This window comes from Pseudomonas sp. RC10 (assembly GCF_038397775.1).
GTDB lineage: Bacteria > Pseudomonadota > Gammaproteobacteria > Pseudomonadales > Pseudomonadaceae > Aquipseudomonas > Aquipseudomonas bambusae.
On record NZ_CP151650.1, the window covers coordinates 1874470 to 2335842 of the forward strand.

The following is a 461373-nucleotide window of genomic DNA, read 5'->3' on the forward strand; positions in this document are numbered from 1 at the left end:
GATCAAAGCGCCTGGATGTCGACCGCGGAGGCGGGGAAAAATTTACTTTTTACCGAGGGAGATCTGTTTCGATGTGCCGAAGGTCTGGCCGCTGACGCCTTTTGCGATCTGCTGGATTTCGCCGCCGGACTTCAGGAAAGCCGCGATTTGTGCGTTGATCGAATCGCTGGTCTCAACGGCAGGAGCTGGCTTGGCTTTCGAGTTGGATGCTTTTACGCGCATGGCTGCAATTGACCTATATAAATTTAATACGGCCGGCCATCCTATCGGAATACGCAGAAAATTGCGCGGTAAATATACAGCCTGCGGGGGAGGACGGTATTGACTGCGACGCAAATCATACCTTGGGAATACCCGCTAACTGCCTGTTTTAATTGCGCGGGCATCACCGAAATGCGACCCGCGATGGGGGAAATTTTTTCGCGAAATCGCTGAGTCGATCTGACGAATGGAGACGATTTCCCTTTTCTCTGGCCGCCTGCCTTCACCAATACCTTGATTTTCAAGGCCCGCAACGCCTGCTGAGAAACGGCCCTCGCACGACCGGCCAGACCGCGCCAATCTCGGGTAGAATGCCGCCCACGCAATGAGGGTATTTGGACATGGCTTTAGTCGGGCGCTACAACAGTTTGCAAGTGGTTAAACACACTAACTTCGGTTTATATCTGGACGGTGCGCAGGACGGCGAGATATTGCTGCCCAACCGCTATATTCCCAAAGATATTCCCAGTGAAGACGAAGACTGGTTAAACGTCTTCATTTATCTGGACAGCGATGACAAGTTAATTGCCACCACGGAAAAACCGAAAGTTCAGGTCGGTGAATTCGCCAGTCTCAAAGTGGTGGAAGTGAACAGCATCGGCATCTTCCTGGATTGGGGGTTGCCCAAGGACCTGCTGCTGCCGTATTCCGAAGAAAAGCGTCCGCTAAAAGCCGGGGATTATTGCGTGGTGCATGTCTATCTCGACAAGCACACCCGCCGCATCACCGCCACGTCGCGCCTGGACCGCTATCTGGACAAAGTGCCTGCCAACTACACCGTGGGGCAGGAAGTGGACCTGCTCGTGGTTGAAGAAACGTCCATGGGCTTCAAGGCCGTGATCAACAACAAGCATTGGGGCCTGATTCACAAGAATGAAGTGTTCAAGTTCCTGCGTTCCGGCAAACAGGAAAAAGGCTTCATCAAGGAAATACGCAGCGACGGCAACATCAGCTTGAGCCTGCAACCGGTGGGCGAACAATTGGCGAGCAGTCTGAACACCAAGATCCTCGACAAGTTGCGCCAGAACAACGGCGTGCTGCCCGTCAGCGACAAGAGCGATCCGGCGGTTATCAGCAACCTGTTCGGGGTCAGCAAAGGCAACTTCAAGAAAGCCATCGGCGCGTTGTACAAACAGGGTCAGATCGTGATTCACGCGGACCGTATCGAACTGGTCTGATTCACTCCTTCCTGCGCAGCTCGCATCGCCGTCGAGAGAAAGCGCAACGCTTTTTGCAGCTATCGTCGATGAACGCGGGTCACAGCCAATGAGCGCGCCAACCGGTGCGACTCATGGCTTGCTCGGGGTGTGCCCATGAAACGATTTTTCAGCGCTTATCTGTCCACGCTCGCAGCGTTTCTGGTGCTCGACGGCCTCTGGCTTGGTGTCTTGATGGGGCCGACCTATCGCGCCTGGCTGGGGCCGTTGATGCTGGAAACACCGGTGATCTTCCCGGCGCTGCTGTTCTACCTGATCTACATCGTGGGCATCGTGCTGATCGGCGTGTTCCCAGGTGCGAGGGCTGGCAGCCTCAAATACGCGGCAGGGTACAGCGCGTTGCTCGGGCTGATGGCCTACGGGACCTATGACTTGACCAACTGGGCGACCTTGCAGGGCTGGCCTTCGCAACTGGCGCTGGTGGACTGGGCGTGGGGAACGTTCGCGTCGGGTGTGGCAGGGGCGGTGGGGTATTGGGCCGTGCGCAGGTTCAAGGTCCAGGCGATATGAATCTGCAGGAGCGAATTCATTTGCGAAGGCATTTCAGCCGACGCATCGCATCGGCTGGACCCTTTTCGCGAATAAATTCGCTCCTACAGAGTGATGCGTACAAGGCCGGTGAGCCTGGGTATGCCGTCGATTACTTCTGCACAAACCCCGCAAAACTCAGATTCGCGCCGTTAGGACGCATGTCCTTGAGGTACGAATCCTTGTCTGCTGACAGCTCCAGGCTGACAGTGGACTTGCGTTTGCCTTCGTTGCGAATCACCACTCCGTCCTTTTGCTCACGCAGGAACCTGGTCGTCACCTTGAGGTGAATCAGCTCGTCGGTGCTCGGCGTGTGCAGCAGCAGATGCAGCCATTCGTATTGACCGACCGCCAGACGCGCGACGGGAAGGTCGAACCACCAGATGTTGCGCTTGGGGTCGAGTACCGCGAAATGGGTGTTGTTGGTGCCCAGCACGGCGCCGCCCAGTTGCTCATTGCGGCGCGCGATGGCCTGCTGCTTGTCGATTTTCATAACGTTCCTGTGTAGCGCTTTCTCGTGATCCTGAGGGTGTATCCGCTGAAAGGGCAGGATAGTCACAATCCGGTTCGGCCGCGCATTCTCCGGGGTTGTCCGGCAAACATAAAGCCCAAACTGGAACAGGCGATGAAAAGCCTCGCAGCCGGCGGATAAACCGCCTCTGAAATAATTGAAACTCTCGCGGACGGGGGCCGGTCAATGCTTATGTCGAGGTTATGACACCTGATTCTTACCGAGGAGAAACACGATGAGCAGCACTGGCGATAAAGTCAAAGGCATGGCCAACGAAGCAGCCGGTAATGTCAAACAAGGCGTCGGTAAAGTCACCGACAACGACAAACTCAAAGCCGAGGGTAAGGCGCAAGAGCTCAAGGGCGAAGCGCAACAAGCGGTTGGCAAAACCAAAGATGCCGTGAAAAAAGGCGTCGACAAGGCCTGATGGCCCGCGCGCTTCGGCTTCGGGCCCTGACGAGGAGCCTCAAGCGAATACCCGCATGACCTGTAGCGGCCATCCTTTGATGGCCGTTATTGTGTCCGGCCCAAAACATTCTGCAACAGACATCCTGCAACGTATTCACCGTGGCAAAAGTGCTTAACTGGATGTAAAAAGCCGCCCCGTTCCAGAGGGCCTATGGAATTTCAAAGCGTTTGCCCGCTCGTATAGGTAAATGTGCTTCAGATACGTCTACGTCGCGAAAGGAGACGCCATGATATTCCCGGATTTGCGCCAGCTACGTGTGAGAACCGTGTTGGTCAGAACGGTCAAAGAGTTTCTCGACGACGAGATGTCGACCTACGCCTCGGCGTTGGCTTATCAGATGTTGTTCTCGCTATTCCCGTTTCTGCTGTTTCTGATCGCCCTGATCGGCTTCCTGCATTTGCCCGATTTCTTCAGCTGGCTGCGCCTGCAGTCGGAACTGGTCTTGCCGCCCGTGGCGCTGGATCAGGTCAACCCCGTGATTGACCAGTTGCAACAATCCAAGGGTGGCTTGCTGTCCATCGGTATCGTGATCGCCCTGTGGTCGGCTTCTGCGGGCGTGCGGTTGATGATGAGCGCGATGAACGCCGCCTATGACGTTGCCGAAGGACGTCCGGTCTGGAAGCGCATTCCGCTGTCGGTGTTGTACACCGTGGGCTTCGCCGGGATGCTGCTGACCACCGCCGCGCTGATGGTCACCGGCCCTCAGGTGATGAGCTGGCTCGCCGCGCAGATCGGCATGGAAGCGTTCATCGTTACGCTGTGGACGCTGCTGCGTTGGCCAGTGATCATCATTTTGCTGATGGTCTCGGTGGCGACCATGTATTACCTGATGCCTGACGTGAAGCAGGAATTCCGCTTCATCTCGCCCGGTTCGGTGCTGGCAGTGGTGGTGTGGATCGTGGCCTCGCTGGGCTTTGCCTATTACGTGAAGACGTTCGCTAACTACGACGCCATGTACGGCAGCATCGGGGCGATCATCGTGCTCCTGCTGTATTTCTACATTTCCGCTTCGGTCTTGCTGCTGGGCGCAGAGATGAATGCCGTGATCGAGCACATGTCCGAAGAGGGCAAGGCCAAGGGTGAAAAAGTGGCGGGCGATGGCGGTGAAAATGCCGATGGCGAGACCGTGATTGCGAAGAAGCACGTCTCGGGTCTGGGACGGGATCACACCCACGATCACGATCATGATTACGAACCGGCGCTGCAACCCCTGCAACCGCTCAAAACCGATAAACCCTGATCGATCCTTGTGGCAGGATGCGCATCTGACCGGCGCATCCGCCCCTTTCGAAAGGTTCTTCCATGATTCGTGAAATTCTGAAAATGGGTGACGAGCGCCTGCTGCGCGTTGCGCCGCCCGTGCCCCAGTCGATGTTCGGCTCGCGTGAGCTGAAAACCCTGATCGACGACATGTTCGAAACCATGCGCAGCGTGGGGGGCGTCGGGTTGGCCGCGCCGCAGATTGGTGTCGATCTGCAGCTGGTGATCTTCGGTTTCGAGCGCAGTGAGCGTTACCCGGATGCCGAGGCTGTGCCGCAGACCATTCTGCTCAATCCGCTGATCACGCCGCTGGAACCGACCGTGGAAGAAGGCTGGGAAGGGTGTCTGTCCGTGCCGGGTTTACGCGGTGTGGTCGAGCGTTACGAGCACATCCGCTATGAAGGGTTCGATCCCGATGGCAAGGCGATTCAGCGCGACGCGCGAGGGTTTCACGCACGGGTGGTGCAGCATGAATGCGATCACCTGATCGGTCGTCTGTACCCCTCGCGGGTCAAGGATTTCACCCGCTTCGGCTTCACCGAGGTGCTGTTTCCTGACATGGACCCGAATGCGGATGATTGATCACGGGATATGAAGTGAAATGCGACCTCATTGTGGGAGCCAGCAAGCCGACCCCACAGGCGCTTTTGCGCTCTACAAACCGTTTTCTTGAAGCCTATTTGCCCGGTTTGACGAACCGCAGCGTCATTCGGTCCGACTCGCCAATCGCCAGGTATTTGTCCTTGTCCTGATCACCCTTCATCAACGCGGGCGGGAGGGTCCAGACGCCGTCGGGGTAATCCTTGGTGTCCTTGGGGTTGGCGTTGACTTCGCTCTGACCCACCAGCTTGAATCCCGCAGTTTCGGCCAGTTTCACCACGTAATCGGTGGGCAGGTAGCCGTTCTTTTCGTTGTCCTTGGCCGTGGTGCCCGGCTTGGCCCGATGGTCGACTACGCCCAATGTCCCGCCCGGTTTCAGCACGGTGTAAAACGCCTTGAACGTCGCGGCTTCATTGCCTTCATCGACCCAGTTGTGCACGTTGCGGAAGGTCAGCACGGTGTCCGCCGAACCAGGCTTGCCGAAAACCGGAGTCTTGGGGGCATACGCTACTACGTCGACCTTGCCGTAATGCGCAGGGTCGGCGGCGTATTTCTGCCGGAGGCTCTCGGCGGATTTTTTCGCATAATCGCTTTCCGAAGGGTCGACGATAGCGGCGACGTAATGGCCTTTGTCTTTGAGCAAGGGGGCCAGCACTTCGCTGTACCAGCCATTGCCCGGCGTGATTTCGATGACGGTCTGATCGGTGCGCACGCCAAAGAAGGTCAGCGTCTGTTCCGGATGCCGGTACTGATCGCGGGCCGCATTTTTGGGCACGCGCCAGTCGCCCTTGAGCACTGTGGCGAACTGTTCATGGCTGATGTTTGACGCGGAAGCAGGTGTGGCGGCAGTGGCCAGTGACGACCCGAAAAGGGCCGCGAGGGAAACGGCTAACAGCGTGGTTTTCATGTGCATCCCGGTTGACGGCAGGAAGTGATGGCCGAGGCTAGCACGCACGATGGAGGGACGCGTGGCACATTTGGTTTGGTCGTCATAACCAAACGATCTACATCTTTCCCGGTCTCGATGTACAACGTTGTATCTGTCATGTGCAGAATTGCGGGGCCGCTTCTTCCTTACGTGAAGGATCAGGGGGTTCGAGTATTCCTTTGGCGACCTTCGCACCCGACCGGTATCCCGACATGGCTCAAGGCTACGCAGAATTAAGAATGTACGTTGCCCCTGACCGCGTGCGCGAGGCGCAGGAGCAATGGGTGAGCCGCGTGCTTGAATTGCTCGGGGCAGCACGCCTGGACGCCCAGCCGCTTGATTTGCCGCAGCTCTGGCTGTCGCCGCATTTGTTGATCACGCAAACCTGCGGCTACCCGCTGATGACCCAACTGCGGGGGCAGGTTCAGGTGGTGGGACGTCCGGTGTATCAACTGCCCCACAGCGCTGATGGCAACCATTGCAGCGTGCTGGTGGCGCGGGCCGATGATGCGCGTGGGCGGCTGGAGGATTTCCGCGGCAGTCGCGGGCTGCTCAACTCGCGGGACTCCAATTCCGGCATGAACCTGTTTCGTCACGCGTTGGCACCGCTGCAAGCAGGCGGCACTTTCTTCGCCGACGTGTCGTTGACGGGCGGCCACCGCAACAGCTTGGCCGCGATCAAGGCAGGGCGGGGAGATCTCGCCGCCATCGACAGCGTGACCTTCGACTATCTCGCGCGTGATCACAGTGAAGAAGTCGCGCAGGTGAAGGTGATCGGGCGCACCGCCGAGGGGCCGTGCCTGCCCTATATCACCCGCGTCGGCGCTGATGCCGAGGTGATTCGGGCCGCGTTGAATCAGGCCCTCAAAGACCTGCCGCACGTTGCGCAGGTGCTGGCGATCAGCGAAGTGCTGCCCTCCCGCGAAGAGGATTACCAGGTGCTGCTCGATTACGAACGACACGCGCAAAGCCTGGGATTGCCAGTGTTGTAAGCCGCTTCGCAGATCACAGGTGGGGCGCTGATGTGAAAAAACTGAAACCTGTGACGTGCGCGCAGGTCTTGAATGAAACGTGTGCTGTGCCGAAGCCGACCGAGCCTGTCTTGACGTGGGCTTGATCGCTGACGATGTGACCGAACTCATTAACCAAGAACTAAAAAGAGACAACCATGACATCGATCAAACACTTGCTGGGCGGCTCGCTGCTCGCGTTGGCGGTTCTGACTCAGCCCGCGCACAGCGCTGAAAAGACCACGCCCATTCATTTCGGCGACATCACTTGGGAAAGCGGCAGCCTGATCACCGAGGTCCTGCGGACTATCGTCGAGAAGGGCTACGGTTACCCGACCGACAAGCTGCCAGGCAGCACGGTCAGCCTCGAAGCGGCGCTGGCCAAGAACGACATTCAGGTGATCGGTGAAGAGTGGGCCGGTCGCAGCCCCGCGTGGGTGAAAGCGGAATCCGAAGGCAAGGTCTATGGCCTCGGCAACATCGTCAAAGGCGCCACGGAAGGCTGGTGGGTGCCGGAATTCGTGATCAAGGGTGACCCAGAAAAAGGCATCAAACCCCTGGCGCCGGACCTCAAATCGGTGGCTGACCTGCCCAAGTACAAAGACGTGTTCAAAGACCCGGAAGACCCGAGCAAGGGCCGGTTCCTCAACAGCCCGACGGGTTGGACCTCTGAGATCGTCAACACCCAAAAGCTCAAGGCGTACAAGCTCAACGACACCTACGTGAACTTCCGTACCGGCTCTGGCGCAGCACTGGACGCGGAAATCGCCTCGTCCATTCGCCGTAATAAACCGGTGCTGTTCTACTACTGGTCACCGACGCCGTTGCTGGGCCGTTTCAAGCTGATCAAGCTGGAAGAACCGCCATTCAACGAGGCCGCGTGGAAGACCCTGTCCGATGCCTCCAACCCGAACCCGATCGGCTCGGCCTCATTGGCCGCGCACCTGGCCATCGGTGTGTCCGAGCCGTTCCACAAGCAATATCCAGAGCTGGTGAGCTTCTTCGAGAAGGTTGATCTGCCGATTGATCAACTGAACAAAACCCTCGGCGAAATGAGCGAGAAACGTCTGGAGCCGGATGCGGTGGCCAAGACGTTCCTGAAAGACCACCCGGAAATCTGGACTGCGTGGGTGCCTGCTGACATCGCGAAGAAGGTCTCGGCGGGGTTGTAAGTCGTTTCGAGCAATTCCCCTCGTGGGCATGAGCTTGCCCACGGAGGCGGATTCCAGAAACGACAGGGATGTGGATGTACTGGCCCTTCGTGATCAAGCCCACTCCCTTCTGTGCCAGGCTTGCAGGCTGCAATCTCCTCAACCTTGCTCCAAATCTGTGGTCTCACCCCAGAACGCACCGCTCGCCTTGCGCCGGGCACGCGTTTGATCAGTTGGTAAAGCGTGGCTCAACTGCTAGCGTTCGGGGGAGTCAGTGAGTTGATCACACAGATAAAAGTCGCCGGGGAGAGGACATGGGATATAGCAGATCGACTGCGTTGACGATTTTGAACTTGGCGGCCGGAGGGCTTTTTGGCGTATTGGTGGGGGCGTCAGGCTGTGCGCTGGCCGGCGACACCGCTCCCGATCCCTCAGCCTCGCGCCCAGCACAACCCTCCGCTCAATCACCGGCCACCGCGTCTACAGCGCCCGACGCGCTGGCTTTCGTCAAGGATCATCATTTGGGCGAGAGCCTCGGCTGGCTGGGGTACCAAGTGGCGTCGCGCACTGTGACGTTCACCACCATCGTCGAAGCCGTCGGGCGCACTAAGGCCCAGGAAATCGTCAAGGACGAACTCCAGTATTTGCAGCCCCAGTATCAACAGGAATGGGATCGAAACCTCGCCGCTGCCTACTCGGCTTCGTTTACCCCTGACGAACTGACGGCCCTCGACGCGGGTGATCCGCCGCCTGAAGTTGCCAATAAATTCCGCGCCAAGCAGCGCGACGTCGGCATGGACATGAAAGGCCGTTCCAGTGAGTTGCTCAAGGTCTATGTGTCGACCGCGCTGGACAACGCGCTGAAAAAAGCCAAGCCTTGAGGCGTCGGGTGCTGCCAGCAGCGTCCGGCCTATTTTTTGATCGACAGGGGAAGGAGAGACCATGGACCCATTCATGCAGGCGGCCATCGACGAAGCGCAGAAAGGGCTGGACGAGGGTGGCATTCCCATTGGCTCGGTGATCGTCCACGACGGCAAGATCATTGGTCGCGGCCATAACCGTCGGGTGCAAGAAGGCAGCGCGATCAAGCACGGCGAAATGGACGCGTTCGAAAACGCCGGACGCCAGCCCGCCAGGGTTTACCGCGAAGCCACGCTCTACACGACCCTCTCACCCTGCGCGATGTGCAGTGGCGCGATCCTGCTGTATGGCATTCGCAAAATCATCGTCGGCGAGAACGAGACGTTCATGGGTGAAGAAGCACTCTTGCGCTCGCGAGGCGTGCAAGTGGACGTGGTGCACAACGCCACCTGCATCGGGCTGATGAAGCAATTCATCGCCGACAAGCCTGAATTGTGGAATGAGGATATCGGCGAATAACGCGTCCCGTCGCCACTCCGCGATCCTTGTGGGAGACGCCGGAGGGACGACGGCAGCGATTCGGCGAGTCAGTCACAGCGTGTGTATCTGATGTACCGTTTCGCTGCCGTCGTCCCTCCGGCGTCTCCCACAGGATCTGTGGCGTACCAGAGGTTCTCGCAGACCTTCACACCTTGCTTAATCCAGCCGCAACGTCGAATTGAACTGGCTGATCGCATCCACCACATGCCGTGATCCCTGCTGGATCTCCAGAATCACTTCCCCGGCCTCATTGGCCAGTTCCACCCCGGTGCCCGTTCTGCTAAGGCTCGACTGCATGCTCGACACCGCGCTCTTGGCCAGTTCGTTGTTCTGTCGCACCACGTCCACAATCTCGATGGTCGCCTTGCTGGTTCGCGCTGCCAGCCCTCGCACTTCATCGGCCACCACCGCAAACCCACGCCCGTGCTCTCCCGCGCGTGCGGCCTCGATGGCCGCGTTGAGGGCCAGGAGGTTGGTCTGATCGGCAATCCCGCGAATGGTCTGGACGATGGTGGCGATGATTTCCGACTGTTTGTTCACCGCATCGATGCTGCGCGCCGCTTCGTTGAGGTCATTGGAAATCTGCTCAATCACCTCCACCGTTTGCTGCACCACGCTGGAACCCTTCTGCGCACAGGCGTCGGTGCGTACCGAGGTGTCGTGGGCGGTGGTGGCGGCGTTGCGCTGCACGGTCACTTGTTCAGTGATGTCGCTGGCGAATTTCACCACTTTGTACAGACGCCCCTTGGCATCGAACAGCGGGTTGTACGTCGCTTCGAGATAAACCGTATGACCGTGCTTATCGACCCGCTCGAAACGATGGGCATGATATTCGCCGCGATTGAGCGATGCCCAGAACGCCTTGTACGCCGGGGACTCCACTTCGGCGCGGGTGCAAAACAGGCTGTGGTGCTGACCCACGATCTCGGCCAGCGTGTAATGCATGGTCTTGAGGAAGTTTTCGTTGGCCGTGATGACCCGACCGTCAGGGGAGAACTCGATCATTGCCATCGAGCGGCCGATCGCGCAGATCATGCTCTGGTTTTCATGGCTCTTGTGCGCCCGAGCAGTGATGTCCGACGCCACTTTGATCACGCTTTGAACCCGGCCGTCGGTGTCATAGACCGGCATGTAGCTCGCTTCCAGCCAGATTTCCCGTCCGGATTTGTCCAGACGCATGAACTCGCCGCACAGCGGTTCACCGCGGGCAAGGTCGCGCCATAATTTGCCGTAGGCCTCGCTGTCGCAGAACGCTTTCTCGCAAAAGATCCGGTGATGCTTGCCCACCAGTTCACCCGGCTGATAGCCCATGGTGAGACAAAAATTCTCATTGGCGTCGAGGATGATGCCTTCCGGCGTGAATTCGATCATGGCCATGGAACGGCTGATCGCCGCGAGTTTGGCCTTCGACTGGCACAACGCGGCGGTGGAAACTTGTAACTCGGCTTCGACAGCCTTGCGGACGGAATTGAACATGGGCCAGACACCTCGATAATTACGAAAACGTGGTCAACGCGACCGTCTTCCTTGATGGGTTGATACGGAAATCGACCTGAGGGCGCCGTGCTTGAGTCATGGCGGTATGACATCGCACAGCAATGAACGCTGCGAAAAAGGGCTGCCCGGCGCGTGATAGGAGGGTTGGGGAATGTTAAAACATGTGAATACCAGTCGTCTGATCACAATCGAAGCGATCAGCGGTAGTCGATTTGCGGAGTGACCGAGCCTGTCCATATGCGGCGCCTGACTTCCAGTGTCGATGACTGATGCGGCCCGTGCACGGCGCGTTGTCAGCGCCGAGCCACGTTGGATCAGAGCATAGTCAACGTCATGGCGGTTGCAATCCGAATAGTGGCAATTCACATTCGATTGCGTTGGAATTCACAAATGGCCACATAAAACTGCGCCGTCTTCAGAAAGGACAGCGCGACGGTGGGGTAGATCAGTGCTGTGGATGGGCCGCCCCGAACAGCTGAACCTGGTGCAATTGGCCGTTCTGCTCGATGAGCTGGATCGGTGCTGTGCCGCCGGGCATCACCACCTCCACCAGACCCGCCTCGACCCAGCCGCAGAGCCAGGCCGCCGACGCGACCGCGCTGGCGCTGGTTCCTGAGGAGGCGGTCGGACCTTCGCCGCGCTCGAACACCCGCGCCATGATCTGGTTGGGGGCGATGTGCGTGGCCCATTGCAGGTTGATGCCAGCAGGGCAGGGGTCGCCATCACCGAATTCGCCCGCAGCGAAGGCGATGCGAGTCAGGGCATCGTTGAGGGGGGCGTCGTGCAGCGCCTCGAAACCGGGCAGGGACTCCACGTCCGGGACCAGCGTTACGCAATGAGGGTTGCCGACTCTGACGAATACGCTGGTGTGCCAGTGAGGGTGCAGCGTGGCGAGCCGTTCGACGCGATTGACCGGCGCGTCATTGTGCGTGGTCTCGCTGACGCCAGGTCCGATGGCCCCGACCGCTTTTGCCCCGAAGCCTGGTGTGCCGATGTCCAGCCAGAACCCCGACACTCTGTCGATCACGGCGGGCATCGCTTGCGTCGGCACCGGGCTGGCGGAGTCGGCGCTGTCGTGATGCACCCGTAGCGTGAACGCCTGATCCCGCGGTGTGCGACCGGTGTCGGCCAAGGATTGCGAGAAGATGGTCAGCCCGTTGCCGCTGCGCTCGGCGAGGGTGGCGTCAGTGTTGACGATCAGCACGTCGAACGGCGCTGTGTCCTGAAACGGACCAACCAAGAGACCGTCGGAGCGATGAGCCTTGCTGCCCGCCGGTCGCTGGCCTTCAGGCCAGTCACAGATCGCCGCCACCGCCTGAGGCGCCCAGCTTAATCGGGCCAGAGCAGCGTCGGCGGCAGACAGCGGCACGTTCACACCCAGCGCACGCAGGGCTTCAGGGGAAATCACGGCGTAGATATTGCCGCGCGCGTCGTAGAAAGGGGCCATGGCGGGAGGTCCGGAATTCGTGTTGAAAGCCGGCATTAAATCATGTGGGCGTCCCTTGCACAGATTCGTCATTGCGGCAGGGCTCAGTCTTCAGGCTTCTGCAAAACCTGTAGGAGTGAGCTTGCTCGCGAAGAGGCCTGTACATCCGCCACATTTCTAGCGGCTAAGCCTCAGTCGTCGCGAGCAAGCTCACTCCTACAGAGGATCGCAGTTCTTCAGCGACCCCTGGGGCATGTTGGCGACAACGCGGAAATTCTCACACCACCAACGTCAACCACGCCGATGCCACCAGCAGCAATGCCATGACTTGATTGAACCGTTTCATGCTCTGCGGCGAACGGAAAAACTTCGCAGCGCTCACGCCCAGGTAGGCCCACGCCGCCATGCACGGGATCGCCACCAGAAAGAACGTCAGCGACAGCCACATCACCCGCAGCATCCGATCCGCGTCAGTCCCGGCAAACACACTCACCACGGCCAGCGCCATCATCCAGGTTTTCGGGTTGACCAGTTGCAGGCTGGCGGCGCTCCAGAGCCCCAGTCGCGGCCCACTGCTCGCTTGGTCAGGATCAATGGCCTCGGCGGGCGCGCTGAAAATCTGCCACGCCAGCCAGGTCAGCCAGGCGATTCCGACCCACGCCATCACCGTTTGCACTTGATGATGACGGGCCAGCACGTCGCCCAGCCCCGTGCCGACGACCAACACTAACAACGCCGCCCCGGCGCAGCCGCCCACGACGATCGGCAGTGTGCGCAGCAGGCCGTATCGGGAGCTGTTGGTCAGCACCAGAATGTTGGTCGGGCCAGGGGTGATCGAAGAGACGAACGCGAACAGCAGGAACGGCAGAAAGGTTTGCATGGGGAACAACTCGGCAGCGAAGGATCATGCCGTGATGATCGCGGCGCGGGCGGGTGTCAGTCTGGAAGATTTGAGCAGCGCTTGCGGTAGTCGGCAGGTGTCATGCGGTAGGCGCGCTGGAACCAGCGGCCCAAATGGCTCTGGTCGGCAAACCCCAGCGCCGCCGCGACATCGACCGGCAGTTCACCCCGGGCCAGCAGGCGGCGAGCGCGGGTCAGGCGCAGTTGAATGAGGTAGGCATGGGGCGCCAATCCGAAGGCTGCCTTGAACGCGCGGCTCAAGCGAAAACGGTCGACGCCGGTCACCGTTGCCAAATCGTCAAGACCGATGTCCTGATGCAGATGACTGTGAAGATAATCCCGCGCCCGTTGCGCCACCAGCGGCAAGCGCGGATCGGGATTGATCAGCGCACGCCAGCGCAAATGGTCCGTGAGACTTGATAAAAGGTTGTCCAGCGCGGTCTGGCGCACGATGCGCAGCTCGCCACTGTGCATGGCTTCGAAGGCGTTCGCGGTGGCAATGGCCAGTCGGTTGTCGTCGGCCAGGGTCGCGGCAAAGCTGACGTGCCCGTTGTCCGGCGCCTCTTCGAATTGGGCGCGCAACTCCCGGTCCATCCAGTGCGGGTCGAGGTACAACGTGCGGTAGGTGAAGCCGTCCGCTTCCGGCGCGTGTCCGTCATGAATTTCGCCCGGTTCGAGCAGAAACACTTTGCCCGGCGTGCTGTTGTGCTGCTGACGACGGCAGTTGAATTGCTGCACGCCTTGCTCGGTGATGCCCACCAGATAACTGTCGTGCCAATGCGGGTCGTACGCATGCCCTTCGAAATGCGCGCGCACCGTCTCGATGCCGGACAAGGCGTCCTGCTTGAGATCGATCCAGTTGCGTTCGGGCATGGAGGCTCCTGAAAAAAGAGGCACGGCTGCTCACGTTAGCGCCCAGCCTACCCTCAGGTCTGGAAGATTTGTGCAGCAGCCGACCGGCTGTCTTCGTCACGCGTTCAGGTCAAAACCGCTGCGACCCAGGCATTCACCATTGATCAAGACGTCCACCTCATGCCGTCCGGCATAATGCACGCGGGTGGTGAAGTTGCGCACCTCCTGTTCGCGGCGCAGGGTCACCGACGCACCCGCGGCCAGTTCCAGTGTCTTGAGCTTGAAGACCTTGGCCGACGTGCCGCCGGATTTCTTCACGTAATGAATCGCGTAATCGATGATCAGGCGCTGGGCGTCGTTCGATGTGGAGGTCAGCGTGAAAGTCAGCTCGATACGCTCGCCCAGGCTGATTGCCTCAGGCGTTAACTTCAAGTCGCTCAGCCGAATCTGGGCTTTTTCGCCTGCGCCCATCAGCGTCAGCGCACGCACATCGCCTTTCTTGATCAATGAGCGCAAGGCGTGGCGAGCGATCCACGCGCTGTTCGGGTTGTCCAGCGACCATCCCTCCAGTTGATCGAGCACCCATTCGGGGTTGTCTTTGGTGATGTCGTTGAAGTGATTGGCCACCGACTTGCGCACGTACAGGCTGTCATCGGCTTTGAGATTGTCGAGGATGTCCAGCACCGGCGAGGGATCGACCATCAGGTTTTCCAGCCGAAACGACCACGGCAGGCGAGGGCGGCACCCTTCACTGGCCAGACGCCGAACGTGCGGGTTGTCGTCCAGTGACCAGCTGTGCATTACCTCTATGGCCCGCGCGAAATCCCGGCGCAAGAAGTGCCGCACGGCGAATTCCGAAGAGCCGAAGGCAGTGAAAAACTTCAGCGCTTCCATCGAGCGTTCAAAGTCCTCCTGACCGTACAAAGCGACGTATTCCGGGAGGATCAGGCTGACGAACGCGCTGTTCAGGCGTGGGGCCAGTTGATAGAGGATGTCCAGTGCCGCGAGATAATCCTGGGGCAGTCCGGCGTGCAGGCTTTGGCTGACCCGGTTCAGGCGTTGCATGAGGGAGAGGCCGTCCAGACCCTCTGTCGCCTGGGCGAGAAAGCGCTTTCGGTCAAATGCTGGATAGACCGCGGAGGTTTCATCGGCAATGTGCTTTAGCCGTTCGTGGTTGAAGATTTCCTTGAGGGCAGGGGCGTCGGACATGGCAGGTTCGGAACTCGGCGGCTTTTTTCGTCGGCAGAGGTTACACCCAATCCCGGGTCCGATCATCGAAGGCAGCGACTACCCGACTCTCCGGGCTCTCTTAGACTTTCCCGGGTTCTCCCAGACACTCATCGTTACAAAGTGAAATGCCCTCCCGGTTGCTCATCCTTTCTCGCACCGCGAATCTCTCTGCGCATCTCGTGGCGAACCTAGGGCCGCCCGCGCCATCAAATACGGGACTCGCCCCTCAATCATGCCCACGAGGTCAATGATGAACAGCTTTCTGCGACGTCTTGCTCTGTGTTCCCTGACTGCCTTGTTGGGCGTCGGCGTGGCTCACGCCGATGTGCCTTCCGCGCAATCCCCTCAACTGTTGGCCTCGGCCAGCTACCCCAACCGCAGCAACAACAACGTCGATGACGGCGCCATTCGCCGCGCCAATCCCAACAGCCGCCAAGGGACTCAGCCCATTGCGCCGGTCCCGCGCAATTCGAACCTGAATACGTCACCCCAACGCATGCCCACGCTGGAAAACGGCGGCATTGGCAACGGCTACCCTACTCGTCAGCAGTCTCCGCGCCCGTCCAGCAACGCGCGCGGCAGCAACTAAAAATCTCAGCAAAAGGAATCGCCCATGTCCCATCGCAGCCTGTTCCGCAAGACCTTGATCGCCACGCTGTGTGCAACGGCTTTTTTCAGTCTCTCGTTGCAAGCCTCCGCCGCCACGTACAAAAGCGAGGAGGGCACACTGACGGTGGACGAGGTCGTGGGGGGCTTGAAACACCCGTGGGCCGTGGCGTTCCTGCCGGACAACAAAGGCATGCTGGTCACTGAACGCACGGGCAGCCTGCGTGTGGTCAGCCCCGACGGCAAGCTTTCGGCGCCGCTGTCCGGCGTGCCGAAAGTCTGGGTGCAGGGGCAGGGCGGCTTGCTCGATGTCGTGCTGTCTCCGGACTTCGCCAAGGACCGCATGGTGTATTTGACCTACGCCGAAGCCTCGGCGGATGGCCAGACCGGTGGCACTGCCGCAGGGCGTGGACGGCTGTCGCCCGATATGACCAAAATCGAAGGCTTCACGCGAATTTTCCAGCAGCAACCGAAGCTGTCCGTGGGCAATCATTTTGGCTCACGAATGGTCTTCGATCAGGACGGCTACCTGTTCATCGCCCTGGGTGAAAACAATAACCGGCCCACCGCCCAGGACCTCGACAAGCTGCAAGGCAAGATCGTGCGCCTGAACGCCGACGGCTCGGTCCCGGACGACAACCCCTTCGTCGGCCAGAAAAATGTCCGCCCTGAAATCTGGAGCTACGGCCACCGCAACCAGCAAGGCGCCGCACTCAACCCCTGGAACGGCACAGTCTGGACCAACGAACACGGCCCCATGGGCGGCGACGAAATCAACATCATCGAACGCGGCGCCAACTACGGCTGGCCGATTTCCACCTTCGGCATCGACTACAACGGCCAGCCGATTCCCGAATCCAAAGGCAAAATCGTCGAAGGCGTAACCAAACCGTTCCATGTCTGGGAAAAATCCCCGGCCATCAGCGGCATGACGTTCTACAGCGCCGACAAATTCAAGCCTTGGGACCACGACATCTTCATCGGCGCGCTCTCCGCGCAGGTGCTGATCCGCCTGGAACTCAAGGACGACAAAGTGGTGCACGAAGAACGCCTGCTGGGCGAGCTTGAATCCCGCATTCGTGACGTGCGCCAAGGGCCGGACGGTTACCTGTATGTGCTGACGGATGAAGAGGACGGGAAATTGCTGAAGGTGGGGTTGGCGCAATAAATAAGTTTCTGAATGTAATCTATATGGCTTTATTTGATGGAGTGAGCCATATAAAGCTCTTTTATGCTTGAATGTAATTTATGTGGCTCGTAAAGTGGTTTTTGCAACCTATATGGCTCTTTCAGCGAATGAGCTTCATAGCGTGCACGTGCTGACCACTCAATTGAGATCGCGCCATGAAAACCACTCTGCTTGATCAAATCCGAAAACAGCGGTTGGCCCTGGGCCTGAAAATCCAGGACATGACCTTGCGCGCGGGCCTCACCCGTCAGCAGTACGGAAAGATCGAAGCCGGTGGCAATCCCAGGCTCGCCACCCTCGATCAGATCGCGGAAGGCCTGGACGCGGTCTTGGTCCTGGTTCCCAAATCGAGGCTAAATCGCGTAGAAAAAGTGCTCGCCAGCGATGTTGCGGAGAACGTCGAGCCGCTGTACCCCAATGTGGATCGCCCATCCGAGGGCCCGCGCTCGCCTGTCGCGCATGACGACGAAAGCCCGTGGGGAGACATCTGAATCCCTGAAATAAAGCTGATCAGGATGGCAGATATTGAGGCCTTTCCGCAGATCAACCTGCCTGACGAGCAGCAGGCTTATGGGATTCGTCGCTACGATCGGTTGCCAGGAAACCAGAGGGTTCATTCGGAGGATTTTGCTCAGATTTTATATGCGTATGCGCATGACAAATACCGAAGGGCCAGTTACGACCAGATCGGCAAACTGCTTTACCAGAATTCGATCCATGGACAGCGGGACGCGATTCAGATGGCACGGCGTCTGTTGGTCAACATTCTGCTGGCGAACGGCGATGCTCACCTCAAGAACTGGAGCATCATTTATCGGGATGGCCGGCATGCAGAGCTGTCACCGGCCTACGACATCGTGATGACCAAAGGTTATATCGCTGACGAAAGCCAATTTGCCTTGAACATGGCCAAGACCAAAAACTGGTACGAGGTCACCATGGAGCATTTCAAGCGATGGGCAGACTATGGCGACATTCCTTGGCGCCCGGTGCTCTACAACCTCAGAGCAGTGATGGAAAGCGCGCGGGCGTTATGGCTGGGGGCATTGAATGACAGTCAAATGATCGACAGCCAAAAGAACGTATTGCGAGCGCACTGGAAACGCCTGCACCCCGATTTTCGAATCGAGTGATGCCTCAACCCGACACCGGTTCGCGCGCCGAAGCCGGCACGTCGAACACCCGGTCGAACCCCCACTGAAACACCAGCGCGTAAAAGAAGAAAAACACGAACAAACCCAGGTTGGTCGCCAGCGCGCTCCACCACGTGATGTCCAGCCACCAGGCCACCAGTGGCACCAGCATCACCACCAGTCCACCTTCGAAGCCCAACGAGTGCAGCAGCCTGCGGCCCAAGGTCCGTGTGCGGCTGGTCTGGCGGGCTTCCCAGTATTCGAACAGGGAGTTGTAAACCATGTTCCAGATCAGCGCGCTGGCCGACAGCATGACGGACAGCGCGCCCGCATGGGCCAGGCCGTCGTCATAGATCAGTGAAAGGGTGGGCGACAGCACGGCAATCGCGATGACTTCGTAGAGGATGGCTTGAACCACCTTGCGTGTAGGGCCTTGCATGGGCTTTATCCTGAGGCGTGAAGAACGATGGCCGTCACCCTACCGAATCGTCGGCGTCGGGTGAAATGAGATAAATTGACGCCGCATCAGTTCATTTCATGCAGGGAGCTTTCCGTGTTTTCCACCCTTCCCCTCAATGCGTTGCGCACCTTCGAAGCGGCGGCGCGGCTGGGCAGTTTCAAGGCGGCTGCCGAGGAACTGTCGGTGACGCCCGCGGCCATTTCCCATCAGGTCAAAACGCTGGAAGCCTGGCTGGGCGCGATGCTCTTCGTTCGGTCCGGGCAGGGCGTGGCGCTCACGCAAGAGGGCGAGCAGCTGTATCGCCAGAGCCATCAGGCGTTGCTGGACATCCGTCGCAGCCTGGAAAGCTTCAGCCCTGAAACGGCTTCTCAAACCCTGACGCTGTCGACCACGCCCGCGCTGGCATCGGCGTGGCTGATTCCTCGGTTGGGCCGTTTTTATCGGGCATTTCCCGAGTTCAACGTTCATGTCGACACCAGTAATGAATTGGTCGATTTGCAGCGCGATTCCAGCATCGATCTGGCCATCCGCACCGTCAGCCGCGACGACCCGAGCCTGTTTCAGCAGGACCTGATGAATGAGTGTTTCGGCGTCTATGGCGCGCCCGGTCTGCTGGACGCGCTGGACGAGCATCGGGTGGAATTGATCGATCTGCGCTGGCCAATGCCGGGTGCCTTTTCGGTCAACTGGAAAAGCTGGTGCGAGGCGGCAGGTAGCCAGCGCTGGCTGGGAACGGCGCGAATTCGCCAGTTCGACGACGAGCATTACGCCTTGAGCGCCGCAGTCGCCGGGCATGGGCTGGTGCTGGCGAGCACTGTGCTGGTGGCGGACAGCGTAGCGCGAGGGGAATTGGTGGCGTTCAGGCCGGAGGTCAGCCTGCCCGGCCCGCGTTATGTGGCAGTGTGCGTGCCGGGTCGTGAGCGTGATCCACAGGTGAAGGCGTTTTTGGCGTGGCTGTCGGAAGAGGCGGCGGCCACACCCTTACGCTGAATGTCAGGGCTTGCGCGGCAACAACCCCGGCACCGCGTGGGTCAACGCGTGAATCGCAAACCCGATAAACATCACCCCGCACAGCCGCGTGATGGTCAGTTCGTGGCGCTGATACAGGGTACGCACGTGGCGAGCGCCGACCACGCCGACGATGATGCCGTAGGCCGCGATGCCGCCCAACGTGCTGATCAGAATCAACAGCGGCAGCATCGACCAGTTCAGCAGATCGACCCGGCTGGAAAGCAGCGCGGTGAACGTCGCCACTGCCACCGGGTAGGCCTTCGGGTTGGTCAGGCCAAACATGATGCCGTGCCAGAACGGGTGGCGGGCTGGGGCTTTGGGCTCGTCTTCGCTGCTGCGTTTGGCGCGAATCGCCCGCCAGCCGAGCCAGAACAGGAACAGTCCACTGATGACCCCCAGCACGTCGAAGGTCGTTGACCCGATGACCTTGGCGCCGATGATCGCGGCCAGCGCGGTGCTGCACCAGATCACATCCCCCAGCAGATGCCCGCAGAGAAACGCCGCACCCGCGCGTCGCCCCTTGGACGCGCCGATGCCGAACACCGCCAGCACGCCGGGGCCGGGCGAAATGGCGTAGATGAAGCCCGAGGCGAGGACGGCAAGCAGCAACGAAGGGGTCATGACGGAAATATCCTGCAAAGTAAGTGGCCGAGTGTAGATGAGAGGATGGCTCCGTTTCGAGAGAATTCATACGTTCAAAGAAGACGTATCGAGGTTGTAAAAAAACCATACAGAACGTAAAAAGTGCGCCGAGAAACGATCCCTCCTGGAGCTTCACTGTCGATGACCACCCCACGCCGACCTGCAGCCGGTTTTCCGCGCCGCCTGCTGCCGCTGAGTATTGCCTTCGTCTCGCCATGGCTGGCCGCACAAGAGGCTGAGCCGCTGACGCTCGACGCCGTGAAGGTCTCAGGCGAGCAGGCGTCGATCTACCAGGCCAGCAGCACGTCGGTGGGCGGTTTCAACGAAGCGCCACTGCGCGACACGCCGGCGTCGATTTCGGTGTTCAGCGAGGAGATGCTCAAGAATCAGCAGGCCAAATTGCTCAGCGATGTGCTGCGCAACGATGCGTCGGTGGGCGACAGCTACGCGCCAGTCGGTTACTACGAAAATTTCGTCGTGCGCGGTTTCTCCCTCGACGCGGCGAACAGCTACCGCATCAACGGTCGCAGCATCACCGGCGAGCAGAACGTGGCGCTGGAAAACAAGGAGCAGGTCGAGTTGCTGAGAGGGCTGTCCGGCTTGCAAAGCGGCGTGTCGGAGCCTGCGGGTGTGGTCAATTACAAGACCAAACGCCCGGAAGACGTGCGTTCGGTGACGGTGTCCACCAACGAGCACGGCGAGCGGTATATCGCCACGGACGTCGGCGGCTGGTTCGGCAGCGAAAAACAGTTCGGCCTGCGCGCCAACGTTGCTCACGAAGACATTCGTTCCTACGTCGAACATGCCAATGGCCAGCGGGATTTCGCCTCGCTGGCGTTCGACTGGAACATCAACGATCAATCGACCTTGCAGCTGGACGTCGAGTACCAGACCAAAGAGCAACGCTCGGTGCCGGGTTATCAACTCATCGGCGGAACCGAGCTGCCCCACAATGCCTCGCCGCGCAAGTTGCTGGGCTACCAAAGCGGGTCGAACCCGGTGGGCATCGACTCGCTGAACATGAGCGGTCGCTACGAGTACCGTTTCAGCGACGACTGGAAGGGAAGTCTCAGCGCCTCGCGCAGCCGCGTGGTGATCGACGATTACAGCGCGTTCGCCTATGGCTGCTACTACCAGAGCGATTGCTCGGCGACACCGGTGACCGGCCATTTCAATACCAACGGCGGCTACGACATCTACGACTTCCGCAGCCCCGACGACACGCGCCGCAACGATGAAGTCGAAGCGGCCTTGACGGGCCTGTTCAACACCGGCTGGCTCAAGCATGAGCTGACTTTCGGCACCAGCGCGTTTCGCCGCACGGTCGATACCCGGCCGTATTTCAGCAATTACATCGGCTCCGGCAACATCAACGAAACGCCGGAAAGCTTCGCCCCGTCCGACCTGCCCGTGGGCCACACCGAACGCCGTCTGGACAGCCGTCAATACGGTCTGTTCGCAACCGACCGCATCAGCTTCAACGACCAATGGCAAACCGTGATCGGCGGTCGTCAGGTGCGCCTTGACGAAAAAGCCTACAACGAAGACGGCAGCGACAATCGCCACACGCAACGTTCGATCTTTCTGCCTCAGGGCGCCCTGATCTACAAGCCCGTGGACAACGTTTCGCTCTATACCAGCTACAGCAAAGGCCTTTCGTTGGGCGCCACGGCGTCGGTGTTCGATACCAACATCGGTGAGATTCTGGCGCCGACGATCTCTCGTCAACTGGAAGCCGGGGTCAAGTACGACTGGCGACGCATGAGTTTCACGGCGGCCGTGTTCCAGACCCGTCAGGCCTATCAGTATTCGAAGCCCAACGACGACGGCACGCTGACGTTTGTGCAGCAGGGCCAGCAGAAAAACACGGGGCTGGAGCTGAGCGCCAACGGCTGGCTGACCTCGCAGCTACAAATCTCGGCGAGTGCCGCCGCCATCAAGGCTCGCGTGGAAGACAGCGGCACAACGGCCTATGAAGACCATCAGGCGATCAACGTGCCGAAATTCCGCGGCAGCCTGTCCGCTGACTACAGCCTGCCGATTCCGGGCCTCGCGCTGCTGGGCGGCATGCAGTACAGCTCTCGCAAATACGCCAACCGCGAAGGCTCGGTAAAGGTCGACGACTACACCGTGTTCAACGCGGGCAGCCGCTACAGCACCAGGCTCGATGGCTACGACACGGTGTTTCGCCTGACGGTCGACAACCTGTTCGACAAACGTTACTGGCGTGACGTGGGCGAATACCTGGGCGACGACTACCTGTTCCTCGGCGCACCGCGCACGGCGAGATTGTCCGCGACGGTGAGTTTTTAATCCGTTTCTCAGCATCCGCCGACGGGATGTCTGGTCTTCGTCCAGCGAAGGGGCAACGCCTTCAGGCGTTTGATTCTGGCCGCAGGCCGTGGGAGCCAGCCTGCGGCCAGAAACGAGGCCCGGACCTTTCACCGTCGTATGTAAAAGCGCATCCTGTCGCTCTGGCTCAATGGCTGTGCGCGAACGCGACCGTTCGTGCGTTTTCTCCTTCCGGAATCGCGACATGATCGAACTCAAACCCGGCAATATGTCGGACATTCCCCTGCTGTGGTCGCTGCGAACTCGCGCGGTTCGGCAGCTGTGCGCCAGCCATTATTCGCCCGAACAGGTCGAGATATGGAGCGAGTCGCCACCCCCCGAGTCGTACCTTCGGCTGTTTGCCACGCGATGCGCGCTGGTCGCCCAAGAGGACGGGCAGTTGCTCGGCTACGGCATTCTGGACCGGCAAAGCGGCGAAGTGATTGCTGTGTTCGTCGAACCCGCGCACGCCGGTCAAGGTGTCGGTAAACGCCTCATGGACAGTCTGGAGACGATTGCCGCCGAAGAACACTTCACCCGGCTCTACCTCTACGCTTCGCTCAACGCCGCTGATTTCTACCGAGCGATGGGTTTCGTTGCGATTCGCGATGAGGCGTACGAGCACCCCAGCGGCATTGCGTTGCGCAGCCTCTACATGGAACGGATGATGCCAATGGAATCGGTGCACTGACCGACATTTGAAACTGGCGCCATGCCTTTTGGCTTGCTACCGTCGGCAAGCCACTCAACAGGGAAATCGGGCCATGCCAGCACAGTACCCGTTGCAACGCCGCATCCAGGATGGACGACCACTGCTGACCAAGGCGCTGTTGCAGGCGGGCAGTGACGAAACGTTGCACCGGTATCGTGAGGGTCAATTGTGGGCCGTCCGGCAAGGGGTCATGACGGCCGAGCTGGACACTGGCAGTTGGGTCGTTCCATCGCGGCACATTGGCTGGATTCCTCCCGGTGTCGCCCACGCCACGCGTGTGCACGAGGCCACGAAAGGCTGGATGATCTACCTGCGACCCGATCTGTGTCCGCTGTTTCCTAACACACCGACGGTGTTCGACATGACGTCGCTGTCCAGCGCCTTGCTCGAACGCATCGGCGGCTGGAATGATCACTCGGGGGAGCTCACCTCGCCGCAGCATCGGCAGCTCGACGTGTTGTTTGACGAGTTGAAGGTGTCCCCCGCCAACACGTTGTTTCTGCCGATGCCCAGCAGTCCACACCTGGTCGGCATGACCCTGACCATCGTCGCCGATCCCGCCAACAAGACCAGCCTCGACGACTGGGCGCGGCGGGTCGGCATGTCCCGTCGCGGATTGACCCGACACTTTCGTGCTGAAACCGGGATGTCGCTGATGCAATGGCGCATTGTCGCGCGGATGAAGCGAGCGCTTGAATTGCTGGCCGAGGGCGACAGCGTCAATCGTGTGGCCCAACGGCTCGGTTACGACAGCGTCAGCACCTTCATCAGCGCGTTCAGTGCGCAGTTCGGCATGACGCCCGGCGTGTATGCCCTGTGATGTGACGTAACGCCGGTGGTCTGTGAGCCGCCCTCAACCCGTCAGCTTTGTTATCCTGCGCGCCTTTGTCGCACCTAACTGCCGTTTTAACTGCCAAATGGGGTCTCTCATGACAGCCATTCTTCGACCACGTCCACAACCGATCAGCCGGGGCGACTATAAGACCCTGGGCTTGGCGGCACTGGGCGGGGCGCTGGAAATCTATGATTTCATCATCTTCGTGTTCTTTGCGCTGACCCTCAGTCAGTTGTTCTTTCCGCCGGAAATGCCCGAGTGGCTGCGGCTGTTGCAGAGTTTTGGAATCTTTGTCACCGGCTACCTGGCCCGTCCGTTGGGCGGCATTCTGATGGCGCACTTCGCTGACAAGCTGGGGCGCAAGCGCGTCTTCAGCCTGAGTATCATGATGATGGCCCTGCCATGCCTCCTGATCGGCGTGATGCCGACCTATGCCGACATCGGCTATTGGGCGCCGTTGATTCTGCTGGGCCTGCGTATCTTGCAAGGGGCGGCAGTGGGCGGTGAGGTGCCGAGCGCCTGGGTATTCGTCGCCGAACATGCACCCAAAGGCCATCGCGGTTACGCCTTGGGCGTGTTGCAGGCCGGTTTGACGTTTGGCTACTTGATCGGTGCTTTGACCGCGACGTGGCTGGCCAAGGTGTTCAGCCATGCAGAAATCCTCGACTTCGCCTGGCGCATCCCGTTTCTGCTGGGCGGCGTGTTCGGGGTAATCGGCGTGTGGCTGCGTCGTTGGCTGAGCGAAACGCCGGTGTTCATGGCCTTGCATGCCCAGCGTCAAGGCATGACCGAACTGCCCCTGCGCGCCGTGGTGCGGGAGCACCGCCAATCGCTGTTGCCTGCTGCACTGCTGACCTGTGTGCTGACCTCCGCAGTCGTGACCCTGGTGGTGATCACCCCGACCGTGATGCAACAACGCTTCGGCATGAGCCCCAGCGACACCTTCGCGCTGAGCAGCGTCGGTATTGTCTTCCTCAACATCGGTTGCGTGCTCGCTGGCATGCTAGTGGACCGCATCGGCGCCTGGCGCGGCGTGGTCCTTTACAGCCTGCTGCTGCCGGTGGGCGTGGGCCTGCTGTATGCCAGTCTGGTGATCCAGTGGCTGCCGATAAGCCTGGCCTATGCAGTCGCGGGCCTGGCGTGCGGAATCGTCGGCGTGGTGCCGTCGGTCATGGTCGGACTGTTCCCCGCGAACATTCGCGTGTCCGGCATCTCGCTGACCTACAACATCAGCTACGCGTTATGGGCCAGCACCACGCCGCTGGCGCTGATCGCCTTGATGCCGTGGAGCCCATGGGTGTGCGTCGGCTACTGCGCGATCATGGGCGCCGTGGGCTTGCTGACCGCCATGTTCTTCGGCATGCGCAAGGGCATGCAAGTGGATGACGCACTGCCTGCACGCTGCGGCCACTGACTGACGGGGCGTCGTTGAGCGACGCCCCGGTCAGGACTACGCTTGCCTGACCGCTATCCGAATGACTCACAGAACAGTCAAGGAGAACCGTCATGAGCGTCAAACCTATCCCCGACGGTCAGCACAGCCTGACCGTGTACCTGGGCGTTTCACCTGCCGCCGAAGCCATCGAGTTCTATAAAAACGCATTTGGCGCTAACGAGATGTTTCGACTCGACAGCCCGGACGGCCGTGTCGGCCACGCTGAATTGCAGATCGGCGACTCACGCCTGATGCTTGCCGACCCTTGTGATCAGGGTGGCTTCACCAGCGCTGATCCTCACGGCAAAACATCCTTCGCCATGCACCTTTACGTGCCCGATGTCGACGAACAGTTCAAACGTGCCGTGGACGCCGGGGCGACAATCGTCACCGATGTTCAAGACATGTTCTATGGCGATCGCAGCGGCAGCGTTCGCGACCCGTTTGGCCATCTCTGGTTCATCGGCACCCACAAGGAAGACCTCACACCCGACGAGATCCGTGAGCGGGCCATGAAGATGTTCAGTCAGGCATCATCCTGATTCCTTGTCATCCATTTCCTTTTTTAGCGTCGGCGATTTGCACTTACTCTAGTGCAAGTCGCCCTTCGTTTTATGAATGTCTCACCCCAAGTCAAGCCTCGCGCCGTCACATGATTTGTAACGGGTGATTGTATTTGAGAATTGTTCCGTTTATTGTCGCTGTCTATACCTCTGACTCGCACTCCTCATATGCAACCTTGTTTGCGTATGAGCCGAACTGTGCCTGTTGCGTGCCTTTGTAAGACCAAATCAAGGATTTGTCTTCAGGGAGTGTAGGATTAATTACCTTTTGCGGTGCAAATTATAACCTTCATGCCGAATATTCAATTCAAGTGTAAAAAAGACAAATTAACGCTCAATAAACGCCCGTCGACGCCGATGGGAAGTTTAGTGCCAGGGAAGGCATCCACGAAAAGCGACATCAAGTCGATGCAAGAGGGAGAGCCTATGCGAAAACGAGCGAACCGGGCGACGCCACGGGAGTACGAGGTCTTGCAGCTGGTGCTGTTGGGCTACACCAACAAGGACATCGCTCAACGATTGGGCATCAGTGATTACACGGCCCGTGATCATGTTTCGGCACTGCTGAAAAAGAATGATGTGAAGAACCGTACCCAACTCATGGCGCTGCATGTGGTGGTTCCACGGAAACGAAAAACACAAGTACCCCCTACATTTGACGGATTGTTTCGGTGAATCAAATGCGCATAATAGGAAGTATCTTGGGTGGCGTTAACAGGCGTTGGTATTACCGGAAGACGCTTATGTGGCATTCATAAAATAATAAATGCGCACGGTGTAGGGCAATGACAGGGAAACTTCATGAGTTATGAATTGGAAGCCTGTCCATCACGTCTTTTTGAATTGCACAGCGTTAGCCAACAGTATGTTCGGGGGAATGCGACGCTATGCGCATTGGATACTATCGATTTCACGCTAGATCACGGCGACACCTGTGCGATAGTCGGTGCGTCCGGGTCTGGCAAAAGCACACTGCTGAATATCCTGGGTTTGCTGGAACGTCCCATTCGGGGAAGTGCACGATTTGTCGGAAACGACATCGTGGCCGCTTCCGCCAATGATCTGGCTGCCTGGCGAAACCGGCATATAGGTTTCATTTTTCAGGCCTTCAACCTGTTGCCGCGCTTGAGTGCGTTGGACAATGTCGCACTGCCACTGGCGTATCGAAATGTGCGTCGAAAGTCGGCACGTGCGTTGGCGTTGGCACAATTGCAGGCTGTGGGGCTTGCCGACCGGGCGGAGCATCGGCCTGCGGACCTTTCCGGAGGGCAACGCCAGCGGGTGGCGATTGCCAGAGCTCTGGTGGGGCAGCCATCGCTGATTCTGGCGGACGAGCCCACCGGCAATCTCGACCCCTGTTGTGCCAACGAAATCCTGGAGCTGTTCCTCGCGCTCAACCGTGAGCAAGGCGCGACGTTGGTCATGGTGACTCACGACGCGAACCTGGCCGCACGCTTCGAGCGCAAGGTCGAAGTGGCTCAAGGTCGCGTGTATGAGCGTGTCGGGCATGTCGCGGTCTGACGCGCTGGCACTCGGTCCTTGGGCCATGCAGGTTGCCGAGTCTGTGCACAACCTGCTGGCGATGGGGCAGCGCTCCTGGCTGGGATTGCTGGGCATCGCGGTGGGGAGCGCATCGATCGTCGCGCTGCTCAACATCGGTCGCAGTGCATCGGACGACGCGATGGCGACCTTCAAGGGGCTGGGCACGGACGTTCTGGTTGTGAGTTTTCCGGGGTTCGATTCGCGCAGAACGCCAATGCCGGGCACCTTGGACACTCGATCCGTTCACTTCGCGATGCCTGAGCTGATGCAGCTGGCGCCTGTCAGCCAATACGCCGTCAAGGTCAGGGCGGGCGGTGCCGAACTTGATGCCACGGTGATCGGAACCTCTGCTGCGCTGATGCCCGTCATGGGGCTTGAGTTGGCTTCGGGGCGGTTCATTTCGCGGCTGGATCGCAACGGGCTGTTCGCGGTGATCGGCGACGAAGCTGCCAGCGCATTGGGCATCGAAACGCGTCCGCTACAGCCCGGAGACTTGCTCGGTCTTGGCGATTATCAATTTCAGATCATCGGCATTCTGAGGCCTCAGCCTCATAACCCGCTGCTTCCGGTGCCCGTCGATTCGGCAGTTTTCATACCCGCACACAGCATGGCCCGACTGTCCTCATCCATCCGCTTGGGACATGTGATCGCCAAGGTGCAGCCGAACGTGGACGCGTCCGTAGCCGCCCAATCGCTCCAGCGACAGTTGCAGGAGCGACTGCGGGGGCATGAGGTGAACGTACAGATCCCTCGCCAACTGCTTGATGGCCTCAAGCGTCAGGCCGACATCTTCGCCTGGCTGCTCGCGGGGCTCGGCGGGATTTCCCTGTTGGTGGCAGGGGTAGGCGTCATGAACGTCATGCTCATGAGCGTGCGTGAACGCCGTCGTGAGATTGGCGTGCGCATGGCGCTTGGCGCCCGGCCTCGGGACATCAGGTCACTGTTCCTGATCGAAGCTGCGCACCTGTCGGTGATAGGCGCTCTGCTCGGGGCAGCGTTCGGCTGTGGCATCGCCTGGTTATTCACGCAACTCAACGGCTGGCCATTGAACCTGTCATTCGACGCGCTACTGCTCGGGGTCGGCAGTTCACTGATGACCGGTCTGTTTTTCGGCTGCTACCCGGCGGCACTGGCCGCACGACTCTCACCCGCTGTAGCGCTCAGGGATGACTGATCCACCTGCCGTACGAACTGAACAGATTCTCGACTCAACAACAAAAAGGAATGCCTCAATGACTGACTGCAATTCAAGCGACCACAGCCCTGCAACCGCGGAGCGTCCAGGCATCACCGACCACGGCGACGATCTGGAAATGGACCGCTTTCATGAAATGGTTCACAAACAGGCTGTGTACAGCAAGGAGGACCTGCACACGATGCACCGACAATGGCTCGGCCCCCGTGGCGTGTTCGCGACCTTTGAAGAGGAAATCGAGCAACTGGGGCGACAGGCGCCTGCCCTGGAAGACCTCAAGAAGCTCACGACGCCGGAACGCTTGCAGCAGGCCGAGCAGGCTGTGGCATTTGCATTGGCCCAGAGCCATCGCCGTACGGCGGCGATCAATCCGTTCGCGGGCCTGAGGCGTGAAGCGCTGTGCGGTGTGGTGTTCGACGACTCCGGGGTTTACACGCTGGTCGAGCGTTACGCCGCTTATCAGGCCGTACGCCAGAGTGACGCAGACATCTTCATCAAATTGATCGCCACCACTCGGGGTGTGGTGGAGAGACGCATCGTTTTCCGGGGTTTGCTGGAGCATTACGACCGGCTGTTGCCCATCGAGAAGAGCATCTATCCCGAGGGTTATCGCAGCGTTCAGCAAGGTCATCTGGACCGTGAGGAAGCCCTGTATGGGCCGCTCAAGATGGAGGACGAGATCCTGACCTTGCTCGGGACGATGTCCGCCGCCGAACTGTTGGAGCGCGTTCAGCCACCGGCGGGTTCATCGCTGTGAAACACCTCGCTTGGGACCGTTGCCCGGTCCCAAGCCGGACAGCCCGGTGTATCCGGCCTGTCCGCCTGATGGGGTATGCGCGGCCATTGATGATGGTGTTCAGCGTCCTGTCGATTGATCAGGCGCGAAGTGAGGTGGGCCCGGAACCCCCGATGTCTGCGCCGAGTATGCCCGTGTCTGCCACGAAGGGCGGCCAATGGGCCTTGTCGCAAGGCACTGTCAGCAGCCTGCAATTGAGCCTGGCTGACGCAGTGGCACTGGGACTGCGCACCAACCGGGACATTCGCCGCTCCTACTTGCAGCGGGTGGCGCAGAAGTTCGACGTGCAGGTGGCGGAGGCTTTTTTCTCTCCGCGCTTTCATTTAAGCGCTCGGCAGCTTGCACGCCGTGATTCGGAGGATCGCAGACAGGAAGTCGGCGTGACGCCGAAAGCCTCGCTCAACACGGAATGGGGAACCCGCTTCAGCCTGTCCTGGGCGCAACGGGTCGATCGGACTGATCGCGCAGGCCGCCAGCAACAGCGGGGCCTGGGCATCGAAGTTGTGCAGCCGCTACTGAAGAACGCGGGGCGGGACGTCGTCACCGCTCCACGCCAGCGCGCGCGGTTGAACGAACGCAGCCGTCGGCTCGGGTTGGAAGCGTCAGTGGCGCAAAGCGTGACTCAAATCGTGTCTGCCTACCGCGAGCTGCTCAAGGCGCAAGAGCAGCTGCGGATTGTGGCTCGTGCGCTGGAGCGGTCGCGCGAGCAGATGCGAGTCAACGAAGCGTTGATTGCGTCCGGGCGCATGGCGCAGGTGGATCGTCTGCAAAATGAGGCGGATCTGGCCTATCAGGAACTCAATGCGGAACAGGCCTCGCATCACCTGCAGGCGAGCCGTCGGGCGCTGCTGAAATTGTTGGCGCTGGACCTCACCACACCGCTGCACGCCAGTGATGATCTGAGCGCCGAGCGTATCGACATCGATCCCGAGCACGCCTTGAGCATTGCCCGACAACGTCAGCCCGCCTACCTGCGACAGCGCATTGCAGAGGAGCTGGCCGATATCGACCTGTTGATCGCCAAAAATCATCAACAGTGGGACCTGTCTCTGGTCGCCGGAGCCGCCGAGGATCGCCAGCGTAATTCGTCGAATGCACAGCAAGGCCAGGATAGGCGATGGAGTGCCTACGCAGGCGTGCAACTGGACATTCCGATTGGCGACCCTGCGCAACGCCAGCGACGGGTTCACGCCCAGGTCGCCGTCGACACCCAGGCGCTGCAACAGGCTGAAGCCCGACAGTCGCTGGAGCAGGAAGTCACGGATGCCATTCGTACGATGCAGACCCATTGGCGGCAATACGAAATTGCCCTTCGCAGTCGCAGCTTGTCCGAGCAAAAACTGGCTGTGGAAAGGCGAAGGTTGCACGTCGGGCGCACCAGCACCTTTCAGGTCTTGAGTTTCGAGGAGGACCTGCGTCGCGCCGAGAATGCCGTGCTCAATGCGCTGATCGCCTACCTCAATGCACAGACCCGACTGGATGAACGCTTGGGCATGACCCTGGACAGCTGGGAGATCGCGCTCAATGACTGACGTATTGAAACTCAAACCCGCTGCTCTGAAGGCGGGTATGGCGGGCGTAATGGCGCTGCTGATCGCAAGTGCGGGCTTTTATGGGAGCAGGCAGGATGAGCCAGCGCCAACGGAGCGCTGGGTACAGGTCACGCCGACTCCGCTGGAGCATCGCATCGGTCTGGTCGGACGTATCGTGCCCGGAGAGGCCATGACGTTGATCGCGCCCTTCGAGGGCCATATCGAAGCGCACATGTTCGCCATCGATCAACGCGTCGCTCAAGACCAGTTGTTGCTCAGGATCAGCCCCGACCTGTTGCACCTGCAGATTCGGGAAGCCTTGGCCGAACGTCTCAAGGCCGAAAGCGCCGTGCAGGTGTTTGAGAGCTGGGCTGACGGCGACGAAATGGCCAGGGCACGCCGGGCGCTAAGCAGTGGTCAGTTGGGGCTGGCGGATACCCGACGCAAACTCGCAGAGACGCAGGCCTTGCTGGAACAGGGCATTGTGCCGCGCATGGAGGTCGACAGCCTGACGCAGCAACTGCGCACGCAATCGCTGGATGTCTCGGCGGCTCAAGCTGAGCTGGCTCAGGTCAGCAAGCGAGGGAAGGGAGAGCATCGACAAATCGCGGACATGCAGCTCGCCAGTGCGCGTGCCCGGCATGACGCATTGCTCGCACTCGAACAGCGCGGCGAGATCAGGGCCCCTTTCTCCGGCATCGTCCTGCGTCTGCCGGACGGCCCGTCTACCTTGAACGACCGACCCATCGCCGTGGGCGCGCGGGTGAGCCAGGGGCAGGCGTTGTTCGGTCTGGCCAGCGTCGAACGTTTGAAGGTGCAGGCGAGGGTGGACGAGGTCGACATCAACCAGTTGCATGAAGGCATGCCCGCCGAGGTCAGCGGTGACGGCTTCAACGACGTGTTGCACGGCACGATCACCGCTGTAGGCGCTCAGGCGATTGAGTCCGACATGCGCGGCAACGGCGCTTCCTACCACGTCACCGTAAGCCTGCCACCGCTTGATCGGGACAGCCGTCAACGGCTGCGTTTGGGCATGAGCGCACGGCTGTCGATCCTCATCGCCCGCCACCCCGACGCCGTCGTCCTGCCCACCGATGCCGTGGGTGAAAAGCAGGGCGAACATTTCGTTATTCATCGGGCGGCGCTCGATGCCCCGGAATCAATGCGCCCCGTCACCTTGGGAAAAATAACTTTGTGAGACATGTCTCGAAGGAAGTCTATGAGCACATGATATTTCCCAAAGGCGATAAGCCTGACAAAACAGCAGATGGTCCAGACGCAACGGCTGCGAACCCTTTGCCCGAATTTGAACAAGCGCTGACGTTGCGCCAAGCCATCCACAAGTACCTCCAGCAAAACGCCATCCCCACACTCTTCCAAACCATCGCCCGGCTTCGCCGCTGACTCACTCAAACGCCAATGACCCACACGCTCTCATCCCGGGCGGCGCCGAATTGACTCGGTTTCGCCCGGTGCTTTTCGCGGCGTATAACGCCATGTCCGCTTCATGCAGCCACATACCCGCGTCGGTGAGGTGTGGGCCGTAGGCCGCGATGCCGATGCTCAGGCTTAGCCGCAGGTCAGGAAGGGCGGTGTGGGCGTGGTCGTGCACCGTTCGGCGCAGGCGTTCGAGGATGTCGTTGGCTTGCGCGAGCGTCGTATCGGGCAGGATCACGCAGAATTCATCGCCGCCGTAGCGACCGGCCAGATCCGTTTCCCGAAGGCTCGCGGTCAAGGCACCACTCAATTGCTTGAGCACGTTGTCGCCGATGATATGACCGTAGGTGTCGTTGATGGTCTTGAAGTGATCGATGTCGATCAGCGCCACGCTGTTCTGACGCTTGATTGTCTGGCAATTGCTGAACTCGACCCGCAGCAGGTCTTTCCAGGCACCGTGGTTCATCAGGCCGGTCAGGCTGTCAGTGGTGCTGAGTTTTTCCAGCGCCTTCTTGCTTTTCGACAGCTTCACCGCGACCCGATAGCACACCAGGCCAATCGCCATTGGGTAGATCACCAACATCGGCAGACAGGCGTAGATCTGGATCTGGCTAATGTCAGGAAACAGTTCCGGAACGAAAATGCCATAAGCCACCAACCCGCCGACCACTTGAGCCACACTGCCCAACAGAAACAGCCGTGGTCCGCCCGCAGCGATGTTATTCATCGCCATCATCGACAACGCGGTCACGCTGGCCAGAGGGCTAAGCCCCATCGCGCCGGCCCAGAACCCGCCGGCCAGCGAGTCGTACATCAGATTTCGGCGTTCGGCCTTGTAGGGCTGTTTCGATAACTTGGCCAGAAGATACGCCAAGTGGGGCCATCCATAGCCATGCAAGACCATCACCACCCAGACCCAAATCGGCGGGTGTGACGGGTATAGCGCGGCGGCAACGGCAAAAAAGCCGATGCCCATCCCCACGCTGCGCGGCACATGCATGCGCCGGGCAAACGAGAGACCTTTACGGACTGAGGTGTTCATAGCTCTTCACCGGGTAGTGACGCAGCATCCCGACTGAAACATCGGCCACGACGAACGACTCTGAGTGTCACCCCCTTCCCTGAGGGTGGGAAGAGCAATTTGCCACTACTGGTCGAATAATCACCACCGGCTGTCGTTAAGCCTGGCATCTGTCCGGGTGCTTTTTCCCCGAATCTGTCTATAGACGCTCTTCGGGGATTGGCGTGGAATGCCCACAACCCCACTCGACTGCCTTCGAGCGGGTCATTTCCTACAATGGCTGGACAGCGCTCATGCCAGAACTCTCGAACCTCATCGCCTTTTCTCTCATCTCTCTGGGCATGGTTCTGACGCCGGGACCGAACATGATCTACGTGATCTCGCGATCGATCTCACAGGGTCGCAAGGCAGGACTGATTTCCCTCGGCGGCGTTGGCATCGGTTTCATCTTCTACATGCTGTGCGCAGCATTTGGCATCACCGGGCTGGTCATGGCGGTGCCCTACGCCTACGACACCTTGCGCATCGCGGGCGCGCTGTACCTGCTGTACCTCGCCTGGCAAGCGGTCAAACCGGGCGGCCGTTCGCCGTTTCAGGTCAAGTCTTTGCCGCAGGACAGCAATAAACAGCTGTTTCTGATGGGGCTGCTCACCAACCTGTTTAACCCCAAAGTCGCCGTGCTCTACCTCTCGCTGCTGCCGCAATTCATCACCGTCGGAGCGGGCAACAGCGTGCTCAGCCAATCCCTGATATTGGGCAGCGCGCAGATCGGCGTCAGCCTCACGGTCAATGCGATGGTCGCCATGGCGGCAGGGTCGATTGCGGTGTTTCTGGCGACCAAACCCACGTGGGCTAACGTGCAGCGCTGGTTGATGGGCACGGTGCTGTTCGGCTTCGCGGTGCGCATGGCGGTCGACAGCAGAAAGTGACGGGTTTACATCTTCGGAAAAAAACGTTCTCCGGTCCCTTGTCAGATGCGCCGCCAACGGCCAGATTAGCCGCCGAATTCGCATCATTTCAAAGGATCGGCTGATGCCCCTGAAACGCTTTCTCCTTCAGATGACGTACCTCGCCGCGTTGATGACACCGCTCGCTCATGCCGCTGATGCCCTGCACGTCTTCACCGGCACCCTCGGTAAATCGCCCATCGTGGTAGAGCTGGATTTGACCAAGCCCGACGACATCAGCGGGCGCTACTTCTATGAGAAGTACCACAAGGATTTGGCGCTTTCCGGCAAACAGACCGGGCAGGATCTGACGCTGACCGAAGGCCTGAGCTACGACGACAACCCCGACTTGCCCACCCTGCATCTGCATAAATCCTCAGACGCCGGTTGGGCAGGGGAGTGGAGCAGTTCCAAGGGCAAATCCTACAAGGTGCAATTGAGCGAAAAGAAGGTCGCCGCGCCTGATGCCACCGCCGAGCCCGGCTGGCAAGGCATCTATCGGGACTCTCCTTACGACTACCTGCGCCTCAGCCAGTTGAAACTCAAGGCCGATAAAAAAGAGACCTTCATGGGCCACGACCTGCAATGGTGGGTCGAGCCCGAATCAGGCATCACCCTGTTCGAAATCACTTCCGGTTACGCCCCCGAACAGGCCGAGAAAATCAACCGACAACTGCGCTCGCGGCTGTGGAATGAAGTCGTCAGCTACCACCAGTGCATGCTCGGTGGCAGCCGCACAGAAGGTGAGTTCGACCAGTCCGTCACCCCGGAACTGATGACGTCGGGCATCGTCAGCCTCAACATCTCCACCTCCTACGATTGCGGTGGCGCACACCCGGACTTCGGCGATTCGCCCCTTAACCTCGACGCGACCACCGGAAAGGAACTGACGCTGGAAGATGTCCTCTGGGTCGGCAAAGGCAAGCCCTTCCACTATGAACGTGATGAAGCAGGCGGCGTGAGCTTCGACACGTACTCGGACTACCGCAGCAAGGCCTTCGCGCCCTGGCTCGTCAGCCAACTGAAAGCCGCCCACCCCGACGACATGAAAGCCCCCGAAACCGACGACGACTGCGACTACACCGACGAATCCGTCTGGGACTTCCCGTCCTGGTACTTCACCGAGGAAGGCATCTACGTCGGCCCCTATTTCGCCCGAGTCATGCGCGCCTGCGAAGGGCCGGAATGGTCAGTGGTGCCGTACGCCGCGCTCAAGGCGCATCCGGGGGGCGTGAAGGTGGTGTTGCCAGAGTAAGCTCGGATGAGAAGGCAGGTCTGCTGCTTTTCAGGCAGCAATCGCTGCCCAAAAAGCAGCACTCATCATTTGCTTCCCGTCACACCCTTCACCAGTGCCCCGTGAGCCTTGGCATCCTTGGCCAGCGAGATCACGTTGACCATCGCTGTGCGGTTACCGGAAGCCGCGGCGACGGTGGTGCTCAGCACCTTGCCGCCGTCGACGCTGCCGGAGATGTCCAGCTGACGCAGCCCGAGGCCTTTTCTGACGACCTTCTTCTCGCCCAGCTTGCTGAAGTCCTTGTAGCTGGACTGCTGCTGAACGAGGGTTTCCGCGATGATGTCGTCCAGGGTTTCCGTATCGTTTGACGGCACTGTCTTGCCGTCGGGCAGCGGCGTCTCCGTGATGATCACCACGCGCTTGGCGGGCTTGTTCATGTACAGCGAGCCGGTAACTCCAGCCGCCTTGGCCTTGTCATCGATCTCTTCCATCGGCCCTTTGACGTAGTCCTTGGGCAGATAAAACACGAACTTGCCGCCGAGCATCGAGACCTTCTGCCCCGTGGGTTTGGCAGGCGCGGTCTTGGAAGTTTTCGACGCCTTCGAGGATTTAGACGAGTGAGTGGTCTTGGACGACTTGGCAGGGTGCTTGATGTCAGTGGCAGCCTGTGCACCCGCCACGCTCAGGCCAAGCAAAAGCGTGGTGCAGATCAAAGCTGATTTCAGGGTGAGCAAGCGCATTCCTACCTCATCAAAGGTTGATTCCTACAGAGGTCCGCATTTTGCCTGACGGCTGCAAGCGATGGATAGAAGTGCGTTCGCTCATACCGATGACCGTAGGACCGCGCTTTGCCCGTGAAAAGATCTAACAGCGCCCCATGGCATCAAGACTGTTTTCATTAAACAAAACACGCGCGTTATTTCAGCGTTATTACGGTCGTCACTTTTAAGGCCGAAAAAAAGCCGCTAGGGCAAGCGGCTGAAGTTTGGAGCTTTGGGGCCCCACGTCGGGAGCAACGACGCGGAGAGTTGCAACAACAGAAACACAACACAGAAAAAGACAGAACAGAAACGGCGTACAGGTCAGGTGTGTTTAGCGTTCTCCACTTGAGGGTCATAGGTTGAGGCTTGCTGAGTCTTGTCCTGCGCTTTGGCCTTCGCGGCCAAGGCTTCTTCATGCTGCTCGACGTTCGCTTGCAGCGCTTCGTTGCGGGCCACGAAGGCAGGGGATTCTTCGGCGAAAACGGCAGGGGAGGCCATCAATGAAGACACAGCGAGTGCGCTGATAATGCCGATGGATTTGAACATTTGAAATAAACCTTCTTGCGTGTGCAAGTTCGATTAGGTGAGGCCACTGTAAGAACCCAGCGCCTCAGGATCAAATGAAACCCGGCTAAATATTGATTAGCGAAAAAGTTATGTGGGTGTCAGGGAATTAAATGTTTTTCATTGGCGCAAAGATAGGTCGAATGCCACGACACTTCGGATAATCCCCACAGCCCCAGAAATTACCACCGGCGTTTGCGCCAGTGCGAGCGACGCGGATCACCATCGGTTTGCGGCAATGCGGACAAGCGGGCGGCTTGGGCAAGACCGGCGTTGCCACTGGCTCTTCAGGCGCTTGTTCAAAAACCACCGCCGCTGGCTGCATCGGCTCAACCACCGCAGGCTCAACACGCTCGGGCGCCATTTCAGTCGTTGGCCGAGGACTTGGCTTGCGCGTCTCGACAATCCATTGCCGCAACACGTTCCCGTCCACCAATTGCAGATTGCGCCCTGAAGCAAAGTCCCACGCCTGCCTGGTAAACGTCCCACTCGTCACCACGAACCCGCCGACAGCCCCCTCGGCCGCCATCGCCCCGTACAACTCCCGCACCACCGGCACACCCACCTGCACCGCGCGCCATTGCTTGCACTGCACCAGATAGGTTTCACCGTCCTTGCGCGCCACCAGATCAATCCCGCCGTCCGGCCCGCGCCCGCCCGTGTCCTGCACCTTGAAACCGCGACGACGCAACGCCTCACCCACCAGCAACTCAAACTCGCGCCAACTGATCCTCAGCAACGTATTGCCGCCTGGGGTGGTGACGGATTTCAACAACGTGCGTGATCGGAAACGGCGGAAGAGCGAGGCGATGGTTCCGCAGCCGAAAATGAACGGCAGCGCGTACTGGCCAATGCTCGCCGCCATCCGCGTCACGTTGCCGATGACGAGCGACTGAAACTGATGCGGATCGCCAGAGAACGCCGCTGGGGCAGACGAGGCTACCGCGTGCAGGCCAATGCCTGACACCAACGCAACCGAAAGACTGAGCCACCAGGGCAATTTGCTGGCGATTACAAAAAGGTCGTCAAACAGAGAAGATTTCTTGGCCATATCCGTGGTCTTTCACACATCTGTCAAAGAGGATTCAGTCAACAAGCGGCACACACCTGTAGCAGTCCGGCTCGCCGGCGGCAGCGATCATAAGCGTTCTGCAAACTTAGGTTCAGAAAACAACGAACCGTCTGTAAGAACCCTCATCCACAGCAGTAAGAATGCAATCACAGTCTACAGCGAAAAAGCATTGTGGTGGCTCAATGATGTCATGGTAAAACGCTGTCCGGAAAATCCATCCGCACCGCTAAGGAATAGCCATGACCAAGGTAGGAACCGGCTTCATCGCAGCACTCGCACTGCTCAGCGCCTTCACCGTTAACGCCAAGGAAACCCGCCTCACCGATGCGGCGATCGCCCAAATCCTCATCGAAGACTCCATCGCCAACTACTCCGGCAACTGCCCCTGCCCCTACAACGCCGCCCGTAATGGAAGCCGGTGTGGGAAGCGCAGCGCGTACAGCCGGCCGGGTGGGTATGCGCCGTTGTGCTTCAAAGAGGATGTGACGAAGGAGATGGTGCAGGAGTATCGAGCGCGGACGAAGGGATGATGTTTCGGGTTGTCGCCGCCGTGAAGTAGACGGGGCGGGGCACAGGATGCTGATACTGCGTAGGACGTCTCCGAACCCTCAGTAAGGTCCGTCTGTTTCAGCCAAGTCCGCATTCCTTAATGCGAATCGCACCTTCAGAATCCAGCCCCTCATTACTGGTGCTAAGGGGAAGGGCGATGACAATCCCTATGATTTTCGGCCTCGGCATGACAATCAACTGGCTGCTTGTCTACACGCTCAAGCCCCGTGCATGGCGAAAATGGTTGGGCTTGGGGCTGCTGATCTTTGGAGGCATTGCGATGTTCAAACTCAGAAGTCAAAGCAATGAAGCATCCCTGTCGTTTCTTATCGCCTTCATGATCGGATGGTCCCTGTTCTCGGCTCGCGACCGGTTCGCTCTGGAAGAGGACTAAATCCGATGCTCTTCATCCTCGGAATCTTCCTAACCTGCACCGCCTACTACCTGCTCGACCGAAAACTCATTCACAAATCCCCTCGAAAGTGGACTGGCCTTGTCCTCATAAGCGTTGGAGCCACAGCGACCTTCACGCTCGATTCCCACATAGACGACTTCTTCATCTGGGGCTTCGTCGTCGCTTGGTGCATTGGCCTGGAACTGTTCTTCAACTGTGAGAAATACAAGGTTTACTACGGGTAGCGTTGGACGCCCGGCGCAGTGCAAAGGGGTTGCGCGATTAACATCTCATCCCCATCGCAGCACCTGAACCGCCATTCTCCACCAAGGCTCACGCGACTTCCGCTCGCTGGCGCCACTCGCACCTCATCCTGCAGGCACGGCACCACTTCATCGGTAATCCAGCGCTGCAACGTCCGATCCTCCCGGTTGGAGTGATACGTCAACAGCGCATACACCGACGACTCACTCACCACCAACGCCTCTTCTTCACCTTGCCAATCGACCAGCGTCACCACCCGACCCTGATCCACATCCAGCTTGCGCGTCGTGCGCTCGTTCAGCGGCCAGCCCCCTGAGAAGGCCGAGATCGCCGGCGCAGAACCAGACTTCGGATTCCAGGAAGAAGATGCGTAGGGGGGGGGAGGTTGTGGCGGTGGAAGGTGGTGGGGGAGAGGGTCTTGGCAATGTCCGTATCTCTTCTTGATAGCCTTCCATGGCTAAGGGTGTCGGGAGCTAAGAAACCCCAAAGTAGTAAACGGGCCGGACGTATTCCCCTCACGGGTCTTTTATTAGCCCAATCCCGACATAGCAGAGATTTTACGACGCGCAGGCGAGGGCCACAGGCGCAAAAAAGCCGCATCTATTGGGAGCGGGCTGGCCGCTACTTTTTGAGTTTCTGCTGCGTTTCTTACGCGCCGAGGCAGGGTAGGTGCCGACGCTCAACGTATCAAAAGCAGATGTTGTAGGACGCTTCCGAAGCCTAGTCCGTTGCGGGAGGAGCGAGGGAAAGGGACGTGCCTTCCCCTTGACGTGGACCAGATCAGATTGGTTGCCAGCTACTAATGCCAGGGCGATGTTCGCTTGTATTTGCTCGAATCAGGATGCAATGGAGCGAGCCTGCGTTATCAAAACCGATGATGACATTGTCATCTTCTCTTGCTTGATCCATCACTTGGTTGCCCTGAAAGTAGAATCTGTATTCAGACCGGGTCTCATGGTTCTCACGGGCGTCATACCACGTAGCCTTGGCCACTTGAGAAATGTCCTCGCCACGGATCGAAAACGTCGTAGAGAACTCTCTACGCTCGGGGCCAAAAATTTTTTTTAGCTCAGACACACCGTTGAATTCATGCTGGTTGGAGCGCTCGGGACGCGCTTCAACCGCAGAAAGCGTTTTAATGCAGGCGGGTTTGAGTACTATCGTTTTTTTTGACATCGCGTTTGTCCTTGATTGCGCTATTGAGATCTGCTCGGCCTGCCACTTGGGTCGTTGGAGTGTAGGCGTCCTAGGAAATGGTGGCATACAGCCTTCAATTCAAGATGGCAGTCTGTTTTTTTTGGATCCATCCTATTTTGGAGACCTCAGGTGCTCAGAAAAGAACGATTTACATTTCACGATATAGGGATAGAATGGTGACCATTCGTCACAGATTTGACCCAGAGGTCGCTGGATTCATGTCCGCTACAAAATCCCCTACACTTGAATTTTTCCCAGCCATTGAGCTATCTTCGGAGTTCGAGATGCATCCCGTCGAAGATATGGCGCTTATTCGAAAATTGCTTGAAATATACGATCAAGGCCAATTAGCAGCTAAATTAAAAGAAATAGGGTCATCGCACTGCCGTGAGACAATAAATCGCTGGATGAAAGGGAAGGCCTCTCCGCGCTTGAATTATCGCGAGCACACATATCTGCATTCGCTACTTCCCGTACGACCAAAATATAAGAGCTTATTTACATTCATTGATTTGTTTGCAGGGATTGGCGGCATTAGGAAAGGATTTGAATCCATTGGGGGTGAATGTGTGTTTACGTCTGAATGGAATCCGTATGCGGTAAGAACCTATAAAGCTAATCATTTCTGCGACCCTAATAATCATACATTCAATAAGGATATTCGTAGTATAACGTTATCGGATGCTCCGGGTGTTAGCGATGAAGAGGCATATCAAAATATTAAACAGAAAATTCCAGATCACGATGTGTTGCTCGCCGGTTTTCCATGCCAGCCATTCTCGCTAGCTGGAGTTTCAAAGAAAAATTCTCTCGGACGTAAGCATGGGTTTGAATGTGAAACCCAAGGAACATTATTTTTTGACGTTGCTCGTATTATCGCAGCAAAACGGCCTGCGGCTTTTCTGCTGGAAAATGTAAAGAATCTTAAGAGTCATGATAAGGGCAATACCTTTCGAGTAATTTGTGAAGCTTTGGATGAGTTAGGATATTCTGTCGCAGATGTTGACGCGCCTAAAGGAAACGATCCAAAAATTATAGATGCTAAACATTTCCTTCCTCAGCACCGTGAGCGTATTGTTTTAGTTGGATTCCGTCGTGATTTGAATGTCCACGGCGGATTTACCTTGCGCGATGTTTTGAAATTAATTCCAAGTCATCGCCCTAGTTTTGGGGATTTGTTAGATGAGAGTTATGATTCGAAATACATTCTCACTCCTGGGCTGTGGGACTATCTATATAAATATGCAGAAAAGCATCGTAAGAAGGGTAATGGCTTTGGGTTTGGATTAACTAGGGCAAATGACATTGCTCGCACGCTTTCCGCTAGATACCATAAAGATGGTTCTGAGATTTTAGTTGACAGAGGGTTTGTGGAAAGCCTTGAATTTAATGGTGAGTTCAACCAGCTACATAGGCCTAGAAGGCTTACTCCTCAAGAGTGCTCGAGACTAATGGGTTTCGATAAGCCGGGGGAAAGTAAGTTTATTATTCCTGTTTCTGATACTCAAGCCTACAGGCAATTTGGGAATTCTGTCGCCGTGCCAGTATTCGAAGCTGTTGCACATTTGATGAAAGACCGAATCTTGGCTGCGAAAGCTAAATTATCTGATGAAAGACATCAGTTAGAGTTTTCACTGCCTAATTGAGTGTATTGATACGATTTATATGCAGTTCGGGCATTTTTATGCCCGACTGCCCTAGCGAGGTGTAGTGTTTTGACTGATATTGTCGATGCTGCAATTCGATCTAAAATGATGTCTGGCATTAAGGCTAAAAATACTTTGCCTGAAGTGTTGGTTCGTAAAGGATTACATTCCCGAGGCATACGGTTCCGTATTCATGCCGATAATCTGCCTGGAAAACCTGATTTAGTGCTGCGGAAGTATAGCGCGGTCATATTTATACATGGTTGCTTTTGGCATGGTCACGCATGTAGGTATTTTAAAGTTCCAAAGACTAGAAGTGAATTCTGGATCTCCAAGATTCAAAGTAACCAACAGCGCGATCAACTCCATATTGATGAGCTAAGTGAGGCTGGGTGGCGTGTGATGGTAGTCTGGGAGTGTGCTACCAGACTAATGAGGAAGGGCCACGAAGCAAATCTTGTTGATTTGATTGTTAAATGGTTGAATGGAAGCGGATGTTTTGCTCAAATTGATGAGCATACCCTTGGAGGCAGTGAATAAGCGTTGATTTAAATTGATTTCTGTAGAGCGATCCAGATAGTCGTCTAGATCGCTCTAATAGATCGCTTATCTCAACTTGAGGATTTTCTTCGATCAAAGAACGTTCGCAAAAGAATAACTTCAATAGGGTCTATCCCTGGAACTGGTACTGTAAGTGTATGAGTTGCTCCTGAAAAAAAGCCTACGGCTATTGAATCTAGGTCAAATCCAGAGTTTTTTAACGCTTGTTCATTAGCATCCCATGCGATCAGTAAATTGATGTCTGAGAAATTTTTCTGCTTTTCTTGAAGATCTTTGATCAAAGAGTCCAAGTTGTGCTTGAATTCTATTATCGAGTCTACCACTTGGCCGTCAGGTGAAGTGTATATGGTATGCATATCATATCGCGCAGAATAGCCGGTCTTCAGTGTTTGGTATCCTTTAATTACCCCTGCGCCCAAAAGTTCGTGAAATATAGCGGCGACAGCTGCCTCCTGATTATTAGGGATTTTCGCATACTGAATATGTGATTCATTAAGGTCTGCTAGGCCTTTCGCCGCAACCCATTCCGCTTGAAGTTCTAACTTCCGCTGGATGCTCGTTTTTTGTGCTTCTGAAGGTGTCGCTCTTGCATCCCCTTGGTAGACAGCAATATCTTCGAATTTGCTGAATACTTCTGATACTGCTGCTTGGAGGCGTCGCACATATTTGTAGTGTAGAGACTTTCTTCCTAGATCAAATTTCAGATCTGATGACTCTACCAAGAAAAAACACCTCTTATAATAGGCTGGGTACCTACCTCCTGGCTTGGGCTCAATTTTCATCCCCGTAGGCATTCCCTTTGTGCCAACAAATATTCCGCTTTGGAAAAGAGTGGCTCCTTCCGATTCATCCTCGTCGCTAGAGCATAATGCTAAAGTGGATTTCGATAATTGTTTAAATGTATCGTTATCTGGGAACATCACGCCATACACGTCAATAGACCAGCCATCTATTGCCCGGCGTTCAGATACATAAACGGTCTTCGAGCCAAGATACTTGCGTTTAGCTGATGCATCGTTCTTACTTACGAACGCGTCTCTAACCGTTTGTAGTGGGATTCTATTGCTAGCTGTGACTAGTTCGTGAGGTTTAGTATAGGTACTATCGATTTTTTCTGTAGATGAGCCAGACGGTAGGTTTGTAGTTAGATAGAAATCGAACTCCAACGCCTCCGCGGGGTTAAAGAGCTGGCTAGTTACACCAGCTGCGGTGCGGCTTAGAATCAGGACCTTTAGCTGTTGAGCTGTGAGGTGGAAAATACTTGTATCATCACTGGGTGTAATGTTTCCCACTGAAATTTTTGTGTAGGAGTCGAGTGGATATGTGGATTGAGTATCGTTGGATATGTTAAGATTTACACTGTATTTTTCTGGTAAACCTTGAATGTTTTGGTCTGCTGAGAAGAATGGTTTGTTACTGCCGGGATAGTCATTGAGCCAATTCTGTGCTGCGACTACGCTTCCGCCGTAAGCTTCCTTACCTGCGATTCGGCTTGTAATTAAAAAATTGTTTCCTGAGAAAACAGCATACGTTAGCCCAACTCCTTTCTCACCCACCTCCTTTCCAATCCCATCTTTGTCCCCTCCTCCAGGGGCGAGCATTTCATGTATCTTTTCGCTAGGTATTCCAATGCCGTTGTCTAATGCTGAAACACTGTTGTTAGAGGAGTCGATCTCAAGGTGGATAAAAAAAGGGCCTAGCGCGCCGGTTTGTTTTTTTCTGCTGATAGCATCGCGAGAGTTCTGCAAGAGTTCAGCCAATAGATCCCAGTAGTGATGATAGCTATCTCTTATTCCTCGGATCTCTTTTCTGATAGCCACGTCGCTGCGATTGCTAAGGAAATCCATTTACTTTGCCTCGAATTAGGGTGTTTGATGGAAGGGCTGGTTGTTCACATATGTATCATGATTTATTAGAAAGGCGGTCAACACTTTCTGTAGTGGTTATTCAATCTACAAAAAAGCCAAGAGGATTATTCCTCCCCTTGGCTCAGTGTTGTAGCGAATAATTTGTGGGTAATCAATCCCAGCTCAAAGCCCCACCCGTCTGATACTCAATCACTCGCGTCTCAAAGAAGTTCTTCTCTTTCTTCAAGTCCATGATCTCGCTCATCCAAGGGAACGGGTTCGTAGTCCCTGGATACTCCTCCTTCAACCCAATCTGCGACAACCGACGGTTAGCGATGAACTTCAGATAGTCCTCCATCATCGCCGCATTCATACCCAGCACCCCACGAGGCATGGTGTCGCGGGCGTATTCGATCTCCAGCTGGGTGCCTTGCAGGATCATTTGCGAGGCTTCTTCCTTCAGTTCGGCGTCCCATAGGTGTGGGTTTTCGATTTTGATCTGGTTGATCACGTCGATGCCGAAGTTCAGGTGCATGGATTCGTCGCGCAGGATGTATTGGAACTGTTCTGCGACGCCGGTCATTTTGTTGCGGCGGCCCATGGAGAGGATTTGGGTGAAGCCGCAGTAGAAGAAGATGCCTTCCAGAACGCAGTAGTAGGCGATCAGGTTGCGCAGCAGTTCTTTGTCGGTCTCGACGGTGCCGGTGTTGAATTCCGGGTCGGAGATGGCGCGGGTGTATTTGAGGCCCCAGGCGGCTTTTTTCGCGACTGACGGGATCTCGTGGTACATGTTGAAGATCTCGCCTTCGTCCATGCCCAGGGATTCGATGCAGTACTGGTAGGCGTGGGTGTGGATCGCTTCCTCGAAGGCCTGGCGCAGGATGTACTGGCGGCATTCAGGGTTGGTGATGAGGCGATACACGGCCAGCGCGAGGTTGTTGGCAACCAGAGAGTCGGCGGTGGAGAAGAAGCCGAGGTTGCGCATGACGATGCGGCGTTCGTCGTCGGTCAGGCCTTCCGGGTTACGCCATACGGCGATATCGGCGGTCATGTTGACTTCTTGCGGCATCCAGTGGTTTGCGCAGCCGTCGAGGTACTTCTGCCAGGCCCAGTCGTACTTGAAAGGCACGAGTTGGTTGAGGTCGGCGCGGCAGTTGATCATGCGCTTTTCGTCGACAGCAACGCGCGCGGCGGAGCCTTCGAGTTCAGCCAGACCTTCGGCGATGTCGAGTTTGTCCAGCGCGGCTTTGGCGCGGGCGATGGCAGCGGAGTCGTTGGCACTGACGGCGCGTGCATCGCGAGCGGCAGCACCACCGGCGCTGTCGAGTTTGTCCATGGCAGCTTCCGAAGCGTGGCCAGCGTTGGCGCCTTTGGCGGGTTCAGCGGCGTCTTCTTTGTCGAATTCGTCCCAGCTCAGCATGACGATGAGTCTCCTGCGTGAGGGTCAGTAGTAGTGACTGACCGGGTGGATCTTGAGTGTTGGTTGCGTATCAGGCGTTGCACGCAAAGAACATGAATAGGTGAGGGGTGGCCCTCGGTGTTTCTTCTTTTGAGTGTCGATTCGGGAATCGCCGGTGCATGGACTGGCGTATTCGCGAGCAAGCTCACTCCTACAGGTGTGCGGTGCAGGGCCGTTTGCAGTGGTCCGGTTTGCGGGTGGTGGCGGTTTTGAAGACGCTGCCACCGGCGAGCCGGACTGCTACATGTGTTGTGTCAGCGACTCCAGGGTGTCTGGCTCGCGGGCAAGCGCGCTCCTACAGAAGGAGCGCGATTTGCCTTACTGGCAAGCCTCGCAATCCGGCTCGTCAATGGCACAGGCCTTTGGCACTGGCGCCGGGCCGGCGGCCGGGGCTGCTTCGGCTGGACGTGGGGCGGTGATCGCCGAGTCGTCCGGGCCGTGGCCGCCGCTGGAAACGGCGTTCAGCTTGCCGGTGTTGATGGTCGATTTCTCGGTGCTGGTCGCGGCCAGGGCACGGAGGTAGTAGGTGGTTTTCAGACCCCGGTACCAAGCCATGCGGTAGGTCACGTCCAGCTTCTTGCCGGATGCGCCAGCGATGTACAGGTTCAGGGACTGAGCCTGGTCGATCCACTTCTGACGACGGCTTGCCGCGTCGACGATCCACTTGGTGTCCACTTCGAAGGCTGTCGCGTAGAGGTCTTTGAGCTCTTGCGGGATGCGCTCGATCTGTTGCACCGAACCGTCGTAGTACTTGAGGTCGTTGATCATGACCGAGTCCCACAGGTCGCGGGCTTTCAGGTCGCGAACCAGGTACGGGTTGATCACGGTGAATTCGCCCGAGAGGTTCGATTTCACGTACAGGTTCTGGTAGGTCGGTTCGATCGACTGCGAAACGCCAGTGATGTTGGCGATGGTCGCGGTCGGTGCGATGGCCATGATGTTCGAGTTACGGATGCCTTTCTGAACGCGGGCACGGACTGGCGCCCAGTCCAGAGTTTCGTTCAGGTCGACGTCGATGTACTTCTGGCCACGGGCTTCGATCAGGATCTGTTGCGAATCCAGCGGCAGCACGCCTTTGGACCACAGGGAACCCTGGAACGTCTCGTAGGCACCGCGCTCGTCCGCCAGATCACAGGAAGCCTGGATCGCGTAGTAGCTGACGGCTTCCATTGAGCGGTCGGCGAATTCGACGGCAGCGTCCGAACCGTAAGCGATGTGTTGCAGGTACAGCGCGTCCTGGAAGCCCATGATGCCCAGTCCGACCGGACGGTGGCGCAGGTTCGAGTTACGGGCTTGCGGCACGGAGTAGTAGTTGATGTCGATCACGTTATCGAGCATGCGAACGGCAACGTCGATGGTGCGCTTGAGCTTCTCGCTGTCCAGCTTGCCGTTGACGATGTGGTTCGGCAGGTTGATCGAGCCCAGGTTGCAGACCGCGATCTCATCCTTGTTGGTGTTCAAGGTGATCTCGGTGCACAGGTTCGAGCTGTGGACCACGCCGACGTGTTGCTGCGGCGAACGCAGGTTGCACGGGTCTTTGAAGGTCAGCCACGGGTGGCCGGTTTCGAACAGCATGGACAGCATTTTGCGCCACAGGTCTTTGGCCTGGATGGTCTTGAACAGCTTGACCTTGCCTGGGTACTCGGTCAGCGCTTCGTAGTACTCGTAGCGCTCTTCGAAAGCTTTACCGGTCAGATCGTGCAGGTCCGGGACTTCGGAAGGCGAGAACAGGGTCCATTTGCCGTCGTCGAAGACGCGCTTCATGAACAGGTCAGGAATCCAGTTGGCGGTGTTCATGTCGTGGGTACGACGACGATCATCACCGGTGTTCTTGCGCAGCTCGATGAACTCTTCGATGTCCATGTGCCAGGTTTCCAGATAGGCACAGACAGCGCCCTTGCGCTTGCCACCCTGGTTCACGGCCACAGCGGTGTCGTTCACGACTTTCAGGAACGGCACGACGCCTTGGGATTTGCCGTTGGTGCCCTTGATGTACGAGCCCAGCGCGCGGACCGGGGTCCAGTCGTTGCCCAGACCGCCTGCGAATTTGGACAGCATGGCGTTGTCGTGGATGGCGTGGTAAATGCCCGACAGGTCATCCGGAACGGTGGTCAGGTAGCAGCTCGACAGCTGTGGACGCAGGGTACCGGCGTTGAACAGCGTCGGGGTCGAAGCCATGTAGTCGAAGGACGACAGCAGGTTGTAGAACTCGATGGCGCGGTCTTCACGGGCTTTCTCTTCGATCGCCAGGCCCATGGCCACGCGCATGAAGAAAATCTGCGGCAGTTCGAAACGCACGCCATCCTTGTGGATGAAGTAACGGTCGTACAGGGTTTGCAGGCCCAGGTAGGTGAATTGCTGGTCACGCTCGTGGTTGATCGCCTTGCCCAGTTTCTCCAGGTCGAATTCGGCCAGCACAGGGTTCAGCAGTTCGAACTCGATACCTTTTGCGACGTAAGCCGGCAGGGCCTTGGCGTACAGGTCGATCATTTCGTGGTGAGTGGCGCTTTCGGCGACGCCCAGGAAGCCCAGGCCTTCGGCACGCAGGGTGTCCATCAGCAGGCGGGCGGTCACGAACGAGTAGTTCGGCTCACGCTCGACGAGGGTACGCGCGGTCATCACCAGCGCGGTGTTGACGTCGGTCAGCGCTACGCCGTCGTAGAGGTTTTTCAGGGTTTCGTTCTGAATCAGGTTGGCATCGACTTCCGCCAGGCCTTCACACGCTTCGGTGACGATGGTGTTCAGACGGCCCATGTCCAGTGGCACCAGGCTGCCGTCTTTGGCAGTGATGCGGATCGAGGGGTGAGCCTGAACCGGGGCATCGCCGCCACGACCAGCGCGCTCTTTGGAGCGGTCGTTACGGTAGATCACGTAGTCGCGAGCCACTTTTTGCTCGCCAGCGCGCATCAGCGCCAGTTCTACCTGATCCTGGATTTCTTCGATGTGGATGGTGCCGCCCGAAGGCATGCGACGTTTGAAGGTCGCGGTGACTTGTTCGGTCAGACGGGCAACGGTGTCGTGGATACGCGAAGACGCGGCGGCGGTGCCACCTTCAACTGCGAGGAACGCTTTGGTGATGGCAACGGTGATCTTGTCATCGGTGTACGCAACGACAGTGCCGTTACGCTTGATCACACGCAGCTGACCCGGTGCGGTCGCGGACAGGTCCTGCTGGGTCGCACCTGTCTGCGGCGCGATGGCCGGCGAGTTCTCGCGAGTTGTGTCTGTTTGCATGGGTGTCTCCACGTTCTCTAATGTTTATTGGGCATGAATCACATGCCCACCGTTCCGTCTTGAAGCAGTTGACCGACAAACGTCGACCCAATGACTTCATAACGAATGGGAAGGCTGAAGGAGCGCCGACCCTGGCTTTGAAGTCCGAAAAGGGTGCGGCTCTACGGCTCGTCACCCGGAAAATCTGAAGCAGAATGCTGGTTTAATGTTGCAACACTTGTACCGTAACGCGCAGATCATGAAGCCTGGTGTCTGCCATTCGCGTGTGAGCGGTCAGGCGGTGAAACGGGGATAATTCAACCCATCGGGCGCGAGAAAAATGCTTGAAATCTCTCGGTCACTTGTGTTTGGTTTTTTCAGTGAAACCCTACATGTAGGGTCTCGATCAGCGACGGGGTACAAGATAATGCGTTTCGGACACTAATTGCAACGCATCCTAGACACATGACCTGTGGATAAAGCTGTGTGTAATTTGTGTGGGATATGGGGAAATCCCGCGTAGGCCGCGTAGCCACTGGGATGGGCTGCCGATCACCGTTTTTTCGCGAGTAAAAAGAATTTTACGGGTTGTGCGCGAGTGCAAATTCTGTCTCAGCCGCTGTGTGGAGCCAGGACGATCCGAGGGTGGTTTTGTACGTCGCCACCGCGGCCCCTCTGTAGGAGCGAATTCATTCGCGAGACGGCGTACAGCCGACCCACATTCATCGGTCGATAAACCGTCTCGCGAATAAATTCGCTCCTACAGATGCCCACCGCGCCCTATGATTTGTCGCCACGCGAGACCAACGGATCTTCTATTAATAAGAACAACCCCAGGAGACACGGAACGTGCAGCAAGAACCCTGGCAGGTGCTGATCGTCGAGGATGACCTTCGGCTGGCCGAATTGACCCGCGATTACCTTGAGAACAATGGCCTGCAAGTGAGCCTGGAGGGCGATGGCGCGCGGGCGGCGAGGCGGATCGTCGAGGAGCAGCCGGATCTGGTGATTCTCGACCTCATGCTTCCCGGCGAAGACGGCTTGAGCATTTGCCGCAAGGTGCGCGCCGACTACGACGGGCCGATCCTCATGCTGACGGCCCGGACCGACGACAGCGATCAGGTGTTGGGGCTGGATATGGGCGCCGATGATTTCGTCTGCAAACCCGTGCACCCCCGTGTGTTGCTGGCGCGCATTCATGCGCTGTTGCGGCGCAGCGACACGCCTGACACCCCTGCGCAAGAATCACGGCGGCTAACCTTCGGTCCTTTGGTCGTGGACAACGCCCTGCGCGAAGCCTCGCTAAACGGCACCGGCATCGAGCTGACCAGCGCAGAGTTCGACCTGTTGTGGCTACTGGTGAGCAACGCCGGGCGCATTTTATCCCGCGAGGAAATCTTCACCGCCCTGCGCGGCGTCGGTTATGACGGGCAGGACCGCTCCATCGACGTGCGCATCTCCAAAATCCGCCCCAGAATCGGTGACGACCCCATTCACCCACGGCTGATCAAAACCGTGCGCAACAAGGGTTACCTGTTCGTGCCGGACGCGGCGAAAGAAATGAGCGTCTTCGCCCGGGCCGAGCGATGAATTCGATCTTCCTGCGAATCTACGGCGGCATGCTCGGCGTCCTGGTGCTGGTCGCGTTGCTGGGTGTGCTGACGTTGCACCTGGCCAATAAGGTGCGCAGCGAGCAATACCGCGAACAACTGGCCCACGGCACTTTTACCCTGATGGGGGACAACCTCAAGGCGATGGACAGCATTGAACGCACCCGCGCCTTGGCGGTGTGGGAGCGTTTGCTGGGCATTCCCCTCGAACTGGAAACCGCCGAGCAGGCACATCTGGACGGCGGGGCGCGCAATCGTCTGAGCCGCGGTCAAGTGGTGGTCGAACAGACCGGCCCCCATGCCGCCCGGGTGTTTCGCGAAGTCGAACCCAGCGCACCCGGTAAACCCGGCAGCGCGTTGTTGCTGACCGGCGAGGTGCAGCAGATCAGCGAGCAACTGGCCCGTGCGACGATTTTTCTGCTGCTCGATGAATTGGTGCGTTTCCCCGTCGATGAGCAGCCGGTGCGCCTGGAAACCCTGCGCGTGAGCAAGGGCTTTGGCTTCGACATGCACCTGATCAAGCTGGAAAAGGCCGACGTGGACGACGACCAGCGGCGGCGCATCGACGAAGGCGACACGGTGATGGCTCTGGGCAAGGGCGGCGATTCGATCCGGGTCCTGTCCGGCGTTGGCGAAACCCCGTCGGTGCTGGAAATTGGCCCGCTGTACCAGATGAATCCCTATCCGCCCGAGCTGCTGGTGCTGATCGCATTCCTTGGGCTGTGTCTGATCGGTTTGGTGGTGTACCTGTTGGTGCGTCGGCTGGAGCGTCGTCTGCGAGGGCTGGAAGCGGCGGCCACGCAGATCGCCCAGGGCAGCCTGGAAACCCGCGTGCCGGAAACCGGCGCCGACTCGGTGGGGCGGCTGGCCTCGGCGTTCAACGGCATGGCCGAGCATTTGCAGCGTTCATTGACCATTCAGCGCGAACTGGTGCGTGCCGTGTCTCACGAGCTGCGCACGCCGGTGGCCCGCCTCCGTTTCGGCCTGGAGATGATCAGCGATGCCAGCACCCCGGAAGCGCGGCACAAGTACATGGTCGGGATGGACAACGACATTCAGGACCTCGACAAACTGGTGGACGAGATGTTGACCTATGCGCGGCTGGAGCAGGGTTCGCCGACCCTGAGTTTTCAGCGTGTCGACCTGGAAGCCTTGATTGATCAGGTCATCACCGAACTAGCGCCGCTGCGCGCCAATGTGCGGGTGTCGCGCGGGATTTGTGTTTCCGTCAACGAAGACGTTTTGGAAGGCGATGAAGCCTGGGTCGAGGCTGAGCCGCGTTACCTGCACCGGGCATTGCAGAATCTGGTGAGCAACGCGATGCGTCACGCTGAATCCGAGGTGCGTATCGGCTTTCAATTGAGCCAGGAGCGTTGCCGCATCGATGTTGAAGACGACGGTCCCGGTGTCCCGGAAACCGCATGGGAGCGGATTTTTACGCCGTTCATGCGCCTGGACGACAGTCGGACGAGGGCCTCGGGCGGTCATGGGTTGGGGCTGTCGATCGTGCGGCGCATCGTGCATTGGCACGGTGGACGGGCGTTGATCGGTCGCAGTCAGGCGTTGGGCGGTGCGTGTTTCAGCCTGACCTGGCCCCGCCAGCAGGGGGATGTGTGACGCAGGACATCTTTGAAGGGCCTTTCGCGGGATTCGGCAAAACCTGGGTGCAGGATAGTGCGCGCCCTATGATTCCGCTGCCGGAGTTGTTGTGCGACGAGACGCTGGATCGGCTGCTGATGCAGGTCTACGGCCCGGAGCTGATGCCCGAGAAGCTGCCGGTGCTGGTGTCGCAGTGGTTCAAGTTCTACGCCATGCAGTTGATTCCTCCCGTGGTAGTGGCGAGTCTGGTGAAGGGGATGAGCTGGTCATTGGCGCTGGATGATCTGGCGTTTGCCCTGCATGAGCGGGGTTTTCTCGACGGGGTTCGATTTGAAGGGGAGGCGTTTCAGGCGTCGGATTCCATAGATCCCTTCGAGCGATTCGCGCCGCTGCTGGACAACCTGCAACAGGTGATCGAGCGGTTAAATGCCTATGGCAGCCTTGCATCGGCGGTGTTGTGGAGCAGTGCCGGGGATTGTCTGGAGACGTGCCTGCGGCAACTGGCGCAAGTCGATGCTGCGGCTGCCGAGGTCGGTCATGGCTTGCTGAATCGGCGGTTTCGGCCAGATGGGACGCGCAATCCACTGTTCAAGACCATTACCTATAAAGAAGGGGCCGATGGACAACCGATTCGGCAGCGACGCAGTTGTTGTTTGAGTTACCGGGTGGAATGGGTGGGCCGGTGTGAGCATTGTCCATTGCAAGGGCGACCAGACGCAGCGGGTTGACCTGTGGGAGCGAATTCATTCGCGAAAGCTCGCTCAGATCACCTCTCAGTGTCGCTAGATCCACCGCTTCGCGAATAAATTCGCTCCCACAGGGGGATTTACATCCGCCGGGATATCACGGGGTCAATTGGCAATCGCCACCAGACTCAACAACTGCCCCCCCTCCACGCTGAACTGCGCGTCGAGTTCCTTGCCACTGCGCCACTCCTCCGACAAATCGATCTTCAATCGCAGCCTGGCCGTGCCCGTTTCCGTCCAGCCCAACAATTCAGCGTCTTCGAAATAGAAGCGCTTGAGCACGAGGGGGTAGAGCGCCTTGAACAGCGCTTCCTTGAGGGAGAAGGTCAAGGTCACGTGCAGCGCGATCTGGTGTTCGGGGCCGGCGGCCATGCGTTGCAGTTCGTCGGCGGTGAGGATTTCCCCGGCGAGTCTTGAGGCCCGCTCGGTGGTCATCAACTGTTCGACGTCCATGCCCAGCCCGCGCCAGTGCTGTTTGTTCGCGACGACGGCGGCGGCCCAGCCGGTGCCGTGGGTGATCGAGCCGCACAGGTCGTTGGGCCAGATCGGGGCGCGATCTTCGCCAATCAAGGGCACATGTTGGCGACCGTCGAGGCGGCGCATCGCTTCCCGTGCGCAGAGGCGTCCCGCGAGAAATTCGGTCTGACGTTTGGCGACCGAGCGTTGAATGTTGGGGGGTGGTTCGATCAAGCAGCGCTGGAAGTCGCCGTCGACGAGCTTTTGCGGGTCGAATGGGGTGCTGACCAAAACCGCGTTGGTCACTGGAAATGGAAGCGGCCAGTGAGCGGTGAGGGTAGGGCAGCAGTCAGGGAGGTTGGGCGTCATGGGCGGCATTGTGCCGTGGGATCGTTTGGTTGTCATGGGAACTGGGCATTGAGCCCAATGGCAAAGATCAGCCTGTGGGAATGAGCTTGGTCACGAACACGATATTCCAGTTGCCCCAAATCACTGACTGCACTGGCGCTTTCGCGAGCAAGCTCACTCCCACAGGGACGAGAATCAATCCGAATCTCAGATCGGCTTACAACGTCGAATTCTTCGCAAACTGCTCTTTCAGGAACGCCTTCATGTCAGCCCACGAGCTCATGTCGGCGGTCTGGTTGTAGCCGATGTCCGGCCCGCCATGGTCGCCGTGGCTCAGCTTGTCGGCGTCGGGGTTGGTGAAGCCGTGCTTGGCACCGTCGATGCCGACGAATTTGTAGTCAGCCTTGGCGGCGTCCATTTCCTTCTTGAAGTCCGCGACGTTCTGCGGGGTGACCATGGTGTCGCCATTGCCGTGCTCAATCAGCATCGGCGTTTTGGTCACGCCTTCCTTGGCTGGGCTTTTGGTGGTCAGCGCGCCATGGAAACTGACGACGGCGGCCAAGGGTTCCCCACGACGTGCCGCGTCCAGCACCACGCCACCACCGAAGCAGTAGCCGATGGCGGCGATTTTCTGCGGGTTGGTTTCAGGCTGCTTCTTCAACTGCTCAAGGCCCGCGTCGAAGCGCTTGGCCGAAGCGCCAGCGTCTGCGGTGGCGGCTTGCATGAAGGCCATGGCGTCTTTCGGGTGTTCGGTGTTCTTGCCTTCGCCGTACATGTCGATGGCCATGGCGCTGTAGCCCAATACGGCCAGATCGCGGGCGCGACGCTTGGCGTAATCGTTCAGGCCCCACCATTCATGCACCACCACGATGCCCGGACGCGGACCCTTGATCGCGTCGTCGTAAGCGTAATAGCCCACCAACTTCGTGCCGTCGGCGGCCTGATAGTCGAGGGTGCGGGTTTTCACTTCGGCCTGGGCCAGTCCAGCCAGGCACATGAGCGTGAGGGCCATCAGTAAACGCATGGAACGCATGTCTCTCTCCTTTTCGGGGGTGTCCCCTTTTAGAGGGCTTGATCTTGAGGGCTTCGCCTGGCGTTGAGCCTAGACGATTGTGCCGTACAGGTTCCGACCCCGTGCGGTACATATGTGTTCAGCCGAGGTTCAGAACGTGTTCAGGAGGGGTTCAGCGCTTGCTGCGTATTCTCGGCCCCGTACCCACCAAGGCGCCTGGCGCCGGAGGACCTGCACATGCCGACGATGAACAAGCTCTTTCTGGCGCTGGCGTTTCTGGGTGGCAGCGCTGCCGCACACGCTACTGAAGGCCGAGCCGACGTTTCCCGTGCCGACGCGGCGAGAAACAGCAAGAAACTGAGCGGGATAATGATGCCAAGCGCGGCTAAACTCTCCGTCGCCGCACCGACGACAAGCGGGGCCTACGCGTCGCAGTCGGCCAGCTTGACTCAAGGGCCGGACAATTATTTGCCCGCTCATCACCGGTTGTAAGCCGTCAGCGTTCAAGGATCATCAAGCGAGAGGTATGAATGTGCCTGGGAGTGCGTCATGAAACTGCTGGTTGTCGAAGATGAAGCCCTGTTGCGCCATCACTTGCAGACCCGCCTGACCGAAAGCGGTCACGTGGTCGAAGCAGTGGGCAATGCTGAAGAGGCGCTGTATCAAGCGGGGCAGTTCAATCACGATCTGGCGGTGATCGACCTTGGCCTGCCGGGCATAGGCGGGCTCGACCTGATTCGTCAGCTGCGCGCGCAGAACAAAGCTTTTCCGATTCTGATTCTGACCGCTCGCGGCAATTGGCAGGACAAGGTCGAAGGGCTGGCCGCAGGCGCTGACGACTACGTGGTCAAGCCGTTTCAATTCGAGGAGTTGGAAGCACGCATGAACGCCTTGCTGCGCCGTTCCAGCGGCTTCACCCAGTCGACGATCATTGCCGGGCCGCTGACGCTGGACCTCAATCGCAAGCAGGCGTCCATGGACGAGCAGCCGTTGGCGCTGACCGCTTACGAATACCGGATTCTCGAATACCTCATGCGCCACCATCAGCAGGTGGTGCCGAAAGAGCGCCTGATGGAGCAGTTGTACCCGGACGACGACGAGCGTGACCCGAACGTGATCGAGGTGCTGGTCGGCCGTCTGCGCCGCAAACTCGAAGGCGCGGACGGCTTCAAGCCTATCGACACCGTACGAGGCTTGGGTTACCTGTTCACTGAGCGCTGTCGATGATTCGATCGCTCCGGGTCCGGCTGATGCTGGCCGCCGCCACCCTGGCGGTCATCTTCATGCTGTTGATGTTGCCTGCGTTACAGAGCGCCTTCAGCCTGGCGCTCGAAAGCTCCATTGAGAAACGCCTGGCGTCGGACGTCACGACGCTGATTTCCGCGGCCCGGGTCGAAGACGATCGGCTGATGATGCCGACGCTGCTTCCCGGCGAACAATTCAGCCTGCCCGACAGCCGTTTGCTCGGGTACATCTATAACCGGGCCGGCAAGCTGGTCTGGCGTTCTCGCGCCACCGAAGACGAAGCCATCGACTACCAGCCGCGCTATGACGGGCTGGGCACCGAGTTCGCCAAGATCCGTCAGGCGGATGGCGAGGAATTCTTCGTGTATGACGTGGAAATCAAGCTGCTCGGCGGGCGCAACGCGGCCTACAGCATCGTGGCCGTGCAGCCCGTTCGCGAATACCAACAAACCATTTCCGGCCTGCGCGAGAAGCTGTACCTGGGCTTTGGCGGCGCCCTGTTGGTGTTGCTGATTTTGTTGTGGGTCGGCCTGACGTGGAGTCTCCGGGCGCTCAAGGGCATGAGTCAGGAACTGGACCAGGTCGAAGAGGGCTCGCGGGAAGGTCTCAGTGAAAAGCACCCCAGCGAACTGCTCCGCCTGACCGGCTCTCTCAACCGCCTGCTGCGCAGCGAGCGCGAGCAGCGCACGCGTTACCGCGACTCCCTCGGTGACTTGGCCCACAGCCTTAAAACGCCGCTGGCGGTGTTGCAGGGCGTCAGCGAGAACATCGCCAAGCGCCCGGAAGACCTTGAGCAAGCGCGCATTTTGCAGTCGCAGATCGAGCGCATGAGCCAGCAGATCGGCTACCAATTGCAACGCGCGAGCCTGCGCAAAAGCGGCTTGGTACGCCATCACGTGGCCTTGAAGCCTGTGGTCGAGAGTTTGTGCAACACGCTGGAGAAGGTCTATCGCGACAAGCGGGTCAATGTCACGTTTGACTTGCCGGACGACAGCCAGGTGCAAATGGAGGAAGGCGCGTTGCTGGAAATGCTCGGCAACCTGCTTGAAAACGCCTATCGCCTGTGCCTGGGCGAAGTGCGGGTGAGCTGGCAGCCGTCTGTGATGGGCGATGTCTTGCTCATCGAAGACGACGGTCCCGGTGTGCCGCAAAGCCAGCGTGCACGGATTCTGGAACGCGGTGAGCGGCTGGACCGGCAGAATCCGGGGCAGGGGATCGGTTTGGCGGTGGTCAAGGACATCATTGAAAGCTACGGCGCGCAGTTGACGTTGGGGGAGTCGGATCTGGGGGGCGCGGCGTTCAGGATTCAGTTTGCGATATGAGCCACGTCAGACTCCCCTGCAGGAGTGTGGCTTGTCCCGCGACCGGCTGCGCAGCAGTCGTAAACCCTGATGACGGGGCATTCCTGACACGCCGCATCTACCGGCTTTACGACGACTTCGTCGCCGGCGCGGGACAAGCCACCCTCCTACAGTGGGGTAGGCGGGGCCTCAATCCCCCTGCGCGCGATACGCCCCCGGTGTCAGCCCGGTCCACTTCTTGAACGCACGATGAAACGCCGACGGCTCGGAAAAGCCCAATTGCTCGGCGATCTCTTGCAGGGAAAGGTCTGCCTGCCCCAGGTGATAAATCGCCATGTCCCGCCGCAACTCGTCCTTTAATCCCTGAAAGCTCGTGCCTTCTTCGCGCAGGTGGCGGCGCAGGGTCTGGGGGCTGATGTGCAGGTGATCGGCGGCGGTTTCCAGGTCTGGCCAGCGATGGCAGTCTCGGCTTAGCAACCTTCGCAACTGACTGCTGAGGCTGTCGCCCTCGTCCGGCCGCGCCAGCAGGTCAGCGGGGGAGCGTTCGAGAAAGCGCTTCAGCGTGCGCTCGTCCTGTAACAGCGGCAGGTCAAGGTAGCGGGCGTGAAAGGTCAGCGCGGTTTGCGGGGCATCGAACTGGATCGGGCAATAGAACAGCAGGTCGTATTCGGCGCTGTGGGCGGGGGCGGGGTAGGCGAACGTGGCCTGTTCCAGCCGGATGCGTTGCCCGATCAGCCAACTCGCCAGCCGGTGCCAGATGACCAACAGCGACTCGCTGAGAAAGTGCGCCGGGTCGCGCAGGCTTGAGTCGTCCAGACACAACCGGACCCCGTTGCCGTCACGTTCCAGGCTCAAGCGTGGGGCGTCCGGAAACAGTCCATAAAACAAGAAGCCCCGCTGCAGCGCCTTGTCCAGCGTGCGGCAGTGAATCACCGCGTGGCACATCATCGCAAAGGTGCCGCGTTTGCTCGGGGCGAGCCCAAACCCCATGAATTCATCGTCCAGCGCCCGCCACACCCGTTGAATCAGACGTGCGAACTGCTCCGGAGCGATCCGCGCCCGAGGCTCGTTCAACAGTTCGGGCTGAATGCCCGCCTGTTCGAGAATCGGCGCGCAATCGAGCTGATAGCGCTGGGCACCTTGCAGCACGGCGCGGGCGAAATGGCTGGCGATGGTTCGATGGCGCATGACAGGCCCGTTGATCTTCACGTGGCGAACGGAGGAATGGCCGATGGTAGGGAGTGGCAAAGGGATGTCACAAGGCGGATACCCGCCAATGACCGGGCTATTTTGTCGGGAATGGGCGGAAATCCGCCACCGCTGGATCGAATTGTTGGCTACCGTTAACCGAGCAGTCCATGCCGTTCGGGGCTTCCGGTGATTTTTTGAAAGATGGCACGGTGATTGCGATAAAGGGCGCAGAGGTCTGCCGCGCGCAGCTCGACAAAAACAAATCCCTCCGAGCAGGTGGGTTCGCACTTTAGGCGTCGGTGTATCAGGAATGACACGCGCGATGCTCTTGAGGAAACTGCAATGACGACTCGTCAGCCAATCTACAAATCCCTGTATGCCCAGGTGATCGTTGCAATCATCATTGGTATCGCACTCGGTCACTGGTATCCCGAAACTGCCGTTCAGCTCAAACCGTTTGGTGATGCGTTCATCAAACTGATCAAAATGGTCATCGCCCCCATCATCTTCTGCACCGTCGTCAGCGGTATCGCTGGCATGCAGAGCATGAAATCCGTGGGCAAGACCGGCGGTTACGCGCTGCTGTACTTCGAGATCGTTTCGACCATCTCGCTGATCATCGGCCTGGTCGTGGTCAACGTCGTTCAGCCGGGCGCTGGCATGCACATCGACCCTGCCACCCTGGACGCGTCGAAAATCGCTTCCTACGTGACCGCGAGTAAGGATCAGACCGTCGTCAACTTCCTGCTCAACGTGATTCCGGGCACCATCGTCGGCGCGTTCGCCAACGGCGATATCCTGCAAGTGCTGATGTTCTCGGTGATCTTCGGTTTCGCCCTGCATCGCCTGGGTGCCTACGGCAAGCCGGTGCTGGACTTCATCGACCGCTTCGCTCACGTCATGTTCAACATCATCAACATGATCATGAAGCTGGCCCCGCTGGGTGCACTGGGCGCCATGGCCTTCACCATCGGCGCTTACGGTGTGAGCTCGCTGGTGCAACTGGGCCAACTGATGCTGTGCTTCTACATCACGTGCCTGCTGTTCGTGCTGGTGGTGCTGGGCGCCATCGCTCGTGCACACGGTTTCAGCGTCCTGAAACTGATCAAGTACATCCGCGAAGAGCTGCTGATCGTGCTGGGTACTTCGTCGTCTGAGTCCGCACTGCCACGCATGCTGATCAAGATGGAGCGTCTGGGCGCGAAGAAGTCCGTCGTGGGTCTGGTCATCCCCACCGGCTACTCGTTCAACCTGGACGGTACTTCGATCTACCTGACCATGGCGGCCGTGTTCATCGCTCAAGCGACTGACACCCACATGGACATCACGCACCAGATCACCCTGCTGGCCGTTCTGCTGCTGTCCTCCAAAGGCGCTGCCGGTGTGACCGGTTCGGGCTTCATCGTGCTGGCCGCGACCCTGTCGGCTGTCGGTCACCTGCCGGTGGCCGGTCTGGCGCTGATCCTGGGTATCGACCGCTTCATGTCCGAAGCCCGCGCACTGACCAACCTGGTGGGTAACGCGGTTGCCACCCTGGTAGTCGCCAAGTGGGTGAAAGAGCTGGACGTGCCGCAAATGCAGGCCGAGCTGGCTTCCGGTGGCCGTGCCATCGAAGAAACCCGCCCTGAAGACGACCTGGGCGTGGCCGAAGGCCCTGCTTCGGTAGGCCGTTCGTAATCGATTAGCCTCGCGCTGGACTGAAAAGCCCGCCCACGGGAAACCGGGGGCGGGCTTTTTGTTGGATGACCGATTCAAAATAATGCGCAATCCCCGTAGGAGCGAATTCATTCGCGAGAGGCCGGTACATTCGATGGGTTTTTGTCGGATGTACAACCGCTTCGCGAATGAATTCGCTCCCACAGGGATTTGCCTCCACAGCGCTGACCTCATTGCCCCATTGAATGGGCCGACCTACGCTGTCCCTCATCACTGATGCCCAGGGAAGCTCGCATGCACGGTCCGCTGTCTTCGCTCAACGTCCTCGATTTCTCCACGCTTCTACCCGGCCCGTTCGCCTCGCTGTTGTTGGCGGACATGGGCGCTGAGGTGTTGCGCATCGAATCCCCGACCCGGCCCGACCTGGTGCGCGCCATGCCGCCTCACGATCAAGGCGTTTCCGCAAGCCACGCCTACCTCAATCGCAACAAGCGCAGCCTGGCGCTGGACCTCAAGCAGCCCGAGGCGGTGGCGGCGGTCAAGCGGCTGGTCGCACAGTACGACATTGTTTTGGAACAGTTTCGTCCCGGCGTCATGGAGCGGCTGGGGCTCGGGTATGAAGCCCTCAAGGCGATCAATCCAAAGCTGATTTACGTTTCGATCACCGGTTACGGGCAGACAGGGCCGTACCGTCAGCGTGCCGGGCACGACATCAACTACCTGGCCATTGCGGGGCTGGCCAGCTACACCGGCCGCAAAGACAGCGGCCCGTTGCCATTAGGCATGCAAGTGGCTGACATTGCGGGCGGGTCGCTGCACGGCGTGATCGGTTTATTGGCGGCGGTGGTGGCGCGGCAGCACACCGGGTTGGGGCAGTTCGTCGACATCAGCATGACCGACTGCGCCTTCAGCCTGAACGCCTTGGCAGGGGCCGGGGCGCTGGCCGTTAACGTCGAACCTCAGCCTGAAGGCAACTGGCTCAACGGCGGCGGCTTTTATGACCATTACCGCAGCCGCGACGGGAGCTGGTTTTCGGTCGGCAGCCTGGAACCCGCGTTTGTGCGGACGCTGTGCGAGACGCTGGGCCGACCCGAACTGGCGAAGCTCGGTTTATCCCCCGAGCCGGTGGATCATCTGGCCCTCAAACGGGAATTGCAGATCGAATTCGAGCGGCGCGGCTTTGACGAACTTGAGGTGCTATTCGCTGGGGTGGACGCGTGCGTCGAGCCGGTGTTGAGCCTGTCCGAGGCCGCGCAGCATCCGCAATTGCAGGCGCGGCAGGTCGTGACGCAAGTGCCTCGGGGCGATGGCACTTCGCAGCCGCAGATGGCCTGCCCGGTGAAGTTTTCCGAAGGCTTGCCCGCGCCCCGGCACATCGGCGTCTCGGTGGGCGCGCACAGCGATCAGGTGTTGCGGGAAGCGGGGTTCAGCGAGCAGGAAATAAGCGCGTTGCGGGAAGCGGGTGCCGTGGCGTGACGGTCATTCCACCCGCGTCTCGCCGCTGAACACCAGAATCTCCCGGCAGCGACGGCACAGATAACGGCGCCCCTTGCGGACCAGCTTGTGCCGCTGCACCGAGAACGGGAAATCGCTTTCCGGGCACGGGCAGCGGTAGATGTAGCGGGTGACGCTGCGCCGCTGGATTTCGTAGGTGTGGCAACGGTTGGGCGGCAGTTCGTAAACACCGCGCATGATCAGCTGCCATTCTTCGCCGTGGGGCTGAATGGTGTCGCCGAACAGTTGATGGGCAACCAGGTGCGCGACTTCGTGGGCCACGGTCTGGCGCAGGAAGTCTTCGCTGTTCTCGCGGTACAGCTGCGGGTTGAATCGCAGCAGGTTTTCATGCAAATGCGCGACACCCGCCTTCTGGCCGCGCAGCTTGAGGCTGACGACAGGGCGTTTGAAGGGGCGTTTGAAAAAATCTTCGGCTTGTTGGTAACAGGATTCGACGCGGGTATTGAGTTGCTCAAGCATGCTTCATCGGTCTCCAGAGGAGGCGAGTATGCCGCAAAGCAGGGGCAGGCCGAAAACTGAAGCTGCCGAATGGTCGTTCAGAGCACCCGATTTGTCGGCATCCCACGACCTGTAGGAGCGAATTCATTCGCGAGACGGTCATACATCCGACAAATATCCATCGAATGTACGGGCCTCTCGCGAATGAATTCGCTCCTACAGGTCCATCGAGAAACTGGCGATCAATTCGTGTACTCAGGCCCCACTCCGACACCCCAGAGCACCACCGTGAACGCCATGATTGCCACCAGCACCACCAGACCCACCGCCAGCACTGAACTGGAAAACATGAAGCCTTCATCCGGATGGATGTTCATGAACACCGGCAGTCCCACGTACAGCAGGTAAACCGTGTAGCAGACCGCCGCCAGGCCGACCATCATCCCCAGCCACATGTGGGGGTAAAGCGCGGCGAGTCCGCCGATGAACAGCGGCGTCGCGGTGTAGGTGGCGAAGGCCACGCAGCGGGCGAGGCTGGGGCTGGCGTCGTAGGTGCGGGCCATCCAGTGAATGAACCCGCCCATCACCGCCACCCCGGCGAGCATGGCGATGTAGGACATGAGCGTCATCCAGACCGCGCTTTCGCTGGTCAGCATCACCGGCGCACGATTACCGATGACCCAGCCCACCTGCGTGGTGCCGATGTAAGCAGACACGGCAGGGATCGCCGCCAGAATCAGGGTGTGGGTGAGGTACATGTGGCCGATGGTTTCTTCTTCCTCGCCACGTATCTGTTGCCATTCTTGATCGGGGTGGGTGAACAGCCCCAAAACGTGATGGATCATGCCCGTAACTCCTCATCATGGATGCCGTCGCGCCTGATTGCCTGATGCCGTCAGGGCAAGGCCACACGCTCGACAAGGGGAAGTGGATGGTTGCGACCTCACTTGGGAGTATAGAAACCTGCAAGCCCCGAAAACCGTGGGCTTTAGAGTAATTGGCGCGTTCAAGAGTGCTGCTAATAGCCAGAGGTGATCAACCGCTTGGCGCGGTCGGACGAACGGCATGTACAGGTGTAGGAGTAAGCTTGCTCGCGATGGCGGTTTCAGGGACGAGGATGTGTTAGGCGAATCGCCATCGCGAGCAAGCTCACTCCTACAAGGGACGTGGTGCGCTTGAATTGCACGATCAGCAGGCATTACCAGCCGTAACGTTTATGCGTAAAATACCGGCCCTTTCTTCCCCTACGTCACAGCGAGCGGACCACAGCGCCATGGGCACCCTTTCAGTCAATCAGAACAAACTGCAGAAACGTCTGCGTCGGCTTGCAGGCGAGGCAGTGGCCGATTTCAACATGATTGAAGAGGGCGACAAAGTGATGGTCTGCCTGTCTGGCGGCAAGGACAGCTACACCATGCTCGACGTGCTGCTGCATTTGCAGAAAGTCGCGCCGATCAAGTTTTCCATCGTCGCCGTGAACATGGACCAGAAACAGCCGGGCTTTCCCGAGCACGTCCTGCCTGCTTATCTAAAAGAGCTGGGCGTCGAGTATCACATCGTCGAGAAAGACACCTACTCGGTCGTGAAGGAGTTGATTCCGGAAGGCAAGACCACCTGCTCGCTGTGTTCGCGCCTGCGTCGCGGCACGCTCTACACCTTCGCGGATGAAATCGGCGCGACCAAGATGGCCCTCGGTCACCACCGCGATGACATCGTCGAGACCTTCTTTCTGAACATGTTCTTCAACGGCACAATCAAGGCCATGCCGCCAAAACTGCGCGCCGACGATGGCCGTAACGTGGTGATTCGCCCGCTGGCCTACTGCGCCGAGAAAGACATCCAGGCCTATTCGGACATGAAGCAATTCCCGATCATCCCGTGCAACCTGTGCGGCTCGCAGGAAAACCTGCAACGCCAGGTGGTCAAGGACATGCTTCAGGAATGGGACCGCAAGACCCCGGGCCGTTCAGAAATGATCTTCCGCAGTCTGCAAAATGTGGTGCCGTCGCAATTGGCGGACCGCAACCTGTTCGACTTCACGAGCCTGAAGATCGACGAGACCGCCGCGTCACGGTTTGTGAATGTGGTGAATATCTAGGCAGCACCGCAAATCCCTTTGTAGGAGTGAGCTTGCTCGCGATTAACATTTGTCAGACTCAAATACTTACCTGACACACCGCTATCGCGAGCAAGCTCACTCCTACAGGGGACGGTTGAGGTCCAATCCGCCGTATTAAAGCCCCACCTCCGGCAACACCGGCTTGTTCGCCAACGCCGTCTTCATCAGCCCCTCCACGTACTCACGATCACTGTCCGGCAGCGCCAGGCGCGGTGGGCGGGTGAGGGCGCTGCCGCGTTGCATGATGGCTTCGCACAGCTTGATGCACTGCACCAGGTCCGGGCGTGCATCCAGGTGCAACAGCGGCATGAACCACTCGTAAAGTGCCATTGCCTCAGCGAAACGCCCGGCCTTGGCCAAACGGAACAGGGTTTCACCCTCTTTCGGGAAGGCGTTGGACATGCCCGATACCCAGCCCACTGCGCCCACGGCGACGCTTTCCACCAGCACGTCATCCAGCCCGGCGAACAGCACAAAGCGGTCGCCCACCTCGTTGCGCACGTCGATGAAGCGGTTGGTGTTACCCGACGAATCCTTGAAGCAGACGATGTTGTCGCAGTCGGCCAGGGAAATCAGGATGTCCGGCGTCACATCGTTCTTATAAATGGGCGGGTTGTTGTAGACCATCATCGGCAGGTCGCAGGCGGCCGCGACGGTGCGGAAATGCGCGGCGGTCTCGAAGGGCTTCGACGAATACACCAGCGCGGGCATCAGCATGATCCCGTCGGCCCCGGCCTTCTGCACGTCTTTTGCCACGATGCTGGCGTTGGCGCTGGTGAACTCGGCAATCCCGGAAATCACCGGCACCCGACCCGCCGACGCGTCTTTCGCGGCTTCGACCAGGCTGATTTTCTCCGACACGCTGAGGGATGTGTTCTCACCCACCGTGCCGCAAATGACCAACCCCGACACGCCATCGCGTACCAGGTTGGCAATCACCTTGTGGGACGCCTCAAGATTGAGGGAAAAATCTTCGTTGAACTGTGTGGTGACGGCAGGGAAGACACCGCTCCAGGATACGGATTGACTCATGACTGACTCCTTTTGGGATTAAAGGTATTTCGTATACGTTTTGGTTTGGGCGTAAAACGCCAGTGTTAAATCTTCGCTTTGACCTGAGCCTATCTGACGACAGCTATCTGCCTCTGGGCGCAGCCCGTGGGAGCCGGCTTGCTGGCGAATGCGGCGTGTCATTCACCACAAACGTTTCCGTTCTGACGCCTTCGCCAGCAAGCCGGCTCCTACGGCCTTCGGCCAGAATCAGCCAGTGGATGCCTTCACAACTTCAACCCCACCGGCCAGGTATCGGTCAGCTTGTAACCCTCCGGCCATGGATCGCTCGGGTCGAGCATGTGCTGATGGGTTCCTGTGATCCACGCACGCCCCGACAGGCTCGGGACGATTGCGGGCCGTCCGGCGACTTCGGTTGCGCTCTGAATCTTGCAATGAAACTCCGAGCCGATGATCGAGCGGCCAATGAAGCGTTCGCCGACCTTCAGTTGACCCTTGGCATGCAGCACCGCCAGTCGCGCTGAACATCCCGTGCCACAGGGCGAGCGGTCGATCTTGCCGGGGCGGATCACCACCGCATTGGCGGCATTGGCCACGCCACCGTCGTAGTTCACGGGCGCGGCGATCTGGCAGAAGGAAATGTGGTTCCAGTCTTTGTTCAGCGGGTGGGTGAAGCCCAGTTGTTCGTTGGCGGCCTTCGTTATTTTGAGGCCGGTTTCCACCAGGTCCTTGGCCTCGTCGGCGGTCAGCGAAAAGCCCAGTTTCGTCGAGTCAACAATGGCGAAGCTGTCGCCGCCATAGGCGGTGTCGACCTGAATCGACCCCAGCCCCGGCACCTCGATCCACACGTCGAGCTGATCGGCGAAGGAGGGGTGGTTATGCACTTCGACACTCTGGACCTTGCCGCCACGGCATTGGGCGATGGCTTCGATCAGCCCGCCGGGCGCTTCCAGAACCAAGCGGGTTTCCGGCTCGGTCATCGGCAGGATGCCGCTGTCCAGCAGCACGGTCGCGACGCACAGCGAGTTGGAGCCGGACATCGGCGGCACGTCGGCGGGTTCCATGATGATCCAGCCCATTTGCGCCTTCGGGTTCTTCGGCGGCACCAGCAAGTTGACGTGACGGAACACCCCGCCGCGCGGCTCGTTGAGCATGAAATTGCGCAGCACGTTGTCCTTCTCGATCCAGCGCGACTGCTCCCAGATCGTATCGCCCGGTGGTGGGGCGACTCCGCCGACGATGACGTCGCCGACTTCACCTTCGGCGTGACAACTGACTACGTGGATCACTTTCGATGAGCGCATGCTTTAAAGCCCTCCTGTCAAAGATGTCACTGACGGAACACATGACCTGTAGGAGTGAGCTTGCTCGCGATTGCAAGTTGTCAGATCCAAATTCATACCTGACATACCGTTATCGCGAGCAAGCTCACTCCTACCGTTAATCTCCACCCATCCGAAATACCGGGTGCTTGCCCTTAATTGATCGACCGCAAGAAATCCGCCGTCTCGGGCCGTTGCGGGTTGCCGATGACCTGATCCGGCGTGCCGATCTCATGCACCAGCCCGTTACGGAAAAACGCCACACGGTCCGACACATCGCGGGCGAACCGAATCTCGTGAGTCACCAGAATCATCGTCATGCCGTCTTCGGCGAGCATGCGCATGGTGTCCAGCACTTCGCCCACCAACTGCGGGTCGAGGGCCGAGGTGGCCTCGTCGAACAGCATGTAATTCGGCGACATCGCCAGCGCCCGGGCAATCGCCATGCGCTGTTGCTGGCCACCGGAAAGCTTGCCGGGGAAGACCTTGAGCTTGTCGCCCAGGCCCACGTGTTTCAGCTGCTTGACTGCCAGCGCCTCGGCTTCTTCCTTGCTTTTGCCCAGCACGGTGCGCGGGGCGAGCATCACGTTTTCCAGCACGGTCAGGTGGGGGAAGGCGTTCCACTGCTGAAAGACGATGCCGATCTTCTGCCGCAGCTTGTTGATGTCGGTGCTCTTGGCGTGCACTTCGGTGCCGTCCACGCGAATGCTGCCGCTTTTGATCGACTCCAGGCCGTTGATGCACATCAGCAGCGTCGATTTACCCGAACCCGAGCCGCCGATGATCGACACCACTTCGCCTTTCTCCACCTGCAGGCTCACGCCCTTGATGACTTCAAGCTCGCCAAAGGATTTGTGTACGTTGTCGATCTCAATCATTTTCCTGCCACCTCGTTTCCAGGCGCGCACCCAGGCGGGCGATCACCAGACTCATGACGTAGTAAATGAGGCCTGCGATGCACAGCACCAGCAGCGGTTCTTGAATGCGCGTGACGATGGTCTGCGAGGCGCGCAGCAGTTCGACGATGCCGATCCACATCACCAGCGCGGTGTCCTTCATCACCGACAGCAACAGGTTGACCCAACCCGGAAACGCCACGCGGGTCGCCATCGGCATGACGATCTGGCGCAGGTCCTGCCAGTAGCTCAGGCCCAGCGAGCGGCTGGCGCGGCGTAGCGTGAGCGGGACCGACAGCACGCCGCTGCGGACGATCTCGGTGCAGTACGCGGTGACGTAAAGACCGAGCACGATGCACGCGACGGTGAAGGCGCTCCAGTTAAGCCCGGCGATGCTTTTCAGTGCGTTGAACAACACGAACTGGATCAGCAACGGCACGCTGCGAAACACGTCGAGCAGCCACGCCAATGGAATTGTGCTGCGTGGCAGCAACGCCCGGGCCATGCCGCTGACGACCCCGGCGAGGGTGCCGATAAGCATCGAGACGATGGTGAGCAGGATCGTGACCCACGCCCCTTGCAGCATGAATTGCAGATCGCCCCAACTGAATGTGCTGTTGAACATGGTCGATCCCTCAATACCGGAACAGGCGCCATGACAGCAGCCGCGCCACGGCCACGATCAGTTTGGCGATCAGGTAATACAGCACCGCCGCGATGGCGAAGAATTCGAAGGTGCGGAAGGTCTTGACGTTGTAGTCCTGGGTCACGCCGGTAAGGTCGTTGTTCAGGCCGACGATCACCCCCATGGACGTCATCAGCACGGCCCAGACCATCTGGTTGGTCAGCGGGTAGTAGACGATGCGCAGCAATTGCGGGATGACGATCAGCCGGTAGGCCTGGGGCGCGCTCATGCCCAGCGAGCGGGCGGCGCGCAATTGGGTGTCCGGCACAGCCTTCAAACCGCCACGGAAGTTTTCCGCCAGATAGCCCGCGTTATTGATGGTGATCCCCGCCAGCAGCGCGACCCACGAACTCACGTGCAAGCCGAACGAGCCCAGACCGAAGTAGAGGATGTACACCTGAAACAGCGACGGGGTGTTGCGGGCAATCGAGATCCAGGTCGCGGCGAAGCCTCGGAATATCGGGTTTTTGCCCTGACGCATGAACACCAGAAACAGCGCGATGGTGACCCCGAGAATCATCGACAGGGCCGCCGTCTGGAAGGTGACGACAGCGCCGTCGAGCATGTCCGGCAAGGCTTTGAACGCGGCGCGCCAGTGGAAGTTGTAATCAAACATGCGCCAGCGCCTCCGCCTTTTCGGCAGCGTGCAGCCAGACCGGCAAGCGCCCACTGGCCAGGCCCGTGCAAGCGCTTTCGACACACTCGGCCAGGCTGGCGAAGTGCACGCGACGCCCCACCAGACCCGGTGCGTAGTGCGCGTACTTGCCGGAGTTGGTCATCAGGTTGCGGGCTTTCGGAGGAATCACCGGCTCGCCGAGCATGCACCAGCAGGTGTCGGTCACGAACTGCACGCCGAAGGTTTCCAGTGTCGCGACATGGCCTGCCTGCTGTGCACGTTCGAGGGTTGCCCGGCCGCAAGTGATGACCACAGCAACGCTGTCGAGCTTGCGCCGCCCTTGGCAAAGGCGGGCGAGGGTGGCGCATTCGCTCAGGGAGAAATGCGGATTGCCCAAGGTCACGGCGTCCACGTCGGGGCTTTGTGCGCTGTTCAGTTCGCGCCAGCTGTGCAGCAGGTCAAGGTCGCTGATGCTGAATGCCTTGTCTGGCGGATGTCCGCCAAGGGCCAGTTCAACGGTGGCCGCTTCCGGGGTCACGCCCGCGATATGAAACATCGGTGCAGCGGACGTGGTGGCGAAGGCCGCGCCGAAGGCTTTCAGGTCATCGAGGGTCGGCGCCTTGTGTTCCAGGCCGCAGATGACCGGGATGTTGGCGCCGCAGAGCAGACCGACGTGATAGCCGAGCAGCGGGTAGAAACTATCGTCCAGCTCGCCGACGTCGGGCACGTCGATGCGCAGCGTGGCCAACCGTTGTTGCGTCAAGTGACAGCCGATTTTCGGCGCACGGCCAGTGAGCGCGATGCAGATGTCGAGGTAATCCGGGTATTTCAGCGTGCGCGCGCCGATCACGCTGTTGGCGTAGACCACCGCGTTGGATTCGGCCCAGACGATCTGCTCGCCCAGCTCCGGCGCGCTGTCCAGCAGGTAGGGTGCGCAGGTGAAACTGACGCGGGCGCCCATGTCCAGATAGGCGTCTCCCAGTTGGCTGGACGGCTCGCCCAGCGCCGGGTCCACGCCCAGCTCGCGCCAGCGGCGCTTGTCCACGGAGATGGAGTTGAGAGTGGTCGGCACGCGGACTTTCGCGTCCCAGTCCACCAGTTGCCGGGCGAAGCGCAGGCTGGCCGGGCCGGTGTAAATGCAGCCGTCGATGTGCGCCTGGGTGATGTCCAGCAACTCGGTCGCGCCTTGCAGCTCGGCCATGCGCAGGATGATGCCCATCGCCACTTGCGCGGCCTTGCCGTAAGCGCCGTCGAGAAAGCCCTGGTCCATTTCGGTCAGGGTGATCTTGCTGTGCAGCGCGGTTTTCTGGACGGGCGAACGGGGTGCCATTGCAGGCGGAGCACTGTCGAAAGCGGTAACACGCGCGTCTTCGACGCGCAGGAATTTCACCTCACGCAAGGCCGCAAAACCCGCTTCGCCGAGGCTGATGACCGGGATCGAATGCCCGAACATCTGCTCGGCGACCAGCACGCCGAGGGTCAGAATGTCCTCGACCCGTTCGAACACTAACGCGGCGGGGGCATGGCCGTTGAGGATCAGTTCCAGCAACACGCTGCTGCCGGTGCACGACCCGCGCCCGCTGGGGATCGCCAGCACTTTGCCGGTGATGATCTGCCCGCTGAGCGGATGATGCCGGTCGATCACCTCACCGGTAAACGGCTCGACCCCGCCCCAAAAACTCAGGCCCATGTCGGCATACAACAACGCGCCCTGGGCACTGCCTGCCACCAGACACCGACCGTTCAACGAAACTTCAGACATCGTGGGCTCCTGAAACGAGGGCCGTGATTTTGTTGATCGTTCCCACGCTCCGCGTGGGAACGATCCTCAACACTGAACCCCTGTAGGAGCCAGCTTGCTGGCGAAGGCGGTGGAGCAGTCGACACATCAGTGCCTGCTCCACCGCTTTCGCCAGCAAGCCGGCTCCTACAGGTCCGGCGTCCGGCGCGAAAATTCCACCGAGCCGCCAACGCCTTGGCCATACCGGACTCAGTAATAAACCCCTGGAACGGTCAAGTTGGCAGGCTTGATTTCATCACCCACCCACTTCTTCCACAACTCGTCGTAACGACCGGTGCGCACTTGTTGGTTGACGAACAGGTTCAGGTAATGGATCAGGCCGTATTCATTACGCTTCGCCGCCAGCGACACGTAATCGATCACGTAAGGCGCATTGCCCGCGACTTTCAGGCCCTTGTATTTGCCGGATTTGAGGGTCGCAGCGGCCACGGTGTTGGTGACCACCGTTGCATCGATGTGGCCTTGGGCGACGGCGAGGATGGTGTCGTTCTGGGTCTGGTAGGCGCGAAAGCTGCCGGTGCCCCAGGCTTTCTGGTCTTTCTCCAGGGCGATGGCTTCATAGGTGCCGCTGGTGTTGCCGACGTTCTTGCCCTTGAGGTCTTCGTATTTGGTAATGCCGGTGTTGTCGCGGGTCAGCACCACCATCTGGAACGCGAAGTAGGGGATGGTCATCGCCACGGTCTTGGCGCGTTCGAGGGTGTCGGAGGTCGAGGCCACGATCACGTCGGCGCGCCCGGACACCAACGCTGGAATACGATCCGGAAACGGCGTCTCGACCACCTCGGCCGTCACCCCCAGCACCTTCGCCAGATCGTTGCAGTAATCGACGTCAAATCCGACCGGGTTGTTCTTGTCATCCCGCGAACCCATCGGCGGGAAGTCCAGCGTCACCGCGCAGCGTAATTTGCCGGAGTCGATGATGTCATCGAGCTTATCGGCGAAGGCCACGTTGATGAAGGAGGAACTCATGACGGCGAGGAGGGCTACTGCAACAGCATGCTTTTTCATAGAAGCCTCGTTGGATGCAAGTAAGGAAACGGCCGGATAAGTAATTTCGTATACGATATTTTCTATGCATGGGGCGTGCCCGTTTTGCCACTACGAGCGTAGGCGCTTTGAATCAGTGGGTTGTGAGTGGTGAGTGATTTTTGTGTGGGACGCGGGTGTTACATAAAGGAGCAAAAATGCGGGGAGTGCTTCATAGGTGCACGTCGTTGCACAGCTCCTACACGTGAATCAGGCGCAGCCCTGCGACTCTCGAAACTCACTCGGCGAAACCCCCGTCAACGCCCGAAACTGCCGACTGAACGCACTGTGATCGGTGTACCCGCAACGCAGTGCCACGTCGGTAATCGACAGGTCTTCACGCAGCAAGCGCGAAGCCTCCCCAAGCCGGGCCTTGTGAATCATCTGCCGGGGCGTGAGCTGAAAGATGCGTTTGCAGTGCCGTTCCAGTTGCGCAATGGAAAGCCCGGCGATGGCGGTGAGTTCCTGCAGCGTGATCGGTCGGGAAAAGTGCTCGCGAATGTAGGCATCGACCTCGGCCAGCTTCTGATACGCCGGGTGCGATTGCAGGATTTGCAAATCCCGCGAGATGCCTGCCAGGCCGATGATCACGCCTTGGTCATCGCGCAAGGCAATCTTGTGGGTCAGGCACCAGATCGGCTGATTGCCGTAATACAAGTGCAGCTCTAACTGATCGTTCAGCTGCCTGCCATCGGCCAGCACGCGCCGATCCTGCGCGGTGTACAACGGACCGAAGCGAGCGGGGAACACGTCCTCGGCGGTGCGGCCCAGTAGATCGCGTTTCTCCTTGACGCCGCAGCGCTGCACCAGCGTCTGATTGACCATCGCGTAACGGGCCTGCGCGTCTTTCACGAAAAACACCACGCCCGGAATGGCATCGAGCAACGGGGCGACCCGATCAAGGCTGGTGAGCAGTTGACCGAGGTCATGCAGGGGCGAAGTAGGAAGCAGGTCAATCATGTTCACGGGAGGGCGCGCCGTATCAGAAGGGCGAGGTCGATGATGCGGTATATCGGCGGCTGATGAGAAGCAACAGATGGCGGGATAAATATATCGAGGCTGACGGTGATCTTCTGTAGGAGCGAATTCATTCGCGAAACGCCCGTGCAGCCAACACATCTGCGCAGCCTGACCCATCGTTCGCGAATGAATTCGCTCCTACAGTGGATCGGTGCACGGCCTGAAACCTCATCCGCCGCCACACTTCAAAGGCTGTCTGCGGTTTCACCCAAACACGCCAACGTCGCTACCCTGGCAGGGCTGAACGGCGGCCGTAACAGCGGCGGCTCCCAGCCAAACAAGGTCTGCGCCGCCGTGGCGCAGACGCGTCCCTGGCAGGCGCCCATGCCGCAGCGGGTGTTGAGTTTGGCAGCGTTCCAGTTCTCATGAACGGCGAGCGCCGAGTAAGGCACGTCCTCGCAGCGGCACACCAACGTGTCCGGTCGCGCCAACTGTTTCAGCGCAGGATCGAGGGCGAACGCGTGATTCAACCGGTCCGCAAACCCCTGCCACCGCCGCCGTTCCGCAAACAGCTGACGCGCCTGATCCTGCTGACCCGTGGCCGCCAGCCCGGCAATCTTGCCCTCGACCAACGCCAGCTCGCTGCCACCAAACCCCGTGCATTCCCCGGCGGCAAAATGATCGGCCAGACTCGTGGCCTGCCACTCATCCACGGCAATCGCGCGATCCTCGATCCGGCAGCCCAGGGCCGTGCCCAGGTCCACGTTCGGCACCAGGCTGAACCCGCACGCCAGCCGATCACAAGGGACGTCTTCAACCCGACCCCCCACCTGAACCCGCACCGCTTCCAGTCGACCGGAACCCAGCGCTTCCAGCACATGGGCGGACGTTCGATACGCGGCACTGGCCAGCGTCGCGGCCTGAATCGCCTTGTTCGGCCAGCGCCACAAGCCCGCAGCAAAACGGCTGACCGCAGCGAACGAAGCCTGCTCGGCGATGCGCACCACCTCAGCGCCGTTTTTCTTCGCGGTGTCGGCCGACGCGAGCAACAACGGCCCGCTGCCGGCAATCACGATGCGCTCGCCCGCCACCGACAAGCCCCCTTTGATCAACGCCTGCAACCCGCCCGCGCCCGTGACGCCGGGCAGGGTCCAGCCGGGGAAGGGCAGCAGCCGTTCACGGGCGCCGGTGCACAGAATCAGCCGGTTGTAGCCCAGCACCCAACCGCGCTCGGCGTCTTCCAGCAGCAGCTGTTTCGGGCCTGCCAGGGCGACGACTTTGGTGCCGCTGTGCAGCTGAATATTGGCCTGTTGTTGCAGTCGCCCCCGCATGTCGCTGGCCCGTGCAGGCAATTGCGCCTGTGGCCCGTCGCGCCAGATTTGCCCGCCCGGCAGCGGGTTGTCATCGAGGATCGCGATGCGCAGGCCCTTGGGCGCAGCGGCAAGGGCAGCGGCCATTCCGGCAGGCCCGGCGCCGATGATCAGCAGGTCGACGTGATCGGTCATCGCTGCGTCTCCACCTGCATCCCGTCGCGGCAGATCGTCTGGCAGGCCAAACGTCGCAGGCCGTCGATGCTCACCCGGCATTCCTGGCAAATACCCATGCCACACAACGGCGCCCGACGCTGCCCCGTGACTGACGTTCGGCTGCAACGATCACCGCAGGCCATCAACGCGGCCGCGACGGTGGTGCCTTGGGCGAAGCGAAACGGCTGGCCGTCGATGCGTAATTCAGGCATGGGCGTGGGCTCCGATGAAACGCTGGGGCAAGTAAGCGTGCAGATGGGTTTGAAGCTCGATGGGCGGCGGGGTGCGCAGCAATTGCGCGGCCAGCAATTTGGCCGTGCCGGTGGCGGTGGTCACGCCCAGCCCCTCGTGTCCGACCGCCAACCACAGGCCGGGTTGATCAGGGTGTTCGCCCACCAGCGGCTGGCCGTCGGGGCTGGCCGAGCGAAACCCGGTCCAGCTGCGGAGGCCGTTCAGTTGGCCCAGATCGGGCAGAAATTCCATCGCTCGTCGCAGCATCCGACCCAGCATCGCGGGGTCGATGGCCGGGTCGTGGCTGTCGAACTGCCGGGACGAGCCAACGAACAATTGACCGGTCGGACGCTGTTGCAGGTTGAACGCCACCGACGGACCGTCGCCCTTGTGGGCGTTGGTGACGTAGCCGAGTTCGACCAGCGTGTGGGTGATCTGCGCCGGGTAGCGATCGGTGATCAACAGATGGCCCTTCTTGGCTTGCAGCGGCAGTTCCGGGCAAAGGTCTTTTGCGTAGATGCCATTGGCGAGCAACACGGCCTCGGCCTGCAACCACTGGCCGTCCGCCAGCCGCACGCGATTGCCTTCGACCGCCACGACTTCGGCCTGCTGTTGACGCACGAGCCGAGGCTGACGCTGTAACAGCCAGCGCGCCGCATTGGGGGCGTAGAGAATGCCGTCGCCGGTGACTTTCAACGCGCCAAACAGGCCGGGACGCAACGACGGTTCGGCCTTCGCCAACGCTTCGCCACTCATCAGTTCGCAGCCCAATCCGAACGCGCTCAACGCTGCCTGTTTGCGCTCGGCCTCGGCCATCTCTCCCTCGTTGCAGGCCAGCCACAACGTGCCGTTGTTGCGCATGGCGCAGTTATCCGGCAGGTGCGGTGCCAGCTCGCGCCACAGGCGCACCGAATATTCGCCCAACGCCAGCTCGGCGGGACTGTGATCGAGCACCACCAAGTGGCCCATGCCCGCTGCGGTGGCGGCCGGGCGCTGGCAATCGAGGACCAGAACGTTGAGCCCGTGGCTCGCCAGTTCGTCCGCGCAGGCCGCACCGACGATGCCGCCACCGATGACGATCACATCGGCGGCGCCCCCGGACGTGGCATTTGGGATCAAGAACGAATGCCCCAAGCGAACGGGTCTTCCTCATCCAGCAACAGCGTGGCTTCGGCGCTGATGTAAGCGCGGCCACGGATGGTCGGGATGATCCGGTCGCCCATCTGACGCTCGCCGTGCTGCCACTGGAAGCTGCCTTCGAACTGGCTGCCGATCACACTGGCCTGTTGCCAGAGAGCACCGGGTTCGAGCTTGCCGTCGGCGGCCAGGCACGCCAGTTTGGCGCTGGTGCCGGTGCCGCATGGGGAGCGGTCATAGGCCTTGCCGGGGCAGAGCACGAAGTTGCGGCTGTCAGCGTGATCGTCGTCCGCGAACAGTTCGATGTGATCGATCACGCCGCCGTCTTCGCCACGAATGCCTTGGTTTTCCAAAGCCTGGCGCACTTTCCAGGTGTAATCGGTCAGGGCGTCGAGGTTGTCGCCGGTGACGCTCAGGCCGTGGTCGGCGATGAGGAAGAACCAGTTGCCGCCCCAGGCGATGTCACCGGTCACGTTGCCAAGGCCCGGGACCTCGACGATGAAATTCTTGCGATAGCGATAGGAGGGCACGTTGTTGACGCTGACCGAGCGGTCTTCGTGGAGGGTGGCCTGCACAGTGCCCACCGGCGTTTCGATGCGATGCACCCCCGGCCCGATCTTGCCCAGATGCGCCAGCGACACCACCAGCCCGATGGTGCCGTGGCCGCACATGCCGAGGTAGCCAGCGTTGTTGAAGAAGATCACCCCGGCACAGGCCTCGGGGTCCACCGGCTCGCACAGCAGCGCGCCGACCAGCACATCGCTGCCCCGAGGCTCCAGCACCGTTGTCGCACGCCAGTCATCGAATTCATCGGCCAGCACTTGGCGACGTTCCGCCATGCTGCCCGTGCCAAGGTCGGGAAAACCGTCGAGCACCAGCCGCGTGGGCTCGCCGCCGGTGTGGGAATCGAGGATCTGGATGCGTTTCATGGAATCACCCTCAAGCAGCATGAGATAGCGCTGATCTCTCGGCATACGCCAATCCCTGTAGGAGTGAGCTTGCTCGCGATCGCGGTGTGTCCGCACCGGATAAGCAGCTGGCAGCACCCAATCGCGAGCAAGCTCACTCCTACAGATCAGTGGCCGCGCCTCAGATCAATGTCGAGTTCGTTGTCAATCAGATTGGCGGGAATACAGGCAAGGGTCTTGACCGATTTCGTCCCGTGAAATGACGAAATCGGCACAGTCGCGGGTGTCAGATTTCGCTGAGCACGGCATTGGGCAAGTGAGCGTAGAGGGTGCGACAAACGCCAATGATGTGGTGCTCGATCAACTCGGCGGCTTTGTCCACGTCTCGTTCGGCACAGGCCTTGAGGATTTCCCGGTGCTCCAGATCGGCCCGCTCCTTGCCTTCGTCAAAGCTCATCTGCACGCGCAGGTAACGTTCGACCTTGTCGTGAATCGAGCGAATCATGTTCAGCAGAAACGGCCGTTGCGCCGCTTCGTACAGGCAGGTGTGAAACGCCCAGTTCAGCTCGGCCCAACGCCCGATGTCATCATCACCCACGAACTCGTCGCAGATGGCGCTGGCGCGGTCGATCTGCGCCTGGGTCAGCCTTGGCACCGCGAGACGAATCGCCTGCACTTCCAGCAATACCCGCACTTCGAAAATCTGCGCCAGTTCCGGCTCGGAAATCCGCGTGACCACCGCGCCCTTGTTGCGCTGGAACTGCACCAGGCCTTCGGCTTCAAGGCGTTTCAGCGCTTCCCGGACCGGGATCTTGCTGACGTTGAACACGCGGGCGATGTCGTCCTGACGGATCGGCTCGTCCTCGGCGAACTGGCCGGAAATGATCGACTCGCGCAGGAACGTGGCGATGACCTCGGACGCGGATGGCGCAACGCCGAGGTTAGGGGCGTCAGAAAGAAGGAAAGGCACGCGAGAGACTCAGGCAATGGCGAATGTCGGATATTGTATACGACGTCCGATTTGTGTCGCGCTGTGTCTGCGTGCCGCCCACGAAAAAAAGATCAGTGGTTGGCGGTATACGACAACATCATCGACAACTGGCACAGCGGGCGGCCACTTTCGGCGTGCCACTGATTGAACGCCGCCTGCACCGCCGCCTGATCGCGCTGGCTACTGGGCACTTTATCGACGATCTTCTGTGCATTGAGCGCTGCCACCACATCCTCGCTGGGGATGAAGGTGTCCTTGCCGACCATCCGCAGAAAACGCGGCGCCGACAGCCCGCCCATCTGGTTGCCGTGTTTGGCCAGGTAACGCCACAGGCCGACGATGTCCGTCACCGGCCACTCGGCGATGAAGTGGCCGAAGCTGCCGTGTTCCTTGGCGATATCGAGGATCAGTTGGGCATTGCGCGGCACGCTCTTGAGCTTGCCGAGGTGGCGAATGATGCGCGCGTCCTGCATCAGCCGCTCCAGGTGATCGGCGCCCATCAGCACGACTTTTTCCGGATCGAAACCAAAGAACACCTGCTCGAACGCGGGCCATTTGGCGTCCACCAGGCTGTGTTTCAGGCCTGCACGAAAAACGCGCAGGGCCATGGTCGACAGGTAGCGGTCGTTGCTGATGGCCTTGAGTTTCTTCGGAGTAGCGGGGGTGGGCAGGTGCGCTTCGAGCGCGGCGGCGGAACCAAAGCGGTTGAGGCAGTATTCATTGAGCCATTTGTAGTCTTGCATGCCCTCTCCAAACCAATTACGTAAATGCGGACGAATTAGATCCGTTGTAGGAGCTGGCTTGTCCTGCGACCGGCGACGCAGTCGTCGTAAAATCAAGCACCTCGGTGTATCAGGCAAACCGTGTGCACACCTTTTACGACGGGTTCCCCGCCGATCGCAGGACAAGCCAGCTCCTACAGGTGGCGCTCTGCGTCATGCGCCTTCGCCGGATAATTTGCGGTTGAGTTGAAACCGCCAGCGCGCATACAGCAGCGCGCTGGTGAACACGGCGAGGCTGGCGAGCATTTCCAACACACCGAACCCGGCACGATTGGGATCGAACGCGGCCAGTGCGCCTTTGATGAAATACAGGTTCACCACGAAACAGGTCCACGAATGCCCCCGAGGGCTGCCGACGAACATGCCGGGCGCCAACAGAATCAGAGGCACCAGTTCAATCGCGAGAATCACCCAAGGCCGCGCGCCATGCAGGTCGGCAATGACCAGGTAATAAACGCCCAGCAACGCGATCAGTCCCAAAAAGCACGACAGCGCCGCCACCCGGCTCCAGCGAACCCGAGGTTCCAGCCAGTCCAGCGGGGGCAGCACCTTGGGCTTTTTAGCCACGGGAAGGTTCCAGCAACAGCGCGGTCTTGGCCAGACGCTGACCCAGCGCGCGACACAGCGTGGTCTCGTGCTGATCCAGCGGACGCTTGCCGTCGGCCCCCGCGTGATGGCTGGCGCCGTACGGCGTGCCGCCGCCGCTGGTTTCGATCAGTGCGGCTTCGCTGTAGGGCAGGCCGGTGACCAGCATGCCGTGGTGCAGCAACGGCAGCAGCATCGACATCAGCGTGGTTTCCTGACCGCCGTGCAGGCTGGCGGTGGAGGTGAACACACTTGCCGGTTTGCCGACCAACGCGCCGGTCAGCCACAGGTTGCTGGTGCCGTCGAGGAAGTACTTGAGCGGCGCCGCCATGTTGCCAAAGCGCGTCGGGCTGCCCAGCGCGAGGCCCGAGCAATTCTTCAAATCGTCAAGGGTCGCGTACAGCGCGCCGGTCTCTGGAATGCTCGGCGCCACGGCTTCGCACTCGGTGGAAATTGCCGGGACGGTGCGCAACCGCGCTTCCATCCCGCCCATCTCGATGCCCCGGGCGATCTGCCGCGCCATTTCACTGGTCGAGCCGTTGCGGCTGTAAAACAGCACCAGAATGTACGGCGCGCTCACGGCAGCAGCTCCAGGATTTTCTCTGGCGGACGGCCGATCACAGCCTTGTCGCCTGCAATCAGGATTGGCCGTTCGATCAGCTTCGGATGGGCGGCCATGGCGTCGATCAGTGCGTCGTCGCTCAAGCTGCTGTCAGCCAGGTTCAGGGTTTTGTATTCGTCTTCGCCGGTACGCAGCAGGGCGCGGGCATTGATGCCGAGCTTGCCCAGCAGATCACGCAATTGCGCGGCGCTGGGCGGGGTTTCGAGGTAGCGCACGACGGTCGGCGTCAGGCCGCGTTCTTCGAGCAATTCCAGCGCGCCACGTGATTTGGAGCAGCGCGGGTTGTGATAAAGCGTCAGATCGGTCATTTGCGGGTCGCATCTTTCGTGGGGTGGCGGGTATTCTACAGGCGTCTCGGTAAAGACCAACATCAGGTCCGCATCGCGTTTTCAACGAAAGGAACAAGCATCATGGCAAGGCGGTTGGCAGCAGCGGTAGCGCTTATCGGGAGTGTGTTGCTCAGCGGGTGCGGCGTGGACCTGGGCACTGACCAGAACGGTCAGAAAGTCGCCAGTGATCGAATCGAAAAGCACTGGCTGGTAGTCAATTACTGGGCTGAATGGTGTGGCCCTTGCCGCACGGAAATTCCGGAACTGAACGCACTGTCCGAGCAGTTGAAAGGGCAGAACGTCAGCGTCTTCGGGGTCAACTTCGACAATCTGCAGGGTGAAGACCTGAAAAACGCGGCCAACGCGTTGGGGATCAAATTCACCGTGCTGGCCCAGGATCCGGCCGAGCAATACGACATCCCCAAAAGCGAAGCGCTGCCGGTGACTTACATCATCGACGACAAGGGCAAGGTGCGTGAGCAGTTGATGGGCGAACAGACGGCGGCGGGCGTGACGCAGAAACTGGCGGAGTTGAAAGGGAAGGGTTGATAGCTGCTGCAGATTACCTGTAGGAGTGAGCTTGCTCGCGATAGCGCTGTGTCAGGCGCTGCGTTCGTCACAGAAAAAACGCAATCGCGAGCAAGCTCACTCCTACAGTCGGAAAGTCAGTTTTCATCCAGCCAGAATCTGAGCGGCAAACCCTCGGCCGGCCACAGCTCCAGCTGCTCGACCTCCGACACGTCCCAATGCTGAACCTTGCCCAACGCTTCGAGGAACCGGTGTTCCTGCTCCATCAACGCCGGGGCGCAGAGTTTGTGGGTGCTGCCAACCGGGCCGAACGTGATCGAGTCGCCCTCCAGCCGATACCCGGCGAACCAGTGATTGCAACCCGCATTGCCATACGCCCGGCCATCCTTGCCCAGGGTCATGGTCAGGTGGCTGCTGTCGATCAACGGGCGTTCCCCGATCCACTCCAGCACGTAACCGTGGTTACGCTTGAGGGCGTCGGTGTCGGTGGCGCAACCCGTCAGCAAGGTCGCGGCCATCAGGGTCAGCCAGAGCGTTTTCATGCAGCGTTCTTGGCGCAGGCCGGGCACAGGTGGTTCTCGCCGACGGTCTTCCAACCCAGCTCGGCAATGCGCGCAGTGGCGGCGGGCTTCAGGGCTTTCTTGCCTTCTTTGGCGTCCACCATGAACTCGATGTCCTGCTCTTTGCCACAGCCGTTGCAGTTGACCTTCCACTGATGAATCGCCAGCTCGGTGAACGCCGGGCCGTTGGCCACCGCAACCCACTGCCCGGGCGGGTTGATCAGGTGGCGGACTTTTTCGACGTTCAGGCGCATGTACAGGTCTTTGCTGCCTTTGACGGTGACGAGCAGCACGTCGTCGTGCTTGATCGAGCCACCGTTGCCAGTCACTTGATAACGACCGACCGCGAGGCTGCGGCATTCGATCAGGGTGTGGTGCGGGGTCAGCATGCTGTAGCGAAAATCGTGTTCGGCCATGGGGGTCTCCAAATAGGCGCGCATGCTAACACTTTAGAACTGAACTGCCCGCGCCGGTCGACGGCCGAGCGCAGCGCAAGGGTGACGCACGACCTGTGGGAGCGAATTCATTCTGGGCGGCATACCGACGAAAGATGGATCAGGCGATAGAGATGTGCCGTCTGTACGTCCGCTTCGCGAATGAATTCGCTCCCACAGGGTGATCGGCGTTCAGACCAGATTCTGCGGACTGCCACTCGCCCAGCCCGCAATGTTCTCCAGCGTCGTCTGCGCAATCGCGCCGAGCGCCTCGCGGGTCAGGAAAGCCTGATGGGCGGTGATCACCACATTGGGGAATGTCAGCAACCGCGCCAAAACGTCGTCCTGCAAGGGCAAGTCCGAACGGTCCTCGAAAAACAGATGCGCCTCTTCTTCATAGACGTCCAGCCCCAGATAGCCCAACTGGCCGGATTTCAGCGCGTCGATCAGCGCCGGGGTGTCGACCAGCGCGCCGCGCCCGGTATTGATCAACATCGCGCCACGCTGCATCTGCGACAGCGACGCCTCGTTGATCACATGCCGGGTGTGTTCGTTGAGCGGGCAATGAAGGCTGATGATCTGCGCGTTGGCGAGCAGTTCATCCAGCGGCAAGTAGCGTGCACCGAGCGCTTCGACCTGCGGATTGGGAAAGGGATCGTAGGCCAGCAGTTGGCAGCCGAATCCCGCCATGATCTTCGCAAACGTGGCGCCGATCTGCCCGGTGCCGACCACGCCCACTGTCTTGCCCACCAGATCGAACCCGGTCAGACCGTGCAGGGTGAAATCGCCATCGCGGGTGCGGTTGTAGGCGCGATGCAAATGACGATTCAACGCCAGAATCAAGGCCACGGCATGCTCCGCCACCGCATGGGGCGAGTAGGCCGGGACGCGCACGACGCTGATGCCCAGACGCTGGGCGGTCGGCAGGTTCACGTGGTTGAAACCCGCTGAGCGCAAGGCAATCAGCTTCGTGCCGCCCGCTGCCAGACGTTCGAGGACCGGTGTGCTCAAGTCGTCATTGATGAAAGCGCACACCACCGGGTAGCCGCTGGCCAGTGCCACGGTGTCAAGCGTCAGGCGTGCAGGCTGGAAGTGCAGGTCGATGCCCGCTGGGGCCTTTGCGGCGAGGAAGCTGTCGCGGTCGTAGGTCTGGCTGCTGTAGAGGAGGGTGCGCATGGGGGTTCCTTCCAACGGAGTTCATGACTGACACTACACCCCTGTAGGAGTGAGCTTGCTCGCGATGAGGGTTTGTCAGTCTACAACTCTGTCACTGAGAGATGGTCATCGCGAGCAAGCTCACTCCTACAGTGACACTGCTTATAGGCAATTGACCCACATCAAGCGCTCACCCGCGCTTCGATCTCCAGCCGTGTGATGGCCTTTTCCAGCTCATCCAGCGCTTTGTCGCTGTCCGGCGAATCCTGTTTGAGCAGGGTTTCGCTGCGTTGGCAGGCGGCCCGCAGTTGCGGCACGCCGCAGTAACGGGTCGCGCCGTGCAGACGATGGACGCGCTCGATCAACGCGACATGATCGCTCGCTTCGCGGGCCGAGCGAATGGCTTCACGGTCGGTGTTCAGCGAGGCCAGCAACATCGCCAGCATGTCCGCAGCCAGATCGGCCTTGCCCGCCGCCAGGCGTAAGCCTTCCTCATGATCCAGCACCTGCATGTTCAGGCTGCTGTGGCTGATTTCATGATGACGTTCCGGCGCTTGATTGCGCAGGGCCAGGCCGGTCCACTTCAACACCACCTGAGCCAGTTGCCGCTCGCTGATCGGTTTGGTCAGGTAATCGTCCATGCCGCTTTGCAAGAGCGCACGTTTTTCGTTGGCCATGGCGTGGGCGGTGAGGGCGACGATGGGCAGCGAGGTGATCTGGCGCTCGGTTTCCCAGCCGCGAATCGCTTCGGTCGCCTGGCGGCCGTCCATGCCCGGCATCTGCACGTCCATTAGCACCAGATCGAACGTTTCGTCTTGTACCGCCTGAACCGCTGCATAGCCGCTGTCCACCGCGAGCACCTTGGCCCCCATGTCTTCGAGCAGGGTTTGCACCAGCAACAGGTTGGCCGGGTTGTCGTCCACGCAAAGGATACGTGGCGGACGGCTGGACACCGGCTCGGGCACTTCGGTGCGCAGCTGTTTCGGGCTGACCAGCTCCGACAGGGCGCGCCGCAGTTTTCGGGTACAGGCCGGCTTGGCCTGCAATTGGCTGTAAGGGTCCGGCACCGACACCTGATACAGCGCCTGCTCGGTGGTCGGGCACAGCACCAATACTTTGCAGTCGAGGTTTTCCAGATCCCAGATTTGCTGACGCAGGCGCTCGGGCGGCAGCTCATGGGCTGTCACGCCGAGCACCGCCATTTCGATGGCGTGGGGTGTTTGATGCACCACGGTGACGCCATTGATGAGGTTTTCCAAGTTGTTGAACACCATGGGTTGCAGGCCGCAGTCTTCCAATTGGTGTTCCAGGGCCTGACGCGCCAGGTCGTGATGTTCGAGCACCGCCGCCCGGCGCCCGATCAGCGGGGGAGCGGGCAGGTCTTCGAGGTCGTCGCGGGTTTTTGGCAGGGTCAGGCTGATCCAGAATTCCGAGCCCTCTCCGGGGGTGCTTTCCACGCCGATTTCGCCGCCCATCTGCTCGATCAGACGCTTGGAGATCACCAGCCCCAAGCCGGTGCCGCCCGAATGCCGGGACAGAGAATTGTCGGCTTGGCTAAAGGCTTGAAACAGCGCCCGCACGTCCTGATTCGAAAGGCCGATGCCGGTGTCTTGGACGCTGATGCGCAGTTGCACCTTATCGTCCTGCTCGTCCTCCAGCATGGCGCGGGCGACGATGGTGCCCTCCCGGGTGAACTTGATGGCGTTGCTCACCAGGTTGGTCAGGATTTGCTTGAGCCGCAGCGGGTCACCCACCAGCGACAGCGGTGTGTCGCGGTACACCAGACTCACCAGCTCCAGCTGTTTGGCGTGGGCGGCGGGGGCGAGGATGGTCAGGGTGTCCTGCAACAGATCCCGCAGGTTGAACGGGATCGCGTCGAGCACCAGCTTGCCCGCCTCGATCTTCGAGAAATCGAGGATTTCGTTGATGATGCTCAACAGGTTGTCGGCGGATTTTTCGATGGTGCCGAGGTAATCGTACTGACGTGGCGTCATCTCGCTTTTTTGCAGCAGGTGCGTGAAGCCGAGGATGCCATTGAGCGGCGTGCGGATTTCGTGGCTCATGTTGGCCAGGAATTCAGATTTGATACGGCTCGCTTCAAGGGCTTCCTTGCGCGCCAGGTCCAGCTCGATGTTCTGGATTTCGATGGTCTCCAGATTCTGGCGCACGTCTTCCGTGGCCTGTTCGATGCTGTGTTGCAATTCTTCCTGGGCGTTTTGCAACGTCGCGGCCATGCGGTTGATGCCCGAGCCGAGTTCGTCCAGTTCGTTGCTGCCCATGGGCGGCAGTCGCGCTTCCAGATTGCCGTCCTTTAATTGCGCGACCACGTGCTTGATCTGCGCGATGGGGGCGTTGATGGTGCGGCTCATCCGCAGCGCGAGCATGGCGGTGAGACCCAGACCGGCGCCGATCAGCAGCAGGCTGGCGAACAGGCTTCGGTAGCCGCGCAGCAGGGTGCCGTTGTGGGACAGCTCCAGTTCGACCCAACCCAGCAGGCGATCGGCCTCGTCGGGAATGACCTCGCCGGTCAAATGGCGGCTGCGACCGAACACCGGCATCAGGTAGCGCGTGGCGTCGTTGTCGGACCGCTGCAACATGTGGGTGCTGTTGCCGATGGGCGGCTGGTTGATCATGGTCGGACCGGCATGGGCGAGCATGGCGCGGTCAGCGTCGAGAAAGGACACGGCGCGAACGTCAGCCTGTTCCAGCACCTGACCGGCGATGCGCTCCAGCATCGGTTTGTCCGCCGCAGCCAGGGCCGCCGCTGACAGCGGGGCCAACTCGTTGGCGATCATTTCACCGCGCTTGAGCAGCTGGGTTTGCAGTTCCGAGAGCTGCATCCAGGTGAAATAGCCCCCCAACAACGCCGCCATGAGGCACGTCGGCAGCAGGGTCAGCAGCAATACGCGGCCTTTGATGCCCAGTTTGTTCAGCACACTTTTTCTCCGGCAATCTCGTTCATATGCCCACGTCTTGCGCGTGATTGCAGCAAGACCTGCGCCAGGGTTGCCTTTCGACCTTGGGTAATCTGCGCAGTGTAGCCACTTGCGCGCGGGCCTTCCCGGCTAAATGGTCAATACAGAACGCTCCTACGCACATCTCCGATCAGTCGCCATTGCCGACCAGCGTGCAATCACCAATAATTGCCGCCTTGAGAATCAATCGCAGACGCCAATGAATCCCGCCAGCATCCACCGACCGAGCATACTCGCCATTGAAGACGATCCCGTGCTCGGCGCGTTCGTCCACGATCAACTGGACCGTTGCGGCTTTCACGTCACTTGGTGCCAGAACGGCTCGGAAGGGCTCGAACGTGCACAAAAGCAGGCCTTTGACGTGGTGCTGATGGACATCTTGCTGCCAGGCATGAACGGGTTGGACATCCTCATTCACCTGCGTCGTCGCCATGCGACGCCCATCATCCTGATGTCGGCGTTGGGCGCTGAAGCGGACCGCATCACCGGCTTTCGCCATGGCGCCGACGATTACCTGCCCAAACCCTTCAGCGTCGATGAGCTGCGGGTGCGCATCGAAGCCATCCTGCGGCGGGTTGAACTGGAGCGCCGTTTCAACACTGTGATCGACGTACCGGTGGCACTGAGCATCAATGAACTGACGTTCGACGAGGGCCTGTGCGATGTCACCTTCGGTCGCAAGGCCGCGCAGTTGACCCGCAGCGAATACCGCCTGCTGGAAACCCTGTGGCGCAACCCCGAGGACGTACTGAGCAAACCTTTCCTTTATCAGCACGTGTTGCAGCGCGGGTATTCCCAGCATGACCGCAGCCTCGACATGCACGTCAGCCAGATTCGTCGCAAGCTCAAGGCGATTGGCTACGAAGCGCATCAGGTGCGCACGGTGTGGGGCAAGGGCTACGTGCTGACAGCGGCGGAAGCGGATGCCTGATCGTCGCTCCCGTTTGCCGGGCAGGCATTCGCTGTTCTGGAAACTGGCTTTTCTACTGGTGGGTTTTTGCCTGCTGATGATCTGGCTCAGTTGGTATTGGGGGCGTTATGTCGAAACCCAGAATGCCTTTCTTTCTCCAGACGCACGACGCGTACTCAACGGTTATGCCGCCGAAGCGGAACAAGCATGGGTGGTGGGCAACGAGAAGGGCATCGATGACTGGCTGCGTGAACTCCGGCGCCATGAGCCCGGCTGGGTGGGCGTCATCGGCCACGACCTGCAATCGCTGAGCAGCATCCCTCTCGACGACAATCAGATGCAGCGCCTGACCTTCATGCGCGGCGTCGACTGGCCCATGAGTCGCCGACAAAAAAATACCCCCTGGCTGAAGATCCCTTTTCCCAATGACCCCGGCGTCGGCAGCCTGATCATCGAACTGCCGGAACGCTTCAAGCCAGGGCGTTATGCGCTGGTCTGGCAGATGCTGACCAATGTCGTGATTCCGGCGCTGTTCACCTTGCTGCTGTGCATCGGGCTGTACCGACTGCTCATCCGCCCGCTCAACCAGCTGCGAGAGCAGGCCAACGCGTGGCGGGCGGACCGTCTGTCCAATCGCCTGTCGCCACAGATGACCTCACGGCAGGACGAATTGGGCGAACTCAACCGTGCCTTCGATCACATGGCCGCCCGCCTGCAATCGACAGTGCAGATTCAGCAGCAGTTGCTCCGCGACCTGTCCCATGAACTGCGCACACCGCTGAGCCGATTGAGGGTGGCCTGTGACAGTGAGCAGAGCCTGCCGGAGCTGCGCGAACGCTTGAGCCGCGAAGTCGATGGCATGCGTCGGTTGGTGGACGACACCCTGCATCTGGCGTGGCTGGATGCCGAGCGAGAAAAGCTGCCCGACGAAGACGTTCAGATGCTGGCGCTGTGGGACATGCTGGTGGACAACGCCGGTTTCGAAAGCGGCTGGCCTTCGCGGCAGTTTGTCTGCGATCTGGACAGCGACTGTTGGGTCCGGGGGCATCTCAATACCTTGGCGCAGGCGCTGGAAAATATCCTGCGCAACGCGATTCGTCATTCACCCTCCGACGGCATCGTGCGCTTGTGTGGGCGTCGCGAGGGCGAAGACTGGCTGTTGTGGCTGGAGGATCAGGGCGGCGGGGTGGACGAAAGCGACCTTGAGCGCATCTTTGCGCCGTTCATCCGCCTCGATGGTGCCCGGCCCGGGGATGGAGGGTTTGGGTTGGGGTTGAGCATCGCCCGCAATTCCTTGCGCTTGCAGGGCGGCGACATGTGGGCCGAGAACACCCAGAGGGGGTTGCGGATGATCATGCGCTTGCCTGCCAAAGAAACAGAACTGTGACCTGGATTGGCCGCGCCCACGTACCTGTAGGAGTGAGCTTGCTCGCGAAGCATAGGCACTGGCGACAAATCTGCATTCGCTGTACCGCCCGCTCGCGAGCAAGCTCACTCCTACAGGAGGACCAATGCATTATGAAATCGCGTTATCAGCCCTTATTCCTTTTCGCCATACCCACCTCACTTTGCGTGATATGGGCTTGGGGCGATTGCCGGTATGATAGGCGACCCCCGCACGTCTGGACCTCGAACACGCCATGACCCTGCAGTATCAAACCATCGCCGATTGCGTCGGCAACACCCCGCTGGTGCGTCTGCAACGCATGGCCGGGAACACCAGCAACACGTTGCTGCTCAAGCTCGAAGGCAATAATCCGGCCGGTTCCGTGAAGGACCGTCCGGCGCTGTCGATGATCACCCGTGCCGAGTTGCGCGGTCAGATCCACCAGGGCGATACCCTGATCGAAGCGACCTCCGGCAATACCGGCATCGCCCTGGCCATGGCTGCGGCGATCAAGGGTTATCGCATGATCCTGATCATGCCGGACAACTCCAGCGCCGAACGCAAGGCCGCCATGACCGCTTATGGCGCCGAGCTGATTCTGGTCAGCAAGGAAGAAGGCATGGAAGGCGCCCGCGACCTCGCCGAGCGCATGCAGGCCGAAGGCCGTGGCAAGGTGCTGGACCAGTTCGCCAATGGCGACAATCCTGAAGCGCACTACGTCGGCACCGGCCCGGAAATCTGGCGGCAGACCGGCGGCACCATCACCCATTTCGTCAGTTCCATGGGAACCACGGGGACCATCATGGGCACCTCGCGTTACCTCAAGGAACAGAATCCGGACATTCAGATCGTCGGCCTGCAACCCATGGACGGCGCATCGATTCCCGGCATCCGTCGCTGGCCCCATGAATACTTGCCGAAAATCTACCAGGCCGATCGTGTCGACCGCATCGTGGACATGGCCCAGAGCGAGGCCGAGGACGTGATGCGTCGTCTGGCCCGCGAAGAAGGCATCTTCTGCGGCGTGTCTTCGGGCGGCGCGGTAGCGGGCATGTTGCGTTTGTCTCAGGAAGTCGAGAATGCGGTCATGGTCGCGATCATTTGTGACCGTGGCGACCGTTACCTGTCGACCGGTGTCTACGATGCGCCCAACTGATGGCCAAGCGTGAGACAGGCCTGCGTTTCCAGCCCAGTGGTGGCACCCGGACAACGCAGGTCCCGACCGGTAAAAAGCAACGTTTGAGCATCGAACGACTGGCCAACGACGGGCGCGGCGTCGGCTTCGTCGAGGGCCGGACCTGGTTTGTTGCGGGCAGTCTGGCTGGCGAAGAGGTGGAAGCGCGCGTATTGGGCGCCCACGGCAAAGTGGTCGAGGCGCGCACCGAACGCGTGTTTCAGGCCAGCCCGTTGCGCCGCCCGGCACCCTGCCAGCACTTCGGTCGTTGCGGTGGGTGCAGCGTGCAGCAGATGCCCCACGACGAACAACTTGCCCTCAAACAGCGCATGCTCGCCGAGCAGTTGAGCCGGGTCGCAGGCGTCGAGCCCGAAGAGTGGGCCGCTCCGTTGACCGGTGATGAATTCGCCTACCGTCGACGCGCGCGCGTCGCCGTTCGCTGGGACGCGAAGGGGAAACAGCTGGAGGTGGGCTTCCGCGCGGCCTCAAGTCAGGACATCATCGCCATCGACGAATGCCCAGTGCTGGTACAGGCCTTGCAACCGATCATGACGGCGTTACCGGCCATGTTGCGCAGCTTGAGCAAACCTCAGGCGCTGGGGCATGTCGAGCTGTTCAGCGGTTCGGCTAACGCTGTGCTGTTGCGCCACACCGCGCCGCTGGCGGAAAAGGACCTGGACACCCTGAAGGCATTTTGCGACACCCACGGCGCGCAACTCTGGTTGCACGGCGAGGGCGAGCCGCAGCCTGCGGACCCGGCCGCTCAATTGGGTTTTCACCTGGGGCCGTGGAATCTGGAGCTGGCATACCGGCCTGGCGACTTCGTGCAGGTGAACGCACAGGTCAACGAAGCGATGATTGCCCAGGCACTTTCGTGGCTTGCGCCTCGTTCGGATGAACGAGTGCTGGACTTGTTCTGCGGGCTTGGTAACTTCGCTCTACCGCTGGCGCAAATCACGCGCGAAGTGGTGGCGGTGGAGGGGGTCGACGTCATGGTTCGACGGGCTGCCGAGAACGCGGCGAGCAACGATTTGCACAACGTGAAGTTTTATCAGGCGGACTTGTCGCAACCACTGGACAAAGCGCCGTGGGCGGCGGAAGGTTTTTCCGCGGTCCTGCTCGACCCTCCGCGTGACGGGGCGTTCGAGGTGGTCGGCAAGCTCAGGAAACTGGGTGCCAAACGGTTGGTGTATGTGTCGTGCAACCCGGCAACTTTGGCGCGCGACACGGTCGAATTGATCAGGCAGGGCTACCGATTAAAACGTGCCGGAATTCTCGATATGTTCCCGCAGACAGCACATGTCGAGGCAATGGCGTTATTTGAAGCGAGTAAGTGAGACAAGCAGGGCTTCAGGAAGCAAGCCGACGTCTCACAGGGAAACTCGTTTAATCCGACTGGCCCGCGCATGCGAGACCTTGCAAGGCCCGCAAGGAGCATGCGCTGAGAAGGCCGGCGACTGATGGCGCATTTCATCGCGCCTTAGGGAAGGTAAGCAACATGGTACAGGTGAGAGCGCACCAGCCGATAAACACAGACGGCAGTATCAACCTCGACGCATGGCTTGATCATGTGGTCAGCGTCGACCTCGCAGTGGACCGACAGGCTTTGAAGGAAGCCTGTGAATTTGCCCGGGAAGCCGAGCAACAGGACAACGCCGCCAAGAACCTCTGGGCGGAAGGCACGTCGAGTTTTCAGACGGGCCTTGAAATCGCTGAAATTCTGGCCGACCTCAAGCTCGACCAGGACTCGCTGATTGCGGCCGTGATTTACCGCGCCGTACGCGAGGGCAAGATTCCTCTGCCCGACGTCAGCCAGCGTTTCGGGCCGACGGTGGCCAAGCTGATTGACGGCGTGCAGCGCATGGCCGCCATCAGCGCCAGTCTCAGCCCCCGGCAATCACTCGTTCTCGGCACGCAGGCCCAGGTGGAAAACCTGCGCAAGATGCTGGTGGCGATGGTCGATGACGTGCGTGTCGCGCTGATCAAGCTGGCTGAACGGACGTGCGCCATTCGCGCCGTGAAAAACACCGACGACGAGAAGCGCAACCGGGTCGCCCGTGAAGTCTTCGACATCTATGCACCGCTGGCCCATCGACTGGGTATCGGTCACATCAAGTGGGAGCTGGAGGACCTGTCCTTCCGCTACCTGGAGCCGGAACAGTACAAGCAGATCGCCAAACTGCTGCATGAGCGCCGCCTGGATCGCGAACGTTTTATCACCGACGTCATGTCGCAGCTGGAAAACGAACTGCTGGCCACCGGGGTCAAGGCCGACATCAGTGGCCGGGCCAAACACATCTATTCGATCTGGCGCAAAATGCAGCGCAAGGGTCTGGAATTCAGCCAGATCTACGACGTTCGCGCCGTACGCGTGCTGGTCCCGGAAATGCGCGACTGCTACACCGCGCTGGGCATTGTCCATACCTTGTGGCGGCACATTCCCAAAGAGTTCGACGATTACATCGCCAACCCCAAGGAAAACGGCTATCGCTCCCTGCACACCGCCGTGATCGGCCCGGAAGGCAAGGTGCTGGAGGTGCAGATCCGCACCCACGCCATGCACGAAGAGGCCGAACTGGGCGTTTGTGCGCACTGGAAGTACAAGGGCACTGACGTCAAGTCCGGCTCCAACCACTACGAAGAGAAAATCTCGTGGCTGCGTCAGGTCCTGGAGTGGCATGAAGAGCTGGGCGACATCGGCGGTCTGGCCGAGCAACTTCGCGTCGATATCGAGCCGGACCGGGTGTACGTGTTCACCCCGGACGGTCACGCCATTGACCTGCCGAAGGGCGCGACACCTCTGGACTTCGCTTATCGCGTGCACACCGAGATTGGCCACAACTGCCGAGGCGCCAAGATCAACGGGCGCATCGTGCCGCTCAACTACAGCCTGCAAACCGGCGAGCAGGTCGAGATCATTACCAGCAAACACGGGGTCCCGAGCCGCGACTGGCTGAACTCGAACCTCGGCTACATCACGACCTCGCGGGCACGGGCGAAGATCGTTCACTGGTTCAAACTGCAGGCGCGCGACCAGAACGTCGCGGCGGGCAAGGTGTTGCTGGAGCGCGAACTGGCGCGTCTGGCGTTGCCGCAGGTGGACTTCGACAAGTTGGCGGAAAAGGCCAACATGAAGATCGCTGAAGACATGTTCGCGGCACTCGGTGCGGGCGACCTGCGTCTGGCGCAATTGATGAATCTGGCGCAGCAACTGGTCGAGCCAGAGCGGGGCAACGAGCAACTGGAGCTGATTCCGCGCAAGGCCACCGGTTACAAGCCGGGCAAGCGCGGCGACATTCAGATTCAGGGCGTCGGCAACCTGATGACGCAAATGGCCGGCTGCTGCCAGCCGTTGCCGGGCGACGCCATCGTCGGTTACATCACTCAAGGCCGTGGCGTGAGCATTCACCGTCAGGACTGCGCCTCGGTGTTGCAACTGGGCGGGCGCGAGCCTGAGCGGATCATTCAGGTCAGTTGGGGGCCGGTGCCGGTCCTCACCTACCCGGTGGACATCATCATCCGCGCCTACGACCGGTCCGGCCTGTTGCGTGACGTCTCTCAGGTGCTGCTCAACGAGCGCATCAACGTTTTGGCGGTGAACACCCGCTCGAACAAGGAAGACAACACCGCGCTGATGTCGCTGACCATCGAGATTCCGGGGCTGGATGCGTTGGGTCGTCTGTTGGGGCGGATTTCGCAGCTGCCGAACATCATCGAGACGCGGCGTAATCGCACGCCCTAGAAGCAGCTTCGAGTTTTAAGCTGCAAGCTGCAAGTTGTTCGCGGACAGCTTGTAGCTTGCAGCTCGAAGCTTGCTGATGTGAGTGAAGAGATTCCGAATGCATACGCTAGAAGACCTGCTCCATCTCATGGCCCGCCTGCGCGATCCGCAATACGGCTGCCCGTGGGATGTGAAGCAGAATTACGCGACCATTGTGCCGCACACTCTCGAAGAGGCCTACGAAGTGGCCGACGCCATCGAGCGCGGCGACTTCGATGACCTGCGCGGTGAGTTGGGCGATCTGCTGTTTCAGGTGGTGTATTACTGCCAGTTGGCGCGGGAGGAAGGGCGGTTCGAATTCGACGGCGTGGTTGATGGCATCACCCGCAAGCTGATTCGCCGTCACCCTCACGTGTTCCCGACAGGCGATCTGTATGCCCCGCTGGAAACGCCGCGCCTGAGTGAAGACCAGGTGAAGCACCGCTGGGAAGCGATCAAGGCCGAGGAACGCGCCGAAAAGGCCCAGGCCCCGGAGCAGTTGTCGTTGCTCGACGACGTGCCGAATGTTTTGCCTGCCTTGTCCCGCGCTGCCAAATTGCAGAAGCGCGCGTCGCAGGTCGGTTTCGACTGGCCCGAAGCGCTGCCGGTGGTCGACAAGGTGCGCGAGGAACTGCAGGAAGTCCTTGAAGCCATGGCCGACAATGATCAGGAAGGCATCCACGAGGAAATCGGCGATCTGCTGTTCGTGGTGGTCAACCTGGCACGCCATCTCAAGGTCGATCCGGAAAATGCACTGCGCGCCGCCAACGGCAAGTTCGAGCGGCGCTTTCGTTTTATCGAACACGCCTTGCGCGAGACCGACCGCCCCATCGAAGATTGCAGCCTTGAAGAAATGGATGCGCTCTGGGGCGAAGCCAAGCGCCAGGAAAAGAACACGCCCAACTGCGGTTGAGTCGATCATTGAGAGAGAGAAGATAAATGGCGGGTATTTCCCTTCGTGACCAGTTGCTCAAGGCAGGTCTGGTCAACGAGAAGCAGGCCAAACAGGTCGCCAAGAACAAGCAGAAAGAGCAACGTCTGGTGCACAAGGGCCAAGCCGTTGCCGACGATGCCGCCCAGCGCGCCGCCCAGGACGCCATGGCCGAAAAGGCCAGGCGCGATCAGGAGCTGAATCGCCAGCAGCAGGAAAAGGCCGAGCAGAAGGCCCGTACCGCGCAGGTCAAGCAGCTGATCGAGGCGACTCGTCTGCCGAAGCTGACCACCGAGGATTACTACAACTTCGTCGATGACAAGAAGGTCAAGCGCCTGTCGGTCAACTCGCTGATGCGCAGCAAGTTGAGCAACGGTTCGCTGGCCATCGTTCACCACGGCGGCACCTATGAAGTCATCCCTCGCGAGGCGGCGCTGAAAGTGCAGGAGCGCGACCCACGCCGTATCGTGTTGCTCAGCGAGCCGACGGAAGAGCCGGATGGCGACGATCCGTACGCCGCGTACAAGATCCCTGACGATCTGATGTGGTAACTCGGACACCTGCAAACGGTGAACCCCGTGTAAGCGAATTCGTTCGCGAGAGGCCAGTACATCCGACGTCGCTTCGTGACTGTCACACCGTATCGCGAATGAATTCGCTCCCACAGGTTCCGCGCCATACATATTTCTGATGTGTTCGCACATCCCCTGTGGGAGCGAATTCATTCGCGAAAGATGGATCGGGCGATAGAGATGTGTCGTCTGTACGCCCGCTTCGCGAATGAATTCGCTCCCACAGGGGTGATCGGAGTTGCTGAATATCGCTGTAAAACGACAAAACCCGCCTCGGCGGGTTTTGTTTTGATGCGATTCAGTAGTGACGTGTTGCTTGAACTACGTGTTGCTTGCCATTTTCTTGGCTTCTTGTTCTGCAAGCTCTGATGCGTAACGCTGGGCGTCCGATTCGTGGTGGAACAGGCCTACCAGTTGATCTTGTTGGCGCACTTCGAAGATCTGGATGCCGTCAGCGATGCTTTCGTGGGAAATGTGGGCGTCGTCGCGTTCACTTACAGTTACAGTCATATCGGAAACTCCTGACTCTTTGAAATCTGCGGCAGGACGTCGCAGTGGCTCCTTTATAGAATTGGGTAGCTTGCTAAGTAAACGACCGATTTCTGCAAGAGTTATTTGCCAATTCCGTAACAGTGATGCAAATGCCTGTTTTTGAAGGGTGTGCGGCGTTATGTCGCACCCGCTTGAATGGCATGAAGAATCTTTCATAAAGGCCTGAGGAACAAAATACGCCACGAAACCGGCGCTATGCCTCGATCCCCAAGCCCCTATTTTCCTAAAGCGCGTTACGGCTGTGGCGGTAGTCGCTGACGGCTTCATACACCGCTTTGCGCAGACGGTTGATGCCGCCGATGGGGCGGTGCGCTTCTACGCCAAACCACGGGTTGAAGGACTGGTTGTCGCACGCCAGGTTTTGCTCGGGTGTATCGAAATCCTGAGGCGCGACCCTGACCTTCGCCACGGTTTCGAACGGGGCATCGCTTTCCTTCCATTCGATGCTGGTGTCTTCGATCGGCATGAATTTCTGCGGGTCCTGCCGCTGAATCTGCAACACGAAACACGCGGGGACGCGGTCGGTGGACAACTGCTGATTCAAGGCCGTGCGCAAGAAGTTCGGCAGGTCCCGGTTCTGTTTGGGCAGGGTGTACGGCGGGCAGCTTTGCGGGTCCGGCGCGACCCGGAACTTGGCGTTGGCAGTGCCGAACTTGTAAGGGGAGACCGAGTAATACGTGGTCTCCGTCGGGCTGGCGGGGGCAGGCGACAGCGTTGCCAACGCGATGAACAGGTGCCGCACTTGCCAGCTTCGTGGGTCAAGGCTGGGGAAGAACGCCAGGACTTTCTGGCCGTCGGCCTGCGCCCCGATGTTCTGCGCGTATTCGGCCACGTCGCTGACGAAGAAGTTTGGGTGGCTGAACATCACGAAATCCTGTTCCGCCCGGCTTTGCTGGTCTGCCAGCAATTGTTTGCCTGGCACGTCCAGCAGTTTGAGCGCCATGCCCCGCGCATCCCGAATGCTGTCGAACTGTGGATAGGCGTTGCCGTTGGACAGGCGCATGACCGCTTGCCAGGTTTTACCCGGTTCGGCGAACACCCCTTGGCGCAACGCCGGGGCGAGGTCTTTCGGCACGCTCACTTCGGCCTTCACACAGCCGTGGGCCTTGGCATGGGCGTCGCGCAGATAGCGAGTGGGTTCGCGGTGCTGGTCGACGATGCGCACCGCCGTCTGAATGATGCCTTGGCTCATGGCCGCTTCACCGGGCGGAATCTGTTCTTCCACGGGCACCGGACCGCGGTGCTGCCAGGCGAACCAGACGCCTGATACCGCCCAGCCCAACAGGCCCAGCCCGATGAGCCACAGCAGGGTCTTGCCCAGAAATGAACCCAGACGCAGCCAGAGCCGCCCGAGCCAAGTGTGTTGCGTGTCGCGATGTCGAGTGATCATGGCAGTTGTTGCTCCAGCGGTCCGCCCAGCACTTTCAGGTATTCCACCAACGCCCAGCGCTCTTGAGGCAACAGGCCGCGTCCTATCACGCCGTTACCCCGCTTGCCCTCGCGGAATTCGTGACCGCTGTTGTGGTTGCCGGAGATTTTCGTGTCGAACAGAAAGGCGTTTTTAAAGGCTGCGGTTTCGAAGCCCAAGTGCAAGGGGTCGTAGTTGAAGGTGCCTTTGTAGAAGGTCGTGCTGCGCTCGTCCTGAGGCGAGAGCAACTGATAGATCGTCGGCACCGAACCGTTGTGCAGGAAGGGCGGGGTGGCCCAGATCCCGTCCAGCGGCCGGGCTTTGTACGCGCGCAATTCCTGAACCGCGATGGGCAGGCCGAATCCGTCCATGGCAGGGCGATCGGCGACGGGGACATTGGCCGCGTTGTAGGCGTTGTTTTCAACGTAGGCGGTGATGTACGCCAACGCCTTGGCCGAGGTGATGTTGTGCGTGTCCAGCGGGGCCGTCTGTTTAGGGACCAGATGAACGTTAGTGAGGTGGTCGAGTTCGTCTTGGGTCCACTTCAGCGCGCTCACGTCGTAGTGGTTGTCGGCGATGTTATTGGCCGTGTTCGGATCGGTGCCGACTTCCGCCACCGGGATCATGTTCAGGTATTGCACGGTGCGGCCATCCACCACGCTGTGGGACGGGACGTGGCAGCCTGCGCAATTTTCGGCAAACAAAGCGCGACCCTGAGCGGCCAGCGGCTTGTTCACCGGGCCGAACAGCGGTTCCGGCCAGACCGGTGGCTTCAGGCGCTGCAAGGCTCGTTCGATGGTGTCGAGGTCGCGCACCCGGACGCTGGAGGGGTAGCGGTCAGCCACTTTGAGCGGCTGGCCTGCGGCGTCGAAGAACGTCAGGGTCGCGCCAACACCGAGGGATTCCCCGACGTTGCGCGCCATTGGCTGTTTGGCCGAGCCGTTCCACTGCACCCAGTCGAAGGTCCAGATGTCCCACAGGTGCGGATAGTCCACGGGGGCATTGGCGATGCGGTAGTTGTCGGGCGAGATAGCGTCGCCGAAGGTGGCGTTGGCGATGCGACCGAAGGCATCGGTGCGTCCCGGCCCTTCTTCGGTGGGGTAGAGGCCACGATGGGTGTCGTTCCACGCAGTGCTGGCGAAGGTGTTCAGAGACTGCTTGAACTCGTCACGCAACTGATCGTGGGAGGCATCGTAGCGATCGCCCAGCACGCGGCGGGCGAAACGTTCGAATTTCCATGGGTTGTAATAAGTCGCCACGAGGCTGGCGACCAGCGCCTGACCGAAACTGCCACCGCGAAGGGTAGGCACGCTGGACGGCAAGACATGCTGCGCGCTGCCCCCATCGATGCGCAGGGCCTGCCCCTTGAAATGCAATTCGCCGGTGTGGCACGCGGAACAGGTGATGTCCAGATACTCGACGGTATGGTCAGGGTTCTGATGGCGGGTGAAACCGACGGGCAGGTTGCCGGGGTTCAGCGCGGTGGCGACCTGCTTGGGATCGACCAGGAACCCGAAACGGGCGAGGTGCTCGGGCGCGGCGAAGCGGTCTTCGGAGAATGGCATCTCCAACGCCGTGAACCAGTTGTAGTGCAGCCCTTTGACTTGTGTCCCCTGTGGGGTGAAGTAATAGGTCTGACGATCGCTGTCGTCCCACTGCTGCTGATACTGCACCTGCTCGACAGGCGTGTATTCAGGCAGTTTCGGGTTGATGACGTAATAAATCACCACTGCCAGAATCAGCACGATCACAGCGAGCAACAGCAGCAATGCACGGCGAAATATGCGCAAGATAACCATCCTTGTCCGTTTTTGGTGTCCTTATGACATCACGCCAATCCCATGGCAAGTGACGTGCACGCTTTAATCCCGACGGTCGAGCATGCAATAAAAAGCCCGCTGATGTCAGCGGGCTTTTCGAGGTCAATGGCAGGAGCGAAAAATCAGCTGCCCTTGACCGACTTACCGTTCACTGTGCCGTCCTGCAGCATGATGTTGTATTCCTTGCCGTCGGTCTCGACCTGCTGCAGACGCACCAGCAAATAGTCGTAATCCTTGGCAAACCACATCACGGTGATGCGCTTGTTCTGCGTCGGGTCGCGCACGCGCTCGACCTTGATCGCATCGACCGAACCGACCTTGGTGGCCACTTTCTCGGTGCCCAGCACGCGGAAATCGTAGGCATCGACTTCGTCACCGTCGACAACCTGATAGGTCATGCTCTTCTTGCCCGCTGCCACGTCGTGCTGCAAGGCGAGTTGATAGGTGGATTTGTCCAGAACACCGGTGTTCAGCGGGATTTTCACCGCGTCGTTACGGTCGGTGCCGGTGATGAACTTGGTGGGCCAGTCGAACACCAGGTCAACCGTTTTGCTCTTGCCCAAACCGCCACGTTCGAAGTGGTAGGTCTGTGGCAGCAGTTGATCCTTGTCGACCTTGAGGGTGCTGACCTCGGTCAGGCTCGCGATCATCATCGAGGCCTTGAAGCTCAGGGTCCAGGTGCCGTTGGCGTTTTTTTCCAGGCTGCGGGTAGCGCTGCCGCCGCCGACCGGGAGCTGTTTGAAATCAGCGGTGTAGCTGGCGGCGAAAGGTTGAAGGTCTGCCGCGTTGACCGCAGGAATGGCGAACAGAGCGAGGGCGAAGAGCAAAGCGCGACGCATAATTTCTCCCGTCTTTACAGTGAGGGGCCACATTGAATGGCCGGAATCAAATGGCCGCTTGAGCCCAATGGCTGACCGTCGAGGGTCGCTCCCTGTTCGCTCAGGGCCAGACGGCCTTCAGCGAACCAGCGGATCGCCAGCGGGTAAATCAGGTGTTCCCGAGCGTGAACCCGTTGTGCCAGCGTGGCAGGCGTGTCGTGCAACTCTACCGAAACAACAGCCTGTACGACCAGAGGCCCTCCATCGAGTTCCTCTGTGACGAAGTGCACGCTGCACCCATGTTCGGCATCGCCCGCTTCGAGCGCCCGTTGATGGGTGTGCAAGCCTTTATACAGGGGAAGCAGTGACGGATGTATGTTCAGCAGCCGGCCGTGGTAGTGACGCACGAAACCCGGGGTGAGAATGCGCATGAAACCGGCCAGTACCACCAGTTTCGGCGAGAACGAATCGATCAGTTCGATCAGCGCCGCGTCGAAGGCCTCGCGACCTTCGTAGGCTGTGTGATCGAGAACGCGGGTGTCGATGCCCGCGTTCTTCGCGCGCTCAAGCCCGTAGGCATCGGCGCGGTTGGAAATCACCGCGCGAATGCGAGCCGGGCTCGAACCGTCCTGAAAGCTGTCGATCATCGCTTGCAGGTTACCGCCAGTGCCGGACAGCAGCACCACCACATCGCAGGGTTGAGGCCTGTCAGGCTTCAACGCTTCCGGCATCGCCACGTCGGACATCAATGTGCCTTGACGTTTTTCAGCTCGACTTGTGCAGCGCCTTCGGCCGCGACGCCGATCTGGCCGATGACCCACGGCTGCTCGCCCGCTTCACGCAGCGCGTTCAGCGAGGCTTCGACGTGTTCCTGTGCCACGCAGATGACCATGCCGACGCCGCAGTTCAGGACGCGGTGCATCTCGTGCTCGTCGACGTTGCCTTTCTCTTGCAGCCAGTCGAACACGGCAGGGCGGGTCCAGCTCGCCACGTCAACCACGGCCTGTGCGCCTTCTGGAAGGACGCGCGGGATGTTGTCCAGCAGACCGCCGCCGGTGATGTGGGCCATGGCCTTGACCGCGCCAGTGTCCTTGATCAGCTTGAGCAGTTGCTTGACGTAGATGCGGGTCGGCGCCATCAGCAGCTCGGTCAGCGGTTTGCCGTCGAGCTGGATGGTTTCGATGTCAGCGCCGGAGACTTCGATGATCTTGCGGATCAGCGAGTAGCCGTTGGAGTGCGGGCCGGAAGACGGCAGGGCGATCAGGGCGTCGCCCGCCACGACTTTCGAGCCATCGATGATTTCGGATTTTTCCACGACGCCGACGCAGAAACCGGCCAGGTCGTAGTCTTCGCCTTCGTACATGCCAGGCATTTCAGCGGTTTCGCCGCCGACCAGCGAGCAACCCGCCAGTTCACAGCCTGCGCCGATGCCGGTCACGACCTGAGCGGCGGTGTCGACGTTCAGTTTGCCGGTGGCGTAGTAGTCGAGGAAGAACAGCGGCTCTGCGCCGCAGACGACGAGGTCGTTGACGCACATGGCGACCAGGTCGATGCCGATGCTGTCGTGTTTGTTCAGGTTCAGGGCCAGGCGCAGCTTGGTGCCGACGCCGTCAGTGCCGCTGACCAGAACCGGTTGTTTGTAGCCGGCCGGGATTTCGCACAGCGCGCCGAAGCCACCCAGGCCGCCCATCACTTCCGGGCGCTTGGTGCGCTTGGCGACGCTCTTGATGCGTTCGACCAATGCTTCACCGGCGTCGATGTCTACACCGGCGTCTTTGTAGCTCAGGGAGGGTTGCTTGCTCATGATCCAGGCCTTTAGGGGGGATTCGGGGTAACGACCGAGGTGGGTGCGGCGCGTGGCCGTGTCATCGCCGGTCTGCGAAGGCGCGCGATTTTATCAGGGTTGGGCTCAAGCGGCCATCCTTGGGCCGACGGGCAGGGCCATCGATGAAGAAAAAATAACCCGTTCGTTCAGGGTTTAGCCGTTCGTCGCCAGAGGGAAAGGGTGTAAGTTCTTTTCCAGAGTGAGCGATTCGGACCGCCGTGCGGTCTCAGTCGAGCCAGTCATGTTCATGCAGCTATTTATCAGGCTGCGATATTTGTTTCGTGGGAATTCTTATGCGCCTTAAAAACTGCCTGTTCGCAGGTTGTCTGTCCCTCATGAGCCTCCCGGCCCTGGCCGAGACGGTGAACAATCTCTATCAGGTGCGCGAGCCGGTCAGCGGGCAGAGCCCCGATGAGAAAACCCGTGCGACCCAGGCTGCGCTGGAAACCCTGGTCATCCGGTTGACCGGTGACCCGAAGGCCGCTCAGGGGCCAGGCCTGGCTGATGTGCGCAAGGACCCGCAGCAGATCATCAGCCAGTACGGCTATGACGCAGGACCGCCGGAGTCGTTGCAGGTGGATTTCGATCCGGCGAGTACTGACCGGGCATTGCGTCAGGCCGGCTTGTCGTTATGGGGTTCGAACCGCCCGGTGATCATGGCCTGGTGGCTGAACGACGCCACCGACGGCGCCAATCTCGTCGGTGACGGCCAGTCAAGTGCAGAACCCTTGCGTCGCGCTGCCCAGCACCGGGGTTTGCCGCTGCGTCTGCCGCTGGCGGACTTGGGCGAACAGGGCATCGGCAACGCGAAAACCCTGGATGGCAATGACGTCGCGCCGCTCAAACAGGCGTCCGAGCGCTATGGCTCTGACGCCATTCTCGCCGTTCACGCACAGGAAAATGGCGGCCAGTGGCAGGGCAAATGGCACCTGTGGCTGGGCGACAAGATGGAGCAGGGCAGCGCCAGCGGGGCCAGTGCCGCCGAATTGGCCGACGCCGTGCTGTTGTCGGTGAGTCAGCGTCTGGCGCCGCGTTTCGTGGTCAAGCCGGGCGCCTCATCGAGCATGGCGCTGGAAGTCCAGGGCATGACCCTGGAGCGTTACGCCCAACTGGGCCGTTTGTTGGAACCGTTCGGTGGGCGTCTCAAATCGGTGGACGCGGACCGGGTGACGTTCGATGTCAGCGGCAGCACTGACCAGCTGCGCTCGCAATTGTCCCTGGCGAAGTTGCAGGAGGTGCCAGCGGGTGAGGTCGCTGCAGCGCCGGTCGATGCCGGACAAGTGCCTGCTGCCGGTGCTGTGCCGGGTGCACCTGCGCCGGTCCCCGCGCCTGTTGCCACACAAACACTGCACTTCCGCTGGTGAGCGGGTTCATAACGGCGTTGCGAGAAGCATTTTATTTTGGGTTGAGGGGCGGTAATGACTGATACGCGTCGTTGGTTCTGGCTGGGCGGGGTTGTCCTGCTGTGCCTGTTTGTCTGGCTGCTGCACGCCATCCTCACGCCGTTCCTGGTGGCGTTGCTGCTGGCGTACATGGGCGATCCCCTGGCGGATCGGCTGGAAAAACTGAAATTTTCACGCACCTGGAGTGTGGTGACGGTCTTCGTGTTCTTCACCCTCATTTTCATGGGGCTGTTGTTGGTGCTGGTGCCGATGCTTGCCAAGCAGTTGTACCGCTTGTACGAACTGGCGCCGCAGATGCTCGACTGGCTGCAGCACACCGCGCTGCCGTGGACTCAGGCGAAATTGGGGCTGGCGGACGGGTTCTGGAAGTTCGACAAGGTCAAGGCGGCGATCTCCGAACACATGGGGCAGACCGGCGACATCGTCGGGATCATTCTGGCCCAGGCCACGACTTCGACCCTGGCGCTGATCGGCTGGTTGACCAATCTGGTGCTGATCCCGGTGGTCTGCTTCTATTTATTGCGTGATTGGGACGTGATGATGGCGAAAGTGCGCAGCCTGCTGCCCCGTCATCGCGAGAAGAAGATCGTGGCGCTGGCCGATGAGTGCCACGAAGTGCTGGGGGCGTTCATTCGCGGTCAGTTGCTGGTGATGGTCGCGCTCGGGGTGATTTACGCGGCGGGCCTGATGCTGGTCGGCCTTGAGCTTGGTCTGTTGATCGGGGTCATCGCGGGTCTGGCAGCCATCGTGCCTTATATGGGCTTCGTGATCGGCATCGGCTCAGCGATTCTGGCGGGCTTCTTCCAGTTCGGCGGTGATCTGTACCCGATGCTGGGGATTGTCGCGGTGTTCATGGTCGGTCAGGCGCTTGAAGGCATGGTGCTGACGCCGTTGCTGGTGGGCGATCGGATCGGCCTTCATCCAGTGGCCGTGATCTTCGCGATCCTGGCCGGTGGCGAACTGTTCGGGTTCACCGGCATCCTGCTGGCCCTGCCGGTGGCGGCGGTGATCATGGTGCTGGTGCGGCATGTGCACGATTTGTATAAAGAGTCGGATATCTACGGCGGGATGGAAGACCCGGATTTGTAGGTCTTCGGGCGCGACTGACTGTAGGAGTGAGCTTGCTCGCGATCGCGGTATATCAGCCTCAGAAATAGAGTCTGGCAGTGCGCAATCGCGAGCAAGCTCACTCCTACAGGGTATCGGTGTGACGCCCATAATCCGCGGCCTGGCCCGGGATAGACGCAAGCCTTTGATTTTGCACGCCCTCTGGCGCATTGTGCGGCCCGTCCTGCGGGTATAAACTTTGCACACTTTACACAGAGGCCCCTTGGCGGTTCTTCATCGAGCCGTTCAGCCAGCATGAAACCAGTTCAGCTGCCCCTGAGTGTGCGTCTGCGTGATGACGCCACCTTCATCAATTACTATCCAGGCGCCAATGCCGCTGCACTCGGCTACGTCGAGCGCCTGTGCGAAGCCGAGGCCGGGTGGACTGAAAGCCTCATCTATTTATGGGGCAAGCACGGGGTAGGGCGCACTCATCTGTTGCAAGCGGCCTGCCTGCGTTTCGAGCAGATGGGCGAACCTGCTGTTTACCTGCCCATGGCTGAAGTCATTGATGAAGGCGTCGAGCTGTTCGATCACCTTGAGCAATATGAGCTGGTGTGTCTCGACGACATTCAGGCCGTCGTCGGCAAGCCTGAATGGGAAGAAGCGCTGTTTCATCTATTCAACCGCTTGCGTGACAGCGGCCGCCGTCTGCTGATCGCCGCTTCCTGTTCCCCTCGCGAGTTGCCGGTCAAGCTGGCCGACCTCAAGTCGCGGCTGACCATGGCGCTGGTGTTCCAGATGCGCCTGCTGTCCGACGAAGAAAAGCTCCGTGCCCTGCAATTGCGCGCTTCCCGTCGTGGCTTGCACCTGACGGACGAAGTCGGGCATTTCATCCTCACTCGGGGCAAACGCAGCATGAGTGCGTTGTTCGATCTGCTCGAAGAACTGGATCAGGCTTCCTTGCAGGCCCAGCGCAAGCTGACCATTCCCTTCCTTAAAGAGACTTTGGGTTGGTGAATCCGCCCGTGGTCGATCCGGCGCTGGTCCTGCAGACCGCAGCGGCCCTGCGTCATGCCAAACGCATTCTGATCATCACCGGTGCCGGGCTGTCGGCGGATTCAGGCCTGCCGACTTATCGCGGCGTGGGCGGCCTTTATAACGGCCACACCGACGACGGGCTGCCCATTGAAATGGCACTGTCCGGCCCGATGCTACGTCGCGACCCCGGCCTGTGCTGGAAATACATTGCCCAATTGGGCAGCGCGTGCCTCGGTGGACAGCCCAATGCGGCGCATTACGCCATCGCTGAGTTGCAGCGGCGCAAACCGGAATGTTGGGTACTGACGCAAAACGTTGACGGCTATCACCGTGCGGCGGGGAGTCCGCCGGAACGCTTGATCGAGATTCACGGCCAGTTGGCGCCGCTCTATTGCCAGTCTTGTGGCGCTGAAGACCCACAGTTGAGCGAGCACCTGCAGCGGCCCTTGCCGCCTTTATGCACGCAGTGCCATGGCGTGCTGAGACCGCCGGTCGTTTTGTTTGAAGAGATGCTGCCAGAGCTGGCATTGAATGTGCTGTACGAAGAGATGGCAAAAGGCTTTGACGCTGTGCTCAGCATCGGAACCACTGCCAGCTTCCCTTATATCCACGAGCCGATGTTTCGCACGCGGGTGGCAGGAGGCTTTACCGCCGAGATCAACCCCTCGTCGACCGATCACTCCATTCACATGGATGCATTTCTAAGGTGTAGAGCCTTAGATGTGATGGAGGACCTGGTAAGTCACATTTGATTCGATTGAATTTGCAAATGATGACGATTGAGGGCATAGTCTCGGCTTCTTTACACATCCGCCACGGTCGTGCCCATGCTGAATCGCTTCGCACCCCTCGTGCCTCTCGCACTCGTAACGCTGCTGTTCGGCTGCGCGGCCCAGATGCCAGCGTCGCAACAACAGTCGCAGAACCCGCAATTCCGGGACTCTGCCACCGCACAAACTGCCAAGCGTGCCGATTACTCCTCTTCCGTACTGGATGACGAAATCGCCACCGAAGACGAATTGGCCCAGTTCTCCGACAACAAGCCGTATCAGTTGCCGGTCTTGGCTGACAGCATTCTGGAACGTGGCAAATCGTTGATCGGGACTCGCTACCGTTTCGGTGGCACCTCGACCACGTCCGGCTTCGATTGCAGCGGTTTCATCGGCTACCTGTTCCGCGAAGAGGCGGGCATGAGCCTGCCGCGTTCTTCCCGCGAAATGATCAATATCGACGCTCCTCTGGTCAAGCGTAACGACCTGAAGCCTGGCGACTTGCTGTTCTTCAGCACCGCAGGCCGCGGCCGCGTCAGCCATGCCGGCATCTACCTGGGCGATGACCAGTTCATCCACTCCAGCAGCCGTCGCAGTGGCGGTGTGCGCGTCGATAGCCTCGACGATGCTTATTGGGCCCGTACGTTCATCGAAGCCAAGCGCGCGCTGGCCATGGCACCTTCCCAGGTTCCAGAAACCACGACCGCCATGACCTCGACTACAATCAAGCGCCAACACCGTTAAATACGGGCCGCGCAGTTAGGGGAAGCCCTGATTGCGCAAGGTTCCGGCCTCCGGCAGAGTAAGCCGCATCCTAGGAAGGTTGTTGTGTTTATGTCGATTACGGTTCGCCTGGCTGTTGCTTCACTGGCTGCATTGCTGGCCGCTTGTTCCAGCACTCCGCCGCCATCTCCCCCCAAGGTCGCCTACCGGCCTGTGATCGCTGCTCCCCCTCAATTCAATTCTCCCGTTGCGGATGACGTGCTGTTACGTGCCATCGGACTTGTTGGCACGCCGTACCGTTGGGGTGGCAATACGCCTGACTCCGGCTTCGACTGCAGCGGCCTGATTGGCTACGTCTATCACGACGCTGCTGGCATCACCCTGCCGCGCTCGACCCGCGAGATGATCACCCTGCGTGGACCGGACATCGACCGCAGCCAGTTGCAGACCGGCGACCTGGTGTTCTTCGCCACGGGCGGCGGCTCGAACGTGAGCCATGCCGGGATCTATGTCGGTGAAGGCCGTTTCGTTCATGCGCCTGCCACCGGCGGCACCGTCAAGCTCGACAGCCTCGACAAGCCGTATTGGCAGAAAGCCTGGCTGAACGCCAAACGTGTGATCCAGCCGTCGAATCTCGCCCGCAGCAACTGATCCTTTTCCCTGTGGTTTGCTGCGTGGCTGTTGCGCAGCAAACACCTGCAATAACCTTGCGTACGCCACTCGCCTTTGTAGGAGCGCGCTTGCCCGCGATGGTGTCGGGTCAGTCGGCTCATGCGTATCAGAGAAGCTGCTTTCGCGGGCAAGCGCGCTCCTACATGAGTCGCTATTGGACCGCCGCTTCGATTGACGCTCGGTAGTCAACCCTCTAACCTTCGCCGATTGTTTCAGGTGCCCGTCAAACAGGGTGAAACAGGGAAGCCGGTGCGAACGCCTTTGCGATCAATTCCGGCGCTGCCTCCGCAACGGTAAATGAGTCAAGGCTGCGCACGATGCCACTGTGTTCGATGAACATGGGAAGGCGCGCAGTCAGTGATCCGCTCATGAGTCCGGAGACCGGCCTGATCCATTCAACAGCATCACGGAGGGCGATGCTCTGCGCAGGCTCGGCGTTGTCCGGTGCCTGCTGTCAGCCTTTGTCCGTGCCCTCCGTTTGCCACACCTGCCCTCAAGCGGAGAGCTGAGATGAGCGAATCCCCCGAACGTGACGAACGCCACTTGGCGCGCATGCTGCGCAAAAAGGCGGTGATGGACGAGCGCATTGCCAGCGCCCCCAATGAATGCGGCCTGTTGCTGGTCCTGACCGGCAACGGCAAGGGCAAGAGCAGTTCGGCGTTCGGCATGCTGGCGCGGGCCATGGGCCACGGCATGCAGTGCGGCGTGGTGCAGTTCATCAAAGGCCGCAACGCCACGGGCGAAGAGCTGTTCTTTCGCCGTTTCCCCGAGCAAGTGCGCTATCACGTCATGGGCGAAGGCTTCACGTGGGAGACCCAGGACCGCCAGCGCGACATCGCGGCGGCCGAGGCGGCGTGGGTCGTGACCCGAGAATTCCTGCGCGATCCCGAGATAGGCCTGGTGATCCTCGACGAACTGAACATCGCCCTCAAACACGGCTACCTCGATCTGGAACAGGTGTTGAGCGACCTCCAGGCGCGTCCGCCGATGCAGCACGTGGTCGTCACTGGCCGTGGCGCGAAGCAGGAATTGATCGACCTGTCTGACACGGTGTCCGAGATTGGCGTGGTCAAGCACGCGTTTCAGGCGGGCATCAAGGCGCAGAAGGGCATTGAGCTGTGAGTGAGGCTCGTCAATGCCCTGCGGTCCTGATCGCGGCACCTGCGTCTGGCCAGGGCAAAACCACCGTGACCGCAGCCTTGGCGCGCTTGCATCGCAATCAGGGTCGTAACGTTCGTGTATTCAAATGCGGTCCGGATTTTCTCGACCCGATGATTCTCGAACGCGCCAGCGGTAATCCCGTTTATCAATTGGACATGTGGATGGTGGGCGAGGATGAGAGCCGACGCCTGCTGTGGGAAGCCGCCGCCGATGCTGATCTGATCCTGATCGAGGGCGTGATGGGGCTGTTCGACGGAACGCCTTCCAGCGCGGATCTGGCGCGGCGTTTCGGCGTGCCGGTGCTGGGCGTGATCGACGGCACGGCCATGGCTCAAACCTTCGGGGCGCTGGCGTTGGGCCTCGCGCGCTATCAACCGGACCTGCCGTTCGCGGGCGTGCTGGCCAATCGGGTTGGCACCGTGCGTCATGCCCAGTTGCTCGAAGGCAGCCTGACTGAAGGCTTGCGCTGGTATGGCGCGTTGTCGCGGGAAACCGGCATCGAACTGCCGAGTCGCCATCTGGGGCTGGTGCAGGCGAGCGAACTGAACGACCTGGACGTGCGCCTTGACGCGGCCGCCGATGCATTGGCCAGCACTTGCGATTCGACGTTGCCGCCTGCCGTGACATTTGAAGCGCCCGATAGCGTGCCCGCCGAACCGCTGTTGGCCGACGTGCGCATCGCCGTTGCCCGTGACGAGGCGTTCGCCTTTACCTACGGCGCCAGCCTCGACCTGTTGCGGGCGATGGGCGCTGAGCTGCTGTTTTTCTCCCCGATCCGCGACAGCCAGTTGCCAGACGCAGACAGCCTGTACCTGCCCGGTGGTTACCCGGAGCTACATCACGTGGCGCTTGGTCAGAACCACTCGATGCTCGACGCCATTCGCGCTCACCACGCCGCCGGCAAACCGCTGCTCGCGGAGTGCGGCGGCATGCTTTACCTGCTGAACGCCCTGACCGACGTAGACGGCCAACGCGCGGAACTGGTGGGCCTGTTGGACGGCGAGGCGGTGATGCAGAAACGTCTGGCGGCCCTCGCCCTGCAATCGGTCGAATTGCCGGAAGGCGTCTTGCGCGGGCACACGTATCATCATTCGCTGACCAGCACCGAACTGACCCCGATTGCCCGTGGCGTGAGCCCCAACGGCGGGCGCGGCGCGGAAGCGGTGTACCGGGAAGGGCGGATGACGGCGTCGTACGTGCACTTCTATTTCCCTTCCAACCCACAGGCGATGGCGGCGCTGTTTTTGCCATGACGTGTCTGTCGGTGTTCTCCATCGTAGGACTGACCCGATTTTCCGGTGGGAACACGGTTTCCTGTAGGGGCGAATTCATTCGCGAGAGGGCGGTACATCCGAAGCCTTTCTATCGGCTGTGCCTGCGCATCGCGAATACATTCGCTCCTACAGCAGGTGCACGTGTGGTCAGCCATGGCGAGGTGCGCTCGTGACGGATCACGCCTTCAGCGACGCCGAACGCGCGGCGGTCTACCGGGCCATTGCCGAACGCCGGGACATGCGGCATTTCACCGGCGGCGCTGTGGCACCCGAGCTGTTGGCCCGCCTGCTGGAAGCCGCACACCACGCGCCAAGCGTCGGTCTGATGCAGCCGTGGCGCTTCATTCGGATCAGCGACCGTCAACTGCGCCGCCAGATTCAGGCCCAAGTTGAAGAAGAGCGCATCCGCACCGCTGAAGCCTTGGGCGAGCGCTCCGACGACTTCATGAAACTCAAGGTCGAAGGCATCAACGACTGCGCCGAAGTGCTGGTCGCGGCCTTGATGGACGATCGGGAGAAGCACATTTTCGGCCGTCGCACGTTGCCGGAGATGGACATGGCGTCGCTGTCCTGTGCGATTCAAAACCTGTGGCTCGCGGCCCGGGCCGAAGGGTTGGGCATGGGCTGGGTCTCATTATTCGAACCTCAAGCGCTGGCCGACCTGCTGGAGATGCCAACCGGTTCAAAACCTTTGGCGATCCTGTGTCTGGGCCCGGTCAAGGAATTTTACCCGGCGCCGATGCTGGTATTGGAGGGGTGGGCGCAGGCGCGTCCGCTGCAAGAGTTGGTCTACGAAAACACATGGGGAGTGAGCGCATGAGCGTGGCGTTGTTGAGCGTCGCCGGGGTCGCGCTGGATGCGCTGCTGGGCGAGCCAAAACGAAACCACCCGCTGGTGGCCTTCGGCCGATATGCCGAGCGCATCGAGCAACGTTTCAACGGCGGCGGTCGCGGCTGGCGCAGCCATGGCGTCACGGCGTGGTTCATCGCGGTCATCCCGCTGACCCTGTTGGTGACCTTCCTCAGTTGGCTGCCTTATATCGGCTGGCTGGTGGAAGTTGCCGCGCTGTACTGTGCCCTTGGCCTGCGCAGCCTGGGCGAACATGTGGCGCCGGTGGCGCAGGCCTTGCGCAGCGATGACCTGGAAGAAGCGCGGCGTCGCGTGGGTTTCCTCGTCAGTCGCCAGACGTCTGAACTGGACGCCACCGACGTTGCCCGCGCCGCCACCGAATCGGTGCTGGAAAACGGCAGCGATGCCGTGTTCGCCGCGATCTTCTGGTTCGTTGTACTGGGCGCGCCCGGCGTGATCCTCTATCGCCTGAGCAATACCCTCGACGCGATGTGGGGCTATCGCAACGAACGCTTCGAACGTTTCGGTTGGGCGGCGGCAAAGATTGACGACCTGCTCAATTACATTCCCGCGCGTCTGGTGGCGTTGACCTACGCAGTGCTCGGCAAAACCCGACTGGCGTTGCGCTGCTGGCGGACGCAGGCCCCCAAATGGGACAGCCCGAACGCGGGTCCCGTCATGGCGGCAGGTGCCGGTGCCTTGGGCGTCGAACTGGGCGGCGCGGCGATTTACCATGGCGAGCTGCACCAGCGTCCGCAATTAGGCGAAGGTGCACCCGCCGATGCGAATTCCATTGATCGAGGCTGGCAACTGGTGCAGCGTGGCGTCTGGCTGTGGTTGCTGATGTTGTGTCTGGGGACTGAATTCTATGCTTGAACACGGCGGTCGGTTGCGGGGTGCGGTACAGAAATACGGCATCGACGAGGCCGACTGGCTCGACCTGTCCAGCGGGATTTCACCTTGGTCCTGGCCGATTCCGCCGATCCCGGATTCAGCGTGGGCGCGTTTGCCTGAAACCGATGACGGCCTCGAAGCGGCGGCCTGTGCGTATTACGGCGTGGCGGATCTGCTGCCCGTGGCCGGTTCCCAAGCCGCGATTCAGGCGCTGCCGCGTTTGCGTCAGGCGGGCAAGGTCGGCGTGCTGTCGCCGTGTTACGCCGAACACGCCGAGGCTTGGCGCAGCAACGGATTTCTGGTGCGCGAAGTGCTGGAGCATGAGGTCGAGCGCTTCATCGACGTCCTCGACGTGCTGGTGGTGGTCAACCCGAACAACCCCACAGGCCTGAGCCTGACCCAGGAACGCTTGCTGGAATGGCATGCCCGGCTGGCGCAACGCGGCGGCTGGCTGGTGGTGGACGAAGCGTTCATGGACAACACGCCACACCTGAGCCTTGCCGCCGAAACCCAACGTCCGGGTCTGATCGTGCTGCGCTCGTTTGGCAAGTTCTTCGGTCTGGCAGGCGTGCGCCTGGGTTTCGTACTGGCCGAGTCACGTTTTCTCAAAGTCCTGGCCAAACAGATCGGACCATGGTCGGTGAGCGGTCCTACACGGATTCTCGGCAAAGCCTGCTTTGACGACGTTGAAGGTCATCGCGTGCAACGAGAGCGCACAGCGCACGCAAGTGAACGCCTGGTCGAGCTTCTGAGCCGGCACGGCTTTGCCCCTCAAGGGGGCTGCGCGTTATTCCAATGGCTGGTGACGCCGATGGCTGTTGAGCTGCACGAGTTCTGCGCTCAGCGCGGGATTCTGCTGCGGATCTTCCTCAACAACAGCCCGGCTCACAGCAGCCTGCGTTTTGGTCTGCCTCGAGATGAAGCGGATTGGCAGCGACTGGAGCGGGCGTTGAGCGAATTTTCCGGGGAGCGTGCATGAAGCATCCGAAGGCTGGCAAAACCCTCATGGTGCAAGGCACCACGTCGGACGCCGGTAAAAGCACCCTCGTGACCGCGCTGTGCCGCTGGCTGACCCGCCAGGGCGTGCGCACGGTGCCATTCAAGCCGCAGAACATGGCGCTCAACAGTGCCGTGACCGCCGACGGCGGCGAGATTGGCCGGGCACAAGCCGTGCAGGCTCAGGCCTGTGGCCTTGAACCGCACACCGACATGAACCCGGTGCTGCTCAAACCCAACAGCGACACTGGCGCGCAAGTGATCATCCACGGGCGCGCGGTGACCACCATGAACGCCGTCGCTTATCACGACTACAAAGCCATCGCCATGCAGGCGGTCCTGGCCTCCCATAAACGGCTGAGCGAAGGCTGGCCGGTGGTCATGGTCGAAGGCGCGGGTTCGCCAGCGGAAATCAATCTGCGGGCGGGCGACATTGCCAACATGGGCTTTGCCGAGGCGGTGGATTGCCCGGTGTTGCTGGTGGCCGACATCAATCGCGGCGGTGTTTTTGCGCACTTGGTGGGCACGCTGGAACTGTTGTCCCCCAGCGAACAGGCGCGGGTCAAGGGCTTCATCATCAACCGTTTCCGGGGCGATATCGCCTTGCTCCAACCGGGCCTGGACTGGCTTGAACAGCGCACCGGCAAACCGGTGGTGGGCGTTCTGCCGTATGTGATGGACCTGCATCTGGAGGCCGAAGACGGCCTCGATCAGCGTCAGACCGACAAGGCCGAACAGGTGCTCAACGTCGTCGTGCCGGTGCTGCCGCGCATCAGTAATCACACCGATTTCGACCCGCTGCGTCTGCACCCGCAGGTCAATCTGCAATTCGTCGGGCCGGGTCAAGCGATTCCCCCCGCCGACCTGATCATCCTGCCGGGTTCGAAGAGCGTACGCAGCGACCTGACCTACCTGCGCAACAACGGTTGGGACACGGCCATCGCCCGGCATCTGCGCTACGGCGGGAAAGTGCTGGGGATTTGCGGCGGTCTGCAAATGCTCGGCGAAGAACTGCATGACCCGCTCGGGCTGGAAGGCGCGGCAGGGTCGAGCCCGGGTCTGGGCCTGTTGGCCATCAGCACGGTGCTGGAAAAGGAAAAGCAGCTGCGTAATGTCACCGGGCGGTTGACCCTGGAAGATGCAGACGTCAGCGGCTATGAAATTCATGCGGGCGTGACCAACGGGCCTGCGCTTGAGCGCCCATTGGTGCAGCTCAGCGACGGCCGATGCGATGGCGCGCAAAGCGCCGATGGCCAAGTGCTCGGCACCTATTTGCACGGGTTGTTCGAAAACCCGGCGTCCAGCAGCGCTTTGCTGCGCTGGGCCGGTTTGCAAAACGTACAGTCGGTCGATTATCACGGTCTGCGCGAGCGCGACATCGAACGGTTGGCCGATCTGGTGGAGAACCATCTGGACGGCAAATTACTGCGCGAACTCTGCGGACTGGAGCCTGTTTGATGTTGCAACTGATCCTCGGCGGTGCGCGTTCCGGCAAGAGTCGGCTGGCGGAAAAGCTGGCCAGCGACAGTGGCCTCGATGTCGTGTACATCGCCACTAGCCAGCCGCTGGACGGCGAGATGAATCAACGGGTGGCGTCGCACCGCGCACGTCGCCCGGACACGTGGGGGCTGGTCGAAGAACCGCTTGAACTGGCCCGCGTACTGAAAGAAAACGCAGGGGAGGGCACTTGCCTGTTGGTGGACTGCCTGACCCTGTGGCTGACCAATCTGCTGATGCTGGACGATCCGCAGCGACTGGCGCAGGAGCGCGACGTCCTACTCGACTGCCTGGCGCAACTGCCGGGCGACATCATTTTTGTCAGCAACGAAACCGGGCTGGGCGTCGTGCCCCTCGGTGAGCTGACCCGTCGTTATGTCGATGAAGTCGGCTGGCTGCATCAGGCGCTGGCCGAACGGTGCCAGCGTGTGGTGTTTACCGTCGCCGGACTGCCCATGACCCTGAAAGGAACCCCGCTATGAGCAATGCCTGGTGGCTCGCGCCGTCCCGAGAAGTCGATCAAGCCAGCCGTGAGCAGGCGTTGGCCCGGCAGCAGCAACTGACTAAACCGACTGGCTCGTTGGGCCAGCTGGAAGCGGTCGCCGTGCAACTGGCCGGTCTGCAAGGCCAGGTTAAACCCACGCTAGATAAGGTTTGGATCGCGATTTTTGCGGGCGATCATGGCGTCGTCGCGGAAGGGGTGTCGGCTTATCCCCAGGAAGTCACCGGGCAGATGCTGCACAACTTCATCATGGGCGGCGCGGCGATCAGCGTCCTGGCGAAACAGCTTTCGGCACAGCTGGATGTGATCGATCTCGGCACCGTCTCGCCGCTGAACCTGCCGGGTGTGCGTCACCTGAACCTTGGCGCGGGCACCGCCAATTTCGCCAAGGACGAGGCGATGACTCAGGAGCAACTGGAAGGCGCGTTGGCAGGCGGGCGTGACAGCGTGCTGCGCGCCAAGGCGGCGGGCACTCAACTGTTCATCGGTGGCGAGATGGGCATCGGCAACACCACGGCGGCCAGCGCGGTCGCCTGCTCGTTGCTCAATTGTCCGGCGGTGCTGCTGGTCGGTCCTGGCACCGGGCTGGACGCACAAGGCATCAGCCACAAGGCGCAGGTCATCGAACAGGCCCTGCAACTGCACGCGGCGCAGTCCGGCGATGCGCTGGGCAGCCTGCGTGCGCTGGGTGGTTTCGAAGTGGCCGCGTTGGTCGGCGCGTACCTGGCCTGCGCTCAAGAGGGTATCGCCGCGCTGGTGGACGGCTTTATCTGCACCGTGGCGGCGTTGGTGGCCGTGCGCTTGAACCCGTCGTGCCGCGAATGGCTGTTCTTCGCCCATCGCGGCGCTGAGCCGGGTCATCGCCATGTGCTGGAGACTTTGCAGGCCGAGCCTTTGCTGGAACTGGGCCTGCGGCTGGGCGAGGGCAGTGGTGCTGCGTTGGCGGTGCCGCTGTTGCGTCTGGCGTGCGAGCTGCACAACGGCATGGCGACGTTCGCTGAAGCCGCCGTGGCGGATCGCCCGGCATGACGTTGCGCCTGGACCTCCTGCGTCATGGCGAAACCGAACAGGGTGGCGGCCTGCGCGGCAGCCTGGACGATGCGTTGACCCCGACCGGCTGGCAGCAGATGCGTGATGCCGTCGCAGCGCTTAGTGGTTGGGACCGGGTCGTCAGCTCCCCATTACAGCGCTGTGCACGCTTTGCAGAAGAACTGTCGGCGCGGTTGTCCTTGCCGCTGCAACTCGAACCCGATCTGCAAGAGCTGCATTTCGGCGACTGGGAAGGCGTGAGCACCGCGGAACTGATGGAGGCCGACGCCGATGGGCTGGGTCGCTTCTGGGAAAACCCCTACACCTTCACGCCGCCCAATGGCGAGCCAGTGTCGACGTTTTCCCAGCGTGTGCATGGCGCGGTCCGACGTCTTCATGGGGCTTACGAGGGCGAGCGGATTTTGCTGATCAGCCATGGCGGGGTGATGCGCCTGTTACTGGCCCAGGCTCGCGGTTTGCCCCGTGAACACTTGCTGCAGGTGGTCGTCGGTCATGGCGACCTGATCGGGGTCAATGTCGACGCGGATGGCGCGCTGACGGAGGTGTAAATGCTGCCGTTCTGGATCGCCCTGCAATTTCTCAGCAGTCTGCCCATTCGCCTGTCGGGCATGCCCGCACCTCAAGCGTTGGGGCGATCGCTGCTGTTTTATCCACTGGTGGGCGTGCTGTTCGGCTCGATCCTGATGGGCCTGAACCTGCTGCTCGACGGCACTCCTCTTCTGCTTCACGCCGCCTTGCTACTGGCCGCGTGGGTGCTGCTCAGCGGCGGTCTGCACTTGGACGGGCTGGCGGACAGTGCCGATGCGTGGCTCGGCGGTTTCGGCGACCGCGAACGCACCCTGACCATCATGAAAGACCCTCGCAGTGGGCCGATTGCCGTGGTCACGCTGGTGATCGTGCTGCTGCTGAAATTCACCGCCGTACTGGCGCTGGTCGAACAGCACCACAGCGTTGGCCTGTTGTTGGCCCCTGTCATCGGACGGGCTTCGATGCTGGGGCTGTTCCTCACTACGCCTTACGTGCGAGCGGGTGGATTGGGCCAGGCGCTGGCGGATCACCTCCCGCGTCGTCTTGGGGCGCAAGTGCTGGCGTTGACGACGCTGGCCTGTGTGCTGGTGGCGGGCTGGGCCGGGTTGTGGTCGGTACTGTTCGCGACGGTCGGGTTTTTCGGGCTTCGTCGATTGATGATCCAGCGGCTGGGGGGCAGCACGGGCGATACCGCCGGGGCATTGCTGGAGTTGCTGGAGACGTTGGTGGTGGTGACGTTGGCGTTGCGCTGAGCCAAATACGACCTTCCAGCGAACCGGTCTTGTCCGTTCCCGTCACCTTGATTGACACCCTTTAGGCTCACGCGTAGCGTGCCTGAATCTGATTGGTGGCATATGCAACTAATGCCCCACGCACCGCTTTTGGAGATAAAAAATGACATCCGTCTGGCGTACCAGTGGCTGGGTCTTGTTGGGCAGTGCCCTGATTCTGGCCCTCTCGCTGGGAACGCGGCATGGCTTCGGGTTGTTTTTGCCGCCCATGAGCGCGCAGTTCGGCTGGGGTCGGGAGGTCTTTGCGTTTGCCATCGCGCTGCAGAACCTGGTCTGGGGCCTGGCCCAACCCTTCACTGGCGCGCTGGCTGATCGCTTCGGTGCTGCCAAAGTCGTACTGGTGGGTGGTGTGCTGTATGCCGTGGGGCTGGGATTGATGAGCATGGCCGACTCACCGGCGACACTGTCCCTGAGTGCAGGATTGCTGATCGGCATCGGGCTCTCAGGCACGACCTTTTCGGTCATCCTCGGGGTGGTCGGGCGCGCTTTGCCACCCGAACAGCGCAGTATGGGCATGGGCCTCGCCAGCGCGGCGGGGTCGTTCGGGCAGTTCGCCATGCTGCCCGGCACCCTGGGGTTGATCGGCTGGCTGGGCTGGTCCATGGCGCTGGTCGCGTTGGGCTTGCTGGTGGCGTTCATCCTGCCGTTGGTGGCGATGCTCAAGGACAAACCCGCGCCCGTCGTTGCAGGTGAGCAGACCTTGAAGGAGGCCTTGCGAGAGGCCTGTACGCATTCCGGCTTCTGGCTGCTGGCGTTCGGGTTCTTCGTCTGCGGGTTTCAAGTGGTGTTCATCGGCGTTCACCTCCCTGCGTATCTCGTGGACCAGCATTTGCCCGCCACCGTGGGCACCACCGTGCTGGCCTTGATCGGGTTGTTTAACGTGTTCGGCACCTACGTCGCGGGTTGGCTGGGCGGGCGGATGTCCAAGCCGCGGCTGCTGACGGCGCTGTACCTGCTGCGAGCGGTGGTGATTGTGCTGTTCCTCTGGGCGCCACTGACCCAGACCACCGCTTACCTGTTCGGCATGGCGATGGGGCTGCTCTGGCTGTCCACCGTTCCGTTGACCAATGGCACCGTCGCCACGCTGTTCGGCGTGCGTAACCTGTCGATGCTCGGCGGTATCGTGTTCCTCTTCCACCAGTTGGGCGCCTTTTTGGGCGGCTGGCTGGGGGGCGTGGTGTATGACCATACCGGGAGTTACGACATGATCTGGCACGTCTCGATTGCGTTGAGCCTGATGGCGGCCGCTCTCAACTGGCCGGTACGCGAGCGGCCCGTGGCGCGCCTGCAGCTTCAGCCGTTGGCACTGTGACCCGATTGACGCCCTGGCTGGCAGGCGTCGCCATTGTCGCGACGCTGCTGGCGCTGGCCTGGTGGGGCTGGCACAGCGTTGGGCTGGGCGCTCTGCAATTGGGTATGACCTGCTGAGCCTGGGCGTTCTTGGTCGTCCCTAGGCATCGATGACGACAGAGAGTAGCGTGTGGTTTCTAACGCCCGACTCTCTGCCTTGAATGGATGCCGACATGAACCTTCGCTGGATTTCCCTTCCTGTTCTTCTGCTCGCCATGGGCGGTGTCGCCACGGCCGCTGATTGCCCTCCTTTATTACAGGGCGAGCTGCCGAAGCTGCGAGCCAAGCAGGATATCGACCTGTGCAAACAGTTCGCGGGCAAGCCGATGCTGGTGGTGAACACCGCGAGTTTTTGTGGCTTCGCGCCGCAGTTCAAAGGGCTGGAGGCGTTGAATCAACGGTTCAAAGGGCAGGGATTGGAAGTGTTGGGCGTGCCGTCGGATGACTTCAAGCAAGAGTCGGATAACGCCGCCGAGACCGCCAAAGTCTGTTACGTGAATTACGGCGTGACCTTCACCATGACCGAACCGCAGCCGGTGCGGGGCTCAGATGCGATCAACCTGTTCAAGGTGCTGGCGGAACAAAGCAATGCGCCGAAGTGGAATTTCTACAAGTACGTGGTGGACCGGAAGGGGAACGTGGTGGCGAGTTTTTCCAGCATGACCAAACCGGATGATCCTGAGCTGATTTCGGCTGTTGAAAAGGCGATTGCTTCGAAGCCGTGAGGTTTGAGGCTGTGTGTGGATGCGTTGGTTGATGCTGATCGCGGTCCTGCTTTGTAGCAGGACCGTGTCGTTCCCCGATTTCCGGCACGCCGCCGAATCCCTGTGGGAGCGAATTTATTCGCGAATGACGTTCAGGCGATGGAGATGCGCCGAATGTATCGGCTCTTCGCGAATGAATTCGCTGCCACAGTGGGGTCCGTGCACGGGTGCAGGCTCGCACATGGCACACACCGCGAAGATGGCCCATCGCGACACGCTACGCTGCTAGCCGATTTTTCCGATTGACCGCTGGCACCCCTGAACGAAAAACCCCGCATCCATCGCTGGCTGCGGGGTTTTCTGTCTGGCGGACAGGTGATCGGCCTGTCCCGCCAACTGCATCAGAAGCGGTAAGTCAGGCCCAGGCCGAAGCCGTTGGCGCTGTTTTCGTATTTGGCGTTGTACGTTTGACCCAGCGGGCTGACGTCACGAACCTTCACAGGCTCTTCTTTCAAGTAAGAGTAGGCGACATCGATCGTGATGTTGTCGGTAGGGCTGTAACCGGCACCCAGGCTGAAGATGGTCCGATCGCCCGTCGGGATACGCGGAGAACGGTTGTCGTTGTTGGTTGGCGACTGATCGAAGGTCAGACCCGTACGCAGCACCCATGCCTTGTTCAGCTGGTACGACGTGCCGATGGCGTAAGCCCAGGTGTCATGCCAGTTCTGCTCTTCAGTAATGGTGCCGAACAGGCGAGGTGCCAGTGCGCCACCGCTCACGCCCGAGTTCTTGACGGTGATGTCTTGCAGACGGCTCCAGCGGGTCCAGGTCGCACCGGCATAGAGCTTCCACGCATCGTTCATTTTCTGCGTGACCGAGAAGTCCACCGACTCAGGGGTGTCCAGGCTCAATTTGGCGTCATAACGACCTGCGCTCAGCAGGGCAGGCGGTACGCCAGCGCCTGGCGTCACCTCAGTGTGGCCTTCCAGTTTGTAGGTCACTTTGGAGTGGTAGGTCAGACCGAGCGTGGTGGTGTCGGTGGCCTGGACCAGGATACCGGCGTTGAAGCCGTAGCCCACGTCGTCACCTTTGACCTGCACGCGACCGTCGCCCGCAGGACGGCCGGTGATTGGCGCGGTCACGCCGCTCAGGTTCGGGTTGGATTCCAACGCACCGGAGATGCGGTTGATGGTCGGGCCGAAACCGATCGACACTTTATCGTTGAAGGCATAGCTGATGGTTGGCTGGAAGGTCACGACCTTCACGATGCTCTTGCTGCCGAAGTTACGGCCCTGGAAGCTGCTTTCGTAGTCGGTCACCAGGCCGAACGGGGCGTAGACGCCCAGGCCGAATGCCCAGTGATCATCCACAGGATTGACGTAGAAACCCATGGGAACGGCGGTGAACGGCACCATGTCGCCTTTATTGGTACCGGAGCTGCGACCGCTGACATCCTTGATGTCGGTCGACGCATCAATGGCGGCGACACCGACGGTGACTTGTTGGCCCTTGAGGCGCGACATGCCGGCCGGGTTGCCATAAACGATGCTGGCGTCGTCGACGGACGAGGAACGGCCCGCAAAGCCGGTTCCCATGCCGCTGATGCTTTGTTCGTTCAGGGCAAAGCCGGATGCGAAAACTTGGGTGGAGGCAAGAGTGATGGCGAGACTGAGGCTGGATTTGATCATTGTTTTTTTCATTGTTAGAACTCCTTGTTGATCACCGCGCGGAAATTACCAATATTTTTCATAGCGCGCTATAGGCTGGATCACCCGAGTTAGAGCAGTTTTTGTAGGACAATCCGAGTAAACGTGCTGCGATCTCCAGCGAAACCGCTGAGTCACAAAATGGCTGGTTCGCCCTGATATAAAGGGCGAACTGTGGTTTGCCAGGCCGTCATGAAATCCTGCAGGCGGCCCTGAGGCTGAAATATCCTGCGCCAAATACGCGCCATTCCCTTCACATCGGTTTCGGCAGGCAGGGTGAGTCGGCTGGCCTCAACCATCATCCAGGCGATGGCCGTGGAGTATCGAAGGTTGACGGTGAGCTCCAGATCCGGTCCGGTGAGAAATGCATGCTGGCTCGCGAGGCCTCTGACCAGGCTGGCGAGATCGGGGTCTTTGGCCAGGTAGCCATCCCAGAGCTGGTAGTGGCGTGCGTCGGAAATGCCGTAAAGCCCGTGTCCACGCTGTGTGTCCAGCTCTGCGCCCAATGCGGACTGACTGGCGGCGACGGCGAGCAGAAAGGCTTCTGCTCCTGGATGCTGGCGACCGAGATAGATCAGCGTGGGGCGGATCACATAGCGGCGCAATTCACTGGCGGCGATTCCCATAACACCCTCGGGAGGTTAATGAGCCGGCGGACCCTGACGCTTGGCAGCGGAAATGGAATCCGGGCCCACCGGAAGCGGCTCAGACCGCTTGAGTTGAAGCGTAGTCTCATATTTGCGGTGTAATAGACTGTTTTTAAAATATTTCCCGATCTGTAACGCTGTGCATATTTCATCTGGCAATGAACACAGCGGCTTTTTCATATGAAAAACAGGCACAAAAAAGCCCCACCGTTTTAGGGGTGAGGCTTGGCGGGCGTGTTTTTACCCGACGAACGGTATCAGGCGATCAGCGCCTGACGTGTACGGTCGATCACGGCTTGCAGCGGTTCGGCGCTGGAGTACTGATCCGGGTAAAGACGTTCGCTGTGACGGGCGATGCCGTGTTCGTTGACGATGGTGAAGCTGAAGCAGCCTTTGCGGGCGGCCATGATCAGGCAGTCCATCGGAGCAAAGGCATTGGTGAGGGTGCGGATGGCATCCTGAGTCTGGATATGAGTAGTCATGTAATGGTGTTTCCTGAATCGACACGCAATAAGAGGCGTGCAAAATAAAAACGTTCCAGTAAACGCGGGCCGGTGCTCGAAAGCGAGTCAAGGCAGGGCGCAGAACCTGTCTGGAACAAAAGCAGCCAGTGGAAGCGCGGTTATCATGTGGCGCTGGGCTGACTGGTAGGTACGTCGGAGGGCAGGCGACACAACAGGAGCAAAGGTTCGATGCTCGGGGTGAAGATCCTGATCAATTTGCAGGCTGGTTTGAGCAGGCCATGATTGCTTCTCCACACCTCCGATCGTTCGGCAGGCTGTGCGAGTTCATGTCTGGAAACCATCGAGGTGATCGATCCCTTTTTTCATTCCATCTGCAGTTTGGCAAATGTGGATTGAGGGATTTGTTCGATCAGAATTGACTTTCAGCTTGGTACTAACGGCGGCAATGCTATCCGATACGGGGAGACAAAGCAAGTCTGATCCGGAGAGCGCAAATTCGATTTAGCGCAGGTTCAGCCTGAGGAAGGGACTGAATGCTGGCCGTCTGCCTCTTTTCAGACCGATCCTACACGCTTGTGCATGTTTTCGGGGCGGCTATATAGCGATTGGAAATTGACTTGTGCACATTAGATCGGTTAGCTGCCATCTCACTGTCACAATCGGCCCTAACAGCTTGATTTCATGTATCGAATTATTAAGTCAATGAAAATCATCGCTTTTTTTCATTGGTGAAAAAATCGTCAGTTTGAACGCAGGCCCCATTCTGCCTACGTTTGCGGGGGTTCACGGGGCGTTGTCCACTGAGTTATCCACAGGTTCTGTGGATTGTCCCAAGCGCTTGCTCTAGCCCGCGGCTTTGCGAATCCACAACGTGGTGACCACCCGCCTCATCGAATCCTTGATCCTGATCTGACGACAGCGCCGCTTGTGCGCATAATGCCGCCAGCATTGATTGTGGAGTCGGGAAATGTTTATGGCTTTGGACCTCACCAGCCTGTTGCTGGGGTTGGGGGCAGCGGCGGTACCGTTGCTGGCATTGGCGTGGCAGTTGCAACGTCGGATCACCTTGCGCGAAGCGGAGGTCGCGCTGCTCGACGAGCGCTTGAGCAATGCGCAGATGGCACAAGACGGTCTTAATGCTCAGCTCGATGCCTGCCGAGACGAAATCAGCGACCTGGGTCAGGCGAATGCGGTGAAGCAGGCCGATCTGGCCGCATTGCGGCGTGAAGTGGAATTGCTGCGGCAGCAGCACGACGCGGCGCGGTTGGCTCAGGAAGGCTGGGGTCATGAGCGCACGCTCAAAGAAGCCGAGCTGCGTCGGCTGGACGCGCAATGTGCGTCGCTGAGCGCCGAGTTGCGCGAGCAGCAGGAAGGTCATCAGCAGCGGCTGAACGACTTGCAAGGTTCTCGCGATGAATTGAGGGCGCAGTTTGCTGAACTGGCGGGCAAAATCTTCGACGAGCGTGAGCAACGTTTCGCCGAGACCAGCCAACAGCAATTGGGCCAGTTGCTCAACCCACTCAAGGAACGCATCCAGTCCTTCGAAAAGCGCGTGGAAGAAAGCTATCAACAGGAAGCCCGCGAGCGTTTCTCGCTGGGCAAGGAGCTGGAGCGCCTCCAGCTGCTGAACCAGCGCTTGAGCGACGAGGCCACCAACCTGACGCGTGCGCTGAAAGGGCAGAAAACCCAGGGCAACTGGGGCGAGCTGATTCTGGAGCGAGTGCTGGAACATGCCGGGCTGGAAAAAGGCCGCGAGTACCAGACTCAAGTCAGTCTGAAAGGGCCGGATGGCGAACGGTTCCAGCCTGATGTGTTGATCATGCTGCCCGGCGACAAACAGGTGGTGGTGGACGCCAAAGTCAGCCTGACGGCGTATCAGCAGTACGTGTCGGCCGACGATGAAGCGATCGGTCAGGTCGCACTCAAGCAGCATGTGCTTTCGTTGCGCAACCATGTGAAGGGTTTGTCGGGGAAGGATTACAAGCGCCTCGAAGGTCTGCACAGCCTGGATTTCGTGTTGCTGTTTGTGCCCATCGAAGCAGCGTTTTCGGCGGCGTTGCAGGCAGAACCGACCATGTTCCAAGAGGCGTTCGATCGCAACATTGTGATCGTCAGCCCGACGACGCTGTTGGCCACGCTTCGTGTGATCGACAGTTTGTGGAAACAGGAACGCCAGAGCCAGAACGCTCGGGAAATCGCCGAGCGGGCAGGGTGGCTGTACGACAAGTTCGTGCTCTTTATTCAGGACCTCGATGAAGTCGGCAGCCGTTTGCAGCAGTTGGACAAAGCCTACGGTGCGGCGCGCAACAAGCTGGTCGAAGGGCGTGGCAACCTGGTCAGCCGCAGTGAGCAACTCAAACTCTTGGGAGCCAGGGCGAGTAAAAACCTGCCGGCCGACCTGTTGGAGCGAGCCCTCACCGATGAAGACGGCGTCGTGCAGTTGCCGGAGTGATTTGAGGCGATGCTGAACATGTGTGGGAGCGAACTCCAAAGCCGTTGCGAAACGCGGGGCTTTACGCGGACTTAATTGTGGGAGCGAATTCATTCGCGAATGGCCGGGATAGGCGACACATGTCTACCGGCTGGACGATATCTGGAGAGTCCGCTCCCTGCATAAGTGACGCTCACAAGTGAAATTTATAGAGGACAATAAATCTGTAGTTTGTATACATATTAATCATTGGCAACGTTCGGTCCTGAAAACGCACCCCGATCAGGCACCGCTGCACTGTCAGCGGGCGCGAGCGGTCCTCTAAACGATACTGTCTTTCTGCTACTGTCCTCGCTTTCATCCCTTATAAAACCGCTATTTAGCATTCTAATGCGCTCGCTAAAATAGCGATGGCACGCATTCTGCCTATTGGTTCGTATACAACCCGCGCTTGCTCCCGTACGCAGTGTGTTCCACCTCTCTGCCTCGGGAGCCAGCCTGTCCTCTCAGGGAGATATGCGATGACCGAGCCAATGCCCAAGGGCTACAGCCCCCGCCTGTATAACCAGGACCTGGGACCCGTGCCGCAGAAGTGGACGTGGTACAACATTTTTGCGTTCTGGATGAGTGACGTGCACAGCGTGGGCGGTTACGTGTTCGCTGCGAGCCTCTTTGCATTGGGGCTGGCGAGTTGGCAGGTACTGATCGCGCTGCTCTTGGGGATTTGCATGATTCAAGTGATTGCCAACCTGCTGGCCAAACCGAGCCAGCAGGCGGCAGTGCCTTATCCGGTGATCTGTCGGTTGGCGTTCGGCGTTTTCGGCGCGAATATCCCGGCGGTGATTCGCGGCCTGATCGCCGTGGCGTGGTACGGCGTGCAGACTTACCTGGCCTCAAGTGCGTTGATCATCGTGGTTCTGCGATTTTTCCCACAAATGTCGGTCTACGCAGAACCGCATTTCGCAGGGTTGTCCTACCTGGGCTGGTTCGGTTTCCTCGCGCTCTGGCTGGTGCAGGCCGCGGTATTCTGGACCGGCATGGATTCGATTCGACGGTTCATCGACTGGGCAGGGCCGGTAGTCTACGCCGTGATGTTCCTGTTGGCGGGCTGGATCGTCTGGAAAGCCGGTTGGGCCAACATCAGCTTTACGCTGTCCGAGAAGTCTCTGACCGGCTGGGACGCGATGGCCCAGGTGATCATGGCCACTGCGCTGGTGGTGTCTTACTTTTCCGGTCCTACGCTCAATTTCGGTGATTTCAGTCGCTATTGCCGGAGCATGTCCGAGGTGCGTCGCGGCAATTTCTGGGGCCTTCCGGTTAATTTCCTGGCGTTCTCTCTAGTCACGGTCGTCATTGTCTCCGGCACCTTGCCGGTGTTCGGTGAGATGCTGCACGACCCGATTGCCACTGTTGCCCGCATCGACAACAGCGTCGTCGTGCTTTTGGGGGCCTTTGCGTTCGTGACGGCGACCATCGGCATCAACATTGTCGCCAACTTCGTCTCCCCGGCTTTTGACTTCGCCAACGTCGCACCGAGCAAGATCAGCTGGCGTGTGGGTGGGATGATCGCCGCCGTCGCGTCGATCTTCATCACGCCGTGGAACCTCTTCAACAATCCGGCCGTGATCCATTACACCCTGGATGTACTGGCGGCCTTTATCGGCCCCTTGTTTGGCATCCTGCTGGTGGACTATTACCTGATCAAAAAACAGCAGATCGACGTGGATTCGCTGTTCAACGACGGCCCCAGCGGTCGCTACTGGTACACCGGAGGCGTGAATTACACGGCAGTCAAGGCGCTTGTCCTGGCGACCTCGGTGGGCATTGCGATCACGTTCGTACCGGCCTTGCAACCGATGGCGAACTTTGCATGGTTTACCGGATGTTTCTTGGGTGGGGCGTTGTTCTTTGTCTTCGCCCGGCGCACTCAGGCCCATGAATCCGCTGCACTGACGCCTGCCGTGGCCAGCTGATCGGGCGCTTGAGGGAGTGCCGTTGGTCGGGTGAAGGCTGGGGATGGCCGCTTTGAAATGTCTCAACGTAAAGAAAGCGAAAATTTCCTGCCGCGACACTCCGTAGCAGGCGTAAAGTGCGACTTAGCACTATGATCTGCGGTAAGCGGACCAGAAGTTGGCTGCCGGCATTTCCCTGAAGGGGGCGTTATATGAACAGCAAATTGCAAGAATGGCTTCACGATGTAGGTGTTGCTCTCGGCTTGATCGAACGGCCGAAGCTGCAGCCCATTCCCGTTCGCACCGACGATGACCAGCGTCGCCGCCCGCGCCGCTAAGCCTTCGGCCTTCGTCACCTTCGACTGACCCACCCGTGAACAGCGGTGCTATCGCACGATAGCCTGCTCGATTTTTTTCGGCTGTACGTCACCCCTCACGCCCGACCATGGGCGCTTCGCTGTATCCCTCCCTCATCTTTTTCCGTGCTGACGCGTTCAATTCAGTGCGGTTTCCTGTTTTTCATTTGCACGAGAATCAGATCGACAAGGCCCTGCAGCGTCAGTTGGCTGTAATCGGGGTTTTCTGGAAGGTGTGAGAGCTCGGATTTGACGCGAGAGGGTAGGGTGATATTGAAGTCGGTTTGAAGGTCTTCAAAGAAATTGCCAAAGTCCTCTTCGTCCAGAAAGAGTTCGCTCACCATCGGATCGGCTTGTTCCTGGATGATCGATTTGTCGACGAGGATTTTCCCGAGTGTATCGAAAATGTGCTGCTGGATTTCGCTGCGGTCCATGGGGAAGCCTCTGCCTGATTGTGTTCGAACTAACCCCGACTTCATTCACAGAGGTTTGCGGCCTGACAGCTGGATCGTGCTTCGCTCCTTGATATGACCTCGTTGAGGCACATTGCCTCCAGTGCTGTCTTGGCTAAGGCTAGCCTAGATTTCGCCGAGTCGAATGACGGGTTCAAGATGAAATTGTGTAACTGCCCATAAAAAAAGGACGCCCGAAGGCGCCCTTGATCTGTTTCAGTAACGTTACGTCTGGAGCTATTCCCGTCAGACCGCCCGTGCCACGGCTACGGAGCGAGGCGACACAAGGCTGACGACCACGAAACTCACCAAGCCAACCGCCAGGCTGTAGTAGATCGGGGTGTTGGCGTCCAGACCATCCTTGAGCATGAACGCCAGCGCGGTGATGAAGCCCAGGCTCATGCTGGTGATGGCGCCCGCCGTGGTGGCGCGCTTCCAATAGATGGCGCCGATCAGCGGGATCAGCATGCCGCCCACCAACAGGTTGTAGGCCAGGGTCAGCGCGCTGATCACGTCGTTCACCACCAGTGCGATGGCCAACACGACGAGGCCGGTCAAGGCCGTAAACAGGCGGTTGATGCCCAGGCTCGATTGCTTGCCGCCCCGCAGTTTCGGCAGCAGGTCTTCGGTCAGCGTGGTTGATGCGGCGAGCAGGCCAGCGCTGGCGGTAGACATCATCGCGGCCAGTGCAGCGGCGATCACCAGGCCGCGAATGCCGTCCGGCAATGAGGCTTTGACGATGGCGGCAAAGGCCGTGTTGACGTTGGCCAGGTCCGGCAGCAACACGTGAGCGGCCATGCCGATCAGTGCGCAGACCAGGCCGTAGACGATGCAGTACACCCCTGCAACGGAGCCTGCGTACTTGGCGACTTTCTCGGTGCGTGCAGTGAACACGCGTTGCCAGATGTCCTGGCCGATCAGGATGCCGAAGAAGTAGATCAGGAAGTAGGTGATGATCGTGTCCCAGCCGATGGTGGTCCAGCTGAAGCTCGACGCGGGCAGCTTGGCGACCAGTTCGTCCCAGCCACCGACTCGGTACAGGCAGATCGGCAGCAGGATGAACATCAGGCCTACGGTCTTGATCACGAATTGCACGATGTCGGTGAGGGTCAGCGACCACATGCCGCCGATGGTGGAGTACACCACGACCACGCCGCCGCCCAAAATCACCGAGACCCAGAACGGCAGGTCGAACAGCACTTGCATGACCGTGCCGATGGCGAGAATCGAGGTCACGCCAATCATCAGCGCGTAGGCGAGCATGATCACGGCGCTGGCTTGGCGGGCCATGGGGTTGTAGCGTTTTTCGAGGATCTGCGTAACGGTGAAAATGCGCAGTTTGAGCAGTGGTTTGGCGAGGAAGAGGTTCAGCGCGATGATGCCGACGCCCAGCGCGGCACAGAGCCAGAACCCGGAAATGCCGTGGACGTAGCCGAGACGTACGGTGCCGACAGTAGAGGCGCCGCCCAGCACGGTGGCGGCCATGGTGCCCATGTACAAGCTAGGGCCGAGGTTGCGTCCGGCAACGAGGTAGTCTTCGTGGGTCTTGGCCTTGCGCATGCCGTACCAGCCCAGTACCAGCATGCCGGCCGCGTAAATCAGCACGACGAAAATATCTAAAGCCATGGAGGTGTCTCCGATCATTGTTTTTATAGTGAGTCGCGAATCATCCGGCTGAAGTGACGCAGGCAGTCAGCGGGTGAGTTTGTTATTCAGTTGAACCAAGAACATGGGGTATGCGCTGGACCTGTAGGAGCGAACTCATTCGCGAGAGGCCGGTACGGACGATGCATCTCTAACGTCTGTACCCTTTTCCCGAATGAATTCGCTCCTACAGAGGGCCCGGGTTTCGCCAGCAAACCCCAGCAAAAGGCAAACTCCGAGCGTTACCGGTGAACAACCCCCGGCAGCACGCACAACATCTCGTACAGCAGGTTGGCCCCCAGCAGTGAGGTGTTGCCGGTGGTGTCGTACGGTGGCGAAACTTCCACCAGGTCGCAGCCGATCAGATCCAGCCCTTGGCACCCGCGGATGATTTCGATGGCCTGAATGGTGGTCAGGCCGCCGATTTCAGGGGTCCCGGTGCCTGGCGCCCAGGCCGGATCGATGCCATCGATGTCGAAGCTCAGGTACACCGGACCGCCGCCCACTTTCTCGCGCACTTCGGCCATCAGCGGCGCCAGCGACTTGTGCCAGCACTCTTCGGCCTGCACCACGCGGAATCCTTGTTTGCGGCTCCAGTTGAAGTCTTCGGCGGTGTAGCCCTGCGCACGCAGGCCGATCTGCACCACGCGGCCGCAGTCCAGCAAGCCTTCTTCCACGGCGCGACGGAAAGTGGTGCCGTGGGCAATCTTCTCGCCGAACATGTGATCGTTGACGTCCGCGTGGGCGTCGATGTGCACCAGACCGACCTTGCCGTGCTTTTTATGAATGGCACGCAGGATCGGCAGGGTGATGGTGTGGTCACCGCCCAGGGTCAGCGGAATGATGCCGTGTTCGAGGAACCCGTCGTAGGCCTCTTCGATGATGCGCACCGCGTCCAGCAGGTTAAAGGTGTTGATGGCGACGTCGCCGATGTCGGCAACCGACAGCGAATCGAAAGGCGCTGCCCCCGTGGCCATGTTGTAAGGGCGAATCATCACCGATTCAGCGCGGATTTCACGAGGTCCGAAACGGGTGCCTGCCCGCAGCGAGGTGCCGATGTCCAGCGGCACGCCAATGAAGGCGGCATCGAGGCCAGCGGCCGTTTGCAGGTGGGGCAGACGCATCATGGTGGCGATGCCGGCGAAGCGCGGCATTTCGTTGCCGCCCAGTGGTTGGTGGAAAATCTTGTCCACGGGATTGCCTCATCGGTGGGTGATTAATAGTGGTTAGCACTGGGCGGATTCTGCGAACCGAGGGCCTGGTGAACAATCGCTGAGGCAAAATACTTAGTTCAGAGATTTCTGAAGTATCGGGTAAGCTGGCCGTTCTTCGATACCCGGATGCATCATGGCCAGCGCATTACCCGATCTGAAACTGCTGCGTATCTTCACCTGCGTGGTCCGCCATCAGGGCTTTGCCAGTGCGCAGCAAGAATTGAACCTGTCGACCTCCGCGATCAGCACTTACATGAGTCAGCTGGAGTCGACGCTGGGTATCGTGCTGTGCCACCGCGGCCGTGGCGGGTTCAGCCTGACGAGCAAGGGCGAGCTGTTTCATCAGGAAACCCTGCGCCTGCTAGGGGAGCTGGAAGGCTTTGAACTTTACGCAGCCGCACTCAAGGGCGAACTGCGCGGGACGCTGAATCTGGGGGTGCTGGACTCCACCGTCAGCGACCGGGCGTTGCCGTTCGCCGAAGTGATCGGGGCGTACAGCGAAGAGCATCCGGCGGTGCATTTGCACCTCTCGGTCATGAGCCCTTACGAGTTGCAATTGGGGGTCCTGGATAACCGGCTGGATTTGGCGATCGGCTCGTTTTCCACCCGCATGAACGGCTTGCTGTATCAGCCGCTGTACCGCGAACAGCACTGGCTGTATTGCAGCAATCGGCATCCGCTGTTCAACGAGCGGCGCATTCCGGAGCCGGTGATCACCCAGCAACGCATGGTCGGTCGTGGTTATTGGAGTCAGGCGGAACTGGCGCGACACGGCTTCAAGCACAGCGCTGCGACGGTGGAGAGTATGGAGGCCCAGCTGATTCTGGTGCTTTCCGGTGCGTACATCGGCTATTTACCCGAGCATTACGCACAATCCTGGGTCGACTCCGATCACCTGCGCGTGCTGTTGCCTGCCACATTTGGCTATCAGGCGCCGTTCTCGATGATCCTGCGTCGGGGCCGCAGTCGCGAGCCGTTGATTCAGACGTTCCGTGACCTGCTCAAAGCCCAGCTCAACCCGCTCTAGGAGGGCCCGAACATGTCCCGTGCCCGTTGCGACCGCTGTCATCGCCCTCAAGAACATTGCCTCTGCGCGCTGATTCCCCGTCTGGACAGCCGCACTCGCGTGCTGATTTTGCAACATCCCAGTGAGGTCAATCACGCGCTGAACACGGCGCGACTGGCGGCGTTGGGGCTGAGCAATGCGCAGTTGGTGGTGGGGGAGGTGTTCGAAGGGTTGGCGGACCTGTTGAACGTGCCGGGTTATCAGGCCCGGCTGTTATTTCCCGGCGAAGAGGCTGTGGCGCTCACGGCCCAGACGTCGGATTCGTTGCCCACGTTGCTGGTGGTGCCCGACGGCACATGGCGCAAGGCCCGCAAGTTACTGCACTTGAACCCGCTGTTGGCGGCGCTGCCGAGGGTCACGCTGGAAAACATGCCGTCATCCCGTTACCGCTTGCGCAAGGCGCCGGGGCCGGATGCGTTGTCGACGCTGGAAGCGATCACCCACGCCCTGCACACGCTGGAACCGGATCGTTCATTTGCGGCGTTGTTGCGGCCGTTCGAGGCTTTGATCGAAGGACAAATCGCGGCGATGGGTGAAGACACCTTTCGCCGCAATCACCGCTGACCGTCAGCCATTCAACGACGTTGGCGGCTCGGACGAAGACAGCTGCCCGGCCTGCATGCGCCGAATATAGGCGTCGGTTTCCCGCTCGGCGTCTTCCTTGGTGAAGAAGGGGCCTTCAAGGGTATTTTCGCGGGTACTGAAGAAATACATGCCGTTGACGCGGGAGACGCGGTCGCTGCGGAAACGCACCGCGGTCTCGGGGTCTTGCTCACGCTTGCTCAACATAGCCTTCTCCGGTCTGGGAGTCTGTTCGGAAACGATTCAGGACGGCTAAACCTGGGGGTACGACAGCCAAATGACGTTTCCACAGCGTGAGACGGAAAGGTTGGCTGAACGTTCGATACTTTACTCCAAAGAATGCGGCGGGTCAGGTGGGAATGCGTTGGCTGACCTAGCGCGAAAGCGGCGGATGGGTCAACAGATGCCCCATTGACCCACCCCAAAAACACCCTCAGCGCTTACCCAACGCCTCGGCCTGATGAATCCACTGCTGGCGCTGTTCTTCCGTGGCCGTCCTGACCGGCGAAAACTCCGTCAAGCGCGTGGTCTTGATCCCGCAGAATTCCAGAATCGCGTGCTTGATCTGACGATGGGCAGGCGCCTTGAACACCCAGCGGAAGTACCGCGAAGGCGTGTCCAGCGTCACCAGCATTTCTGCGGTTCGGCCCTTGAGCAGTTCGTTGGACGGGTGATGACGGCCGTGGGCTTTGAACGCGAAACCGGGCATGAACACGCGCTCGAAGAAGCCGCTCAGCAGGCTCGGCAGCCCGCCCCACCAGACCGGGTAGACGAACACCAGATGCTGCGCCCAGTGAATCTCGCGCTGGGCTTCCAGCAGGTCGTGTTCCAGTGTCTGGCTGGAGGCATAACCGTTGTGCAGCGTCGGGTCGAAGTCCAGTTCTTCCAGCTTGAGCACCCGCACCACGTGGCCTTGGCTGCGTGCGCCTTGGGCGTACGCATCGCCCAGGGCGTGGCAGAGGCTTATGGTCTTCGGCGAACCGATGACCATCAGGATGCGTTTGCCATAGCCTTCCAGTGGCGTGGCGCCGCTGATCGGCTCAGCCATTGCTGCCGGCCTCCAGCATCTTCTCGGGACGTACCCACGCGTCGAACTCGGCGTCGGTGAGGAACCCCAACTGCAAGGCCGCTTCGCGCAAGGTCAAACCTTCGCTGTACGCCTTCTTGGCGATCTGCGCCGACTTGTCGTAGCCGATGTGCGGATTCAGTGCCGTCACCAGCATCAGGCCGCGTTCCAGGTGCTCGGCCATCTTGCCCGCGTCCGGCTCCATGCCCGCGATGCAATGCTCGTTGAAGTTGCGGCAGCCATCGCCCAGCAGGCGGATCGATTGCAGCAGGTTGTGGATGATCACCGGCTTGAACACGTTCAGTTGCAGGTGACCCTGACTCGCCGCGAACGAGATGGTGGTGTCGTTGCCCATCACCTGACAGGCCAGCATCGACAGCGCTTCGCATTGGGTCGGGTTGACCTTGCCCGGCATGATCGAACTCCCCGGTTCATTGGCGGGCAGCTTGACCTCGGCCAGACCGGCGCGCGGGCCGGAACCGAGCAGGCGCAGGTCGTTGGCGATTTTCATCAGCGTCACGGCGAGGGTTTTCAGCGCGCCAGAGAGGGCCGTCAGTGGCTCATGCCCCGCCAGTGCAGCGAACTTGTTCGGTGCCGTCACGAACGGCAGGCCCGACAACGCTGCCAATTCAGCGGCCACGGCTTCAGCGAAGCCATGGGGCGAGTTCAGGCCCGTGCCGACGGCGGTGCCGCCTTGCGCCAGTTCGCAGACAGCGGGGAGGGCGGCGCGAATGCTTTTTTCCGCGTACTCCAACTGCGCGACGTAGGCCGACAGTTCCTGGCCGAAGGTGATCGGCGTGGCATCCATCATGTGGGTGCGACCGGTTTTCACCAGCTTCATGTGGCGCGAGGACTGCTCGGCGATGCCTGCAGACAGCTCGGCAATCGCGGGCAGCAACTGCTCTTTGACGGCTTGGGCGGCGGCGATGTGCATCGCTGTCGGGAAACAGTCGTTGGAGCTTTGCGAGCGGTTGACGTGATCGTTGGGGTGCACCGGCAGCTTCCCGCCGCGACCCTTGCCGGACAGCTCGTTGGCGCGCCCGGCGATCACTTCGTTGACGTTCATGTTGCTTTGCGTGCCGCTGCCGGTTTGCCACACCACCAGCGGGAACTGGTCGTCGAGCTTGCCACCCAGCACTTCGTCGGCGGACTGTTCGATGAGGCGGGCGATGTCGGCGGGCAAGTCGCCGTTGCGGTCATTGACCCGCGCAGCGGCTTTCTTGATCAGCGCCAGCGCGTGCAGGACCGGCAGTGGCATGCGCTCCTGACCAATGGCGAAATTGATCAGCGAACGTTGGGTTTGCGCCCCCCAGTAAGCGTCTTCAGGGACTTCGATCGGACCTATGCTATCGGTTTCGGTACGGCTCACTGGACTCACTCCTTAAGATCGAAATAGCGCAGTTTAGTACCCCGCAGCCCGGTTCGGTTCCCGCTAACGGCTGCGCGGCAAGGACAAGAGTGGCCAGTGTGCGACAAAAGGGCGAGCGGGGTCGTGTGAAACCTTTGCTGCCTTCGATTGTCGTCCTGAGCCGATTCGACCGCTCGTAGCGCCGGGGGTTGAGCGCAGCACGGAAAGGGGCGCAGAATGTGCGGCCTTGGGGTTCAGCCTCGCCTGCTAGATAAGGAAACTCGATGACCCGTCTTCGCGCCATCTGTGCTGCGGTCGCTCTGGTATGTGCCAGCGGCCAGGCTCTTGCTGCCACCGCCAGCCACGAGGCCAGTGCTGTTGCGTTCCTCAAACTGGCTCACGCCGATCAGTTGGGTGCGCCGATCTACATGCAAGCGCAGCAAATGTTCGCCCAGCGTTTCGCCGAAACCAAAGCGCCAGATTCCAAGAAAGCCGTGCTGGAAAAATACCAGGCCCAGGCCAACGCCGCGCTGGACAAGGCCATTGGCTGGGACAAGCTGCAGCCTGACATGGTCAAGCTCTACACCGACAACTTCAGCGAGCAAGAGCTGAAAGATCTGGTGGCCTTCTATCAGTCGCCGCTGGGCAAGAAAGTCCAGGCCAAGATGCCGCAGATCAGCCAGCAATCGTTCCAGATGACCCAGGACAAGCTGCAACCGGCCGTGCCTGTGGTGACCGGTCTGCTGGAGTCCATGACCAAGGAACTGGTGCCAGCCGGTGCAGCCGGCAAGGGTACCGCCCCGGCAGCCCCTGCCAAGAAGCCATAAGCGAAGCCTGACATGAGCATGCAACAGCGAATCGAATCCGCGTTGACGGTCTTTCAGCCCGACTACCTCCAGGTGCTCAATGAAAGCCACATGCACAGTCGCGGCACGGACACTCACTACAAGGCCGTGGTGGTCAGCGAGCAGTTCGCTGGCCTCAACGCCGTCAAGCGCCACCAGAAGGTCTACGGCCTGCTCGGTGGCCTGATGGGTGAGTTCCATGCCTTGGCGCTGCACACCTACACCCCGGAAGAGTGGGCGAAAATCGGCGCTGCGCCTGCGTCGCCGACCTGTGCCGGGGGGCATGATTGATTTCCCGTTTCGAGCGATGATCACCGCACTCATCGCGAGCAAGCTCACTCCTACAGGTATGTGTACGTTCCTGTAGGAGTGAGCTTGCTCGCGATAGCGGTAGTTCGGGCAATCCTGATGCCTTGCATGCCTTCGCCGCTCGTTATTGACCTGCATCAATTCCCCACCGATCACCCGCCCTGTCTGCTGACCTCTGATTTTTGCTAGAATCCGCGCCGCGTTGCCCGGTCGGCACGTGTTCATCTGAATTTTTTATCCGGTAGGCCCTTTGCGAGGGTCACCACCTGGAGACGCAACATGACCCAAACCGCACCCATCGTCGTCGCGGCGCTGTACAAATTCGTCACCCTCTCGGACTACGTCGAACTGCGTGAGCCCCTGCTTAACGCCATGGTCGACAACGGCATCAAAGGCACCCTGCTGATTGCCGAAGAAGGCATCAACGGCACCGTTTCCGGCAGCCGTGAAGGCATCGACGGCCTGCTGGCCTGGCTCAAGAACGACCCGCGCATGATCGACATCGACCACAAAGAGTCGTACTGCGACGAGCAGCCGTTCTACCGCACCAAGGTCAAGCTCAAGAAAGAGATCGTGACCCTGGGCGTCGAAGGCGTCGACCCGAACAAGGCCGTGGGCACCTATGTCGAGCCGCAGGACTGGAATGCACTGATCGCCGACCCGGAAGTGCTGCTGATCGACACCCGCAACGACTACGAAGTGTCCATCGGCACCTTCGAAGGCGCAATCGACCCGAAGACCACGAGCTTTCGTGAGTTCCCGGAGTACATCAAGGCCAACTTCGATCCTTCGAAGCACAAGAAGGTCGCGATGTTCTGCACCGGCGGCATTCGCTGTGAAAAGGCCTCCAGCTACATGCTCGGCGAGGGGTTCGAAGAGGTTTATCACCTCAAGGGCGGTATCCTCAAATACCTCGAAGAAGTCCCGCAGGAAGAAAGTCAGTGGCGCGGCGACTGCTTCGTGTTCGACAATCGCGTGACCGTGCGCCATGACCTGACCGAAGGTGACTACGATCAGTGCCATGCCTGCCGCACCCCGATCAGCGCCGAAGACCGCGCCAGCGAGCACTACTCGCCCGGTGTCAGCTGCCCGCATTGCTGGGACACGCTGAGCGAGAAGACCCGCCGCAGCGCCATCGACCGGCAGAAGCAGATCGAGCTGGCGAAGGCGCGCAATCAGCCGCACCCGATCGGCCGCAACTACCGTTTGCTGGACGCGCAGCCTGACGAAACGCATACGAACGAGGCCTGATCCCATGAACACCCGCCTGCTTTATGTAATGGACCCGATGTGCTCCTGGTGCTGGGGCTTTGCCCCCGTGGCCGAGGCCCTGGTCGAGCAGGCGAGTGCGGCCGGGGTGCCGTTGCATCTGGTGGTGGGCGGTTTGCGCACCGGCAGCGGCGCGGCCCTTGAACCGACCACCAAGCGTTACATTCTCGAACACTGGCACGCGGTGCAGGACACCACGGGCCAAGCCTTCAAATTTGAAGATGCCTTGCCGGACGGGTTCGTCTACGACACCGAACCGGCCTGTCGCGCCATCGTCGCGGCGCGCAGCCTGGCGCCGGACATCGCGTGGAAACTGGTGAAGGAAATTCAGCAGGCGTTCTACCTGCAAGGCCGCGACACGACCAGCGCCTCGGTGCTAGCCGAGCTGGCTGAAAACGCCGGGCTGCCTCGCATTGAATTCGCCGAGGCCTTCGACAGCGCCGAACAGCACGCCGCGACGGCCTCGGATTTTTCGTGGGTACAAGACCTCGGCATCGCCGGGTTCCCGACCCTGCTGGCCGAGCGTGACGGCCAGCTCGCGTTGCTGACCAACGGCTATCAACCTCTGGAGACACTGGCGCCATTGCTCAGCCGTTGGCTGGAGCGCGCCACCCGTGCGTGATGACGTCGAGATAGAACGCCCACTGCCCACTGCCGAGAACCCGCTGGCTCAGGTCGATCGCCTCGACTGGGCGCAGATCCGCGCACTCGCGCTGCATCACAAGAAGGCCCTGTGGATCGCCAATGGCGTGGCCGTCCTGGCGGTGCTGTGTTCGGTGCCGATCCCTCTCTTGCTGCCGTTGCTGGTGGACGAAGTCCTGCTGGGCAAAGGCGATGCCGCGCTGCTGTTCATGCAGCGCTTCCTGCCGGACAGCCTGCACAAACCGGTGGGTTACATCGGGCTGATGCTAATTGCGACTTTGTGCCTACGACTCGGGGCGCTGGTGTTCAACGTGATTCAGGCGCGCTCGTTCGCCGGGCTGGCCAAGGACATCGTCTACCGCATCCGCATACGCCTGATCGAACGTTTGAAGCGGATTTCCCTTGGCGAATACGAAAGCCTGGGCAGCGGCACGGTGACGGCGCACTTGGTAACCGACCTGGACACGCTGGACAAATTCGTCGGCGAAACCCTGAGCAAATTCCTCGTCGCCATGCTCACCCTGACCGGCACCGCCGCGATTCTGGTGTGGATGCACTGGCAACTGGCGCTGCTGATTCTGTTGTTTAACCCGCTGGTGATCTTCGCCACGGTCAAACTGGGCAAGCGGGTCAAACACCTCAAGAAACTGGAAAACGACAGCACCTCGCGGTTCACTCAGGCGCTGACGGAAACCCTCGATGCCATTCAGGAAATCCGAGCGGGCAATCGCCAGGGCTATTTTCTCGGGTTGCTCGGTGGGCGCGCCCGGGAAGTGCGGGACTATGCCGTGGCGTCGCAGTGGAAAAGCGATGCGTCGAGCCGCGCCAGCGGGCTGTTGTTTCAGTTCGGCATCGACATTTTCCGCGCCGCCGCGATGCTCACCGTGCTGTTTTCCGACCTGTCGATCGGCCACATGCTCGCGGTGTTCAGCTACCTGTGGTTCATGATCGGGCCGGTGGAGCAACTGCTGAACCTGCAATACGCGTTTTATGCCGCAGGCGGTGCGCTGACCCGGATCAACGAACTGCTGGCTCGCGCCGACGAGCCGCAGTACGAGGGCGGTGTGAACCCGTTCGCGGGGCGCGACACCGTCAGTATCGATGTTCACGGTGTGTGCTTTGGCTACAACGAAGAGCGCGTGCTGGACCAACTCGACCTGTCCATCCAGCCTGGCGAAAAGGTCGCCATCGTCGGCGCCAGTGGTGGAGGCAAAAGCACGTTGGTGCAGCTGTTGCTGGGGCTTTACAGTCCGCAATCCGGGACGATCCGCTTTGGCGGCGCACGCCTCGAAGACATCGGTCTGGAAACGGTGCGTGAAAACGTCGCCATCGTGCTGCAGCATCCGGCGCTGTTCAACGATACGGTCCGCGCCAACCTCTCAATGGGCCGCGAGCGCACCGACGAGGCCTGTTGGCAAGCGCTGGGAATCGCTCAACTGGACGCCACGATTCGCGCCTTGCCGCTCGGGCTGGACAGCGTCGTCGGGCGTTCCGGCGTGCGGCTGTCCGGTGGGCAACGGCAGCGACTGGCCATTGCTCGCATGGTGCTGGCCGACCCCAAGGTGGTCATTCTCGACGAAGCCACCTCAGCGTTGGACGCGGCGACCGAGTACAACCTTCATCAAGCCCTGAACCGCTTCCTCAGCGGTCGAACGACGCTCATCATTGCCCACCGTCTGTCTGCCGTTAAGCAAGCCGATCGAGTATTAGTCTTCGACGGTGGTCGAATTGCTGAAGACGGCGACCACCAGCAGCTCATTGCCGATGGCGGCCTCTATGCACGGCTGTATGGGCACCTGCAACAGCTCTGATACAGCTGGTCGGTTTTTCACACATGTTGTCTCAAATGGCGTATCGCCACTGGAACACGTCAATTCTTGGGCTACGCTTGAGCGCTGTGTTCAATGAAAATGTGAAAAGCGTCATATTTACGTCTCTCGCTTCTCCGAGTGCCGCTTAACCGGCTATCTTGAAGGGGCGAGAGTTGACCGCTGCATCGTGGAAAATTAGCCGAGTTTCTTGAGCTTCAGGCAGGCGCCTGGGCCGGGGAAGTGAGTATCTGGCAGTGCTGATGAAAGGGACACCATGAAGCAAAAGCGGATTCTCGAGAAGCCCCGTCTTCTGGGCATCGTTTGGCCATTTATCGCTGTGGTGCTGTTACAGGCGCTCTTGGGTTGCGTCAGCCTTTATATGATGTCGGCGGTGCGCAGCTACGTGGGTGGAGAGAGTCTCTGGTCCAAAGGGCAAAAGGACGCCATTTATTACCTGAACCTCTACGCCAACAGCCGCGACGAACTCAATTATCAGAAATACCAGAAAGCCATCGCCATTCCTCAGGGCGGCCACGACCTACGGGTCGCGATGGATCAACCCGAACCGGACATTGCCCGCGCCAACGCGGGGATTCTGCAGGGTGGTAACCATCCCGACGATGCTCAGGGCATCATCTGGCTCTACCTGAATTTCCGCCATTTCAGCTACCTGGAAAAAGCCATCGACCTGTGGAAGATCGGCGACAGCTATCTGGTGCAACTGGATGAAGTCGCCCATGAAATGCATGGGCGCATTGTCGATGGCAGTGCCACCAACGCCGACGTGATGGAGTGGCGACACCGGATCAACGCCATCAACGAGGCCGTCACCCCTGCCGCGATGGCGTTCAGCGATGCCCTCGGAGAAGGTTCGCGGGTCATCTTGCGGATTCTGGTAGTGGTCAACCTGACCACCGCGATTTTCCTGATTCTGCTCGCGCTCCTGCGCACTCACAAATTGCTGGAGCAACGCCATGCATTTGCGCTTGCTCTGCAGACCGAGAAGGAGCGCGCGCAAATTACGCTGGAGTCCATTGGCGACGGGGTTATCACCACCGATGTCGACGGCTCCATTGCCTACATGAACCCCGCTGCCGAACAAATGACGCACTGGAAGACCGGGCAGGCCACCGGTCTGCCGCTGGCCGCGCTGTTCAACCTGATCGATGAGAACGACCAAAAAGAGAGCGCGACACTCATCGACCACATTCTCAGCGGCAAACTGGGCGGTGGCAGCGAAAACGCCAAATTGATCCAGCGTCTGGATGGCAGCACGGTCTCGGTCGCGCTGGTGGGCTCGCCGATTCGCACCGAGGGCAAAGTCAGCGGCGCCGTGCTGGTCTTGCACGACATGACCCAAGAGCGGCAGTACATCGCCAACCTGTCGTGGCAGGCGACCCATGATGCGTTGACCGGGCTGGCTAACCGTCGTGAATTCGAGTACCGGCTGGAGCTGGCGTTAAGCGGTCTCGGGCATCATCCGGGCAATCATGCCGTTATGTTCCTCGATCTGGATCAGTTCAAGCTGGTCAACGACACCAGCGGCCACGCAGCGGGCGATGAATTGCTCAGGCACATCTGCGCCTTGCTGCAACAGGGGATTCGCGAAGGCGACACCTTGGCGCGGCTGGGCGGTGACGAGTTCGGCATTCTGCTGGAGCATTGCGCGCCCGACGCGGCGGAGCGAATCGCTGAAGGCCTGCGTCAGACCGTGGAAAGCCTGCACTTCGTGTGGAAGGGGCGTCCGTTCGTGACCACCGTCAGCGTGGGGATGGTGCACATTTCCGACACGCCGACGACCCTGGAAGCCTCGCTGCGCTCCGCCGACATGGCGTGCTACATGGCCAAGGAAAAAGGCCGGAACCGGGTGCAGGTGTATCACGACGACGATTCGGAGCTTTCCACGCGCTTTGGTGAAATGGCCTGGATTCAACGCCTGCACATGGCACTGGACGACAACCGTTTCTGCCTGTACTCGCAGGAAATTGCGCCGTTAAGCCGTGAGGCGGCCCATGGCAATGGCCACGTGGAGATCCTGCTGCGGTTGCGTGACGAATCCGGTCGCCTGATCCTGCCCGACAATTTCATCCCTGCTGCCGAGCGCTACGGCATGATGACCACCCTGGATCGCTGGGTGGTGCAGAACGTTTTCAAGATCATCTCCGAGTGCTTGAGTGACAATCACCGCAAGGGCCCGATGGCGGTCTGTGCAATCAATTTGTCCGGCACCAGTATTGGCGATGATGCCTTCCTCGAATATTTGCGACAGCAGTTCCAAATCTACGCAATTCCTCCTGAACTTATCTGTTTCGAGATCACCGAAACCAGTGCGATCGCCAATTTGGGCAGTGCTATTCGGTTTATTAACGAACTCAAAAGTCTGGGATGCCGCTTTTCTCTGGATGACTTCTGTGCAGGCATGTCGTCATTCGCTTACTTGAAGCATTTGCCTGTGGATTTCTTGAAGATTGATGGCAGTTTCGTAAAAGACATGCTCGACGATCCGGTCAACCGGGCGATGGTGGAAGTGATCAACCATATCGGGCACGTGATGGGCAAACAGACGATCGCTGAGTTCGTCGAAAGCCCCCAGATAGAGCAGGCGTTATTGGAAATCGGTGTGGACTACGCTCAGGGGTATGTGATTGAGCGACCGCAATTATTCACCTGTGAATGTCTGCACGCACGGCCCGCGAGGCAGACCCCAATGTTATTCAGCGCACCCGGGACTTTTCGCTGAATAACCCGATGCAACACAAACATAAGGAGCTACACAGTGATCGATATGTTCATTAGAACCGGTCCGCTGATGGATGCCAGCAGTTACCCCGCTTGGGCACAGCAATTGATCAAGGATTGCAGTGACGCCAAGGCACGCGTGGTAGGGCATGAACTTTATCAACGTATGCGAGATGGTCAGCTGAGTTCGAAGACCATGCGCCAGTATTTGATTGGCGGATGGCCTGTCGTTGAACAGTTTGCGGTTTACATGGCGCATAACCTGACCAAAACCCGTTTCGCCCGTCATCCCGGCGAAGACATGGCGCGTCGCTGGTTGATGCGCAATATTCGGGTTGAACTCAATCATGCCGATTACTGGGTAAATTGGAGCGCGGCCCATGGGGTCACGCTGGAGGACCTGCAAGCGCAGCGCGTTCCGTCGGAGTTGCACGCACTGAATCACTGGTGCTGGCACAGCTGTTCGTCGGAGCCGCTGGTCGTCGCTATCGCAGCGACCAACTATGCCATCGAAGGCGCGACCGGTGAGTGGTCTGCTGTCGTATGTTCACAAGAGACATACGCAGATTTGTTCCCGCCGGAGTTGCGAAAGCGCGCGATGAAGTGGCTGAAAATGCACGCTCAATATGACGATTCCCACCCTTGGGAAGCCCTGGAAATCATTTGTACGCTGGCCGGCAATCACCCCAGCGAGCAATTGCAGGCGGACCTCAGGATGGCGATCTGCAAGAGTTATGAGTACATGTACCTGTTCCTGGAACGGTGCATGGTGTTGGAACGGCCGCAGGAAGCGAAAGCCCCTGTGTACGATCGCCGGTTCGCGGTTCGCGCCTGAGCCTGATCAGCCGGCCATTTCGAGGCGATTGCGGCCCTGGCGTTTTGCAGCGTACAGGGCCGTGTCAGCGCGACGCACCAGGCTGTCGGTGGATTCCCCCGGCAGCAGCGTCGAGCAGCCCAGGCTGACGGTCAGTTCCACCGGGCTTCCATTGACCGGATACGTGAGTTGCAGTGCCGCATGACGCAGGCGTTCGCCTACCAGTGCGGCTGACTCACGACCGGTATTGGTCAGCACGATCAGAAATTCTTCCCCGCCAAATCTGAACACTTGATCGATGTTGCGCAGGCGATCCTTGATCGCATCCGCGACCGCTCTCAGGACTTCATCACCTGTGGCATGGCCATGGGTATCATTGATGCCTTTGAAATGATCGATGTCCAGCATCAGCACCGACAGCGGTTGTTGCTGACGCCGGGCAATTTCGATTTCACGGGTCAGAGACTGCTCCATCGCAATCCGGTTACCTGCGCCCGTCAGCGGGTCGCGCAGCGCACTCAGGCTGGCGCTGCGATACAGCAGAGCATTACGCAATGGGTACAGCAGGCTGGTCAGCAGCGATTCGAGCTGAGCCAGTTCGTTTTCGCTGAAACGTTGATCCCGCTGAAACGCCAACTCGCCCATCTGCTCGCCTTCATACGTCATGCGGTAGCTGGCGTTGTGCCGTGCCCGCTCACCGAACTCCAGACGCAGGTCCGTGCCCAGGTGCTTGTAGATGAGCGCGTCGAGGGAGATGACTTGGCTCACGTTGTGAAAAAACATCGAGAGAATCTTGTCTGCTTCGAGGCTGGTCTGCAGTTGCAGGGCCAGGCGGCGTTGCAGTTGGTCATAGTCCAGGAGCGGCTGCGCAGGCGTCTGCGCGTGCGAGAATCCAAAGCGTTGCAGCCTTGCACTGTCAAAATCGATGGCATTGGTTCTTGTTGGAAAACTCATGTTTTCGCTCCTGCGCCTCTCATCGGGCCTGACGTTGACAGAGCGAAAGTCATGCCAATTCGAACGTTCGGTCGGATCATCATAGAAATCAGATGGTTAGCGTTAAGGGAGGCTGATGAATAGCTTACCTGCGCCTTGGAATTGACTAACGTACCGGTTTAGAGGCTGAGGGACTACAAAGAGGCGACGGAAAACCGCCGAGAGGAGGGTTGGCAACGAGCCGACCGCGCGGACTCAGGTTGGCATCGGGACTTTCTGTGGGAGCGAATTCATTCGCGAAGGGTAGGCCAGCCGAAGCATCTCTATCGCCTGATCTATTTTTCGCGAATGAATTCGCTCCCACAGGGGGCCGCAGCCCGTAGCTGATGGTTATTTCGTCTGCGCATCAAACGCCTGGCCATTGATCCCCGAACTGTCCGGCCCCATCAGGTACAGGTACACCGGCATGATTTCTTCAGGCGTCGGGTTGTTCAGCGGGTTTTCCGCAGGGTAGGCCTGGGCGCGCATGTCGGTGCGGGTGCCGCCGGGGTTGATGCTGTTGGCGCGCACCGAGGCCACGTCTTCCAGCTCGTCAGCGAGGGTCTGCATCAGCCCTTCGGTGGCGAATTTCGACACGCCATACGCACCCCAATACGCACGGCCCTTGCGCCCGACGCTGCTGGAGGTAAACACCACCGAGGCGTCCTGAGACAGTTTGAGCAAGGGCAGCAGCGCAGCAGTGAGCATAAACATCGCGTTGACGTTGATGTGCATCACCCGCATGAAGTGCTCGCCGGACAACTGTTCGATAGGCGTGCGCGGGCCAATGATCGACGCGTTGTGCAGCAGGCCGTCGAGGCGTCCGAATTCGGTTTCGATCATCGCCGCCAGTTCGTCGTACTGATGGGGCAGGGCGGCTTCCAGATCGAAGGGAATCACGGCAGGTTGAGGATGGCCTGCGGCTTCGATCTCATCGTAAATAGCGGTCAGGTTCGCTTCGGTCTTGCCCAGCAGCAGCACCGTCGCACCGTGGGCCGCATAGGTTTTCGCGGCAGCAGCCCCGATGCCACGGCCCGCGCCGGTGACCAGAATGATGCGGTCCTTAAGCAGATCGGGGCGGGCGGAGTAATTGAACATAAGGGGCCTCGCTTTGATAGGTCCTTTGGAAAGTGGCACGCCGCGAACGGCTTCTGCCCGGAGGGCGTAGGAGCAAGCTTGCTCGCGATCGGCTGCGCAGCAGTCGTAAAATCTGACACCTCGATTGTGTCAGATGTACGGCATCCGCTGGTTTTGCTGCCGCTTCGGTCGGACGCGACCCCGGGCAGATCGCAGGCAAGCTTGCTCCTACGCCCTCCGGGCAGAATCAACAGCTGCCCACAGCAATGCGACTGAGCTGTGTCAGCAACTGCACAGCGCATTATCCAGCACCCGGCGCAATTCCAGCGGGTAATCCACCACCACGTCCGCGCCCCAGTGGTCGGGATTGTCGTGGGGATGAATATAGCCGTAGCGCACAGCCGCCGTTTTGGTGCCCGCGTCGCGGCCCGACTCGATGTCGCGCAAATCATCGCCCACGAACAGCACGCTCGCCGGGTCCAGATCGAGCATCTTGCAGGCCAACAGCAACGGCTCGGGGTCTGGCTTGCTCTTGGTCACGTGGTCCGGGCAGATCAGCACCGCAGAGCGTCCGCTGAGCCCCAACTGATCCATGATCGGCTGCGCGAAACGCACCGGCTTGTTGGTCACCACCCCCCAGATCAGCTTGGCTTTTTCGATGTCGGCCAACAATTCGGCCATGCCGTCGAACAACCGGCTGTGGACGGCGCAATCGGTCTGATAGCGCTCCAGAAACTCCAGGCGCAGTGCCTCGAATTCCGGCTCATTCGGCGACATCGCAAACGCCGCCGCGACCATGGCCTTGGCGCCGCCCGAAATTTCATCACGAATCAGCTTGTCTTTCACCGGGGGGAATCCACGCTCGGCGAGCATCGCCTGACAAATCGCGATGAAGTCCGGTGCAGTGTCGAGCAGCGTGCCGTCCATGTCGAAGAGAACCGCTCTGAGGCGCATGACTCAAGCCCCCTTCAGCGTCTGGATCATGTAATTGACGTCGACGTCCGAAGCCAGTTTGTAGTGCTTCGTCAGCGGGTTGTACGTCAGGCCAATGATGTCCTTCACCTCCAGACCTGCCTGACGGCTCCATGCGCCCAATTCGGAAGGGCGGATGAATTTCTTGAAGTCATGGGTGCCGCGAGGCAGCAGGTTCATGATGTATTCCGCGCCGATGATCGCGAACAGGTACGCCTTCGGGTTGCGGTTGATGGTGGAGAAAAACACCTGGCCGCCCGGCTTGACCATCTTGTAGCAGGCGCGAATCACCGAGGACGGATCGGGCACGTGCTCCAGCATTTCGAGACAGGTCACGACATCGAATTGCTCGGGCATTTCTTCAGCCAGGGCTTCGGCAGTGATCTGGCGGTATTCAACGCTGACGCCGGATTCCAGCTGATGCAACTGGGCAACTGCCAGCGGCGCTTCGCCCATGTCGATGCCGGTCACCGTGGCTCCGCGCAGGGCCATCGCCTCGCTGAGAATGCCGCCACCACAACCGACGTCCAGCACCTTCTTGCCCGCCAGACTGACGCGCTCGTCGATCCAGTTCACCCGTAGCGGGTTGATGTCGTGCAGTGGCTTGAACTCGCTGTTGCGGTCCCACCAGCGATGGGCCAGCGCTTCAAATTTGGCGATTTCGGCGTGGTCGACGTTGCTCATGTGTGATCCCTCTAAAACGTGAAATTCGGTGTCCGATCACGGCGCGTGGCCCTGATCGTGAAAAAAGGTGTGCGCCCGTCGTCAGCCCTTGGCGGCGATGCGGTTGCCCCAGGCCTTGGCGGTCCTGATCAGCGCGTCTTCGTCCATGCGTGTCAGGCGCTTGTCTTGCAGCAATTGTTTGCCGCCGACCCACACGTGGGTCACACAATCCCGCCCACTGGCGTAGATCAACTGGGACACCGGGTCGTACACCGGCTGCTGCGCCAGACCCGACAGGTCAAACGCGGTCATGTCCGCTGCCTTGCCGAGTTGCAGCGACCCGGTCTGGTCATCGATGCCGAGGGCGCGTGCGCCGTTCAATGTCGCCATGCGCAGCGCCCGGTGGGCGTCCAGCGCCGTGGCGGAACCGGCGACGGCTTTGGCCAGCAGCGCGGCAGTGCGGGTTTCGCTGAGCAAATCCAGATCGTTATTGCTGGCCGCGCCGTCGGTGCCGATCGCCACGTTGACGCCCGCTTGCCATAGCCGCTCGACCGGACAAAAGCCACTGGCCAGCTTCATGTTCGACTCGGGGCAGTGAATCACGCTGGAATTGGTTTCTACCAGCATGGCCAGGTCGTCATCACTGATCTGGGTCATGTGCACGGCTTGAAAACGCGGGCCCAGCAGGCCCAGGCGATGCAGCCGCGCCAATGGCCGCTCATTGCGTTGTTGAACAGCCTCGCTGACTTCAGAGGCGGTTTCATGAACGTGCATGTGAATGGCAGCGTCCAGTTCGTCGGCGATGACCCGGATTTTTTCCAGGTTTTCATCGCTGACCGTGTAGGGCGCGTGCGGCCCCATGGCGATCCGGATGCGGTCGTGATGGGCCATGTCGTTGAACAGTTCGATGCCGATGTGCAGCGCTTCATCAGGATTGCGGGCACCGGGTATCGGGAAGTCCAGCACCGGCACCGTGATCTGTGCGCGAATGCCACTGTTGTGCACGCGTTCGGCGGCGACTTTCGGGAAGAAATACATGTCAGAGAAGCACGTGATGCCGCCCTTGAGCTGCTCGGCGATGGCGATGTCGGTGCCATCGCGCACGAAGTCTTCGTCGACCCACTTGCCTTCGGCCGGCCAGATGTGGTCCTGCAGCCAGGTCATCAGCGGCAGGTCATCGGCCAGCCCGCGGAAGAGGGTCATCGCCGCATGGCCGTGGGCGTTGATCAGGCCGGGGCTGAGCAGCATACCGGGGAGCTCGCGCACTTCCAGGGCGTTTTGCCGCAAGGCTTCGGCCTTGGGGCCGATATACGCGATGAGGCCGTCACGAATGCCGATTCCGTGTTGTGGCAACACGACGCCAGCGGGTTCGACCGGCACCAGCCAGTCCGGCAGGAGCAAGAGGTCGAGCGGGGCAGCGGAATCAGGCATGGGAACGGGCTTCCAGTGGCGCGATACAGGGACGGCGAAGTATACCCGAGCGTCTTGGCGGGCGGCTCGCTATAATCGGCGGCTTTTTCAGCTGCTGGCCTTTTGATTTCTGGCATCCGAAACAAATTGTGGGAGCGAGCGAGCTCGCGAAAGCCAAGGTTCGATCACCGCAATGATTCGAATGTTCTGAGCGCCCTGGTATTTAAAATTCATCATGTGGGGTGTGCAATGCGCGATCAGTTACTGGCCGCAGAAAAGGTCAAGGCCATCGAGTGGCGGGATGGCACGCTGTACCTGCTGGATCAGCGCGTGCTGCCCTTCGAGCAGACGTGGCTGGCCTATCACACCGCTGAAGGGGTCGCCGAAGCCATCCGCACCATGGTCGTGCGCGGCGCGCCTGCCATCGGCATTGCGGCGGCCTATGGCCTGGTTCTTGGTGTCTTCGAGCGCTACGCCCAGGGCGGCCACTGGCAAATGGCGCTGGAAGAGGATTTCGATCTATTGGTCAACGCTCGACCCACGGCCGTCAATCTGTTCTGGGCGCTGAATCGCATGCGCGAGCGCTTGTATCGGATCAAAGAGGGCGACGACCCGCGTCCGGCCATGGAAGCCGAGGCGGCAGCGATTCACCTCAGCGACCGTGAAGCCAACCTGACCATGGCGCAGCTCGGCGTGGACCTGATTCGCAAGCATCAGGGCAACCTGCAAACCGTGCTGACCCATTGCAACGCCGGCGCGCTTGCGACGGGCGGATTCGGCACGGCCCTCGGCGTGATTCGCGCTGCCTATATAGAAGGCATGATCGAGCGCGTGTACGCCGATGAAACCCGCCCCTGGCTGCAAGGCTCGCGCCTGACCGCCTGGGAGCTGGCCAATGAAGGCATCCCGGTGACCGTAACCGTTGATTCGGCGGCTGCGCACCTGATGAAAACCAAGGGCCTGACCTGGGTCATCGTCGGCGCCGACCGCATCACCGCCAATGGGGATGTTGCGAACAAGATCGGCACCTATCAATTGGCCGTCGCGGCAATGCACCACGGCGTGCGTTTCATGGTGGTCGCGCCGAGTTCGACCATCGACTTGAACCTCGCCACCGGTGAAGACATTCCCCTCGAAGAGCGCGACGGCAGCGAGATTCTGAACGTAGGCGGCCAGCGCCTCGGCGCCGAGGTCGACGCGTTCAATCCGGTGTTCGACGTGACGCCTGCGGACCTGATCGACGCCATCGTGACTGAAAAAGGCATCGTCGAACGTCCGGATACGGCAAAAATAGCCCAGCTGATGTGCCGTAAACGCTTGCATTGATCACTTAGTCGCAGGCGCTACCGGCCAGCCGGGTCAGCGCTAAAGGGGCCTGTGAGCGCTTCTCAGGCCGCTGATGGCGAAATGGCGTGTTTGCAGGGCGCTCAAATGCTGCGTGTCCGACGACGATTGTGGTAACATCCGGCGGTTTCCAAGGGGGCGCATTGCGGCCCCCTTCACTGCGCAAATCCATGGCTTAACTCGCTGATTTGTCGTAAGTCGTCGCCAGGCAATCGCCGGCGGCGGCGAGCTTCGTTCATCCCGGATGGATGTGCGAGGTTTCACCAGAAAAAGGAATCGAGCTTCTCATGGGCGAACTGGCCAAAGAAATCCTACCGGTCAATATCGAAGACGAGCTGAAGCAGTCCTACCTCGACTACGCGATGAGCGTCATCGTCGGACGAGCTCTGCCCGATGCGCGCGACGGCTTGAAGCCCGTGCACCGGCGTGTACTGTACGCAATGAGCGAACTGGGTAACGACTGGAACAAGCCGTACAAGAAATCCGCCCGTGTGGTCGGTGACGTCATCGGTAAGTATCACCCTCACGGTGACACTGCGGTCTACGACACCATCGTACGTATGGCCCAGCCTTTCTCCCTGCGCTACCTGCTGGTAGACGGTCAGGGCAACTTCGGTTCGGTGGACGGCGATAACGCCGCGGCCATGCGATACACCGAAGTGCGCATGACCAAGCTGGCCCACGAACTGCTGGCGGACCTGCACAAGGAAACCGTCGACTGGGTGCCCAACTACGACGGCACCGAACAGATCCCGGCGGTCATGCCGACCCGTATTCCCAACCTGCTGGTCAACGGTTCCAGCGGTATTGCCGTGGGCATGGCGACCAACATTCCGCCGCACAACCTCGGCGAAGTCATCGACGGTTGCCTGGCGCTGATCGACAACGGCGACCTGACCGTTGACGAACTGATGCAGTACATTCCCGGCCCTGACTTCCCGACAGCGGGCATCATCAACGGCCGTGCCGGTATCGTCGAAGCCTACAAGACCGGTCGCGGCCGCATTTACATGCGCGCCCGCTCCCTCGTCGAAGACATCGACAAGGTCGGCGGTCGCCAGCAGATCGTCATCACCGAGCTGCCGTATCAGCTGAACAAGGCGCGTCTGATCGAGAAGATCGCCGAGCTGGTGAAAGAGAAGAAGCTCGAAGGCATCACTGAGCTGCGCGATGAGTCCGACAAGGACGGCATGCGCGTGGTCATCGAGCTGCGTCGCGGCGAAGTGCCTGAGGTCATCCTCAACAACCTCTACGCCCAGACTCAGCTGCAAAGCGTATTCGGCATCAACATCGTTGCGCTGATCGACGGCCGCCCACGGATCCTCAACCTCAAGGACCTGCTGGAAGCCTTCATTCGTCACCGCCGCGAAGTCGTCACCCGTCGCACCGTGTTCGAACTGCGCAAGGCTCGCGAGCGTGGTCACATCCTCGAAGGCCAGGCCGTTGCCCTGTCGAACATCGACCCGGTCATCGAACTGATCAAGGCGTCGCCGACTCCCGCTGAAGCGAAGGAAGGCCTGATCAATACGCCGTGGGAATCGAGCGCCGTGGTCGAGATGGTCGAGCGCGCAGGCGCCGAATCGTCCCGCCCGGAAAACCTCGACCCGCAATACGGTCTGCGTGACGGCAAGTATTTCCTGTCGCCGGAACAGGCACAGGCGATTCTGGAACTGCGTCTGCACCGTCTGACCGGTCTGGAACACGAAAAACTGCTGACCGAGTATCAGGAAATCCTGACTCAGATCGGCGAGCTGATCCGCATCCTCAACAGCTCCACGCGCCTGATGGAAGTCATCCGCGAAGAGCTGGAACTGATCCGTGCCGAATACGGCGATGTCCGCCGCACCGAGATTCTCGATGCGCGTCTGGACCTGACCCTGGGCGACATGATTCCGGAAGAAGAGCGGGTCGTGACCATCTCCCACGGTGGTTATGCGAAGACTCAACCGCTGGCCGTCTATCAGGCTCAGCGTCGCGGCGGCAAAGGCAAATCCGCTACCGGCGTCAAGGATGAGGACTACATCGCTCACCTGCTGGTCGCCAACAGCCACACCACGCTGCTGATGTTCTCCAGCAAGGGCAAGGTGTACTGGCTCAAGACCTACGAGATTCCGGAAGCGTCCCGCGCGGCCCGTGGTCGTCCGCTGGTCAACCTGCTGCCGTTGAGCGAAGGCGAATACATCACCACCATGCTGCCGGTCGATCTGGAAGCCATGCGCAAGCAGGCTGACGAAGAAGAGGCCGAAGGCGTGGAAACCGATGTCGAAGACATCGAGAACAGCAACGAGACCGAAGAAGAGCGCAAGGCGCGTATCAAGGCCGCAGACAAGAAGAAGGCTCCGTTCATCTTCATGTCTACCGCCAACGGTACGGTCAAGAAGACCCCGCTGGTGGCGTTCAGCCGTCAGCGCAGCGTCGGTCTGATCGCGCTGGAGCTGGACGAAGGCGACATCCTGATTTCCGCAGCCATCACCGACGGCGAGCAGGAAATCATGCTGTTCTCCGACGGCGGCAAGGTCACCCGCTTCAAGGAATCCGACGTTCGCGCCATGGGCCGTACGGCGCGCGGTGTGCGTGGCATGCGTCTGGCCGAAGGGCAGAAGCTGATTTCCATGCTGATCCCGGAAGAAGGCAGCGAGATTCTCACCGCCTCCGAACGTGGCTATGGCAAGCGCACGGCAATCACTGAGTTCCCTGAATACAAGCGTGGCGGTCAGGGCGTTATTGCCATGGTCAGCAACGAGCGTAACGGCCGTCTGGTCGGCGCGGTTCAGGTGCAGGACGGCGAAGAGATCATGCTGATCTCCGACCAGGGCACCCTGGTTCGCACCCGTGTCGACGAAGTGTCGAGTCTGGGCCGTAACACCCAGGGCGTGACCCTGATCAAACTGGCGAAAGACGAGAAACTGGTCGGCCTGGAGCGTGTTCAGGAGCCGTCCGAAGTCGAAGGTGAAGAGCTCGAAGGCGAAGCGTTGGACGGCGACGTGCTGGACGGCGAGCTTGCCAATCTGTCCGAGGCTGACGCTGACGAATCGGCCAGCGATCTGCAAGCCGATGCTGCTTCCGACGAAGAACCGCAGGACTGATAGACGTTGTACTTGAGGGCCCTTGCAGGGCCCTCTTGGCTTTGGCCAGCCCTTGCGCAACACGCCTGGTGGCCAGGCCGTTTCGAATTCTACGAGTTGACGAGAGTGGATATGAGCAAGCGAGCCTTTAACTTCTGCGCCGGTCCTGCCGCGCTTCCTGATGCTGTTCTGCAACGCGCCCAGGCTGAAATGCTGGATTGGCACGGCAAGGGCTTGTCAGTGATGGAGATGAGTCATCGCAGCGACGACTACACCGCCATCGCCGAAAAGGCCGAACAAGACCTGCGCGAGCTGCTGTCCGTCCCCTCCAACTACAAAATCCTCTTCCTGCAAGGTGGCGCGAGCCAGCAATTCGCTGAGATTCCGCTGAACCTGCTGCCGGAAAACGGCACGGCCGATTACATCGAAACCGGCATCTGGTCGAAAAAGGCCATTGAAGAAGCCCGTCGCTTCGGCAACGTCAACGTTGCGGCCAGCGCCAAACCGTTCGATTACCTGGCGATCCCTGGCCAGAACGAATGGAACCTGACCAAAAACGCCGCTTATGTTCACTATGCTTCCAACGAAACCATTGGCGGCCTGCAATTTGACTGGGTGCCTGAGACTGGCGACGTTCCGCTGGTGGTCGACATGTCTTCGGACATCCTGTCGCGCCCGATCGACGTCTCGCAGTTCGGCCTGATCTACGCCGGTGCCCAGAAAAACATCGGCCCGAGCGGCCTGGTGGTGGTGATCGTTCGCGAAGACCTGCTGGGCCGTGCCCGCAGCAGCTGCCCGACGATGCTCGATTACAAGATCTCCGCCGACAACGGCTCGATGTACAACACCCCGGCCACCTATTCCTGGTACTTGTCGGGCCTCGTTTTCGAGTGGCTGAAAGAGCAGGGCGGTGTTGATGCGATGGAGAAGCGCAATCGGGCGAAGAAAGACCGTCTGTACGGTTTCATCGATGCCAGCGATTTCTACACCAACCCGATCAGTCACAACGCCCGTTCGTGGATGAACGTGCCGTTCCGTCTGGCGGACGAGCGTCTGGACAAGGCGTTCCTGGCCGGTGCCGAAGAGCGTGCGCTGCTCAACCTCAAGGGTCACCGTTCGGTGGGCGGCATGCGCGCCTCGATCTATAACGCCCTGGGCCTGGACGCCGTCGAAGCGCTGGTGGCCTACATGGCTGAATTCGAGAAGGAACACGGCTGATGTCTGAACAAGAACTCAAGGCGCTGCGCGTGCGCATCGACAGCCTGGACGAAAAAGTCCTGGAGCTGATCAGCGAACGTGCTCGCTGCGCGCAGGAAGTGGCGCGTGTGAAAATGGCCAGCCTGGCAGAGGGCGAGGAGCCGGTGTTCTACCGCCCCGAGCGTGAAGCCGCTGTGTTGAAGCGCGTCATGGAGCGCAACCGTGGCCCGCTGAGCAACGAAGAGATGGCGCGGCTGTTCCGCGAAATCATGTCGTCCTGCCTGGCGCTGGAGCAGCCGCTGAAGGTCGCGTATCTCGGTCCTGAAGGCACGTTCACGCAGGCGGCGGCGCTGAAACACTTCGGGCATGCCGTGATCAGCAAGCCGATGGCCGCTATCGACGAAGTGTTCCGCGAAGTGGCCGCCGGTGCAGTCAACTTCGGTGTGGTCCCAGTGGAAAACTCCACCGAAGGCGCGGTCAACCACACGCTGGACAGCTTCCTCGAACACGACATGGTCATCTGTGGTGAAGTCGAGTTGCGCATTCACCATCACTTGCTGGTGGGCGAAAACACCAAGACCGACAGCATCAGCCGCATTTATTCCCACGCTCAGTCGCTGGCCCAGTGCCGCAAGTGGCTGGACGCGCATTACCCGAACGTCGAGCGTGTCGCGGTTTCCAGCAACGCCGAAGCCGCCAAGCGCGTGAAGGGCGAGTGGAACTCCGCGGCCATCGCGGGTGACATGTCTGCGGGCTTGTACAACCTCACCCGCATCGCCGAGAAGATCGAAGACCGTCCGGATAACTCGACGCGCTTCCTGATGATCGGCAACCAGGAAGTGCCACCGACCGGCGACGACAAGACGTCGATCATCGTGTCGATGAGCAACAAGCCTGGTGCGTTGCATGAGTTGCTGGTGCCTTTTCATGAGAACGGCATCGACCTGACCCGTATCGAGACCCGGCCTTCGCGCAGCGGTAAGTGGACCTACGTATTCTTCATCGATTTCGTCGGCCATCACCGGGACCCGCTGATCAAGGCGGTGCTTGAGCGGATCAGCCAGGAAGCCGTGGCGCTCAAGGTGCTGGGTTCCTATCCGAAAGCCGTTCTCTAAGCGGCGCTGATCGCACACGATTTCTGTAGCAGCCCGGCTTGTCGGCGGTGACGGACTTGAAATCGCCACCGTCTCTGCGCCGGGTTGCCTCGGCCTGGGACTGCGCGATTGTTGTTTTACTAAGAGGTAATGCGGTAAATGAGCGGCGACTTCCTCGCGCTGGCACAGGCCGGTGTGCAAAAACTATCGCCTTATGTTCCCGGCAAGCCGGTGGACGAACTGGCGCGTGAACTGGATATCGATCCGGCTCGCATCATCAAACTGGCCAGCAACGAAAACCCGCTGGGCGGCAGTCCGAAGGCGCTGACAGCGATTCGTGAAGCGCTGGCCGAGCTGACCCGTTACCCCGATGGCAACGGCTTTGACCTCAAGCAGTTGCTGGCCGAGCGTTGCAGCGTCAAACCCAATCAAGTGACGCTGGGCAACGGCTCCAACGACATCCTCGAAATCGTCGCCCGTGCCTACCTGGCTCCCGGCCTTAACGCGGTGTTCAGCGAACACGCCTTCGCGATCTACCCGATTGTCACCCAGGCCGTCGGCGCCGATGCTCGCGTGGCAAAAGCCAAGGATTGGGGGCATGACCTCCCGGCCATGCTCGCCGCCATCGACAGCAACACTCGCGTGGTCTTCATCGCTAACCCGAACAACCCGACCGGCACCTGGTTTGGACCGCAGGCGCTGGCCGATTTTCTCGCCGCCGTGCCCAAAGACGTGCTGGTGGTGCTGGACGAGGCCTACATCGAGTACGCCTCAGGAATTGAGTTACCGGACGGCCTGAGTTTCCTGGCCGACCACCCGAACCTGCTGGTGTCGCGGACCTTTTCCAAGGCTTACGGCCTCGCGTCCTTGCGTGTGGGCTACGGCCTGTCTTCACCTGTCGTGGCCGACGTACTGAACCGTGTTCGTCAGCCGTTCAACGTCAACAGCCTCGCGCTGGTCGGAGCCTGTGCCGCGCTGGACGATGTGGCGTTCGTTGCAGAGAGTCGTCGTCTGAATGAAGCCGGCATGCAGCAACTGGAAGACGGTCTGCGCCAAATGGGCCTGGGCTGGATTCCGTCCAGGGCCAACTTCATCGCGGTCGATCTGGGCCGTGAAGCGGGCTCCGTTTATGAAGGTCTGCTGCGCGAGGGCGTGATCGTGCGTCCGGTGGCGGGTTACGGCATGCCCAACCACCTGCGCGTCAGCATTGGTCTGCCCGCCGAGAACACCCGCTTCCTTGAAGCCTTGAGCAAGGTTCTGGCGCGTGGTTGATGTCATGTCGGATGTCACGGCAGTGCAATCGACTGCGCCTATGATCGGCCGCCTGGTGGTGGTCGGACTCGGTTTGATCGGGGGGTCGTTCGCCAAAGGTTTGAAAGAAAGCGGCCTGTGTCGCGAGGTGGTCGGCGTCGATCTCGACCCGCAATCGCGCAAGCTGGCCGTCGAACTGGGTGTCGTTGATCGCTGTGAAGACCATCTTGCTGCCGCCTGCGTCGGTGCCGATGTCATTCAATTGGCCGTGCCGATCCTGGCGATGGAAAAACTGCTGGGCGTACTCGCCACCCTCGACCTCGGTGATGCCGTGCTGACCGACGTGGGCAGCGCCAAAGGCAATGTCGTGCGCGCCGCTCGCGAGGTGTTCGGCGCGATGCCTGCGCGTTTTGTGCCGGGCCACCCGATTGCCGGGTCCGAGCAGAGCGGTGTCGAGGCCTCGAATGCCCAGTTGTTCCGTCGTCACAAGGTCATCCTCACCCCGCTGCCTGAAACCGATCCCGCTGCGTTGGCGCTCGTTGACCGGATGTGGTCGGCGTTGGGGGCTGATGTCGAGCACATGCAAGTCGAGCGACACGACGAAGTGCTGGCCGCGACGAGCCATCTGCCACATTTGCTGGCCTTTGGTCTGGTGGATTCGTTGGCCAAGCGCAACGAAAACCTGGAAATCTTCCGCTACGCAGCGGGCGGTTTCCGCGACTTCACCCGAATCGCGGGCAGTGATCCGGTCATGTGGCACGACATCTTCCTCGCCAACCGCGAGGCCGTGCTGCGTACCCTGGACACTTTCCGTCATGACCTCGATGCATTGCGGGACGCCGTGGATGCGGGCGACGGCCATCAACTGCTCGGCGTATTCACCCGTGCTCGCGTGGCTCGCGAACATTTCGGCAAGATCCTCGCACGCCGCGCTTATGTCGAGAAAGTGGCTGCGGATGACCTGACGTTTGTGGCTCAGCCGGGCGGCAGCGTGCGTGGCCAGATCCGTGTGCCGGGCGACAAATCGATATCCCACCGCGCAATCATGCTGGGTTCCCTCGCCGAAGGCACCACGGAAGTCGACGGCTTCCTCGAAGGCGAAGACGCGTTGGCTACGTTGCAGGCCTTCCGCGACATGGGTGTGGTCATTGAAGGCCCGCACCATGGGCGTTTGACCATTCACGGTGTTGGCCTCAACGGGCTGAAGCCTGCGCCGGGTCCTATCTATCTCGGCAATTCCGGCACCTCGATGCGCCTGCTTTCCGGCTTGCTGGCGGCGCAGCGTTTCGACAGCGTGCTGACGGGCGACGTGTCGTTGTCCAAACGTCCGATGGGGCGTGTTGCTGAGCCGTTGCGGGAAATGGGTGCCGTGATCGACACCGCCGCTGACGGTCGCCCACCGCTGACCATTCGCGGCGGCCAATCGTTGAAAGGCATCTCTTACGTGACGCCGATGGCCAGTGCACAGGTCAAATCCTGTCTGTTGTTGGCCGGCTTATATGCCAGCGGCACGACGACAGTCACCGAGCCCGCACCCACCCGTGACCACACTGAGCGTATGCTGCGTGGCTTTGGTTATCCGGTTTCAGGTAATGGTGCGACAGCGTCGGTCGAAGCGGGCAGTACGCTCAAGGCGACCCGCATCGAAGTGCCCGCCGACATTTCATCGGCGGCGTTTTTTCTGGTGGCGGCATCGATTGCCGAGGGTTCCGACCTGTTGCTCGAACACGTGGGCGTCAACCCGACGCGCACTGGCGTGATCGACATCTTGCGCCTGATGGGCGCGGACATTTCCGTGCAGAACTTGCGAGAAGTGGGTGGCGAACCGGTGGCCGATCTGCGGGTACGTCACGCGGCACTCAAGGGGATCGTGATTCCCGAGGCGCTGGTGCCGCTGGCCATCGACGAATTCCCGGTGATCTTCGTCGCGGCTGCCTGTGCGCAGGGGCGTACGGTGTTGCGCGGGGCGCAGGAATTGCGCGTCAAGGAATCCGACCGCCTCCAGGTCATGGCCGAAGGTCTGGCCGCCTTGGGTGTGAGGGTTGAACCGACCGCCGATGGCCTCATTATTGAAGGCAGCAAGATCAGCGGCGGTGAAGTCAACGGTCATGGTGATCATCGTATTGCCATGGCTTTCAGTATCGCGTCGTTGCGCGCGTCAGCCCCGATTCGTATCCGGGACTGCGCCAATGTGGCGACTTCTTTCCCCAATTTCCTGGCGCTCTGCGGCCAGGTGGGTATTCGTGTAGCGCAAGAGGGGCAATCGTGAAAGCTCAAGCTCCGGTCATTACGATCGACGGACCAAGCGGTTCCGGAAAAGGAACAGTAGCCGGTCTGCTGGCCAAGCGTCTGGGTTGGTGCTTGCTGGATTCAGGCGCGCTGTATCGTCTGCTGGCATTTGCGGCCCGCAATCATGGGGTCGATCTGACCAACGAAGAAGCGCTCAAGCTGCTGGCGGCGCACCTGGACGTGCAATTCGAGGCCGCGACCGGCGATCACGGTCAGCGCATCATTCTCGAAGGCGAAGAAGTGACTCTGGCGATCCGCAACGAGCAGATTGGCAGTGGCGCCTCGCAGGTGGCTTCGCTGCCCGCGGTGCGTGAAGCGCTGCTCCAGCGCCAGCGTGCGTTTCAGGAGTTTCCGGGGCTGATCGCCGACGGCCGCGACATGGGCACGGTGGTCTTTCCCGCCGCGCCGCTGAAGATTTTCCTGACGGCCAGTGCCGAAGAGCGTGCCCGTCGCCGATATTTGCAGTTGAAGGCGAAAGGGGACGATGTTAGTCTGTCGAGTCTGCTAGATGAGATACGTGTCCGCGACGAGCGCGACACCCAGCGAGCGGTAGCCCCGCTCAAACCGGCGCATGACGCCATCCAGCTGGATTCCACCGAATTGTCCATCGAGCAGGTGCTGGAACGCATCCTGAGTGAAGTCGCGCTTCGCGATCTCGCTGGATGACCAAGGAGCCATGTGGGAGACCAGTCACAGTCCCGCAGGCTTCCTTTCATATGAACGAAACCCACGTTGTCTGGAGCGTGGCAGATAGGCGGATTCTTCGCCTTTATCAACAGGAATTAAAATGAGCGAAAGCTTTGCAGAACTCTTTGAAGAAAGCCTGAAAACCCTCAATCTTCAGCCGGGTGCGATCATCACCGGTATCGTTGTCGACATCGACGGCGACTGGGTTACCGTACACGCTGGCCTGAAGTCCGAGGGCGTCATCCCGCTCGAGCAGTTCTACAACGATGCTGGCGAACTGACCATCAAGGTCGGTGACGAAGTACACGTTGCGCTGGACGCGGTCGAAGACGGATTTGGCGAAACCAAACTGTCCCGCGAAAAAGCCAAGCGTGCTGAGTGCTGGATCGTTCTGGAAGCCGCTTTCGCAGCTGAAGAAGTGGTCAAGGGCGTTATCAACGGTAAGGTTAAAGGCGGCTTCACTGTCGACGTTAACGGCATCCGTGCGTTCCTGCCAGGTTCTCTGGTTGACGTCCGTCCAGTGCGCGACACCACGCACCTGGAAGGCAAAGAGCTGGAATTCAAGGTCATCAAGCTGGACCAGAAGCGCAACAACGTTGTCGTTTCCCGTCGCAGCGTCCTGGAAGCCGAGAACAGCGCCGAGCGCGAAGCTCTGCTGGAATCCCTGCAGGAAGGTCAGCAAGTCAAAGGTATCGTCAAGAACCTCACCGATTACGGCGCATTCGTCGATCTGGGTGGCGTCGATGGCCTGCTGCACATCACCGACATGGCCTGGAAGCGCATCAAGCATCCATCGGAAATCGTCAACGTTGGCGATGAGATCGATGTAAAAGTCCTGAAGTACGATCGTGAACGCAATCGTGTTTCCCTGGGCCTGAAGCAACTGGGTGAAGACCCATGGGTTGCTATCAAGGCACGTTACCCAGAAGGCACTCGCGTCACTGCACGCGTTACCAACCTGACCGACTACGGCTGCTTCGCAGAGCTGGAAGAAGGCGTGGAAGGCCTGGTACACGTTTCCGAAATGGACTGGACCAACAAGAACATCCACCCTTCGAAAGTCGTACAAGTCGGCGACGAAGTGGAAGTCATGGTTCTGGACATCGACGAAGAGCGTCGTCGTATCTCCCTGGGCATCAAGCAGTGCAAATCTAACCCATGGGAAGATTTCTCTGGCCAGTTCAACAAGGGCGACAAGATCTCCGGCACCATCAAGTCGATCACCGATTTCGGTATCTTCATTGGTCTGGACGGCGGCATCGACGGTCTGGTTCACCTGTCCGACATCTCCTGGAACGAAGTGGGCGAAGAAGCCGTGCGTCGCTTCAAGAAGGGCGACGAGCTCGACACCGTGATCCTGTCGGTTGATCCTGAGCGTGAGCGTATCTCGCTGGGTATCAAGCAGCTGGAAAGCGATCCGTTCTCCGAGTACGTCACTGTCAATGACAAAGGCGCTATCGTTCGCGGTACCGTTAAAGAAGTTGACGCCAAAGGCGCCATCATCACTCTGGCCGACGACATCGAAGCCACTCTGAAAGCTTCCGAAATCAGCCGTGACCGCGTTGAAGACGCGCGTAACGTTCTGAAGGAAGGCGAAGAGATCGAAGCCAAGATCATCAGCGTTGACCGTAAGAGCCGCGTAATCAGCTTGTCCATCAAGTCGAAAGACGTTGAAGACGAGAAAGAAGCGATTCAGAGCCTGCGTAGCAAGCCTGAAACCGCTGAGAACACAGGTCCTACCACTCTGGGTGACCTGCTGCGTGCTCAAATGGAAAAACAGAACTGAGTTCTGTCTGACCATTGAAAAAGGGCGACTTCGGTCGCCCTTTTTTGTGGGCGATGGTTTATGTGGCATCAGCCCCTCTAAGCGCCAGTGGGTGTATTCCGCCAAGCCCCGGATTGACAAGGCCTGGACTGGATAATGGCCCCTTGCCTGGAAACGCTGTTCACATAAGTGGAAACATGGGCTGTTCAAAAACCTTAGGTCGTGCTAAAACCTTCAAAGCGCTTTACCTAGCTGCTTGAAAAAGAAGGGAAAAATATGACGAAGTCGGAGTTGATCGATCGAATTGTCACCCATCAAGGACTGCTCTCATCCAAAGATGTGGAGCTGGCCATCAAGACCATGCTTGAGCAGATGTCGCAGTGCCTCGCCACCGGCGACCGTATTGAGATACGGGGCTTTGGCAGCTTCTCCCTGCATTACCGCGCGCCTCGCGTGGGTCGCAATCCCAAGACCGGGCAGTCCGTCAGCCTCGACGGCAAGTTCGTTCCTCATTTCAAGCCGGGCAAAGAGCTACGCGACCGGGTGAACGAAGACGAGGAACACGAACTCCAATAGCCGTTGGAGGGAATACTCGATGCGAAATCTTAAACGTCTGATATTTTTTGTCGTCGTGCTGCTGATCGTGGCAGCGACGGTTGTGTTCATGCTTGAAAACCAACAGCCAGTGGCGTTGGTGTTTTTTGGCTGGGCGGCCCCTGAACTGTCGGTGGCTGTGCCGGTGATCTTCGCGCTGTTGGTGGGGATGCTGATCGGCCCTTTTCTGGCGTGGGCCACACGGCTTCGCCGGAAACCCAAATCGTCACGCTTGGCCTGAATATCGCGGCCTGGGGCCGCCTGACTTTTCAGGAGTGCGGTCTTTCATACGCACTAACATTTCCTGTCAGGAAATGTATTCCCGAATGCTTCCGAAAACTCTCGCAAAACCTTAACGGCTGAAGCCTGTATTCAGCACGGTTAAGCTGCGCCGCTTTTCAGCCAGCGGATCGGGAAGCAAGCTCATGATTTATCCAGACATCATTCATCACGGTGCAGGGGAGGGGGTTACAGGCTCCTGTCACCAATTGCAACTGGATGCCGCCCACGGCCTGTTGATCGACTGCGGTTTGTTTCAAGGTCTTGAAGCGGATCTCCGGGAACGTTTCGGCATGTCGGCGGCGGTCGACTTTTCTGTCGAGACCCTGAAGCTGCTGATCGTGACGCATGTCCACGCTGATCACGTGGGCCGCATACCCCAGTTGTTAGCGGCGGGTTTCAAAGGGCCAATCCTTTGCAGTGAGGCTTCTGCCAAATTGCTGCCGTTAGTGCTTGAGGATGCCTTCAAACTGGAGTGGGGTCGCGATACGCAACAGATCGCCCATCACCTGAAACTGATCAATGAACGCGTCATTGCGCTTCCGTTCGATACCTGGTTCAGCGTTGTTGAAACCCCTGAAGTCACTTGTCGTATCCGTTTACAGCGCGCCGGTCATATTCTGGGTTCGGCCTATGTCGAATGCGATGTCAGTTACCCCCTTGAGCAGCGTCACCAGCGTGTGGTGTTTTCAGGCGACCTGGGTTCATCCCACACGCCGATTCTGCCCGATCCCCAATCTCCCGAACGCGCCGACGTGCTGGTGCTGGAAAGCACTTACGGCGATCGTCAGCATGAAGACCGCGCCACCCGGCAAGTCCGTCTTGAAGCCGTCATTGACAAGGCGTTGGCAGACCATGGCAGTGTGCTGATCCCGGCATTCAGCGTGGGGCGGACTCAAGAGTTGCTGTATGAAATTGAAGATATCCTGCACCGCAAGGCGTTATCGGGCCTGAGCGAGGTATCCCCCTCGGTGGACACCGCGCTGCCGGTCAATTGGCCGCTATTGCCCGTGATCCTCGATTCGCCGCTGGCTCAGCGATTGACTCAGGTGTATCAGTCATTTGATGACATGTGGGATGAGGAAGCCGTCGTGCGGCTCGGTAGCGGCCGTAAGCCCCTCGGCTTCAAACAGTTGATCACGATCAACAGCCACGCCGAGCATCTTCAAACCGTGAATTATCTGGCGAGTACAGGGCGGCCAGCGATTGTCATTGCCGGTCACGGGATGTGCGCGGGTGGACGCATCGTTGATTACCTCAAGGTCATGCTGGGTGATCCGCGCCACAACGTAGTGTTCACGGGGTATCAGGCGAAGGGCACCCCCGGGGCGGCCATTCAGGCTTATGGGCCAAAAGGTGGCTACGTCGAGCTCGACAAACAACGTTACGAGATAAAGGCCGGTGTGGAAAACCTCGGTGGCTACTCTGCCCATGCTGACCAAAAAGGTCTGGTGGACTTCGTCATGGGCATGGACGTGTTGCCGTACGAAATCCGGCTGGTCCACGGCGAGCCGGAGGCGAAAAGAAAGCTCAAGCAGAAACTGGAAGCCCGCAGCGCCCATCGTTCGGATCGTCCTGTGGTGACGTGATGAATGCCTTGCGACGCTCATCACACCGTCACGGAATGGCCTGTATCGTTGTGATGGCGTGGGATGGCTTTATCAAATCATTCGAGACGGTTTTCTCCGTTTCGAAGATAATTACGCCTCAGTGATTAACAAAACTCAATTTTTACTGCCTAACCCTCGCCTCAAGCTGTTGTGCGCGAGGGTAGCGTGCAGTCCGATGGATGGGCTGCTTCATACTGAACAGAGGAACCTTCGGGTTTTTTCGTCGCATAGGTTTTTACACATGAATCCCGACTATCCCGTTATTCAGACCCGTTGCTTCAAAGCCTACGATATCCGTGGCCAGGTCCCCAATGATCTGGACGCCGACATCGCCTATCGGATTGGGCGCTCCATGGTGGTCGAACTGGGTGCCAAAAATATCGTGGTCGGCAGAGACATGCGTCTCGAAAGCCCGGCGCTGGCCCAGGCCTTGACCCAAGGTATCCTGGACGCTGGCGCGGATGTCATCGACATCGGATTGTGCGGAACCGAAGAAGTCTATTTTGCAACCAGCCACTACGTCGCAGATGGCGGGGTGATGGTCACCGCCAGTCATAACCCCAAGGGTTACAACGGCATGAAACTGGTCAAGGGCGAATCCCGTCCGATCAGTGGCGACACCGGCCTCGATGCCATTCGCCAGCGAGTAGACGCCGGCGACCTCGGCACGGTCGCCGCGCAGTCAGGTAGCGTCAAATCATGGCCCGACAAAGGCGCTTACATCAAGCACCTGCTCAACTATGTCGAAGGCGCCGAATTGCGTCCGTTGAAAATTCTCGCGGACCCTGGCAATGGCGCCGTCGGCCCAGCGCTGCAAGCGATCAAATCGCAGCTGCCCTTCGAATGGGTGATCATCAACGCCGAGCCCGACGGCCATTTCCCCAACGGCGTGCCCAACCCGCTTCTGCCCGAAAACCGCAGCATCACCCGTGATGCCTTGCTGGAGCACAAGTGTGACCTGGGGCTGGCGTGGGATGGCGACTTCGACCGCTGCTTCTTCTTCGATGAGCGCGGCCGTTTCGTCGAAGGCTACTACCTGGTCGGTCTGCTCGCGGAAATGCTACTCAAACAGCACCCTGGCTCGAAGATCATTCATGACCCGCGCCTGACCTGGAACACCATCGATCAGGTCAATCTGGCGGGGGGCACGCCGGTGCTGTGCAAGACGGGTCACGCCTTCATCAAAGAACGCATGCGCAAGGAAGACGCGGTGTACGGCGGCGAGATGAGCGCGCACCACTACTTCCGCGACTTCGCCTACTGCGACAGCGGCATGATCCCTTGGCTCTTGGTCACGGCGCTGATGTCCGTTTCCGGCAAGACGTTCTCCCAACTGGTGGATGAACGCATGGCCGCCTACCCGTGCAGCGGCGAAATCAACTACAAGGTGACGGACGTCAAAGCCATCATCGGTAAGGTGCTGGACCATTACACCCCGATCTGTTCGAACATCGATAAAACGGACGGCATCAGCCTTGAATTCCCTGAATGGCGCTTTAATCTGCGCGGCTCCAACACTGAGCCGCTGCTGCGTCTGAACGTCGAAAGCCGACGCGACCCACAGCTGGTCGAGGCCAAGGTCAAGGAGATCGAGCAACTGCTCAACGGCGGCTGATCCAACACGGTGGTGGCCCTGATGCTCCCGGCATCCAGGGCCGTCGCTGTTTTTTTATTGAAATGACAGTGGTAGCGGTAGTCAGGCAGTCGACCTTTTTATAACGGATCAAAAATGAATCATGGGTGGTTGGCGGTCGCTGTAATCGGCTGTTCTTTCGCGTTTACCTATTGGCTTCGGCGCTATGCATTGCATAAAAGCCTGCTGGATATTCCCAATGGCAGAAGCTCGCATACTGTCCCGACGCCTCGTGGCGGCGGTGTAGCCATTGTCGTAAGCTACCTGGTGGCGCTCGCGGTGCTGTTCGGCGAAGGCGTGCTGAGTTCAGCGGCGTTTGCGGCCATGGCGGGGGCTGGTCTGGGCATCGCAGCGCTTGGTTTTCTGGACGATCACGGGCATGTCGCTGCGCGTTGGCGTCTGCTGGGCCATTTTTTCGCCGCCATCTGGGCATTGTGCTGGCTGGGCGGACTGCCGCCGGTGACCTTTTTCGGTGCAACGTTTGAGTTGAGTTGGATCGGCCATGGGCTGGCGGCGCTCTATCTGGTGTGGTTGTTGAACCTCTATAACTTCATGGACGGTATCGATGGCATTGCCAGTGTCGAAGCGGTCTGCGTGTGCCTGGGGGCCGCGCTGATCTACCTCTTGGGCGACCATGCCGAGATGATGTGGCAACCGTTGCTGCTGGCAGCTGCGGTTTTCGGTTTCCTGATCTGGAATTTTCCCCCTGCGAAAATCTTCATGGGGGATGCCGGAAGCGGGTTTTTGGGCATCATATTGGGCGTTTTGTCACTGCAGGCCGCGTGGATTTCCTCGCAGTTACTCTGGGCATGGCTTATTCTTCTCGGGGTTTTCATCGTAGACGCTACAGTTACCCTCATCCGTCGCCTCGTCCGAGGAGACAAGATCTATGAGGCTCACCGAAGTCATGCTTACCAATTCGCCTCGCGCAAATATGGCAAGCACCTTCCAGTGACGTCCGCAGTCGGTGTAATCAACCTGTTCTGGCTGTTGCCGGTCGCCATTGCGGTCACCCACTTCGGTGTCGATGGGGCGATCGCTCTGATCGTCGCTTATGTCCCGTTGGTGATCCTGGTGATCGGGTTCAGGGCAGGACAACTTGAACGGAGCTGAATGCCCCGTCGGGCGGCAGGGGTGGTGTATTTCTTGCGTCATGCTGGAATCAAGCACCCATGTTTCAGGTCGATAGGAGATTGAACTCGTGATCGAGGGATTCATGGAAAAGTTGCGCGTCATGTTGCTCGCGTTGCCGCGTCGTTATAAACGAATCATTCAGGTCGCGACAGACGTCTGCCTGGTCTGGTTCGCGCTGTGGATGGCCTTCGTAGTCCGCCTCGGCATCGACGACCTGATCAATCCACTGACCATTCACACCTGGCTGTTTGCTAGCGCGCCTGTCATTGCCATTCCCTTGTTCATCCGAATTGGCATGTACCGGGCGGTCATGCGCTATTTCGGCAATGATGCGCTGGTGGCGATCATCAAGGCGGTCAGCCTGTCGGCGCTGATTCTGGGCGTTGTGGTGTATCTCTACAGCAACCATCAGCACGTCGTGCCGCGCTCGGTAATGTTCAACTACTGGTGGCTGAGCCTGGTGATGATCGGCGGCCTGCGCCTCGCGATGCGTCAGTATTTTTTGGGCGACTGGTTCTCCGCCGTGCAGCATGTTCCGTTTGCCACGCGCGATGACGGCTTGCCGAAAGTCGCGATCTACGGCGCAGGTGCCGCTGGCAACCAACTGGTGGCGGCGCTGCGGATGGGCCGTTCGATGCGCCCAGTGGCGTTTATCGACGATGACGATTCCATCTCCAACCGCGTGATTTCCGGGCTGCAGGTCTACAAGCCCAAACACATCCAGCAAATGATCGACGTGACCGGGGCACAGGAGATACTGCTGGCAATCCCGTCCTCGGCCAGAGCGCGTCGTCGGGAAATCCTCGGGTTTCTGGAAGGGTTCCCGCTTCACGTGCGCAGTGTGCCGAATTTTTCCGATCTGGCCGCTGGCCGGGTGAAAGTCGATGACCTTCAGGAAGTCGACATCGCCGACCTGTTGGGACGCGATGCCGTACCTGCCCAGGAAGACCTGCTGGAACACTGCATCAAGAATCAATGCGTGCTGGTGACCGGGGCGGGTGGCTCGATCGGTTCGGAGCTGTGCCGTCAGATCGTGCTGCACAAACCCACCACGCTGTTGCTGCTGGACCACAGCGAATTCAACCTCTATACGATCCTCTCGGAGCTGGAGCGACGCATTGCGCGTGAGTCTTTGAAGGTCAAAGTGCTGCCGATCCTTGGCTCCGTGCGTAACCATGCCAAGTTGCTGGACGTGATGAAGACTTGGCGGGTGGACACCGTTTACCACGCTGCGGCCTATAAACACGTGCCAATGGTCGAGCACAATATTGCTGAAGGCGTGATCAACAACGTGGTGGGGACATTGAACGCGGCGCAGGCGGCGTTGCAGGCGGGGGTCTCCAACTTTGTGCTGATTTCCACCGACAAGGCCGTGCGACCCACCAACATCATGGGCAGCACCAAGCGGCTGGCCGAGCTGATCTTGCAGGCATTGAGCCGCGAAACAGCGCCAGTGATGTTCGGCGACCGGGCGAACGTGCACCAAGTGAACAAGACCCGATTCATCATGGTGCGATTCGGCAACGTGCTGGGCTCGTCCGGCTCGGTGATTCCGCTGTTCCACTCGCAGATCAAATCAGGCGGTCCTCTGACCGTTACGCACCCGAAGATCACCCGGTACTTCATGACCATTCCAGAAGCCGCGCAATTGGTGATTCAGGCGGGTTCGATGGGGCAGGGCGGCGACGTGTTTGTGCTCGACATGGGCGAGCCGGTGAAAATCATCGAACTGGCCGAGAAAATGGTTCATCTGTCTGGGCTCAGCATCCGTTCAGACAAGAACCCTCATGGCGACATCTCCATCGAGTTCACCGGGCTGCGTCCGGGTGAGAAGCTTTACGAGGAGCTGTTGATCGGCGACAACGTGGCGGTGACCAGTCACCCGATGATCATGAGCGCTCAAGAGGATCACCTGTCGTGGGATGCGTTCAAGCAGAGCCTGACGCTGCTCCTCAAGGCGCTGGATGACGATGATTACGACAAAGTGCGCCAGATCCTGGGCGACACGGTCAGCGGCTACGCACCGGAAGGTGAGATCGTCGACTGGATTCACCAACAACGCCGTAACGAGCCGTGAGTCCGACACTTCCGCTTACGCTGTGATTTTTTCTGCTTAATCGCTGTAGCGCCCGTATTCCTTAGGCTTGCGGGCGGTACACATTCCGTCACTCATCCCCGCATTGACCCTTCATGACCATCGTCTAGGTTTGGAAAGCAGCTCAGGAATGCTGTTTCCCCACCCACGATGTCATGGAGCGTTACTCATGCGTATGTCCTATCTGTCGTCCCTCCTGTTCGGCCTGCTGGCCAGCACTTCCGTTGCCATCAACGCGGCACCCGCCGCTTCGGCAACTCCCAACGCCCCCGCGCCTGCGGTTGCTGCACCTTCGGAGCAGAGCGAGCGTATCAACCTCAACACCGCTTCTGCGGAAGCCCTGCAAAAAACGCTGTCAGGAATCGGTGCAGCCAAGGCGGAGGCGATCGTCGCCTATCGTGACGAAAACGGCGCGTTTACGTCGGTCGATGAGTTGATCGAAGTCAAAGGTATCGGCAAGGCATTGCTGGACAAAAATCGGGATAAACTCGCCATCGACTGACCGCTGCATGACATGGAAAAGACCGATCACTGATCGGTCTTTTTTTTGGCCGTAGCCCGGGGCTTGTCGCTGTAACGGAGCAGCGAGGGGTTGACATTGAAAATGTCGTTCAACATATAATTTTCTAAATTATGGGCGTAATATGCGCTCGTTGCTATTCTCACTGTCCACGGAGAAACCCCATGAGCACGACCCACACCCAAGGTACAGCCCTGATTACTGGCGCTTCTTCAGGCATCGGTGCCACGTACGCGAACCGGTTGGCCAAACGGGGATACGACCTGTTGTTGGTCGCACGGGATCAGACACGGCTTGAGGCGCTGGCCGCCGATCTGCGCAAGACAACGTCCGTCAACGTTGAAGTGCTCAAGGCCGATCTCACCAACGCGTCAGACATTTCCACGGTCGAGCAACGCTTGCGCAACGACGCTTCGATCACGCTGCTGTTGAACAACGCCGGTGTGGCCTCCAACAGTCCATTGGCAGAGGCCGACCTGAACGAGGTCAATCGCCTCATTCAGCTCAATATCGTGGCGCTGACTCACCTGGCGTCGGCCGCAGCGGCTGGCTTCCTGGCGCGTGGCCGTGGCGCTATCGTCAATATCGCCTCGGTGGTGCCGATGATCCCCGAACGCTTCAACGCCGTGTACACCGCCAGCAAGGCCTATGTGCTGAGCCTGACCCAGTCGTTGAACGCTGAGATTGGCGACAAGGGCGTGCAGATCCAGGCCGTCATGCCTGGGGCGACGCGCACCGAAATCTGGGAGCGCGCAGGCATGGACCTGAACGCATTTCCCCCTGAGATGGTGATGGACGTGAACGAGATGGTTGACGCGGCCTTGGCCGGGTTCGATCAGAAAGAGCTGGTGACCATTCCATCGCTGGCCAACGCTGCCGAGTGGGATGCTTTCGTCAGCGCGCGCTTGGCACTGGGTCCGAATCTTTCGTTGCAGCACGCGGCAGCGCGCTACAAAACGCCAGGCGCTTGAATGGGCGTCGGGTCTACGTACTGAAAGCTGAAAAGGTGAACGCATGAGCGAACGTCGCATTGTAGTGACGGGGATGGGACTGGTGACGCCATTGGGCACCGGGGTCGAGGCTGTATGGCGCCGATTGCTTGAAGGGCGTTCCGGCATCGTCCGGTTGCCTGACGAAACCGTGGCGGACTTACCTGGCAAAGTGGGTGGCGTCGTGCCACTGCTGGCTGACGACCCCGAGGCGGGGTTCGACGCCGACAAGGCAGCGCCCCCCAAAGAACAGAAGAAAATGGACCGCTTCATTCTGTTCGCCCTCGCGGCGGCTCAGGAAGCGGTCGCACAGGCGGGCTGGACCCCTTCGACAGAAGAGGAGCGTGAGCGCACGGCGACGATCATCGGCTCCGGCATCGGCGGCTTCGTGTCCATTTCGGATGCCGTACGCACCACTGATAGCCGTGGCCCGCGCCGACTGTCGCCGTTCACCATCCCGTCGTTTCTGGTCAACCTGGCCGCGGGGCACGTGTCAATTCAGCACGGCTTCAAGGGTCCGTTGGGCGCACCGGTGACGGCGTGTGCCGCCGGGGTGCAAGCCATTGGCGACGCGGCGCGGATGATTCTGGCCGGTGAGGCCGACGTCGCCATCTGTGGCGGCGCCGAGGCCTGTGTCGACCGCGTGGCGCTGGGCGGCTTTGCGGCGGCGCGGGCGTTGTCGAGCGACTTCAACGACACGCCAGAGCGTGCGTCCCGCCCTTTTGATCGGGATCGCGACGGTTTTGTCATGGGCGAGGGCGCAGGCATCGTCGTGATCGAAACCCTGGACCACGCGCTGGCCCGGGGTGCGAAACCCATCGTCGAACTGGTGGGATATGGCACCAGCGCCGATGCCTATCACCTGACGGCAGGGCCGGAAGATGGCAGCGGGGCGCGTCGTGCGATGCAGGCGGCGATTCGTCAGGCGGGCATCAAACCGTCAGACATTCAGCACCTCAACGCGCACGCCACCTCCACGCCGGTGGGCGACAAAGGAGAAATGGCGGCGATCAAAAAGCTGTTCGGCGACCAGAATGGCATCGCGGTCACTTCAACCAAGTCCGCTACCGGGCACTTGTTGGGTGCGGCGGGCGGGATCGAAGCGATCTTCACCGCGTTGGCCATTCGCGACCAGATCGCCCCGATGACGCTCAATCTGGATAATCCGGACGAAGCCGCCACGGGGATCGACATCGTGCACGGCGAGGCACGCCCGATGGCGATCGAGTACGCATTGTCGAACGGGTTCGGCTTTGGCGGGGTGAACGCCAGCGCGCTGTTCCGACGCTGGCATCCTTGAGGCAACGGAAAAGCCCCTGACGGTCATGTCAGGGGCTTTTTCATATCAGGCTTCGGCGATTTCAAGCTTCGGCGATTTGCTGCTTCAGCTGCTCGCGGGTGGTTTGCAGGATGCGTTCGGCCAGTTGCGGGTCTTTTGCACTGCGAGCGAGCACCATCGCCCCAACAAGGCCCGCCATGATCATCACGCTTTTGTCGCGGCTCTCCTGTTGGCTCGGCATGCCGGTTTCGAGGGTGGACAGCATGCGGTGGATCAGTTCGTCGGTGATCTCGCTTGGCTGGCCGCGCTGGCCCAGTTCCGACGACATGGTGGTCAACGGGCAGCCTTCTTCCGGTTGAGTCCGGTGCTCGGGTGCCAGGTACATGTCGATGAACGCTGCGGCGGATTCGTCTCCCGCCAGCTTTGCGGCCCGTGATTCATTCAATTGGTCGACGGCACACCGCAGTGCTTTCTCGACCAGATCGTCCTTGGATTTGAAATGGGCATAAAAGCCACCATGAGTCAGGCCCAGTGCCTTCATCAATGGCTGCAAACCGGTGGCGCCGATGCCGTCACGACGAAAGCGTGAAGCCGCTTCGTGAAGGATGCGCTGATGGGTCTGGGCTTTATGATCTTCGGCGTAACGCATTGAACGAGCCTCCCGCTTTGGCTCTTGAAATGGTGATCGACATTTTTACACGTATGGTGCGCCAATGCAGTATCCACTTTTCGAGCCAGGTTGCCATTGGTCAGAAGGTCACACTCAGAAGGTCAGCGTCAGAACGTGGGTTTCACTTCGGCCCCATCATCTTCGCCAGCACTTCGGGCCGTGGCGCGCCTTGCTGTTGTTGCAAATGGCCGGCGGCGTCCTTGTAGAAAATCGACGGGGTTGCTGACAGGCCGAAGTCGGTCATCAGCTTCATGTTGGCGTCGAGCTTGGCCTGAATGTCCTTGGGAATCGTGGACATTGCTTTCAGGGTGCTGCTCTGGCCAGCCTGCTCGTGTTTTTGCAGCGCGGTTTCGGGGTTGGCGTCGGCAAGGAGGGTTGCGGCCTTGGCAGCGCTGTCTTCGCGGATCACGCCGACCATGATGTGGCGCAACTGGACCTTGCCGGATTTGACCCATGGCCGCGCCTGTTCCCAGAACATGTTGCAGTAAGGACAGTTGGCGTCGCTGAACAGGTAGATGACCTTGGGCGCGGTTTTAGCGCCATCGGCGATCCAGGTGCTGTTCTCCATCTGGCTCCACACTGCCTTGGTCATGGGCTCATAGACCAGTTTTTGCAGCGGCGCTTCGCTCAGGTCTTCGCCTTTCTCATCGAACAGATTCCCGGCCAGTACGTGTTTACCATCGGACGTCAGGTAGAACGCCATGGCCTGTTGTTGGTATTGCGCGGCGTAGCCTTTCAGCCCGCCCGGCGCATCGAACGTACCTTTGATGGTGGCGCCCTTGGCTTCCAGCGCCTTGATCGGTGCAGGCAATTCTTCGGCCTGTACCCATGCGCCTTGCAGCGCGATCAAGCCCGAGGCGGCCAAAACGGAAAGTCGCATGAAACTCATTGAATGCTCCTAGAAAGAGAGGGCGTTGGTTCGCTGATGACGTCCAGAGAATGCCGAAGGCTGGCGCTGGACAGTTCGCCCATGTGCGTCCCCGACATGCGTCCGTCAGGGCCATAGAAAAGGGTGGTCGGCAGGGCGGCTGACCCCACGTGCTCCGCCAATTGGCCGTTGACGTCGAACAACACGTTGTCCAGATGCAGACCCTGGCTCGCGAAAAAAGTCGCGACGTCGCGGGGCGTTTCACCCTGATTGATGAATAGAAAAGTCACGTCGGCGTTGGCCTGTTGCGCGGCTTGCAAGACGGGCATTTCGCGGCGGCAGGGCGGGCACCAGGTTGCCCAGAGGTTGACCACCAGCGGCTTGCCCTGAAAATCACGGACGTGCACCGGCTGGCCCGCAGCGTTGAGCACGGTCATGTCAGGCAGCCGGGCATCCGCGTGCCACACGCTCATCCCCCATCCTGCCAGCCACCAGAACAGCAGGCCGCTCGCCACGCCTGCCCCCAACGGCTTTCGCACGGCGGGCCGGTTCCAGCCCCAGATCACGCTGCCGATCAGAACCGTCACGAGCCCGGGCCAGACCAGAAACCCGCCGTCACGGATGTCGATGATATTGAAGGGGTGGCGCCGGTACTGGCTCCAATAAGCAATCACGAAACCGAGCCGCGCGACCAGCACGCCGACCACGAACAGCCCAAAGATCGCGCGCTCGGGGTTCACCTTCCGCCGACGTCCGACGAGCCAGCCCACCAGCGTTGCCAGCGCCAACGCGCCGAGCAACAACAGGTGATCAATCGCCAGGGCGAAAGGACCAAGGGCGACGCTCAGCATCAGCCGTGCTCCCGCGTGGCTTGCCATTGCCGGGTGAAGGCTTGGTCATCGACTTCGCCGGTGATGCGTCGTTCGCGGCGTTCAATCCCATCGGGACCGAGCCAGAGCAGCGTCGGCGGACCGGGCACCAGGTAGCGCTGGAGCAATTCACGGCTGGCGTCGTTGTCGGCCGTTACGTCCAGCCGCAGCAGGCGCACGCCGCTCAACGCTTGAATCACCTCGTTTTTGCCGAACACGGTTTTCTCCATGATCTTGCAGGAGACGCACCAGTCGGCGTAGTAATCCACCAGCACCCATTGACCGCTGGCCTTGGCGTCCGCCAACTCGCGGTCGAGCGCGGCGGGGTCTTTGAGGGTGGTGAAGGCGTCGTGACGTTCGGCGCTGCCGCCAGACCGAGACCCGCTGTAAACCTTCAAGGGCTGCCACGGATCGTCGCCGCCACCGGCTGCGCCAACCAACATCATCGCGCCCCATAACCCTACGACCAGACCGACAGGTGCAGCGATCAGCGCGGCGCGTTTCAACGTCCGGGTCTGCACCACGGCGCTGTACGCAACGATCAGGAGCAGGCCGCCAAACAGCGCCAGCCAAAGGCTTTCCGACAGCAGCGGACGGATCATGATCAGCGCCGTGCCGAGCAGCAAAAAGCCAAACACGCCTTTCACCAGATCCATCCATGCCCCCGGTTTCGGCAGGAAGCGATTGCCCAAGGTGACGATCAGCAGCAGCGGCAGACCAATACCCAAACCCATCACGAACAGCACCAGCGCGCCGTGCAGGGCATTGCCGCTCTGCGCGATGTAAAGCAAGGCGCCGGCGAGTGGGGCCGTCATGCACGGACCGACCATCAAGCCTGACAACGCGCCCAAAACCCCCGCGCCAACCAGACTGCCACCCTGACGCTGGCGCCCGGCGTTTTCCAGCCGGTCGCGCAAAAAAGCGGGCAGTTGCAGTTCGAAGAAACCGAACATGGGCAGTGACAAGAGAACGAACAGCCCGGCGAAACTGCCCAGCAACCACGGCTGTTGCAGGGTCGATTGCAGATTGCCGCCGAGCAGCGCCGCGACCACGCCCAGCCCGGCGTAGATCAGCGCCATGCTCAGCACGTACACCCCGGCCAATGCGAAGCCCCGGCGAGGTCGGGCACCGCTGCCCACCACCACGCCCGCCAGGATGGGCAGCATCGGCAGGGAACAAGGGGTGAACGCCAGCAACAGGCCCAGCCCAAAGAAGATCAACAGGCTCCAGCCCAGCGAGCGTTCCTGGAGGGTGCTGGCCAGCGCCTGATCCTGCGCCTGGCCCTCGACCACATTGGCGTTGCCGCCGCCCAGGTCGACCGTCTGGCTTTGCGGCGGATAGCACAGCCCTGCATCCGCACAGCCTTGCCAGCCGACTTTCACTTGGCCGGTGGCAGACGCGGGGATGACCAGTTCCAGGCCTTGTCGATAGACCTGTTGCTGGCCGAAATACTCGTCGTTGTGGTCTTCGCCCGTCGGGAGCGTCGGTTGCTGGTCAGGTTTCACGCCGTCGAATTTGAGGCGTTTCTGGTAGAGGTAATAACCGTCGGCGATCTGCCAATACAGCCGGGTTTCACCGGTTGGCAGGCGCTCGGAGCTGAACATGAACGCCTGTCCGACCGGCAGAAAATCAGGCTTCTTGTTGAACAGATCCCCGCCCGGCAGCGCCTGAGCCAACAATGGAAATAACAGAAGCACCAGAACCCACAACCTGCGCATGCCCAACCTCGGTCGATTATTGATGGCGGGAGAGTGCGTGAAGGTGATTAAGGGGTGATTAACGGGGGCGAGAAGCGACATCGCACAGAGGGGTCGATTGGGTGTTGGCAGGTCAGATTTGGCCTGGGCACGGGCCATGTCGCAGGCCGGGATCGTGCATAATCCACCCTTAATCCCACTCTGTTTCAATCGCCTTTTTTTCGAGGCCGCCTCATGCACGTACTGCTCTGTGAAGACGACGACCTGATTGCCAGCGGTATCGTGGCCGGTCTGGATGCCCAAGGTCTGACGGTGGATCGCGTGGCGACGGCGTCCGCAGCGCGGGCGATGCTGGCGGCGGCGCATTTCGACGTCATGGTGCTGGACCTCGGTCTGCCCGACGAAGACGGCCTCAAATTGCTGCGCCAGTTGCGTCAGCAGGGCACCGACATTCCCGTGCTGATCCTCACCGCACGCGACACCGTCACCGACCGCGTCGATGGCCTTCAGGCCGGGGCCGACGATTACCTGCTCAAACCCTTCGACCTGCGCGAGCTGAGCGCCCGCCTGCACACACTGGTGCGACGCATGGCCGGGCGCAGCGTCAATGTCATCGAGCACGGTGTGTTGACCTACGACCCCAGCAGCCGCGAAACCCGCCTCGCCGGTCAGCCGGTGGACCTGTCGCGCCGTGAACAGGCGCTGCTTCAAGCCTTGCTCAACAACAACGGCCGTGTGCTCTCCAGCGAGCAGCTCAAGGACTGCGTGTACGGGTTTGGCGACGAAGTCGAGAGCAACGCCCTTAACGTCCATATTCACCACCTGCGCCGCAAGCTGGGTGGCGGCATCATCGAAACGGTTCGTGGCCTCGGCTATCGGCTGGGGCCTGCCGGAGACTTGCCGGAGCCGCAGCGATGATGAGCCTGAGAACGCGCCTGAGCCTGACGTTGGGTTCGGCGTTCATCGTCATTTGGGTGCTGGCGGCGGCGTGGATGCTGCGCGACTTGCGCATGCAGATGATGGAATCCCTCGACCAGCGGCTAGAAGCCTCGGCGCGCATGGTCGCCGGGCTGCTCGAACAGATGCAGATGCCCACCGACGGCGATGGCAAAACCCTGCGCGCCGGGGAGTTGAGCATTCCCAATGGCATGGCCTGCCAGTTGAGTTCGTTGCGCGGCCAGGTGCTGGCGCGCACCGAAAGTTCGCCTGCGGAACCCCTGAAAGCCGATTCCAGCGGCTTCGTCGACCAGATGATCAACGGCGAGCATTGGCGCGTGTACACGATGATGCACGGCAACGTGCGGGTCAGTACGGCAGACCGGCAGATCGAGCGGGACGTCCTCGGCCATTCGGTGCTACTGGCAGCTTCAGTGCCGGTGCTGGTGGCGCTATTCGGCAGTCTGATTCTGGTCTGGTTCGGCATCGGGCGAGGGCTGGCGCCGTTGAACCGGATGCGTGACGCGCTGAACCGCCACAGCGCCGATTCCGTCGAGCCGCTGGACGTGCCCAATCTGCCCAGCGAATTGCAGCCCCTGCTGATCAGCCAGAATCAGCTGTTTCAGCGGATCGCACAGACCCTTGAGCGCGAACGTCGGCTGACAGGGGACGCGGCTCACGAACTGCGCAGCCCGCTGACCGCCATCAAGACCCACCTGCAAGTGGCGCGCATGACCGAGGGTGAAAAACGCGACCGGTCATTGGCCCACGCGGAAGAGGGCGCCGACCGCATGCACCGGACCCTTGAGCAACTGTTGTTGCTGGCGCGGGTCGAGGGCAGCCTGTCGTTCGACGATGGCGTGCAGTGCGACGCCGAGAAAGTCGCACGGCTGGCCATTCACGACGCCAACCATGGTGATGACTCGCGCATCGAGCTGATCCTGCCGTCGCAGTTATCCACAGCACCGGTCGAAATGCCGGCTGCGCTGGCCGTGGCGGCATTGCGCAACTTGTTGGACAACGCCCTGCGCCACACACAGGCAGGCGCACGGGTCGAATTGAGCGTGGAAACATTCAACGGTCAGGCGCATTTCCGCGTGCGGGATTACGGGCCGGGCATTCCCGAGCCGGACCTCGACAAGCTCACCCAGCGCTTCTGGCGCAACGGCAAAAGCCCTGGTGCGGGGCTCGGATTGGCCATCGTGCAGGCCATCGTTCAGCGCTGCGACTGTTCGTTGAAGTTCGACAGCCGCAGTGACGGGTTACGCGTGGAACTCAGCGTGCCGTTGCGGCGAATGTAACGGTGAACGCCTGGAATACGGATTTACGATTGCGGAATTTTGTCGCGTTCACCCGTCAGAGATTTCTGAAAGCACGACCATCCCTCCGACAACCCTTTGATTCTGTTCCCTAATCCCGGACAATCGCGCCCCTTTCCCTGTAGAGAACCGGTCAGGGGCGCTGACTGCCGAGCTTTTCGACGCGCTTTTGACCTTGTAGCTATCACCGGCAACGGAGAAATCGACCGGATGAACGATCAGGCCAACAGCGTCGAGCGAACCCTCGACGCCGCGCCCGCAGGCGCGACCACAGGCATGACCAAATGGGCGCGTCAGGACACCACCTGGATGCTCGGGCTGTTTGGCACCGCCATCGGGGCAGGCACGCTATTTTTGCCGATCAACGCAGGCATCGGTGGCTTCTGGCCCTTGCTGATCCTGGCGTTGCTGGCGTTCCCCATGACGTTCTACGCGCACCGCGGCCTGACCCGCTTCGTGTTGTCCGGCCGTGAAGGCGCTGACATCACCGAGGTGGTCGAGCAGCATTTCGGCAAGAAGGCCGGCGCGCTCATCACGCTGCTGTATTTCTTCGCGGTGTTCCCGATCCTGCTGATCTACAGCGTGGCGCTGACCAACACCGTGACCAGCTTTCTCGAACATCAATTGCACGTTCAGCCGCCGCCTCGGGCCATCCTGGCGTTCGTGCTGATCATCGGCCTGCTGGCCGTGGTGCGTTGCGGCGAGCAACTGATCGTCAAGGCCATGAGCCTGATGGTCTATCCGTTCATCGTCGCACTGCTGTTTCTCGCCGTGTTTCTGATTCCTCACTGGACCGGCGGCATCCTCACCACCGCGACCAGCGTGCCTGCGCCGTCTGCTTTGCTGCACACGCTGTGGCTGGCGATCCCGGTGATGGTGTTCTCGTTCAACCATTCACCGATCATTTCCGCCTTCGCCGTGGATCAGAAGCGCCAATACGGCGAACAGGCCGAGCCGCGCAGTACGCAGATCCTCGCTCGCGCCCACGGGCTGATGGTGGTCATGGTGCTGTTCTTCGTGTTCAGTTGCGTCTTGACCCTGTCGCCCGAGCAATTGAGCGAGGCGAAGGCGCAAAACCTGTCGATCCTGTCCTACCTGGCCAACCATTTCAGCAACCCGACCATCGCGTTCGCTGCGCCGCTGATTGCGTTCGTGGCGATCACCAAATCGTTCCTGGGCCATTACATCGGCGCCAGTGAAGGCCTCAAGGGGCTGGTGATCAAAAGCGGCCGTCGTCCTTCGCCACGGACGCTGGACCGTCTGACCGCCGGTTTCATGTTGGTGGTCTGCTGGCTGGTGGCAACCCTCAACCCGAGCATTCTCGGGATGATCGAAACCTTGGGCGGGCCGGTCATCGCGGCGTTGCTGTTCCTGATGCCGATGTACGCCGTGCGCAAGGTGCCAGCGATGCGTCAATACGCGGGCAAGCTGTCCAACGTGTTCGTCGTGGTGGTGGGGCTGGTGTCGATTTCGGCGCTGGTCTATTCGTTGATGCCTTAGGTTTTGTCTGTTTACCGGCGTCCGGGTGGCTCATCGGGCGCCGCTGGTGGACCGTCCGCTGCCGATGATCCGAAATCCCGACGCTCGCCTGTGTCGGCTATTGCGCACGCGGCGTAGTGGCAACATGCTCTCACCACCTTTTTCAGCCTGAAAACGTGACCGATCATGAGCGATTCCATTCCGCCGTCTGGCACTGAGAGCGATGTCTACAAAACCCTGCTTGAGTCGACGAAGGCGATTCCATGGCGAATCGACTGGCAGAGCATGACCTTCAGCTACATCGGTCCGCAGATCGAGCAATTGCTGGGCTGGGAGCAGGGCAGTTGGGTGGGTATCAATGACTGGGTGGAACGCATGCACCCGGATGATCGCGATTACGTGGTGAATTTCTGCGTCTCGCAGTCCAAGGCGGGTGTCGATCACGAGGCCGATTACCGCGCGCTGACCAAGGATGGCGAGTACGTGTGGATTCGCGACGTGGTCCATGTGGTGCGCAAGCGTGGCGAAGTCGAGGCGTTGGTGGGCTTCATGTTCGACATCAGCGAGCGCAAGAAAACCGAGGAGCACCTGGTGCGCCTGCAAAAGCAACTGGAGGCGTTTTCCTATCAAGACGGCCTGACCGGCATCGCCAATCGACGCATGTTCGACACGGTGCTGGAGCGCGAGTGGACCAGTGCTAAAGAGACCGGTCAGCCACTGTCGTTGATCATTCTGGATATCGATTACTTCAAGCAGTACAACGACCGTTACGGGCACATCAAGGGTGATGAAGCCTTGCGCACGGTGGCCAAGACGCTAACGCTGGCGGCCAACAATCCCGGCGATTTCATTGCCCGCATCGGCGGTGAAGAGTTCGTCTGGCTGTTGCCGAACACCGATCAGGAGGCCGCACGCAAGGTGGCGGACAAGTGCATGCAATTGGTCCGTCAGCAGCAGATCGCCCATGAGAAATCAGAGGTTTCGCCATTGCTGACGCTGAGCCTGGGCGTGGGCACCACGATGCCGGGTGCTGAAGCCAGCGCGGTGTCCTTCATCGAACAGGTGGATGGGCTGCTGTACCACGTCAAGCGCAACGGTCGGATGCGCGCTGAATACGGCGAGTTTTGAGGCGCTGACGGTGTTTCATGACCGGCGGGTCGCGAATCGACGAGTGGTTCGCGAGGCTGGTCTATAGTCTCCCGGCGTTCTTACGCGCATCTTTGGACAGGGAGGCTCAAACATGGCTGACAAATCCGTAGTATCGGCGAGCGCGGAATTTCTGGACTCGTCAGTTTCATTCAAACCCACTGACTTTCCCCGCATCGGGCGAGCCAGAGCGGAGTCAGACACCTTCGAGCTCAGCGAACTGAAACCCTGGTTCACACTAGTGGACGACGAGGAAGAAGAGGAGGAATAGACACCTTGATACCGCCGAGAAAGACCAGGGGTGTCACGGTTGTGCGCCCCTGGTCACCGACGTTTCAGCGCTGATCAGGCGATGGTATCCACCACGCCTCCATCCACACGCAAGGCCGCGCCACTGGTGGCTGACGCTTGTTTCGACGACACGTACACCACCATGTTTGCCACTTCTTCGATGGTCGCCGCCCGCTGAATGATCGAACTGGGACGATGGGCCATCACAAAATCCGCTGCGCAATCTTCCAGGGATTTGCCGGATTTTTTCACCTCGTCTTTCAGCATGTCAGCAACGCCCTCGGACAGGGTCGGCCCCGGCAAAACGGCATTGACCGTGACGCCCGTGCCTGCCAGACGCTTGGCCAGCCCGCGTGAAATCGACAGATTGGAGGTTTTGGTAAAACCGTAGTGAATCATGTCCGCCGGAATGTTCAGGCCCGACTCCGAGGAGATGAACACGATCCGGCCCCAGCCGTTTTTTGCCATGTCATCGGCATAGGCGCGGGACAGACGGACCCCCGACATCACGTTGACATCGAAGAAACGTTGCCACACGTCGTCCGGGGTGTCGAAGAAATCCTGCGGACCGTAGATGCCGACGTTGTTGATCAAAATGTCCACTTTCGGCACTGCCTTCACCAAGGCCTCGCAGCCCTCCGACGTGCCCACATCCGTCGCCACCCCGCGCAATTTCGCACCCGGCACTTCGCTCTGGATGCGCGCCACAGTCGCATCGACTGCGTCCTTTTTGCGTCCGTTGACGATCACCTCGGCGCCTGTCTCCGCCAGGCCCTTGGCAATGGCGTAACCGATGCCCAACGTCGAACCGGTTACCAGGGCTGTCTTGCCGGTCAAATCGATTTTCATGTGGGATGTCTCCGTTAAGGTCGAAAGAAAGATGGAGTGCTGAAACCGAGAGGGGTTCAGGGGGATCACGCGGGCAATCGCGTTTTCGTTGACGCCGTCCTCAGGCCTGTGAGCATAGGCAACCTCTGGTTTGACACCACCCCCAACCGCAATCATGATCCTGCTCGTTCATGACCGATTCCGCTTGATGTCGAGGCCTTTATGTCTGCCAGTCCCGAAGTTTTCCCCGGCGAGCGTCAGCGTCAGATCACTGAACGCCTGGCTGCACAAGGGCGCGTGATTGCCGCAGACCTTGCGACGGAGTTCAACGTTTCCGAGCATTCGATTCGTCGGGACCTGGGGGCTCTGGCAGCGGCGGGGTTGTGCAAACGGGTGTACGGCGGTGCGATTTCGCTGGCTTCTGATGGACCGATCACGGCGCGGATCGAGCATGAGCCTAATCGTAAGCGCGCACTCGGCATCGCCGCTGCGAACCTCATCGGTGTTGGACAGCATGTGTTCATCGACGGCGGTTCGACCAATCTCGCCATTGCCCGGGCCATCGACCCGAACATAGCCCTGACGATCACCACCAACGCGCCGCTGATCGCCGTCGAGTTGATGAAGCTGCCGAAGGTCGAGGTCATTCTCCTGGGCGGGCGCTTGAGTCCGGTGGCGGGGAGTGCGTATGGCTTCACCACGATTCAGCAGTTGAGCCATTTCAATTTTGACCTGTGCTTCCTCGGTGCCTGCGCGCTGGATGCGGTGAAGGGCGTGACGGCGTTTGACATGGAGGTGGCGGAGTTCAAGCGGGCCGTGGTGGCGCGCAGCGGTCAGGTCGCGGTGGCGGTGATCAACGCGAAGCTGGCGAGCATTGCGCATTACCAGGTGGCGTCTTGCGAAGACGTCGGCGCATTGGTGGTCGAAGCGGATGCGCCGGAAGACCGTTTGCAGCTGTTTCGCGGGAAGGTCGCGCAGATCGTGATCGCACAGACGAGCTGACGATCTTGGAGACTGATCGAAACGTTAACGTCTTCAGCCCATCACGGTCCGGTTGCGGCCTTCATGCTTGGCAGTGTAAAGCGCAATGTCAGCACGTTCGACGAACGCTTCCATGGTCGGGCATTGATGGGCCGCGCAGCCGTAGACACCCAGGCTAATACTGACGACGCCATCGGGGTTGCCTTTGTGCTCGATGGCACGGGCCAGCACGCTCAGACGAATTTTTTCCGCCAGTGCAAAGGCGCCGTGGGCATCGCTGTACGGCAGGAACACGGCCATTTCTTCACCGCCGTAGCGCACCGCCAGGTCCCCTGTGCGGTTCAGGTTGCTGCGTATGCATTCGGCCACCGCGACAATGCATTTGTCGCCAGCCACGTGCCCATAGTTGTCGTTGTAGCTCTTGAAGTAGTCGATATCGATCATGATCAGGCTCAATGGGTGCAGGTTCGCCTGACCGGCGACGAACTCCAGACCGAGGATTTCCTGAAAGTGGCGGCGGTTGGCCAGACCGGTCAGGCCGTCCTGCAAGGCCAACTTTTCCAGCGAGTGGCTGGCGATGCGCAGCTGGGATTCGGCGTTGAGGCCGAAGCGAATCTGTTGGAACAGCAGCACGCCGAACAGCAGATTGGCGATCACGACACAGATGATGATCGCCAATGAGCGCCAGGCGTACTGCCGCCACTCCGCTAGCACCTCTTGTTCCGAAAGTCCCGCCAGCACCACCAATGGATAACGGTCCAGACGCTTGTAGCCGTACAGGCGCAGCTCATGGTCAATGATCGAGCGGACCGTTGCGGTGCCTTCGTAATGTTCTTTCAGGTACTTGCGAAACAGCTCGCCGTCGGCAATCGACACGCTGCCAATATTCCCCAGCGTCGGGCGCCGGGCCAGCACCGTGCCGTCAGCGGTGGTCAAGGTGATGACGCCGTGTTTACCGATGTCGAAGCGATCAAAGAAGCGCTCGAAGTAAGCCAGCTCAATGGTGGCCAGCACGACGCCCGCGAACTGACCTTGCGCATCGTTGACGCGGCGGGACACCGGGATGATCCAGTCGCCGGTGGTACGGCTGCGGATGGCCTGCCCGATGTGCGGCAGGTTGCTGTCGATGGATTTGTGAAACTGAAAATACTCGCGGTCGGCGTTATTGGCGTTGGCTGGCATGTGATTCAGCGACGTCGCGTCCCAGTTGCCGTCCTTGTCGTAGATGAACAAACCCTGAATCTGCTCGACGCTGGCCGCAGTGGCGCGCAGGTAGTCATGCATGCGTGGGCTTTTGGCGGACGCAAAACCGTCGTAGTTGAGGCGTTCGACGATGCCGGCCACGGGAATGTCGGCTTGATCGAAGGTGTCGTCCGCCTGCTGCGCCATTGAGCGTGAGAGGTTGGCGGCCGTGGTGTCCGCGATTTCCAGTTCATGATTACGGGTCTGGCGCAACTGCCACAACGTAATGCTGGTGATCGAAAAACACACCAGTACGGTAAAAAATCCCGCCAGCCACAGCACAGGCATACGCTTCAGACGCCGATTCCTAGCGTTGAAGTCCGTTCCTTCTACTTGTCTCAAGCCCCGCCCTCGTTGACGTCTACGATTTAAGACAAACCCTGGTGACGAACGCTCCATTATTCGCCGCACCCGGTTTCGCAACTGCGACCGTCTGACACGTAGCGTAGGACAAGTCAGGGATTTTGAAGGGAAAAATCGTAAGGCCCAGGTCATTTATCTGGAAAGTAAGCCTCTTGTAGCAGCGAAGTCATTCGTAAGTGTCTCCTCCTTTGGACTCACCCTTACGCCGCGTCTGTTTTCAGCCTGATGTCAGCTCAATAATCCGCTACCACCGCGCGGCTGCGCTTGCGGCCACAGACATCTTCATGTCGCTGCCAATGCGGGCGTTTGCGGGTCATGACCGGTATGATCATCGGCATCTACCCGACCACGGTGCGACATGAATTCTCCGGACTCCGGCAAAGCCCCTTCTCCTGATCGCGATCGCCTGTCTGCATCCTTGCTGGGCGGTGGTTGCGAACCCGATCCACGTTTCACCCTGGCCAACGAACGCACCTTTCTGGCGTGGATTCGCACCGCGCTGGCGTTTCTTGCCGGTGGCATCGCCGTGGAAGCGTTCACCGGAGAGGTCTTCACGCCGGGCCTGCGCCGTGCGGTGGCGCTGTCGCTGCTGGTGTTGGCGTTGCTGGTCAGTGCCAGTGCGTGCCTGCGTTGGTTGAAGGTTGAGCGGGCCATGCGTCTGCGCAAACCATTGCCGTTGCCGGTGCTGGTGCCGATCCTCTCGCTGGGTGGCGCGCTGGTGGCGACGGGGCTGATCGTCTTTCTCATTTATGGCGCGCCATGAGCCGTCGCGGGCCGCAGACGCTGGGGCATGACGATCCGGGGTTGCAGCCGGAGCGAACATTGCTGGCGTGGCGACGCACGCTGATGACCCTGCTGGTGGTGTGTACGATTTTTCTGCGCTGGATACCGCGTTTCGGGCTGATCGCGTTGATGCCCATCGTCTTCTCGCTGATGGCGGCGCTGCTCATTCAGATCGCCCTCAACGCCCGCTATCGCAAAAGTGCCAAGGGCCTGAAACAAGAGCGCATCCCTGCGCCATTGCGAGAAGTGGTGGTGCTGGGCGGCACGGTGATCGTGCTCAGTGCGATGGGGCTGTACGCGGTCGGGTTTGCATGAGGTTTAGACCGGGCATCACTTTTCGACCGCGACCACCGGAATGTTCTGATTGTCATTGCCCGATGCACGGCTTTCCTTGCGCTCGCTGAGCCAATCGTTGATCTGACCGCCAAACTCCGGCGGCGCCTTGCGTCCGGTGCGGCGTGCGAGGTCGAGAATGGTCTGTTGCGCCAGCGCTTCTTCCATGCGTTTCTGCGCCGTCAGCATGGCCGCGTTGATCCCGCAAACGCCTTCTGTTGCCCAACTCGGCGCACAGCCGTCGAACACCGCGCAGCGTCCCCGGATGTCCCGGCAATCGAAAATCAGCTTGCGCCCATCGATGGCCGTCACGATGTCCAGCAGGGTGATCTCATCTGAAGGGCGGCCCAGCTTGAAGCCCCCGCGCACGCCCTCGGTCGCGACGACCAACTTGGCCTTCGCCAGTTTGGTGAACACTTTCGCCAGGTATTCCTGAGGCACGCCCTGCAACTCGGCGAGGTCACGCACGCTCGCCTCACGGCTGTCGCCACGCTCGTCCACCAGATACAGCAGGCAATGAATCCCGTACTCGACACCGGCGCTGTAAAGAGACATTCGAATCTCCGACTGAATTGATCGTGCAAAAGCTAACAATTTGCGTGGATTACTGCAAGAAACAGCGCTTCCAGATGACCGGTGGCAGGCGATATTCGCTCGGTCGTGACAAAGTGGACGGCCGGTAATATTCGTTAAGTTACTAATTTATAACGTTTTTATTGAATATTTTGGCAGGGCAACGTCCCTCGATCTTGAAATACCGCTTGCTCAAAACAACTACGATCAATAGAGTCGTAGTTGTTTTGAGGCGGCTGCTAACTCCGACTCATCCGAACCTTCACAGGTCTCCGTGGCGCGATTGCCTGCCATGGCCACTGCGACCCACCTTGAAAGCGGCTTGTTACTTTTTTTGGAGCACACAATGAAAAAGCGAATTCTGATCATCGGCGCGGGTTTTGGTGGCATGTGGAGTGCGCTGAGCGCCACGCGTTTGCTGGACAAACACGACCGCAACGACGTGGAAGTGACCGTGTTGGCGCCGGAAGCGGTACTCGGTGTGCGCCCCCGTTTTTACGAGCAGGACGTGCATCAGATGCAGTCGCCGCTGGGGCCGTTGTTCGATGCAGTGGGCGTGACGTTCATCAAAGGCAAGGCCGACACCCTTGATGTGAATGGCAAATCGGTCAGCTACACCGGTGCCAACGGCGATAGAACTTCGATCAACTACGACAAACTGGTTCTGGCCGCGGGCAGCCGTGTCGTGCGTCCGGCGTCGATTCCTGGCATTGAACACGCGTTCGACGTCGATGCGATGGCCGAAGCGATTCGTCTTGAGCAACACATCAAGGCACTGGCCAAACAGCCTGAGTCGGCCACGCGCAATACTGTGGTGGTGGCGGGAGGCGGCTTCACCGGTATCGAAACCGCCACTGAAATGCCCGCCCGTTTACGCGCCGCGCTCGGTGCCGATGCCAACGTTCGCGTCATCATCGTTGATCGCGGGGTGAAGGTGGGCGCGGCCTTGGGTGAGAACATCAGCCCGTCCATCGTCGAGGCGACTGAGACACTGGGCGTGGAGTGGGTGGTGAATGCGTCGGTGGCCGCCGTCGATAGCAACGGCGTGACCTTGGCGGACGGTCGTCGTATCGACGCCAGCACTGTGGTCTGGACCGTCGGTGTGCGCGCCAGTTCGTTGACCGAACAGATTCCGGGCGAGCGCGATGCTTCCGGCCGTCTGCACGTGGACCGCAATCTCAAGGTGATCGGTCAGTCAGACATTTTTGCCACGGGCGACACCGCCTATGCCGCCACGGACGACGCGGGAAATTTCGCGCTGATGACCTGTCAGCACGCCATTGCGCTGGGGCGCTCGGCCGGCAACAACGTCGCGGCGGACCTGATAGGTGAGGCGCCGATCCCGTACAGCCAAGTCAAATACGTCACCTGTCTGGACCTCGGCGCCTGGGGCGCGGTGTTCACTGAGGGCTGGGATCGTCAGGTGAAACTGACTAAGCAGGAAGGCAAGACGGTGAAGCAGCAGATCAACTCGGTGTGGATCTACCCGCCTGTTGCCGAGCGTGAAGCAGCGCTGGCGGCGGCGGACCCTTTGATTCCTGTCGTGGCGTAAGAAAACCGATCCGAAAAAAAGGCGCCTTGGGCGCCTTTTTTCTGTGTTGCAGGGGCGTCAATCCCACTGCGGCGCGAGGCTGCCCGGGCTGGTCAGGCGATGGCCGCGATCCAGCTTGGCGATCTCGGCCATGTCTTCATCGCTGAGTTTCAGGTCGACCGCTTTCAGGTTGCTCTCCAGATTGGCGCGTTTGGTTGACGAGGGAATCACCGCGTAACCCAACTGCATGGCCCACGCCAGCGTCACCTGAGCGGGCGTGGCGTTATTGCGCTTGGCAATCGCTCCGATGACCGGGTCTTTCAGCACTTCTCCGTAAGCCAGGGTCATGTACGACGTGATCTTGATGCCGTGCTGTTTGGCGAAGTCCGCCACGATGCGGTTTTGCAGGTACGGGTGCAGTTCCACCTGGTTGGTGGCGATGTGCTCGGCACCGACTGCTGCGATGGCTTCTTCCATCAACGCGACAGTGAAATTGGACACGCCGATCTCGCGGGTCAGACCTTGTTTCTTGGCTTCCAGCAACGCCCCCATGAATTCGGCGACCGACACCTTGCCGCCCGGCGAAGGCCAGTGGATCAGGGTCAGGTCAACGTGGTCGGTCTTCAGCTTGGCGAGGCTTTCTTTCAGGCTAGGGATCAGCTTGTCGGCGGCGTAGTTGTCGGTCCAGATCTTGGTGGTGATGAACAGCTCGTCGCGGGGCACGCCGCTTTGCGCAATGGCCGTGCCGACCTCGGTTTCGTTGCCGTAGATCTGCGCGGTGTCGATGACGCGGTAGCCCAGGTCCAGGCCGTTGCTCACCGAGTCGATGACGACCTGATCTTTCAAACGAAACGTGCCGAGGCCAAATGCAGGAACAGTCATGAAAAGTCTCCAGTGCGAAGGTGAAAAGTGAGGCCCAGTATCCCGGTCCGGGCCCGGCGGAAAAACCGGGGGCGGAGCAAGGGAGTTTTGAGTGGGCTGCATGAATGCGCTGGAAAGGTAGAGCGGGCGCGGAGGAGGATGGTTCAGTCAAATACAGGTGAATGAAAACGCCATCGCGAATGAATTCGCTCCCACAGGTCCGCGTGCAACCGCGAGCGCGCAGGTGTTGCGGATATCTGTAGGAGCGAATTCATTCGCTAAACATGACTGAGGTGCCGCTGATCTACCGATTCATGTCCATGATCAAACAGGTGGTGGTCCCGGTGGCGAAGAGGCGACCGTCAGCGTCGTAAATCTTGCCCTCGGCCAATGCCGTCGAACGGCCCAGGTGCACCACCGTGCCTTCCGCCCGAATCGGGCCGGTCTTGTTGGTCAGCGCCCGGATGTAACTGATGCGCAGGTCCAGCGTCGTATAGCCCTGGCCCTTTTTCAATTGCGTGTGAATCGAGCAACCCATGCAGGAGTCGAGCAGCGTCGCGGCATAACCGCCGTGGACGATGCCCAGCGGGTTGTAGTGCTGGGGACCGGGCGTGCCCTGAAAAATGAACGTGCCGGGTGTCCACTCGATGGGCACGAAATCCATCAACTCACCGATGGGTGGGTGCGGGTAAACGCCGTTGCCGATGCCGTCGAAAAATTCTTGAGGCGTAAGCTGCGCAACCTCCGCGAGATTCATGCTGCCGGATTTGCCCAGGCGGGCGCGGATGGCGGCTTCCTGATCGTGCCAGAGGGCCAGGGTTTCTTCGCGGGAGGTGCTGTGCATGGGCGTAAGCTCCGGGAGGCATCCGACGGATTGTCGGATGAGGAAAAATTACGACCATAATCCCGCGCATCCATGACGACCGCAATATCATAAATGTCCAGCGACTGCCCTAAACTGCCAGTCAGACAGTGCCGTCCCGCTTCACGAAGTGCTTGTGCATGTCGGCGGTCAGGGCTTCGACCCGCTCGGTCAGTGCCTTGGTCATTTCGGTCAGGCGGGTGTTCTGCTCCATCAACTCCAGCAGTTGCGCGGTGTTTTGAGTGGCGCGGGCCATGCGTTCTTCATTGGCCACGGCCAAGGCTTCACGGTGCTGGGCATCCGCGTCGGCGCTGGCTTTGTCACGGGCAGCCTGGCGGGTCTGAGCCAGCAAAATGAGAGGCGCGGCGTAGGCCGACTGAAGGCTGAAAGCGAGGTTGAGGAGGATGAACGGGTAAACGTCGAATTTCACCAGCCCGCTCAGGTTGGCCCCCACCCACAACAGGACCAGGAGGGTTTGCGCACCCAGAAACGTCGGCGTGCCGAAGAACCGAGCGAACGCCTCGGCTTTCAACGCGAAGGCGTCATTGCCAAAGGTCGGCCCGAGATGCGCGTGGGCTTTGTGAAAGCGCAGATGATCGACCTTCACAGGCGTGGGTTCGGTGGCGGGGCTGGAAGCGGCGGGTTCAGGCACGTCGACAGGCATGGGGCGTTCTCGCAGGCAAAAAAGAGAGGCCCACTATAGGCCCGCGCCCGATGGCTTTGTACTGAACCGGCGCTGAACGCCCTGACCCTTCAATCGTCCTGCTCGGGATACAACGGCTTGGACCGGTGCATGATGTTCGCGTAGTCGTACACGTATTGACGGCCCGCGTGGCTGGTCATGCGCAGACAGTCGATCAGTTGTCGCTCTTTCTTGTTCAGGTATCTCAACCCTTTGTGGTCACTGGACTTGAGGCGATCACGTTCATGGGCGTCAGGGAAGGTAATGACGTTCGTCATGAAATATCTCCTTGGTTAAATCCTTGTGCCCGGCTCCGTATTCCGGGTTTACCGTTTGTCGTGCGACAACGCACCATACCCACAACACGTCAGACCCTTCAACCCTGCAAATGATCAACGGATCACAGTACGCGGGTGATCTCGAAGGATTGACGACTGCCATTGACGATGATGTCGACATCGTCGCCGTCGAATTTGCCCAGCAGGTTCTGCCCCAGAGGCGCACGATGGGTGATGACGGTGATCAGGGTGCCCTCGACGAGAATCTTCAGGCCCGCCGCATCTGGCCCCAGAAACAGGTGCTGCTCGACGCCGCTGGCCGATTCGAGGGTGACGACGTCGCCCGATTGAATCCCGCGTTCTTCATCGAACGGCTTGAGCGTCAGCTTTTGATAGGCGACCAGCGCTTGGCGAATCTCTTCGACCCGACGCGCCTGCCCGGCGGCCAGGTACGAGGCTTCGAGGCCCAGCGTGTCGTACTTGTTCTCGGCGATGTTTTCTTCGTGGGTCGCGGTTTCGTAGGCGGTTTGTGCGGCACGAATCGCGACGTCCAGATCAACGGTCAGTTTTTCGATGATCCCGTGTAGGACCTGTTCCTTGTTCATGTCGTTGCTGTGTCTCGTCAGGTGTCAGCCGCAGAACTGATAAATCGCCGCGCGGCTCTTTTCGCTCGGGGCGGTCTGGTTTTGCTGCATCCAGAACTGGCATTTGGGACCGTTGAAACTGCGCTGCCGGTCGGCCTGTTCGGCTTCCTGGGCCTGGCGGGCTTCGCTGTCACGGAGGATCTGCCGGTATTGATCGAACATCGGGTTGTCGCTTGGCGGTTGGGGCTTGGCCGCAGGTGGGCTCGTCAGTTGCGCAGCGGCATTGTTGACGGCCTGCGTCTGTTCGGCGGGCAGGGCTTTGTAGATCAGCAAGGCCGTGAGAGCAACGGCCAGAAAACCCAGCCAGATGCCGACCGCGATGGACACAATGAGCTTCAACGGGCGGAGCGTGACAGACAGTTCGCGGTGATTGACGTACATGGCAGACTTCCCCACTTGCACACGGTCGATGACGCCGATTGTCGCACGACCAAGGCTGGCGATTCTGCACCGTTATAAAGGACAATCCGTTTTTTTGAACATCCTCAGGGAGCCGGGATGAAAGCCTCTTGGGATATTTTCTGTACCGTTGTGGATAACTTTGGCGACGTCGGCGTGACGTATCGCCTGGCGCGGCAGTTGGTCGCCGAACACGACATGGATGTGCGCCTGTGGATCGACGACCTGTCGGCCTTCGCACGCCTGTGCCCGGGTGCCGATGCCGAGGCGCCCCAGCAATGGCGGGACGGGGTCAGCGTGCATGTCTGGCCCAAGGACTGGCAGTCGGTCGAACCGGCCGATGTCGTCATCGAAGCCTTCGGCTGTCATCTGCCACCTGCGCAGATCGATGCGATGAAAGCCCGCGAGCCGCGTCCCCTGTGGCTGAACCTCGATTACCTCAGCGCCGAAGAATGGGTCACTGGCTGTCACGGCCTGCCGTCGCTGCAGTCGAGCGGCGTTCAGAAGTTCTTCTTCTTTCCCGGATTCAGGGAGAGCACGGGAGGCCTGTTGCGTGAGGCCGGACTGATCGAACGGCGCCACGCTTTCGAGCAGAACCCGACGGCGCAACAGGCGTTTCTGGCCGATCTGGGCGTTTATCCACAACCCGGCGCGCGGCTGATGTCGCTGTTTGCCTATGAGCATGCGGGGTTGGGATCGTGGTTGACCTGCCTGGCTCAGGATCGGCAGCCGACGCATCTGCTGGTGCCGGAAGGGCGGATCATCGGCGACGTCGAGGGTTGGTTGGGGGTCGAGGGCCTCAGGGCGGGCGCGCTGCACGTTCGCGATCACCTGACGATTCAGGTCTTGCCCTTCGTGCGTCAGGAGGATTACGACCGGCTGTTGTGGTGCTGCGCTTTTAACGTGGTACGCGGCGAGGATTCGTTCGTCCGGGCGCAGTGGGCGGGGCGGCCCTTTATCTGGCACATCTATGAACAGGACGATGACGCCCATTGGGCCAAGCTCGATGCGTTTCTGGAGTTGTACCTGGCAGGGTTGTCCGACGCAGCGGGGCAGGCGCTGACCGAAGTATGGCGCAACTGGAGTGCCGGACAGGACATGACGCACAGTTGGGCCGCGCTGGAAAAACACCGAAGTGAGCTGGCGGCGCATGCCGAGCGCTGGTGTCTGGAACGGGCCTTGCAGGACGATCTGACGACTGCGCTGGTAAGGTTTTACCGAAATTGGCTATGATACGCGCCCTTGTAGTAAGCCCTGTACGAAAAGTGGCTTTTCGTACAGGGCTTAGAAAGAACTTCAATCCAAATTCGGATATACGTAATGAAAACTGGCAAAGAGCTTAAACCCGGTACCGTGATCAAGATCGACAACGATCCTTGGCTGGTTCAGAAAGCTGAATTCACCAAGTCGGGCCGTAACAGCGCGATCATGAAAACCAAGCTGAAGAACCTGCTGACCGGTTACAAGACTGAAACCGTCTACAGTGCCGACGACAAGCTGGAAGACGTGATCCTTGACCGTAAAGAAGCTTCCCTGTCTTTCATCAGCGGTGACTCCTACACGTTCATGGACACCACTGACTACACCATGTACGAACTGAACGCCGAAGACATCGAAGCCGTTCTGCCTTTCATCGAAGAAGGCATGACCGACATTTGCGAAGCTGTGTTCTTCGAAGGCCGTCTGGTTTCCGTAGAGCTGCCGACCACTATCGTGCGCGTCGTTGACTACACCGAAGGTTCCGCTCGCGGCGACACTTCCGGCAAGGTCATGAAGCCTGCCAAGCTGGCCAACGGCACTGAGCTGCAAGTGGCTGACTTCATCGAAATCGGTGACAAGATCGAGATCGATACCCGTGAAGGCGGTTCCTACAAAGGCCGTGCTAAGTAAGCATTGCACTTGTAACGCTGGACACGAAAAAGCCCGACCATCGAGTCGGGCTTTTTTGTGGGCGTCTTGTTACCAGTTCATGAGAATCACCTATGCGTTGATAGGGTTTGAATGCACCGGCCTCATCGCGAGCAAGCTCACTCCTACAGACGACGCGTGACTCTGTAGGAGTGAGCTTGCTCGCGATGAGGCCGGATAAAACCCCAAGGATCTATCCGGCCTGCGTCGTTTTACTTCAGGTGAACCTTCAATTCCTGCGACGCCTGCAACATCGCAGACCGCACTTCCGGCACTTGGCTGATGACGTTCAACAACCCGTAGTCGTGAATCATGCCGTTGTAGCGAACCGCCGTGACGGGCACCCCTGCCTGATCCAGCTTGCGGGCGTAGGCTTCGCCTTCGTCGCGCAGCACGTCGGCCCCAGCGGTCTGCACCAGCGCGGGCGGCAGGCCTTTCAATTGATCCGTCGTCGCCCGCAGTGGCGAGGCATAGATCTCGGCGCGTTGCTTCGGATCGGTGGTGTAGTTGTCCCAGAACCACTTCATCATGTTGCGGGTGAGAAAGTGGCCCTCGGCGAATTGTTCATAAGAGCCGGTATCGAAGTTGGCGTCGGTCACAGGCCACAGCAGCACTTGGTAACGAATCGCCGGTGTGCCCTTGTCCTTCGCCATCAAACTGACGACTGCCGCCATGTTGCCACCGACGCTGTTGCCTGCCACGGCCAGACGCTTGCCATCGACGTTGATCTCCTTGCCATGCTCGGCCACCCATTTCGTCGCCGCATAGGCCTGGTTGATCGCCGTCGGGTAGTGCGCCTCAGGCGAAGGGGTGTAGTTGACGAACACCGCCACCGCACCGGAACCCTCGACCAGGTCGCGCACCAACCGCTCGTGGGTCGGGTAGTCGCCCAGCACCCAGCCGCCGCCGTGGAAGTACATGAACACAGGCAAGGTCCCCTTGACGCCTGCCGGACGCACGATGGTCAGGCTGATGGTCTGGCCGTCAACCGTGATGGTCTTCTGGCTGACATCGGCTTTGGGCAGGGTCAGCTTGACCCCTGCCTGCGCGCCGGTCAGTACGGCGCGGGCATCTTTGGGCGACAGTTGCTCCATCGGTTTGCCCGTCCCTGCATTCAGGGCATCGAGAAACGCTTGGGTGCTGTGTTCGACGCCGGTGTCGGTGGCGGCGAAGGCGTTACCGATGGACAGCGCGAGGAGTGAGCCAGCCAGAATCTTGCCGAACGTGTTCATGTTTTTCTCCTTGGCGAGCGGATGAGTTAGACAGTCACGTGCAGACGGACGTCAACGTTGCCGCGGGTGGCGTTGGAGTAAGGGCAGACCTGGTGAGCGGCGTCGACCAGCGCTTGGGCGTCCGCTTGCTCCAGACCTGGCAGGCTGATGTGCAGGTCGATGTCCAGACCGAAGCCGCCAGGAATCTGGCCGATGCCGACATGAGCAGTGATCGAGGCGTCAGCTGGAATGCTGCGCTTGCTTTGGCCGGCGACGAATTTTAGTGCGCCGATGAAGCACGCTGAGTAGCCGGCGGCGAACAGTTGCTCAGGGTTGGTGGCTTCACCGCCAGCACCGCCGAGTTCTTTCGGGGTGGCCAGTTTCACGTCGAGAATCTTGTCGCTGGAAACAGCACGGCCATCACGGCCACCGGTTGCGGTTGCGACTGCGGTATAGAGAGTTTGCATGATATTTCCTCACTGATGACGTTGGGTTATGTCGTTTAGCTTTGCGCTAAATGTTTGTGCGCTAAGCAAGTGAGACGAAATGTACTGCGTTAATGTTTAGCGCGCAAGATAAATTTCCATAGAATTTTTGATGATTGACGAAAATTCGATAAAATCACTGATTTAAAAGGAAATTTATTTTGGGGTGGGAACTGTCTTTTATACGGGCGCCTGGGCAGTCACCGTGTTGCATGAGGCAATGAGTCAAGGGAGGAGCGGCGGTCGTAAAGCCAGGCTCGGCACATCATCCCCATGCCCAGAAATGAAAAAGGCCAGCACGGGCTGACCTTTGAGGTGAGATGAGGAGGGATCAGAGGCTCTGATGCAGATTCCCTCGCAACCCCAGCAAATCTCGCTGCAACGCTTGCAGCTGTTCCACGGAGATGCCGCTTGCGGCAAGAATGCAGTGAGGAATGCTCTGGGCCTTTTGGTGCAAGGCTTTGCCCTGTTCAGTCAGGTGCAAGAGCACGACGCGTTCGTCCTCCTTGCTGCGGGTACGGCTGATCAAACCTTCGACTTCCAGGCGTTTGAGCAGTGGCGTCAAGGAGCCGGGGTCAGTCAACAGGCGCGTGCTGACTTCTCCGACCGTCAATCCGTCCTTTTCCCACAGCACCAACATCGCCAGGTACTGGGGATAAGTGAGATTCAGTTCTTGAAGCAGTGGTTTGTACACCTTGGTCATCATCAACGATGTGGAATACAGGGCAAAACACAGCTGATTGTCCAGCAGCAACTCGTCGCAACTGCCAGCGCCCGCCGTGGTGGCGCTATCGTCGGCATTCATGGGTACATCCTCATTTGATCGTCAATGCCCACTAATTTAGTGCCATGATCTTTAATGCACCAGATAAATTGGCTAATCGTTGATCAGGCCTTTGTCTATCAGGGACGCCGTTGACATGGATAAAACACGATTCGTGAATCGACTCATCACGATTCGTTGACGCCAATGGTGGTCTGTGGATTTCCTCCATTCCCCTGACTGCGTAGCATGCGCGCAGGACTGAAAAGAGGACCGGGTGTGATCGTTGATGTGGTGTGGTATCTGTTGTTGGGCGCGGCCATGGGCACGTTGGGCGGTCTGTTCGGGATCGGTGGCGGGCTGGTGGCGATTCCGGCGCTGGGGGTGTTGTTTGGCCTCGATCAGCAACTGGCGCAAGGCACGGCGCTGTTGATGGTGCTGCCCAACGTGCTGTTGGCGTTGTGGCGTTATAACCAGCGCAACCGGATTTCGGTACGCAACGCGATGATGCTGATCGTCCCGAGCTTCATCATTTCCTGGCTGACGTCGCTGTGGGCCGTGCGGATTGATGCCCAAAGCATGCGGGTCGGCTTTGTCGGGTTTCTCATCGTGCTGACCCTGTTCAACCTGATCCAGATGTATTGGCGCAAAGGCGACGCCGGCGCCGAGTTGCGTCACAGCAAATGGTTGTGGGTGCTAGGTGTAGGTTCGGGCGTGACGGCGGGCATGTTCGGTGTCGGTGGCGGAGTCATCGCAACGCCGATCCTCACCGGTATCTTCGGCGCGACCCAAGTCGCTGCTCAAGGATTGGCACTGGCGCTGGCGGCCCCGGCGACGCTGATCACCATGACCACCTATGCCTTGCACGGTCATGTGAACTGGCTGATGGGGATACCGCTGGCGATTGGCGGTCTGGCCAGCATCAGTTGGGGCGTGGCCCTTGCGCACAGCATGCCCGAGCGTCTGTTACGTTCGCTCTTCTGTGTGTTCTTGGTGATCTGCGCCATCATGCTGTGCTTCCGGGTGTAGCCGCGAAAATCACAGCTTGAAGCCCTCGGCGATGTGATCGGCGAGGCATTCGGTGATGGGCGAAGGATTGCTCGGATTGCGTAACAGGACGATGCTTGCCGAGGGCAATTGCGGCAGCCCTTCGGCCTCGCCGAGCACGCGCAAATCCGAGGTGATCAGGCTTTCCAGCTGAGCCGTCACTGCCAGCCCGGCGCTGACCACGGCCATGATCGCCGCGAGGCTGGCGCTGGTGTACGCCACCCGGTATTCGCGGCCAATCGTATCCAGCGCGTTACAGGCCCACAACCGGCAGAAGCAGTCGCTGTTGAACATCGCCAGGGGAATCGGCGACCGTTCGTGTGGGCAGAATCCCGCAGCTTCGGCCCAGACAAAACGCTCCTGACGCAGAATCTGGCCGATTTCCTTCCCCGGCTCGCGCGTGACGATGCTCAGGTCGAGGTCCTGACGTTGCAGCAGTTGTGCCGATGACTCGCAATGCACTTCCACCTGAATCAGCGGATACGCCTGTGCGAACCGCGACAAAATGCCGGGCAAAAACCGCATCACATAATCGTCGGGCGTGCCGATTTTCACGGTGCCGACCATGTGCGGTTCGCGCAGCGTGTTGAACACCTCGCTGTGCAGTTTGAGGATGCGTCGCGCGTAGCCCAGCAGCACTTGCCCTTCTGCTGTGAGGTTCAACACGCGTCCGTCTTTCTGGAACAGGGGGCGTTGAACCACGTCATCTTCAAGTCGTTTCATTTGCATGCTGACCGCCGACTGCGTGCGGTTCACGACCTCGCCAGCCTTCGTGAAACCGCCCTGATCGGCGATAGCGACAAAGGTGCGTAGCAGCTCGCTGTCGATACTGGGGTATGTAGCCATTGCATCAATCTCCCAGATGCACTGCATCAGAAACATTCGTTGGATTGATCTTAAGCCCGGGCAGACAATCTCGCCATCCCCACTTGGAGGGCAAGACGATGAAAGGTCAAAAAGGTTATGTACTGGTGCTGAAAACCCTGTCCCACGACTCCGCGATGGACCGCGCCTGGCATGCGGTCGCGGCCCGCGTCGCCCGCTGGCGCAAGCTGCATCATGAGCGGGTCCAACTGGCGAGTTTGAGCGATGACGCGCTCAAGGACATTGGGCTGTCGCGCGCCGATGTCCTTGTCGAAATCGAAAGACCGTTCTGGGACGATCCACTTAAGCACTGACAGAGCAGGGCGGGATCGGGTAGTTTTGCAGATCGTCCAGGAGGTCCTGAATGCCTGCAGAACTGCCGATCTCGCAACACCTGTCCATCAAACAAGCCCGTCGTCTGGCACTGGCAGCCCAAGGCTTCAATGGCCGTCAGCCGCCCGTGACGATTACGGCTCGCCACGTCACCCGATTGATCGAGCGCCTTGGGGTGCTGCAGATCGATTCAGTCAACGCGCTGGTGCGCTCGCACTACCTGCCGCTGTATTCCCGCTTGGGCAATTATCCGCAAAAACTGCTGGATCAGGCCGCGTGGAGTCAGGGTCGACATCGAAAGCTGTTCGAATACTGGGGGCATGAGGCGTCGTTGTTGCCGGTCGAGTTGTACCCGCTGATGCGCTGGCGCATGCAACGGGCGTCGCAAGGCGAGGGCATCTACCAGCACATGGCCAAGTTCGGACGGGAGGAGCAGTCGACCATCGCCCGCGTGTTGCAGGCTGTTCGCGAACAGGGCGCACTGGGAGCGGGCACGCTCAATACCCGTCAGGAGCGCGCGGGTCCCTGGTGGGACTGGAGCGCCGAAAAGCTTGCGCTGGAATGGCTGTTCGCGGCGGGCGAAGTCACCGTGGCCGGGCGTCGAGGGTTCGAGCGTCTCTACGATCTGCCGGAGCGGGTATTGCCCGAAGCCATCATCAACCACCCCGAACTGGCCGAAACGGACGCGCAACGCGATTTGCTGCTGCACGCGGTTCAGGCGTTGGGTGTGAGCACTGAGAAAGACATTCGCGATTACTTCCGCCAAGACCCCTTACCGGCGAGGCAGGGCTTGGCCGAGCTGGTGGAGGCGGGCGCGATTCAACGGGTTCAGGTCAAAGGATGGAAACAGCCTGCCTATGCCCTGCCGGATTTCAGCGTTCCCCGAAAAATCACGGCCAGTGCGCTGCTGTCACCCTTCGATTCCCTGATCTGGGAGCGGGCCAGGACCGAGCGCCTGTTCGATTTCCACTATCGGCTGGAAATCTACACCCCGGCCCACAAGCGGGTGTACGGCTATTACGTGCTGCCCTTCCTGTACGATGAGCGCATCGCGGCTCGCATCGATTTGCGTGCGGAACGGGCGTCAGGAAGGCTGGCCGTGCACGCCGTTCACGAGGAGGAACCGGGGCTGGACGAGGAGGGGATGCACGCGTTAGCCGTTAACCTGCGACGACTGGCCGACTGGCTGGGGCTGCCGGAAGTGCTGATCAACTGCCCCCGCGCCAGTGCGGCGCGGCTGCGTGTTGCGTTTGTCGACGTAGGGTTGCGGCAGGGTTGATTCAGATGCCCTTTGACGCTGGTCGCGCCCCTGAAACGGGGGGCTGCTTGCGATCAATTGTAGGAGCCGGCTTGCTGGCGAAGGCGATCTGACGCGATGCGTAAGGCGACTGACACTCGGTTTTCGCCAGCAAGCCGGCTCCTACAAGGGCTCGGCGTTCGTTCTGGCCTGTGTGATGCTGACTCGGTTCAACGCCGAACCTGCTTCAACGTCTCGGCAATCAAGAACGCCAGCTCCAGCGACTGATCCGCGTTCATCCGCGGGTCGCAATGGGTGTGGTAACGGTCCGACAAGCCATCCTCGGTAATCGGACGTGCGCCGCCGATGCACTCGGTAACGTTCTGCCCGGTCATTTCGATGTGAATCCCGCCCGCGTACGTCCCTTCGGCCTGATGCACCTGGAAGAACTGCTTCACCTCGCCCAGAATCTGCGCGAAGTCGCGGGTCTTGTAGCCGCTGCTGGCCTTGATCGTATTGCCGTGCATCGGGTCCGAGCTCCACAACACCTGCTTGCCCTCGCGCTCGACGGCCCGAATCAGCCCTGGCAAGTGATCGCCGACCTTGTTGGCGCCCATGCGCGCGATCAGGTTCAAGCGACCCGGGTCGTTGTCCGGGTTGAGGATGTCGATCAGGCGGATCAGGTCGTCGGTGTTCATGCTCGGACCGACTTTCACGCCAATCGGGTTCTTCACCCCGCGCAGAAACTCCACGTGCGCGCCATCGAGCTGACGCGTGCGATCGCCGATCCACAGCATGTGCGCGGAGCAGTCGTAGAAGTCGTTGGTCAGGCTGTCCCGGCGAACGAAGGCTTCTTCGTAATTGAGCAGCAACGCTTCGTGGGCGGTGAAGAAGCTGGTTTCGCGCAGTTGCGGCGAGGTATCCATGCCGCAGGCGCGCATGAACGCCAGGGTCTCGTCGATGCGGTCGGCGAGCTGGCTGTATTTGTCCGAGAGCGCCGAGCCTGCGATGAAATCGAGGTTCCACTGGTGCACTTGGTGCAAGTCCGCGAAGCCACCTTGAGCAAACGCCCGCAGCAGGTTCAGCGTCGCAGTGGACTGGTGATAGGCCTGCAACAGACGATCCGGGTCCGGCACGCGGCTCTTCTCGTCGAAGCCGATGCCATTGACGATATCGCCGCGGTACGCCGGCAGTGTCACGCCATCGACAGTCTCGTCATTTGACGAACGCGGCTTGGCGAATTGCCCCGCCATGCGCCCGACCTTGACCACCGGGCAGCCGGCCGCGAAGGTCATGACGATCGCCATTTGCAGCAGCACCTTGAAGGTGTCGCGGATCTTCGCCGCTGAGAATTCGAAGAAACTCTCGGCGCAATCGCCACCTTGCAACAGAAACGCACGGCCCTGGGTCACCTCGGCAAACTGACGGCGCAACTCGCGGGCTTCACCAGCGAACACCAGCGGCGGGAAACTGGCCAGCGACTGTTCGACACGTCGAACATGGTCGGCGTTGGGGTACTGGGGTTGTTGCTGGATAGGCAGGCTCCGCCAGCTGTCGGGGCTCCAGGGTTGGCTCATGGTGAACTCGAAGTCAGTGCAATCGGACGGTCATGTTAGCAGTTCGCCCCGATAATTTGCGTGACCTGCGGGGTGCGCTTGGCCGACAATCCGCGCGCCAAATTCGATTGACCGAGAGAACAGCAATGACCGAGGAGCGTGTAGAGCGCGTGCTGGCTGAAGTCCACGATGACTTCGGCATGATTCGCGTGCTGGAAGTGGACGACTACCGCTTCCTGGAGTTCGGCGACGCCATCGAGCAAAGCTGCACGTTCACGGCTGATCCTGCGTGGCTGGAATACGACTACACCCGTGCGATGCTGATCGGCGCGTTGTGCCACGACGCGCCAGAGAGTGCGCTATTCATGGGCCTCGGCGCGGGCACGCTGACCCAGGCGTGCCTCAAGTTTCTGCCGCTGGACGACGTCGAGGCCATCGAATTGCGTCCGGACGTACCGCGCCTCGCCATGGAATACATGGGGCTGGCGGACGATCCGCGCCTCTATATCCGTATTGGCGATGCGCTGGAATTGCTGCCCACTGCTGAAAGCGCCGACCTGATCTTCGTCGACCTCTACACCGACACAGGGCCGGCGGTGGGGCATCTGGCGTGGGGCTTTCTGGAGAAATGCCAGCAGCGGCTCAATCCGGGCGGCTGGCTGATCATCAACCAATGGGCCTCGGACGATGGCAAACCGCTGGGGGCAGCGTTGCTGCGCGGGCTGTATCACCGCCATTACTGGGAGCTGCCGGTCAAAGAAGGCAACGTCATCCTCATCGTGCCTTCTGATCTGGACCAGACGCTGGACATGGACGCGCTGATCGAGCGCGCCGAAACCCTCGCGCCGCAACTGGGTTACTCGCTGCTGCCGTTGATCAAGACCGTGCGCCCGGCGACCTGACCGAGGCGTTCAGTGCCCGGTGAAATACCCCGGCCTGCGCTCGATCAAAGCGCGCAGGCCCTCCTTGGCGTCCTCGCTGGACATCACCTGCTTCATCAGCGCTGGCAACTGTCGGGCTGCCGCGTCTTCCCCTTCACACACCGCCTGACGGGCCGACGCCAACGTCGCACGAACCCCCAGCGGCGCGCGTTCGGCGATGCGACTTGCGAGATGCAGCGCACACGGCAGCAAATCCTCGTACGCCATGATTTCCTGCACCAGCCCCATGCGCAACGCTTCATGGGCGTCGAATTCGTCGCCGGTCAACAGCCAGCGCATGGCATTGCCCCACCCGGCGATCTGGTGCATGCGCAAGGTTGCGCCGCCAAACGCGAACAGGCCGCGCTGCACTTCGAGCTGCGAAAAGCGGGTGTTGCTGGCGCACAGGTTGATGTCGGCGGCCAGCATCAGTTCGATGCCGAGCGTGAAACAGTAGCCCTGCGCCGCGACGATCACCGGTTTTGTGACCCGTGGCCCTTCGAAAGCGCCCCATGGGTCGCAGCCGCCTTCCGGCAACTGCCAGCCGTTCATCAGTGTTTCGCCGGTGTCCGCCAGGTCCAGCCCGCCCGTGAAGTGCTCGCCATGGGCAAACACCACGGCGACCCGCGCCTGATCGTTACGTTCGAACTCACCGTAGGCCAGGCTGAGCTGATTGAGCATGCCCATGTCGAAGGCGTTGCGCTTGGCCACCCGGTCGAGCCCGATGAGCATGATGGCGCCGCGTTGTTCCCGGCTGACGTGGCCTTTGATCGAAGAGGTCATGTCGCTATTCCTGCAGGCTGAGGAGATGAGGAGGGTGGGCTGCCTGACTGATGAGGTGAATCGTTTAAGCCCCCGCCGCCAGTAATACCGGGCTTTTAAAAAATAGACACTGACACAGGTTTGCGCAAAGCCTGTGACCGTTAGACGCACGCACTTCTCTGTGTGAAAAAAATACTCACTTTTTTTGGCATTTCCGGTATAGTGCGCGCCGGCCTTTCATAGGGCCCTCGTCACGGTATGGGTTTGCGAAGCCTTCTTCGCAGGCTGGTTCCAACACGAACTATCCTTGACGATCCATTCATCAATACGTTTTCGCAAATCCCCGCCGACAAAGCAGCCAGGGTGACTCTAGGGTCTTACACGGCACGCGCAGCTTTGAAGCATGGGTCTTTGCGGATGCACTCAGAGGCAGACCCATGACCCAGGAAACCGGCGGCTTCGCCGCTCTCGACCTTCATCCGAATATTGTTGCAGCCGTTATCGCTACCGGCTACGAAGAGCCTTCGGCCATTCAGCAGCAATCGATCCCGATTATTCTTGCCGGTCACGACATGATCGGTCAGGCGCAGACAGGTACCGGTAAAACCGCGGCCTTCGCACTGCCTATCCTGAACCGCATCGACCCGGCAAAACGCGAGCCGCAAGCGCTGATCCTCGCGCCGACCCGCGAACTGGCCCTGCAAGTCGCCACCGCGTTCGAAACCTACGCCAAGCAAATGCCGGGCGTGACCGTCGTGGCCGTCTACGGCGGTGCGCCGATGGGCCCACAGCTGAAAGCCATCCGTAACGGCGCGCAAATCGTCGTCGCTACCCCGGGCCGCCTGTGCGATCACCTGCGTCGTGACGAAAAAGTCCTGGCGACCGTGAACCACCTGGTGCTCGACGAAGCTGACGAAATGCTGAAGCTGGGCTTCATGGACGACCTCGAAGTCATCTTCAAGGCCATGCCTGAAACTCGCCAGACCGTGCTGTTCTCGGCGACCCTGCCGCAGTCGATCCGTGCGATCGCCGAGCGTCACCTGAAAGACCCGAAACACGTCAAGATCCAGAGCAAGACCCAGACCGTCACCGCGATCGAGCAGGCTCACCTGCTGGTTCACGCTGACCAGAAGACCTCTGCCGTGCTGAGCCTGCTGGAAGTCGAAGATTTCGACGCCCTGATCATGTTCGTCCGCACCAAGCAGGCCACTCTGGACCTGGCGAGCGCTCTGGAAGCCAAAGGCTACAAGGCTGCCGCGCTGAACGGTGATATCGCCCAGAACCAGCGTGAGCGCGTCATCGACTCGCTGAAAGATGGTCGCCTGGACATCGTTGTCGCGACCGACGTTGCTGCCCGTGGTCTGGACGTTCCGCGCATCACTCACGTATTCAACGTCGACATGCCGTACGATCCGGAATCCTACGTTCACCGTATCGGCCGTACCGGTCGTGCCGGTCGCGAAGGCCGTGCGCTGCTGCTGGTGACCCCGCGTGAGCGCCGCATGCTGCAAGTGATCGAGCGTGTGACCGGTCAGAAGGTTGCCGAAGTTCGCCTGCCAGACTCGCAAGCCGTTCTCGATGCCCGCATCAAGAAACTGACCAACAGCCTCGCGCCACTGGTGGCCGATGCCGAAGCCAGCCATGGCGAGCTGCTGGACCGTCTGACTGCCGACATCGGTTGCACTCCGCGTGCCCTGGCTGCCGCACTGCTGCGCAAGGCCACCAACGGCCAGGCGCTGACCCTCGCTGCCATCGAGAAAGAGCGTCCATTGGTGCCGAACAATGCACCGCGTGGCGACCGTGCCGATCGTCCGTCGGGCGACCGTCCCGATCGTGGCGACCGCGAGCGTCGTGCGCCGATGCCACTGGCTGAAGGCCGTGCACGTTGCCGTACCGCGCTGGGTGCGCGTGACGGTATCGCTGCCAAAAACCTGCTGGGCGCCATCCTCAACGAAGGCGGTCTGGCCCGCGAAGCCATCGGCCGCATCCAGGTGCGTGACAGCTTCAGCCTCGTCGAGCTGCCGGAAGACGGCCTTGAGCGTCTGCTGGCCAAGCTGAAAGACACCCGCGTTGCGGGCAAGCAGCTGAAACTCCGTCGCTATCGCGAAGACTGATTGGCGTTGAGCTGATCGTCTGAACGAAAAAATCCCCGACTGGTTCGGGGATTTTTTTGTCTGCGTTTTGGTGCGCCGTGATCAATGAGGAGCGGGCAATCAATTACCCAAACCGGTAAATATCCATCCCCAACGCGCCCATGGTGAAGCCCTGATACGCTGCGCTGAACTCACCTCCGGCACCCCGGGCGAAATAAAGCGGCAGCAGATGCTCATCGCTCGGATGATTACGCACAGCATTCGGCGCCTGGCGGCGGTAGTCGTGCAGGGCGTTTTCATCATTGGCCGCCAGCTTTTCCACCATCCAGTCACGGAAGGTCAATGCCCATGGCTCGACACTTTCCGGTCCGGCGTGCCAGTCCAGCTCACGCAGGTTGTGGGTAATGCTGCCCGAGCCGATCACCAGCACGTCTTCTTCGCGCAATTGGCTCAGCGCTTTGCCGACGCGAGTCTGCAGCTCAGGCCCCAAGCGCGTTGGCAGCGACACCTGCACGACCGGGATGTCGGCCTGAGGGTACATCAACGACAACGGCACCCAGACGCCGTGGTCAAAGGGGCGGCGGCTGTCCACAACGGCAGGTAGATCAGCGGCTGCCAATAAATCCACCACCCGTTGCGTCGTCTCGGGATGGCCGGACGCGGGGTATTGCACGGCAAACAGTGCAGCGGGGAAACCGCCGAAGTCATGCCAGGTTTCCGGTTGCGGATTGCCATTGACGCGCAAATCGTTGCTTTCCCAGTGCGCGGAGACGATCACAATAGCTTTTGGCCGAGGCATGGAAGCCGCCAGACGCCGCAACGCCGGGCCACTCTCGCCGGGTTCCAGCGCAAGCATTGGGGAGCCATGAGAAATGAACAGGCTAGGGAACATGTGCGGGCGTCCTGAGCGTATAAGATAGTGGCCATGATCAGGCAGATCATTGATCTAAATCTAATATAAGTTTTAGTGCCGTTTGATCGAAATATCAGGAGCATTTATGGAGCCGCAGTTTTGGCATGAGCGTTGGGCGATCAATCAGATTGGCTTCAATCAGTCAGAGGTGAATCCGTATCTTGTGAAGCTGTGGTCTGAATTGAACGTAAAGCCCGGTGAGCGCGTTCTGGTGCCGCTGTGCGGAAAGACCGTCGACATCAACTGGCTGGCCGATCAAGGACTGCAGGTGCTCGGCGCCGAGCTTTCCGAGAAGGCAGTCCAGGCCTGGTTCAGCGAAAACGGGTTTTTACCCGAGATCGAAACCCGCGGTGCGTTCAAGGTTTACGCCCACAAGAACGTCGAAATCTGGTGCGGTGATTTCTTCGCGCTCAAACCGAAGGACGTCGGACATTGCACCGCGTGGTACGACCGAGCCGCAATCATTGCGCTGCCGTCAGACATGCGCTGGCGTTACGTCGAGCAGATCAATCGCCTCATGGCCCAAGACTCTCGCGGTCTGCTGATCACCCTGGACTACGATCAGTCTCAGATCGACGGCCCGCCGTTTTCGGTGGATGAAGATGAAGTGCAGCAACTGCTGTCGCCGGAATGGCGAGTGAAAATGGTCGGCGAGGGCGATGTGCTGGCGCAAAGCCCCAAGTTCAAACAGGCGGGCGCGACGCGTTTGATGGAGTATGCGTATCGGCTGTTTCGGCGGTAACAACGGAGGCCTGCCTCGGCCGTAGTACGGTTTTCATGGCAAAAGAAAAGGGCGACCGAAGTCGCCCTTTCTCGTACCTGCGGTGCGCGGTATCAACCCCGACGACGCAACGCCTCGATGCGGTCTTCCAGCGCTGGGTGGCTCATGAACAGACCCGCCAGGCCATGCTTCAAGCCGCCGTTGATGCCGAACGCCGTCAGGCTGTCGGGCATCTGCACTGGCACGCCTTGTTCCGAACGCAGGCGCTGTAAAGCGCTGATCATCGCGCCTGTACCGGCGAGGCGAGCACCGGCGTCGTCTGCGCGGTATTCGCGTTTGCGCGAGAACCACATGACGATGGCGCTGGCGAGGAAGCCCAGGACGATCTCGGCGAAGATGGTCGCGATGTAGAACGCCATGCCACGGCCTTCTTCGTTCTTGAAGATCACTTTATCGACGAAGTTGCCGATGATCCGCGCGAAGAACATCACGAAGGTGTTCACCACGCCTTGAACCAGCGCCAGTGTCACCATGTCACCGTTGGCGACGTGGCCGATTTCGTGGGCCAGCACGGCTTTCACTTCGTCGGGCGAAAAGCGCTCCAGCAAGCCCTGGCTGACCGCGACCAATGCATCGTTCTTGTTCCAGCCGGTGGCGAAGGCGTTCGCTTCGTAGGCCGGGAAAATTCCGACTTCTGGCATCTTGATGCCAGCTTCGCGGGACAGTTGTTCAACGGTTTGCAGCAGCCATTGTTCATGGCGGGTGCGGGGTTGGGTGATGATTTCGGTCCCGGTGCTCATCTTCGCCATCCACTTGGAGATGAACAGCGAGAACAGCGAGCCAGCGAAACCAAAAACGGCGCAGAAAATCAGCAGCTGATTGAGGTTGAGGTCAACCCCGTTGGCCGCCATGAACCCATTGAAGCCAAACAGGCTCAAGGTGATGCTGGCAATCAGCACGACCGCAAGGTTAGTGGCCAAGAACAGCAAGATGCGCATCATGGTGTGGAATTTCTCCTCGTGAAGAATGTGTAACGCGTTGCGGGGTATATAAGGTGATGTCGGTGGGTATTCAACCGGGCGACTATTTCAAACTGTGTCGTTTGCATCGCCCGGGTCATTATGGACCCAGAGCGGGAGGGTGGCGGTAGCGCCATTGTTTGAATCGGGGGCTGCATGGCCTGATCGTTGCCCGATCGTTCACAGGCTCTGTGTGGTAACGCCGCGTTGGACGCTCTGCGTCCGTTGCCGGGGTGAGGCGGGACGTCAGCGGACGCATGTCCACGCAGGGCGTGGGCATGCTCGGCACAAATGCACCGTTATTGCTTGTACGTCTTGAGGAAGTTACCGATACGGCCAATCGCCGCTTCCAGGTCATCCACACGCGGCAACGTCACCACGCGGAAGTGGTCCGGCCATGGCCAGTTGAACGCCGTGCCTTGAACGATCAGCAGCTTCTCGGACAGCAGCAGGTCCAGCGCGAACTTCTCGTCGTTGTGGATCGGGCAGACTTTCGGGTCGATGCGCGGGAACGCGTACAGCGCACCCATCGGCTTCACGCAGCTGACGCCGGGAATGTCATTGAGCAGTTCCCAGGTCCGGTTGCGCTGTTCCAGCAGGCGGCCTGGCGGCAGAATCAGGTCGTTGATGCTCTGATAGCCCCCCAATGCGGTCTGGATCGCATGCTGGCTCGGCACGTTTGCGCACAGTCGCATATTGGCCAGGATGTCGATGCCTTCGATGTAGCTCTGGGCGTTGTGCTTCGGACCGGAAATGGCGATCCAGCCGGAGCGGAAACCGGCCACGCGATAGGACTTCGACAGGCCGTTGAAGGTCAGGCACAGCAAATCCGGCGCCAGCGACGCGGTGCAGATGTGCACGGCGTCGTCGTACAGAATCTTGTCGTAGATTTCGTCAGAGAACACCACGAGGTTGTGCTGGCGAGCGATTTCCAGCATGCCCAGCAACACTTCTTTCGAATAGACGGCGCCGGTCGGGTTGTTCGGGTTAATGATCACCATCGCCTTGGTGTTCGGCGTGATCTTGGCCTTGATGTCGTCCAGATCAGGCCACCAGTTGGCCTGCTCGTCACAGAGGTAATGGACGGGGCTGCCACCGGACAGGGCGACCGCTGCGGTCCACAGCGGGTAGTCAGGGGCTGGCACCAGCACTTCGTCGCCGTTGTTCAGCAGCGCCTGCATCGACATCACGATCAGCTCGGACACGCCGTTGCCCAGGTAGATGTCTTCGATGCCGACACCTTCGACCTGCTTCTGCTGGTAATACTGCATCACGGCCTTGCGCGCGCTGAACAGGCCCTTGGAGTCGCTGTAGCCCTGTGCGGTCGGCAGGTTGCGGATCACGTCCTGCAGGATTTCGTCCGGCGCCTCGAAACCAAACGGCGCCGGGTTGCCGATGTTCAGCTTGAGGATGCGATGGCCTTCCTCTTCCAGGCGTTTGGCGTGCTTGAGCACGGGCCCGCGAATGTCGTAGCAGACGTTGGCGAGCTTGTTCGATTTGCTGAACTGCATGTGATTGATCCCGACAATAAAAGGGTTCGCCGTGAGAGGGAGCGCGAACCGCTGAGCACGACGCCATCAAAATGAATTTGTATGCCTTGAAGGCCGGTGACAGACTGGCGTCCAACGAAGGCGCAATCATACGTGCCACCCGACCCGTGGAAAAGACACAGATCGGGCTTTTTGAATGGTGGAGGTGTACCCGTGGACAAGCTGGAAAAATCCCTCGAAGAATGGAAACAGATGCTCGACCCAGAGCAGTACCAGGTCTGCCGTCTGAAGGCCACCGAGCGACCCTTCACCGGCAAATACAACAGCACCAAGACCGATGGTGTTTATCACTGCGTGTGCTGCAACGAAGCGTTGTTCGACTCAACCACCAAGTTCGATTCAGGCTGCGGCTGGCCGAGTTTTTACGCGCCGCTCGAAGGCAGCGCGGTGGTGGAAGTGCGCGACGTGAGCCACGGCATGATTCGCACCGAAGTGGTGTGTGCCAAGTGCGACGCTCACTTGGGCCATGTCTTTCCTGACGGCCCGCCGCCGACAGGGCTGCGCTACTGCATCAACTCGGTGTGCCTGGACCTGGTGGCCCGCGCTGCCTGATGCCGTGATATCACGCTGAACAATTGAATGGCGCGCCAACCACTGGCGCGCTAATTTGGCGGTTTGATCCTTTCGAGACGCGGCCATGAGCGAACAGTTGCTGAACATCCCGGTGCAGACGATCAAGGGCGAGCAAAAGACCCTTGCCGATTACGCAGGCAAGGCGGTGCTGGTCGTGAACACCGCCAGCAAATGCGGCTTCACCCCGCAATACAAGGGGCTCGAAGAGCTGTGGCAGACCTATAAAGATCGTGGGCTGGTGGTGCTGGGCTTCCCCTGCAACCAGTTCGGGAAACAGGAACCCGGCAACGAAGGCGCGATTTCCGAGTTTTGCGAGTTGAATTACGGGGTCAGTTTTCCGCTGTTCAAGAAGATCGACGTCAACGGCAGCGACGCTCATCCGTTGTTCGTGCAGTTGAAGAAACAGGCGCCCGGGCTGCTGGGCTCCGAGCGCATCAAGTGGAACTTCACCAAATTTCTCGTGGGTCGCGATGGCAAGCTGGTCAAGCGTTACGCGCCGCTGACCAAGCCGGAAGAGCTGAAGTCGGATATTGAAGCGCTGCTGAGATAAAGCCGCCGCGAGCCTCCAGCGTCAAGCTGCAAGCCTGGCGCTGTTCAACCTGTCGCTTAAAGCTTGACGCTCGAAGCTGCTGTCCACTGATCCAGCATGTTCACCAGCTCTTCCTTGTGAAACGGCTTCGCCAGATAGTCATTCATCCCCGCGTTCCGGCAATGCTCTCGCTCTTCGGGCATGGCGTTGGCGGTCAGAGCGATGATAGGCAGGTCGGGCCATTTGCCGCTCTGGCGAATCAGGCGTGTCGCTTCGTAGCCATCCAGCACCGGCATGTTGCAGTCCATCAGCACCAGATCGAAGTGATTGCGCTCAAGTTGTTGTATCGCTTCGCCGCCGTGGCTGCTGACCACCACGTCACACCCCAACTTGCTCAACATGCCCTTGGCGACCAATTGGTTCACCGGGTTGTCTTCGACCAACAGAATGCGCGCACGGTGGGCCACGGGTTTCGGACTGGGCAGACGATCGCCGTTCAAAACGTCCTCGACGTGCAGACTTCGCCGCAACGCTTGATGCAAGATCTGCCGCGACAGAGGGCGCGCCTGTTGATGCAGTGGCGCCAGGGCGATGACCTGCTCAGCTGGCATGAAATTGCCATACGCCGTCACCAGCAGAATCGGAATGTCCGTTCCAGGGCGCATCCCCACCAGGCATTCCGGGCAGTCGGTGATCAGCAGATCAGGCTGTACGTTGGATTGTGGGTGGTTCACCGAAAAGTGCCGGTAATCAATGCCCCATTCTGGCAGCAAGCGGCTTAGCAGCTCCGTCAGGCCGCTGCCCTTGGCGCTGACCACCACCACATGGCCTTTCAGCGCGGGCCACATGGGTGCTGGCGTGTGGGCCGGGAGCGGCAGGTCGGCGTAGAACCGGCTGCCGACGCCGGGGGTGGATTCGATGTTCAGTTGCCCGTCCATCGCTTTACACAAATTGTAGGTCAGGGTCAGCCCCAGCCCAGTGCCGCCGTACTGACGGGTAATGGCCGCTTCGGCCTGGGTGAATGGCTCGAAAATCTTCGCCTGTGCATCCTGAGGGATGCCGATGCCGGTGTCACACACTTCGATGCGCACTTTGCCGCCCTGCTGACTCAGTCGCACGTCCACACGCCCGGCACGGGTGAACTTCAGCGCATTCGACAGCAGGTTGCTGACGACTTGCCGTACACGCGTCGGGTCGCCCATGACCAACGCCGGGAAGCGGGGATCGATCAGGCATGTCAGTTCAACGCTGGGCGCTGCGTTTTGCGAGAGCAGATTGGCGGTGTCTTCGATCAGGGTGCCGAGATCGAACGGGATGCGCTCCAGCTCTAACTGGCCCGCGTCGAATTTCGACAGGTCGAGGATGTCGTTGAGCAGCTCCACCAGCACCTTGCCCGAGTCATGGGCGATGGACAGTTGCTGACGTTGTTCCGCGCTGAGCGGGCCGTCCAGTGACAACGCCAGCATGCCCAGCAGACCGTTGAGCGGGGTGCGGATCTCATGACTCATGTGCGCCAGAAAGGCCGAGCGGGCGTGAGCCATGTCCAGTGCCGTGCTGCGGGCGATCTGCAGTTCTTCGTTGGATTGGCTGAGGCGCGCGTTGCTGGACTTGAGCTCTTGAGTGCGGGCGGAGACCACGTTTTCCAGCTCGTTGAGGTGCTCGGTCAAGCGGTTCTCAGCGTCTCGACGACGGCAGAACTCACTCGCCACGTTTTCGAACTGTTGATTCGCCACTTGCACCAGCACGCCGATTTCGTCGTTTTCATGGCCGGGCGGGCAGGGCAGTGGCGTTTGTGTGGGGCTGCGAGAGTCGCGGCTGGACAGGGCGCGGATGACCCCGGTCAGCGGTTTGGTCAGGGTCAGGTAGTACAACCCCAACAGAATCCCGGCAAACACCAGACTGCGGACAAAGCCGCCAAGCAACGTGATCACCGCCCGTTGCAGAAAGTGGCTGCCGAACGCGTAGGTGTCGACGTTCAGAGACAAGGTGCCGATGGCTTCGTTCGGCATGTGATCCAGGTGGAGGGTATCCACGAACTCACGGCTCTGGCCGAACAGGCCGTCGCTGATCAGGCGATAGGGGCTTTCTGCTGGCGGCCGTGTGACGGACGCCAGTAACACATTGTTGTTGTCCATCAGCCGAGCACCGATCACGGCCGGGGAGCGAAGCAAGCCAAGGGTCAGCTCTTGCGCGAGCTCGGCGTCGATGTTGTAGGCGACGCGCGACGCCGGGTTGTGGCTGATTTGCAGCAACGAGCGAATTTCACGATCGATAGAAGCGTCTTCGCTGGCATAATCGATTGCAATTTGTATCAGGCTGAACAGCGTTCCCAATAGAAAGCCGAGCAGAACGGTCAAACGGACCTGTTTGTACGACAGTCGCTGGGTAAGTCGAATATCCATAGGGGCGCTTGATCCATGGGGCACGTGCACTTCTTGTGTCCATTGCGGGCCAAGCATAGCTGATCGCACAACACCTTTAACCCGTTAAATCAAGGAGAAATCGTGGATTCTCGATTGAACGCATTTCTGGAGCGCGCCGAATCGGTTCTGGCGCGACTTGAACCGCTCTTGCCAGCCGTTCGTGAGCCGGTGGATTGGGAAACATCCCTTGCTGCGCGTTGGGTGCGCGAAGGGCGCAGCGGTTATCTGATGCCGCTGGACGTGACGCTGGACATGCGCCTGTCCGACCTTATCGGCGTCGATCAGCAGCGCGAGCAACTGGGCCGCAATACCCAGCAGTTTATCGACGGCCTGCCTGCCAACCATGCTTTGCTCTGGGGTTCGCGGGGCACAGGCAAATCGTCGCTGGTGCGCGCCTTGCTCGCCGAACACGCCAAGGCCGGTCTGCGACTGATCGAGATCGAGCGGGATCATCTCGGGGATTTACCGCGAGTGGTCGAGCAATTACAGAAGCTGCCGCAGCGTTTCGTGCTGTTTTGCGACGATCTGTCGTTCGAGTCCGGCGAGGGCGATTATCGCGTGCTCAAAAGCGTACTCGACGGTTCGTTGGAACAGGCGCCCGATAACGTCCTGCTGTACGCCACCTCCAACCGCCGCCACCTGGTACCGGAAAAAGAGAGCGACAACGCCCACTGGCAGCGCGGCGAGGACGGCGAAATCCATCCGAGCGAAGCGGTGGAAGACAAGATTGCCCTGTCCGACCGTTTCGGGCTGTGGCTGTCGTTCTACCCGTTCACTCAGGAGCACTTCCTGAACGTGGTGGAGCATTGGGTCGGTGAACTGGCGGCCAAGGCCGGGTTGCAGTGGCAGCGCAATCACGAGTTCGACATTCTGGCCGTACGCTGGGCGACCGGTCGCGGCAACCGCAACGGCCGCTGCGCCTATCAGTTCGCCCGTTATTGGGTGGGTTTGAAAATGCTGGAGCAACATCCATGATCGATTTGAACGCAGCGGGCGAGGGCCTCGACGGCTATCGCCTGCTCACGGCACAACTGGAGTCCCTGCTGGCGGACGAGCGCGACTTCATCGCCAATGCCGCGCAGTTTTCAGCGTTTCTGTATACCCAGCTGGAAGATTTGAACTGGGCCGGTTTCTACCTCAACCGCAACGAAGAACTGGTGTTGGGGCCATTTCAAGGGCAAATCGCCTGTGTGCGCATTCCGTTCGGCAAGGGCGTATGCGGCACTGCGGCAGCGACTCGCGAGACCCAACGCGTGCTCGACGTGCACGAATTCCCCGGCCACATCGCGTGTGACAGCGCGTCCAACAGCGAACTGGTCGTGCCATTGGTCAAGGAAGGGCGTTTGATCGGGGTATTGGACCTGGACAGTCCGAGCCTGGCGCGTTTCAGCGAAGCAGATCAGGCAGGGATCGAAGCGTTGGCAGCGATTTTTCTGAGATTGACGGATTGCTGAAGCGACGCGGATGAGTGTCTAGGAAATTTGTAGGAGCGAATTCATTCGCGATGCAGGGGTTCAGGCGACGAGTCTGTAGTGGCTGTGCCGGCCTCTCGTCGGACTGCCGCACAGAATGAATTCGCTCCTACGGAGGTGCCGCGTCGCCCAAGGTGCAGGGTCTGACGCGGATTCATCTGTAGGAGCGAATTCATTCGCGATGCGATGGGTCGGGTCACGCCATCAGTCGTAGATGGCCTTCTTCTTCCATTCGGCGTCGACCTCGTCCGCTTTCAAACCCGCCGTCAGCTCGTTGTTGTCGTCTTCGGTCGGTGCGATCTGGTCCAGCACCATCGCGTTGACCCGCGCCAATTGACGTTCCATCGCTTGCAGGTGGGTTTTCCACGGAGCCGGTTCCGGCTGATTCTTCAGGTACTGCACGCCACGCTCGAACGCCAGACGCGCCTGACCCGGCTGATCCTGATTCAGCGCCTGCTGCCCCAGGTTGTTGAAGAACTCGATGTGCAGCAGCACCAGCATGCTGCGAATCTCGCGAACCCAATGCTTGGCTTCGGCGGTCTGTAGAAAACCGTCGTGGGCGGCGCGAGTGACCTGGCCATGCATCGCTTCCAGCAGAAAGCGCACATCCTTGGCCTTGGCTTCGGTCTGAATCGGGCTGGTCGGGTTGCTGATCTTGATGTTGTCGCCTTGGGCGATCAGCGCTTCCAGCTCTTGTTCGTGCTCTTGAATGCCAGGGTTATTGCGTCGCTCCAGCGCAATCAGGCGCTTGACCACGTTCAATTCCAGCCGCACCAGCAGCAGCTTGAGCGCAGGGCTCATCAGTTGACCGGGGAAGGTTTCGGACAACTCGCTGCAACGGCGAAGGCGGTCATTGAGTTCGACGAGGGTGCGAGCGCGCTCGACCTTTTTCTGCTCGGCGACATGATTCAGATAGCCGATTGCGACCAGGAGTACGATGCCTGCTACAACCATCAGGGTGATAATCAGTGGTGTCACCGCACAAACCTCGATCTAATTGATTTTGCGCCGAGTGTAGTGGCTATGCACTGGCACGGAAAGGGCGCTGGTCGCGCCACTCTATATAGAAGCGCTTTCGCCTACACCGCTATCGGCCATGGTTGACTGAAATAGAGGGCGAAGTCATTGATTTGAATAAATTTTCATAGAGGGGTTGACGACCCTTCCAACCATCCATAGAATGCGCGCCACTTGCAGCGTAAAGCACACAGCGAAGCGCAGCAGGGAGTGAATGTTGTAGCGTGTCCCCTTCGTCTAGTGGCCTAGGACACCGCCCTTTCACGGCGGTAACAGGGGTTCGAGTCCCCTAGGGGACGCCAATGCGGGAATAGCTCAGTTGGTAGAGCACGACCTTGCCAAGGTCGGGGTCGCGAGTTCGAGTCTCGTTTCCCGCTCCAATTTTAAGCAGCTTTGCCTAAGGGCAAGGTTGAGTGAAACCAGAACGCATCTTCGGGTGTGAGTCTGGAACTGAAACACAACACCATGGTGTTTCAGGCAGTGTCCCCTTCGTCTAGTGGCCTAGGACACCGCCCTTTCACGGCGGTAACAGGGGTTCGAGTCCCCTAGGGGACGCCATATTGCGGGAATAGCTCAGTTGGTAGAGCACGACCTTGCCAAGGTCGGGGTCGCGAGTTCGAGTCTCGTTTCCCGCTCCAAATTCAAAAAAACGCCGCTCAACAGAGCGGCGTTTTTTTATGCGCGTTTTTTGGGGCGCTGTGTCGTCGACCCTGATCGATGAAAAGGTGAGGGCCTAACCGAAGCCCTCACCCTTGCATCTAGCCTTTCAGCAATTCCAACAGCGCATCTGCATCCAGCTTCGCGCTGATTTCCCCGCCGTCCAGCAAACTGTCAGCCAGATCGCGCTTGTGCCCGTGCAGCCCGACGATCTGTTCTTCGATGCTGTTTTCGGTCACCAGGCGGTAGATCGTCACCGGGCGTTGTTGGCCCATGCGATGAGCGCGGTCGCTGGCCTGGTCTTCCACAGCAGGGTTCCACCACGGATCGAGGTGGATCACATAATCCGCCGCGGTCAGGTTCAAACCGCTGCCGCCCGCTTTCAGGCTGATCAGAAAGATGTCGCCGACGCCTGCCTGAAAAGCGTTGACTCGGCTTTGCCGTTCCTTGGGCGGGGTGGAGCCGTCGAGGTATTGATAGGCGATGCCCTGCTGATCGAGCCAGGCGCGGACGATGCTCAGATGGTCGACGAACTGGCTGAACACCAGCGCCTTGTGGCGGTTCTCCAATAACTCATCGACGATTTCCTTGAAGGCTTCCAGCTTGCTGCTTTGCAAGGTTGAGCCCGGCAGGACCAGCGACGGGTGACAGCAGAAGCGGCGTAGGCGAGTGATTTCCGCCAGCACCTGCATGGATTTACCGGCCTTTGGATCAAGGCGGGACAGATGATCCACCGCCTGTCGACGCAACGCTTCGTATTGATGGGCTTCTTCGTCGGACAGCGGCACCTTGTAGGTAATCTCTGTGCGGGCCGGAAGCTCTTCGAGCACCTGGCTTTTCAGACGACGGAGGATGAACGGCTGGATCAGCGCCTTGAGTGCCCGACGCGCACCGACGTCACCCTGTTCGATGGGGGTGGCGAAGCGGGCGGCGAAGCTGTCCTGGCTGCCAAGCAAGCCCGGATTGATGAAGCGGAACAGGTTCCACAGCTCACCGAGGTGGTTTTCCAATGGGGTACCGGTGGCGACCATGCGGAAATCGGATTCCAGCGTCATGACGGATTGCGAACGCTTGGTTTGAGCGTTCTTGATCGCTTGCGCTTCGTCCAGCACGACACTGCTCCAGCGTTGAGCCGTGAACAGTTCCGCGTCGAGTTGCAGCAATCCATAGCTGACGATGACCAGGTCCCCCGGCCCCAAGTCAGCCAGGCTGCGCTGCTGTTGATACACCCGCACATTGAGGCTGGGTGCGAAACGCAGGCTTTCCGCCTGCCAGTTGAGCGTGACCGACGTCGGCGCCACGACCAATTGGGGGCCGAGGCTGGCGCGCTGCAACAACAGCGCAAGGGTCTGCACGGTTTTGCCCAACCCCATGTCGTCCGCCAGACACGCGCCGACGCCCCAATGGGCAAGACGTGAAAGCCAGACGAACCCGTCGTGTTGATAGTCGCGCAATTCGGCTTGCAGCGTGCCAGGCACTTGCGGCTGATACTCGCGCAAGGATTGCAGCCGCTCAAGGTGCGATTGCCAGCTTGCATCCGCCTCGAACTGGCCGACCTCTTGCGCCAGATCGGCCAACAGGGGCGAGGTCAGCGCGCTGAGGCGCAAGCCCTGATCGGTGACCCGGTCAGCCAGGTGCGCCAGTTCGTCGAGGCGTTTTCGCAGGCTGTCATCAAGGGCCAGCCAGTCGCGCTCGTTGAGCTTGAGGAAGCGGCCGGGGCTGGCTTCCATCAGCTTGAGCAGCTCACGAAGTTCAAGCACGCGTCCGTCATCAAGGGTGATGTTGCCCTGTACCACGAACCAGTCACCCTGCTGGCGCAGACCGATATTGAGGTTTTTCAGGCCTGATCGCGCCTTGATCCGCATCCGCTCGCCTTCCGGCCAGATGCAATGCAGGTGTTCGCCGTCCAGCGCATGCAGCTCGCTCAACAATTGCAGGGCGTGTTGCGGTTGATCGAGCTGCCATTCCTGGCCGTCGCTGTCGGCGTTGGCGAGGCCCGGGCACGCGAGCAGCACGTGCTCCAGCGCGCGTCGCTCTCCGGCCAGATCCCGGCAGACTTGCAGCGGCTTGCCATCCCGTTCGGTGAGCAGATTTTCGGCGCCCTGGCCAGGGCGGAACCAGCTGCCATCGGCCTGAGGGCGTACCAGCAACTGCAGACGCAAGCCTTCGGCCAATGGCAGCAGATGGGCATAAAGCCGTGTGTCTGCGGGTTCGCGGTCGAGGTGCCCGGTCAGCTCTGGCATGTCCGAATGGATCGGCAGCAGCGGGGCGATGGCGCTCACCACTTCGATCAACTGTTCTTTGGCCGACGCGGGCACGACCAGCCCTTCGCCGACGATTTCGGCGATTTTCCGCAACTCGCGGCTGATCGGGTAAATCAGCAGGCGCGTGGTGGTTTCCTTCTGGACGAAGGTTTCACTCGCTTCAAGCAGACCCAGGGGTTCAAGGTGCACGCGTATTTTCTCGGCGCTGGCGTGCAGGTGCAGTGACGCCTGGCCTGCCTGCAAGTCGATGCGCACGTCGGGGGCGTCTCGCCAGAACACCGCTGGGTGGCCGACCAGTCGCGGCAGGGCCTTGGATGCGGGGAGCTCGTATTCGGGGTTGCTGTACTGATAGCTCACCTGAATCACGCCGATGGTCTGACGGTCCTGCTCGGACAGGAAATCCATGGCCGGGCCATCTTCCACCAGACGTTTGAGCGAGACAGCACGCCCGCTGCTCCATTGCCCTTTGGCATTGCGCTTCTGTTCTCGGGGTTCGACTTTTTCCCAATAGCCGTCGAGAAGCACGTGCCAGGCCAGGCGCGTGTTTTTTTCATCGGCGGCAGGTGTTGCGGTTGTCTTGCCGGGGCGAAGCTGACTCAGGGCACTCAGGGCGTGCTCCCAGGCTTCCTGGCGGTGCAGAAGCGTGACGAGCGGGCGAAGACCGGCGGCCTGATGCAGTTCGGCGAATTGCCGGGGCGTGCCGAATTGCACGGCGATCAACGCGTCGAACTCAGCGGCGAGCCACAGGTACTGATCGCGATGCAGCTCGTCGCGGCAGTCCTCCAGCCTGATGCGCCAGGCGTCGGTGCGCGTATGGGGCGAGTCGAGCCAGTACAGCGTGATGGCCACCAGCAGGCCATCCAGCCCATTTAATGTGATGTGGGCGAAGGACGGGAGTGGCGGGGATTTTTCTCCCGCGAGCTGGGCCATCAGGTAGGGGAAAACCTCGTAGGCCTCACCGTATCGTTCCTTGTTGCCCAGCGCCACGGCCTGTTTGAGCGAGGCGCGTTGTTTGGGATCGTTTTCTGCAAACAGCGTCAGGCAGTAGAACGCATTGAGGATGGGCGGCAGATCAATCTTGCGCTTTTTGGTGATTTTGCGCATTTCCGCCAGCCAGGCGCGCAGCAGAACCAGCGTGTCGCTCACCTGGCCTCGCAGCGTCAGGTGAATCACGTGTTGCAGGAGCGCTGTCTCTTCCATCTCGACGTATTCAAGGGTGTCCCAATCGCCGCGCCACAGCGCCTGCAATGCCAACTCGACCCCCAATGACGGATGGGGTCGGGCTTCCATCTCGCGCAGTGCCAGCGAATAGCTTTGCCCCGCTGGGGCGAGGTAGAAGTTGAGCAGGCTGAGGTGATCCTCCAATAGCAGGTGTCGCATGTCTTCGCTGAACTCAGCGAACACATGCAGTCCGTCCGGATCGCGTTGCAGCGCATACATCGGGTGTTCAGCCGGGGATTGGGCGAGGGTGAAGAGGGGGGATGCCAAGGACAGTGAGTCCGCCAGCCCTCCGAGGTTGTGGCCCAGCAGTTGAAACCAAAGATCTTGCAGGATTCGTGACCGGGTGGGGGTCTGCCACGCACTGAGCTGCGGCAGGCTGTCGAAAATCTCCTGCATCCAGAGACCGTAGTCCGGCGATTCCAGGAAGCTCCTCAACACCCGGTTTCGTTTCTCTGCGGTAACGGCGTAATAGCGTCCTTCGTGCCGCTCCTCCAACATGACCCAACCCGCATCCTCCAGGGATTCCAGTATTGGCAGCAGGCTGTCGGCGTCGATCAGATGGCCATCGGCATCGCGGACGCCCACTGCGCGCACCAGTTTGAGCAGCGACGTTCTGCCTTTGCCGGGAAACGCCGTCACCAACCCGAAGAGGATCGCCATGCAGTAATCGGGTAGGTGTTCCTGGGTGATGACGGGCGTGGGCATGCAAGACCTCGTGACGCGATGGGTCGTCGGGGAGAAGAGCGTGTCCCGAGACAAAAGCGACATTTTTCATCACTGGCAGAGTCTTGTCGATCAGCAATCCATTGAGGCGTGCTCAGGGAAGTCTCCATGCGTGCTGCGGGTGTATTGATGAATTGGCATATTTGCTTATAACAATAATGAATTTATTTAATGTTGATGGCGATGTTATGGTTCTATCCCGCCGCACTGAGCTTCGCGCTTGGCCCGAGGCGATCAGTCGGCGACCGCACAGGCGGACCGGTATTCATGTTCATGAACCGGTTCCGATGGAACCCCTGTGGAGACCACTCGTGTCGATCAAATCCCGTCTGCTGCGCAACGCGTTATCTGCCTTTTGCTTCTCCGCTTTTATAGCGTCTACCCATGCCGCCGACTTGACCGTTGGCGATCAGAGCTACGGCGCCCGCACCGTCATGGAGGCAGCCGGTGTGCTGAAAGACCTGCCGTATTCGCTGGAGTGGAAGCAATTCACGGCCGGTTCGCCGGTGGCCGAGGCCTTGAACGTCGGCGCGCTGGACGTGGGCCTGTTGGGCGACGCCCCCGTGCTGTTTCTCGGCGCGTTGGGGGCGCCGATCAAGGTCATCGGCATTTCCCGGCAGAATCTGGAAGGCGTGGCAATCGTCGTGGGCAAGGATTCGCCGATCAAATCGGTGGCAGACCTCAAAAGCAAGCGTCTGGCGATCTGGAAAGGTTCATGGAGCCAGCAGTTGATGCTCACCGCGTTGGACAAAGCCGGGGTGGCGCGCGATGCCGTGGAGTATCGCTATCTGAGCGCGCTCGACGCATCCCACGCTCTGGACGGCGGTTCCGTGGACGCCATCGCCACGTGGGACCCCTACGTCATCCAGCAGGAGCGGCAAGGCGCCCATGTGCTGGCAACGGCCAATACGTTGATCCCGGCGCAGAGTTTCATCGTCGCCAATGACAAAGCCATCAAGGACAAACGTGCGCAGATCACCGACTTCATTCAGCGCTTGCAGAAAGCGCGCGCCTGGTCGGTGGCCAACACGCAGAACACCGATGCGTACGCCACGGCCTGGGCGGCGTTGAGCAAGGCCGATCCTGATGTGGCGCGGGGCTGGTTCGAGCGTTCGGCGACCACCGTGGTGCCGATTTCGCCGCAATCCATCGCTCAGGCTCAGCAGACCATCGACTTCTTCAACAAAGAGGGGCTGACGAAATCCTATCCGGCTGCCAATGTATTCGACGATTCGTTCAGTGCCGTGCTCGGGACGCCAGAGGCCGGGGCGACACAGGTGCAGCGTTAAGGGCACCACACGCGATTTTCGATGAGCAGGATGGGGGAGTGTTCGGGGCATGAGTTTCACGTCGTTGCATTGGGGCGCTTATCGCCCGCGTGTTGTGAATGGACGGCTCGACGCGATGGAGCCGGTGTCGTGGGATGCCGATCCGTCGCCCATCGGCGCCTCGATTCCGGGGGCCATCGATTCGCCCACACGGATTCGTCGCCCGGCGATACGCCGCAGTTTTCTGGAGCGCTTCGGCGACCACCCGGCATTGCGCAGTCCGCATTTGCGGGGGCAGGAAGGGTTCGTCGAAGTGCCGTGGGAAACGGCGCTGGAACTGGTCGCCAGCGAGCTCTCCCGAGTCAAGGGCGAGCACGGCAACCGGGCGATTTTCGGTGGCAGCTACGGTTGGGGCAGCGCCGGACGTTTTCATCATGCGCAAAGCCAGCTGCACCGCTTCCTCAATGGGTTTGGCGGCTACGTGTACAGCGTTGACAGCTACAGCCTCGGCGCCGGTCGGGTGCTGATGCCTCACATCGTCGGCAACATGGATTGGCTGCTGGCGGCGCACACGTCCTGGCAGAACCTGGCGCAGCATTGCGAGCTGTTCGTGGCCTTTGGCGGGCTGCCGCTCAAGAACGCCCAATGCAGCCCCGGGGGCGCCAGCGATCATTTGGTCGAAGGCGGGATTCAGCGGATGTCCGACGCCGGGGTAACCTTCGTGAACGTCAGCCCGCTGCGAGACGATCTGGTCGGCCCTCAACACAACGAGTGGCTGGCTGTTCGGCCAGGGAGTGACACGGCGCTGATGATGGCGCTGTGCTGGGTGCTGGTCGACGAGGGTCTGCACCACGAAGACTTTTTACAGCGTTACACCGTGGGGCACGAACGCTTCATCGAGTACCTCCAAGGCCGCGTGGACGGCATCGCCAAAACCCCGGAGTGGGCGGCCGCGCTGACTGACATTCCCGCGTCGCGCATCACCACGTTGGCACGAGAGATGGCCAGCAAACGCACGATGATCAACATCGCCTATTCGCTGCAACGTTCGGTGCACGGCGAGCAGCCCTTCTGGATGACCGTGACCCTCGCCGCGATGCTGGGGCAGATCGGCCTGCCGGGCGGCGGATTCGGGTTGGGTTACGGCTGCATGAACAACACCGGCAGCGGGCGCAAGGCGTTTTCAGGCCCGCGCTTTTCTCAAGGCGTGAACCCGGTGAAGGATTTCATTCCCGTGGCGCGGGTCACTGACATGCTGCTCAACCCCGGCGCGCCCTTCGACTACAACGGCCAGCGGCTGCATTACCCCGATATTCGGCTGGTGTACTGGGCCGGGGGCAACATCTTCCATCACCATCAGGATTTGAATCGGTTGCTGGAAGCCTGGGAGCGTCCGGAAACCATCATTGTCCACGAGCAATACTGGACCGCTCAGGCCAAATACGCTGACATCGTGCTGCCCGCCACGACGGCGCTGGAGCGCGATGACATTGGCAGCGCGGCGTCTGACCGCTACATGATCGCCATGAAGCAGGCCATCGAGCCGGTGGGCGAATCGCGGGATGATTATTCGATTCTGGCGGACCTCTCCCGCCGTCTGGATTTCGAGAGCGCCTTCACCGAAGGGCGCGATGCGGGTCAATGGCTGCGCTTTATCTACGACGAATCCCATCAACGGGCCGACAGCTTTGGCATCGCGCTCCCGGATTACGATCAGTTCTGGCGCGACGGGCTGTTCGAGATCGACTACCCACCCAGCGATACCGTGCTGCTCCAGGCATTTCGTGAGGACCCGGTGGTCAATCGATTGCCGACGCCATCGGGCAGGATCGAAATCTTCAGCGAGCGGATTGCAGGCTTTGGCTACGCCGACTGCCCGGGCCACCCGGTCTGGCTGGACACGCCGCCCAAGACGTTCCCGTTGCACCTGTTGTCAAACCAGCCGAAAACCCGCCTGCACAGCCAGTACGACCATGGCGCCTACAGTCAGGCGTCGAAAGTGCAGGGGCGGGAACCACTGACCCTCAATCGCCAGGATGCCCACGCGCGCGGCATTTCCGAGGGTGATGTGGTCAAGGTCTGGAATGAGCGTGGGGCGTTTCTGGCGGGGGTGATTGTGTCCGACGACATCCGGCCCGGCGTGGTGCAAATCGCCACGGGTGCCTGGTACGACCCGTTGAACAAGGCCCAGCCCCGATGCCTGGAAAAACACGGCAACCCCAATGTCGTGACCGAAGACATCGGGTCGTCGAGCCTGTCGCAAGGCTGCGCGGCGCAGACCGCCTCGGTAGAGATTGAAAAATGGGTGGGGGCGGTACCGGAAATCACAGCCTTCGAGCCCCCGGTGATGGTGGCTTGAACGATAACTATCAGCCCGGCTTGCCGACGGCAGCGCATCCGGAATCGCCACTGCCAGCAAGCTGTGCTGAAGGGAAGCATGTGAACCGCAACCTCCCTGCACGCCGCACACCTCGTGGGAGACGCCGGAGGTTACGACGGCAGCGATGGCGTTGGGTCAGGGTTGAATGCCCCCGCTGACACACTGCCTTCGCGGCCGTCGCACAGCTCCGGCTGCTCCCACAGGTTCGGTGTCGGTCGCAGACCTTGAGCCACCCCACGTCCTGTCGCAGTCCGGCTTGCCGACGGCAGCGCATCCGGAATCGCCACTGTCAGCAAGCCGTGCTGAAGGGACGCATGTGAACCGCAACCTCCCTGCACGCTGCAGAACTCGTGGGAGACGCCGGAGGTTACGACGGCAGCGATGGCGTTGGGTCAGGGGTGAATGCACCCGCCGACACACCGCTTTCGCGGCCGTCGCACAGCTCCGGCTGCTCCCACAGGTTCGGTGTCGCTCGCAGACCTTGAGCCACCCCACGTCCTGTAGCTGCCCGGCTTGCTGGCATAGCGGTAAAGGATTTGATATGGCCAAGCTTTTCGACATGAGAGACCTATCGGAAGCTTGACCGACAACAGAGTATCTACAGGGGTTCAAGTCCGCTGATTCAACCGCCCCGCAAACACCGCCTTCCCGACCCCCTGCAACACCACATCATTCTGTGGCGTGTGCACCCGGCCGCACACGACATTGCGGTAGTGCCGTTGCAGCGGGTTGCTGCGGGACAGGCCGGGGTTGCCAGTGGCTTCAATGGCCAACTCCACCGCGCGGATGGCGTTGGCGGTGACCAGGTATTTGATCTGCGGCGCGTGGCTGGCAGGTGTCAGGCCATGGGTCGCGGCGTCGATCAAGGTTCGGTTGGCGAACAGCAGCGTGTCGATGTGGCCCACGGCTTCCTGAAACCGGGGCAGGGTCGACAATGAGGCGCCGAGGTTCGACGGCGTGCGGGTCTCCAGAAAATCCACCAGCCAGTCCCGCGCCGATTGCGCAATGCCGTCGTAGACCGATGACAACAGCACCGACATCCACAGCAGACCCGAGGCGTCCAGTTCCGGTTGTGCCAGGCGGGCAGGGCTCACATTGACTGCCTGATCCAGCGGCACCAGCACGTCCTCGAACACCACTTCATGACTGCACGTGGCACGCATGCCCAGATGGTCCCAATCCTCGACGATGCGCACGCCGGGGCTGTCCTTGCGCACCAGCCAGACGCCCACCAGCGGATCGTCGTCGTCACTGCGCGCCCAGACGTTGAACCAGGTCAGGCCGTGACTGCCGGTCGAGTAAATCTTCCGCCCGTTGAGCCGCCAGCCTTCCGCCGTACGGTGAGCCGTCGTGGCTGGAAGACCGCCTCGCGAGGGTGAGCCGAGGTCCGGTTCGACACGTAGCGCGTTGAGCAGCGCGCCGTTTTTCACCGCGTCCAGCCCCACGTGCCGACGCAGGTGCTCCGGCCAGTTGGGCGTCAGTTGCAGCCGCGCATGTTGCAGGTATTGCATCACCAGAATCAGCGCGGTGGACGGTTCACCACGGGCCACGGCACTGATGACCTGTTGTGCCTGCTTGAGGTCCGCGCCACCGCCGCCCAGTGATCGAGGAACGGTCAGGCCGAGCAGGTTGTGCTCATGCAGCAGGCGGAAATTATCATGGGGAAACTCGCCACTGTCGTCGTAATGCTCAGCAGTTTCGGCCAGACGCTGGGTGATGCCGCGCAAGCGTTCAACGAACGCTTCATCCGACTCGACCTCCGTCACCGTGGCTTGGCGATTCAACCCCGCGTTCATGTCGATGCCTGCGCGGTGGCTCGCGAGACCGGCTGCGAGGCGTCTTCCCGCGCCGCCGTGTAGCGGTTCACCGGGAACTGAAGCCCGAAATGTTCGCGCAGGGTGGAGCCTGTGTACTCGCTGCGTTGCAGGCCCCGTTGTTGCAGCACGGGGATCACCAGCTCCGTGAAATATTTCAGGCCGTCTGGCAGCAGCGAATTGATGATGAAACCGTCGCTGGCGCCGTTCTCGAACCAATGCTGAATCTGATCGGCGACCTGTTCCGGCGTGCCGACGAACTCGCGACGCGGTCGGGAAAAATCCAGCGCCACTTGGCGCAATGTCAGGTTGTGTTCCCGCGCCTGTTGCTTGATGCGATCCGAACCGCCTTTCTGGCTGTTGGAGCCCAAATCGCCCAGGTCGGGAAACGGCGCGTCCAAGGGGTATTGCGTGAAGTCGTGATCGTTGAACGGGCGACCCAGCGCAACGATGGCGTCTTCGATGCTCACCAGTTCCACGGCCTGTTGATAGCGGCGCTCCACCTCGTCGGCATCGCGGCCAACGATCGGGCGAATGCCGGGCAGGATCGACAGGTCATCGGGGTTGCGACCGAAGCCTTTGGCGCGGCGCTTGAGGTCGGCGTAGTAGGCTTTTGATTCTTCGAACGACTCGGCATGGACGAAAATCGCGTCGGAATATTCCGCCGCGAAGTTACGGCCATCCTCCGAGGTTCCGGCCTGAAACAGCACCGGCTGACCCTGGCGCGAGCGTGCGATATTCAAAGGGCCTTTGACCTGAAAGAACTCGCCCTTGTGGTTCAGTGAGTGCAGCTTGTCGCGGTCGAAGAATTCTCCGGTTTGTTTGTCGCGGGTGAAGGCGTCGTCTTCCCATGAGTCCCACAGTCCCTTGACCGTCGAGACGTGTTCCTTGGCGATGCGGTAGCGCACGGCGTGAGGAGGGTGTTCGCTTTTGCTGAAGTTTTCCGCCGTGCCACTGAGCCACGACGTGACGATGTTCCAGCCTGCACGGCCGCCGCTGATGTGGTCCAGCGACGAGAACTGCCGCGCCACTTGAAACGGCTCGGTGTAGCTGACCGTGACGGTCGCCACCAGGCCGATTTTCGAGGTGGTCGCTGCCAGCGCCGAGAGGAGGGTCAGCGGCTCGAAACGGTTGAGGTAATGGGGGCTGGATTTCTCGTGAATGTGCAGGCTGTCGGCGATGAACACGAAGTCGAATTTCGCGTCTTCGGCCAGTCGCGCCTGCCCCTTGTACCACTGGAAGTTGGTGCTCGCGTCGGCCTGCGCATCCGGGTGGCGCCATTCGCCCCAGCCGTGGCCGACGCCGTGGACCATCGCGCCGAATTTGAGTTGACGGGGTGTGCTCATGAGGTGCTCTCCTGGGGTCGGTCGCTTAGCGCGCAGCCTGGGAATCGGTTTTCTCGGCAGCCTGCTCGGCGGCGAGGCGGATGGCGTTGAAGCCAGGATCGAAGCCGTTGGAGACATCGACGTGCTTATTCAGAATGCCTTCGCGCTCATAGATGTTGGCGGTGTTTTGCAGGCCCTTGATCACGCTGTCATCAATGCTGACGCGCTCCATTTTGGTGTCTTGATTGACGGCCAAATGTACTTCCACGGGCAGGCCGGTGACCTTGGTCTGGGCGGCTGCGTATTCCTTGGGATGGGCGTTGACCCAGCGGTAGGCGCGGTCCAGACGCACGACGAAATCGTCCAGTTGTGCGCGTTTCTCGCTGATCGCCTTGCTGGTGGCGGCGAGGTAGGAATGGTTGGTCAGCAGGTCCGGGCCGTTGGGCAGGATGCGCGCGCCGCTCTGGGTGGCGACCGTGGTGTACGGCGCCCAAGTGGCCCATGCGTCAGCGTCGCCGTTGTCGAGGATCAGCCGCGATTCGCTCGGCAGCAGGAAGACAAATTTGACGTCGCTGGTTTTCAGGCCCGCTTCGTTGAGCGCGCGAATGGCCAGGTAATGCCCGATCGAACCGCGCCCGGTTACGATGCGCTTGCCCTTGAGGTCGGCGACGGATTTGACCGGCGAGTCGTTACGCACGATCAACGCCGTGGTGTAGCGGCCGTCGACGTGGGTGATGCTGATCACCTTCAACGGCCCCCCTGCGCCGAGTGCGAAGACATACGGCGCATCGCCCAGCGCACCCACGTCCACCGCGCCCGCATTCAGCGCTTCACCCAAGGGCGAGGCGGACGGGAATTCGGAGAATTTGATGTCGTAGGGCACGTCTTTCAGCTCGCCGGAGACCTCCAGCAGCACCTTCAATGCCGATTTCTGATTGGCGACCAAGAGCGGTTGCAAGGCTTCAGCAGCCTGGCTGTATTGGCCGAACGACAGCGTCAGCAGGGCGCCCAACAGGAGCTTTTTGACGCGCAGCGATTTGAGAATAGGGGCGGACATGAAGCGTGTCTCCAGGCTCGGAAAAAAGTTTGAGCCTCCGCTTGGAAAGGGGTCGGCTTTAAGGGTTATGACCTTAAGCCTATAAGAAACGCATTAGAAGTATTTTTTGGTTATATGCTAATTATGTAGTTGGTTAATTTTGGTGGTTTTTAATATTAATTTATTGCATTTAGTGGCTTGAAGGACATACGCCCTCATGATCGTACCCACGCTCTGATTGGGTATGCAGTTCCGAACGCTCCGCATCCAGCGCTTGGCGACGCGGAGCGTCGGATGGAGGTATTCCCACGCAGAGCGTGGGAACGATCATCAAGAGGTGTCAGATCAGGAGGGGCAGTCAAATCACATTAAACCCATGCGTCCCATCCCGACCCAACTGCTCCACCAGTCCGAATTCCCAATCCAGGTAGGCTTGCATCGCTTCACGCGGCGCGTCGGTGCCTTCATAGGGGCGGCGATAGCGGTCGATGCGGGGGGAAGCGAGGTGGGTTTCACCGCTCTCCAGCTCGAAGCCGGCCTTCACCCAGCTGGCCGTCCCGTCTCTGAGCAGGAACACGGGCTTGCCGGTCAACGCTTCGACTTCCGGCACCGCCAGGCGCGCCAGCTTGCTGCTGCCACAGGTCAACACGTATTGCTCGGCAGCGGGGATTTTGCGCAGCGCGCTGGACAGGTCGGCGCGCAAGGTCCACCAGGCGCCGGGAATGTGTTGCTTCACATAATTGGCGCTGGCGGTGAAATCCAGCACGGCGACGCTGCCGTGTGCCTGCCACTGCCGTAAGGTGTCCGGGCTGATCTCCTCGACCTGCCACGGCGTCGGGATCGGCGCGTTCCACGGGCCTTTCTCGCTGAAGTCCTGAGGGCGCAGGTCGTCGAGCACGAACACTTCCCAACCCAGTTGCGCCAGCCACGACGCTGACATGTTCGCCCTGACGCCGTTGTCGTCGACCAGCACAATGCGCGCACCGCGCACGCTGGCGTAATGATCGGTTTCCTGTACCAACTGGCCACCCGGCGTCGAGCGTGCGCCCGGCAAGTGCCCGGCCTCGAATTCCTCTGGCGTGCGCACGTCGAACAGGTACGTTGTGCGCGCGGCTTCGGTTTGCCACGCGTTCAGGTCAGCGCGTTTGCCGCGCTTCACGCCCGCTTTGTCGGCCACTTTGCGCGCATCCTCGCGAGCGACGGACAGCGTGTTGTCACTGACCTCGGCAAAGCGGCGCGACTGACCGTGGTCCAGGGTTTGCCCCGCCAGTAACCAGCCGATAGTGCCGTTGCGCAGGGCTGAAACCGGGTTTGGCAAGCCTGCGTTCACCAGTGATTGCGTGCCGATGATGCTGCGCGTGCGCCCGGCGCAGTTGACGATGATGCGGGTCTTCGGGTCCGGCGCCAGTTCGCGGGCGCGCAACACCAGCTCGGCGCCTGGAACGCTGACGCCGGTGGGAATGCTCATGGTCTGGTATTCGTCATAGCGGCGGGCATCGAGCACCACCACGTCGGCTTTGCTGTCGAGCAGGGCTTTCACTTCCTCGGCGGAGAGAGACGGCGTGTGACGATGGTGTTCGACCAGTTCGCCGAACGCTTTGCTCGGCACATTGACGTCGATGAACAGTTCGCCGCCTGCGTCGCGCCAGCCCTGCAAGCCGCCTTCCAGCAGCTTGACGTCGGTGTAGCCCAAATCCCACAAGCGGGTGAGGGCAGGCTGAACCAGGCCCTCGCCGTTGTCATACAGGGTGATCGCGGTGTCGCGGCGCGGGATGCGCGACAGCACCTCCAGCTCCAGTTTCGACAGCGGGATGTTCGCCGCGAACAGGGGGTGAGCTTCGGCAAAAGGCGCTTCTTCGCGCACGTCCACCAGAGCGACTTCTTCCTTATTCAGCAGTGCGTTGCGAATGTCGGCAAATGATCGGGTGTTTTGAGTCATTGGGCGTGGTTCTCTTTGGACAGGTCCCAGATGTTCGGGAGATAGGCATTCGAATAGCCGGAAATGAACAGTTTTTCGCTGCCGTCCGGTTGATAGACGGCACGCTTCACCGCGCCGATGTTGGCGCCGTAGACGTGAATGCTGATCGACACTTGATCGTCGAAGGCGTTACTGACCTGATGAATGTCATTGCTGCGCGGAGACAGCGCTTCGACGTGGCCGGGTTCAAGGCGAATGGCCGGGCCTTCCTGTTCCAGTCGGCCTTCGGCGCTGCGGGCGAAGCCTTGTGAAAACTCTGCGCCGCGCAACATGCCGATCAGGCCCCAGACACGATGGTCGTGAATCGGCGTGGTCTGACCCGGCCCCCAGACAAAACTGACGATGGAAAAGCGCTGGCGCGAATCGGCGTGCAGCAAAAACTGTTGGTAGCGGGTCGGATCGGGAATCGCGTATTCGTCCGGCAACCAGTCGTCGTGGCGCACGAGTTGGCCCAGCAGTTTTCCGCCACGATGCAGCAGATCGCCCTCGCGGGGATTGCTGTCGATCAGTTCGGCCAGAGCGCCAATGAATTCCCGCAGGCGTTCGGGGTGTCGGGGTTGAGTCATGTGCGCTCCAGAACAGATTTGGTCAGCCAATATAAGCATAATGCGACTGTGTAATATGCTATTTATTGATGATTAGGTTATAACGAAAAAGCATTTGATAACCCCCGGGCAGGTTGTCGGGCTATCCATATGTCGCGTTTGGAATTATGCTTTTTGCCTATCTTGTCCCTATTTTTCATGTGCGAACCGAATGAAAATTGATGATATCGATGCCTTCGTGGCGGTGATTCGCTGCCAGTCGATCAGCCACGCGGCTGAGTCGCTGGACCTGACGCAACCCGCGATCACGCGCCGGGTACAGAATTTCGAGCAGGCCCTGGGGGTCGAGCTGTTTGACCGTAACACCAAGCCGCTGAAGCCGACGGCCATGGGCTTGCAGGTGTATCAGAAATGCCTGGCGATCCTGCGGGAAATGGATTCATTGCGTGAACTCGTCGCCAGCGACACCCCGCCCAGCGGCCTGTTGCGGCTGGGTGTGCCGCAGACCATTGGCGATGTCGTCCTGCTCGATGCCCTCAAACACTTGCGCGGACAATTTCCCGACTTGCGCGCCCAGGTCGTCACTGGTTGGGGCAGCCATCTGATCGGCAAGATCGAAAACGGTGAGCTGGATGCCGCCGCCGCGCTGTTCCCTGCCGGCAAGATTTTCCCGGAAGGCATCATCGGTGAATCCATCGGCAAGATGGAGCTGGTAGTGGTCTGCGCCAAGGAGCGTCAGCCGAAAAAGCCGATCAAGCTGGCCGACTGTTATGACCAGGGCTTTGTGCTCAATCCGGACGGTTGCGGTTTTCGTGCGGGGTTGCAGCGCACGCTGGCCGATCAGGGGTTGGGTCTCAAGGTCAATCTGGAAACGTTCGGCACTGAACTGCAATTGGGGCTGGTGGCCGATGGCATGGGGTTGGGGCTGGTGCCGCGTCCTTTGTTCGAACGCAGCGCGCACCACGATCAACTGGCGGTCGTGCCGCTCAAGGACTTCAAACCGGTGATGGACCTATGGTTGATGTACCCGCGCTTCCTCGGGAATCTACAGGCACCGGTGGCCTCGTTCGGAAGTCTGGTGGCCGAAGCCTTGAAGGAGGCGCGTGAAGCGGCCTGACTTCTTCGTTATAAGAAATAAAAAAACTTGATAATTAGCTTAGAAGAAAATGTGCTTTTTAAACATTTTCCAACGCGCTTAGGCTCCCTTGATACGTCTACTCAAGACCCACAGGGAGTCATGCATGAGCAATGTCAGTTCTTTGCCCGTTCCAGCCAACGCCAGCAGCGTACGGGATCGGGTCAGTCCCGAAGAGTGGGAGGTGCGGGTCAAACTCGCAGCGGCCTATCGTATCGCGGCGCTCAAGCGCTGGACCGATCACATCTACACGCATTTCTCGGCACGGGTGCCAGGGCCTGACGAGCACTTTCTGATCAATCCCTTCGGCTTGCTGTTCGACGAAATCACCGCATCGAATCTGGTGAAAGTCGACATCGACGGCACCATCGTCGATGACCCAACAGGCCTCGGCATCAACCACGCAGGCTACGTGATCCACAGCGCCATTCACGCCGCGCGCCCGGACCTGCAAGCGGTGTTGCATACCCACACCCGTGACGGCATTGCGGTATCAGCGCAAAAAAATGGCCTATTGCTGATCTCTCAGCACGCCTTGTCGTTCTCCGGGCGTGTGGCCTATCACGGTTATGAAGGCATTGCGCAAGATCTGGGCGAGCGTGAGCGGCTGGTGGCGGATCTGGGCGACAAGAGCGTGATGATCCTGAGAAATCACGGCTTGCTCACGGCGGGTATCAGCGTCGAGCACGCGTTCAAGCAACTGCACAATCTGGAATACGCTTGCAATATTCAGATTGCGGCGCAGGCAGCGGGCAACGCCGAGCTGATTTTCCCGCCAGAAGAGGTGGTGAAGAAGGTCGAGGATCAGGCCAGGGTATTCCAGGACGGGAACGGGCCCGGCGTGGCCCGGCACTGGAATGCGTTGATCCGCGAGCTGGATCGGCACGGGACGGCGTATAAGGAATAAGAAGGGTTCAGCGCAAAGGGTCCTCCTGTGGGAGCGAATTCATTCGCGAAAGGTCGTACGGCCGATGGAAATGTGCCGAATGTACAACCCCCTCGCGAATGAATTCGCTCCCACAGAGGGGTATGCGATGTGGAACCTACGCCACCTTTTCCTGTTTCTCCCGCTCGCGTTTGGCCACCAGCTCGCGGGTCAGCGGGATGAGCTTCTTGCCGTAATCAATCGCGTCTTCCAGCGGATCAAACCCGCGAATCAGGAAGGTGGTAATCCCCAGATCGTAATAATCGAGCAGCGCCTCAGCGACCTGTTCGGCCGTGCCCACCAGCGAGGTCGAGTTGCCCTTGGCGCCCAGCAGCCCGGCAATCCCGGTCCACAGGCGTTTGTCCAGTCGCGCCCCTTGCGCAGCCGCCGCCAATAAGCGCTTCGAGCCTTCGTTCGCCGGTTCGCGGCGCTGAATCCCTGCCGCCTGAGCCTGCGCTTTTGCGCGTTCCAGAATGCTGTCCGCCCGCGCCCAGGCCTTTTCCTCGGTCTCGGCCAGAATCGGCCTCAGCGACAGGCTGAAACGCACCGTCCGACCGTGCTTCGCCGCCTCGGCCCGAACCTGTTTGACGATATCCCTGACCTGCTCATAGGTTTCTCCCCACAGCGCGTACACGTCGGCGTGCTTGCCTGCGACCTCGATCGCCGCCTGGGACGCACCACCGAAATACAGCGGGATGTGTGGCTGTTGTGGCGACTTGACCAGCGAATGCGCCCCCTCGAACTGGTAATACGTACCGTGATGGTCGAAGGGCTTTTCCGCTGTCCACTCCTGACGCACGACACTCAAATATTCGTCAGTGCGGGCGTAACGCTCATCCTTGCCAATGAAGCTGCCATCGGCGCGCAGCTCCTTGTCGTCGCCACCGGTGATGATGTGCACCGCCGTGCGGCCACCGTTGAACACGTCCAGCGTCGCGAATTGTCGGGCTGCCACGGTGGGGGAGATGAAGCCTGGGCGGTGAGCGATGAGGAATTTCAGTTTCGTGGTCACGCTGGCGGCGTAGGACGCAATGAATGCGCTGTCCGGGCTGTTGGAGTGATAGGCCACGAGCGCTCTGTCAAACCCGGCGTCTTCATGGGCGCGCGCGACTTTTTCGACGTACTCCGGCTGAACGGTCTGACCGCTGCGTGGGTGAATTTCCGAGAACGGCTGGGTGGCGATGTAACCGATGAATTCGACGCTCATGGGCGATTCCTTATCCTTGTAGAAAAGACGGGCGCGCGTGCAATCGCGCGAGGCCAGTCAGCAACATAGGGGGAGGCGACGGCCCTGTGAAATTCGATTTGGCGCTAAGCTAATTATAAAAATAATGCATCACTAATCTTATAAAGATCAAAAAAGCTGATTATTAGCTTATTTCCATTCGACATTTCACCCCGATTTTTTATGCGCTTACGATGACCCTCATCGGGCGGACTTATTGGGTCCGCTTTCTTTTGAAGCTGCCGTGCAAGGATGTCATTCAATGGGGTTTAACCGCTGGAATCTGGGCCGTCGAGGGCTCGCGTTACTGCTGTCGTGTGCCGTGCTGGCGGGGTGTGGTGACGGAGGCAACAAACCGGCGGCGGTGTCGGATGCGGTGGATTGGTCGAAGGTCAAACTGATTCTGGGGGATCAGGCAAAGGGGCTGCGCACGGTGGTCGAGGCGTCGAAGGCGTTTGCCGGCGTTCCGTATCAAGTGGAATGGGCCAACTTCCAAGGGGCTGCGCCGCTGTTCGAAGCCTTGCGCGCCGGGGCCGTGGACCTCGCACCCGCTGGCGACACCCCCGTGCTGGCCGCCGCAACGGGAGGTACGCCACTGCGCATCGTCGCCGTGCGTCGAGGCCAATCGCGCAGCATCGGGATTCTGGTCCCGCCGGATTCGGACATCAAAACCGTGGCCGACCTGAAAGGTCGCAGCGTGTCGATCTCGTCGGCCCGGGGCAGCATTTCGCAGTACCTGCTGATTCGTGCGCTTGAAAACGCCGGGGTCAAGGAATCGGACGTGAACATCGGGTTCGTCATGCCCACCGATGCGTTGTCGGCGTTCCATGCGGGCAAGATCGACGCGTGGGCGACGTTCGGCATCTATCAGGCCTTCGCGGAAGAAAACGGTGCGCGGCTGTTGTTGAGCGGGGAGGGTATCAACACCGGACTGACGTTTATCACCGCGTCGGACAAGGCGCTGGCGGACAAGGTGAAGCGCCAGGCCCTGAATGACGTGCTCCAGCGACTGGCCAAGGCGTTCGAATGGGCCAAGGCGAATCCGCAACAGTACGCGCAGGTGTTCTCGACGGCCAACAACGTGCCGTTGCCGGTGTCGCAGCGTTTGCAGAGTTGGGGCGTCGAGTCGTTGCAGCCGGTGGAGGCCTCGGATGTGACGGCGCTGCAGGGCGTCGATGATCTGTTCGTGGCGAAGAAGATCTTTCCGCAGGCGGTGCAAGTGTCAGGGCTGGTGGATCGGGAGGTGTTTCCGGATGCCCATGGCGTCTTGCTGAAGTGATGCGGAACCTGTAGGACCGCGCTTGCCCGCGATTGCTGTGTGTCAAAACCATTCATATGCCTGACACAGCGCAATCGCGGGCAAGCGCGCTCCTACAAGGTACGGGAGCGGTGGCTCAGTGCCGCGACCCTTCCTGCCCCATCGCCAGCAGTTGCTTTTCCTGATCCCAGTCGAACGGTTCTTCGTTCTCCTCGGCTTCGAAGCGGCGTTCTTCCAGCGCGGTGTACAGGTCGATTTCCTCGTCGGGCATGAAGTGCAGGCAGTCGCCACCGAAGTACCAGAGCAGATCGCGCGGCACCAGATGGGCGATTTGCGGGTAGCGCTGGATCACCTGGCACAGCAGGTCTTGGCCCAGGTATTGGCTTTCGATCGGCTCAACCGGCAGCAGGCCGAGCAATTCGTCATAGCGTTCGATGAACAGTGCATGACTTTCTTCGGGCACCTGTTCGGCTTCACCGAGCGCGACCAGAATGCCGCGCAAGTGCGTCAGCAGGTTGAGAGTGCGGTCGAGATTGGCGTCGGCCATGATGAAGTCCTCAGAGACAAAAACAGGCGCGGGAGTATAGTTCCCCGAACCCGTGACCGATACCCCGGAGGACTGGTGGTCATTGGTCGACGCGTGAAGGTGGGGTTACCTCAATGCCATAAACCGGCGAGATAGCGATGCCCGGCCTCGGTCAAGGCCAGATGGGCGTAGGTGTGATCAGGGCTGGGTTGGCGCGTGACGAAGCCGATGAGCAGAAGGGTTTGCAGGGTCTGGGTGGGTTTGCCGCTCTGAAGGTCCTCCCCCGAGGCAATTTCAGCGAGCAGGCAGCGATGAGTCATGCGATGGTCGATCATGATGCGTCCCCTTGGTGTTTTCTTGTTGTTACCGGGGAGTGTAGGACAGGGATTGAAGATGTGCAGGCTAGAGCGGTGGATTAGATGATTTGGAATGGGGCCTGCCTGCTAAGGATGAGCTGTAGGAGTGAGCTTGCTCGCGAGGACGGTGGGTCAGCTCCACTAATGGATCCTGACAAACAGCATCGCGAGCAAGCTCACTCCTACAGGGGAGGGGCTCATCCGGGGTTAGCGGATTTTTCCTTCGGAAGCCTTCAGTTCTTCCTTATCAAAATCATCCACATCGATGACCTTTCTGCGCGCCGCTTCCGCCGCGCGCAACTTCTCGGCCTCTGCCGGTTGCAACACGCCCGCGTTCAGTGCCGCGTCGATCGCATGCTCACCGCCCGCCGGTTTCACCTGCCCGCTCTTGAGGCCGTGATGCAGTTTGCCATGCAGCGATTTCGCGCCAGTCAGCAGGTCAGCCGCATGTTGCAGCGCCCCCACTGGATCACTCTCCGAAGTCGGGCGATAACAACCGGCGAGCACCGATTCCAGCGCCGGATCGCCTTTGGCGCGCCCGATAATCTCCGCGACTTCCGCATCCAGCACGTCCGATGGGCCTTTATGACGGCGCCCGAACGGGAACACGATCACGCGCAACAATCCGCCCAGAATCCGGTTCGGGAAGTTGCTCAGCAGTTCGTCCAGCGCACGCTCCGATTCGCCCAACGCCTCCTCCATCGACCAGCGAAACAGGGGCACCAGCGCTTCCGGGTAATCCAGATCGTGGTAGCGCTTGAGGGCCGCCGACGCCAAGTACATGTGGCTGAGCACGTCGCCGAGTCGCGCCGACAGCCGCTCCCGGCGTTTCAGTTCGCCGCCCAGCAGCATCATGCTCAGGTCGGCCAACATCGCGAATGCAGCCGCCTGGCGATTGAGGGCGCGGAAATAGCCCTGACTCAAGCGATCGCCCGGCATGCTTTCGAAATGGCCGACACCCAGATTAAGCACCAGCGTGCTGGCCGCGTTGCGCACCGCGAAGCCGATGTGTTGCATCAACAGGCCGTCGAATTCCTTCACCGCCTGATCATGATCCTCACGTCCGGCGAGGGCCATTTCCTTCAACACGAACGGATGGCAGCGAATGGCGCCCTGGCCGAAGATCATCAGGTTGCGCGACAGAATGTTCGCGCCCTCCACGGTGATGAAGATCGGCGCGCCTTGCCAAGACCGGCCCAAGTAATTATTCGGGCCCATGATGATGCCCTTGCCGCCGTGCACGTCCATGGCGTGAGTAATGCACTCGCGACCGCGTTCGGTCAGGTGGTATTTGAGGATCGCCGACAGCACCGACGGTTTCTCGCCCAAGTCCACGGCGTTGGCCGTCAGCATGCGCGCGCTGTCCATCAGCCATGCGTTGCCGCCGATGCGCGCCAGGGCTTCCTGAATACCCTCAAAAGCGGCGAGGGGCACGTTGAACTGCTCGCGGATCTGCGTGTACTGGCCGGTGACCAGGCTGGTGTATTTCGCGGCACCGGTGCCGACCGCAGGCAGGGAAATCGAACGGCCCACAGACAGGCAATTCATCAGCATCATCCAGCCTTTGCCGAGCATGTCTTGACCGCCAATGAGGTATTTAAGCGGGATGAACACGTCCTTGCCTGAATTGGGGCCGTTCATGAAGGCAGCGCCCAGCGGCAAGTGGCGACGACCGATTTCCACGCCCGGTGTGTCGGTGGGAATCAACGCCAGGCTGATGCCCAGATCCTCTTCTTCGCCGAGCAGGTGTTCAGGGTCGAACGCCTTGAACGCCAAGCCGAGCAAGGTCGCGACGGGGCCGAGGGTGATGTAGCGTTTTTCCCAGTTCAGGCGCAGGCCGATGACTTCTTCGCCCTGCCACTGGCCCTTGCAGATAATGCCGGTATCGGGCATCGCGCCCGCATCGGAGCCTGCCAGCGGGCCGGTCAGCGCAAAGCAAGGGATGTCATCGCCACGGGCCAGGCGCGGCAGGTAATGGTTGCGCTGTTCGTCGGTGCCGTAATGCAACAGCAATTCGGCCGGGCCGAGGGAGTTGGGGACCATGACGGTGGATGCCAGGTCGCCGCTGCGGGTCGCGAGTTTCATCGCGACCTGCGAGTGGGCGTACGCCGAAAAGCCTTTGCCGCCGTATTCCTTGGGGATGATCAGCGCAAAGAAGCCGTGTTCTTTGATGTGGGCCCAGGCTTCAGGTGGCAGGTCCATGGCCTGACCGATTTCCCAGTCGCTGACCATGGCGCAGAGTTCGTTGGTGGGACCGTCGATGAACGCCTGCTCTTCTTCGGTCAGCTGGCTTTTCGGGTACGCCAGCAGCGTGTCCCAATTGGGACGGCCGCTGAACAATTCGCCGTCCCACCAGACTGTGCCCGCGTCGATGGCATCGCGTTCGGTTTCCGACATCGGTGGCAGCACTTTCTGAAACCAGGCGAACATCGGCGCGCTGAAGTATTGGCGGCGCAGGTCAGGCAGGGCCAAGGGCACTGCGACGGCCAGCCACAGCAGCCATGGAATGATCATCCAGCCGTGGGCATGACTGAACGAGCCCATCACCAGCAGATAAATTGCCACGATACCCAGGGCGGGGAAGGGGGCGACACGCCGATGGGCCAGCCAGGCCACGCCGATCACCAGCACCACGATCCACAACAACAGCATAAGAATCCCTCCGAAATGACGGCGCAAACGGGCGCCATCGACATCACGGGCAGCCGCTCTGGCCCGCGCATCGATAGTGACCCCGCGCCGTCGGGGGAGTTCGAGCCATGGCCGATGCGCGTGAGGGTGTGGCTCGAATACCCCCTTGGCGGGGCCATTACCGGTCACGCTATTCCTTGTGGGAGACGCCGGAGGTACGACGGCAGCGAATGCGGTGTGTCCGTTGAAGATGAATCGACTGATCCACCGCCGTCGCTGCCGTCGTACCTCCGGCGTCTCCCACAGTCCGGTGGAGTAAAGCCAAATCAACGTCCCACCCCGCCCGATGGTTTAGACTGGCGGCCCGCAGGCATATGCCACTAACGTCACCCACTTAGCACTCAGGAGAACAACAACCATGCTGAAAATCTGGGGCAGGAAGAATTCGTCCAACGTCCGCAAAGCCTTGTGGGCAGCGGAAGAACTGGGGCTGGCGTACGAGGCGATCAGTGCGGGCTGCGCGTTCGGCCTCAATGATCAGCCGGACTACCTGGCGAAGAACCCCAACGGCGTGGTGCCCATGATCGAAGACGGTGACTTTGTGCTGTGGGAATCCAACGCCATCGTTAGGTACCTGACCGCGCAATACGCTCCGGATTCAGCGCTGCACCCCAGCGATCCCAAGGCCCGCGCCCAAGCGGACAAATGGATGGACTGGACCACGTCGACCTTCGCCGGGCCATTCCGCACCGTGTTCTGGGGTGTGTTGCGCACGCCCGCCGATCAGCAGGACTGGACGCAGATCAAACTTGCGAAAGGCACCGTCGAAGGCTTGCTGCGCATTGTCGATGAAACCCTCGCTCGCCAGCCCTGGCTGTCCGGCGACGCGTTTGGTATGGGCGATATTCCGCTGGGCAGCTTTATTTATGCCTGGTTCGAAATGCCGATTGAACGCGCAGAGCTGCCTCACCTCAAAGCCTGGTACGAGCGTTTACAGCAACGTCCCGCGTTCCGTAAGGCTGTGATGACAGCGCTGACGTGAGCGTTACCGCGTTAGATTAATAACGACTATCAATAGATCTCGCTGTACTTGCGCGGCGTGGGCAAGCAACATTGACGCTCGTTTCACTTTGCAACGGATTGTTTCGGCGACCCAGTATCAGCGGCCCGAACGATCCGGCAGCCAGGCTTTTGTCATCATTTATTCCTTTTCTTTCCTTTTATTGGTGTGTTTTCAGTCATGAGTTCAGCTCTGTCCATCCGGCAGCTAACCAAGACCTACGGCAACGGTTTCCAGGCCCTCAAGGGCATCGATCTGGACGTCGCCGAGGGTGATTTCTTCGCATTGCTCGGCCCTAACGGTGCCGGCAAATCCACCACCATCGGAATCATCTCGACCCTGGTCAACAAGACCACGGGTACGGTGAACATTTTCGGCCACGACCTGGATCGCAACCCGGCGCAGCTCAAGCGCTCGATCGGTGTGGTGCCTCAGGAATTCAACTTCAACCAGTTCGAGAAGACTTTCGACATCGTCGTGACCCAGGCCGGTTACTACGGCATCCCGCCGAAGATCGCCAAGGAACGCGCCGAGCAGTACCTGACCCAGTTGGGGCTGTGGGACAAGCGCAACGTGCCGTCGCGGTCGCTGTCCGGCGGCATGAAGCGTCGTTTGATGATCGCCCGCGCGCTGATTCACGAACCGCGCCTGCTGATTCTCGACGAGCCGACGGCGGGCGTGGACATCGAGCTGCGCCGTTCGATGTGGACTTTTCTCACCGAGCTGAACGAGAAGGGCATCACCATCATCCTCACCACGCACTACCTGGAAGAGGCTGAGCAGCTGTGCCGCAACATCGGCATCATCGATCACGGCACCATCATCGAAAACACCGGGATGAAAACCCTGCTCAATACGTTGCACGCCGAGACGTTCCTGCTGGACCTCAAAGATCCGATGGCCGTAGCACCGCAGCTGGCGGGCTATCCGTCGCGGCTGGTGGATGAACGCACGCTGGAGGTGCAGGTGGATAAAACCGTCGGCATCACTGCGCTGTTCGGTCAACTGGCGCTGCAAAACGTTCAGGTGCTGAGCCTGCGCAATAAAACCAACCGCCTTGAGGAGCTGTTCGTGGGCCTGGTCGAGAAAAATCTGTCGAAGGTGGCGGTATGAGTTCAGAGCTGCGCCCCAACCTGATCGCAATGAACACCATCGTCTATCGGGAGGTCCGTCGCTTCATGCGGATCTGGCCGCAGACCCTGCTACCGCCAGCGATCACCATGGTTCTGTACTTCGTGATCTTCGGCAACCTGATCGGTCGACAGATCGGCGACATGGGTGGCTTTACCTACATGCAATACATCGTGCCGGGCCTGATCATGATGTCGGTGATCACCAACTCCTACGGCAACGTGGTGTCGAGCTTCTTCGGCGCGAAATTCCAGCGCTCGGTGGAAGAGCTGATGGTGTCGCCGGTCTCGCCGCACACCATTCTGATCGGCTACACCCTCGGCGGTATGTTGCGCGGGTTGATGGTGGGCGTGATCGTCACGATCCTCTCGATGTTCTTCACCGACCTGCAGGTGCATCACCTGGGCGTGACCCTCATTGTGGTGGTGCTGACGGCGACGATCTTCTCGCTGCTGGGCTTCATCAACGCGGTGTTTGCGCGCAACTTCGATGACATCTCGATCATTCCGACGTTCGTGCTGACGCCGCTGACCTATCTGGGCGGGGTGTTCTATTCGATCAACCTGCTGCCGCCGTTCTGGCAGACTGTGTCGCTGGCCAACCCTGTGCTGCACATGGTTAACGCCTTCCGCTTCGGGATTCTCGGTGTATCGGACATCAAGATCAGCGTGGCGCTGGCGTTCATGGTCGTGGCGACCATCGTCCTGTACCTCGGCTGCGCACGCCTGCTGGTGAGCGGGCGCGGTATGCGGCAGTAACCCTGCGGCAGCTCTGCATGTCGCAAATCCTGTAGGAGCCGGCAAGCCGGCTCCTACAATGGTGTGCATTGAGGGCGTCAGCCGCGCTTGGCTTTTCGCCGCTTCCACTGCCGTCCCACCCACCACCGCCAATACCCCATCGTCCCGAAATACCCCACCAGCCCCAGCACCACGCCCGCCACGAGCGACCCCAACAGAAACGGTTGCCACAGCGTCGTGAGCTGCCCGCTGATCCAGTCCCAGCTCATCTCGTCCGGAAAGTGCCTCGGCGGCAGCCCCAGCAACAGAGCGCCGATCTTGTAGGTGACATAGAACACCGGCGGCATCGTCAGCGGGTTGGTCAGCCAGCACAGGCTCACCGCAATCGGCATGTTCGCCCGTAGCCAGATTGCCAAAAACGCCGCCAGCAGCATCTGCAACGGCATCGGCATCAACGCCGCGAACAAACCAATCCCCATCGCCCTCGCCACGGAATGCCGATTGAGGTGCCAGAGGTTGGGGTCGTGGAGGAGGGTGCCGAGAAAGCGTAAGGATTTGTGTTCCCGGATGCTGTTTGGATCGGGCATGTACCGCTTGATCAGGTGGCGTGGCATACAGGAAATCCGGGGGCTTGGCCGAGAAATTCGGGCCAGTATGCATGGATAGTGACGTATGGAAATTCAGACATTGTGACAATTAATAAAAGCGCGCCTCCCCCTGTGCGCTAAGTCATGAAGGTGAATTTCATCGGTCGACAGGGGAAAACCTCATGCGCACAGGGATGGTGGCGCTAGCACTGGGATTGTTGGTCCTGCGTTTTTTACCGGCATTACCGCCGGTCTGGTTGATGCTGGCGATGCCGGTGGTGGCGCTGATGCTGTTGCCATTTCGCAGTTATCCGCTGGCTTTTTTTCTGTTTGGACTGACGTGGGCCAGCGTTTCCGCGCAATCCGCCTTGGACGATCGATTGCCCGAGCGGCTCGACGGCCAGACGTTGTGGCTCGAAGGCACTGTCGTCGGTTTGCCTCAGAGCGCTGACGGCGTGGTGCGTTTTCAGCTCGAAGACCCTGTTTCGCGGCGCACTCGATTGCCGGATCGCATGCGCGTCGCCTGGTACGGCGGTGCCGACGTGCGCAGCGGCGAGCGCTGGCGGTTGGCGGTCAAACTCAAACGCCCCGGCGGTCTGGCCAACCCCGGCGCGTTCGACTACGAGGCCTGGCTGTTGGCCCAGCGTATCGGGGCGACGGGCACGGTGGTTGACGGCGAGTTGATCGCGGCCACGGCAGAACCCTGGCGGGATCGCATTCGTCAGCGGCTGATGGCAGTCGATGCCCAAGGGCATGAGGGCGGTCTCGCGGCGCTGGTGTTGGGGGACGATTCGGGCCTCAGCACGGCACAGTGGCAGGTGCTGCAAGACACCGGCACCGTGCACCTGCTGGTGATCTCGGGTACTCACATCGGGCTTCTGGCAGGATTGCTTTACGGTCTGGTGGCGGGCCTTGCACGCTGGGGGCTGTGGCCACGGTTCATCCCCTGGTTGCCCTCAGCCTGCGCGCTCGCTTTGGGTGGTGCGTTGATTTACGGCTTTCTCGCCGGGTTCGACGTGCCGGTGCAGCGGGCCTGCATCATGCTCGGACTCGTCCTGCTGTGGCGCCTGCGGTTTCGGCATCTGGGCGTGGCCTGGCCAATACTGATCGCGCTCAACGGCGTATTGCTCGCCGAGCCGCTGATCAGTCTGCGCCCCGGTTTCTGGCTGTCGTTCGCGGCGGTCGGAATTCTCCTCCTGATCTTCGGTGGACGCCTCGGCGCCTGGCACTGGCTGCACAGTTGGTCTCGCGCCCAGTGGCTGATCGCGCTCGGTCTGCTGCCGGTGCTGCTGGCGCTGAACCTGCCGGTCAGCCTGAGCGGGCCGCTGGTCAATCTGGTCGCGGTGCCGTGGGTCAGTGTTTTGATCCTGCCCTTGGCACTGTTCGGCACGTTTTTGCTCTCGATTCCGCCGATTGGTGAGAGCTTGCTCTGGCTGGCGGGCGGCGCGATGGAGGGGCTCTTCCGGGTGCTCAGCCCGATGGCCGACCTCATACCCGCGTGGACGGGTCCTGCCGTGCCGTTCTGGGTCTGGCCCTTCAGTCTGTTGGGTGCGTTGCTGCTGTTGCTGCCCAATGGCGTGCCGTTGCGCCCGCTGGGCTGGCCGATGTTGCTGCTGTGCGTGTTCGCGCCGCAGAAAAGCGTCCCGTTGGGCGAAGTCGAAGTGACGCAACTGGACGTCGGCCAAGGCCTGGCGATCCTGCTGCGCACGCAAAACCATGCGCTGCTGTATGACGCCGGGCCGCGGTTTGGCGAGTTCGACATCGGACAGCGTGTGGTCCTTCCGGCCATTCGCCGTGCCGGGATCACCGAGTTGGACCTGATGCTGCTCAGCCACGCCGACGCTGATCACGCGGGAGGGGCGCCTGCCATCCATCAAGCCATGCCAGTGTCGAGAGTGCTTGGCGGCGACATCGAACGCATGCCCCCCGAATTGTCTGTCGAGCGCTGTCAGAACGGTGAGCGCTGGACGTGGGACAACGTGACGTTTGCCACCTGGATCTGGGAGCAGGCCGGGGAGGGCAATCAGGGTTCCTGCGTCCTGAGCATCGAGGCGAACGGCGAGCGGCTGTTATTGACCGGTGACATCGACGTCCCTGCCGAGCGCGCCATGCTGGAGCAAGGTTTCGACGTTCGTGCCGACTGGCTGCAAGCGCCTCATCACGGCAGCCGCACGTCTTCGTCGAAACGCTTTCTGCAGGCGGTTTCGCCTCGCGGTGTGCTGATTTCCCGAGGTCGCAATAATGCGTTTGGCCATCCCCATCCGTTGGTGATGTCGCGCTACCGCTGGCTGAAGATCGACACCCATGACAGTGCGGAGCATGGGGCTCTCACGCTGCAATTGGGGACCTTCGGCGAGGTGGACTTCGAGCGGGCTGTCCGACGTTTCTGGCGAGAGTGATCAGCCGGTTATTCATCGGACAGGATCAGTCAGCGATGCGATGTGCCGACCGTATGTTAGAGTAGCGCCACTTTTTTTCAGGGGGTGGTCGCTGTGTGGGAGCTGGTCAAATCTGGTGGCTGGATGATGCTACCGATCATTTTGAGTTCCATTGCCGCCGTCGGAATCATCATCGAGCGTCTTTGGACCTTGCGCGCCAGCCGCATCACGCCACCGCATCTGCTCGGTCAGGTATGGCGCTGGATTCAGGACAAACAGCTGAGCGGTGAAAAGCTCAAGGAGCTGCGCGCCGATTCGCCGCTGGGTGAAATCCTCGCCGCAGGCCTGGCCAACTCCCGTCACGGTCGCGAGATCATGAAAGAGTGCATCGAGGAGGCCGCCGCCCGCGTGATTCACGAACTCGAACGTTATCTGGCGACCCTCGGCACCATCGCCGCCATGGCGCCGCTGCTGGGTCTGTTGGGCACCGTGCTCGGCATGATCGACATTTTCAGCTCGTTCACCAGCACCGGCATGACCGGAAACGCGGGCATGCTCGCGGGTGGTATCGCCAAGGCGTTGATCTGCACCGCGTCCGGCCTGACCGTCGCGATTCCGACGATTTTCTTCCACCGCTACCTGCAAAGCCGTGTGGACGAACTGGTGGTCGGCATGGAACAGGAAGCCATCAAATTGGTGGAAGTGGTGCAGGGCGACCGCGACGTCGACCTGACCGATGCCAAGCCTGACCTCAAGGCCGCCGCTCGTGGCGAGGGCCGCAAGAAGTGAAATTCCGTCGCCGCAAACCCCGGGAGACCATCGACATCAACCTGGTGTCGCTGATCGACGTGGTGTTCATCCTGTTGCTGTTCTTCGTGGTCACCACCACGTTTACCCGCGAGACCCAATTGCGCGTGGACCTGCCCCAAGCCGTCACCGGCGCCTCGGCGGACGATGTGGATAAAAAGCACGTGGACATCACCATCAACGCCGACGGCGTCTATTCGGTGAACAACACCCTGCTGGCCGACAGCAAGCTGGACACGCTGATCGACGCGTTGCAGAAGGAATCCGGTGGCGACACCAGCCTGCCGTTGTCCATCAGCGCCGATGGCAAAACCCCGCACCAAGCGGTCATCACGGCCATGGACGCGGCGGGCAAGCTGGGTTTCGCCCATTTGCGCATGACCACTGTCGAGGCCGCATCGGCTAACTGATGGCATTGACCGACCGCTTGCTTGATGCGTGGTACAAGGGCCATCCGGCCCTGACGCTGCTGCGACCGCTGGAAGCCTTGTATCGGCGCGTGGTCAATGGCAAGCGTGCGCGGTTCGTGGCGGGCGAGGGTGACATCTACACGGCGCCAGTGCCTGTCATTGTCGTCGGCAACATCACTGTGGGTGGCACCGGCAAGACGCCCCTGATCCTGTGGATGATCGAACACTGTCGTCAGCGCGGGCTGCGCGTGGGCGTGGTCAGTCGCGGCTACGGCGCCAAGCCGCCGAGCTTTCCATGGCGGGTTCGCGCCGAGCAAGACGCTGCGCAGGCAGGTGACGAGCCGCTGCTGATTGTCAAACGCACCGGCGTGCCGTTGATGATCGACCCGAACCGCTCGCGGGCCGTGCGTGCATTGCTGGCGGACGAACCCCTCGACCTGATTCTGTCCGATGACGGCCTCCAGCATTACCGCCTCGCTCGGAGCCTCGAACTGGTGCTGATCGACGCGGCACGAGGCCTCGGCAATCGCCGGTGCCTGCCCGCGGGCCCGTTGCGTGAGCCGGTCGAGCGGCTGCGAAGCGTCGACGCGCTGCTGTACAACGGTGCGCTTGTAGACCGTGACGATGGCTACGCCTTCACCTTGAAGCCCACCGCTTTGGTCAACCTCAAGACCGGCGATGCCCATCCGGTCGATCATTTCGCCCCTGGTCAGGCCATGCACGCCGTCGCTGGCATCGGCAACCCGCAACGTTTCTTCAACACCCTCGAAGGACTACACTGGCGGCCTGTTCCCCATGCATTCGCCGATCATGCCGAGTTCAGCGCAGAGGCCTTGGCATTCACGCCAGCCCTGCCACTGGTCATGACCGAGAAAGACGCCGTGAAGTGTGCTTCCTTCGCGGCGCCCGACTGGTGGTACCTGGCCGTGGAAGCCGTGCCTTCCCCGGCCTTCGTCAGTTGGTTCGATACGCAGTTAACCCGGCTTTTGCCATGACTCGCTCAGGATTTCTTATGGACACCAAATTGCTCGACATCCTCGCTTGCCCGATCTGCAAAGGGCCGCTCAAGCTCAGCGCCGACAAAACCGAGCTGATCAGCAAAGGCGCCGGTCTGGCCTACCCGATCCGCGACGGCATCCCGGTGATGCTGGAAAGCGAAGCGCGCACCCTGACCACTGACGAGCGTCTGGACAAATGACTGCAGCGTTCACCGTTGTCATCCCTGCGCGTTACGGCTCCAGCCGTTTTCCCGGCAAGCCGCTGAAAACCATCGCCGGCAAGCCGATGATCCAGCACGTCTGGGAACAGGCGCGCAAAAGCAGTGCCCAGCGTGTGGTGGTGGCCACGGACGATCAGCGCATCGTCGAAGCCTGTGAAGCGTTCGGCGCTGAAGTGCTGATGACCCGCGATGACCACAATTCCGGCACCGACCGTCTGGCCGAGGTCGCTTCGCTGTTGGGGTTGGCCAATGACGCGATCGTGGTCAACGTGCAGGGCGACGAACCGATGATTCCCCCAGCGGTGATCGACCAGGTCGCGGACAATCTGGCGTCGCACCCCGAAGCCCGCATGTCGACGCTTGCAGAACCCATCGACGACGTGGCTGCCTTGTTCAACACCAACGTGGTCAAGGTCAGTTCGGACATCAATGGCCTGGCCCTGACGTTCAGCCGCGCACCGCTGCCCTGGGCCCGTGACGCACTGGCCAAAACCCGCGACGCGCTGCCCGAGGGCGTGCCGTTCCGCCGTCATATCGGCATCTACGCTTATCGCGCCGGTTTCCTTCACGACTTCGTGAGCTGGGGCCCGTGCTGGCTGGAAAACACCGAAAACCTCGAACAGCTGCGTGCCTTGTGGCATGGCGTGCGGATTCATGTGGCCGATGCGCTGGAAGCACCGCCAGCCGGCGTTGACACCGCCGAAGATCTGGAGCGCGTACGGCGCTTGCTGGAGGGTTGAGGGTGATGAGTCGCTGTCATGAGGAGCAGGTGCGTTCATGGGTTTGCTGATTCAATCCAACGTATCGCTCAAGCCGTTCAACACCTTCGGCGTTGACGTCAAGGCCCGGGTGTTCGTCGAGGCCCACTCCGACGCTGACATCCGTGAAGCGCTGGCGTACGCGAAAGAACACAAGGTCGAACTGTTGGTCATCGGCGGCGGCAGCAACCTGCTGCTGACCGGTGACATCGATGCACTGGTCCTGCGCATGGCGACGCGGGGCATTCGCATCACCCATGAGAATTGCGACGGCGCGACCGTCGAGGCCGAAGCGGGGGAGCCTTGGCATCCCTTCGTGCAAGAGACCTTGGCCCAAGGGCTGGCGGGGCTGGAAAACCTCAGCCTGATCCCCGGCACTGTTGGCGCAGCCCCGATGCAGAACATCGGCGCCTACGGCGTTGAGCTCAAAGACGTCTTCGACAGCCTTGTGGCCATGGATCGCGAAACCGGCGAAACCCGCGAGTTTTCTTTGTCGGAATGCGCGTTTGGCTATCGCGACAGCGTTTTCAAGCATCAGGTTGGCCGGTGGCTGATCCTGCGGGTGCGTTTTCGCCTCAGCTTCGCCGCTCGCCTGCACCTGGACTACGGCCCGGTGCGCCAGCGCTTGCAAGAGCAGGGCATCGCCAACCCGACGCCGATTCACGTCAGCCGGGCCATTAGCGCGATTCGCAGCGAGAAGCTGCCGGACCCTGCAACCCTTGGCAACGCGGGCAGCTTCTTCAAGAACCCTTTGGTGTCCGCCGAGCTGGCGGCTCGCATTCGCGAAACCCATCCTGGGCTGGTGGCTTATCCACAGGCTGACGGTCAGGTCAAACTGGCAGCAGGGTGGCTGATTGAACAGGCCGGGTGGAAAGGGTTTCGCGAGGGCGACGCGGGCGTGCATGCCCTGCAATCGCTGGTGCTGGTCAATCATGGTGCGGCGACGGGTTTGGATATTCTGCACCTGGCGCAACGCATTCAAACCGATATTCTTGAACGGTTTGGGGTGTCGCTGGAAATGGAACCCAACCTGTACTGAACCAACCGTTGTAAAAAGGGCCGGCCGTTCTGGCGTGGCCCTTGCACCCCGCATTACAGAATCATCCCTGATCAGAGGCTGAGCATGAGTGAAACCCTGTGCGCCATCGTTCTTGCCGCCGGTCAAGGCTCCCGCTATCGGGAGGTGGCGGGTGCCCATCGCAATAAGCTTCTGGCGCAGTGCATGGGGCGCGACGGTGTTGAGCGTTGCGTGGTCGAGCATGTGCTCTCAAATTTGAGCGGGGTGGTCGACAAAATCGTTCTGCTGACCCGGCCTCAATATTCCTGCGTGGCGGAGTTGGGTTTGCGCCACGGCGGCGAAGTCGTGGTGCTGGAATCCCCCGGCATGGGCGACAGCATCGCGGCTGCGGTGTCAGCGGAACCCGATCATCGCGGCTGGCTTATCGTGCTCGGCGACATGCCGTTCATCCATCCGGATACCCTCAAACGTGTGGCTGACTCGTTGCAGCCCGACATGATCAGTGTGCCTGTCCATCAAGGGCAGTACGGGCACCCGGTGGGATTTGGCCACGAGTTTGCGTCATCACTGATGGGGTTGGCGGGGGAGAAGGGGGCGAAGCGGTTGTTCAAAGCCGCGAAGGTGAATGAGGTTGCGGTCGATGATCCCGGCGTGTTGTGGGATATCGACGTACCCTCGGCACTGGTTTTCAAATAGGCATGTTCAGCATGTTGCAATCGATTCGACACTGGACGTTGTGGGAGACGCCGGAGGCACGACGGCAGCGAAGGCGGTGGATCGTTCACAGATGCTTCTGGCACAGGCCCATCCCTGTAGGAGCGCGCTTGCCCGCGATTGCGACAGGCCTGTGAATGATCCGTCGCCTGACACCTCGCCATCGCGGGCAAGCGCGCTCCTACACACATATCCAGCGGGCATGAAAAAGCCCCACCTGCTTTCACAGGTGGGGCTTTTTCGTTTCGTGAAGATTACGAGAGCGGTTTAGGCTCTTTGCTTTCTTCGGCTTCAGCGTGCTCGGTCACGGCTTCCTGAGTGGAGGCTACGTGCTCGACGGCTGGAGCAGCCGCTTCGACAGGTGCGGGCTCTGCGACTTGCGGGGCAGCAGCGGCGTTAGCCTCGGCTTCCTTTTGCAGACGCTCGGCTTCCAGACGACGACGGCGAACTTCGCGAGGATCGTTCGGTGCGCGACCCGTGCTGGCTTGCGGCAGTGCTGGCTTCTCGGCTGCAACTGGCGCTGGCTCGGCAGCAACAGGGGCGGCAACGATTTCCGGCGCGGCGGTTTGGGCTGGTGCTTCAACAACCGGTGCTGGCGCGACAGGCGCCGCGGCTACGGGAGCCTCGACAGCGGGCGCTTCAACAGCAGGCTTCTCTACGACCGGCTCAACAGCTTTCGGCGTTTCAACCGGTGCCTGCACTTCTGCGACAGGCGCAGGAGCCGGCGCTTCAACGACCGCAGGCGCTTCGGCTACGACAGGTGGATCGACCTGTTCGGCTGCCGCTTTGACCTGACGTTCGAATGGGCTGAGGGACGCATCGAACTGAGCCACTTCCACTTCCGGCATGATCGAACGCTTGGCGGTCGACGCCTGTGTTTCAACGGCAGGCGCTTCAACGGCAGGTGCTTCGACGACGTCGGTTTTCTCGACCGGAGCCGCTTCAACAGCCGGGGTTTCAACGGCAGCGGTTGCACGCTCAGCCTGGCGGTGTGCGTCGGCTTCGGCGTGCGCGCTGATCGCGGTTTCCGCGACGGCAGCAGTCACTGCCAGACCTGCAGCGATTTCTGCACGGTTACCTTCGCGACGAACGCCTTCGTTCGAGGCTTCGTCAGCGTTTTCTTCGCCTTCGTTGCCTTCCGAACCTTCGATCACATTGCCGTTGGCATCACGTTGGCGCTCACGACGGTTGCTGCGACGACGCTGGCCACGGGAGCGACGACGAGGACGATCGCCTTCGGCGTGTTCCTGATTGTCGTCCTGCTGCTCTTCATTGTTCAGCAAGGTTTCGTCTTCGGCAGCAGCGGTCTGCTCTTCACGCGGCTTGCGTTCTTCGCGCGGCGGACGCGGCTGACGCTCTTCACGCGGTGCGCGCTCAGGACGTTCTTCGCGAGGCACGTTGACGGCCGGGGCAGCATCCAGAGGCTCGCGCAGTTCACGCACGCGCTCTTCACGAGGCTTGCGGTCTTCACGCGGAGCACGTGGCTGACGTTCTTCGCGCGGAGCACGCGGTGCGCGTTCTTCACGTGGAGCGCTGTCTTCACGGGCTTCGCGAGGGGCGCGTTCTTCACGCGGTGCGCGTTCTTCACGTGGAGCACGTTCTTCGCGAGGCGCACGTTCTTCACGCTCGGCACGCGGTGCACGTTCTTCACGCGGCTTGCGTTCTTCGTCGCGACGACCGTTACGGCTGCGGCTCTGCTGACGACCGTTGCGACGCTCTTCGTTGCGGGCAGGGCGTTCAGCAGCTGGCTTTTCAACCACGGCGGCTGGGGCAACCGGCTCTTCCTTGGTCGCGAACAGGCTGACCAGGGATTTCACCAGGCCTTTGAACAGGCTTGGCTCGTGAGCGACCGGTGCCGGCGCGACCGGTGCGGCGACTTCGGTCGGCATAGGCGCGTTTGCGCGAGCCGGTGCGGTCTTGACCGCAGCTTCCTGGCGAACCAGGGTGCGGGTCGCGGCGGTAGGCTGCACTTCTTCCACTTCAGCAGCGGCCGCGGCGATCTCGTAGCTGGACTGCAGGCTGTGGGCTTCCGGGCTGTCATCACGCAGACGTTGCACTTCGAAGTGCGGCGTTTCGAGATGATCGTTCGGCAGAATGATGATGCGGGCGCGGGTGCGCAGTTCGATCTTGGTGATGGAGTTGCGTTTTTCGTTGAGCAGGAATGCGGCGACCGGGATCGGTACCTGAGCGCGCACTTCGGCAGTGCGGTCTTTCAGGGCTTCTTCTTCGATCAGGCGCAGAATCGCCAGCGACAGCGATTCAACATCGCGGATGATGCCGGTGCCGTTGCAGCGCGGGCAAACGATGCCGCTGCTCTCGCCCAGAGATGGACGCAGGCGCTGACGGGACATTTCCAGCAGGCCGAACCGCGAGATACGGCCCACTTGAACGCGGGCGCGGTCGGCTTCCAGGCTTTCGCGGACTTTCTCTTCCACGGCGCGCTGGTTCTTGGCCGGGGTCATGTCGATGAAATCGATGACGATCAGGCCGCCGATGTCGCGCAGACGCAGTTGACGGGCGATTTCCTCAGCCGCTTCAAGGTTGGTCTGCAGGGCGGTTTCTTCGATGTCGCTGCCTTTGGTGGCGCGCGCCGAGTTGATGTCGATGGACACCAGGGCTTCGGTGGGATCGATGACGATGGAGCCACCGGAAGGCAGTTCGACCACGCGCTGGAAAGCGGTCTCGATCTGGCTTTCGATCTGGAAACGGTTGAACAGCGGGACGCTGTCTTCGTACAGCTTGATCTTGCTGGCGTACTGCGGCATCACCTGGCGGATGAAGGTCAGGGCTTCTTCCTGGGCTTCGACGCTGTCGATCAGGACTTCGCCGATGTCCTGGCGCAGGTAGTCGCGGATGGCGCGGATGATGACGTTGCTTTCCTGATAGATCAGGAACGGCGCGGCGCGATCCAGGGACGCTTCCTTGATGGCGGTCCACAGTTGCAGCAGGTAATCGAGGTCCCACTGCATTTCTTCGCTGCTGCGGCCCAGGCCGGCAGTACGAACGATCAGGCCCATGTCGGCAGGGGCGACCAGGCCGTTCAGCGCTTCACGCAGTTCGTTGCGCTCTTCGCCTTCGATGCGGCGGGAGATGCCACCGGCGCGTGGGTTGTTCGGCATCAGTACCAGATAGCGACCGGCCAGGCTGATGAAAGTGGTCAGGGCTGCGCCCTTGTTGCCACGCTCTTCTTTCTCGACCTGAACGATGACTTCCTGGCCTTCGCTCAGGACGTCCTTGATGTTGACGCGACCTTCCGGGGACTTCTTGAAGTATTCGCGGGAGATTTCTTTCAGCGGCAGGAAGCCGTGACGCTCGGAGCCGAAGTCGACGAAGGCCGCTTCAAGGCTCGGTTCGATACGCGTGATCCGGCCTTTATAGATGTTGGCCTTCTTCTGTTCGCGGGCCCCGGATTCGATGTCCAGGTCGTATAGGCGCTGGCCGTCTACCAGCGCAACACGCAACTCTTCAGGTTGAGTCGCGTTAATCAGCATTCTTTTCATGTAGTACCGTCGGTTTCCGGGCTGCCGGAAACGGCGTTCGGCACACACGACTTCTCACGGTCGGTGTCAGGGCGCGTCAGGAGTGCTTGGACACTCCAGTGTCTAGCGATGTCCGGCCAAAGGGGCCATCGTCGCGACGACGTTTCCTGCTTGCTGTGGTGACAAATGACACCCTGTCAGCAAAAGCTTTGTCAGGAGGAGGAATCAACCATCGGTAGCGGACGATATGAAGCGTCTTTATAAAGCCTTTTGCTACACAGTCCGACGGTTGTGCGTCTCCACCCCACACGTATCCCTGATAATTCGGGTGCTGCCGCGCGCTGAATCCGCAGCGGGTTTGCATTTACGCGAACTTCGATGGGAAGTCCGCGCCTCATGGCTCAAATTAAGGCGTGGTTTCCGACACATTCGCCCGGAGCGATCGCCAGCGACTGCACTTTGTGAACTGGCCTTGAACGTGGGCCTCGATGGCGAGTGTTTCACTCTGCGATCCGGCTTGTTTCAGGCCTCATGTCACCTGCGCTCGTTACGCTCACTGATCTTCCGTTGTCACCGAAAGCCTCGTAGGACGGCCTCGCGCCCTCGTGAATTGCGTTGGTCAGGGCCGGTTGTCATACCGTTTGTCCGCTGTCCAGGCCGCTTTTGGCGGCGTTCGCGACTATAGCAGCAATCATTAAGTGCTTCAAATCCATAAAAAATTGTTATGATTTGCGCCATGACGAATATCACCCCCCCAACCCCCGGCGTCCAGCTGGTAGAGGTTGCGCCGGAATACGCCGGTCAACGCATCGACAATTTTCTGATCACGTACCTCAAGGGCGTTCCCAAGACCTTGATTTACCGCATATTGCGCAAAGGCGAAGTGCGCGTGAACAAGGGGCGGATCAAGCCCGAGTACAAGCTTCAGGCGGGCGACATTGTGCGCGTTCCACCCGTTCGGGTGCCTGAGCGTGACGAACCTGTGCCTGTGGCGCAAGGTCTGTTACAGCGCCTGGAAGCGGCCATCGTTTATGAAGACAAAGGCCTGATCGTCCTCAACAAGCCCGCTGGCATCGCGGTCCATGGCGGCAGTGGCCTGAGCTTCGGGGTCATCGAAGCCTTTCGTCAGTTGCGTCCCGATGCCAAGGAGTTGGAGCTGGTGCACCGCTTGGACCGCGATACGTCCGGTTTGCTGATGATCGCGAAGAAACGCAGCATGTTGCGGCATTTGCACGAGCAATTGCGTGGGGATGGTGTGGATAAGCGCTACATGGCGCTGGTCCGTGGCAATTGGCCAACGGCCCAGAAACAGGTGCGTGCACCGTTGCTTAAAAGCAACCTGCGCTCCGGCGAGCGCATGGTCGAAGTGAACGAAGAGGGCAAAGAGGCCCTGACACTGTTCAAGGTGCTGCGCCGTTTCGGCGACTTTGCGACCATGGTCGAGGCGCGTCCGATCACCGGGCGTACCCACCAGATTCGTGTTCACACGCTGCACGCCGGACACAGCATCGCTGGGGACAGTAAGTACGGCGACGAGGACTTTACCCGCGAGATTCGCGACCTTGGCGGCAAGCGTCTGTTCTTGCATGCTTATGCGTTGGTCGTGCCGCTGCCCGATGGCGGCAAGTTGGAACTGCAAGCGCCCGTCGATGAAATGTGGGCCAAGACTGTGGAGCGATTGTTGAGTGCGCCGTGATTACGAGCTGCTGATTTTTGACTGGGACGGCACGCTGTCCGACTCCGTTGGCCGTATCGTCGACGCCATGCGCGAAGCCGCATTGCTGGCAGGGCGCCCGGTGAGGGATGATCTGGCCGTCAAAGGCATCATTGGCCTGGGCTTGCCGGAAGCGATTCGTACGTTGTACCCGGACATTTCCGGCAACGATCTGATCGATTTTCGTCAGCACTACGCCGACTGTTACATGGCCATGGACGTTGAGCCTTCGACGCTGTTCGAGGGTGTGCGTGAGTCCCTTGAGGCCTTCCGGGCCGAGGGCTACCGGATGGCAGTCGCGACCGGCAAGGCCCGACGCGGGCTGGATCGTGTGCTCAAGGCCCATGGCTGGCTCGACTACTTCGACGCCACCCGGGCGGCGGATGAAACGGCCAGCAAGCCAGACCCGCTGATGCTCAATGAAATCCTGCAATACTGTGGCGTCGCGCCCGAAAAGGCGCTGATGGTCGGCGATGCGTCGTTCGACCTGCAGATGGCCCGCAACGCCGGGATGGATTCGGTCGCCGTCGGGTATGGCGCTCAGGCGCTGGATTCCCTGCTGCAATACGAGCCGCGACTGGCCATCCATCATTTTTCCGAGTTGCGTACCTGGCTGGGTGCGCGCGTTGTTGAGTCTTCGTTGGGGTAAAGCTGTATGTCGGATGAATGGAAATCACCGTCTTCGCAAGAGCGAGACGAGGCAGGTGATGCAAAGAGCTGGAAACTGCTGGAAAAGACGCTGCTGGCGAACGTTCAAGAACATCGGCGCACTCGTCGCTGGGGGATCTTCTTCAAATCCCTGACCTTTATTTATCTGTTCGTGGCGCTCGCCATGTTCTCGCCGCTGATGGACTTCGGCAAAAGCGCGTCGCGCAGTAGCAGTCACACGGCGCTGATCGAGGTGAAGGGCATGATCGCCGACACTGAAGCCGCCAGCGCCGACAACATCGTCGGCAGCCTGCGCGCCGCGTTCGACGACGAGAAGACCAAGGGTGTGATCCTGCGCATCAACAGTCCCGGCGGTAGCCCGGTGCAGTCGGGTTACATTTACGACGAAATCCGCCGCCTGCGCGCCAAGAAGCCAGACATCAAGGTGTACGCGGTGATCACTGACCTCGGCGCCTCGGGCGCTTACTACATCGCCAGTGCGGCGGATCAGATTTACGCGGACAAGGCCAGTCTCGTGGGCTCCATCGGTGTGACGGCGGCCGGTTTCGGTTTCGTAGGCACCATGGAGAAATTGGGTGTGGACCGCCGTACGTACACGTCGGGTGAGCACAAGGCGTTCCTTGACCCGTTCCAGGCGCCGAAGCCTGATGAGACGGCGTTCTGGCAGACCGTACTGGACACGACCCACAAGCAGTTCATTGCCAGCGTGAAAGCAGGGCGAGGTGATCGGTTGAAAGACAAAGACCATCCCGAGCTGTTTTCCGGCCTGGTGTGGACTGGCGAACAAGCGGTGGGTCTTGGATTGGTCGATGGGCTGGGGAGTGCCAGCTCAGTCGCTCGTGACGTGATCGGCGAGAAAAAGCTGGTGGATTACACCGTTCAGGAATCACCGTTCGACCGCTTCTCCAAGAAGCTGGGCTCCAGCGTTGCCGAGCAGATCGCAATGTGGGCAGGCTTCACAGGCCCGTCGCTGCGCTGATTTCGTTGTGTGTGAAAAACCCGGCCATTGGTCGGGTTTTTTGTGGCAATCAAAAAAGAACTACGGGATTGCCACACCCTCGGCCATCAACATGTCAACCAGCCTTATTAAAGGAAGGCCGATCAAGCTGGTGGCATCGGGGCCTTCGGTGCTGCGGAACAGGCTCACGCCCAGTCCTTCGGCCTTGAAGCTGCCCGCGCAATCGTAGGGTTGCTCGGCGTGGAGGTAGCGGCTGATGCGGTCTTCGTCCAAATCGCGCATGTGCACGGTGAACGGCACGCAGTCGACCTGGCACTGGCCTGTCTGGCTGTTGTACAGCGCAAGGCCTGTCAGAAAGCTCACGTTTTTGCCGCTGCTGTCGCTGAGCTGCTGCAGGGCGCGTTCGAAGGTGTGAGGTTTGCCCAGTATCTGCTCGTCCAGCACGGCCACCTGGTCGGAGCCGATGATGAGGTGATCCGGATACTGTGCGGCCAAGGCCATGGCTTTTTCCCGGGCCAGGCGCTTCACCAGTTCGGAGGCCGGCTCCAGCGGGCGGTGGCTTTCATCAATGTCTGGGGACGCCCAGACGAACGGCAGGCGCAGGCGTTCGAGCAATTCCCGGCGATAAGGCGAGCTGGAGGCTAGGAGCAGAGGCAGCATGGGGTTCTCCGAAACATGAAAGTCGAGTGTAATCAGCAGGTCAGGTTGCGAACAGCCCTGAATTTCCTTTGACAGTCGTCGGGGTCATCCCTAGAATGCTGCGCCTATGTTGAATGACCCGATTCCACCTCACGTTGACCCACGCAAATTAGCTGATCGTGGCACTACCCTTCAGGGCGAAGTGCTGCTGGCTGATTTGGAGAGACTCTGCGACCCGCTTGCTGACAATCTCGGTACAGTGCAGGCGAAATTCGTTTTTGAAAAAGACGAACGACGCGCCGTGGTTATCCACAGCGAAATCGACGTTGAAGTCAAAATGGTTTGCCAGCGTTGTCTTGAGCTGGTCACCTTGCCGATCCACAGCGAATGCAGTTACGCCGTGGTGAAGGAGGGTGCAAACACCCAGTCGTTGCCGCAAGGCTATGACGTGCTGGAACTCGGCGAAGATCCATTGGATCTGAAGGCCTTGATCGAGGAGGAGCTTCTGCTCGCCTTGCCCATCGTGCCTCTTCATGATCCGAAAGAATGCCAGCAGCCGGCGGGCGCCGATGAGCCCGAACCGAGCGTGGACGAGGTAACGCGGTCCAACCCGTTCAGTGTATTGGCGCAGTTAAAGCGTGACCCAAACGTTTAGGAGTTAATCAATTATGGCTGTTCAGCAGAACAAAAAATCCCGCTCTGCACGTGACATGCGCCGTTCGCACGACGCTCTCGAGGCTAGCACCCTGTCTGTAGAAAAAACCACTGGTGAAGTTCACCTGCGTCACCACGTATCGCCAGAAGGCGTATACCGTGGCCGTAAAGTGATCGACAAGGGCGCTGACGAGTAATTTCTTGTCCGCTCCGGTCATCGCGATCGACGCAATGGGCGGGGACTTCGGTCCCCGCAGCATTGTTCAGGCCAGTATTGCCTGCCTGCTCGCTACCCCCTCGCTTCACCTGACCCTCGTCGGTCAAGACTCCCTTCTCGAAGAACTCATCGCCCGCCACTCTGGCGTCGATCGGTCTCGCCTGCTCGTCGTGAACGCCAGCGAAGTCATCACCATGGATGATCGCCCGTCTCTGGCGTTGCGGGGCAAGCCTGATTCTTCCATGCGTGTCGCATTGCGTCTGTTGGCCGAGGACAAGGTGCAGGCCTGCGTGAGCGCAGGCAACACCGGAGCCTTGATGGCGCTGTCGCGTTTTGTCCTCAAGACCCTGCCGGGCATCGATCGTCCCGCCATGGTCGCTGCCATTCCAACGCAGCGTGGTTACTGCCAACTGCTCGATCTGGGCGCCAACGTCGATTGCAGCGCAGAGAATCTGTATCAGTTCGCCGTGATGGGCTCGGTGGCCGCTGAAGCGTTGGGCGTGGCGCGGCCAAAGGTCGCACTCCTCAACGTCGGCACCGAAGACATCAAAGGCAATCAGCAGGTCAAGCTGGCGTCGAGCCTGTTACAGGCCGCGCCGGGCCTCAATTACATCGGTTTCATTGAGGGCGACGGCCTGTATCGCGGGGAGGCGGACGTGGTGGTCTGTGACGGGTTCGTCGGCAATATCCTGCTGAAATCCAGCGAGGGCCTGGCGACCATGATCGGTGAGCGAATTGAAACCTTGTTCCGACAGAATGTGCTGTCGAAGGCCGTGGGGGCGTTGGCGATGCCGTTGCTCAAGCGGCTCAAGGCTGATCTGGCACCGGCGCGGCACAACGGCGCCAGTTTTCTGGGCTTGCAGGGCATTGTGGTGAAGAGTCATGGCTCGGCAGGGGTTCAGGGCTTCCAGAGCGCCATTCAGCGGGCCTTGATCGAAATTCAGGAGAATTTGCCGGAGCGTCTCCATGGGCGCCTGGAAGAATTGCTGTAGTAGAATGTGACCCTCGTGACTGGCGGGTCATCCTACTGACCAGTCGTAACACTTTGAATTTTCTCGCGTTCGGCCAGGTCGAGCGTTTTTTCAGACGACAATAATCAGGGGCTTTTCAATGTCTGCTTCCGTCGCATTCGTCTTTCCGGGCCAAGGCTCGCAGTCCCTCGGCATGCTCGCCGAACTGGGCGCGCAGTACCCGTTGGTGCTGGACACGTTCAAAGAAGCCTCCGACGCATTGGGCTATGACCTCTGGGCACTGACCCAACAAGGTCCGGAAGAAAGCCTCAATCAGACCGACAAAACCCAGCCTGCCATCCTGACCGCATCAATCGCCCTGTGGCGTCTGTGGCTGGCCGAAGGTGGCGTGCGTCCTGCTTTCGTCGCCGGTCACAGCCTGGGTGAATACAGCGCCCTGGTCGCTGCAGGCAGCCTGTCGTTGGCTGACGCGGTCAAGCTGGTGGAACGTCGTGGTCAGTTGATGCAGGAAGCCGTGCCTGCGGGGCAGGGCGGCATGGCGGCCATTCTCGGTCTTGAAGACGCCGACGTCATCGCTGCCTGTGCCGAAGCGGCTCAGGGGGATGTGGTCAGCGCCGTGAATTTCAACTCGCCGGGCCAGGTGGTGATCGCGGGTGCCAAGGCTGCGGTCGATCGCGCCATTGACGTGTGCAAGGCCAAGGGCGCCAAGCGCGCACTGCCGTTGCCCGTCAGCGTCCCTTCGCACTGTGAGCTGATGCGTCCAGCGGCTGAGCGTTTCGCCGAGTCGATTGCCGCCATCGACTGGCAGGCGCCGCAAATCCCTTTGGTGCAAAACGTCAGCGCCAGCGTGGTTTCGGACCTTGAAACGCTGAAAACCGATTTGCTGCAACAGTTGTACAAACCGGTTCGCTGGGTCGAGTCGATCCAGGCCCTGGCCGCCAATGGCGCGCTGCAACTGGTGGAATGCGGTCCGGGCAAAGTGCTGGCCGGTCTGAACAAGCGTTGCGCCGAGGGCGTCAACACTTCCAACCTCAATACCCCCGATGCTTTCGCCGCCACCCGTGCGGCGCTGGCCTGATAAGGAGAATTGCATGAGTCAGGGTAAAGTTGCACTGGTCACCGGCGCGAGCCGTGGCATTGGCCGGGCTATCGCTCTGGAACTGGGCCGTAATGGTGCCATCGTAGTCGGTACTGCGACGTCCGAAGCCGGTGCCGAGAAAATTACCGCCTACTTCAAGGAAAACGGTATCGAAGGTTTCGGCCTGGCACTGGACGTCGGTAGCGATGAGTCGGTCAGCGCCGTTCTGGCACAGATCACCGAGCGTGTTGGCGCACCGTTGATCTTGGTCAATAACGCCGGTATCACCCGTGACAACCTGATGATGCGGATGAAAGATGACGAGTGGCATGACGTCATCAACACCAACCTGACCAGCCTGTATCGCCTGACCAAGGGCGTCCTGCGGGGTATGACCAAGGCGCGTTGGGGGCGTATCATCAGCATTGGTTCGGTTGTAGGTGCCATGGGCAACGCCGGTCAAGTAAACTACGCCGCCGCGAAAGCGGGTCTGGAAGGTTTCAGCCGCGCATTGGCGCGTGAAGTCGGTTCGCGGGCAGTGACCGTGAACTCGGTGACGCCGGGTTTCATCGATACCGACATGACCCGTGAGTTGCCGGAAGCACAACGTGATTCCCTGACGACCCAGATTCCGCTGGGTCGACTGGGGCAGGCCGAAGAGATCGCGCACGTGGTCGCTTTTCTTGCCTCGGAAGGTGCAGGCTACGTTACCGGGGCTACAATCCCCGTTAACGGCGGCATGTACATGTGACTTCCCGTATCGAAAAAATGTCATACGGGCTGTCTAAAATCCGTTATAAAGCTGAAATCTATTAATGGGCAGAGGGGCGATGGGCGTAGCGGGAATTGCGTTTAGCTTGAAATGCGCAAAACCTCTTCTATACACTTACCCACCGGCCAGCTGCCCGAATTTGTCCACTAGGAGTTAAAACACGGTATGAGCACCATCGAAGAGCGCGTCAAGAAAATCGTTGCTGAACAACTTGGCGTCAAATCTGAGGAAGTGGTCAACACCGCTTCTTTCGTTGAAGACCTGGGTGCCGACTCCCTTGACACCGTTGAGCTGGTCATGGCTCTGGAAGAGGAATTCGAGACCGAAATCCCTGACGAAGAAGCCGAGAAGATCACCACTGTTCAAGCTGCTATCGATTACGTCACTGCCCACCAGGCTTAAGACTTTGTAATCGTTGCTCGCTGTCAGGGAAAAACCGCACTGCCTTTGGCGTGCGGTTTTTTCTTTAAACAGTGCAGCGTTTCGTCAATAGAAAAAAGGAGAGTCCTGTGTCGCGTAGACGCGTCGTGGTCACCGGTATGGGTATGCTGACGCCATTGGGTAACGATGTGCCCAGTACCTGGCAAGGCATTCTGGCTGGCCAGAGTGGCATTGGCCTTATCGAACACACGGACCTTTCGGCTTACACGACTCGCTTCGGCGGTTCGGTCAAAGGATTCAAGGTCGAGGATTACCTGTCGCCCAAAGAAGCGCGGCGTCTCGATCTCTTCATTCAATACGGTCTGGCGGCCAGCTTTCAGGCCGTGCGTAACGCGGGTATCGAAATCACCGACGCCAATCGCGAGCGTATCGGTGTGGCCATGGGCTCCGGGATCGGCGGCCTGACCAACATCGAGAACACCAGCCGTTTGCTGCACGACCAGGGGCCGGGCAAGATTTCCCCGTTCTTCGTGCCAGGCTCGATCATCAACATGATTTCCGGTTTCCTGTCGATCCACTTGGGCGCGCAGGGGCCGAACTACGCCATCGCCACGGCGTGCACCACCAGCACCCATTGCATCGGCATGGCGGCGCGCAACATTGCGTACGACGAAGCCGACGTGATGATCGCCGGCGGCGCAGAAATGGCGGCCTGCGGTCTGGGCATGGGCGGTTTTGGCGCGTCCCGCGCGCTGTCGACCCGCAACGACGAACCGACCCGTGCCAGCCGTCCATGGGACAAGGGCCGTGACGGTTTCGTGCTGTCCGACGGTGCCGGTGCGCTGGTGCTCGAAGAGCTGGAGCACGCAAAGGCGCGCGGCGCGACCATCTACGCAGAGCTAATCGGCTTCGGCATGAGCGGCGATGCGTTCCACATGACGTCGCCCCCGGAAGACGGTGCTGGTGCGGCCCGCTGCATCACCAATGCGTTGCGCGATGCCAAAGTGCGTCCGGACGAAGTGCAGTACATCAACGCCCACGGCACCTCGACCCCGGCAGGCGACCTGGCCGAAGTTCACGCGATCAAATCGGTGTTCGGTGAGCATGCCTATAAGCTGGCCGTCAGTTCGACCAAGTCCATGACGGGTCACCTGCTGGGCGCGGCCGGTGCCATCGAAGCGATCTTTAGCGTGCTGGCGATCAATGGTCAGGTGGCTCCACCGACCATCAACCTCGATGAGCCGGGCGAAGGTTGCGATCTGGACTTCGTGCCTCACGAGCCCCGCAACATGCCGATCGATGTCGTGGTGTCCAACTCCTTCGGGTTTGGCGGCACCAACGGCTCGCTGGTGTTCCGTCGGTTCGCGGAATGATCCCGAGCTGGATCGATGGCGTGCCGGCCGACGCCCTGTCCGTCAAGGATCGGGGCCTGGCCTACGGCGACGGCCTGTTCGAGACCATTCTGGTCAAGGCGGGCCAGCCATTGCTCTTCGAACGGCATCTGGAGCGTCTTGCTCGGGGTGGCAAACGCCTGGCCATGACGCTCGATCTTCCGCTGATCGAACGCGAGTGTCTGGCGTTTGCGGCGCAGATGAAGGAAGGGGTCATGAAGCTGATCGTCACCCGTGGCGACGGTCTGCGTGGCTATGCGCCGACCTCAGGGGCCCAACCTCGGCGGCTGCTTCAATCCAGCGCGTTACCTGCCTACCCTGCGGCTCATGCAGAACACGGCATTCGGTTATTTCCCTGTCGCACGCGCCTCGCTGAGCAACCCCTGTTGGCGGGGCTCAAGCACCTCAATCGTCTGGAGCAGGTGCTGGCGCGCGCCGAGTGGAACGATGCTGAACACACCGAAGGCCTGATGCGCGATACCTCCGGCCGTGTCGTCGAGGCCGTCTACAGCAACCTGTTCATGATCAAGGGCGGCGTGCTGTTGACGCCGGACCTGACCCGCTGCGGCGTGGCCGGGGTCATGCGAGCAGAGTTGCTGGCCTTGGCGGAGCAGAACAACCTCCCTGCGCGTGCCCTGGACCTGAGCCTTTCCGACCTGCAAAAAGCCGATGAGGTGTTCGTGTGCAACAGCGTGTACGGCATCTGGCCAGTGCGCGCCTTCGAGCAACTGAACTGGCCCGTTGGCCCTGTCACCCGTAAACTGCAAAACCTTGTCCGCGGGCTTCTGGATATCTGATTCGTGATCCGAAAATTATTCGTCTTGCTGGAAACGGGTGTGGTTCTGGCAGGGCTGTTGTTGGGTCTGGCCTTCTGGCAGCAGAACAACGCGCTGCAACAACCGTTGAATTTGACGCAAGAGCGCCTGCTCGACGTGCCATCGGGTGCGTCGCCCACCGGCGTGCTCAACCGTCTGGAAAGCGAAGGCATTCTCAAGGACGCGCTCTGGCTGCGTCTTTACTGGCGCTTCAACCTCGCAGGCCAGTCGCTGCACAGCGGCGAATACCGCATGACACCGGGCATGAACGCCAAGTCGCTGCTGGGGCTGTGGCAGAAGGGCGAAGTGGTGCAATACAGCCTGACCTTGGTCGAGGGCTGGAATTTCCGCCAGGTACGTGCGGCATTGGCCAAGCAGCCCAAGCTTGAACAAACCCTCGTTAACCTGAGCGACAGCGAACTGATGACCAAAATCGGCCATCCGAACGTCTTCCCGGAAGGCCGGTTCTTTCCTGACACCTATCGCTACGTGCGCGGCATGACCGATGTCGAGTTGCTCAAGCAGGCGTACAACCGCCTCGACGATGTGCTGCAAGAGGAATGGGACAAGCGCGCTGCCGACGTTCCTTATGTCGACCCTTATCAGGCGTTGATCATGGCGTCGTTGGTGGAAAAAGAAACGGGCGTGCCACAGGAGCGCGGGCAGATCGCCGGGGTGTTCGTACGTCGCTTGCAACAGGGCATGTTGTTGCAGACCGATCCTACGGTGATCTACGGCCTGGGCGAACGTTACAACGGCAAGATCACGCGGGCGTTCTTGAAAGAGGCGACGCCTTACAACACCTACGTGGTCTCGGGGCTGCCGCCGACGCCTATTTCGATGGTGGGGCGTGAAGCGATCCATGCCGCGATGAACCCGGTGGCCGGCAACAGCCTGTATTTCGTTGCGAAAGGGGATGGCAGTCACGTGTTCTCGGCTGATCTCGATGCCCATAACGCGGCGGTCAAGGAATACCAGATCAAACGTCGGACGGACTATCGTTCCAGCCCGGCGCCTGCGTCGCCACCGGCTATTGTGCCAACGCCGGGCGTCGATCCTGTGCCGGCCACAGAAAAGCCTGCGGCGGAGTCGGCGCCTGCTCCCTTGCCTCAGGTGCCTGCTCTGGATGAAAAACCGCCCGAGCAGGACGCTTCAAAGGTCGCGACGCCTGAGCCGTCGAGGGGTGAGCCTTCCACGGCTGAACCGTCGAGTGCTGAAAAACCGCAGCCGCCCGAGGCCAGCGACAAGGCCGATAAAGCCGAATCGCGCCCGCAATGACTCTGATTAAGGACTGCCTGTGACTGGTATGTTTATTACGCTGGAAGGCCCGGAGGGTGCTGGCAAAAGCACCAATCGGGAACACCTCGCCGAGCGCCTGCGCAGCCACGGTATCGACGTGGTGTTGACCCGTGAACCCGGCGGCACGCCGTTGGCCGAGCGTATTCGTGAATTGTTGCTGGCGCCCAGCGACGAAACCATGGACGCCGATACTGAACTGCTGCTGGTCTTCGCGGCCCGTGCGCAGCACCTGGCAGGCGTGATTCGTCCGGCGCTGGCCCGGGGCGCGGTGGTCCTGTGTGATCGTTTCACCGATGCCACCTACGCCTATCAAGGTGGCGGCCGTGGCCTGTCGGTCGAGCGCATTGCCGTGCTGGAAGCGTTCGTTCAAGGGGCGTTGCGCCCGGACCTGACGCTGGTGTTCGACCTGCCCGTGGAAATCGGTCTGGCCCGCGCCACCGCCCGTGGGCGCCTGGATCGTTTCGAGCAGGAAGGCCGTGCGTTTTTCGACGCGGTGCGCAGCACCTACCTGAACCGTGCTGCCGCAGCGCCTGACCGTTATCGTCTGGTGAACGCCGCGCTGCCGCTGGATCAGGTGCAGGCGTCTCTCGACGAACTGGTGCCGGACCTGCTCAAGCGGCTGGCGGATCGTCAGCATGGCTGATGCCTATCCCTGGCAACAAAACCTCTGGCAGCAACTGGCCGGACGCACTCAACACGCCCACGCCTATTTGCTGCATGGTCCAGTCGGAATCGGCAAGCGGGCGCTGGCTGAGCGCCTGATGCATCTGTTGCTGTGTCAGCGTCCCTCCGGGCTTGAAGCGTGCGGGCAGTGTAAGTCCTGTTCGCTGCTCGCGGCTGGCAGCCACCCGGACAATTACGTATTGGAGCCGGAAGAAGCGGACAAGGCGATCAAGGTCGATCAGGTGCGCGATCTGGTCAGTTTCGTGGTGCAAACCGCGCAGATGGGCGGGCGTAAGGTGGTGCTGATCGAGCCGGTCGAATCGATGAACATCAACGCCGCCAACGCGTTGCTGAAAAGCCTTGAAGAGCCGTCCGGCGACACCGTGCTGTTGCTCGTCAGTCATCAACCGAGCCGTCTGTTGCCGACGATCAAAAGCCGCTGCGTGCAACAGGCCTGTCCGTTGCCGAGCGAAGCGATGAGTGTCGCGTGGCTGGCTGATGCGTTGCCGGACTGCACCGACGAAGAACGCGTCGAACTGCTGACCCTGGCCGCAGGTTCGCCGCTGGCGGCCGTCAGTCTTCAGGCCCAAGGCGTGCGTGAACAGCGTGCACTAGTGGTCGATGGGGTCAAGAAGCTTCTTAAAGGCCAGCAATCGCCGACGCAATTGGCTGAGGGTTGGAAAGATGTCCCGCTGTTGCTACTTTTCGACTGGTTTTGCGACTGGTCGAACCTGATCCTGCGCTATCAGCTCACCGAAGACGAAACCGGGCTGGGGTTGGCCGACATGCGCAAGGTGGTGCAGTACCTGGCGCAGAAATCCCCGCAGGGCAAAGTCCTCGCGATGCAGGACTGGGTGCTGCTTCAGCGCCAGAAAGTGCTGTCGAAAGCGAACCTCAACCGTGTTTTGTTGCTCGAAGCGTTATTGGTGCAGTGGGCATCTCTGACCGGACAGGGGTAGACTGGCCATCTGCATGACATCAGTACCCATGAGGAAGTTGAGATGAGCGTCCCCCTGAGCCCGGGTCCACGTAACGGCATCCTGTCCCTGACCATCAAGGACAAGTCTGTCCTGTACGCCGCCTACATGCCGTTCATCAAGAATGGCGGCCTGTTCATCCCCACCAGCAAGAGCTACAAGCTGGGGGATGAGGTGTTCATGCTGCTCAACCTGATGGACGAGCCTGAAAAAATCCCGGTCGCGGGCAAGGTTACCTGGATCACGCCCAAAGGTGCCCAGGGCAACCGCGCGGCGGGCGTTGGCGTGCAGTTCAACGACGGCGACAACACCGCCCGCAACATGATCGAAAACTACTTGGCCGGTGCCCTCAAATCCGACCGTCCCACTCACACGATGTAAATTGTTCCGGTTCCCATGCTCGTAGATTCCCATTGTCACCTTGATCGTCTCGATCTCACCCAACACGCAGGCTCTCTCGATAATGCGCTGGAAGCGGCGCGCGGACGGGGTGTCGGGCATTTTCTGTGCATCGGTGTCAGCGCCGACAACGCCAGTGACGTCAAAGCCTTGGCTGATCGTTATGACGACGTGGACTGCTCGGTGGGCATTCACCCACTGGACGTTAAACCGGGCGAGGCCCCCGCGCTGGAGTGGCTGCTCGGCGAGTTGAATCACCCCCGGGTGGTGGCGATTGGCGAAACCGGCCTGGATTATCACTACGAGCCAGAAGCGGCCGAACTGCAGCAAGCGTCCTTCCGCTTGCACTTAGAGGCTGCGAACCGGACAGGCAAACCGGTGATCGTTCACACCCGTGGCGCTCGGTCTGACACGCTTGAATTGCTGCGTGAAGCCGCGTTGGCTCAGGCGGGCGTGCTGCATTGCTTCACCGAAGACTGGGACATGGCGAAGGCCGCGCTGGACCTGGGGTTCTACATTTCGCTGTCAGGCATCGTAACCTTCCGCAATGCCGATGCGCTGCGGGATGTGGCGAGCAAAGTCCCGGCCGATCGCCTGCTGGTGGAAACGGATTCGCCGTATCTGGCGCCGATTCCCTATCGCGGCAAGCCCAACCTGCCACAATACGTGCGCGAAGTGGCCGAGTTCCTGGCGATGCTCAGAGGGGAGAGCTTCGAGCGTTTCGCCGAGCAGACCACTGACAATTTCAAGCGCCTGTTCCCGCTGGCACGGGTGAAGTCGGCCTGAGACGCGGCGTTAAATGACGGGCAAAAAAAACCCGGGTTCTGGGGGGTGAATCCGGGTTAAGACCATTAGGAGTAAACAAAGACACGCTATCCATTGGTGTCTTTACCGGTGCCAGCACTTGGGGGAGATGCCGCACCGACGTGTTAAGTATTGGTCATATTCCGCAGGCGTCCAGCGCAAGGCTGTACGTTTTTTAAACAGTTTTGGAATACCCAGGCGTTTGTTGATACCGCAAAGCACGTCATCCAACGTTCGCAATGAGGACTGACGCGGCGCAGCGGGTCAAAAACGCTGCTGATGCGGCTTAATCGGTCTTGAACATGAACATCGTCGGATGAGCCGTGCAATTTGAAACCGATTAGGCATAATGTGCGGCTTCGATTTTGAACCGACAGTCTCTTCCTATGCAGAAAGAACCTCGTAAAGTCCGTGAGTTTCGCCGCCGTGAGCAGGAAATTCTCGACATCGCGTTAAAGCTGTTTCTTGAACAGGGTGAAGACAGCGTTACCGTCGAGATGATCGCGGATGCCGTGGGTATCGGCAAAGGCACCATCTACAAGCATTTCAAATCGAAGGCGGAGATTTACCTGCGCCTGATGCTCGACTACGAGCGCGATTTGAACGAACTGCTGCACTCCGCCGACGTCGACAAGGACAAGGAAGCACTGTCCCGCGCGTATTTCGAATTTCGCATGCGTGATCCGCAGCGCTATCGCCTGTTCGACCGTCTGGAAGAGAAAGTGGTCAAGGGCAATCAAGTGCCTGAGATGGTCGAGCAGCTGCACAAGATCCGTGCCTCGAACTTCGAACGTTTGACGCTGTTGATCAAAGGCCGCATTTCCGAAGGCAAACTGGAAGACGTTCCGCCGTATTTCCACTACTGCGCCGCCTGGGCTTTGGTGCACGGCGCAGTGGCGCTGTATCACTCGCCGTTCTGGAGCAATGTGCTGGAAGATCAGGAAGGCTTCTTCCAGTTCCTGATGGACATTGGCGTGCGCATGGGCAACAAGCGCAAGCGTGACCCTGAAATCGGCCACGACCCCAAGCCGGAAGTCCCCGGCAACTGAGTGATGTTTCCTTGATGAAGCGGGTCAGAGGGCACCCTACGGTTGCTCGCTCGCTTCATGACAGTCTCTGTCCGGAATGACGCTTGCTAAAAGCTGATTTATGAGTCAGTTTTTGCGCGCTGCCTAACCTCCCGGAGCTTTCATGATCGTTGATCGCCAAGGCCGACGTTTCCGCAATTTGCGAATCAGTCTGACGTCTGCGTGCAATTATGCCTGCACCTACTGCGTGCCCGATGGCAAGCGATTGGTGGCTGCGCGCAATGAACTGTCTGCCGAGGCGATGATCCGGGGCGTGGAATACCTGATCGAAGCGGCGGGCATCGAGCGGTTGCGCATCACCGGGGGTGAGCCGCTGGTGAGTCCTCGCTTCGAGCGTTTCATGAGCCAGGTGGGGCGCATGGGGCTGGCCGACATCAGCCTGACCACTAATGCGCAGTTGCTGTCCCGCAAACTGCCGATCCTGCTGGATGCGGGCATCCGCCGGATCAACGTGTCCCTCGATACGCTAGATCCGTCAGCGTTCAGAGCCATTGCCCGTGGCGGCGATCTGGCCACCGTGCTGGAGGGCATGGAGCAGGCGAGGGCGGCCGGGCTGCAGATCAAGGTCAACATGGTCCCTTTGCTCGACCGTAATCTGGATCAGGTCGTCCCGCTGCTCGATTACTGCCTTGAGCGCGGCTGCGAGTTGCGCTTCATCGAACTGATGCGCATGGGGCATCTGGCGAACGACGCCAACGGTTTCCATCGGCAATTCGTCAGCCTGGACCGGCTGCTGTCGCTGATTGGCGCGCATCACGAATACCAGCAGGCCGACGCGCCTGTGGATGCGACCGCCGTGCGCTACCGGATTCCGGGCAAGGGGTATTTTGGCGTGATTGCCAACGAAAGCGTGCCGTTCTGTCGGACGTGTTCGCGCTTACGCCTCTCGTCGACGGGCTGGCTGCATGGCTGCTTGTCTTCCAGCAATCGGCACTACGTGGGTGATCTGCTGGACAAGCCGCGCCACCAGGCCCTGCCTGCGCTGCAACGTCTGTTGGTCAAGGCGCTGGATGACAAGCAGGCCGTGGCGTTTTCCGGTGGCGCGACGGTGATGAAGATTATTGGCGGCTGACGGGCCCTTCCCCAATTGTTCGACATGGCGCAAAAGCTGCATTACCCGGCCATTCGCCGGTTTTCCGTCGTCGGACTTTGGAGGAAACAATGCGTAGTCTGGTTTTACTGCTGGCCGTCCTGGCCTTGAGTGGCTGCATGCACGTCAGCGATCTGGCACAGGGCGCCCATGACGAGCTCAGCGACGCGGGTCTGCTGGACCACAGCTCGACGCGGCGGATCAACAATTTCCGCCTGCAACCGGACTCCTTCATCTATATCGCTCAAGGTGCGTTTGCCCCGCCGGGTGGAGCGTACCCGCGCCCGAACGTCGTCGCCGAAGAGGCGTTCAACGGCTTCATCGAATACTTCCCGATGGTCCGCCGCGCTCGCGCACCTGAAGGGCTGGACGAGGCCATGAACGAAGCCCGTGCGGCAGGCGCGCATTATTTGCTCTACACCCGCTTCGCCAAGGCAGACGACCGTATCGGCAATTTTGACGAGTGGTCCGACCAGGAAGCCCTCGACCGTCTGGGCATCGACAGCGGCGTCATTCAACTGATGCTGATTGAAACCAACACCCGTTACCTGATCGACAGCGCCCGCATTCACAGCCGTGGCGGCCTGCTCACCCTGCACGACACCAAGCCCGAGGATTTGCTAGGCCCACCCATGGAGGATTACGCTCGCAGCTTATTGGGCGTCGAAGCCCGCTGAGGAGTCGCGTATGAGTGGTCCGGGAAAAGCCAACGACCTGTTGGCGCAATTGCCCAAGACCGGCAAAGGCTTGCCACCTGTACACCTGTGGAACCCGGATTTTTGCGGTGATATCGACATGCGTATCGCCCGCGATGGCACGTGGTTTTATCTGGGAACGCCCATCGGCCGCAAGCCGATGGTGAAGCTGTTTTCCACCATTATCCGGCGAGACGGCGATGATTACTTTCTGATCACGCCCGTAGAGAAAGTCGGTATCACCGTTGACGATGCGCCCTTCGTGGCTGTCCTGCTGGAAGTGGAAGGCGAGGGCGAGTCACAGATCTTGCGTTTCACCACCCAGGTCGATGAAGTGATTGACGCCAGTGCCGAGCACCCGTTGCGGGTCAGCATCGACCCCGTCACTCAAGAACCTGCGCCTTATGTGCATGTGCGTAGCAATCTTGAGGCGCTGATCCATCGCAATGTCTTCTATCAACTGGTGGACTTGGCGGTTACCCGCGCCATTGACGGGCAGCGCTGGTTGGGTGTCTGGAGCCATGGCGAGTTCTTCACGATAGGCCTGGAGCCCTGACGGTTCAGCGTTGTAGTTGCCAGGCGAATTGCCTGGCGCCCCTCTCGCGGTTAAAGTGCCGCCCCCCGATTTTTCTGAGGTTTTTGCATGAGCCAGTCCTTTGATATCGCCGTGATCGGCGCCACCGGTACTGTCGGCGAAACCATCGTCCAGATTCTCGAAGAGCGTGACTTCCCTGTGGGCGATCTGCATCTGCTGGCCAGCGTCGAGTCGGCAGGCAGTTCGGTCGCGTATCGAGGCAAGAACGTGCGTGTACGCGAAGTCGACACGTTCGATTTCAGCAAAGTGAATCTTGTGTTTTTTGCGGCGGGCCCTGCGGTGACTCGCAGTTATGCTCCCCGGGCGACGGCGGCGGGTTGTTCGGTGATCGACCTGTCGGCCGGCCTGTCCGTCGATCAAGCACCGAATCTCATTCCCGAGGTGAACGGGGCGTTGCTGAGCGGGCTGGCCGAACCCTTTCAAGTGGCGTGTCCAAGCCCCGGCGCAACAGCGCTGGCGATGGTGCTCGGGCCGTTGCGGGACCTCCTGGACATCCGTCGCGTGAACGTGACGGCCTGCATGGCAGTGTCCAGTCTGGGGCGGGAAGGGGTGACCGAACTGGCCCGACAGACCGCCGAGCTGCTCAATGTGCGCCCGCTGGAACCCCGCGTGTTTGACCGGCAAATGGCGTTCAACGTCCTCGCTCAGGTCGGCGTGCCGGATGCGCAAGGCCACGTCCCGCTGGAAAAACGTATGGTCGACGAGTTGCGTGAGCTGCTGTCGCTGCCTTTAATCAAGGTCGGCGCGAGCTGCATTCAAGTGCCAGTATTTTTTGGCGACAGCCTGAGTGTGTCGGTGCAGACCGCTTCCCCGTTCGATCTGGCTGCGGTCGGGGCTGCGCTGGATGCTGCGGACGGAATCGATCTCGTGGATGCGGGCGATTACCCGACGCCAGTGGGCGATGCGGTGGGACAGGACGTTGTCTATGTAGGACGTTTGCGGGCCGGTATCGACGATGCGTGCGAGTTGAGCTTCTGGGTTACATCCGACAATGTGCGCAAGGGGGCAGCGCTGAACGCTGTGCAGGTCGCTGAATTGTTGATAAAAGAGCTTGTGTAAAAGATACTTGCCAACAACTCAAAGAATCATTCTAGCTGTGGCGTTGTAGAAACGCCCTACGCCCTAGCAGGCTTTATCTTCTCGGTCGCCGGGGAAATTTTAAACAAGGGATGGGCTATGGTTCAGGTTCGTAAACTGGTTTTAGCAATCGCTGCAGCCTCGGCGTTGTCATCCGGAATGGCGCAGGCGCTGGGCCTGGGTGGTTTGACCGTGAAGTCGAGCCTGAACCAGCCACTGCTTGCCGAGATCGAACTCACGCAAGTGCAGGACCTTACTTCCGCGCAGGTGGTGCCCAGTCTGGCCAGCTCTGCCGAGTTCGCCCAGGCGGGGGTCGGTAAAACCGCAGTGCTTGATGACCTGACGTTCACCCCCGTCGTGACGCCGGGCGGCAAAAGCGTTCTGCGCATCACGTCCAGCAAGCCCATCCGCGACCCTTATGTGAAATTCCTGGTGCAAGTGCTCTGGCCGAATGGCCGGGCGCTGCGCGAGTACAGTTTGTTGCTCGATCCGCCGAAGGTCTCCCCGCAAGCGGCGGCCGCAGCCACAGCCCAGCTGCCTTCTACTGCTCCGGCGACGGCTCCCGCTCAAGCCCCCGTTGCCCAGACGCCGCCTGCACCGGCGCCAGCGCCGACCCCGGCAGCGCCCCCAGAACCGAAATACACCCAATACACCACCGCCAACAACGACACGTTGTGGGAGATCGCCGAGCGCGTGCGCAATGGCGGCACCGTTCAACAGACCATGCTGGCGATTCAGGCGTTGAACCCCGATGCGTTCATCGCCGGTAACATCAACCGGCTGAAGAAAGGTCAGGTCTTGCGCCTGCCGTCGCCGCAGGAAGCCACCGCGACGCCGCAACCGCGTGCCGTGGCCGAAGTCGCGGAACAGAACCGCGCCTGGCGCGAAGGCCGTCGTTTACCGACTGGCGCCCGCCAGGTGGATGCGACCCGTCGCGACCGCGCCGGTGCAGCCCCTGCGCAGATCGACGCCAAGGACAACCTCAGCCTGGTCTCGGGCAACAAACCGGGCGCCAAAGGGGCGGCAGGCGACGCCGAACTGAGCAATAAACTCGCGGTGACCCAAGAGAATCTGGACAGCACCCGTCGCGACAACGCCGAGCTGAAAAGCCGGATGGGTGATCTGCAAAGCCAGGTCGACAAGCTTCAGCGCTTGATCGAACTGAAAAACGATCAACTGGCCAAGATGCAGGCGGCGGGTGCTGCGGTGCCTCCGCCGCCGGCCAGCGATGCCAATGGCACCGTCAGCCCGAACAGCGTGACCAATCCGAACAACGCCGCGAACCCGGCCATGCCTGCGCAGATCGTGCCGCCACCGGCTGCTCCGGATTCTGCTGGCAAGCCGCCGAATGAAATCGCGCCGGAAGACGCGCTGCCGGTCGAAGGTGCCAAGGTCACTGGCGCGACGCCCGATCAGCCGTTGGTTGTGCCACCCGATGCCGTCAATCCCGACAACCAGAGTTCGCTGGACAAGATCCTCGCCAGCCCGATGCTGATGGGCTTGATCGGTGGTGCTGCCATTCTGGTCTTGTTGCTGCTGGTCCTGCTGCTGGTGCGTCGTCGTAACGCCATCCTTGAGGCTGAAAGACACCGTCAAATGGCGCGTGCGCTGGCCGAAGAGTCTGACTTCGCATCCGACATGAACATGCCTGAAAGCAGTTTTGAGGGGCTGGAGGTGCCTCCGCCTGCGGTAAAGCCGGCACCTCTGTCGGCCGTCATCATCGAGCCGACCCGTGAGCGCCCGGCCGATGTGCTGGTCCAGGCGGAAATTCACATCGCTTATGGCCGTACGAACCAGGCCGCCGCACTGCTGGAAGAGGCGATAAAAGAAGAGCCCCAGCGCAGCGAACTGCGTCTTAAACTGATGGAAATCTACGCCCAGCAGGACAACCAGGCCGGTTTCGTCGCTCAAGAGCGGCAGCTGGTGGCCACGGGAAAGAACCACGCTGAAGTCGAGCATCTCAAAACCCGTTATCCCGCCATGGCAGCAGCTGCCGCGGCGGCCGCAGGCGTTGCAGCAGCGGCGGCTTTGGCAGCGGAAATGGACGCCAGGTACGTTGAGGATTTGCTGACCGATAAGGCGGAGCCTGAACCTGCGCCTGAGCCCACTCCGGCACCTGTCGTCGAGCCGCCCGACGATTTCGACACGGCGTTCGACCTCAGTCTGGACGATCTGGAGGCCGCTTCTCCGACCGAAGTAAAAGATTACAGCGCGGCTCATGCCGATAACGGGCTTGATGATCTGGACCTGGACGCACCGTTTGGTGGGGCGGCAGCGGACGATCTGGATTTCGACGCGATCCTGCGCGAACAGACTGAAGCGAAAGCGGCAGAACCGGATGACCTGGCGGATTTTGACCTTAACCTGTCGGAAGACCAACCCGCCCTCAAAGCCGAAGATGATTATCTGTTGGGTCTCGACAACGAACTGAGCGACTTGCCGCCGTTCGAGGACACCGCCGATCTGGGCGCCAGCAAGCCGGGCCAAGATGACGAGCTCGAATTACCCGCCGACTTCGACCTGTCGCTGGCGGACGAGATCGAAACCGATCAGGCTTCTGAAGCGTTTGACTCCGAGATCGATGACGTCAACGCCGAACTTGAGCGCCTTTCCAGCAGCCTCGAACAGCCGCCAATCGCCAAGCCGTTCGACGATGCGCCGACCTTTACCGAGGATGACGCGTTGCTGGCGGACGACGAGCCGGAGTTCGACTTCCTGTCAGGCACCGATGAAGCGGCGACCAAGCTGGACCTGGCCCGCGCCTACATCGAAATGGGCGACGCTGATGGCGCCCGTGACATCCTCGATGAAGTCGTGGCTGAAGGTGACGACGGCCAGAAGACCGAAGCTCGCGAGATGCTGTCGCGATTAGTCTGACAACCTACACGCGCCATCGACAACGACCGCTTCGGCGGTCGTTTTCGTTTATGGCAATAAAGGGGGGGGGGGGACGCTGTAGGAGCGAATTCATTCGCGAAAAATCTATCAGGCGAAAGAGAAGAGTCGACCAGGCGGGCCTCTCGCGAATGAATTCGCTCCTACAACGACTGCGATTGCCCAGCCTTTGTCGGTCACCAATGGCGTCTTTTGCCTTCATCCGTATAATGGCCGCCCTTGCGCACATCCACAGGCTTTAAGCACTTGGCAACTACAAACACCGAGGCAGAAACAGCGGCCTCCGAAATGGCCGGCGAAGGTTTCTCCAGAATCGCACTGGGCGTGGAATACAAAGGTTCGCGCTACAGCGGCTGGCAGCGCCAGTCCACAGGCGTGCTGACCGTTCAGGAAACCCTGGAAAACGCCTTGTCGAAAGTCGCTGATTCGCCAGTTTCCCTGATGTGCGCCGGACGTACCGACGCCGGAGTTCACGCCTGTGGTCAGGTTGTGCACTTCGACACCCAGGCGGTGCGCACGATGAAAGCCTGGACCATGGGCGCGAATATCAACCTGCCTCACGACATCAGCGTGACGTGGGCCAAGGAAATGCCTGCGCACTTTCACGCGCGCTTCAAAGCCATCGCCCGACGCTATCGCTACGTGATCTACAACGACCAGATTCGCCCCGCGCATCTGGGCCAGGAAATCACCTGGAACCACCGTCCGCTGGACGTCGAGCGCATGGCGCTGGCAGCGGAATACCTCGTGGGTACCCACGATTTCAGCGCGTTTCGTGCCGGCCAATGTCAGGCCAAATCACCGATCAAGCAGCTCCACCACCTGCGCGTCACGCGTCACGGCAAGATGATTGTCATCGACATTCGAGCCAACGCGTTTTTGCACCACATGGTGCGCAATATCGCGGGCGTGCTGATGACCATCGGGGCAGGGGAGCGGCCCATCGAGTGGGCGAAGGAAGTGCTGGAGAGTCGCATTCGGCGTACGGGCGGCGTCACGGCGCACCCATTCGGCCTCTATCTGGTTCAGGTCGAATACCGCGATGAGTTCCCGTTGCCGGAACGCTACATCGGGCCGCACTTTCTTACAGGGTTCTCGGAACTTGGCGGCTGACGCCCGGAACAGCATTTGCTACCATCCGTGACTTTCGCAAGGCTTGAGGTATTCACTACATGTCAGCCGTTCGCAGCAAGATCTGCGGGATTACCTGCATAGAAGATGCGCTGGCCGCTGTCGATGCGGGAGCCGATGCCATCGGCTTCGTGTTCTACCCCAAGAGTCCACGGGCCGTCACGGCCGAGCAGGCGCAGGCGATCATCGCCCAATTGCCACCCTTCGTGAGTACCGTCGGGCTGGTCGTCAATGCCGAACGCCAGGCGCTCAAGGCCTTGCTCGATATCGTGCCCCTGGACCTCATTCAATTTCACGGCGATGAAACCCCCGAACAATGTGAGGGCTACCACCGTCCCTGGATCAAGGCCCTGCGGGTCCAGGCTGGCGACGACATCGCCGCCAGTTGCGCGCTGTACGACAAGGCGAGCGGTATCCTCCTCGACACGTTTGTGGCTGGCGTGCCGGGTGGCACGGGCGAAACTTTCGACTGGGCATTGATTCCAAAACAGTTGAGCAAACCGATCATCCTGGCGGGTGGATTGACGTCGGCCAACGTGTCGCAGGCGATTGCTCAGGTTCGTCCCTATGCCGTGGACGTCAGTGGCGGGGTTGAGAAGTCCAAGGGGCTCAAGGATCACGACAAGATCCGGGCCTTCATGAGTGCGGTCCACGGGGCCTGACCGGTTTTTTCCGGTGGTGATGGCCACCGATGTGACGGCAGACAGGCGGTCGCCGTCCACTACCCTGCGACCACGGTTCGCGGGTCGCCAAAATTGAACGGGCGAAGACGTGCAAGCGTTTCGCTGTAAGCAGTTGAGGGCAGTGTCGACGAATGTGTCGTGGCAGCAGGTCAGGCGTTGGCGCCGATCGTTGCAGGACACTTCGCGACACTGCACACGAATTTAGTTTAAAGGCATGCGCGTGGCTTCGATGCCACTGCGTTCTGGCCACCGGTACTGGAGAAAGAAAGCATGAGCAACTGGTTGGTAGACAAACTGATCCCTTCGATCATGCGTTCCGAGGTCAAGAAAAGCTCGGTACCTGAGGGCCTCTGGCACAAGTGTCCGTCTTGCGAGGCGGTGCTTTACCGTCCAGAGCTGGAAAAGACCCTTGACGTCTGTCCGAAGTGCAACCACCACATGCGTATCGACGCCCGCGCGCGCCTGAACATCTTCCTCGACGTCGAAGGCCGTCAGGAGATCGGTGCCGACCTGGAGCCGGTCGACCGCCTGAAGTTTCGCGACAGCAAGAAGTACAAAGACCGCCTGACCGCTGCACAAAAGCAGACCGGTGAAAAAGACGCGCTGATTTCCATGAGCGGCACCCTGTTGGGCATGCCGGTCGTGTGCAGTGCCTTCGAATTCTCATTCATGGGTGGCTCCATGGGCGCCATCGTCGGTGAGCGCTTCGTGCAGGCCGCCAACTACGCGCTGGAAAAACGCTGCCCGATGATCTGCTTCGCGGCGTCCGGTGGCGCCCGCATGCAGGAAGCGCTGATCTCCCTGATGCAGATGGCCAAGACCTCTGCTGTGCTGGCCCGTCTGCGCGAAGAAGGCTTGCCGTTCATTTCCGTGCTGACCGATCCGGTCTACGGCGGCGTTTCCGCTAGTCTGGCGATGCTGGGCGACGTGATCGTGGCCGAGCCGAAAGCCCTGATCGGTTTTGCCGGTCCACGCGTCATTGAGCAGACCGTGCGTGAAAAACTGCCGGAAGGCTTCCAGCGCAGCGAATTCCTTCTGGATCACGGTGCGATCGACATGATCGTTCACCGTCAGGAGCTGCGTCAGCGTCTGGGTAACTTGCTGGCGCAAATGATGGGTTTGCCGACGCCTAAATTCGTGGCGCCGAAACTTGAGCCGATCGTGGTGCCCCCTGCACCGGCCAACATATGACCGCACGCTCTCTGAGCGACTGGCTCAGCTACCTGGAGCAACTGCATCCGTCGGCCATCGACATGGGTCTGGATCGGTCGCGACAGGTGGCGCTGCAAATCGGCCTGCGTCGTCCCGCTCCGCGTGTCATCACGGTGACGGGCACCAACGGCAAAGGCTCGACGTGCGCGTTCGTGGCATCGTTGCTTCAGGCGCAAGGCCTCAAGGTGGGCGTCTACAGCTCGCCACACCTGGTTCGTTATAACGAGCGGGTCCAGGTGCAGGGCGTCGAAGCCACCGACGAACAGCTGTGTGAAGCATTCGACGTCATCGAGAAGGCGCGGGGCGATGTATCCCTGACCTACTTCGAGATGGGCACTCTCGCGGCGTTCTGGCTGTTCGAGCAGGCGGCGCTGGACGCTGTTGTACTGGAAGTCGGCCTGGGCGGGCGTCTGGATGCGGTGAACCTGATCGACGCCGACATGGCGTTGGTGACCAGCATTGGCGTCGATCACGCCGAATGGCTCGGTAATACCCGTGAGTCAGTGGCGTTCGAAAAGGCCGGCATTTTCCGTGAAGGTCGTCCTGCGTTGTGCGGTGATATTGACCCCCCTCAGCCATTGCTGGATCAAGCGAGCGCCTTGAAATGCCCGCTGTCGCTGCGCGGCACTGATTTCGATCTGACCCTCGGTGCATCGAGCTGGCACTGGTTCGGCACGGGTGCCGATGGCCAGCGTGTTGAATTGCGCGATCTGCCGCTGCTCGATCTGCCGATGCAGAACGCGGCACTGGCGTTGCAGGCTTACCTGCTGCTGGGCTTGCCGTGGCATGAGGTGTCGATCCGCCAGGCGCTATCAAATACGCAAGTGACGGGGCGTCTGGATCGCCGTTCGTTTGAATGGCACGGCAAGCCGCTGCACGTCCTGCTCGATGTGGGTCACAACCCGCACGCGGCGGTGTTCCTCGCTCAGCGTTTGAATCAACGTCCGGTCAAAGGCAAGCGTCTGGCGGTCTTCGGCCTGCTCAACGACAAGGACTTGGACGGCGTGTTGAGCGAGCTGATCGCCTGTTTCGAAAGCTGGGCCGTGGCGCCGTTGCCAACCCCGCGCAGTCGCTCGGCACAAGAGATTGCAGAGGCATTACAGAACCTTGGCGCCGTCGTGACGTCCTACCCCAGTGTCGCGCAGGCGCTTGAAGCGCAGTGCGCTCTCGCCACGGCTGACGACGAAATCGTTCTGTTCGGGTCTTTTTATTGCGTAGCCGAGGCCTTGGAATGGCTTGCTGGCGCGTCACGGAGGAAGTGACACATGGCTTTGCTGGATAAGGCGTACAAGCAGCGGATGGTCGGTGCCTTGGTATTGATTGCCATTGCGGTGATTTTTCTGCCGATGCTGTTTTCGCGTCAGGATGAAGCACGCCATGTACAGGTGGACGCCCCGGCGGCACCTCAAGCGCCTGCCGCTGCGCAGATCAAGGTTGACCCGGTGGCGGTGCCCGAGCAGCAGCCGCTGCCGCAGGAGCCGGTGCCGAGCGACGAAGAATTGGCTCAGCCCACGCAACCGGTCAATCAGCAGCCGCCTTCGATGCCGATCGCTCCGGCGCCCACCAAGACTGCGCCGCAATCCAGGCCTGCGCCTGCTGCAAAACCGGCTGCTCCGGCGCCTGCACCAGCCCCCGCAAAAGCAACTGCTCCAGCACCTGCCGCGCCACCTGCGCTGGCTCAGGACACGAACCGTGTCGACGCGAACGGTCTTTCCATCACCTGGGCTGTTCAAGTGGCCAGCCTGTCGAACCGGGCGAACGCCGATGCGCTGCAGAAAACGTTGCGCACCCAAGGCTACAACGCGTACATCCGGACGTCGGATGGCGTGAATCGTGTCTTCGTCGGGCCGTTGATCGAGCGCGCCGAAGCCGACCGCTTGCGCGACCAGCTCGACAAGCAGCAGAAGCTCAAGGGCATTGTGGTGCGCTTTCAGCCCGAGCATAAATAAGAGGCAGGTTGCATGCCTGTAGGAGTCGGCTTGCTGGCGCAGGCGTCAGGTCAGGCAGCGCAATGCTGAATACCCATCGCTTTCGCCAGCAAGCCGGCTCCTACAGGTTTCACCTTCAGCTTCAAACTTCGCGCTCAGACCCCATCGTTTGTCTTAATTGCCGCCCACCCACAATCCCTGCTTACCGCCGGGCGAGCGCTCTGCTAAAATGCGCCGCCTCATCAGTCTGTAGGCTGCAACGTGTCATTTACTCCGGTTGACTGGGCGATCATTGCGATTGTCGCCATCTCCGCTTTGATCAGTCTCAAGCGCGGCTTCGTCAAAGAAGCACTGTCCTTGCTGACCTGGATCATCGCAGGTGCCGTAGCCTGGATGTTTGGCGGTTCGCTGGCCCAGTATCTGGTCAATTACATCGAAACACCTTCGGCGCGCGTGATTGCGGGCTGCACCATTCTTTTCGTCGCCACACTCTTGGTCGGCGCCATGGTCAACTTTCTTATCGGGGAACTGATTCGCGTCACCGGCCTGTCCGGGACCGATCGTTTTCTGGGCATGGTCTTCGGCGCCGCGCGCGGAGGCCTGCTGGTTGTGGTGGCGGTCGGGCTGTTGAGCCTGGGCCCGGTGCAACAGGATCAATGGTGGCAGCAGTCAAGGTTGCTGCCGCAGTTTGTAATGGTCGCTGACTGGTCGAAAAACCTGATTCTCGGGATGTCCAGCAAGTGGCTCGCCAGCGGGATCAGCGTACCTGTTGATATCCCGTTCAAGGATCAACTCCTGCCGTCGGTGACGCCGCAGGATGTGATCGGTAAATCCAGTTCCACTAAGTAGGGGTTGTGTCGCATGTGTGGCATCGTCGGTATCGTCGGCAAGTCGAACGTCAATCAGGCGCTGTATGACGCGCTCACCGTCCTCCAGCACCGCGGCCAGGACGCTGCCGGTATCGTGACCAGCCATGACGGCCGGTTGTTCCTGCGCAAGGACAACGGTCTGGTTCGTGATGTGTTCCATCAGCGCCATATGCAGCGTCTGGTCGGGCACATGGGCATCGGTCACGTACGTTATCCAACCGCGGGCAGCTCGACTTCGGCCGAAGCCCAGCCGTTCTACGTCAACTCGCCGTACGGCATCACCCTGGCGCACAACGGTAACCTGACCAACGTTGAGCAACTGGCCAAGGAGATTTACGAATCCGACCTGCGCCACGTCAACACCAACTCCGACTCGGAAGTGTTGCTCAACGTCTTCGCTCACGAGCTGGCCGTGCGCGGCAAGCTGCAGCCGACCGAAGAAGACATCTTCGCCGCAGTGACCGACGTGCATAACCGTTGCCGCGGTGGCTACGCGGTCGTGGCCATGATCACCGGTTACGGCATCGTCGGTTTCCGCGACCCGGACGCCATCCGCCCGATCGTGTTCGGCCAGCGTCACACTGACGAAGGCGTCGAGTACATGATCGCCTCGGAAAGCGTCGCGCTGGACGTACTGGGTTTCACCCTGATTCGTGACCTGGCTCCGGGCGAAGCGGTGTACATCACCGAAGACGGCAAGCTGCACACCCGTCAGTGCGCGACCAATCCGAAATACGCGCCCTGCATTTTCGAACACGTCTACCTGGCGCGTCCCGACTCGATCATCGACGGCATCTCGGTCTACAAGGCGCGTCTGCGCATGGGCGAGAAGCTGGCTGACAAGATCCTGCGCGAGCGCCCTGAGCACGACATCGATGTGGTCATCCCGATTCCGGACACCAGCCGCACCGCCGCGCTGGAGTTGGCGAACCACCTGGGCGTGAAATTCCGCGAAGGCTTCGTCAAGAACCGTTACATCGGCCGTACCTTCATCATGCCGGGACAGGCGGCGCGGAAAAAATCCGTACGCCAGAAGCTCAACGCCATCGAGCTGGAGTTCCGGGGCAAGAACGTGATGCTGGTCGACGACTCGATCGTACGCGGGACTACCTGCAAACAGATCATCCAGATGGCCCGTGAAGCCGGCGCCAAGAACGTCTACTTCTGTTCTGCGGCCCCGGCCGTGCGCTTCCCTAACGTCTACGGCATCGACATGCCGAGTGCCCACGAGCTGATCGCTCACAACCGTTCCACCCAGGACGTGGCCGACCTCATCGGTGCCGACTGGCTGGTCTATCAGGACCTGACGGACCTGATAGAGGCGGTGAGTGGCAGCAAAAAGATCAAGATCGACAACTTCGATTGCTCGGTCTTCGACGGCAAGTACGTGACCGGTGACATCGACGAGCATTACCTGAACAAGATCGAACAGGCGCGTAACGACGCTTCCAAGGTCAAGACTCAGGCGGTGAGTGCGATCATCGATCTGTACAACAACTAATTCAGACAAGGAGTAGACGGCATGACTCAGCAATGGGATGCCGGTCGACTGGACAGCGATCTGGAAGGCGTGGGTTTCGATACCCTCGCCGTACGCGCTGGTCAGCACCGTACGCCGGAGAGCGAACACAGCGATCCACTGTTTTTCACTTCCAGCTACGTGTTCCGCACGGCAGCCGATGCGGCCGCGACGTTTGCGGGCGAGCAGCCGGGTAACGTCTATTCGCGCTACACCAACCCGACGGTGCACTCCTTCGAAGAGCGCATCGCGGCGCTCGAAGGGGGGGAGCAGGCGGTGGCGACGTCCACTGGCATGTCGGCTATCCTGGCGACCGTAATGAGTCTGTGCAGCGCAGGCGATCACGTGCTGGTGTCGAAGAGCGTGTTCGGTTCGACCATCAGCCTGTTCGAGAAATATTTCAAACGCTTTGGTGTTCAGGTCGATTACGTTCCGCTGGCCGAGTTGTCCGGCTGGGACGCGGCGATCAAGCCCAACACCAAATTGCTGTTCGTCGAGTCGCCGTCCAACCCGCTTGCCGAGCTGGTGGACATTGCGGCGCTGGCTGAAATCGCGCATGCCAAAGGCGCGATGCTGGTGGTCGATAACTGCTTCTGCACCCCGGCCTTGCAGCAGCCGCTGCGCATGGGCGCGGACGTGGTGGTGCATTCGGCCACCAAATTCATCGACGGTCAGGGCCGTGCGATGGGTGGCGTGGTCGTCGGTCGCAGCGAGCAGATGAAAGAAGTCGTCGGCTTTCTGCGCACTGCCGGCCCGAGCCTGAGCCCGTTCAACGCCTGGCTGTTTCTCAAGGGCCTCGAAACCCTGAACATCCGGATGCGTGCACACTGCCAGAGCGCCCTTGAACTGGCGCAATGGCTGGAGCAGCAGGACGGTATCGAGAAGGTGCACTACGCCGGCCTCGAAAGCCATCCGCAGCATGACTTGGCCAAGCGTCAGCAAAAAGCGTTTGGCGCGGTGGTCAGCTTCGAAGTCAAAGGCGGCAAAGAGGGCGCCTGGCGTTTCATCGATGCCACACGCCTGATTTCGATCACGGCCAACTTGGGCGACACCAAGACCACGATCACTCACCCGAGCACCACGTCCCACGGCCGTTTATCGCCGGCGGAGCGTGAAGCAGCGGGCATTCGCGACAGCCTGATCCGCGTGGCGGTGGGTCTGGAAGACGTGGCTGACCTCAAAGCCGATCTGGCGCGTGGCCTGGCCGCGTTGTGAGTGATGCCTGTGAATGAGTTAGTGGTAGAAGCCGCCGGTGTGCACAACGGCCGCGTTGCCTTGGTGACAGGCGCCGCGCGGGGAATCGGGTTGGGCATCGCCGCCTGGCTGATCACTGAGGGTTGGCAGGTCGTGCTGACGGATGTCGATCGGCAGCGCGGCGACGCGGTGGCGGGTGTGCTGGGTGAAAACGCCTCGTTCATCGGCATGGATGTGTCCAGTGAAGATCAGGTCGCCAGTGGCGTCGCTGAAATACTGGGCATGTTTGGTCGCCTGGACGCGCTGGTCTGCAACGCGGCCGTGGCCGACCCTCGCAATACGGTGCTGGAAAGCCTCGATCTGGCCCACTGGAACCGTGTGCTGGCGGTGAACCTGACCGGCCCTATGCTGCTCGCCAAGCACTGTGCCCCGTACTTGCGTGCCCACGGTGGCAGCATCGTCAACCTCAGTTCAACGCGGGCGCGGCAATCCGAGCCGGACACCGAGGCGTACGCCGCGAGCAAGGGCGGTCTGCTGGCGCTGACTCATGCGCTGGCGATGAGCCTTGGCCCACAGGTACGGGTCAATGCCGTGAGCCCCGGCTGGATCGACGCCCGTGACCATTCCAGGCGCCGTGCCGAGCCGCTATCCGACGCCGATCATGCGCAGCATCCGGCTGGCAGGGTAGGGACGGTGGAAGACGTGGCCGCGACCGTGGCGTGGTTGTTGTCGAAGAACGCCGGTTTCGTGACGGGGCAGGAGTTCGTGGTCGATGGCGGCATGAGCAAGAAGATGATCTACGTTGAGTGATGCAGCTGCGAGCTTCAAGCTGCAAGCCTCAAGTGAAAAGCGGACCTCAGCGTTCGCTTTTTTGCTTTTGACTTGCCGCTTGAAGCTTGCAGCTCAAAACTGCTTTTTTAAAAAAACTTCAATCAGGCTATTGACTTAGGTTCGGCACCTGCGTAAATTTCGCGGCCTCAGCGAAGCAAAGGGTGATTAGCTCAGCCGGGAGAGCATCTGCCTTACAAGCAGAGGGTCGGCGGTTCGATCCCGTCATCACCCACCATCGTTGAGAAGTTTCAAAGCACGCTGAAGGCTACTGAGATTCAGCAGGACGAAAGTCCACCACTGCGCAGCGGTAGTTCAGTCGGTTAGAATACCGGCCTGTCACGCCGGGGGTCGCGGGTTCGAGTCCCGTCCGCTGCGCCATATTTTCCAGATCAGACTTTCGAGTCTGGTTTGAGATTGAAAGCCAAGGCTTCGATCAGTGTTATATGAAACAAGTACACGAGACTTGTTTCGAAAGTGTTAACAGACGAAAGTCTGTGAAAAGAGTTAAACAGATGAAAGTCTGTGCGACACGCAGCGGTAGTTCAGTCGGTTAGAATACCGGCCTGTCACGCCGGGGGTCGCGGGTTCGAGTCCCGTCCGCTGCGCCATACATAGCTTCAAGGCCCTTGAACTCCTTGAAGCGACAAAGAAAGCGACCTCAGGGTCGCTTTTTTTGTGCCTGCGAAAAGCAGCCCGTTGTTTCAGCGCTTATCATCCCGCCCAGTCCATGGAGAGCGAATCATGCGGATTCTCGTCACAGGCGCCACAGGGTTCATTGGCACGCGGCTTTGCCAGGTGTTGATCGAACAAGGGCACACGGTCATCGGACTGTCCCGTCGAGGCAGTGGGACCGTTGCCGGTGTCGATTATCGTGCGAAGGATTTCATTGATACGCCCTCGCTGCAGGACTGCGTTGATGGCATGGACTGCATCGTGCACCTGGCGGGCAGGGCGCATGTGATGGACCCACGCAATGACGCGCCGGAGCTATACCGGGAGGTCAATCACGAAGCCACTGTTCGGCTTGCACGGCTGGCCCTGGAAGCCGGGGTCAAACGTTTCGTGTTCGTCAGTACGATCCGGGTCAATGGCAATGCCTCCGAGCAGCAGCGTTTTACCGAAGCGTCGGCGCCGCGACCGGTGGTGGCCTATGACCGCTCAAAGCTCGATGCCGAGAACGGTTTGCGTGCGCTGCTCGACGGAACGCCCACGGAATGGGTGATCATCCGCCCGCCACTGGTCTATGGGGTCGAAGCGCTGGGCAATTTCCGAACCCTGCTCAAAGTGGTCGAAAAAGGCCTGCCCAGCCCGCTCTCGCAGGTGCGCAATGCCCGTAGCCTGATCTCCGTGGACAACCTCGCAAATCTGATCGCGCTCGCTATTCAGCATCCTGACGCCGCTGGCCAATTGTTCCTCGCCAGCGACGGCGCCGACGTTTCCACCCATCAGATCCTCGTCGCGCTGGCGCAGGGCATGCAAAAGCGGCTGTGGTCCATTCCCGTGCCGCCCTCGCTCTTGGCGTTTCTGTTCAGGCTGATCGGCAAGGAGGACACCTACACGAAGCTGTGCGGTTCGCTGACGGTGGACTCCAGCAAAGCCCGCGAGGTGTTGAAGTATCGGCCCCACAACGACACCTTGGCCTCGCTGGCGCAGGTGGGGCGTGAATACCGTGCCAACCGACAGAGCCCGCGCTAGCGGCAGACTTTTCCTGCAGCACTCGTGGCAAAGGGCTGCTGCAGATCACTACGATAAATGCCATGATTGGCGGCTTGTTTAAAGCGGCGCTGATTTCGAACTTGGAGAGCTGGACCATGGGCATGAACCAAACCATCACTGTGATTCCACCCGGTGTACCGTTGACGGGACATGTCGCGCCCCCCGGCTCCAAGTCGATTACCAACCGTGCGTTGCTGCTGGCGGCCTTGGCCAGGGGCACCAGCCACCTGCGCGGCGCGCTCAAGAGCGATGACACCCGGCACATGTCCAACGCGTTGCGGCAGATGGGCGTGACCATCGATGAGCCGGACGACACCAGCTTTGTGGTCACCAGCAGTGGCCGTCTGAACGTTCCTGACGCGGCTCTGTTTCTTGGGAACGCAGGCACCGCCGTGCGTTTCCTGACGGCCGCCGTCGCGACGGTCAATGGCGTCGTCACTCTCGACGGCGACCACTACATGCAGAAGCGTCCGATCGGCCCGTTGCTGGAGTCGCTGCGCAAAGGCGGCCTGAGCGCCGAAAGTGCCACGGGCTGCCCACCGGTCGTGATCCATGGCACCGGCGCGATCAAGGCCACACGCTTCGAAATCGACGGTGGTTTGTCGAGCCAGTACGTGTCGGCGCTGCTGATGGTCGCGGCGTGCGGTGAGGCCCCTATTGAAGTGGCGCTGACCGGCAAGGAGATCGGTGCTCGTGGCTACATCGATCTGACCCTGGCCTGCATGCGCGCCTTCGGGGCTGAGGTCGAGGTGGTGGATGAAGCCCTGTGGCGCGTGTCGCCGACCGGCTACACCGCCTGCGATTACCACATTGAGCCTGACGCCTCGGCGGCGACTTACCTGTGGGCGGCCGAAGCGCTCACCAGCGGCAAGATCGATCTGGGCGTGGCGGCCGAAGCCTTCACCCAGCCCGACGCGAAGGCCATGGAAATGATTGCGCAATTCCCGAACATGCAGCCGGTGATCAACGGCTCGCAAATGCAGGACGCGATCCCGACGCTGGCGGTATTGGCGGCGTTCAACAATACCCCCGTGCGTTTTGTCGATCTGGCGAATCTTCGGGTCAAGGAATGCGACCGCGTACAGGCGCTGTATGACGGCCTCAACCAGGTGCGTCCGGGGCTGGCGACGGTCGAAGGTGACGACCTGTTGGTGGCGTCCGATCCGGGTCTCGCGGGTACCAGCAGCACCGCCCTGATCAACACCCACTCCGACCACCGCATTGCCATGTGTTTTGCCTTGGCAGGGCTGAAAGTGTCCGGGGTGCGTATCCAGGACCCGGATTGCGTCGCAAAGACGTACCCGGGCTATTGGCGTGCCCTGGAGTTCTTGGGTGTGCGCATGGAAAACGGCAACGTGTGAGCCGACAAGTTGAGGGGGAATGACGACCGTCAGTCGATTCATGCCCCCCGTTCAGCTATTTCACGGCGGTGCATGCGCTTGCTCACGACTGCCGTGAAACCGCCACTCGGCCCACCTTTCGCGCGATAGCCCGCCGATCAAAGCCTCGATGTATCCATACGGTTGCAAACTCTGCGTTGATCCTGCGCGGTGCTTGTTGCAGACTTACCCCGTTTTCTCCGGTCCACTGTTCTGTCGACCTTTTTCCCCGGGATGTTTGATGTCTAAATTACTGAGCTTTCGTACTGCATGCTGGGCGCTCGCCCTGCTGGCCGCCGCAGGCTGCTCGTCCAAGAAACAGGCCATTTACGAGCACGAAAACTTCGATGACGCCGGGACGTTTTCTCGCACTTACCCCGTTTCCGATGCCGCCACCTGCGAGGCGGGCCGTCGCGCCTTGCTGAGCCAGGGGTACATCATCACCAGCAGCGATCCGAAGATGATCGCCGGTCACAAGAGTTTTCAGCAGACCGGCGAAACCCACATGGAAATCAGCTTCAACGTGGTCTGTGCCGCTGACGGTGGCGCCGATGGCAAGGCCACGATGTTCGCCAACGCCTTGCAGGACCGCTATGCGCTGAAGAAGGTTAACAACTCGGCGAGCTTGGGTGTGGGCGTGTTGGGTTCGGTGTCGATGCCGATTGGCTCGACCGATGATTCGATGGTCAAGGTCGCCAGCGAAACGGTGGCGTCTTCCAAGTTTTATGACCGCTTCTTTGGGTTGGTGGAAAATTTCCTGCCGCCTGAGGTGAAGAAAGCGGCGCACATCGAAGAAAAGCCCAAGACCGATCTGGGCATGCCAGAGCCCGCACCTGCCAAGGCGGCTGCGTTGACCGAGCAGAAACCGGCCGAAGCGCCCGCCACTGCCCCGGCTGCCACCCCTGCGCCATTGGCCACGCCAACGACGCGACCGGCAGCCGCCGCCGAGCAAAGCAGCGAGCCGATGCCTGCGCCTGCCGAGCCTGAGCCGGTGAAGGCTGAAGCCGTTGCGCCAGCAGAGCCAGCCCCGACGCCAGCCGCAGAAGCCGCGCCGACAACCGCGCCAGAGGCTACGCCAGCGCAGTGAGTGCCTGAGGCGGCCACCCCTCTGGTTCTGCCGAAGGCGGTTTCGTGCTTGGCATCAGTCCGCTTCTGCCGAAGGCGTAGGAGCAAGCTTGCTCGCGATCGGCTGCGTAGCAGTCGTAAACCTGACGACGCGGTATGCCTGACACAACCGAGGTGTCCGGTTTTACTGCCGCTTCGCGACAGATCGCAGGCAAGGTGGAGCGCCACCCCGGCACTCCTACGCCCTTCGGGCAGAATCAAGAGCGTGCGCCCTCACCGCGACCAACGATGTCAGCCGAGAAACAACCTATACGCCGGATTATTCGTCTCATCCCAATACGGATACCCAATCTCCGCCAGCGCCTTCGGCACCAGGTGCCTTTCATCCTCCGGCACCACCAGTCCCGCCACGACCCGACCATCCGCAGCCCCATGATTACGGTAGTGAAACATCGAGATATTCCACTTCCCGCCCAGCTTATTCAGAAAATTGAACAACGCTCCCGGCCGCTCCGGAAACTCGAAGCGGAACACCACTTCGTCACTGACCCGCTCCGAATGCCCGCCCACCATGTGCCGCAAATGCAGCTTGGCGAGTTCGTTGTCGGTCAGGTCCAGCACCGGGAAGCCTTGCTCGGTGAGGCTCGCGATCAGCGCCTTGCGCGGGTCGTTCTCGGGGTGGGTCTGCACGCCGACGAAGATGTGCGCCTCGCGGTCGGTGTGGTAGCGGTAGTTGAATTCGGTGATCTGGCGCTTGCCCACGGCTTCGCAGAACGCCTTGAAACTGCCGGGCTGTTCGGGAATGGTCACGGCAATGATCGCTTCGCGGCCTTCGCCCAATTCAGCGCGCTCGGCAACGTGCCGCAGGCGGTCGAAGTTGACGTTTGCGCCGGACTCGATGGCGACAAACGTCTGGCCTTTGACCTCGTACTGCTCGACGTATTTCTTGATCCCCGCTGCACCTAAAGCGCCCGCAGGCTCGGTGATCGAGCGAGTGTCGTCGTAGATGTCCTTGATCGCCGCGCAGATTTCGTCGGTGCTGACGGTGATGACTTCGTCGACGTAATCCTTGCAGATGTCGAACGTGTGCTGGCCGATCTGCGCCACAGCCACGCCGTCCGCAAACAGCCCGACCTGCTGCAACACCACGCGCTCGCCGTAGGCCATGGCCTGTTGCAGGCAGTTGGAGTCGTCCGGCTCGACACCGATCACCTTGATCTCAGGCCGCAGGTATTTCACATAGGCCGCGATGCCCGCGATCAGCCCGCCACCGCCCACCGGGACGAAGATCGCGTCCAGTCGGCCGGGGTGCTGACGGAGGATTTCCATGGCCACCGTGCCTTGCCCGGCGATGGTGTCAGGGTCGTCGTAGGGGTGAATGTAGACGTAGCCTTTTTCCTCAACCAGCTTCAGGGAATACGCCAGCGCCTCGGGAAACGAGTCACCGTGCAGTACGACTTTTCCGCCGCGCGAACGCACGCCCTCGACTTTGATCTCCGGCGTGGTCTTGGGCATCACGATAGTGGCCGACACGCCCAGGGTTTTCGCCGCCAACGCCAGGCCTTGTGCATGGTTGCCCGCCGATGCCGTGACCACGCCCCGCGCCAGTTCTTCCGCGCTCAACTGCGCCAGCTTGTTGTAAGCGCCGCGAATCTTGAAGGAGAACACCGGCTGCAAGTCTTCGCGCTTGAGCAGAACCGTGTTGCCGAGCCGCTCGGACAGCTGGCGAGCGCCGTGCAGCGGGGTTTCGATGGCGACATCGTAGACGCGGGAGGTGAGGATTTTGCGGGCGTAGTGGTTCAGCAGGTCGCCGCTGACTGAGCTGTGGGCAAGCGTCGAGGTCATCGTGTCGTCCTCGTCGTGGGAACGGCGATGATCAGGCGTGCGGAATGAGCAGCGAGGGAAGGGCGGATGATGAGCATGTCTGACTCCTGGTTCGAGGTTCGGGGCCCAGGGAGACAGAAAGAAAAAACCCGCCTCCAAGGGCGGGTTCGGTGCAAACGTCGGCTAACCCGCCATGACTGTAATGGCGGTAATAATTCGTTGGCCGAGGCGTTGCTGAGTGAGGTTCATGGCCCGAAGACTATGGCGAGCCGGTTCTCGTCGTCAAGCGCAATCTGGCGCTCTGTAGCCGCAGGGTTGATTAGCCAACAGCGGCAGAGAATTTTTCCTGACCGCTTGCGCGGTTTTTTCCGCTGAGCTACAAATTCCGTTGGCTGGCTACGGACCCCGCTCCAGAGCGCTGACAAGGATGCGTCGGTCAATTGCACTGCATCCCCTTCGTCGATTGTTCAAAAAGCCTTCATGGTTCGTTCATGAGGGCACTTTAGGGTGAAGGACGTGGTCAGTGGAATCAGTCGCTGAAACGACGACAAAACGCCGAAACGCAAAGACCAGCCATGAGGGCATGAGTGATGGACGATTATCAGGAAGAGTTGTTGGAATATCAGGCTTACGAGCTTGACCCGCTGGAACCCGCAGACGACGCGACTGAGCTGTAAGCGAGTCTGTCAGGCCGAATGACGTTGGCTACGGCGGAACTCCCCAGGAGTCTGTCCGTTCCACCGTTTGAAGGCGCGTTGAAAGGCTTCGGCCGATGCAAACCCCAATAAATAGGCGATTTCACCAAAGGCCAGCTCCGTGTCGCGGATGTAGGTCATCGCCAGATCCCGACGTGTGTCATTGAGCACGGCGCGAAAGCGCGTCCCTTCGTCCGCCAGCCGGCGACGCAGGGTCCAGGTCGGCAGCTTCAACCGGGCGGCTACTTCCTCCAGGTCCGGCTCCCTCCCACCATTGAGCAAAGGTCCCAGCAACTGAGTGATTCGTTCACGCAGGGTGCGGGTGCGCGTGCGTTGTTCCAGCTCGCGTTCACACAATTGCAGCAGGTGCCGCCAGGTGCTCGGCACATGGTCTGGATTGCGCAGCCCCAAGGTCCGCTGGCTCAGGCGCAGCTGATTGAGGCCTGCGCCAAACGCCATGGGTTGCTCGCTCAACACGGCATAGTCCGAGGCATAGCTTGGCGCATCGAATTCGATCTCGGCGCGCTCGGCGAGTATCGGCGTACCGGCCAGCGTGGACAGTTGATGCAGCCACCCGCTGAGGATCGAATCGACCACGAAGCGGTTGTAATCGTTGTACGGGCTGATGGAGTAAAACCGCAGCCACGCGCCTTCGCTGTCTTCGTGGAAACTCGACTGCCCCCGGTAATTGGAGGCGTACAGCGCTTCGAAACGAATGAGCGTGCGCGCCGCTTCTCGCACCGTTGGCGCCTGAGCGGCCGTGATCCCGGCCAGTCCCGCCAGACTCAAACGGCTCAACTGCCCCATCCTCAGGCCCAGCCCCGGCATCCCGCTCAATTGAATGGCCGCGTGACCCAGACGCATGTAGCGCGGAATCGACAGACGAGCGTCAGCCTCGCCCAGCCGCGCAGCGTCCAGGCCGTATTGGTCCAGCAAGGGTTGCGGGTCGTGACCGGTGCTGCGCACGGCGTCCGCCAGGCTATGGACGAAGCCGACCGACAGATCCCCCAGACGTACCCGCGGCGCGTTCATCAATTACAACCAGAGGTTGATCAGGCGCGCCCCGTGGCCGGGTTTGGCCCCCTTGGGCGCGGCGCTGATGGAGCGTTCGGCGACGCTTTGTCCGCCGCGTGTCGCGAAGCTGTGACCGGCGCTGCCCTGATCCCAGAACTGCCCGCGCATGAACACGCTGATGCCCGCTTTGGCTGTGCTGATCGGCGTCAGGGACAAGCGTTGCCAGGCCTCGCCTTCGGTCAACGGCTTGGGGCCGAGGTCCAGGCGGCTCATGAGCGTGGGGTGTTTGTCGCTGCGCCACGGCTGGGACCAACTGCCATTGCCCGCCACGAACGCAGGCACGGCGATCAGTTCGGCCCCGCTTGCGTTCAATCGTGCATAGTTGTCCGGGTACCAACTGTCGCTGCCGATCAGCGTGGCGAGCCGACCCGCCGGGGTGTCGATGATGTGCAGCGGCGCGTCCTTGCCCGAGCGGATGTAGCCGCGCTGATACCAGGACGGGAACAGTTGGCGCTGGGGCTGGCCGATGGGCAACCCGTCGCGGCCAAACACCACGCTGCTGTTGTAGAGCGCGCCTTTGCCCGCCCGCAATTGACCGTCGCGCACTTCTGGCCCCGGCAGCACGATAGAACCCGCCACCAGCGTCACCCCGAACTCTTTGGCCAGCCCGCCGAACACCGTCTGGTAATCCTGCGCCATGCTGCGCGCCTTCATCCGCAGGTGCGCGTCGTCCACCCGGTTTTCCCCACGGGCCTGCAACAGCGCGTCGAGGAACAGCAGCGGGTTGCTGAACGCCAGCCAGTTCATGGCTTCTTCGATGGTCATGGCCTGGTAGAACTGCGATTTCTCATCGACTGCAAACAGCCACGTGCCGATGTGCTCCGGCAGGACAACGATTGTCTTGTCGTTGATCAGACCGTGGTCCCGCGCCTGTTGCAGGTACGCCGCCAGCTTGCGATGCAGTCGCTTGACGCTGGAATAGTCCGAAGGAAACAGCTCGGGTTGAATGCCCAGCAAATTGCCGCGATCTCCGGGCTCACCATCGTTGATCACCAGTTGAATGCGCAAATCGGTGAGGTAATGGCCGACATGGCGCTTATGTGTCCACAGGCCATAGCTGGTGAGAAGAATCGCCAGCACGATGGCGGCGAGGGTGCCAAGAACTTTGCGCATGGAGGGAAACGTGAGGGCCTCAGGAAGCAATTGCCGTGTGGGTGAATGGCCTCAAGGCTACGGGAAAACGGCGTCTGACCGAAGCGATTTAAGTGCGAGAGCGTCTTTTTCGTGAAGCCCTTCGCCGATGCAGCGCGTAGCGATACTGCCGCAAACCTGCCTCAAAACACGTTGTCCTGAGGGCTAAAACGGGGGATGCAGAAAAACGGCGTGGTCAGCGGGATAACGCAGTAACACTGCGTCGGCGTGAAGGGTTTTGACGTTTTTGCGTCAGTTGGCGGCCCTAAGCTTTCGCACACAGACACAACGTTAGACGACTGCCATGACCGATATCGTTAAAGACGCACTGAACCGCCTCGCTCGAAAGGATCTGCTGGAGCTTCGAGCCTATATAAACGGAGAGTGGGTCGATGCCGACGCCAAACTTGCCGTAACCGACCCCGCCACGGGGGCGACCATCACACAGGTTGCCCATTGCGCGCCCATCTGGGCCGACCGCGCCGTCGAAGCCGCCAGCACGGCGCTTCCCGCCTGGAGCCAGTTGCTGCCGGTTCAACGCGGGCTGATCTTGCGCAAGTGGGCGGCGCTGATGCGCGAACACGCTCAGGACTTGGCAGTCATCATGACAGCCGAGCAGGGCAAGCCGCTGGCGGAGTCCGTGGGTGAAATCTCGTACGGCGCGGCGTTCCTCGACTGGTTCGCGGCAGAAGGCGAGCGTTGCTACGGCGAAACCATCCCGAGCCATTTGCCGGGCAGCCAGTTGCTGACCAAGTTACAGCCCATCGGCGTGACGGTCGCGATTACCCCCTGGAACTTTCCGAGCGCGATGATCACCCGCAAGGCCGGGGCCGCACTCGCGGCAGGCTGCACGATGATCGTCAAGCCCGCGCCTGAAACGCCGCTGTCGGCGTTGGCCCTTGCGAAACTGGCGGAAGAGGCGGGGATGCCAGCGGGGGTGTTCCAGGTGCTGACCGGCGATGCCGTCGCTCAATCCGCGCGCCTGCTTCAGTTCCCCGAGGTGCGCGCGTTCAGTTTCACCGGCTCGACCGAGGTCGGAAAAATCCTGCTCAAGACTTCCAGCGATACCGTGAAACGTGTGTCCCTCGAACTGGGTGGTCATGCGCCCTTCATCGTGTTCGAAGACGCGTCGGTCGAGGACGCGGTCGCCGCGTGCCTCAACGCGAAATTCGCCACCTCGGGTCAGGATTGCCTGGCGGCCAACCGCATCTACGTTCATCGCAGCCTGTACGCGTCATTCGTGAGCACGCTGGCAGCGGGGGTGAAAAAACTGAAGGTGGGTCATGGTCTGGAGCCGGGTGTGGACATTGGGCCGATGACGCGTAAATCCGTCGCGGTGAAATGCCAGGCACAGATCCTCAACGCTGTCTCGCTGGGCGCGAAGCTGCTGGTCGGCGGGGCGGACATCGACGGCAATTTTGTGCAGCCGACGCTGCTGGCCGACGCCACAGATGACATGGACATTGCCCGCGATGAGACCTTCGGGCCGGTCGCCGCGGTGTTCGTGTTCGACACCGAAGAAGAAGTGCTGCAACGCGCCAACGATTCCGAATTCGCGCTGGCGGCCTATGTTTACACCAACGATTTGCGCCGTGCGCTACGCCTGTCCGACCGCTTGCAATACGGCATGGTAGCGATCAACACGCCGAAGTTTACCGGTGCGCCCATTCCGTTCGGAGGCTGGAAACAGTCGGGGTTGGGCAGGGAAGGGTCGAAGCACGGCCTGGAAGAATACATGGAAATCAAATACGTCTGTTTTGGCAACCTGTGAGAGAGAAGGAGAACGACATGAATAAGACAGAGCACGATACCGTCGCTGCCCAGGACCGCAATTCCGTGCTGCACCCCTTCACCAATCTGAAGGACTTCGCCAGCGGCAAGCTGGGCGACCCGACCATTATCGAAACCGGTAAAGGCATTCGCATCACCGACTCGACCGGGCGCGAGTACATCGACGGGTTTGCCGGCCTGTACTGCATGAACATCGGCTATGGCCGTGACGAAGTGGCCGAGGCCATTTCCCGTCAGGCGCACAAGCTGGCTTATTACCACAGCTACGCCGCGCACACGACGGACGAACTGGCGAGCCTGTCTGATCGTTTGGTGAAGATGGCGCCGGGCAAGATGAGCAAGGTGTTCTATGGCACATCGGGGTCCGACGCCAACGAAACCAACGCCAAGCTGGTCTGGTATTACAACAACCTGCGCGGTCTGCCGAAGAAGAAAAAAATCATCACCCGTGATCGCGGTTACCACGGCTGCTCGGTGATGTCGGGCTCCCTGACCGGCATGAACTTCTACCACGATCACATGGACCTGCCGATCTCCGGCATCTTGCGCACGGGCGTCCCTCATCAGTATTGGGACGCTCAGCCGGGTGAAACCGAGCTGCAATTCTCAGCCCGTCGTGCCCGTGAACTCGAAGAGCTGATCCTGCGCGAAGACCCGGACACCATCGGCGGTTTCATCGCCGAACCCGTGCTCGGCACTGGCGGTATCACGCCGCCACCGGCCGGTTATTGGGAAGCGATTCAGCCGATCCTGCAGAAGTACGACATTCTGCTGATCGCTGACGAGGTGATCACCGCGTTCGGCCGCACCGGCGCCATGTTCGGCTGCGAAAAATACGGCATCACGCCTGACCTGATCACCGTCGCCAAAGGCCTGACCTCGGCTTACATGCCGCTGTCCGCGGCCATTGTCGGCGAGAAGGTCTACAAGGTCATGGAAGAGGGCGCGGACCGTGTCGGCGCGTTCTCCCATGGCTACACCTATTCCGGCCACCCGATTGCAGTAGCAGCGGCAAACGCGGTGCTGGACATCGTCGAACGCGAAGACATTCCGGGCAATGCGAACCGCGTGGGTGCCTACCTGCAAAGCAGCCTGCATGAAGTCTTCGACAACTTGCCGATCGTGGGTGAAGTGCGCGGTGTGGGTCTGATGGCTGCGATTGAGTTCGTCGCCGATCCGGCCACCAAAAAACGTTTCGACCCGGCCCTGAAAGTCGGCGCGCGGATCTCCAAGGCTGCCCGCGACCTGAACCTGATCGCGCGAGCGATGCCCCACGGCGAAATCCTGGGCTTCGCACCGCCGCTGACCACCACCGAGAAGGAAGTGGATCAGATCGTGGACATCGCGCGCCAGGCGGTGAACAAGGTGATGGACGAGTTGGCGAAGGAAGGCGCATTGCGCTGATCATCGCGCATCGCTCATGAAGAAGGCCGGTTTCGTACCGGCCTTTTTTTGTGGTCGCTTATTGGGTGCTGCCAGACAGGGTCGTGCGTTGCTGGCGGTCGATCCGTGTGAGAGCATCCGACCCCGCTGCCATTCACTCTTCAACGTCATCGTGTTGCACTAAGGAGAAAGCCAATGTTTGTTCTCGACCGGATAGACGTCAACATTCTGGGTGCAATGCAGAAGAACAACCGGATCACGTCCGAGGAATTGGGCAACCTGGTCGGGTTGTCCGCCACCGCGTGCCAGCGACGTTTGAAGACGCTGCGCAAGGAAGGGGTGATCGAAGGTGACGTGTCCATCGTGTCGCCCAAAGCCGTGGGGCGGAACGTGTTCATGCTGGTGCTGGTGACCCTGGAAAGGGAACGTTCCGACATCATCGACCGCTTCAAAAAATCCATCCGTAATACGCCGGAGGTGATGACCGGGTATTACGTCACGGGCGATTCGGACTTCGTCCTGGTGATCACGGCCAAGAACATGGAAGACTACGAACAGTTCACCCGCCGGTTCTTCTACGAGAACTCGGACATCAAGAGCTTCAAGACGCTGGTGGTCATGGACCGGGTGAAAGCCGGGTTCGAATTGCCGATCGATCTGGATTGATCTCTCTTTCTTTTACCTGATCTGACGAACCTTGCTTCCGACCCCTTGCGAAGTTTCAGGCTAGACGCGGTCTCCTGTAGGAGCCGGCTTGCTGGCGAATGCGTCAGGTCGGATGCATCAATGGTGACTGACTCGACGCCTTCGCCAGCAAGCCGGCTCCTACAATGTATTGCGGCGTTGGACGGTTTTCTGATGTCCCTTTTTTGCCGCTGATCTGAACCGCAGATAACGCAGTTTTTCCTCGTTTCTATCCGATTTTGTACGGATTTCATCTCTGGACGATTGTTTATCGTCGGATATGGTTTGGGGGAATCGCTATGATTTGTCTCACGTAAGGGGTTCACAGAGACGACGGCAAGTGGGGTGGGACGCATGAATAAGAAGAGCAAAGGTCGGCTGACCATCGATTGGGAACTGACAGGGCGTCAGTTCGGAAGTCTGAATTTCCCCTGGTCCCGAAACGAATCCGCGTGGGGCAGCCTGCAGATTCCGGTGATCGTCATCCAGAACGGCGAGGGGCCGTTCGTGTTGTTGACGGGGGGCAATCATGGCGATGAATACGAAGGGCCTCTGGCGTTATCCAACCTGGCGCGAGCCATCGACGTGCAGCGTGTCACCGGCACGATCTGCATCGTTCCCGCCCTCAATTACCCCGCGCTGAAAGCCGGCACTCGCCTGTCACCCATCGACGGTTTGAACATGAACCGCGCGTTTCGCGGCAGGGCGGAAGGGACGATTACCGAACAGATCGCCCATTTCGTCGAGGCTGAATTGATCAGCCGTGCCGACGCGGTGCTGGATATTCACGCTGGCGGCCGGACCATGTTTTTCCAGCCTTTCGCGGTCTCTCATCAATTGCCCGATAAAGCGCAGACCTTGCGTGCCCGTGAAGCGCTCATCGCCTTCGGCGCACCCATCGGCCTGATTCTGGAAGAGCTGGACAACGAGGGCATGCTCGACACCGCCGTGGAAGAGAAGGGCAAGCTGTTCCTCTCCACCGAGTTGGGCGGCGGCGGTTCGACCACCGCAGCGACGGTCAAATTCGCACAGGACGGCGCCCATAACTTCCTTGTGCACACTGGGGTTTATGACACGGCGCCAAAGCCCGCTGTCTCTCCGGTGGTCATCATGCAAAACGAGGCCGACGGCTACGTGAGCGCACAGAACAGCGGCTTTATCGAATTCACCCGCGAGTTGGGCGAAGCAGTGGAAGCCGGTCAGGTGATCGCCCGCATTCATGACTTCGAACATCTGGACAAGGAGCCGCTGGCCGTGACCGCACCCGTTACCGGCACGCTGCTGGGTCGTCATTTTGGTGGGTACATCGCCAAGGGCGATTTCCTGGCGATGTTCGCCAGCCCCGAAGCCTGACACGCGACGCCCTGCACCCAAAAATTTCAATAAGACGAGGTGGATCATGAGTGACCCGTTTTTCACAGACGCCGAATACGCGAGCCGTCTGCAAAAGGTGAAGCATCGAATGGCGGAGGCGTCCGTCGACCTGCTGTTGGTGGCGGATGCCAACAACATCTTCTGGCTGACCGGCGCGGCGGACTGGTCGTTCTACACGCCGCAGTTCGTGATCGTCAGTTTGCAGGACAGCAAGCCGGTGTGGATTGGCCGTGCCATGGACGCCCCCGGTGCCGCATTGACCACCTGGATGGGCAACGACCACGTCATCGGTTACCCCGAAGATTATGTGATGCGCCGGGACATTCACCCCAGCGATTACATCGGTGAATTTGTCGCCAAACGCTGGCCGAGTGCGCGACGCATCGGTTACGAGTCCGACAGCTATTTCTTCTCGCCACGCTCGCTGAACAGCCTGATCGCCAAACTGCCGAACGGCGTGTTCGTGGACTGCGATCTGCTCGTCAACCGCGCGCGGGTGGTGAAGAGCGAGACCGAGATTCAGTACCACCGCGAAGCCGCCACGATCGTTCAAGGCGCCATGCACGTCGCTCAGGACATGATCCAACCGGGCGTACGCCAGTCCGACGTCATCGCGGAAATCTACAAAGCCCAGATCGCGCCCGACGCGCCGTTTGGCGGCGACATCACCGCCCTGTGCCCGATCATTCTGGCGGGAGAGAAAGCCTCTGCCGCGCACCCGGCGTGGACCGATGAGAAGTTCATCGACAACCAGACCGTGGCCATCGAACTGGCCGGCGCTCGCCGCCACTACACCACCGGCCTTGCGCGCACACTGCACTTGGGGTCGAACCCGCCTGACGAACTGACCCACACCGCTGCGGCGGTCGAGGAGGGCATGAGCGAAGTGCTGGCGATGGTCAAGACCGGGGTCAGTGGAGCGGACATTCACGCCAGTTGGCAGCAGGTGCTGAACCGCTACGGGCTGCGCAAGGACAGCCGCATCGGTTACTCGATCGGGATCGGCCTGCCACCGGATTGGGGCGAGCACGTCATCAGCCTGCGTCCGGGCGAGCACGAGCCGATCGAGACGAACACCACGCTGCACATCATCCTCGGCATGTGGATGAAGGGCTGGGGCATGGAAACGTCGGAAACCATTGTTGTGCAGCCACAGGGTTATGAGTGCCTGACCCAGTTCCCGCGCAGCGTCAACATCAAGCGTTAATACCTTAAGTTGTCGATGGCGGCCCTGCATCGGGGCCGCACTCTAATAATAAAAGTGTGGGGAGTGCCATGAAAACAATCTCAAGCATGGTGTGTGCGTTCGCCTGCGTTTTGGGTATGACCGCAACTAACGTTAATGCGGCGGCTGAAACGTCGCTTCAAAAGAACACATTGTCCGTGGGCGCGGATTTGAACTACCCGCCTTACGATTATTTCGTGGATGGCAAACCGGCGGGGTTTGATCCATCGTTATTGGCGCTGTTGGCCAAGAAGATGAATGTTGAACTCACGTTCTCGGACACGCGTTTCGCCAGTTTATTGTTGGGCCTTAAATCCAATCGCTTCGACCTGGCATCGGCAGGTATGTACGTCACGCCTGAGCGGGCACAACAGATCAACTTTCTGCCGTACATGAAAACCGGTGTGTCGTTCGTGGTGCTGAAAGGTAGCGCGAATCAACCCATGACACCGGCCGATCTGTGCGGCTTGCGAGTGAGCAGTATCCAGGGCGCGGCGTGGATTCCCAAGCTCACCGAGTTTTCGAAAACCGGCTGCGTGGATCAAGGCAAGGCGCCGATCAAGTTGTCCGAGTTCCCGTCCTCGGCGGAAGCGGTGCAGACGCTCTTCGCCAAGACCGCAGACGTTCAGACAGAAGACGCGGCTGTTGCAGCTGTGGCCGTCAAGAACACGTCCGGACGCATCGAAATCAGTTCGAAGGAAATCCTCTACCCGGTCGTGGGCGGTTACGGCCTTCGCAAGGACAACCAAGTGTTGTTGGCCGCGATGACCAAAGCCCTTCAAGCCATCAAGAATTCGGGCGAATACGCGGCGCTGTTAAAGGAATACAACTTGGGTGAGCCCTCTAAGGAAGAGATAGCGGCTGCCATGGGCACCGCCAACTAAGACCTACTGTTATTACAATAAAAAGGTGGCTCAAGTGGAATTTGACGTGCGCTATGCGATCAGTCTTCTGTGGAATCGCGAGTTTTGGAGCGCCACACTGCTGGTCGTTGAACTCAGTATGCTGGCCTGGTTATCCGGCATTGTCTTTGGCTTCTTTCTGGCGTTGGGCAAGTCGTCAAAAATCGTCTGGGTGAAACAACTGTGCAGCGGTTATATCTGGTTCTTCCGCAGTTTGCCGCTGCTGGTGCTGTTGATTCTGATCTATAACCTGCCGCAAGTGTTTCCCGAAACCGGGGCCGTGCTGTCCAACCCGTTTCTGGCGGGCTTGATCGGGATGGTGTTGAACGAATCGGCGTACATCGCTGAAATCCATCGCAGCGGGCTGGTGGCGATTCCCAAGGGGCAGGGCGAAGCGGGCAGGTCGCTGGGGCTGGGAAGACTGGCGCTGCAAAGCCGGATCATCATTCCCCAGACCATTCGGGTGACGCTGCCTGCGCTGGCGAACGAGTACGTCAACATCGTCAAGCTCACGTCGCTCGTTTCGGTGATTTCGTTGTATGAAATCCTCGCGGTCGGGCAGCGCCTGTACACCCAGAACTTCCGGGTGCTGGAGACCATGCTCGGCGTCGCGTTCTACTACGTGTTCATCGTCACCGTGGTGGGCTGGCTGCTGTCGTACCTGGAGCGTCGGCTGGACTTCACGGCGGCCAAAAACACCGCACCCACGTCGGGCCCTTCTCCTGCGCTGGGTGTATTGCCTGCGCGTGAGTCGGCCACCGGCGAGACGGCGCTGGAGATCGTCGGGGCGAAGAAAAGCTACGGCAGTCTGGAAGTGTTGAAGGGCATCGAACTGAGCATCAAGCGCGGGCAAGTGGTGTCGATCATCGGGCCGTCGGGTTCGGGCAAGACCTCGCTGATTCGCGCCATGAACGGGCTTGAGCCTCTGGACAGCGGCAAGGTGTTGCTGCACGGCAAACCGTTCCTGGACGCCGACGCGGGGAAGGTCGTGCCGTCGCTGGATCAGGCGGTGGACATCGGCATGGTGTTCCAGAACTTCAACTTGTTCCCGCACAAGACCGTGCTGGAAAACGTGACCTTGGCGCCGGCCTATCACAAGCGTGGTTCGAAGGCGGCGTGCGAAGGATCGGCCCGCGCCATCCTGCAGAAAGTCGGCTTGAGCGAGCATGTGCACAAGTACCCGCATCAACTGTCCGGTGGGCAGCAACAGCGGGTCGCGATTGCCCGGGCCATGGCGATGCAGCCTTCGATGATCCTGTTCGACGAGCCGACCTCGGCGCTGGACCCTGAGCTGGTCGGTGACGTGCTGCGCTGCATCGAGGACCTGGCAAGTGAAGGCATGACCATGGTCATCGTCACCCACGAAATGGAGTTCGCGTTCAAAGTGTCGGACCGGGTGATCTTCATGGAGCAAGGCGTGGTGGTCAAAGACGCCTCACCGGCGGACATGATGCGGTCTTCGGATCAGCGCATCACCCGGTTCATCGGCAACTCGGAGCATTTCAAACTTCGGGCGGTGTGAGGGTGTAGCGCAGTGTCAGGTGCAGATGGGTTGCCTGACACTCCGCGTTCGCTGCCGTCATACCTCCGGCGTCTCCCACAGGAATGTTGGTGCGCCGTGATTTCCGTGATCGACACGCGTACAGCGATCCGAAGTGAACACTGGATTGAGTATGGACGCCGTTCTAGTGGGAGACGCCGGAGGTACGACGGCAGCGAAGACAGAGTGTCAGGCAAATGATTGCATCTGACACGCCAGCCATCGCGGGAGCGGAGCCCGTCCCGTCGCGCCTCGGCATGTACGGGCGGAACCAGGCAGTGCTAAACCATTGCCTGATAAAACGCCAACGGCTGATCGAGAATGTCGCGCAGTCGTTTCAGACCTTCTTCAAGCATCTGCCGGTTGTCGGCGGCACCCAGGGAGATGCGCACCGATTCACTGGGCCTGTGACCCGATGCCGGGGAAAAGCTCGACGCGGGCAGCAGCTTGATGTGTTGGCGTTCTGCCTGATGGGCGAAATCCAGCGCCTGCCACGGCTGTGGAAGGTGCAGCCAGATGTGCGAACCCTGGGGCGGTGCGCTGAAGTTCAGGTCGGCGAACACCTGACCTGCGATCAGCAGTCGTGCCGCGTTTTCGGCGCGGATGGCCTGGGTCAGGTTTTGCAGGATGCCGTTGTCGATCCACTGCGAGGCGAGCTCAGCGAACAACGGCGAGACCATCATGGTCATCGCCTGCATCAAGCCCGCGATCTCTTGTGCGCTGCGAATGTCAGGCGCGCACAGATAAGCAAGGCGCAGCGCCGGTGTAGCGCATTTGGAGAGGGTCGCGATGTGCCACGTGAGTTCAGGGGCCAGCTGTGCCAGGGACGTCAGCCCGTTGGCGGCGATGTTGGAATAGGGGTCGTCCTCGATGAGGGTGACGCGGTGGCGGCGGGCGATCTCGGCAATTTTCAGGCGTCGCGCTTCCGGCAACGTCGCCGTCGTCGGGTTATCGATATTCGGGACCACATACAACGCCATGAGCGCGTGCCGTTGGCAGGCCTGCTCGAAGTCTTCAGGGATCAGCCCTTCGGCGTCCATGGAGACAGGCACCAGGTCCAGGCCCAGTTGCCGGGCAACGGTGTGAATGCCGGGGTAGCAGAACTGCCCCACGGCCAGCGACCGCGAAGTGCGGCTCAACAGATGGCAGATCGCGAACAGCGCGCTCTGGGCGCCGGAGGTGAGGATCACGCGGTCGGCGCTGATCTGCTCGATCCGTTGCGTCAGCCAGGAGGCCCCAGCGACGCGGTGGCGCAGGTTTCCCCCGGTTTCCTGATAGTTGAAGCTGGCGACGTCGCCGATGGTTGCGAACGCCCGGCCCATCTCCTTGACGATCAGTGCATTGATTTCCTGGCCTTCGGTGCGGGGCGGGCTGTTCTTGCTCAGGTCCAGCATCGGCGCTTCGAGGGTGGTCGGGAAGGAGGTGCGAGTTTCTCCTGCCACGCAGGTGCCGCTGCCTGTGCGGGTTTCGATGAGGCCATCGTCCCGCGCCATCCCATACGCCTTGGTCACGGTGGTCAGGTCGACCCCCAGTAGCTTGGCTAGCGTGCGTTGGGGCGGCAGGGAATCGCCTGGCTGCAGTCGGCCGTTTTCAATGTCGGCAACGATGGCCTGGTAGATGCCGAGGTATTTGAAAGAGGCCGTGAGGTCGAGCCATGCATTCCATTGTCGGCGCGTTGAAGGACGGGGTTCGGAGATGGGCATCAGACAGGTAGACCGTATTGTATGGTTTCGGCCTGAATGTATGGGTAAAACGACTGTTATTCAACCGGAAGTTATTGTTTCTGCGGTGCAGATGCCGATAACGGCCCCCTATCGAAGAAAAAAGGCATACATTCATAATTATTAGATATTAAGTGTATGGTTTTTTGTATGGTAGTTTTTCACCATCATTAGGGGAGGAGGAAATACAATGCTGCGCTCAATGTTGGTGGGTCTCACGTTAGGTTTGTCGTTGGTGTCAGTCGCTCATGCGGATGATTTGCTGGACGCAGTCAAGGCCGGGAAGCCGGTCAGGGTCGGCTTTGCCGAGCAGGAGCCGTTTATCGTCAGTGGCCCCAACGGCAAGCTGGTGGGGTATGAAGCGGATCTGCTGAAGGCGGTGCTGGCGAAGTTTGGCAACAGCCAGCTTGAAGCGGTGCCCACCCAGTTCGGCGCACTGATCCCCGGTTTGCAGGCCCGTCGGTTCGACGTGATCGCGTCCGACCTCTACATCCGTCCGGACCGCTGCAAACTCGTGGCGTTCGCCGAACCGACGCACATCGTCAATGACGGGATCGTCGTGAAGGCGGGTAACCCCAAGGGCATTCGCAGCTATGCGGACATCGCCAAGGACCCGTCCCTCAAGGTCGGTTACCTCACGGGCGGTGGCCCCATCGCCGACCACGCACTGGCCGCCGGTGTAAAGGCCGAGCAACTGGTCACGCTGCCTGACGTTGCTTCGCTGTTCGCCGCCGTGAAGACCGGTCGCATCGATGCGTTTCTGAACACGGCGGTGACGGTTGCTGCCACGTTGAAAACCGCGAACGATCCGGGCCTGGAGCGCGTTCAACCGTTCGCCCAGGCCGTGATCAACGGCAAGCCTGCGTCAGGGATTGGCAGCTTCGCGTTCCGCCGCGAGAACCAGGCCTTTGTCGATGCGTTCAACACGTACCTGCAGGAAATCCTCACGTCCGGTGAAGCCGCGAAAATCGGTCAGCCTTATGGCTTCTCTGCGGAAGACATCCCGACCGGTGATGTGAAACTGGCAAGCCTCTGTGCTGAATGACAGCTGAATGACACAGGCGGGGCGCCTTTGAGGGCGCTCCGTTTGGATGGGAAACGTTTCATGGAAATGGTCTGGGAATACCGCTACGAATTTTTGACCGGGCTCTGGTGGACGATCCGCCTGACGGTAGTATCAGCAATCCTCGCGCTGGTACTGGCACTCGTCGCGGGGTTGGCCCGGTCGTCGCACAGGCGTTGGCTGAATGTCCCGGCGGCGTTGTACGTCGAGTTCTTTCGCGGCACGTCAGCCTTGGCTCAGCTGTTCTGGCTGTTCTACGTGTTGCCGTATCTGGGGGTCGACCTCACGCCATTTCAATGTGGCGTGGTGGGCCTCGGTTTGTGCTTCAGCGCCTACGGGGCGGAAGTGGTGCGGACCTGTATCGAAGCCGTTCCCAAGGGGCAGCTCGATGCGGCCGCTGCGCTGAACCTCGGGCGCTTCAACACCCTCCGGGTGGTGGTGTTGCCCGAGGCGCTGATCATGATGATGCCGCTGTTCAACAACCTGCTGATCGAACTGATCAAAGCGACGTCGCTGGTATCGCTGATCACCATTCCAGACCTTGCGTTTCAAGCGAAATCCATCATCTCCAAGACCTATCAGTCGGGTGCGGTCTTGTTGGCGACGCTGGTGATGTACCTGCTCATTTCGCTGCTGGTGTCCTCGTCGATGCGCAAGCTGGAAGGCGTGCTGGCCCGTGGGCGAAACGCGAGGAGTGAGGCATGACGATGGATTTTTCCTGGTCGTTCGCCGCACAGATCGCACCCACGCTCGCCAATGGCGCAGGGGTGGCGTTCGTCGCGGCCATTGGCGGGTTTGCCGCGGCACTGGTGGCGGGCGGGATTCTCGCCACGCTGCAACGCTCGGGTCATCGCGGGTGTGTGTGGGCAGGGCGCGGGTTGATGGAATTACTGCGGTCCACCCCATTGCTGATTCAGGTCTACTTCCTGTTTTTCGTATTGCCGCAGATGGGCATCGTGCTCAACCCGGTAGCCACCGGTGTTGTCGCGCTGGGGCTGTATCACGGCGCCTATGTCGCCGAAGCGTATCGCGCGGTGCTGGAAAGTCTGCCTTCCGGGCAATGGGACGCCAGTGACAGCCTGCGCTTCAGCCGCTACCAGGCGTATCGCCACCTGATGCTGCCCCAGCTGATACAACCGCTGACGCCTGCCTTGGGCAATACCTTCATCACGATGCTCAAGGACACGCCGATTCTGGCGGCGGTGTCCGTCCCGGAATTGATGTTCGCGGCCAATGATGTGGGGGCGCAGAGCTTCCGTTATGTCGAGCCGATCACCCTCGCTGCACTGGCCTATCTGGCCATGAGCGCGGTCGCGGCCCTGTTTGTATTCGTGTTGCGTCGCTGGACGCAGAGTCGTCATCAATGACTGAAATGATTTCGTTTGAAAACGTCAGCAAACGCTTCGGCAAGACCGTGGTGCTGGACCAGTTCAGCTTCAGCCTGAATCGCGGCGACAAGGTCGCGATCATCGGCCCCAGCGGTTCGGGCAAGTCCACGTTGCTGCGCATCCTCATGGCGCTGGAAGGCATCGACAGCGGCAAGGTGTCGCTCGATGGCGAAGCGCTCTGGCATGCCGCCGAGGGCAAGCCTTTGATCGCGCCCACCCGCAAGCACCTGCAACGCATGCGTTCGTTGGTGGGCATGGTGTTCCAGAGCTTCAATCTGTTTCCGCACCTGACTGCCCTCGACAACGTCGCCACGGCACCGCGTCTGGTATTAGGCCTCTCCCGTCACGACGCGGAGCAGCGAGCACGTGCGCTGTTGGAGCAGGTCGGTCTGGGCGAAAAGCTCAGCCACTACCCCTCCACCTTGTCCGGCGGCCAGCAGCAACGGGTGGCAATTGCCAGGGCGATGGCGCTGGAACCGAAGATCATGCTGTTCGATGAAGCCACCTCGGCGCTGGACCCGGAGCGGGTCGGAGAGGTGCTGGAAGTCATGCGCGCACTGGCCCATGAGCGGGACCTGACGATTATCGTCGTCACCCACCAGATTGGTGTGGCGAGGGCGATTGCCGACCGCATCTGCTTCATGGAGAACGGCAAGATCGTCGAGCAAGGGGCGCCTGGCCCTCTGCTGGATTCGCCACAGAATGATCGCACCCGGGCTTTTTTGCGGGCGGTGCACCTTGAGTAACGCCGCTGGTTCAGGCGCCACTGACACGCGAGGAATGTTCATGTCTTTCAGCAAGCACGTCGCCGCCCAGGCCGTGGCGGTCGCGCGGCACCGTGATCAGTCCGGGACTGGTATTTTGCGCGACCGTTTTTTGCAAGCTCAACAGCAAGCGGGCGCGTGGGACACCCTGAGCGGGTTTGGCATCGTGCCGCCGCTGAGCGGGCTGACGCTGGCGGTCAAAGCCTGTTTCGATGTGCGCGGCTGGCCGACCACCGCAGGCTCCCGGGTGCTGGCCAACGCATCGCCGGCCTCGGCTGACGCCCCGCTGGTCGCGGCGTTGAGCCAGTTGGGCGCGGTGATCACCACGCAAACCAACATGACCGAGTTTGCTTTCGGGGCGTTGGGGTTGAATCCTCATTTCGGCACGCCGGTCACGCCACTGGACGCGACCGGTCAGCGCATCGCCGGAGGCTCGACCTCGGGCGGCGCGGTCGCCGTGGCGTCAGGCCTTGCAGACATCGCACTGGGCAGCGACACCAGCGGCTCCGTGCGGATCCCGGCAGCGTTCTGCGGCGTGACAGGCTTCAAGCCGAGCAAGGGGCGTTATCGCGACGACGGCATGCTCTTCCTGTCGCCGACGTTCGACGTTCCGGGTTTCATCGCCAAGGACGTCGAGACGCTGCTGCGGGTCGATCAGGCGCTGGTGCCCGATGAGTCGGCCCTGCATGCTGTGCCCCTGCGCGGTCGCCGGTTTCTGGTGCCCCCGACGTTTGCTTTGGCCCACGCCGACGCGGCCGTCACCGAACACTTTCACGCCGCGATCGCACGGCTCAGAAGCGCGGGCGCCGAGGTGATCGAGCAAGAGTGGCCCGAGCTCGCGGACTTCGGTGAAATCGCCATTGAGGGCGGCATCATCATTGCTGAGGCCTTCACCTGGCACCGCGAGTTCCTGCAAGACCGCGCGCACCTCTACGACCCGAGAGTCGGGCCACGCATTGCCCTGGGCGAGCGGGTCACTGCCAGCGCCTACTTTGCCTCGCAGCAAAAACTGACGCAGTGCAAGACCGATTACGCACAGCGCATGAGCGATTACGACGCGCTCCTCACGCCGACGGTGCCTTTCCTGCCGCCTACACTCAGCGAGCTTGAAGACGACCCGACCTACTACCGTAAAAATCGCCTGACGTTCCGCCTGACCGAAGTCGCCAACCGGATCGACGCCCCGAGCGTGAGCCTCCCGGCGGCAACCTCAGAACCCATCGGCCTCTGCCTGACCGGCCACCGTGACGGCGACCGTGCGTTGTTGCACCTGGCCCGGTCGGTCCAGACGGCCCTGCATCTTGAACCCCTGACATGAGAGAACACCCATGATCGTGCGCACCCTGGAACAGCTCGCTCAAACCGGCAGTCACGTCGTCACCGAGAAATGGCGCAGCACCCGCCTGATCGTCAAGTCCGATGGTCTGGGCTATTCGGTGCATCACACCGTGGTGCCCGAAGGCAACGCCGTTCATTGCCATTACAAAAACCACTACGAGACCAATTACTGCATTGCCGGGGAAGGCGAGGTATTGCACGTGGAGAGTGGCGAGACCTTCCCGATCCGGGTGGGCACCACCTACGCACTGGACCAGCACGACGAACACATCCTCAAGGCGACCAAGGGCGACCTGCACCTGGTGTGCGTGTTCAATCCGCCGATCCAGGGCAATGAAACCCACAACGCCGACGGCGGCTACGATGCCGCCAGTTGAGCCTCTGACGTTTCAGTGAGGGTTTTCGGGTGGTCAACTACACCGATTATTTCAGCGCCTCCTACGAGGTCGCCCGGCGCACGTTTCGCAACGCCGTAAAGGCGGTCGACGGCGAACTGAGCGCCTATCTGCACCCGGATGCCAGAGGCGCTCACGGGGAAGAGCTGACGATCGATGTCGGGCACATCGGGCGGATCGACGCGCCTCGGCAATTGATCATGATCAGCGGCACCCACGGCCTCGAAGGGTTCGCGGGCTCGGCGTTGCAGATCGGCTGGCTCAAACAGTTGAGTGCGCGGGCACTTAATGACGAGGTCGGTGTGCTGCTGATTCATGGGCTTAACCCCTATGGTTTTTCCCACGGTTCGCGGACCACGGTGAACGGCGTGGACCTCAATCGCAATTTCATCGACCACACCGCCGTGCCGGTGACGAATGCGCTGTACGCGCAGCTCCATCCGTATCTGTTGCCGCAGTGGTGGGACGATAACTACCGCTCGGCCTGCGACATCGGGATCATGGATTTTCGGCTCAAATACGGCGATGACGTGTACTTCAACACCTTCGCGGGTGGGCAATACCTGTACCCCCAGGGCACTTGCTTCGGCGGGTTTTCACGTGAGTGGGAAAGCCTGACACTGGAGCGCGTGGTGCAGACCGCTGTGGGACATGCCGAGCGCGTGGCCGTCATCGATTGGCACACGGGCATTGGTGAATACGGCAAGCCGTTCTACCTGAATTTCGGCAGCGACAGCTCCGACGCCCAACGGCAAACAGCCGATTGGTGGGGGCTGGACACGGTGACGGGATCACGCCCCCATGGCCGTGCCCGACCGCGCTACCAGGGGCTGGTGTTTCAGGGGATCGAATCGTTTTTGCCCCAGGCCATCGTGGCCGGGGGTGTGATCGAGTTCGGGACACGGGGTTCGGTGGCGGGCGACCTCGCCATTCGCCAGGACCTGTGGCTGCGCAATTACGGCCACCGCCTCAGCGAAGACACGCGTACTCAGATGCACGCGGACCTGCTCGACTCACTCAACCCTGTCTCCTACCAATGGCGCGAACAGGTGTTGACTCTCGGGCTGCCGATCATTGACGCCACCCTCGATGGGCTGGCGCGTTGGCAGGCCTGAACCCATTCAAAGGAGCAAGCTCATGAGCGTCAACTTTCTACTGGATCACCTGGTCATCGCGGTTAACGACCTGCCTCGCGCGATTGAAGATTATCGGCAACTGGGGTTTCAGGTTCTCGTCGGTGGCCGCCATCAACACGCGCCGACGCAAAATGCGTTGGTGTACTTTCTCGATGGCACGTACCTGGAGCTGATCGAGTGGACCGCGCCCGCGCCGGGTGAAAAGTGGTACGAACGCCTGACCCGGCACGGCGAGGGCTTCGTGGATGTGGCGTTCGTGCCGTCGAACATCGGCCAGGCCGTCGCCAACGCCGCCGCTACGGGCGTTCAGTACCGTGGGCCTATCGACGGCTCGCGGGTCAAACCGACGGGTGAGCATGTGCAGTGGCAGCTGGCCTGGCCCGCGCTGCATGGCCTGCCGTTTTTGTGCGGTGACGTGACGCCGCGTTCGTTGCGGGTGCCGGAGGGCGAGGTGCGTGTGCAGCCGAATCGCGCCACCGGGATTCAGTCGATTGCGATTGCGGTCGATGATCTGCAGGCGAGCACACAGGCCTATCGCGGGTTGTTGGGAGACGAGGCTGAGGTGGGTGCTGAAGACACGTCGCTGACCGACACGCAGGGCGTGGTGGTGAGGACGTTGCACGTCGGGGAGGCCGCGCTGCATCTGGTATCGCCTGTCGGTTCGATCAACACCGGGCTGAGCGAGCGCTTGTCGACGCTGCTGAAAACCCGTGGAGAGGGCGTCTATGCGATGTCCATCGCCGGGATCGAACCGGGAATTTCAGCGCAGACGGTTGCGCAATTCAGCCACGGTGTCACCCTCAGCGTCGCGGATCGGAACCTGACGCTGCTCGAACAGATCACCCCCTTGTCCCACGAGGGCTGACGGAGTCGAACAACGTCTGAGTGACCGGTCACCGCTCAGTCGTTTCATAACAAGGCCGGAAAGGATTACTGATGCAAACTGCCGTCAACCCGCGCAAGGGCTACCTGTTGGGCCTGAGCGCGTATTTCATGTGGGGCTTCATCCCGCTGTACTTCAAAGCTGTCGAAAGCGTGCCCGCTGTGGAAATCATCATCCACCGCGTGCTGTGGTCGGCCCTGTTCGGCTCGCTGATGCTGCTGATCTGGAAACACCCTGGCTGGGGGCGCGAGCTCCTGCAGAACCCGCGTCGGCTGGGTGTGCTGGCGGTGAGTGGGTGCCTGATCGCAACCAACTGGCTGGTCTACGTCTGGGCCGTGAACCATGGTCGGATGCTGGAGGCGAGCCTGGGGTATTACATCAACCCTCTGATCAACGTCTTGCTCGGCATGTTGCTGATGGGCGAACGCCTGCGCCGCTTGCAATGGGTGGCGGTGGGGTTGGCATCCATTGGCGTCGGGCAGCAGGTTTGGCAGGTCGGCAGCTTGCCATGGGTGTCGCTGGCACTGGCCCTCTCGTTCGGCTTCTACGGGCTGATTCGCAAGCGTGCTCCGGTGGCCGCGCTGCCGGGTCTGGTGGTCGAAACCTGGCTGCTGGTGCCGTTGGCGTTGGCCTGGGTGGCCTTTCATCCGGAATCCGACAGCTTTCAGCCCGCCTTTCTGCTCAGTCATGACGTGCTCTGGTTGACCCTCGCGGGGCTGATCACGCTCATTCCATTGCTGTGTTTCAACGCCGCCGCGCGGCACCTGCCGTATTCGACGCTGGGCTTTCTGCAATACCTCGCGCCAACGCTGGTGCTGATCCTGGCCGTGACGCTGTTCGGCGAAGTCCTGGCGCCCGCGACGCTGACGGCGTTCGTGTTCATCTGGCTGGGGCTGTTGGTGTACAGCGTGGATACGTGGAGGCAATTGCGCAAACAGTGACGTTCAGAGAAGGACGATCTACCGGTTTCAAAAACGGAGGTGTCGAACGCTGATCCAAAGGCAGCGCTTCGGACAGAAACCTCTGCGTGAATTCCAATAACAATCAGGTACGCAGATGAACATCAAACAGAAATTGACGAGGGCCTTCGCCCTCATCGCCAGCTTGCCCATCATTGCGGTGGCTGCCGTCGTGATCATTAACCTGCGCGAGGATGCGCAGACGGATTTCGTCGACAGCAGTAGCCGGGAGATTCGCCAGGTCGCCAATGGCATCCAGTTATTCTTCGACGGCATCTCGCAGAATGTGGACTACCTGGCGCAACATCCGTTGATCGTCGGCACGGGGGAGGGCGTCAGGAACTACATGGCCGCCAACCCGCGTGAAGTCCCGCAAACCGAGGTCGACAAACAGATTTTCAGTCTGTTCGAAGGCCTGGCCAAAGCCCATCCTGACTATGCGTACGTCGCTTACGGGTTGAACAACGGCACCTACGAGCTGTGGCCGGAAGACCTGAAACTGGCCAACTACGACCCGCGCCAACGTCCGTGGTACAAGACCGCCCAGGCCAATCCCGGCAAAACCCTGCGCACCTCCGCTTACTACTGGGCGGGCGATGACGCAGTATTGGTCAGCACCGTTCGTGCCGTGAACAACGCCTTCGGGAATTCGGGTGGCGTGGTCAACATCGACGTGTCGCTCAAGCAGCTGACCACCCTCGTCAAGCAGATCAAGCTGGGAGACACCGGTTACCTGATGCTGATCGAAAACGACGGCACCGTGCTGGTCGACCCCAAGCAGCCCGAACACAACTTCAAGAAACTGGGTGAGTTGGGCGACGGTTTCACCGAGTTGGCCAAGGCGGGTCCGGGGCTGATCAAGGTGACTATCAACGGCGAGCCGTTCATGGCCAACGTCTTCCCTTCTGACAAGCTGGGATGGCGCTTCATTGGCCTGATCAAACAGGACGAAGTCATGGCTTCAGCCACGCACCTGACATGGGTGATCGCGATCATCGCCGCTGTGTTGGCAGTGGTCTTTGCGCTGCTCGGGGCCAGTTTTGCGACCCTGATCGTGCGGCCGATTCGCAGCGTGGCCAGCGGTCTGGAAGGCATCGCGCAAGGCGAGGGTGACCTGACCCAGAACCTGGCCGTACGGGGCAAAGATGAAACCGCGCAACTGGCCAACTGGTTCAATCAGTTCCTGGCCGCGATTCGCGGATTGATCCAGCACATCGGTCACGCGGCGACACGCATTCTCGACAGCTCGGCTACCTCCACCCGTGTGTCCAATGACATGGCCCAAGCCGCCGGACGCCAACGTGAAGCAGTGGACATGGTCTCGACGGCGTTTCATGAAATGGTCGCCACCGCCAACGAAGTCGCACGCTCATGCAGTCAGGCAGCAGCGTCGGCAGACAGCGGTCAGCAGCAGGCTCGCGAAGGTCAACGCCAGATCGATGATGCGGTCACCAGCGTTGATCAATTGAGCACCGAGATCTCCCGCTCGGCCCACGACATGACTCAGCTGGAAAAGGACAGCAACGATATTCAGTCGATCCTCGACACCATCCGTTCGATCGCCGAGCAGACCAACCTGCTGGCGCTCAACGCCGCCATCGAAGCTGCCCGCGCGGGCGAGCAGGGTCGAGGTTTTGCGGTGGTCGCCGACGAAGTGCGCGCGCTGGCCAAACGCACCGCAGACTCGACGGCCGAGATCGATTCGTTGCTGGGCAATCTGGCCAGAAGGACAGCCTCAGTGGCGCAGCAGATGCACGCCAGCCTTGATGTGTCGCAGCAGTCCGTGGCGAAGATCGGCCAGGCCCGCAGCAGCTTCGGTCAGATTCGCGAATCGGTGGACGTGATTCGCGACATGAACACTCAGATCGCCACCGCCGCCGAGGAGCAGCATCAGGTGGCAGAAGACATCAATCGCCACATCAGCCAGATTCATGGCGACGCACAGTTGGTGTCGAGCCTGGCCAACGCCGCTCAGAATGATTCTGAAAACCTGGCCGCGCTGTCTCGTGAACTCGATGGTCTGGTGCGTCGGTTCAAGACCTGAAGCCTGGTGGGTCAGGCGACCTTCCAGCTGCCTTCCGCCTCGCGCACAACGCCGCCGACCCAGTCCACGAACGCGCGGACGGTTGGCGACAGGTGGCGGTTCTTCGGGTAGAGCACCGAGAGCGGAACGGCGGGGGCAGGGCAGTTGGCCAAGACGTGCACCAGTCGTCCGCTGGCCAGGTGATGACGCACCATGTAGCTCCCGGCCCGGATTAGCCCCAGCCCTCCCAAGGCGCATTCGACGTAAGCGTCGGTGTCATTGACGATGAGGCGTTCCGGCATGCGGATGCAGCGCTCTTCGCCGTCCATCACGAAGTGCCACTCCAGCGACCGGGCCGTTCGGCTGGAGAGGTAACCCACGGCGTGATGGTCGGCCAGGTCTTCGAGCGTGTTCGGCGTGCCGTGCTCGGCCAAGTATTCCGGGGACGCGCAGACAATCCAGTCGAACGCGCCGATGCGCTTGGCCACCAGCGTCGGCGAGTCCTCGGGCGTGCCTGCGCGGATCACGCAATCGATCCCTTCCTGAATCAGTTCGACCGTGCGGTCCGCCATGGTCAGGGTGAGTTCGACGTCGGGAAAGCGCGCCTGGAAATCCTTGATCCGTGGCAGCACCACCAGCCGTGCCAGCGACAGCGTCATGTCCACCCGCAAGCGGCCTCGGGGCTTTCCGGCGGAACCGGGAAAGCTTGACTCGACCGCTTCGATGTCCGCCAGCAAGCGTCTGCATTGGTCGTAATACAGCGTGCCGTCCGGAGTCAGGCTGATGTGGCGCGTGGTCCTGCGCAACAGGCACACCCCGAGAAACGCCTCCAGTTCTTTCACTGAACGGGTGACCCGCGAAGGGGGCAGGGACAGGCTTTCGGCCGCGCGGGTGAAGCTGTGCATTTCAACCACACGGGCGTAGATCTGCATCGATTGAATACGGTCCACACGCTCGCTCCGGCTGACAAAATCAATTGCAGTTGTAGCAATAAGCCCGGTTTTTTTCGAGGACTAAAAAAACAGATTCGCTTGATATCACTCGATTATCAGTGGGGGTTATTCCATTTCAGGCAATAAACATAGCCAAGTTTTGATCTAGATGATCCCTGAGGGACGGCCTCAGACTGCGGGTATTCAACTTTGGAATCACTCGCATGAATCCCTTCAAAAAACAGCACCTGTTGGCGGTAGCCGTGCTTGCAGCCATCGGCGCTGGCAGTGCCTTCTGGAAGCCCGGCGCGGACGCTCAAGCCGAACCGGCCGCTCCACTGCCCGCTGTGAAATACAAATCCGCCCAGTTGCGCTGGGTCTCCGATTCCCAGGATTTTACCGGGCGTCTGGAAGCCGTCGATGTGGTGGACGTGCGCCCGAAAGTGGCGGGCACGCTGCTGACCGTGCACTTCAAGGACGGCCAGTCGGTGCGTCAGAACGATTTGCTGTTCACCATCGACCCTGCGCCCTTCGAAACCCAGGTGCGTCAGGCACAGGCCAATGTGGCGGGCGCTGAGGAGCGGCAACGGCACGCGAACGTCGAGCAGGCGCGCGGCAAGCGGCTGATGGAGTCTAACTCGATTGCGCGCAGGGATTTTGACGCCTTCGACAACGCTGCCCGTGAAGCGGCCGCTGCGTTGAAAGGCGCACAGGCTGCCTTGGCGCAGGCTCAACTCATGCTCAGTTATACCCAGGTCAGGGCACCCATCGCAGGCCGTATTTCCCGTGCGGAAATCACCGCCGGTAACGTGGTCATGGCAGGTGGCGATGCCATGCCGCTGACCCGCATCGTGTCCGATGGCAAGCTCTATGCCTCGTTCAACGTGGATGAACAGAGCTATCTTCGCCTCATTGCGCCGTCACTGCGGTCAGGTACGCAACCGATGGTCAAAGTGGGCCTGGCCAGCGATGACGCCTTTCCGTATTCCGCCGTGATCGAATCCCTCGACAACCAGATGGACACGCGATCGGGCACCGTGCGCGTTCGCGCCCGGCTTGAAAAAGTCAGCCCGGAAATGCTCTCGGGTTTGCAGGCGCGGGTGCGTCTGCAAAGCGGTTCTCCGTACAAGGCCGTGATGGTGGAAGAAACCGTGGTGAGCACGGACCAGGATCGGAAATACGTGCTCGTCGTCAATGCGCAAAACAAGGTCGAACGCCGCTTCGTCGAGTTGGGCACGTTGCAGGGTAACGACCGGGTGGTGCGTAGTGGCGTTGAGGCCGATGAAAAGGTGATCGTTGACGGCGCATTCCGTGCATCCCCTGGTGCCGAAGTGGCTCCGGTGGCGGCTGATGCCCAGAGCGATGCTCAGAAGGCCTCGGCCAAGATTTCCACTGGAGGTCGGTCGTGAACGTCTCGAAGTTTTTCATCGACAGGCCCATCTTTGCCTGTGTGATTTCCGCGCTGATTCTGCTCGCAGGCATCGTGTCGGCGGTCAACATGCCGGTCTCCGAATACCCGCAGGTCATTCCGCCCTCAGTCGTGATCCATGCGCAGTACCCCGGCGCCAACGCCAAGACCATCGCCGAAACCGTCGCCGCGCCGCTCGAACAGTCCGTCAATGGCGTGCAGGACATGCTTTACATGGAGTCCAAGGCCAGTGGCGACGGGCATCTTTATCTGACCGTTACCTTCAAGCTGGGCACCGACCCGGACAGGGCGCAACAGCTGGTTCAGACCCGCGTCTCGCAAGCGCAGGCGCGATTGCCTGAAGACGTGCAACGACTGGGTGTCACGGCGATCAAGAACTCGCCCATCATCACCATCTCCGTACACATGGTTTCGCCGAAAGGCACGTACGACAACAACTACGTCAGTAACTACGCCATTCTTCACGTGAAGGACCGTCTGGCGCGGATTGCCGGTGTGGGCGAAGTGTCGATCTGGGGCCCCGGCGGCTACGCCATGCGGGTGTGGCTGAACCCTGCGGCGCTGGCCGAGCGAGGGCTGAGCGCCAATGATGTGGCTGACGCCATTCGTCGTCAGAATATTCAGGCGGCCGTCGGTACCATCGGCAGCGCGCCGACACCCTCAAGCACCGCGTATCAGCTCAACGTCAACGCGGACGGGCGGCTCAAGACCCCCGACGAATTCAAGAGCATCGTCATCAAGTCTGACGCCCGAGGCGCGATCACTCGCCTGGGCGACGTCGCACGCGTCGAACTGGGCGCCGAGGACTACGGCATTCGGGCCACTCTGGACAACGCGCCCGCCGTGGCCGTGACCGTGCAGGAAGCGCCTGGCGCCAATTCGTTGCAGATTTCCCGCGACGTGCACCGGGCCATGCAGGAGCTTGAAAAAGACTTCCCTCAGGACCTGATCTACCGCGTTGTTTACGAGCCGAGTCGCGCTGTGCAGAACGGCATCGATGCTGTGGTCGAGACGCTGCTGGAGTCGGTGGCGTTGGTGGTGCTGGTGGTGTTTCTGTTCCTGCAAACCTGGCGCGCGTCGATCATTCCGCTGCTCGCCGTGCCGATCTCGATTATCGGGACCTTCACCTTCCTGCTGTTGGCGGGTTATTCGATCAACACCCTGTCGCTGTTCGGTCTGGTGGTGGCCATCGGCATTGTGGTGGACGACGCCATCGTGGTGGTCGAGAACGTCGAGCGCAACATCGCCCGAGGGTTGAACCCCCGGGAGGCGACCTATCAGGCCATGCGTGAAGTCAGCGGACCGATCATCGCCATCGCCCTGACACTCTCTGCCGTGTTCCTGCCGCTGGCGTTTCTCAGTGGCTTGACCGGTGAGTTCTACAAGCAGTTTGCGGTCACCATCGCCATCTCGACGCTGATCTCGGCGGTGAACTCGCTGACGTTGTCGCCAGCGCTGTCGGCCATGCTGCTCAAAGGGCACGGCCAGGCACCCGATGCAGTGACCCGTGTGACGAACAAGCTGTTCGGTCGATTCTTCAAGCGCTTCAACCGCACGTTCGATCGGGGCTCTGAACACTATGGCGGCAGCATCGGCGGTGTGGTGAAACGCAAAGGCGGCATGCTGGTGGTGTACGCCGCCTTGCTGGCAGCGACCTGGTGGCTGACAGGCCATGTCCCTGGCGGCTTCGTGCCCGCTCAGGATAAAGAGTACCTGGTGAGTCTGGCGCAGTTGCCCCAAGGTTCGACGCTGGATCGCACCGAAGCGATCATGAACCGCATGAACGAAATGGCCCTCAAGCACCCTGCGGTCATGGGTACCTCGGGTTACAGCGGCCTGTCGATCAACGCAGTGACCAAAAGCTCCAGCACTGCGCTGAGCTTCGTGCTGCTCAAGCCATTCAAGGACCGCCAAGGCATCAGTGCCAATCAGGTGGCCGCCGACCTGGCGCAAGAGTTCAGCACCATCGGCAACGCGTTCACCGGTATCTTCCCACCGCCGCCGGTGTACGGCCTCGGGACGTTGGGCGGCTTCAAGCTGCAAATCGAAGACCGCGCAGACATGGGCTACGAAGAGCTTTACAAAGCTACGCAAGCGTTCATCAAAAAGGCTTCTGAAGCACCGGAGCTTGGCCCGTTGTTCACTACCTACACGGTGAACGTGCCGCAACTGAAGCTCGATATCGACCGTGCGAAAGCGCAGCAATTGGGCGTTGACACTCCCGCGGTGTTCAACACGCTGCAAGCCTTCCTGGGTTCGTACTATGTCAACGACTTCAACTTCCTGGGTCGTGTCTATCAGGTACGGATGCAGGCTGACAGTCAATTCCGCGCCAAGCCCGACGACATTGGCCAGCTGCATGTCCGCAGCCAGTTCGGCGACATGGTGCCGATCGCTTCGGTGGCGAAGATCAGCCAGACCTACGGCCCGGATCAGGTCGTGCGTTACAACGGCTTCACCGCCGCTGACCTGGGCGGAAGTCCTGCGCCCGGCTACTCATCGGACCAGGCGATGGCAGCGATTCAGCGGATCGCCTCTGAAACCTTGCCAGCAGGCATGACCTACGAATGGACGGACCTGACCTACCAGCAAATCATCGCGGGCAATACGGCGATCTGGATTCTGCCGCTCTGCGTGCTGCTGGTGTTCTTCGTGCTGGCCGCTCAATACGAGAGCCTGACCCTGCCGCTGGCGATCATCCTGATCATCCCGATGAGCATTTTTTCGGCATTGCTCGGCGTGTGGCTGACCAAGGGGGACAACAACATTTTCACCCAGATCGGCTTGATCGTACTGGTCGGCCTGGCGTCGAAAAACGCGATTCTGATCGTCGAGTTCGCCCGTGAGCTGGAGATGGCCGGGAAGTCCACGGTCCAGGCGGTCATCGAGGCGTGCCGCTTGCGTCTGCGGCCGATTCTGATGACGTCGATGGCCTTCATCATGGGCGTGATTCCCTTGGTCATGTCGTCGGGCGCCGGTTCTGAAATGCGCCAGGCAATGGGCATCTCGGTGTTCTTCGGGATGATCGGCGTGACCTTCTTCGGGCTGTTCCTCACGCCGCTGTTCTACGTGGTGGTCCGCGCCCTCAGCGGTGGCAAGCCCCTGCGCAGCGCGACCCATCACGAAGCACCTGCGCTCGTTCCTCATCATCACGATCAACCGCAGCCGGAGCGTCTGGCATGACTTATTCAATCCATGCAGGCGGGCGTTCGGCTCGTACGCCTCGAAATCTGCTCAGCCTGGCGATCGGGCTGGCGCTGCTGTCGGCCTGTTCGGTGACGCCCGTCGAGCAACGCCCCGACGTGCAGGTGCCTGCGCAGTTCGTCGAGGCCGGTCAGTCATCCGCCGCGCCGCTGACGCCGTCGGAAACCCCCGGTCGCTGGCAACCCGCCGCCCCTGCAGATGCCCAAAAGCCTTCGCCCTGGTGGACGATCATGAGCGACCCTGTCCTTGAACGATTGGAAGCTCAGGCACTGGCGGCCAACCCGGACGTCAGCATCGCGATGGCGCGACTCAAACAGGCCCGTGCGTTGACGGCCCGCAGTGAGTCGGCGCGTTTCCCTGATGTTGACGCAGGCTTCGGTCCCACCCGCCAGCGCACCTCGGGCGCTGCGGACGGGCGCGGCGATGGCGAACCGGGCACCACGCAAACCCTGTGGCGGGCCCAGGCCACGGTGGCCTATGAGGTCGACCTGTTCGGCCGCGTTTCCGCCAGCATCGAAGCCGCTGAAGCCGACGCCGCCCAGCAACAGGCGCTGGCGGACCAGATGCTGTTGCTGATTCAGGCCAATGTTGCCCGCACCTATTTCAGCCTGCGCCAACTGGAGGGCGAACGCCGGTTGCTGGAGGAAACGGTGACGCTGCGCGACAACACCGCGAAGCTGCTGGTGCGACGGCTCGACAACGGCGCCGTGGCGAATTACGTGGTCGACCAGGCGCAAACCGAGCTGTATTCCGCCCGCGCTGAACAACTGGCGGTCGAGCAGCAATACGCGTTGACGGCCCACGCGCTGGCCACCTTGCTGGGTCAGGCACCGTCAGCGTTTTCGGTGGAAGGGACACCGCTGAATCCGATCACCGTTCAACTGCCGCCGGGCCTGCCTTCGACGTTACTGGAGCGTCGCCCTGACATCGCCGCTGCCGAGCGCGCCATGGCCGCCGAGAACGCCCGGATCGGCGTGGCGAAAGCGGCGTTTTTCCCGTCGTTGTCGCTGACCGGCGCGCTGGGCTACGAGTCCACGGACCTGGGCAATCTGACGAATTGGTCGCAGCGCACCTTCCTGTTGGGGCCTTTGGTGGGCACGGCGTTGAACCTGCCGATCTTCGACGGCGGGCGGCGCAAGGCCGACATGGCCCGCGCCCGTGCCGTTTACGAGGAACGGGTGGGCGAGTACCGCAAGACTGTGTTGCAGGCGTTCCGCGAAGTCGAGGATGCCCTCGTTTCCATGCGCACGCTGGACGCGCGAATCGTTCATCAACAGGGTGCGCAAGAGGCCTCGTCCCGTGTAGCCCGTTCGGCCAAGTCCCGTTTCGACGAAGGTGACGTGGACTATCTGGTCGTGGTCGATGCCGAGCGCACGTTGCTGCGTAACCGGCAATTGTTGATCCAGTCCGAAGGGGCGCGGGCGCGAGCGACGGTGGACCTGGTGCGCGCCCTCGGCGGTGGATGGCAGGCCGATGAGCGCCAGCAGGCGGGTGGGGTCGTCGATTCGCAGCAACAGGATCGTCGGGGTTGATTCAGCGTCAGCCCCGGTGGCTGACGCTCGTTCGAACGTTGTGTGATGGGAGATTGGTGTTATGTCCGTTTCAGATTTATTCAAACCGCTGACGCTGCTTCACGGGCCGGCGATGCGCAACCGCTTCATGCTGGCGCCGCTGACCAACCAGCAAAGTGACCACGACGGCACGGCCACTGAGTTCGATCAGCGGTGGATGGAACAGATCGGCCAAGGGGGTTACGGCCTGGTTCAGACCTGTGCCACTTACGTAGAAGCCAGCGGCATTGGTTTCGAGCGGCAGTTGGGGATCAACTGCGACGCACAGCTGGAAGGCCTGACCAAAATGGCCCGCGCGATCCGCGAAGGCGGCGGGTTGTCGGCGGTGCAGCTGCACCATGCCGGGCATCGCGCCAATCCGCTGATCGGCGGCATTCCGGCGCCTGCGTCGAATCACACGGTGCCGGGAGTCCGGGCATTGACCACCGAACAGGTCGAGCGCATCCGCGACAGCTTCATCGCCGGTGCGGTGAGGGCAGAAACGGCCGGCTTCGACGGCGTGGCGATCCACGGCGCCTTTGGCTGGATTCTGTCGGAGTTCATGTCGCCGCTGTACAACGACCGCACGGATCAATACGGCGGCAGCGTCGAGAATCGCGCCCGCCTGACGATTGAAGTCATGGAGGGCATTCGTCGAGCGTGCGGCCCTGATTTCCAGATCGGCTGGCGCCTGTCCGTCGAACGTTACGGACTGTTGCTGGATGAGCTGCGGGACATCACCGCCGACATCCTTCGCCGGGAATTGATCGACTACCTCGACCTGGCCCTGTGGGATTCCGCGCAGATCGTCCAGGAGGGCACGTTCAAGGGGCAGAGCATGCTCAGCGTGTTCACGGAACTGCCCCGCGGCGGGGTGCGAGTAGGAGCGGCGGGGAAAATCATGACGGCCCAACGCGCAGGGGAGTTGATGGATCAAGGCTGCGATTTCGTGTTGATCGGCCGCGCCAGCATTCTCCAGCGGGATTTTCCGCGTCAAGTCTGGGAAAACCCGGCCTACGAAAGCCCGAAACTGCCGGTGCCTGCGCAGTATTTGCGTGACGGCGGATTGAGCGAGCGTTTCATCAATCACATGCGCGGCTGGCAGAGCTTTGTCATCCGGGGAAGCCTGTGAGCGTGCAGAGGGCGGCCCATGCCGATTGACGGCCAGCACTTCCAGAAATTCGACCTCAATTCGCTGGTCACCTTCCTGATGGTGTATCAGGAAGGGGGCGTGTCGAAGGCGGCCCATGTCTTGAACGTGACGCAGCCAGCGGTCAGCAATGTGCTCAGCAAGTTGCGAAAGCGCTTTGACGATCCGCTGTTCGTGCCGTGCGGGCGTCACGTGCGGCCCACCACCAAGGCTGAGTGGATTGCGCAGACGCTCGCCCCGGCGCTGGTGATCGTGCAGACGATCATCGCCGAGAGTGCTGAGGAGGAACGGCCGTGATCAACAAATTGCTGGCGATGGAAGTCTTCGTTCAGGTCGTGGACACCGGAGGATTCACCCGCGCCGCCGAAACCCTGAAGTTGCCCAAGGCGACGGTGACGACCCTTATCCAGTCTTTGGAAGCGTCGTTGTCGGTCAAGCTGCTCAACCGGACGACCCGGCACGTCGGCGTCACCGCCGAGGGCGCATCGTTCTACGAGCGCTGTTTGCGCATTCTGTCGGAGGTGCGTGACGCCGAAGACGCCGTTTCCCTTCACAGGCTCAGCCCCTCGGGGCGCTTGCGGGCCGACGTACCCACGGGCCTGGCCAGCGAGGTGATCATTCCGGCGCTGCCGGATTTTTTCGAACGCTACCCCGACATTCGCCTGGAGCTGGGGTGCAGCGACCGGCCCGTGGACCTTTTGGAGGAAGGCGTGGACTGCGCCATTCGTGGCGGTCGGCAGCTGGCCGATTCTCGCTTGATCGCCCGCAGTGTCGGCACCATGCATTACGCCACTTGCGCTTCGCCCGCGTACCTCGAACGCCACGGACGTCCGCTGCACCCCAACGACCTGGTCCATCACCGCTGCGTCAATTATTTCTCCGCACGCACCGGCAAGACGTTCGACTGGTATTTCACCCGAGCGGAAGAGCGCGTGCAGGTGGCCCTGTCCAGCCACATCGCCTTGAGCGACAGCTATGCCTACACCGCCGCTGGCCTCTCAGGTCTGGGCATCGTGCAAATGGCCGATTTTTTGATGACCCCTTGGGTGAGAGACGGGCGACTGGTGACAGTGCTGGATGACTGGGCCAACGAGCCGCTGCCGGTGTACGCGGTGTACCCCGAAAATCGCCACCTCTCGACCAAGGTGCGGGTGTTCGTCGACTGGATCGCCGAACTGTTCGCCAACACCGGCACCTTGCGCCGGGAGCCGTCGACGGTTGCAGGACAAAGTACCCGCTGAAGCGCTTTGCCTATTTCAGCAAGGCATCGAAATCCGCAGCGTCGTGACGCTCACGCAGGGTCGTTCCCGGTGCGCCGGACGTGCGATTGACGAGGCGGCCGCGGGCCACGGCGGGCCGTGCGGCAATGGCGTGATACCAGCGCATCAGGTGGGTGTATTCCTCGACCGCGAGAAAGGCGTGGGTGCCGTAGACCCCGAACAGACTGCCCGGATGCCAGGGCCACACGGCCATGTCGGCGATGGTGTATCGATCCCCCGCCAGGTATTCGTGGGAGGCCAGGTGGGTGTCCAGCACATGCAGCTGGCGTTTGGTTTCCATGGCGTAGCGGTCAATGGCGTACTCGATTTTGATCGGTGCATAGGCATAGAAATGGCCCAGTCCACCGCCCACGAATGGCGCCGTGCCCATCTGCCACATCAGCCAGTTGAAGGTCTCGGAACGTGCACGTGGCTCGCTCGGGAGAAAGGCGCCGAAGCGTTCTGCGAGGTAGACCATGATGGAACCGCTTTCGAAGACCGGTAGGGCAGGGTTCATCGAGTGATCCACCAGCGCCGGAATTTTCGAATTGGGGTTGATGCCGACGAAACCACTGCCGAACTGGTCGCCCTTGAAAATATCGATCAGCCACGCGTCGTACTCGGCGCCTTCGTGTCCGAGGGCGAGCAATTCTTCCAGCAGAATCGTCACTTTCTGGCCGTTGGGCGTGCCCTGGGAATACAACTGAAGCGGGTGCTTGCCCACCGGCAGCGCCTGTTCGAAGCGTGCGCCCGAGTCGGCGCGGTTGATGCTTGCGAATTGGCCGCCGTACACCGTTTTCGGCTGCCACACGGCGTCAGGCAGGTACCCGGCGGGCTGGTTCTCTTGCGCGTTATCGGTCATGGCTCACTCCGTGAAATCCTGAAGGATGGGCGGTCAGGAAAAGGGAAAGCAGGGGCCGCTCAACAGGGCTGAACGGCATGAGGAAACTCTATCGAGTCGGGAAAAACCCTTATACGGGCAGAGGACGAAATGAGTGTTCAGGGGACTGAACAATCCCGTCGTTGCGACGGGATTTGCCGGGGCTTGAGAGGGCAGGCGACTACCAGTGAACCATCGGCAACCCCGCCACCGGGGATTTGAAATACGGAATGCGATCGCCCCGCAGCGTGCCGATGTACACCGTGGACAGGTCGGCGCCGCCAAAGGTGATGCTGGTGAACCAGGGCGCGACGGTGCCGCCGCACGCCAACATCAAGTCTGCGGTGGCCTTGTCTTCTGCGAACGCGGCGAGCAGGGCCTTGCCTTCGGCACTGCCGTTGTCGTCGTCGAGGATGATCTTCATGTCACCCTGGGGCGTGATCGCGAACACCCGGTCCAGCATGATGTGCGTTCCCCACAGGTTGCCGAAGGCGTCGAAGGTGATGCCGTCGATGAAGCCGTTGTGATTCGAGGGGCCGAACACTTCGCGATCCACCAGCGACCCGTCTTCGAGCACACGCAATCGGGTCACGCGCATGCCACAGGTTTCGGCGACGTACAGCCATTCCTCGTTGGCATCGAGCCTGATTTCGTTGGTGAAGTGAAACCCTTCGGCCACGACCCGCAGCACGCCGTGCTGGTACAGCGCAATGTAGCCGTCTGAAATGGTGGGGCTCATGGCCGTCATCCAGTTCACTGTTCGGGTGGAAATCGTCATCCAGATGCGGTCCTTGCTGTCCCGCAGCACGAAGTTGACCTTGCCGATAGGGAGGCCATCGATCGTGTCGGCCATGACGCTGAAATCCCCCTGACGGCTCATCAACTCCAACCGGTCCGTGCCAAAGTTGGAAATGATGATGTCGCCGTTGCGGGCGAACGCCAGGCCGTTGGGCAAACTGCCGGTGGTCAGTCGAGAGGCCTCTTCGGAGGGGTTCGACACCGTGGCGCTCGTCGTTTGTTTGGGAAGAATCAACTGCTGGCTGCCGTCGGGCTGAATGTGCACCACGCCACCCCGGGCGTCCGCTGTCCATAAAGAACCGTCCCGCTCGGCCAGAATGCATTCCGGGCGCTGTAACTTATGACCGATGTAATGAAGATCGTCAGTGGTGACGATAAAAGAATCTATTGGATTGCCAGGCATCGAACAATACCCCTGTTTATTATCATTGTGAGTGATGAAAGTTGTCGGTAACCGACCGCCAGGATTGAAAAATCCCAGTGGGAAGGGTAGGCTTCCGACCGTGTATTGAGGAATGGATTAGATCAATACCACGCGTGGACCGTATAAATATAAGAACAGAGGAGAGGGGCGATGAGGTTTAACCGCTTGGACTTAAACCAGTTGGTCGCGCTCGACGCCTTGTTGCGGGAGAAAAGCGTATCGAAAGCGGCAGAGCGGATTTATCTGAGCCAGTCCGCCATGAGCAATTCGCTGACCCGACTCCGAGAATATTTTCAAGACGAACTGTTGGTGCCTACGGGCAGAAAGATGGTCATTACATCACTCGGTGAACGCCTGGCGCCGGAAGTAAAGTCCATTCTAATCAGCATTCAAAAAGTCACGCAGATCCGAGAAACGTTCGATATTTCAGAGGTCGATGCCGAGGTGTCGATCATTGTGTCCGACTACGTCAGCAGCGTGTTCATGCCGGCCGTGGTGCGGGCTGTGGCGTTGGAAGCCCCGAATGTCAGGATTCGCATGTCGATCCTGAACGGCTCCTATCTGGACCGCCTCGACCGGGGCGAAGTGGATTTCGTCATTGCCCCGGAGAACTTTACCCATCCCGCCCACCCCACCGAGTTTCTGTTCCAGGACCGTTTTTGTTGCGTGGCGTGGGACCAGAACGCTGCCATCAAAGCGGGGGTGAAGTTTGAGGATTATCAAAAGCTGGGTCACGTGGTGACGCAAATCGAAGAGGGGCGTACGGCGTTGTTCGAAGACTGGTTCCTCGCCAAGTATGGAAAGGTCAGACGAATAGAAGTGATTTGTCCGTACTTCAGCTTATTGCCCAGTCTGGTCGTGGGCACGAACCGTATTGCCACGGTGCATCATGAGTTGGCGAAGTTGTATCAGTCGACATTTCCCATCGCGATACACGAACTTCCGGTCGAGATGCCCATCTTCAAAGAGTACATTCAATACCACAAGTCCTTTGGCTCCGATCAGGTCTCCTTGTGGTTTCGCGATTTGTTGCATCGCGTCGCGGCGCAAATGAACAGTGGCCTCAAACAATAAAAAAGCGATACCAATTCATCGGCGCCCGTCTTGCAATTTATGCAAGACGGGCGATTCAAACGCCGTCAGTTACTTGCTCTTGACGGTGGGCACGCTGCCTTCCAGGTATTTGACGACCCAGCCCGGTTCTTCTTTCAGGAACGGTGGGATGTTGTGCACGTAATGCGCGAAGCCGAACGTCGGTTCCTCCCAGTCGCGGGGTATCCAGTTATCGTCGACGTAATCGGCGTCCGCGCCATATTCCGCTTCTCCACCTGCCGGGCAGGGCACGTAGTAAAACAGCCCGGAATCGATGCGGTGGCGACCCAACCCGAAATGGGATTTTTCCCAGCCCTTACGCTCCATGTAATTGGCGCCGACCATCAGTTCGTCGATGTCCTCGACGCCGAAGTTGGCGTGATGAAAACGCACTTCCCCGACATTGCCACCGAAGGGCAGATTGGCGTTCAGGAAGAAGATGTTGTGGTGGTTGTTGGCCCCGTCGGCGCGGGCATAAATGCCGAAAGTGCGTTGGTGGTCCGACAGCCTGAACCCCAGCCGTTCCTTCATGAAAGCGAATGTCTTTTCGTAGTCTTGAACGGCGAACACCACGTGCTGGATCACCTTGGGGCGTGCCCGCAGACGCCACTTGCGGTGTTGATTGAGCCGATTGATCCGCCCGGGCGAGTTCAGCGCGTCGGGGGCCGTCAGTACGGTTTTCCGGGAGTAGACCCGAAGCGCCATCGCCAACCCGCAATCGGTCTGGAAATGCACAGTGCCGTCTGCATCGAACGTGAGGTCCCGGTCACGCCCCAACTGCTGCGCCAACGCCTCCAGCGACGCCTGTGAGTCCACGCCCCAAATGGTTTCGAGCACGCCGCTGCCAATCACACTGGACGCGGGCAGCGTCGGGTCGCCCAGCAGTCGAAGGACCACATGGGAACCTTCTTCCAGCCGGAAGAGGCTGGAGTCGGTGTCCTGATGAATGAGCGGCAGGCCGAAGTCTTCAAAGAAGCGGGTTGATTCGCTCAAATCCTCGACGCCATAGACCAGACTTTCTATTCCGATAATTGCCATTGAATCACCCTCTGAGTGTCGTTTTTATTGTGTTCGGGGCGGCCGGACGTTGAACCTGAACGTTCACGGAAACGGGTACTTGCCCGGCATTCGCGCTTGGCGGACGAACCTACGCTTAGGGCTAAACGATGAGGAGTGGATTGGATAAATACCTGCCATTCACCCGGCAAATAGCTGTTGAAACGGCCGCCATTGACGACGCATCCACGGGACTGGCGAGAAGCGTGAACAAACATTCACGGGGTCAATACGAAGCATTTATACAAGCCATTTATCAGGGGCCGGGCAGCCCGATAGATTGGGCTCACAAATACAAAAAACCGATGGGCCGATCATCACCGGCTTATCCTGACGTCGGAGCCAGACCTCATGTTTCTACACCCTGATTCGTTGCCCTCAGCTTCTGAAATGCCCCCTGAAATCGACCTTCACTGGCTGTCAGTGACTCTTCAGCCTGTTGTTGCCGATTAAAAGGATTCAGTCATGGGATGCGTCAATAAAGTTCTGATTGTGGGCGGTGGAATCGGTGGTCTCGCAACGGCCATCGCGATGCGCCAAAAAGGCATCGAAGTGGACCTGGTCGAGATCAAGACCGAGTGGACCGTTTACGGCGTGGGGATCATCCAGCCGTCCAATGCCCTGCGTGCGTTGTCGAAAATCGGCCTGGCCCAGCGCTGCATCGACAACGGATGGCCGTTCGAAGGCTGGCAGCTCTTTACGCAAGAAGGCGAGTTGCTCCACTCCGTGCCGACACCCCGCGCTGAAGGCGCCGATTGCCCGCCGAACAACGGGATCACCCGGCCCATCCTCCACGACATGCTGTCGCAGACGGCCATCGAGCACGGTGTCCGCGTCGAGTTGGGGACTTCCGTGGAGGCGATCACGCAAACGACCGAATCCGCCCACGTGACCTTCACCGATGGGCGCCAGGCCCACTACGACCTGGTGGTTGGCGCTGATGGCGTGTACTCGAAAGTTCGCGATCTGATGTTCGGACGCACCGAGCTCAAGTTCGTCGGGCAGGCAGTGTGGCGCTTCATCACCGAACGTCCGAAGGACATGCGCTGGGGCGGGATTTATTACGGGCATCGCAACAAGGTCGGGCTGGTCCCACTCAGCGAAGAGTTGATGTACCTGTTCCTGGTCACCGCCGAGCCGGGCAATCCGCGCAAGCCGCTGGATCAACTGCACACCCTGTTGGGCGAACACTTGCAGGATTATTCCGGCCTGATCGCTGAGCTGGCCCAGCGTGTGACCGATCCGGCCCAGGTCGTCTACAAGCCGATCGAAGAGCTATTCGTCGAAGGCTCCTGGCATCGTGGTCGCGTCGTGTTGTTGGGTGACGCGGCCCACGCGTCCAGCCCGCACCTGGCAGCAGGCGCCGCGATGGCGCTGGAAGATGCGGTTTTGTTGGGCGACCTGCTCGACGAGCATCAGGACGTTGAAAGCGCCTTGAGCGCTTACGACGTCCGGCGTCAGCCTCGTTGCCGCAACGTCACCGACGCGTGCGGAAAATTGATCGAAGCCGAACTTCAGCAATGGGCCGGTCAGGCGCCGACCCATGACGCAGGCCAAGTGTTCGGCGAAGCGCTGAGAGACCTCGCGCGCCCGTTTTAAGTTCGCATCAGGGGCACTGTGATCGTTGCACTTCCCGTGTCGCGTATTGATCGCGGCGCGCGGACCTGTGCGCGTCCATGACCGTGCCCACTATTCAGATTGGCTGGAGTTGTCGACATGCTTGAATACTTTCCAACGAACTATGTATGGAACCTGGCGACCAATATTTCACTGAATACCGGTGGCCATTTCGGTGAAGTGCACGCTATTTGTCAGTCGCTCATCGACGTGTCGAAACGGGGCGATGACGAGGGCAGCCTGGCGTTTTACGAAGCCTGGAGCGCTCGCGCCAACACGTTGATCGAGTTGGCACAAGAAGACGTGGCGGCGGGGCACTTGTTGAGCGCGGGCACTAAATACGGTCGCGCCTCCAACTATTACCTGACCGCAGAACGCATGTTGTCGCAGGAATTCCCGCAGCGTGAGACCGCGTACAAAAAGAGCATTGAGTGTTTTGAAAAGTTCGTGCACTTGAGCCAGGAAAACTGCGAAATCATCGAAGTGCCCTATAACGGCAGTTACTTGCCCGCGCTGTTCGTCAAAGCGGAAGGTGTGAACGGCAAGCCTGCGCCGGTGATGGCGCTGTTCAACGGTCTCGACAGTTTCAAAGAGATGATTTACGGCTCGGGGCTCGCCCAGCAACTGGCTCGTCGCGGCATCTCCAGCATCATCGTCGACCAACCGGGAGCAGGGGGCGCCATTCGCCTGCACGGCCACACCGCTGTCATCGAAAGCGAGCTGTGGGCCGGCGCGGTCGTCGATTATCTCGAAACCCGCAGCGACATCGATCCAGCCCTGATCGGCATCTCGGCCTGGTCCCTCGGCGGCTACTACGCCCCCCGTGCGGCAGCTTTCGAAAAGCGCTTCAAGTTGTGCGTCGCCTGGGGCGCCAATCACAACTGGGGCGAAGTCCAGAAACAGCGTCAGGCCCGTGAAGGCGCGAACCCCGTGCCGCATTACTGGGAACACGTGCAATGGGTCTGGGGCGAAAACAGCATGGACGCGTTCATGGCCATGGCCCCTCGGGTGACCCTCAATGGCGTGGTAGACAAGATCACCGTGCCGTTCCTGGTATTGCACGGCAGCAACGACCGCCAGATCAACGTGAAGTACGCCCACCAGTCCTACGAGCAAGCGGTCAACAGCCCACGGCGCGAACTGAAGATTTTCACCGAGCGCGAAGGCGGGGTAGAGCATTGCGGTGCGGACAACATGTCCAACGCCCGGGACTACCTCGTGGACTGGGTCAGGGACGTGTTCAACGACCTGACGGCTCAGCGCACGCCAGCGCTTCAAGCGAAGGTCGGGTAACCCATGAAAAACATCAAAGGCAAAGTGGTCATCACCTGCGCCGTGACTGGCGGCGTCCACACGCCGAGCATGTCGCCGCATTTGCCGGTGACGGCGCAACAGATCGCAGACGCGGCGATCGGTGCCGTGCAGGCGGGCGCGTCCATCGTGCACTTGCATGCCCGTGATCCGTTGACCGGGCGCCCGAGTCAAGACCCGGAGCTGTTCCGCGAATTCGTCGGCACGATCAAGGCGCAGTGCGACGGCATCATCAACATCACCACCGGCGGCGCGCCGACCATGGGTGTCGACGAGCGTCTGCAACCCGCGTTGCAGCTGGCGCCGGAGCTGGCGTCGCTGAACATGGGCTCCATGAACTTCGCGCTGTTTCCGATGCTGAACCGCTACAAGGATTTCCAGCACGACTGGGAAGCGAAGTACCTGGAAAGCACGCGGGACACGGTGTTCCGCAACACCTTCAAGGACATCGAAAACATCCTGCGTGCCTGTTCGGACCAAGGCACGCGCTTCGAATTCGAGTGCTACGACACGTCCCATCTCTACAACCTGGCGCACTTCCTGGACCGCAAGCTGGTGACCCCGCCGCTGTTCGTGCAGACGGTGTTCGGGATTCTCGGCGGCATCGGCCCGCATCCAGACGATGTGGCGCATATGAAGCGCACGGCGGACCGGCTGTTCGGTGACGACTTCGTGTGGTCGGTGCTGGGGGCCGGTCGTGCACAGATGCCCACCGCTGCCATTTCGGCGGCCAACGGCGGGAACGTCCGGGTCGGTCTCGAAGATTCGCTGTGGGACCAGCAGGGCCAATTGGCCCGGGAAAACGCGGACCAGGTGCGCCGGGTGCGCAAGATCATCGAAGGCCTGGCCCTCGACGTTGCCACGCCGGAAGAGGCCCGGCAGTTGCTCGCCCTCAAGGGCGCCAGCCACGTGAATTTCTGACGCTCACGAACCGGAGCGTTTGAAGCGACATTGAAAGCCTGTAGTGCACCACGACGTAGTTCAGACAACTAAAATAAAAACGGTATCTGCCATGCACCTCATTTATAAGCGTCTTGCCCGTCCGACCCAGATGACGTTGCTGTTCGGCACGTTCTCCATCATGGCCCCGTTTGCTTCGGGATTTGAATTCAAGTTCGAAGACACGGGCGTCAAAGGCTATTGGGACAACACCCTCAAGTACAGCACGGCGTACCGGCTGCACGACCAGGATCGCTCATTGACGTCCGATGCCAACGCCGATGACGGCGACCGCAACTTCGACAAGGGCATCACCTCCAACCGGGTCGACCTGTTCACCGAGTTGGGGATGAGCTATCAGGGCTTCGGATTTCGCACCACGGGCGCCGCCTGGTACGACAGCGTTTACAACGGGCGCAACGACAACTCATCCAATACCGTCAACCACCTGGGCAGAAACGACGGGTTTGACGACGAGACCGAAAAGCTCGCGGGTCGCAAGGCCGAGCTGCTCGACGCGTTTGTCTACGGCAGCACCGATATCGGCGGGCATAACACCTCGTTCCGATTGGGCAAGCACACGTTGTTGTGGGGGCAGAGCCTGCTGTTTCCTACCAACGGTATCGCGTACGGCCAGGCGCCTATCGACGTGTCCAAAGCGCTGTCGGTGCCCAATACCCGCGCTGCCGAATTGTTCATGCCGGTCAATCAGCTGTCGATGCAATTCCAGTTCAACGACAGCATGAGCATGGCCGCGTTTTATCAGCTGGATTGGGAGCGCACGCGCCTGGCGCCGTCGGGCAGTTTCTTCAGCACGGCGGACATCGTCGGCGATGGCAACAAGCGAATCATCGTGGGCCAGAACCCTTTCATTGGCGATGCCGACGGCAATATCTCGCTCTATCGCGGCCATCGGCGTGACGCCAGCAAGTCGGGTCAATTCGGTGTCGCGCTTAACTTCAACCCTGGTCAAGGCGCGACGGAGTACAGCCTGTTTGCCTTGCGCTTCAATAACCGGCTTCCGCAAATCTATGCCTATCAAGGCAAGAATTTCGGGGCCAACCCTGGCCAGGTGGGTGAGTTCGCGGAAGTGTATTCCGAAGGCGTGAAGATGCTCGGCGCCAGTTTCAGCACCAGCGTCGGCGAAGCGAACTTCGCGGGTGAAATTTCCACCCGTTACGACATGCCGCTGCGCAAGTTGGGCCCGGTGTTCGTCGACGTTGACGATGACAGCCGCGACCGGCATGCACTGGGTCGAACCGCCCATGCCCAGTTGTCGACCATCTACCTGGTGCCGCGCACGCCCCTGTGGGAGTCCGCCAGCCTGATCGGTGAAGTGGCGTGGCACCGGTTGCTGGCCGTGACCAAAAACCGTGAACAGTTCGATGCCAAGGACTTCACCGACAGCGCCACCGGCGTGCGCTTCGTCCTGGAGCCCAGCTATTACCAGGCGGCACCGGGGCTGGATCTGTTCGTGCCTGTCGGCATGGGCTACACCCACGGCAAATCCCCGACCGACGCGGCCTTCAACAACTACAACGCCGATGGTGGCGGCGACATGAGCATCGGCCTGCGCGGCGTCTACGACGGCGTCTGGAACGGCCTGCTCAACTTCACCCATTACTACGGTAGCTCCAACAGTGCCGACAATGCCTACGGGGACCGGGACTTCATTTCGTTCTCCATTCAGCGGGCGTTCTAAATCCAGAATGATAAGAACCGAGGATTTTTCCATGAAACTGTGTTCAGCCTTTGCCATTGGCGTGTTGTGTTCAAGTGTCGGCCTGGCCCACGCCGCCGTCAGCCCTCAGGAAGCCGCCCAGTTGAATACGACGCTGACGCCGCTGGGCGGAGAGCGCGCCGCGAGTGCGGACGGCAAGATCCCGGCGTGGACCGGTGGGTACACCACGGTCGATCCGAATTACAAATCCGGCGGCAAGCGAGGCGACCCGTTCGCGGGGGAAAAACCGCTGTTCAGCATCACCGGCAAAAACGCGGCGGACTACAAGGCGAACCTGACCGAAGGCCAGTTGGCGATGCTCGCCAAGTACCCGGACTATCGCATCGACGTGTACCCGACTCACCGTACGGCCGCTGCGCCGAAATGGGTCTATGAAAACACGCTGCGCAATGCCACCGAGGCCAAGTTGGTCAAAGACGGTTTTGCGGTGGAAGGGGCCTATGGCGGCACGCCGTTTCCAATCCCGAAAAACGGCAACGAAGCCATGTGGAACCACATGCTGCGCTGGCAGGGCGAAAGCCTCACGTTCGAGTTCAGCGCCTACAACGGCACGACCTCGGGCCGTACCGTGCTGACCTCGACGAACAATGCCTACTACCAGTTTCCGTATTACCAGAAGGACGGCCGGGACAGCTTCAACGGTATTTATCGCCAACTGAAACTGGTGCCGACCGCGCCGCCGTTGCAGGCCGGTCAGTCGATTCTGGCCATCGACCCGCTGGACCAGATCGCCCAGGGCCGTCCGACCTGGCAGTACCTCACCGGCCAGCGTCGCACCCGCAAGCTGCCCAACGCCGCCTACGACACGCCGTCGTTCGTCACCTCCGGGCAGATGAACTTCGACGAGGTGTACATGTTTGAAGGCCCGATGGACCGCTACAAGTGGAAGCTCGTGGGCAAGCAGGAAGTCTTCGTGCCGTACAACAATAACAAGGCCCTGCAACCGGCCAAGGACGCCGACGTGCTGGGCGAGCATTTCCTCAACCCGGATCACGTGCGTTGGGAACTGCACCGCGCCTGGATCGTGGAAGCGGAACTCGCGCCCGGCATGCGCCACGTGATGCCGAAACGTCGCTTCTACCTCGACGAAGACACTTGGCAGGCCATGCTCGCCGACAGCTGGGACGCCAACGGCAAACTGTGGAAAACCGGCTACATGCAGAACGTCGTCCTTCCGGATTTGCCGGGCACCATCAACAGCAGTTTCGGCGTCTACGACTTGCTGAGCGGCGGCTGGTTCGCCAACAACATCCAGAACGGTTATCAGGACCAGATGACAGTTCATGCTCCCTGGCCCAACTCGTTTTTCACGGCGGACTCGCTGTCCAGTGAAGGCGTTCGCTGAGGTCCATCCGCGCCGCGCAAGCGGCGCGAATGACTGGAGTATCTGACATGTACCATCGCATTTTCGGTTGCCTGTTTCTCGGGCTGGTGAGCGTGTTGCCCGTGGCGGGAAACCTCGTCCACGCCGCCGCTCAAGACAGCGCCGCCAAGCCCCATTACCTGACCGCCGTCGAGCGCGCGGGCAAACGCCTGATCGCGGTGGGGGAGCGGGGCGTCATCCTGCTGTCCGACGACGACGGCGCCAACTGGCGTCAGGTCGACAGCGGCAACGACGTCACGCTGACCGGCCTCACGGCCCTGGACCCGCAACACATTTGGGTCGTTGGCCATGAAGGCACGTTGTTGCGCAGCGACGACGGCGGCGAGCATTGGGCACCGGTGCTGCGAGGGGTGGCGGCCGCGCAATTGGCGCTTGCCGAAGTCCGGCACCTCAGGGCGTCCCCCGTTTCAGCGCAGGCGCAGCCCTTGATCGACGGTCTGGAGCGCAACGCCGAGCGCATGATCGAGACGGGTTCCAGCGAGCCGTTGTTCTCCATTCAGTTCACTGATTCGCAGCACGGTCTGGCGGTGGGCGCCTACGGGGTGGTCCTCCGCACACAGGACGGTGGCCGTACGTGGGCCGCCGTGCTGGGGCATGTCGACAACCCTCGCAACCTGCACCTGTACGCCCTGGCCAACGTTCAAGGGAGCCTTTACCTGGCCGGGGAGCAAGGTTTCCTGGCGCGCTCCACGGATCAGGGCGAGCACTTTACAAGACTGGACTCCGGCGCCTCCGCCAGTTTTTTCACCCTGACCGAAGACGCCCAAGGTGGGATTTACGCAGGGGGACTCGAAGGAGTTGCCTTGCGCTCTTCGGATCAGGGCGCCACTTGGCAGGCATTGACGGGCGGGCCCAAGCAGAGCTGGGTCGCCAGTCGACCCGGTCCTGATGACAGCGTGATATTCGCCAACGCCAACGGTGCGCTGTTTCACACCGCAAAGGACGCTGCGTTGATACCGCTCGCCCGTTCGAACGGCGGGCCGCTGTCCGATTTCATTGCCTCGCCCACAGGGGCCACGACCGTGGTTGGCCCGGGAGGCGTGACCCACGCTTTGAAGGCTGTCTCTGACAACGCCGTACTGGAAGCCCACCAATGAACCCTAAAGACATGACCGGTGCCGCCGACAGTCAGCAGCCCATGACGCTGGATCAGTTCGATCCCCGCTCGGGTTCGTTCACTGAGCGCCTGATTTTCAATCACCGTTTCATCGTGATCCTGCTGTGCGTGCTCGCGACGTTTTTTCTCGGGTGGCAATTGCGCCATCTGCAACTGAACGCCAGTTTCGAAAAGACCGTACCGACCCAGCACCCGTACCTGATTCACTACGCCGACAACAAGGACGAACTGGCGGGGCAGGGCAACGCATTGCGCATTGCGGTGGAAAACCTTGGCGGCGACATCTACAACCCGGCGTACCTGGAGACGCTGAAGCAGATCAGCGATGAGGTGTTCCTGATTCCAGGCGTTGATCGGCCGTTCATGAAGTCGCTGTGGACATCTTCCACGCGCTGGATGGCGATCACCGAAGAGGGGCTGGACGGCGGCCCGGTGATGCCGGACGACTACGACGGCTCCAAAGCCACCCTCGAAGCGCTGCACCGCAACGTCGACAACTCCGGCGAGATCGGTCGGCTGGTGGGGCTCGATGGCAAGTCGAGCATCATTTACGTACCGCTGTTGGCCCTCGATACGCAGACCGGCTTGCCGATCGATTACGCGCAATTGTCCGCGCGCCTTGAACAGATCCGGGACAAATATCGCTCCGACAAGGTCGGCATTCACATCATCGGCTTCGCCAAGGTCGTGGGTGATCTGATCAACGGGCTGGAGCAGATCCTGCTGTTTTTCCTGCTCGCGGTGATCATCACGGGCGGCGTCTTGTACGCCTACACCCGCTGCCTGAGAAGCACGACGCTGGTGCTGTCCTGTTCGCTGGTGGCGATCATCTGGCAGTTGGGGATGTTGCCCCTGGTGGGTTTGCAGCTCGACCCGTATTCGGTGCTGGTGCCCTTCCTGGTGTTCGCCATCGGCATCAGCCACGGCGCGCAAAAGATGAACGGCATCATGCAGGACATTGGTAAGGGCACCCACCGCCTGGTCGCTGCGCGGTTCACGTTTCGAAGGCTGTTCCTGACCGGATTGACCGCGCTGCTGTGCGACGCCGTGGGGTTTGGCGTGCTGACGATCATTCAGATCCAGATCATCCAGGACCTGGCCATGGTCGCGAGCATTGGCGTCGCCACGCTGATCTTCACCAACCTGATTTTGTTGCCGGTCTTCCTTTCGTTCGTGGGCGTGAGTCCGGTTGCCGCGCGCAAAAGCTATGAACAAAGCGTGGCAGAAGCGGACACGGCGGCCCCTAATCCGTTGTGGCAATTCCTCGACCGTTTCACCCAGCGCCGTTGGGCCACCGTGGCGCTCCTCGTTGCCGCTGTGCTGGCGGGCGGCGGTTTCGTGATTGGACGGGGCGTGCAGATCGGCGACCTCGACCGGGGCGCACCGGAATTGCGTGCCGACTCGCGGTACAACCAGGACAACGACTTCATCACCCGGCATTACGCGTCCACCAGTGACGTCCTGGTGGTGATGGTGAAAACCCCGACCAATCAATGCACGGCCTATTCGACGCTGAAAAAAGTCGACGCGCTGGAATGGCAACTGCGCAACCTGCCCGGCGTCGAGTCCACGGCCTCGCTGTCCAGCGTCAGTCGTCAGGCGCTGGTGGGCATGAACGAAGGCAACCCCAAATGGTACGACCTCAGCCATAACCAGGGCATGTTGAACGCCATCGCCACCAACACCCCGCGTTCGCTGTTCAATCAGGACTGCAACCTGTTGTCGCTCTTCGTGTACCTGAGCGATCACAAGGCCAACACGCTCAAGGCGGTCACACGCACAGTCGAGGCCTTCGCCCTGACCGCCGACGAGCCTGAGGTCAAGTTCCTGCTGGCCGCGGGCAGCGCCGGGTTCGAAGCCGCCACCAATCAGGTGGTGGAGAAGGCCAACCACGAAATGCTGTTGTGGGTGTACGCCGCCGTTACCTTGCTGTGCCTGGCCACGTTCCGCTCCTGGCGGGCGACGGTGTGCGCCATCGTGCCGCTGGTCCTGACGTCGATCCTGTGTGAAGCGTTGATGGTCATGCTCGGGATGGGCATCAAAGTCGCGACCTTGCCGGTCATCGCGCTGGGCGTGGGCATCGGGGTCGATTACGCGCTGTACGTCATGAGCGTGCTGGTGGCGCACAAACGTCAGGGCCATTCGCTGTCGGCGTCCTATTACCAGTCACTGGTGTTCACCGGAAAGGTCGTGATGTTGACCGGCGCGACCCTGGCCTGCGCGGTCTTTCTGTGGATCTTTTCACCGATCAAATTTCAGGCGGACATGGGCGTGCTGTTGGCCTTCATGTTCCTGTTGAACATGCTGGGCGCGCTGATTCTGTTGCCCGCGCTCGCGCATTTCATGCTGCCTGACGCGCCGCAAAAGACCACGCCGCCAACGCCTGAAAACGGACGCAGCGACCTTGAGCCGCCGCCAGCTGCTGCCACAAAACGACAGGCGTTGGTGTGAAGACGCCGCTCGTTCAATAACAAGATGATCTGAGATGAGGAATCGATAATGGCCTTTCTGCGTAACGCCTGGTACCCGGCGGGTTGGGACTACGAAGTCGAGCAAGACAAGCTTTTCAACCGCAAGCTGCTGAACGAGAACATCCTGTTTTTCCGCGACTCCCAAGGCGTCGCTCAAGCGGTGCACGACCGCTGCCCGCACCGGTTTGCGCCGCTGCACATGGGCACCCTGGACGGCGACTCCGTGCGTTGCGCGTACCACGGCCTCGAATTCAACGGCCGTGGTGAATGCGTGCACAACCCCCATGGCGACGGCAAGATTCCCAAGGCGGCGAAGGTCAAGGCCTACCCGCTGGTGGAGCGTTACGGCGTGCTGTGGATCTGGATGGGCGCCCCTGAACTGGCGACGCCAGACACCATTCCTTTCTTCGAAGCACTGGACCCGGAGCTCTATTACGTCGGTCGTGACTACCTGCACGCGCGGGCCAATTACGTGCTCGAAACCGACAACATCATGGACCTCAGCCACATCGAATACCTGCACCCCAGCACCCTGGGCAGCAGCTCGGTGAGCCAGGCCACGACGGTGGTCGAACAGGACGGCGACACGGTCTGGTCCAAGCGCCTGATCCAGAATGAAATCATGCCGTCTTTCCTGTACGACATCTTCGATTTCCCGCCGGACACCCGGGTCGATCGCTGGCTCGACGTGCGCTGGGACGCCCCGGCCACGTTGTTGCTGAACACCGGCGCCACCCGCACCGGCAGTAGCCGCGAAGAAGGCAGCCCGGTGCCCACCGTGCATTTCTTCACCCCTGAAACGGAAACCACCACCCACTACTGGTTCGGCATCAGTTTCCCGAAACGCCTGGCCGAAGTTGGCGAGCAAAAGGCCAAGATGTACATCCAGGGCTTGCGCGTACCGTTCGAAACCGAAGACTTGCCGATGCTCGAAGCGCAGCAAGCCTCCATGGGGGATGAAGACTTCTGGGACCTCAAACCCATCCTGTTGATCGGTGACGCAGGGGCCATTCGCGCCCGCCGCATCCTCGACCGGTTGATCCTTGAGGAGCAGAACAGCCTGAATCCGTCGTCAAAGAACGTGGAGAGTCCAGCATGATCGACGTGTGTGTGGTGTCGCGCCGGTCCGAGGCGATCGACATCGACAGCTTCGAACTGGAGCGCGTCGATGGTGCGCCGTTGCCGCCGTTCACGGCCGGTGCGCACATCGACGTGCACCTGCGCAGCGGTCTGACGCGGCAGTACTCGCTGTGCAACGCGCCTCATGACACCCGTCGCTATCGCATCGGCGTGCTCAAAGACGCTGCATCACGGGGCGGTTCGCAGGCGATGCACGGGCTGCAGGTGGGCGACATGCTGTCCATCAGCGAGCCGCGCAATCTGTTCCCGCTGGTGGCCGAGGCCAAGTATTCGATGCTGTTCGCAGGCGGGATCGGCATCACGCCGATCCTGTGCATGGCGCGAGAATTGTTCAACCGGGGTGCGCCGTTCGAGCTTCACTATTGCACGCGTTCAGTGGACCGCATGGCGTTCCTCAAGGAGCTGCGCGAGGCCGGTTTCGCCCACCGCGTGTTCTTCCATTTCGACGACACCCCTTCAAAACTGGACGCTGCGAAGGTGCTGGAACAGCCCATGATCGGGAGCCATCTTTACGTGTGTGGGCCGAACGGCTTCATGAACGCCGTCCTCGGCACGGCTGAACAACTGAACTGGCCAGCGGATCACCTGCACCGGGAGTATTTCGCCGCGCCGGTGGTGCAACGCAGTGCGGACAGTTTTGACGTGGTGCTCAACAGCACCGGCCAGACCTACCACATCCCCGAAGGCAAAAGCGTGGTCGAGGTGTTGGCCGAGAGCGGCATCGAGATTCCGGTGTCCTGCGAACAGGGGATCTGCGGCACTTGCCTGACCAAGGTACTCGAGGGTACGCCAGACCATCGGGACATGTTTATGACGCAGGAAGAACATCAGCGCAACAACCAGTTCACGCCTTGCTGCTCACGCGCCAGCAGTGCAAGGCTGGTGCTCGATTTGTAGCACCGTATTCAGGGCACTGAGCGGCAATGGGTCTCCCACTGCGAGGCGCATCGCCGCGATTCCCTGATGTCGCTTGATCAATGACTTCCTGAGGGATGTGCTTGAGTGGCTCGTTATTTCCGTACTTGAGCATGTTCTTTCATTCGCTGACATCGCTCGTCAATTATCCTCACTGTAAGCCATTGAACTATCACTGAAGTAAATGGCGAATGGTTTGCCTGTCCCTGATATCCTCTTTGCGCTTTCTTTGCCTGCATGACGCGCAGCGCGACCGTGACGAATCACTTGAAATAATGGAAGGGGTAAGTGTCGGGAGATCGTCCGAAGTCCGGTCTTGTCCTTCACTATAAAGTTGTGGTGTATCTAGCGTTCAATTGTTCAACGTATTGAATAGTGAGTTCGAAAAAGGCTGCTGTTTGCGCAGGCCTGGCTTTGATAGGGTACTGCCATCTCGTGACCTGCCGAACTTCCAATCCCTCATGTCATTTGCACAGAGGAATGGACATTCAATCAATAACCGTTGTGAACATGGCTGACGGTTTATGGGTTGTCGGGCAGGGTTGCGTGTCTTCTATTCATGAACGTCAGGACTTTTAGATGCCTACTTTATTCGACCCTGTTTCTCTCGGCAGGCTGCAAGCCACCAATCGCATCATCATGGCACCCTTGACCCGCGCTCGTGCCACTCGCAATCACGTGCCCACCGCCATCATGGCCGACTACTATGCGCAGCGCGCGTCGGCCGGCCTGATCATCGGCGAGGCGACCGGGATCTCGCGGCAGGCGGTGGGTTGGCCCTATGCACCCGGTCTGTGGTCCGACGAGCAAGTCAACGCCTGGAAGCTCGTCACCCAAGCCGTACATGAAAAGGGCGGTGTGATTTTCGCGCAACTCTGGCACATGGGCCGCATGGCGCATTCGGCGGTCACGGGTTCGCAACCGGTGTCCGCCAGTGCGACCGCCATGCCTGGAGAAGCGCACACCTACGACGGCAAAAAACCGTTCGAGGTCGCCAGGCCCATCACGGTCGACGAGATCCCGGGGCTCATCGCCGACTACGTCCGTGCAGCACGCAATGCAATGTCGGCCGGGTTCGACGGCGTTCAGATCCACGCCGCCAATGGCCAATTGATCGATCAGTTCTTGCGTGACCTGAGCAACGGACGCACCGACGAATACGGTGGCAGCGTGGAAAACCGGGTGCGCTTGCTCGAACAGGTGACACGGGCCGTCGCCGATGTCGTTGGCGCTGACCGCACCGCGGTGCGTCTGTCTCCCAATGGCGAGAGCTACGGTGTGGACGACAGCGATCCCGTTCCGCTGTTCACGGCCGCAGCTGACCGGCTGAACGCCATTGGCATTGCCTTTCTGGAACTGCGCGAGCCGGGTCCGGACGGCACGTTTGGCGCCACCGAGGTGCCGCGCTTGTCGCCGGTGATCCGTAAGCGCTTCAAAGGGCCGATCATTCTCAACAGCGACTACGACCTGGCAAGCGCCCAAGCGGATCTGAACAGTGGGCTGGCAGACGCTATCAGCTTTGGCCGGCCTTTCCTGGCGAATCCTGATCTGGTCGAACGTCTCAAGGTCGGTGCCCCCCTGAATCCCGATCATATGGAGACCTACTACAGCCAGGAGGCCGAAGGCTATACCGATTACCCGACGCTGGCCGACGCAGAAGCAACGCCGGCTTAAGTGCCTGCGTGCCTCGGCACCGTGTCGATGTCTGACGTTTATTAGAGAGCGGCGGTGCGATGGCAAACAGGTATGTGCTGCGTGATGCCAACACAGAAAAGTGGATCTGGCTGGGTGCAACGGTACTCAGCCTGATCGCGTTTGCGGCGAACTCCATTTTTTGCCGCCTGGCGCTGCGGGGCGGAGATATCGATCCTGCCTCGTTTACGACGATTCGATTGCTTGGGGGCACGCTCTGTCTGCTGTGCCTGATACGACCCACCAACCTGAAAATGTTGGGAGGCAGCTGGCGAGGCGGCCTCTATCTGTTCGTCTACGCCTATCTGTTCGCGGTGGCTTACATACAGCTGGACGCGGGCGTCGGCGCGCTGATTCTCTTCGGCGCGGTACAGATCACCCTGTTTGCCGTGGGCTGGTCCGGCGGCGAGAAAGTGCGGCTGCGTGCGTTGCTGGGCATGCTGGTGGCATTCTCAGGTCTGGTCATCCTGCTCGCGCCAGGGGGAAGTGCGCCGCCCCTCGGCAGTGCGCTGCTCATGATGGTTGCGGGCGTTGCCTGGGGCGCTTATTCGGCACTGGGTCGATGGTCGGTGAACCCGCTGGCCGACACGGCTGGCAATTTTCTTCGCAGCCTGCCGTTATTGGCAGTCGTTGCGTCTGTAGCCCTCATCCACGAATCCTGGCATGTGTCGCCGATCGGGGCGCTGTATGCGTCGGCATCGGGCGTGTTGGCATCCGGCGCGGGCTATGCGGTGTGGTATGCGGTGGTCAGACGGCTCCGCGCACAGACGGCGGCCATCCTGCAGCTCAGCGTTCCCGTCTTCGCTTGCGCCGCAGGCGTGATCGTGCTCGATGAGCCACTGTCTGTCCGTCTGGCGGTGGCTTCAGCGGTGGTGTTGAGTGGCATTGCACTGGCGCTCACAGCCCGGCGCTTCTGATCGCGGCAGGTAACGCCACGTCTGATGAGAGGAGGACGGACGCAACCGGAATGGGCGGATGAACTGCCGATCGGTCTGCGCCGTCCCTGGGCGGTCAGAGCTTGAATCGCCCCACCAGGTCATTGAAGGAAATCGCGAGTCGCGACAGGTCCTGTGACGACGCTGTCGTTTGATGCGCGCCAGCTGCCGTCTGGGTCGACAGGTCCTGAATGTTGACCAGGTTGCGGTCTACCTCGCGCGCCACGTTCGCCTGCTGTTCGCTGGCGCTGGCGATGACCAGATTCCGGTCGTTGATTTCTCCAATGCCCTGTGCGATGAGTTGCAGCGCATCGCCGGTGGCCTGTGCGAACTGCTGCGTCTGGGTGACCAGCGATTTGCTGTTACCCATCGCCACCACCGCCTGGTCAGCGCTGGATTGAATCGACGAGATCATGCTTTCGATTTCGCCTGTGGAGGATTGGGTTCTCGCCGCCAAGGCCCTGACCTCGTCGGCGACCACCGCGAAACCACGGCCCTGTTCGCCGGCGCGCGCGGCTTCGATGGCGGCGTTCAACGCCAGCAGATTGGTCTGCTCGGCGATGCCGCGAATCACTTCCAGCACTTTGCCGATGTCCCGCACGCCGACGGCAAGGTCTTCCACGATGCCGGTGGACGAGGTGATGTTGGCTGTCGCCTGATTGACGGCACCGACGGCCTCCTGCGCTTTCTCCAGACCGCTACTCGCCTGAGCGCTGACCTGTTTTGACGCTTCGGACGTCGAGATGGCGTTGCGTGCGACTTCTTCAACCGCTGAGGTCATTTGCGTCACGGCGGTGGCGGCTTGCTGGATTTCATCGTTCTGACGCAACAAGCCACGGCTGCCGTCTTCGGTCACGGCATTCAATTCCTCGGCGGCGGATGCGAGGTTGTTGGAAGCGTCCGCAATCTGGTGAATCGTGCTGCGCAGGCCTTCTTGCATCTTGCCCAAGGCCGTCAACAACTGGCCGGTTTCATCAAGGGACGTGCTGTGGATGCGCTGCGTGAGATCGCCCTTTGCGATGCGTTCAGCCGTTTCCACGGCAGTCTTGATGGGACGGCTGATGAGGCGCGCCAACACGAGCCCCAGCCCCAGTGCCGCGAGGAAGGCGGCCGCAACGCCCGTGAAGAGGATCGTCGCGGCGGTACTGGCCTGTTCGTGAGCGTCCCGCGCAGCGTCTGCAACCTGGCGGTCATTGGACTCCGCAATAGCGTCGAATTCGCTCATGACCTGCTGGTAGCGGTCTTGCACTTCGTTGCCGACGATGGAGCGGGCAGAGGGCAAGTCGCCTGATGCCAATGCATCGAGCACGCGTTGCACCTGGGCCTGGTACAGCGGCCAGTCCTTCACCAATTTGTCACCGGCGATACGTTCGTCTTCCACCGCTGGCGTTTTGCGATAGGTCGCGAACGCGTCTTCACTGGCTTTACGGTTGGCCCTGATGCTGGTGAGGATTTCCTGTTTGTCGCTGTCGGGCTCGTTCGCCGCCGTCACGACAATCAGGCTGTAGACGTCACGCAACTGTGCCACCGCCTTGGTTTGGGCATCATCAATGTTTGCCACGGAAACGAAGTTGTTGGAAAACACGTTTTCCAGGCTCGCCGCCAGTTGGGTAGAACCTCGACTTCCCAATAAGCCGACGCCCAATGTAATGAATGCACATAGCCCGAACGCCATGATCAGTTTCGTGGCCAGTTTCAAATCGTGAATGAATTTCATGACGCATTGCTCCGTGTGTGCTCTTTTTATTTTGGTGGGTAATATGTCCAGCCTCTAAAGTGAACTGGACATGCTGAGGGTGAGGTCTGAGTATCTGACGTACGCTGTACCCGGTGGGGCGCGCAGGTACGTTTGCAACGGGAAAATATTCATCGGCATCGACGCCATAATACTGAGATACATACTTTGGAAGATGCAGTGAATCGTATTGATCGTATCAATAGCTGCTATATGTCTTTCGAGAGTCTTTCTGCGGCGCAACATTCTTGATGATGTAAAAAAAGTATGTTTGCGGGGCGCAGGGGTAACACGTTTCATTGCACTGACGAACAAATTACTTGTCCGTTTCCTGTCAATGCGCCGCTGTTTTGACTAACGGACATCGTCCTACAAGATATTTCTGTACAGAACCCGCTCGAACCTCAATTCATTGTTTCGCAGACTGAAATGATGCAAAGAGATGCAACAGCGGACTGCCCATGTCGTCCTGCCTGCGGGCGCGTCACCTCAAGCCTTTCACCTCGAACAGCTCGACCAGCCATTCGACGAAAACCCGCACCCGCGCGCTGAGGTGGCGGTTGGGCGAGTACACGATGTAGATCGGATTGGGTTCCAGGGACCAGTCGTCCAGCACTTGAACCAGTGCGCCGGATTCAAGGTGCGGGTCGGCCATGAAACGGGGTGTCTGCAACACGCCCATGCCAGCCAGTGCGGCAGCGAGCAGGGCGTTGGCATCGTTGACCGACACGAAATAAGGGCCGTCGACCGAGACCCGCTCATCGCCCTGGACGAACGTTTCCAGCCTGCGTTGTTGGGTGGCGGCAAAAAAATACCGGACCATCTGGTGGTCCTTTTCCAGATCGCGGGGGTGCTGGGGCGTCCCATGGGCCGCGAGATAACCGGGGGTGGCGCACGTCACGTATTCGAGGCTGCCCAGTCGTCGGGCAATCAGCGACGGGTCGTTCAACGCGCCACCACGAATGACGCAGTCCACCCGGTCACCCAACAGGTCCACGGGGCGGTCGCTCACGCCGATGTCCAGCTGCAATAGCGGATAGCGTTTCTGAAAGTCGGGGAGTGCGGGCAGCACCAGCATGGACGCCACCGTCGCGCCCATGTCGATGCGCAATTTTCCATGGGGGCGTACCTGTGCGCTGGAGAGGTCCGATTCGGCTTCCAGCCATTGATCGATCACCCGAACCATGCGTTCGTAGTAAGCCGTGCCGTCATTGGTCAACGAGACGCGTCGCGTGGTGCGGTTGAGCAGCGTCACCCGCAGGTGGCTTTCCAGCGACTGAATGTGCTTGGTGACCGTGTTGCGCGGCAGGTTCAGGGCCTGCGCCGCCTTGACGAAACTTCCCGCTTCCACGACCTGAATGAAGGCTTTTACAGCATTGAAATAGTCCACGCGGCCCGCTCCGGTGACAGTAAATGCTCGCATTATTAGCCCGAAAAAAGGAACAGTGGTGTTCTTTCCGGCGGGTTTATCCAGCAATCGCGTTCCCATACATTGATTTCACCCGCCATCACGCGATTCAGTCGGATGGCATTTCCAGGAGATCAATCAATGAGTCAGCAACTTCAAGGCAAAGTGGCACTGGTCACCGGCGGCTCCCGTGGCATCGGTGCCGCCATCGCCAAACGTCTCGCTGCAGACGGCGCCCATGTGGCGTTCAGCTACGCGAAATCCCGTGAGCAAGCGCAACAGGTCGTCGCCGACATCGAACGTCAAGGCGTGCAGGCGCTGGCGATCCAGGCTGATCAAGGCGATGCCGCCCAAGTCACCGCGCTGGTCAAACAGGTCCATCAACACTTCGGCCGTCTCGATATCCTGGTCAACAGCGCAGGCGTGTTCGTCACCGGTCCTGTCGATGATCCGCAGGCGGATATCGCAGCCTTCGACCGCCAGCAGGCCGTGAACATCGGCGGCGTGGTGTCCGCTGTTCGCGCTGCGGCGGGCTTGATCAGTGACGGTGGTCGCATCATTTCCGTGGGCACCACAGGCGCCGATCGCATCCCGTTTCCGGGTGCTGCCGATTATGTGGCGACCAAGGCCGCTGTCGCGGCGTACACCCGTGGCTGGGCGCGGGACCTGGGCTCGCGGAGCATCACCGTCAATACCGTTCAACCGGGCGCAATCAATACCGACATGAACCCTGAAACCGCCGATCACGCGTCGTTTCTTATTGGCCTGACGGCGCTCGGTCGTTACGGTCAACCGGAAGATATCGCTGCCGCCGTGGCCTTTCTTGCCAGCCCGGATGCGTCGTACATCACCGGCGCCACCCTCAACGTCGACGGCGGCCAATCCGCCTGATACGCCTGTGCTTGAGAGACGCCCTTCATACGGGCGTCCATTTTCCACGTCACGATTGAGCGAGCCTGCCATGACCCAACGTATCCGGATTTATCAACAAGGAGGGCCTTCGGTTCTCCACCCCGAAACGTTCACGCTGGAGACCCCCGGCAGTGATCAGGTGCTGTTGCGCCACGAAGCCATCGGCGTGAACTTCGTCGACACGATGTTCAGGGACGGCACCTTCAACGTGCCGTTGCCGTTCACGCCGGGCGTGGAGGGCGCCGGTGTCATCGAAGCCGTGGGCGCGCAGGTCCGGCATTTGAAAGTGGGCGACCGGGTGGGCTATTTCTTCGCCTTGGGTGCCTACGCGGATCGCCGAGTGATCGACGCGAACACGCTGATCAAACTGCCCGACGACGTCTCCAGCGAGCAGGCCGCCGGGCTGTTGGCCAAAGGGCTGACGGCGTGGATGCTGGTCAGGCAGGTGCATGCCCTTCAGGCCGGTGAAACGGTCCTGGTTCAGGGGGCTTCAGGGGGTGTCGGCACGCTGCTCGCCCGGTGGGCCAAATCCATCGGAGCCACCGTCATCGCGACGGCGGGGTCCGCCGAGAAAGCGCGAATCATCGAAGGCTGGGGGCTCGATCACGTTTTGCGTTCAGACGAGCCCGGTTTGGCCGAGCGGATCAAGGCCGCGAGTGGCGGAGCGGGCGTGGACGTGGCGTACGATCTCGTAGGGCAGGCCACCCTGGCCGCTTCGGTCAGCGCATTGCGCGACGGCGGGCACTTGGTTCACGCCGGCAATGCATCGGGCGCTGGCGTGGCAGACATGGCCGCGTTGGCCGCGCGCGGGATTCGCTACGTGAAACCCTCCACGCCGCAGTGCGTCAACCCGCAGAATCAGGACAGGGGGGCCTCCGAGCTGTTCGAGCGATTCCGCGAAGGGGAGTTGGGGCCATTGACGCTTTCCCGGTATCGACTGGATGAGGCGGCCTTGGCCCATCAGGCCATCGCCGCGCGCAAGCATTTGGGGTCGATTCTGCTGATTCCGTGAGCGGGGATAGCATTCAAGGGCCACGGGGTTACCTGATGAACAGGCGGCCCGGTGGTCCATTGAGTCGACGAGGAGGGGTGTGCAGACCGCGATCTATTGCGCTTTGAACGGCCGGATCGACAGGCAGATCGACAGAATTTCTGCCTCGCCCTCATCGCCGGACACGAAGGCATGGCGCATGGTGCTGTCGATGTAGGAGCTGTCGCCCACGTTGAGCGTCAGTGGCGCGTAGTGTTCGGTGTGGAAAATCAGCACGCCCTTGAGCACGAAGATGAATTCTTCGCCGTCGTGCAGGCTCCAGTCTTCAATCGGTGGCACATCGTGGTTCCGGATGGTCATGCGCAGCGGCACCATGACCTTGGATTTCAATGCCGACGAGTGCACGCGGTAATCGTAGAAGGGCGTGCTGAACAGCTCGGCATCCTCTGCCTTGGTCGAGATGAGGCGGGCCATGACGGCCTGGGGCTGGAGCCCCGACGCCCCGTCCATGATGTCGACGAAGTTCATTTGCAGGCATCGGGCAATGCTCAGCAGCGTATCGAAACTGGGGCGTGACTGACCTTTTTCGATTTTCGAGATTGCCGCGATTGACACCCCGCTGCGTTGGCTGAGCTCCTCCAGCGTCCAGCCGCGCGCATTGCGCTGAGCCTTGATCTCAACGCCTAGCAGGGGGTCAGCCTTGGGTTTGACAGGGATCTTGCTCAAACTGTGGTCTCCGGGGGTTCAGCCAAGGCAACGGGCCAGAACGTCCGCAATCAATGCTTCAACTCTGGGCTGGGCCTCTTCGACCCTCGCGGCGGCAGTATAAAGGAGTTCATCGATGTCGACCTTGCGGTTGATCAGTGACTCGCGATTGATCTCGACCCAGCCGTTGATGATGCCCACATCGACCTCAGGGTGAAACTGCATGCCCACGGTGTTGCCTTTCTGGAAACCCTGGATCGACGTGCCTGCGCTCGCCAGCTTCTGTGCGCCTTTCGGCAGCTTGAAGTTGTCGCCGTGCCAGCGGAACCACGGGCCTGCCCACAGCTCATCGATGGCGTCGTCGTTGATCAACCAGCCGGTGTCGCGATAACCCATTGGCTTGACTTCGGAGCCATGGGCGGCGGCAAGCATTTGCGCGCCGAAACAGATGCCCATGATGGGTTTTTCGAGGGCGATCAGTTTTTTGGTGAACTCAAGCTCCTCTGCTGTCCAGGGAATGTGCGTTTCATACACGCCGGTGGGCGAGCCGAGCAGCACGAAAATATCACCTGAATCGGGATCGATGTCGTCGAAAGACGCCGTTCGGGCATCGATCGTGTGCAGCTCGAACCCGTGTAGATCACGCAGGATAGGGCCGACCAGGCCAATCCCCGTGTCTGGAGAGTGCTGAATGACAATGGCTTTCATGTGGTGGCAGTCCAAAAGGTGTTGAAGATTTATATTTTTTTATGCTGTTCGAACGCGTCGTGCTGGTGCAGCGTTTGCCGGCGCGAGGTATCGACCGAGACGCGAAAGACGTCCTGGCGGTGGTAATGACCGGTCGGGTCGAAGTTCTGGCGTTCTTCTCGGACACGGCCCACGTCGGCGTCGAACGAGATGATCTGTTCGCGACCGTCTTCGGCCTGCGCAACCACGCGGCCAGAAGGGTCGACGATGCAGGAACCGCCGGTGAAGATGACGTCCACGCCGTCATCCTTGAGCTGGTCATAGAAGGCGAAATCCTCGGGCACGTCCGACAGCGACAGAATGCCGCTGGAACTGATGACCCAGACCCGGCCCTCGGTGGCGATCATCTGGCCCGCGTTCTTGATCGCGGACGCATTGCCCGGCCACACGCTGACGTGGATGTCTTCGCCTTGTGCATAGAGGGCAAAGCGCGCCAGAGGCATCCAGTTCTCCCAGCAGTTCAGGCCGCCGACCTTGAATTCGCCGAAATCGTGGGCCTGCAAGCCGTTGCCGTCGCCCGGCGCCCAGCACAGGCGCTCGTCGTAGGTCGGAACCAGCTTTCGATGGACGCTGACGATGCCCCGCTCGGGGTGAATCGCCACCAGTGAGCAGTAGATCGAGCCACGGCCTTCTCGAATGCCGCGCTCGTTGATGCCCAGGTAAACGCCGACGCCATAATCACGACTGGCCTCGGCAATCAAATTCATGTCATGGCCGGGGACTTCGACGGCCGCTTCCAGAAACTGCGAGTACGCGCGTTTCTGCAGCGGGTCGTCGAAGGCCGATCCATTGGTGCGGCATAACCAGAACGGGTAGCCGCTCAGAAACGACTCTGAGAACACCAGGAGTTCAATACCCTGTTCGCTCGCTTCCTTGATCGCCTGAATGACGATCTGGGCGGTCCTGGCTCGGTCGAGCCAGGCTGGCCGCAACTGCGCTGCGCCGATTTTCATGTGTGACCTCCTGGTGTGCTGGAGTTTTTTGAGTAGGTTTCCGAGCGGCTATCGCTCAATCAGTACATTTCGAAGTATTCGTTCTGTTCCCAGTCGGTGACGGCGGACAGGAAGCGGTTGGCTTCGAATTCTTTCAGCAGCGTCAGGTAGTTGTGGAACACAGGGCCCAGTTCCTGCTTGAGCACGTCGCTCTGTTTGAACGAAACGATGGCTTCCATCAGGCTCATCGGCAGTTGCGGACGGTCGGCCAGGTAGGCTGCTTTTACCGCTTCACCCGGGTTAATCTTGTTCGCGATGCCGTTGCGGCCTGCGATGATCTGCGACGCGATGTACAGGTACGGGTTGGCGGTCGGCTCACCCACACGGTTCTCGATACGGGATGCCTTGTCGTGATGGCCGCCGATCGAGCGCAGCATGGAACCGCGGTTTTCGTGTGCCCAGGAGGCTTTGTTCGGTGCGAAGCCGTCCGGACGGTGACGCTTGTAGCCGTTGACGGTTGGCGTGGTCAGCAGGGCAGTGCCTGCCGCGTTGGCCAGCAGACCGCCCATGTAGTTCATGCCCAGTGGCGACAACGGACCGGCTTCGCCTTCCTCAGCCATGAAGACGTTGCGACCGTTGTTGTCCACGACAGACTGGTGCATGTGCCAGCCGCTCGGGAACACGTTGGCCACTTTCGGGATGGCCATGAAGCTGGCGTGCAAACCGTTGCGACGGCACAGCTGCTTGACCGCCGAGCGGAACAGCAGCGCCGCGTCGGCCGCTTCCATCGCAGGCAGCGGGTTGAAGGTCACTTCGCACTGGCCAGGGCCCCACTCGTCTTCGAGGGTCGCCAGTGGCAGGCCGAGCTTCTGCACGTTCTCGTGAATGAACGAGAGCAGGCCTTCGACTTCGTCGCCACGGGTTTCGGTGAGGTACTGGTAGCCGTGCTGAATCATCGAGACTTCAGGCGGCGTGGCCGGGTTGCCGCAGTTTTCCGGGGCCAGTTTCGGGTCCAGCAGCTTGAACACGTAGAACTCGAACTCCAGGCCCACGACCATGTTCAGGCCGTCGCCTTTGAGTTTGGCGATCTGGTCACGAAGGATCTGGCGCGTCGAGAACGGGCAAGGCTTGCCGTTGGAGAGGTACGCGTCGCTCAGGCACCAGCCGGTGTCCTTGACCCATGGCAGCACGCGGAACGTGGTCGGGTCCGGGACCAGGATGCCGTCCGGCAAGCCGATCATTTCCGGCACGCCCAGGGCGTTCTCGGCGCCGAATGGCGGGACGATCGGGTGGTTGGTCGGGTCGAAAATCGTCGTTACCAGCTGGAAATCCTTGCCGCTGTGCAGAGCGGTTTTGAATTCTTCTACGGTGATCGTTTTCCCGCGAACGATACCGTGCTGATCACCCCATCCCAGCCGAATAAAACGGAGTCCTTCCTTATCGATACGTTGGATGACGTCGTCCGCAGCGCGGGTCATCTCTTCGGTCCAAAGGTTGTGACGTTTGATGAAGTGAGCTCTTTCAGTAGACATATCTGGCCTCATTCTTTTTCTGATGATTTTGCTGGCTAGGACATATGCGCTTGTAACGGTAGCTGTCCCCTGGATCGCAGGGGGCAATTTCAAAGTACACTTGTTTTTTCTTTTGCGCGAGAAATTTATTGCTGTTATGTTTCTTTGGCGTCTGTTTTTCTCCTAAACGAAAAAAAGAAAAGAGGGTAAAACGTATGTCTCCAATACTCGCAACCGCAATTGGCGTGGGCATCCTGGGAGGGGTGGCGTCCTGGTTTTTTCTCAGTGTCGGCACGATTCTGTTATGGGCTGCTTTTGTCGCATGGGCGTCGTACTTCGCCGTTGGCGGTGACACTCGCGCCATCTGGCTTAACCTGACGTCGAACGCATTTGGCGTGCTGGTCGCGTGGATCGTCGCGCTGCTGGCATTGACCAGTCCTGCCGCCACGCTCGGCGCACCCCTGTGGGTCGGTTTGCTCGTCGCCGGCAGCGTCTTCCTCTACATCATGGCGTCGCGTTTTTCGGCATTCTCGTCGGTCCCGGCGGCCACGCTCGGTTACGCCACGACCTTCGCCTATATCAGCCAGACGCCCGGTGCGTTCGCGTACCCGGCATTGTTGTCGGCTGGCTTTCAGAACGTGCTGTTGCTGGTCATCGTCTCGATGTCCATCGGCACCGCGTTCGCGTTTGGGTCTGCCAGGCTGTCGGCCGCTTTGACCCGTTCGGCATAACCTCAGGAAAACGCCGTGGCGGGTTCCCGGACGCGCCACGGCACCTCATAAAAAACCTCCTCACCTGCTGGAGACCGTCATGACGAACACCTGGAAAACCGCACGCCGTTCCCTGTATTACGCAGGCGCCCCTGAGCCGGAAGATCCCGTGCTCGAAAAAGGCAAAGTCGCGCTGCTGATCATCGATGTGCAGAACACCTACCTGGAGCGTCCTGATCCTGCGACCCTCGACGACGCAGAGCGCGCCCGTTTCGATGCCTGGACGCCGTTTCATGAGCGGATGCATGCAACCGTCATTCCGAATCTGGAAAAACTGATCGGCGCGTTTCGCGGTGCGGACCTCGATGTCCTGTTCGCCCGCATTGCCTGCCTGACCCCCGAGGGCCGCGACCGCTCGCTAAGCCAGAAGAAACCGGGCTGGAACAACCTGCTGCTGCCCGCGAACGAGCAGGCTTCCCAAGTCATCGACCGCCTTGCACCGACCCCGGACGAAATCGTGGTGCTGAAGACCACCGACAGCGCCCTGACCGGCACCAACCTGCGGCTGATCCTGAACAACCTCGGCATCACCCACGTCGTGTGCGCCGGCCTGTTCACCGACCAGTGCGTGGCGTCCACCGTGCGCAGTCTTGCCGACGAAAGCTTTGACGTGATCGTGATCGACGACGCCAGTGCGGCAGGCAGCCTTGAGCTGCACAATCAGGAGCTGGCGATCATGAACATGATCTACTGCAACGTGATGAACACCGACGAGTTGTTGGGCTACCTTCCTCGGTCTTGAGCGGTAGTGACCCTTTGAGCGAGGCGCAGCATGCGAATCCACGTCACGTTCAACGACCGCGTCGGCATCACTCAGGAAGTCCTGGCCTTGCTCGGTGCGCGTCACCTCAATCTGGACGCGGTGGAGATGATTCCACCCAACGTTTATATCGATGCCCCCGACCTGTGCCAGAGCGTGCTCGACGAACTCAACTTCGCGCTGTTGCGCATCGAGGGCGTCAAGGCCGTGGATTTGGTGGACCTGCTGCCGGGGCAGCGTCGGCGCTTGCAGCTCGACGCGTTGCTGGCGGCGATGAGTGATCCGGTGCTGGCGGTCGATCCCGGCGGCTATGTGCTGCTGGCCAACCCCAAGCTGGTCAGTTTGTATGGCCGGGACCCGACGGGGGAACCGCTGTCGAACCTGTTTCCCGCGCCGGACCTGGCGAAGGCGCTGGTCGACAAGGGTTTTCGCCTGCCCATGTGCGAGGTCAGTTTCAACGGGCAGGATTTGCTGCTCGATGCCACGCCCATCACCGGCGCTGCCCAACGCGCACGCTTTCTCGCCGGCGGGCTGTTGACCCTCTATCCCCCCAGTCGCATCGGCGAACGCCTGGCCTCCTTGCATCACGATCACGCAGAAGGGCTCGACGCGCTGCTGGGGAATTCTCCGGCCCTCGGGCAGCTCAAGACCCGCTTGCAGAAAGTCGCGGGCCTTGATGCCGCGTTGCTGATTCAAGGCGAAACCGGCACCGGTAAAGAGCTGGTCGCGCGTGCCTGCCATGCCTTGAGCACGCGTCGGGACGCGCCGTTTCTGGCGCTGAACTGCGCCGCGTTGCCGGAGAGCCTGGCCGAGAGCGAATTGTTCGGTTACGCCGCCGGGGCCTTCACTGGCGCGCAGCGGGGCGGCAAGCCGGGGCTGCTGGAGCTGTCGGATCGCGGCACGGTGTTCCTCGATGAGGTGGGGGAAATGTCGCCTTATTTGCAGGCCAAGCTGTTGCGCTTCCTCAACGACGGCTGCTTTCGGCGGGTGGGGGGCGACCGAGAAGTGCACGTCAGCGTGCGGGTGGTGTGCGCCACTCACCGCAATCTGGAGCGGATGGTGGCGGAGGGCACTTTTCGCGAGGACCTTTACTACCGACTCAATGTGCTCAACCTCCTCGTTCCGGCGCTGCGCGAACGCGGCCTGGACATCCTGCTGCTGGCCGAGCATTTCCTGCGTCAGGCCTGCGAACAGATTCAGCGTTCACCTTGCCGACTGGCGTCCTCGACCCATTCGGTGCTGATGGGCAATCGGTGGGCGGGCAACGTGCGGCAGTTGCAGAACGTCATCTTTCGCGCGGCGGCGATCTGTGAAGACGACGTGATCGACTGCGACGGGCTCGAACTGGCAGGCACCGAACTGGTAAGCCAAAAAGCCGATGCGGGCGGCGTGGTCAGCCTGGAAGCCGCCGTCCAGGATTTCGAAAAGTCGCTGCTGGAAACCCTCTACCTGGCCTACCCGTCGACTCGCCAACTGGCCGTGCGGCTGCAAACGTCCCACACCGCCATCGGCCAGCGGCTGCGCAAATACGGGATCGGCGGTCGCTAGTTTTTACGCCTTTCAGCGTGGCGGTTCGATAGCGTTCCACTGGACCGATTTCGCTCCACGCGCCTGCTCGTCGTGTGTGCCGTGGTGCTGGCGGGTCAACGTGCACGTTTGCTCGCCGGGCTGTAACGGTATCGATCCAGAGTGTCGAAAAGAACCTTCGATAAATATCGCAACTCATTGAAATTCAAGGGAGAAAGTCGATTGGCATTGCCCTTGCTCTAGTCCTCTGTGCCAGCCCCACCACCGGGGCACTCCATAACAAGAGGAATACCGATGAGCACGCTGCGTTTTACTGCCGAGCATGAATGGTTGCGCCTGGAAACTTCCGGCGAACTCACGGTGGGCATCACCGCCTTTGCCCAGGAAGCACTGGGTGACGTGGTGTTCGTGCAGTTGCCGGAGCTGGGTCGATTCGCCGAAGGGGATGAGGTCGCCGTGCTGGAGTCGGTGAAAGCCGCGAGCAACATCAGCATGCCGCTGACCGGCGAGGTGGTGGCGGTCAACGAGGCGCTCTCCGACGAACCGGAGATCGTCAACGCATCGCCGATGGACGAGGGCTGGTTCTTCCGCATTCGCATCGACAACCTCGGCGCCTTCGAGGACTTGATGGACCAGGACGCCTACGCGCATTTCCTGGCCGAAAACGCCTGAAGCGGGGATCGACATGAGCACGCCAAAGACACCGCCGAATACCGACAACGAATTCATTGCCCGCCACATCGGCCCGCGCGATCAGGACGTTGCGACGATGCTGGCGCTGACCGGTCATGACTCCCTCGACGCACTGATCGACAGCGTCATCCCGCCGAGTATCAAGGGCACCAGCGTGCTTGAGTTGTCAGCGGGGCAGGGCGAAGCCGAAGCGTTGGCGGCGATCAAAGCCATCGCGGGCAAAAACAGGCTGCTGCGCAACCACATCGGCCAAGGCTACTACCCGTGCCTGACCCCAGCACCCATCCTGCGCAACCTGCTGGAAAACCCGGCCTGGTACACCGCGTACACCCCGTATCAGCCAGAGATTTCTCAGGGTCGGCTGGAAGCGCTGCTGAATTTTCAGACACTGATCAGTGACCTGACCGGCATGGACATCGCCAACGCGTCGCTGCTCGATGAGGCGACCGCTGCCGCCGAAGCCATGACGTTTTGCAAGCGCCTGGCCAAAAACAAAGCCCCGGCGTTTTTCGTGTCGCACCACTGCCACCCACAGACCCTCGATGTGCTGCGCACCCGTGCCGAGCCGTTGAACATCGAAGTGGTGATCGGGGACGAAACCGAGCTGGAGCAGCAGGGGCTCGACGGTTATTTCGGCCTGCTGCTGCAATACCCGGCCAGCACCGGCGCCATCGTCGATCATCGTTCGTTGGTGCAACGCGCCCATCAGGCCGGGGCATTGGTGGCTGTCGCCGCCGACCTGCTGGCGCTGACTTTGCTGACCCCGCCGGGCGAATTCGATGCCGACGTGGCGCTGGGCAGCGCCCAACGGTTTGGCGTGCCGTTAGGGTTCGGTGGGCCCCATGCGGCGTACTTCGCCACCCGGGATGCCTTCAAGCGCGATATGCCGGGGCGGCTGGTGGGCATCTCCGTCGACCGGCACGGCAAACCGGCGCTGCGTCTGGCGATGCAAACCCGCGAGCAACACATTCGTCGCGAAAAAGCCACGAGCAACATCTGCACCGCGCAAGTGCTGCTGGCCAATATCGCGAGCATGTACGCCGTCTACCACGGGCCGAAAGGCCTGACCGCTATTGCCCGACGGGTTCATCGGCTGACGTCGATTCTGGCCCAGGGCCTGACGCGATTGGGGCATCGGATCGAACAGGTGCACTTCTTCGACACCCTCAGCGTGGTGCCGACCCTGCCGGTGGACTCGGTGCACAAAACGGCGACAGCCGCAGGTATCAACCTGCGAATAATCAACGCCATTCGGGTCGGCATTTCGCTGGACGAAACCTGTGAGCAGGCCAGTGTGGAAGCGCTGTGGGCCGTGTTCGCGACTCAAGGCCAATCGCTGCCGGATTTCGCCGCCCTGGCAGCGACCACCGGGGATTGCCTGCCGTTGCCGTTGCTGCGGGAGTCGCCGATCCTCAAGCACGAGGTGTTTAACCGCTATCACTCTGAAACCGAGCTGATGCGCTACCTGCGACGCCTGGCCGACAAGGACCTGGCGCTCGACCGCACGATGATCCCGCTGGGGTCGTGCACCATGAAGCTCAACGCCGCCAGCGAGATGATCCCGATCACTTGGCCGGAATTCGGTGCCGTGCACCCGTTTGCGCCCGCCGACCAGACGCTGGGTTATCAACAGCTGATCGAGGAGCTGGAGGCCCTGCTGTGCGCCGCCACGGGGTACGACGCCATGTCGTTGCAGCCCAACGCCGGTTCACAGGGCGAATACGCCGGGCTGCTCGCGATTCGTGCTTATCACGCCAGCCGTGGTGAGTCGAACCGCGACATCTGCCTGATCCCGTCATCGGCCCACGGCACCAATCCGGCGACCGCCAACATGGTCGGCATGCGCGTGATCGTCACGGCCTGCGACGCACGGGGCAACGTCGACATCGAAGACCTGCGTGCCAAGGCCATCGAGCACCGCGAGCGCCTCGCCGCGCTGATGGTGACGTACCCCTCGACCCACGGCGTGTTCGAGGAAGGCATCCGCGAGATCTGCGGCATCATTCATGACAACGGCGGCCAGGTGTACATCGACGGCGCCAACATGAACGCGATGGTCGGCCTCTGCGCACCGGGCAAGTTCGGCGGGGACGTGTCCCACCTGAACCTGCACAAAACCTTCTGCATCCCTCATGGCGGCGGCGGACCGGGCGTCGGTCCGATTGGGGTGAAGGCGCACTTGGCGCCGTTCCTGCCAGGGCATGAAACCCTCGGGCGCAAACAGGGCGCGGTCAGCGCGGCCCCGTTCGGCAGCGCGAGCATCCTGCCGATTACCTGGATGTACCTGCGCATGATGGGCGGCGAAGGGCTCAAGCGTGCCTCGCAACTGGCCATTCTCAGCGCCAACTACATCGCCCGGCGACTGGAGGCGCATTACCCGGTGTTGTACAGCGGCGAAAACGGGCTGGTGGCCCACGAGTGCATCCTCGACCTGCGCCCGCTCAAAGAGTCCAGCGGCATCACGGTAGAGGACGTGGCCAAGCGCCTGATCGACTTCGGTTTCCATGCGCCGACCATGTCGTTTCCGGTGGCGGGGACCTTGATGGTCGAGCCCACCGAAAGCGAATCGCTGGAGGAGCTGGACCGGTTCTGCGAAGCGATGATCTGCATTCGTGAGGAAATCCGCGCCGTGGAAAACGGCGGGCTCGATCCCCACGACAACCCGCTGAGAAACGCTCCGCACACGGCTGCTGAACTGATCCGCGAATGGCCCCATTGCTACAGCCGGGAACTGGCGGTGTACCCGCTCCCATCCCTGCGTGACAGCAAGTACTGGCCGCCGGTGGGTCGGGTCGACAACGTGTACGGCGACCGAAACCTGGCCTGTGCCTGTCCGCCGCTGTCTTCCTACCAGGATGCTTGAAAACGGTGCCCGGACCCGCTCCGGGCACTCATGAATTGCGCTGAGTCCACTCAAACAAAAAAGGAAACGCACCATGTTCCACAGAAGCCTGACCCTGTCCGATTTCGACCCTGCGCTCAGCGATGCCATCGATCGCGAAATCAAGCGCCAGGAAGACCACATCGAACTGATCGCCTCGGAGAACTACACCAGCCCGCAAGTGATGCAGGCCCAGGGCACCGAGCTGACCAACAAGTACGCCGAGGGTTACCCTGGCAAGCGCTATTACGGTGGCTGTGAGCACGTCGATGTGGTGGAGCAACTGGCGATTGACCGGGCCAAGCAATTGTTCGGCGCCGGTTATGCCAACGTTCAGCCTCACTCCGGCTCGTCCGCCAACAGCGCCGTTTACCTCGCCCTGTTGCAAGCCGGCGACACCCTCCTGGGCATGAGCCTGGCCCACGGCGGCCACCTGACCCACGGCGCCAAAGTGTCGTCCTCCGGCAAGCTTTACAACGCGGTTCAGTACGGCATCGACACCCGCACTGGCTTGATCGATTACGACGAAGTCGAGCGTCTGGCGGTTGAGCACAAACCGAAAATGATCGTCGCCGGGTTTTCCGCGTATTCGAAAACCCTCGACTTCCCGCGTTTCCGCGCCATTGCCGACAAGGTCGGCGCGTACCTGTTCGTCGACATGGCCCATGTCGCCGGTCTGGTCGCCGCAGGCCTCTATCCCAACCCGCTGCCTTACGCGGACGTCGTGACCACCACCACCCACAAAACCCTGCGCGGGCCCCGTGGCGGGCTGATTCTGGCCAAGGCCAACCCCGACCTTGAGAAGAAGCTCAACGCGGCGGTGTTTCCGGGCGGGCAAGGCGGGCCGTTGATGCACGTGATCGCGGCCAAAGCCGTGTGCTTCAAGGAAGCGCTGGAGCCCGCCTTCCGCGACTATCAGGTGCAAGTCATCAAGAACGCTCAGGCCATGGCTGAGGTGTTCAAACAGCGGGGTTACGACGTGGTGTCTGACGGCACCGACAACCACCTGTTCCTCGTCAGCCTGATTCGTCAGGGCATCACCGGCAAAGACGCCGACGCTGCACTGGGCCGCGCTCACATCACGGTCAACAAAAACGCCGTGCCCAACGATCCTCAGTCACCGTTTGTGACCTCCGGTTTGCGCATCGGCACGCCAGCGGTCACCACGCGAGGTTTTGAGGTCACGCAGTGCACGGCATTGGCCAACTGGATCTGCGACATCCTCAATAACCTGGGCGATGCCGAGATGGAGGCCCACGTCGCCCGTCAGGTCAAAGGCCTGTGCGCGTTGTTTCCGGTGTATTCGGCCTGACTCAGCGCCCGGTCAACGGCTGGCCATTGCGGCCGGCCGTTGCGCGCGTCGAATCCCGACAGCCGCTTCATTCATTCAAGGAGTCATTCATGCTGCCGGAGCCGTTGAAAGCCGGAGTCAAATTACGGGGCGCGGAGAAGGTGGCGCGCATCCCGGTGAAAATTCTTCCCACCGAAGACATTCCGCGCAAGCCGGACTGGATTCGCGTGCCCATCTCGACCTCGCCGGAAGTCGGCCGGATCAAGGCCCTGCTGCGCAAACACAAACTGCACAGCGTCTGCGAAGAAGCCTCGTGCCCGAACCTGGGCGAATGCTTCAGTGGCGGCACGGCGACGTTCATGATCATGGGCGACATCTGCACCCGACGCTGCCCGTTCTGCGACGTCGGGCACGGACGTCCGAAACCGCTGGATGCCGACGAACCCCTCAACCTGGCGACGGCCATCGCCGACTTGCGTCTCAAGTACGTGGTGATCACGTCGGTGGACCGCGACGACCTGCGGGACGGCGGGGCGGGGCATTTCGTCGACTGCCTGCGCGCGATTCGAAAGCTGTCGCCCGGTGTTCAGCTCGAAACCCTGGTCCCGGATTACCGTGGACGCATGGACGTCGCGCTGGCGATCACCGAGCAGGAGCCGCCCGATGTCTTCAACCACAACCTGGAAACCGTGCCGCGCCTCTATCGCGCCGCCCGACCCGGTTCAGATTTCGAATGGTCGCTGGACCTGCTGGAAAACTTCAAAAAGCGTGTGCCCCACGTGCCCACCAAATCCGGACTGATGCTGGGGTTGGGGGAAACGGACGACGAAGTCATCGAGGTCATGCAACGCCTGCGCGAGCACGGCACCGACATGCTGACCCTGGGGCAATACCTGCAACCGTCGCGCAGCCACTTGCCGGTTCAACGGTTCGTGCACCCTGACACCTTTGCCTGGTTCGCTGAAGAAGGGCTGCGTTTGGGCTTCAAGAATGTCGCGTCCGGGCCGCTGGTGCGGTCTTCGTATCACGCGGATCAGCAGACGACCTGGATCGGCTAGCCTGTCGTTTGTCTGAATTCATCCCGTCGTTCCCGCGATGGATTGCGCTTTCAGGATGAAGTGTAAAAAATACGGCCTTTACCGGAAAAGGGACGACAAGATGCCGCGTATCGGGAAGGCAGTAGGGAATTGTGTGGTGTGGGGCGCGGTGCTGATGCTGTCTGGCTGTGAGCTCATGGCCAACGGCATTCCTACCGGGCCTGACCTGATCGCCAAGAATCAACTGGTCGGCGCGAACATCAACGAGGCCTACACCAAGCTCGGCAGGCCAACCTCCGTGTCGAAGCTGCCCAGCGGATTGTCGCTGGCCAAATGGGACGATGCCTACTCGAACACCACGACGACCGGCGTCAACGAACTCAGCGCCGGGCCGGGCGGCAGCACCATGGTGACGCCCACTACGTCGACCTCGACGTCCAATCACGAATGCATCCTTGAACTGACGTTCAACAATCAGAACATCGTGACCGATTTCAACACCTGGAAAAGCGACCGCCTCGCGTGTAACCGGCTGTATAGCGGTCGGCGTTGAACCCTGGCCATCTCGCCTGAAAACCCTTTCACGTAAAGCATGGTGGTCCAAGCCCTGCACACTTCGATCAATAAATTGTCATATTCGGTCATTGAGCACGACTGCGATGCTGTTTACTGTCGGCGTCATGAACGGGCACTACGCTGTAGTCCCTGAATATACGACGAGCGCCTTCAGAGCGTTCGCGTCTACGTGATGATGCTTGATGGAGTTTCATATGGCCGCCGCCCACTACCCGCATTTGCTGGCTCCCCTGGACTTGGGATTCACCACGCTGCGCAACCGCACGCTCATGGGTTCGATGCACACGGGGCTGGAAGAAAAGCCCGGTGGCTTCGAACGCATGGCGGCTTACTTCGCCGAGCGCGCCCGGGGTGGCGTGGGCCTGATGGTCACCGGCGGTGTCGCACCGAACGTTGAAGGCGGCGTTTATGCTGGGTCGGCCAAGCTGACCACGCCGGAAGAGGCAGAGCACCACCGCATCGTGACCCGCGCCGTCCATGAGGCGGGCGGCAAGATTTGCATGCAAATCCTGCACACCGGCCGTTATGCCTACAGCCCGAAGCAAGTGGCCCCGAGCGCCATTCAGGCGCCGATCAACCCGTTCAAGCCCAAGGCGCTGGACGAGGAAGGCATCGAGAAGCAGATTCAGGATTTCGTGACCTGCGCGACCTTGGCGCAGATCGCCGAATACGACGGCGTGGAAATCATGGGGTCGGAAGGCTACCTGATCAACCAATTCCTCGTGGCCCACACCAACCACCGCACCGACCGTTGGGGCGGCAGCTACGAAAACCGCATGCGTCTGGCCGTGGAGATCGTCCGTCGGGTGCGTGAGGCCGTGGGCCGCAACTTCATCATCATTTATCGCCTGTCGATGCTCGATCTGGTCGAAGGCGGCAGCACCTGGGAAGAAGTGGTGCAGTTGGCCAAGGCCATCGAACAGGCAGGCGCGACGATCATCAACACCGGCATCGGCTGGCACGAAGCGCGGATTCCAACGATCGCCACCAAGGTGCCCCGTGCCGCGTTCGCCAAGGTCACGGCGAAAATGCGCGGCGAGGTGTCGATCCCGCTGATCACCACCAACCGCATCAACACCCCGGAAGTCGCCGAAGCGGTGTTGGCCGAAGGCGATGCCGACATGGTGTCCATGGCGCGTCCGTTCCTTGCGGACCCGGAGTTCGTCAACAAGGCGGCTGCCGGTCGTAGCGACGAAATCAACACCTGCATCGGTTGCAACCAGGCCTGTCTCGACCACATCTTCGACGGCAAGCTCACCACCTGTCTGGTCAACCCGCGTGCCTGTCACGAAACCGAGCTGAATTATTTGCCGGTCAAACAGATCAAGAAAATCGCCGTGATCGGTGCCGGGCCTGCCGGGCTGGCGGCTGCGACCGTCGCTGCCGAGCGTGGGCATGAAGTGACGCTGTTCGATTCCGCCAGTGAAATTGGCGGCCAGTTCAACATCGCCAAGCGCGTCCCGGGCAAAGAGGAGTTCTTTGAAACGCTGCGCTATTTCGGTCGCAAATTGCAGACCACGGGCGTCGACGTGCGCTTGAACACCCGCGTCGCGGTCGACGATCTGGTGGGCAAGGGCTATGACGAAGTGATTCTGGCCACCGGCATCGCGCCACGCATACCGGCAATCCCCGGCGTCGATAACCCCAAGGTGCTGAACTACCTTGATGTGATTCTGGAACGCAAACCCGTCGGTCAATCGGTGGCGGTGATTGGCGCGGGCGGGATCGGTTTTGACGTGTCGGAGTTTCTGGTGCACCAGGGTGTTGCCACCAGCCTTGATCGCGATGCGTTCTGGGAAGAGTGGGGCATTGATGGCGCGCTGGAAGCCCGGGGCGGCATCGCTGGGATCAAGCCGCACGCCCACGCCCCGGCACGTCAGGTGTACCTGTTGCAGCGCAAGACGTCCAAGGTCGGCGACGGCCTCGGCAAAACCACCGGCTGGATTCATCGCGCCGGGTTGAAGAACAAGCACGTGCAGATGCTCAACAGCGTCGAATACCTGAAGATCGACGATACCGGACTGCACATCCGCATCGGCGCGGAGGGTGAAGAAAAAGTGCTGCCGGTGGACAACGTGGTGATTTGCGCGGGGCAAGACCCACTGCGTGAACTCTTCGACGGCTTGCAAGCGGCGGGGCAGAACGTGCATTTGATCGGCGGCGCGGACGTTGCGGCAGAACTGGACGCCAAGCGCGCGATCAACCAGGGTTCGCGGTTGGCGGCGGAGTTGTAAGCCTACGCACTGGGTGTGCAGTGCACGCTCCTGTGGGAGCGAATTCATTCGCGAAAAGGGTGTGAGCGACACACATGCTTGGTGGGTGCCGCCGCTTCGCGAATAAATTCGCTCCCACAGGGTTCAGCGTCAGACAGGGCTACACGGTAAACTTCGAACCTTTCGTCCCGCGCTGAACGCCATGCTCCCCCAAGCCCCACTCCAACCTCTCAACCTGCCCTGGCTTGCCGCATCCGGCGTCAGCGTCGCGATTCTGCGTCTGGACCTGATCGACCCGCTGATCAGCGGCAACAAATGGTTCAAGCTCTCTCACCACCTCGCCGCTGCAAAAAAGACAGGGGCCGAAGGGGTGATCAGTCTGGGCGGCGCGCATTCCAACCACCTTCACGCATTGGCGGCGGCGGGCAAGCGATTTGGCTTTTCCACGGTCGGGCTGTTGCGGGGGCATTCGATGGAAACGCCCACGGTGCTGGACCTTCAAGCGTTCGGGATGGAACTCCACTGGCTTGGCTATGCAGGCTATCGTGCCCGACACGAAGCGGATTTCTGGACGCCGTGGCGTGAGCGTTATCCACAGCTGTATCCGATTCCTGAAGGCGGCGGTGGGCGCGACGGCGCGTTGGGCTGTGCCGAGATCGTGCGCCAGGCCCGTGATCAACTCGCAGACATCGGCTGGGACGACTATGACGGTTGGTGGCTGGCGTGTGGAACGGGCACCACGCTGGCCGGATTGGTGCTGGCCGAAGACGGGCTGCGCAAGGTGTTCGGGGCGATGGCGGTGCCCGAGGGGCATGGGGTCGCTGAAAACGTGGCCGCCATCCTCGGCGGTGACCGAGATGTGCGATACGAATTGCTCGACGCCAGTCGCGGAGGTTTTGCCAAGGTTGACGCAACATTGCTGGACTTCATTGCCACCCGCGAATCGCAAAGCGGCGTGCCCCTCGAACCGCTCTACACTGGCAAGGCGTTGTTGGCGTTGCAGCAGGCGGTCGAAGCGGGGCGGTTCGCGCAAGGCACGCGGCTGATCTTTGTGCATACCGGCGGTCTGCAAGGCAAGCGGGCTTCCGACGCACTCCGCGCCGCGTACTGACCCCACCAACGACACATCCCTCTACTGTAGGAGCGAATTCATTCGCGCTGCGCGGGTTCAGACGACGTCTCTCCGTCGCCTGGTCCATTTTTCGTCGGATCGCCGCCCAGGATGAATTCGCTCCTACCGAGAGTTCGCGTCGAGCCGTTCAATTTGAGGTGAATGCCCTAAACCAGCGTCTCTGGCACGAATCCTGCGGATCAGACCCCATGACAGGTCGGTCCTGAGTACGTCGATGACACTTCTGGAGTAAGGCGGCTCAGGCGCTGTACCGATAATCGGATCTTTCCTACGCGCGCCGAGGTTTTCATGACCACTCCAGCCATCGAGCAGGTTGACCCTGCCACCCTGAGAAAAGTCATCGTAGCGGCCGGCATCGGCAATTTTGTCGAATGGTTCGACTTTGCGGTCTACGGCTTCTTGGCCACGACCATCGCTCAGCAATTTTTCCCCAGCGGCGACGCCAGCGCGGCGCTGCTCAAGACCTTCGCCGTGTTCGCCGTGGCCTTCGCCTTCCGTCCCTTGGGCGGTGTGTTTTTTGGCATGCTCGGCGACAAGATCGGCCGCAAACGCACCCTGGCTTTCACCATTCTGTTGATGGCCGGGGCGACCACGATCATTGGACTGCTCCCCACCTATGCCGCCATCGGCGTGATCGCGCCGATCCTTCTGACCATCATCCGCTGCGCTCAAGGCTTTTCCGCCGGGGGCGAATACGCGGGGGCCTGCGCCTACCTGATGGAGCACGCGCCTCGGGGTAAACGGGCGTGGTACGGCAGCTTCGTGCCGGTCTCGACCTTCGCGGCGTTCGCATCAGCAGCAATTTTCGCCTACGCACTGGAAGCCTCGCTGTCGGCGGACGCCATGAGCAGTTGGGGTTGGCGCCTGCCGTTTCTGGTCGCCGCGCCCCTCGGGCTGGTCGGCCTGTACCTGCGCTGGAAGCTCGACGAAACCCCGGCATTCCAGGCCGTCACCGAAGAACACGCCGTGGCCCATTCGCCGCTCAAGGAAACCCTGCGCAACCACGGCGGCGCGATCCTCGCCCTGGGCGCGTTCATCTCGCTGACCGCGCTGTCCTTCTATATGTTCACCACGTACTTCGCGACCTACCTGCAAGTGGCCGGAGGTCTAACTCGCGCCACCGCATTGCTGGTGTCGTTGATCGCGCTGCTGTTTGCATCGTTGTTGTGCCCGGTGGCCGGGGCGTTTTCTGACAAGGTCGGGCGTCGAGCCACGGTGATTACCGCCTGTGTCCTGCTGGCGGTGGTGGTCTATCCGTCGTTCCTGATGGCCAGTTCCGGTTCGTTCGCAGGCTCCATCATCGGCGTGATGCTGCTGGCGACCGGCGCGGTGCTGTGCAACGTGGTCACGGCGGCGCTGCTGTCCGAGACCTTTCCCACGCGCACGCGTTACACGGCCTCGGCGATCACCTACAACATTGCCTACACCATTTTCGGCGGTACCGCACCGCTGATGGCGACCTGGCTGATTGGCCTGACGGGCAGCAACCTGTCACCGGCGTTTTACCTGATCGTGGTCGCGGCACTGGGGCTCATCGGCGGGCTGGCGTTGCCGGAAACCTCAAAAGTCTCGCTGCATGACGTGGACGGGTCGCTGGAGCGACGGGGCACCGCCCAGTCCATCGCCTGACCGCCCCTGTAGGAGTGAGCTTGCTCGCGATAGCGATCATTCAGCGATATTTTCATCATGAGTAGACCGCCATCGCGAGCAAGCTCACTCCTACAGGTCGCGCGAGTGCGGGCGCCCCGCAGCTCACAATTCCCGCAACAAAACATGGCAACACCGCCCCAAAAAATGGCACATTGACGGCCCTCAGTGCCGCTGACATTTCTTGTAATCAATTGCGTGCGGCACATCACCCGTTCGATGGATGAACCCGATGGCCGTCACCAGCCCTTCGACCGCAACTTCCGCGATCCCCCAATCCAGCCCGCTGGTCCTGCGCATCATTGGCGCAGTGGCGCTGGCGCACCTGCTCAACGACCTGATTCAGTCGATCCTGCCGTCGATCTACCCGATGCTCAAAGCCTCGTACGGCCTGAGCTTCACCCAGGTCGGCCTGATCACCCTGACATTCCAGGTCACCGCCTCGCTGCTGCAACCCTGGGTCGGTTATTTCACGGACCGCCATCCCAATCCGCTGGTCTTGCCGGTAGGGTCGCTGTGCATTCTGGCGGGGGTGTTGATGCTCGCGACGGTGGGCAGCTTTCCGCTGATTCTGCTGGCGGCGGGTCTGATCGGCATCGGTTCCTCGACCTTCCACCCCGAAGCCTCACGCATCGCGCGACTGGCGTCCGGTGGGCGTTTCGGCCTGGCGCAATCGACGTTTCAGGTGGGCGGCAACAGCGGTTCGGCCATCGGACCCTTGCTGGCGGCGGCGATCATCATCCCGTTCGGCCAGGGTCACATCGCGTATTTCGCGCTGATCGCGCTCTTTTCGGTGGGCCTGCTGTACGTCATCAGTCGCTGGTATAAAAAGCACCTGGCGCTGTTCAAGCTCAAGGCTGGCCACGCCGCGACCCACGGCCTGTCCAAAGGCAGGGTGACCAGCGCGCTGGTGGTGCTGGCGATGCTGGTGTTCTCCAAGTATTTCTACATGGCCAGCTTCACCAGCTATTTCACCTTCTTCCTGATCGAAAAATTCCAGCTAACGGTCGCCAGCTCGCAGTTGCACCTGTTCATGTTCCTCGCAGCCGTCGCGGCGGGCACCTTCTTCGGCGGACCGATTGGCGACAAAATCGGCCGCAAGGCGGTGATCTGGTTCTCGATCCTTGGCGTTGCGCCGTTCACCATCGCGCTGCCGTACGCTGACCTGTTCTGGACCAGCGTGCTGAGCGTGATCATCGGCTTCATCCTGGCCTCGGCGTTCTCGGCCATCGTCGTTTACGCGCAAGAGCTGGTGCCGGGCAATGTCGGCATGATCGCCGGGATCTTCTTCGGCCTGATGTTCGGCTTCGGCGGCATCGGCGCCGCATTATTAGGCCACCTCGCGGACCTTCACGGCATCGTGTATGTCTACACGCTGTGTTCCTTCCTCCCGCTTCTGGGCATCCTGGCGATACTGCTTCCGAGAACCAAACGCTGATGCTGATAGCGGTCCTGATCTTTCTGGTCACCATCACCCTGGTGATCTGGCAACCCAAGGGGCTGGGCGTCGGCTGGAGTGCGACGTTCGGCGCTGTGCTGGCGTTGCTGTTCGGCGTCGTGCACCTGTCGGACATTCCACAGGTCTGGCACATCATCTGGAACGCCACCGGCACCTTCATCGCGCTGATCATCATCAGCCTATTGCTCGATGAAGCCGGGTTCTTCAACTGGGCCGCGTTGCACGTGGCACGCTGGGGCAAGGGGCGAGGGCGTCGGTTGTTCGCGTTCATCGTCCTGCTCGGCGCGCTGGTGTCGGCGCTGTTCGCCAACGACGGCGCAGCCCTGATTCTCACGCCCATCGTCATGTCGATGCTGCTGGCGCTGCGGTTTTCCCCGGCGACCACACTGGCGTTCGTCATGGCGGCGGGCTTCATCGCCGACACCGCGAGCCTGCCGCTGGTGGTGTCGAACCTGGTGAACATCGTGTCGGCCGACTATTTCGGCATCGGCTTCAATCGCTACGCCTCGGTGATGGTCCCGGTCAACCTGGTGAGCGTCGCGGCCACGCTGGCGATCCTGATGCTGTTTTTCCGCAAGGACATCCCGCAGACCTTCGACGCTTCGCAGCTTGCCGAGCCTTCATCAGCTATCCACGACCGGCCGACGTTCATTGCCGGTTGGTGGGTGTTGGGGATTCTGCTGGTGGGGTGCTTTGCCCTCGAACCGCTGGGCATTCCCATCAGTGCGATTTCGGCGGTGTGCGCCGCGATTTTGTGGGGTATCGCCGCCAAGGGGCATCAGATTTCCACCGGCAAGGTGTTGAAAGAAGCGCCATGGCAGATCGTGATTTTCTCGCTGGGCATGTACCTCGTGGTGTATGGCCTGCGCAACGAAGGCATGACGACTTACCTTGCGGGCTGGCTCGACCGCTTTGCCGAACACGGCCTGTGGGGCGCGGCGATGGGCACCGGTGTGCTGACGGCGCTGCTGTCGTCGGTCATGAACAACCTGCCCACGGTGCTGATCGGCCTGCTGTCCATCGACGCGAGCCACGCCCACGGCCCGTTGCAGGAAGCGATGATCTACGCCAACGTCATCGGCAGCGATCTGGGGCCGAAGATCACGCCCATCGGCAGTCTCGCGACGTTGCTGTGGCTTCACGTGTTGGCGCAGAAAGGCGTCAGCATCGGTTGGGGCTATTACTTCCGCGTCGGCATCGTGCTGACGTTGCCGGTGCTGCTGATCACACTGGCGGCGCTGGTGTTGCGATTGAGTGTCTGACCTCGTGATCTTCCGGCGCGTTCGGCCACAAGTCTGACACCAAAAACGCCCGCTCGGCCTCTTGCCAATGGCCGTCCGGGTGTTCAGTCAGGCGCACCAGCAATTGCGCTTGAGCTGAGGGCGGGAGCTGGTCGCGCCAGGACTCGAACGCTTCTGCGCTCCACACCTCGTCATACCGGGCAGGCCCCAACCACGCATGGCGTGGCAGCGGTTGCCAGCGACCTTCGGCGTGACGCAGGGCGAAGGCGGCCCAGTCCTTGCGATGCACCCATGTGCCGCGATGATGCTCGGGGTGCACGCCTTGCGGGGATGCGCCGCTGTCCGGCCATGGATACAGCAGATACCCCCCCAGCCACAGGGCGGCGCTGAAGGATTCGATCCCGAGTGCCGAGAGTGCGTGGCGGCTTTCCTCGCGCCCGGACATCGGCAATTGATGCTGATGCAAGTGCGCCAGTTTCAGCCCCAATCGGTCATGAGAACCCGGCCCCAGCCAGTTCGCCGGGTCATGGCCGTCGGTGTTCCGTTCGCCCAGATAGAACTTGATCGCCAGTTCGACGTGATGAATGCCGTCCCTGTCCTTCAGGACCATGTCCAGCTCGCCCAAGGTATGACCCCCGATGCGAATCGGCAGGTTGGCCGCCAGCATCTCCACCCCCGGCGCGTGGTGAATCGCGAAATGCCAGAGACGTTCGTAATACAGCCCCAATCGGCGAATCGAACTGCGCGACAGCCATTCCACGAGTTCGCCGCTGTCCTGATCGAGCTGCCGCAAGAAGGCCTCCAGCGCCCGGGGATGTTGCACCCAGTCACTGCCGCTCAAGGGATGACGCTGCGGCCACTCAGTGACCGCCAGCATCGGCGGCGACAGAATCGCCCACGCCAGATCCCGCACCTGAGGCGTGCGCAGTTGACGGGGCAGGGCGGTGAGGGCCGGGAAGGGGGTCATCGGCTGAGGATAGCAGGGCGCACGCTCTGAATGCGCGGCGTTACCGAACCCCTGTAGGAGCGAATTCATTCGCGATAGGTCGGTACAGCCGACACATCTCCGTTGCCGGACCCATTTTTCGCGAATGAATTCGCTCCCACAGTTGAGACTGCGCCAAGCCCGGAATACGGGGCCCCACTGAACCCTTGTAGGAGCGAATTCATTCGCGATACGCCGGTGCAGGCGACACATGTCCTTCGTCGTCAGGGCATTATGGACGCGCCCCATTTGCCGCCCCCGACCCCTTCGCCCATAATCGCGTTCTTTCTGTGCCTGAACACTGCGGGAGCCCCATGGAGCAATTTCGAAATATCGGCATCATCGGTCGCCTGGGCAGTTCCCAAGTGCTGGAGACCGTTCGCCGGCTCAAGAAATTCCTGGTGTCGCGGCATCTGCATGTGATTCTCGAAGACGCTATCGCCGAGGTCCTGCCGGGGCACGGGATGCAAACGTCTTCGCGCAAGATGCTGGGCGAGGTTTGCGACATGGTCATCGTCGTCGGTGGCGATGGCAGCCTGTTGGGCGCGGCGCGGGCGCTGGCCAAGCACAACGTGCCGGTGCTGGGGATCAACCGCGGCAGCCTGGGCTTTCTGACCGACATCCGCCCTGACGAGCTGGAAGTGAAAGTCGCCGAGGTGCTCGACGGCCACTATCTGGTAGAAAACCGCTTCCTGCTGCAAGCCGAAGTCCGCCGTCACGGCGAAGCCATCGGCCAAGGCGACGCGCTCAACGATGTGGTGCTGCACCCCGGCAAGTCCACGCGGATGATCGAATTCGAGATCTACATCGACGGTCAATTCGTCTGCAGCCAGAAGGCCGACGGCCTGATTGTCGCCACGCCAACCGGTTCCACGGCCTACGCGCTGTCGGCGGGCGGCCCGATCATGCACCCCAAGCTGGACGCCATTGTCATCGTGCCGATGTACCCGCACACCCTGTCCGGACGGCCAATTGTCGTCGACGGCAACAGTGAGCTGAAAATCGTTGTCTCAAAGGACATGACGATTTATCCACAGGTCTCCTGCGATGGACAAAACCACTTCACCTGCGCGCCGGGTGACACCGTGACCGTGAAAAAGAAACCGCAGAAACTGCGCCTGATTCACCCGCTCGACCACAACTATTACGAAGTCTGCCGGACCAAACTCGGTTGGGGCAGTCGGCTTGGCGGCGGGGGCGACTGATGCTCGATCCCGCGCGTAGCTACGATCTGATCGGTGACGTGCATGGTTGTGCCCAGACCCTTGAGCACTTGCTCGACACCCTCGGTTACCGTTTTCAGGCGGGCGTCTGGCGCCACCCTGAACGCATCGCTCTGTTCCTCGGCGACATCATCGACCGGGGCCCACGCATTCGCGAGGCGCTGCACATCGTTCATGACATGGTCGTGGCCGGCCAGGCGTTTTGCATCATGGGCAACCATGAATTCAACGCTTTGGGCTGGTCCACGCCTGCGCCGCCAGACAGTGGCAAGCAGTTCGTGCGCGAACACACGCCACGCCATGCCCGTTTGTTGGGCGAAACCCTGGCGCAATTCGAAGGGCATCCCGCTGACTGGAATGATTTCCTGAAGTGGTTCTACGAACTGCCGTTGTTCATCGACGCCGAACGCTTCCGTCTGGTACACGCCTGTTGGGACGCCAACCTGATCGAGCCCTTGCGCAGCGCCCACGGCGATGGCCGCGTCGATCAGGCGTTCGTTCAGGCGTCTGCCGTGCCCGGCAGCTTCGCCAGCGCGGTGTTCGACCGCCTGCTGCGCGGCACTGACATGCGCTTGCCCCACGGCATGACGCTCACCGGCGGCGACGGCTTGACCCGCGCCTCGTTCCGCACCAAGTTCTGGGAAGACAACCCGCAGACCTACGGCGACGTGGTGTTCCAGCCGGATGCGTTGCCCGAGCCCGTGGCCAAACGCCCACTGTCCGACACCGAGAAAAGCGCCCTGCTGCGCTATGGTGTCGATGAGCCGCTGCTGTTCGTCGGTCACTACTGGCGCAGCGGCGTGCCCGCGCCGATCCGCCCGAACCTCGCGTGCCTGGATTACAGCGCGGTGCTGTACGGCAAGCTGGTGGCGTATCGACTGGACCAGGAAACCCGAATCGACCCAAGCAAGTTCGTGTGGGTCGATGTGAAGCGACCCGAAACCCCCCAATGAGCCTTTCGCAATGAGCCGTACCCTATGAATCCGGTCGCCGTTTTGCGTCTGCCGTTGAACACTGATCTGAGCGGCTTCGTCGAACTGCTGCGGCGCCTCAACGTGCCGCACCGGGTCAGCGAAGAGTCAGGCCAGCAAGTGCTGTGGGTGCCCGACGCGCCGCAACTGGCCGACGACGTGCGCCAGCTCTATCAGCAATACCCGGAAGGCGACCCCACGGCGCAACTGCCGCCGGGCCGTGAGGTCGTGGCGCAGACTCGCCCAAGCCCTTTGCTGCAAGGGCGCAGCAGCCCGGTGACCAGCGTCTTTCTGCTGCTGTGCCTGATCGTCGCGGGTGTAACGCTGCTGGGCGACAACTATGAAGCGCTGAGCTGGCTGACCTTCAACGATTTCCGCGCCAGTGGCGATTACGTGATGTTCACCCCGGTCAGCGCCACGCTGGCGGCAGGGCAGTGGTGGCGGGTCGTGTCGCCGATGCTGATCCACTTCGGCATCCTGCACCTGGTGATGAACGCCCTCTGGTTTTGGGAGTTGGGGCGACGCATCGAGATGCGTCAGGGCAGCTGGCATTTGCTGGGGCTGACCCTCGCGTTCAGCGCGTTCTCCAACTACGGCCAGTATTTCTGGAGCGGTCCGAGCCTGTTCGGTGGGCTGTCCGGTGTGCTTTACGGGCTGCTCGGTCATTGCTGGATCTTTCAATTGCTCGCACCCAACCCCATTTATCGCCTGCCTCGCGGCGTATTGGTGATGATGCTGGCGTGGTTGGTGCTGTGCATGTCCGGGCTGATCAGCCTCTTGGGGTTTGGCGAAATTGCCAACGGGGCGCACGTCGGCGGACTGATCATCGGTTGTGCAACAGGTCTGGTGGGCGGTGCATTGGCGCGCCGTACCCCTTAAAATTGCCCGCTTAATTCTGGGAGAGCCCAATGTCCTCTTTTGTCGAAATGATCGAAAACATCACCCCGGACATCTACGAGAGCCTGAAACTGGCCGTGGAAATCGGCAAATGGTCCGATGGCCGCAAGCTGACGCAGGAACAACGTGAACTGTCGCTGCAGGCGCTGATCGCCTGGGAAGTGCGCAACGTGCCCGAAGAACAGCGTATCGGCTACATGGGCCCGCAGGAATGCGCGTCCAAATCGGCGCCGGTACCGAACATTCTCTTCAAATCGGATGCCATCCATTGATCGAAATGGGTCGAGGTTCCGTCAACAAAATGTCTGCGCGTCTCGATGCCACGCAGGTGGAATACGCGTTTCGTCTGGGTGACTCGGAAATCCCGGTCAATCCGCTGATCGGCAAGACCGTGCGCCTGGAATACCTGGGTGCCATCCATTGCAGCCATTGCGGCCGCCGCACTAAAACCAGCTTCAGCCAAGGCTATTGCTACCCTTGCATGCAGAAACTGGCGCAGTGCGACGTGTGCATCATGAGCCCGGAAAAGTGCCACCACGAACACGGCACCTGCCGCGATCCGTCGTGGGGCGAGCAATTTTGCATGACCGATCACGTGGTCTACCTGGCCAATTCGTCGGGCGTGAAAGTCGGCATTACCCGCGCCACGCAGTTGCCGACCCGCTGGCTCGATCAGGGTGCCAGTCAGGCGTTGCCGATCGTGCGCGTGGCGACCCGTCAGCAATCGGGCTTTGTCGAAGACCTGTTCCGCAGCCAGGTGGCCGACCGCACGAACTGGCGCGCATTACTCAAAGGCGATGCGCCATCGGTTGACCTGGCGGCTATCCGTCAGCAATTGTTCGAGTCCTGCGCTGAGGGTCTGACGGCGTTGCAAGCGCGTTTCGGCCTGCAAGCCATCCAGCTGCTGAACGATGTCGAGCCGATCGAGATCCGCTACCCGGTCGAGGCCTACCCGACCAAGATCGTCAGCTTCAACCTGGACAAGGACCCCATTGCCGAGGGCACGTTGTTGGGCATCAAGGGTCAATACCTGATCTTCGACACCGGCGTGATCAACATCCGCAAGTACACGGCCTATCAGCTCGCCGTGCACCACTAGTCCCGTATTTTCAGCTCAAAGAACAAGGACAGCATCATGCGCACCGAACAGCCGAAAATGATTTACCTGAAGGATTATCAGGCGCCTGAGTACCTCATTGACGAGACCCACCTGACCTTCGAATTGTTCGACGACCACACGCTGGTGCACGCGCAATTGGTCATGCGCCGCAATCCGGACAGGGGCGCCGGCTTGCCTCCGTTGGTTCTGGACGGCCAGTTGCTGGAACTGCTGTCGGTCAAGCTGGCCGACGCGGACCTGGCATCGGGTGACTACGAACTGACCCCGGACAACCTGACCGTCCACCCGAAATCCGAGACCTTCACCCTCGACACCAGCGTGAAGATCCACCCGGAAACCAACACCGCGCTGGAAGGCCTGTACAAATCCAGCGGCATGTTCTGCACCCAGTGCGAGGCCGAAGGGTTCCGCAAGATCACCTATTACCTCGACCGCCCGGACGTGATGAGCAGCTTCACCACGACCGTGATCGCTGACAAACAGGACTTCCCGATCCTGCTGTCCAACGGCAACCCGATCGAAGCAGGTCCTTCCGAAGACGGCCGTCACTGGATCACCTGGGAAGACCCGTTCAAGAAGCCGGCCTACCTGTTCGCGCTGGTGGCGGGTGACCTGTGGTGCATCGAAGACACCTTCATCACCATGACCGAGCGCGAGGTCAAGCTGCGCATTTACGTCGAGCCAGAAAATATCGACAAGTGCCAGCACGCCATGGACAGCCTGAAGAAATCCATGCGCTGGGACGAAGAGGTCTACGGCCGCGAATACGATCTGGACATCTTCATGATCGTGGCGGTGAACGACTTCAACATGGGCGCCATGGAAAACAAGGGCCTGAACATCTTCAACTCCAGCGCCGTGCTGGCTCGCGCCGAAACCGCGACCGACGCCGCGCACCAGCGGGTCGAGGCCATCGTCGCACACGAATACTTCCACAACTGGTCGGGCAACCGCGTGACCTGCCGCGACTGGTTCCAGCTGTCGCTCAAGGAAGGTTTCACCGTGTTCCGCGATTCCGGCTTCTCCGCCGACATGAACTCCGCCACGGTCAAGCGCATCCAGGACGTCGCCTACCTGCGCACCCACCAGTTCGCCGAAGACGCCGGCCCCATGGCCCACGCCGTGCGCCCGGACAGCTTCATCGAGATTTCCAACTTCTACACCCTGACCGTGTACGAAAAAGGCTCGGAAGTGGTCGGCATGATCCACACCCTGCTGGGCGCCGACGGCTTCCGCAAGGGCAGCGACCTGTACTTCGAACGCCATGACGGCCAGGCCGTGACCTGCGACGACTTCGTCAAAGCCATGGAAGACGCCAACGGCATCGACCTGACCCAGTTCAAGCGCTGGTACTCGCAAGCGGGCACCCCACGCCTGGCGGTGACCGAGTCCTACGACGCCGCAGCCAAAACCTACAGCTTGACCTTCCGCCAAAGCGCGCCGACCACCCCCGGTCAGCCAGGCGAAGAGAAAAAGCCGTTCGTGATCCCGGTTTCCCTGGGCCTGCTCGACAAGCAAGGTCAGGAAATTCCGCTGCGCTTGCAGGGCGAATCCTCGGCCACCGGCACGTCCCGCGTGATCGCCGTGACCGAAGCCGAACAGACCTTCACCTTCGTCGACATCAACGAGCAGCCGCTGCCGTCGCTGCTGCGCGGCTTCTCGGCGCCGGTCAAACTCAGCTTCCCGTACAACCGTGACCAACTGATGTTCCTGATGCAGCACGACAGCGACGGCTTCAATCGTTGGGATGCCGGTCAGCAGCTGTCGGTGCAGGTGTTGCAGGAGCTGGTCGCTCAGCATCAGAAGGGCGAGGCGCTGGTGCTGGATCAACGTCTGATCACCGCGCTGGGCACGGTGCTGGCCGACGAGTCGCTGGATCAGGCGATGGTCGCGGAAATGCTGTCGTTGCCGGGTGAGGCGTACCTCACCGAAATCAGCGAAGTCGCCGATGTCGATGCCATCCATGCGGCCCGCGAGTTCGCCCGTCAGCAACTGGCGAACAGTCTCAGTGATGCGCTGTGGAAGCGTTACGAGGCTAACCGCGAGGTGTCCGAGCGGACGGCGTATGTGGCCGAGTCCGAGCACTTCGCCCGCCGCGCGCTGCAAAACATCGCGCTGTCGTACCTGATGCTGACCGGCAAACCGGAGGTGTTGGCGGCCGCCATCGAACAGTTCGACAGCGCCGACAACATGACCGAGCGCCTGACCGCGCTGGCCGTGCTGGTCAACTCGCCGTTCGAAGCCGAGAAGGCCAAGGCGTTGGCGGTGTTCGCCGAGAACTTCAAGGACAACGCGCTGGTCATGGATCAGTGGTTCAGCGTTCAGGCTGGCAGCACGTTGCCGGGCGGTCTGGAACGTGTGAAAGCCCTGATGCAGCACCCGGCCTTCACGATGAAGAACCCGAATAAGGTGCGGGCGTTGATCGGTGCGTTTGCCGGGCAAAACCTGATCAACTTCCACGCGGCGGACGGTTCGGGTTATCGCTTCCTGGCGGATCTGGTCATCGAGCTGAACGGCTTCAACCCACAGATCGCGTCGCGTCAACTGGCCCCGCTGACCCGCTGGCGCAAGTACGACGACAAGCGTCAGGCGCTGATGAAGGGCGAACTGGAGCGGATTCGCGCTTCCGGTCAGCTGTCGCCGGACGTGTATGAAGTGGTGAGCAAAAGCCTGGCGTAACATGCAGTCGCTTTGAATCGAGGGCTACCCGTCATCACGGGTGGCCCTTTTTTATGCGTATCCGCAACACTGCTTGCCCAATCCTGTAGGAAACTTCCTCATCATCACGTCCAGCTTTCACACACGCTGATACGAATCGGCTGGCAGAAACGTCCTGCCGTCACGTTCATCCTTTCGCCGCTTGTTGATGCCTTGCGTGGGCAGCGAGCGTTTCTTCCAATAAAAAGGTATGGGCGAGTTGATGAAGTCACGGAATACGTGGGCGTTGCTGGGGTTGGCCGCATTGGGGCAAGAGGCGTTGGCCCATGCTCATGTCACCGAGGAACAGCGGTTTGGCACGGGGGATGTTGAACTGAGTGTGGGCCTGGGGCTGCTCAACGGTCAGTCCAGGGAAAAAGTGTATGACGAGGGCGAAAAACTCAGCCAGCTCAACTGGGCTATCAAACAGGTGCCAACGTTGCACCTGGGGATGACGTTTAACCCCGCCGAGTGGCTGTCGCTGGATGCCAAGGGCTGGACGCAGATGGGCAAGGGTCGTAGCCATATGAAGGATTACGACTGGATGGACGGTGAGGACGAGCCTTGGACCGACTATTCGGATCACCCGGACACCAAGTTGAAAAAGGCATGGCAAGCCGAATTCGCGGCCACGGTATGGGCGTTCAAGCGGAAGGATCTGGCGTTAGGCGCGATGCTCGGCTACCAGCACAGCGAGTTCGGCTGGGAAGCCAAGGGCGGACGCTTTACGTATTCATCGGATGACGGTTTCCGAGATATCACTGGCCAGATCCCCGCCAAACTGAAAAGCATCAGCTATGAACAAACATTCTCTACGCCGTTTGTGGGGCTGGTCGGGTTGTACACCCACGACAACTGGACGCTGGAAGGGCGCTTCAAATACAGCCAGTGGGTCAAAGCTCGGGACTACGACCAGCATCATCTTCGCAACGTCACCTTCACCGGCAACAACGGCAATCGTGGAAAAATGCAAAGCCTGGCAGTGGGCGTGTCGTATAAATTGACGCCGCAGCTGTCGCTCAAGGGGAACGTCGATTATCAAACGTACGCCGAGGCCAAGGGCAGCATTCTCTCCAAGGAAGCGGGGACGGGCGAGCGCGAGTATTTTGGTGGCAAGTCAGGGTCTCAAGCCAACCGGACTGTGCTGTCCAGCCTGGCGCTGAACTACCATTTCTGAATGAACCCGCCCCTGTGGGAGTGAGCTTGCTCACGAAAGCCGCCAGTCAGCCAATGCTCGGCTGACTGGCCCGGCCGTATTCGTGAGCACGCTTGAAGCGAGGCGGGGCGGAAACGACTGCCCCGCTGGCATCGATCAATCCCCGCGATACACGCAACCGCTGGTGCAGGTTTCATGAATGCGAATGGCCGACAGTTCCGGCAGCAGCGGCTTCAGCTCATTCCAGATCCACTTCACCAACACTTCGCTGGTCGGGTTTTCCAGACCGGGAATGTCGTTCAGGTAGTTGTGGTCCAGACGTTCGTACAGCGGCTTGAAGATCGTCTTGATCTCGGAGAAGTCACGGATCCAGCCGGTGTGCGGATCAGGTTCGCCTTGCAGGTAAATCGCGACCCGGAACGAGTGGCCGTGCAGACGGCCGCACTTGTGGCCCTCCGGCACGTGGGGAAGGCGGTGAGCCGATTCGAACGTAAATTCCTTGAAGATTTCCACGGTATTGAGAGCCTTGAAAGGTGGCGATCGCCTGGGCGAAAAAATGCAGGGGGCGAGTTTACCAGCAATGGTTTGCCGAGGCACCGTCAGAACCTGACCGCCCGGTTGAAAATCACCCGGTCAGATCAGCGTCTCCAGCCGCCCTGCCAGACGCCCGCTGTCCACCAGATCGATAAACTCGTCGCCCAGCCGTCGGCTCTGTTCCATGGCCGTTCGCCAATAGCGCTGGCGTTCCGGGTCTTTGCCGACGAAACGCTTGAAATCGCTGCGGTCCGGGAGCTTGCCGAACGGCAGCGTCGCCAGATAATCGCGGGACGGCGCCAGCAGCACCACATCCTGCAACCGCCCCAGGTCACCACGCCGCCACGGCAGGGCTTTGTCGAACCAGCCGGGGATGATTTTATCGGTGAAATGCGGATACAGCACGATGTCGCTGCCGCTGTAGGGCAGGTCGAGGTGGTAATCCAGCAGGCCGCCGTCGCGGAACGTACCCGGCCCGACACCCGGAATGTCCATCACGCCTTGCATCACCATCGGAATCGAACCCGAGGCCAGCAGCGCCTGGCGCAGATTCGACACGTCGAGGGGCAGGCAGCGGGAGGGAAAATCCGTCAAGGGCGAGAGCGGTGGGGCGAGGCGAGCGTCGTGCAGGATCAGCCGTTCGAAATGCCGCGACAACCGCGCGCGTCCGATGAGGTTGTTGGCGATCACTGAGCCCAGCCCGAGGCCCAGACCGCCGCGATGATCCAGCGCGAGCAGGCCGTGACTTTTCACAATCATCACGTTGAGTCGGTGGTGGGGGTTGCTCAGCACACGGGCATCGCGCCCCTGCAACAGGTCGTCGAGCATCTTCACGCAACTGCGCGTGACCTCGGCCATGGTCACGCCCTTGGCGAAGCTTTGTTCGTTGTAGAGCTGACCGAGCAATGTCAGGCCTTCCACGGGGGCCGGCAGGCAGGCGCTCGCGAAGCGCCACGAGCCTATCGACGCGCCGATCAACGAGCGCTCCCGCTCGAAACGTGGCAGCCATTCGCCGAACAGCGCCAGGTCCAGCCCTTGAATGCCCAGCGCCTTGGGCCCGCCCGCCGCACCCGGAATGATGCCGACATCGGCGGGAGCCAATCCGTGGTCACGAATCCGGGCCATCGCCCGTTTCCCGGCCTTGACGGTCAGCGCGGGCGTCTTGATCTGAATGGCGCTCATGGGTACTCCGGAGATAAGCAGAGGCGAAGTATATCGGCTGGCTCGCCTGCGAAAAGCGGGGTCTGTGCCAAAGGTGATGGCAGGTGGCCGTACCTTTCAGCTTCAATTAAGTTCGGTTGGTTATCGTTGCTTCCGTCAACAAGACGACCACAACGGAGATTCACCATGAAACTGTTCACTGCCTTTTTCGCCGCTTCCGCTCTCGCACTCACTGCCGGCTACGTGCAGGCCAAAGATCTGGGCCCGGACGAAGCGCTGCGCCTGCGAGATGCAGGTACTATTCAATCTTTCGAAAAACTTAACGCTGCCGCGCTGGCCAAACACCCTGGCGCGACCATTACCGAGACCGAGCTGGAACAGGAATATGGCAAGTACGTTTATCAGGTCGAGCTGCGCGACGGTAAGGGTGTCGAGTGGGATGTCGAACTCGACGCCACCAACGGCCAAATCCTCAAAGACCATCAGGACACCTGATGATCGCCGGTAAGCGTCCTTCCGTCCTGTTCGCCCACGGCCTGATCGCCACCTGTGCGGTCATGGTCTGCACGGTTTGCGCGGCACGGGATCTGGATCAGGATGAAGCCCTCGCCCTTCGGCAAAAGGGCGTCATCCTGCCGCTTGAGCAGTTCATCGAACAGGCACTGGGACGCTATCCCGGTTCTAAACTCCTGGAAGCGGAGCTGGAAGAGAAACACGACGTTCTGGTCTACGAGATCGAGTTGCTGACGTCCGATCAGGTGGTTCGTGAACTCAAATTCGATGCCCGCGACAGCCGTTTGCTGGAAGACAAGGAAGACGATTGATGCGCCTGTTACTGGTTGAAGACAACGTGCCCCTGGCGGACGAGCTGGTCAGCGGTTTGACTCGGCAGGGGTACGCGGTGGACTGGCTGGCCGATGGCCGCGACGCTGTTCACCAAGGGATGAGTGAGCCCTACGACCTGATCGTATTGGACCTCGGGTTGCCGGGGCTGTCGGGGCTGGACGTCTTGCAGAAATGGCGCGCAGATGGCCTGGCGACCCCCGTGCTGATTCTCACCGCTCGCGGCTCCTGGGCCGAGCGGATCGAAGGGTTGAAAGCCGGTGCCGATGATTACCTCACCAAGCCCTTTCACCCCGAAGAATTGCAGCTGCGCATCCAGGCGCTGCTGCGCCGTGCCCGAGGCCTGGCGAATCAGCCGAAACTCGAAGCGGCGGGCCTGCATCTGGATGAGGGCCGCCAAAGCGTGAGCCGCGACGGCGAAGACATTCAGCTCACCGCCGCCGAGTTCCGGCTATTGCGCTATTTCATGCTGCACCCCGAGCAGATCCTGTCCAAGAGCCACTTGGCCGAGCACCTGTACGATGGGGAAAACGAGCGTGACTCCAACGTCATCGAAGTGCACGTCAATCACCTGCGCCGCAAGCTGGGGCGAGCCGTCGTTGAAACCCGGCGCGGCCAAGGCTATCGATTCGGCGGAACGGGCGGGTGAGGTCGATACAACGCACCCTTAGCCTTGGCCTGATCAGCGTGCTGCTGATCATTGGGCTGGTGCTGGCGCAGGTCAGTCTGTGGCTGTTTGAAGTCGGTATGCAACGCTATCTGGAGTCGGGGCTGCGCAACGACGCCGAATTGCTGCTGGTGGCCATCGTGCGTGGCCCCAATGGCCTGCAGCTCGATGAACAGCGGCTGTCACCGGGGTATCAGCGGCCGTACTCCGGTCATTATTTCCGCATTGACTTCGACGGTGGGCACTGGCGCTCCCGATCCTTGTGGGACCTGGAGTTGCCACAACCTGACCAAGCCGGGTTGCACGCCGACTTCGAGCTGGAAAAAAGCAGGCAATCCCTGTTGTTGCTCCAATCGGATTACCGCAAATTTGGCCAAAAGATTTCCATCACGGTCGCCCAGGACTACACCCCGGTGCAGGCCAGCTTCGCGCAAGTGCAGCGCATTGGCCTGGGGTTGGGATTGGCGGCGCTGCTGCTGATCCTGATCCTGCAACGCTTCACGGTCCGGCGAGCCTTGCGTCCGCTGGACAAGGCCAGGGCGCAGATACTCCAACTGCAACAGGGCCAGCGCTCCCAGCTCGATCAAGAGGTGCCGCTGGAACTTGAGCCGCTGGTCGCACAGATCAACCACCTGCTGCTGCACACCGAAGACAGCCTCAAGCGTTCTCGCAACGCTTTGGGCAATCTCGGTCATGCCTTGAAAACACCGCTGGCGGTGCTGATGAGCCTGACGGAAGGGCAAAAGCTGGAACAATTGCCTCACGTGCGCGCCACCTTGCGCGATCAGCTGCAACAGATTCAGCAACGACTGGAGCGTGAGCTGAATCGTGCACGTCTGTCAGGCGATGCGCTGCCCGGTGTGCGTTTTGACTGCAACGCCGAGCTGCCGGGGCTGTTTTCCACCCTACGAATGATTCATGGCGAGCACTTGGAGCTGAACAACCACGTGGCTGCTGATCTGGTCCTGCCGTGGGACCGCGAAGACATCCTGGAACTGCTTGGAAATCTTCTGGACAACGCCTGCAAATGGGCCGACAGCGCGGTGTGCCTGACCATCACTCACGAACACGGCCAATACCGTCTGCTGATTGACGACGACGGGCCGGGGGTTCCGCCAGAGCAGCGGGTCGAGATGCTGGGCCGTGGCAACCGGCTCGATGAACAAGTGACCGGGCACGGATTGGGGCTGGGGATCGTCAAAGACATCGTTGAGGCGTGGGGTGGGCACGTTCAGTTGCTCGACAGTCCGCTGGGCGGGTTGCAGGTGCGCATCGACCTTCCTGAGCGTCAGCCGGCTCAACCGGGCGTCCATTGATCGATTGGTTGTCGTCGCGGCCTCAACTTTTGCTGTACTGCGCCGCTACCTATTAAGGAGCCTGGATGGCCCGTTGCCCACAATAATAAAAGGTCACGACACCTATGCGGCTAAATCTGAAAGCCAAAGTTCTCTCCCTCGCCGTGCTTCCGGTGGTGCTGTTTGCGCTGATCATCAGCCTGAGTACGGTCATGATGTTGCGCGATCAGGCCACGCGTGAGGTGGAAGAAACCCGGCAGCATTTGCTCGCTGAGGCCAAGGCCACCTTGCAAAGCCACGTTGCAGTGGCCATGGGCACCATCAAACCGCTGTACGACGCTTCTGCGCAGGGCGACATGGACGCCCGCGCGCAGGTCATCAAGATGCTGTCTCAGGTCAAGTACGCCAAAGACGGCTACTTCTTCGGCTACGACTCCCAGGCGATTCGGCTGTTCAAAGGCAGCAGCCCGGACGGCATCGGGAAAAGCTTCAAGGACGTGCACGACGCCAACGGTGTGTACTACAACATCGGCCTGGTAGAGGTCGCGAAAGCGGGCACTCATTACCTCGAATACTCCTCCGCGCTCCCCGGTTCGACCGAATCGGTGCCCAAGCTCGGCTACACCGAATACCTTCCCAAGTGGGACATCGCCATCGGCTCGTCGGTCAATCTGGACAACATCGACGCCAAGGTGGCCGAGGTCCGTGAGGCTGTATCCCGGCGCATTCAGGGCATGCTGATCAGCATCATCGGCATCGCGGTGGTGGTGTTACTGATCATCGGCGCACTCGGTGTCTGGATCGCGGGCGGCATCTTGCGTCCCTTGCGCTTGATGAAAGCCAACCTGGACGACATCGCGGCCGGGGAGGGCGACTTGACCCGCCGCCTGGCCGTGACCTCGCAGGACGAACTGGGTGATCTGGCGGGCTCGTTCAACCGCTTCGTCGACAAGATTCACGGGCTGGTGCGCCAGATCGCGGAAATGACCTCGCAACTGACCGGCCTGGTGGGTGAAGTCACCCATCAGGCGCAGCGTTCCGAACAGGCCATGGAGCGCCAACGTCACGAAACCGATCAAGTGGCGACGGCGATCAACCAGATGTCGGCAGCGGCGCAGGAAGTCGCCAAGAGCGCGCAAGGCGCGTCGGTGGCCGCGCAGCAGACCGATCAGGAAGGCCAGACCGCCAAGCGCGTCGTCGACGGCAGCATTCAGCAGATCCATGCGCTGGTGAGTGACATTCGTCATAGCGGCGCGTCGCTCGACAGCCTGCAGAACGACGTGACCTCCATCGTCGGCGTGCTGGGGGTGATCCGTTCCATCGCCGAGCAGACCAACTTACTGGCGCTGAACGCGGCCATCGAAGCTGCACGGGCGGGCGAAGCGGGTCGCGGGTTTGCGGTGGTGGCCGATGAAGTCCGCGCCCTGGCCAGCCGCACGCAACAAAGCACGCAGGAAATTCAGGGCATGATCGACCGCCTGCAACAGGGCACCCAAGGCGCCGTGGCCGCCATGCGCCGCTCCAGCGAGGCCGGCGATGGCACCTCGGCCCGGGCCAACGAAGCGGGTGCGTCGCTGGACACCATCGGCCAACTGATCGGCACGATCAATTCGATGAACGCGCAGATCGCCAGCGCCGCTGAAGAACAGACGGCCGTGGCCGAAGAAATCAACCGCAGCGTGCATCAGATCGCCGTGGCGGTCGAAAGCGTTGCCGACGAGACCCGCCACAGTGCCACCACGTCGCGCAGCCTGACCGACCTCAATCATCGTCTTGGCCAACTGGTAGGCCAGTTCCGCATCTGATGCGCCACACGGTGGGCCGCAATGGCCCATCGTTTCCTTCCCGCAGCCTCTCTCCGGCGGCACTCCTGTTGCGATTGACGGACTAATCATTAGGCCCTGCGTTTAGCGGGGCTTAATGACATGGAAGGAACATGAACGAGACCTCGCTGCAAAACAAAACCCTGATGCTGCTGGTGGTCCTGGTGACGCTGGCCTTCATCTGGATACTGCTGCCGTTTTACGGTGCGGTGTTCTGGGCGGTGGTGCTGGGCATCATCTTCGCACCCCTGCAACGGCGACTGGTGGCGCGCTTCGGCTGGCAACGCAACCTCACCTCGCTGTGCACATTGATGATCTGCCTGGTGATCGCGATCTTGCCAGTGATCATCATCAGCATGCTGATGGTCCAGGAAGGTGCTGCGCTGTACAAAAGCGTCGAAAGCGGCCAGCTTGACATCCCCAAATACCTCGCCGAATTCAAGGCGTTGCTGCCGACCTCGATGCAGCATTGGCTCAATCGTCTGGGTATCGGAGATTTCAACGGGCTGCAGGACAAGATTTCAAAGACGGCGATGCAGGGCAGTCAATACTTGGCGACCCAGGCGTTCAGCTTCGGACAGGGCACGTTCGATTTCGTGGTGAGTTTTTTCATCATGCTGTACCTGCTGTTTTTCTTCCTGCGCGACGGCCAGGACCTGACCCGTCGTATTCGCATCGCCATTCCCCTGGCCGAGGCGCAGAAGCGTCGACTGCAACTGAAGTTCACCCGCGTCGTACGCGCGACGGTGAAGGGCAATGTGGTGGTGGCGATCACCCAAGGTGCGCTGGGCGGTCTGATTTTCTGGATTCTGGACATTCCCAGCGCGTTGCTGTGGGCGGTGGCGATGGCTTTTCTGTCGCTGTTGCCGGCGGTAGGGGCGGGGATCGTCTGGGCGCCGGTGGCTGCGTATTTCCTGCTGAGCGGGATGATTTGGCAGGGCGTGGTGCTGGGGTTGTTCGGCGTATTCGTGATCGGATTGGTGGATAACGTGCTGCGACCGATTCTGGTGGGCAAGGACACGCGGATGCCGGATTACCTGATTTTGATTTCGACGCTGGGGGGGATGGCAGTGTTCGGGCTGAACGGGTTTGTGATCGGGCCGATGATTGCGGCGTTGTTCATGTCGACGTGGGGGTTGTTTACCGGGGCGAAGACGACGGTGAGGTTGCCGGGGTAGTCTTTTTGTTTTGTGTGTATATCCGTTATCTCGGGTGATGCTGATATAGGTTCTGCCTGGGGGCAGAAGATTTCGCCTCCGGCGAGTTACTTGGAAAAGCACCCCAAGTAACCAAGGGTGCCTGCTCCTGGCTTGGCCCTCGTTCCTCGGGTTCCCTCACTCCGGCGACGCTCCGTGGGCCCGCCGCGAAGGGCCATCCATGGCCCAGCGCGGCTCTCGCGGCATCCATGCCGCTCGACCCACTCCGCGCCGCCTGCGTTCGGCCTGCACCCAAGTCGCGATTTGTGGTGTCTGGACTGGCGTGGGAAAAGATCAAAAGCGATCTTGCTGGAGCTAACGCTCTTCGCGATGTAATGACGTGCGCAGAGCTTTAATCCAGACACAGGTCTCAACTGTGGGAGCGAATTCATTCGCGAATGGCCGGTACAGACAATACATCTCGATCGTCTAAACCATTTTTTCGCGAATGAATTCGCTCCTACAGGGGGGATTGAGGTATGACGGGGAAAGCGTGAGCGCCTGGCTCGCGAAGAGCGTTAGCTCCAGCCAGCGAAGCTTTTCTAACGCGAAGGTCCAGACACCGTCGAACGCGACTTGGGTGCAGGCCGAACGCAGGCGATGCGGAGTGGGTCGAGCGGCATGGATGCCGCGAGAGCGCCGCAAGGACATGGATGTCCGTTCGGCGCGGGCCCACGGAGCGTCGCCGGAGCGAGGGAACCCGACGAAGGAGGGCCAAACCAGGAGCAAAGCGTTTTTGGTTACTTTTGGGGCGCTCTTGCCAAAAGTGACCCGCCGTAAGGGCGGAACCATTAGCAGCCGTTACCGCAGCAATGGATATACACCCAAAACCCTCACCCATAAAAAAGCCCCGCTCAAGAGCAGGGCTTTTTCATATCTACCGAACCATCACAACCCGGCGTGTTGCACCAGTGTCAACAGCGGCTGCGGATAGACACCCAGGAAGAACGCCAGCAGCGTAATCCCCAACAGCATCACACCACCCGCACGTTGCGCCCAGTTGAATGGAGCGTCGTGGCGCTGGATCTTCGAGTCTTGCAGATACAGCGTCACCATCACCCGCAGGTAATAGAACACACCGATCGCACTGCCGATGACCAGTGAACCGGTCAGCCACCACAGGTGAGCTTCGACGCCCGTCGCAATAATGTAGAACTTACCGATGAAGCCCGTGGTGAGCGGAATACCGGCCAGCGACAGCATCATCACGGTCAGTACAGCCGTCAGGTAAGGACGACGCCAGAACAGGCCACGGTATTCGAACAGCGCATCCGCATCGCGGCCGCTGTACGGCGACGACATCAGCGTGATCACGCCGAACGCACCCAGGCTGGTCAGTACGTAGGTCACCAGGTACACGCTGATGGCCTCGACTGCCATGCCTTTGCTGGCGACCATCGCGATCATCATGTAGCCGAAGTGGGCGATGGACGAATAACCCAGCAGACGCTTGAGGTTGTTCTGCGTCAGCGCCAGCAGGTTACCGATGATGATCGACGCGACGGCGATGACCGACATGACATCGGTCAGCACGCCGCTGGTGGCGGCCGGGGAGATCTGGAACAGGCGAACCAGCACACCGAACACCGCGACCTTGCTGGCGGTGGCGAGGAACGCCGCCACCGGGGCAGGGGCGCCTTCGTACACGTCCGGGGTCCACAGGTGGAACGGCACCAGCGACAGCTTGAAGCCCAGGCCGATCAACATCATGCCCAGACCCAGGCTTGCCATCTGGCTTGGCATGCCGGTGGCCGCGAGGGCCTTGCCGATTTCAGCGAAGCCCAGGCTGCCCGCGTCGGCGTACAGCAGCGCCATGCCGAACAGCAGGAACGCGGAACCGGCGGCCGACAGCACCATGTACTTGATGCCGGCTTCCAGCGAACGCTTGTTGAAGAAGGCGTACGCCACCAGACCGTAGACCGGCACCGACAGCAGTTCCAGACCGATGAACAGGCTGGCCAGGTGTTGCGCGGCGACCAGCACCATCGCACCGGCCGCAGCCATCAGGATCAGCAGGTAAAGCTCTTCGCGGTTGCCCGGATAACCCGCCTTGCCTTCACCCAGATAGGCGTGTGCCAGGGTGACGCACGCCAGGGTCGAGACCAGGATGATGCCGATGTACAGCAGGGCGAAGCTGTCGATCTGCAGCAGGGGAGTGACCACCAGCGGCGCGACCTTGAGGGCCGGGTAAATCGACAGCAATGCCAGGTTGAGTCCCGCCACGGTGAGCAGGAACGATTGCGAGTGATTGCGACGCCATGCGATGCCCAGCATCACCACCACAACGGTGATGCTGGTAATCAGCAGCGGCGCCAGCGCAATAAAGTGTTGAATCGTCAGGTCCATAGCGCTCTTACCGGGCCGAAGCGAGTTGAGTGAAGGCGGTGCCGAGCCATTGCTGCACGCCATGCATGGTCGCCGTGGAAGTGTCGAGAATGTGCTGCGGGGCGATCCCCAGCAGGACCAGCAACACGGCCAGGCCGAGCACCATGATCAATTCCCGACCGTCCATGCCCTTGAGGATTTCCTCGGTCTTGGCCGGGCCGAAGTACACGCGGTGGATCATGATCAGCGAATACACCGAACCGAACACCAGGCCGGACGTCGCGATGGCCGTGATCCACGGGGCGTGGACGAAGCTGCCGATCAGGATCAGGAACTCGCCGACGAAGTTACCGGTGCCTGGCAGGCCCAGCGACGCGGCCGCGAAGAACAGGCTGATGGCCGGCAGGTACGCGATCTTGTTCCACAGGCCGCCCATTTCACGCATGTCGCGGGTGTGGGTGCGCTCGTACAGCTGACCGCTGAGGATAAAGAGCGCGGCGGCCGACAGACCGTGCGCCAGCATCTGAACCACCACACCTTGCAGCGCTTGCAGGCTGCCGGAGTAGATACCGATCAGCACGAAACCCATGTGCGAGACGCTGGAGAAGGCGATCAGGCGCTTGATGTCGGTCTGCGCGAACGCCAGGAAGGCGCCGTAGAAGATACCGATCAGGCCGAGGATCATCGCAATCGGCGCGAACTCCGCCGAAGCGTTCGGGAACAGCGGCAGGGCAAAGCGCAGAAGACCATACGCAGCGGTCTTCAGCAGGATGCCCGCCAGGTCCACAGAACCTGCGGTCGGCGCCTGGGCGTGAGCGTCAGGCAACCACGAGTGCAGCGGCACGATCGGCAGCTTCACCGCGAAGGCGATGAAGAAGCCCAGCATCAGGATGTACTCGGTGCTGTGGGACAGCTTGGTCTTCAACAGGTCCGCGTAGGCGAAGGTGATCACGCCGGTCTGGTTGAAATGCACCAGCACCAGACCGAGGATCGCCACCAGCATGATCAGGCCGCTGGCCTGAGTGAAGATGAAGAACTTGGTCGCGGCGTAGATGCGAGTCTTCTTGCCGTCTGCCGAGCTGTGACCCCAGAGCGCGATGAGGAAGTACATCGGCACCAGCATCATTTCCCAGAAGAAGAAGAACATGAACAGGTCGATGGCGAGGAACACGCCGACGACACCGCCCAGGATCCACATCAGGTTCAGGTGGAAGAAGCCGACGTTACGCTGAATCTCTTTCCACGAGCAGAGTACCGAGAGGATACCCAGCAGGCCGGTCAGGAGAATCATCAGCAATGACAGGCCATCCAGCGCCAGGTGCACGCTGATACCGAAGCGCTGGATCCACTGGGCCTTGAATTCAACGGCCCAGGTGGGATCGGCGCCAGGGGCTGGCGCGTAGCTGTAAGTACCGGTCATCCACAACCACAGGCCCAGTGCCGTGAGGAGGGACATTGTCAGCAGCGCAATCCAGCGCGGCAGGGTAGGGCCGAAGCGCTCACCTTGCCAGCACAGCAGGCCGCCGATGAAGGGGATCAGGATTAGCCAAGGCAGAATCATGACGGGCTCAATTCCTTTCGCAAAGTCGCAAGGTTCATGTCAGATCGACTCATCAGACCAGCACAATCGCGCCAAGTACCAGTACGGCACCTGCGGCGATCGAAGCGGCGTACCAGCGGAGCTGACCGGTTTCACTGCGGCTCATCAACGTGTTACCGGCTTTCGCGAGACGCGGGATCAGGCCGATGGTGTGGTCGAGCGGGTCGCCACGCAGCAGGCGGCTGATAGCCAGGTAAGGTTTGACGAACAGCAAATCGTAAACCCAGTCGAAGCCCCATGCCGCGAACCACCAGGCGGACAGGAAACGACCCGGACCACTGTTGGCGATGGCGGTCACCAGACGACGCTTGCCCAGGAACAGCAGCGCGGACAGCAGGATACCGGCCAGCGCAATGGCGCCCGAGGCGATTTCCAGGCTGTGCTTGGCTTCGCCACCGGCGTGACCCGCGCTTTCCGGCAGTACGCCAGCCAGCGGTGGATGAATCCAGGCGCCGATGAAGGTCGACAGCACGATCAGCACGCTCAACGGCAACCAGTGGGAAATCCCGTGGCCAGCGTGGGCTTCGGTCTTCGCTTCGCCGTGGAAGGCGATGAAGATCAGGCGGAAGGTGTACAGCGACGTCATGAAGGCACCGACCAGACCTGCGTAGAGCAGATACTGATGGCCGCTGGCGAAGGCTTCCAAGAGGATCTCGTCCTTGGAGTAGAAGCCTGCGGTCAGGATCGGCAGTGCCGCCAGGGCCGCGCCGCCGACGATGAAGCTGGTGTAGGCCAGCGGCAGTTTCTTCCACAGGCCGCCCATCTTGAAGATGTTCTGCTCGTGGTGGCAGGCAACGATCACCGCACCGGAGGCAAGGAACAGCAAGGCCTTGAAGAAGGCGTGGGTCATCAGGTGGAAGATCGCGCCTTCCCATGCACCCACGCCCAGCGCCAGGAACATGTAGCCGATCTGGCTCATGGTCGAGTAGGCGAGGATACGTTTGATGTCGGTCTGCACGAGTGCTGCGAAACCGGCCAGCACCAGGGTCACACCGCCGACGATGCCGACCAGGTGCAGGATGTCCGGCGCCAGGGCGAACAGGCCGTGGGTACGGGCGATCAGGTAGACGCCCGCGGTCACCATGGTCGCGGCGTGGATCAGTGCCGACACCGGGGTAGGACCGGCCATCGCATCCGCCAGCCAGGTTTGCAGCGGCAGTTGCGCGGATTTACCGACCGCACCACCCAGCAGCATCAGGGTCGCCAGCACGATCCAGAAATCGCCGACCTTGAAGTGCTGAGGCGCACGGACCAGCAGTTCCTGAATGTTCAGCGTGCCCAGTTGCTGGAACAGGATGAACAGGCCGATGGCCATGAACACGTCGCCGATGCGGGTCACGATGAAGGCTTTCAGTGCGGCGTTGCCGTTGTTGCGGTTGCTGTAATAGAAACCGATCAACAGGTACGAGCACAGCCCTACGCCTTCCCAACCGAAGTAGATGAACAGCAGGTTGTCGCCCAGGATCAGGAACAACATGCTGGCAATAAACAGGTTGGTGTAGGAGAAGAAACGCGAGTAGCCGTCTTCACCGCGCATGTACCAGGACGCGAACAGGTGGATCAGGAAGCCGACGCCGACCACGACACCCAGCATGGTGATGGACAGGCCATCGACGTACAGGGCGAAGTTAGGGTCGAAGCCGTCAACCGACATCCACTGCCACAGCACCAGGGTCAGGTGACCGCCTTCCGGCGGCGCGACGTTGAATTGCCAGATCACGTAGGCAGCAACGATGGCCGACAGGCCAATGGAGCCGACGCCGATCAGGGCAGACAGGTTTTCCGACCATTTGCCGCGCGAGAACGACAGCAGCAAAAAGCCGATCAGAGGAAATACGAACGTCAGGAAGAGTAGGTTCATCCGCGCATCTCGCTGGCAGCGTCGATATCGAGAGTGTGGAAGCGGCGATACAGTTGCAGCAGGATCGCCAGGCCAATGCTGGCCTCGGCTGCGGCAAGGCTGATCACCAGAATGAACATGATCTGACCGTCAGGCTGCGCCCAGCGGCTACCCGCCACGACGAAGGCCAGTGCGGCAGAGTTCATCATCACTTCCAGGCTCATCAACACGAACAGAATGTTGCGGCGTACCAACAGGCCCGCCAGACCGAGGCAGAACAGGACACCGGCAACCGCCAGGCCATGTTCGAGAGGGATCGTCGAGTGCATGGGGTTACTCCTTCGCCTCGTTGCGGCCGACATGGAACGCCGTCACGGCTGCAGCGAGCAGCAGCATCGACGCGAGTTCGACAACCAGCAGGTAAGGACCGAACAGGCTGATGCCGACGGCCTTGGCGTCCACCGTGGTGTGACCGATACCGGCGCCGGTGGAGTTGGCGAACAGCACGTACAGCAGTTCGGCCAGCAGCAGGCCGCCCAGCAGGATCGGGCCGAGCCAGATACCGGGCTTCAGCCAGGCGCGTTCCTGCTGAACCGAGGCCGGGCCCAGGTTCAGCATCATCACCACGAACACGAACAGCACCATGATGGCACCGGCGTAGGCGATCACTTCCAGGGCTCCGGCGAACGGCGCGCCGAGGCTGAAGAAGGTCATGGCCACGGCGATCAGCGAAATGATCAGGTAGAGCAGGGCGTGCACCGGGTTCGTGTTGGTAATCACCCGAAGGGTGGCCACAACAGCAATGCCGGATGCGAAATAGAAAGCGAATTCCATCTTTCTTCCTTAAGGCAGCAAGCTCTTGACGTTGATGGGCTCGGCTTCGTTCTGTGCGGCGCCTTTCGGCTTGCCAGCGATCGCCATCCCCGCAACGCGGTAGAAGTTGTAGTCAGGGTTCTTGCCGGGACCGGAGATCAGCAGATCTTCCTTCTCGTACACCAGATCCTGACGTTTGAACTCGGCCATTTCGAAATCCGGCGTGAGCTGGATCGCGGTGGTCGGGCAGGCTTCTTCACAGAGACCGCAGAAGATGCAACGCGAGAAGTTGATGCGGAAGAAGTCCGGGTACCAGCGCCCGTCTTCGGTCTCGGCTTTCTGCAGCGAGATGCAGCCGACCGGACAGGCCACGGCGCACAGGTTGCACGCCACGCAGCGCTCTTCGCCGTCGGGGTCGCGGGTCAGGACGATACGGCCACGGTAACGCGGTGGCAGGTAAACCGCTTCTTCCGGGTATTGCAGGGTGTCGCGCTTACGGAAGCCATGGCCAAAGACCATGATCAGGCTGCGTAGCTGGGTACCCGTACCCTTAACGATGTCGCCAATATATTTGAACATGGGTCAAATCCTCACTGAGCCGCCAAGACGACCGCAGCGGTCACTAGCAAATTGATCAGGGTCAGTGGCAGGCAGAACTTCCAGCTGAAATCCATCACCTGGTCATAACGCGGACGCGGGATAGAAGCGCGCAGCAGGATGAACAGCATGATGAAGAACGCGGTTTTCAGGACGAACCACATGAACGACAGTTGCGGCAGGATGTTGAACGGGCCGTGCCAGCCACCGAAGAACAGGGTCACCAGCAGCGCCGAGATCAGGATGATGCCGATGTACTCACCGACGAAGAACATGCCCCACTTCATGCCGGCGTATTCAATGTGGTAACCGTCGGCCAGTTCCTGTTCCGCTTCCGGCTGGTCGAACGGGTGACGGTGAGTCACGGCGACGCCAGCGATGAAGAAGGTACAGAAGCCGAAGAACTGCGGAATGATGAACCACAGGTGATCGGCCTGGTACTGAACGATGTCGCCCATGTTGAACGAACCGACCTGCACGATGATGCCCATCAGGGACAGGCCCAGGAACACTTCGTACGAGACGGTTTGTGCCGAGGCACGCAAGCTGCCCAGCAGGGCGTACTTGTTGTTCGAGGACCAGCCGGCGAACAGCACCGCGTACACCGACAGACCGGCCATGGCGAAGAAGAACAGCAGGCCGATGTTCAAGTCGGCGACCACCCAGGTCTGGGTGACCGGGATGATCGAGAACGAGATCAGCAGCGCACTCATGGCCACGACCGGCGCCAGGGTGAAGATCATCTTGTCGACGAAGGGCGGGTTCCAGTCTTCCTTGAAGAACATCTTCAGCATGTCCGCAGCGATCTGGAACATACCGAACGGGCCGACGCGGTTCGGACCGTAACGGTCCTGCCACCAGCCCAGCAGACGACGTTCGACGAAGCTGAGCAGCGCGCCGCAGACCACCACGGCGAGCAGCACCACGATGGCCTTGAGGACCGCGATGATCGAGTCGATCACTTCAGGGGTAAACCACGTCATTGTGCTGCCTCCTGCAGACCCTCAACGGTTTTCCCGGCCAGGGCCGGAGGAATGCCGGCCAGACCCGATGGCAGTGCCACCAGACCTGCACCCAGTTCCTCATTGATGCGCAGTGGCAGACGCAGGGTCTGACCGGCAATGTTGAGGCTGAGCAAGGCACCGTCGTTGACGCCCAGGCGGTCCGCTTCGGACTTGGCCAGCGACACGTAGGCTTCAGGGATACGCTCTTGCACCGGTGCGGCTTTCGAGGAGTTTTCCTCGCTGCCGAACAGGTGGAAGAACGGCACGACCTGCCAGGTGCCCTGGGCAGGGGAGAAGGCGCGCGGCACGGCTGCGAACCAGCTCAGTTTGTCGCCGCTGCTTTCGATCAGGCGTACGCCCGGATCGCCCGCACGCAGGTGACCACCGACTTCGTCCTGGAACTTGTTCCACGCTTGTGGGGAGTTCCAGCCCGGCGACCAGGCGAAAGGCACCTGGGAGCGCGGTTCGGCGGAGCCCGAGTAACCTTCCATCGAGAACGAGAACGCGGTGTCCTTGTCCTGCGAGGTACGCGGTTCATGCACGCTGATGTTGGCGCGCATGGCCGTCCGGCCGCTGTAACGCAGCGGTTCGCGGGCCAGTTTCAGGCCCTTGATGCGGAAGCTGGCGGAAGGGGCGGCACCGACGATACCGGCCAGTTGCACATTGCTCGCGGCGACGGCTTCGGTGACGTGGTCCAGTTGCGTCCAGTCCACAGGCTTGTTCAGCAGGGTCGCGCGCAGGGCGTGCAGCCAGCGCCAGCCTTCGTGGATCTGGATGCTGGCGTCGAGGTAGGTCGGATCGTAGACCTGGAAGAAGCGCTGGGCGCGGCCTTCCTGGCTAACCAGCGTACCGTCGCCTTCGGCGAAGCTGGCGGCTGGCAGCACGAGGTCGGCACGGTCAGTGGTCGCGGTCTTTTGATGATCAGCGACGATCACCACTTTCGCGGCTTTAAGAGCAGCTTCGACCTTGGCCGCGTCAACGCGGGTGAACAGGTCGTTTTCCAGCACGACGATGGCGTCGGCCTTGCCCGAGATCACTTGATCCAGCGCGGTATCCACCGAATCACCACCGAACAGGGCCAGGCCCATGCTGTTGGCTTCCGGCACGATCAAGCTCAGGGAGCCGCTCTTGTCGCGCAGTTTCAGGGCTTTGGCGATGTTGGCAGCCGCTTCGATCAGCGCGTTGGAACCCAGCGAAGTGCCGGACACGATCAACGGACGCTTGGCGGCCAGCAGCGCTTCGGCGATACGACCGGCCAGCTCCAGCGCTTCGGCGTCCAGACCCGCAACCGCAGGGGCGCTTGGGTCGATGGCGTGGGCCACGGCGAAACCGATGCGGGCCAGATCGTCGGGAGCGGCGTGTACACACTCTTCGGCGATGTCGTCCAGACGGGTGTCAGCGAGGCTGGCGATGAACAGCGGGTTCAGTTCGTGCTGACCGATGTTCTTCACGGCGGCGTCGAGCCATGGCTGGACTTTCATCGCAGCGGCCATGTCTTCAGCCTTGTTTTTCACCGACTGACGCAGGCCCAGGGCCATGCGTGCGGCGGTCTGGGTGACGTCCTCACCGAGGATGAACACGGCGTCGTGCTCTTCGACTTCACGCAGGGTCGGGATCGGCAGCGGGCTGTCTTTCAGAACCTGAACGACCAGACGCACACGCTCCAGCTCACCGGCTTCGATGCCCGAGTAGAAATGCTCGGCACCGACCAGTTCGCGCAGGGCGAAGTTGCTTTCCAGGCTGGCACGTGGCGAACCGATGCCGACGATGTTGCGACCGCGCAGCAGGTCGGCGGCCTTGTCCAGTGCTTCGTCCAGGCTCAGCTTGACGTTGCCCTGGGCCAGCAGCGGCTGACGTGGACGGTCAGTGCGGTTGACGTAGCCATAGCCGAAACGGCCACGGTCACACAGGAAGTACTGATTCACCGAACCGTTGTAGCGGTTCTCGATGCGGCGGATTTCGCCGTAACGCTCGCCGGGGCTGATGTTGCAACCGCTGGAGCAGCCGTGGCAGATGCTCGGCGAGAACTGCATGTCCCATTTGCGGTTGTAGCGCTCGGAGTGGGTCTTGTCGGTGAACACACCGGTCGGGCAGACCTCGGTGAGGTTGCCGGAGAACTCGCTTTCCAGCGTGCCGCTTTCAACGCGACCGAAGTACACGTTGTCGTGGGCGCCGAACACGCCGAGGTCGGTGCCGCCGGCGTAGTCTTTATAGAAGCGCACGCAGCGATAGCAGGCGATGCAGCGGTTCATCTCGTGCGCGATGAACGGCCCCAGCTCCTGGTTCTGGTGGGTGCGTTTGGTGAAGCGATACCGGCGCTCGTTGTGGCCGGTCATCACGGTCATGTCCTGCAAATGGCAGTGACCACCCTCCTCGCAGACCGGGCAGTCGTGCGGGTGGTTGGTCATCAGCCATTCGACGACGCTGGCGCGGAACGCCTTGGATTCGTCGTCGTCGATGGAGATCCAGGTGTTGTCCGTGGCAGGGGTCATGCAGGACATGACGATACGACCACGGGTGTCGTTCTCGTCGGTGTACTGCTTGACCGCGCACTGGCGACAGGCGCCAACGCTGCCAAGGGCTGGATGCCAGCAGAAATAAGGGATGTCGAGCCCCAGCGACAGACAGGCCTGTAACAGGTTGTCTGCGCCATCGACTTCGAGCGCTTTGCCGTCTACGTGGATAGTAGCCATGGTTCAAAGTTCTTCGTTGGCCCGGTGTCAGCGGGCGTGGCTAATGGAATCTCGGTGCTGCCACGGTTCAAACAGCCAGTGAGGCGCAACCGGGGCAAAGGTCGACAAGCTTTTGAGGCTTATCGACCGGTCAGTCTTTTTTATGCGCCGACAATGGTCGGTGCTTTGCCGGGAACGAGACCGGGTGCCGCACGTTGAGGTGCGATGCCGGCTTCGAATTCCGAGCGGAAGTATTTGATCGCGCTGCCCAGAGGTTCCACGGCGCCCGGTGCGTGGGCGCAGAAGGTCTTGCCTGGGCCGAGGAAGTTGACCAACCCCAGCAGCGTCTCGATATCGCCCGGTTGACCCTGGCCATTTTCAAGGGCGCGCAGCATCTTCACGCTCCATGGCAAGCCATCGCGGCAAGGGGTGCAGAAACCGCACGACTCCTGGGCGAAGAACTCTTCCATGTTGCGCAGCAACGACACCATGTTGACCTTGTCGTCCACCGCCATCGCCAGGCCCGTACCCATTCGGGTGCCGACCTTGGCCACGCCACCGGCGTAGAAGGCGCAGTCCAAGTGCTCAGGCAACAGGAAACCGGTACCGGCACCGCCGGGCTGCCAGCATTTGAGCTTGAAGCCATCGCGCATGCCGCCCGCGTAGTCTTCGAACAGCTCGCGTGCTGGCAGACCGAATGGCAATTCCCAGATGCCGGGGTTCTTCACCTTGCCGGAGAAGCCCATCAGCTTGGTGCCGTGGTCTTCGCTGCCTTCGCGGGCCAGCGATTTGTACCAGTCGTTGCCGTTGTTCACGATCGCCGGGACGTTGCACAGGGTTTCGACATTGTTTACGCAAGTCGGCTTGCCCCACACGCCGACGGCGGCAGGGAAGGGCGGCTTGGAGCGCGGATTGGCGCGACGGCCTTCCAGGGAGTTGATCAGTGCGGTTTCTTCACCGCAGATGTAACGTCCGGCGCCGGTGTGGACGAACAGTTCGAAGTCGAAGCCGGTGCCCAGGATGTTCTTGCCCAGCAGGCCTGCCGCCTTGGCTTCAGCCACGGCGCGGTTCAAGTGCTTGGCAGCGGTGACGTATTCGCCACGCAGGAAGATGTAGCCCCGGTAGGCCTTCAGTGCGCGGGCACTGATCAGCATGCCTTCCACCAGCAGATGGGGCAGTTGCTCCATCAGCATGCGGTCTTTCCAGGTGTTCGGTTCCATCTCGTCCGCGTTGCACAGCAGGTAGCGGATGTTCATGGATTCGTCTTTGGGCATCAGGCCCCACTTCACGCCCGTGGGGAAGCCTGCACCGCCGCGACCCTTGAGGCCGGAGTCCTTGACCGACTGAACGATTTCGTCAGGGGATTGCTGGGCGAAGGCCTTGCGGGCAGCCGCGTAGCCGTCTTTGGCCACGTATTCGTCGAACCACACGGGCTCGCCGTCGTCGCGCAGGCGCCAGGTCAGCGGGTGGGTTTCCGGCGTGCGCTGGATCAGGTTCGCCGGGCCGAAGGAAGTGATGGTCATACGTAACCCTCCAGCAGCTGGGCAACGCCAGCGGGCTGCAGATTGCCGAAAGTGTCGTCGTCGATCATGACCGCCGGCGCCTTGTCGCAGTTGCCCAGGCAGCAGGCCGGCAGCAGCGTGAAGCGGCCATCGGCAGTGGTCTGCCCCAGGCCGATGCCCAGCTTGTTCTGGATTTCGCCGACGATGTCTTCGTGACCGGCGATGTAGCAGACCATGCTGTTGCAGACGCGGATGATGTGACGGCCCACAGGCTGACGGAAGATCTGGCTGTAGAACGTGGCCACACCTTCAACGTCGCTGGCGGGGATGCCCAGCACTTCGCCAATGGCGTAAATCGCGCCGTCCGGCACCCAGCCGCGTTCCTTCTGGACAATCTTCAGGGCTTCGATGGACGCCGCGCGCGGGTCCTCGTAGTGATGCATTTCGTGCTCGATGGCCGAGCGCTCGGATTCGCTCAAGGCGAAACGGTCTGTCTGGATAAGCGTGCTGTTCATGCTTAGCGGTCCACGTCGGCCATAACGAAGTCGATACTACCCAGGTACGCGATCAAGTCCGCGACCATGCTGCCTTTGATCACCGAAGGGATCTGCTGCAGGTGCGGGTAGCTTGGGGTGCGAATCCGGGTACGGTAGCTCATGGTGCCGCCGTCGCTCGTCAGGTAATAACTGTTGATGCCCTTGGTCGCTTCGATCATCTGGAAGGATTCGTTGGCCGGCATGACCGGGCCCCACGAAACTTGCAGGAAGTGCGTGATCAAGGTTTCGATGTGCTGCAGGGTGCGCTCTTTCGGCGGCGGCGTGGTCAGCGGGTGATCCGCTTTGTACGGGCCTTCCGGCATGTTGCGCAGGCACTGGTCGATGATCTTGATGCTCTGGCGCATTTCTTCGACGCGAACCATGCAGCGATCGTAGGCGTCGCCGTTGTGACCCAGCGGCACTTCGAACTCGAAGTTTTCATAGCCCGAATACGGGCGCGCCTTGCGCAGGTCGAAATCGCAACCGGTGGAGCGCAGCCCGGCACCGGTGACGCCCCATTCCAGAGCCTCTTTGGTGTTGTAAGCGGCGACGCCGATGGTACGGCCCTTCAAGATGCTGTTCTGCAGCGCAGCCTTGGTGTATTCGTCCAGGCGTTTCGGCAGCCATTCGACGAAGTCCTTGACCAGCTTTTCCCATCCGCGCGGCAGGTCGTGAGCGACACCACCGATGCGGTACCAGGCCGGGTGCAGGCGGAAACCGGTGATCGCTTCGATCACGGTGTAGGCTTTCTGGCGGTCGGTGAAGGTGAAGAACACCGGGGTCATCGCACCGACGTCCTGGATATACGTACCCAGGAACAGCAGGTGGCTGGTGATCCGGAAGAACTCGGCCATCATGATGCGGATGACGTCGACCTTCTCAGGCACCTTTATGCCCGCGAGCTTCTCGACCGAGAGCACGTACGGCAGGTTGTTCATCACGCCGCCGAGGTAGTCGATACGGTCGGTGTACGGGATGAAGCTGTGCCAGGACTGACGCTCGGCCATCTTCTCGGCACCACGGTGGTGGTAGCCAATGTCAGGCACGCAGTCGACGATCTCTTCGCCGTCCAGCTGCAGCACGATACGGAATGCACCGTGAGCGGAAGGGTGGTTCGGACCCAGGTTGAGGAACATGTAGTCCTCGTTGGTGCCGGAACGCTTCATGCCCCAGTCTTCCGGACGGAAACGGGCGGCTTCCTCTTCCAGTTGCTGTTTGGCCAGCGTCAGGCTGTACGGGTCGAATTCGGTGGCGCGGGCAGGGTAGTCCTTGCGCAGCGGGTGACCTTCCCAGGTCGGCGGCATCATGATGCGGCTCAAGTGCGGGTGGCCCGGGAAGTCGATCCCGAACATGTCCCACACTTCGCGTTCGTACCAGTTGGCGTTCGGCCAGATGCTGGTGACGGTCGGCACGCTGAGGTCGCCCTCGGACAAGGCCACTTTGATCATGACGTCACTATTACGCTCTACCGACAGCAGATGGTAGAAGACGGTGAAGTCAGCGTCTGGCAAGCCACGGCGCTTGGTGCGCAGGCGTTCGTCGACGCCGTGCAGGTCGTACAACATCGAGTACGGCTTGGGCACGTTGCGCAGGAACGTGAGGATTTCGAACAGTCTGGCGCGCGCCACCCACAGCACTGGCATGCCAGTGACGGTGGATTGGGCGGTGAACGCGTCGGCGCCAAAACGGTTGTGCAATTCAACGACGACCTCTTGGTCGTCAGCCTTGTAAGGCGGGATGTACAGAGCGGTGTCTGCAGTCATAGGTCTCGATCGCTATCGGTCAACGTACAGAATGAACCCAGGTTCAGGCTTCTTTTTGTAAAGAAAACTGGATCAGACTTCGTCGGGGCTGCGCAGGTTTGTCACCGCGATACGCTGTTCGCGGCGCTGTTCCTTCTGCGACGGCATCTCGGCGCGGTACACGCCTTGGTCGCCGACGACCCAGGACAGAGGACGTCGCTCCTGGCCAATGGATTCCTGCAACAGCATCAAGCCTTGCAGAAATGCCTCTGGGCGGGGCGGGCAGCCGGGCACGTAGACATCGACAGGCAGGAACTTGTCCACGCCCTGCACAACGGAGTAGATGTCATACATGCCACCGGAGTTGGCGCACGAACCCATGGAGATAACCCATTTAGGTTCGAGCATTTGCTCGTAGAGGCGCTGGATGATCGGGGCCATCTTGATGAAGCAGGTGCCGGCGATGACCATGAAATCGGCCTGACGCGGCGATGCCCGGATGACTTCGGCGCCAAAGCGCGCGATGTCGTGAGGCGCCGTGAAGGCGGTGGTCATTTCCACGTAGCAGCAAGACAGACCGAAGTTGTACGGCCAAAGGGAGTTCTTGCGACCCCAGTTGACAGCACCGCTCAGCACGTCTTCGAGCTTGCCCATGAAGATGTTTTTGTGAACTTGATCCTCTAACGGATCGGAAACGGTTTCCCGTTCGCCAATCGGATACTGCTCGTTAGGAGCATCGGGGTCGATCCTGGTGAGATTGTATTGCATTGCCAAAGCCTCATTGTTTTAGCTTCGCCTGCCGATTACGACGACCAACGGGAGCCCAATCGAGCGCCCCTACCCGCCATAGGTAGACAAGACCTGCCAACAGAATTGCTATGAAAACGAGAGCTTCGGCGAAGCCGGTCCAGCCGCTTTCGCGGACGGACACAGACCAGGCGTACAGAAAGAGGGCTTCGATATCGAAAATCACGAACAGCATCGCGACCAGATAGAATTTTGCGGACAGCCGCAGGCGGGCGCCGCCTGTAGGCAGCATGCCGGATTCGAACGGTTCGTTCTTGCTGCGACCCCAGGCTTTGGAACCGAGCAGGCTGGAGAGACCGAGCATGAATGCGCAAAGGCCGATGACGCCCAAAAGGAAAATGGCGAAGCCCCAGTTGTGGGCAATCAAACCTGTCGATTCGGACATGCTGGCAATCCTTAGCAGAGAGCAAAGGTCTCTGAGCTTGAAAAAGAAGTAGAGGCAGTGACGATATGTCGCAGAGCGATCAATCACGGGATTTTATGTGCAAAACAGGGGCAAGTAAATTTTCTACATCAAATTTATTCACGGGATTAATGAGGCAGATCACGGATTACGTGCTTAGGGCCTCTGAACATGGGCATTACAGCTCATTTCGTTAATTATGTTTTCTGTAAACGGTAAAGAAAAAGCGAGGGGTTAAATGATAATTACTATCATTTGAAACTTCCTTTTCTCCCTGTCGCCGTGAGGTGATGAAGTTGGCGTAACAGCTTCCGTCAAATGACGAGCTAATAGACGATCTTTCTTATTAACTTTTGCAGATCCATTCGTCATGTCTATCGACTGATGACCTACTACTTGAGTAGGAGATTAAATGCCCACAAATGACAAAGGCCGCCCATGGGCGGCCTCTGCATGACGCGTTGAACTCAGTGGAACTGTTCTTCTTCGGTCGAGCCGGTCAGTGCGGTGACCGAGGACTGGCCGCCTTGGATCACGGTGGTCATGTCGTCGAAGTAGCCGGTGCCCACTTCCTGCTGGTGCGCCACGAAGGTGTAGCCTTTGGCGGCGTCAGCGAACTCCTGCTCTTGCAGCTTCACGTAGGCGGTCATGTCGTTGCGGGCGTAGTCGTGCGCCAGGTTGAACATGCTGTGCCACATGTTGTGGATGCCCGCCAGGGTGATGAACTGGTGCTTGTAGCCCATTGCCGACAGCTCGCGCTGGAATTTGGCGATGGTCGCGTCGTCCAGGTTCTTCTTCCAGTTGAAGGAAGGCGAGCAGTTGTACGACAGCAGTTGATCCGGGTATTCCTTCTTGATCGCCTCGGCGAAACGACGGGCTTCGTCCAGGTCCGGTTTGGCGGTTTCGCACCAGATCAGGTCGGCATACGGCGCATACGCCAGGCCGCGAGCGATGGCCTGATCCAGACCGGCGCGCACTTTGTAGAAACCTTCCGGGGTACGGGTGCCGGTCACGAACGGCTTGTCGTACGGGTCGCAATCCGAGGTCAGCAGGTCCGCCGCGTTGGCGTCGGTGCGGGCCAGGATGATGGTCGGAACGCCAGCGACGTCAGCCGCCAGGCGCGCAGCCACCAGCTTCTGCACGGCTTCCTGAGTCGGTACCAGCACCTTGCCGCCCATGTGGCCGCATTTCTTCACTGAGGCCAGTTGGTCTTCGAAGTGAACGCCTGCAGCGCCTGCTTCGATCATGCTTTTCATCAGCTCGTAGGCGTTCAGTACGCCGCCGAAACCGGCTTCGGCGTCCGCCACGATCGGCGCGAAGTAGTCGATGTAGCCTTCATCGCCAGGGTTCTTGCCGGCTTTCCACTGGATCTGGTCAGCGCGGCGGAACGAGTTGTTGATGCGCTTGACCACGGTCGGCACCGAGTCCACCGGGTACAGCGACTGGTCGGGGTACATCGATTCGGCGGAGTTGTTGTCCGCGGCCACTTGCCAGCCGGACAGGTAGATCGCCTGGATGCCGGCCTTCACTTGTTGCACGGCCTGGCCGCCGGTCAGGGCGCCCATGCAGTTGACGAAGTCTTTGTCGGGACGGAAGGACGGTTTCGCGCCTTGGGTCACCAGGTTCCAGAGCTTTTCAGCGCCCAATTTGGCGAACGTGTGTTCTGGCTGGATCGAGCCACGCAGGCGGACGACGTCAGCAGCGGAGTAGGTGCGGGTCACGCCTTTCCAGCGTGGATTCTCGGCCCAGTCTTTCTCGATGGCTGCAATGTGTTGTTCGCGTGTCAGTGCCATGGGGTAAACCTCGTCGCTTGGTCTTGTGGGTCTAGAGGTGAAGCTCGTTGCTCTGTCAGCGCCTGAGGTTTCTTCAAGGCGCACTTTTGGGTGCTCACGAAATCGGAAAGCATGCGTTGCAATCGGGGTGTTTGTTCGCGATCACGGTAGTGAGGCGATGAAACGGCCTTTTGGGCTTAAAAGATGCGAATCGGCTCGATCTTGTTGAGTTCAGGCGCGATTCTGCTGCGTTCTGCAAAACCTTCTTTTCTGCGGGAGCGAGGCCATCATGCCTCGGCTTTTTTTCGTCGTCAAACGTTTTGTAGTGATATTTTTAGCTCACTACATCTTTCGTCTAATACGACTCATCAGTCAGTTTCGGGCTCGGAGGTGCTGGTACGGGGGAGTCGGCGGGAATACTGGGTGGTCACGGGAAACAGGCGAGATGTAGTGCTCTGAATGGCACTACATATTGAGGGATGGGAGGGTGTCTCAGGAGGGGCTCAGTCGAGGCTGTCGACCTTCACGCGCAGGGTCATGTCGTCGCGGCCCTGGGTCGAATAGCGGCGGGTGACGCCCTGCTCGTCGGCGCGGGACTGGTCGCTGACCCCGGCGAGCGTGATCCATTCGCCCAATCGCCCGCTGACTTGCGTGTCTGTGCTCTGCACCTTGATCGCGTCGGCCTGTTGCTGGCTCATGCGGTCGTTGTTGGTGCTGATGTTCAGGTGAACGATGTCGCCAGTAATCGTGGCTGTCACGTAGAAGCCGCGGGTGACGTTGCGGTATTGGGTGTTGGTCTGTGCATAGCCGTATGAGTCGGTCTGCACATTGGTGATCGGAATGCTCTGACCAACCTGGATCAGTGCCGGGGTGCCTTCATTGGCCTGCACCTGTTGCACGCCGCCGTCACGACTGGCAGTGCCGTAATTAATGATCCGGGTTTTGCCGTCGGCACTGACGCGGCCATTTTGTGAGCGCACGGTGCCGTTGACCGAATAGCCCTGGTCGTTCTGGACGGTGTTGTCGCTGGTGTCGACGCTGATCATCAGGCGTTTCGGCGCGGTGTCGAGCTGAGACAACAGGTCGCGCAGCTCGCCGATTTTCGCCGGCTCGGCGTTGACGATCAGCTTATTGCCGTAGGCGTTCACGGTGCCTTCGTTGCCGAGAAAGGATTTCACGGTGGGCATCAGGTCGTCGCTGGTGCGGTAATTCAAGGGAATGACTTCGGTGGCGGCAACCGCCGTGAAGCTGCAAGCCAACAACACTGAAGCGAGCAGGGTGCGTAACGACATCGGTGTGATCTCCGCGAAGGGGGCGCATCAAAGCGTTGAGTGTGCCAGTTTGTCGGCCTGGACACGGCCAAATTGAATCGCAGACAGCAGAACGCCCCGGCGTCCTGGTCTCAGCATAGTCAGCCAAGGCGAGGGCGGCGGGGCGTTCAGTGTGCGCGAGATCGCCGGTTTAGCGCGAGCTGCGCACCATGTCCACGTGAGGCAGACCGGCTTCGAGGAACTCTTCACTCACCACAGTGAAGCCAAAACGCTCATAAAACGCCGTGGCGTACACTTGGGCGCTGAGTTTCTGCTCCTTGAGGTCGCGCTTTTCCGCTTCGGCAATGACGAAGTTGAGCAGCGCGTCGCCGACTTTCAGGCCACGCCAGTCTTTAAGGACCGACAGTCGCCCGATCTCGCCGTCTGGCAGCAGTCGGGCCGTGCCAATCGGGTAGTCGCCTTCCAGTGCCAGAAAATGCAGTGCGCCTGCGTCTTCGGCGTCCCACTCCAGTTCGGGCGGCACCGATTGCTCGGCGATGAACACAGCTTCACGAATACGCCGGATGTCGGCGTTGTCTTTCTGCCAGTCGGCTACCCGTACGTGGATCTTATTCATCAGCAAACCCCAGACTTCCTTGTTTGACCAGCTCACAGAGCAGGTTGCGACCATCGTCATCTGCCAGCCATTGGCCCAGATTGTCGATATGCAGTGCATCGGCCGAGCAGACCAGTTTCAACAGCTCGCGCAGACGACCGGGCAGCAGACGGCTCTGGCCGCTGGCGAACAGCAGCAGGTCCTCGTCGACTTCGGACCACGCCAGGCGCGCGCTCGGGTTGCGAATCAGGATCGCGCCCTGTTCCATGCTGTCGAGCAGTTCAGCATCGTCCAGTTCCGGCCCGACCACCATTTCCGGGTAGCGTGGCTCGGTCATGAACTGGCCGAACCAGGTCAGCAGCAGGCGCTCGTCGCTCATGTGTTCGGCGAGCAGGGCCTTCAGGCGATCCAGCGCGTCGCGTTGAATTTCGTGCGGGTCGCTGACCGGTTGCGCGTCGGCGTCGGTGTAACGCTCTTCGTCCGACATGAACTGGCTGAGGAAGTCGGTGAAGTGGGTCAGCACTTCCGCCGCGCTCGGGGCGCGGAAGCCGACCGAATAGGTCAGGCAGTCGTCGACGGCAACGCCCCAGTGAGCCAGGCGTGGCGGCAGGTACAGCATGTCGCCCGGTTCCAGCGTCCATTCATCGGTGCCCTGGAAGTCGGCGAGGATGCGCAGGTCGGCATGCTCCAGCAGCGGACTGTCGGTGTCGCACATCTGGCCGATTTTCCAGTGCCGCTTGCCGTGGCCTTGCAGCAGGAATACGTCGTAATTGTCGAAGTGCGGGCCAACGCTGCCACCTGGCGCGGCGTAGCTGATCATCACGTCGTCAATGCGCCAGCTCGGCAGGAAGCGGAAGTTGTCCAGCAGCTCGCCCACTTCAGGCACGAATTGGTCGACGGCCTGAACCAGCAGGGTCCACTCGGTTTCCGGCAGCTTGCTGAACTCGTCTTCGGCAAACGGGCCGCGACGCAGTTCCCACGGACGCACGCCGTTTTCGATGATCAGGCGCGACTCGATCTCTTCTTCCAGGGCCAGGCCGGCCAGTTCGTCAGCGTCGATCGGGCTTTCGAAGTCCGGAATCGCCTGGCGGATCAGCAGGGGTTTTTTCTGCCAGTAATCGCGCAGGAACTCACGCGCTGTAATGCCACCAAGCAGCTGAACAGGAATATCAGGATTCATGTGTAACCTATTGAAAAAACGTGTTTTTCAGACTGGAATAAAAACGCCCGGCTCAGCCGGGCGTTCAGAGCGTGTGCGGCTGGATCAGATACGCTTGGCTTGTGCCACGGCGTTGCCAATGTAGTTGGCCGGGGTGAGCTTTTTCAGCTCGGCCTTGGCTTCGGCAGGCATGTCCAGGCCGTCGATGAAAGTCTGCAACGCCTCTGGGCTGATGCCCTTGCCGCGTGTCAGCTCTTTCAGTTTTTCGTACGGGTTCTCGATGTCGTAGCGACGCATCACCGTCTGGATCGGCTCGGCCAGGACTTCCCAGCACGCGTCCAGATCAGCGGCGATCTTCTGCTCGTTCAGCTCCAGCTTGCCGATGCCCTTGAGGCTCGCTTCGTAGGCAATCACGCTGTGAGCGAAGCCCACACCGAGGTTGCGCAGCACGGTGGAGTCGGTCAGGTCGCGCTGCCAGCGGGAAATCGGCAGCTTGCTCGCCAGGTGCTGGAACAGCGCGTTGGCGATGCCCAGGTTGCCTTCGGAGTTTTCGAAGTCGATCGGGTTGACCTTGTGCGGCATGGTCGAGGAGCCGATTTCACCGGCGACGGTCTTCTGCTTGAAGTAACCGAGGGAGATGTAACCCCAGATGTCGCGGTCGAAGTCGATCAGAATGGTGTTGTAGCGCGCGATGGCGTCGAACAGCTCGGCGATGTAGTCGTGCGGTTCGATCTGCGTGGTGTACGGATTGAAACCCAGACCCAGCTCGCCTTCGATAAAGGCGCGGGCGTTGGCTTCCCAATCGATGTCCGGGTAGGCCGACAGGTGCGCGTTGTAGTTGCCGACGGCGCCGTTGATCTTGCCCAGCAGCGGAACGGCGGCGACTTGAGCGATCTGACGCTCCAGGCGGTAGACGACGTTCGCCAGCTCTTTGCCGAGGGTGGTCGGCGAGGCAGGCTGGCCGTGGGTGCGCGACAGCATCGGCACGGCGGCGAAACGGATCGCCAGCTCGCGGATCGACTCGGCGATCTGACGCATCAGCGGCAGCAGCACGGTGTCACGGCCTTCGCGCAGCATCAGCGCGTGGGACAGGTTGTTGATGTCCTCGCTGGTGCAGGCGAAGTGGATGAATTCGCTGACCTTGGCCAGCTCCGGCAATTTGGCCGCCTGCTCTTTAAGCAGGTATTCGATCGCCTTGACGTCGTGGTTGGTGGTGCGCTCGATTTCTTTCACGCGCTCGGCGTGTTCGAGGGCGAAGTCATCGGCCAGCGCATCGAGGATGGCATTGGCTTCGGCGGAAAACGCCGGGACTTCAGGGATTTGCGGGTGTGCCGCCAGGCGCTGGAGCCAGCGAACCTCGACGAGGGCGCGGAAACGGATCAGGCCGTATTCGCTGAATATAGGGCGCAGGGCCTGGGTTTTGCCGGCGTAGCGGCCGTCTACAGGGGAAACCGCAGTGAGCGAAGAAAGCTGCATGGGGTGCTCTCGGACAGTCGGGCAACGAAATGGGGCGCGTATCATACATGAAAATTCGGGTCAGCCGAGGCCGACTGACCGAGATGGATCGCGCCGTGTGTGTGTAACGGGCTATTTCCAGGTGCGCGGCGATCAGCCGTGCATCAGCGGATACAGTTCTTTCAATAACTTGCGACGGCTGATGACCAGTTGCCAGCGGTGACCGCCCACTTGTCGCCAAAGCCGTGCGCAGCGAATCCCGGCCAGCAGCAGGGCGCGGATTTTCGAGGCGTTGTTGGGTTGTTGCAGGTTGCGCATGTCGCCGTGAACCTGAATCCGCTGGCGCAGGGTGCTCAGCGTGTCCTGATACAGCGCGCCGCTGGCGGCGATCACGTTCTCGTGAACGATGCCGAAATGCTCCACTTGCGACTGGATCTGAGGCAGGCGTTTGCCGATGATTTCCAGCATGTCGTCGCGCTTGGATAACTGACGTTCCAGGCCGAGCATCGCCAGCGCGTAACGTAATGGCTCCCGTTGCAACGTGCCCGGGTCGCGTTCAAGAGCGCTGGCGAGGGCGCGATAACCTTCGCGCAGGTTCAGGTCGTCACCGCCGAACACGTCCAGTGTGTCCTTGGGGTCCATCACCAGCAGACCGCCCAGCAGGCAGCCGACGGCAGCTTCGCCGGCCTGGCCGGTCTTGGCGATGCGGTCCACCAGCACCGCGGCCTGAAACACCCCGCCCAAGGCGAGGAGTTGCTCTTGAATCGGACTCATCAACGAGGGTCCTTGCTGTGCCAGGGTTCGGCGATTTCAATGACGCCACCGCCGAGGCAGATTTCGCCGTCGTAGAAGACCACGGACTGGCCCGGCGTCACGGCGCGTTGCGGCTCGTCGAACGTGGCGCGGTAGCCGGTGGCGGTGCGTTCCAGAGTGCAGTGTTGATCGCCCTGGCGGTAACGGACCTTGGCGGTTAACTGGCGTGGTGTGCTGAGGTCGATCGGGTTGACCCAGTAGATTTCCGAAGCGAGCAGGGCGCGGGAGAACAGCCAGGGGTGCTCGTTGCCCTGGCCGACGATCAACTCGTTGTTCACCAGGTCCTTTTCCAGCACATACCACGGTTCGTCGCCCGCATCTTTCAGGCCGCCGATGCCCAGGCCCTGACGCTGACCGATGGTGTGGTACATCAGGCCAGCGTGGCGCCCGATGACGTCGCCTTCGGTGGTCTTGATCTCGCCCGGTTGAGCGGGGAGGTACTGCTTGAGGAAGTCAGTGAAGCGGCGCTCGCCGATGAAGCAGATCCCGGTGGAATCCTTTTTCTTGGCGGTGGCCAGTTCGTACTTCTCGGCGATGGCACGGACTTCCGGCTTTTCCAGTTCGCCGACGGGGAACAGGGTCTTGGCGATCTGCTCGCCCGCGACGGCGTGCAGGAAGTAGCTCTGGTCCTTGTTAGGGTCCAAGCCCTTGAGCAGCTCGGTGCGCGCATCGATGTCGCGACGCCGCACGTAGTGTCCGGTGGCGATCAGGTCGGCGCCGAGCATGAAGGCGTAATCGAGAAACGCTTTGAACTTGATCTCGCGGTTGCACAGGATGTCCGGGTTCGGCGTGCGACCGGCCTTGTACTCTTCAAGGAAGTGCTCGAAGACGTTATCCCAGTACTCGGCGGCGAAGTTCACCGTGTGCAGCTTGATACCGATTCGGTCGCACACGGCCTGGGCGTCCGCGAGGTCGTCCATGGCGGTGCAGTATTCCGTTCCGTCGTCTTCTTCCCAGTTCTTCATGAACAGGCCTTCCACCTGATACCCCTGCTCCATGAGCAGAAGGGCGGAGACCGAAGAATCCACGCCGCCGGACATGCCGACAATGACGCGCTTCTTTTCTGTATTGGAAAAGGCTGAATCAGACATAGGGGTTTCGATGGGTAGCTTGGAAAAGGACGCGATTCTAGCAGGGAGTCGGCGCCAAGGCTAAAAGCTATTCAATTGCGCACAACATCGAGGCTGTGTAGGGGGCCTGCGAGGTAGTCGTCGACGCAGTCCAGCACCAGATGACTGCGCCAGCGGTCGGGCTGATGGGCCAGCTCGTCGCGGGTTAGCCAGGGCGCGCCGACAATGCCGGTGTCCAGCTCGCGCCCCGGATGATGCTTGATCGGTTTGGCGGCGAAGCACACGCGCTGGTAAGTCACGCCGTTGCTGGGGGCGGTGTACAGATAAATGCCGACCACGCCGGTCAGCTCGACGTCCCAGCCGGTTTCTTCCAGGGTTTCGCGGATCGCAGCTTCACGCAGGGTTTCGTCCGGTTCCAGATGCCCGGCAGGTTGATTGAGGACAAGCTTGTCGTTTTTCAGTTCTTCGACGAACAGGAAGCGGCCGTTGTCTTCGACGATGGTGGCGACAGTGATGTGGGGTTGCCAGGTCATGTAAAGGGCTCTTTGAGGTGGGGCAGATGACCGATGGCAAGGAACTGCACATTCCCTGTGGGAGCGAATTCATTCGCGAAAAATATTACGGCCGATGGAGATTTATCGGCTAGTAACGCCTTTTCGCGAATGAATTCGCTCCCACAGATCGTGTTGCCAAGCCAAATGAGATGTTTGCTGCCATAAGCGGGTGCCGATGTGTGGCTGCGAACAGTGGATGACCTCTGTGTCGCCTGAAAAAGAAAACCCCGGCGCAGGGCCGGGGTTTTCATGTTGCGTTCGACGGCATAAGCCGCCGATCCGGCAAGCCTTACTTCAGCGCGTTGATCGCGTCGTTCAAGGTCTTGCTCGGACGCATGGCTTTGCTGGCCAGTTCCGGCGTGGCGAAGTAGTAGCCGCCGATGTCCAGAGGCTTGCCCTGTACACCGTTCAGCTCGGCGACGATGGTCGCTTCGTTGTCGGTCAGGGTTTTGGCCAGCTGGGTGAACTTGGCTTGCAGCTCTTTATCTTCGGTCTGAGCGGCCAGGGCCTGAGCCCAGTAGGTCGCCAGGTAGAAGTGGCTACCGCGGTTGTCGATACCGCCAACCTTGCGCGATGGCGACTTGTTGTTGTCCAGGAACTGGCCGGTGGCCTTGTCCAGGGCAGTGGCAAGTACCAGCGCTTTCGGGTTGTTGTAGACGTTGCCCAGGTGCTCCAGGGAAGCCGCCAGTGCCAGGAATTCGCCCAGCGAGTCCCAACGCAGGAAGTTCTCTTCGTTCAGCTGTTGAACGTGCTTCGGTGCTGAACCGCCAGCGCCGGTTTCGAACAGACCGCCGCCATTCATCAGCGGTACGATCGACAGCATCTTGGCACTGGTGCCCAGTTCCATGATCGGGAACAGGTCGGTCAGGTAGTCACGCAGCACGTTACCGGTGACCGAGATGGTGTCCTTGCCAGCGCGGATGCGCTCCAGGGAAACCTTCATCGCGTCGACTGGCGACTTGATGGTGATGTCCAGGCCAGTGGTGTCGTGGTCTTTCAGGTACTTCTCGACCTTCTTGATCATCACGGCGTCGTGGGCGCGCTGTGGGTCCAGCCAGAAAATGGCCGGGGTGTTGCTCAGGCGCGAACGGTTGACGGCCAGTTTGACCCAGTCCTGGATCGGCGCGTCTTTGGTCTGACACATGCGGAAAATGTCGCCCGCTTCAACGTTCTGCTCCATCAACACCTGACCTTTGTCGTCGGTGACGCGAACCACGCCGTCAGCTTCGATCTGGAAGGTCTTGTTGTGGGAGCCGTATTCTTCGGCTTTCTGAGCCATCAGGCCAACGTTCGGCACGCTGCCCATGGTGGTCGGATCGAAGGCGCCGTGTTTCTTGCAGTCTTCGATGACCGCCTGGTAGATGGTGGCGTAGCAGCGATCCGGGATCACGGCCTTGGTGTCCTGCAGGACGCCGTCGTTGTTCCACATCTTGCCGGAATCACGAATCATCGCAGGCATCGAAGCGTCGACGATGACGTCGCTCGGTACGTGCAGGTTGGTGATGCCTTTGTCGGAGTTGACCATCGCCAGAGGAGGGCGGGTCGCGTACACGGCTTTGACGTCGGCTTCGATCTGCGCCTGCTGGTCAGCGGGCAGATCCTTGATGCGGGCGTACAGGTCGCCGATGCCGTTGTGCAGGTTGAAACCGATTTCTTTCAGGACTTCAGCGTGCTTCTTCAGCGCGTCCTGGTAGTACTCGGCCACGAACTCGCCGAACATGATCGGGTCGGAGACCTTCATCATGGTGGCTTTCAAGTGAACGGAGAACAGCACGCCTAGCTTCTTGGCGTCTTCGATTTCCTTGGCGACGAATGCGCGCAGGGCTTTTTTGCTCATGACGGCGCAGTCGATGATTTCAGCGGCCAGGACCGGTGTCTTTTCTTTCAGAACAGTGTTCTTGCCGTCCTTGCCGATCAGTTCGATCTTCACGGAGCCAGCGTTGTCGATCAGCGCGGATTTTTCGCTGCCGTAGAAGTCGCCGCTGTCCATGTGGGCAACGTGGGATTTGGAGTCTGCAGCCCAGGCGCCCATCTTGTGCGGGTGCTTGCGCGCATAATTCTTGACCGAGAGCGGCGCACGGCGATCGGAGTTACCTTCACGCAGGACCGGGTTCACGGCGCTGCCTTTTACCTTGTCATAACCGGCCTGAGCGACTTTGTCGGCTTCGGTGACAACTTCGTCCGGGTAGTTCGGGACGTTGTAGCCCTTGGCTTGCAGTTCCTTGATCGCGGCCTTCAGTTGAGGAACCGAGGCGCTGATGTTCGGCAGCTTGATGATGTTGGCTTCGGGCGTGGTCGCCAGTTCACCCAGCTCTGCCAGATCGTCGGAAACCTTCTTGTCGCCCAGCTGCTCTGGGAAGCTGGCAAGGATACGGGCTGCAAGGGAGATGTCGCGAGTCTCGACGGCGATGTCAGCGGAAGCGGTGAACGCTTCGATGATCGGCAGCAGTGAGTAGGTGGCGAGGGCAGGAGCTTCGTCGGTGAAGGTATAGATGATCTTCGAGCGGTTGGACATTTTCGGGATAACTCTCTTCTTTGCTGAGCGTACACAAAATTTCGAGATGCGCAGGGTAGGCACTTTCGCCCAAGGAAACGATGAGCCGAAAGTCGAGAATTTCGTCGCGTGATATGGGGTTCATCAATCGAGCGTCAAGCGGCCGAATGCGGGTTGAGCGTTCGGCCTCGGAGGGCTGAAAGTCGCGTTTCAGATGGCTCGGCCCCCAATGACCCTATGGTCACCGGCGGCGAGTATACCACCGGTCCCGGCCATTAATACGATAGTAGTGTGAACGCTTGACGCTCGCGTTGATCGGTTCAGCCTCCCGGTGGCCACCGCAGAAATTCCGCAAAACCTTGAAGCCCGCGTCTCACGGGGTCTGCGGCAGACTGTCGCAGTCGTTGAAGCGTAGTGAAGGCGTCGTGAATCGCAAGCCGGTTTTCGACTAAAGGAGCATTGGATGCCGGGGAAGGGGTTGTCGATCCCACACGCAAGCACAAGGGCAGTCCCGGGCTGAAGCCAGTTTGCTGTCTTTGCAGGCCTGGGTAACTTCTATAGAGAGAAAGCCACGGTGATCGCGCATAAAAAAACCGGTCAGCCCAATGAAAGGCTGGCCGGTTTTAGAGTCTCGCGCTTGAACGGTCCGGCTCAGGCGTGATCTTTGCTGTGTTCGTGTTGCGTGATAGGAGCGTGAACGGGATCTTTGGTCGCTGCGGCGCTGATCTCTACCGCGTGCAAACCTTTGGGGCCCTGGATGATCTCAAAGTTGACCGGCTGACCGGCCTTGAGCGTCTTGTAGCCGTCCATTTTGATCGCCGAGTAGTGGGCGAACAGGTCCTCGGACTTGCCGTCTTCAACGATGAAGCCATACCCCTTGGCGTTGTTAAACCACTTGACCTTACCGCTTAGCATAGTCACATCCCTCTGCAAAGGACTCCGATGGGAGTATCATCACCTCTCATCCGCCGGACCTAAAAAATTTTGGTTGACTGCGCGGACCCTTTTTACCCAATGTGGGTTCTATTGTTTGTAACACCGATTAGCCGATAGTCAAGGTCATGTGGCGGTCCAATCGATAATGTGCATGATCATGACCAATCTATTTAATTTCGTCCCCTACGAACGTCCTTTACCATGCATGCAATGAGCAAGATTCGACTAACATTCAATCAGGATGACCCGCAGTCCCATGAGGACGAAGCGGCGGGCATCGCGGTGCAGGAAGCCAAGCCGACATTGCAGGTGCCACCGATGTACAAGGTGGTTTTGTTCAACGATGACTACACCCCCATGGATTTCGTTGTTGAAGTGCTGGAGGTGTTCTTCAATCTGAATCGTGAGCTGGCGACCAAGGTCATGCTGGCCGTCCATACAGAGGGACGGGCGGTATGTGGATTGTTTACCCGCGACATCGCCGAGACCAAGGCAATGCAGGTCAACCAATACGCCAGGGAAAGCCAGCATCCGCTACTCTGTGAGATCGAGAAGGACGGTTAACGCCGGACACTTGGGTAAGAGGTGAAGCTATGTTAAACCGTGAGCTCGAAGTCACCCTCAATTTGGCTTTCAAGGAGGCCCGCTCCAAACGTCATGAATTCATGACCGTCGAGCACCTTCTGCTGGCCCTATTGGACAATGAGGCTGCCGCCACTGTTCTCCGTGCCTGCGGCGCGAACCTCGACAAACTCAAACACGACCTTCAGGAGTTCATCGACTCCACGACGCCGTTGATCCCCGTTCATGATGAGGATCGCGAGACGCAACCGACTTTGGGCTTCCAGCGTGTGCTTCAACGTGCGGTTTTCCATGTGCAGAGTTCCGGCAAGCGTGAAGTCACTGGCGCCAACGTGCTGGTGGCGATTTTCAGCGAGCAGGAAAGTCAGGCGGTGTTTCTGCTGAAACAGCAGAGCGTTGCCCGTATCGATGTCGTCAACTATATCGCTCATGGCATTTCCAAAGTGCCTGGGCATGGCGATCACTCTGAAGGTGAGCAAGATATGCAGGATGATGAGGGCGGTGAGTCTTCTTCTTCGGGCAATCCTCTGGATGCCTATGCCAGCAATCTGAATGAATTGGCCCGTCAAGGCCGCATCGATCCCCTTGTCGGCCGTGAGCTGGAAGTCGAGCGTGTTGCTCAGATTCTCGCGCGCCGTCGCAAGAACAACCCGTTGCTGGTCGGTGAGGCCGGTGTCGGCAAGACGGCCATCGCCGAAGGCCTGGCCAAGCGTATCGTTGACAATCAGGTGCCGGACCTGCTGGCCAACAGCGTCGTCTACTCCCTTGATCTCGGCGCTCTCCTGGCCGGTACCAAATACCGTGGCGATTTCGAGAAGCGCTTCAAGGCGCTGCTCGGTGAGCTGAAAAAACGTCCGCATGCCATCCTGTTCATCGATGAAATCCACACCATCATTGGTGCCGGTGCTGCGTCGGGCGGCGTGATGGACGCCTCCAACCTGCTCAAGCCGCTGCTGTCTTCGGGTGATATCCGTTGCATCGGTTCGACCACGTTCCAGGAATTCCGCGGCATCTTCGAAAAAGACCGTGCGCTTGCCCGTCGCTTCCAGAAAGTCGACGTCTCCGAGCCGTCGGTCGAAGACACCATCGGTATTCTGCGTGGCCTAAAAGGTCGTTTCGAGCAGCACCACAATATCGAATACAGCGACGAAGCTCTGCGCGCCGCTGCTGAACTGGCGTCGCGCTACATCAATGACCGTCACATGCCCGACAAGGCGATTGACGTCATCGACGAGGCGGGTGCCTATCAGCGTCTGCAGCCGGTCGAGTCTCGGGTCAAGCGCATCGAAGTGCCGCAGGTGGAAGACATCGTCGCGAAAATCGCGCGGATTCCGCCTAAGCACGTCAACAGCTCCGATAAGGAACTGCTGCGTAACCTCGAACGCGATCTGAAACTGACCGTCTTCGGTCAGGATGCAGCCATTGATTCGCTGTCCACGGCGATCAAGCTGTCCCGTGCCGGTCTCAAGTCGCCTGACAAGCCTGTCGGTTCGTTCCTGTTCGCAGGGCCGACCGGTGTGGGTAAAACCGAGGCGGCGCGTCAGCTGGCCAAGGCGTTGGGGATCGAGCTGGTTCGTTTCGACATGTCCGAGTACATGGAGCGCCATACCGTTTCGCGTCTGATCGGTGCGCCTCCGGGGTATGTCGGGTTCGATCAGGGTGGTTTGCTGACCGAAGCCATCACCAAGCAGCCCCACTGTGTCTTGTTGCTCGATGAAATCGAGAAGGCGCACCCTGAAGTCTTCAACCTGCTGCTGCAGGTGATGGACCACGGTACGCTGACTGACAACAACGGTCGCAAAGCGGACTTCCGCAACGTGATTGTGATCATGACTACCAACGCCGGTGCTGAAACCGCGGCGCGTGCTTCGATTGGCTTCACCCATCAGGATCACTCGTCTGATGCGATGGAAGTCATCAAGAAGAGCTTCACGCCGGAATTCCGCAACCGTCTAGACACCATCATCCAATTTGGTCGCCTCAGCCATGAGGTCATCAAAAGCGTGGTGGACAAGTTCCTCACCGAACTTCAGGCGCAGCTGGAAGACAAGCGGGTTCTGCTGGAAGTCACCGACGCTGCCAGAAGTTACCTGGCCGAAGGTGGCTACGACGCGGCAATGGGCGCTCGCCCAATGGCACGTCTGATTCAGGACAAGATCAAGCGTCCACTGGCCGAGGAAATCCTCTTCGGCGAGTTGTCCGAGCATGGCGGTGTGGTTCACATCGACTTCAAGGATGGCGAGATCACGTTCGACTACGAAACCACGGCGGAAATGGCCTGACGTTCAACCGCTGCACAGCAAAAAGGCGCCGATTGGCGCCTTTTTGCTGTCTTGAGTCGCACCAACAAAAACGCCCGGTCATAAGCCGGGCGTTTTTGTGTGGACCTGTTAGCGGGCGCGGTAGGTGATGCGCCCTTTGCTCAGGTCATACGGCGTCAGTTCAACGCGGACCTTGTCGCCGGTCAGAATACGAATGTAGTTCTTGCGCATCTTGCCGGAGATGTGCGCGGTTACGACGTGCCCATTTTCCAACTCCACACGGAACATGGTGTTGGGCAGGGTGTCGACGACAGTGCCTTCCATTTCGAAGCTGTCTTCTTTCGACATGCAGTAAAGCCCTCGGTATCCAATGAATGGCCCGGTGCAAACGGCAGCCAGGCAAAAGCGGGCTGCATTGTGCCCGAAAAGTGAGGGGCAAGCCAAGGGATTCAGTAAAGAGTGACCCATCTTTGATTGGTCAGCAGCTCGATAGGGCGATATTGCGTCTTGTAATTCATCTTTTTGCAGTTCTTGATCCAGTAACCGAGGTACACCGCATGCAGCTGCAGACGCGCCGCTTCGGCGATTTGCCAGAGAATGGCGAAGCGTCCCAGGCTTCGGCGCTCCTCGGAAGGTTCGTAGAACGTGTAAACGGCAGACAGGCCATTCGGCAGCAAGTCGGTGACGGCCACGGCGAGCAGCCGACCTTCCAGACGGAATTCGTAAAACCGGGAGAAAGGCAGGTCGCGCACCAGGAAGGTCGAAAACTGATCGCGGCTGGGCGGGTACATGTCGCCGTCCGCGTGACGCTGCTCGATGTAGCGCTGGTACAGGTCGAAATACTCTTCACTGAAATGCGGCTTTGTACTGATAACTTCGATGTCTGCGTTGCGCTTGAGGATGCGCTTTTGCTGACGATCGGGCACGAACAGCCCGACAGGAATGCGCGCAGGCACGCACGCGCTGCAATTCTGGCAGTGCGGGCGATAGAGATGGTCGCCACTGCGGCGAAAGCCCATGTCGGAAAGGTCGGCATAGACCTGCACGTCCATCGGCTGGCTGGGATCGAGGAACAGCGTTGTGGCTTGTTCTTCGGGCAGGTAGCTGCAGGAGTGGGGTTGAGTGGCATAAAACTTAAGCCGCGCCAGCTCGGTCATGATCAACCCTCGGAAAAAACTTTAGTTAAGAGTGTATGCCAGCCGACTCAAACTCGCCTAGGTAGCCAGTCGGCGGAATGCGTCAGATCGAGGTGTTTGTTCAGGTAGTCGGCGAAGGTTCGTCGTGGGATTGGCCGGGCGCCGAAGCTTTGCAGGTGTTGTGTCGGCATTTGACAATCGATCAGCACGAAACCCCATGCCTTGAGATGTTCAACCAGGGTGGCGAAACCGACCTTGGAGGCATTGTCGGCGCGGCTGAACATCGACTCGCCGAAAAACAGCTGACCCATCGCCAGGCCGTACAAACCGCCGACCAGCTCACCGTTTTCACGCACTTCAACGCTGTGAGCGAAGCCGCGAGCATGCAGCTCGACGTAAGCCGCTTGCATGGAACCGGTGATCCAGGTTTCGTGGGTGTAGGCCCGTGGCCCTGCGCAGGCGCGGATGACGGCCTCAAAGTCCTGATCGAACGTCACCTGATAACGTTTTTGTCGCAGCACTTTTGCCAGGCTGCGGGAGACGTGCAGCTCGTCGGGAAACAAGACGGTGCGCGGATCGGGCGACCACCAGAGGATCGGCTGGCCCTGCTGGTACCACGGAAAACAGCCATGCCGGTAGGCCTGAATCAGTCGATCGGCAGACAGATCCCCACCGCCTGCGAGCAACCCGTTGGGTTCACGCATGGCTTTTTCCAGCGGTGGAAAATCAAGGGTGTCGCGTTGTAACCAGGTCAGCATAGCGTTCCGCTTTGGCGAGAGGGGAGGGGAGTGCGCGGGCCCGTGCAACTACACGCCAGGAATGCGGTCACAGGGCCTTGACCGGCACCGCATTGTGACGGGCGGTGCAGATTTGCAGCCTTCATGTGGATCATGGCCATTCGACAGTTCCGTAGCGCGAGAAAAACACGTCATAACCCTTTGTCAGCAAAGAAAATGCATGCTCAAATCGCCCGTTGGCATCGACGCTTGAAGATCGGCAAGGTCCGCGCCAGACTATCGTGGCGTGCAGCGTGCAAATCCGTACAATGCCCGATGTTGTTTAACCTCATTTCAAGTCACCTGTCGAGCGTGCGTTCAACGACGACCGCGTTTCAGATACGACAGGAATCGGTCAGTGCTATTTCGTCAATTCAGTCGTTTATAGTCAACCACCAGATGTTCGCGCTAGCGCGCAGGAATTGAAGCGTTTTGAAGAAATCCACCGCAGCACCCAGTCCCGTTCCGCTCTGGCGGCAGCATTTGCACTACCGACTCAAGGAAGGTGCGCTGATCGCATTCGGCTTCTTGTGCCTGTACCTGATGATGGCCTTGTTGACCTACGATCAGGCCGATCCGGGCTGGAGCCATACCAGCAGTTCCGTCCAGGTGCAGAACGCCGCAGGCCGTGCGGGCGCGTTCTCCGCCGATATTCTGTTCATGGTATTGGGCTATTTCGCTTACATCTTCCCCATTTTGCTAGGGGTCAAGGCGTATCAGGTGTTCCGGCAGCGGCACGACCCATGGCAATGGAGCGGCTGGCTGTTTTCCTGGCGCATGATTGGCCTGGTGTTCCTGATACTGGCCGGCGCCGCGTTGGCACATATCCATTTCCACTCCGCATCGGGCCTGCCGGGTTCCGCGGGTGGTGTGCTGGGCGAGGTGCTGGGCGATCTGGCCAAGCGTGCGCTCAACGTGCAGGGCAGCACCCTGCTGTTCATCGCGCTGTTCCTGTTCGGTTTGACCGTGTTCACCGACTTGTCGTGGTTCAAGGTGATGGACACCACGGGCAAGATCACGCTGGACCTGTTCGAGCTGTTTCAGGGTGCGATCAACCGTTGGTGGTCCGAGCGCACCGAGCGCAAGCAAATGGTCGCTCAACTGCGGGAAGTCGACATGCGTGTCGACGAAGTGGTGGCGCCGGTGGTGCCGGATCGTCGTGAACAGGCCAAGGCCAAGGAGCGCCTGATCGAGCGCGAGCAGGCTCTGAGCGAGCACATGGTGGCTCGCGAGAAGCACATCCCCGCGGTCATCGCCCCGGCGCCGGCCAAGCCGCCAGAGCCGAGCAAGCGCGTATTGAAAGAGAAACAGGCGCCGTTGTTCGTCGACAGCGCCGTGGAAGGCACCCTGCCGCCTATCTCGATTCTCGACCCGGCAGAAAAGAAGCAGCTCAACTATTCGCCTGAGTCACTGGCCGCCGTTGGGCATCTGCTGGAAATCAAGCTCAAGGAATTCGGCGTCGAAGTCACCGTGGATTCCATCCATCCCGGTCCGGTCATTACCCGCTACGAGATTCAACCGGCAGCGGGGGTCAAGGTCAGCCGCATCGCCAACCTTGCGAAAGACCTGGCGCGCTCTCTGGCCGTGACCAGCGTCCGCGTGGTCGAGGTGATTCCGGGCAAGACGACGGTCGGTATCGAGATTCCCAACGAAGACCGGCAGATCGTGCGCTTCTCCGAAGTGTTGTCGACCCCCGAATACGACAATTTCAAATCGCCGGTCACGCTGGCGCTGGGGCATGACATCGGCGGCAAGCCGATCATCACTGACCTCGCCAAGATGCCGCACTTGCTGGTGGCCGGTACGACCGGTTCCGGTAAGTCGGTGGGTGTAAATGCGATGATTCTGTCGATCCTGTTCAAGTCCGGCCCGGAAGACGCCAAGCTGATCATGATCGACCCGAAAATGCTTGAGCTGTCCATCTATGAAGGCATCCCGCACCTGCTGTGCCCGGTGGTGACCGACATGAAGGACGCCGCCAATGCCCTGCGCTGGTCGGTGGCCGAGATGGAGCGTCGCTACAAGCTGATGGCCAAGATGGGCGTACGTAACCTGTCGGGCTTCAACCACAAGATCAAGGAAGCGGAAGACGCCGGGACGCCGATTTCGGACCCGTTGTATCACCGCGAAAGCATTCACGACGAAGCGCCGCTGCTGACCAAGCTGCCGACGATTGTCGTGGTGGTCGACGAATTCGCCGACATGATGATGATCGTCGGCAAGAAGGTCGAAGAGCTGATCGCCCGTATCGCGCAGAAGGCCCGTGCCGCAGGCATCCACCTGATCCTCGCGACCCAGCGTCCGTCGGTTGACGTGATCACCGGTCTGATCAAAGCGAACATTCCGACCCGTATGGCGTTTCAGGTGTCGAGCAAGATCGACTCCCGGACCATCATTGATCAGGGCGGCGCCGAACAACTGCTCGGCCACGGTGACATGCTGTACATGCCACCGGGCACCAGCCTGCCGATCCGGGTGCACGGCGCCTTCGTGTCCGATGACGAGGTTCACCGCGTCGTCGAAGCCTGGAAACTGCGCGGCACGCCGCAGTACAACGACGATATCCTCAATGGCGTCGAAGAGGCCGGAAGCGGGTTCGAGGGCAGCAGCGGCGGAGGCGACGGTGACGACGCCGAAACCGATGCGCTGTACGACGAGGCGGTCAACTTCGTGCTGGAAAGCCGTCGTGCGTCGATCTCGGCCGTGCAGCGCAAGCTCAAGATTGGTTATAACCGCGCCGCGCGGATGATCGAAGCCATGGAAATGGCCGGTGTCGTGACCGCCATGAACACCAATGGCTCGCGGGAAGTGATTGCACCCAGCCCCGCGCGTGATTGACACTTCGCCCATGACATGTAATCGGATGGCGCCTCATGGCGCCGTCCGTGTTAATTGACCCCAAAGAGGACTCCCATGCGTCTTATCCGCATGTTGTTGGTATCTGCACTGGCTTTTTCCGCTCTCCCGGCCCACGCCGACAGCAAGGACGTGGCGCGTCTGACCCAGCTGCTGGAAAGCTCGAAAACCCTGAGCGGCCGCTTTTCCCAGCTGACGCTGGACGGTGGTGGCACGCAGTTGCAGGAAACCGCAGGCGACATGGTGTTGCAGCGACCAGGCTTGTTTTACTGGCACACTGACGCGCCTCAGGAACAACTGATGGTCTCTGACGGCAAGAAAGTCTCGCTGTGGGACCCGGACCTGGAACAGGTCACCATCAAGACCCTCGACCAGCGCCTGACCCAGACCCCCGCCTTGCTGCTGTCCGGTGACGTGTCGAAGATCAGCGAAAGCTTCGACATCAGCGCCAAGGAAGCGGGCGGCGTGATCGACTTCGTGCTGAAGCCGAAATCCAAGGACACCCTGTTCGATAACCTGCGTCTGTCGTTCCGCAACGGCATGATCAACGACATGCAGTTGATCGACAGCGTCGGCCAGCGCACCAATATCCTGTTCACCGGCGTCAAGGCCAACGAGCCTGTCGCGGCGAGCAAATTCCAGTTCCAGATCCCGAAAGGCGCGGACGTCATTCAGGAATAAGAGGTTCGAAAGTCCAGCATGGACCTGTTCAGCAGTGAGCCGATTGCCCAGCCCCTGGCTGCCCGTTTGCGGGCGACCAACCTGGACGAGTACGTCGGCCAACAGCACTTGCTCGCCCACGGCAAGCCCTTGCGTGAAGCGCTGGAGCAGGGCGCGCTGCACTCGATGATTTTCTGGGGGCCGCCGGGCGTGGGGAAAACCACCCTGGCGCGGTTGCTGGCGAAGGTCTCCGATGCGCACTTCGAAACCGTGTCGGCGGTGCTGGCCGGGGTCAAAGAGATTCGTCAGGCCGTCGAAGTCGCCAAGCAACAGGCCGGCCAATACGGCCGCCGCACCATTCTGTTTGTCGACGAAGTGCACCGCTTCAACAAGTCGCAACAGGATGCGTTTCTGCCCTATGTCGAAGACGGCACGTTGATTTTCATTGGCGCGACCACTGAAAACCCGTCCTTCGAATTGAACAACGCCTTGCTTTCACGCGCCCGCGTCTATGTGCTGAAAAGCCTCGACGAAACCGCCCTGCGCCAATTGGTGGACCGTGCCCTGACCGAAGCGCGCGGTCTTGGCAACCGGCACCTCAGCCTGGGCGACGAAGCGTTCAAGACCCTTCTGGCCGCCGCCGATGGTGACGGCCGTCGCATGCTCAACCTGCTGGAAAACGCCTCGGATCTGGCGGAAGACAACAGCGAGATCGAGCCCGAGTTGCTGCAAAGCCTGCTGGGCGACAGCCGTCGACGTTTCGACAAGGGCGGCGAGGCGTTCTACGACCAGATTTCCGCGCTGCATAAATCGATTCGCGGCTCCAATCCTGACGCGGCACTGTATTGGTTCGCCCGGATGATCGACGGCGGCTGTGATCCGCTGTACCTCGCCCGGCGCGTGGTGCGCATGGCCAGCGAGGACATCGGCAACGCCGACCCGCGCGCGCTGCCGCTGTGCATGTCCGCCTGGGATGTGCAGGAACGGCTGGGCAGCCCCGAAGGCGAGCTGGCGGTGGCGCAGGCCATCGTTTACCTGGCCTGCGCGCCGAAAAGCAATGCTGTGTACATGGGCTTCAAGATGGCGATGCGCGAGGCGACCGAACACGGTTCGCTGGAAGTGCCGTTGCATTTGCGCAATGCCCCGACCAAATTGATGAAGCAACTGGGTTACGGCGAAGAATATCGCTACGCCCATGACGAACCGGATGCCTACGCCGCAGGTGAAGACTACTTCCCTGACGAGCTGGAACCGCGTCAGTATTACCAGCCGGTCCCTCGCGGGCTGGAGCTGAAAATCGGCGAAAAACTCAAACACCTGGCCGCACTCGACCGCGCCAGCCCCCGTCAGCGGAGAAAATAGTGATTCAGACGATTCTTGCGGTGTCGATTGCGGGCATCGCTGGTACATTATTGCGTTTTGCGGCAGGCACTTGGGTGTCGGCGAACTGGCCCAAGCATTTCTACACGGCGACGTTGGCGGTCAATCTGGTGGGTTGTCTGATCATCGGCGTGCTGTACGGCTGGTTCCTGTTGCGCCCGGAAGTGCCGATTGAAATCCGTGCCGGTCTGATCGTCGGTTTTGTCGGCGGCCTGACGACCTTTTCGTCTTTTTCTCTGGATACCCTGCGTTTGCTCGAAAGCGGGCAGGCTCCACTGGCCATCGGCTATGCGGTGATCAGTGTGTTTGGCGGGCTGCTGGCGACCTGGGCAGGTCTGTCGCTGACCCGAATGTAATAGACCCGAATTCAACGAACCCGATTCAATCACGAGGCAACGATATGCTCGACTCCAAACTGTTACGTACCCAACTTCAGGACGTAGCGGATCGCCTGGCTTCCCGTGGCTTCACACTGGACGTGGCCCGCATCGAAGCGCTGGAAAACCAGCGCAAGACAGTGCAGACCCGCACTGAGCAGCTTCAGGCCGAGCGTAATGCCCGTTCCAAATCCATTGGCCAGGCCAAGCAGCGTGGCGAAGACATCGCGCCGCTGATGGCCGACATCGACCGCATGGCTGAAGAGCTGAGCACTGGCAAGAAAGAGCTGGACGCCATTCAGTCCGAGCTCGACGTCATTCTGCTGAACATGCCGAACCTGCCTCACGAATCCGTGCCGGTGGGTGCTGATGAAGAGGAAAACGTTGAAGTGCGCAAATGGGGTACGCCTGCCTCGTTCGACTTCGCCGTTCAGGACCACGTTGCGTTGGGCGAAAAGTTCGGCTGGCTGGATTTCGAAACCGCCGCCAAGCTGTCCGGCGCCCGTTTTGCCGTGCTGCGTGGCCCGATTGCGCGCCTGCACCGTGCCCTCGCGCAGTTCATGATCACGCTGCACATCAACGAACACGGCTATGAAGAGGCCTACACGCCTTATCTGGTTCAAGCCCCGGCGTTGCAAGGCACCGGTCAATTGCCGAAGTTCGAAGAAGACCTGTTCAAGATCGCGCGCGAAGGTGAAGCCGATCTGTACCTGATCCCGACGGCGGAAGTGTCGCTGACCAACCTCGTCGCTGGCGAAATCCTCGATGCCAAGCAACTGCCGTTGAAATTCGTCGCCCATACCCCGTGCTTCCGTTCCGAAGCCGGTGCGTCGGGTCGCGACACCCGCGGCATGATCCGTCAGCACCAGTTTGACAAAGTCGAGATGGTGCAGATCGTCGAGCCTGACAAATCCATGGAGGCGCTCGAAGGTCTGACCGGCAACGCCGAACGCGTGCTGCAATTGCTGGAGCTCCCGTATCGCGTGCTGGCCCTGTGCACCGGCGACATGGGTTTCAGCGCTGTGAAAACCTACGACCTGGAAGTGTGGATTCCAAGCCAGGACAAATACCGCGAAATCTCGTCGTGCTCCAACTGCGGCGACTTCCAGGCGCGCCGCATGCAGGCCCGTTGGCGCAACCCGGAAACCGGCAAACCGGAACTGGTGCACACCCTGAATGGCTCCGGCCTGGCCGTGGGTCGTACCCTGGTGGCGGTGCTGGAGAACTATCAGCAGGCGGACGGTTCGATTCGCGTGCCGGACGTGCTCAAGCCGTGGATGGGTGGCATCGAGGTCATCGGCTAAATGGAATTCCTGCCGCTGTTCCACAACCTTCGGGGTGCCCGCGTGCTGGTGGTGGGTGGCGGCGAGATTGCCTTGCGCAAGTCTCGCTTGCTGGCTGACGCCGGTGCGGTCCTGCGGGTGGTTGCACCCGAGATCGGAACAGAGCTGCGCGAGCTGATCGACAGCAGCGGTGGCGAGCAGATTCTCCGTGGTTACGACGAGGCGGATGTGAACGGCTGCGTGCTGATCATCGCCGCCACCGACGACGAGCCGCTCAATGCCCAAGTCTCTGCCGATGCTCGTCAGCGCGGCGTACCGGTCAACGTGGTGGATGCGCCTGCCCTGTGCAGCGTGATTTTTCCGGCCATCGTCGACCGCTCGCCGTTGGTGATTGCTGTGTCCAGTGGCGGCGATGCGCCGGTGCTGGCGCGCTTGATCCGCGCCAAGCTGGAAAGCTGGATTCCGCCAACCTATGGCCATCTGGCCGGTCTCGCGGCGCGTTTCCGTCACCAGGTGAAGAACCTGTTTCCGAATGTCCAGCAACGCCGCGCATTTTGGGAAGACGTGTTTCAAGGGCCTATCGCGGATCGCCAACTGGCCGGGCAGGGCGCCGAAGCCGAACGTCTGTTGCAGGCGAAAATCGACGGTGAAGCGCCGAGCGCGTCAGGCGAGGTGTATCTGGTCGGTGCGGGCCCGGGCGATCCGGACCTGCTGACCTTCAAGGCCTTGCGCCTGATGCAGCAAGCCGATGTCGTGCTCTACGACCGTCTGGTGGCCCCGGCGATTCTTGAACTGTGCCGTCGCGACGCGGACCGCATTTATGTCGGCAAGCAGCGCGCCGATCATGCCCTGCCGCAGGACCAGATCAACCAGCAACTGGTGGCGCTGGCCAAACAGGGCAAGCGCGTCGTGCGGCTCAAAGGGGGCGATCCGTTCATCTTTGGCCGTGGCGGCGAAGAAATTGAAGAGCTGGCAGCCAATGGCATTCCGTTTCAAGTGGTGCCGGGCATCACGGCGGCCAGTGGTTGCGCGGCGTATGCCGGGATTCCGCTGACCCACCGCGATTACGCGCAATCCGTGCGTTTCGTGACGGGGCACTTGAAAAACAACACCACCGACCTGCCGTGGAAAGACCTGGTCTCTCCTGCGCAGACGCTGGTGTTCTACATGGGGCTGATTGGCTTGCCGATCATTTGCAGCGAGCTGGTCAAGCATGGGCGTTCGGCCGACACCCCGGCTGCGTTGATCCAGCAGGGCACCACGACCAACCAGCGCGTCTTCACCGGCACCCTGGCCAACCTGCCGCAGCTGGTGGCGGAGCATGAAGTGCATGCGCCGACGCTGGTGATCGTCGGGGAAGTGGTGACGTTGCGGGACAAGCTGGCGTGGTTCGAAGGCGCTCAAAGCGGCGTCTGATTGTCAGCCCTTGAAGTGGGTGTGAGCCCGCTTCAAGGGAACTGTCGAACGTGTCTCACCGAAAGCTGTTGCGTGGTCGCTTCAATCCGAGTCGGTCACGCAACGTGCCCGGCTCGTACTCGGTGCGAAACACCCCTCTCGCTTGCAGCAGCGGCACAACACTGGCCGCGAAGCTGTCGAAGTCCGTCGGCAGGAACGGGAACATCAGGTTGTACCCATCTACCGCTCCTGCCTCGTAGTACTCCGCCAACCTGTCAGCCACCTGCTCGGCCGTCCCGATCACCAGCGATGTGCTCGAACTCTTGATCAGTGCCCGGCCCAGCTCGCGAATAGTGATGCTCGCGTCGTAGGTTTTGATCAAGGCCAGCTTGGTGCGAATGCCGTCAAATTCTGCCTCGTCTGGAAGGGGAGGCAACGGTCCGTCGGGCGGCAATCCGCTGAGGTCAAGCCGGATGTAACTCGACACTAGATCAATCGCGATGGCGTCGATGATCAGGCTGTCGACCAGTTGCTCACGACGCTCCGCTTCACTCTCATCACCCAGCACGACCGGCAACACACCGGCGATCACCTTCAGGTCGTTCGGCTGCCGATCCTGCAAGGCCAGTCGTCGGTTCAGTTCCGCGCGATAGGTCAGGGCCTCTTCAACCGAGTTTACGAAGCAGAAATGCACGTCGGCATGGGCGGCGGCCAGGTCGAGGCCTGCATCCGAAGACCCCGCCTGGGCAAGAATCGGATAGGCCTGGGGCGTACGAGGCACGTTCAACGGGCCACGCACTTTGAAATACTCGCCGTCATGGTGGAGCGCGTGAATTTTCGCCGGGTCGGCAAAATCGCCACTTTCCTTGTTGAACGTCAGCGCATCGTCTTCCCACGAGTCCCACAGGCGCTTCACCACACCGACGAATTCATGGGCGCGCTGGTAGCGGTTTCCATGCTTCGGAACCCCGGTGACGCCGAAGTTGGCCGCTTCCTCTTCGAGCCACGACGTCACGATGTTCCAGCTCACTCGTCCTTCGCTGATGTGGTCCAGTGACGCGAAATAACGCGCGAGGTTGTACGGATCGTTGTAGGACGTGGAAGCGGTGGCCATCAAGCCGATGGATTCCGTGACCGCTGCCAATGCCGATAACAGGGTGATCGGCTCCAGGCGGGGATTGGCGTAATGCTTGAGGCCGCTGGGCACGGAATCCCAGACTCCGACATGGTCCGCAACGAAAACGGCATCGAATTTTGATGCCTCTGCCTGCTGCACCAGTTTCACGAAAAACGGAAGCCTGAAAACCTCCGTCGTCGGAGCTTGCGGGTGACGCCACGAAAAACGGTAATCACCCTGAGGATTAAAAAAGAACAGGTTCAGAATCATGCTGCGGTTGGACATGGCTCGCGCTCACTCGCTGAATAGATGCGTCATCCGGACGGGGCGCCGTTAGCCTGCGGTCACGGCGACGTGCTTGCTGACCCATTCGTCCGCGACCTTGGCCGGGTCTTTGTGGTCGATATCGACCAGACGATTCAATTCGGTCAGTTCTTTGGTGGTGAGGGCAGCGGAGACTTTGTCGAGGGTCTGGGTGATCTGTGGTGTCAGCACGGATTTGCGGATGACCGGCGTAATGTTCTGAACGGGCTGCTGGTTTTTATCATCATCGAGGACAACCCAGGGTTCGGTGGCCAGGATGCCTTGGGTGGAGACCACCGTGACGACATCGATGGTGCCCGAGTTCAGCGCCAGCCTGGACAGGGGGCCGCCCATGTCGAGGGACTTGATGGATTTGAAATCGATGCCGTAAACCGCTTTGAGTCCAGGCACGCCCAGCGCCGATGTTTTAACTTCCGGCGGGCCACCCAGCACCAGTTGGCTCGATACAGGCGCCAGGTCCGACAGGGTTTTGAGGTGGTATTTTTCGGCGGTCTTATGGGTCACGGCCCACGCGGTCGCAGAGCCTGCGGAGGAAGAACCGAGCAATTCCAGGCTGTCAGGCAGTTTGGCTTTCAGCGCTTGGGTGATCGCCTGCTGATCCGTCAGGGCGGCCTTGTTGTCGTAGAAGGCGAGCAGCGAGCCGATGTATTCGGGCACAACATCGACGTCACCACTTTTGAGCGCCGCGGCGATGACCTGCCGGTTGCCTAGATTAAGTCGGGTTTGAGTCTCGATACCGGCCTTGCGAAGTGCCGACGCGTAAATATTCGCCAATACCGATTGCTCGGAAAAGTTGGCGCCCCCCACGGTGATGGTGGCAGCACTCGCGAGATGGCTGGCGGCAAATAAACCGATTCCCATAAATACCGCTAATACCGTTTTAGGTGTTGAAAGGGTGAGGGCAGTCATCTGTTCGCTCCAATGGCAGTGTCGTTATAGGTTCTGTTTTTGTTACGCGGCGTTTAAGGGGGACTTCCCGAGCCACGCCTGTTTGCGGATCAACTTTTCGGCGCCCGAACACAACCCTTCACTGAGCATGGCGAGTACCGAAACCGTGATGGCTCCGGCAATGGTTTGTGGAATGTCGTTGCGGCCAAGTCCATCGATCAAGAAACGCCCCAAACCTCCAAAACCGGCATAAGCGGCGATGGTGGCAGTGGCAATCAATTGAAGGAGTGCAGTGCGGAATCCGACGAAAATGATGGGGAAGGCGAGGGGCAGTTCGAGTTCGAGAATAATGTCGCGACGGCGCATGCCCATCGCTTTGGCGGAATTTTTCAAGGACGATTCCACTTCCCCGATACCGACAATGGTATTGGTCAGAATGGGTGGAATGCTCATCAAGGTTAACGCCAGGATCACGGCGCTGACATCGAAGCCAATCACCATGATGGCGAGGATAACGACACCTAAAGAGGGTAATGCACGACCGAGATTGAACAGGCCGATGGCGATGTGTGCGCTGCGTTTGTAATGAGCGATCGCGATACCCAAGGGCAACGCAATACCGGTGGCAATCGCCAGACTGATGCCGACGTAATAAAGATGTTCTGAAAGCCGTACGAAGATGCCTTCGTCGCCGAGCCAGTTTTCCGATTGAAGGAACCAGGTAAGAACGGCGTTAAGGGTGTCCATCACCTCACCCACGGGAACAGGCGCTTTTCAGCACTGTAAAAAGCAAAGTCGACACTGATGGCAAGGAGCACTGTTAATACCAGGCTGATAATGACGGGGGTGGAAAAACTTAATGTCAGGCCTGTCACGAACAGTTGGCCGAGCCCGCCTTGGCCAATAATCGCCGTCACGGTCACAAGTCCCACTAGCGTGACCGCTGTCGTGCGCAAACCGCCGAACAGATAGGGAATGGCCAGGGGCAGTTCCACGGCTAGAAAGCCTTGCAAACGGGTATAGCCGATGGCTCGCGCTTCCTGTAAGACGACAGGGGATGTGCTCGCTAAACCTGCCAGCGTGTTTTGCAGAATGATCAATAACGAATAGACGCTCAGGCCTATTACCGAGGTGGTTTTTGACAGCCCCGTTATGGGCATCAACAAGATGAACAGCGCCAGCGACGGGATGGTGAAAAGGATGCCGCTGATGTAGGTCAGCGGACGGGAGAGTGCCGGCAGCCACAGCGTCAGCAGAATCATGACGCTGGCGATCAGCGTGCCCAATAACATTGAAAGCGCGACCAGTTGTAGATGATCAGCGAGCAGGCCGAGGATCATCGGAATGTTGTCGCTGACCCATTCGGTGTCAATCATTCACGACCTCCCGCTGTGGGTCGTGAAGGGCCTCGTAGAGGTGGGACGTCGAAATGCAGCGGGTGTATTTACCCTCGTCGTCCACCTGAACGATGACGCCTGAGGGCGTATTCAGGATTTTCAGCAGGGCGTGGTGCAACGACTCTGTGCCGGAAACCAACGTCAAATGAGGCGCAGGATGGTGGCTATCGCTGAGCCAACTGACGGGCTGGTGCTGGTCATTGAGCACCAGTTTCAGGGCAGGGCTCACATGGGCCAGTCGTGGTTCAGCCACGCTGTCTAGCGTTAGCGCGGCGCTCTCGGGTTCTTCCAGTTCAGAGACCTTCATCAAGGCCAGCCGTTTGAGCGACGGGTCGTTCCCCACGAATTGCTGTACGAAGGGGCTGGCCGGGTACGCCAGAATATTTTTCGGCGTATCGAACTGAACCAGCTTGCCTTCTTCCTCGAACACCGCGATGCGATCCGCCAGCTTGATCGCCTCTTCCATGTCGTGGGTGACGAGGACGATGGTCTTGTGCAGGCGTTTCTGCAGGGCGACGAGTTCGTCCTGAAGTCGCTCGCGAATGAGCGGGTCAAGTGCGCCGAAGGGTTCGTCCATCAGGATCACGGGCGGGTCCGAGGCGAGCGCCCGGGCAAGGGCCACTCGACTTTGCTGCCCACCGGACAGCTGGCTTGGGTAACGCCCCGCCAAGTCAGGCGGAAGCCCCACCAAGTCCATGAGCTCGACCACGCGTCGCCGGGTTTTATCCTTGTCCCATTTCAGTAGATGCGGCACCGCGGCGATGTTCGCTTCCACGGTCCTGTGCGGGAACAGGGCAGCGTTTTGCATCATGAAGCCGATCCGTCGACGCAGGCTCACAACATTCGTTTCGCCAATGTCACTGCCATCAACGCTGATCGTGCCTTCGTCCTGGACGTCCAGCCGGTTGATCATCTTCAGGATGGACGTCTTGCCGCAGCCGCTTGGCCCGATCAGTACGCACAATTCGCCTTCTCGTATGTCGAGGTTGAGCGCAGTGACTGCTGGGGCTTTCTTACCTTTGTGGTACTTCGTGACATTCTCGAAACGTATCATTCAAAAGCACCGGCGTTGACTGAAGGTCGTTCATGGGCCTGCCGCGTTGGTAAAGGATGGACAGGGCTGTCGATGGGCGTCAGGAAGTTGTTGAAAAAGAGTTGTCGGTAATTACGCACGACATACACCCCGTTGCGCTCAATCCATTGCTGACGCCGAGCATGGTAGACCGTCGGTAGGCAATACCACGGCAGTTTGGGTAAGTCGTGATGCACGAGATGGAAGTTCAAGTTCAAAAACAGCCAACTCAATAGGCCTTTCGACTCGTTGATCACCGTGCGGTGTTCTGCCCGCTCGGAAGGGCGATGTTCATAAAATGAGCGAATCATGCCAATCGCCAATGCCGGTATAGAGACAAACACCACATATTCCCAGGCACTTACGGCACTGTAATGTTCCACTGTCCAGAGCATGACCGCGACCCACGCGATATGAAATGCCCACATGTGTGCACTTTCATCCCGACGTTGTATGGATTTTGGAATGTCTGAAAACACCAGTGAAGCGATGGCCAGGGGCACGCCGGTCAGCAGGCGGCCCGCCACCGTTTTATTTGTCCAGAGAATGAAGCGCTGGACCGTGGGCAGGTATTCCCAGTCGGCGGCGGAGATGTAGCGACTTTCGGGATCGATACCCGGCACGGTCAGTGTTTCATCAACATGGTGCGCGAGGTGCGTGTCGCGGTAAACGTTGTACGGGTACCAGACTGCGAAGGGCAGGTAGGCCAACGCTTTATTCAGAGCGGGCAAACGCGTGGGGTGTCCGTGAATGCACTCGTGTTGTAACGACATCCACAGCACGATCAACGGCAACAGCAAACTGATCGAAATAAACGGTCCCAATGCTCGGCCGTGAAAAATGATCAAGCACCACGCGCTGTAAAAACCGATGATCAATAACCAGGTTGGCCATTCAGTGCGTGCTGTAAAAGTATTGAGGACTTCAGAAACTTCCGCCTGATGCTGTGTGTCCAGGTAGTTCGACATCGCGCGCCCTTGAATAAATAAAAGTGCTGTATTCCGTTACATGAAAAAGCAGTTGATCGCGGAGTAATAAATGACGTCGTGACTCATCCTTGGCGCTCGGCGACAGGCACCCGTGTTCATCGTTTGAAAAGTCGAACGTTATTTAAACAAGCGGTCCGGCAAAAGCCTTCACATGGCGTAAAGGAGAAACGCCAGGCCCTCACCTACCGCACTGGAGGTTTCACTGTTGGCTTGGCAAGGCACGGGAGACGGCGAGAAGAGGGATATTGTAGATGCGCAGGCGATCGCGGACATCGGATTTGAAAAAGCCGTGCTTTTATTTCCAATGTTCAGGTTCGCGTACTGGGGCATGATCGCATCACAACAGCTAAGTGGCAGTTTTAAGTGAGTTCAAACTATCACGTTGTGTGATTCCTCAAAATAATAAGTTCGCTTATGCTTATGAGGAAATGACATATGTCGTGGCTTCACAGTCCGCCCTGCACTTTATTTTGCAGAGGTTGCGAGGTGTCGCTGAAGCGCGGTTCAGGGCAGGGAAAGACGGCCCTTTCCGGAAGGGGAAGGCGACTCGCGAGACGATCCCAAGGGGATCGTCTGCGTGTGAAGGTCTACGGGTGGACGATCAGAGGTGCTGAACGATCCCAAGGCCCGGAAGGCGTGCGCGATCATGGCCACCGGCAAAATCTTGCGCCGGTCCCTTGGGCACTACGCCCGTCGGGTTGATGGTGGCATGGCTGGCATAGTAGTGATGCTTGATGTGCACGAAGTCGACCGTCTCGGCAACGCCCGGCCATTGGTGCAGCTCGCGCAACCAGTTGCTCAGGTTCGGGTAATCAGCAATACGACGCAGGTTGCATTTGAAATGCCCGTGATAAACCGCGTCGAACCGAATCAGCGTGGTAAACAGGCGCACGTCGGCTTCGGTCAGGTATTCGCCAGCCAGGTAACGTTTCTTGCCCAGCAGGTTTTCCAGCACGTCCAACTCAGCGAACGCCTCGTCGAAGGCTTGTTCGTAAGCCTTCTGCGTCGTGGCGAATCCGGCGCGATACACGCCGTTGTTGACGGCGGGATAAATCGCGTCATTCAGCCGGTTGATCTCCGGACGAAGCGACTCGGGGTACAGATCCAGACGGTTGCCGGTCAGATCATCGAACGCCGAATTGAACATGCGGATGATTTCCGAGGACTCATTGCTGACGATGCGCTGCAGCTTCTTGTCCCACAGCACGGGTACCGTCACGCGACCGGTGTAATTCGGGTTGTCAGCGAGGTAACGCTGATAGAAGAAGGTGTGACCGTCCAGCGCATCGCCCGTGGAACCTGTCTGCTTGTCGAAGGTCCAGCCGCTTTCGCGCATCAGCCAGCTGACCACCGAAACGTCGATCAGGCTTTCGAGGCCTTTGAGTTTGCGCACGATCAGCGTTCGATGGGCCCATGGGCAGGCCAGCGATACGTAGAGGTGATAACGGCCTGCTTCGGCCTTGAAGCCGCCTTCGCCAGACGGTCCTGGACGGCCGTCTGCGGTGACCCAATTGCGGCGCTGCGCCTGCTCACGCTGAAACGCGCCGTCTTTGCTTTCATACCACTGGTCTTGCCAGCGCCCTTCTACGAGAAGGCCCATGTCTGACTCCAATCACTGTGTACGTTCGTACGTTGGAGGTCAGTCTAGAGACAATCGTTCGAACAAATAGCGCAAAGAGTCGGGTGTAATGATCGGTTAAATCGATCTGTTACGGTTTTCCCAAAAACGCTCAGCCTGCTCGAAGGCCTCTGCGCGGGGCATTCCAAGGCCTCGCAAGGCGAGGGCGATGGTCGAGATCAGCGCCAATTGCGGGTAGCTGTCCTGGACTTCGCCTTTCCAGATGCCGACGAGTTGCTGCGGGTCGAGCGTTGCTGGCTTGACGTGGCGGCGTTCGGACATCGCAGGCCATTCCTCATCCCATGGCTGGCCGTCGGTAGTGCCGTACAAGTGACTGATCGTGTCCGGGTTGATTTCCACTTCGCCGCCGTCCCCCTTGATGACGATGGCGTGATCACCCAACAGGCTGCTGGCGTCGCGGTGCACTGACTGATAGCCGGGATGGAAGATGCTCTGGAGTCCGCACCGGGCGCCCAACGGGTTCAGAATGCGCGCAAGTGAGTGGATCGGCGAGCGCAGGCCCAGGGTGTTTCGCAGGTCGATCATGCGCTGCAACTGCGGCGCCCAGTCTCCCAATGGCATGAACGCGATGTTGTGCTGCTCCAGTGCCTGCTCCACCGAAGCCCAGTCGCGACACAGTGGAATGGCCAGCAGGTCCAGCAATTGCTCACTGTATAGCCGACCCGCCGTGTGCGCGCCGCCGCCGTGCATCAACACGCGCACGCCATTCTGCGCGAGGCATTTGGCTGCCAACAGGTACCACGGCAAATGCCGTTTCTTGCCCGCGTAGGTTGGCCAGTCGATATCGACGGTCAGCGGCGGGGCGGTCAGACGTTCACGTACCGCTTCGGTAAAGCCCGCCAGCTCTTCCGGGCTTTCCTCTTTGTGGCGCAGCAGCATCAGGAACGCGCCCAGTTGTGTGTCCTCGACCTTTTCATCGAGGATCATGCCCATGGCCTCGCGCGCTTCTTCGCGGGTCATGTTGCGGGCACCGCGCTTACCTTTTCCGAGGATGCGCACGAACGGCGCAAAGGGGTGTTCGGCGGGCGTTTCAGTCAGGAGTGGGGCGACATCGTTCATAGGCAATTGGTCGGCTTTGGCAGGCCCGCCAGCTTGGCGGCAAGTTTGGCGGGAGTGCCGTTGAACAGGCGATTCAGGTGCAGGCTGTTGCCTTTTTCAGCCCCGAGCTTTTGCGCGGTGTATTTCACCAGCGGGCGAGTGGCGGGGGACAGCTGGTATTCGGCGTAAAACGCGCGGAGCAGCTCAAGGATTTCCCAATGTTCGGGCGTCAGGACGATGTCTTCCTCCAGCGCCAGGGCCTCGGCGACTTCGCGGGACCAGTCGTTCAGGTCTTCGAGGTAGCCGTCCTTGTCCAGCGGCAGGGTGCGACCGTTGACGATGAGCTGCTTCATAGCCAGGTGTTGACCTTGTCGAACAGCACCGAGAGTTCGACGAAACCGGGGTAATCAACGCTTTTCACCCAGTCGGGCAGCGTCAGGTTTCGTGCCTGGGCGTCTTCATCGAGCACGAACACGCGCAGACTGTCTGCTTTGTCGTCCAGCGACTGGCGCGCAGCGGTTGAAGGCGTCAGGGCATACGTCGCGTCGCCGCACAGCAGGATCGCGTCTTCGTGACCGAGCACGCGCAAACAACTGCTCAGGCGGGAGTCGGCGTACGGGGAATGAGATAACACATGCAAGGTCGACATCAGATCGTGATCACTTGGTCATAACGGTCAATGAGTGCGGCGATTTCATGATCGCGCAGCACCTGTAGTGTCTCGACGCCTAGTGCGCTCGGCGACATGCCGCGTTCCGCCAGGCTGGTATTGCAGGCGTACAGGTCTTCGACGCCGAACATTTCCAGGGCCTGAAGGTTGGCCGTCAGGTCTTTCTGTTGCAATTGGCTGGCGCGTTGAGCAGGCAACAGTTGCAGCACCCCATCGTCCAGAAACAACATGCCCAACGGCAAATCGAACGCCCCGCCCGCCAATGCAATGTCCAGGGCTTCGCGGGCGCTGGGGCCGGACCATGGCGATTGGCGGCTGATGATCAGCAACGACTTCGGCATCTCAAGGCCCTCCGAAGCAGATCAAACGGTCAGCGGTTTGCACGGCGTCGTGTAACTGTCCAAGACCGGACAGATCCCACGGAGCAGAGAGATTGGCAGCAGGGCGCGAATATCGCTCGGCTTCCTCCTCATTCAGCACGCCCCGACGAAGGGCGGCGGCGATGCACACTACGCCGTCCAATTGGTTGGCGTTCACGAAGTCGCGCCATTGAGCAGGAATATCTTGTTCATCCTGAGGCGTGACCACATTGGTCGACGCGCTGTGCACCCCATCCTGATAAAAGAACAGCCGCACGATTTCATGCCCGCCTTCCAGCACGGCCTGCGCGTATCGCAAAGCCCGGCGCGAAGAGGGCGCGTGAGCGGGTGAATAGAGAGCGATGGCGAACTTCATGGGCGGCTCGGTCAGCGAGGTGGCAGGGGTGAATGGGGCCAATGATAAAGAATTCAAAGGGAGGAGACAGCAAAAAGCCCGCCGAAGCGGGCTTTTTATTGAGGCTGTGGATCAGTCTTTGCTGCTGCCCATGATGCCGAAGATCTGCAACAAGCTGATGAACAGGTTGTAGATCGACACATACAGGCTGATGGTCGCCATGATGTAGTTGCGCTCACCGCCCTGGATGATGGCGCTGGTCTGGAACAGGATGCACACCGACGAGAACAGCACGAAGCCCGCGCTGATTGCCAGTTGCAGACCGCTGATCTGGAAGAACATGCTCGCCAGCACCGCTGCCAGCAGGACGAAGAAACCGGCCGTGATGAAACCGCCCAGGAAGCTCATGTCCTTGCGGGTGATCAGCACGTACGCCGAGAGGCCGCCGAACACCAGTGCCGTCATCGCGAAGGCGGAAGAGACAATTTCAGCGCCGCCCTGCATGCCGAGGTAACGGTTGAGGATCGGGCCAAGGATGAAACCCATGAAACCGGTCAGTGCGAACGCCGACACCAGACCCCACGCCGAATCGCGCAGTTTGTTGGTGAGGAAGAACAGCCCGTAGAAACCGATCAGCACGACGAACACGTTCGGATAACGAACGTTCATCTGCTGAGCGACGAATGCCATGATCCCGCTGAAGGCGAGGGTAAGGGCCAGAAGGCCGTAAGTGTTGCGCAGGACGCGGCTAACCTCTAGCTGCTCGACCTGCACGCGGTTGTTGACTGCGTAATCCTGTTCGCGCATGGCGCTACTCCTGGTGGTTGAAAGGGGGATCTGAAATCTCAAGTTGCAAAGATCATAACAGAGCCGCAGTGACACGCGAGCCAGAGAGTTTGACAGCTTGTTTCATTACGGTATTATGGCGCCCGCAACGCAATGGGAGGTGTAGCCGAGTGGTTTAAGGCAGCAGTCTTGGAGACTGTCGACTGTAACGGGTCCCTGAGTTCCTGTCTTAGGATCTCCTCAGCTGCACACTACACCTTCATTGATCGGATGCCTCGGGAAATTGGCAGAGTGGTTGAATGCACCGGTCTTGAAAACCGGCGAACGTTAATAGCGTTCCCAGGGTTCGAATCCCTGGTTTCCCGCCAAACGCAGTAACATAAAGGGCTCAGAGAAATCTGGGCCCTTTTTTGTGTTTTGCATTTCATGCTGAAAGGCATGCCGACTGCTTTGGTAGCCAAGCACAGCCTCATGCCCCGCTCACACCGGGTTCGTTTGATTGCTATCTCGGACATGGCCGCGAGAAAGCATTTCGTCGGCACATCTGACGGGGTTGGGACGACTAGCCTGGATTCCGTCACTTTCTTCGCCTCGGCAGGGTGGTGAAGAAGAGACGAGTATTCTTTCTGCTGCTCCGCAGCGTCGTATGGCATATCCTTGCACTCCGCAGTCGCTTAAGAGTAGTGAATAGAACGATGGGTTTTGAACAACTGGCTGGGCTACGTGACCAACTGCGGGCTGAAAAAAAGCCGCAACAGGTGGATGGCACTCAACACATCAAGCGTAATTCCTCAACGCGGACGAAGCCTCGTAACCATGACCCCGCCGTGGAAGCGATCTGGCCATTGCAGAAGCATTTTCCACTGGCGTTCCCCGTCAATCCGGCTCCTAAAGTTCCACTCAAAGAGGGCATTCTTCAAGATGCAGAGCAGCACTTGGAGCTACTCGGGTTGACCCACGAACAATTAAAGCTAGGTATCTCAACCTGGTGCCGGGGAACCCGGTACTGGGCAAGCATGGTGGAGAATGCGCCGCGCCTGGACTTGAGTGGTCAACCAGCCGGCCTGGTAACTGCCACACAGGCTCTGCATGCCAAGCAGCAGGCGTCGCGGCAACGCGGTCAAGATCGTCGACACCGTGCGAAGCTGAAAGATAGTGGCCAGGCTCCCGCTGTCGTCGCTGCGGTGGAGCAGGATACACACTGAATCCCCGGCGATTTGGTAGGGTGTTTTCTGGGGCTGAAATGGGTGGGAATTCCAGGGCTTTATGGAGAGTCATTACGGCTTTTTTAATTTGAAATCCGCCCTGAACCATGGCCTCATGACGCAGGTGAGTTTGCCTGTGCATGTTTCGGGATACCCCACATGAAAATCTTCAAAAAAGTGATAGCTGGTGTCGCTTTTTCGCTGTTGCTGCCTTCCATTTCATACTCAGCGTCTCCCAACCAAGCCTTGGGCTGGGAAGAGCAGGGCGTACTGTTGCCTGATCGAACCCCGGTCAAAGTAGAACTTGATACGGGCTCCGAAAACTCGTCTCTGGGGGCTGTCAATATTGTCCCTTTCGACAAGGGTGACGAGAAATGGGTGCGGTTTGTTTTACAAATACCGACCGGTCTCACCGGGTCTTTATCCGACGTCACTTTCGAGGAAAAGATCGTTCGCAATGCGAAAGCCAAAGGGGTGATTGGCAGCAGTCATCGCCAGGTGGTGAAGATGAGTGTGTGCCTGGGTACGCAGGTCTATCAGGAGGAGTTCAGTCTCAAGCCTCCGGGTAAAAAAGGGTACAACGTGAGCTTGGGCAGAAGTGCCTTGCAGCACATAGGCGCTGTGGATGCCTCGCGGTCGAACACGGTCAAACCGGATTGCAGCGGTTCTGCCGCTAAGCCATCAGCCTGAGTTTTCTATTGCCGTCCCTCTGTTTCAGCTCAAAGCAAGCAGAGGGGCGAAGGCGCCGACCTCCGTCTCAGTGGAGGCCTTTCTCCCACGCCTTATGGTTTTTCCGTGCATCCTGAATGAAGGGAGACCACTGGATCAGCTTCAGCACGCACTTGTTGAGCAGAGTGCCAAAGCGGTCGAGCGGGCGGTGGATGTCGAGGAAAAGCACAACGCGGATGCCGTCGGTGTCATTCCAGACCTGATGGCGGTAGGTGTCGTCAAACACCATCACCTTGCCGGGCTGCCAATGCCTGATTTCATCCCCTACCTGAATACGACAATTCTGCCTGGGCTCAGGGATGATCAATCCCAGATGCGCGCGGAGCAGCCCGTTGTAGGGCCCCCGGTGCGGAGGTATGTGCTTGCCAGGGCTGAGGATGGAAAAGAAAGCCGTAAACATGCCTGGGATTGATTCAACAATCTCTGCAGTTTTGGGGCACTTGACGCAGTTGCCATCCATTTTGTAACCGTAGCCATGCAGGAAGAAGGTCTTCCATCGGTCATCTTGTGTCAGGTTGCGCTGGTCTTTGGAAATGTCTTGGAAGTTTGGGATGCCGTCGTGATTTTTGAGTACGGCATTCAACTCGTCGACGATCACAGGCCAGTTGGACTCCAGCGTCTTTGCCCACTCGAACTGTGACGGATCGAAAAACGGCGTGTTTCCGACCGAGGAGTGCCGGCGAATGAACCGTTCAAGCTTTTTGATGATCCACAACCCGACTGCGACGCTTGGCCGATGCTTGCGTTTGGCTTTTTTGTGTGGAAGCTGCGTGGGCTCTGTTTGCATATCTGATCCTGGCGACGATTTTTAGAAGACTTAGCGAAGCTGGCGGTTTCTCAGTAACCGCCACAGCAGCGGCCAACAAAAGATGAGTGGATAACGACGCAGGCGCGGGCTGATCGGCACAGGTTCCCCAAGGTGGCGTTCAAGCTTCCAGATGACGTAATCCAGACCATTCTCGAATGTGTAGAACGATTTGATCAGGCGCAGCACATTGAGTAGGCGACCGGCGACTCGTCTGCGTTGCCACCGGACGGCGTGGGGAACCGCTCCTGCATCTGCGGGGGACACTGAGTATCGGTCATCCTGCCCAGGCAGAAGGGAAAGCCTTGGTACGGATTGCACCGCCGCGAGGGTGATACGCCTGTAGTAGCCGACATCATGCCCTACGATTTCTGCCGGGCGACTGGCGCGCTCCGGGCGCAATTCCGTGCGATAGGTCAACGTGAGGGCGTGTTCCCACAATGTGGCGCTATCCAGCACTTGCGGTTTATCAGGCAGTGCTTCGGACGTCATTCTTTTCACTGCGTTGGCCAAGGCCGTATGCACACGGGTGCTAACGGCTTGATTGCGAGAAAAAACCAGTCGAGAGGGCTGCGAAAAGCGTCCCCACAGATAACCGTGGAACCACGATGCGGTTCCCTTCTCGAAGTCCGCCAGTGTAATCAGCGCGCATTTTGCCCTTAGCAGCGAACCGTCCGGCGCCAGCACATTGATCGAAAAAACGGTAGGGGGGAGCCAGGCGTCCACCAGCTCCTTGATCTTGCTTGTCCTGACGTTGGCGTAGCTGTCTACAAGGACATAAAGGTCGACCAGGCCATCTGAAAAATTGCTGCTGCGAAGGCAGGATCCATACAGAAGAACGGCACTGACGGCGTTGCCAAATCGCGATACCAATTCATCAGTCAAGGCATTCAATGGGGCTGCGACCGGGCGCGCGCATTCCTCGGACATAACGCCGATCAGGACGCTGATTGTTGAAGTAGGGGAGGCCTGTTCCACGTTCAGCTTCTCTTAAAACATCACAAAACGGACAGGGAGGGTCGCAGACAACTCAAGCGGGCCTTGCGTGGAGAATATCTCGCCGTCCAGCAGGTACTCGGTTAACCCGTCGATGGTGGTAGCGTTGAGGTTGTGGCTCACATAAGCCTGATTCTGTGTGATGACCGGACTCGTTTTGCCCCGCAGCACATGAAACAGGGAGCGTACGAGCTCAGGAGCGCGGTGACCAATTGCCGTGAAATGGATCGGCGCCTTCTCAGTGCCCCAGTAGGGAGTGCTTCTGAGCAGCAGGGTGTCCAGTGTGGTGGCGAGAATGACCATCCACTTGGCGTTCAAGGTGTGTTGCGCAAGGTGCAGCCTGGCCGTGGTGGCAGATTCAAACGGCAGGCTTCGCTTCCAGAGCAGCGACACCAACATTCTGCCGAACGCCAGTGACGGGCCCAAGGCCCCGCGGATACCTTTGGTACGGACACGGCTGTGAAAATACCTGACGCCTTCAACCACCGCCCCGGCTCCAAAGAACAGACCGCATTGAGTCTGTAGTGAGTCTGGGTCGAATACCTTGAGCACATTGCGCAATCTCGATGCGGGAGCCGAGCGTGTGCCACTTCGCCAACGATGGAGCGCCAGGAGCACCTGCAGTGGGCGTTGCCGCACGCCCAGATCGATTGCACTCATGTTGGTGGTACCTGCCGGGACAACGAGTACGTCAGGCAGACTCATGGGCTGCAGATGCATCAGGGCCGTCAATGCCGCCTGCAGGCTCCCATCCCCACCGATCACGACTAAGAGATCCTGTGGTTCGAGTGCGAAGGATTGAATGGCCGCACTGATTTGCGCCGGCGTTGACGCCTCCACAACATGGGCGTCGGTGAGCTGGGCGACGTGGTGTCTGAATTCAACAAGATGCCGACGTACGTAGCCCCCTTTGGGATTGAGCACCACGCCTATTCGTTGTGCTGAAGGGGCGTTGTCACGATTTAGGGTTACGAAAGCCTGTGGAGGATTCGAGGCGGTGTCTTGTTGGGTGATAGGAGCAATAGTCATGTCATGTCACGCTGCACGGTCAAATCGGTAGACCAGCCACAAGGCGAGGGCCAGCAGCACAAACGAGGGCGCCAACGTTGTGATGATCACGTTCCCGTTCAGGAGCAGACCGAGGTTGGCCACAATCTGATTCGCCACATAGATCAGCAGACCCACAACGGCTCCGATGGCCAATCGACCGCCCAATCCCGGTGAGCGTTGCTGAACAAAGGTGAATGGAACGGCAAAGAGAATCATGGCCAATGTGAGGATCGGCCTTCCAAGTTTTTGCCACATTGCCATCTGGTACTCGCCCGAGGGTTGGTCGGACCCATTGAGAAAGGCGATGTAGTGACGCAGTTGCTGAATCGAGAAGCTGTCCGTCGGTAGCGACAGTTCTTTCAAGCGGCGATCTGAAAACACAGAGTTCCATAGCATCTGATCTTCTTCGCGCGTCACCTCATTGTCTTGCTCCCACTCCTTGATCCGTGGATGGTGGAGCAGCCACGAACCGTCCGGGCGGACTTCCGCGCTGTCCGCGAAAATGTAAGAGGCCAGGCGCATGTCAGAGGTGAGGCGCAAGATTTCAACGTTGAGTGGCGTGTTGTGGCGTGACATCGCACCTATTCGTGCAACCTCGTTGCCTCGGCGCGCCCAGATGCTGCCGGTAGGCTTCGCCGCTTCGCCGGAAATGGCCAGCGCAGTATTGCGCAGCTGAACGCTATGCTGCTGGAGGGGAGACGCCAGCCATTCGTCCATGGCGCCGAGTGCGACGACCACGATCAAACCGGCCGCCATGGTCGTAACAGCGATGCGCATGATCGATACACCGGCCGCACGCATGGCCGTCAGTTCCTGAGTCAACGCAAGCTGACCAAGCCCGGTGATGCCTCCCAGCAAGGCGATGAAAGGCCCGAGATCGACTGCCCGGCGGGGCAATGTCATCAGGACGACTTCAACCGCTTGCGTCCAGCGATAGCCCCCGGAAGTCACGTCATCGAGCTCAGCGATAAGATCGAACGTCGTGAACAATGGCAGCAACAACAGGGCAGCGGCCGCGAATCCGATCAGCACGTTGCGAATCAGATAGAAGCTGAGTCTTATCATTTGCGACGACGACGCAAAAGTGCGAGGTCTCTGGTCAGGAAACCTAGCAACGCGATACTCATGGCCAGCGGAACGAGCCACACGCCAGGCAAGAGGGGGATAGCTGCGTTACCCACCAGTGTCCTGCAGATGTTGCCGGCGTAGAAGATCACGGCAAAAACAATCGCGATGGGCAGGAGCGTGGAAAAGCGTCCTTTGCGGGGTGCTGTTCGGCTCAGCGGCACTGCAAGCAGGGCCAGGAGCATTGCACTGATGCCGCGGGTTTCACGCCATTGAAGCTCGGCCTTGTCTTGAGGCAGCGCCGAAACGCTCAACATCGCAGTCGAGGTTGATTTGCGCTTGTTGTCGGGTTCAAGTTCCAACGGTTTCAGCTGCAGTTGCAGCTTGTTGTCGAAAGTATTTACCACGTCCTTGGAATCCTGATGATCCAGGGTGTACGAGCTCCCTTTGGTGAGTTCAACCAAGGGGGCAGCAGGGTTGGCGTCGATGACTTTTGCCGTATGAGACCGAAAGATGCGGGATTTACCGTCGCCCGGGTCATAGATCAATGCGTCAGTGAGCTCACCTGAATCCTTGTCTATGGATTCCGCGAGGATCATCCGGCCGTTGTCAGGGTTGAGGTTGAAACGCTGAGGAAGCAGGTGACTGACGTCCAGGTCGGTTTTGGACTGCTGCTCCAACTGGTAGCTCTGTGTATACGCCCAGGGACGTCCATAGACAGACAACACTGTCACGGCGATGGCGAGAGGTAGCGAGATCAGGGCGATTGCTTTGTAGAGGCGTACAGGACTGCTGCCTGAGGCCAGGATGGCGGTGATTTCGGAGTCGTGATAAAGCCTGCCCAACGCCATTGCTACAGAGGTGTAGAGGGCAACGGGTACCAGCATTTCGAGGGCGATGATGACTTTGTACATCACCATGTCCGCCACGGACTGCACAGCCAGCGTGCCATTTGTGGCCTGGGTCAGGTAGCGTTCTGCCGAATAACTTGCGAATACGAAGGTCAAGATACCGACCATCACCGTTACCGGGCGACGAATCTCGGCAATGATGTACCGTTCGATCAAAAACATCGTGAAGCTCCCGCGGATTTGCAGCCAATAGCTCGCCTGGCCCAATGAGGAGGCTGGGTGGTATTCACATTGATGCCCGCAGCCGGAGCGTTTTTTCGACCAGTAGAAAGTCTTCTACGGTGTCGATGTCCACGGCAGCGTCGGCAAACGGCATGATCACGGCGCCCACGCGAACACCGACGGCGTGGGAGATTCGTTGCATGGCTTGATCAAGGCTTAGGGTTCCCAGGAGATATCGCACAGTCGACGCTATGCCGAGTGCACCCATGACGACCTTTTTAGGGTTTTTACGGCGCTGCTCGATGTCTTTCCAAAAATCGGCGACCTTGGCGCTTTCCTCGGTCATGAACGCAAACAGGTTGCTGCCGCAGTACGGGCCGCCTTTGAGCTTGATAGCCGTCCGCCTGTTCTCGGGGAATTTGGCCATGACCGTGGCAAGCGGTGTCAAGGCCACGGTCACGTCGCATCCGCTCATCTGAGAACGTTCGAGAAAATAATCGACGATGTCAGATTGCAGTAACGCGTGATCGGCAGTCGTCACCAGCACTGGCCGCGAGTGGATATGGGTCAAGCCGCGATACGCGCTCAGGCTCGGTGACGCCGCCGGTTCGAGCATTGCCAACTCGCCACGATCAATCATGTCGCGCAGCGTTGGATCACGGTCGAGCATCCGATTGCCTGGGCCGACCAATGTGATATCGGACACACGCTTGGAGTCCCGCAATGCGCCGACTACCCGATGAAGCATTGGCAGACCAAGGACAGGCGTCAACGCTTTACAGCCTGCGTCCCCAAGCGCGGCAACGGGGTCTCCTGGGCGTCTGTCACCTGCCAGAATGAGGGCCGAATACCGCGACGATTCAGATGTGCTTTTCATAGAGCCGATACCGCTTATAGGCTTTGGCACCTATGCGCTCCAGAATTCCGCGCATCCCGGCATTCGTTTCGAGGATCCACGACATTTCGAGGGCCTCGATATTGCGCCGGAGGAAGGGGGCTTTCAGAGCTTCGATAAGCAGTAATGCCAGGACAGGGCCTTGGCGGCTGAACTGATATTGTTGCTTGACGCCCATCAAAGGCACGCGGGCGGTTCGTGTTCCGGAGACTTTGAGTTTCCAAATCAAACGCAACCATCCAAATGGCAGCATACGCCCTTTGAGAGGCGCGATGGCCTCATGAATGTTAGGCATGGCCACGATGAACGCGCAGGGCTCATCGTTTATTTCAGCGATATAAATGAGGTCGCTGGGAACAAGGAATTTCAACTGTTTGCCTAGCTCGGAAAACTCGTGCTCGGTAAAGGGAACGTAACCCCAGTTGTTGGCCCAGGCATCGTTGAATATCTGCCGCAGAATTTGCATTTCGGCGTCAAATTTTGACCGATCAATCTGGCGGATACGGATTGTAGACCTTTCCCGGTCCATCATTTTCTTGAGCGGGGCCGGGAAATTGAGCGCGTCCCGGCGCATCCAGTAGGCAATCAAATCCATGGCAGGTTCGTACTTCGATCCCAGCACATGATTTTCATAGTAAGGATGGTTATGGTTCATGAACGCGGATGGCGGCGTCTCGTAGCCGTCGACGAGAAGGCCGCTCTCCTGGTTGATGTTCAGGGTAAAAGGCCCGGTAATCCGCTGAGCCCCCTGACCCTTTAGCCACTGCTCGGCGGTGGCGATCAGCGCCGCGAATACCTCAGCATCATCGATCGCGTCCAGCATACCGAAGTGACCCGTGTCCGCACCGTGCAACTCCCGGTGCAGAGTATCTACTTGAGCAAGAATGCGGCCTACAACAACACCATTACGTTTGGCGAGCCAGGCTTTCCAGGTGACGTGTCCCGAGGCCGGATTTTTGGGTGAGAGATGCTCTAACCGTTCGATGTAGAGCGGCTCAATCCAAGAGGGATCGTTTTTATAGAGAGTGCCTGGAAAGGTGACGAAGTCGTTCAGTGACTGTCGGTTCTCTACTGCTTCAATGGTAAGCAGCGGGTTGTTCTTATTCATTAGCCTGCAGGCCTTCTAGGCAAAAAGTGGACGGTGAGGCCTGATGTTCCAATGTCGAGCGAGGTATCCGGCGGCGGCTCCGGACTGTCGCTGAAATATTTCGTTACGTCTATAGACCGTTGTCAATGTAGAGTATCAATTCGTTTGATAGTAGATCTCGATCTATCTGGCGGTACTCTTTTAGGAAAGCTATGGAAGCCGGCTTTTCGAAATGGCTCAGGTCCACGAGCCAGTTATTCGCTTAAAGCGATGCCTGAAAATGTGACGGCGTCCATATTCAGCTATCTCTACGAATCATGCTTTTTGGACGCGCAGAGGCGCCTGCCCCATAAGTGCCGGTTTTCGTAGTGCCCTGATTAGAGTCCAAATTAATGACGGTTTTATATTTGTCCGAAACTAGCTCTACTCAAGAACTGGTGCAGCGACTTGCAGATTTCCCTTCTTTAGCGGACGCCCTGGACTACGCAGCGCTGGGTCGCACGGGGATGAATTTTTATGACCGACGCTGCCAACTGACGGCAGTGCTCGAGTACAGAGAGCTCAAGGCCAGAGCCCAGGGCGCGGCCAGAAGGTTGCTGACCTTGGGTTTGTCCAAAGGTGATCGCGTCGCCCTGATCGCGGACACAACACCCTCTTTCGTCGAGTTTTTCTTCGCGTGCCAGTACGCAGGCTTGGTCGCTGTTCCGCTGCCGGTTCCTGCTGGGGTAGGGCAACATCAATCGTACGTCGAAAAGCTCCGTGGACTCATCGCAAGCTGCTCGCCATCGGTTGTACTCGGGGAGCAGGAATGGCTGCCCTACGCGCGCGAAGCACTGGGCACCACTGAGCTGAAATTCATCGGCACGGATGACGATCTGGAAGCGCTTCCTATGGGTGGCGCCGCTCTTGTCCCAGCTCAGCCCGATGACGTTGCCTATCTGCAATACACTTCCGGGAGTACCCGTTTTCCGCGTGGCGTCATGGTCACCCAGCGTTCGGTCATGGCCAATCTGCGCGGTATCAGCACTGATGGAATCCGGTTGCGTCCCGGCGACCGCTGTGTCTCCTGGTTGCCGTACTACCACGACATGGGGTTGGTAGGTTTTGTATTGGCGCCCATGGCCACGCAGATATCGGTCGATTACCTGCGCACGCAAGACTTCGCGATGCGGCCCAAACAGTGGCTTAACTTGCTGAGTCGGAACAGGGGTACGGTCTCGGTGGCGCCGCCATTCGGGTTCGATCTGTGTGTACGTCGTTGCAGTGCCGCTGAAGTAGAAAGCCTCGATTTGTCGAACTGGCGCGTAGCAGGTGTTGGCGCTGAACCGATTTCCATCGCCACACTCGACCGATTTGCCGAGCACTTTGCCGCCGCGGGGTTCAAGGCTGGCGCATTTATGCCGTGCTACGGGCTCGCAGAAAACACGTTGGCTGTCAGCTTTGCCAGACCGGACACAGGTGCTCAGGTTGACAGGATCGACCGAGACATTTTGGAAACGGAAGGTAGGGCGCTCAGCGCCACTGAAAAATCTTCAGCGGTCAGCGCTTTCGTTAACTGCGGCCGCGCGCTGCCGGGGCACGAACTGCTGATCGTAGATGACTCTGGCAATGTCCTGGCCGAGCGCGAAGTGGGCAGAGTCATGATTTCTGGCCCGAGCCTGATGACGGGCTATTTCCAGGATCACGATTCCATCCAAAATCTCGCAGCGACCAAAACGCTCGATACTGGCGACCTGGGATATCTTTTCGATGGAGATCTTTACGTCACCGGGCGTAAGAAGGATCTGATCATCATCCGAGGTCGTAACATCTGGCCTCAAGACATTGAACTCATTGTCGAGTCCGAGCCGGAAATCAGGCCGGGGGACGCGATCGTTTTCATTACCGACAAGGACGCTGATCCATCGGTGGTGATCCAGGTTCAATACCGCATCCTCGATGAGGAGAAGAGGGCGCGTCTTTCTCATACGTTGTTTGCCAAGGTCCACAGTGAATTCGGTATCTCTCCGACCATCGACCTGGTACCGCCCCATAGCATTCCTCGCACCTCCTCAGGAAAACCAGCCCGGGCCGAAGCCCGCAAGCGCTTCATGAGTCTTCGCGCCGCACTCCCCGAGAGCTTCGCTGCGGCCGAAACCGCATGACCGAGCCAACGATTGCCCTTACCGGTGGCAGCGGTTTTATCGGCGGTCAAATAGCGCGAATGCTCGTTGGTCGTGGTGTCCGTGTGCGCGCGCTCAGTCGCACACAGGCTGGGCTTGAAAACGGTGTTCTGTGGGTAAAGGGATCGCTTGAGGACAGTGACTCACTGGCAAAGCTGGTTGCAGGGGCACATATCGTCATCCATTGCGCGGGGGCGGTTCGAGGGCGTGATGCCCGTAGTTTCCGCATTTCCAATGTGGACGGCAGCCGTCGGGTCGCTGAAGCCGCTGCTAAAGCCGGCACCTGCAAACGTTTTTTGTTGATGTCATCTCTTGCCGCTCGCCATCCAGAGCTCTCATGGTACGCAAAATCCAAACATGACTCCGAGCAGGAAGTCATCCGGGTAGCAGGAGCCATGGCCGTCACGATCTTCCGTCCGACGGCAGTCTATGGCCCAGGAGATCGCGAACTACGGCCACTGTTCACCTGGTTGCTCAAGGGGCTGCAGATCAGGCTCGGCGCAGGGGATACGCATCTCAGCTTTGTGCACGTCTTTGACCTTGTAGCGGCTGTTGGGCAATGGCTCGGAGCGCCGAACTCGAATTCGGCTCTTTACGAGATCAGTGACGGCACGCTGGGCGGATACAGCTGGAAGGGGCTGGCGCAGATTGCGACCGATATACGGGCGGCTCCAGTTCGATCACTGGCCATTTCAACCGCCGTCCTGAGGGCCGTTGCACGCGCAAACCTGGTCATTTCCTACGTGGTGCGCGGTAACCCAATGCTGACCACCAGCAAAGTCAATGAGCTGACACACCCTGACTGGACATGCAGCAACACGGCGATAACGGCCGCAACCGGCTGGATTCCCCAGATAAAGCTACGACGTGCCCTGCAGGAAGGTTTGTTTTGAACGTGTGCAAATTCGCGCGCCAACGAGGCTAAGTATGTTTACGCAAGATGTGATCATAGAGAATGTTTTGACGTGTCTTCGGGACATGATTCCCGGTGCAGGTAAGGTAGGGCCAGACAGTGACATGGTCGATGACCTAGGCCTTGAGTCGGTAAAAATGATGGATTTGTTGATGAAGCTTGAGGACGACTATGACCTGTCGATACCGATCAATATCCTCATGGACGTTCGCACGCCAAGGCAGCTTGCCGCCTCTCTGATCGGCTATCTGGAGAAAAGTCATGGGACTGTATGACAAATTCTCCCGCCTGGCCGCTGAGCGTTCCAGTCTGCAGGCGCTTGACCCCAGCCCTTTTGGTACTCGAATCGAAGCGCTCTATTCATCGACGCGTGGGCGTATCGGCGGTACCGATGTCATTTTGGCTGGCACTAACAATTACCTGGGCCTGACATTCGATGAAGACGCTATCGAAGCTGCGCGCAAAGCGCTGACCGCCGAAGGTACGGGCACAACCGGGTCAAGAATGGCCAACGGCAGCTACGGCGGTCATTCGGCGCTGGAAGCAGAGTTGGCCGAATTTCTGGATCGGCCATCGGTCATGGTTTTCTCCACTGGCTATGTGGCTAACCTGGGCATCATCGGGACGCTTGCCGGCCCGCGCGAAGTGGTACTCCTCGACGCCGATTGTCACGCGAGTATCTATGATGCATGCGCCTTGGGTGGGGCTGAAATCATCCGTTTTCACCATAACGACGCAAAAGATCTTGAGCGCCGCATGCTGCGCCTTGGGGATCGCGCGAAGGATGCGCTGATCATCGTGGAAGGCATCTACAGCATGCTCGGCGACGTGGCTCCACTCAAAGAAATCGTTGACGTCAAACGCCGCCTGGGCGGTTTCTTGTTGGTTGACGAAGCTCACTCGTTCGGCGTCATGGGCCCTAACGGTCGAGGCCTTTCGGAAGAGCAGGGCGTGGAGGATGATGTCGATATCATCCTGGGAACCTTCAGCAAGAGTCTGGCTGCAATCGGTGGTTTTGCCGCGGGCCTGAGCAGTGGGATGGAAGTGCTGCGTTATGCCAGCCGTCCCTACATCTTCACGGCCTCACCCTCTCCTTCGGTCGTGGCGTCTGTGCGATCGGCCTTGAAGACAATTGCTGCGCGCCCGGATCTGCGGGCGAACCTCTGGGACAACGCCCGTCGGCTTTACGATGGGCTGGCGGAATTGGGCTACTCGTTAGGCCCAAGCGTGAGCCCCGTTGTCCCGGTCATGGTCGGTAGCAAAGAGCAGGGTGTAAAGTTCTGGCGAGCACTCATTGATCAGGGTGTATATGTCAATCTGGTACTTCCACCTGCCACGCCGTCGGGCGTCACGTTGGTTCGCTGCAGTGTCAGCGCCGCCCACACAACCGCGCAAATTGATCAGATCATCGAAGCGTTCGCCGCTCTACGTCCATTGCTTGAGCCTACGGCCTGACAGCGAGGGGTGCAGACGAACTGTAGTGCAGGGAATTGCCGTGCGGTGCAGAGAACCTTGAACCGAATGTGAGTGTTATGCGAATTATTTTTGTTTTTGGCCGTTCGTATCCGATACGAACGGCATTGATGCTGCTGAGCCTGGTCGTTGCCGGCCTGGTCGAGAGCGTCAGCCTGACAACGATGCTGCCCCTGATGTCGGTGATGCTCGGCGACAATGCGCACTCGACGTTTGGCGCCCTTGTTGGCAACGCGCTTCAGTTCTTTGGATTGGAGCCAACGATCATCACGCTACTCGTCATCATCGTCGTGGGCATGGCCATCAGCAGTCTGTTGATTCTTCTGGCCAACCGCCAGGTTGGCTACACCGTAGCCCACGTCGCAACCGACCTGAGGGTCGATCTGATCAACGCAACACTGGGTAGCCGCTGGGAATACTATCTGCGTCAGCCGGGTGGAGCATTGGCCAACGCCGTGGCCACCGAAGCCTACCGAGCATCAACCGCTTATGAGCATGCCGCGAACATGGTTGCGCTCTCCATCCAGGCGATCGCGTACGGCGTCATCGCGCTGTTCGTCTCCTGGCAAGCTGCGCTGGTGTGCCTGGTTCTCGGCGTGGTCATTCTTTTCGCCCTGCGTGGTTTGGTCAAAACATCCCGTAAAGCAGGGAAGGGCCAGACCAGCCTGATGCGGGAGTTGCTGATCAACCTCAGCGACACCTTGGGGTCAGTCAAACCATTGAAGGCAATGGCCAGGGAAGATATCGCCGATTCGTTGTTGCGCCATCAGGCTGCTGAGCTGAATGGGGCAATGGAGAAGGAGGTCACCAGCCGCGAGACATTGCGCGCACTCCAAGAGCCCTTGCTGGCCATTCTCGCCGCAGCCGGTCTGTATGCAGGCCTGGTCATCTGGAAGTTGCCGTTGTCATCCGTCATGGTGCTCATATTCATGGTGGTAAGAGTGCTCGGCCTTATGCACAAGGCGCAGCAACGTTACCACCGCATGGCGGGGCAAGAGAGTGCCTTTTGGGCGCTGCGCGAAGCGGTAGTGACGGCCAGGGGAGAAGCCGAGCCTGTCGGCGGTACCGTGCAGCCCACGCTCAAAGACCGAATCGAGTTTCAGAACGTCACATTTACTTATGGCGAGCGCAAGGTTTTGAACAGCGCATCACTGACTTTCGACGTCGGGACGATGACGACGCTGGTGGGCCCATCCGGGGCAGGGAAAACCACGATTCTTGACCTGGTGTGTGCGTTGTTGAGCCCTCAACAAGGTCGAGTGCTCATAGACGGTATTCCGCTTCCCGACCTTGATCGCCGTATGTGGCGTCGCATGATTGGCTACGTCACGCAGGAAACTTTGCTTTTACACGACACCGTCCTTGCGAATGTCACTTTGGGCGAGCCAGCGCTCACCGAAGCGGATGCGGAGCGGGCATTGCGCCAGGCAGGTGCATGGGAGTTTGTATCCCGACTTCCCCAAGGTATGCAGTCGATCGTTGGCGAACGAGGGGGCAAGCTTTCAGGTGGTCAGCGGCAGCGAATAGTGATTGCACGTGCGCTCGCCCACAAACCTCAGTTGCTCATTCTGGATGAAGCGACCAGCTCGCTCGACCCGGATGCCGAGAAAGATATCTGTGAGTCGCTGAAAGCGTTGGCGCCAGAGATCACCATCATTGCCGTTTCTCACCGTCCGGGGCTTATCGACATCGCTGACGAAATCATCGAGCTCAGGGACGGCGAGATCAAGCGAATGAAAAACCGTACCTATCTGGCCAACGAGCCTTCCAATCTGGAAGTTTGACTCTGCACCCAGCTTCTTTTTACTCGTACGAGACGGCCCAATAATGCTTTCTTCTAAACACCAACATGCACCTGCGCCAGATCATCATGTGGAGCAGAACGGCGAAGTCCAGGTTCCGAAACGTCAGCCGCACCTGGACAAGAAAGGAAGGGTACTGGGGCCGCTCATCGCATTTGTCGGCTGTGATGGCTCCGGAAAGTCGACCGTCTCGGAGGCTATCCTCACGTGGCTGAGCCGGTCGCAGCCCGTGCAGAGTTGCCATTTGGGCATTCAGTCCAAGCAGATAGGTGAAAGGTTGGTCAGGTTGCCGTTGGTGGGCAAAGCAATCGGTCGATTGATCGCTGCCAACTCTCCACGTGGCAATCAGAAACACGCACAAATCTCCAGCGGCCCCAGCACCTTGGCGGCATTTGCCATCTTCCTGTTGTCGATCCGCCGGTATCGTCGTTACCAGAAGATGATGAAACTGCGACGCCAAGGCATCACCATCGTCGCTGATCGTTTTCCGCAGATCGCGGTTGCCAATATGAAAATCGATGGCCCCGGGTTGCTCGCAGTCAAGCATGGGAACGGGCTGATTCGGTTCCTGGCGGCGCGTGAGAAAAAGCTGTACGACTACATGATCAGCTACCGTCCGGATCTGGTTGTTCGCTTGAACGTGGATGTCGAAACCGCGTTTGCGCGCAAACCTGATCACCGCTACGAATCGCTTGCACTCAAGATTGCCAACGTCCCCAAGCTTGAATATCAGGGAGCGCCGATTCTGGATCTCGACAGTCGCCTGCCGCTCGAAGAGGTCATTGCGCAAGCCAAAGCAGCGGTGTCCCGCAGCCTGGCGAACCCGTAGGGGGAGAGGTAGCAGACATGCGCGCCCTGTTCGAAACTCCTCGCGGGAGAGGCGACCGCCCTCTGGCGCCGCTCGTGGCGATTATTGGTTCGGACGGTGCGGGAAAAACCACCGTGGCGGCCCACCTTTGCTCCACCTTGGCAGGTGAGGGCGCTGCCTATGCCTACTTGGGATTGGGTACAGGCACCATAGGACTCAAGATACAGGCCTGGCCATTGATCGGGCCTGCCGTCGGACGTCGATTGGCCGCCAAGGCGACACAAGCTCGTACCAAGGGCGAAAAAATCCCTGGGGTCTTCACGGCGTTGACCATCTACGGATTTTCGCTGCTGCGCGTCCGTCGCTTCAGGGAGATGCAGGCGTTACGCGACCGGGCTTCCATCGTTATTTGCGACAGATACCCTCAAGTTGACGTGCCAGGGTTTTATGACGGCCCGGGTCTGAACGCATCAACGCCTACTGGCCGCTTTACGGCGTGGCTTGCAAAGCGTGAGTTTGCGCTTTACCAGAGGATGGTCAGCCATCTGCCCACGCTGGTCATTAGATTGAACATTGATGCTGATACGGCATTTTCTCGCAAGCCTGACCACAACCTTTCTCTGCTGAAGCAGAAGGTACAGGCAACCTCGTTGCTCCGTTTTAATAACGCGAAAATTATCGACGTGGATGCCAGCCAACCGCTGGAACGGGTACAGGCGATCTGCGCCCAACTGGTAGCTCAGTTGCTGATCAATCAGAAAAGCAATTCCCATCAAGCGGTAGAAACTCATGTTTGAAGCGTTCGGACGCGCTTTATCTCAATGACTTACCGACCGTTGAATCACAGGGTTTGGTGCCTGAAGGCCTGCCTCGCTCGGTAAAGAGCGGTTTAATCGAGGACGTTATGAAAGCTAAAGTTTCGGCACCCGCAACACCGAACCGGGCAGTCTGGGCGCGTCTAGGCTGGGCCTATCTGTTCTTCTGGTACTTCTCCGGTGTCGCACAGCTCCTCATCATTCGCGCTGGCGTTGCAGGCTGGAAGGGGATGATCCAGGCGTCGATGGTCACATTGCTGTGGCTGATTCCGCTGATCCTGTTTCCCGCCCGTGCAAGGATTCTGGCTGGGGTCATTGGACTTCTTCTTTGGGCGTCCTCACTGACCGGCCTCGGATACTTTCTGATTTATGGGCAGGAGTTTTCCCAAAGCGTGATTTTCATCATGTTCGACTCGAACATGCAGGAGTCAACCGAGTACTTGGGGCACTATTTTTCCTGGTCGATTGTGGGGGCCATTGCCGCTTACACCTTAGTAGGGTTGGTGCTGTGGACGCGGGTCAGGCCAGCGTACCTGACGCGCAAGGCGCTGGTGACCTGTTGTGTTTTGTTCATTGCCGTCGGCGTGGGCTTCAACGCCGTCAATCAGTATCGTAAGCGACCCACCATTCAACTGGCGGCAGCGAAATTCGAGGAAAATATCGAAGCTGCGGCCCTTTGGCAGATGGTCGTCGGATATCACCAGTATCGTCAGCAACTCGCCGAGATGTCGACGATGATGGCGACTCAGGCGCAGATTCCTCCACTCAAGAACCTGACCGACACGCATGCAGGTCAACGCTCCACGCTGGTATTGGTCATTGGCGAATCAACGAACCGGGAGCGTATGAGCGTTTATGGTTATGGCCGTCCAACGACGCCTAATCTGGATCAGCTACGTGGCCAGTTGCAGATATTCAGCCAAGTGGTCGCGCCACGCCCCTATACGATCGAGACCCTCCAGCAGGTACTGACATTTGCTGACGAGGAGCATCCGGATCGATACTTGAGTACGCCAACCCTGATCAGCGTGATGAAGCAGGCCGGGTACAAGACGTTCTGGATTACCAACCAGCAGACCATGACCAAGCGCAACACAATGCTCACCCTGTTTTCTCAGCAGGCAGACCAGCAGACCTATCTGAACAACAACCGCGATCAGAACGAGACCAGCCAATACGACGAGGACGTCCTGGACCCGTTCTCTAAAGTTTTGGAAGACGACGCGCCACGTAAGCTGATTGTGGTGCACCTGCTGGGCACGCACATGAGCTACAAGTATCGCTACCCACCCACATACGATTACTTCAAGGATCGGATCGGGGTGCCGGCAAATGTCACTGATGGCCAGCTAGAGGTCTACAACAGCTACGACAATGCGGTGCGGTACAACGATTACGTGGTCTCGTCGCTGATCAAGCGCTTCAGCGACACAGACCCTAATGGCTTCCTGCTCTACCTGTCTGATCACGGTGAATCCGTATATGACCCGGTAGCGCCAGAGGTGCTGGGCCGCAACGAGGCTGCACCCACTCGCCCAATGTACACAGTGCCATTCATCGTTTGGAAATCGCCCAGTTGGAAAGCTGCACAAGGCACGACTCTGGAGCCTGCTGACTACCTGGCACGCCCCTACAGTACCTCTCACTTCATCCACACGTGGACTGATTTGGCAGGGCTGCGTTTTGATGAGTTTGAGCCGGCCAGGAGTATTGCGAGCCAGGGGTATAAATCCGAACGCCTCCTGATTGGCAACCCGCACAATCCTGGCAGTCTGCGTGACTTCAGCCAGCTTCCGATTGCGCCTAAACAGGGCTCGGCTGTGCAAGCTACGCGATAGCGGGTGATGGGGCCTTTGGGACTGAGCCGGCAGTGATGATCACAAAGCCGTCTTGCGGGTCCGGTTCTGTGCGCCTCCGCCATCTTTTATACGACAAAGCCCTGATTATTCAGGGCTTTGTCGTTTCTGGGGTTTGAGTCCGACCTGTTTCCCCGCTGCCTCGGCCCCCATCCTCGGGAAGCAGAGCGGCTCTGCTAAGGCTTTCGGTAAACCTGCCGAAATAACGTAGACTTTCCATCGTTTTTTGCGTGTACGTTATCAACGAGTTGTTCGCTTATGACCGATACCCGTTTACCTGAGTCAAACCCGGCCCCGTTAGTGCCTGAGCTTCTCGTGGGCCGTGTTCAACGCGAAGACATGAAGCATCAGCGGGCCTGTTGCATCTGGCTGACGGGCTTGTCCGGGGCGGGTAAATCCACGCTGGGCAATCGTATTGATCAGGCCTTGCAGCAGCACGGGTTGCACAGTTATTTGATGGACGGTGACAGGCTGCGTCAGGGGCTTTGCAGTGATCTGGGCATGAGCGACAGCGATCGTCACGAGAACATCAGGCGTTTGGCCGAAGTCGCCAAGCTGATGGTGGATGCGGGACTGATTGTCATCGTCTCGGCGATTTCGCCTTTTCGCGCCGACCGGGATGCCGCCCGACATGGACTGGACCCTGATCAATTCATCGAGATACACGTCAGCACGCCGTTGGGCGAATGTGTCCGCCGCGATGCCAAAGGTTTGTACCGCGCCGTGCGTGAGGGTCGAATCCGTAATTTCACAGGGATCGACAGCCCGTACGAAGCGCCGCTGACGCCGGAGTTCATTATCGACACCAGCAGTCATGATGGGGCTGAGATGATCGAGCAATTGGTGGCGCAACTGATGCACCGTTACCGCTCATAAGGCGGTTCCTGCAACCAGGGCTAGCACCCTACAGGCCAAACACGTTCGTCCTACGGGAAATCATGCTTTTGAACGCTGAAGCGATAACAGACTTGAAGCGCACGCTTGCGGATGCCGATGAAGGCACTCTGATCTCGACACTGCGGGAATGCATGGCGGCGAGCCGTTACGCCGACGCCCGCCCTATTGCCGAGGCAGCCGTCTCCCTGTTTCCCGAGTCATCCTCTCTGTCTGCGCTGCTCGGGCAGGTCTGTCAGAAGTTGGGTGATTTCCCTGCCGCCGTGAGTGCCTGCGACAACGCGATCGCATTAGGTTGCCGGGAGTGGGCCGCGCCGTTCGTTTTGGGCTTGTCACACCGCGCATTGCAGGATCACCGCAAGGCAGCGCTGGCGTTCATGTCGGCCTATGAGCGCTCGCCGGGCCACGTCGAGGGCCTGGGGCTGCTGCTGGAGGAGATCGTGGCGGCTTATGGTCTTGCCAGCGGTCGTGATGTTTATCAGACAGTGACCGATCCTGCGTTGAAGGCGGCAGTCACCCCACTCTGGACAAATCTGTTGTTCAGGTGGGGGTGCGAAGACGAGTTGCGGGCGTTGGGGATCGACGGCCGAGAAGCCGTGCTGATGTCGGTTGCCGAATGGACAGCGAGCCAGGGTGTAGCGCTCGATTATCTGGACGAGGCCGAGCGCATCCGCTGCGAAGAGCCTGAATCCCTGGAGCCAGGCGCCGCTGAGCCGTTGAAGGTCGTCGTTGAAGGCCAGCGGCCTTACGCCTGCATCATCGAAAACGCGACGATCCTTTCCCGTTCCGATCTGATCCTGACCCCTGACGGCGCTGCGCTCAATGATTGCCTGACCCACCCTCGCTTCGGCCAATATGTCCTATGGCACCAGGAGAGCGCGATCAAAGGGCGGGACGGGCAGCGTCTTCTCCTTGATATGGCGCCTTACACCGTTCAGGAGATAGAGGCGGGAATAATGCTTTCCGGGGCCGCATCGGTGGAGTTCGGTCACTGGATGCCCGAGTTTTTGTGTCGCTTGCGGGCGTTGTCCCGTCATCCCGAGTTCGCTTCGATGCCCATCATCATCGATGCGGGCATGCCCCCCAGTCACTACGAGTACCTGCGCCGGGTGGTCAGTAACGAGTGGGTAGTATTGCAGCCGGGTGTCGCGTTGTCTTGCAAACGGCTGTTGATCGCCCCTACACCCAGCTTTTACCCCATGCATCTGGTGCCGGGGCATCCGGTGCCGGGCTATGAGCAAGGGCCGTTTTCGCCCGCTTGTTTCAGCTTTTTGCGCAATCGGGTCCTCGCAACGCTGCCACAGGTCGCGCGGGGCTCCAGGCGCTTATTCCTTTCCCGGCGCAAGCGACAATGGCGTTTGATATTGAATGACAATGAAGTGGCCGCCTGCCTGCAAGCGCGAGGCTTCGAGACGATTTACCCGGAAGATTTGAGCCTGGAGGAGCAGATTCGTCTGTTTCAGGAAGCAGAAGCCATTGTCGGGCCTAACGGTTCGTCGTGGCTTAACCTGATGTTCGCCGACACTGCGGTCAAGATCGTGGTGTTGGGGCAGGCCGGTTTTTCCGGGCAGGACCTCTTCGGCTTCAGCGGGTTTGTTGGCCCGATGCGAACCCTCGGTTATGACCCGATGTTCGTGGGTGGCGATGAGGGTGATGTGCAAAATAAACACATCAACTATTCGGTTCCCCTCGATGCTCTGGAACGCATGCTGGACCGGCTCGGGGTCTGAGTCAGCAGGCCACTCGGGTATGCTCGCGGATGTAGCGGGCGACGTCGCCGGGTTCGTTCCACATCAATACATCGAGGATCGACAGATTCCCGACATAGGGCAACGCGCCGGTGGGGTAAACAAAGGTCGACAGATCCAGAAAGCGCAATTCGATCTCGCGCTGTTGCCATTCATCGGGGACAAATATGTCCCTTCCGCCCGGCGAATTGATATAGCGTCGGGCGCCCATCTGGCTGCTGATTTCCAGCGCCCACTGACCGGGATGCTCAATGGGCGGCAGTTCCAGGTTCAAAGCTGAATGCGGTGTCCAGTCGAAGCGCAGGCCGATGTAATCGCACGCCACCTGCAGTGAACGCGTGTTCAGGTCGCTGATGCTGTTGCCTGTTACCGAATCGAAGACGGCTGGAATCAATTCAGTCACCCGACGATAAAACGGTGCCTTGCCTCGATAGATACCGAGTTGGCCGAGAATGCGTTGCTGGGCGGCGCGGTGATCGATCACCGTGGTGGCTTGAATCGAGCTGCCCAGCGTCGTGCTGACCGGCACCTGGATGTACTGCCAACCGCCTTTGCCATCGAGGATTCGATTACGATTCATCCAGCTCTTGCGACCGTACTGCGCGGTATCGAAGATCACGCCGCGTTCCACGGATGCAATCAACTGGAAGTAGCCCAGATAGGGGAAGAAGTAAGGTTGCATGATGCCCAATGTGCTGATCATGGGGTCTGTGCCGTCAGTCGTTATGTGATTGCCGAGCGGATCAGCGCGCAAATGTCGCGTACGTGATCCTGGGTTATGGCCTGGCCCGTCGGTAATTGCAGCAACACTTGGCACAGCTCATCTGTGACCTTGAGCTCGGTTGAAAGCGCGCTGGCAAAGGGCTCGGTACGGTGCACACCGGGGTGAAAGTAACGGCGTGCCAAAACATTCCGGGCGGTTAGCCAATCCAGTAATTCATCGCGGCTGATGCCCAGTTTCGTGGCGGTGATGCGGACCACGGCAAATTGATAGTTGCTCTGTTCGCCGGCTGCATAATCGATGAAATCCAGACCGTCGATACCTGCCAGCCCTTCTCGATAAAGCTCATAGCGCTGGCGGTTTTCCTGGATGAAACGATCCAGATGCCGCAACCCCAAGAGGATCATGGCCGCCTGGGCTTCGGACAGTTTCGCATTCAAACGCAGGATGCCGCTGGCGTGTTCGTCACTGGCGTGAAAGCTGCGCAGGGTGCGTAAGCGGGCCGCCAGAGCGTCGTCGTTGGTGGTGATGCAGCCACCTTCGGCACCGCTGAGAATTTTCGTGGCGTGGAATGAGAAGATCTCGGCGCGGCCAAATCCGCCCATTCGCTGCCCCTCGAAGGTGCAAGCGGTGGCGTGAGCGGCGTCGAACAGCAATTGCAGACCCTGTTTTTTTGCCACCCCGGCCAGGCCGTGGGGGTCGCAGCCTCGCCCCCAGATGTGTACGCCGAGAATGGCCGAGGTCGCCGGCGTGATAGCGGCCTCCACCAGCGCTGCGTTGAGCATCTGTGTATCGCCGTCAACGTCACAGAACACCGGCTTGAGCCCGGCCCATACCAACGATTGCACCGTGGCGGGGAAGGTGAAGGCGGGCACGATCACCTCACCGCTCAGTTCCATCGCGCGCAACAGCAGCATCAGCGCCACGGTCCCATTGACCACGGTGATGGCGTGCCGTACCCCGAAATGCTCAGCGAGAGCCTGATCTGCCGCTTGCTCCAATGGGCCATGGTTGGTGTAGAACTGTCGGGCAAAGATGCCCTCGAACATGTCCCGAAATTCGGCCTGGTCGGGCAGGTTCAATTGCCCGACATGCAATGGCGCATCAAACACTGGCTTTTCGTTCATTGTGGGACGCTCTCCAGTGGCGTGCCAAGCAGCACTGCGTCCTGTTCCAGACGTTTGAAGAGTTGTGCCAGACGCTCGATGTCCGCTTCGACGAGCAGGTCGCCGACGGGCATCTGGATGTACTGCCGACTGATGCTTTCGGTCACGGGCAGAGCAGGTGAGCCTGGCTCCAGTTGATGCAGAGGTGGGGAATAATACGGACGGACCAGAGCGTTTTCGGCGCGCAAAATGCGGATCAGTTCGTCGCGGCTGTAGGGGGCATGCGTGCCCACTTTCAGCAAGACGAGACCGTAGGTGCCGGGCGATTGGCTGTAGTCGGCGAATGAAAGCCAGGACAGGTCCTGAAAGTGCCGCTGGTAGCAGGCAAAACGCCGTTTGTTGTCGTTGATAATGGCGTGCATGTGATCAAGGTTAGACAGCGCCATGGCAGCATGCAACTCATTGAGTTTCGCATTCATGCCCAGTTCGACCGGAATGGCGGCGTCGCCGAAGCCGAAACTGCGCTGGCGCTGCAATTGCGCAGCCAGTTCATCGTCGTCGGTGGTCAGATAGCCGCCTTCGAAACCGTTTATCAGTTTGGTGGCGTGCAGGCTAAAAACCGAAGCGTTTCCACGCGTACCCACGCGGTTGTCCCGCAGGGTGTCAGTGTAGCGACCACCGATGCCATAGACGGCATCGACCAGCAGAGGAATGCCAGCATCCAGTGTCAGGCGTTCCAGCGCGTCGATGTCACACAGGCCATTGATGTTCTCCACCGCCAGCACGGCCGCGGTGTCGGCGTCGATCAGCCGGGCCAGCTCGCCCGGGGCCAGGGTGTGAGTCAGCGGGTCGACGTCACAGAACTGCGGCTCGTATCCGGCCCAGCGAATCAGGTGAGGCAAACCGCGAAAGGTGAGTGAGGGCAGGATCACTTTGCGTGCGTTCGGCCGCGCCAGATTGCGCAAGGCGAGGATGATTGCAAAGCAGGCGTTGGCAAAGGCGACGCAATGCCGGGTGCCATGGAGCTCGCACAGGCGTTGCTCCAGCTCATCGACCAGCGGACCCTGATTGGTCAGCCGGCGGCGCTCCAGCGAAGCGCTGGCCAGCTCGAAAAAACGTTCGGGGTCGCGATTGGCCAGTTGCCCGGTGGTCAACGGCCGTTCGAACAGGGGCTGGCCGCCGAACAAGGCGAGAGGGCTGACGGTACTCATGAGCAGAAGTGCTCCAGGTATGCGGGGGTATTCAAATCCGGGTCAGGATCGCGTCAAAGCGGTAATGCGAGGAGAAGAACGTCGTTGGCATACGGCTGCAGCGCACTTCCCATCCAGCCCGTCGGGCGAGTTCTGTGAGCTGTTCCTGGGTTCGCCAGATGCCCATCAGGCTGCCAGGATCATCTTCTTCGCCGGGCACGCGAACGCGTGAGGTAAAGAATTCATCCATGCGACTTCTGTCAGGGAGTTGGCCCAGGAAGACCTGCTCGATGCCGGTAAACCGCGCGTGCAGCAGTTGCAAGAACTCCAGCGCCAGTGGCTGTGGAAAATAGGGGAATGCGCCGTAACACATGGCTTTGGTGAACAGCTGCGGTTCTTCTTCCCGATGCAGATAAGCCAGCGCGTCGTCGAGGACATAGCGCTCGACAGGAGGGCGGGCGAACCGCTCGTTGGCGACATCGATCAGAAAGTCCGAGTAGTCCACGCCCAGTCCGCCCGCGCAACGTCCGAACAGTTGAGTGCTCAAGGCGCCATTGCCGCAGCACAGGTCCAGCAGCCGGTCTTGAGCGTTGAGGTCGACCCCTTGGCTGATCGCATCAATGATCATGGCGATTTGTTCGTCTGTCACCGGCTTGCCGCCGACAGTGCGTTTGACCTGACCCCAGAGGTCGTCCCGGTCGCAAGTTTGCGGGTGATCCTTGAACTGATATTCGGTGCTGATGCGCGACATGAACAGATACCTCAAGTGCGGCGTGACAGACGCAGGCGATGATTGAAAAGCCAATGCAGGACGAAGCCTACCTTGGTCAGTGTTGCCCCGCGTGGTGCCGCACTGGTGTGGGTGTGCTCGCCAGGCGCGATGGGCGCGAACAGTTCATCGCGATGAAAGAACGACCGTGCGATGGCTCTGTTGCTGGCGGCGTAGCTGTCGACCAGCGCTTGACGCTGGGCAACGGTCAGAAACGGGCTGTCGTCAAACACCGCTTTGCCAGCGGCTGCTGCCGTCAGCTCGATGAGTTGTTTGTGGTAGCGCCGCTTGTTGACGGTGCGTATGGGCAGACGGTTGATCAGGCGCTGGACATTGAGAATGTCGCGGTTGATGCGCTCGTTGACTCGCCCGTTCGGCAAGTCAAATGATTCAGCGGGCAGGCCGAGTGTCTGCAAGAAATCGATACGGATGTCTTCGCGGGTGAAGCGGGCGTAGTCGTGCAGGATGAAGGTGGCGTCTTTGAAGGTTTCCTGCCACGGCTTCAGGCGCTCGGCATAGTCCCACAGCCCGAAGTCGCGGCGAGTGGTGGCGGCAAAGTTGAGCGCATTGCCCTGCGCCTTGACGGTCTGGTTGTACCAGGACAGATGGGCGTCGTCCTGTCGCCGGATATAACAGACGACAGAAATTCGGTCGTCGGGCGCGAGTCCGGCGTCCCGCATCGTGTCCAGCAGGCCTTGGGGGTTGGGGAAGATAAAGAAATTTTCGCTGCTGATGATCACCGTATGGGCGTCACTGCCTGTTACAGCCGCCTTGAGCTCGTCGCGCAACTGCGCGAGCGACTTTTCCTGGCCGGTGGCCCACTCCGGATAACCCCCGCCCAGCAAGAAGGCGAGGTCATGATGGCCGTATCCGCGCAGGCTGACGTCGGGATAAAGAATGCCCTGGGATTTCAATTGTTCGCGATTGTCGAAAATGAACCGCTGGATGGCCGTTGACCCTGTTTTGGGTGCGCCAATATGCAATATCCAGTGCATCGAGTACTCATCTGATGTTGGCTGTCAGTTCCCTGTCACATGCCTCGTGCGGGATTCATCGAGGGAGCGCCACAGTCGGCGTATTTCGCCGCAAAGCGCTCTGTACCTCTATGTCGGCGGGGCGCGGGTTTACTTGATGGAGCGCGCGTGTGATGGACAATGTCGCAGTGGGTCCGCTCCGAATGACCACGAGCAGCCCACAAAATACGGCAATTGCCCGGTTGGAATCAAACGACCGACGGCCAGCCAAGACCCTGTCGCATGAGTAAGAAAGCCCCGATTACTCGGGGCTTTTGGGTTTCAGCATTCACCTCCGGCCGGTTCTACCATCCAGCCCCCTTTACCGCATCTTGCGCCAGCGGGTGCAATTCCGCGCCGTGATTCGCCGCCTGCAACGCCACCAACTCCTTCTTCATCCCCGGCGTCCAGAACATCTGGATGTGGTTGCGCACACCGAGAACTGCGGCCTCTTGATCCGGTTCGGTGGCGAAGTATTTGGCGATCTGGTTGACCATTTTGATCAGGTTGGCGTCGCTCATCGGCGCACCTCCGCTTTGTCGGTGTGGCGAGCCTGGCGCCGTTCGTCGAGCAGGCGTTGCTGTTCGTCGCTGAAGGCCTGGTAGCGCTTTTGCCACTCGGAAGGGTGGTAGACGCGGCTGACTTCCACGGCGGTGACTTTGTATTCCGGGCAGTTGGTGGCCCAGTCGGAGTTGTCCGTGGTGATGACGTTGGCGCCGGATTCCGGGAAGTGGAAGGTGGTGTACACCACGCCTGGTGCGACGCGTTCGGTCACCCGGGCGCGCAGTACGGTCTGGCCGGCGCGGCTGCCGATGCCCACCCAGTCGCCTTCGTTGACGCCGCGGCTTTCGGCGTCGGTCGGGTGGATTTCCAGTCGGTCTTCTTCGTGCCAGGCAACGTTCTCGGTGCGACGGGTCTGGGCGCCGACGTTGTATTGGCTGAGGATGCGGCCGGTGGTGAGCAGCAGTGGGTAGCGGGTGTTGACCTTTTCCTCGGTGGGCACGTAGCCGGTGAGCATGAAGCGGCCTTTGCCGCGCACGAACTGGTCGATGTGCATGGTCGGCGTGCCGTCGGGCGCGCCTTCGTTGCACGGCCATTGCAGGCTGCCGTGAGCGTCCAGTGCGGCGTAGCTGACGTTGGTGAACGTCGGGGTGAGGCTGGCGATTTCGTCCATGATCTCCGACGGGTGTGTGTAGCTCATCGGGTAGCCCAACGCGTTGGCCAGCGCGACGGTGCCTTCCCAGTCGGCCTTGCCGCCCAGTGGGTCCATGACCTTGCGCACCCGCGAGATGCGGCGTTCGGCGTTGGTGAAGGTGCCGTCTTTTTCAAGGAACGAAGCGCCCGGCAGGAACACGTGGGCGAATTTCGCGGTTTCGTTAAGGAAGATGTCCTGCACCACCACGCATTCCATGGCCGACAGGGCTGCTGTCACGTGCTGGGTGTTCGGGTCGCTCTGGGCGATGTCTTCGCCCTGGCAGT

The 461373-nt window shown here is 60.2% G+C and carries 424 protein-coding genes, 9 tRNA genes, 1 pseudogene and 1 riboswitch (1 of these 435 only partly in view); of the genes and pseudogenes, 260 read left to right on the forward strand and 174 right to left on the reverse strand.

Annotated features, from left to right (window positions below; all coding sequences use genetic code 11):
* Positions 1 to 42: 42 nt before the first annotated feature.
* The gene (locus tag AAEO81_RS08690; RefSeq protein WP_166597588.1) at positions 43 to 222 is read right to left on the reverse strand and encodes a hypothetical protein; all 180 of its coding nucleotides are present in this window, start codon (positions 220 to 222) and stop codon (positions 43 to 45) included.
* A 380-nt stretch (positions 223 to 602) separates the two neighbouring features.
* Here AAEO81_RS08690 and AAEO81_RS08695 point away from each other — a divergent pair, with 380 nt between their 5' ends.
* Positions 603 to 1439: a S1-like domain-containing RNA-binding protein gene (locus AAEO81_RS08695; RefSeq protein ID WP_341962921.1), complete on the forward strand. Its 837-nt coding sequence runs from the start codon at positions 603 to 605 to the stop codon at positions 1437 to 1439.
* Between the two features lie 135 nt (positions 1440 to 1574).
* The gene (locus AAEO81_RS08700; protein WP_341962923.1) at positions 1575 to 1988 is read left to right on the forward strand and encodes a DUF2177 family protein; all 414 of its coding nucleotides are present in this window, start codon (positions 1575 to 1577) and stop codon (positions 1986 to 1988) included.
* 130 nt (positions 1989 to 2118) lie between these two features.
* Here AAEO81_RS08700 and AAEO81_RS08705 read toward each other — a convergent pair whose 3' ends face one another.
* Entirely contained in the window at positions 2119 to 2499 is a 381-nt protein-coding gene (locus AAEO81_RS08705; RefSeq protein WP_341962924.1) for a hypothetical protein, read from the reverse strand.
* A gap of 253 nt (positions 2500 to 2752) precedes the next feature.
* Between AAEO81_RS08705 and AAEO81_RS08710 the strand changes: the two genes are divergently transcribed.
* From AAEO81_RS08710 to def, 3 genes are all read left to right on the forward strand, one after another.
* A complete protein-coding gene (locus AAEO81_RS08710; protein ID WP_166597592.1) occupies positions 2753 to 2944 on the forward strand; it encodes a CsbD family protein in 192 nt (63 codons plus the stop codon).
* Positions 2945 to 3212: 268 nt separating this feature from the next.
* The gene (locus AAEO81_RS08715) at positions 3213 to 4226 is read left to right on the forward strand and encodes a YihY/virulence factor BrkB family protein (RefSeq protein WP_341962927.1); all 1014 of its coding nucleotides are present in this window, start codon (positions 3213 to 3215) and stop codon (positions 4224 to 4226) included.
* A gap of 62 nt (positions 4227 to 4288) precedes the next feature.
* Positions 4289 to 4828 carry a peptide deformylase gene (gene def / locus AAEO81_RS08720; protein ID WP_341962929.1) on the forward strand — a complete coding sequence of 180 codons (540 nt, stop codon included), beginning with the start codon at positions 4289 to 4291 and terminating at the stop codon, positions 4826 to 4828.
* 94 nt (positions 4829 to 4922) lie between these two features.
* On the opposite strand, the gene AAEO81_RS08725 is transcribed toward def, so the two are convergent.
* The gene (locus AAEO81_RS08725) at positions 4923 to 5753 is read right to left on the reverse strand and encodes a methyltransferase (RefSeq protein ID WP_341962930.1); all 831 of its coding nucleotides are present in this window, start codon (positions 5751 to 5753) and stop codon (positions 4923 to 4925) included.
* Between the two features lie 233 nt (positions 5754 to 5986).
* On the opposite strand from AAEO81_RS08725, the gene AAEO81_RS08730 reads away from it, so the two are divergent.
* The 4 genes from AAEO81_RS08730 to AAEO81_RS08745 all read left to right on the forward strand — a co-directional run bounded on the left by AAEO81_RS08730 (position 5987) and on the right by AAEO81_RS08745 (position 9315).
* Positions 5987 to 6766, forward strand: coding sequence for a PhnD/SsuA/transferrin family substrate-binding protein (locus tag AAEO81_RS08730; protein ID WP_341962931.1), 780 nt, complete (start codon positions 5987 to 5989; stop codon positions 6764 to 6766).
* Between the two features lie 176 nt (positions 6767 to 6942).
* Positions 6943 to 7956, forward strand: coding sequence for an ABC transporter substrate-binding protein (locus tag AAEO81_RS08735; RefSeq protein WP_166597597.1), 1014 nt, complete (start codon positions 6943 to 6945; stop codon positions 7954 to 7956).
* Positions 7957 to 8249: 293 nt separating this feature from the next.
* On the forward strand, positions 8250 to 8816 hold the full coding sequence (locus AAEO81_RS08740) for a hypothetical protein (RefSeq protein WP_341962932.1): 567 nt from the start codon (positions 8250 to 8252) through the stop codon (positions 8814 to 8816).
* Positions 8817 to 8877: 61 nt separating this feature from the next.
* Positions 8878 to 9315 carry a nucleoside deaminase gene (locus AAEO81_RS08745; RefSeq protein WP_166597599.1) on the forward strand — a complete coding sequence of 146 codons (438 nt, stop codon included), beginning with the start codon at positions 8878 to 8880 and terminating at the stop codon, positions 9313 to 9315.
* Between the two features lie 177 nt (positions 9316 to 9492).
* Here the strand turns inward: AAEO81_RS08745 and AAEO81_RS08750 are convergent, their stop codons facing one another.
* The 5 genes from AAEO81_RS08750 to AAEO81_RS08770 all read right to left on the reverse strand — a co-directional run bounded on the left by AAEO81_RS08750 (position 9493) and on the right by AAEO81_RS08770 (position 15220).
* On the reverse strand, positions 9493 to 10812 hold the full coding sequence (locus AAEO81_RS08750) for a PAS domain-containing methyl-accepting chemotaxis protein (RefSeq protein ID WP_341962934.1): 1320 nt from the start codon (positions 10810 to 10812) through the stop codon (positions 9493 to 9495).
* A 466-nt stretch (positions 10813 to 11278) separates the two neighbouring features.
* Positions 11279 to 12280: a diaminopimelate epimerase gene (locus AAEO81_RS08755; RefSeq protein WP_341962935.1), complete on the reverse strand. Its 1002-nt coding sequence runs from the start codon at positions 12278 to 12280 to the stop codon at positions 11279 to 11281.
* Positions 12281 to 12536: 256 nt separating this feature from the next.
* Entirely contained in the window at positions 12537 to 13139 is a 603-nt protein-coding gene (locus AAEO81_RS08760; RefSeq protein ID WP_341962936.1) for a LysE family translocator, read from the reverse strand.
* 56 nt (positions 13140 to 13195) lie between these two features.
* Positions 13196 to 14032: an AraC family transcriptional regulator gene (locus AAEO81_RS08765; protein ID WP_341962937.1), complete on the reverse strand. Its 837-nt coding sequence runs from the start codon at positions 14030 to 14032 to the stop codon at positions 13196 to 13198.
* Positions 14033 to 14128: 96 nt separating this feature from the next.
* Positions 14129 to 15220 (reverse strand): DNA alkylation repair protein, encoded by a 1092-nt coding sequence (locus AAEO81_RS08770; protein WP_341962938.1) that lies wholly within the window; start codon positions 15218 to 15220, stop codon positions 14129 to 14131.
* A 271-nt stretch (positions 15221 to 15491) separates the two neighbouring features.
* Here AAEO81_RS08770 and AAEO81_RS08775 point away from each other — a divergent pair, with 271 nt between their 5' ends.
* The 4 genes from AAEO81_RS08775 (at position 15492) to AAEO81_RS08790 (ending at position 18169) form a co-directional block, all read left to right on the forward strand.
* Entirely contained in the window at positions 15492 to 15830 is a 339-nt protein-coding gene (locus AAEO81_RS08775; protein WP_341962939.1) for a hypothetical protein, read from the forward strand.
* Between the two features lie 39 nt (positions 15831 to 15869).
* Positions 15870 to 17015 carry a PQQ-dependent sugar dehydrogenase gene (locus AAEO81_RS08780; protein ID WP_341964501.1) on the forward strand — a complete coding sequence of 382 codons (1146 nt, stop codon included), beginning with the start codon at positions 15870 to 15872 and terminating at the stop codon, positions 17013 to 17015.
* Positions 17016 to 17191: 176 nt separating this feature from the next.
* Complete coding sequence (locus AAEO81_RS08785; RefSeq protein ID WP_341962940.1) at positions 17192 to 17527, forward strand: helix-turn-helix transcriptional regulator; 336 nt, start codon at positions 17192 to 17194, stop codon at positions 17525 to 17527.
* A gap of 24 nt (positions 17528 to 17551) precedes the next feature.
* A complete protein-coding gene (locus AAEO81_RS08790; protein ID WP_341962941.1) occupies positions 17552 to 18169 on the forward strand; it encodes a HipA domain-containing protein in 618 nt (205 codons plus the stop codon).
* 4 nt (positions 18170 to 18173) lie between these two features.
* Here AAEO81_RS08790 and AAEO81_RS08795 read toward each other — a convergent pair whose 3' ends face one another.
* Positions 18174 to 18608 (reverse strand): PACE efflux transporter, encoded by a 435-nt coding sequence (locus AAEO81_RS08795; RefSeq protein WP_341962942.1) that lies wholly within the window; start codon positions 18606 to 18608, stop codon positions 18174 to 18176.
* A gap of 114 nt (positions 18609 to 18722) precedes the next feature.
* On the opposite strand from AAEO81_RS08795, the gene AAEO81_RS08800 reads away from it, so the two are divergent.
* Positions 18723 to 19619: a LysR substrate-binding domain-containing protein gene (locus tag AAEO81_RS08800; protein ID WP_341962943.1), complete on the forward strand. Its 897-nt coding sequence runs from the start codon at positions 18723 to 18725 to the stop codon at positions 19617 to 19619.
* 3 nt (positions 19620 to 19622) lie between these two features.
* Here AAEO81_RS08800 and AAEO81_RS08805 read toward each other — a convergent pair whose 3' ends face one another.
* Positions 19623 to 20261, reverse strand: a complete 639-nt coding sequence (locus AAEO81_RS08805) for a LysE family translocator (protein ID WP_341962944.1) — start codon at positions 20259 to 20261, stop codon at positions 19623 to 19625.
* A 162-nt stretch (positions 20262 to 20423) separates the two neighbouring features.
* Here AAEO81_RS08805 and AAEO81_RS08810 point away from each other — a divergent pair, with 162 nt between their 5' ends.
* From AAEO81_RS08810 to AAEO81_RS08865, 12 genes are all read left to right on the forward strand, one after another.
* Positions 20424 to 22595, forward strand: coding sequence for a TonB-dependent siderophore receptor (locus tag AAEO81_RS08810; protein ID WP_341962945.1), 2172 nt, complete (start codon positions 20424 to 20426; stop codon positions 22593 to 22595).
* Positions 22596 to 22818: 223 nt separating this feature from the next.
* Complete coding sequence (locus AAEO81_RS08815) at positions 22819 to 23304, forward strand: GNAT family N-acetyltransferase (RefSeq protein ID WP_341962946.1); 486 nt, start codon at positions 22819 to 22821, stop codon at positions 23302 to 23304.
* 73 nt (positions 23305 to 23377) lie between these two features.
* Positions 23378 to 24145 (forward strand): helix-turn-helix transcriptional regulator, encoded by a 768-nt coding sequence (locus tag AAEO81_RS08820; RefSeq protein ID WP_341962948.1) that lies wholly within the window; start codon positions 23378 to 23380, stop codon positions 24143 to 24145.
* A 109-nt stretch (positions 24146 to 24254) separates the two neighbouring features.
* On the forward strand, positions 24255 to 25574 hold the full coding sequence (locus AAEO81_RS08825; protein WP_166597612.1) for an MFS transporter: 1320 nt from the start codon (positions 24255 to 24257) through the stop codon (positions 25572 to 25574).
* 92 nt (positions 25575 to 25666) lie between these two features.
* Positions 25667 to 26137 (forward strand): VOC family protein, encoded by a 471-nt coding sequence (locus tag AAEO81_RS08830; protein ID WP_341962949.1) that lies wholly within the window; start codon positions 25667 to 25669, stop codon positions 26135 to 26137.
* Positions 26138 to 26584: 447 nt separating this feature from the next.
* Positions 26585 to 26833: a LuxR C-terminal-related transcriptional regulator gene (locus tag AAEO81_RS08835; protein ID WP_341964502.1), complete on the forward strand. Its 249-nt coding sequence runs from the start codon at positions 26585 to 26587 to the stop codon at positions 26831 to 26833.
* Positions 26834 to 27052: 219 nt separating this feature from the next.
* Positions 27053 to 27679, forward strand: coding sequence for an ABC transporter ATP-binding protein (locus tag AAEO81_RS08840; protein WP_341962950.1), 627 nt, complete (start codon positions 27053 to 27055; stop codon positions 27677 to 27679).
* Complete coding sequence (locus tag AAEO81_RS08845) at positions 27666 to 28874, forward strand: ABC transporter permease (protein WP_341962951.1); 1209 nt, start codon at positions 27666 to 27668, stop codon at positions 28872 to 28874. The genes AAEO81_RS08840 and AAEO81_RS08845 overlap by 14 nt, the downstream gene beginning before the upstream one ends.
* Positions 28875 to 28932: 58 nt before the next feature.
* Positions 28933 to 29652: a hypothetical protein gene (locus AAEO81_RS08850; protein ID WP_341962952.1), complete on the forward strand. Its 720-nt coding sequence runs from the start codon at positions 28933 to 28935 to the stop codon at positions 29650 to 29652.
* Between the two features lie 152 nt (positions 29653 to 29804).
* On the forward strand, positions 29805 to 31223 hold the full coding sequence (locus tag AAEO81_RS08855; protein WP_341962954.1) for a TolC family protein: 1419 nt from the start codon (positions 29805 to 29807) through the stop codon (positions 31221 to 31223).
* Entirely contained in the window at positions 31216 to 32421 is a 1206-nt protein-coding gene (locus tag AAEO81_RS08860; protein ID WP_341962956.1) for an HlyD family efflux transporter periplasmic adaptor subunit, read from the forward strand. Before AAEO81_RS08855 ends, AAEO81_RS08860 begins: the two co-directional genes overlap by 8 nt.
* A 29-nt stretch (positions 32422 to 32450) precedes the next feature.
* Positions 32451 to 32627, forward strand: coding sequence for a hypothetical protein (locus AAEO81_RS08865; protein WP_341962958.1), 177 nt, complete (start codon positions 32451 to 32453; stop codon positions 32625 to 32627).
* Between the two features lies 1 nt (position 32628).
* Here the strand turns inward: AAEO81_RS08865 and AAEO81_RS08870 are convergent, their stop codons facing one another.
* A complete protein-coding gene (locus AAEO81_RS08870) occupies positions 32629 to 33702 on the reverse strand; it encodes a diguanylate cyclase (RefSeq protein WP_341962960.1) in 1074 nt (357 codons plus the stop codon).
* A 272-nt stretch (positions 33703 to 33974) separates the two neighbouring features.
* On the opposite strand from AAEO81_RS08870, the gene AAEO81_RS08875 reads away from it, so the two are divergent.
* Together AAEO81_RS08875 and AAEO81_RS08880 are read left to right on the forward strand one after the other, a co-directional pair.
* Entirely contained in the window at positions 33975 to 34610 is a 636-nt protein-coding gene (locus AAEO81_RS08875) for a LysE family translocator (protein ID WP_341962961.1), read from the forward strand.
* A 103-nt stretch (positions 34611 to 34713) separates the two neighbouring features.
* On the forward strand, positions 34714 to 35883 hold the full coding sequence (locus tag AAEO81_RS08880) for a hypothetical protein (protein WP_341962962.1): 1170 nt from the start codon (positions 34714 to 34716) through the stop codon (positions 35881 to 35883).
* Positions 35884 to 35948: 65 nt separating this feature from the next.
* On the opposite strand, the gene AAEO81_RS08885 is transcribed toward AAEO81_RS08880, so the two are convergent.
* The 3 genes from AAEO81_RS08885 to AAEO81_RS08895 form a co-directional block, all read right to left on the reverse strand.
* A complete protein-coding gene (locus tag AAEO81_RS08885; RefSeq protein WP_341962963.1) occupies positions 35949 to 36602 on the reverse strand; it encodes a polyribonucleotide nucleotidyltransferase in 654 nt (217 codons plus the stop codon).
* 342 nt (positions 36603 to 36944) lie between these two features.
* A complete protein-coding gene (locus AAEO81_RS08890) occupies positions 36945 to 37169 on the reverse strand; it encodes a hypothetical protein (RefSeq protein ID WP_341962965.1) in 225 nt (74 codons plus the stop codon).
* Between the two features lie 127 nt (positions 37170 to 37296).
* Positions 37297 to 38238, reverse strand: a complete 942-nt coding sequence (locus AAEO81_RS08895) for a restriction endonuclease (RefSeq protein ID WP_341962967.1) — start codon at positions 38236 to 38238, stop codon at positions 37297 to 37299.
* A 260-nt stretch (positions 38239 to 38498) separates the two neighbouring features.
* Here AAEO81_RS08895 and AAEO81_RS08900 point away from each other — a divergent pair, with 260 nt between their 5' ends.
* From AAEO81_RS08900 to AAEO81_RS08910, 3 genes are all read left to right on the forward strand, one after another.
* A complete protein-coding gene (locus tag AAEO81_RS08900) occupies positions 38499 to 38789 on the forward strand; it encodes a hypothetical protein (RefSeq protein WP_341962968.1) in 291 nt (96 codons plus the stop codon).
* 176 nt (positions 38790 to 38965) lie between these two features.
* A complete protein-coding gene (locus tag AAEO81_RS08905; protein ID WP_341962969.1) occupies positions 38966 to 39202 on the forward strand; it encodes a hypothetical protein in 237 nt (78 codons plus the stop codon).
* A gap of 5 nt (positions 39203 to 39207) precedes the next feature.
* Positions 39208 to 39447: a hypothetical protein gene (locus tag AAEO81_RS08910; protein WP_341962970.1), complete on the forward strand. Its 240-nt coding sequence runs from the start codon at positions 39208 to 39210 to the stop codon at positions 39445 to 39447.
* On the opposite strand, the gene AAEO81_RS08915 is transcribed toward AAEO81_RS08910, so the two are convergent.
* Entirely contained in the window at positions 39438 to 39719 is a 282-nt protein-coding gene (locus AAEO81_RS08915; protein WP_341962972.1) for a hypothetical protein, read from the reverse strand. The genes AAEO81_RS08910 and AAEO81_RS08915 overlap by 10 nt on opposite strands.
* A gap of 527 nt (positions 39720 to 40246) precedes the next feature.
* On the reverse strand, positions 40247 to 40642 hold the full coding sequence (locus AAEO81_RS08920) for a hypothetical protein (RefSeq protein WP_341962973.1): 396 nt from the start codon (positions 40640 to 40642) through the stop codon (positions 40247 to 40249).
* Positions 40643 to 40947: 305 nt separating this feature from the next.
* Between AAEO81_RS08920 and dcm the strand changes: the two genes are divergently transcribed.
* A complete protein-coding gene (gene dcm, locus AAEO81_RS08925) occupies positions 40948 to 42309 on the forward strand; it encodes a DNA (cytosine-5-)-methyltransferase (RefSeq protein WP_341964503.1) in 1362 nt (453 codons plus the stop codon).
* A 69-nt stretch (positions 42310 to 42378) separates the two neighbouring features.
* Positions 42379 to 42849: a DNA mismatch endonuclease Vsr gene (gene vsr, locus AAEO81_RS08930; protein WP_341962974.1), complete on the forward strand. Its 471-nt coding sequence runs from the start codon at positions 42379 to 42381 to the stop codon at positions 42847 to 42849.
* Between the two features lie 71 nt (positions 42850 to 42920).
* On the opposite strand, the gene AAEO81_RS08935 is transcribed toward vsr, so the two are convergent.
* The 3 genes from AAEO81_RS08935 to AAEO81_RS08945 all read right to left on the reverse strand — a co-directional run bounded on the left by AAEO81_RS08935 (position 42921) and on the right by AAEO81_RS08945 (position 49410).
* Positions 42921 to 44717, reverse strand: coding sequence for an ATP-binding protein (locus tag AAEO81_RS08935; RefSeq protein ID WP_341962975.1), 1797 nt, complete (start codon positions 44715 to 44717; stop codon positions 42921 to 42923).
* 172 nt (positions 44718 to 44889) lie between these two features.
* Positions 44890 to 46137, reverse strand: a complete 1248-nt coding sequence (locus AAEO81_RS08940) for a ribonucleotide-diphosphate reductase subunit beta (RefSeq protein WP_341962976.1) — start codon at positions 46135 to 46137, stop codon at positions 44890 to 44892.
* A 357-nt stretch (positions 46138 to 46494) separates the two neighbouring features.
* Positions 46495 to 49410 carry a ribonucleoside-diphosphate reductase subunit alpha gene (locus AAEO81_RS08945; protein ID WP_341962977.1) on the reverse strand — a complete coding sequence of 972 codons (2916 nt, stop codon included), beginning with the start codon at positions 49408 to 49410 and terminating at the stop codon, positions 46495 to 46497.
* Positions 49411 to 50238: 828 nt separating this feature from the next.
* Here AAEO81_RS08945 and AAEO81_RS08950 point away from each other — a divergent pair.
* Genes AAEO81_RS08950 through fhuF form a run of 3 tightly spaced genes read left to right on the forward strand, consistent with a single transcriptional unit; the run spans position 50239 to position 53326 of the window.
* Positions 50239 to 50979, forward strand: coding sequence for a response regulator (locus AAEO81_RS08950; RefSeq protein WP_341962978.1), 741 nt, complete (start codon positions 50239 to 50241; stop codon positions 50977 to 50979).
* Positions 50976 to 52616: an ATP-binding protein gene (locus AAEO81_RS08955; RefSeq protein WP_341962979.1), complete on the forward strand. Its 1641-nt coding sequence runs from the start codon at positions 50976 to 50978 to the stop codon at positions 52614 to 52616. Before AAEO81_RS08950 ends, AAEO81_RS08955 begins: the two co-directional genes overlap by 4 nt.
* A complete protein-coding gene (fhuF, locus tag AAEO81_RS08960; RefSeq protein WP_341962980.1) occupies positions 52574 to 53326 on the forward strand; it encodes a siderophore-iron reductase FhuF in 753 nt (250 codons plus the stop codon). Before AAEO81_RS08955 ends, fhuF begins: the two co-directional genes overlap by 43 nt.
* Positions 53327 to 53449: 123 nt before the next feature.
* On the opposite strand, the gene AAEO81_RS08965 is transcribed toward fhuF, so the two are convergent.
* Positions 53450 to 54169 carry a 4'-phosphopantetheinyl transferase gene (locus tag AAEO81_RS08965; RefSeq protein ID WP_341964504.1) on the reverse strand — a complete coding sequence of 240 codons (720 nt, stop codon included), beginning with the start codon at positions 54167 to 54169 and terminating at the stop codon, positions 53450 to 53452.
* A gap of 196 nt (positions 54170 to 54365) precedes the next feature.
* Positions 54366 to 55172, reverse strand: coding sequence for a dienelactone hydrolase family protein (locus tag AAEO81_RS08970; RefSeq protein ID WP_166597655.1), 807 nt, complete (start codon positions 55170 to 55172; stop codon positions 54366 to 54368).
* 225 nt (positions 55173 to 55397) lie between these two features.
* Between AAEO81_RS08970 and AAEO81_RS08975 the strand changes: the two genes are divergently transcribed.
* Genes AAEO81_RS08975 through AAEO81_RS08985 form a run of 3 tightly spaced genes read left to right on the forward strand, consistent with a single transcriptional unit; the run spans position 55398 to position 57727 of the window.
* Complete coding sequence (locus tag AAEO81_RS08975; RefSeq protein WP_341962982.1) at positions 55398 to 55652, forward strand: hypothetical protein; 255 nt, start codon at positions 55398 to 55400, stop codon at positions 55650 to 55652.
* 57 nt (positions 55653 to 55709) lie between these two features.
* The gene (locus AAEO81_RS08980; protein WP_341962984.1) at positions 55710 to 56387 is read left to right on the forward strand and encodes a response regulator transcription factor; all 678 of its coding nucleotides are present in this window, start codon (positions 55710 to 55712) and stop codon (positions 56385 to 56387) included.
* Positions 56384 to 57727, forward strand: coding sequence for an ATP-binding protein (locus tag AAEO81_RS08985; RefSeq protein ID WP_341962986.1), 1344 nt, complete (start codon positions 56384 to 56386; stop codon positions 57725 to 57727). Before AAEO81_RS08980 ends, AAEO81_RS08985 begins: the two co-directional genes overlap by 4 nt.
* Positions 57728 to 57895: 168 nt before the next feature.
* On the opposite strand, the gene AAEO81_RS08990 is transcribed toward AAEO81_RS08985, so the two are convergent.
* Positions 57896 to 58894: an AraC family transcriptional regulator gene (locus tag AAEO81_RS08990; protein WP_341962988.1), complete on the reverse strand. Its 999-nt coding sequence runs from the start codon at positions 58892 to 58894 to the stop codon at positions 57896 to 57898.
* 345 nt (positions 58895 to 59239) lie between these two features.
* Between AAEO81_RS08990 and AAEO81_RS08995 the strand changes: the two genes are divergently transcribed.
* Both AAEO81_RS08995 and AAEO81_RS09000 read left to right on the forward strand, forming a co-directional pair.
* Complete coding sequence (locus AAEO81_RS08995; RefSeq protein ID WP_166597643.1) at positions 59240 to 60574, forward strand: dicarboxylate/amino acid:cation symporter; 1335 nt, start codon at positions 59240 to 59242, stop codon at positions 60572 to 60574.
* 273 nt (positions 60575 to 60847) lie between these two features.
* Entirely contained in the window at positions 60848 to 62029 is a 1182-nt protein-coding gene (locus tag AAEO81_RS09000; RefSeq protein ID WP_341962991.1) for a CaiB/BaiF CoA-transferase family protein, read from the forward strand.
* Positions 62030 to 62032: 3 nt separating this feature from the next.
* Here the strand turns inward: AAEO81_RS09000 and AAEO81_RS09005 are convergent, their stop codons facing one another.
* Positions 62033 to 62527 (reverse strand): SprT family zinc-dependent metalloprotease, encoded by a 495-nt coding sequence (locus AAEO81_RS09005; RefSeq protein ID WP_341962992.1) that lies wholly within the window; start codon positions 62525 to 62527, stop codon positions 62033 to 62035.
* Between the two features lie 221 nt (positions 62528 to 62748).
* Positions 62749 to 63351: a Yip1 family protein gene (locus tag AAEO81_RS09010; protein ID WP_166596598.1), complete on the reverse strand. Its 603-nt coding sequence runs from the start codon at positions 63349 to 63351 to the stop codon at positions 62749 to 62751.
* Positions 63352 to 63779: 428 nt separating this feature from the next.
* On the opposite strand from AAEO81_RS09010, the gene ttcA reads away from it, so the two are divergent.
* Positions 63780 to 64604 (forward strand): tRNA 2-thiocytidine(32) synthetase TtcA, encoded by an 825-nt coding sequence (gene ttcA / locus AAEO81_RS09015; protein ID WP_166596599.1) that lies wholly within the window; start codon positions 63780 to 63782, stop codon positions 64602 to 64604.
* Between the two features lie 135 nt (positions 64605 to 64739).
* Here the strand turns inward: ttcA and AAEO81_RS09020 are convergent, their stop codons facing one another.
* The 17 genes from AAEO81_RS09020 to arsC all read right to left on the reverse strand — a co-directional run bounded on the left by AAEO81_RS09020 (position 64740) and on the right by arsC (position 80032).
* The gene (locus AAEO81_RS09020) at positions 64740 to 65657 is read right to left on the reverse strand and encodes a dihydrodipicolinate synthase family protein (RefSeq protein WP_341962993.1); all 918 of its coding nucleotides are present in this window, start codon (positions 65655 to 65657) and stop codon (positions 64740 to 64742) included.
* 245 nt (positions 65658 to 65902) lie between these two features.
* Entirely contained in the window at positions 65903 to 66940 is a 1038-nt protein-coding gene (locus tag AAEO81_RS09025; RefSeq protein WP_341962995.1) for a proline racemase family protein, read from the reverse strand.
* Positions 66941 to 67113: 173 nt separating this feature from the next.
* The gene (locus AAEO81_RS09030) at positions 67114 to 67836 is read right to left on the reverse strand and encodes an amino acid ABC transporter ATP-binding protein (RefSeq protein WP_166596602.1); all 723 of its coding nucleotides are present in this window, start codon (positions 67834 to 67836) and stop codon (positions 67114 to 67116) included.
* The gene (locus AAEO81_RS09035) at positions 67829 to 68479 is read right to left on the reverse strand and encodes an amino acid ABC transporter permease (RefSeq protein ID WP_341962997.1); all 651 of its coding nucleotides are present in this window, start codon (positions 68477 to 68479) and stop codon (positions 67829 to 67831) included. The genes AAEO81_RS09030 and AAEO81_RS09035 overlap by 8 nt, the downstream gene beginning before the upstream one ends.
* A 10-nt stretch (positions 68480 to 68489) precedes the next feature.
* Entirely contained in the window at positions 68490 to 69155 is a 666-nt protein-coding gene (locus tag AAEO81_RS09040) for an amino acid ABC transporter permease (protein ID WP_166596604.1), read from the reverse strand.
* Positions 69148 to 70917, reverse strand: coding sequence for an aconitase X (locus AAEO81_RS09045; protein WP_341962998.1), 1770 nt, complete (start codon positions 70915 to 70917; stop codon positions 69148 to 69150). The genes AAEO81_RS09040 and AAEO81_RS09045 overlap by 8 nt, the downstream gene beginning before the upstream one ends.
* Positions 70918 to 71145: 228 nt before the next feature.
* Positions 71146 to 71964 (reverse strand): transporter substrate-binding domain-containing protein, encoded by an 819-nt coding sequence (locus tag AAEO81_RS09050; protein WP_166596606.1) that lies wholly within the window; start codon positions 71962 to 71964, stop codon positions 71146 to 71148.
* 228 nt (positions 71965 to 72192) lie between these two features.
* The gene (locus AAEO81_RS09055; protein ID WP_341964505.1) at positions 72193 to 72942 is read right to left on the reverse strand and encodes an AraC family transcriptional regulator; all 750 of its coding nucleotides are present in this window, start codon (positions 72940 to 72942) and stop codon (positions 72193 to 72195) included.
* Positions 72943 to 73187: 245 nt separating this feature from the next.
* Complete coding sequence (locus AAEO81_RS09060) at positions 73188 to 74447, reverse strand: FAD/NAD(P)-binding oxidoreductase (protein WP_341963000.1); 1260 nt, start codon at positions 74445 to 74447, stop codon at positions 73188 to 73190.
* The gene (locus AAEO81_RS09065; RefSeq protein ID WP_341963001.1) at positions 74444 to 74680 is read right to left on the reverse strand and encodes a (2Fe-2S)-binding protein; all 237 of its coding nucleotides are present in this window, start codon (positions 74678 to 74680) and stop codon (positions 74444 to 74446) included. The genes AAEO81_RS09060 and AAEO81_RS09065 overlap by 4 nt, the downstream gene beginning before the upstream one ends.
* Entirely contained in the window at positions 74673 to 75818 is a 1146-nt protein-coding gene (locus AAEO81_RS09070) for an FAD-binding oxidoreductase (protein ID WP_341963003.1), read from the reverse strand. Before AAEO81_RS09070 ends, AAEO81_RS09065 begins: the two co-directional genes overlap by 8 nt.
* Positions 75815 to 76765 (reverse strand): 4-hydroxyproline epimerase, encoded by a 951-nt coding sequence (locus tag AAEO81_RS09075; RefSeq protein WP_341963004.1) that lies wholly within the window; start codon positions 76763 to 76765, stop codon positions 75815 to 75817. The genes AAEO81_RS09070 and AAEO81_RS09075 overlap by 4 nt, the downstream gene beginning before the upstream one ends.
* A gap of 265 nt (positions 76766 to 77030) precedes the next feature.
* Positions 77031 to 77714, reverse strand: coding sequence for a GntR family transcriptional regulator (locus tag AAEO81_RS09080; protein WP_166596611.1), 684 nt, complete (start codon positions 77712 to 77714; stop codon positions 77031 to 77033).
* A gap of 92 nt (positions 77715 to 77806) precedes the next feature.
* Positions 77807 to 78478 carry a DNA-3-methyladenine glycosylase I gene (locus AAEO81_RS09085; protein ID WP_341963006.1) on the reverse strand — a complete coding sequence of 224 codons (672 nt, stop codon included), beginning with the start codon at positions 78476 to 78478 and terminating at the stop codon, positions 77807 to 77809.
* 192 nt (positions 78479 to 78670) lie between these two features.
* Positions 78671 to 79084, reverse strand: coding sequence for a DUF2069 domain-containing protein (locus AAEO81_RS09090; RefSeq protein ID WP_341963008.1), 414 nt, complete (start codon positions 79082 to 79084; stop codon positions 78671 to 78673).
* A complete protein-coding gene (gene wrbA, locus AAEO81_RS09095) occupies positions 79077 to 79682 on the reverse strand; it encodes an NAD(P)H:quinone oxidoreductase (RefSeq protein WP_166596614.1) in 606 nt (201 codons plus the stop codon). The genes AAEO81_RS09090 and wrbA overlap by 8 nt, the downstream gene beginning before the upstream one ends.
* Positions 79679 to 80032, reverse strand: a complete 354-nt coding sequence (arsC, locus tag AAEO81_RS09100) for an arsenate reductase (glutaredoxin) (protein ID WP_341963009.1) — start codon at positions 80030 to 80032, stop codon at positions 79679 to 79681. The genes wrbA and arsC overlap by 4 nt, the downstream gene beginning before the upstream one ends.
* 102 nt (positions 80033 to 80134) lie before the next feature.
* Here arsC and AAEO81_RS09105 point away from each other — a divergent pair, with 102 nt between their 5' ends.
* The gene (locus AAEO81_RS09105; RefSeq protein ID WP_341963010.1) at positions 80135 to 80602 is read left to right on the forward strand and encodes a TlpA disulfide reductase family protein; all 468 of its coding nucleotides are present in this window, start codon (positions 80135 to 80137) and stop codon (positions 80600 to 80602) included.
* Positions 80603 to 80718: 116 nt separating this feature from the next.
* Here the strand turns inward: AAEO81_RS09105 and AAEO81_RS09110 are convergent, their stop codons facing one another.
* The 4 genes from AAEO81_RS09110 to AAEO81_RS09125 form a co-directional block, all read right to left on the reverse strand.
* Positions 80719 to 81123, reverse strand: a complete 405-nt coding sequence (locus tag AAEO81_RS09110) for an META domain-containing protein (RefSeq protein ID WP_341963012.1) — start codon at positions 81121 to 81123, stop codon at positions 80719 to 80721.
* Entirely contained in the window at positions 81120 to 81557 is a 438-nt protein-coding gene (locus tag AAEO81_RS09115) for a hypothetical protein (RefSeq protein ID WP_341963014.1), read from the reverse strand. Before AAEO81_RS09115 ends, AAEO81_RS09110 begins: the two co-directional genes overlap by 4 nt.
* A 210-nt stretch (positions 81558 to 81767) precedes the next feature.
* Positions 81768 to 82751 carry a 2-hydroxyacid dehydrogenase gene (locus AAEO81_RS09120; protein ID WP_341963016.1) on the reverse strand — a complete coding sequence of 328 codons (984 nt, stop codon included), beginning with the start codon at positions 82749 to 82751 and terminating at the stop codon, positions 81768 to 81770.
* A 161-nt stretch (positions 82752 to 82912) separates the two neighbouring features.
* Complete coding sequence (locus tag AAEO81_RS09125) at positions 82913 to 85666, reverse strand: ATP-binding protein (RefSeq protein ID WP_341963017.1); 2754 nt, start codon at positions 85664 to 85666, stop codon at positions 82913 to 82915.
* A gap of 238 nt (positions 85667 to 85904) precedes the next feature.
* Here AAEO81_RS09125 and AAEO81_RS09130 point away from each other — a divergent pair, with 238 nt between their 5' ends.
* The 7 genes from AAEO81_RS09130 (at position 85905) to AAEO81_RS09160 (ending at position 94418) form a co-directional block, all read left to right on the forward strand.
* The gene (locus tag AAEO81_RS09130) at positions 85905 to 86636 is read left to right on the forward strand and encodes a response regulator transcription factor (protein WP_341963018.1); all 732 of its coding nucleotides are present in this window, start codon (positions 85905 to 85907) and stop codon (positions 86634 to 86636) included.
* The gene (locus AAEO81_RS09135) at positions 86629 to 88002 is read left to right on the forward strand and encodes a sensor histidine kinase (protein WP_341963019.1); all 1374 of its coding nucleotides are present in this window, start codon (positions 86629 to 86631) and stop codon (positions 88000 to 88002) included. Before AAEO81_RS09130 ends, AAEO81_RS09135 begins: the two co-directional genes overlap by 8 nt.
* A gap of 253 nt (positions 88003 to 88255) precedes the next feature.
* On the forward strand, positions 88256 to 89158 hold the full coding sequence (gene cysM / locus AAEO81_RS09140; protein ID WP_166596623.1) for a cysteine synthase CysM: 903 nt from the start codon (positions 88256 to 88258) through the stop codon (positions 89156 to 89158).
* Positions 89158 to 90513 (forward strand): 23S rRNA (uracil(1939)-C(5))-methyltransferase RlmD, encoded by a 1356-nt coding sequence (gene rlmD / locus AAEO81_RS09145; protein WP_341963022.1) that lies wholly within the window; start codon positions 89158 to 89160, stop codon positions 90511 to 90513. Before cysM ends, rlmD begins: the two co-directional genes overlap by 1 nt.
* 161 nt (positions 90514 to 90674) lie before the next feature.
* Positions 90675 to 92918, forward strand: a complete 2244-nt coding sequence (gene relA / locus AAEO81_RS09150) for a GTP diphosphokinase (protein ID WP_341963024.1) — start codon at positions 90675 to 90677, stop codon at positions 92916 to 92918.
* Positions 92919 to 93015: 97 nt separating this feature from the next.
* Positions 93016 to 93849, forward strand: a complete 834-nt coding sequence (mazG, locus tag AAEO81_RS09155; RefSeq protein ID WP_341963025.1) for a nucleoside triphosphate pyrophosphohydrolase — start codon at positions 93016 to 93018, stop codon at positions 93847 to 93849.
* A 26-nt stretch (positions 93850 to 93875) separates the two neighbouring features.
* Positions 93876 to 94418, forward strand: a complete 543-nt coding sequence (locus tag AAEO81_RS09160) for a DUF2058 domain-containing protein (RefSeq protein ID WP_341963026.1) — start codon at positions 93876 to 93878, stop codon at positions 94416 to 94418.
* A 342-nt stretch (positions 94419 to 94760) separates the two neighbouring features.
* Here AAEO81_RS09160 and AAEO81_RS09165 read toward each other — a convergent pair whose 3' ends face one another.
* From AAEO81_RS09165 to purM, 6 genes are all read right to left on the reverse strand, one after another.
* Entirely contained in the window at positions 94761 to 94949 is a 189-nt protein-coding gene (locus AAEO81_RS09165; RefSeq protein WP_166596628.1) for a hypothetical protein, read from the reverse strand.
* Between the two features lie 265 nt (positions 94950 to 95214).
* Positions 95215 to 96381, reverse strand: a complete 1167-nt coding sequence (locus AAEO81_RS09170) for a catalase family protein (protein ID WP_341963027.1) — start codon at positions 96379 to 96381, stop codon at positions 95215 to 95217.
* Complete coding sequence (locus AAEO81_RS09175; RefSeq protein WP_341963032.1) at positions 96378 to 98189, reverse strand: di-heme-cytochrome C peroxidase; 1812 nt, start codon at positions 98187 to 98189, stop codon at positions 96378 to 96380. Before AAEO81_RS09175 ends, AAEO81_RS09170 begins: the two co-directional genes overlap by 4 nt.
* 152 nt (positions 98190 to 98341) lie before the next feature.
* A complete protein-coding gene (locus AAEO81_RS09180; RefSeq protein ID WP_341963033.1) occupies positions 98342 to 99058 on the reverse strand; it encodes a DUF3108 domain-containing protein in 717 nt (238 codons plus the stop codon).
* Positions 99059 to 99072: 14 nt separating this feature from the next.
* Complete coding sequence (gene purN / locus AAEO81_RS09185; RefSeq protein ID WP_341963034.1) at positions 99073 to 99783, reverse strand: phosphoribosylglycinamide formyltransferase; 711 nt, start codon at positions 99781 to 99783, stop codon at positions 99073 to 99075.
* Positions 99783 to 100841 (reverse strand): phosphoribosylformylglycinamidine cyclo-ligase, encoded by a 1059-nt coding sequence (gene purM, locus AAEO81_RS09190; RefSeq protein WP_341963036.1) that lies wholly within the window; start codon positions 100839 to 100841, stop codon positions 99783 to 99785. Before purM ends, purN begins: the two co-directional genes overlap by 1 nt.
* Positions 100842 to 101155: 314 nt before the next feature.
* On the opposite strand from purM, the gene AAEO81_RS09195 reads away from it, so the two are divergent.
* The 18 genes from AAEO81_RS09195 to AAEO81_RS09280 all read left to right on the forward strand — a co-directional run bounded on the left by AAEO81_RS09195 (position 101156) and on the right by AAEO81_RS09280 (position 118135).
* Positions 101156 to 102226, forward strand: a complete 1071-nt coding sequence (locus tag AAEO81_RS09195; RefSeq protein ID WP_341963038.1) for a DUF2066 domain-containing protein — start codon at positions 101156 to 101158, stop codon at positions 102224 to 102226.
* A 54-nt stretch (positions 102227 to 102280) separates the two neighbouring features.
* Entirely contained in the window at positions 102281 to 103354 is a 1074-nt protein-coding gene (locus AAEO81_RS09200; RefSeq protein ID WP_341963039.1) for an AI-2E family transporter, read from the forward strand.
* Positions 103355 to 103627: 273 nt separating this feature from the next.
* Entirely contained in the window at positions 103628 to 104332 is a 705-nt protein-coding gene (gene hda / locus AAEO81_RS09205; RefSeq protein WP_166596635.1) for a DnaA regulatory inactivator Hda, read from the forward strand.
* An 8-nt stretch (positions 104333 to 104340) separates the two neighbouring features.
* Positions 104341 to 105105 (forward strand): NAD-dependent deacylase, encoded by a 765-nt coding sequence (locus tag AAEO81_RS09210; RefSeq protein WP_341964506.1) that lies wholly within the window; start codon positions 104341 to 104343, stop codon positions 105103 to 105105.
* Positions 105106 to 105180: 75 nt separating this feature from the next.
* Positions 105181 to 105867, forward strand: coding sequence for a C40 family peptidase (locus AAEO81_RS09215; protein WP_166596636.1), 687 nt, complete (start codon positions 105181 to 105183; stop codon positions 105865 to 105867).
* 90 nt (positions 105868 to 105957) lie between these two features.
* Entirely contained in the window at positions 105958 to 106497 is a 540-nt protein-coding gene (locus AAEO81_RS09220; RefSeq protein ID WP_166596637.1) for a C40 family peptidase, read from the forward strand.
* Positions 106498 to 106715: 218 nt separating this feature from the next.
* A riboswitch (cobalamin riboswitch) is annotated at positions 106716 to 106923 on the forward strand.
* Between the two features lie 105 nt (positions 106924 to 107028).
* Positions 107029 to 107640, forward strand: coding sequence for a cob(I)yrinic acid a,c-diamide adenosyltransferase (cobO, locus tag AAEO81_RS09225; protein ID WP_166596638.1), 612 nt, complete (start codon positions 107029 to 107031; stop codon positions 107638 to 107640).
* The gene (locus tag AAEO81_RS09230; RefSeq protein WP_341963041.1) at positions 107637 to 108932 is read left to right on the forward strand and encodes a cobyrinate a,c-diamide synthase; all 1296 of its coding nucleotides are present in this window, start codon (positions 107637 to 107639) and stop codon (positions 108930 to 108932) included. Before cobO ends, AAEO81_RS09230 begins: the two co-directional genes overlap by 4 nt.
* Positions 108933 to 109122: 190 nt before the next feature.
* Positions 109123 to 109773, forward strand: a complete 651-nt coding sequence (gene bluB / locus AAEO81_RS09235) for a 5,6-dimethylbenzimidazole synthase (protein ID WP_341963042.1) — start codon at positions 109123 to 109125, stop codon at positions 109771 to 109773.
* The gene (gene cbiB / locus AAEO81_RS09240; RefSeq protein ID WP_341963043.1) at positions 109770 to 110678 is read left to right on the forward strand and encodes an adenosylcobinamide-phosphate synthase CbiB; all 909 of its coding nucleotides are present in this window, start codon (positions 109770 to 109772) and stop codon (positions 110676 to 110678) included. Before bluB ends, cbiB begins: the two co-directional genes overlap by 4 nt.
* Entirely contained in the window at positions 110671 to 111675 is a 1005-nt protein-coding gene (gene cobD, locus AAEO81_RS09245) for a threonine-phosphate decarboxylase CobD (protein WP_341963044.1), read from the forward strand. Before cbiB ends, cobD begins: the two co-directional genes overlap by 8 nt.
* Positions 111672 to 113150 (forward strand): cobyric acid synthase, encoded by a 1479-nt coding sequence (locus tag AAEO81_RS09250; protein ID WP_341963045.1) that lies wholly within the window; start codon positions 111672 to 111674, stop codon positions 113148 to 113150. The genes cobD and AAEO81_RS09250 overlap by 4 nt, the downstream gene beginning before the upstream one ends.
* On the forward strand, positions 113150 to 113671 hold the full coding sequence (cobU, locus tag AAEO81_RS09255; protein WP_341963046.1) for a bifunctional adenosylcobinamide kinase/adenosylcobinamide-phosphate guanylyltransferase: 522 nt from the start codon (positions 113150 to 113152) through the stop codon (positions 113669 to 113671). Before AAEO81_RS09250 ends, cobU begins: the two co-directional genes overlap by 1 nt.
* Entirely contained in the window at positions 113668 to 114720 is a 1053-nt protein-coding gene (cobT, locus tag AAEO81_RS09260) for a nicotinate-nucleotide--dimethylbenzimidazole phosphoribosyltransferase (protein ID WP_341963048.1), read from the forward strand. Before cobU ends, cobT begins: the two co-directional genes overlap by 4 nt.
* Complete coding sequence (gene cobC, locus AAEO81_RS09265) at positions 114717 to 115289, forward strand: alpha-ribazole phosphatase family protein (RefSeq protein WP_341963049.1); 573 nt, start codon at positions 114717 to 114719, stop codon at positions 115287 to 115289. Before cobT ends, cobC begins: the two co-directional genes overlap by 4 nt.
* Entirely contained in the window at positions 115290 to 116021 is a 732-nt protein-coding gene (locus AAEO81_RS09270; RefSeq protein ID WP_341963051.1) for an adenosylcobinamide-GDP ribazoletransferase, read from the forward strand.
* A 142-nt stretch (positions 116022 to 116163) separates the two neighbouring features.
* Entirely contained in the window at positions 116164 to 117372 is a 1209-nt protein-coding gene (locus tag AAEO81_RS09275; RefSeq protein WP_341963053.1) for an MFS transporter, read from the forward strand.
* Between the two features lie 211 nt (positions 117373 to 117583).
* Complete coding sequence (locus AAEO81_RS09280; RefSeq protein ID WP_341963054.1) at positions 117584 to 118135, forward strand: glutathione peroxidase; 552 nt, start codon at positions 117584 to 117586, stop codon at positions 118133 to 118135.
* Positions 118136 to 118515: 380 nt separating this feature from the next.
* On the opposite strand, the gene AAEO81_RS09285 is transcribed toward AAEO81_RS09280, so the two are convergent.
* From AAEO81_RS09285 to AAEO81_RS09295, 3 genes are all read right to left on the reverse strand, one after another.
* Positions 118516 to 119814 (reverse strand): outer membrane protein transport protein, encoded by a 1299-nt coding sequence (locus AAEO81_RS09285; RefSeq protein WP_341963056.1) that lies wholly within the window; start codon positions 119812 to 119814, stop codon positions 118516 to 118518.
* Between the two features lie 140 nt (positions 119815 to 119954).
* On the reverse strand, positions 119955 to 120446 hold the full coding sequence (locus AAEO81_RS09290; RefSeq protein WP_341963057.1) for a hypothetical protein: 492 nt from the start codon (positions 120444 to 120446) through the stop codon (positions 119955 to 119957).
* A 278-nt stretch (positions 120447 to 120724) separates the two neighbouring features.
* Positions 120725 to 120949, reverse strand: a complete 225-nt coding sequence (locus AAEO81_RS09295; RefSeq protein ID WP_166596652.1) for a hypothetical protein — start codon at positions 120947 to 120949, stop codon at positions 120725 to 120727.
* Between the two features lie 1069 nt (positions 120950 to 122018).
* Between AAEO81_RS09295 and rmuC the strand changes: the two genes are divergently transcribed.
* The 3 genes from rmuC (at position 122019) to AAEO81_RS09310 (ending at position 125652) form a co-directional block, all read left to right on the forward strand.
* Entirely contained in the window at positions 122019 to 123383 is a 1365-nt protein-coding gene (rmuC, locus tag AAEO81_RS09300; protein ID WP_341964507.1) for a DNA recombination protein RmuC, read from the forward strand.
* A gap of 500 nt (positions 123384 to 123883) precedes the next feature.
* The gene (locus AAEO81_RS09305) at positions 123884 to 125335 is read left to right on the forward strand and encodes an NCS1 family nucleobase:cation symporter-1 (RefSeq protein ID WP_341963058.1); all 1452 of its coding nucleotides are present in this window, start codon (positions 123884 to 123886) and stop codon (positions 125333 to 125335) included.
* Between the two features lie 191 nt (positions 125336 to 125526).
* A complete protein-coding gene (locus AAEO81_RS09310; RefSeq protein WP_256665300.1) occupies positions 125527 to 125652 on the forward strand; it encodes a PA1414 family protein in 126 nt (41 codons plus the stop codon).
* A gap of 161 nt (positions 125653 to 125813) precedes the next feature.
* Here the strand turns inward: AAEO81_RS09310 and AAEO81_RS09315 are convergent, their stop codons facing one another.
* The 3 genes from AAEO81_RS09315 to speB all read right to left on the reverse strand — a co-directional run bounded on the left by AAEO81_RS09315 (position 125814) and on the right by speB (position 128959).
* The gene (locus tag AAEO81_RS09315) at positions 125814 to 126104 is read right to left on the reverse strand and encodes a hypothetical protein (protein ID WP_341963059.1); all 291 of its coding nucleotides are present in this window, start codon (positions 126102 to 126104) and stop codon (positions 125814 to 125816) included.
* A gap of 264 nt (positions 126105 to 126368) precedes the next feature.
* Positions 126369 to 127748: a sodium:solute symporter gene (locus AAEO81_RS09320; RefSeq protein WP_341963060.1), complete on the reverse strand. Its 1380-nt coding sequence runs from the start codon at positions 127746 to 127748 to the stop codon at positions 126369 to 126371.
* A gap of 260 nt (positions 127749 to 128008) precedes the next feature.
* Positions 128009 to 128959 (reverse strand): agmatinase, encoded by a 951-nt coding sequence (gene speB / locus AAEO81_RS09325; protein WP_341963061.1) that lies wholly within the window; start codon positions 128957 to 128959, stop codon positions 128009 to 128011.
* A 154-nt stretch (positions 128960 to 129113) separates the two neighbouring features.
* Here speB and AAEO81_RS09330 point away from each other — a divergent pair, with 154 nt between their 5' ends.
* Together AAEO81_RS09330 and AAEO81_RS09335 are read left to right on the forward strand one after the other, a co-directional pair.
* Complete coding sequence (locus tag AAEO81_RS09330; protein WP_341963062.1) at positions 129114 to 130007, forward strand: LysR family transcriptional regulator; 894 nt, start codon at positions 129114 to 129116, stop codon at positions 130005 to 130007.
* A 12-nt stretch (positions 130008 to 130019) separates the two neighbouring features.
* Positions 130020 to 130610, forward strand: a complete 591-nt coding sequence (locus tag AAEO81_RS09335) for a DTW domain-containing protein (RefSeq protein WP_341963063.1) — start codon at positions 130020 to 130022, stop codon at positions 130608 to 130610.
* 3 nt (positions 130611 to 130613) lie between these two features.
* Here AAEO81_RS09335 and AAEO81_RS09340 read toward each other — a convergent pair whose 3' ends face one another.
* The 3 genes from AAEO81_RS09340 to AAEO81_RS09350 all read right to left on the reverse strand — a co-directional run bounded on the left by AAEO81_RS09340 (position 130614) and on the right by AAEO81_RS09350 (position 133063).
* Complete coding sequence (locus AAEO81_RS09340; RefSeq protein ID WP_166596659.1) at positions 130614 to 130835, reverse strand: DUF6316 family protein; 222 nt, start codon at positions 130833 to 130835, stop codon at positions 130614 to 130616.
* 226 nt (positions 130836 to 131061) lie between these two features.
* Positions 131062 to 131676, reverse strand: coding sequence for an NAD(P)H-dependent oxidoreductase (locus tag AAEO81_RS09345; RefSeq protein ID WP_341963064.1), 615 nt, complete (start codon positions 131674 to 131676; stop codon positions 131062 to 131064).
* The gene (locus AAEO81_RS09350; protein WP_341963065.1) at positions 131669 to 133063 is read right to left on the reverse strand and encodes a class II fumarate hydratase; all 1395 of its coding nucleotides are present in this window, start codon (positions 133061 to 133063) and stop codon (positions 131669 to 131671) included. Before AAEO81_RS09350 ends, AAEO81_RS09345 begins: the two co-directional genes overlap by 8 nt.
* A 263-nt stretch (positions 133064 to 133326) precedes the next feature.
* Between AAEO81_RS09350 and AAEO81_RS09355 the strand changes: the two genes are divergently transcribed.
* From AAEO81_RS09355 to AAEO81_RS09385, 7 genes are all read left to right on the forward strand, one after another.
* Positions 133327 to 133869 carry a DUF2059 domain-containing protein gene (locus AAEO81_RS09355; protein ID WP_166596662.1) on the forward strand — a complete coding sequence of 181 codons (543 nt, stop codon included), beginning with the start codon at positions 133327 to 133329 and terminating at the stop codon, positions 133867 to 133869.
* 12 nt (positions 133870 to 133881) lie between these two features.
* Positions 133882 to 134178 carry a BolA family protein gene (locus AAEO81_RS09360; RefSeq protein ID WP_341963066.1) on the forward strand — a complete coding sequence of 99 codons (297 nt, stop codon included), beginning with the start codon at positions 133882 to 133884 and terminating at the stop codon, positions 134176 to 134178.
* 297 nt (positions 134179 to 134475) lie between these two features.
* Positions 134476 to 135447 (forward strand): rhodanese-related sulfurtransferase, encoded by a 972-nt coding sequence (locus tag AAEO81_RS09365; RefSeq protein WP_341963067.1) that lies wholly within the window; start codon positions 134476 to 134478, stop codon positions 135445 to 135447.
* A 37-nt stretch (positions 135448 to 135484) separates the two neighbouring features.
* Positions 135485 to 136087 carry a DsbA family protein gene (locus AAEO81_RS09370; protein ID WP_341964508.1) on the forward strand — a complete coding sequence of 201 codons (603 nt, stop codon included), beginning with the start codon at positions 135485 to 135487 and terminating at the stop codon, positions 136085 to 136087.
* 43 nt (positions 136088 to 136130) lie between these two features.
* Positions 136131 to 137918 (forward strand): ABC transporter ATP-binding protein, encoded by a 1788-nt coding sequence (locus AAEO81_RS09375; protein WP_341964509.1) that lies wholly within the window; start codon positions 136131 to 136133, stop codon positions 137916 to 137918.
* A gap of 274 nt (positions 137919 to 138192) precedes the next feature.
* Complete coding sequence (locus tag AAEO81_RS09380) at positions 138193 to 140658, forward strand: EAL domain-containing protein (protein ID WP_341963068.1); 2466 nt, start codon at positions 138193 to 138195, stop codon at positions 140656 to 140658.
* A gap of 36 nt (positions 140659 to 140694) precedes the next feature.
* On the forward strand, positions 140695 to 141492 hold the full coding sequence (locus AAEO81_RS09385; protein WP_341963069.1) for an iron-containing redox enzyme family protein: 798 nt from the start codon (positions 140695 to 140697) through the stop codon (positions 141490 to 141492).
* Between the two features lie 6 nt (positions 141493 to 141498).
* On the opposite strand, the gene AAEO81_RS09390 is transcribed toward AAEO81_RS09385, so the two are convergent.
* From AAEO81_RS09390 to AAEO81_RS09410, 5 genes are all read right to left on the reverse strand, one after another.
* On the reverse strand, positions 141499 to 142425 hold the full coding sequence (locus tag AAEO81_RS09390; protein WP_341963070.1) for a GGDEF domain-containing protein: 927 nt from the start codon (positions 142423 to 142425) through the stop codon (positions 141499 to 141501).
* Positions 142426 to 142794: 369 nt separating this feature from the next.
* Complete coding sequence (locus AAEO81_RS09395) at positions 142795 to 143541, reverse strand: YciK family oxidoreductase (protein WP_341963071.1); 747 nt, start codon at positions 143539 to 143541, stop codon at positions 142795 to 142797.
* Positions 143542 to 143802: 261 nt separating this feature from the next.
* On the reverse strand, positions 143803 to 144474 hold the full coding sequence (gene mupP / locus AAEO81_RS09400) for an N-acetylmuramic acid 6-phosphate phosphatase MupP (RefSeq protein WP_341963072.1): 672 nt from the start codon (positions 144472 to 144474) through the stop codon (positions 143803 to 143805).
* 3 nt (positions 144475 to 144477) lie between these two features.
* Positions 144478 to 145176: a bifunctional 2-polyprenyl-6-hydroxyphenol methylase/3-demethylubiquinol 3-O-methyltransferase UbiG gene (gene ubiG / locus AAEO81_RS09405; RefSeq protein ID WP_166596670.1), complete on the reverse strand. Its 699-nt coding sequence runs from the start codon at positions 145174 to 145176 to the stop codon at positions 144478 to 144480.
* An 81-nt stretch (positions 145177 to 145257) separates the two neighbouring features.
* Positions 145258 to 146586: a TRZ/ATZ family hydrolase gene (locus AAEO81_RS09410; RefSeq protein WP_341963073.1), complete on the reverse strand. Its 1329-nt coding sequence runs from the start codon at positions 146584 to 146586 to the stop codon at positions 145258 to 145260.
* A 228-nt stretch (positions 146587 to 146814) separates the two neighbouring features.
* Here AAEO81_RS09410 and mtnA point away from each other — a divergent pair, with 228 nt between their 5' ends.
* The 17 genes from mtnA (at position 146815) to fabF (AAEO81_RS09495) (ending at position 169411) form a co-directional block, all read left to right on the forward strand.
* Positions 146815 to 147891, forward strand: a complete 1077-nt coding sequence (gene mtnA / locus AAEO81_RS09415) for an S-methyl-5-thioribose-1-phosphate isomerase (protein ID WP_341963074.1) — start codon at positions 146815 to 146817, stop codon at positions 147889 to 147891.
* A 305-nt stretch (positions 147892 to 148196) separates the two neighbouring features.
* Positions 148197 to 150995 (forward strand): DNA gyrase subunit A, encoded by a 2799-nt coding sequence (gene gyrA / locus AAEO81_RS09420; RefSeq protein ID WP_341963075.1) that lies wholly within the window; start codon positions 148197 to 148199, stop codon positions 150993 to 150995.
* A gap of 111 nt (positions 150996 to 151106) precedes the next feature.
* On the forward strand, positions 151107 to 152192 hold the full coding sequence (gene serC / locus AAEO81_RS09425) for a 3-phosphoserine/phosphohydroxythreonine transaminase (protein WP_166596674.1): 1086 nt from the start codon (positions 151107 to 151109) through the stop codon (positions 152190 to 152192).
* Positions 152192 to 153286 carry a prephenate dehydratase gene (pheA, locus tag AAEO81_RS09430; RefSeq protein ID WP_166596675.1) on the forward strand — a complete coding sequence of 365 codons (1095 nt, stop codon included), beginning with the start codon at positions 152192 to 152194 and terminating at the stop codon, positions 153284 to 153286. The genes serC and pheA overlap by 1 nt, the downstream gene beginning before the upstream one ends.
* 138 nt (positions 153287 to 153424) lie before the next feature.
* Entirely contained in the window at positions 153425 to 154537 is a 1113-nt protein-coding gene (gene hisC, locus AAEO81_RS09435; protein ID WP_341963076.1) for a histidinol-phosphate transaminase, read from the forward strand.
* Between the two features lie 40 nt (positions 154538 to 154577).
* Entirely contained in the window at positions 154578 to 156785 is a 2208-nt protein-coding gene (locus AAEO81_RS09440; RefSeq protein WP_341964510.1) for a bifunctional prephenate dehydrogenase/3-phosphoshikimate 1-carboxyvinyltransferase, read from the forward strand.
* Positions 156782 to 157471 carry a (d)CMP kinase gene (gene cmk / locus AAEO81_RS09445; RefSeq protein ID WP_166596678.1) on the forward strand — a complete coding sequence of 230 codons (690 nt, stop codon included), beginning with the start codon at positions 156782 to 156784 and terminating at the stop codon, positions 157469 to 157471. Before AAEO81_RS09440 ends, cmk begins: the two co-directional genes overlap by 4 nt.
* 121 nt (positions 157472 to 157592) lie before the next feature.
* Entirely contained in the window at positions 157593 to 159278 is a 1686-nt protein-coding gene (gene rpsA, locus AAEO81_RS09450) for a 30S ribosomal protein S1 (protein ID WP_081567543.1), read from the forward strand.
* 255 nt (positions 159279 to 159533) lie between these two features.
* Positions 159534 to 159833 (forward strand): integration host factor subunit beta, encoded by a 300-nt coding sequence (gene ihfB / locus AAEO81_RS09455; RefSeq protein WP_166596679.1) that lies wholly within the window; start codon positions 159534 to 159536, stop codon positions 159831 to 159833.
* A 19-nt stretch (positions 159834 to 159852) separates the two neighbouring features.
* Positions 159853 to 160092, forward strand: a complete 240-nt coding sequence (locus AAEO81_RS09460; RefSeq protein ID WP_341963079.1) for a LapA family protein — start codon at positions 159853 to 159855, stop codon at positions 160090 to 160092.
* Positions 160093 to 160276: 184 nt separating this feature from the next.
* On the forward strand, positions 160277 to 161719 hold the full coding sequence (locus AAEO81_RS09465) for an MBL fold metallo-hydrolase (RefSeq protein WP_341963080.1): 1443 nt from the start codon (positions 160277 to 160279) through the stop codon (positions 161717 to 161719).
* Positions 161720 to 161981: 262 nt separating this feature from the next.
* Positions 161982 to 163355 (forward strand): phosphomannomutase, encoded by a 1374-nt coding sequence (locus tag AAEO81_RS09470; protein WP_341963082.1) that lies wholly within the window; start codon positions 161982 to 161984, stop codon positions 163353 to 163355.
* A 114-nt stretch (positions 163356 to 163469) separates the two neighbouring features.
* Positions 163470 to 164486 (forward strand): glycosyltransferase family 4 protein, encoded by a 1017-nt coding sequence (locus AAEO81_RS09475; protein WP_341963083.1) that lies wholly within the window; start codon positions 163470 to 163472, stop codon positions 164484 to 164486.
* Positions 164487 to 164589: 103 nt separating this feature from the next.
* Positions 164590 to 166584: a nucleoside-diphosphate sugar epimerase/dehydratase gene (locus AAEO81_RS09480; RefSeq protein WP_341963085.1), complete on the forward strand. Its 1995-nt coding sequence runs from the start codon at positions 164590 to 164592 to the stop codon at positions 166582 to 166584.
* Between the two features lie 187 nt (positions 166585 to 166771).
* Entirely contained in the window at positions 166772 to 167104 is a 333-nt protein-coding gene (locus AAEO81_RS09485) for a helix-hairpin-helix domain-containing protein (RefSeq protein ID WP_341963086.1), read from the forward strand.
* Between the two features lie 182 nt (positions 167105 to 167286).
* Entirely contained in the window at positions 167287 to 168093 is an 807-nt protein-coding gene (locus tag AAEO81_RS09490; protein ID WP_341963088.1) for an SDR family oxidoreductase, read from the forward strand.
* A gap of 43 nt (positions 168094 to 168136) precedes the next feature.
* Complete coding sequence (fabF, locus tag AAEO81_RS09495) at positions 168137 to 169411, forward strand: beta-ketoacyl-ACP synthase II (RefSeq protein WP_341963089.1); 1275 nt, start codon at positions 168137 to 168139, stop codon at positions 169409 to 169411.
* Positions 169412 to 169472: 61 nt separating this feature from the next.
* Here fabF (AAEO81_RS09495) and AAEO81_RS09500 read toward each other — a convergent pair whose 3' ends face one another.
* The 4 genes from AAEO81_RS09500 to dsbD form a co-directional block, all read right to left on the reverse strand.
* Positions 169473 to 170039 carry a TetR/AcrR family transcriptional regulator gene (locus tag AAEO81_RS09500; RefSeq protein WP_341963090.1) on the reverse strand — a complete coding sequence of 189 codons (567 nt, stop codon included), beginning with the start codon at positions 170037 to 170039 and terminating at the stop codon, positions 169473 to 169475.
* 142 nt (positions 170040 to 170181) lie between these two features.
* Positions 170182 to 170940 carry a thiol:disulfide interchange protein DsbG gene (gene dsbG, locus AAEO81_RS09505; RefSeq protein ID WP_341963091.1) on the reverse strand — a complete coding sequence of 253 codons (759 nt, stop codon included), beginning with the start codon at positions 170938 to 170940 and terminating at the stop codon, positions 170182 to 170184.
* Positions 170941 to 170945: 5 nt separating this feature from the next.
* Entirely contained in the window at positions 170946 to 171779 is an 834-nt protein-coding gene (locus AAEO81_RS09510) for a TlpA disulfide reductase family protein (RefSeq protein ID WP_341963093.1), read from the reverse strand.
* A complete protein-coding gene (dsbD, locus tag AAEO81_RS09515; protein ID WP_341963095.1) occupies positions 171779 to 173515 on the reverse strand; it encodes a protein-disulfide reductase DsbD in 1737 nt (578 codons plus the stop codon). The genes AAEO81_RS09510 and dsbD overlap by 1 nt, the downstream gene beginning before the upstream one ends.
* A gap of 213 nt (positions 173516 to 173728) precedes the next feature.
* On the opposite strand from dsbD, the gene AAEO81_RS09520 reads away from it, so the two are divergent.
* The 5 genes from AAEO81_RS09520 (at position 173729) to AAEO81_RS09540 (ending at position 178645) form a co-directional block, all read left to right on the forward strand.
* Positions 173729 to 174412 carry a response regulator gene (locus AAEO81_RS09520; protein WP_166596691.1) on the forward strand — a complete coding sequence of 228 codons (684 nt, stop codon included), beginning with the start codon at positions 173729 to 173731 and terminating at the stop codon, positions 174410 to 174412.
* A complete protein-coding gene (locus AAEO81_RS09525) occupies positions 174409 to 175731 on the forward strand; it encodes an ATP-binding protein (RefSeq protein ID WP_341963096.1) in 1323 nt (440 codons plus the stop codon). The genes AAEO81_RS09520 and AAEO81_RS09525 overlap by 4 nt, the downstream gene beginning before the upstream one ends.
* A 228-nt stretch (positions 175732 to 175959) precedes the next feature.
* A complete protein-coding gene (locus AAEO81_RS09530) occupies positions 175960 to 177249 on the forward strand; it encodes a serine/threonine transporter (RefSeq protein WP_341963097.1) in 1290 nt (429 codons plus the stop codon).
* Positions 177250 to 177414: 165 nt separating this feature from the next.
* The gene (locus tag AAEO81_RS09535; RefSeq protein ID WP_341963098.1) at positions 177415 to 178356 is read left to right on the forward strand and encodes a sensor domain-containing diguanylate cyclase; all 942 of its coding nucleotides are present in this window, start codon (positions 177415 to 177417) and stop codon (positions 178354 to 178356) included.
* A gap of 112 nt (positions 178357 to 178468) precedes the next feature.
* Positions 178469 to 178645, forward strand: coding sequence for a hypothetical protein (locus tag AAEO81_RS09540; protein WP_166596696.1), 177 nt, complete (start codon positions 178469 to 178471; stop codon positions 178643 to 178645).
* A 74-nt stretch (positions 178646 to 178719) separates the two neighbouring features.
* Here AAEO81_RS09540 and AAEO81_RS09545 read toward each other — a convergent pair whose 3' ends face one another.
* On the reverse strand, positions 178720 to 179514 hold the full coding sequence (locus AAEO81_RS09545) for an SDR family oxidoreductase (protein WP_166596697.1): 795 nt from the start codon (positions 179512 to 179514) through the stop codon (positions 178720 to 178722).
* Between the two features lie 201 nt (positions 179515 to 179715).
* Between AAEO81_RS09545 and AAEO81_RS09550 the strand changes: the two genes are divergently transcribed.
* Complete coding sequence (locus AAEO81_RS09550) at positions 179716 to 180495, forward strand: DeoR/GlpR family DNA-binding transcription regulator (RefSeq protein ID WP_341963100.1); 780 nt, start codon at positions 179716 to 179718, stop codon at positions 180493 to 180495.
* A gap of 33 nt (positions 180496 to 180528) precedes the next feature.
* Here AAEO81_RS09550 and AAEO81_RS09555 read toward each other — a convergent pair whose 3' ends face one another.
* On the reverse strand, positions 180529 to 182058 hold the full coding sequence (locus AAEO81_RS09555) for a diguanylate cyclase (protein WP_341963101.1): 1530 nt from the start codon (positions 182056 to 182058) through the stop codon (positions 180529 to 180531).
* A gap of 379 nt (positions 182059 to 182437) precedes the next feature.
* Between AAEO81_RS09555 and AAEO81_RS09560 the strand changes: the two genes are divergently transcribed.
* On the forward strand, positions 182438 to 182842 hold the full coding sequence (locus tag AAEO81_RS09560) for a DUF202 domain-containing protein (RefSeq protein ID WP_166596700.1): 405 nt from the start codon (positions 182438 to 182440) through the stop codon (positions 182840 to 182842).
* The gene (locus tag AAEO81_RS09565; RefSeq protein WP_166596701.1) at positions 182839 to 183177 is read left to right on the forward strand and encodes a DUF202 domain-containing protein; all 339 of its coding nucleotides are present in this window, start codon (positions 182839 to 182841) and stop codon (positions 183175 to 183177) included. Before AAEO81_RS09560 ends, AAEO81_RS09565 begins: the two co-directional genes overlap by 4 nt.
* Positions 183178 to 183192: 15 nt before the next feature.
* Here the strand turns inward: AAEO81_RS09565 and AAEO81_RS09570 are convergent, their stop codons facing one another.
* Positions 183193 to 183750: an Rrf2 family transcriptional regulator gene (locus AAEO81_RS09570; protein ID WP_341963103.1), complete on the reverse strand. Its 558-nt coding sequence runs from the start codon at positions 183748 to 183750 to the stop codon at positions 183193 to 183195.
* Between the two features lie 364 nt (positions 183751 to 184114).
* Between AAEO81_RS09570 and AAEO81_RS09575 the strand changes: the two genes are divergently transcribed.
* Positions 184115 to 185320 (forward strand): FAD-dependent oxidoreductase, encoded by a 1206-nt coding sequence (locus AAEO81_RS09575; protein WP_341963106.1) that lies wholly within the window; start codon positions 184115 to 184117, stop codon positions 185318 to 185320.
* A gap of 57 nt (positions 185321 to 185377) precedes the next feature.
* On the opposite strand, the gene dkgB is transcribed toward AAEO81_RS09575, so the two are convergent.
* From dkgB to AAEO81_RS09605, 6 genes are all read right to left on the reverse strand, one after another.
* Entirely contained in the window at positions 185378 to 186181 is an 804-nt protein-coding gene (dkgB, locus tag AAEO81_RS09580) for a 2,5-didehydrogluconate reductase DkgB (protein WP_341963108.1), read from the reverse strand.
* Between the two features lie 283 nt (positions 186182 to 186464).
* The gene (locus tag AAEO81_RS09585; RefSeq protein WP_166596705.1) at positions 186465 to 187004 is read right to left on the reverse strand and encodes a PaaI family thioesterase; all 540 of its coding nucleotides are present in this window, start codon (positions 187002 to 187004) and stop codon (positions 186465 to 186467) included.
* A gap of 121 nt (positions 187005 to 187125) precedes the next feature.
* The gene (locus tag AAEO81_RS09590; protein WP_166596706.1) at positions 187126 to 187686 is read right to left on the reverse strand and encodes a DUF1003 domain-containing protein; all 561 of its coding nucleotides are present in this window, start codon (positions 187684 to 187686) and stop codon (positions 187126 to 187128) included.
* Positions 187687 to 187775: 89 nt separating this feature from the next.
* Positions 187776 to 187982, reverse strand: a complete 207-nt coding sequence (locus AAEO81_RS09595; RefSeq protein ID WP_341963112.1) for a hypothetical protein — start codon at positions 187980 to 187982, stop codon at positions 187776 to 187778.
* A 122-nt stretch (positions 187983 to 188104) separates the two neighbouring features.
* Positions 188105 to 188587: a transcription elongation factor GreAB gene (locus AAEO81_RS09600; protein WP_341963113.1), complete on the reverse strand. Its 483-nt coding sequence runs from the start codon at positions 188585 to 188587 to the stop codon at positions 188105 to 188107.
* A gap of 24 nt (positions 188588 to 188611) precedes the next feature.
* On the reverse strand, positions 188612 to 189007 hold the full coding sequence (locus tag AAEO81_RS09605) for a hypothetical protein (RefSeq protein WP_341963114.1): 396 nt from the start codon (positions 189005 to 189007) through the stop codon (positions 188612 to 188614).
* A gap of 117 nt (positions 189008 to 189124) precedes the next feature.
* Between AAEO81_RS09605 and earP the strand changes: the two genes are divergently transcribed.
* On the forward strand, positions 189125 to 190258 hold the full coding sequence (gene earP / locus AAEO81_RS09610) for an elongation factor P maturation arginine rhamnosyltransferase EarP (RefSeq protein WP_341963115.1): 1134 nt from the start codon (positions 189125 to 189127) through the stop codon (positions 190256 to 190258).
* 87 nt (positions 190259 to 190345) lie between these two features.
* Positions 190346 to 190915: an elongation factor P gene (efp, locus tag AAEO81_RS09615; protein ID WP_341963116.1), complete on the forward strand. Its 570-nt coding sequence runs from the start codon at positions 190346 to 190348 to the stop codon at positions 190913 to 190915.
* A 230-nt stretch (positions 190916 to 191145) separates the two neighbouring features.
* Here the strand turns inward: efp and AAEO81_RS09620 are convergent, their stop codons facing one another.
* From AAEO81_RS09620 to AAEO81_RS09630, 3 genes are all read right to left on the reverse strand, one after another.
* Complete coding sequence (locus AAEO81_RS09620) at positions 191146 to 192165, reverse strand: alpha/beta hydrolase (protein WP_166596712.1); 1020 nt, start codon at positions 192163 to 192165, stop codon at positions 191146 to 191148.
* Between the two features lie 26 nt (positions 192166 to 192191).
* Positions 192192 to 192611: an organic hydroperoxide resistance protein gene (locus AAEO81_RS09625; protein ID WP_166596713.1), complete on the reverse strand. Its 420-nt coding sequence runs from the start codon at positions 192609 to 192611 to the stop codon at positions 192192 to 192194.
* Between the two features lie 349 nt (positions 192612 to 192960).
* On the reverse strand, positions 192961 to 193434 hold the full coding sequence (locus tag AAEO81_RS09630) for a MarR family transcriptional regulator (RefSeq protein ID WP_341963120.1): 474 nt from the start codon (positions 193432 to 193434) through the stop codon (positions 192961 to 192963).
* 240 nt (positions 193435 to 193674) lie between these two features.
* Between AAEO81_RS09630 and AAEO81_RS09635 the strand changes: the two genes are divergently transcribed.
* Positions 193675 to 194421, forward strand: coding sequence for a sulfite exporter TauE/SafE family protein (locus AAEO81_RS09635; RefSeq protein WP_341964511.1), 747 nt, complete (start codon positions 193675 to 193677; stop codon positions 194419 to 194421).
* A 9-nt stretch (positions 194422 to 194430) separates the two neighbouring features.
* Here AAEO81_RS09635 and AAEO81_RS09640 read toward each other — a convergent pair whose 3' ends face one another.
* Complete coding sequence (locus AAEO81_RS09640; RefSeq protein ID WP_341963122.1) at positions 194431 to 195285, reverse strand: LysR substrate-binding domain-containing protein; 855 nt, start codon at positions 195283 to 195285, stop codon at positions 194431 to 194433.
* A 98-nt stretch (positions 195286 to 195383) separates the two neighbouring features.
* Here AAEO81_RS09640 and AAEO81_RS09645 point away from each other — a divergent pair, with 98 nt between their 5' ends.
* Both AAEO81_RS09645 and AAEO81_RS09650 read left to right on the forward strand, forming a co-directional pair.
* On the forward strand, positions 195384 to 195617 hold the full coding sequence (locus AAEO81_RS09645) for a DUF1127 domain-containing protein (RefSeq protein ID WP_341963123.1): 234 nt from the start codon (positions 195384 to 195386) through the stop codon (positions 195615 to 195617).
* 50 nt (positions 195618 to 195667) lie between these two features.
* Positions 195668 to 196915: a winged helix-turn-helix domain-containing protein gene (locus AAEO81_RS09650; protein WP_341963124.1), complete on the forward strand. Its 1248-nt coding sequence runs from the start codon at positions 195668 to 195670 to the stop codon at positions 196913 to 196915.
* Between the two features lie 188 nt (positions 196916 to 197103).
* Here AAEO81_RS09650 and AAEO81_RS09655 read toward each other — a convergent pair whose 3' ends face one another.
* Positions 197104 to 198450, reverse strand: coding sequence for a 3-deoxy-7-phosphoheptulonate synthase class II (locus AAEO81_RS09655; RefSeq protein ID WP_341963125.1), 1347 nt, complete (start codon positions 198448 to 198450; stop codon positions 197104 to 197106).
* A 125-nt stretch (positions 198451 to 198575) separates the two neighbouring features.
* Between AAEO81_RS09655 and AAEO81_RS09660 the strand changes: the two genes are divergently transcribed.
* Positions 198576 to 199331, forward strand: coding sequence for a spermidine synthase (locus AAEO81_RS09660; protein WP_341963126.1), 756 nt, complete (start codon positions 198576 to 198578; stop codon positions 199329 to 199331).
* A 9-nt stretch (positions 199332 to 199340) separates the two neighbouring features.
* Here the strand turns inward: AAEO81_RS09660 and AAEO81_RS09665 are convergent, their stop codons facing one another.
* On the reverse strand, positions 199341 to 200132 hold the full coding sequence (locus tag AAEO81_RS09665; RefSeq protein ID WP_341963128.1) for a crotonase/enoyl-CoA hydratase family protein: 792 nt from the start codon (positions 200130 to 200132) through the stop codon (positions 199341 to 199343).
* 416 nt (positions 200133 to 200548) lie between these two features.
* On the opposite strand from AAEO81_RS09665, the gene AAEO81_RS09670 reads away from it, so the two are divergent.
* On the forward strand, positions 200549 to 202225 hold the full coding sequence (locus AAEO81_RS09670; RefSeq protein ID WP_166596721.1) for a DEAD/DEAH box helicase: 1677 nt from the start codon (positions 200549 to 200551) through the stop codon (positions 202223 to 202225).
* A 103-nt stretch (positions 202226 to 202328) separates the two neighbouring features.
* On the opposite strand, the gene AAEO81_RS09675 is transcribed toward AAEO81_RS09670, so the two are convergent.
* Positions 202329 to 203096, reverse strand: coding sequence for a class III extradiol ring-cleavage dioxygenase (locus AAEO81_RS09675; RefSeq protein ID WP_341963130.1), 768 nt, complete (start codon positions 203094 to 203096; stop codon positions 202329 to 202331).
* 106 nt (positions 203097 to 203202) lie between these two features.
* Here AAEO81_RS09675 and AAEO81_RS09680 point away from each other — a divergent pair, with 106 nt between their 5' ends.
* Positions 203203 to 203859, forward strand: a complete 657-nt coding sequence (locus AAEO81_RS09680; protein WP_341963131.1) for a thiopurine S-methyltransferase — start codon at positions 203203 to 203205, stop codon at positions 203857 to 203859.
* A 92-nt stretch (positions 203860 to 203951) separates the two neighbouring features.
* Here the strand turns inward: AAEO81_RS09680 and htpX are convergent, their stop codons facing one another.
* Together htpX and AAEO81_RS09690 are read right to left on the reverse strand one after the other, a co-directional pair.
* Positions 203952 to 204839, reverse strand: coding sequence for a protease HtpX (gene htpX, locus AAEO81_RS09685; protein WP_341963132.1), 888 nt, complete (start codon positions 204837 to 204839; stop codon positions 203952 to 203954).
* Between the two features lie 317 nt (positions 204840 to 205156).
* Positions 205157 to 206368, reverse strand: coding sequence for a pyridoxal phosphate-dependent aminotransferase (locus AAEO81_RS09690; RefSeq protein WP_166596725.1), 1212 nt, complete (start codon positions 206366 to 206368; stop codon positions 205157 to 205159).
* Positions 206369 to 206560: 192 nt separating this feature from the next.
* Here AAEO81_RS09690 and msrB point away from each other — a divergent pair, with 192 nt between their 5' ends.
* Both msrB and AAEO81_RS09700 read left to right on the forward strand, forming a co-directional pair.
* Positions 206561 to 206959 (forward strand): peptide-methionine (R)-S-oxide reductase MsrB, encoded by a 399-nt coding sequence (gene msrB / locus AAEO81_RS09695; RefSeq protein WP_341963135.1) that lies wholly within the window; start codon positions 206561 to 206563, stop codon positions 206957 to 206959.
* An 85-nt stretch (positions 206960 to 207044) separates the two neighbouring features.
* Complete coding sequence (locus AAEO81_RS09700) at positions 207045 to 207530, forward strand: glutathione peroxidase (protein ID WP_341963136.1); 486 nt, start codon at positions 207045 to 207047, stop codon at positions 207528 to 207530.
* Between the two features lie 56 nt (positions 207531 to 207586).
* On the opposite strand, the gene AAEO81_RS09705 is transcribed toward AAEO81_RS09700, so the two are convergent.
* A complete protein-coding gene (locus tag AAEO81_RS09705) occupies positions 207587 to 209911 on the reverse strand; it encodes an ATP-binding protein (RefSeq protein ID WP_341963138.1) in 2325 nt (774 codons plus the stop codon).
* A gap of 102 nt (positions 209912 to 210013) precedes the next feature.
* On the opposite strand from AAEO81_RS09705, the gene AAEO81_RS09710 reads away from it, so the two are divergent.
* The gene (locus AAEO81_RS09710; protein WP_341963140.1) at positions 210014 to 210907 is read left to right on the forward strand and encodes an ATP-binding protein; all 894 of its coding nucleotides are present in this window, start codon (positions 210014 to 210016) and stop codon (positions 210905 to 210907) included.
* Complete coding sequence (locus tag AAEO81_RS09715) at positions 210904 to 211386, forward strand: GAF domain-containing protein (RefSeq protein ID WP_341963141.1); 483 nt, start codon at positions 210904 to 210906, stop codon at positions 211384 to 211386. The genes AAEO81_RS09710 and AAEO81_RS09715 overlap by 4 nt, the downstream gene beginning before the upstream one ends.
* A 222-nt stretch (positions 211387 to 211608) precedes the next feature.
* Here AAEO81_RS09715 and AAEO81_RS09720 read toward each other — a convergent pair whose 3' ends face one another.
* Complete coding sequence (locus tag AAEO81_RS09720) at positions 211609 to 212382, reverse strand: hypothetical protein (RefSeq protein ID WP_341963142.1); 774 nt, start codon at positions 212380 to 212382, stop codon at positions 211609 to 211611.
* 265 nt (positions 212383 to 212647) lie between these two features.
* On the opposite strand from AAEO81_RS09720, the gene AAEO81_RS09725 reads away from it, so the two are divergent.
* From AAEO81_RS09725 to AAEO81_RS09740, 4 genes are all read left to right on the forward strand, one after another.
* Positions 212648 to 212723: transfer RNA gene (locus AAEO81_RS09725), tRNA-Glu, on the forward strand.
* 2 nt (positions 212724 to 212725) lie between these two features.
* Positions 212726 to 212801 (forward strand) — tRNA-Gly (locus AAEO81_RS09730).
* Between the two features lie 102 nt (positions 212802 to 212903).
* A tRNA-Glu gene (locus tag AAEO81_RS09735) sits at positions 212904 to 212979 on the forward strand.
* Between the two features lie 4 nt (positions 212980 to 212983).
* A tRNA-Gly gene (locus AAEO81_RS09740) sits at positions 212984 to 213059 on the forward strand.
* A 120-nt stretch (positions 213060 to 213179) separates the two neighbouring features.
* Here AAEO81_RS09740 and AAEO81_RS09745 read toward each other — a convergent pair.
* Positions 213180 to 217268, reverse strand: a complete 4089-nt coding sequence (locus AAEO81_RS09745) for a DEAD/DEAH box helicase (RefSeq protein ID WP_341963144.1) — start codon at positions 217266 to 217268, stop codon at positions 213180 to 213182.
* Between the two features lie 335 nt (positions 217269 to 217603).
* Between AAEO81_RS09745 and AAEO81_RS09750 the strand changes: the two genes are divergently transcribed.
* Positions 217604 to 218575, forward strand: a complete 972-nt coding sequence (locus AAEO81_RS09750; RefSeq protein WP_341964512.1) for an ABC transporter substrate-binding protein — start codon at positions 217604 to 217606, stop codon at positions 218573 to 218575.
* 49 nt (positions 218576 to 218624) lie between these two features.
* On the forward strand, positions 218625 to 220913 hold the full coding sequence (locus tag AAEO81_RS09755) for a molybdopterin guanine dinucleotide-containing S/N-oxide reductase (protein WP_341963145.1): 2289 nt from the start codon (positions 218625 to 218627) through the stop codon (positions 220911 to 220913).
* A 388-nt stretch (positions 220914 to 221301) separates the two neighbouring features.
* Here the strand turns inward: AAEO81_RS09755 and AAEO81_RS09760 are convergent, their stop codons facing one another.
* The 6 genes from AAEO81_RS09760 to AAEO81_RS09785 form a co-directional block, all read right to left on the reverse strand.
* Positions 221302 to 221424 (reverse strand): hypothetical protein, encoded by a 123-nt coding sequence (locus AAEO81_RS09760; RefSeq protein WP_341963146.1) that lies wholly within the window; start codon positions 221422 to 221424, stop codon positions 221302 to 221304.
* Between the two features lie 118 nt (positions 221425 to 221542).
* A complete protein-coding gene (locus AAEO81_RS09765) occupies positions 221543 to 222730 on the reverse strand; it encodes an acyl-CoA dehydrogenase family protein (RefSeq protein WP_341963148.1) in 1188 nt (395 codons plus the stop codon).
* A complete protein-coding gene (locus tag AAEO81_RS09770; protein ID WP_341963150.1) occupies positions 222727 to 224094 on the reverse strand; it encodes an LLM class flavin-dependent oxidoreductase in 1368 nt (455 codons plus the stop codon). The genes AAEO81_RS09765 and AAEO81_RS09770 overlap by 4 nt, the downstream gene beginning before the upstream one ends.
* A 25-nt stretch (positions 224095 to 224119) precedes the next feature.
* Positions 224120 to 225130 (reverse strand): ABC transporter substrate-binding protein, encoded by a 1011-nt coding sequence (locus tag AAEO81_RS09775; RefSeq protein WP_341963151.1) that lies wholly within the window; start codon positions 225128 to 225130, stop codon positions 224120 to 224122.
* 337 nt (positions 225131 to 225467) lie between these two features.
* Positions 225468 to 227048 carry a rhodanese-related sulfurtransferase gene (locus AAEO81_RS09780; protein ID WP_341963153.1) on the reverse strand — a complete coding sequence of 527 codons (1581 nt, stop codon included), beginning with the start codon at positions 227046 to 227048 and terminating at the stop codon, positions 225468 to 225470.
* Positions 227045 to 227653 (reverse strand): cysteine dioxygenase, encoded by a 609-nt coding sequence (locus tag AAEO81_RS09785; RefSeq protein ID WP_166596739.1) that lies wholly within the window; start codon positions 227651 to 227653, stop codon positions 227045 to 227047. Before AAEO81_RS09785 ends, AAEO81_RS09780 begins: the two co-directional genes overlap by 4 nt.
* A gap of 190 nt (positions 227654 to 227843) precedes the next feature.
* Between AAEO81_RS09785 and AAEO81_RS09790 the strand changes: the two genes are divergently transcribed.
* Together AAEO81_RS09790 and AAEO81_RS09795 are read left to right on the forward strand one after the other, a co-directional pair.
* Positions 227844 to 228749: a LysR family transcriptional regulator gene (locus tag AAEO81_RS09790; protein WP_341963155.1), complete on the forward strand. Its 906-nt coding sequence runs from the start codon at positions 227844 to 227846 to the stop codon at positions 228747 to 228749.
* A 124-nt stretch (positions 228750 to 228873) separates the two neighbouring features.
* Positions 228874 to 229674, forward strand: a complete 801-nt coding sequence (locus AAEO81_RS09795) for a class II aldolase/adducin family protein (protein ID WP_341963157.1) — start codon at positions 228874 to 228876, stop codon at positions 229672 to 229674.
* A gap of 136 nt (positions 229675 to 229810) precedes the next feature.
* Here the strand turns inward: AAEO81_RS09795 and AAEO81_RS09800 are convergent, their stop codons facing one another.
* Positions 229811 to 230899: an LLM class flavin-dependent oxidoreductase gene (locus AAEO81_RS09800; protein ID WP_341963158.1), complete on the reverse strand. Its 1089-nt coding sequence runs from the start codon at positions 230897 to 230899 to the stop codon at positions 229811 to 229813.
* A 280-nt stretch (positions 230900 to 231179) separates the two neighbouring features.
* Between AAEO81_RS09800 and AAEO81_RS09805 the strand changes: the two genes are divergently transcribed.
* Positions 231180 to 232196 carry an ABC transporter substrate-binding protein gene (locus AAEO81_RS09805; protein ID WP_341963159.1) on the forward strand — a complete coding sequence of 339 codons (1017 nt, stop codon included), beginning with the start codon at positions 231180 to 231182 and terminating at the stop codon, positions 232194 to 232196.
* 115 nt (positions 232197 to 232311) lie between these two features.
* Here the strand turns inward: AAEO81_RS09805 and AAEO81_RS09810 are convergent, their stop codons facing one another.
* From AAEO81_RS09810 to AAEO81_RS09820, 3 genes are all read right to left on the reverse strand, one after another.
* Complete coding sequence (locus AAEO81_RS09810; protein WP_341963160.1) at positions 232312 to 232722, reverse strand: PA2817 family protein; 411 nt, start codon at positions 232720 to 232722, stop codon at positions 232312 to 232314.
* A gap of 110 nt (positions 232723 to 232832) precedes the next feature.
* Positions 232833 to 233036, reverse strand: coding sequence for a hypothetical protein (locus AAEO81_RS09815; RefSeq protein WP_341963161.1), 204 nt, complete (start codon positions 233034 to 233036; stop codon positions 232833 to 232835).
* Positions 233037 to 233264: 228 nt separating this feature from the next.
* Positions 233265 to 235709: an acyl-CoA dehydrogenase gene (locus AAEO81_RS09820; protein ID WP_341964513.1), complete on the reverse strand. Its 2445-nt coding sequence runs from the start codon at positions 235707 to 235709 to the stop codon at positions 233265 to 233267.
* Between the two features lie 397 nt (positions 235710 to 236106).
* On the opposite strand from AAEO81_RS09820, the gene AAEO81_RS09825 reads away from it, so the two are divergent.
* From AAEO81_RS09825 to AAEO81_RS09835, 3 genes are all read left to right on the forward strand, one after another.
* Complete coding sequence (locus AAEO81_RS09825; protein WP_341963163.1) at positions 236107 to 236730, forward strand: glutathione S-transferase; 624 nt, start codon at positions 236107 to 236109, stop codon at positions 236728 to 236730.
* Between the two features lie 198 nt (positions 236731 to 236928).
* Entirely contained in the window at positions 236929 to 237861 is a 933-nt protein-coding gene (locus tag AAEO81_RS09830) for an ABC transporter ATP-binding protein (protein WP_166596748.1), read from the forward strand.
* Complete coding sequence (locus AAEO81_RS09835) at positions 237858 to 238637, forward strand: ABC transporter permease (RefSeq protein ID WP_341963166.1); 780 nt, start codon at positions 237858 to 237860, stop codon at positions 238635 to 238637. The genes AAEO81_RS09830 and AAEO81_RS09835 overlap by 4 nt, the downstream gene beginning before the upstream one ends.
* Before the next feature lie 77 nt (positions 238638 to 238714).
* Here the strand turns inward: AAEO81_RS09835 and AAEO81_RS09840 are convergent, their stop codons facing one another.
* The gene (locus AAEO81_RS09840; protein WP_341963168.1) at positions 238715 to 239230 is read right to left on the reverse strand and encodes a DUF2062 domain-containing protein; all 516 of its coding nucleotides are present in this window, start codon (positions 239228 to 239230) and stop codon (positions 238715 to 238717) included.
* A 155-nt stretch (positions 239231 to 239385) separates the two neighbouring features.
* Between AAEO81_RS09840 and AAEO81_RS09845 the strand changes: the two genes are divergently transcribed.
* From AAEO81_RS09845 to AAEO81_RS09880, 8 genes are all read left to right on the forward strand, one after another.
* Positions 239386 to 241602: a DNA internalization-related competence protein ComEC/Rec2 gene (locus AAEO81_RS09845; RefSeq protein ID WP_341963169.1), complete on the forward strand. Its 2217-nt coding sequence runs from the start codon at positions 239386 to 239388 to the stop codon at positions 241600 to 241602.
* A 93-nt stretch (positions 241603 to 241695) separates the two neighbouring features.
* Entirely contained in the window at positions 241696 to 242370 is a 675-nt protein-coding gene (locus AAEO81_RS09850; RefSeq protein ID WP_341963171.1) for a MotA/TolQ/ExbB proton channel family protein, read from the forward strand.
* Positions 242367 to 242798, forward strand: a complete 432-nt coding sequence (locus AAEO81_RS09855; RefSeq protein WP_166596753.1) for a biopolymer transporter ExbD — start codon at positions 242367 to 242369, stop codon at positions 242796 to 242798. The genes AAEO81_RS09850 and AAEO81_RS09855 overlap by 4 nt, the downstream gene beginning before the upstream one ends.
* On the forward strand, positions 242798 to 243793 hold the full coding sequence (lpxK, locus tag AAEO81_RS09860; protein WP_341963173.1) for a tetraacyldisaccharide 4'-kinase: 996 nt from the start codon (positions 242798 to 242800) through the stop codon (positions 243791 to 243793). Before AAEO81_RS09855 ends, lpxK begins: the two co-directional genes overlap by 1 nt.
* A 17-nt stretch (positions 243794 to 243810) precedes the next feature.
* Positions 243811 to 243996, forward strand: a complete 186-nt coding sequence (locus AAEO81_RS09865; RefSeq protein ID WP_003174668.1) for a Trm112 family protein — start codon at positions 243811 to 243813, stop codon at positions 243994 to 243996.
* Positions 243993 to 244757, forward strand: coding sequence for a 3-deoxy-manno-octulosonate cytidylyltransferase (kdsB, locus tag AAEO81_RS09870; RefSeq protein ID WP_341963198.1), 765 nt, complete (start codon positions 243993 to 243995; stop codon positions 244755 to 244757). Before AAEO81_RS09865 ends, kdsB begins: the two co-directional genes overlap by 4 nt.
* Before the next feature lie 37 nt (positions 244758 to 244794).
* Positions 244795 to 245814: a UDP-N-acetylmuramate dehydrogenase gene (murB, locus tag AAEO81_RS09875; RefSeq protein ID WP_341963199.1), complete on the forward strand. Its 1020-nt coding sequence runs from the start codon at positions 244795 to 244797 to the stop codon at positions 245812 to 245814.
* Between the two features lie 84 nt (positions 245815 to 245898).
* A complete protein-coding gene (locus AAEO81_RS09880) occupies positions 245899 to 246489 on the forward strand; it encodes a nucleotidyltransferase family protein (RefSeq protein WP_341963201.1) in 591 nt (196 codons plus the stop codon).
* Between the two features lie 272 nt (positions 246490 to 246761).
* On the opposite strand, the gene rne is transcribed toward AAEO81_RS09880, so the two are convergent.
* Positions 246762 to 250007 carry a ribonuclease E gene (gene rne, locus AAEO81_RS09885; RefSeq protein WP_341963202.1) on the reverse strand — a complete coding sequence of 1082 codons (3246 nt, stop codon included), beginning with the start codon at positions 250005 to 250007 and terminating at the stop codon, positions 246762 to 246764.
* Between the two features lie 715 nt (positions 250008 to 250722).
* Between rne and rluC the strand changes: the two genes are divergently transcribed.
* From rluC to sppA, 3 genes are read left to right on the forward strand one after another with little or no spacing between them, the layout of a single operon-like run.
* Positions 250723 to 251682 (forward strand): 23S rRNA pseudouridine(955/2504/2580) synthase RluC, encoded by a 960-nt coding sequence (gene rluC / locus AAEO81_RS09890; RefSeq protein ID WP_341963203.1) that lies wholly within the window; start codon positions 250723 to 250725, stop codon positions 251680 to 251682.
* Complete coding sequence (locus tag AAEO81_RS09895) at positions 251672 to 252349, forward strand: HAD-IA family hydrolase (protein WP_341963205.1); 678 nt, start codon at positions 251672 to 251674, stop codon at positions 252347 to 252349. The genes rluC and AAEO81_RS09895 overlap by 11 nt, the downstream gene beginning before the upstream one ends.
* 6 nt (positions 252350 to 252355) lie before the next feature.
* Positions 252356 to 253348, forward strand: a complete 993-nt coding sequence (sppA, locus tag AAEO81_RS09900; RefSeq protein ID WP_341963207.1) for a signal peptide peptidase SppA — start codon at positions 252356 to 252358, stop codon at positions 253346 to 253348.
* A 60-nt stretch (positions 253349 to 253408) separates the two neighbouring features.
* On the opposite strand, the gene AAEO81_RS09905 is transcribed toward sppA, so the two are convergent.
* The gene (locus AAEO81_RS09905) at positions 253409 to 253987 is read right to left on the reverse strand and encodes a nucleoside triphosphate pyrophosphatase (protein ID WP_341963208.1); all 579 of its coding nucleotides are present in this window, start codon (positions 253985 to 253987) and stop codon (positions 253409 to 253411) included.
* Positions 253988 to 254093: 106 nt separating this feature from the next.
* On the opposite strand from AAEO81_RS09905, the gene AAEO81_RS09910 reads away from it, so the two are divergent.
* From AAEO81_RS09910 to AAEO81_RS10075, 34 genes and pseudogenes are all read left to right on the forward strand, one after another.
* Positions 254094 to 254621: a YceD family protein gene (locus tag AAEO81_RS09910; RefSeq protein ID WP_166596763.1), complete on the forward strand. Its 528-nt coding sequence runs from the start codon at positions 254094 to 254096 to the stop codon at positions 254619 to 254621.
* 13 nt (positions 254622 to 254634) lie between these two features.
* Positions 254635 to 254817, forward strand: a complete 183-nt coding sequence (gene rpmF / locus AAEO81_RS09915) for a 50S ribosomal protein L32 (RefSeq protein WP_003179396.1) — start codon at positions 254635 to 254637, stop codon at positions 254815 to 254817.
* Positions 254818 to 254821: 4 nt separating this feature from the next.
* Positions 254822 to 255829 (forward strand): phosphate acyltransferase PlsX, encoded by a 1008-nt coding sequence (gene plsX / locus AAEO81_RS09920; protein ID WP_341963322.1) that lies wholly within the window; start codon positions 254822 to 254824, stop codon positions 255827 to 255829.
* A gap of 118 nt (positions 255830 to 255947) precedes the next feature.
* Entirely contained in the window at positions 255948 to 256886 is a 939-nt protein-coding gene (fabD, locus tag AAEO81_RS09925) for an ACP S-malonyltransferase (protein WP_341963323.1), read from the forward strand.
* Between the two features lie 13 nt (positions 256887 to 256899).
* On the forward strand, positions 256900 to 257637 hold the full coding sequence (gene fabG / locus AAEO81_RS09930) for a 3-oxoacyl-ACP reductase FabG (protein ID WP_166596766.1): 738 nt from the start codon (positions 256900 to 256902) through the stop codon (positions 257635 to 257637).
* A gap of 186 nt (positions 257638 to 257823) precedes the next feature.
* Positions 257824 to 258060 carry an acyl carrier protein gene (acpP, locus tag AAEO81_RS09935; protein WP_087265500.1) on the forward strand — a complete coding sequence of 79 codons (237 nt, stop codon included), beginning with the start codon at positions 257824 to 257826 and terminating at the stop codon, positions 258058 to 258060.
* 107 nt (positions 258061 to 258167) lie between these two features.
* Positions 258168 to 259412, forward strand: a complete 1245-nt coding sequence (fabF, locus tag AAEO81_RS09940; RefSeq protein WP_166596767.1) for a beta-ketoacyl-ACP synthase II — start codon at positions 258168 to 258170, stop codon at positions 259410 to 259412.
* A complete protein-coding gene (gene pabC, locus AAEO81_RS09945; RefSeq protein ID WP_341964514.1) occupies positions 259412 to 260227 on the forward strand; it encodes an aminodeoxychorismate lyase in 816 nt (271 codons plus the stop codon). Before fabF (AAEO81_RS09940) ends, pabC begins: the two co-directional genes overlap by 1 nt.
* A 3-nt stretch (positions 260228 to 260230) precedes the next feature.
* The gene (gene mltG / locus AAEO81_RS09950) at positions 260231 to 261523 is read left to right on the forward strand and encodes an endolytic transglycosylase MltG (RefSeq protein WP_341963325.1); all 1293 of its coding nucleotides are present in this window, start codon (positions 260231 to 260233) and stop codon (positions 261521 to 261523) included.
* A gap of 19 nt (positions 261524 to 261542) precedes the next feature.
* The gene (gene tmk / locus AAEO81_RS09955) at positions 261543 to 262187 is read left to right on the forward strand and encodes a dTMP kinase (protein WP_341963326.1); all 645 of its coding nucleotides are present in this window, start codon (positions 261543 to 261545) and stop codon (positions 262185 to 262187) included.
* Positions 262180 to 263166, forward strand: coding sequence for a DNA polymerase III subunit delta' (locus AAEO81_RS09960; protein ID WP_341963328.1), 987 nt, complete (start codon positions 262180 to 262182; stop codon positions 263164 to 263166). Before tmk ends, AAEO81_RS09960 begins: the two co-directional genes overlap by 8 nt.
* Positions 263167 to 263208: 42 nt before the next feature.
* Positions 263209 to 263565, forward strand: coding sequence for a PilZ domain-containing protein (locus tag AAEO81_RS09965; RefSeq protein WP_037011754.1), 357 nt, complete (start codon positions 263209 to 263211; stop codon positions 263563 to 263565).
* A 15-nt stretch (positions 263566 to 263580) separates the two neighbouring features.
* Positions 263581 to 264369, forward strand: a complete 789-nt coding sequence (locus AAEO81_RS09970; protein ID WP_341963329.1) for a TatD family hydrolase — start codon at positions 263581 to 263583, stop codon at positions 264367 to 264369.
* Between the two features lie 404 nt (positions 264370 to 264773).
* Positions 264774 to 265436 (forward strand): TetR/AcrR family transcriptional regulator, encoded by a 663-nt coding sequence (locus AAEO81_RS09975; RefSeq protein WP_341963330.1) that lies wholly within the window; start codon positions 264774 to 264776, stop codon positions 265434 to 265436.
* Positions 265437 to 265578: 142 nt separating this feature from the next.
* Entirely contained in the window at positions 265579 to 266547 is a 969-nt protein-coding gene (locus AAEO81_RS09980) for a radical SAM protein (RefSeq protein WP_341963331.1), read from the forward strand.
* An 89-nt stretch (positions 266548 to 266636) separates the two neighbouring features.
* Positions 266637 to 267242, forward strand: coding sequence for a DUF4823 domain-containing protein (locus AAEO81_RS09985; protein WP_166596774.1), 606 nt, complete (start codon positions 266637 to 266639; stop codon positions 267240 to 267242).
* Positions 267243 to 267252: 10 nt separating this feature from the next.
* A complete protein-coding gene (locus AAEO81_RS09990; protein WP_341963332.1) occupies positions 267253 to 267816 on the forward strand; it encodes a DUF1285 domain-containing protein in 564 nt (187 codons plus the stop codon).
* 87 nt (positions 267817 to 267903) lie between these two features.
* Positions 267904 to 268914, forward strand: coding sequence for an aspartate-semialdehyde dehydrogenase (locus AAEO81_RS09995; RefSeq protein ID WP_341963333.1), 1011 nt, complete (start codon positions 267904 to 267906; stop codon positions 268912 to 268914).
* Between the two features lie 117 nt (positions 268915 to 269031).
* Positions 269032 to 271809, forward strand: a complete 2778-nt coding sequence (locus AAEO81_RS10000) for a FimV/HubP family polar landmark protein (protein ID WP_341963334.1) — start codon at positions 269032 to 269034, stop codon at positions 271807 to 271809.
* 306 nt (positions 271810 to 272115) lie between these two features.
* Positions 272116 to 272940, forward strand: coding sequence for a tRNA pseudouridine(38-40) synthase TruA (gene truA, locus AAEO81_RS10005; RefSeq protein ID WP_341964515.1), 825 nt, complete (start codon positions 272116 to 272118; stop codon positions 272938 to 272940).
* Positions 272941 to 272999: 59 nt separating this feature from the next.
* The gene (locus AAEO81_RS10010; protein ID WP_341963335.1) at positions 273000 to 273620 is read left to right on the forward strand and encodes a phosphoribosylanthranilate isomerase; all 621 of its coding nucleotides are present in this window, start codon (positions 273000 to 273002) and stop codon (positions 273618 to 273620) included.
* A 291-nt stretch (positions 273621 to 273911) separates the two neighbouring features.
* A complete protein-coding gene (accD, locus tag AAEO81_RS10015) occupies positions 273912 to 274832 on the forward strand; it encodes an acetyl-CoA carboxylase, carboxyltransferase subunit beta (protein WP_166596779.1) in 921 nt (306 codons plus the stop codon).
* Positions 274829 to 276135 (forward strand): annotated as a pseudogene (folC, locus tag AAEO81_RS10020) (bifunctional tetrahydrofolate synthase/dihydrofolate synthase). Before accD ends, folC begins: the two are co-directional and overlap by 4 nt.
* Positions 276119 to 276802: an SPOR domain-containing protein gene (locus tag AAEO81_RS10025; protein WP_341963336.1), complete on the forward strand. Its 684-nt coding sequence runs from the start codon at positions 276119 to 276121 to the stop codon at positions 276800 to 276802. The pseudogene folC and the gene AAEO81_RS10025 overlap by 17 nt, the downstream one beginning before the upstream one ends.
* 240 nt (positions 276803 to 277042) lie before the next feature.
* Positions 277043 to 277630 carry a CvpA family protein gene (locus AAEO81_RS10030; RefSeq protein WP_166596782.1) on the forward strand — a complete coding sequence of 196 codons (588 nt, stop codon included), beginning with the start codon at positions 277043 to 277045 and terminating at the stop codon, positions 277628 to 277630.
* A 12-nt stretch (positions 277631 to 277642) separates the two neighbouring features.
* Positions 277643 to 279151 carry an amidophosphoribosyltransferase gene (gene purF / locus AAEO81_RS10035; RefSeq protein WP_166596783.1) on the forward strand — a complete coding sequence of 503 codons (1509 nt, stop codon included), beginning with the start codon at positions 277643 to 277645 and terminating at the stop codon, positions 279149 to 279151.
* A 21-nt stretch (positions 279152 to 279172) separates the two neighbouring features.
* Positions 279173 to 280384 (forward strand): O-succinylhomoserine sulfhydrylase, encoded by a 1212-nt coding sequence (locus AAEO81_RS10040; RefSeq protein ID WP_166596784.1) that lies wholly within the window; start codon positions 279173 to 279175, stop codon positions 280382 to 280384.
* Between the two features lie 3 nt (positions 280385 to 280387).
* Entirely contained in the window at positions 280388 to 281173 is a 786-nt protein-coding gene (locus AAEO81_RS10045) for an SDR family oxidoreductase (protein ID WP_341963337.1), read from the forward strand.
* 180 nt (positions 281174 to 281353) lie between these two features.
* Positions 281354 to 281429: transfer RNA gene (locus AAEO81_RS10050), tRNA-Val, on the forward strand.
* 66 nt (positions 281430 to 281495) lie between these two features.
* Positions 281496 to 281572: transfer RNA gene (locus tag AAEO81_RS10055), tRNA-Asp, on the forward strand.
* Between the two features lie 153 nt (positions 281573 to 281725).
* Positions 281726 to 281802: transfer RNA gene (locus AAEO81_RS10060), tRNA-Asp, on the forward strand.
* 133 nt (positions 281803 to 281935) lie between these two features.
* On the forward strand, positions 281936 to 282889 hold the full coding sequence (locus tag AAEO81_RS10065) for an NAD-dependent epimerase/dehydratase family protein (protein WP_341963338.1): 954 nt from the start codon (positions 281936 to 281938) through the stop codon (positions 282887 to 282889).
* 116 nt (positions 282890 to 283005) lie between these two features.
* The gene (locus AAEO81_RS10070; protein WP_341963339.1) at positions 283006 to 284271 is read left to right on the forward strand and encodes a 3-phosphoshikimate 1-carboxyvinyltransferase; all 1266 of its coding nucleotides are present in this window, start codon (positions 283006 to 283008) and stop codon (positions 284269 to 284271) included.
* Positions 284272 to 284530: 259 nt separating this feature from the next.
* On the forward strand, positions 284531 to 285376 hold the full coding sequence (locus AAEO81_RS10075) for a DUF2242 domain-containing protein (protein ID WP_341963340.1): 846 nt from the start codon (positions 284531 to 284533) through the stop codon (positions 285374 to 285376).
* Between the two features lie 269 nt (positions 285377 to 285645).
* Here the strand turns inward: AAEO81_RS10075 and ilvA are convergent, their stop codons facing one another.
* From ilvA to AAEO81_RS10090, 3 genes are all read right to left on the reverse strand, one after another.
* The gene (ilvA, locus tag AAEO81_RS10080; RefSeq protein WP_341963341.1) at positions 285646 to 287199 is read right to left on the reverse strand and encodes a threonine ammonia-lyase, biosynthetic; all 1554 of its coding nucleotides are present in this window, start codon (positions 287197 to 287199) and stop codon (positions 285646 to 285648) included.
* A 665-nt stretch (positions 287200 to 287864) separates the two neighbouring features.
* Positions 287865 to 288905 (reverse strand): AraC family transcriptional regulator, encoded by a 1041-nt coding sequence (locus AAEO81_RS10085; protein ID WP_341963342.1) that lies wholly within the window; start codon positions 288903 to 288905, stop codon positions 287865 to 287867.
* 3 nt (positions 288906 to 288908) lie between these two features.
* Positions 288909 to 290060 (reverse strand): carbon-nitrogen hydrolase family protein, encoded by a 1152-nt coding sequence (locus AAEO81_RS10090; RefSeq protein ID WP_341963343.1) that lies wholly within the window; start codon positions 290058 to 290060, stop codon positions 288909 to 288911.
* A 322-nt stretch (positions 290061 to 290382) separates the two neighbouring features.
* Between AAEO81_RS10090 and AAEO81_RS10095 the strand changes: the two genes are divergently transcribed.
* From AAEO81_RS10095 to AAEO81_RS10125, 7 genes are all read left to right on the forward strand, one after another.
* On the forward strand, positions 290383 to 291849 hold the full coding sequence (locus tag AAEO81_RS10095) for an NAD-dependent succinate-semialdehyde dehydrogenase (RefSeq protein WP_341963344.1): 1467 nt from the start codon (positions 290383 to 290385) through the stop codon (positions 291847 to 291849).
* Positions 291850 to 291866: 17 nt separating this feature from the next.
* Positions 291867 to 293273 carry an aminotransferase gene (locus AAEO81_RS10100; protein WP_166598767.1) on the forward strand — a complete coding sequence of 469 codons (1407 nt, stop codon included), beginning with the start codon at positions 291867 to 291869 and terminating at the stop codon, positions 293271 to 293273.
* 174 nt (positions 293274 to 293447) lie between these two features.
* Positions 293448 to 293918 carry an Lrp/AsnC family transcriptional regulator gene (locus AAEO81_RS10105; RefSeq protein ID WP_166598766.1) on the forward strand — a complete coding sequence of 157 codons (471 nt, stop codon included), beginning with the start codon at positions 293448 to 293450 and terminating at the stop codon, positions 293916 to 293918.
* Between the two features lie 372 nt (positions 293919 to 294290).
* A complete protein-coding gene (locus tag AAEO81_RS10110; RefSeq protein WP_341963345.1) occupies positions 294291 to 295289 on the forward strand; it encodes a succinylglutamate desuccinylase/aspartoacylase family protein in 999 nt (332 codons plus the stop codon).
* A 46-nt stretch (positions 295290 to 295335) separates the two neighbouring features.
* Entirely contained in the window at positions 295336 to 296517 is a 1182-nt protein-coding gene (locus AAEO81_RS10115) for a Xaa-Pro peptidase family protein (protein WP_341963346.1), read from the forward strand.
* A 68-nt stretch (positions 296518 to 296585) separates the two neighbouring features.
* The gene (locus AAEO81_RS10120; RefSeq protein ID WP_341963347.1) at positions 296586 to 297419 is read left to right on the forward strand and encodes a transporter substrate-binding domain-containing protein; all 834 of its coding nucleotides are present in this window, start codon (positions 296586 to 296588) and stop codon (positions 297417 to 297419) included.
* A 34-nt stretch (positions 297420 to 297453) separates the two neighbouring features.
* A complete protein-coding gene (locus tag AAEO81_RS10125) occupies positions 297454 to 298959 on the forward strand; it encodes an amino acid ABC transporter permease/ATP-binding protein (protein WP_341963348.1) in 1506 nt (501 codons plus the stop codon).
* 299 nt (positions 298960 to 299258) lie between these two features.
* Here the strand turns inward: AAEO81_RS10125 and AAEO81_RS10130 are convergent, their stop codons facing one another.
* Entirely contained in the window at positions 299259 to 300680 is a 1422-nt protein-coding gene (locus AAEO81_RS10130; protein ID WP_341963349.1) for a PLP-dependent aminotransferase family protein, read from the reverse strand.
* Between the two features lie 208 nt (positions 300681 to 300888).
* Here AAEO81_RS10130 and ehuB point away from each other — a divergent pair, with 208 nt between their 5' ends.
* The 10 genes from ehuB (at position 300889) to AAEO81_RS10180 (ending at position 310668) form a co-directional block, all read left to right on the forward strand.
* Positions 300889 to 301743 (forward strand): ectoine/hydroxyectoine ABC transporter substrate-binding protein EhuB, encoded by an 855-nt coding sequence (ehuB, locus tag AAEO81_RS10135; RefSeq protein ID WP_341963350.1) that lies wholly within the window; start codon positions 300889 to 300891, stop codon positions 301741 to 301743.
* A 60-nt stretch (positions 301744 to 301803) separates the two neighbouring features.
* Positions 301804 to 302466 (forward strand): ectoine/hydroxyectoine ABC transporter permease subunit EhuC, encoded by a 663-nt coding sequence (gene ehuC, locus AAEO81_RS10140; RefSeq protein ID WP_341963351.1) that lies wholly within the window; start codon positions 301804 to 301806, stop codon positions 302464 to 302466.
* Positions 302463 to 303128, forward strand: a complete 666-nt coding sequence (ehuD, locus tag AAEO81_RS10145) for an ectoine/hydroxyectoine ABC transporter permease subunit EhuD (RefSeq protein WP_341963352.1) — start codon at positions 302463 to 302465, stop codon at positions 303126 to 303128. Before ehuC ends, ehuD begins: the two co-directional genes overlap by 4 nt.
* The gene (ehuA, locus tag AAEO81_RS10150; RefSeq protein WP_341963353.1) at positions 303125 to 303895 is read left to right on the forward strand and encodes an ectoine/hydroxyectoine ABC transporter ATP-binding protein EhuA; all 771 of its coding nucleotides are present in this window, start codon (positions 303125 to 303127) and stop codon (positions 303893 to 303895) included. Before ehuD ends, ehuA begins: the two co-directional genes overlap by 4 nt.
* Before the next feature lie 40 nt (positions 303896 to 303935).
* Positions 303936 to 305231 carry an amidase family protein gene (locus tag AAEO81_RS10155; RefSeq protein ID WP_341963354.1) on the forward strand — a complete coding sequence of 432 codons (1296 nt, stop codon included), beginning with the start codon at positions 303936 to 303938 and terminating at the stop codon, positions 305229 to 305231.
* A gap of 10 nt (positions 305232 to 305241) precedes the next feature.
* The gene (locus AAEO81_RS10160) at positions 305242 to 305628 is read left to right on the forward strand and encodes an ectoine synthase (RefSeq protein WP_341963355.1); all 387 of its coding nucleotides are present in this window, start codon (positions 305242 to 305244) and stop codon (positions 305626 to 305628) included.
* Between the two features lie 29 nt (positions 305629 to 305657).
* A complete protein-coding gene (locus AAEO81_RS10165) occupies positions 305658 to 306761 on the forward strand; it encodes a DUF2817 domain-containing protein (protein WP_341963356.1) in 1104 nt (367 codons plus the stop codon).
* Positions 306762 to 306783: 22 nt separating this feature from the next.
* Positions 306784 to 307647, forward strand: coding sequence for a VOC family protein (locus AAEO81_RS10170; protein WP_341963357.1), 864 nt, complete (start codon positions 306784 to 306786; stop codon positions 307645 to 307647).
* A 71-nt stretch (positions 307648 to 307718) separates the two neighbouring features.
* Positions 307719 to 308606 (forward strand): EamA family transporter RarD, encoded by an 888-nt coding sequence (gene rarD / locus AAEO81_RS10175; RefSeq protein WP_341963358.1) that lies wholly within the window; start codon positions 307719 to 307721, stop codon positions 308604 to 308606.
* A 115-nt stretch (positions 308607 to 308721) separates the two neighbouring features.
* On the forward strand, positions 308722 to 310668 hold the full coding sequence (locus tag AAEO81_RS10180) for a methyl-accepting chemotaxis protein (protein ID WP_341963359.1): 1947 nt from the start codon (positions 308722 to 308724) through the stop codon (positions 310666 to 310668).
* A gap of 11 nt (positions 310669 to 310679) precedes the next feature.
* Here AAEO81_RS10180 and AAEO81_RS10185 read toward each other — a convergent pair whose 3' ends face one another.
* Positions 310680 to 311597 carry a LysR family transcriptional regulator gene (locus AAEO81_RS10185; protein WP_341963361.1) on the reverse strand — a complete coding sequence of 306 codons (918 nt, stop codon included), beginning with the start codon at positions 311595 to 311597 and terminating at the stop codon, positions 310680 to 310682.
* Positions 311598 to 311803: 206 nt separating this feature from the next.
* On the opposite strand from AAEO81_RS10185, the gene AAEO81_RS10190 reads away from it, so the two are divergent.
* From AAEO81_RS10190 to AAEO81_RS10215, 6 genes are all read left to right on the forward strand, one after another.
* Positions 311804 to 312988: an efflux RND transporter periplasmic adaptor subunit gene (locus AAEO81_RS10190; RefSeq protein ID WP_341963363.1), complete on the forward strand. Its 1185-nt coding sequence runs from the start codon at positions 311804 to 311806 to the stop codon at positions 312986 to 312988.
* Positions 312985 to 316191 (forward strand): multidrug efflux RND transporter permease subunit, encoded by a 3207-nt coding sequence (locus AAEO81_RS10195; RefSeq protein ID WP_341963365.1) that lies wholly within the window; start codon positions 312985 to 312987, stop codon positions 316189 to 316191. Before AAEO81_RS10190 ends, AAEO81_RS10195 begins: the two co-directional genes overlap by 4 nt.
* Entirely contained in the window at positions 316188 to 317744 is a 1557-nt protein-coding gene (locus AAEO81_RS10200) for an efflux transporter outer membrane subunit (protein WP_341963367.1), read from the forward strand. The genes AAEO81_RS10195 and AAEO81_RS10200 overlap by 4 nt, the downstream gene beginning before the upstream one ends.
* A gap of 61 nt (positions 317745 to 317805) precedes the next feature.
* A complete protein-coding gene (locus AAEO81_RS10205; protein WP_341963369.1) occupies positions 317806 to 318894 on the forward strand; it encodes an NADH:flavin oxidoreductase in 1089 nt (362 codons plus the stop codon).
* 18 nt (positions 318895 to 318912) lie between these two features.
* A complete protein-coding gene (locus AAEO81_RS10210; protein ID WP_341963372.1) occupies positions 318913 to 319209 on the forward strand; it encodes a LysR family transcriptional regulator in 297 nt (98 codons plus the stop codon).
* On the forward strand, positions 319206 to 320153 hold the full coding sequence (locus tag AAEO81_RS10215; RefSeq protein WP_341963373.1) for a LysR family transcriptional regulator: 948 nt from the start codon (positions 319206 to 319208) through the stop codon (positions 320151 to 320153). Before AAEO81_RS10210 ends, AAEO81_RS10215 begins: the two co-directional genes overlap by 4 nt.
* Before the next feature lie 10 nt (positions 320154 to 320163).
* Here the strand turns inward: AAEO81_RS10215 and yghU are convergent, their stop codons facing one another.
* Together yghU and AAEO81_RS10225 are read right to left on the reverse strand one after the other, a co-directional pair.
* Positions 320164 to 321033: a glutathione-dependent disulfide-bond oxidoreductase gene (gene yghU / locus AAEO81_RS10220; RefSeq protein WP_341963374.1), complete on the reverse strand. Its 870-nt coding sequence runs from the start codon at positions 321031 to 321033 to the stop codon at positions 320164 to 320166.
* A 199-nt stretch (positions 321034 to 321232) separates the two neighbouring features.
* Positions 321233 to 322252 (reverse strand): SMP-30/gluconolactonase/LRE family protein, encoded by a 1020-nt coding sequence (locus AAEO81_RS10225; RefSeq protein WP_341963376.1) that lies wholly within the window; start codon positions 322250 to 322252, stop codon positions 321233 to 321235.
* A 171-nt stretch (positions 322253 to 322423) separates the two neighbouring features.
* Between AAEO81_RS10225 and AAEO81_RS10230 the strand changes: the two genes are divergently transcribed.
* Positions 322424 to 323347: a LysR family transcriptional regulator gene (locus tag AAEO81_RS10230; protein WP_341963378.1), complete on the forward strand. Its 924-nt coding sequence runs from the start codon at positions 322424 to 322426 to the stop codon at positions 323345 to 323347.
* A gap of 69 nt (positions 323348 to 323416) precedes the next feature.
* On the opposite strand, the gene AAEO81_RS10235 is transcribed toward AAEO81_RS10230, so the two are convergent.
* The gene (locus AAEO81_RS10235; protein WP_341963379.1) at positions 323417 to 324403 is read right to left on the reverse strand and encodes a VOC family protein; all 987 of its coding nucleotides are present in this window, start codon (positions 324401 to 324403) and stop codon (positions 323417 to 323419) included.
* 483 nt (positions 324404 to 324886) lie between these two features.
* Between AAEO81_RS10235 and AAEO81_RS10240 the strand changes: the two genes are divergently transcribed.
* The 11 genes from AAEO81_RS10240 (at position 324887) to AAEO81_RS10290 (ending at position 339665) form a co-directional block, all read left to right on the forward strand.
* Positions 324887 to 326020 (forward strand): FAD-dependent monooxygenase, encoded by a 1134-nt coding sequence (locus AAEO81_RS10240; RefSeq protein ID WP_341963381.1) that lies wholly within the window; start codon positions 324887 to 324889, stop codon positions 326018 to 326020.
* Between the two features lie 117 nt (positions 326021 to 326137).
* Positions 326138 to 327331 (forward strand): prolyl oligopeptidase family serine peptidase, encoded by a 1194-nt coding sequence (locus AAEO81_RS10245; RefSeq protein ID WP_166598191.1) that lies wholly within the window; start codon positions 326138 to 326140, stop codon positions 327329 to 327331.
* Positions 327332 to 327334: 3 nt separating this feature from the next.
* The gene (locus AAEO81_RS10250) at positions 327335 to 328270 is read left to right on the forward strand and encodes a 3-keto-5-aminohexanoate cleavage protein (protein ID WP_341963384.1); all 936 of its coding nucleotides are present in this window, start codon (positions 327335 to 327337) and stop codon (positions 328268 to 328270) included.
* Between the two features lie 91 nt (positions 328271 to 328361).
* Entirely contained in the window at positions 328362 to 329990 is a 1629-nt protein-coding gene (locus tag AAEO81_RS10255; protein WP_341963385.1) for a DUF1302 family protein, read from the forward strand.
* A gap of 31 nt (positions 329991 to 330021) precedes the next feature.
* A complete protein-coding gene (locus tag AAEO81_RS10260; RefSeq protein ID WP_166598194.1) occupies positions 330022 to 331374 on the forward strand; it encodes a DUF1329 domain-containing protein in 1353 nt (450 codons plus the stop codon).
* Between the two features lie 47 nt (positions 331375 to 331421).
* Positions 331422 to 332510, forward strand: coding sequence for a YCF48-related protein (locus AAEO81_RS10265; RefSeq protein ID WP_341963386.1), 1089 nt, complete (start codon positions 331422 to 331424; stop codon positions 332508 to 332510).
* Positions 332507 to 334981 (forward strand): MMPL family transporter, encoded by a 2475-nt coding sequence (locus tag AAEO81_RS10270; protein WP_341963387.1) that lies wholly within the window; start codon positions 332507 to 332509, stop codon positions 334979 to 334981. Before AAEO81_RS10265 ends, AAEO81_RS10270 begins: the two co-directional genes overlap by 4 nt.
* Before the next feature lie 48 nt (positions 334982 to 335029).
* Complete coding sequence (locus AAEO81_RS10275) at positions 335030 to 336100, forward strand: aromatic ring-hydroxylating dioxygenase subunit alpha (RefSeq protein ID WP_341963388.1); 1071 nt, start codon at positions 335030 to 335032, stop codon at positions 336098 to 336100.
* Positions 336097 to 337038: a PDR/VanB family oxidoreductase gene (locus AAEO81_RS10280; RefSeq protein WP_341963390.1), complete on the forward strand. Its 942-nt coding sequence runs from the start codon at positions 336097 to 336099 to the stop codon at positions 337036 to 337038. Before AAEO81_RS10275 ends, AAEO81_RS10280 begins: the two co-directional genes overlap by 4 nt.
* A 597-nt stretch (positions 337039 to 337635) precedes the next feature.
* Entirely contained in the window at positions 337636 to 338730 is a 1095-nt protein-coding gene (locus AAEO81_RS10285; RefSeq protein WP_341963391.1) for an alkene reductase, read from the forward strand.
* 59 nt (positions 338731 to 338789) lie between these two features.
* Positions 338790 to 339665 carry a DMT family transporter gene (locus AAEO81_RS10290; RefSeq protein WP_341963392.1) on the forward strand — a complete coding sequence of 292 codons (876 nt, stop codon included), beginning with the start codon at positions 338790 to 338792 and terminating at the stop codon, positions 339663 to 339665.
* Positions 339666 to 339759: 94 nt separating this feature from the next.
* On the opposite strand, the gene AAEO81_RS10295 is transcribed toward AAEO81_RS10290, so the two are convergent.
* Together AAEO81_RS10295 and AAEO81_RS10300 are read right to left on the reverse strand one after the other, a co-directional pair.
* A complete protein-coding gene (locus tag AAEO81_RS10295) occupies positions 339760 to 341400 on the reverse strand; it encodes a methyl-accepting chemotaxis protein (protein WP_341963394.1) in 1641 nt (546 codons plus the stop codon).
* 502 nt (positions 341401 to 341902) lie between these two features.
* The gene (locus tag AAEO81_RS10300) at positions 341903 to 342808 is read right to left on the reverse strand and encodes a LysR family transcriptional regulator (RefSeq protein WP_341963395.1); all 906 of its coding nucleotides are present in this window, start codon (positions 342806 to 342808) and stop codon (positions 341903 to 341905) included.
* A 159-nt stretch (positions 342809 to 342967) separates the two neighbouring features.
* On the opposite strand from AAEO81_RS10300, the gene AAEO81_RS10305 reads away from it, so the two are divergent.
* Together AAEO81_RS10305 and AAEO81_RS10310 are read left to right on the forward strand one after the other, a co-directional pair.
* On the forward strand, positions 342968 to 343717 hold the full coding sequence (locus AAEO81_RS10305) for an SDR family oxidoreductase (protein WP_341963396.1): 750 nt from the start codon (positions 342968 to 342970) through the stop codon (positions 343715 to 343717).
* A 70-nt stretch (positions 343718 to 343787) separates the two neighbouring features.
* Positions 343788 to 344750 carry a quinone oxidoreductase gene (locus AAEO81_RS10310; RefSeq protein ID WP_341963399.1) on the forward strand — a complete coding sequence of 321 codons (963 nt, stop codon included), beginning with the start codon at positions 343788 to 343790 and terminating at the stop codon, positions 344748 to 344750.
* A gap of 93 nt (positions 344751 to 344843) precedes the next feature.
* Here the strand turns inward: AAEO81_RS10310 and AAEO81_RS10315 are convergent, their stop codons facing one another.
* Genes AAEO81_RS10315 through AAEO81_RS10330 form a run of 4 tightly spaced genes read right to left on the reverse strand, consistent with a single transcriptional unit; the run spans position 344844 to position 348645 of the window.
* Positions 344844 to 345455: an XRE family transcriptional regulator gene (locus AAEO81_RS10315; RefSeq protein ID WP_166598202.1), complete on the reverse strand. Its 612-nt coding sequence runs from the start codon at positions 345453 to 345455 to the stop codon at positions 344844 to 344846.
* A gap of 18 nt (positions 345456 to 345473) precedes the next feature.
* Positions 345474 to 346142: a hypothetical protein gene (locus tag AAEO81_RS10320; protein WP_341963400.1), complete on the reverse strand. Its 669-nt coding sequence runs from the start codon at positions 346140 to 346142 to the stop codon at positions 345474 to 345476.
* 29 nt (positions 346143 to 346171) lie between these two features.
* Complete coding sequence (locus AAEO81_RS10325) at positions 346172 to 347134, reverse strand: carbon-nitrogen hydrolase family protein (protein WP_341963401.1); 963 nt, start codon at positions 347132 to 347134, stop codon at positions 346172 to 346174.
* Positions 347135 to 347193: 59 nt separating this feature from the next.
* The gene (locus tag AAEO81_RS10330) at positions 347194 to 348645 is read right to left on the reverse strand and encodes a glutamine synthetase family protein (protein WP_166598205.1); all 1452 of its coding nucleotides are present in this window, start codon (positions 348643 to 348645) and stop codon (positions 347194 to 347196) included.
* Positions 348646 to 348839: 194 nt separating this feature from the next.
* On the opposite strand from AAEO81_RS10330, the gene AAEO81_RS10335 reads away from it, so the two are divergent.
* The 13 genes from AAEO81_RS10335 to AAEO81_RS10395 all read left to right on the forward strand — a co-directional run bounded on the left by AAEO81_RS10335 (position 348840) and on the right by AAEO81_RS10395 (position 365872).
* Positions 348840 to 349355 carry a DUF1097 domain-containing protein gene (locus AAEO81_RS10335; RefSeq protein WP_166598206.1) on the forward strand — a complete coding sequence of 172 codons (516 nt, stop codon included), beginning with the start codon at positions 348840 to 348842 and terminating at the stop codon, positions 349353 to 349355.
* Between the two features lie 79 nt (positions 349356 to 349434).
* A complete protein-coding gene (locus AAEO81_RS10340) occupies positions 349435 to 350136 on the forward strand; it encodes an isochorismatase family cysteine hydrolase (protein WP_341963404.1) in 702 nt (233 codons plus the stop codon).
* Positions 350137 to 350166: 30 nt separating this feature from the next.
* The gene (locus AAEO81_RS10345; protein WP_341963406.1) at positions 350167 to 351702 is read left to right on the forward strand and encodes a sigma-54-dependent transcriptional regulator; all 1536 of its coding nucleotides are present in this window, start codon (positions 350167 to 350169) and stop codon (positions 351700 to 351702) included.
* Positions 351703 to 351975: 273 nt separating this feature from the next.
* Positions 351976 to 352353 (forward strand): glycine cleavage system protein GcvH, encoded by a 378-nt coding sequence (gene gcvH / locus AAEO81_RS10350; RefSeq protein WP_166598209.1) that lies wholly within the window; start codon positions 351976 to 351978, stop codon positions 352351 to 352353.
* A gap of 13 nt (positions 352354 to 352366) precedes the next feature.
* On the forward strand, positions 352367 to 355237 hold the full coding sequence (gene gcvP, locus AAEO81_RS10355) for an aminomethyl-transferring glycine dehydrogenase (RefSeq protein ID WP_341963408.1): 2871 nt from the start codon (positions 352367 to 352369) through the stop codon (positions 355235 to 355237).
* Positions 355238 to 355310: 73 nt separating this feature from the next.
* Positions 355311 to 356567 (forward strand): serine hydroxymethyltransferase, encoded by a 1257-nt coding sequence (gene glyA, locus AAEO81_RS10360; protein WP_341963410.1) that lies wholly within the window; start codon positions 355311 to 355313, stop codon positions 356565 to 356567.
* 89 nt (positions 356568 to 356656) lie between these two features.
* Positions 356657 to 357604 carry a lipoyl synthase gene (gene lipA, locus AAEO81_RS10365; protein ID WP_341963412.1) on the forward strand — a complete coding sequence of 316 codons (948 nt, stop codon included), beginning with the start codon at positions 356657 to 356659 and terminating at the stop codon, positions 357602 to 357604.
* 100 nt (positions 357605 to 357704) lie between these two features.
* Positions 357705 to 358136, forward strand: coding sequence for a hypothetical protein (locus AAEO81_RS10370; RefSeq protein WP_341963414.1), 432 nt, complete (start codon positions 357705 to 357707; stop codon positions 358134 to 358136).
* A gap of 217 nt (positions 358137 to 358353) precedes the next feature.
* On the forward strand, positions 358354 to 360393 hold the full coding sequence (locus tag AAEO81_RS10375; protein ID WP_341963416.1) for an NADPH-dependent 2,4-dienoyl-CoA reductase: 2040 nt from the start codon (positions 358354 to 358356) through the stop codon (positions 360391 to 360393).
* 181 nt (positions 360394 to 360574) lie between these two features.
* A complete protein-coding gene (locus tag AAEO81_RS10380) occupies positions 360575 to 361483 on the forward strand; it encodes a pyridoxal-phosphate dependent enzyme (protein ID WP_341963417.1) in 909 nt (302 codons plus the stop codon).
* A gap of 309 nt (positions 361484 to 361792) precedes the next feature.
* Positions 361793 to 363133, forward strand: a complete 1341-nt coding sequence (locus AAEO81_RS10385; protein ID WP_341963420.1) for an MFS transporter — start codon at positions 361793 to 361795, stop codon at positions 363131 to 363133.
* Between the two features lie 250 nt (positions 363134 to 363383).
* Entirely contained in the window at positions 363384 to 364589 is a 1206-nt protein-coding gene (locus tag AAEO81_RS10390; RefSeq protein WP_341963422.1) for an MFS transporter, read from the forward strand.
* A complete protein-coding gene (locus AAEO81_RS10395; protein ID WP_166594785.1) occupies positions 364589 to 365872 on the forward strand; it encodes an arsenic transporter in 1284 nt (427 codons plus the stop codon). Before AAEO81_RS10390 ends, AAEO81_RS10395 begins: the two co-directional genes overlap by 1 nt.
* Here AAEO81_RS10395 and AAEO81_RS10400 read toward each other — a convergent pair.
* Positions 365835 to 366818: a DUF1853 family protein gene (locus tag AAEO81_RS10400; protein WP_341964516.1), complete on the reverse strand. Its 984-nt coding sequence runs from the start codon at positions 366816 to 366818 to the stop codon at positions 365835 to 365837. The genes AAEO81_RS10395 and AAEO81_RS10400 overlap by 38 nt on opposite strands.
* Before the next feature lie 332 nt (positions 366819 to 367150).
* Between AAEO81_RS10400 and AAEO81_RS10405 the strand changes: the two genes are divergently transcribed.
* From AAEO81_RS10405 to AAEO81_RS10435, 7 genes are all read left to right on the forward strand, one after another.
* Positions 367151 to 368041: an NAD(+) kinase gene (locus AAEO81_RS10405; RefSeq protein WP_120127105.1), complete on the forward strand. Its 891-nt coding sequence runs from the start codon at positions 367151 to 367153 to the stop codon at positions 368039 to 368041.
* Positions 368041 to 369012 carry a metallophosphoesterase gene (locus tag AAEO81_RS10410; RefSeq protein ID WP_341963423.1) on the forward strand — a complete coding sequence of 324 codons (972 nt, stop codon included), beginning with the start codon at positions 368041 to 368043 and terminating at the stop codon, positions 369010 to 369012. Before AAEO81_RS10405 ends, AAEO81_RS10410 begins: the two co-directional genes overlap by 1 nt.
* Positions 369013 to 369036: 24 nt before the next feature.
* Complete coding sequence (locus AAEO81_RS10415; RefSeq protein ID WP_341963425.1) at positions 369037 to 369909, forward strand: rhomboid family intramembrane serine protease; 873 nt, start codon at positions 369037 to 369039, stop codon at positions 369907 to 369909.
* 29 nt (positions 369910 to 369938) lie between these two features.
* A complete protein-coding gene (locus tag AAEO81_RS10420; protein WP_062380693.1) occupies positions 369939 to 370199 on the forward strand; it encodes a DUF1315 family protein in 261 nt (86 codons plus the stop codon).
* Positions 370196 to 371026 carry a DUF2797 domain-containing protein gene (locus tag AAEO81_RS10425; RefSeq protein ID WP_341963428.1) on the forward strand — a complete coding sequence of 277 codons (831 nt, stop codon included), beginning with the start codon at positions 370196 to 370198 and terminating at the stop codon, positions 371024 to 371026. The genes AAEO81_RS10420 and AAEO81_RS10425 overlap by 4 nt, the downstream gene beginning before the upstream one ends.
* A gap of 36 nt (positions 371027 to 371062) precedes the next feature.
* The gene (gene pepN, locus AAEO81_RS10430; protein ID WP_341963429.1) at positions 371063 to 373726 is read left to right on the forward strand and encodes an aminopeptidase N; all 2664 of its coding nucleotides are present in this window, start codon (positions 371063 to 371065) and stop codon (positions 373724 to 373726) included.
* Between the two features lie 241 nt (positions 373727 to 373967).
* Positions 373968 to 374921, forward strand: a complete 954-nt coding sequence (locus tag AAEO81_RS10435; protein ID WP_341963431.1) for an omptin family outer membrane protease — start codon at positions 373968 to 373970, stop codon at positions 374919 to 374921.
* 135 nt (positions 374922 to 375056) lie between these two features.
* On the opposite strand, the gene queD is transcribed toward AAEO81_RS10435, so the two are convergent.
* Positions 375057 to 375413, reverse strand: a complete 357-nt coding sequence (gene queD / locus AAEO81_RS10440; protein WP_074755358.1) for a 6-carboxytetrahydropterin synthase QueD — start codon at positions 375411 to 375413, stop codon at positions 375057 to 375059.
* Between the two features lie 120 nt (positions 375414 to 375533).
* Positions 375534 to 376616 (reverse strand): patatin-like phospholipase family protein, encoded by a 1083-nt coding sequence (locus AAEO81_RS10445; RefSeq protein WP_341963434.1) that lies wholly within the window; start codon positions 376614 to 376616, stop codon positions 375534 to 375536.
* A gap of 165 nt (positions 376617 to 376781) precedes the next feature.
* Between AAEO81_RS10445 and AAEO81_RS10450 the strand changes: the two genes are divergently transcribed.
* The 6 genes from AAEO81_RS10450 to AAEO81_RS10475 all read left to right on the forward strand — a co-directional run bounded on the left by AAEO81_RS10450 (position 376782) and on the right by AAEO81_RS10475 (position 382401).
* The gene (locus AAEO81_RS10450; RefSeq protein ID WP_341963436.1) at positions 376782 to 377090 is read left to right on the forward strand and encodes a PepSY domain-containing protein; all 309 of its coding nucleotides are present in this window, start codon (positions 376782 to 376784) and stop codon (positions 377088 to 377090) included.
* A gap of 62 nt (positions 377091 to 377152) precedes the next feature.
* Positions 377153 to 377419, forward strand: coding sequence for a PepSY domain-containing protein (locus AAEO81_RS10455; RefSeq protein WP_341964517.1), 267 nt, complete (start codon positions 377153 to 377155; stop codon positions 377417 to 377419).
* Entirely contained in the window at positions 377419 to 378087 is a 669-nt protein-coding gene (locus AAEO81_RS10460) for a response regulator transcription factor (RefSeq protein ID WP_341963438.1), read from the forward strand. The genes AAEO81_RS10455 and AAEO81_RS10460 overlap by 1 nt, the downstream gene beginning before the upstream one ends.
* Entirely contained in the window at positions 378084 to 379421 is a 1338-nt protein-coding gene (locus tag AAEO81_RS10465; RefSeq protein WP_341963440.1) for a sensor histidine kinase, read from the forward strand. The genes AAEO81_RS10460 and AAEO81_RS10465 overlap by 4 nt, the downstream gene beginning before the upstream one ends.
* Positions 379422 to 379525: 104 nt before the next feature.
* Positions 379526 to 381205, forward strand: a complete 1680-nt coding sequence (locus AAEO81_RS10470) for a methyl-accepting chemotaxis protein (RefSeq protein ID WP_341963442.1) — start codon at positions 379526 to 379528, stop codon at positions 381203 to 381205.
* A 131-nt stretch (positions 381206 to 381336) separates the two neighbouring features.
* A complete protein-coding gene (locus tag AAEO81_RS10475; protein ID WP_341963444.1) occupies positions 381337 to 382401 on the forward strand; it encodes an AI-2E family transporter in 1065 nt (354 codons plus the stop codon).
* Between the two features lie 906 nt (positions 382402 to 383307).
* Here AAEO81_RS10475 and nuoN read toward each other — a convergent pair.
* From nuoN to cspD, 24 genes are all read right to left on the reverse strand, one after another.
* The gene (nuoN, locus tag AAEO81_RS10480; protein WP_166594799.1) at positions 383308 to 384765 is read right to left on the reverse strand and encodes an NADH-quinone oxidoreductase subunit NuoN; all 1458 of its coding nucleotides are present in this window, start codon (positions 384763 to 384765) and stop codon (positions 383308 to 383310) included.
* A 7-nt stretch (positions 384766 to 384772) separates the two neighbouring features.
* Positions 384773 to 386305 (reverse strand): NADH-quinone oxidoreductase subunit M, encoded by a 1533-nt coding sequence (gene nuoM / locus AAEO81_RS10485; protein WP_341963446.1) that lies wholly within the window; start codon positions 386303 to 386305, stop codon positions 384773 to 384775.
* Between the two features lie 52 nt (positions 386306 to 386357).
* Positions 386358 to 388205 carry an NADH-quinone oxidoreductase subunit L gene (nuoL, locus tag AAEO81_RS10490; RefSeq protein WP_341963447.1) on the reverse strand — a complete coding sequence of 616 codons (1848 nt, stop codon included), beginning with the start codon at positions 388203 to 388205 and terminating at the stop codon, positions 386358 to 386360.
* The gene (gene nuoK, locus AAEO81_RS10495; protein ID WP_166594802.1) at positions 388202 to 388513 is read right to left on the reverse strand and encodes an NADH-quinone oxidoreductase subunit NuoK; all 312 of its coding nucleotides are present in this window, start codon (positions 388511 to 388513) and stop codon (positions 388202 to 388204) included. Before nuoK ends, nuoL begins: the two co-directional genes overlap by 4 nt.
* Before the next feature lie 4 nt (positions 388514 to 388517).
* Positions 388518 to 389018, reverse strand: a complete 501-nt coding sequence (nuoJ, locus tag AAEO81_RS10500; RefSeq protein WP_062380728.1) for an NADH-quinone oxidoreductase subunit J — start codon at positions 389016 to 389018, stop codon at positions 388518 to 388520.
* Positions 389019 to 389027: 9 nt separating this feature from the next.
* On the reverse strand, positions 389028 to 389576 hold the full coding sequence (nuoI, locus tag AAEO81_RS10505) for an NADH-quinone oxidoreductase subunit NuoI (protein ID WP_062380730.1): 549 nt from the start codon (positions 389574 to 389576) through the stop codon (positions 389028 to 389030).
* An 11-nt stretch (positions 389577 to 389587) separates the two neighbouring features.
* Positions 389588 to 390577: an NADH-quinone oxidoreductase subunit NuoH gene (nuoH, locus tag AAEO81_RS10510; protein WP_166594803.1), complete on the reverse strand. Its 990-nt coding sequence runs from the start codon at positions 390575 to 390577 to the stop codon at positions 389588 to 389590.
* Entirely contained in the window at positions 390574 to 393291 is a 2718-nt protein-coding gene (gene nuoG / locus AAEO81_RS10515; protein ID WP_341963451.1) for an NADH-quinone oxidoreductase subunit NuoG, read from the reverse strand. The genes nuoH and nuoG overlap by 4 nt, the downstream gene beginning before the upstream one ends.
* 140 nt (positions 393292 to 393431) lie before the next feature.
* The gene (nuoF, locus tag AAEO81_RS10520) at positions 393432 to 394793 is read right to left on the reverse strand and encodes an NADH-quinone oxidoreductase subunit NuoF (RefSeq protein ID WP_341963453.1); all 1362 of its coding nucleotides are present in this window, start codon (positions 394791 to 394793) and stop codon (positions 393432 to 393434) included.
* Positions 394790 to 395287, reverse strand: coding sequence for an NADH-quinone oxidoreductase subunit NuoE (gene nuoE / locus AAEO81_RS10525; RefSeq protein ID WP_341963455.1), 498 nt, complete (start codon positions 395285 to 395287; stop codon positions 394790 to 394792). Before nuoE ends, nuoF begins: the two co-directional genes overlap by 4 nt.
* Before the next feature lie 2 nt (positions 395288 to 395289).
* The gene (gene nuoC / locus AAEO81_RS10530; RefSeq protein ID WP_341963457.1) at positions 395290 to 397071 is read right to left on the reverse strand and encodes an NADH-quinone oxidoreductase subunit C/D; all 1782 of its coding nucleotides are present in this window, start codon (positions 397069 to 397071) and stop codon (positions 395290 to 395292) included.
* Between the two features lie 72 nt (positions 397072 to 397143).
* On the reverse strand, positions 397144 to 397818 hold the full coding sequence (locus AAEO81_RS10535; RefSeq protein WP_074755324.1) for an NADH-quinone oxidoreductase subunit B: 675 nt from the start codon (positions 397816 to 397818) through the stop codon (positions 397144 to 397146).
* Between the two features lie 10 nt (positions 397819 to 397828).
* The gene (locus tag AAEO81_RS10540; RefSeq protein ID WP_108239282.1) at positions 397829 to 398242 is read right to left on the reverse strand and encodes an NADH-quinone oxidoreductase subunit A; all 414 of its coding nucleotides are present in this window, start codon (positions 398240 to 398242) and stop codon (positions 397829 to 397831) included.
* A 485-nt stretch (positions 398243 to 398727) separates the two neighbouring features.
* A complete protein-coding gene (aceA, locus tag AAEO81_RS10545) occupies positions 398728 to 400053 on the reverse strand; it encodes an isocitrate lyase (protein ID WP_341963461.1) in 1326 nt (441 codons plus the stop codon).
* Positions 400054 to 400535: 482 nt separating this feature from the next.
* Entirely contained in the window at positions 400536 to 401324 is a 789-nt protein-coding gene (locus AAEO81_RS10550; protein ID WP_341963462.1) for a secretin N-terminal domain-containing protein, read from the reverse strand.
* 169 nt (positions 401325 to 401493) lie between these two features.
* Positions 401494 to 401919: a GNAT family N-acetyltransferase gene (locus AAEO81_RS10555; protein ID WP_341963464.1), complete on the reverse strand. Its 426-nt coding sequence runs from the start codon at positions 401917 to 401919 to the stop codon at positions 401494 to 401496.
* Positions 401912 to 403078 carry a cupin domain-containing protein gene (locus AAEO81_RS10560; protein ID WP_341963465.1) on the reverse strand — a complete coding sequence of 389 codons (1167 nt, stop codon included), beginning with the start codon at positions 403076 to 403078 and terminating at the stop codon, positions 401912 to 401914. Before AAEO81_RS10560 ends, AAEO81_RS10555 begins: the two co-directional genes overlap by 8 nt.
* Positions 403079 to 403162: 84 nt before the next feature.
* Positions 403163 to 404533 carry an adenylosuccinate lyase gene (gene purB / locus AAEO81_RS10565; RefSeq protein ID WP_166594812.1) on the reverse strand — a complete coding sequence of 457 codons (1371 nt, stop codon included), beginning with the start codon at positions 404531 to 404533 and terminating at the stop codon, positions 403163 to 403165.
* Positions 404534 to 404665: 132 nt separating this feature from the next.
* Positions 404666 to 405286 (reverse strand): high frequency lysogenization protein HflD, encoded by a 621-nt coding sequence (gene hflD / locus AAEO81_RS10570; protein WP_341963467.1) that lies wholly within the window; start codon positions 405284 to 405286, stop codon positions 404666 to 404668.
* A complete protein-coding gene (gene mnmA / locus AAEO81_RS10575; RefSeq protein WP_341963469.1) occupies positions 405286 to 406416 on the reverse strand; it encodes a tRNA 2-thiouridine(34) synthase MnmA in 1131 nt (376 codons plus the stop codon). The genes hflD and mnmA overlap by 1 nt, the downstream gene beginning before the upstream one ends.
* 71 nt (positions 406417 to 406487) lie before the next feature.
* Positions 406488 to 406928 (reverse strand): NUDIX hydrolase, encoded by a 441-nt coding sequence (locus tag AAEO81_RS10580; RefSeq protein ID WP_341963471.1) that lies wholly within the window; start codon positions 406926 to 406928, stop codon positions 406488 to 406490.
* Positions 406925 to 407200, reverse strand: a complete 276-nt coding sequence (locus AAEO81_RS10585) for a hypothetical protein (protein ID WP_341963474.1) — start codon at positions 407198 to 407200, stop codon at positions 406925 to 406927. The genes AAEO81_RS10580 and AAEO81_RS10585 overlap by 4 nt, the downstream gene beginning before the upstream one ends.
* Before the next feature lie 38 nt (positions 407201 to 407238).
* A complete protein-coding gene (locus AAEO81_RS10590; protein WP_341963476.1) occupies positions 407239 to 409464 on the reverse strand; it encodes an NADP-dependent isocitrate dehydrogenase in 2226 nt (741 codons plus the stop codon).
* 630 nt (positions 409465 to 410094) lie between these two features.
* Entirely contained in the window at positions 410095 to 410358 is a 264-nt protein-coding gene (gene cspD / locus AAEO81_RS10595) for a cold shock domain-containing protein CspD (RefSeq protein WP_341963478.1), read from the reverse strand.
* Between the two features lie 222 nt (positions 410359 to 410580).
* Between cspD and clpS the strand changes: the two genes are divergently transcribed.
* Together clpS and clpA are read left to right on the forward strand one after the other, a co-directional pair.
* Positions 410581 to 410943, forward strand: a complete 363-nt coding sequence (gene clpS / locus AAEO81_RS10600) for an ATP-dependent Clp protease adapter ClpS (protein WP_166594818.1) — start codon at positions 410581 to 410583, stop codon at positions 410941 to 410943.
* Between the two features lie 29 nt (positions 410944 to 410972).
* Complete coding sequence (gene clpA, locus AAEO81_RS10605; RefSeq protein WP_166594819.1) at positions 410973 to 413243, forward strand: ATP-dependent Clp protease ATP-binding subunit ClpA; 2271 nt, start codon at positions 410973 to 410975, stop codon at positions 413241 to 413243.
* Positions 413244 to 413351: 108 nt separating this feature from the next.
* Here the strand turns inward: clpA and infA are convergent, their stop codons facing one another.
* The 3 genes from infA to aat all read right to left on the reverse strand — a co-directional run bounded on the left by infA (position 413352) and on the right by aat (position 415116).
* Positions 413352 to 413570, reverse strand: a complete 219-nt coding sequence (gene infA / locus AAEO81_RS10610; RefSeq protein ID WP_002553999.1) for a translation initiation factor IF-1 — start codon at positions 413568 to 413570, stop codon at positions 413352 to 413354.
* Positions 413571 to 413671: 101 nt separating this feature from the next.
* Positions 413672 to 414379 carry an arginyltransferase gene (locus AAEO81_RS10615; RefSeq protein WP_166594820.1) on the reverse strand — a complete coding sequence of 236 codons (708 nt, stop codon included), beginning with the start codon at positions 414377 to 414379 and terminating at the stop codon, positions 413672 to 413674.
* Between the two features lie 47 nt (positions 414380 to 414426).
* A complete protein-coding gene (gene aat, locus AAEO81_RS10620; RefSeq protein WP_341963483.1) occupies positions 414427 to 415116 on the reverse strand; it encodes a leucyl/phenylalanyl-tRNA--protein transferase in 690 nt (229 codons plus the stop codon).
* Positions 415117 to 415566: 450 nt separating this feature from the next.
* Here aat and AAEO81_RS10625 point away from each other — a divergent pair, with 450 nt between their 5' ends.
* The 6 genes from AAEO81_RS10625 (at position 415567) to cysG (ending at position 423106) form a co-directional block, all read left to right on the forward strand.
* Complete coding sequence (locus AAEO81_RS10625) at positions 415567 to 417972, forward strand: DNA translocase FtsK 4TM domain-containing protein (RefSeq protein WP_341963486.1); 2406 nt, start codon at positions 415567 to 415569, stop codon at positions 417970 to 417972.
* Positions 417973 to 418047: 75 nt separating this feature from the next.
* Positions 418048 to 418671 (forward strand): outer membrane lipoprotein chaperone LolA, encoded by a 624-nt coding sequence (gene lolA, locus AAEO81_RS10630; RefSeq protein ID WP_166594823.1) that lies wholly within the window; start codon positions 418048 to 418050, stop codon positions 418669 to 418671.
* A gap of 18 nt (positions 418672 to 418689) precedes the next feature.
* Positions 418690 to 420012, forward strand: a complete 1323-nt coding sequence (locus AAEO81_RS10635) for a replication-associated recombination protein A (RefSeq protein ID WP_341963488.1) — start codon at positions 418690 to 418692, stop codon at positions 420010 to 420012.
* Positions 420012 to 420386, forward strand: a complete 375-nt coding sequence (gene crcB / locus AAEO81_RS10640; RefSeq protein WP_166594825.1) for a fluoride efflux transporter CrcB — start codon at positions 420012 to 420014, stop codon at positions 420384 to 420386. Before AAEO81_RS10635 ends, crcB begins: the two co-directional genes overlap by 1 nt.
* 44 nt (positions 420387 to 420430) lie before the next feature.
* Positions 420431 to 421711 (forward strand): serine--tRNA ligase, encoded by a 1281-nt coding sequence (gene serS, locus AAEO81_RS10645; protein WP_341963491.1) that lies wholly within the window; start codon positions 420431 to 420433, stop codon positions 421709 to 421711.
* On the forward strand, positions 421712 to 423106 hold the full coding sequence (gene cysG / locus AAEO81_RS10650) for a siroheme synthase CysG (protein WP_341963493.1): 1395 nt from the start codon (positions 421712 to 421714) through the stop codon (positions 423104 to 423106).
* A gap of 55 nt (positions 423107 to 423161) precedes the next feature.
* Here the strand turns inward: cysG and AAEO81_RS10655 are convergent, their stop codons facing one another.
* The 13 genes from AAEO81_RS10655 to AAEO81_RS10715 form a co-directional block, all read right to left on the reverse strand.
* Complete coding sequence (locus tag AAEO81_RS10655) at positions 423162 to 424487, reverse strand: NtaA/DmoA family FMN-dependent monooxygenase (RefSeq protein WP_341963495.1); 1326 nt, start codon at positions 424485 to 424487, stop codon at positions 423162 to 423164.
* A gap of 48 nt (positions 424488 to 424535) precedes the next feature.
* Positions 424536 to 425435, reverse strand: coding sequence for an ABC transporter substrate-binding protein (locus AAEO81_RS10660; protein ID WP_341963498.1), 900 nt, complete (start codon positions 425433 to 425435; stop codon positions 424536 to 424538).
* A gap of 42 nt (positions 425436 to 425477) precedes the next feature.
* Complete coding sequence (locus AAEO81_RS10665; RefSeq protein ID WP_341963500.1) at positions 425478 to 426161, reverse strand: ABC transporter permease; 684 nt, start codon at positions 426159 to 426161, stop codon at positions 425478 to 425480.
* Positions 426161 to 426790, reverse strand: a complete 630-nt coding sequence (locus AAEO81_RS10670) for an ABC transporter permease (protein ID WP_341963502.1) — start codon at positions 426788 to 426790, stop codon at positions 426161 to 426163. Before AAEO81_RS10670 ends, AAEO81_RS10665 begins: the two co-directional genes overlap by 1 nt.
* Positions 426783 to 427865 carry an ABC transporter ATP-binding protein gene (locus AAEO81_RS10675; RefSeq protein ID WP_341963504.1) on the reverse strand — a complete coding sequence of 361 codons (1083 nt, stop codon included), beginning with the start codon at positions 427863 to 427865 and terminating at the stop codon, positions 426783 to 426785. The genes AAEO81_RS10670 and AAEO81_RS10675 overlap by 8 nt, the downstream gene beginning before the upstream one ends.
* Positions 427862 to 428851 carry a fatty acid desaturase gene (locus AAEO81_RS10680; protein WP_341963506.1) on the reverse strand — a complete coding sequence of 330 codons (990 nt, stop codon included), beginning with the start codon at positions 428849 to 428851 and terminating at the stop codon, positions 427862 to 427864. Before AAEO81_RS10680 ends, AAEO81_RS10675 begins: the two co-directional genes overlap by 4 nt.
* A 622-nt stretch (positions 428852 to 429473) precedes the next feature.
* Positions 429474 to 430472, reverse strand: coding sequence for a glutathione S-transferase family protein (locus tag AAEO81_RS10685; protein WP_341963507.1), 999 nt, complete (start codon positions 430470 to 430472; stop codon positions 429474 to 429476).
* A 96-nt stretch (positions 430473 to 430568) separates the two neighbouring features.
* Entirely contained in the window at positions 430569 to 431570 is a 1002-nt protein-coding gene (locus AAEO81_RS10690) for a glycosyl transferase family protein (protein ID WP_341963509.1), read from the reverse strand.
* Complete coding sequence (locus AAEO81_RS10695) at positions 431567 to 431902, reverse strand: TusE/DsrC/DsvC family sulfur relay protein (protein WP_341963511.1); 336 nt, start codon at positions 431900 to 431902, stop codon at positions 431567 to 431569. The genes AAEO81_RS10690 and AAEO81_RS10695 overlap by 4 nt, the downstream gene beginning before the upstream one ends.
* Positions 431899 to 432198, reverse strand: coding sequence for a sulfurtransferase complex subunit TusB (gene tusB / locus AAEO81_RS10700; protein WP_166594832.1), 300 nt, complete (start codon positions 432196 to 432198; stop codon positions 431899 to 431901). Before tusB ends, AAEO81_RS10695 begins: the two co-directional genes overlap by 4 nt.
* Positions 432198 to 432560: a sulfurtransferase complex subunit TusC gene (gene tusC, locus AAEO81_RS10705; protein ID WP_341963514.1), complete on the reverse strand. Its 363-nt coding sequence runs from the start codon at positions 432558 to 432560 to the stop codon at positions 432198 to 432200. The genes tusB and tusC overlap by 1 nt, the downstream gene beginning before the upstream one ends.
* A gap of 1 nt (position 432561) precedes the next feature.
* On the reverse strand, positions 432562 to 432954 hold the full coding sequence (gene tusD, locus AAEO81_RS10710; protein WP_341963516.1) for a sulfurtransferase complex subunit TusD: 393 nt from the start codon (positions 432952 to 432954) through the stop codon (positions 432562 to 432564).
* 111 nt (positions 432955 to 433065) lie between these two features.
* On the reverse strand, positions 433066 to 433740 hold the full coding sequence (locus tag AAEO81_RS10715) for a Bax inhibitor-1/YccA family protein (protein WP_341963518.1): 675 nt from the start codon (positions 433738 to 433740) through the stop codon (positions 433066 to 433068).
* A gap of 135 nt (positions 433741 to 433875) precedes the next feature.
* Here AAEO81_RS10715 and AAEO81_RS10720 point away from each other — a divergent pair.
* The 4 genes from AAEO81_RS10720 to AAEO81_RS10735 all read left to right on the forward strand — a co-directional run bounded on the left by AAEO81_RS10720 (position 433876) and on the right by AAEO81_RS10735 (position 435614).
* Positions 433876 to 433960: transfer RNA gene (locus tag AAEO81_RS10720), tRNA-Pro, on the forward strand.
* 36 nt (positions 433961 to 433996) lie between these two features.
* Positions 433997 to 434087: transfer RNA gene (locus AAEO81_RS10725), tRNA-Ser, on the forward strand.
* A 327-nt stretch (positions 434088 to 434414) separates the two neighbouring features.
* On the forward strand, positions 434415 to 434924 hold the full coding sequence (locus AAEO81_RS10730) for a ProQ/FinO family protein (protein ID WP_341963520.1): 510 nt from the start codon (positions 434415 to 434417) through the stop codon (positions 434922 to 434924).
* 159 nt (positions 434925 to 435083) lie between these two features.
* On the forward strand, positions 435084 to 435614 hold the full coding sequence (locus AAEO81_RS10735; protein ID WP_341963522.1) for a RimK/LysX family protein: 531 nt from the start codon (positions 435084 to 435086) through the stop codon (positions 435612 to 435614).
* A gap of 67 nt (positions 435615 to 435681) precedes the next feature.
* Here the strand turns inward: AAEO81_RS10735 and AAEO81_RS10740 are convergent, their stop codons facing one another.
* From AAEO81_RS10740 to AAEO81_RS10770, 7 genes are all read right to left on the reverse strand, one after another.
* Positions 435682 to 436440 carry an aspartyl/asparaginyl beta-hydroxylase domain-containing protein gene (locus AAEO81_RS10740; protein ID WP_341963524.1) on the reverse strand — a complete coding sequence of 253 codons (759 nt, stop codon included), beginning with the start codon at positions 436438 to 436440 and terminating at the stop codon, positions 435682 to 435684.
* 30 nt (positions 436441 to 436470) lie between these two features.
* Complete coding sequence (locus AAEO81_RS10745; RefSeq protein WP_341963525.1) at positions 436471 to 437436, reverse strand: hypothetical protein; 966 nt, start codon at positions 437434 to 437436, stop codon at positions 436471 to 436473.
* 12 nt (positions 437437 to 437448) lie between these two features.
* Positions 437449 to 438483, reverse strand: coding sequence for an acylglycerol kinase family protein (locus tag AAEO81_RS10750; RefSeq protein ID WP_341963526.1), 1035 nt, complete (start codon positions 438481 to 438483; stop codon positions 437449 to 437451).
* A 6-nt stretch (positions 438484 to 438489) separates the two neighbouring features.
* On the reverse strand, positions 438490 to 439569 hold the full coding sequence (gene lptG / locus AAEO81_RS10755; RefSeq protein WP_341963527.1) for an LPS export ABC transporter permease LptG: 1080 nt from the start codon (positions 439567 to 439569) through the stop codon (positions 438490 to 438492).
* A complete protein-coding gene (lptF, locus tag AAEO81_RS10760) occupies positions 439566 to 440642 on the reverse strand; it encodes an LPS export ABC transporter permease LptF (protein ID WP_341963529.1) in 1077 nt (358 codons plus the stop codon). Before lptF ends, lptG begins: the two co-directional genes overlap by 4 nt.
* A gap of 64 nt (positions 440643 to 440706) precedes the next feature.
* Positions 440707 to 441414: a nucleotidyltransferase family protein gene (locus tag AAEO81_RS10765; RefSeq protein ID WP_341963531.1), complete on the reverse strand. Its 708-nt coding sequence runs from the start codon at positions 441412 to 441414 to the stop codon at positions 440707 to 440709.
* 88 nt (positions 441415 to 441502) lie between these two features.
* Positions 441503 to 442645 carry an N-acetyltransferase gene (locus AAEO81_RS10770; protein ID WP_341963533.1) on the reverse strand — a complete coding sequence of 381 codons (1143 nt, stop codon included), beginning with the start codon at positions 442643 to 442645 and terminating at the stop codon, positions 441503 to 441505.
* 371 nt (positions 442646 to 443016) lie between these two features.
* On the opposite strand from AAEO81_RS10770, the gene AAEO81_RS10775 reads away from it, so the two are divergent.
* The 10 genes from AAEO81_RS10775 (at position 443017) to AAEO81_RS10820 (ending at position 455077) form a co-directional block, all read left to right on the forward strand.
* On the forward strand, positions 443017 to 444768 hold the full coding sequence (locus tag AAEO81_RS10775; protein WP_341963535.1) for a fatty acyl-AMP ligase: 1752 nt from the start codon (positions 443017 to 443019) through the stop codon (positions 444766 to 444768).
* Positions 444765 to 445679: an NAD-dependent epimerase/dehydratase family protein gene (locus AAEO81_RS10780; protein ID WP_341963537.1), complete on the forward strand. Its 915-nt coding sequence runs from the start codon at positions 444765 to 444767 to the stop codon at positions 445677 to 445679. The genes AAEO81_RS10775 and AAEO81_RS10780 overlap by 4 nt, the downstream gene beginning before the upstream one ends.
* 34 nt (positions 445680 to 445713) lie before the next feature.
* The gene (locus tag AAEO81_RS10785) at positions 445714 to 445974 is read left to right on the forward strand and encodes an acyl carrier protein (RefSeq protein WP_341963540.1); all 261 of its coding nucleotides are present in this window, start codon (positions 445714 to 445716) and stop codon (positions 445972 to 445974) included.
* Positions 445961 to 447154 carry an aminotransferase class I/II-fold pyridoxal phosphate-dependent enzyme gene (locus tag AAEO81_RS10790; RefSeq protein WP_341963542.1) on the forward strand — a complete coding sequence of 398 codons (1194 nt, stop codon included), beginning with the start codon at positions 445961 to 445963 and terminating at the stop codon, positions 447152 to 447154. The genes AAEO81_RS10785 and AAEO81_RS10790 overlap by 14 nt, the downstream gene beginning before the upstream one ends.
* Before the next feature lie 77 nt (positions 447155 to 447231).
* Positions 447232 to 448956: an ABC transporter ATP-binding protein gene (locus AAEO81_RS10795; RefSeq protein WP_341963544.1), complete on the forward strand. Its 1725-nt coding sequence runs from the start codon at positions 447232 to 447234 to the stop codon at positions 448954 to 448956.
* A 313-nt stretch (positions 448957 to 449269) separates the two neighbouring features.
* Positions 449270 to 449803 carry a nucleoside triphosphate hydrolase gene (locus AAEO81_RS10800; RefSeq protein WP_341963546.1) on the forward strand — a complete coding sequence of 178 codons (534 nt, stop codon included), beginning with the start codon at positions 449270 to 449272 and terminating at the stop codon, positions 449801 to 449803.
* Positions 449804 to 449820: 17 nt separating this feature from the next.
* The gene (locus tag AAEO81_RS10805; protein WP_341963547.1) at positions 449821 to 450579 is read left to right on the forward strand and encodes a hypothetical protein; all 759 of its coding nucleotides are present in this window, start codon (positions 449821 to 449823) and stop codon (positions 450577 to 450579) included.
* Between the two features lie 107 nt (positions 450580 to 450686).
* Positions 450687 to 452435 carry a phosphoethanolamine transferase CptA gene (gene cptA / locus AAEO81_RS10810; protein WP_341964518.1) on the forward strand — a complete coding sequence of 583 codons (1749 nt, stop codon included), beginning with the start codon at positions 450687 to 450689 and terminating at the stop codon, positions 452433 to 452435.
* A gap of 333 nt (positions 452436 to 452768) precedes the next feature.
* Positions 452769 to 453329, forward strand: a complete 561-nt coding sequence (gene cysC / locus AAEO81_RS10815) for an adenylyl-sulfate kinase (RefSeq protein WP_341963549.1) — start codon at positions 452769 to 452771, stop codon at positions 453327 to 453329.
* Between the two features lie 92 nt (positions 453330 to 453421).
* Positions 453422 to 455077: a glycosyltransferase family 61 protein gene (locus AAEO81_RS10820; RefSeq protein ID WP_341963551.1), complete on the forward strand. Its 1656-nt coding sequence runs from the start codon at positions 453422 to 453424 to the stop codon at positions 455075 to 455077.
* Between the two features lies 1 nt (position 455078).
* On the opposite strand, the gene AAEO81_RS10825 is transcribed toward AAEO81_RS10820, so the two are convergent.
* The 7 genes from AAEO81_RS10825 to fdhF all read right to left on the reverse strand — a co-directional run.
* Positions 455079 to 455798, reverse strand: coding sequence for a WbqC family protein (locus AAEO81_RS10825; RefSeq protein WP_341963553.1), 720 nt, complete (start codon positions 455796 to 455798; stop codon positions 455079 to 455081).
* A 20-nt stretch (positions 455799 to 455818) separates the two neighbouring features.
* Positions 455819 to 456943 carry an aminotransferase class I/II-fold pyridoxal phosphate-dependent enzyme gene (locus tag AAEO81_RS10830; protein WP_341963555.1) on the reverse strand — a complete coding sequence of 375 codons (1125 nt, stop codon included), beginning with the start codon at positions 456941 to 456943 and terminating at the stop codon, positions 455819 to 455821.
* Positions 456940 to 458133 carry an aminotransferase class I/II-fold pyridoxal phosphate-dependent enzyme gene (locus tag AAEO81_RS10835; protein WP_341963557.1) on the reverse strand — a complete coding sequence of 398 codons (1194 nt, stop codon included), beginning with the start codon at positions 458131 to 458133 and terminating at the stop codon, positions 456940 to 456942. Before AAEO81_RS10835 ends, AAEO81_RS10830 begins: the two co-directional genes overlap by 4 nt.
* 31 nt (positions 458134 to 458164) lie before the next feature.
* Complete coding sequence (locus tag AAEO81_RS10840; protein ID WP_341963559.1) at positions 458165 to 458863, reverse strand: class I SAM-dependent methyltransferase; 699 nt, start codon at positions 458861 to 458863, stop codon at positions 458165 to 458167.
* 11 nt (positions 458864 to 458874) lie between these two features.
* Positions 458875 to 459876 (reverse strand): hypothetical protein, encoded by a 1002-nt coding sequence (locus AAEO81_RS10845; protein ID WP_341963561.1) that lies wholly within the window; start codon positions 459874 to 459876, stop codon positions 458875 to 458877.
* Positions 459877 to 460199: 323 nt separating this feature from the next.
* Positions 460200 to 460415 carry a formate dehydrogenase subunit delta gene (locus AAEO81_RS10850; protein WP_166594853.1) on the reverse strand — a complete coding sequence of 72 codons (216 nt, stop codon included), beginning with the start codon at positions 460413 to 460415 and terminating at the stop codon, positions 460200 to 460202.
* A protein-coding gene (gene fdhF, locus AAEO81_RS10855) for a formate dehydrogenase subunit alpha (protein ID WP_341963564.1) crosses the window boundary here: on the reverse strand, positions 460412 to 461373 show its final stretch. Its footprint extends 1924 nt past the window's final position; 962 of the gene's 2886 nt are visible here — the last part of the coding sequence; its start codon lies beyond the right edge, outside the window — the gene reads right to left on this strand; it ends in the stop codon at positions 460412 to 460414. The genes AAEO81_RS10850 and fdhF overlap by 4 nt, the downstream gene beginning before the upstream one ends.

Coding starts and splice junctions, on each gene's coding strand:
- cobC (WP_341963049.1), top strand. CDS start 114,717: ATGACGTTGCGCCTGGACCTCCTGCGTCATGGCGAAACCGAACAGGGT.
- AAEO81_RS10475 (WP_341963444.1), top strand. CDS start 381,337: ATGAACGAGACCTCGCTGCAAAACAAAACCCTGATGCTGCTGGTGGTC.
- AAEO81_RS10805 (WP_341963547.1), top strand. CDS start 449,821: ATGCGCGCCCTGTTCGAAACTCCTCGCGGGAGAGGCGACCGCCCTCTG.
- AAEO81_RS09785 (WP_166596739.1), bottom strand. CDS start 227,653: ATGACTCAACCCCGACACCCCGAACGCCTGCGGGAATTCATTGGCGCT.
- AAEO81_RS09550 (WP_341963100.1), top strand. CDS start 179,716: ATGTCTGCCAGTCCCGAAGTTTTCCCCGGCGAGCGTCAGCGTCAGATC.
- AAEO81_RS09700 (WP_341963136.1), top strand. CDS start 207,045: ATGAGCGAACAGTTGCTGAACATCCCGGTGCAGACGATCAAGGGCGAG.
- accD (WP_166596779.1), top strand. CDS start 273,912: ATGAGCAACTGGTTGGTAGACAAACTGATCCCTTCGATCATGCGTTCC.
- AAEO81_RS10735 (WP_341963522.1), top strand. CDS start 435,084: ATGAAAATCTTCAAAAAAGTGATAGCTGGTGTCGCTTTTTCGCTGTTG.
- AAEO81_RS09630 (WP_341963120.1), bottom strand. CDS start 193,434: ATGAATGCCGACGATAGCGCCACCACGGCGGGCGCTGGCAGTTGCGAC.
- AAEO81_RS09965 (WP_037011754.1), top strand. CDS start 263,209: ATGAGCGTCCCCCTGAGCCCGGGTCCACGTAACGGCATCCTGTCCCTG.
- AAEO81_RS08990 (WP_341962988.1), bottom strand. CDS start 58,894: ATGCGCCATCGAACCATCGCCAGCCATTTCGCCCGCGCCGTGCTGCAA.
- AAEO81_RS08750 (WP_341962934.1), bottom strand. CDS start 10,812: ATGTTCAATTCCGTCCGCAAGGCTGTCGAAGCCGAGTTACAAGTTTCC.
- AAEO81_RS08965 (WP_341964504.1), bottom strand. CDS start 54,169: ATGACGCCCAACCTCCCTGACTGCTGCCCTACCCTCACCGCTCACTGG.
- AAEO81_RS10170 (WP_341963357.1), top strand. CDS start 306,784: ATGAGCGTCAACTTTCTACTGGATCACCTGGTCATCGCGGTTAACGAC.
- AAEO81_RS09250 (WP_341963045.1), top strand. CDS start 111,672: ATGAAGCATCCGAAGGCTGGCAAAACCCTCATGGTGCAAGGCACCACG.
- AAEO81_RS09490 (WP_341963088.1), top strand. CDS start 167,287: ATGAGCACGACCCACACCCAAGGTACAGCCCTGATTACTGGCGCTTCT.
- AAEO81_RS10585 (WP_341963474.1), bottom strand. CDS start 407,200: ATGAAAACCCCGGCCCTGCGCCGGGGTTTTCTTTTTCAGGCGACACAG.
- def (WP_341962929.1), top strand. CDS start 4,289: ATGATTCGTGAAATTCTGAAAATGGGTGACGAGCGCCTGCTGCGCGTT.
- ihfB (WP_166596679.1), top strand. CDS start 159,534: ATGACGAAGTCGGAGTTGATCGATCGAATTGTCACCCATCAAGGACTG.
- AAEO81_RS10470 (WP_341963442.1), top strand. CDS start 379,526: ATGCGGCTAAATCTGAAAGCCAAAGTTCTCTCCCTCGCCGTGCTTCCG.
- AAEO81_RS10675 (WP_341963504.1), bottom strand. CDS start 427,865: ATGATACGTTTCGAGAATGTCACGAAGTACCACAAAGGTAAGAAAGCC.
- AAEO81_RS09470 (WP_341963082.1), top strand. CDS start 161,982: ATGAATCCCGACTATCCCGTTATTCAGACCCGTTGCTTCAAAGCCTAC.
- AAEO81_RS09165 (WP_166596628.1), bottom strand. CDS start 94,949: ATGACTGTAACTGTAAGTGAACGCGACGACGCCCACATTTCCCACGAA.
- cbiB (WP_341963043.1), top strand. CDS start 109,770: ATGAGCGTGGCGTTGTTGAGCGTCGCCGGGGTCGCGCTGGATGCGCTG.
- AAEO81_RS10825 (WP_341963553.1), bottom strand. CDS start 455,798: ATGATCAGCACATTGGGCATCATGCAACCTTACTTCTTCCCCTATCTG.
- lpxK (WP_341963173.1), top strand. CDS start 242,798: ATGGCATTGACCGACCGCTTGCTTGATGCGTGGTACAAGGGCCATCCG.
- AAEO81_RS08705 (WP_341962924.1), bottom strand. CDS start 2,499: ATGAAAATCGACAAGCAGCAGGCCATCGCGCGCCGCAATGAGCAACTG.
- AAEO81_RS09775 (WP_341963151.1), bottom strand. CDS start 225,130: ATGTCCGCCCCTATTCTCAAATCGCTGCGCGTCAAAAAGCTCCTGTTG.
- AAEO81_RS08870 (WP_341962960.1), bottom strand. CDS start 33,702: ATGAACACCTCAGTCCGTAAAGGTCTCTCGTTTGCCCGGCGCATGCAT.
- AAEO81_RS09085 (WP_341963006.1), bottom strand. CDS start 78,478: ATGCAAGACTACAAATGGCTCAATGAATACTGCCTCAACCGCTTTGGT.
- AAEO81_RS10615 (WP_166594820.1), bottom strand. CDS start 414,379: ATGACCGAGCTGGCGCGGCTTAAGTTTTATGCCACTCAACCCCACTCC.
- glyA (WP_341963410.1), top strand. CDS start 355,311: ATGTTCCACAGAAGCCTGACCCTGTCCGATTTCGACCCTGCGCTCAGC.
- AAEO81_RS09600 (WP_341963113.1), bottom strand. CDS start 188,587: ATGAACAAGGAACAGGTCCTACACGGGATCATCGAAAAACTGACCGTT.
- gcvP (WP_341963408.1), top strand. CDS start 352,367: ATGAGCACGCCAAAGACACCGCCGAATACCGACAACGAATTCATTGCC.
- ehuA (WP_341963353.1), top strand. CDS start 303,125: ATGACTGAAATGATTTCGTTTGAAAACGTCAGCAAACGCTTCGGCAAG.
- AAEO81_RS10075 (WP_341963340.1), top strand. CDS start 284,531: ATGTCTAAATTACTGAGCTTTCGTACTGCATGCTGGGCGCTCGCCCTG.
- rlmD (WP_341963022.1), top strand. CDS start 89,158: ATGGCCAAGCGTGAGACAGGCCTGCGTTTCCAGCCCAGTGGTGGCACC.
- AAEO81_RS10010 (WP_341963335.1), top strand. CDS start 273,000: ATGTCAGCCGTTCGCAGCAAGATCTGCGGGATTACCTGCATAGAAGAT.
- AAEO81_RS10105 (WP_166598766.1), top strand. CDS start 293,448: ATGTTTGTTCTCGACCGGATAGACGTCAACATTCTGGGTGCAATGCAG.
- AAEO81_RS09040 (WP_166596604.1), bottom strand. CDS start 69,155: ATGTTTGATTACAACTTCCACTGGCGCGCCGCGTTCAAAGCCTTGCCG.
- AAEO81_RS10660 (WP_341963498.1), bottom strand. CDS start 425,435: ATGACTGCCCTCACCCTTTCAACACCTAAAACGGTATTAGCGGTATTT.
- AAEO81_RS10460 (WP_341963438.1), top strand. CDS start 377,419: ATGCGCCTGTTACTGGTTGAAGACAACGTGCCCCTGGCGGACGAGCTG.
- mazG (WP_341963025.1), top strand. CDS start 93,016: ATGCATACGCTAGAAGACCTGCTCCATCTCATGGCCCGCCTGCGCGAT.
- AAEO81_RS09065 (WP_341963001.1), bottom strand. CDS start 74,680: ATGCCTGAATTACGCATCGACGGCCAGCCGTTTCGCTTCGCCCAAGGC.
- aat (WP_341963483.1), bottom strand. CDS start 415,116: ATGCTGACCTGGTTACAACGCGACACCCTTGATTTTCCACCGCTGGAA.
- AAEO81_RS09060 (WP_341963000.1), bottom strand. CDS start 74,447: ATGACCGATCACGTCGACCTGCTGATCATCGGCGCCGGGCCTGCCGGA.
- AAEO81_RS10850 (WP_166594853.1), bottom strand. CDS start 460,415: ATGAGCGACGCCAACCTGATCAAAATGGTCAACCAGATCGCCAAATAC.
- AAEO81_RS09680 (WP_341963131.1), top strand. CDS start 203,203: ATGGAGCCGCAGTTTTGGCATGAGCGTTGGGCGATCAATCAGATTGGC.
- dcm (WP_341964503.1), top strand. CDS start 40,948: ATGCATCCCGTCGAAGATATGGCGCTTATTCGAAAATTGCTTGAAATA.
- AAEO81_RS08905 (WP_341962969.1), top strand. CDS start 38,966: ATGACAATCCCTATGATTTTCGGCCTCGGCATGACAATCAACTGGCTG.
- cobO (WP_166596638.1), top strand. CDS start 107,029: ATGAGCGAATCCCCCGAACGTGACGAACGCCACTTGGCGCGCATGCTG.
- AAEO81_RS09605 (WP_341963114.1), bottom strand. CDS start 189,007: ATGTACGTCAATCACCGCGAACTGTCTGTCACGCTCCGCCCGTTGAAG.
- AAEO81_RS08740 (WP_341962932.1), top strand. CDS start 8,250: ATGGGATATAGCAGATCGACTGCGTTGACGATTTTGAACTTGGCGGCC.
- AAEO81_RS10370 (WP_341963414.1), top strand. CDS start 357,705: ATGCCGCGTATCGGGAAGGCAGTAGGGAATTGTGTGGTGTGGGGCGCG.
- cptA (WP_341964518.1), top strand. CDS start 450,687: ATGAAAGCTAAAGTTTCGGCACCCGCAACACCGAACCGGGCAGTCTGG.
- AAEO81_RS10715 (WP_341963518.1), bottom strand. CDS start 433,740: ATGCGCGAACAGGATTACGCAGTCAACAACCGCGTGCAGGTCGAGCAG.
- gyrA (WP_341963075.1), top strand. CDS start 148,197: ATGGGCGAACTGGCCAAAGAAATCCTACCGGTCAATATCGAAGACGAG.
- lipA (WP_341963412.1), top strand. CDS start 356,657: ATGCTGCCGGAGCCGTTGAAAGCCGGAGTCAAATTACGGGGCGCGGAG.
- infA (WP_002553999.1), bottom strand. CDS start 413,570: ATGTCGAAAGAAGACAGCTTCGAAATGGAAGGCACTGTCGTCGACACC.
- AAEO81_RS09590 (WP_166596706.1), bottom strand. CDS start 187,686: ATGCCTGTCGACGTGCCTGAACCCGCCGCTTCCAGCCCCGCCACCGAA.
- ilvA (WP_341963341.1), bottom strand. CDS start 287,199: ATGACCTCGACGCTTGCCCACAGCTCAGTCAGCGGCGACCTGCTGAAC.
- AAEO81_RS09220 (WP_166596637.1), top strand. CDS start 105,958: ATGTCGATTACGGTTCGCCTGGCTGTTGCTTCACTGGCTGCATTGCTG.
- fabF (WP_341963089.1), top strand. CDS start 168,137: ATGAGCGAACGTCGCATTGTAGTGACGGGGATGGGACTGGTGACGCCA.
- nuoH (WP_166594803.1), bottom strand. CDS start 390,577: ATGACGTGGTTTACCCCTGAAGTGATCGACTCGATCATCGCGGTCCTC.
- AAEO81_RS09410 (WP_341963073.1), bottom strand. CDS start 146,586: ATGCCTGATTCCGCTGCCCCGCTCGACCTCTTGCTCCTGCCGGACTGG.
- AAEO81_RS10680 (WP_341963506.1), bottom strand. CDS start 428,851: ATGTCGAACTACCTGGACACACAGCATCAGGCGGAAGTTTCTGAAGTC.
- AAEO81_RS10090 (WP_341963343.1), bottom strand. CDS start 290,060: ATGCGCAAAGTTCTTGGCACCCTCGCCGCCATCGTGCTGGCGATTCTT.
- truA (WP_341964515.1), top strand. CDS start 272,116: ATGGCCGGCGAAGGTTTCTCCAGAATCGCACTGGGCGTGGAATACAAA.
- AAEO81_RS10840 (WP_341963559.1), bottom strand. CDS start 458,863: ATGTCGCGCATCAGCACCGAATATCAGTTCAAGGATCACCCGCAAACT.
- AAEO81_RS08755 (WP_341962935.1), bottom strand. CDS start 12,280: ATGGCCCCTTTCTACGACGCGCGCGGCAATATCTACGCCGTGATTTCC.
- AAEO81_RS09170 (WP_341963027.1), bottom strand. CDS start 96,381: ATGATCACTCGACATCGCGACACGCAACACACTTGGCTCGGGCGGCTC.
- AAEO81_RS08730 (WP_341962931.1), top strand. CDS start 5,987: ATGGCTCAAGGCTACGCAGAATTAAGAATGTACGTTGCCCCTGACCGC.
- AAEO81_RS10085 (WP_341963342.1), bottom strand. CDS start 288,905: ATGAACGCGCCGCGGGTACGTCTGGGGGATCTGTCGGTCGGCTTCGTC.
- AAEO81_RS09970 (WP_341963329.1), top strand. CDS start 263,581: ATGCTCGTAGATTCCCATTGTCACCTTGATCGTCTCGATCTCACCCAA.
- purF (WP_166596783.1), top strand. CDS start 277,643: ATGTGTGGCATCGTCGGTATCGTCGGCAAGTCGAACGTCAATCAGGCG.
- AAEO81_RS09690 (WP_166596725.1), bottom strand. CDS start 206,368: ATGCAGTTCAGCAAATCGAACAAGCTCGCCAACGTCTGCTACGACATT.
- AAEO81_RS09770 (WP_341963150.1), bottom strand. CDS start 224,094: ATGAGCACACCCCGTCAACTCAAATTCGGCGCGATGGTCCACGGCGTC.
- AAEO81_RS10070 (WP_341963339.1), top strand. CDS start 283,006: ATGGGCATGAACCAAACCATCACTGTGATTCCACCCGGTGTACCGTTG.
- pepN (WP_341963429.1), top strand. CDS start 371,063: ATGCGCACCGAACAGCCGAAAATGATTTACCTGAAGGATTATCAGGCG.
- AAEO81_RS09665 (WP_341963128.1), bottom strand. CDS start 200,132: ATGACCTCTTCGATCAAAGGCCACGTCAGCCGGGAACAACGCGGCGCC.
- sppA (WP_341963207.1), top strand. CDS start 252,356: ATGTCGGATGAATGGAAATCACCGTCTTCGCAAGAGCGAGACGAGGCA.
- AAEO81_RS10750 (WP_341963526.1), bottom strand. CDS start 438,483: ATGACTATTGCTCCTATCACCCAACAAGACACCGCCTCGAATCCTCCA.
- AAEO81_RS08890 (WP_341962965.1), bottom strand. CDS start 37,169: ATGTTCAAATCCATCGGCATTATCAGCGCACTCGCTGTGTCTTCATTG.
- AAEO81_RS10200 (WP_341963367.1), top strand. CDS start 316,188: ATGACTTATTCAATCCATGCAGGCGGGCGTTCGGCTCGTACGCCTCGA.
- AAEO81_RS10265 (WP_341963386.1), top strand. CDS start 331,422: ATGTACCATCGCATTTTCGGTTGCCTGTTTCTCGGGCTGGTGAGCGTG.
- AAEO81_RS09390 (WP_341963070.1), bottom strand. CDS start 142,425: ATGAGTTTTCCAACAAGAACCAATGCCATCGATTTTGACAGTGCAAGG.
- AAEO81_RS10280 (WP_341963390.1), top strand. CDS start 336,097: ATGATCGACGTGTGTGTGGTGTCGCGCCGGTCCGAGGCGATCGACATC.
- AAEO81_RS09330 (WP_341963062.1), top strand. CDS start 129,114: ATGGCCAGCGCATTACCCGATCTGAAACTGCTGCGTATCTTCACCTGC.
- AAEO81_RS09275 (WP_341963053.1), top strand. CDS start 116,164: ATGACATCCGTCTGGCGTACCAGTGGCTGGGTCTTGTTGGGCAGTGCC.
- clpA (WP_166594819.1), top strand. CDS start 410,973: ATGTTAAACCGTGAGCTCGAAGTCACCCTCAATTTGGCTTTCAAGGAG.
- AAEO81_RS10245 (WP_166598191.1), top strand. CDS start 326,138: ATGCTTGAATACTTTCCAACGAACTATGTATGGAACCTGGCGACCAAT.
- AAEO81_RS10690 (WP_341963509.1), bottom strand. CDS start 431,570: ATGAACGATGTCGCCCCACTCCTGACTGAAACGCCCGCCGAACACCCC.
- AAEO81_RS09320 (WP_341963060.1), bottom strand. CDS start 127,748: ATGGCTTTAGATATTTTCGTCGTGCTGATTTACGCGGCCGGCATGCTG.
- AAEO81_RS09780 (WP_341963153.1), bottom strand. CDS start 227,048: ATGACTCAAAACACCCGATCATTTGCCGACATTCGCAACGCACTGCTG.
- hisC (WP_341963076.1), top strand. CDS start 153,425: ATGAGCGGCGACTTCCTCGCGCTGGCACAGGCCGGTGTGCAAAAACTA.
- AAEO81_RS10285 (WP_341963391.1), top strand. CDS start 337,636: ATGCCTACTTTATTCGACCCTGTTTCTCTCGGCAGGCTGCAAGCCACC.
- rne (WP_341963202.1), bottom strand. CDS start 250,007: ATGAAAAGAATGCTGATTAACGCGACTCAACCTGAAGAGTTGCGTGTT.
- AAEO81_RS09475 (WP_341963083.1), top strand. CDS start 163,470: ATGAATCATGGGTGGTTGGCGGTCGCTGTAATCGGCTGTTCTTTCGCG.
- AAEO81_RS10385 (WP_341963420.1), top strand. CDS start 361,793: ATGACCACTCCAGCCATCGAGCAGGTTGACCCTGCCACCCTGAGAAAA.
- AAEO81_RS09960 (WP_341963328.1), top strand. CDS start 262,180: ATGGCTGATGCCTATCCCTGGCAACAAAACCTCTGGCAGCAACTGGCC.
- AAEO81_RS09105 (WP_341963010.1), top strand. CDS start 80,135: ATGGCAAGGCGGTTGGCAGCAGCGGTAGCGCTTATCGGGAGTGTGTTG.
- AAEO81_RS09315 (WP_341963059.1), bottom strand. CDS start 126,104: ATGGACCGCAGCGAAATCCAGCAGCACATTTTCGATACACTCGGGAAA.
- AAEO81_RS09160 (WP_341963026.1), top strand. CDS start 93,876: ATGGCGGGTATTTCCCTTCGTGACCAGTTGCTCAAGGCAGGTCTGGTC.
- tusD (WP_341963516.1), bottom strand. CDS start 432,954: ATGAAGTTCGCCATCGCTCTCTATTCACCCGCTCACGCGCCCTCTTCG.
- yghU (WP_341963374.1), bottom strand. CDS start 321,033: ATGACCGATAACGCGCAAGAGAACCAGCCCGCCGGGTACCTGCCTGAC.
- AAEO81_RS10780 (WP_341963537.1), top strand. CDS start 444,765: ATGACCGAGCCAACGATTGCCCTTACCGGTGGCAGCGGTTTTATCGGC.
- AAEO81_RS09640 (WP_341963122.1), bottom strand. CDS start 195,285: ATGGCTACATACCCCAGTATCGACAGCGAGCTGCTACGCACCTTTGTC.
- AAEO81_RS09830 (WP_166596748.1), top strand. CDS start 236,929: ATGAGTTCAGCTCTGTCCATCCGGCAGCTAACCAAGACCTACGGCAAC.
- AAEO81_RS09010 (WP_166596598.1), bottom strand. CDS start 63,351: ATGATCCATCACGTTTTGGGGCTGTTCACCCACCCCGATCAAGAATGG.
- AAEO81_RS09795 (WP_341963157.1), top strand. CDS start 228,874: ATGAGCAATGTCAGTTCTTTGCCCGTTCCAGCCAACGCCAGCAGCGTA.
- AAEO81_RS09790 (WP_341963155.1), top strand. CDS start 227,844: ATGAAAATTGATGATATCGATGCCTTCGTGGCGGTGATTCGCTGCCAG.
- AAEO81_RS10120 (WP_341963347.1), top strand. CDS start 296,586: ATGAAAACAATCTCAAGCATGGTGTGTGCGTTCGCCTGCGTTTTGGGT.
- AAEO81_RS10550 (WP_341963462.1), bottom strand. CDS start 401,324: ATGTCGTTACGCACCCTGCTCGCTTCAGTGTTGTTGGCTTGCAGCTTC.
- AAEO81_RS08945 (WP_341962977.1), bottom strand. CDS start 49,410: ATGCAAACAGACACAACTCGCGAGAACTCGCCGGCCATCGCGCCGCAG.
- nuoJ (WP_062380728.1), bottom strand. CDS start 389,018: ATGGAATTCGCTTTCTATTTCGCATCCGGCATTGCTGTTGTGGCCACC.
- purM (WP_341963036.1), bottom strand. CDS start 100,841: ATGAGCAAGCAACCCTCCCTGAGCTACAAAGACGCCGGTGTAGACATC.
- AAEO81_RS08785 (WP_341962940.1), top strand. CDS start 17,192: ATGAAAACCACTCTGCTTGATCAAATCCGAAAACAGCGGTTGGCCCTG.
- AAEO81_RS09340 (WP_166596659.1), bottom strand. CDS start 130,835: ATGTTGAGCAAGCGTGAGCAAGACCCCGAGACCGCGGTGCGTTTCCGC.
- fabD (WP_341963323.1), top strand. CDS start 255,948: ATGTCTGCTTCCGTCGCATTCGTCTTTCCGGGCCAAGGCTCGCAGTCC.
- cobT (WP_341963048.1), top strand. CDS start 113,668: ATGAGCAATGCCTGGTGGCTCGCGCCGTCCCGAGAAGTCGATCAAGCC.
- AAEO81_RS08855 (WP_341962954.1), top strand. CDS start 29,805: ATGTCTGCGCCGAGTATGCCCGTGTCTGCCACGAAGGGCGGCCAATGG.
- AAEO81_RS10410 (WP_341963423.1), top strand. CDS start 368,041: ATGCTCGATCCCGCGCGTAGCTACGATCTGATCGGTGACGTGCATGGT.
- AAEO81_RS09305 (WP_341963058.1), top strand. CDS start 123,884: ATGACCGAGCCAATGCCCAAGGGCTACAGCCCCCGCCTGTATAACCAG.
- AAEO81_RS09370 (WP_341964508.1), top strand. CDS start 135,485: ATGTGCTCCTGGTGCTGGGGCTTTGCCCCCGTGGCCGAGGCCCTGGTC.
- AAEO81_RS09045 (WP_341962998.1), bottom strand. CDS start 70,917: ATGTCTGAAGTTTCGTTGAACGGTCGGTGTCTGGTGGCAGGCAGTGCC.
- ehuC (WP_341963351.1), top strand. CDS start 301,804: ATGGAAATGGTCTGGGAATACCGCTACGAATTTTTGACCGGGCTCTGG.
- rpmF (WP_003179396.1), top strand. CDS start 254,635: ATGGCTGTTCAGCAGAACAAAAAATCCCGCTCTGCACGTGACATGCGC.
- nuoI (WP_062380730.1), bottom strand. CDS start 389,576: ATGTTCAAATATATTGGCGACATCGTTAAGGGTACGGGTACCCAGCTA.
- AAEO81_RS09135 (WP_341963019.1), top strand. CDS start 86,629: ATGCCTGATCGTCGCTCCCGTTTGCCGGGCAGGCATTCGCTGTTCTGG.
- serC (WP_166596674.1), top strand. CDS start 151,107: ATGAGCAAGCGAGCCTTTAACTTCTGCGCCGGTCCTGCCGCGCTTCCT.
- AAEO81_RS09705 (WP_341963138.1), bottom strand. CDS start 209,911: ATGGATATTCGACTTACCCAGCGACTGTCGTACAAACAGGTCCGTTTG.
- AAEO81_RS08745 (WP_166597599.1), top strand. CDS start 8,878: ATGGACCCATTCATGCAGGCGGCCATCGACGAAGCGCAGAAAGGGCTG.
- AAEO81_RS09800 (WP_341963158.1), bottom strand. CDS start 230,899: ATGAGCGTCGAATTCATCGGTTACATCGCCACCCAGCCGTTCTCGGAA.
- AAEO81_RS10190 (WP_341963363.1), top strand. CDS start 311,804: ATGAATCCCTTCAAAAAACAGCACCTGTTGGCGGTAGCCGTGCTTGCA.
- AAEO81_RS09840 (WP_341963168.1), bottom strand. CDS start 239,230: ATGCCACGCCACCTGATCAAGCGGTACATGCCCGATCCAAACAGCATC.
- AAEO81_RS09715 (WP_341963141.1), top strand. CDS start 210,904: ATGATCGATTTGAACGCAGCGGGCGAGGGCCTCGACGGCTATCGCCTG.
- AAEO81_RS10340 (WP_341963404.1), top strand. CDS start 349,435: ATGACGAACACCTGGAAAACCGCACGCCGTTCCCTGTATTACGCAGGC.
- AAEO81_RS08770 (WP_341962938.1), bottom strand. CDS start 15,220: ATGTCCGACGCCCCTGCCCTCAAGGAAATCTTCAACCACGAACGGCTA.
- AAEO81_RS08885 (WP_341962963.1), bottom strand. CDS start 36,602: ATGCGCTTGCTCACCCTGAAATCAGCTTTGATCTGCACCACGCTTTTG.
- AAEO81_RS08775 (WP_341962939.1), top strand. CDS start 15,492: ATGAACAGCTTTCTGCGACGTCTTGCTCTGTGTTCCCTGACTGCCTTG.
- AAEO81_RS08760 (WP_341962936.1), bottom strand. CDS start 13,139: ATGCAAACCTTTCTGCCGTTCCTGCTGTTCGCGTTCGTCTCTTCGATC.
- AAEO81_RS08970 (WP_166597655.1), bottom strand. CDS start 55,172: ATGCGTTTACTGATGGCCCTCACGCTCATGTGCCTGGCTGGACTGGCC.
- ubiG (WP_166596670.1), bottom strand. CDS start 145,176: ATGAGCAACGTCGACCACGCCGAAATCGCCAAATTTGAAGCGCTGGCC.
- ttcA (WP_166596599.1), top strand. CDS start 63,780: ATGGGCACCCTTTCAGTCAATCAGAACAAACTGCAGAAACGTCTGCGT.
- cobD (WP_341963044.1), top strand. CDS start 110,671: ATGCTTGAACACGGCGGTCGGTTGCGGGGTGCGGTACAGAAATACGGC.
- AAEO81_RS09845 (WP_341963169.1), top strand. CDS start 239,386: ATGCGCACAGGGATGGTGGCGCTAGCACTGGGATTGTTGGTCCTGCGT.
- AAEO81_RS08935 (WP_341962975.1), bottom strand. CDS start 44,717: ATGGATTTCCTTAGCAATCGCAGCGACGTGGCTATCAGAAAAGAGATC.
- AAEO81_RS08795 (WP_341962942.1), bottom strand. CDS start 18,608: ATGCAAGGCCCTACACGCAAGGTGGTTCAAGCCATCCTCTACGAAGTC.
- AAEO81_RS10695 (WP_341963511.1), bottom strand. CDS start 431,902: ATGAAGCAGCTCATCGTCAACGGTCGCACCCTGCCGCTGGACAAGGAC.
- AAEO81_RS10685 (WP_341963507.1), bottom strand. CDS start 430,472: ATGGGCCTTCTCGTAGAAGGGCGCTGGCAAGACCAGTGGTATGAAAGC.
- AAEO81_RS10310 (WP_341963399.1), top strand. CDS start 343,788: ATGACCCAACGTATCCGGATTTATCAACAAGGAGGGCCTTCGGTTCTC.
- AAEO81_RS09130 (WP_341963018.1), top strand. CDS start 85,905: ATGAATCCCGCCAGCATCCACCGACCGAGCATACTCGCCATTGAAGAC.
- AAEO81_RS09215 (WP_166596636.1), top strand. CDS start 105,181: ATGCTGAATCGCTTCGCACCCCTCGTGCCTCTCGCACTCGTAACGCTG.
- AAEO81_RS09055 (WP_341964505.1), bottom strand. CDS start 72,942: ATGATTGACCTGCTTCCTACTTCGCCCCTGCATGACCTCGGTCAACTG.
- cysG (WP_341963493.1), top strand. CDS start 421,712: ATGGAATTCCTGCCGCTGTTCCACAACCTTCGGGGTGCCCGCGTGCTG.
- AAEO81_RS09530 (WP_341963097.1), top strand. CDS start 175,960: ATGAACGATCAGGCCAACAGCGTCGAGCGAACCCTCGACGCCGCGCCC.
- AAEO81_RS10790 (WP_341963542.1), top strand. CDS start 445,961: ATGGGACTGTATGACAAATTCTCCCGCCTGGCCGCTGAGCGTTCCAGT.
- AAEO81_RS10210 (WP_341963372.1), top strand. CDS start 318,913: ATGCCGATTGACGGCCAGCACTTCCAGAAATTCGACCTCAATTCGCTG.
- purB (WP_166594812.1), bottom strand. CDS start 404,533: ATGCAGCTTTCTTCGCTCACTGCGGTTTCCCCTGTAGACGGCCGCTAC.
- AAEO81_RS08790 (WP_341962941.1), top strand. CDS start 17,552: ATGGCAGATATTGAGGCCTTTCCGCAGATCAACCTGCCTGACGAGCAG.
- AAEO81_RS10405 (WP_120127105.1), top strand. CDS start 367,151: ATGGAGCAATTTCGAAATATCGGCATCATCGGTCGCCTGGGCAGTTCC.
- AAEO81_RS09075 (WP_341963004.1), bottom strand. CDS start 76,765: ATGAAACGCATCCAGATCCTCGATTCCCACACCGGCGGCGAGCCCACG.
- AAEO81_RS08845 (WP_341962951.1), top strand. CDS start 27,666: ATGTCGCGGTCTGACGCGCTGGCACTCGGTCCTTGGGCCATGCAGGTT.
- AAEO81_RS09200 (WP_341963039.1), top strand. CDS start 102,281: ATGACTGATACGCGTCGTTGGTTCTGGCTGGGCGGGGTTGTCCTGCTG.
- nuoL (WP_341963447.1), bottom strand. CDS start 388,205: ATGAACCTACTCTTCCTGACGTTCGTATTTCCTCTGATCGGCTTTTTG.
- AAEO81_RS08910 (WP_341962970.1), top strand. CDS start 39,208: ATGCTCTTCATCCTCGGAATCTTCCTAACCTGCACCGCCTACTACCTG.
- AAEO81_RS09295 (WP_166596652.1), bottom strand. CDS start 120,949: ATGACTACTCATATCCAGACTCAGGATGCCATCCGCACCCTCACCAAT.
- AAEO81_RS09910 (WP_166596763.1), top strand. CDS start 254,094: ATGTTGAATGACCCGATTCCACCTCACGTTGACCCACGCAAATTAGCT.
- AAEO81_RS10665 (WP_341963500.1), bottom strand. CDS start 426,161: ATGGACACCCTTAACGCCGTTCTTACCTGGTTCCTTCAATCGGAAAAC.
- AAEO81_RS10255 (WP_341963385.1), top strand. CDS start 328,362: ATGCACCTCATTTATAAGCGTCTTGCCCGTCCGACCCAGATGACGTTG.
- AAEO81_RS09990 (WP_341963332.1), top strand. CDS start 267,253: ATGAGTGGTCCGGGAAAAGCCAACGACCTGTTGGCGCAATTGCCCAAG.
- AAEO81_RS09880 (WP_341963201.1), top strand. CDS start 245,899: ATGAGTGAAACCCTGTGCGCCATCGTTCTTGCCGCCGGTCAAGGCTCC.
- AAEO81_RS09675 (WP_341963130.1), bottom strand. CDS start 203,096: ATGTTCCCTAGCCTGTTCATTTCTCATGGCTCCCCAATGCTTGCGCTG.
- dsbD (WP_341963095.1), bottom strand. CDS start 173,515: ATGCGCAGGTTGTGGGTTCTGGTGCTTCTGTTATTTCCATTGTTGGCT.
- AAEO81_RS08830 (WP_341962949.1), top strand. CDS start 25,667: ATGAGCGTCAAACCTATCCCCGACGGTCAGCACAGCCTGACCGTGTAC.
- AAEO81_RS10100 (WP_166598767.1), top strand. CDS start 291,867: ATGAATAAGACAGAGCACGATACCGTCGCTGCCCAGGACCGCAATTCC.
- AAEO81_RS09645 (WP_341963123.1), top strand. CDS start 195,384: ATGAAAGGTCAAAAAGGTTATGTACTGGTGCTGAAAACCCTGTCCCAC.
- AAEO81_RS10540 (WP_108239282.1), bottom strand. CDS start 398,242: ATGTCCGAATCGACAGGTTTGATTGCCCACAACTGGGGCTTCGCCATT.
- AAEO81_RS09465 (WP_341963080.1), top strand. CDS start 160,277: ATGATTTATCCAGACATCATTCATCACGGTGCAGGGGAGGGGGTTACA.
- AAEO81_RS10205 (WP_341963369.1), top strand. CDS start 317,806: ATGTCCGTTTCAGATTTATTCAAACCGCTGACGCTGCTTCACGGGCCG.
- AAEO81_RS09000 (WP_341962991.1), top strand. CDS start 60,848: ATGCACGGTCCGCTGTCTTCGCTCAACGTCCTCGATTTCTCCACGCTT.
- AAEO81_RS09035 (WP_341962997.1), bottom strand. CDS start 68,479: ATGTTCAACAGCACATTCAGTTGGGGCGATCTGCAATTCATGCTGCAA.
- AAEO81_RS10040 (WP_166596784.1), top strand. CDS start 279,173: ATGACTCAGCAATGGGATGCCGGTCGACTGGACAGCGATCTGGAAGGC.
- AAEO81_RS08850 (WP_341962952.1), top strand. CDS start 28,933: ATGACTGACTGCAATTCAAGCGACCACAGCCCTGCAACCGCGGAGCGT.
- AAEO81_RS09270 (WP_341963051.1), top strand. CDS start 115,290: ATGCTGCCGTTCTGGATCGCCCTGCAATTTCTCAGCAGTCTGCCCATT.
- cobU (WP_341963046.1), top strand. CDS start 113,150: ATGTTGCAACTGATCCTCGGCGGTGCGCGTTCCGGCAAGAGTCGGCTG.
- AAEO81_RS10390 (WP_341963422.1), top strand. CDS start 363,384: ATGGCCGTCACCAGCCCTTCGACCGCAACTTCCGCGATCCCCCAATCC.
- AAEO81_RS10260 (WP_166598194.1), top strand. CDS start 330,022: ATGAAACTGTGTTCAGCCTTTGCCATTGGCGTGTTGTGTTCAAGTGTC.
- AAEO81_RS09380 (WP_341963068.1), top strand. CDS start 138,193: ATGAAGCAAAAGCGGATTCTCGAGAAGCCCCGTCTTCTGGGCATCGTT.
- nuoF (WP_341963453.1), bottom strand. CDS start 394,793: ATGACCATCACTTCCTTCGGCCCGGCGAACCTGATCCAGCGCACGCCG.
- purN (WP_341963034.1), bottom strand. CDS start 99,783: ATGTCCGACGTGGCGATGCCGGAAGCGTTGAAGCCTGACAGGCCTCAA.
- relA (WP_341963024.1), top strand. CDS start 90,675: ATGGTACAGGTGAGAGCGCACCAGCCGATAAACACAGACGGCAGTATC.
- AAEO81_RS08810 (WP_341962945.1), top strand. CDS start 20,424: ATGACCACCCCACGCCGACCTGCAGCCGGTTTTCCGCGCCGCCTGCTG.
- AAEO81_RS08700 (WP_341962923.1), top strand. CDS start 1,575: ATGAAACGATTTTTCAGCGCTTATCTGTCCACGCTCGCAGCGTTTCTG.
- AAEO81_RS10290 (WP_341963392.1), top strand. CDS start 338,790: ATGGCAAACAGGTATGTGCTGCGTGATGCCAACACAGAAAAGTGGATC.
- AAEO81_RS10830 (WP_341963555.1), bottom strand. CDS start 456,943: ATGAACGAAAAGCCAGTGTTTGATGCGCCATTGCATGTCGGGCAATTG.
- nuoK (WP_166594802.1), bottom strand. CDS start 388,513: ATGCACTCGACGATCCCTCTCGAACATGGCCTGGCGGTTGCCGGTGTC.
- AAEO81_RS10110 (WP_341963345.1), top strand. CDS start 294,291: ATGAATAAGAAGAGCAAAGGTCGGCTGACCATCGATTGGGAACTGACA.
- AAEO81_RS09820 (WP_341964513.1), bottom strand. CDS start 235,709: ATGCTGTTGTTGTGGATCGTGGTGCTGGTGATCGGCGTGGCCTGGCTG.
- AAEO81_RS10335 (WP_166598206.1), top strand. CDS start 348,840: ATGTCTCCAATACTCGCAACCGCAATTGGCGTGGGCATCCTGGGAGGG.
- AAEO81_RS09355 (WP_166596662.1), top strand. CDS start 133,327: ATGACCCGTCTTCGCGCCATCTGTGCTGCGGTCGCTCTGGTATGTGCC.
- AAEO81_RS10000 (WP_341963334.1), top strand. CDS start 269,032: ATGGTTCAGGTTCGTAAACTGGTTTTAGCAATCGCTGCAGCCTCGGCG.
- AAEO81_RS08805 (WP_341962944.1), bottom strand. CDS start 20,261: ATGACCCCTTCGTTGCTGCTTGCCGTCCTCGCCTCGGGCTTCATCTAC.
- AAEO81_RS10225 (WP_341963376.1), bottom strand. CDS start 322,252: ATGCCTGGCAATCCAATAGATTCTTTTATCGTCACCACTGACGATCTT.
- nuoE (WP_341963455.1), bottom strand. CDS start 395,287: ATGAACAGCACGCTTATCCAGACAGACCGTTTCGCCTTGAGCGAATCC.
- AAEO81_RS10635 (WP_341963488.1), top strand. CDS start 418,690: ATGGACCTGTTCAGCAGTGAGCCGATTGCCCAGCCCCTGGCTGCCCGT.
- AAEO81_RS10160 (WP_341963355.1), top strand. CDS start 305,242: ATGATCGTGCGCACCCTGGAACAGCTCGCTCAAACCGGCAGTCACGTC.
- AAEO81_RS10770 (WP_341963533.1), bottom strand. CDS start 442,645: ATGAATAAGAACAACCCGCTGCTTACCATTGAAGCAGTAGAGAACCGA.
- AAEO81_RS09395 (WP_341963071.1), bottom strand. CDS start 143,541: ATGTTCAATTACTCCGCCCGCCCCGATCTGCTTAAGGACCGCATCATT.
- AAEO81_RS09030 (WP_166596602.1), bottom strand. CDS start 67,836: ATGATTGAGATCGACAACGTACACAAATCCTTTGGCGAGCTTGAAGTC.
- lptG (WP_341963527.1), bottom strand. CDS start 439,569: ATGATAAGACTCAGCTTCTATCTGATTCGCAACGTGCTGATCGGATTC.
- AAEO81_RS10845 (WP_341963561.1), bottom strand. CDS start 459,876: ATGCACTGGATATTGCATATTGGCGCACCCAAAACAGGGTCAACGGCC.
- AAEO81_RS08880 (WP_341962962.1), top strand. CDS start 34,714: ATGCCCCTGAAACGCTTTCTCCTTCAGATGACGTACCTCGCCGCGTTG.
- AAEO81_RS10560 (WP_341963465.1), bottom strand. CDS start 403,078: ATGAATCCTGATATTCCTGTTCAGCTGCTTGGTGGCATTACAGCGCGT.
- AAEO81_RS10330 (WP_166598205.1), bottom strand. CDS start 348,645: ATGTCTACTGAAAGAGCTCACTTCATCAAACGTCACAACCTTTGGACC.
- pheA (WP_166596675.1), top strand. CDS start 152,192: ATGTCTGAACAAGAACTCAAGGCGCTGCGCGTGCGCATCGACAGCCTG.
- AAEO81_RS10580 (WP_341963471.1), bottom strand. CDS start 406,928: ATGACCTGGCAACCCCACATCACTGTCGCCACCATCGTCGAAGACAAC.
- AAEO81_RS10670 (WP_341963502.1), bottom strand. CDS start 426,790: ATGATTGACACCGAATGGGTCAGCGACAACATTCCGATGATCCTCGGC.
- AAEO81_RS09535 (WP_341963098.1), top strand. CDS start 177,415: ATGAGCGATTCCATTCCGCCGTCTGGCACTGAGAGCGATGTCTACAAA.
- AAEO81_RS09115 (WP_341963014.1), bottom strand. CDS start 81,557: ATGGCCGAACACGATTTTCGCTACAGCATGCTGACCCCGCACCACACC.
- AAEO81_RS08900 (WP_341962968.1), top strand. CDS start 38,499: ATGACCAAGGTAGGAACCGGCTTCATCGCAGCACTCGCACTGCTCAGC.
- arsC (WP_341963009.1), bottom strand. CDS start 80,032: ATGACCGATCTGACGCTTTATCACAACCCGCGCTGCTCCAAATCACGT.
- AAEO81_RS09980 (WP_341963331.1), top strand. CDS start 265,579: ATGATCGTTGATCGCCAAGGCCGACGTTTCCGCAATTTGCGAATCAGT.
- AAEO81_RS10380 (WP_341963417.1), top strand. CDS start 360,575: ATGCTCCCCCAAGCCCCACTCCAACCTCTCAACCTGCCCTGGCTTGCC.
- AAEO81_RS09020 (WP_341962993.1), bottom strand. CDS start 65,657: ATGAGTCAATCCGTATCCTGGAGCGGTGTCTTCCCTGCCGTCACCACA.
- AAEO81_RS10450 (WP_341963436.1), top strand. CDS start 376,782: ATGAAACTGTTCACTGCCTTTTTCGCCGCTTCCGCTCTCGCACTCACT.
- mtnA (WP_341963074.1), top strand. CDS start 146,815: ATGCGCGATCAGTTACTGGCCGCAGAAAAGGTCAAGGCCATCGAGTGG.
- AAEO81_RS08875 (WP_341962961.1), top strand. CDS start 33,975: ATGCCAGAACTCTCGAACCTCATCGCCTTTTCTCTCATCTCTCTGGGC.
- AAEO81_RS09625 (WP_166596713.1), bottom strand. CDS start 192,611: ATGCAAACTCTCTATACCGCAGTCGCAACCGCAACCGGTGGCCGTGAT.
- AAEO81_RS08955 (WP_341962979.1), top strand. CDS start 50,976: ATGAATTCGATCTTCCTGCGAATCTACGGCGGCATGCTCGGCGTCCTG.
- AAEO81_RS10180 (WP_341963359.1), top strand. CDS start 308,722: ATGAACATCAAACAGAAATTGACGAGGGCCTTCGCCCTCATCGCCAGC.
- AAEO81_RS08895 (WP_341962967.1), bottom strand. CDS start 38,238: ATGGCCAAGAAATCTTCTCTGTTTGACGACCTTTTTGTAATCGCCAGC.
- AAEO81_RS10115 (WP_341963346.1), top strand. CDS start 295,336: ATGAGTGACCCGTTTTTCACAGACGCCGAATACGCGAGCCGTCTGCAA.
- AAEO81_RS09365 (WP_341963067.1), top strand. CDS start 134,476: ATGACCCAAACCGCACCCATCGTCGTCGCGGCGCTGTACAAATTCGTC.
- AAEO81_RS09460 (WP_341963079.1), top strand. CDS start 159,853: ATGCGAAATCTTAAACGTCTGATATTTTTTGTCGTCGTGCTGCTGATC.
- lolA (WP_166594823.1), top strand. CDS start 418,048: ATGCGTCTTATCCGCATGTTGTTGGTATCTGCACTGGCTTTTTCCGCT.
- AAEO81_RS09285 (WP_341963056.1), bottom strand. CDS start 119,814: ATGAAAAAAACAATGATCAAATCCAGCCTCAGTCTCGCCATCACTCTT.
- AAEO81_RS09825 (WP_341963163.1), top strand. CDS start 236,107: ATGCTGAAAATCTGGGGCAGGAAGAATTCGTCCAACGTCCGCAAAGCC.
- AAEO81_RS10375 (WP_341963416.1), top strand. CDS start 358,354: ATGGCCGCCGCCCACTACCCGCATTTGCTGGCTCCCCTGGACTTGGGA.
- AAEO81_RS08825 (WP_166597612.1), top strand. CDS start 24,255: ATGACAGCCATTCTTCGACCACGTCCACAACCGATCAGCCGGGGCGAC.
- AAEO81_RS10295 (WP_341963394.1), bottom strand. CDS start 341,400: ATGAAATTCATTCACGATTTGAAACTGGCCACGAAACTGATCATGGCG.
- AAEO81_RS10435 (WP_341963431.1), top strand. CDS start 373,968: ATGAAGTCACGGAATACGTGGGCGTTGCTGGGGTTGGCCGCATTGGGG.
- tusB (WP_166594832.1), bottom strand. CDS start 432,198: ATGTCGACCTTGCATGTGTTATCTCATTCCCCGTACGCCGACTCCCGC.
- rarD (WP_341963358.1), top strand. CDS start 307,719: ATGCAAACTGCCGTCAACCCGCGCAAGGGCTACCTGTTGGGCCTGAGC.
- mnmA (WP_341963469.1), bottom strand. CDS start 406,416: ATGTCTGATTCAGCCTTTTCCAATACAGAAAAGAAGCGCGTCATTGTC.
- AAEO81_RS08975 (WP_341962982.1), top strand. CDS start 55,398: ATGCCGACGATGAACAAGCTCTTTCTGGCGCTGGCGTTTCTGGGTGGC.
- AAEO81_RS09560 (WP_166596700.1), top strand. CDS start 182,438: ATGAATTCTCCGGACTCCGGCAAAGCCCCTTCTCCTGATCGCGATCGC.
- AAEO81_RS09815 (WP_341963161.1), bottom strand. CDS start 233,036: ATGATCGACCATCGCATGACTCATCGCTGCCTGCTCGCTGAAATTGCC.
- mupP (WP_341963072.1), bottom strand. CDS start 144,474: ATGCGCCTCAGAGCGGTTCTCTTCGACATGGACGGCACGCTGCTCGAC.
- AAEO81_RS09670 (WP_166596721.1), top strand. CDS start 200,549: ATGACCCAGGAAACCGGCGGCTTCGCCGCTCTCGACCTTCATCCGAAT.
- AAEO81_RS09050 (WP_166596606.1), bottom strand. CDS start 71,964: ATGAAAAAGCATGCTGTTGCAGTAGCCCTCCTCGCCGTCATGAGTTCC.
- AAEO81_RS09110 (WP_341963012.1), bottom strand. CDS start 81,123: ATGAAAACGCTCTGGCTGACCCTGATGGCCGCGACCTTGCTGACGGGT.
- AAEO81_RS08695 (WP_341962921.1), top strand. CDS start 603: ATGGCTTTAGTCGGGCGCTACAACAGTTTGCAAGTGGTTAAACACACT.
- AAEO81_RS10045 (WP_341963337.1), top strand. CDS start 280,388: ATGCCTGTGAATGAGTTAGTGGTAGAAGCCGCCGGTGTGCACAACGGC.
- AAEO81_RS08995 (WP_166597643.1), top strand. CDS start 59,240: ATGACGACTCGTCAGCCAATCTACAAATCCCTGTATGCCCAGGTGATC.
- AAEO81_RS09565 (WP_166596701.1), top strand. CDS start 182,839: ATGAGCCGTCGCGGGCCGCAGACGCTGGGGCATGACGATCCGGGGTTG.
- AAEO81_RS08865 (WP_341962958.1), top strand. CDS start 32,451: ATGATATTTCCCAAAGGCGATAAGCCTGACAAAACAGCAGATGGTCCA.
- AAEO81_RS09655 (WP_341963125.1), bottom strand. CDS start 198,450: ATGAGCCAACCCTGGAGCCCCGACAGCTGGCGGAGCCTGCCTATCCAG.
- AAEO81_RS10535 (WP_074755324.1), bottom strand. CDS start 397,818: ATGCAATACAATCTCACCAGGATCGACCCCGATGCTCCTAACGAGCAG.
- AAEO81_RS09765 (WP_341963148.1), bottom strand. CDS start 222,730: ATGAACGCGGGGTTGAATCGCCAAGCCACGGTGACGGAGGTCGAGTCG.
- AAEO81_RS08835 (WP_341964502.1), top strand. CDS start 26,585: ATGCGAAAACGAGCGAACCGGGCGACGCCACGGGAGTACGAGGTCTTG.
- AAEO81_RS08725 (WP_341962930.1), bottom strand. CDS start 5,753: ATGAAAACCACGCTGTTAGCCGTTTCCCTCGCGGCCCTTTTCGGGTCG.
- AAEO81_RS09440 (WP_341964510.1), top strand. CDS start 154,578: ATGATCGGCCGCCTGGTGGTGGTCGGACTCGGTTTGATCGGGGGGTCG.
- AAEO81_RS09540 (WP_166596696.1), top strand. CDS start 178,469: ATGGCTGACAAATCCGTAGTATCGGCGAGCGCGGAATTTCTGGACTCG.
- AAEO81_RS08715 (WP_341962927.1), top strand. CDS start 3,213: ATGATATTCCCGGATTTGCGCCAGCTACGTGTGAGAACCGTGTTGGTC.
- AAEO81_RS09120 (WP_341963016.1), bottom strand. CDS start 82,751: ATGCGCACCCTCCTCTACAGCAGCCAGACCTACGACCGCGACAGCTTC.
- AAEO81_RS09485 (WP_341963086.1), top strand. CDS start 166,772: ATGCGTATGTCCTATCTGTCGTCCCTCCTGTTCGGCCTGCTGGCCAGC.
- aceA (WP_341963461.1), bottom strand. CDS start 400,053: ATGGCACTGACACGCGAACAACACATTGCAGCCATCGAGAAAGACTGG.
- AAEO81_RS10235 (WP_341963379.1), bottom strand. CDS start 324,403: ATGGCAATTATCGGAATAGAAAGTCTGGTCTATGGCGTCGAGGATTTG.
- AAEO81_RS09755 (WP_341963145.1), top strand. CDS start 218,625: ATGAGTTTCACGTCGTTGCATTGGGGCGCTTATCGCCCGCGTGTTGTG.
- AAEO81_RS09500 (WP_341963090.1), bottom strand. CDS start 170,039: ATGCGTTACGCCGAAGATCATAAAGCCCAGACCCATCAGCGCATCCTT.
- hflD (WP_341963467.1), bottom strand. CDS start 405,286: ATGAGTCCGATTCAAGAGCAACTCCTCGCCTTGGGCGGGGTGTTTCAG.
- AAEO81_RS10155 (WP_341963354.1), top strand. CDS start 303,936: ATGTCTTTCAGCAAGCACGTCGCCGCCCAGGCCGTGGCGGTCGCGCGG.
- AAEO81_RS09005 (WP_341962992.1), bottom strand. CDS start 62,527: ATGCTTGAGCAACTCAATACCCGCGTCGAATCCTGTTACCAACAAGCC.
- ehuD (WP_341963352.1), top strand. CDS start 302,463: ATGACGATGGATTTTTCCTGGTCGTTCGCCGCACAGATCGCACCCACG.
- AAEO81_RS09905 (WP_341963208.1), bottom strand. CDS start 253,987: ATGCTGCCTCTGCTCCTAGCCTCCAGCTCGCCTTATCGCCGGGAATTG.
- AAEO81_RS09650 (WP_341963124.1), top strand. CDS start 195,668: ATGCCTGCAGAACTGCCGATCTCGCAACACCTGTCCATCAAACAAGCC.
- earP (WP_341963115.1), top strand. CDS start 189,125: ATGAAAGCCTCTTGGGATATTTTCTGTACCGTTGTGGATAACTTTGGC.
- AAEO81_RS10555 (WP_341963464.1), bottom strand. CDS start 401,919: ATGAATAAGATCCACGTACGGGTAGCCGACTGGCAGAAAGACAACGCC.
- AAEO81_RS10400 (WP_341964516.1), bottom strand. CDS start 366,818: ATGACCCCCTTCCCGGCCCTCACCGCCCTGCCCCGTCAACTGCGCACG.
- AAEO81_RS09570 (WP_341963103.1), bottom strand. CDS start 183,750: ATGTCTCTTTACAGCGCCGGTGTCGAGTACGGGATTCATTGCCTGCTG.
- AAEO81_RS09480 (WP_341963085.1), top strand. CDS start 164,590: ATGGAAAAGTTGCGCGTCATGTTGCTCGCGTTGCCGCGTCGTTATAAA.
- AAEO81_RS09290 (WP_341963057.1), bottom strand. CDS start 120,446: ATGGGAATCGCCGCCAGTGAATTGCGCCGCTATGTGATCCGCCCCACG.
- AAEO81_RS10320 (WP_341963400.1), bottom strand. CDS start 346,142: ATGAAAGCCATTGTCATTCAGCACTCTCCAGACACGGGGATTGGCCTG.
- AAEO81_RS10325 (WP_341963401.1), bottom strand. CDS start 347,134: ATGAAAATCGGCGCAGCGCAGTTGCGGCCAGCCTGGCTCGACCGAGCC.
- serS (WP_341963491.1), top strand. CDS start 420,431: ATGCTCGACTCCAAACTGTTACGTACCCAACTTCAGGACGTAGCGGAT.
- AAEO81_RS09025 (WP_341962995.1), bottom strand. CDS start 66,940: ATGCGCTCATCGAAAGTGATCCACGTAGTCAGTTGTCACGCCGAAGGT.
- acpP (WP_087265500.1), top strand. CDS start 257,824: ATGAGCACCATCGAAGAGCGCGTCAAGAAAATCGTTGCTGAACAACTT.
- AAEO81_RS09595 (WP_341963112.1), bottom strand. CDS start 187,982: ATGACGAACGTCATTACCTTCCCTGACGCCCATGAACGTGATCGCCTC.
- AAEO81_RS10795 (WP_341963544.1), top strand. CDS start 447,232: ATGCGAATTATTTTTGTTTTTGGCCGTTCGTATCCGATACGAACGGCA.
- AAEO81_RS09510 (WP_341963093.1), bottom strand. CDS start 171,779: ATGCTGAGCGTCGCCCTTGGTCCTTTCGCCCTGGCGATTGATCACCTG.
- AAEO81_RS10395 (WP_166594785.1), top strand. CDS start 364,589: ATGCTGATAGCGGTCCTGATCTTTCTGGTCACCATCACCCTGGTGATC.
- AAEO81_RS09585 (WP_166596705.1), bottom strand. CDS start 187,004: ATGCACAGCACCTCCCGCGAAGAAACCCTGGCCCTCTGGCACGATCAG.
- nuoN (WP_166594799.1), bottom strand. CDS start 384,765: ATGGACCTGACGATTCAACACTTTATTGCGCTGGCGCCGCTGCTGATT.
- AAEO81_RS10250 (WP_341963384.1), top strand. CDS start 327,335: ATGAAAAACATCAAAGGCAAAGTGGTCATCACCTGCGCCGTGACTGGC.
- AAEO81_RS09985 (WP_166596774.1), top strand. CDS start 266,637: ATGCGTAGTCTGGTTTTACTGCTGGCCGTCCTGGCCTTGAGTGGCTGC.
- AAEO81_RS10095 (WP_341963344.1), top strand. CDS start 290,383: ATGACCGATATCGTTAAAGACGCACTGAACCGCCTCGCTCGAAAGGAT.
- AAEO81_RS10730 (WP_341963520.1), top strand. CDS start 434,415: ATGGGTTTTGAACAACTGGCTGGGCTACGTGACCAACTGCGGGCTGAA.
- AAEO81_RS08765 (WP_341962937.1), bottom strand. CDS start 14,032: ATGCCCGAACGCAACTGGATCGATCTCAAGCAGGACGCCTTGTCCGGC.
- AAEO81_RS10240 (WP_341963381.1), top strand. CDS start 324,887: ATGGGATGCGTCAATAAAGTTCTGATTGTGGGCGGTGGAATCGGTGGT.
- kdsB (WP_341963198.1), top strand. CDS start 243,993: ATGACTGCAGCGTTCACCGTTGTCATCCCTGCGCGTTACGGCTCCAGC.
- AAEO81_RS10455 (WP_341964517.1), top strand. CDS start 377,153: ATGGTCTGCACGGTTTGCGCGGCACGGGATCTGGATCAGGATGAAGCC.
- hda (WP_166596635.1), top strand. CDS start 103,628: ATGAAACCAGTTCAGCTGCCCCTGAGTGTGCGTCTGCGTGATGACGCC.
- tusC (WP_341963514.1), bottom strand. CDS start 432,560: ATGCCGAAGTCGTTGCTGATCATCAGCCGCCAATCGCCATGGTCCGGC.
- AAEO81_RS09810 (WP_341963160.1), bottom strand. CDS start 232,722: ATGGCCGACGCCAATCTCGACCGCACTCTCAACCTGCTGACGCACTTG.
- AAEO81_RS10655 (WP_341963495.1), bottom strand. CDS start 424,487: ATGTCCAACCGCAGCATGATTCTGAACCTGTTCTTTTTTAATCCTCAG.
- AAEO81_RS09195 (WP_341963038.1), top strand. CDS start 101,156: ATGCGCCTTAAAAACTGCCTGTTCGCAGGTTGTCTGTCCCTCATGAGC.
- AAEO81_RS10415 (WP_341963425.1), top strand. CDS start 369,037: ATGAATCCGGTCGCCGTTTTGCGTCTGCCGTTGAACACTGATCTGAGC.
- AAEO81_RS09835 (WP_341963166.1), top strand. CDS start 237,858: ATGAGTTCAGAGCTGCGCCCCAACCTGATCGCAATGAACACCATCGTC.
- AAEO81_RS09335 (WP_341963063.1), top strand. CDS start 130,020: ATGTCCCGTGCCCGTTGCGACCGCTGTCATCGCCCTCAAGAACATTGC.
- htpX (WP_341963132.1), bottom strand. CDS start 204,839: ATGATGCGCATCTTGCTGTTCTTGGCCACTAACCTTGCGGTCGTGCTG.
- AAEO81_RS10445 (WP_341963434.1), bottom strand. CDS start 376,616: ATGAGCGCCATTCAGATCAAGACGCCCGCGCTGACCGTCAAGGCCGGG.
- AAEO81_RS10275 (WP_341963388.1), top strand. CDS start 335,030: ATGGCCTTTCTGCGTAACGCCTGGTACCCGGCGGGTTGGGACTACGAA.
- rluC (WP_341963203.1), top strand. CDS start 250,723: ATGACGAATATCACCCCCCCAACCCCCGGCGTCCAGCTGGTAGAGGTT.
- AAEO81_RS09345 (WP_341963064.1), bottom strand. CDS start 131,676: ATGGCTGAGCCGATCAGCGGCGCCACGCCACTGGAAGGCTATGGCAAA.
- AAEO81_RS08820 (WP_341962948.1), top strand. CDS start 23,378: ATGCCAGCACAGTACCCGTTGCAACGCCGCATCCAGGATGGACGACCA.
- AAEO81_RS10420 (WP_062380693.1), top strand. CDS start 369,939: ATGTCCTCTTTTGTCGAAATGATCGAAAACATCACCCCGGACATCTAC.
- AAEO81_RS08710 (WP_166597592.1), top strand. CDS start 2,753: ATGAGCAGCACTGGCGATAAAGTCAAAGGCATGGCCAACGAAGCAGCC.
- AAEO81_RS08815 (WP_341962946.1), top strand. CDS start 22,819: ATGATCGAACTCAAACCCGGCAATATGTCGGACATTCCCCTGCTGTGG.
- AAEO81_RS08690 (WP_166597588.1), bottom strand. CDS start 222: ATGCGCGTAAAAGCATCCAACTCGAAAGCCAAGCCAGCTCCTGCCGTT.
- AAEO81_RS10025 (WP_341963336.1), top strand. CDS start 276,119: ATGGCTTTGCTGGATAAGGCGTACAAGCAGCGGATGGTCGGTGCCTTG.
- AAEO81_RS09520 (WP_166596691.1), top strand. CDS start 173,729: ATGCACGTACTGCTCTGTGAAGACGACGACCTGATTGCCAGCGGTATC.
- AAEO81_RS10345 (WP_341963406.1), top strand. CDS start 350,167: ATGCGAATCCACGTCACGTTCAACGACCGCGTCGGCATCACTCAGGAA.
- lptF (WP_341963529.1), bottom strand. CDS start 440,642: ATGTTTTTGATCGAACGGTACATCATTGCCGAGATTCGTCGCCCGGTA.
- AAEO81_RS09660 (WP_341963126.1), top strand. CDS start 198,576: ATGACCGAGGAGCGTGTAGAGCGCGTGCTGGCTGAAGTCCACGATGAC.
- gcvH (WP_166598209.1), top strand. CDS start 351,976: ATGAGCACGCTGCGTTTTACTGCCGAGCATGAATGGTTGCGCCTGGAA.
- AAEO81_RS09310 (WP_256665300.1), top strand. CDS start 125,527: ATGAACAGCAAATTGCAAGAATGGCTTCACGATGTAGGTGTTGCTCTC.
- nuoG (WP_341963451.1), bottom strand. CDS start 393,291: ATGGCTACTATCCACGTAGACGGCAAAGCGCTCGAAGTCGATGGCGCA.
- AAEO81_RS09525 (WP_341963096.1), top strand. CDS start 174,409: ATGATGAGCCTGAGAACGCGCCTGAGCCTGACGTTGGGTTCGGCGTTC.
- cysM (WP_166596623.1), top strand. CDS start 88,256: ATGACCCTGCAGTATCAAACCATCGCCGATTGCGTCGGCAACACCCCG.
- AAEO81_RS09975 (WP_341963330.1), top strand. CDS start 264,774: ATGCAGAAAGAACCTCGTAAAGTCCGTGAGTTTCGCCGCCGTGAGCAG.
- AAEO81_RS10835 (WP_341963557.1), bottom strand. CDS start 458,133: ATGAGTACCGTCAGCCCTCTCGCCTTGTTCGGCGGCCAGCCCCTGTTC.
- fabG (WP_166596766.1), top strand. CDS start 256,900: ATGAGTCAGGGTAAAGTTGCACTGGTCACCGGCGCGAGCCGTGGCATT.
- AAEO81_RS10775 (WP_341963535.1), top strand. CDS start 443,017: ATGACGGTTTTATATTTGTCCGAAACTAGCTCTACTCAAGAACTGGTG.
- AAEO81_RS10785 (WP_341963540.1), top strand. CDS start 445,714: ATGTTTACGCAAGATGTGATCATAGAGAATGTTTTGACGTGTCTTCGG.
- AAEO81_RS10305 (WP_341963396.1), top strand. CDS start 342,968: ATGAGTCAGCAACTTCAAGGCAAAGTGGCACTGGTCACCGGCGGCTCC.
- clpS (WP_166594818.1), top strand. CDS start 410,581: ATGCATGCAATGAGCAAGATTCGACTAACATTCAATCAGGATGACCCG.
- efp (WP_341963116.1), top strand. CDS start 190,346: ATGAAAACTGGCAAAGAGCTTAAACCCGGTACCGTGATCAAGATCGAC.
- AAEO81_RS09995 (WP_341963333.1), top strand. CDS start 267,904: ATGAGCCAGTCCTTTGATATCGCCGTGATCGGCGCCACCGGTACTGTC.
- cspD (WP_341963478.1), bottom strand. CDS start 410,358: ATGCTAAGCGGTAAGGTCAAGTGGTTTAACAACGCCAAGGGGTATGGC.
- ehuB (WP_341963350.1), top strand. CDS start 300,889: ATGCTGCGCTCAATGTTGGTGGGTCTCACGTTAGGTTTGTCGTTGGTG.
- AAEO81_RS08985 (WP_341962986.1), top strand. CDS start 56,384: ATGATTCGATCGCTCCGGGTCCGGCTGATGCTGGCCGCCGCCACCCTG.
- AAEO81_RS09620 (WP_166596712.1), bottom strand. CDS start 192,165: ATGAACACGTTCGGCAAGATTCTGGCTGGCTCACTCCTCGCGCTGTCC.
- AAEO81_RS09865 (WP_003174668.1), top strand. CDS start 243,811: ATGGACACCAAATTGCTCGACATCCTCGCTTGCCCGATCTGCAAAGGG.
- AAEO81_RS10130 (WP_341963349.1), bottom strand. CDS start 300,680: ATGCCCATCTCCGAACCCCGTCCTTCAACGCGCCGACAATGGAATGCA.
- dsbG (WP_341963091.1), bottom strand. CDS start 170,940: ATGCGACTTTCCGTTTTGGCCGCCTCGGGCTTGATCGCGCTGCAAGGC.
- AAEO81_RS10740 (WP_341963524.1), bottom strand. CDS start 436,440: ATGCAAACAGAGCCCACGCAGCTTCCACACAAAAAAGCCAAACGCAAG.
- AAEO81_RS08735 (WP_166597597.1), top strand. CDS start 6,943: ATGACATCGATCAAACACTTGCTGGGCGGCTCGCTGCTCGCGTTGGCG.
- AAEO81_RS09575 (WP_341963106.1), top strand. CDS start 184,115: ATGAAAAAGCGAATTCTGATCATCGGCGCGGGTTTTGGTGGCATGTGG.
- AAEO81_RS10065 (WP_341963338.1), top strand. CDS start 281,936: ATGCGGATTCTCGTCACAGGCGCCACAGGGTTCATTGGCACGCGGCTT.
- AAEO81_RS08980 (WP_341962984.1), top strand. CDS start 55,710: ATGAAACTGCTGGTTGTCGAAGATGAAGCCCTGTTGCGCCATCACTTG.
- AAEO81_RS09545 (WP_166596697.1), bottom strand. CDS start 179,514: ATGAAAATCGATTTGACCGGCAAGACAGCCCTGGTAACCGGTTCGACG.
- dkgB (WP_341963108.1), bottom strand. CDS start 186,181: ATGACTGTTCCTGCATTTGGCCTCGGCACGTTTCGTTTGAAAGATCAG.
- AAEO81_RS10270 (WP_341963387.1), top strand. CDS start 332,507: ATGAACCCTAAAGACATGACCGGTGCCGCCGACAGTCAGCAGCCCATG.
- AAEO81_RS09360 (WP_341963066.1), top strand. CDS start 133,882: ATGAGCATGCAACAGCGAATCGAATCCGCGTTGACGGTCTTTCAGCCC.
- AAEO81_RS09745 (WP_341963144.1), bottom strand. CDS start 217,268: ATGCCCACGCCCGTCATCACCCAGGAACACCTACCCGATTACTGCATG.
- AAEO81_RS09805 (WP_341963159.1), top strand. CDS start 231,180: ATGGGGTTTAACCGCTGGAATCTGGGCCGTCGAGGGCTCGCGTTACTG.
- AAEO81_RS08940 (WP_341962976.1), bottom strand. CDS start 46,137: ATGCTGAGCTGGGACGAATTCGACAAAGAAGACGCCGCTGAACCCGCC.
- AAEO81_RS09280 (WP_341963054.1), top strand. CDS start 117,584: ATGAACCTTCGCTGGATTTCCCTTCCTGTTCTTCTGCTCGCCATGGGC.
- rpsA (WP_081567543.1), top strand. CDS start 157,593: ATGAGCGAAAGCTTTGCAGAACTCTTTGAAGAAAGCCTGAAAACCCTC.
- nuoC (WP_341963457.1), bottom strand. CDS start 397,071: ATGACTGCAGACACCGCTCTGTACATCCCGCCTTACAAGGCTGACGAC.
- AAEO81_RS08860 (WP_341962956.1), top strand. CDS start 31,216: ATGACTGACGTATTGAAACTCAAACCCGCTGCTCTGAAGGCGGGTATG.
- AAEO81_RS10590 (WP_341963476.1), bottom strand. CDS start 409,464: ATGTCCAACCGCTCGAAGATCATCTATACCTTCACCGACGAAGCTCCT.
- AAEO81_RS08920 (WP_341962973.1), bottom strand. CDS start 40,642: ATGTCAAAAAAAACGATAGTACTCAAACCCGCCTGCATTAAAACGCTT.
- AAEO81_RS09180 (WP_341963033.1), bottom strand. CDS start 99,058: ATGCGTCGCGCTTTGCTCTTCGCCCTCGCTCTGTTCGCCATTCCTGCG.
- murB (WP_341963199.1), top strand. CDS start 244,795: ATGGGTTTGCTGATTCAATCCAACGTATCGCTCAAGCCGTTCAACACC.
- AAEO81_RS10230 (WP_341963378.1), top strand. CDS start 322,424: ATGAGGTTTAACCGCTTGGACTTAAACCAGTTGGTCGCGCTCGACGCC.
- nuoM (WP_341963446.1), bottom strand. CDS start 386,305: ATGATTCTGCCTTGGCTAATCCTGATCCCCTTCATCGGCGGCCTGCTG.